Consider the following 461,373-nt stretch of genomic DNA (forward strand, 5'->3'; position numbering starts at 1 on the left):
TTAGGCTGGCCATCATCGGCTCATCGTTTTTAGTATGTTCATCAGTTGATTGTCTTTTATAAAGAGAGAAATCGATATTGATTTCGCAGATCAGCGCAGTTCCATATGCCAGAGCATGAATGAGAAAGAACGCTTCAACCGAAAGGAATCCATACATCAGACCTCCCAGTACAGGACCCAAAATAGCGGCAAGTGAGTTAGACGATTGAGTTAATGAAATTGCACGCTGAATACGCGCTTCATCAATAAAGCTGGCAATTGAAGCCGTCAGTCCAATTCCTGCGAACGTTGAAAAAATGGCGAGCAATACAGCTGTAAGATAAATGATTGGCAGATTTAATCCAAAGGAGAGCGTATAGAAAAATACCAGCAGCATCGTTGCACTCATCAAAGCGTGTGCGATCACAACGACCCGCTTCCGTGGCAGTCGATCCACTATATGACCGGCAATAGGCGAGAGAATAATTCTTGGAACCATTGAACATAAAACTGTTAAAGCAAAACTTGAAGCAGAGCCGGTTAATGTTAAGACAAAGAAGCTGATTCCAAACATATAAATGTGAGCACCAATTGTGCCAATGAACTCACCGCCTGTAAAGAAAAACAAATTCCGTGTGGCTTTTTGCAGTCGCTGCTGGTCGGTCATGCAAACCCCTCTTTCTAAAAGTTTAATTTAATTAAACAAATCATAACACGCTTTTTCTTTGTAATCAACAGAAAAGTTTAATATAATTAAACAAAAAGATCGTAGAGGGTGAACAGCATGGGCAGTCTGGGTGAACGTATAAGGAAATTACGCAAAGAAAAAAAGATGACGCTTGTAGATGTTGCAGGAGATGCAATGTCTAAAGGGATGCTGAGCCTGATCGAAAACAGCCGGTCAAACCCTTCTATGGAAAGCCTTCAGCATATTGCCAGTCAGCTTGGTGTGAATGTGCAGCTGCTGTTGGCAGAAGAGTCGAGTGAAGAGATGAAGCAGAAGCTGGTTGAAATAGAAGAGGCTAGGCAAAATCTAAACAATGCAGGATCTTTAAAAGAATATAATCAGAAAGCTGAATGGATTAAAAATGAATTAAATGTAATTTTAAAAGAAGAGCTTCCCAAAACATATGAAACCGGACGTTTTTATGAAATAGCCGGTATCACATATTTAAATGATGAAAAGCATGAGCAAGCAATAAATTATTTAACAAAAGCGATTGAATACTATCAGTCGCTCTCCCTCAATCATGAAATATATAAAGTCCAACTGAGAATGGTATTGAATACTTTTATTACGCATGATTATCAAAGTGCATTAAAAGAATTAATGAGTTACAAGAATCAATACAGGTCGCGTGAACTGGTATCGGACCCACTTGTACAGATTGAATCTGATCATCTAGAAGCTTTATTATTGTATTCAGTCGGAAGATATAAAGAAGGAACTGAAAAATTAGATGAGATTATTGCGTTTTCAAAACGTAAAAATATCTATTACTTAATGGATGATATCTATCGTTTGGCATCATTTAACGCACTAATGAATGGTGATGATGAGAAAAGGCGTTATACACTAATGAAATCTAGACAGTTTGCGGATTTTACAGAAAGAGCAGATCGGATTGTAAGTAGTATTTTCTTGGAAATTCACTATGAAAACGAATATTTAAAGAATCATGATAAAGCGTTACAAATGATAAAAGATATTAAAAACGACAAAATGTTTGGCTCAATGGAGGATAGTGGATACGTCAATCTGGAGCGGGCAAGAGCATATATAGGTCTTGGGGATAGTGATAAAGCTTATGAAGAGCTAAAAGGATTTGAATTCCCAATATTCGCCCACCACCCATTCGACATCTCCATGCTTGCCACTGCAGATGCCTATATGGCACTCTGCCTCATTGAAAAAGGAGACCCTGAAACAGCAATGATTCATGCGGATCAGGCAAAAGCAAGAGTGGCTGGTTTGCCGGAAACACCGTACCATCATTTTATTCAGGAAACATGGGAAAAAACCAAAGCAAATTTGGATAACAGATCATAAGAAGATTATGATTTAATATAGCGGGAATACAGGCAGAGGGCGCTGTTACGGTTTATACAGTGCGCCTCTGCTTTAAAATTGTGGGAAAATAGTGAATTGGTCATGTGGCTGTCATTTAACGTAGAAATTTAAAACGTGATATTTATAGGGTTTAAGTGTATAATTACCTATGTAAATGAGAGAAATATACGTGACATATGAAGGGTGTAGAGAATGTATCTTACAACAAAAGAATTAGCAGCCTATCTGGATGTGTCTGAGCAGTTTATTATACAGCTGATTTATGAAAATAAAATTAAAGCTGTTCATGACGGACAGCAGTATCTGATTAATAAAGAGCAATTTAACCATCATTTAAAACAGATGGAAAAGGTAAAGGAACTCATTGAAGAGTGGAAGAATGAGCCGATTCCGGAGAGTTATGATGTAAAAGATGAAGATTGAGAGAAACGGAGGTGTCCAGATGATTTCTTTTACAAGAGAGCTCAAAAGTCAGTTAGAATCAGCAGATCTGAATCAGATATGGCCGGACTTTAAGCTGACTGCTTACGCGCTTTATAACTTGGAGTATGTGTATTTATTCAATCATCCGATTTGTCAGGGCAAGGATGAACCGCTTATTTTTGAATGGGATAAGCGCTTTGTCGGTAATACGCTGATTTTATTTAAAGATGTTCCAACAGCGATTGTTAATGTTGAAAAGCCGGGATCTTTTGAGGGGAACTATGCCACTTTAGTGCATGAACTTTTTCACGGTTACCAGACGTTAATGGATGAGAAGCGTTTTCCTGATGAACTACTGGGTGTTCAGTACCCGCTTCTTGAAGAGAATATCAGCCTCCGTTTAGAAGAACGGACAGTGCTGCGTGCAGCGATTGATGCCATTTCAGAACATGACAGACTTGCTCAGTTAAAACGTTTTGTCGTATTGAGAGAACAACGAAGAGAACTGCTTGGTGAATCACTTCATTATGAGAATCTCATTGAGACAATTGAAGGGCCTGCCTGGTACGCTGAAATGAAGGCGTATGCATCGCTTCACGAGGGAATTGATGTAGAAGGCTGTTATAAGGAAAAGCTACTTCAGCATGAAGAGGCTGAACTGCATTTAAGAAAGAGCTGCTATAGTTCAGGGCTTGCGCTGTGTCTGCTGCTTGATGAATTGTATCCTGAATGGAAGCACCAATACTTCCATGAAGAATATACGCTATATGAATGTATTAAAGAAAAAACAGGTCTGTGCGACGGAAATAGTTCACAGTGTGAATACAGCATGCAAAGGGAAGCGTCGAGAATTTACCGTATGGTGCAGGAGTCAAGATTGAAAACGATCCAGTCATTTTCAAATTATGATGGCTATCAGCTTACCATTGAAGGGCCGATGAGAGCGGTATTCTTTGACCCGATGAATATGGTGAATATAGATCATCAGCTATTGCATCAGTATTTTGTCACGATGCAGATCCAGGAGCAGGAATACTTGATTAATCAGCCGGCCCTGACGCATTACTCTGAATCTATTTTACACGCGGATAAGCTGCAGCTGAATTTAACGGAAAAGCCCCTTGTCAGAAATAGAACAATCAATATACCTGGAATTGGTGATTTTCATGGGGATATGGTTGAAGATGGGAAGAAGCTAACGCTGATGTTAGCTAATTGAAAAAAGCTGCCGGTCCAATGTGGTCCGGCAACTTTTGTATGACATTAATCCTCTGCAGCATCCTTTTTCACAAACTCATGCCCACCTACATACTTGTAATCATCCGGGTGCCCAAATGAATCCGGCAGTTCATCCAAATATTCATTCGCATCATCAACAGGCGCATAGCCAAGAGGATTATCAGGATCTACTGTAAAGAAGCTCTGCTTATTGTTAGAAATTCCATAAATCGTGACAACCTCATTGATATTAGCTGTAATTGATTTTTGCACAAGCTGTGTCAGGTCTGCGTAGCTGAGCCAGATCATCAGGTGCTCTCTTGAATCCGGCTTTTCCACACAGCCGCATATCCGCAGGTTCACAACCTCCATTTCGAACTTATCATGATACAGCTTACCAAGGTCTTCATTATAGACTTTACTCAGACCATAAAACGTGTCTGGACGGGTTTCAGTCGTTGTATCATAAGGCGCGCCGTCTGAAGGAAGAAAGCCGACTGCGTGAATACTGCTTGCATAGACGACCCTTTTTACACCGTGCTGTCTTGCCGCTTCGTAAATGTGGTATGTGCCCCTGATATTTGCATCCAGAATCTCTTCAAATTCATTTTCCACAGGCAGCCCGCCAAAATGCAGAATTGTTTCTATATCATATTCCTTAAAAATCCCTTCGATCGCTTCGTAATCGTTCAGGTCCGCTTCTATAAACGGCAGCTCCTCCGGCAGTTCATCAGACGTTGAACGGTTTGTTAGTACTAATTCAAAATCATCTTTCAGCGCATGAGCCAACACAGTCCCAAGTCCACCTGAAGCACCCGTTAATAATACTTTACCCATTTCATCTCACTGCCTTTCTGTATCAAGTCATGCTTGTACCTTTCCCTTTTTAAAGCGTTACAATCCGAATTTTAAAAAAATATTACTTGTAAGCGTTCCCAATTTAAATATTCAGCAAATAAGGGTGACACGGTGACGGGAACCTTGTATACTTGTCATTAAAATCTTTCTAGAAAATACAAGTGTTTTTATAGAAAAGACATTTGTCTTTTGACTTTAATAGAAATACAGTTGCAAAATATTAATCAGAAGTTTTATTAAAACCATTATTGTATCTGCACAGCTGATGATAGAAGCGTAAGGGGGCGACTCCTGCGGCAGGAAGGGACAGGTGAGACAGTGCATGGCGAAGCCTGCTGGCTCACCGCCCGGCCGCGGAAAGCGTCCCCCTGCAGCGGAGATCATCAGCCAATATAACAGAGCTAAAAAAAGGAGTTTTGCCTTCATGAAAGTAGTAAAATTTGGTGGCAGTTCAGTCGCAAGTGCCACTCAGTATAAAAAAGTCGCCTCTATCTTAGCAGCAGACCCTGAGCGTAAAGCAGTCATTGTCTCAACGCCTGGTAAACGCCATGAAGGAGATACAAAAACAACTGATTTACTCATTCGTCTTGCTGAAAGTGTAGGGGAGCGGGATTTTGATGAATCTGCTTTTCAGGCAGTTTTGAAAAGATATCAGGACATTATCGATGAGTTAGAGCTTGATTCATCTTTAATGACAGAAGTGGAAGGGCATCTTCATGAAGTCATTTCAATGTACAGGCATTCTAAGGATCGTCTGCTTGATGGATTAAAGGCGAGCGGGGAAGATCTGAACGCTAAAGTGATGGCTGCTTACTTAACATCGCTTGGCAGAAAAGCAACTTATATTTCGCCGAAAAGAGCAGGTATGATTGTAACGGATGAACCGGGTAACGCGCAGATTCTGCCGGAATCCTACCCTGAGATTGCAAAACTGAGAGATATTGAGGGAGTGCTTGTAATACCGGGATTCTTTGGATATTCATATGAAGGAAATATCGTTACGTTCCCGCGTGGCGGCTCTGATATCACAGGGTCCATCATTGCAGCCGGACTCGACGTAACAGAATATGAGAACTTCACTGATGTGGATTCAATTTACTGCGTCAGCCCGAAAATGGTCGACCAGCCACGAGAACTAAAAGAGCTGACGTACCGCGAAATGCGGGAGCTCGCATACTCAGGCTTCTCCGTTTTTCATGATGAAGCCCTGCAGCCCGTTGTTCATAAAAAAATTCCGGTTTGCGTAAAAAATACAAACCGGCCTGAAGCAAAAGGGACAAGGATCGTTGCCAGCCGTGAACTAGACGGACATCCTGTGATCGGGATTGCCAGCGATGAAGGGTTCTGCAGCATTAATATGACAAAATATCTGATGAACAGAGAGCTCGGTTTCGGCCGTAGGCTGCTGGAGATTTTAGAAGATGAGGGTGTGTCATATGAACATACGCCATCAGGAATTGACAACATGTCTGTGATTTTACGTTCTCATCAGCTTTACAATGGACAGGAAGCTCGCGTGTTAAATCGCATTCGCGAAGAACTTCAGGTTGAGGAGCTTTATGTAGAGCGTGATCTTGCAATGATCATGGTCGTAGGGGAAGGCATGAACCAGACAATCGGAATCGCCTCAAAAGCCACGCAGGCACTCGCTCAGGCAGGCGCCAATATCAAGATGATCAACCAGGGATCAAGCGAGGTCAGCATGATGTTTGGTGTAAATGTGGCAGACGTTGAAAAAGCAGTACGGAGTTTGTATCATATCTATTTTCCGGCAGAGGTTGGGCAGAAGGCATAACGATCGATAGGTTCGACGCTTAACAGCACATCTTCGCTTTATACAAAAAAGACTGCTACTGATAAAATAATAAAAAGGAAACTGATGCCCAACTAAACGGCATCAGTTTCCTTTTTTGAATGTAATAAATGGTTAATGCTTAGGTTCATTGGAGCGGAAGGTGGGGACTCCAGGGCGATAAAGCGGGATAGCTGAGATCCCGCAGGCGAAGCCGAGCGATAAAGATTGGACCATAAAACGGTCCTCCGCCCGGAAAGCCTCCACCTGTAGCGGAAATGAACCGGTCTCTTTTAAACAAGCCTATTCAGCCGGCAAAGCCCAAACCGACACACTGCCTGCCTGAACTGGGAATATCCCATATCCTTCATCATCAATCACAACAGGCTCATCAATCGAATTCGTATAATCCGTCCACTCTTCGCCTGCGCGATGTTCACCGACAAACATTCTCTTTTCACCCTCATCACCCACAGTTACAACGACTGCACAGCCTGAACCTTCAATTTCTTCAACACCATGTCTGACCCAGCCAATTGTAGCAGGATGATCGAAATAATCGTCCTGCTCACCATAAGCACGGTGATAGCGCGCGTAAATCAACGGATCAATCGCCTCACGTTTATCCTCAATCGGATCTTCTCCATCAATACCGAAGTAATCCCCGTAAAATACGCAAGGATAGCCATCTGCTCGAAGCAGCACAAGTGCATAGGCACTCTGCTTAAACCAATCCTGTACCCACGATTCAAGTGACTCACCAGGCTGAGAATCATGGTTATCAACAAACGTTACAGCATTCATCGGAAATTCTCCGACAAGTGTTCCTTCAAAAAGAGTTGAAAGGTCAGCATCACGGCCCTCTTCTGATATGCGATGAAGCTTATAGTGAAGCTGGACATCGAATAAATCAAGTTGATAATCCGTCGCCTCAAGGAAGTCCCCACAGGCTTCAATATCCTCATTCCAGTATTCGCCGACCATATAAAAGTTACCATCACGATGCTCTTTTACCTGTCTGATAAATTCATCGATAAAATCATGACTGATATGCTTGATCGCATCCAGGCGGTAGCCGTCTGCATCAAGCATATCTGACATCCATTTACCCCAGTTAATCATCTCATCACGGACTTCAGGGTGATTGTAATCTATATTTGCAAACATCAGGTAATCATAATTGCCAAATTCATCATCTACCTGATCATTCCAGTCTTTCCCCTCACCGACAATTTTGAAAAACCCTGTTCTTTCTTCACGGGCATCATAATCTGTGCCGTTAAAATGGTCAAAGTTCCATTGGAAGTCTGAATATTTTCCGTCACGTCCAGGAAAAGTAAACTTCGTCCAGGCCTCGATCTCAAATGGTTCAGAGATTTCTTCAAGACGGTTTTCAGCGTCTACTTCAATGACCTGAAATGTTTCTTTTTCATCGGCACCGGCCTTGTGATTCATCACGACATCTACATAGACCTGAATGCCGTTTTCATGGCAGGCCGCAATCGCTTCATGGAGCTCATCTTTTGTACCGTATTTTGTTCTGACGTCACCTTTTTGATCAAATTCTCCAAGATCATAGAGGTCGTATACGCCATAGCCGGTATCATCGGGTGATTCACCTTTTGTAACAGGAGGAATCCAGACTGCATCAATTCCGCTTGCTTTTAGTTCGGGTGCTGCGTCTCTCAGTCTTTTCCAGTGGTCGCCGTCTGCAGCGACATGCCACTCGAAGAATTGAAGCATTGTATGATTTCTTTCCATGTAAATTCCTCCTCGAAATATAAAAAGTAATCTATAACGCAAAACCTTTCCGTGTGGGACGGAGACTCCAAGGTTTCGCTGGGTTGAACATTTTCATTTAAAAGAAATCTTAATAGAGTGATTATAGAGCAATCTTAGTAATCAGACAATTTTGAATCCATTTTGTTTCGTATATCGAAAATAGTTGTGGCACTATTTTTTGGTTGCTGTAAAATAATAGTTACATATTTCACAAGGGAGTACGGATGATGTTAAAAAGATTCTTTTCTTACTATAAGCCACATAAAAAGCTTTTTATAGCGGATTTCAGCTGTGCGGTTGTTGTCGGGATTCTGGAGCTAGGCTTTCCATTGGCAGTGTCATGGTTTATTGACACGCTGCTGCCTGAAGGGAACTGGCAAGCCATTACGCTGGTCAGCTTTTTGCTCCTGTTTCTCTATCTCTCAAGTACCTCTCTTCAGTACGTTGTAAACTACTGGGGTCATAAGCTTGGGATTAATATTGAGACAGATATGCGTCAGGAGCTGTTTGAGCACGTTCAGCGGCAATCTTTTTCATTCTTTGATAATACAAAGACCGGTCATATTATGAGCCGGATTACGAATGATCTGTTTGATATCGGGGAAATGGCGCATCACGGGCCTGAGGATTTATTTATTGCCGTGATGACATTTATCGGTGCGTTCTGGATTATGCTGACAATCAATGTGAAGCTTGCACTGATCGCGATCATTGTTGTGCCGTTTCTGATCTGGCTGATTACATATGCCAATATCAGGATGAATACAGCCTGGAAGATGATGTACAGCAATATTGCTGAGGTAAACGCCAGGGTGGAGGACAGCGTATCAGGCGCACGCGTCGTTCAGTCATTTACAAATGAAAAGCATGAAATTAAACGTTTTACGACTGATAACAGGCACTATCGCCAGTCTAAAGTCGGTGCTTATAAAGTCATGGCGTTCAGCCTGTCAGGTATGTATATCATGACGCGTCTGATTGTACTCGTTGTACTCGTATTCGGCGCGTATCTCAGCCTGAATAATGAGCTGTCGTACGGAGAGCTGGTTGCATTTGTTTTATACATTAATGTGCTTTTTAAACCGATTGATAAAATCAGTGCACTGCTTGAAATGTATCCAAAAGGTATGGCCGGGTTCAAACGTTTTACAGATTTACTCGACCAGGCTCCGGTGATTACCAATCGTCCGGGTGCAAAAGAGGTTGATCATTTAGAAGGGGAGATTGAATTTGACCGCGTGTCTTTTAGCTATGATGATCAAAAGGGCGTACTAAGTGATATTTCCCTCAAGCTGAACCGCGGGGAGACTGTTGCGTTTGTAGGGCCGTCCGGTGCAGGGAAAACAACGATCTGTTCACTGATTCCAAGGTTTTATGATGTAAAAGAAGGTGCGATCAGGATTGATGGGATGGATATCCGTGATGTGACAAAGGAGTCGCTCAGAAGTCAGATTGGAATCGTACAGCAGGATGTCTTCCTTTTCACAGGAACACTTCGTGAAAATATTGCTTATGGCAGACTTGATGCCACTGATGAAGAAATTCAGGAAGCTGCGCGAAAAGCAAATCTGGAGTCAGTAGTGGACGGTCTGCCGCTCGGCTACAATACGCAGATTGGTGAGCGTGGCTTAAAGCTGTCAGGCGGTCAGAAGCAGCGGATAGCCATCGCGAGAATGTTTTTAAAGAATCCATCTATTCTGATCCTGGACGAAGCAACTTCAGCACTTGATACAGAAACGGAAGCGATGATTCAGGGTGCAATTGAAGAGCTTGCAAAAGGCCGCACGACGCTTGTGATCGCACACAGACTGGCGACGATCAGAAAAGCGGACCGCGTTGTCGTGGTGACAGAAGAGGGGATTGCAGAAGATGGTACCCATGCAGAACTGCTTGAGCAGGATGGGATTTTTGCGAATTTGCACCGGGTTCAGTATGAGCAGGTTTGATAGGGCGTGGTGGTTCGGCGGGAAATAATGAATGTTCAACGGGAAATGGCAGGCGTTCGACGTAAAAGTAACGATGTTCGACGCTCAGATACTCATGTTCGACGCAAAAACCGCCATGTTCGCCACTTCATGTCATTTGACCTATCCCACTAACGCTGCCCGGACGCCGAACCTTATCAAAAAACCAGCTGTTGCCCCCGCAACAGCTGGTTTTTCACTTAAAAATGAGGCTTCAAAATCCCTCTCAGCACATCTGCACTGTGAGCAAATTGCTCTTTTTCCTTATCACTTAAATTCAATTCAATGACCTCGCGCAGCCCGCCCCGGTTGATCACAGCGGGAACTCCGATATACACATCTTCCTCGCCATATTCACCTTCCATCAGTGCAGATACAGTCAGAATGCTGTTTTCATTATGAAGAATGGCTCTTGTAATCCGCACCAGTCCCATCGCAATACCATAATAGGTCGCGCCTTTACTATTAATGATCTGGTAGGCGGCATCACGGACTTTGACGAAAATATCATCAAGATCCTCCTGCGTATATTCAGGGTACTTTTTAATCATATCAAGCACTGCTACGCCGCCGACATCGACTGAACTGTAGACCGGAAGCTCACTGTCACCATGTTCGCCGATAATGTAGCCGTGAACGTTCTGCGGAGCGACCTGGAAATACTCGCCGAGCAGGTAACGGAAACGTGCTGTATCTAAAATGGTACCGGAGCCAATCACGCGCTCTTTTGGAAATCCGCTGTACTTCCATACAGCATATGTTAAGACGTCTACAGGATTTGTCGCGACAAGGAAGATTCCATCAAATCCACTGCCGACAACCTGTGTGACGATTGAATGGAAGATTTTCAGGTTCTTTTCAACCAGCTGCAAGCGTGTTTCCCCGGGCTTCTGGTTCGCACCCGCACAAATGACAACGAGATCAACATCTTTACAATTTTCATATGTTCCGAATGAAATGTTTAATGATTGCTGAGCGAAGACTTTCCCGTGATTCAGATCGAGTACGTCACCTTTCGCTTTATCTTCATTGAGGTCAATCATGATCAGCTCATCAGCAACGCCCTGATTTAACAGTCCAAATGCATAACTTGAGCCGACAAAGCCTGTTCCAATCAATGCAACGCGATTTCCTTTTACCATTTTCACAACACACCTTTTCAATTAGAATGATGTTCTGGTTTTATTATAAGCGATATTAAAGTTGGCTGTTGATTGTAGCTCCAGGGGGACGCTTTCCGCAGGGTCGGCGGTAAGCCTCCTCGTGCTTCGCACTGCGGGGTCTTACCTGTCCGACTTCTCCTGCTGGAGTCGCCCCCTTCCGCTACAATCACCAGTTGTGCAGAAACAAAAATGATTTTTAGTACATCTTTATTATAAGTCATAAAAAATATATTGTGAATAGTTTCACAATATATTTTTCCGTTAAACCTATACTTAAATCTCACATACTCCAGCAGATATCCTGCAAACAAACCCCTGCTCCTTCATTAGGAAACAGGGGTTTATAACTTATTTCAGTTTTCCATCTTTCAGTAGTACGATACTGCTCAATCCATCAACTTCTATACTCTTACCTTTCTCCACCGACAATACTTCAGTGCCAGCTTCTTCACTGTTCACAAGTACTTTCCAAGGTCCTTTACCAGGCAGGGAAACTGAAACGGCTTCCTTGTTTGCGTTATGCACGACAAACAGGTGACGGTTCTTTTTCTCCTGGAGTGTATAAGCAATTGTATTAGCAGGGGATGCAGCGAATGTCAGGCGCTCATCAATTTCATCTGCATTTGTCAGTCTGAATGCATCATATTTTTGACGAAGGTCAATTAAGCCTGCCATGTATTCTACTTCATCGTTAAATGCAGCGCGTCGTTCCCAGTCCATCTGATTCACGCTGTCAGGTGACTGATAGCTGTTATGGTCGCCACCTTTTGTGCGCATGAATTCCTGTCCTGCATGGATAAATGAGATTCCCTGAGACGTCAGCACGATTGAAGAACCAAGCTTGTGCATCGACTTCATTTCCTCAAGTGATGCATCAGGATTTGTTTTCTCAAGCTTATCCCACAGCGTCAGATTGTCGTGTGCTTCAACGTATTGGACGACCTGATCAGGATCACGGTAAGTCGCGAAGCTGTCGTCATATGCAAGTCCGCCTGCTACACTCTGTCGCATGATGTCTTCCATACCTTGTTTACCATTTATAAAGCCTGGATCAGTATCTTCCCAAACACTGCCTTTTGCACCGTCACGCATTGTGTCGTTGAAGTGCGCAACGCGTTCCATATCTTCAGCATTTTTCTGGTTAGCTTTCAGCTCAGCATCAAGTGGCGTATTCAGATCCCAGCCTTCTCCAAGGACAATAATAGATGGATCAATTTCATCTAATGCTTCGCGTACTTCATTCATTGTATCTGTGTCATGAATACCCATTAAGTCAAAACGGAAGCCGTCCATATCGTATTCTTCAGCCCAGTATGAAACGGAATCCACGATAAATTTCTGCATCATTTTACGTTCAGAAGCTGTATCATTTCCAACGCCAGTCCCATTTGCAAGGGAACCATCCTCGTTGTAACGGAAGTAGTAGCCAGGTACAAGCTGGTGGAAGTTTGATTCATTTACAGCGTACATATGGTTGTATACCACATCCATAATGACACCCAGATCTTCTTCATGAAGTGTGTGAATCATTTCTTTCAGCTCTTCTACTCTGACTTCAGGGTCATAAGGGTCAGTTGAGTATGAACCTTCCGGCGTATTATAGTTTTTCGGATCATATCCCCAGTTGAATTGTGGTGTATCAAGATTCGTTTCATCTACTGTACGATAGTCATAGATTGGCAGGAACTGAACGTGAGACACACCAAGGTTTAAAATGTGGTCAAGTCCGGTTGCATAGCCTTCAGGACCAGTTGAACCTTTTTCAGTCACACCAAGGTATTTTCCTTTGTTTTCAATCCCGCTTTCAGGCTGAATCGAAAGGTCTCTGACATGCAGCTCATAGATCGTCGCATCTTCAGGGTTTTCACCCTTTGAGAATGTCTCCCAGCCGTCAGGGTTTGTGCGGTCAAGATCAAGGACTGCACCTTTATCACCATTTACAGAAGTGGAGCGCACATAAGGGTCAACTGCTTCACGCCACTCATCACCGATTTTTACTTTATAAGTATAAAGCTGGTTGTGAAGGTCGCCTTCAACTGCTGCTGTCCACGTTCCTTTTTCAGCAGCATCCATTACAATTTCTTCGCCTTCAACAGCATCCCAACTATCATAAAGAACAAGCCGAGCTTCGCTTGCAGTAGGTGCCCAGAGGCGGAAATCGGTTTTTTCCTCAGTATACGTATTCCCTAAATCATCGCCATCATAAAAGTACATCTCGTCAAATGATTCTGAACGGATTACTTTACCAACCTGAACAGTTGCGTCACCGAAAAAGTCCGTTTGAATCGTATACGTCTGTGTCAGATCAATATCTTCTACTGTTTCGATCGTCACTTTGTTCGTCAAAGGATCTGTGCCTTCAAAAGGACGAATATCTGCAATTGTCAGTCCATTTAACGTAATGCCTGGATCTTCAGATGAAGTGTCGATTGGCAGGTTAGTCGTTAACGTAATTTCATTTACTTCATCAATTGTTGCGCTCACAATGCGTGGTGTTGAATCAATATATTTTGAATCATAGTAAATCCCTTTATCACTTTGAACGATCCAGACCTCAGCTGTACCGTCTTCATTAAGTTTCGTAATATAGCGGTCGCCAAATTCCTGATCAGCCCAGGCATTATCACCTTCTGTTTTCTTTACGATAAAGCCGACTTTATTAAACAATTTATCGCTTGAAACCGTGAAGTCTGCAGTTAATCCAAACTCATCCTCACTTGTAAACTGGATTTCCTGACCATCGCCATTTTCAGGCCATGACCAAAGGTTCCACCCTTCGTAATTGCCATCAAAACGGTAATAGTGAAGTGTTACGTCAACTTCATTGAATGCAGGGAACTCACGATATTCACCGTCCGGTGGGGAAGTGTAGACTGTGTCATCACCGGATTTAATCCAGACCTCAGCAACGCCTGCTTCAGTCTCAGCCCAGCGGTCACCGCCGTCCTTTTCCCAGGTATCAGTTCTGACAATGAAGCCAATTCGATCATGTGACCCTTCAAGATCAACAGTCGCGATCTTTCCAAAGTCATCTTCACCTGTAAATTCGTGTACCTGACCTTCGCCGCCTTCAGGCCATACCCACAGATTCCAGTCCTGTGTGGCATCAGGTGCTTCCTCATAATGAACAATTAGTGTTGAATATGTATTGCTTTCTGCTTGTGCCGTATGGTTGGCAAACGGTTGCACAACCGGCAATAAAGAAACGATTAATAAAAATGATAACCATCCTGCAAGAAACTTTTTACGATTCACATTCATTCCTCCTTATATTTGGTATGATTAGGATTATAAGGTGAGAATAGTCTGATTGAAAGCGTTTGCACAAAAGTTGCACAAAACAAATCCATTGGACTAGTGAACAAATTGTGACTATATGTTCTGAAAGATCAGAAAACGGGAGTATTTTCATAGGAGGTTTTCAAGTATGAAGGTGATCGGTTATTTTCTGTTTGGTCTAATGATTGCGACTACGATCTTTTTGATTGCAGGTCCGATTGTAGGAGGGGTCATTGCATTTGCACTTCTTTTCACAATTCAGCTGGCCAAACCGTTTGAAGAAAAGCCTGCTAAAAACCGTGTGGCTGAGGCATATGAGAAATATTTAGAAGAAAGAGAAACCGGATCATAAGGCGATCCGGTTTTTTGGTGGAAATATGGCTGCAGGATGAAGGAAGTCCCAACTTCAGCAGTAAGACTTCCTTCAAATCACCTTGCTACCAGCCTTCATGAAGTCCCTGAACCGTTTTAATAAATTCCTTTGTCGCATATGGCATATATCGATTTTTGGCTGAAATAATTCCAAGCACCCATGGAAAAGGCTTAGACAGATTCACCATTCTCACATCCGGATCCATCACGCGGCGTCCAATCTGTTCAGGCATTAACGTCACGCCAAGATTTTTTGATACCATCCCCACAATAAAATCCCACTGAGAGCTTTCGTAAGCAATCTGCGGTGTAAAACCTTCTTCAATGCAGACTTCAATTGTACGGCTGTTCAGTGTGAATTCTTTACTTAACAGCAAAAAGGGATCCTTTTTCAACTCAATCAGGTCAATGACATCTCTTTTGGCAAGCGGGTGAGACTTATGGACAAGCAATTTAATTTCCTGATGAACGAACTCAATTGAATCAAATTTGTTCTCATCAACCGGCAATAGAACGAAGCCAAGGTCCACTTCTCCTTCGAGGACTTTTTCCTCCACACGCTGTGCACCAACCTCTGTCAGAGAGATTGTTACATCGGGAAACTGCTGCTGAAATTCAGCAATGATGCGTGGGAAAAATAGTGTACTGATGACAGGGGGTAAACCGATTGTAATGCGTCCTTTTTTAACATTCATCGTGTCATAGAGGGAAATGGATAGATCTTCTATACTGTTAACAACTTTCTGGGCCTGTTCAAATACAATTTCTCCTGCGTCTGTTAACGCAATTCTTTTCGCAGAACGGTCAATTAACGTCACCTCTAATTCCTCTTCCAGATTCTTCACCATTTTACTTAAGGTCGGCTGTGTAACATGCAGCGTCTGAGCTGCTTTTGTATAGCTTCTTTGTCTGGCTACTTCTATAAAATATTGCAGCTGTCTAATATCCACTTCGCACGCTCCTATAACTTTTATCTATCGTTATTATAATTATTATTCATTTTACCTATCAAAAAGATCAAGGTAAACTGAAAAACGTAAATCAGTCAAAATTTTGCCACAATTGAAGTGGTTTTATTTTTTAAGTGAAAAGTAAGCGTTTACAAGAAGGGGTGGTTTTGTTGAAGACGGTGTATCAGAGTTTTGAGGAAGCGGTGAAAGATGTTCAGGATGGAGCAGTCATCATGGTGGGAGGCTTCGGATTAGTTGGTATTCCTGAAAATTTAATTCTTGCGCTTGAGAAATCGGGTGTGAAGGATTTAACGGTGATTTCGAATAACTGCGGAGTCGATGACTGGGGACTTGGCAGGCTATTAAAAAATAAGCAGATTAAAAAGATGATTGGTTCCTATGTTGGTGAGAATAAAGAATTTGAGAGGCAGGTACTTGCTGGTGAACTTGAAGTTGAGCTGACACCACAGGGTACACTTGCTGAGAAGATCCGCGCAGGCGGTGCCGGCATTCCGGCATTCTTTACACCTGCGGGAGTGGGCACGCCGGTAGCAGAAGGTAAAGAAGTCCGTTCCTTCAACGGAAAAGAATATGTCCTCGAAGAAGCCCTGACAGCAGATTTCAGTTTTGTCAGAGCGCTAAGAGGCGATAAGGCAGGAAACCTCGTTTATAACAAAACGGCACGGAATTTCAACCCGATGATTGCAGCTGCCGGACGTATCACGGTAGCTGAAGTAGAAGAGATCACAGAGATCGGGGAGATTGATTCTGATGCGGTACATACGCCGGGCATATACGTTCAGGGATTAATTCAGGGAAAACAAGAAAAACGAATTGAGCGTGTGACAACGAGATAAGGAGGAAGCGGGATGGCAGTTGAACTTGATAAAAAAGTAGTGAGAGAAAAAATTGCAAAGCGTGCTGAAAAAGAGATTCAGGATGGATTTTACGTGAATCTTGGCATTGGGATGCCGACGCTGATTGCAAATCATATATCCGATAACAAACAGGTGGTACTTCAGTCTGAAAACGGTCTGCTTGGGATCGGCGCATACCCGACAGAAGCAGAACTTGATCCGGATCTGATTAATGCAGGTAAAGAAACGGTTACAGCGATCAGCGGTGCATCTTATTTTGATAGTGCCGAGTCCTTTGCGATGATCCGTGGTGGCCATATTGATATCGCCATTCTCGGCGGTATGGAGGTTGCTGAAAACGGGGATCTCGCTAACTGGATGATTCCGGGGAAAATGATTAAAGGCATGGGTGGCGCGATGGATCTTGTGCATGGTGCGAAAAAGACAGTCGTGATCATGGAGCATGTCAATCGCGCAGGCGAGTCTAAAGTGCTGAAGTCATGTACGCTCCCGCTCACTGGAAAAGGGGTCGTCAATCGCCTGATTACAGATCGTGCAGTGATCGATGTAACAGACAATGGATTGATTTTACTTGAAACAGCAGAAGGATGGACTGCAGACGAAGTAAAAGCATGTACAGAAGCATCGCTTACACTTCATGAGTCATTTAAAGAAGGGTCATTCTAAAGTTTAGGGGGATGGAAAATGCTTAGTATGATTGGATTGATCGTTGGGCTAACGCTGCTCATAGTGTTCACGATGAGGGGAATGAACCTGCTTGTTGCAGCGCCGCTATGTGCGCTGTTCGTTGCGGTTATGAGTGGACTGCCGCTGTTTCCACAGATGGTAGCAGAAGGAGAAATTAACTTTTTAACAAGCTATATGGGCGGATTTACAGGTTTCATTATGGCCTGGTTCCCGATGTTCTTGCTTGGTGCAATCTTCGGGAAGGTGATGGAGGATAGCGGCGCAGCTGACAGTGTGTCTAAATGGATTGTCAGTAAGCTTGGTTTGAAATATGCAGTGCTGGCTATTGTAGCAGCCTGTGCTGTATTAACTTACGGAGGCGTAAGTCTGTTTGTAGTTGCGTTCTCTGTATATCCAATGGCGCTAAGCCTTTTTAAAGAAGCAGATCTGCCGAGGCGTTTTATTCCGGCTGCGCTTGCATTCGGTTCAGTCACATTTACGATGACATCAGCAGGTTCACCTGAGATTCAGAACTGGATTCCAATGGAGTATATGGATACTTCTCAATATGCAGGCTGGGAAGTCAGCATACTTGTTGCTGTATTTATGATGATTTTTGGTTACTGGTGGCTAAAACGTATGATCAATAAAGCAGTCAGCAAAGGAGAACATTTTAAATCTCGTGAAAATGATCCGACCGTTGAAAATCGTGCACTTCCGCATCCGGTGATGGGTCTGATTCCACTCTTCATTGTCCTGGTGATCAGCTTTATTTTCCACCACGACCTTGGGACATCAGCATTGATTATTGCTTTGCTGGGCGGAATCATTACAACGTATGTACTGAACAGAAAGTTTTTCACGAATGTCAGTCATGCGTTATCTGAAGGAACAGTAGGCGCATTAATTGCAATCGGTAACACTGCAGCAGTTGTCGGATTCGGCGGGGTGGCAAAAGCAGTACCAGCCTTTACAACAGCCGTTGATGCAATGGCAAGTATTCCAGGCAGCCCGCTGATTGGTGGAGCCGTTGCAGTCAGTGTCATTGCCGGTATGACAGGATCCGCTTCGGGCGGTCAGACGATTGCACTGCCACTTCTTGCACCAGGCTATATTGAGGCGGGTGTAAATCAGGAGGCGCTGCATCGTACTGTCGCAATCTCGTCAGGGGCACTCGACTCACTGCCGCATAACGGATATGTCGTAACAACGATTCGCGGTATTTGTGGTGAAACGCATAAAGATGCATACGGTCCTGTAGCGGCTGTATCTGTCATCGTGCCACTAATCGGACTTGCAATTGCGATTGCACTGTTCTCAATTGGTCTTGGAATTTAATCGCTGGAGGTTATTGTGATGGTCAAAGACAAAGTTGTTTATATTACCGGTGCTGCAAGCGGAATTGGATACGAGATCGCAGTAGCTTTTGCTAAAGCCGGTGCTAAAATTGTGTTAACGGATATTAAAGAAGAGTCAGTTTTAAAAGCAGCAGATGAGTTAAAGAATCAGGGCTATGAGAGCCTTGGACTCGTCTGTGATGTAACAAAAGAGGAACACTTGATAGAGACAATTAACAAGACGATGGAGACATTCGGCAGACTTGATGTGTTAATAAATAACGCAGGGATGCAGCATGTATCAGCGATTGAAGATTTTCCAACAGAGAAGTTTGAACTGCTGACGAAAATCATGCTGACTGCACCTTTTATTGCGACCAAGCATGTATTTCCGATTATGAAGAGTCAGGGTGGTGGCCGTATCATTAATATGGCATCCATTAACGGGCTTGTCGGTTTTGCAGGGAAAGCTGCCTATAACAGTGCCAAGCACGGTGTGATCGGCCTGACGAAGGTTGCGGCACTTGAAGGAGCGAAACACGGCATCACAGTGAACGCAATGTGCCCGGGCTACGTTGATACACCGCTTGTGCGCAATCAGCTGGAAGACCTGGCGAAAAATCGCGGTGTGTCACTTGAGAAGGTCATTGAAGAAGTCATCTACCCGCTCGTACCGCAAAAGCGTCTGCTTGACGTACAGGAAATTGCTGATTACAGCATGTTCCTCGCAAGCGACCAGGCAAAAGGCATCACAGGCCAGGCAGTGGCGTTAGATGGAGGATATACAGCGCAATAAGAAAAGCGGAAGGCGCTTGTTCAGCTCCGACAGGCATAAGACGCGGAGCGGAAAACGGGTGGTCTTTCCCGTTTACCGATTCGTGGCTTATGACCCGAGGAGCTAGCGCCTGAAGCTGGACATTAGAAAAGCGTAAGGAGGCGGTTAGGTCCGACAAGCATAAGACGCCCGTTCACTCAATTAAAAAAGTCCTTGATGCACACCACAACCATGTGAAGAGCATCAAGGGCTTTTCTGTTTTCTAAGCATAGACGTAGAACCTCACTAAATCTGCAATTCCCTGATCATTATCACTCACGGGAGACTGGAAAATACCAATGACCAGATCCATAAACTCTCCACGGAATAAAAAGGCAAAAATTAAAATTACACTAATCAATATTGCTGCAAGAAATAATATGTATATCGACCATTTCCCTGCATGCTGTGCCATCAATCTCCCTCCTAAACTGTCCTTATATGTATTAGACGCTAAAAAAAGGAAAAAGTTTCGTATTTTCTGAAAAATGTTTTGATTTCTTTTTTTGGGTAAATCAAATAGGATAGGATTAGATGAATAGAAAGAGGGAAACATATGACTTCGATTGCGCTGCCGGCGGCTGTCATAGCTGCAGTCATCGGAATATTTGCGATAACAAATGATACAAAAAAGAAAAAACGTTCAACCGGAAAACGAATGATGCTTGTTTTATTCTGGATGTATGTAACAGCAGTTGTCCACGTCACGCTTGGGATACTTTCATTTCCGGCTGATCCTGGATCTCCGGTCAGAATCCAGCTTGAGCCTTTTTATTTTTTAGATGAATGGGCCACCTATAGAAACCTGCAAAGTGTATCATTTTATCAAAATGCCAGTTTGACATTCTATAACTTTGTCATGTTTATGCCTTATGGATTCTTTTTAGCGGCTTTATTCAGAAAAGGATTCATAAAAGCCGTGCTGATCTTATTTTTCACCAGCCTTCTGATTGAAACGTTGCAGCTCATTCTATCTTATTTTGGCATTGCATGGATCAGGGGTTTTAATGTGGATGATCTGATTATGAATACAGCAGGTGGCTTGCTGGTGTATATGGTTACAAGGGTCATATTGAAACTGTCGGTTAAAGAGAGAAGAGGTGCTTAAGGCACCTCTTTTTGTATGCGTCTAAATTCTCACTGAACGAGACTCTATATATTATAGAAGGTTTGCAGTTCATCACGCATTACGATAATCTATTTTCTAAGGGCTGAATGTTCTGATAAAATTTCAAATATAAGAAATTTAATTGTAAAGGAGGGGTTCGATGAATGTAACCTATCATCCGCTTGGCGATCAGGCGGTACTGATCCATTTCAAACAGGAAGTAAGCAGCGAAGTACTTGCTGAAGTGCAGTGCCTGAAGAATGAAATACAACAAGAGAAGCCGGACTGGTTATATGAAGCTGTTCCTGGATATGCCTCATTAGCAGTCCATTATGACTTTACTCAGCTGCTTCAAAAAGAGGATCCTTATAAATACGTCGTTTCTTTTTTAAAGGAGAAAGCAGCTGGCATCAAAACGGCTGAAAACTTTAAACAGCGTACAGTTAAAATTCCAGTTTGTTATGGTGGTGATCTCGGACCTGACCTTGAAGAGGTAGCGCAGCATGCAGGGATTTCAGCTGATGAAGTGATCAAGCGCCATCAAACCGGCGATTATACAGTTTATATGCTTGGTTTTGCACCGGGCTTTCCATATATCGGCGGTCTGGATCCTTCGATTGCAGCACCGCGTAAAGATAACCCAAGAACGGCCATTCCTGCCGGTTCAGTAGGTATTGCCGGAAAACAGACCGGGATATATTCGATTGAAACGCCGGGTGGCTGGCAGATTATCGGAAGAACACCCGAAAAGCTGTTTGAATTGAACAGAGACGAATCCTTCCTTTTACATGCGGGGGATAAAATTGAATTTTACGCGATTACAGAAAAAGAATTTGAGGAGTGGCAGACATGATGAAAGTAGTAGAACCAGGGCTGCTGTCTTCAATTCAGGATAACGGTCGCCGTGGTCATCAGGAATCCGGCATGATTATTTCAGGTGTGATGGATACATTCTCCATGCGTATTGCCAATACGTTAGTAGGTAATGTGGAAGGTGAGGCTGTCCTTGAGATCACCCTCACAGGACCGACAATCGAGTTCCAGGATGACCAATTGATTGCGATTTGTGGCGCAGATTTTTCTGCAACCATTGATGGCATACCGGCACCGCTATGGAGACCGGTAGCAGTGAAAAAAGGCAGTACATTACATATGAAGTTTTCCAAAGTGGGCTGCAGAGGCGTCATTGCAGTCGGCGGAGGCTTTAACGTGCCAGAGGTGCTCGGTAGTAAATCTACTTATCTCAGAGCGCAGATTGGTGGTTATGAAGGGCGCAGTCTTGAGAAAGAGGACATCCTTCAAATTGGTAATAGAAGCGATCGCTCCCAAAACATTTATGAGAAGGTAAGCAAAAACCCTGTGAACTGGTCTGTATCAGGCGCCTATACAAACGACGTTTACAACCGTTCTGTGATGAGAGTAATCCCGGGGAAACAATATGACGACTTCACTGAAGAAAGTAGAGCATGTTTTTTTGAACAGGACTATAAAATCTCAAAGCAGTCTGATAGAATGGGCTTCCGTCTTGATGGTGAGAACCTTGAGTGCGGGTTAAGTGGAGACATGCTTTCAGAAGGTGTTGCGTTTGGAACTGTGCAGGTGCCGGCAGATGGACAGCCGATTATTCTGCTTGCAGACCGGCAGACGCTTGGCGGATATCCAAAGATCGGACAAATCGCTTCGGTTGATCTGCCTTCTTTAATTCAAAAGAAGCCTGGTGAAGCGATCAGCTTTGAAGAAATTTCTGTTCAGGAAGCACAGAATCTATTTAGAAAGCGTGAAAAAGAATGGCATGAATTAAAATGGATGATCAATATGAAACTGGAGGGATTGGATGGTTAAGATTGATCTGAACTGTGATATGGGCGAAAGCTTTGGTGCTTATCAAATGGGGAATGATGCAGAGGTCCTTAAATTTATCACTTCTGCTAATATTGCCTGCGGTTATCATGCCGGAGATCCTTCAGTCATGAGAAAAACAGTTCATCTGGCGCTTGAGAGCGGAACAGCCATTGGTGCGCATCCCGGCTTCCCGGACCTCGCCGGTTTTGGGCGGCGCAATATGAAGGTATCTGAAGAAGAAGCATATGATCTGACGTTATATCAGATTGGTGCGCTCTACGGGTTTGTAAAAGCACAGGGAGGCACGCTTCAGCACGTTAAGCCTCATGGTGCGCTTTACAATGTAGCTGTAAAAGATGAAAAACTTGCCGGGGCAATTGCGAAAGCAGTGTATGACCTGGACCCTGAACTAATCTTATTTGGCCTGTCAGGCGGCGAACTGATCCGAGCAGGAAAACACGTGGGTCTGAAGACGGCTTCAGAAGTGTTTGCTGACAGAACGTATCAGCCGGATGGATCGTTAACGCCGAGATCAGAGAGCAATGCACTCATTGAAGATGATGATCAGGCTGTGCAGCAGGTTGTACGTATGGTGAAAGAAGGCGTCGTGCGTGATGTTAATGGAAAAGATATCAGCATTGAGGCGGACACTGTTTGTATTCACGGGGATGGTGCCCATGCGCTTGCTTTTGCGGAGAAGATACATCAGAGGTTGAGGGAAGAGAATATAGCGATACAAAGCTTAAGATAAGAGGTTTTAAGCCCATGATGCCTTTATCCAGCATACACTTAATGCCGGCTAAAGGCATCAGGAGCTTTACATACAACAGGAAAGGAACAACACAGCTATGAAAAAACCAGAATCAAATCGCAGTATACTGCTCGGTGCTGCTTTTCTAATGGCGACATCCGCCGTCGGACCGGGCTTTTTAACACAGACAACAACATTTACACAGACGCTTGCAGCGAGCTTTGGGTTTGTGATTTTAATTTCTATTATTATTGATATCGGTGTGCAGATGAATATCTGGCGTATTATCACGGTTTCCGGTAAACGTGCGCAGGAAATTGCCAATGAAGTACTCCCCGGGCTTGGCATTGTGTTAGCCGCACTCGTTGTACTTGGCGGTCTCGCGTTTAATATCGGAAACATCGGGGGAGCGGGCCTTGGTACCAATGTTCTCTTCGGTGTTTCGCCCGAAATGGGTGCCTTGTTCAGCGGACTTATCGCAATCGGGATTTTCCTTGTGCGGGAAGCTGCACGGATCATGGACCGCTTTATACAGGTACTTGGTTTTCTGATGATTGGACTGACTGTATTTGTGATGTTCCAGTCACAGCCACCGCTTGGAGAAGCTGTGGCACGCTCGTTTGTCCCTGAAACAGTAGATTTTCTTGCAATCGTGACACTGGTCGGCGGTACAGTCGGCGGGTACATCACATTTGCAGGGGGGCACAGACTGCTTGATGCGGGCCTGAGTGGTACGAAGAATATCCCTGAAGTCAATAAAAGTGCAGTATCTGCGATCGGACTCGCTTCGATCATCAGAATCTTTCTATTCCTTGCCACACTTGGTGTCGTGGCACAGGGTCTTGAAATTAATCCGGATAACCCGCCGGCATCTGTATTCCAGCTTGCGGCGGGTAATATCGGTTATAAAATCTTCGGCGTTGTGATGTGGTCAGCGGCAATCAGTTCAGTCATCGGGGCTGCTTATACGTCAGTTTCCTTTATCAAGACGTTCAGTCCATTTTTAGCAAAATACGAGAAGTTTCTGATCGTCGGTTTTATTACGGCTTCAACAGCCATTTTTGCGTCAATCGGGCAGCCGGTTACACTGCTTATTCTTGCAGGTGCGTTAAACGGACTAATCCTGCCAATTTCACTTGGTGTGATTTTACTTGCAGCACATAATAAGAAAATTGTTGGCGACTATAATCATCCAAAATGGTTAACGGGTTTTGGTGTTCTGATTGTAGTGGTCATGGCTTACCTTGGCGGTTATACGATGATTAATCAGCTGCCTGAGCTATTTTCTTAAATAAGGTATTAAAAAACAGGATGAGTGTTCATCCTGTTTTTTGCTGGCTGGAAAGCGGCTGGGGCAGAGATGTAGCAATCTCCGCTGAAGTTGCACGGGTTTGTTCTGAAGTTGTCGTGGTCAGCGCGGAAGTTGTAGCAATCCACCCGCAAACTTGTAGCAATCCGCGCCAAGCTTGTAGTAATTCAACTCTTCTAATCAAGCTGTCCGCTGAACCACTCCAGTAAATCTTTATTCACAATATCCTGCGATGAAAATGGAACATAGATCAGTTCCTGTTTTTTAAATATCTCTTTAATCTTTTCTAAATGCGGTTTCTCATGCTTTTTACGTTCCTGCATAAAAGAGCCGTCCACATCATCAGGCAGTACTTTATTAACGATAAGCGTGTTGACATGAAGGTCATATTGATCGAGCAGCTGAAGCGCTTTTTCTGTTTCAAGAATCGGGAGCCGCTCAGGATTCAACACGAATACAAACCCTGTTTCCTTCGGATCAAGCAGGATTTCGCGTGCTCTTGAAAAGCGGTCCTGACGCGTTCTCAGTACGTCATAGATCGGGTCTTCCACGGGCTCTCCGTCATTTAAAAGCGCAGCGTAATTCTCATTGGTTTTCCGGCGTTTTTCAAGCAGTCCTTCAATCCAGATACCCATCAGTTCTGGCAGTGTAAGAAGGCGGATCGTATGCCCGGTTGGTGCTGTGTCAAAAACGATTTTATCAAACTTTTCCCGTTCTTCTAATACAATTGAAATCAGCTTATCGAAAAGTGCAGCTTCATCCGCACCGGGTGATGATTTGGCAGTATCGAGCTGTCTGTGAACCTCTTCCATCATGCCGGCGTGTACCACACCCTTGATGTTGGCCTTTACACCTTTAATATAATTCGCTGTTTCAATCTCCGGATCAATCTCAAGCGCGAATAAATTGGGTGCGATTTCAGTATTTTTACCGCCGATTTTACGATCAAAGATATCCCCGACGTTATGAGCGGGATCAGTTGATACAAGCAGCGTGCGGTGACCCTGCTTCGCAGATTTCCATGCGATGGCTGCAGCAGACGTGGATTTGCCAACGCCGCCCTTACCACCGACAAATAAAATATTATTCTTTAAAATATCCATCCAACGGCTCCTTTATCAGCAGCAGCGGATGCCTGAGAGCGGAGATTTCTCCATTCCCATCCGCAGGTGCCAATCGTGAAATTTTTCGATCATATGAGGGTAAAGCTCGAGCGTATAATAGTAGACCGGGTTTGGAATGCCGATCATTTCAGAGTAGAGCATGAGCAAAAATAGATCATCCTCATTCCTTAATTCCCGTGCGATTTCCTGGCGGTGGGGCATGCTCAGCACTTCTTCATAGTAGGCAATGAGTTTTTTGACATGGTCAAGCATGGGTGAGCACCTCCTTAGGTAATTAGTTATCAATATTATACATGAGGAAGATTACTGCTTGTCGGGTCTGAACAAGGCGCCTCCGCTTTTCTAAGTGTCCAGCTCCAGGCGCTAGCTCTTCGGGTCCATAAGCCACGCATCGGTAAATGGGAAGATCGCCCATTTTCCGCTCCGCGTCTTATGCCCGTCAGAGCTGACCAAGCGCCTTCCGCTTTTCTAAGGTGTCCAGCTCCAGCAGGCAGGGCCTCGAGTCATAAGCCACAATGAGAAAATGGGAAAGGTCACCCATTTCTCTCATTGCGTCTTATGCTTGTCGGACCTGAACGCCTGCTTCCGCTTTTCTAATTAAAAAACAGGAAAGGACCACATCCCTTTCCTGCCACAATCTTATTCGTTCGGGTCAATCGGCGTCTGGTTTTTAGACATCAGCGTAGAGATCGCTGTCAGACAGATCCAAAGTGCAAATCCTAAGATCAGCGCACCGAACACAAACAGCAGCGTACTTGATTGCTCATTCCACCATGCCCACTGAGTGAACACCTGACTGATCATGGCATAAAGCGTCATGAACATCAGGAAGACCATTGGAATCAGTGTGATCAGGTAGTTTCTGCCAAGCCTCTTCAGCCAGATTGAAATCAGTAACAGGTTGATCCCTGCTAAGAGCTGATTGGATGTACCGAATAACGGCCACAGCAGGTAACCGCCTGAACCGAAGCCGTTAGGACCTTCAGGGATGAGCACAAGCGCAGCACTTGATACAACAGCAATTGTTGTAGCAACATGCGTTTTTTCAAGTGCAGGTACTTTATATTCTGTACCGAGTTCAGAAATGATGTAACGCATCAGACGAACGGACGTATCAAGCGTTGTTGCCGCAAAGCTGACAACGATAATTGAAACGATTGTCGCAGCGACTTCAGCCGGAATTCCAAGTCCGCCAGCAAGCTGACCGGCACCCTGTACAAAGTTGCCAAGACCGCCGCCGCTTGCTGCTGCAAAGCTGTTATAAGATTCTTTAAATGCATCGGCATTCGGGAAGAACGTGATAACTGCAATGATTGAGATCAGTGCAAGCACACCTTCACCAACAGCCCCTGCATAACCAACAAAGCGTGCATCTGTTTCTTTATTCAATTGCTTAGAAGACGTTCCTGATGAAACCAGTCCATGGAAGCCTGAAATCGCACCACAGGCAATTGTGATAAAGAGTAGTGGGAACCATGATACATCATTTGCATCAGGGTTCGTGATTGGCGCTGTAATCTCAGGGTTTGTAAATAACAGTCCAAGATACAGAATACCAAGACCAACGACAAGCTGGTGTGAATTAATAAAGTCACGCGGCTGAAGCAGCTTCCATACAGGAAGAGTAGACGCGATGTAGACATAGATCATCAAAATAACAATCCAGATAAAGAATGCAGTTGAAATGGCGCCAAGTCCAAAGATCCCGGCACCGTCTTCACCACCCATATAGCGGACAAGGTCAATCTGCAGGATCTGATATTCTGCTGCAAGTACAGCTACAATGTACATCACTGCAAGTGCAACAAGCGATGGCACAAGCATTTTTGCATTGCGCTTATACACCGCATGCCCAATCCAGATCGCAAGCGGAATCTGTATAAATACCGGCAGGACGCTTGATGGGAAAGTGATAAACAGGTTGGCAATCACCCATGCAAATACAGCGTTAACCATTAGTACAAGAATTAAAATAATAAATAAGAACAAAATCTTTGCACGCTGGCCAACTAGTTTATTTGCAAGTGTTCCCATTGACTGCCCTTTATTTCTGACAGAAACAACGAGTGTTCCAAAGTCATGAACTCCGGCAGCAAATACTGTACCAAGCACAACCCAGAGCACGGCAGGAAGCCAGCCCCAGTAAACTGCAATGGCAGGTCCTAAAATTGGTGCAGCACCGGCTACAGACGTAAAGTGGTGTCCCCAGAGCACAAACTTATTCGTCGGTACAAAATCGACGCCGTCTTTGTAGCGATGTGCAGGCGTAACGTAGTTTGGATCAAGTCTGTATATTTTCTCAGCAACAAATTTCGAATAAAATCTGTAGCCAAGCACAAACACAAACAGACCGATCGCCGCTAAAGCAATCGCATTCATTCAGTTTCCCCCTTCATTATGTAATCTGACACTGTTATATATCATATGTAAACACTTTCAATGTCATGTTCCATAATAGGGTATTGTTTGAATTGTGTAAATATTTTAACAGAAATATTTTCGGCTAACTAAGGAATTAGTTGATTAGTCACATAATGGTGTCAGAAATAAGTAAGTGATCAGAAGTGGTTAATAAACCCGCCTTCTGAATGAATCGTCTGACCAGTCACCCACTGCGCCTGCTCACTAACCAGAAATGATGCCAGATTTGCAGTATCTGAAGGCTGTCCCATCCGTCCCTGCGGAGAGCGCTTTAATAATGTTTCTCTCAGTTCATCATTCATCCAGCCTGTATCAGTCGGTCCGGGGTTAATGACGTTAATCGTGATTTTTCTTTTAGCGAGAACCGGAGAGATCGTATAAACCAGCGTATCCATCGTGGATTTCGTCATTGCATAGGGCAGCTCATCCGGCATTGGTCCCTGTGCCCATCCGGTTGTCAGACAGATCACCCTTCCAAAATCGTATTCAAAGTGTTTCAGGAACTTTTGCGTGAGCAGCGTAACAGCGCGTGTATTTATAGCATAATGCTGATCAAGCTGATCTGCTGTCACCGTTTCGATCGTATCATTGATTGAAACAGCCGCATTATGAATCAGCGTATCAGGGTAACGTCCAAAGACTGATTCACAGTAAGCATATAATTCATCAATGGATTGGGGATCAGCTAAATTCAGCTCAATCATTTCAGCGTGAACACTTTTTTCCCGGCATAAAGCCAGAATATCGTCCGGATCCTCACTTCTTTCATGAGAAGACACTTCACGGTCATAAGCGTGCCAGTAGGTAAATAGAATATCCATTCCGTCTGCTGCTAATCTTTCAGCTAGTGCTGCACCAATCCCTATTTTTCTTCCAACGCCGGTAACAAGCGCAAGTCTGCGAGTCATACGATCACCACTTTCATATTTTTAATATGTGCTGTTAAAATTGGCTGATGATCGCAGCGAGAGGGGGGACGCTTTCCGCGGCCGGGCGGTGAGCCCGCAGGCTTCGCCTAGGCCTCACCTGTCCCTTCCTGCCACAGGAGTCGCCCCCTTACGCTCCGATCATCAGCTGTGTATTAATAACAATGGACTTTAACAAAGCTTTTTAATAAAAGGTCTTCTCTTTTCTCTATTATAAAGATACCATAGATAAAAGAAATTATTGGAAGTAAAGGGTGGGGGAACTTATATGGAAAGAGTTCAATTAGTTAAACCGAATTTGATAACTGAAGAGTCTTACAGGGACTACATAAAAGAATGGCAGACATCGGGGGAAGAAATTATTCCTAACGCTTCTATGCCGGTGGAAATGGGGTTTGATGAGCAGGTGGAGAACTGGAGAAATGAGGAGCAGGGGATCGGCCTTCCTGAAGGATGGGTAAGCTCTTCACTATTCTTTTTAATTAATCAGGAAGAGAAAATACTCGGTGCTGCTCATATCCGGCACAAGCTGACAGAGCGGCTTTCTCAGTACGGAGGGCACATCGGTTATGGCGTCAGACCTTACGAACGAAAAAAGGGTTATGCAACTGAGATTCTTAAGCTTTCACTGAAGGAAGCAAGAAAGCTTGGGATAAACGAAGTGCTTATCACATGCAATGACGATAATCCGGGGTCCTATAAAACAATTGAGGCAAATGGCGGTCTCAGAGACCCACAGGATGCCGATGAGAATGGCATTCTGATCAGACGGTACTGGATTCGTTAAGATTTTGCATAATTCGGGCGGTTTCTTTGATATAGTTAAAGAACAACAGATGTGAAAGGAACGATCTTAATGAGCAATGCTTCTGAATCGACAAGAATGGAACAATTAAAATCCCGCGAGAAAATTTTTCTCGGACTGCTGATTGGCGGAGCGCTTGGTTTGAATTTTCGTCTGATCAATGTACTGATGATTGATGATATTACGATGGAAACAGTAAGCAATCTGGAACTTGGGATTTACATTTTATTTTTTGTGGTGGCTGTAACAGGTATGCTGTGGGTGCGAAAACAAAAGAGGATTGAACTTGAAAAAAATCCGGAGTACGAAAATAAGAAGTGAGACCTTTTGCTGAAGTTGAAACAGAAAGGTTAATTCTGACACCACTGACACAAGAGCATACACAGTTCATTTTTAACCACTTTTCAGACCCGGTTGTCTGCCGGTATTTACTAGATGAAGAGGTATATACGGAGCTTGAGGAAGCGGAGAACTTTATCCTGTTCAACGCCTATCATCCTAAAAAGAACAACAATCGCTGGGCCATCGTAAAAAAAGAAAGCGCCACTTTGATCGGCACATGCGGATTCCATCAGTGGGACCGGTTTAATAATATTGCAGAGATCGGCTATGACCTGACTCCGTCCGAGTGGGGAAAGGGTTTTGGAAGCGAAGCCGTCACGGCAATGATCGAACATGGCTTTGATCAGATGAAACTGAACCGGATTGAAGCATATGCGGCTAAAGGAAACACTGCTTCTATGAAATTGCTTGAACGGCTGGGCTTTAAACAGGAAGGTTTAGTGCGGGATAAGCACCTTTTTCAGGGTAAATACTATGATCATTATAGCTACTCGCTTCTAAGGCGGGAATGGAAAAACGGTTCACATATGTGAGCCGTTTTTTTCGTTGTCCTGAAATCTAAACACAAGCTTTACAGTGAATCATTAGGCATCACAACACAAAAAAGCTACAATAGAAATTAATTAACGAATATTCTGTGTATGGGGAGTGAGCGATGTGACTGATGAACTGAATCAGAACCTTTATCTGAATAAGAAAATACTCGTGCTTGGAGGGGACGGTTTTTGCGGCTGGCCGACATCGCTGCATTTATCAAATGAGGGTTATGAGGTTGTAATCATTGATAACCTTTCGAGGCGAAACATTGATAATGAGCTTGAGGTGGAGTCGCTGACACCGATCAGGCCTCTGGGTACGAGAATTGAGGCGTGGAAAGAGCTGACAGGTCAGGAGATCCGCCATATTAATCTGAATCTTGCTGAGGATTATGACAGGCTGTTTCAGGTGATACAGGACGAAAAACCAGGCGCAATCATTCATTTTGCTGAACAGCGCTCAGCACCATACTCCATGAAATCTCCGCGGCACAAGCGCTACACTGTGAACAATAATATGAACGCTACACATAACCTGCTTTGTGCAATTGCAGAATCAGGTCAGGATATCCACCTTGTACACCTAGGGACGATGGGCGTTTACGGCTACGGAACGGCAGGGGTCAAAATTCCGGAAGGTTACCTGGATGTGGAAGTGAAAACTGATCAGGGAGACCGGGTGGAACAGCAGATTCTATATCCGACAAACCCGGGATCAGTCTACCATATGACGAAATCACAGGATCAGCTTCTCTTCCAGTATTACAACAAAAATGATCAGATCAGAATTACAGACCTTCATCAGGGAATTGTGTGGGGGACCAATACAGCAGAGACAAATCTTGATGAACGTCTGATTAACCGTTTTGATTACGATGGTGACTATGGGACGGTACTGAACCGCTTTTTAATGCAGGCGGCACTCGACTATCCGATTACCGTGCACGGCACAGGCAGACAGACGCGCGCATTCATCCATATTCAGGATACTGTCCGCTGCATTCAGCTCTCAGTAGAGAACCCTCCGGAAAAAGGTGAGCGGGTGATGATTTTTAATCAGATGACTGAAACGCACCGTGTCGGGGATCTCGCTAAAATGGTGAGTGAATTGACTAATGGAGAAATCGCCTATGTATCAAATCCGCGTAATGAAGCACCGGAAAATGAACTGCATGTCAAAAACGATCTGTTTATTTCAAAAGGACTTAACCCCATTATGCTGAACAGAGGGCTGCTTGAAGAAGTAACTGAAGTAGCAAGACGCTATGCACATCGGGCGGATCTGTCAAAAATCCCTGCAAGAAGTGTATGGACGAAAAACCAACAGGCTGGCGTGCCTGAAAAGCGTGAAACGGTTACTGATCAAACCTGATAACTGGAGGATGTTATGAGAATTGCAATCATCACGGAAACGTTTCTGCCCTCAACGGACGGAGTGGTCACCAGACTTTGTGCGTCAATCCGCTGGCTGAGACGTGAGGGGCATGAAGTCATGGTGCTCGCACCTGACCATGGGATCAAAGAGTATGAAGGTGCGATTGTAGCGGGGATCCCTGCATACAATTTCTTTCTATATAAAGAGGATCGGAAGTTTTCCTTCTACTCAAAAAAAGTAAAAAAATACCTTAAAACATTTAACCCGGATATTGTTCACGTCGTCAATCCCTCTTTTCTCGGCGTGACGGGCATTTACTATACTAAGAAACTGAAGCTGCCGCTGATGGCTTCGTATCATACACATGTACCGAAATACGCAGACTACTATAACTTTTCCTACATGAAGCCTGCGATGTGGATTTATTTTAAAACGCTGCATAACCGGGCGAGTCTGAATCTCTGTACATCTAAAACGGTACTTGGTGAACTGCAGGAAAAAGGCTTCCGCAATGTCCACCTTTGGAAAAGAGGGGTGGATACAAAACAGTTTCATCCTGAATTTTATCATGAAGACATGAGAGAGCGGCTGACTGGTGGTAAAAAGGATAAAACACTGCTGATCTTTGTCGGAAGACTGGCTGCTGAAAAAGAAATTGAGCGTGTGAAGCCGCTGCTGACTCAGACAGAGGATTACTGTCTTGCAATTGTGGGTGACGGACCGAATCGGCAGACGCTTGAAAAAGAATTTGCCGGCACAAACACCATCTTTACAGGCTTTATGCACGGAAAGGAACTGGCCCAGGCCTACGCGTCATCTGACGTATTTGTATTCCCTTCAACAACGGAAACATTAGGTCTTGTGCTGATGGAAGCAATGGCTGCAGGACTGCCTGTATTAGCTGCAAAAAGTGGACCGACTGCAGAACAGGTGGCAGATGGGGAGACCGGCGTGCTGTTCGACCCGGCCAATTCCACAGACATACTGCATGTGGCGGAACAGCTGAAAATAAAGGAAGCCCGTGCTAAAATGGGACAGCGTGCACATGATGAAGTTCAGTCTGTCGGCTGGGATGAATCTGCCGCACAGCTCATGGACTACTATCAGGAAACGATCTCAGTGCACAAAAAAGCAGGTAAAAGTAAGGTGTAAATATGAGAAGACGTGGCGTTAAACAATTTTATTCCTACAGTGTAATCGGGATTACATGTGCGCTGCTTGATATCGGTGTACTGAATGGACTGCTGATCTTGTATCCAACGCAGGACCCCGGTTTGCTGACTGTATTTAATACGCTGGCATACACAGCTGCAGTATTAAACAGTTATATATGGAATTCACGTTATACGTTTAATGTAAATAAAAATAAGAAGCAGTTTGCCGGATTTATTACACAGGCCATTATCAGCTTGTTTATCGCAAATGGTGTGTTTATCGGAGGACTGTGGATCATAGAGCAGCCCGACCTCCTGCCGCAGTGGCTTGAGACGAATACTGCAAAAGGACTGTCGATGCTATTGTCTTCACTGTCGAGCTTCTTTTTTATGAAGTGGTTTGTGTTCAGGAAATGAAAAATGGCCGAGACACGAGTCTTGGCCATTTAATCGTTCCGTTGCGCTTCAGGCGGATGCTTTCCGGACGGAGTGAAGCTTGAGCCTCCTCGCCTTCGGTTGCGGGGGTCTCAGCTTCCCTCTAATCGTCCCGGAGTCACCGCCTTACGCTCCGCTGCACAAAGATTTCAATAGAAATTTATTTTATCCTGCACATAAATCTCATTAGTTATTAAAAAACAGCTCCGTGAAAAACGGCTGATTCTCTGTGTTAAAATCTACGCCAACTCCAAGGTAGCCATACTCAGGCTTCAAAATATTCTCACGGTGACCAAGTGAATTCATCAGACCCTCATGTGCAAAAATCGCACTGTACTGACCGTAAGCAAGGTTTTCTCCAGCTACATTGTACTGAATGCCATCTGTATCCATTCGGTCAAATGGCGACTCACCATCTAAGTTATCATGCGAGAAAAAGCGGTTTTCAGCCATATCTGTACTATGCTTACGTGCTGTCTCACTTACAGCTTCATCCCACTTGAGTGTATTCAGTCCGTGCATCACTCGTGCTGCATTTGTTACATCAAACAGCTGATATTTAAATCCTTCTTCAAGCTCAGCAGAAGGTTCAGCATATAATGCATCACGCTGGTCTTCCAGATCTTTTGATACAACCTGTAGTGCAGTAACGGTATTGTTCTCGTGCTGGTCGTAAAAAACAGTAATGTAGGTGCCGTCGAAAGAGAATAAATCATATTCTCCGTCATCCTGAAGCTCGTACCTTACGAATCCTTTTTTTAAAGAAGAAAGAGGTGTGCCAAGCTCAGCTCTCACTTCGTCACGCGTACTTCCCATTTTAAGCGGGAGGGATGAAGAGATCAGATCCTGATTAGTAAATAACCCATTCACTTCATTGTCCCCGTTATATGAAACCATAAAAAAGTTTTGGTATTGTTCATGGTAAGCGTGCCAGTTCACACCGAATTCATTCATAGAACTGCGGCTTGCCTGTCCTGCTGCAGCCTCGACATCCGACTTAGTCTGTCCAAGCTCGATATTATGAATGGCAAAGAGTTTTTCAGAAGGGACAGAAAGATCCGGCCGCTCCACTGCAACTGTTTCGTTTTCAGCGGAGAGCTCCGGTGCGTCCTGAATGATCTCATCAATCTCTATAATAAAATCAGTCATAGATTCCAGTAAAGATTCCCATGCGTTTTGAATTCCGCCGCCTTCAAAAGCAGCTGTCGCACGGTCTGATAAGTCACTTACAGCAGACAGATTAACCGATTCCGGGATTTGATCTTCCCACATCGGTTTTGAGAGAAACAGGCCAAAGGCGATGACGATCAATAGAAGTAGTTTTCTCAAAGCGTATTTCCCCCTATCTGTACTTTATTTTACATGATTAAAAGGTTTGGGTGGAAGTGAGAAGGGACTTATTCATGGGTAAAGGATGTCCATTATTTGAACGCGTTATAAGGTATTAATAAGTACCCATTTGAATAAGAAGGCAAACAAATAGCCGTTTATGAGTGCGCTGGGTATGGTGATGGTTCGTGGAAAATCAGGCGGGGTTCAGAGAAGAGTGTGTGTTGTTCAAAGGAAAACATGTATGGTTCAAAGAATAGAAGGGTATGTTCAAAGAAAAACAGCTTGGTCCTTAGAAAAGTGACATTAGACCTATACTAATAACTGCCTCCAAAACAAAAACCGCACCCTCCAAGGATGCGGTTCATCATCTTATTTTGCTTCTTCAAATGCAGGATCGTGATAAGGGTGAGCAACCCAGCCTTCTTTTTCAATAAAGAGGCGCACGGCCACGACTTCGCGCTCATCAGTCAGCGTAAAGAAGTGAGGCGTATCAACCGGTACAGAAATTACATCACCAGGTGCAAGGTTCACATCAAAGTAGCCTTTTTCCTCGCTTTTAATAATGAAAATACCTGATCCTGCAGTAATCGCACGCACTTCATCTTCTGTATGCGTATGTACCTGCTCGAACTTTTTCAACAGATCTTTAAGACCCGGCGTCTGTTCATTCAGTGAAATCACGTCCCAGTTATGATAGCCGCGGCGTTCAGCCAGTGAACGGATCTCGCTGTCAAATACTGAAAGAACAGTTTCCTTATCTTCATCAGAAAGTCCTGTCACACCCTGAAGATTTTCAGGAAGCTTTGCAGTATCCCACTTTTCAAATAATACGCCCTGGTCAGACAGGAATGCCTGAACCTGTTCTTCACCTTTAATCGTTTCCTGAGTATCTCTGATTGTAATTGTCGCCATTTTTATCTTCCTCCCTGAGTGTATAGTCGCAGTGCTAAATGTGTCTCAAATAGAAATTCAAATGCTTCAAGATGCTTTTTTGCTTCAAAAGCATTCCGTCCCCAGACGGTAATGCCGTGGTTGCGGATCAATACGCCAAATACATTCTCTTCAATCTGTGCTGCTAAAAGGTCTGCAAGGTCCGGGATATGTGCCGGATTTTCAATAATCGGCACCCGTAAGACTGCATCTTCCTCCCATAGGTTGAATGCTTTGATGAGCTCCTGTTGCTGAAAAGTAATTTCTCCTTTTTCAGCATATAGCTCGGAAATCACATTATTGCTCACGGTATGAATATGGAGAGAGCAGCCCGCATCAGTCAGTTCATAGACTTTTTGATGTAAAAGCGTTTCAGCAGAAGGCTTTAATCCAGTATCTTCAACCGGCTTGCTGTGCTGATCGACTAAAAGAAAGTCTTCTGATGTCCGCCGATACTTATCCTTACCGCTTGCTGTGACGAGAAATTCAAGCGGGTCATCGGATACTTTAATCGACAGGTTCCCGCTTGTTCCGGGAAACCAGTTTCTTGCGCCAAGTGCATCTTTTACATCAGCAAGCTCCTGCCAGCGGGATTCAAGGTCAAGTGTCTTCAACGACGTACAACCTCCTTTGACTGTTCAAGATAATTAACCACTTCATCAAAATGGGTAAAACGCTTATATGGAAGGTTCAGCTCCCTGCATTTTTCCTCAAGGTAATCACCACAGACAAAAACAAGATCAGCAAGCTTGGCTGCCTCAAGATCTGTAACAGAATCGCCGATCACAATTTTTTGTGCATTCCCGTCAGCAAGTTCTCTGATGATACTTGGCTTACAACAGCCGCAATCATTTGAACATTGATCATCGCATGTATGCGGCCAGGTAATTTGAATCGTATTTCCCGAAAAATCACTGCCGTTACAGTAAAGCTGGTTTTCAAGGTCATACGGTTTTAACATAGGCTTAACGAAAAAGTCGATGCCGCCGCTGACGATGTTAAGCGGAACATTTTCTTTTCTCGTATAGCTAACAAAATCCCCAAAACCTTCACGAATCTCAGCCGTTTCGACAACGTACTGAATGATCTCATCTTTTAGAGAAGAAGGGAGGGTTGCGAACATTTTTCCTACGCCTTCACGGATCGATATTTCCCGGGAAAGAATCTGGTCTTTAATCGGTTCCCAGCCAGGTGGATCAAAGTGCTGCATGATGGAAATAATATTGTCGGATTTTGTAATGGTGCCATCAAAATCACAAAAGATTATGCGCTGCATACGATTACCCCCATAGTGCAAGTGCCTTTTCAAGCTCAGCTGATTTTGCAGCAGCGTCTTTTAAAGTGCCGCCTGCCTGCACTTCAGCAATCGCGTCACGGAATGCTTTTGCACCGGCTGCTGCGCCGCCAGGATGACCATGGATCCCGCCGCCTGCATTAATGATAGAGTCTTTTCCAAAGTCCTCAATCAGCTGTGGAACCAATCCCGGGTGAATACCGGCTGATGGAACAGGGAACGCGCGCTTCAAGCGACTCTCTGAAGTAAGGGCATCTCTGATCGCAAATGTTTCAGCCTTTTCCATCGCCACGCTGCCGTATGGAGAAGGGAATAACACAAAGTCAGCACCAGAGAGACGAAGCAGCTTGCCAAGCAGCACCTGATTTGAAATGCCATAAAGCGGTGAAGCGGTAAAGGCGCCGGATACAGCAGGGTGCGCCATAATTGGGACATCAATATATGGATCCTCCGCAAGGCTCTGAAGTGTATCCAGCCCATAGGCAAATACGTTAAAGAGCAGGGCATTCGCGCCAAGGGACACTGCTTTTCGTGCTTTCTCTTTCAAATCAAATGTTCTTCCTGACAGGTTCACTGCATATAACGTGCGGTGACCTGTACGTTCATATTCTTCATTCAGGACCTTCACGCCGCGGCGGATCCGGTCTTCAAAAGGCGTAAGTGGATTATCAAAAAGGATTTCATCATCTTTTACAAGATCAACGCCGCCTGCTGCCTGTGCACGGAGCTGCTCTTCAAAAAGATCTGTTCCCCGTCCAATCATTCCTTTGAAAATACTCATCAGAAGCGGGCGGTCATGAACGCCAAGCTTATTTCTGATTGACTCAATTCCGAACTGGGGACCAGGGAACTGCTGCTCAAGTGCTTCATCAAGCTCAATATCAACAAGCTTCACTTCACCATCAAGTGAAAGCTTTCCAAAAATCGTTGTCAAAATCGCCGGAATATCAGCGCTGAAGTTTGCTGCCGGATAGGCGATTTTAATCAGCCCTGCTTTACGATCACCTAGGTGACCTGCCGCCGCTGAAGGCGTGATTTTACTAACACAAACCACTTCACCTTTATGTTTTTTCAGCTGCTCCTGATCAACCGCCGGGAGGTCCGTCCATGAACCGACCGTCAGACCAAGGGCAATAGACTCAGCCTTTTTTTCTAAATTTCCTTTTGCATCATGCACGAGATAAGTCGCTGTAATTTTTGACATTATAGACATCCTTTCAAAAACAGAAATAAAAAATCCGCTCCCAAAGAGGAAGCGGACATCAAAATGAACGTTCTTCCTCTTATCCTTCAGCTGTCGCTGTGAGAATTAGCACCTTGAATCAGCATAAGCTGAAACAGGTTGCCGGGTTTCATCGGGCTCGTCCCTCCACCTGCTCTTTATAAGAGTTTCATACGTATTCGGTTGGATTTAAAATCATGTACCGAATTATGGCAGACATCTTCAAAGCCGTCAAGCAGTTTTTTCAGAAAATTATATTTTTGGTTTGCAAATATATGACTGCTTTATAGTTTGGCGGATGATTTCCGCTTCAGGGGACTTCGCGGCCGGGCGTTGAGCCAGCAGGCTTTGCTATTGCCTCACCTGTCCCTTCCTGCCGCAGGAGTCGCCCCCTTCCGCTTCAATCATTCGCTGTACAGATAGTAAGATTTTTTTAACAAACTTAAAAGGATGTGAAATAATTGATCAACCAACTATATATACTTTTAACAGACAAATTAAGCTGTTGACCGGAGTGGAAGGCGGTGACTCCAGCGGGATGTGACGGACAGCTGAGACCCCGCAAGGCGCAGCGTGAGGAGGCTCAGCGCCGTCCCCGCGGAAAGCATCCGCCTGGAACGCAGGTCAACAGCGGTTACCGGAAGCCTTCAAAAATTAATTTTAAAAAACCCGTTGACAAACCGTCAGTCAATTCCGTAAACTTGCAATTATGAAATCGCAATAACCAAAAACAACCAACTACATACACCACTCTTATCGAGAGTTGGCTGAGGGAATTGGCCCTATGAAGCCCGGCAACCGGCCCCGCTGTATACATTCAGCAGGGACACGGTGCTACATCCAACAGACGTAATGGTCTGAGAGATAAGAGGTCGAATCAGTCTAATTCTGCCTCTTTCTATCTTAGAAAGGGGCTTTTTATTTTTAAATTTAATAAAAAAATAGTGTGTCTGCACAGCAGATGATTGGAGCGTAAGGCGGCGACTCCAGCAGGAGAAGCCGGACAGGTGAGACCCCGCAGTGCGAAGCGCGAGGAGGCTCACCGCCGGCCCTGCGGAAAGCGTCCGCCTGAAGCGGAGATCATCTGCCGGCTTATACAGAAGTAAACAAGGAGCGTGAAACAATGGGTAAGGCAGAACGGTTGAAAAAAGCTCGGCCGCCGGTACAGAAAAATACACACGATGGCAGACTCCCGCCAGGTCAGACGCTGACAGAAAAATTTCCGATTCTGCATGAAGGAGAAGTCCCTGAATACAATCTTGCTACATGGGATTTCACGATATTTGGTGAGGGTGCAGCAAAAAGGAAATTTACATATGACGAGCTCATGCAGCTGCCGCAGACGACAATTGTCAAAGATATCCACTGCGTTACAAGGTGGTCGAGATTCGATAATGCATTTACAGGCGTTACGATCAGGGACTTACTGAAAGGCTATGAGATTCCAGAAGGAACAAAGCACGTGATGATCTATGGAGACCATGATTACGAAACGAATTTACCGCTTGAGGATCTGCTGAAAGAAGATATTATATTGGCACACTCATTTGAAGGAAAGCCGCTGACAGCAAAGCATGGGTATCCATTCAGACTGATCGTACCACACCTGTATTTCTGGAAGAGTGTGAAGTGGATCAGAGGGATTGAATTTTTACAGGAAGACCGCCCCGGATTCTGGGAGCGTAACGGATTTCATAACTACGGTGAAGTATTCAGAGAAGAGCGTTTTTCAGGAGAGGACCTTGATATTCCTGAAGATGAATGGCATAAAAAAGAATTTGATTAAAGGAGAGGAACGATCATGACAAACGTACGTGAGCATGTGTATGAACCATTTACTGAACAGAGTGTCCTCGTTTATTTAGAGCAAAAGGGACTGATTACGGATAAAGAGCAGGTAACGTGTAAGGAAGTTGGAGACGGCAACCTGAACTACGTGTTTATCGTCAAAGATCTGCAGACTGACAAATCACTTGTTGTGAAACAGGCGCTGCCATATGCAAAGGTTGTCGGAGAAAGCTGGCCGCTATCGCTAGACCGTGCACGCATTGAGCGCCAGGCACTGCAGGAAGCAGCGAAATATGTACCTTCACTTGTACCGGAAGTATTCGATTATGACGATGACTTTGCAGTAACGGTAATGGAAGATCTGTCTGATCATGTGATTCTCAGAAAAGGATTGCTTGAAGGGAATCTGTATCCCCACATTTCAGCACACGTTGGCATCTATCTTGCAGAAAACCTGTTCAACGCCTCAGATGAAGCGCTTGGACCGATCGAAAAGAAAAAGCTGGCACGTCAGTTTGTGAATCCTGACCTGTGTGATATTACAGAAAAGCTGGTTTTTACAGACCCCTATCAAAATGCAGAATCCAACTCGTACCCTGAAAACCTTCAGGAAGCGGTGGAGTCACTGTGGCAGGATGATCGTTTAATCTTTGAAGTCGCAAAATTGAAAAAACAATTCCTGACTGAAGGTGAAACGCTGCTACACGGGGACTTGCATACAGGCAGTGTATTCGTTACAGAGGAATCAACCAAAGTCATTGATCCTGAATTTGCATTTTACGGGCCGGCGGGATTTGATATTGGCGCATTTATTGCCAACCTGACGCTGAACTATATTGCACAGCAGGAAAGAGCAGATGAAAGTAAACGCAGTGAGATTAATACTTATTTGCTTGAAACAATCGAACAAACGTGGGCAGTATTCGAAAAACGCTACCGTGAGCTTTTACTTGAAAAAGGGTTTGAAGAAAGACAGCGAACAGGACAGTATGCAGATTATGTGCTTGAAAAGATCTGGCAGGATACGCTCGGATTTGCAGGCTGTAAAACAATCCGCCGTATTATTGGCCTTGCGCACGTTGAGGATATTGACGGCATTGAAGACGATGCAGGCAGACTGCAGGCTCAGCAGCGCGCGATTGAAACTGGAAGATCTCTGATTTTCAACCGCACAGTATGGCGCTCACCGAAAAGCCTGACTGCTTATCTGAAGGGGCTGGCAAAATGACAAACTTTATCAAACCGGTCATCTGGGAAGGCGATGCGATCCGACTGTTAAATCAGCAGAAGCTTCCCGGAGAAGTGGAATATATCTTTTTGAAAACCATTGAAGATGTGTGGGAAAGCATCACAGAATTAAAGGTAAGAGGAGCTCCGGCAATCGGTATCACAGCAGCTTTCGGGCTTGCCTTATGGGCGAAAAACAGCGGGCTGAATGAACTTGAAATCTTGAAGTCAGAGCTTGCTGTAAAAGCGGTGTATCTGAATTCATCCCGTCCGACTGCCGTGAACCTGTCCTGGGCACTTCAGAGATTATTGAAGGCAGCTGACAAAGAAGCATCTGCAGCAAAAGTGATTGAGCGTCTTGAAACAGAAGCCATCCTGATTCAGCAGCAGGATGAAGAAACGTGTAAGCGCATTGGGGAGTACGGCTTTTCGCTGCTTCCGGATGACGCAACGGTTCTCACCCACTGCAATACAGGCGCAATCGCCACTTCAAAATACGGAACAGCACTCGGCGCATTTTATATCGCAAAAGAGCGCGGATCTGATATTCACGTCTATGCGACTGAAACAAGACCTGTTCTCCAGGGAGCGCGGCTGACAGCATGGGAGCTGCAGCAGGCTGACATTGATGTCACGCTGATCACAGATAACATGGCTGCACACGTATTAAAAACAAAAAATGTCGACGCGATTTTAGTCGGCGCCGACAGAATCACAGCCAATGGCGACGCAGCAAACAAAATCGGTACATACGGCCTTGCGATCTTAGCAAAAGCCCACGGTATCCCATTCTATGTTGCCGCACCGCTATCAACTATTGATCTCGAAACCGAAACCGGTGATGACATCATCATCGAAGAAAGAAACGCAGAAGAAATCACCCATATCGGCGGCAAACGAATCGCACCAGAAGACATCAACGTATTCAACCCGGCATTCGACGTCACCCCACACGGTCTGATCTCAGGAATCGTAACAGAAAAAGGGATTGTCACAGGTGACTACCAAACGAAATTAAAAGATTTATTTAAAGGGGTCACGGTTTAGTTAACAGATTATTAAAACCTATTATTATATTTGCACAGCTGGAGATTGGAGTGAAGGGCGGCGACTCCTGCGGGATACGACGGACAGGTGAGACCCCGCAGGCGAAGCCGAGGAGGCTCACCGCCGGCCCCGCGGAAAGCGTCCGCCCGTAACGGAAATCTTCAGCCAACTTATATGGAATATCTATACACTTAAACTTTATTAAATTAACCTTTTAAAGGAGTGCAGAAAATGAAAAAAGGACTCATCTTACTATTACTCTCACTAACACTCATCCTTGCAGCATGCACAGACCAGCAGCCATCCTCACAAGAAGAGGAAGCGCCGGAAGAAGCCGTAGCAGAAGAATCAACAGATACAACTGAATCAGTGGAACAAACAGCACAGGAAAGCGATGCAGAAATCCCGGCAGCAGTAGACAAGCCGCTTAAAATCGCTGCCATCATGGAATTCTCAACAGGCACATTCGCCTCACAATACGTAAGCGGACTTGAAGCACAAGTTGAAAAGTTTGGCGGGGAAGTACAAATCTATAACGCAAACAATGACCTGTCACAAATGGCGAATCACCTTCAAACAGCGATTAATCAGGGCGTAGATGGAATCCTGATTGACCATGGACGGGCTGAAGCGCTGAATCAGGGCGTGGAAGAAGCGCTTGAAAAAGGAATCCCTGTTGTAACATTTGATAACGACATTACAGTGGAAGGCGTAACGGCAATCAGCCAGGATGATTACAGTCTTGCATGGGGTACGCTGAAGCAGATGGCACAGGATATTGATGGAGAAGGAAACATTGTTTACGTATGGGCTGGCGGATTCACACCGCTTGAAAGACGTAACGTGATCTATGAAGCATTCCTTGAACATTATCCGAATGTAAAAGAAGTGGCACGCTTTGGCAGTGTCAGCAACAATACAGCGCTTGATTCACAGAACCAGATGGAAGCTGTATTGAAGAAATATCCTGAAGAAGGATCAATTGATGCAGTATTTGCACCATATGATGAGTTTGCTAAAGGTGTAACGCGTGCGATTCAGCAGGCTGGACGCGACGAAATCAAAGTATACGGCATTGACCTGAGTGATGAAGATCTTCAGATTATGCAGGCAGAAAACAGCCCTTGGGTCACAACAGCTGCAACAGATCCTGCTGAAGTAGCAGGCGTTCAGGTGAGATTTCTGTATCAGAAAATTGCCGGCGAAGAAACACCATCAATTTACGCGCTTGACCCGTCAGTTGTAAATGTAAGCGACCTTCCTGATGAGCCTGTCACAATGGCTGATGTTGGTCAGCATATCGAAGGATGGGGATCACCGAATGCTGCGCGTACACCTTGGATGGACGCATTGGAGGCGAAAAATGGACAATGAGTAGGCTTCAGGTTCAACAACTTACAAAGTCATTTGGTCCAGTCAATGTGCTAAAGCAAGTGAGCTTCTCAGTTGAACCTGGTGAAGTTCACGCGCTGCTCGGCGTCAATGGTGCCGGTAAAAGTACGCTCGTTAAAATACTTTCAGGCGACTATGAAAAAGATGGGGGCACCATCACAATTGGCGGGGAAGAAGTTCACTTCACTTCCCCGGCAGATGCCCAGGAAAAAGGTATTGCGATTGTTGTACAGGAAGTGGATACGGGGTTAATCCCGAATCTGTCAGTCGCTGAAAATGTCACGCTAGATCTGACGGTTGGCGGGAAAAACAGCAAGCCGATCAGCTGGAAGAAGCGCAAACAAATTGCAGAAGCGCGGCTGTCAAAAGTACAGACTCAGGTTCAATTGAACAGGCTGGTGGAGGATTGCACGCTTTCTCAAAAGCAGATGATTCTTTTAGCCCGCGCAGTGGCATCAAATGCAAAAATGATTATTTTTGATGAGCCGACTGCACCGCTAAGTGATCATGAAACAAAACAGCTTTTCAGCGTGATTAAAGAACTGAAGGCGCAGGGCATCGGCATCATTTATATTTCACACCGTATGCAGGAAATTAATCAGATTGCTGACCGTATGACGATTATGAGAGATGGAAAAGCAGTTGCTGTATACGAAACAGGTGTTGTATCCACTGAAGAAGTTGTTAAAACAATGCTTGGTAAGCAATTGCATAAAGCTGATTATCACCACCGCGAATTTAGTGAAGAAACGATTTTTGAGATTGATCATTTAACCGTTCCTGAGACAGGAAAAGATATTAGCCTGTCAGTGCGTGCAGGCGAAATTGTCGGAATAGCAGGTCTCGTTGGGGCAGGTAAATCTGAAACGGCGAATGCAATCTTTGGTGTAACAAATGCTAAGGGTAAGCGGTTTGTAAATGGTACTGAAGTGAAAGTGAAAAGTCCGCGCCACGCCGTACAGGCAGAGCTGTCATTTATTCCTGAAGAGCGCCGCAAAAGCGGTGTATTAATCGACTCAACCGTCCAGGAAAATCTTTCACTGCCGGCACTTCAGCACTTTTCAACAGCAGGCTGGATTAACCGTAAAAAAGAACACAAGTCAGCGCTTCAGCAAATCGAGGAGCTGGGCATTGTCACCTCCTCACCAAAAGCGCTGATGAAGCATCTCAGCGGCGGGAATCAGCAGAAGGTGTCAATTGGAAAATGGCTCAACCATGACAGCAGTGTATTCATATTCGATGAGCCGACAAAGGGCATTGATGTAGGAGCCAAAAACGATGTGTTCCGACTGATCACTCATCTGGCTGAGCAGGGGAAAGGGATTTTATATTTTACAAGTGAATTTGATGAGTTACTTCAGATTGCCGACCGGATTCTGGTCATGGCGGACGGGGAAATCACGGAGGAAATGCTGAATCAGGAAGCAACAGAATCACGACTGATGACAGCAGCGACAGGAGGGAATGCAGTTGAAACAGCTGAATATCAGCGATTATCCGCAACAGGCAGATCTTAAGGAGCGGATCGTCAATTTTTTCATGAAATTTGGTACACTCCTTGCACTTGGACTGATCATTCTTATTTTCAGTCTGACAAACGAACAATTTTTAACATACAGTAACATCACGGATATTCTCCGTTCAATCTCGATTGTGACGCTTGTCGCAATTGGTGTTACATTTTCTATGATTGTCGGTGGATTCGACCTTTCCGTTGGATCTACCGTCAGCCTGGCAACCGTTGCGAGCGGTGCGCTGTTAGTCTGGTACAGTCAGGAACTTCTAGTCGTACTGCTTGTGCCGCTTGTGCTGGGTGCCTTAATCGGTTTAATTAATGCATTTATCGTGGTGAAAATCAGAATTCCGGATTTGATCGGAACGCTTGCAGTGATGTATATCATTAATGGTGTTCATCTGACGTATACAAAAGGTTATTCCATTTACAGTAATATGCCGTTACCGGATGGTAGCGGAACTGCTCCGGGAATTTTTATTCCGGCGTTTCAATTTATCGGACAGGGCAGGCTGTTTAACATTCCGTTCCCTGTCATTTTGATGGTTGTGATTGTTGCACTTGTTCATTTATTTCTAAATTATACGCGTGCAGGCCGTTTGTTTTATATGACTGGCGGCAATAAAGAGGCCGCCCGCCTGTCGGGTGTACCGGTGAATCGCTACCGTACATATGCCTATGTGATCAGCGGTGTATTTGCGGCACTTGCAGGAATTGTACTTGCAGCAAGAATTGGAACAGGGCAGGTATCAGCCGGTGATCCACTCCTGATGGATGGTGTTGCAGCTGCATTGATCGGTTACTCTGTTTTTGGTGCAGGGAAGCCGAATGTCATCGGGACGTTTATCGGAGCGATCATTATCGGGATTTTATTAAATGGACTGACGATGATGAATGTGCCGTATTATGCGCAGGATATTATTAAAGGCGGAATATTGGTTGGTGCGCTTGCGCTTACTTATTTCAGGAAGAAAGAATAGCATGCTGAACCAATAAAAAAGAGCTTTCATGCCCAAGCATGAAAGCTCTTTTTTTGCGGGATCTATTCCCCGCGACGGTCATTATCAAAGTCGTCAGGTGCGTAAGGATGATCATGTCCACGCTGATCATCTTCAGGGAAATCATCTGCATCATTCTCACTATCCCAAGCAGAAGTGTCACGTGACAGGTCGTCGCTCCAGTCATTATCAACCGGACGCTGATTTGCGTCATCATGAACCGCATCCTGAGGTGGTGTTGAAGCTGTATGCTTAGAATCCTCATTACGAGTTTCCTGCTTCATCTGTTCTCTTTCACGTCTGGCATTTTCTTTATTCAGTTCAGTATTCTCAGCTTTACGCTCAATTTTATCAAGGTAGCGTGAAGCATTGTCACGTCCGCCAAGCCCGAATGCGAGACCGAATGCAAGTGCAACCGCACCAAGGATCAGGATAAATGCAGAGTTTACAATCGTATCTGCTACACCAAGTTGATCAAGTGCCATGAATAATGCGAGTGCCATAATCGCATATTTTGCAACAGAGCTCAGTACCTCAAGTTCTGACCCTTCAAACAGGCTTGCAAGAATACGCTTCACCACATTTGCAAGGATGATACCAAGTCCAAGAATCACAATCGCTGTGATCACGCTTGGCAGGAACGCAAGAACTGCAGTTCCAAGGTCTACAAGGAAGCTGAGGCCAACAATCTGGAATGCTTCTACAATAAACAGGATCACAACAATAATCTGTACCAGATAACCGACGATATCAGATGGCGTCATGCTATTTCCGGATGCTTTCCATCCGCCAACGCGCAACTGACTCGTTACATTATTAAAACTTAGTCTTGCAAGCAGATCGGCCACAAAGCGTCGTGCCCATTTACCAACAAACAGCCCGACGAAAATCAGCAGAACCGCGATAATGATGTTTGGAATCATTCCCATGACGTCATCAAGCATGTTAATCGCAGGGTCAGTAATACCTGCAATCTGCAGACGTTCAAGCGCTGAAATTGTAACAGGAATCATAATCAGAATGAATACAACGGTACCAATAATAGAAGAAATAGATGTATCTTTCAGTGCTTTATCAAGTCCAAGCTTTGCACCCAGTTTGTCAGCGCCTACTGCATGCAGGAAGTTGGCGACAATGTCTCTGACAATCTTTGCAACAATCCAGCCAATGACAAAGATCAGTGCAGCAGCTACAAGTCTTGGAATAAATGACAGGAAGCTAGCCAGCATACCGCTGAATGGTTCAGAGACTGCATCAATGCCCAGTGCCCCGAGAATACCAGGCAGGAACATAAGCAGTACAAGGTAGAATACGATGGTACCGGCACTGTCTACATAGCTTCCAAGGTTAGAAGAGTCTTTGACATATTTGCTATCACGGACTTTACGGTTCTGTACAAGTTTGTGTCCAACCTTGACGACGACTGTTTTCAATACAATTGCCAGTACATATGCTAAAAGCAGAATCAGTGCAGCCGTCAGGATATTTGGAATAAATGCCAGAATCGTACTCATCATATCTACAAGTGGAGAGGCAATAATATTCAGGTTAAGAATGTTGAAGAATAAAATAAAGACAAATACCATCAGTATCCAGAAGACGATTGTTCCGGCAACTTTCTCGGGCGTCCACTTCTTAGACTTTTCCTTTTCTCCGTCAGACGGAGTGGAGCGTCTATTTGGGGCTCCATACTTTCTAATGACACCGGTTTTCTTAAGTAATTTTTCCACCCCGGCAGATACAGCTTTTGCTATAAAAAAGCCGACAAGCAGGACGACTAAGGCAAGCAGCAGGTTTCCAAGTGAATTTAGAAATCCGCTTGTGTTAAAACCGTCTCCCCCAAACCAGTTGTTATTCATATAAACCCTCCTCCATATTTAATGTTCATATCATTAATTCCCTTATTATGATAATAGAAAACTATTTTCAGAAAAAATTTTCAGAAAAAAATAAAAATCTAGTGCTAGTGCACTAGATTTGATGATGCTCACATATTTTGAGGAGGTCTATTTCTTCTTTTGTAAGATGGCGCCATTCACCCGGCTGAAGTGAATCAAGGTGAATGTGTGAAATCCGGATCCTTTTCAGACTGATCACATGATTATTAAAAGCACTGCACATCCGCCTGATTTGCCGGTTCAGCCCTTGTTTTAAGATAATACGGAATGAGTATTCACCTGTTTTTTCGGCAAAGGCAGGAGAGGCTGTTTTTCCTTTAACCAGCAATCCGCCTTCACACATTTTTCGGATCATCTCTTCTGTAACCGGCCGCTTTGTCTCAACAAGATATTCTTTTTCCTTATCGGCTTCTTCTTTCATTAGAGGGTTCACAATGGAACCGTCATTGGTCAGAAGCAGCAGCCCGGTTGATGCTTTATCAAGCCGGCCAACAGCGAAAACCCGCGTATTGAAATTCAGGAAGTCGATGAGGTTACCTTTCACTGTCCGCTGCGCTGTACAGGTAATGCCTTCTGGTTTGTGAAAAGCAAGGTAGACGCGTTCAACGGGCTCAGCCACAGGTTGTCCATCAATCAGAATGACATCTTCCGGCTGCACTTCGGTTGAATGGGTGCAGGGAATCCCATTTACCGTGACGCGCTTTTGTTCAATCATTCTGCCTGTTTCGCGCCTGGAGTATGCACCGCTTTTCGCTAAAACCGTCTGGATATGCTGCATCTAGAGTAAATATTTTTCCACAACGTGCGCCACGCCGTGATCCATATTTGATTTTGTAACAAAATCAGCAGCTTCTTTGATATCATCAGGCGCATTATCCATCGCTACACCAAGACCTGCGAACTGAATCATCTCAAGATCATTATAGCTGTCACCGACTGCAATGACTTCAGAGCGGTCAATTCCGAGCTTTTTAATCAGTTGTTCAAGGCTTGTCCCTTTGGTTACGCCGGCTTCGGTGAATTCAAGGAAATAAGGCTTCGAGCGGTAAACACTCAATGTGCCTGACAGCTCCTCTTTCAGTTTCTCTTCAATCTTTTTGAGCACGCTGCCTTCTTCAAGCATCAGCACTTTCACAACAGGTTCTTTAACGGCCTGCTTAAAATCATCTGTCAGTGCGACCGGAAGACCTGTCAGTGTAGATTCAATTTGCGTATATTCATTATCTACTGGCGTCAGAATGGCTTCATTGACATAAGTCTGAATCCCGACATTTTCTCTCTGGCTCAGGTCATACAGGTGATGAACCATTTTAGGGGATAATGTACTTTCAAACAGTAATTCCTTCGTCTTTGCATTAAAGATATTCGCACCATTATATGAAAGAATATAGCTGCCGTAATCAGCGAGGCGCAGCTCATTTGCTGCATCCCACATGCCAAATGTCGGGCGTCCTGAAGCAAGTACGACCTTCACACCATTTTCCTGTGCTTTCATCAGGGCTGCCGCATTTTCTTTTGAGATCGTATGGTCATCCTGAAGCAGTGTGTCATCCATATCTAAAACAATCATTTTATAAGTCATTTTGGTCTCCTTCTTGTCTATACATATACTTGTATCTTACTGTAGCAGAGGGGGTAGTGGCAAGTCGGCTTTGGCGTCTGTAAAGCGGGGCGGTATGGATGTCTTTACGTAAAAATGCCCTTAGGAAACTGTGTTGAAAGTTTCCTAAGGGCATGAAGAAGGTGAGGTGGCTTGAGTTTGATTATATTGCGTTCGCTGGTGGGGTATGCCGCTCGACCGGAGTTATAGCGACGTCGTCGGCCGTGATAGAACACTCAGCCTGGACTATAGCGACGTCAGCGGCCGTGATACGCTACTCAACCGGGCATACACTGACGTCACCGGGCAACACACAACATTCACTCAGCAGTATACCTCCATCAAGGAAGTGGATAATGATCAATGCCGTTGTATTTCACCAGGTACAGGTGATCTTCCACATAAATCATCCGCTGCACCATACTTTCGTATTCCTCATAGAGCTGATTTGGATCCTTTTCATCCATATACTCAGCCGCGGGCTCAATACCGTCAGTTGTAATGCGGTACATCAGCGCACCCTGACCTTCGAATTCGAGTCCGTTATCATTTTCACCTTCATACAGCATAATCGGGAACCCGTACAATCCGCGTTCTTCGTGTCTGAACAGCGCTTTATGATCGTATTGAACCGGGGAATGCGTACCTGGTCCGCCGATCACTTCTACATCTTTTTCAAGCGGGTTATTAAAATCAGTAATATCAAAGAGTGAGATTTTCATCCCTTCCTGTCTGACAATCGGTGCCTCACCAGGTTTTGTTTCTTCCAGTAATGTTTCCACCCCGAAGCCGATCAGGTGGTTTTCATCAAGCGGGTGAAGGTACGTGCTGAAGCCCGGGATTTTCAACTCGCCAAGGACTTCAGGCGCTGTCGGGTCTGACGTATCAATCACATAGAGCGGATCGGTTTCTCTGAATGTGACAATATAGGCTTTGTCGCCCATAAATCTGGCTGAATAAATCCGCTCACCAGGCGCAAGATCTTCAACGGACCCGCTCATCGTCATCCCCTCATTCAAAATATAGAGGTCATTAACAGAAGGCTGCTCCTCAGACCACATATCTCCGGTAGTAGTTGCCACACGGAAATACCCATTATACTCATCCATTGAAAACTGATTCAGAATCCGTCCGGGTACTTTTCCCTGAGCGGCAAACTGTATGTTGAGTCCGTCAATTGCAAACCTGTAAATTTCAGTTTCACCAGCTGAACCACCTGCAGGCATACTTGTTGTTGCCGGAAAGAACGTGTACTGCATAGAAGCAATATAGAGATTATCCTTAGACATATAAATCTGACCGCTGCTGCCCAGGTAAGAATGAACAGACGCTTCAGTGTCCGGTTCATTGATAGGAACAGCTGAGATAGTTGCATATTCAGTGCTTTCAGACTCAGGGATCTTCTGAATCTGATCAACCGGCTGCGTGAAGAATTCGTCAGATACAGCAGTATCTTTTATAAAAGGCTGCAGTCTGACTTCAGCGTCAGTGTCCTCCTGCATTGCCCAGACATCGGGATAATGATTTGTCACCAGGTACAGCACATCATCAACCATTCTGGAGCTTGCCAGATAACCTTCCGATGAAAATTCGCGTGTTAACGCAGGAGAAGCAGGGTCAGTTACATCATAAATTTTCGCAGTGGTTGTACTGAGCTGCTGACCGGGCTTATTGTGCCAGAAATCCCCGATCGCAATTAGCGTATCGCCGTTCAGATAAAGTGACGACCCGTAAAAGTTCCCATCGCCAAGCGTAATCGTCTGAACGGTCTCAGTGGATGCATCATCTAATATCTCTTCAATTCTGATCTCTCCGTTTTGCTTAAGAACGTAGATATACTCACCATCTGTCTGAACAATGTCTGCTTCCTCTACTCCCTCAACCTGATTATTCGTCGTTGAAAAATCCCCGCCGGCTCCACCTGAAGCACTATCAGCAGAGGCAGCGCTGTCTTCTGAAGCAGACTCTTCAACTGCAATTTCACCGCCATAGTTCAGTGCACGCCCATCTTCCAGCAGCGCCGAGAAATGATCTCGCAGCTCCTGCTCATTCGCAAACTTAGGAAGATCTGTCACGATTTTAAACTCAACAGCCTGCTTATCTTTCAGCTTTAAGCCGAGTGAAGATCGGATTTCTTCTGATAAATGCAGGGTGTAGATGGCGCCATTTTGATATCCTTCTTCTGGAGGAGCGACTGCAAGTGTAAAGCCATCATTCAATAATTCGAGCGAAACAGGTACTTTATCGCCCTCCTGATCCTCTACAAAAACAGTTTCTTCATTAATCGTTTCACCGCGCATCTCTTCAGTAAAGTTCATTCGCCACGTATGATCACTGAAAACGGCCCTGGCTTCAGCACCTGATGCAGTATTCGTTACTTCAGGCTTTTGAAGCAGGTAAAAGGTGAGCCCGCCAACTGAAAGCAGCAAAATCAAAGCCGCAATGTACCATTTCTTCATATCGATTTACCTCCAATCGGTCATGAATTCAACCGGATATTTTTAGTCAAAAGGGTATCAATAACTTTCCCTTCATTTTCCTTATTACAGAATAAGACGTAACTGTTTCGATTAAGTTACAGAAATAATCAGAAAACATAAAAGCTCAGGCTTGAGGTGAAAGTGTTTTCATAATACCCTTATGTAAAAGAGGAGGGTTTTACATGGTAAAAGTAGCAATACAGCTTTGGTCTGTTAAAGAAGCGATGGAACAAAATCCTGAAGACACAATCCGCCAGCTGAGCGAGGCAGGTTATGACGGTGTGCAGCTCGCAGGTGATTATGGGAAATCGGGTGCAGAATGGAAAAAGATTTTATCAGACAACCATATGGAAGCGGCCGGGATTCACATGCCGGTAACTGCACTTGAAAATAAATCAGAGCTCGATCACTGGATCAGCTTCAGTAAGGAAATTGGCAACAGCAAGCTCATTATTCCGTTTGTTGATGAAGAATGGCGTACGCTTGAAGGGTATAAAAAGCTGACGCATCTGATGAATGAAGCGGCCGAAAAAATCAGTGAAGCAGGCATTAAGCTTGGCTACCACCATCACGATTTTGAATTCAAAACAGTTGAAACAAGCATGACCGGCTGGGATGTGATTGAAGAAACATCAGATCATGACCACATTCATTTTGAAATTGACGTCTACTGGACAGAATATGCAGGCATTCATACATATAATCTGCTGGACCGTTTAAAAGAAAACATTTTCTCCATTCATTTAAAAGATATGGTTGAAGAAAATGGTCATAAAAGAACCGCAGCAATTGGTAAAGGAAGCCTTGATCTGAAAGGCTTTGCTGACCGCGTGCAAACAGACTGGCTAGTGGTTGAACAGGAGCACTTTGACGGTGATCCACTTGAAGAAGTGAAGCCGAGCGCGAAGGTTGTTAAGGGTTGGTATGAATAAGTTTTAAGTAGAAATCCGGGGTGCTGCTCCGGATTTTTTGTATGTCCAGCTACAGGCGCTAGCTCTGTGGCTTATGCCTATCAGAGCTGAACGAGCGCCTTCCGCTTTTCGATTAAAGGATAGATCGAATGTCTCTATTCTACGAACCAGCCTATTTTTTCTAAGAAGGCCTTATATTTTTCTAAGAACAACAGGTCCTATTCTTAGAACTACTTTATTTATTCTATGAACATAGCTTGTTTTTCTATGAACCTACACCCATCCCACATAATTATCCACCCACAAGCATAATTAACCGCCTATATGATCAAAAATATCTAAAAATAACGAATATCACAAAAATTTTTTTACTCCCGCTACCCAAACTATTTACCTAACCGAAATAGTTGATTTATCAACCTTCAGGGACAATTGTAATGTCATATAAAACCTGATCTGACAAGGCTGAACAGTGCTTCCTCCATTTGATGGATTTGCCTTCCTTTGGTATAGTTGTTTGAAAATTGTGTATGGATAAAAAAGGGGAATTTGTCGATGAAGGTTTACTTGTCAGTGGACATGGAAGGGATCACAGGCCTTCCGGATTATACATATGTCAGTTCAAATGAAAAAAATTATGAACGCGGGCGTCTGATCATGACGCAGGAAGCAAATGCAGTCATTGAAGCAGCTTTTGAAGCGGGTGCCACAGAGGTGCTCGTGAACGATTCGCACTCCAAGATGAATAACATTGTGATTGAAGAGCTGCATCCGGATGCATTGCTGATTACGGGTGATGTGAAACCGTTTTCGATGGTTCAGGGGCTTGATTCAACATTTGATGCGGCGATTTTTCTTGGCTATCATGCCCGTGCCGGTCAAAAAGGTGTGATGTCACACGCCATGACATGGGGCGTCCGCAACATGTGGGTGGATGATGAAGTCGTCGGCGAGCTTGGACTGAATGCCATGGTTGCAGGATACTTCGGTGTTCCGGTTGTCATGGTCGGCGGGGATGATTGTGCAGCGGCTGAGGCAAAAGCGCTGATCAGCGGAGTTAAGACAGCTGCAGTCAAAGAAACCATTTCAAGGTCGGCGGTGAAAAGCCTGACGCCCGCAAAAGCACATGCGCTGTTAAAAGAAACAGCGGCTGATGCGTTAAACGATATTCAGGCAAAGCCTTTAATTGCATCTGATGCGCCAGTTTTTAAAATTGAGTTCACGAACTATGGGATGGCGGAATGGGCCAACCTGATGCCTGGTACAGAAATTGAACCGGACACCTGCATCGTCACATTCAGAGCAAAAAACATCTTAGAAGCATATCAGGCAATGTTAGTCATGACAGAGCTTGCGATGCGCACATCATTTTGTTAGGGGGAGCAACAGGTGACAGGATACATAGCAAAACGTTTTATGATGATGGTTGTAACCATCCTTGTCATTGCAACATTGACATTTGTATTAATGAATGCGATTCCGGGTTCTCCATTTAACGAGGATCGCGGGACCAGTGAAGCAGTACAGGCAAATATGAACGCACACTTTGGACTTGATCAGCCATTGTACGTGCAGTACGGCATGTACTTAAAAAGTATTGCCACATTTGACTTCGGACCATCCATTAAAAATCCGAATCAGACTGTAAACGATCTGCTTGGAAGAGGGTTCCCGATTTCAGCGGAGCTCGGGATAATTACGATTTTACTGGCGCTCATATCAGGCGTCGTGCTCGGCGTGCTGGCAGCGCTCAGACATAACGGAGTCATTGACTATCTGGCGATGACGCTTGCGGTACTCGGGATTTCGATTCCGAACTTTGTGCTTGCGACACTCGTGATTCAGCAGTTTGCGGTAACCTGGGGCGTGCTCCCGGCGGCGACTTGGTCAAGCCCGGCACATATGGTACTCCCGGTCATTGCACTTGCAACGGGACCGATGGCCATTATCGCCCGTCTCACGCGTTCAAGCATGCTCGAAGTCCTTACGCAGGATTACATAAAAATGGCGCGTGCAAAAGGACTCACTCCTTTTAAAATCGTCGTCAAACATGCGCTTAAAAATGCGATGCTTCCAGTCGTAACGATCCTTGGTACACTGGTTGCCGGTATTTTAACAGGAACATTTGTCATTGAGAAAATCTTTGCCATTCCAGGCATGGGTAAATATTTCGTCGACAGCATTAACGACCGTGATTATCCGGTCATTATGGGAACAACGGTATTTTACAGTACGATTCTTGTGATTATGCTTTTCCTTGTGGACGTGGCATACACATTGCTTGATCCGCGGATTAAGCTTGTGAAGAAAGGAGGAGAGTAAGATGAGAAAGACGGTAGAAAATCCTCCTTCACATCATGAACAGATTCCGGATGACTGGTTCCGACCGGTCGGAAAGGATCGTGAGAAAGCAGAAGAGGTGGTACGTCCGTCACTTTCCTACTGGAGAGATGCATGGAGACGACTGCTGAAAAACAAGCTTGCAATGGCAGGGCTGTTATTTTTGATCGGTCTTGCATTTATGGCGATCTTCGGTCCAATGCTGACGCCGCACTCACCAACAACGCAGAATCTGCCAAATCAAAACCTGGCACCAAACAGTACGCACTGGTTCGGAACAGATAACCTTGGACGCGACGTATTTGCGCGGACATGGTACGGAGCAAGAATCAGTTTATTTGTCGGGCTGATGGCAGCATTGATTGATTTTACAATTGGCATTATTTACGGCGGAATTGCCGGTTATAAAGGCGGCAGAACCGATTCAGCAATGATGCGTGTTATTGAAATTCTATATGGATTACCGTATCTGCTAGTTGTCATCTTACTTCTAGTAGTAATGGGACCGAGTCTTGCAACAATTATCGTGGCACTCACGGTGACCGGCTGGATCGGGATGGCGCGGATTGTGCGCGGTCAGGTCATGCAGATTAAAAACTATGAATTCGTTACCGCTTCACAGTCATTTGGCGCAAAAACGTCACGGATTATCCGTAAAAACCTGCTGCCAAATACAATGGGGCCAATCATCGTTCAAATGACACTGACGGTACCAACAGCCATTTTCGCTGAAGCGTTCCTAAGCTTCCTCGGACTTGGTATTCAGGCACCGCATGCGAGCTGGGGTGTCATGGCCAACGACGCACTCGGCGTTATCATCTCAGGCCACTGGTGGAGACTATTCTTCCCGGCATTCTTCATCTCACTCACCATGTTTGCGTTCAACGTACTGGGAGATGGGCTACAGGATGCTTTAGATCCGAAATTGAGAAAGTAATAGGGATTTTATAAAGACATTATTCTTTTTGCACAGCTGATGACCGGAGCGGAAGGGGGGCGACTCCAGCGGGATATGACGGATAGGTGAGACCCCGCTGGTGCGAAGCATCCGAGGAGGTTCACCGCCGTCCCCTCCTGAAGCGCAGGTCAGCAGCCAAACTTACAAAGCTAAAAACATTTGGCAGGAGTGAACAACAGATGACTGTAGCAGACAGAAAGCACCGTACAGTCGACAGGACTGCAGCAGAAAAGCCTGTCCTTGAAGTGCGAGATCTCGAAGTAACATTTAAGACATACGGGGGAACCGTCCAGGCCGTACGCGGTGTGAACTTTGACGTATATAAAGGTGAGACGCTCGCAATCGTTGGCGAATCCGGTTCCGGTAAAAGTGTCACTTCAAGCGCGATCATGGGGCTGATCCCATCACCGCCAGGCGAAATTACACGAGGTAACGTTCAATTCAAAGGAAAAGACCTGACGAAGTTTTCAAAAAAAGAAATGATGGGCATTCGCGGAGTCGATATCTCAATGATCTTTCAGGATCCGATGACTGCATTGAACCCGACATTAAAAATAGGTGATCAACTGACAGAGGGAATCAGGCAGCATCAGGGATTATCAAAAGCAAAAGCCAATGAAAAAGCGCTTGAGATGATGCAGCTGGTCGGCATTCCAAATCCTGAGGAGCGGCTGAAACAGTATCCGCACCAGTTCAGTGGCGGTATGAGACAGCGGATTGTCATTGCCATCGCGCTGATGTGTGAGCCTGAGCTGCTCATTGCAGATGAACCGACGACTGCACTGGACGTAACCATTCAGGCGCAGATCCTGGAACTGTTTGAAGAAATCCAAAAGAAAACAGGCGTATCAATTATTCTGATCACGCATGACCTTGGCGTTGTAGCAAAAATCGCCCATCGAATTGCGGTGATGTATGCAGGAAAGATTGTTGAAATCGGTACAAAGCGCGAAGTCTTTTATCAGCCTGAGCATCCTTATACGCAGGGGCTGCTGAACTCAGTGCCGCGCCTTGATTTAAAAGGGAAGCCGCTTGAGCCGATTGAAGGCACGCCGCCTGATTTATTTTCACCGCCGGCCGGCTGTCCATTTGCAGCCAGATGTCCGCATGCCATGCTTGTATGTGAAAAAGTCGTCCCGCAGACAGAACAGCTGTCAGAGACGCATCAGGCAGACTGCTGGCTTTTAGATGAAAGAGCACAAAAGTAACAACTGGCCTGAGAAAGACGTTTCCGGCTCGTACGGACGGTTTTCAGGCCGGCAAAAATAAACACCTTAGGGGGAATCACAGCATGAAAAAATGGGGAATCTTTTTATTTTCAATCGTAATGGTGCTTGTACTTGCAGCCTGCACGGCGAATGATGAAGCCGGTCAGGAAGAGCAGGATGAAGGCGTCCAGAGCGAAGAGTCAGGCGGAGAGAAAGTTCTTCGCATGAACAACGGCACAGAGCCGACATCAATGAATCCACCAATCGGATTTGATGCATCGTCATGGAACGTACTGAATAACGTAATGGAAGGACTGACGCGTCTTGGTCAGGACGACCAGCCGCAGGAAGCAATGGCGGAGTCATGGGTAGTATCTGAAGACGGACTTACATACACGTTTTCAATTCGTGAAGATGCAAACTGGTCAAACGGAGAACCTGTAACAGCAGAAGACTTCGTTTATGCATGGACTTACATGCTAGAGCCTGAAACAGCATCACCTGCAGCATTCCTTGCTTACTTCATTGAAGGCGCTGAAACGTTCAACGCAGGTGAAGGAAGTGCAGAAGACCTTGGTCTTGAAGCAGTAGATGAAAAGACATTTGAAGTCACACTGACACAGCCAACAGGTGCATTCTTAAATATCATCTCAAACCCTTCATTCTTCCCCGTGCATAAAGCAACGGCTGAAGAAAATCCTGAGTGGTTTGCTGAAGCTGACACATTCGTTGCAAACGGACCGTTCAAGCTTGCAGCATGGGAGCATGACAGCGAGATCGTGATGGAGAAAAACGAAGAGTACTGGGATGCAGAAACAGTAAAGCTTGATAAAGTTCACTGGGCAATGGTCAGCGATACAAACACTGAATATCAGATGTTTGAAAGCGGAGATCTTGATATGACAGAAATTCCTGCAGACAGCGCTGAACAGCTGATTGACTCTGAAAATGTAGTCATCGAAGATCAGGCTGGTCTTGCATTCTACCGTTTCAACGTAGAAGAAGAGCCTTTCCAGAACAAGAAAATCCGCCAGGCAATCGGTAAAGCCGTGAACCAGCAGGAGCTTGTTGATTATGTAACGAAAATGGGTGAAGTACCTGCAACAGGATTCGTTTCACCAGGATTTGAAGATGCAGAAGGTAACGACTTCCGTGAAACAAACGGAGACCTTCAGACATTTGACGCTGAAGAAGCAAAGCGCCTTCTTGAAGAAGGAATGGAAGAGGAAGGTTATGACGAGCTTCCAGCAATCACATTGACTTACAGCAACACAGAATCAAACCGTATCGTCGCTGAAGCAATTCAGCAGATGGTCAGCCAGAACATCGGCGTTGACATGGAGCTTTCTGCTTCAGAAAGTAACGTCTTCCTTGATGAGCAGCGCGCACTCCAGCACCAGCTGTCACGAAGCTCATTCCTGCATGACTACGCTGATCCTGTAAACGCACTTGAAAGCTTTGTAACAGGTTCTTCTATGAACCGTACAGGCTGGTCAAACGAAGAATACGATCAGCTGATTGCTGACGCAAAAGCAGAAACAGATGAGCAGGCACGTTATGAACTTCTTTATGAAGCTGAAAAGCTGTTAATGGAAGAAGCACCAATCTTCACACTTCACTACTACAACCAGGTTTACCTGTATGCAGACAATATCTCAGATGTTGTACGCCACCCGGTTGGTTATCTTGAGCTGAAGTGGGCAGATAAAGAAGCTTAAAAATAGATGGGGAGCGCCGCTTTTGAGTGGTGCTTCCTGTTTGTTAGGTTGTGTGAGCTGAGGTGCTGATGTTTTGGTTCAGGAGATTTCTGTTGATGTTCATGAAATTATGTCAATGGTTTATGAGATTACCTCTGGTGTTCAGAAGATTTTCCAGTCGGTTCATGAAATATTCATTGTGGTTCATGAGATTGGGACTATTTACACTCCTCTCCTCATTCATCAAACCACTTCTGTTTTCCGAAAAGTGGGTCACCAAAACCCCTTTTTCAGAGTACAGAAAGGAGCACGACACAAATGATCTTACCAAAACGACTTCAAAGCGGGGACACAGTCGGCTTTATCGCGCCGGCAAGTCCGCCAAATATAAAAAGCATGGAACAATCAATTGAATTTTTCACATCACTTGGCTTAAAAGTAAAAGAAGGTAAACACGTCCGCAATGTCCACGGTTACCTCGCAGGAACAGATGAAGAGAGGCTTGAGGACCTTCACGCGATGTTTGCTGACCCTGAAGTAAGTGCAGTCATCTGCGCAGGCGGCGGCTATGGTACTGGCCGCATCGCTGACAAAATTGATTATGACTTAATCCGTCAAAACCCGAAAATTTTCTGGGGATACAGCGATATCACTTATTTACATACAGCGATCCGTCAGGAAACTGGACTTGTCACGTTTCATGGCCCGATGCCTGCTTCTGAAATTGGCAAGGATGAGTTCCACGAGCTGTCAGGAAAAATGTTCGCACAGCTGTTTGAGCCGAGGGAGCTTCATTACACAGAAGCAATCGGTGAGCTGAATGTGATTACAGCAGGTGGTGCGACTGGTGAATTGACAGGTGGAAACCTGACGCTGATTGTGAGCACGCTGAACACGAAGCATGAAATTGATACAAAAGATAAAATTCTTTTAATAGAAGACGTCGATGAAGAGCCGTACAGAATTGACGGCATGCTGAGCCAGCTGAAGTCAGCGGGTAAGCTGCATGAACTGAACGGGATTGTGGCTGGTGATTTTAAAAATGCGGTGCCGACAAACGGGAAGCCGTCACTTTCACTGGATGAAGTACTACAGCACTACTTAGGCGACCTTGGGATTCCGGTCGTGTCAGGTTTTAAAATCGGTCACTGTGAACCGCATTTTTCAGTACCGCTTGGCGTCAACGCGAAGCTTTCAGCAGCTGATAAAACGCTGACGCTGCTGCCGGGGGTGGAGTGATGAAGATTCGCTCTATTGAAACGTTCCGTGTCAGAGTGCCGCTGAAAAAACCATTTAAGACAGCACTCAGGACGCTGACGGTTTCTGACTCTGTGATTGTAAAAATTACAGATGAAGAAGGTCGTAACGGCTACGGTGAAGCACCGCCGACACACGTGATTACAGGTGATTCGCTTTCAAGTATTGAAGAAGCAGTCAACGGCATTATTGCACCAAAGTGTATCGGTCAGTCGCTTTTACACAGAGAAAGCCTGCTTCACACACTGAACACATCAATGGTTCGCAACACAAGTGCAAAGGCAGCCGTTGATTGTGCAATTCACGATCTGCTTGCACAGCACGCCGGACTGCCGCTTTATCAATTCTTAGGCGGAGCTGCTGATTCGTTTGATACGGACTACACGGTTAGTGTAAATGAACCTGACGAAATGGCTGCAGATGCCGTGCAATTTAAACAGGATGGATTTTCTGTGCTAAAAATAAAAGTCGGCATTGGTGCGATTGAGGACGATCTGAAGCGCATCAGGGCCATCCGTGAAAAAACGGACTGCACGCTGAGACTGGATGCGAATCAGGGCTGGACAGCAAAAGAGGCAGTATACGCGATCAGCCGGATGGAGGATGAGGGACTGAATATTGAACTCGTCGAACAGCCGGTTAAAGCGCATGATCTTAAAGGATTAAAATATGTAACAGACCATACATTTACGCCAATCATGGCAGATGAAAGTGTCTTTAGCCCGCAGGATGCCATTCGAGTGCTTGAAATGCGTGCAGCGGACCTGATTAATATTAAGCTGATGAAAGCAGGCGGCATCCATCAGGCAATGACGATTTCAAAGCTTGCTGAAGCCTACGACATTCCATGTATGACGGGCAGTATGATTGAAACGAATGTCGGAATTTCAGCGGCTGCCCATTTTGCTGCAAGTCAGCGGAATATCACGCGCTATGATTTTGACGCACCGCTTTTACTGGCTGAGGATATTGTAAATGGGGGCGTTGAGTTTGATAAAGCCCGAATGAAATTTAGCGGGGCGACGGGTCTTGGCATTGAATCAATTAAAGAACACGCAGTGCTTAGGAGGTAATCAGATGAGAACAGCACAAATCAATGTAACTGCAGCAACACTCTGGACGGAGCCTGCATCACCACGCGATCTCGATCAGCCGGCACTTGAAGCACCGGTCAGAATTGACGCGTGGCTTGAGGGAATGACGGCTGAAGAGCGAAAGGAACTGCTTGATGGTAATAAAGTGCAGTCCCAGGTACTTTACGGGGAGACCGTGACAATTGAAGAAGTGAATGACGGCTGGGCACACGTTGTTGTATTGTCCCAGAGCTCTAAAAAGCATCCGGCTGGCTATCCGGGGTGGATTCCATTTTCACAGCTGACTGAAATTAACGAGGATAATATGGAAGCGTCTGAGGAAAAAGCAATCATCACTGCTGACTTCACGCCACTTTTAAATGAAGGTGGTGAAGCGCTGGTGACACTTGCGTTTACAACCATTCTTCCGGTAACGGATCTTGAAGATGGAATGGTGGGAGTGCACACACCTCACGGACAGGCTTTTGTAAAAAGAGATGCAGTTAAACTTTTCACAGGTGAGCTTGAAAAAGGGACGCCTGCAGCCATTTTAAAAGACGGCGAAAGATTTCTGGATCTGCTTTACCTGTGGGGCGGGATGACGCCATACGGATATGACTGCTCCGGTTTCAGCTACTCCATGATGAGAGCGAACGGCTATCTGATCCCGCGTGATGCATCTGATCAGGCAGCGGATGGAAAAGAAATTGCAAAAGAAGATGTACAGCCTGGGGATTTAATCTTCTTCGCTTATGAAGAAGGTAAAGGACGCCTGCACCATGTAGCGATTTATCAAGGGGACGGCAAAATGATTCACTCGCCGACTCCAGGCAAAAAGATTATGATCCAGGAAATCGCAGGAACATTTTACGAAAAAGAATGGTGCCAGACAAGGCGCTACTGGCAGGAATGAGGAGGAAGACACCATGAGCGGTCAAAAACTGCTGGAAGTAACAGACCTGAAAAAACACTTTGATCTTGGTAAAAACCAGCTTTTAAAAGCGGTAGACGGGATCAGCTTTGACGTACATAAAGGAGAAACGCTGGGTCTTGTAGGTGAATCCGGCTGCGGTAAATCCACAACAGGACGGACAGTAATGGGCTTGTACGGCCGGACGGAAGGTTCCGTGACCTTTGACGGGAAAGATGTTCACAGCATGTCTGAAAAAGACCGGTTTGATTTCCTGCGCAATATGCAGATGATTTTCCAGGATCCATACGCTTCATTAAATCCAAGATCCACTGTTCTGGAGATTATCTCAGAGCCGATGGAAATCCACGGTCTTTATAAAAATCAAAAGGAAATGAAGGAAAAAGTATATCAGCTGCTTGAAGATGTCGGGCTGAACCGAGATCATGCCAACCGCTATCCGCACGAATTCTCAGGCGGTCAGCGTCAGAGAATCGGAATCGCGCGTGCACTCGCACTAGATCCGGACTTTATCGTGGCAGACGAGCCAATATCAGCGCTTGATGTATCCGTGCAGGCACAGGTGGTGAACCTGCTGAAATCGCTTCAGGAGGAAAAAGGGCTGACATATTTATTTATTGCCCATGACCTTTCAATGGTAAAGCACATCTCTGACCGGATCGGCGTCATGTACCTTGGACGGATGATGGAGCTTACTACAAGTGAAAAGCTATACGATGAACCGCTTCATCCATATACCAAAGCACTGATGTCAGCGATCCCGATTCCGGACCCTGATGTGGAAGAGTCACGCGAGCGGATTCTGCTCGACGGAGAGCTGCCAAGCCCGATCAATCCGCCGTCAGGCTGCGTGTTCAGAACCCGCTGTCCTGTCGCAACAGACCGCTGCGCAGCAGTCGTACCGGAATGGCGTGAAGTACGCCCCGGACATTTTGCTGCATGTCACTATGCAGACTGATATGTTTGTATCTCCCGCGATATGGGAATAACAAGATTAACTTGACCACAAGCGGGAGGGATTCATTATGGGACGACTCATTAAGCGCGCAATCAAATACGGACCGATCGTATACCCGTTCATCCGTAAGTTTCTAAATAGCCGTAAAGCGAAAAGGTATTAAGCGGGAAGGACCATCTTTTGGGTGGTCTTTTTTGTTTGGAGATAAAGAATTTACGATCATATACCTTTATTTTTCAGACATCGTAACCCCCCATCTGATCACGATCGGAACGTTTGCACAACACGGAATTGCGAATCATGTCGTAAAGTATTTTGCCAAATGATTTGCTATTTCCAAAACCCCATGCTATGATTAATCCATGCTTAATACGTAACACCATCTAATTCACATGTTATCAGGAACTTTTTACATTTTCCGATCATGTAAAAAGCTTGTGATAGCATGTGAATTCTTTGTTTTTACTCAGCTATTAAGTAAAACTTAGAACACAGTGGAGGAATTACCCATGAACGAAGGTACAGTAAAATGGTTTAACGCAGAAAAAGGATTTGGCTTCATCGAAGTAGACGGCGGCGAAGATGTATTCGTACACTTCTCAGCTATCACTGGCGACGGATTCAAAACTCTTGAAGAAGGTCAAAAAGTTAGCTTTGAAATCACTCAAGGCAACCGTGGCGACCAAGCTGCTAACGTTGTAAAATTATAATTTTACACATTCAAAACACTCGTTTCTCTTTTGAGGAGCGGGTGTTTTTTTGTTTTTTGCATGTACAATGCACACCGCCATATCATCAAAAACAAGTTTTAAGCAGGAATCACTGAGGGAAAGAAAGAAGTATTGCTTAAAAGAAAGTGTGGGATTTTCATGAAACCACTGTCACAGTCTTTTTATGAACGGACTGCGCTTGAACTTGCTGAATCTCTACTTGGGAAGCTGCTTGTGAAGGATTCACCAGAGGGCAAGGCGTCAGGTATTATTGTGGAGACTGAGGCGTATATGGGGGCTGAGGATCGTGCGGCGCACAGTTTTCAGAACCGCCGGACGCGCAGGACGGAGATTATGTTCGGAAAAGCAGGTTCTGTTTATACGTATCAGATGCATACGCATACGCTTGTGAATGTGGTGGCTGCTGAGGTGGATACGCCACAGGCTGTTTTGATCCGTGCAGTTGAACCGGTTGAGGGACTTCATCTAATGGAAGAAAGGCGTCCTGGGAGGAAACAGGTTGAGTGGACGAACGGGCCCGGGAAGCTGACGAAGGCGCTTGGGATTGCGATGAGTGATTACGGCTCGCATTATACAGTGCCGCCTCTGCAGATTTTCGATGGGTGGAGTCAGGAAGATTTTGATATTGTCACTGGTCCAAGAATTGGGATTGATAATACGGGTGAGGCCCGGGATTATCCATGGCGGTTCTTTGTAAAAGGAAATCCGTATATTTCGCGTTAGACAAAGAGGAGGAAATGAAGATGACATTTAAAGCAGTAATGGTTGATTTACAAAACGATCAGATAGAAACGAAAGTGGCTGATGTAACGGAGGATCAGCTGCCAAAAGGGGAAGTGCTGATCAAAGTTGCGTATTCCAGTGTGAATTTTAAAGATGGACTGGCCGGCTTGAAGGACGGGAAGATTGTGCAATCATACCCATTTATACCGGGAATTGATCTGTCAGGAACGGTTAAATCGTCAGAAGACAGCCGTTTTAAAAAAGGGGATCAGGTCATTGCGACGAGCTATGATATTGGTGTAACTCATTTTGGTGGATATAGTGAATATGCACGTATCCCTGCTGATTGGGTGGTACCACTGCCTGAAGGACTAACACTCCGTGAAGCGATGATTTTCGGTACGGCAGGGTTCACTGCGGGCTTATCGGTACATAGACTGGAAAAAGAGGATGTAACGCCTGGATCAGGTGATGTGCTGGTAACCGGTGCCACGGGCGGTGTTGGCAGTATGGCGGTTGCGATGCTTGCTTCAAGAGGATATCAGGTAACCGGAAGCACGGGGAAATCTTCAGAACACGATTATTTGAAATCACTTGGTGCTGCAAACGTCATTTCACGTGATGAAGTGTATGATGGCGGGAAGATCAGACCGCTTGATAAAGGAATCTGGGCAGGGGCTGTTGATCCTGTTGGAGGAGACAGTCTGGCGTCTGTGTTAAGTAAAATGAAGCAAAATGGAGCAGTTGCGGTGAGCGGATTGACTGGTGGAACGAAGGTGCCTGCTACAGTGCACCCATTTATCCTGCGTGGTGTTAGTCTGCTGGGCGTGGATTCAGCTTACTGTGCAATGCCTCTGCGCGAAAAGGTCTGGAAGCGGCTTGGTTCTGATTTGAAGCCTGATATGCTGGAAGATATGGTGGATCGTGAAGTTGAGCTTCAGGACGTTCCGCAGGCAATGGCGGATATCGTTGAAAGTAAGATTCGCGGCCGCGTGCTTGTTAAGGTAGCGGGGGAATAGAGATGAAAAAGCAGGCCAGTTTTCGGCCTGCTTTTTTATTCCGTCATCTGAAAAATCGCATCAAGCATCATAAAAAAGGTTAATAAACTTATAAATACCGCCTGTGCACTGAATATAATGAAAATGGTTTGAAACAAAATGGCAACAAATGAATACTCATAAACCTGATAATGATTTTTGAACAGAACCATGATTCTGACGAAAAACAAGATAACCAGCAGGGGATAAATATAAGTGATAGAAACGTGAAATAAAAGAAAATCACTGTTAAAGATACTGTAATAAAATAAAAGGTAAATCATACTTTCGATAGCAATTTTCATTAAGTTTCTGTATTTATCTGAGAAGATCTTTTCAATCAACACTCACATACCCCGTCTCCTCCACAATCCACTGACCTTCCTCAGACAAAATCCAGTCAATCAGCTTCTGTTCATTTTCAGTACGTTCACCAACAGTAATGGCATAAAATTCAGCTGAGAGTGGATAGCTGTCATCACGGATTGATTCTTCAGAAGGCTGAACGCCGTCAATTGCGATCAGCTTGATATCCCCATTTCTCACCATTTCTGTGGAAAAGAATCTGTAGGAAAAGCCGATTGCATTTCCGTGATTTCGGTAGTCGGATGTTTCTTTAATGATTCCACCCATGCCTGAGACCATTTCTTCGCCTGGGGCTTCCATGATTAGGATACCAGTCATCAGTTTCTCAAGTCCCGTCTGACTTCCGCTGTCTTCAGGACGCTGGAAAGCCTGAATTTCCTGATCATTCCCGCCGACTTCCTGCCAGTTCGTAATTTTACCTGAGTAGATCCCCTGAATTTCTTCAATCGTTAAAGAGTCCACAGGGTTTTTGGCGTTAACGAAAAATACGAACGCTTCACGGCCGATTGGTGTCATGTCAAATTCATAGCCTGCATCTTTAGCAGCAAGCTTCTGTCTTTCTGAAGGTCCTGCGGTAAAAATAATCCCCACTTCTTCCTCAATTAATCTCCGGTAAGCGTTGTCCGTTTTAGTAGACATGACAGTATGATAAGAGTTACCCACATGTGGATAATCATCTTCAGGATAGACTGCCTGCACAAATGAAGAATAGAGTGGATAAAGTGCAGTTGCACCGTCGAGTTTAGGCAGGTCATCCTTTAAATGGAGAGATGCTTCTTCAGTCATGGATACAGCTTTCGTATCTGACTCAAACGGCTCATAAGCTGTCAGGTCCACTTCAGCTGAATTTGTGATGCTTTCAATATAAGCATCATAGGCTGCCATGCTGCCGATTGTCACAGCAACTGCTGCTGCGAGGCCTGCTGCTGTATAAGCGAGCTTTTTTCCCTGGGCAAATCGGAAAAGTCTCACAATAAACAATATGTACAGTGCAATGCTGACCCCGATAACAGTATGCATCGCGCGCTCCCCTGCGGTCATGAAGGAAAATAGGCTTGCGATACTGACAAAAAAGAAGGCAATTACACCAACAAATATTGCTACAATCAGTCTTAATAAGTCATGCTTAGGCTCTTTTTCCATCTGCCAATTCCTCCAGTCGCATATAAGCTTCTTTTTCATCAAACGTACTTAACCATCTGAAGTGCTTCTCATCAAGAATCCGGAAGTGCTTGCTGATCAGGTTCTGCTGTAGTGTATAACCACCTGCTGAACGAAGCTCTTTCCACCATACTTTTCCGCCCATTGTTCTGTTGTAGGGTTCTTCAGCGTGATCAAATGTTACCAGCCTGATTACTTCAAGCGGCTCATCCCCGAGACTGTTTTGCAGTACTTCACTCTGATGAAAAAGAGCAGTAACTGCAACGGCAGTGTTCCACCCGGGCAGAGAACGTCCTTTCTCAATCTGCACAAGCGTTTTCTTAGAGATCCCCAGCAGCTCTGCCATTCTATCCTGCGAATAACCGTTTTCCGTTCTAATTAACTTCATTTTCTCTGCGACAATGTGGATAACCCGTTCTTTATTCAAATCAAGCGCCCCTTTTAGGTTAAAAATAATTTATAAGTGTAATATTACACTATTTGTGTTAATCGTCAATCGCTTTTTTGTACACAGTTGTGGGTAAGGGGTGTGGATAGCGAATGACTGGTTACTAAAATGGTGAGATTGTTACAACTAGGCGGTGGATTGCTACAACTTCTATCCGAATCACGACAAGTTCCCGGGTGTATCGCTACAACCTTAAGCCGGTATGCTACCGCCCGACCAGAAACTGTTGCAACTGACCAGCCCCTCTGTATACACAATTTAATCAGTTGTCCAAAACACACCCGAAAATATCCTCCCATCCCCTAAAAAATCATGCTACACTAATAGCACTGAAATGGTACGGAGGTGGTGACGGCATGGAAATTGAAGATGTGGAGCAGTATCTTGAGGAGCAGTATGACATTATGGATGTTTGTCTGCTGGCTGGGAAAATCATGCTTGAGAGCGGGGCAGAGACCTATCGTGTGGAGGATACCATGATGCGGATTGCAAAAAATTTTGGCATTAAGGAGTCTCACAGTTATGTCACGCCGACCGGTATCATGTTTTCGATCGAGACGGAAGAACCGACGAAGACGAAGCTGATCCGGATTTCTGACCGCACCACCGATTTGAAGAAAGTGATGCTTGTGAATAGTACGTCACGCCGGATTGCAAACGGTGAACTCGATGTTCCACAGGCTTACCGGATTTTAAAAAGAATTTATAAAGACGATGAAACTTACGCTTTAGCAACCCGAATCGCAGCCGCTGCGATCTCGAGCGGCTGTTTTCTGATGATGTTTCAGGGTTCATGGGCCGACTTTATTCCTGCGATGATCATTGGCGGACTAGGATTTGCGAGTGTTGTCTATGTACATGATCTTGTACTGATCAAGTTTTTCTCTGAATTTATGGCGGCGCTTGTGATTGGGCTTCTTGCTGCGGGCGCTGTCATGACAGGGCTTGGGCAGGAGCTGGATAAAATTATTATCGGTTCCGTGATGCCACTTGTACCTGGACTTCTGATTACAAATGCTGTCCGGGATCTGATCGCAGGTCATTTTATATCCGGTTTATCTAAAGGGGCCGAAGCATTCCTGACCGCGTTTGCGATCGGCTCAGGGATCGCAGTTGTCGTCACGTTATTATAGAAAGGGGGAGTACCTGTGGATGTTGTTGTTCAGATTGTAACAAGCTTCATTGCTGCAGCCGGATTTGGTGTTATTTTTAACGCACCAAAAGAAGCGTTGTGGAAGTGCGGACTGGTTGGGATGCTCGGATGGATGGCGTACTTTTTGCTGACGCTGCAAAGTATAGGTGAGGTGCCGGCAACAGTTGCAGCGGCTTTTATGATTGCGGTGATCAGCCAGGTGTTCTCCCGCGTCTATAAAGCGCCGATTATTATCTATATCGTATCAGGGATCATCCCGCTCGTACCGGGTGGAACCGCTTATAATGCGATGCGTTCATTTGTTACGAATGATTATAATATGGCCCTGTCCTATGCGGCAAAAGCATTCATGGTGTCAGGTTCGATTGCGATGGGGATTGTCTTGTCTGAGGTAATCAGTCAGATTATGAAGCAGAGCAGGTTGAAGAGGATTGGCTAATTAATAAAATCCCGGCATTGAATCGCCGGGATTTTATATGAAAACTAATTCATTTTTAAAAATTGCTCAGTAAACGTAGTGAAATCACTCAGATGTTCTTCTATAATTGCCTGAAGGATTTCAAGTTCTAAATCCTGGTATTCATGCACAGCAATATTTCTAAATCCAACCATTGCTTTAAGGTTTTGAGCAGTCGTGGCATCAATTAATTTTGCGTGTTCCAATAACTCAAATGCGTCGCGACTGGTTTTAGGTATACCGAGTTTTTTCTCCTGTACAATATGCATGGCTAAATCAATAGAGACCTGGCATGCCCGCTGTATATTTAAAACGATACTGTCCTGTTTTGTAAATTCTGTAAGGTTTTCTGGTGTACCATTGTATACTTCTTTAACCCGGCGGATGCATCGTTCAATTGAAGTTACTTTATTTATGATTACGTCATTCTTCATATATACGCCCCCGTTGTTCTGCATCCTTTAGTATATTCATCCGCATTTCATTCAAATCAGCATACATAGACAGACTCTTCATTTTCTCCAGGACGTACAAATCCTCATTTTTACTATAAATACATTTTCCATCATAATAAATCTGAGCTGCAAAAACAGTATCAATTTTTCTGAGGTTGATTAGATCAACTTCAGCACCAAGGATTTCTGAGAGCCGGCTTTTTAAAATCAGCTGATCAAATGGAGGAATTGTTTTTGTTGGATAATAAGCTAAATCATAGTCGCTTGTCTCGCGGGCAGTGCCTTTTGCGTGTGAGCCGAAAAGTAAAATGTATTCGGGGTCAAGTGATTCAATCATTTGATGAATAGCAGGTTTAAAATGATCCATGTAAACCCCTCCGGTTCATGTTTTTCTATAGTGTACCATATCTGCTTATCATGGATTCTTCCATAACATCGGTCCCAAGCTCAAATGATCATCAGGAATCAAAACTTCTGAATATAAACCCGCCTATTTTCCGGGAAATCTGTCGGATTTTCTTAGATCTGATAGGTTTCTGAATGGATCTCAGATGCCAGTTTCCGGTAAGATTTTTCTTTATACATCTGAGCATCAGCTTTAATCAACAGGTCATCCATCGTCTGCCCGTCAGTTGGATAAGCCGCATGACCAATGGAGGTTTTCAGGCTGATCGTACCTGTTTCAATCATTTTTTCTTCTTCAATCACCTGCCGGATTTTCTTTTTTGTTTCTGAAATGGCACGTTCATCAATTGTCTGCTTCATAACAATGACAAATTCATCGCCTCCAAGACGTACAGCTGTATGCTGGTCCCATGTGAAGTCCCTGAGTGATTCCGCCATTTTAATGAGCACATCATCACCTGTTTTATGCCCGTATAGATCATTGATTTGCTTAAATCCATTTAAATCCATAGAGTAAAGCACAAAAGGTTCTTCTTTCTGAGAGGTCATCAGATTTTTTATATAGTCGTTTAAAAATTTTCGGTTTGGCAGACCGGTTAAATAATCGTGTGTTGCCAAAGTCATCATTCTTTTGTGATTCCGATAATTAACTGCAAGGCTGAGTCCGTATGTCCACCCCACAATCCAGATCATCACGATAAAGAAAAGATAACTGGTAAATGGATGATTAATATGATTAACAGTGAACTCACCGCTTAGTGCAAGGACCCAGCGGATGATAAAAGAACCACCAATTATGGCAAAAATGCCAGCTGTTAAAAAGTAAATTTTCTTCTCGACACCTTGTGTTTTTCTGAGGAGGAAAAACGCGGCGCCGAAAAAAATGATGGCACTGAGTGAATCGTGAAACAGAAAGCGGGTACTAGGATCATCACGATTTAAAAATGAAACGGTAATGATATAGATGATGACAGGTATGAATAGGCCGCGCCTTACATTTTCTTTCCCATATCCCCGGAAGCGCAAAATCCCTTCAAAGATTAGCAGAGGCGCAATCAGGGTGCCGGTATTATTGAGAAATGTTGCGTAAGATCCAATCAGTGGGAAGAAAGTTAAAGCTGAAAAGCCAAGCCCGCCAATAATGGCAGCTGCAGCCCACATACCTACTCCTCTTTCTTCAAGGTTCATTCTCCATGTGATTGTCATCACACCTGCTGATATAAATGCTAATACCGCTATTACAGCTCCCAGTGTGAGAGAATCCAGTCCGGCCATTTTACCGCCTCCGTGCACATAAACTTTCACTTATTATATCGTTTATAGTAAAAAAGAACCAGTGTTAAATTGGTCCTGTCAGCTGTAAAATGCTTTTTCATCTGCAATGAGTGTAACGTTGGGATGCTGGTAAAGAGCAGAAGCAGGAAAATCAGGGTCTGGATTGCCCTCGAGCAATCTTCTCACAGCTTCAGCTTTTCGATCACCTGAAGCCAATAATACAATTTTTTTACTACGTAAAATTGATTTCACACCCATTGTAATAGCATGTGTTGGAACATTTTCAAGGGATTGAAAATAGCGTGCATTGGCTTTCCGTGTTGATGCTGCCAGCCTGACTACATGAGTGCCACTATCCAGATCACTCCCGGGCTCATTAAAACCGATATGCCCATTTTCTCCAATGCCAAGAATCTGCAGGTCAGGCGGTCCGATTTTTTTCAGCAGCTTTTCATAGCGTCTGCATTCCATCCGGAGATTGTGTGCTATCCCATCCGGCAGAAAGGTCTGATCAGGGGGAATATCAACATGTGAAAACAGGTGCTCCTGCATATAACGGTGATAGCTTTTAGCATGAGCGGGCTCGAGTCCGATATACTCATCCAGATTGAACGTACGTACATGTTTAAATGAAAGCAGTCCTGCACGGTACTGCCTGACAAGCAGCTGATACATCCCAATCGGTGTCCCACCGGTTGCGAGTCCAATCACCGGTTGATCTCGTTCTTTGATGCATTCTCCAACGAGTCCTGCAGCATACTTACTCATCTCAATATAATTTTTCACAATCACGACATCCATGATAGCCCCTCCTTCTGAAACACAATTTCACCGCGGCAGATTGTCATCACTACATTATAAAGCTCATCCAACACCACAAAGTCAGCGTCTTTGCCGGGTTCAATACTGCCTTTACGTTCCCATATCCCAAGCTGACGTGCGGCATTCGCTGACGTGATTTTTTCCAGGTCTTCCATTGTCATATCTGTAAGAGACATCATATGTTTAACCGCCTGCTCCATCGTCAGCACGCTGCCTGCCAGAGTTCCGTCGTCAAGTCGTGCCTCGGCACCCTGTACTGTTACCTGTTGGCCGCCCAAGTCATACACACCATCAGACAATCCTTTCGCCCGCATGGCATCTGTAATCAGAATTAAGCCGTCAGCCCCCTTTTCACGCCAGGCGAGACGCACGGCTTCCGGATGACTATGTACGAAATCCGCAATGATTTCAGCCTTTAATTCCTTCTTTAAAAGCGCACCACCAGTCACACCGGGGTCCCTGTGATGAAACGGACTCATCTGATTGTATAAATGTGTGACCTGACTCGCGCCGGCTTTTATCGCTTCTTTGAATTCGTCATACGTTGCATTTGAATGGCCAATAGAAACGGTGACACCGCGTTTAGCAATCTCTTTTATAAAAGTCAGCCCGTTTGTCCGTTCAGGTGCAGCTGTCACCACTTTAATATTGCCTCTTGCAGCCTCCTGGAATTGGTTGAATAATTCGATTTCAGGATCAAGCATCAAACCCGGATTCTGCGCACCCGCTTTTTCAGGAGAAAGAAATGGTCCTTCAAGGTGAACGCCTAGTAGTTCAGCGCCTGCAGATGGATTCTTCATATATTCAGCTGTATTCCGTAAAACATTCAGTACAGTCTCCCCAGTCTGGGTCATCGTAGTTGCCAGGTACGACGTCACGCCTTCCTTTACAAGCGTCCGCGCCATTGTTTGAAGCGCCTCCGGTGTTGCATCCATTACATCAGCGCCGCCAGCCCCGTGGATATGTGGATCGATGAAGCCGGGGAGTAAGTGGTGGGTTGGGGGAATGGAGATATCAGCTCGACCTTCAGGTAATTCAGATATAGATTTGATCATTCCTGAAAAAATAATCATATTCTTTTTCTCATTTTGAACAAAATACTCGATAATTAAATGATTGGTCATAATAGCACTCCCACATAACATTTATAAACAGTATATAACGATAAAAAAATGAATGAAATAAAATTTTAAAAATTCGTTTGATTTTTAAAATAAATATATATAAGCTGAAATGAAACAGGTAAGTTTATAACAAAGAAGGTGAGGACGATTATGGGAGAATTTAAGGGAGGGATAATTATCCTTTCTGAAATGGCAGAGAAACTGCCAAAGTCTGAAAATAAAATCGCTCGTTATATTTTGTCACATCCTGAAGAAGCGGTTCAGCTTACTGCTGCGAAGCTTGGGGAGAAAAGTGGAACAAGCAGTGCTGCGGTAATAAGGTTGTGCAAATCTATAGGTTTTTCTGGATTTCAGGAATTGAAAATTCGTGTTGCAGGGGACTTAAAGGAAAATCATAAAGAGTCCTATAGAGATATTAATCCAAAAGAAGATGTTAAAGATATTATTGGTAAAGTCACCCAAAACACCATTCGTATGTTAAATGAAACAGTAGATATTATGAACGAAAAAGAAATTGAACAAGCTGTAGAGCTTCTAAGCAAAGCTAAGTCTATTATCTTTCTGGGTTTTGGAGGGTCATATATTGCGGCAAAGGATGCAGAGCAAAAATTCATGCGTATAGGTAAAGTAGTACATGCATTTTCCGATACGCATATGGCTGCAACTTTAATTGCAAATAAAGGAATGAATGATGTAGTAGTCGGAATATCTTTCTCGGGTAATACCCCGGAGGTAGCTAGATTACTTGAATTGGCAAATAGTAAAGGTGTATCAACAATTGGGATTACTAAATATGGTCGCACTCTTGTAGGTGAACAGGCTGATATTAAACTTTTTATATCACCAACCGGTGAAGCTACCCTGCGAAGCGGTGCTACTTCCTCAAGAATGGCACAGCTTCATGTAATTGATATTCTACTCATGTGCATTGCATCCAGAGAATATGAGAATACAATGAAACAAATTGATGAAACTAGAGACTCGATATCATTTCTTAGAAAGAACAAGTAGATTACAATCTGAAAAAGAGGTGAGACTCAAATGAATGATCAATTATTAAAAAGATTGAACGTTATCACAAATGGTCATGCCCGTGCGTCACAAGCCGATCTTCTCGCATATTCCTATGATGGCACACCTGGTTTCCAGGCGATGCCGGATGCGGTTGTGTCACCCGGGTCTGCAGAGGAAGTATCAGAGATTGTAAAATTCTGCAGGTCAGAAGGCATCCCGATCGTGCCGCGTGGATCCGGGACGAACTTAAGTGCAGGAACGACGCCGACTGCCGGCGGTGTGGTGCTGCTGTTCAACCGGATGAATGAGATCCTTGAGATTGATGAGGAGAACCTGACAGTGACAGTTCAGCCGGGTGTTGTCACAAAAGACCTTATTGATGCAGTTGAAATGCGCGGGCTGTTTTATCCGCCGGATCCATCATCTATGAAAATCTCAACGCTTGGCGGAAATATTAGTGAGAATTCAGGTGGATTACGCGGGTTAAAGTACGGCGTAACAAAGGATTACGTTCTTGGGCTTGAAGCAGTCATGCCGGATGGTTCAATTATTAAAACCGGAGGAAAGCTTGCAAAGGATGTTGCAGGCTATGATCTTACAAAGCTGCTGACTGGAGCGGAGGGTACGCTAGGCGTTATTACTGAAGCAACCTTGAAGCTGATTCCAATGCCGTTATTAAAAAAGACGATGCTTGTACAGTTCGGGGCGATGGATCAAGCAGCTGAAGCGGTGTCTGCGATTATTGCAAACAGGGTCATACCGGCGACACTTGAATTTATGGACCGTGCGACGATCCGTGCTGTAGAGGACTTTACAAAAGTAGGGCTTCCTCTTGAAGCGGAAGCAGTTCTGCTAATTGAGCAGGATGGGGGAGAGGCTGCTGTTAATGATGAGATGCAGCTGATGAAAGAAATCTGCGAGAAGCAGGGTGCTTTTTCAGTTGAGCTTGCAAAGACAGCAGAAGAAGCAAACAACCTTATGACCGCCAGACGCTCAGCGCTTTCTGCACTAGCGAGACTGAAGCCAACCACCATTTTAGAAGATGCAACCGTACCACGTTCGAAGGTAGCTGAGATGGTTGAAGCAATTACGGAGATTGCTGAAAAACATCAGGTTACGATTTGTACATTCGGTCATGCAGGAGATGGGAACCTCCATCCGACTTGTATTACAGATGCGCGTGACACTGAAGAAATGCACCGTGTGGAAGCAGCATTTGAGGAAATCTTTAAAGAGGCGATCCGTCTTGGCGGAACGATTACAGGAGAGCACGGTGTCGGTGAGATGAAGGCACCATACCTTGAGTGGAAGCTTGGCCCTTCAGGTATTAATGTCATGAAGCTGATAAAGCAGTCGCTTGATCCGGATAATATTATGAATCCGAACAAAATATTCGGCAAGTCTGAGAAGAAACGGGTGGTGGTTGACAGATGACAGTTGAACAGGCTTTTAGGGAAAGAATGGATGAGGGCGAACTGATGAACTGTATGCGTTGCGGCTTCTGTCTGCCCAGCTGCCCGACATACATACAGACTGGTGGAGACGAGGTTCATTCCCCGCGAGGACGCATTGCGATGATGAGGGCTGTGCATGATGGCATAATGCCGCTGACAGATGAGATGACAAACTCACTGGACGTATGTCTCGGCTGCCGTGCATGTGAACCGGTATGCCCTGCAGGCGTTCAGTACGGTCATATGCTTGAAGAAGCACGGGCAATTATTCAGGATTATAAAAAGCCTTCGGTAAAAGAAAAAGTTATACGCAGAACGGTATTAAATGAGCTGTTTCCGAAAAATGAACAGATGAACAGAGCAGTAGGCCTGGTCCGCTTTTATCAGGCGTCGGGTCTGCAAAAAGGAATCCGGAAGATAGGCTTTTTAAAGCTGTTTCCTGAATCGATGCGTGACATGGAGAAAGTCCTTCCGGCGATTCCGAAAAGAGTGCGTACTGACAAAAAACGTCTTTTGGCAACAGGTGAAAAGAAAGCAACAATTGCGTTTTTTCATGGTTGTCTAATGGATACGATGTTTAGTAAAACAAACCGGAATACAATCAGACTTCTGCAGTTAGCAGGCTGTGACATTGTTATTCCTGAAGGACAGGGCTGCTGCGGTGCACTGCATGGTCACGCAGGTGAAAAAGAAAAAGCAATTGAAATGGCAAAGCGAAATATTGAAGCATTTGAAGAAATGGAAGCTGATTATATTGTACTGAATGCCGGGGGGTGTGGTGCATATCTGGCAGGCTATGATCACCTTTTATCCCAGGACAGAAAATGGTATGAGCGCGCTGTCAGATTTAAAGCAAAGATTAGAGACTTTTCAAGTATCCTTATTCTTCATGGCTTCGATCATTGTATTCGTTTTAGCAAACGTCCACATCGCGTGACGTATCAGGATTCTTGTCACCTAAGAAACGGTATGGGCGTTCATCACGAACCAAGACAGCTGATTCAGATGGTTGTGGGTGCTGATTATGTGGAGATGAAAAATGCAGACGGTTGCTGTGGTTCAGCAGGTGTTTATAATCTCGTCCAACCAGAAATGAGCATGCAGATTCTTGATGACAAGATGCAATATGTAAAAGAAGCAGCGCCTGGCGTAATTGTCACAGCGAATCCTGGCTGTCTGTTACAGATGAAGCTTGGTATTGAAAGAGCAGGACTTAGCGGTCAGGTAGAGGCTGTACATTTGGCTGATTACCTAATTGATGCTCAAAAATAAATTTTAGAAAATTTAAATAATGATTGACATTAGAAGTGTGCTTGCATAAAATGTAGTTAAGCTACATATATAAATAACAAACTAAGTAGTTAAGCTACATTTTCCCTGGGAGGTAATATGGTTAATGGTCTTGAAAGGCTAAAACAAGGTTTATCTTCTCTAAAACCGTCTGAGAAAAAAGTGGCTCAATACATACTTGATCATCCACAACTTGTGTTAGATATGCCTATCGCAATGCTGGCGAAGAATGTTAGTACCAGTGAAGCAACGATTATTAGAATGTGCAGGTCCCTGCATATAAATGGTTTTAAGGAATTAAAGCTGAGCATCTCAGCTTCACTGAGCAGTCACAATCATGATGAAGAAAAGTATAGAGATATTTCAGCAAATACCAGTTTAACAGATATGGTTCAGTCAGTTGCGAACAATAATATTCATTCTATAAAAAGTACGCTCAGCTTAATGGATGAAAAAACAATTAAAGCAGCTGTTGATTTAATTGCAGAAGCGAGAAAAATAGTCGTTATAGGTGTCGGTGCTTCTGCGATTGTTGCATTGGATTTTGAGCAGAAGCTCCGGAGAATTAATAAATGGTGTGAGGCTCTGACGGACAGTCATTCTCAACTTACATCAGCTGTTCATCTGGATGAAAAGGATGTAGTTATTGCAATATCTTACTCAGGAGAAACAAAAGAAATTGTCAATACATTAAAGTTGGCTGAGAAGAATAAAGTAAATATCGTTTCGTTGACTGCATATGGCACTAACACTGTTCAGAAAATGGCATCAGTTAATTTGTTTGTCTCGCCTATTGAAGCAAGCATCCGCAGTGGAGCAACAGCGTCAAGGATTGCGCAGTTAAGTGTAATTGATATTCTCTTCATTGGAATTGCTTCCTTAAAATATGAAGAGTCCATTAATTTACTGGATAAAACCAGAGAAGCGATTAATAAAATACATTAATAAATGATACACAAGTACGTTCAATATCATCAGTGTGTATGTAGTCCAACACAATTTTACTTTCGGGGGTGACGAAAAGACGATGGACGTACTTGACATTTACTGATAAAAGAAAGCGCTTACTTTTTAAGCGTAATAAAAAATAGGGGTGAAAATAAGTGAATAACAAAACATTTAAAAGAAGTTTGCTATCGGTTTCAGCTTTATCACTTATGGCATTAGCAGGATGTTCTTCAGACAACTCTTCTGACCAAACAAATAATAGCAGTTCAGAAGGCGGAGTTTCAGGGGAGCTTGAGATTCAGTACTTTGTTGGTGGGTACGGTGACGAATGGTGGAAAAGTACAATTGAAGCATTTAAAGAAGAGTATCCGGATGTTGAAGTAATTGAACACTCGGGACCAAATATTAACGAAGAAATGAAAACGCGATGGATCTCAAATGATCCACCAGATGTTGTTTATATTGATGGCAACGGCGCTAATGAAACACAAATGATTAATGACGGGCAGTTAATGGACCTTAGTGACTGGGCAGGCGATTTAACTTTTGAAGGTGATACACCTTTAATGGATAGCTTTATCTCACCAGCTCAGGAAGTAGAGGGTGCTGTGTATAGTCTTCCGCTGGTCTTTGATACATGGGGTGCATGGTACGACAGTGCCTGGTTTGAAGAAAAAGGATGGGAAGTTCCGGAAGACTTTGACAGCTGGTTAGCATCAATGAAAACAATACAGGATGATGCAGGAATTGAACCGTTTATTACAACTGGTCAATATCCGCAGTATTTCCAAAGAGGCGTTCTAAACCCTGCTTTTGCTGCAGCTGGTGGCGAAGACTTACTGAATAATTTATCAAATGGTGTTGTAGAAGCATGGGAAAGTGATGAAGCATTAGAAATTATGAAAAAGGTGCAGGAAATTGTTGACGCAGGTCTGATCGATGAAGGATTTGCTGCGCGAAGCCATACACAAACCCAGATGAATTTTCTTATGCATGAAACAGCATATATTCCTGTAGGCTTCTGGCTTCCAAATGAAATGGCGAATGATACGCCAGAAGGTTTTGAGTATGGTTTCATTCCAACTCCAATGAATGACTCGGGAGATGCAATGGCGCTTGTACCGGATATCAGACCGGTAGCAATTGCAAAAGAGGCTGAGAATCCTGAGGCAGCTAAAGCATTTGTAGAGTTCATGTTCTCTGAAGAACGTGCTCAGGCGTTTGCAGAATCAACAGGCGCTATCATGAACCTTCAAGGCGTAGATTTGAGTGGAAATGAGAATGTACCTGAATTCCTTAAGGGAATTAATGATTTGATTAATAACCCTGGAGCAATTGAAATTTATAATCGTGCCCAGCCTACAGGTGAAGAGATGGAAATTGCCGTTGAGATTACAAATGAAGTAAAAGCCCGCAGTGTAGACATCTTAATGGGTAAAATTACGGCTGAAGAATTTGTAAAAGCGATGGCGGATAAATCAAGAGAATTAAGAGGAGAATAATTGACTTAATGGAGGAATGCGGGGTCATACAGACTTTGCATTCCTCTCTCCATCTACAAGATCAATAAACTTATATGCTGGAATAATACTGAAAAGAAAAGAGTGATGACGTGGTCCAGTCTAAAAAACAGAAGTACTTGTTTTTGACGTTCTGCTTATTACCGACCTTTCTGTTGTTTGTTATTTTTACAGTTTATCCAATGGTAAATGGAATATATTTATCATTATTTGACTGGTCAGGAATGAGTGCAAACAGAGAGTTTGTCGGATTTGAAAATTATATACGTATGTTTAACGATGAAATTATTGGTAAGGCGATTTACAATGACTATTTCTTTGTTGTCACAAAAGTAATTGGCATTATGATTCTATCGTTATTTTTTGCTGTGGCTTTGACACAATTGAAGGTAAAAGAAGCACCCTTTTACAGAGTAGTGTTTTTCTTTCCAAACATCATGTCTGTCGTAGTGATCGGTATTCTTTGGCAGTTCATCTACGAACCGGATATTGGTCTTGTAAACGGCTTTTTAACTTCAATTGGTCTTGAAAGCTGGACCAGACCGTGGCTTGGTTCAATGGAATGGGCATTACCGTCATTAGTCGTCCCGGCAATATGGGCAGGTATTGGATTATTCATGTTATTGCTTATGGGAGGAATTATGAATATCCCGAAAAGCCAATATGAATCAGCAGAAATTGATGGAGCCAGTGAATGGCAGCAATTTTGGAAAATCACTGTTCCATTGATTTGGCCTCAGATTAAAACTTCAATGATCTATATTGTAATCACGTCATTAAACGGTTCATTTGTACTTGTGCAAATCATGACTAACGGTGGACCGGGGAACGAAACTGAAGTAATGGGATCGTATTTATATCAAAAAGCTTTTGAAGATTTTCAATTTGGATACGGCGCAACAATTGGTGTGCTTATACTCATTCTGTCACTGGTAACAGTTTTAATTATGCAATTTGTTCTAAAAAGAGAAAAAGTAGAATACTAGGGAGCGGGGAACTCATATATGACAAAATTTATAACCGGCGCTGCTGTGCGTATTCCATTAATTATATGGTCGATACTCGTTGTGTTTCCATTGATATGGATGTTCATTGGAGCTTTCAAATCCAATGCTGAAATTTTCTCTTCTCCATGGTCAATGCCTGAGACTTATAATTTCGGAAATTTTGTATCAGCATGGGTTGATTTTAGTATAGGCTCGTCTTTTCTAAATACCATACTTGTAACTGTACTGGGTACCGTGCTTTGTCTGGCATTTTCAATTCCCACTACCTACGCGCTTGAAAGATTGCGTTTTAAAGGCAGTGAGGTATTATTCAATGTTTATCTTGCATCTATGATGATCCCGGCAGTACTTGGTTGGATTCCATTATTCTTTCTATTAATGAATATGAATCTTCTGGATAACCTGTTTGCGTTATCGGCAGTTTATGCCATTTCACAGGTGCCATTCACTATATTCATCTTATCAAGTTTTATGGGCAGTGTGCCAAAAGAACTAGAAGAAGCAGCAGCAGTTGATGGAATGAGTCCATACGGTGTGCTATTTAAAATCGTAACGCCGATGGTGAAAACAGGGATTATCACTGCTTCGATTTTAAATGCTATTACGTTTTGGAATGAATACTTTATGGCGCTTATTCTGTTACAGACTGAAAGCAAAAATACACTTGGTGTGCAAATGGATTTACTCAGTACAAATGCTCAATATGAAAGTGCCTGGGGCGCCTTATTTGCAGGTCTTGTCATAGCAGTAGTGCCTGTTATTATCTTCTATGCAATTTTCCAGCGCCATATCGTTAAAGGAATGACAGAAGGTGCGGTCAAAGGATAACTGGAGGTGCAGGATATTGAAGGAGACTCAACTGGATTTTTCTAAAATAACTAAACTGATTGATCAGGAAGTTGAAAAGGGAATACTTCCTGGCGCTGTGCTGGCTGTTACCACAAGCGATAGTGTGCCTTTAATATATTCAGCTGGTTATGCACATAAAGAAAAAGAGATTAAAGTGACTGAGGAAACATTGTATGACCTTGCATCGCTAACAAAGGTAACATCGACTTTACCTGCGATATTACTACTGCTTGAAAAAGGTGAAATTGATTTGGATGATCCGGTTTACAATTACGTTCAATCATTCAAAGAATGTAATGATGACATCACAATCAAGCATCTGCTGACTCATACAAGCGGGTATCCGCCGGAAATAAAATTTTATCAACGCAACCTGACAATGAAAGCAGCAGTTGCTGAAATTGCCGGGCTTACCGCTAAAAAGCCTGCAGGAACTGAGGTTATATACAGTGATTTAAACTATATCGTTTTGGGTTATATTACGGAGCAGATTAGTGGTATACCGTTTGAGGAATATACAGTAAATCACATCTATAAGCCGCTTGGAATGAAAAATACATTCTTTAATCCACCAGAGCATCTTAGAGTGCAAACAGCTGCTACAGAATTTCGGGATGAACTGAATGATTATCAGTGGGGAGAAGTTCATGATGAAAATGCGGCAAATTTCAATGGCGTAAGTGGTCATGCAGGCCTCTTCTCCACTGTCGGAGATATGATTAAATATTGTCAGTTGTTTTTAAATAAAGGAGTCTATCAGGAGAAAAGGCTGCTATCACAGCTCACAATTGAGTTGGCTTCATATTGTTACACGGACAGTCTGAATCTGAGTCGCGGTCTCGGGTGGCAATTACATTCTCCAGGAGTTTTCTCAGGGCAGTATCTGCAGGAGGGTTATGGTCATACAGGGTTTACGGGGACTTCTATATGGATTTCACCTGAAAAAAACCTGGCAATCGTATTATTAACAAACCGGGTTTACTATGGCAGAGAGAATCATATAAACAGTTTAAGAAGAAAGTTGCACAATGTAATTGCTGTGAACATGAGAGAAAAGGGTGTTATTTAGGAGAGTGATCCTGTGAGTAGGGTAGCAAATGGTACGAAAAGATGGATTGGAATTGATGGAGGAGGAACGAAAACGTCATGTGTCATTGGAGACTGTGAAGGGAAAATACTTGCTACATCATTAACGGGCTCCAGTAATATTCATTCAAATCCACATCATCAGGTAAAAGAAAGACTTCTGCAATTAATTACAGACGTCATGCAGAAAACAGACATTTCCATCGATCAAATTGCAGGGATACAGCTCTGTCTGTCAGGCTGTGATCGGGAATCTGACAAGAAACATATCAGAGAATTCTTTCGGGGAACCAAATTTGAAAAGAAGATCGGTATAGCGAATGATGCAATTGCTGCTTTATATGCCGGTACAGCCGGAGCACCGGGAATTGTATTGATTGCAGGAACCGGATCTATTGCTTACGGGTTATCAAAAGATCAATCTAACCCGGTCAGAGTTGGGGGGTGGGGTTACCTTTTAGGTGATGAAGGAAGCGGTTATCATATTGGACAAATGGCTTTAACAAGCGTGTTAAAAAGCTTTGATGGCCGGGGGCCTCATACCTTATTAACCACAATGTTAATGGAACACTTCGAAATAAAAAATATACAAGAGATCATTCCCATTATTTATGGCGATCAGTATACCAGAACACTGATAGCTAGTCTCGCTGAAATTGTAATGAAGGCGGAAGCGTCAGGGGACGGGGTTGCAGCAGATATCCTTGAACAGGCTGTCATAGAAAAGTGCTTCATTGTAAAAGCAGCAATTAGTCAAATGAAAGAAAATGAGATACCGATTGTTCTGCATGGTGGGCTCTTTTCAAATGATCGTTATAAGAAAAAGTTCTGTACTCAGCTGAGATCAGAGCTGAATACCGAAGTTAACATGATCGAATCTCATTTACCCCCTGTAGCAGGAGCTTATATCCTTGCTTTGCAGCAGAGCGAAATGCAAATAGATCAAAAAGTGCAAAACCAAATAAAAGAATACTATCAGCCGGCAGGCAGCTGTTAAATGATTTGCGAAACAAATTCTATAATTAGGGTGATAGCCATATGGAAATGATATCAAAACTGACCACTGAGATGAAAAATGTAAAATCTAAAAACCTTGACCAGCTGACAACTGATGAAATTCTTAATTTAATGAATGAAGAAGACCAAACGGTTCCTTATGCTGTAAAGACTGTTCTTCCGGAAATCAGCCAGGCAGTCACTTATGTCAAAGACGTACTTCTTAATGGAGGATCGGTTTTTTATATAGGTGCAGGTACAAGTGGAAGAATCGGGTTACTGGACGCTGTAGAATGTCCTCCTACTTTCAGTACATCAGCTGACAAAGTACAGGCTATTCTTGCGGGGGGAGAGGCATCCTTATTCAGAGCGATTGAAGGAGCAGAGGATAACGGGAATCAAGGAGTGAAAGATCTGGAAAACAGACACCTTAGCAACAAAGATGTTGTCATTGGCATTGCAGCCAGTGGAAGAACGCCCTATGTGAAAGGAGCGTTAGAGTATGCATCATTCATTGGTGCAAAAGTAGTCTCTCTCACCAGCAATAAAAATTCAGAGATTTCCAAGTTCGCTGACATAGCGATAGAAGTCGATACTGGACCGGAAGTGTTAACCGGATCTACCAGATTAAAAGCTGCTACGGCTCACAAAATGGTATTAAACATGATCTCTACCGCTTCCATGATTCAATGCGGAAAGGTCTATCAGAACCTGATGGTTGATGTGAAAGCATCAAACTATAAGCTGAAAGAACGCGCTAAAATGATTGTCAGTGAAGCAACAGGTGTGCCATATCCTGAAGCAGAGCAGGTTCTTGAAGAGACGAATTATGAGGTAAAGCCTGCAATTGTTAAAATCTTAACCGGTACAGATGCTGAAACTGCAAAAAAGAAGCTGACGCAGGCAAATGGGTTTGTAAGAAATGCTGTTGACCTGAACTAACTGAATGAATAAGCATTTAAAAACAGCAGTGGATTCACACTGCTGTTTCGTTTTGGATATTTAGCTTTAGCAGTGTCATTAGGAATGACGAGGAGCTAGTTTTGTGGTTGTTTTTTAAACGTGTGGAAATCCTTATCAAGATTAATATGTATATGAAGAAGGTAATCGTATTTATCATCATGTTCTTCATGCTTTTTTGACTGGATCTGTAACATAGACAGAATTGCATGCTGATTTTCATACTCTATGCGGTGGAGCTATGTGTCTATTTTATCAAATCTGGTATCAACTTCAACGAACTTTTCTTTCACCTGCTGCTTAAACTCTGAAAATTCCTCCTTATGTTCACGAAGGTCAGTCTTAATCTCTTTCAACTCTCCTTGCATGCTGTGGAAGTCTGATTGCATAGACTGCAAAATGGTCAGTATCTCTTTCTCCATTGTTTTCACCTCCTTTGTCGTTGAATCTACTATAAAATGCATATACTAAAAAGTATAGTTTTGGATGAAGCTTCCTTTTAGAAGCGTTATACTAGAAGAAAACAAGTGGGGTGTCTCATATGCCAGTCTATAACAAACTCGTCCGGGACCTGATTCCGGATATTATTGCAGCAAGCGGAAAGTCAATGGAGACGCGTATTCTGAGTAATGAAGAGTATGTGATTGAGTTGAAGAAAAAGATGAAAGAAGAACTGGCTGAGTATCATGCCACTCAAAATGACGAAGATGCAATCGAGGAACTTGCGGATCTGCTTGAGCTGATCTCGGCAGCGGCTAAGACGCATGGTGGTTCGCTTGAGGAAGTGGAGAAGGCAAGAGAAGTGAAGGCGAGGGACCGCGGACGGTTTGATGAGAAGGTTTATTTGGTTGGGGTGGAGGATTGAATATAAACGAAATATCTTAGTGTGAAGTTTGTGTAATAGAAAGAAGGTTTTTGCTTATGAGCAGAAGCCTTTTTGTGACTTTGTGAAGAAAGTATTAAAGATAATATACATAATTTTAGGTAAATTCTTTAATCGAATGAAATATACCTCTTGATGTATTACAATTGAAATAACAATTTAACTATAACATTGAATTATTTTACAATTTAGAATAGGAGGAATGAAGTTGAATAAGAATCCTTTTGTTTATTATTTAGATCAGTATAATGTCTTATCACCTAATCATTCTAAGATTTATGATGAATACACAATTGATCCAGATAAAACCGATACATATTCATTCACGATTAAAACTAAGATTGAAGACACGTTAATTAATACATTTGAGAATGACCCACAGAGTATTATCCTTACTGGAAACGCCGGAGATGGGAAAACTCGTTTATGCAGAGTTGTTTATGACTATTTTAATCAGACATCACTTCAAGAGTGGCCTGAGGATGGTATTATAGATGTTCCTTTTTCAAAAGGGACAATTAGAATTGTGAAAGATTTATCAGAACTACAAGAAGAGGTCATTTACTCTGAATTGGAAAGCTTACAAGAATATATAAAGAACCAGCATGCAAACAATATTTATTTCCTTATTGCTGCAAATGAGGGTAAATTAACGAAATTCCTTTCTCAATACAGTGATCTCGAATTCCTTCGTTCTGAAGTGGCATCGAGGTTCAAGTCATATGAATATAATAATGAAGCTTTTAGCATTTTTAATTTACTTGATGTTACATCATCAGTATATGTTGATAGAGTTCTTGAAGAGTGGAACAAGAAAGAGAACTGGTCAGCGTGTGATAGTTGTCCAAAACAAAATCGATGCATTATTAACTTGAATCATAAAAGAACTTCTCAAGATCATATAAAAGAAAAAATTGTGGAGCAATATAAACTGTTAGATTACCTTGATACTCACATAACAATGAGAGAAATGTTAATTCACATTAGTTATACGTTGACTGGCGGATATACGTGTGATGATATTTTCGGAGCTGAATATAAAGAACTGGAGCAGCAAACTAAAAAACCGTATTATGAAAACTTTTATGGACATCAATTAGATGAAAACGCATTTTCAGAAATGAAAGCTTTGAAAATCTTTAAAGCATTGGATCCAGGATTATACTCTCATTCATCAATTGATGATTTTATTGTGAATGGAGATATAAATGGTGATGAGCAGTCTGAAATAGCACATGACAAATTAATTGATAATTCTCTGGATCTACAACTTGGTTATTTTAAAAAGAAGCTTTCGCTTTATCGGGATTACGATGTACAAAAAAATCATCAAATCATTGAAGAATGGATACCAAAACTACGGAGAAAATATTTTTATGAAATGGAAAGTGAATCCGAAGTAAACTCGAATCAACTTTTGCCTTTTGAATACACTCAAGAATATATTTCTCTATTCAATAACAAAAAGGCTCAAGCACATTTAAAGAAAGATATTATTAATGGTTTGAATCGTGTTTTCTCAGGTAGGTTAACAGAACAGACAAATAAACACCTATATGCAACTAATAAAAATCTAATGATATATGATCAATTCAAATCTAAAGATATTGAGATTGAAGAAGAATCCAACAGAAGTGACCTAGACAGAGTTCCTTCCAAGTTTGTCGTGATAGTTGACGATAGGGTAGAGCTGAACATGAACTTAGCAGTATTTGAATTTTTGATGAGAGCAAGTGGTGGAGGTACTCACAATGTTCTTCAACAAGATGCTGAAATCTTAATTGATACATTTAAAAATGAACTTATAAGAATTAGTGAACCTGAGGAGTATGAACTCAATATATTAAGATACGACAACAAAACAGGATTATTTATTGAAGATGAAATAAGCCTGTTATAAGGGGGCGAAACATATGGTTGAAAAGAAAGGTAATGCAGAAGAGTTATCGACTCAACTCTCAGCACAAATATGGGGTCACCGTTTTACTGATGGACAAAAAGGACCGGAATATGTACTCGAATTTTTAAATGTCTTAAAAGGTACTGATTATAATTTCTCCGCTGAAGGTTATTCAAGAATCCGTTCTACAGGGTTGAGACAATTTATCTTTGAGGGTAGTAAAGAAGGTGCAAAAGATGGAATTGTGAGCCTAACTAATGACCAAAAAGAGGCTTTATATGAAATAGTTGAGAACAAAGATGAACTCAATGTCATCAGAGACTTCTTTCGAAATTTAGAAGTTCCTCTAACTGATGGAACAGGAAAGCCTGCAAACAGATCTTGGTATGCAAAAACTTTATATCCCTTACATGAATCATTGCTATTTTTTGAAATTAGAACTAAGAGTAGCAAAGATAAAAAATCATACGCTTATGAAAGAAACTTCTTTGCTAGAGGTGGAGAACTTTATTTTCTAATGCTGTCTTACGGAACAGACAATAATCCGGAACTTAGAAATAGTATTGAAACAAGGTTAAAAGAGCTGCTTGGAAAGAATAAATCTATCGAGAATGTTGTGAGAAAAATCACTTCATGTCTAGATCATACTCCAAATAGTGAAGAGACATTGTATCCCTTAAAGAAAGGTGAAGGGAATAGCAAAGAGTACCCGATGCTCCCAGTCACTGATGAACCGATTTATACAGAGTTTGCGGAAGAGTTTAATCGATTAATTAACTTAAACATAGATATCTATGAGCTTTTTGAGTTGATGACGAGTTTAATTACATTCCACTTAGGTCGTTATATGCTGAAACGAAGTAAGATCAACAGTGATGAAACTATTACTTTTTTCTTTGATTGTCTAGATGCACGTGTAGGACCAATTCAAAAACTATCAGCCAGATCTTTTAGTGACAATGAATTGAAAATAAAGAACAAGTTTGAAGATTTCTTTAGAAACACATTTAATGAAAAGATACCTTCAAAGGAATTTGTTGAAAATAACCTCAAAAAATGGAAAGAAGATCCAGATGAAGTTATTAACTTATTAGGGCTAAGTAGGTTATCAAAACCTAGAAAAAATAAAATTGCCAAAACTATACAAAAGAGTAATAACTCGGGTGATTTTATCGATTATGTTTTTAGAACTGTAAAAGAAATTGTTTCAGATCAATTAAAGAAACACCAATTAAATATTATAAGAGGGTTATCAAGAGATGGTGGTTACGGCGGATATAGAAGAGGCTCGAAATACAGGTATTTTATGTCTGACTCTTTTATTCAAGCGTTAGTTTATGCGAATTTAGAACCGCAATCTCAAATTGAATTTCATAAATTTTTAAAGGATCTATATGCAAAATACGGATTTATTATTGGAGAAGTTGAAGCAAGAGAAGATGGTATATATGAACAATCGAAATTGAACGTAAGCTATTTCCAAAGAAATGAATATGCTCTAAGAGAAAAATTACGTCATAATGGACTACTTGTAGAATATTCAGACGCGACTGCTATGATAAAGAACCCCTATGAAAAAGCTGGGCAGGTGAGACAATGAGTACATCACATGAAATACTAGGAAACTGGATTTATAAAATTCTCTTAGATCACTTTCGAGAACAAGAAAGCGAAGGAACTAAGAAACTATTTATTAAAATAAATGGGCTAAATGAGCAGAATGTCCATGCTTTATTAAAAGAATTGGATACTCATGAAGCGGAATTACAAGAATACTATGCACCAATGATTAGAACTATAAAGCCGGTAGATCATTTTGATAAATATGAACTAAGAAAAATCGAAACTAGCACTTGGTTGAGAAATAATACTTCTAATGGAGAAGCACTCGTTATGGTTATAAATGAGTTAGCTCCAGAGGCTCAAAGTTTAGAGAACCTTTTCTCAATCGATGAAAGTTATTTGCTATCTAATGAAGGACTAGAAAAACTTTTTTCTTTATTGGCTGAGAAATTTGTATTAGCAGTTGAAGAAATTGATACATTAGAATATTTCCTGACAATGTATAGTAGTTTTACCGAGCCTCAATTGAGGTTTATTTTGAGGTTTTTAGAAAAAGTTCTTAATCAGAATTCACCTTCTATTGTGGAGAAGATTCAGACGAATTTACCTGAATTAAATCTATTCAAAGATAGAGATTTGATCATAAGTCAAAAAGGGTTAAAAAGATTAAGAGCAAATAGTTATTTAGCAAACCTTCAAAAACCAAATGGTGATTTAGATATTGAAAAATTACAGGATAAGTTCTACTCCTACTTAGAAATTAATGAGAAAAATAATTACGCTGATGAAGTTTGGAATGACGTTGAACCTGAAGAATTCGAATTAGTTATGATTGAATTTTTAAATCAAAAAAATCTAAAAGCTTTAAATTATGAATTTGCTCTAGTAGAAGCTGCTCTAAGCTTTAAAACTAAGACAACTTTACCTGATAAATTAAAAAATGCATTGATATATGAAAATCCGCATCTCAGTAAAGAGGAGATAGGTACTATAGAGGAGAGTATAAATGAAGTTGAAAGGAATCAAAACCCTGATGCCATTCAAGACTTCCTCGAAGAGCATGAAGAAGAGCTATCAAAACACGGACGCCTAGATAAGGTCATTTCAAGAAAGATAGAAAAACTACGTCATCCAAAAGACTATTATGATCTAATTAATGCACTGCAATATGAAATGTTTTCATTAATTGATGAATATAAAGCAACTGCTAAATCTAAGTTCAGGCTAAAGGTTACGAATAATAAACTTACTGAACAAATGAAAGAAACTCTTAAAGTATACATTGGACAAATTTCAAGCGTGGTTCCCTTACTAGACTTTGATCTTAAGCATTTAACCACTGTTGAGACTGATGAATCGTCTAATGATGAAATTTCATTTAGACTTTCTTTAATACAGGATGGTCAGTCCATTGGGTCTGAATTATTTAAAGTAAGAGGATTTTCCGAACTGGAGCTTTTTACATTTCAAGATGCAGTGTCTCAAGAGTTACTACCATATGTTAAAAATTACCAAGAAGAAGAGGTTGAGTTATTAGACCTTAACACAGAAGTTTTTGAAAGAGTACAAGGATACTTATCAATTAATCAACCTGGTGTAGAAGAGCATTATAAGCACTTTAAGGACTTTACTGCATACTATAGTGAGGTGTTAAAAGGAGTCTTCAATACGGGGATTTTTTCAATTGATGCCAATGAACTTAAGAATAGACTAGAGGCTTTACTATCAGGCGTTACAAGCTCAGTAGAGGTAGCCACCCATATTTATCGATATATTAATTATATTGGGGCGATAGATTCACTAGATTTTAAAATTGATCAAACTGGATTTAGTCACGAAAGAATTTTAACTGTGCTTAATCCAATTAGGCTAGTTAGTTATATTTCAAGGTTTGAAACACTAGGATCTCAATTAAATGAATGGATCAACAGAAGTGAGAAGGACGAGCTTGAAGTAACTAACCTAGAAGATTACCTATCGTATGTAAACGACAAAACCCTTAATCTAGCGCCTAGGTATTTTTCGAGTGATGGCGACGATTCATTTTTAATAGAGATAAATGAAGTATTAGGAGAAGGACAATTCATTCTAAATACAAAGCGGTCTGAAAACATGGACTATTTGTCACTAGAACTCTCTGAAGAACTCGTTAAAAGTGTGAAAAACTACTTTGAAGTATATCCGTACGCTAAAGATGGTTTAGACATTTTATTTTTATATTGTCAAAGCGCGGATGTAATTACAAAATCGATTGATGCTTTATTTAAAAAACATAAAGATTTAAATAAATTAAAAATTACTGTTCACTCTACTCAAGCAGCTAACATCCATCAAAAAATTAATCAATGGATTAAGCAAAAAGAAGAGTATACAAATCCAGATCGACATGGCAAATTCCCAGTAGTTGAAGTCAATGTGATTTCAGGAGAAAAAATCAACGAAATATCAAATCAGATTAATGCACATATGATTGATGCTGATTTAGTTGTGTTGGCTGACTACTTTGGTCAAAGTAATCAGGTTAGGTATGAGTTTGATAAGATCGATTTTACGAATTCTACAAATTGGTTTAACTATGTAGCAAATGAACCTTTATTAGAGACAGAACAATTGAAGCGTATTTCATATGTGAGTGAACAGCTACCTGAAACGCTAAAATCTTTTTATCAATTACAATATATATTTCAGAAAAAAGAAATGCTTGAAAAAGATGAGTTATATGTGCTGAAAAACAAAATCTCTCTTTCGAATTTCTCGGATAATGCTCTGATTGATTATATGCACGACAACTTTAACTGGATAATGTTTATGGATAGGTATCTTGATAAATCATTATTAGAGAAAGCGTCATCAAAAGCTCAAATTATTCAATATAAATCTAAAGCTGGAGCAAATAAAAACTTTAAGCTGATCGTTTCATCTTCAGAATATATTAAAAAGCTTAATTCAAATGCAAATGATTATGAGTATTATGATCGGTTAGCAAAAAAGCTATCACTCATACTGAAGAGTGATAATATTAGTAAAGAAAAAGTTAAAGAAGCAGTAAAGTATGTAAAGACAATTTCGGGAGCTCTTGTTCTTAAAGCAATTGGCCCAGGAAAATATTCGCATGAAATGGTTGCGACATATTTAAGCATGAAATACAGACAGGAGAATAGTGAAGAGTTTCAAGTTTGGGCTACATGTGACGAGCTTCCGTGGTTTGGAAGTAATAAGCGCAGACCAGATTTAGTAATCACTACATTAAAAGAAGTTGAGGGTAAAGTTACTCTAAACTTTGAACTGTTAGAGCTAAAGTTTGTGAGTCAATCCATATTTGATATGGAAAGATATGACGCGATAAAACAAATTGAAGCAGGAAGAAAACTTTATAGTGATTTATTTGATTTCACTCAAAATAAAGCTGATGCTGAATATTGGCGGAATGAGTTGGTTCACTATTTCATTGAAAAAGAAACGTATAGTCCTGAACATGCTCACCTTTTAAAGAAATTGCAAAATGCAGATGTAAACGATATAGAAGTTAATATTGAAACATCAATTGATGCGTACTGTTATACTTCTAACCTTTATGAAAGCTCATATGAAGAAGTTAGAGATAATGTATACAAAGATCTCCTAGATGGTGAATACACCAACTATATTTATAACAGAACTTTTATTCTCAATGAACTTGGTGCCGAATATATCACTGAACCAGATTATGAGGAATTGTTAGAAGTAAATGAGAGTTTTTCGGAAAGTTTACTAGCTCAAGAACAGAATCATGGATTTATTGACAACGAGCCTGAAAACAAGCCTGCGGATGAAAGCGATCCTAATGATATTAAAGAGGATACAGAGTCTATACAAGCTGAAAAAGAAGATAAAGAAATTAAAGGTTCTAGTAAGGAAACTTCAAATGAGAATGACGTTAGTTCTGAAGGAACCGATATTTCAGTAAATCCAGTTAGTCCTGAACCTGTAACACTAAATGTTTATCCTGAAGAAATAGCTCTAAAAGGAATTGACACCCATAGAGAAAATCAGGATGTTGATCATACGGAGTTGAAGAAAACATACGTGTCGAAAATTGAAACAAATTTTAACCAACTTAGTATGAATGTAAGAGTTCAAGATATTATTGTAGGGTCTAGTGTTGTGAGGTTAAATCTTTCTTTCCCAAAATCAATTCCTCCGGAAAGAATCATAAAGATGAAATCTAGTATTCAGATTTGGTTAGGTTTAGATCAAGAGCCAAATATGTTTATTGATCGACATGGATTAAATATAGACATAGTAAGGGAAGAGCCTGACACTATATATTTTGAAGAGTTTATGAAAATTGCTCGTCAACAGTTAAATGGTAGTATAAAACCTTCAAACTTAGTGGCGCCTTTAGGGTTTGATCCACTTAATAATGTGATTAACATTGATTTATCAGACCCTTCTACTCCCCATCTATTGACAGGTGGTACCACGGGAAGCGGGAAGAGTGTAACATTAAATTCGATTATTTTAGGAACTATGTGTTTTTACAAGCCATCTCAGTTACAGTTTGTTTTTATTGATCCTAAACAAGTAGAGTTTTCAATATATGAGGATATGCCCCATACTCGTTCTGTAGTTACAGGAATAAGTGAAGCGGTACAAACGTTAAATATACTCGTTGAAGAGATGGAAAGTCGTTATGGATTGTTTAAGAAAGAGTTTGCAAGTAATTTAGATGAATACATTGATGCCACAGGTAATGCGCTACCGAGGATCGTGGTTGTGTTTGATGAATTTGCTGACTTTATGAGTCAGGAAAAGGAAATTGCTAATCAAGTGGAAAATGCGATTTTAAGGTTAGGTCAAAAAGCTCGAGCTGCAGGGATACATTTGATCATCTGTACTCAAAATCCAAAATCAGACATTATTAACACAAATATAAGAAATAACTTAGGTGCTAGATTAGCACTAAGAGCAACAGATTCTACTGCTTCATCTGTTATTTTAGGTGAAAGTGGAGCAGAAAACCTAGGTGGTAAAGGTGATTTCTTAGCTAAAACAGCAAGTCAAAAAGTTACTAGAGGAAAGAGTCCGTTTTTAACACCTGTAGTTAAAAGAGCATTATTAAAGCATTTTATGAGTTATTGATTTTGAAATGCATCTAGATATCTTTTATCTAGATGCATTATTTTCAGTGAAGTGATTACTGGAAGGATATCTCCAGTAATCAAGTAAATCTGTGAAAGTTGGTATTTAAATGGGATTTGGTCAACATCAAAGCTTTTACTTAAGACCTCAATGGTTATTTAAAGGGTTGAGAGAAATACAGGATAATCCAAGGTTTTTTTATCAAGACGATCATTTTGAAAAATTAGGTGTCGGAAAAAACATGGCAAAAGCTGTTAGGTATTGGATGAACGCCACAAAAGTATTGGAAGAAATAAAAAAAGATAAGATTGAACATCATTTGACTAAAATAGGTGAAATTATTTTAGACAAAGATCCTCATCTACAAAAGCTCTATACTAAAGGATTATTACATTACCTTTTAGTTACTGATAAAAACGTGGCAACTACATGGTACTGGTTCTATAACATTTATAGTGAAGATGTATTTGATAAAAATAATGTACTCAATGGATTAGAAGACTGGGTTGAAGAAAATATTGAAAGAAAAGTATCAAAAAACTCTTTAAAACGAGATGTTGATTGTTTAATTTCAACATATTTACCTAAAAGCTTTAAAAATGCTACGCCGGAAGACGTAATTAGAAGTCCATTTGAAGAGCTAGGTTTATTAACTCAGACCATCAAAACTAATTACACAAAAATGAAACTAACTGATTATAACGATGATTTAGTGTTTACAGTTCTGCTTTTATATATGGATAAACACTCAAAATCAGAAATTAGTGTAACTGAACTTGTTCGAGCGCCAGAGTTATTAGGGAGAACATTCAATCTGTCTCAAAGTGATATAGTAGGAACAATCGAAAACCTAGTTAAAAAAGAATATCCAATTATATTTACTCGCACAAACCGTCTAGATATTATTCGAATAGAAGACGATATAGATATATTAAAATACATTAACAAGTCTTTAGATAAAGAGGGTTCTTAATGAAACATTTTCAACCAAGTATAAATATCAATTATGATATTGGTAAGCCTGAACTATTTGAACAGTTTGTCCCAAATATTAACCAATTAGATATATTATCTGATGTGATAAGCGGAGTAACTAGTAGTACTAACAATACTCACTTATTAATTGGTCCATATGGTGCGGGGAAATCCATGGTAGGTGCTTTAGCTGCCTCAATTATTACAGCTCGAAAGAATAGTAAGATTGTAAAATCTTTTCAAAGTAATGTAGCTACGGTTAGTAGTGAACATAAAGCTTCGATAGTTGAAGCTATGGATGAAAAAACATTGAAATGGATAGCTGCCCCCATTACAGGGAAAAAAGGAGATTTCTCAGAAATTATACTTGAGGCAATTATTCAAGTTCTTAGAAACGAAGAAATAAGCTTTTCTTTAAAAGGGGATAGTGAAAATATTTTAAAAACTATCTCTGTTTGGAAGAAAGATTTCGAAGAAACATTTAACAAATTCAAGATCTACTGTAAGCGACTGGAAGTTAATTATGAAGATTTTCTGAGTTCAATAAAAATGGGAGACGAACATGCGATTTTAGAGTTTAAAAAGATGTATTCTCAATTGACTTCAGGGGCAGAATTTATAAGTCAAAATTCTACACCTTTCCAGGAACAGCTTGATCACTTAATTAGTCAATTACTTTCAAAGAAAGTTGCTATCATGATTATCTTTGATGAGTTTGGGCGCTTCTTACAAACTGTAAATCAAAATAAAATCTATCAAACGATGCAAGATTTGCAAGATTTAGCTGAAACACTAAACCGATCCCAAAATTTTGGTTCATTATTTATTACTCACACTGGATTGGGACAATATGCAGCATCGAATAATAATTTGTCTGTTACTGAACTTGAGAGAGTAGAGAAGAGGTTTAAAAACCATAGATTAGAAAGCGATCCAGCTATTTTTTATAGGTCTGCATTTAAAATTATAGAAGCGAATAGGGAAGATGGTGGTGCTAACTTATTCTTATTAAAGGATATAGAGTACCTAAAAAAAGAGATTTTAAAATATAACTTATTTCCAGATATGTCACCACTTGAGATTGAAGGAGCCATATTAGAAGGTTGCCAACCTATACATCCTTTAGCAATAAGGTTGCTTCCTGCATTGTCAAACGTATTAGGTCAGAATGACAGAACGCTTTATACCTTTTTAAGTGAAGTTGAAAAGTATACAGTCGAAACTGAATGGTACTATGCGGATCAGTTATTTAATTATTTCTATCCTGATGAATCTTCATTTTATATGATTGAAGAATTAAAATATCTCAGGACAGCCCTAAATTATAAAGTATCTTCACAAGCTCTTAGAGTTATTAAATTGATGACTTTATTGAAAATTACTAATTCGCCTTTAGTAATTGATGAAAGCTTTATAAGTTTTGCACTTGGTGTGAATAATAATGTAGCTAAATCATTATTAGGTGAGTTGAGTGAGACTAAGTTAATTCGTTTTAACCGGTTCATTTCATCATATGAACTGTTCAGTGGTTCTATATTAGAGTTTGATCAATTAATTAAAGAATATAGAAGTACAATGGTTATTTCAAATCAAGTTAGAGAGGCTGCTCTAGACCGTCAATACACTCAAAATTATTTTCTGCCTATTGAATACAATAATGCTAAGAGCATGACTAGATTTATAGAAGCCAAATTTATTTTTGATAGAAATGGTCTGCAAAACATTGAAAGTTCAGATGGCAGTTTGTTATTCCTACTCGATGATAAAATCGATCCATTATCAACAAATGTATCATTGAACTCTGACTTGATTTATTGTGTGCCAAATATCGAAATAGAACTATTAAAGGAAAAAGTTGACCAATTTATTATTTTAAACAAAATGTTTGATGATCCACTCATATTAGAAAAAGATGCAAACATTCAAACTGAGATAGAAATTAACATTGAAAACATTCAATATGATTTACAAAAGTTACTTAGCCCTATACGGAATTTTGATTCAAGTAAACTGACATGGATTTACAATGGTCAGAAGCTTGCAGGGTTTAACTCTAAGGAGGATTTTGAAAGCTTTTTAAGCAATTGGATGTTCAATGAATACCCAAGCACTCTAGAAGTAAGAAATGAAGGTTTTAATAAGCACAATATTTCTAGTGTGCAGAAAAAAGGTGCACTAGAAGTTTTAGGGATTATTTTAGATCCTAGCTTTAATGGAGACATAGAAGTTGATGGATTTGGTCCGGACTATTTAATCTATGCAACGCTCTTGAAAAACAATCACTACGACTATAAAAACTTAGATCAATTAAAGAATCCTGAACTAGCTAACATGAGAAAGGTTTTAAAAGAATATGTCGATAAAAATAAGAATGGAAAGATAAGCGACATATTTAATTTATTGTTAGATAAGCCATTTGGGATGAGAGAGCCTCTAGTACCAATTCTCGCAATAGCATTACTTAGAGACTACTGGGACAAAATGGCGTTTTATGCTAACGATTTCTACGTTGAAAAAATGAGCGCAGAATTACTTTATCAGATTGTAGAGCAGAAGGTAGAGTTTTATGAATATGAGATCTATCAACTTTCTGATGAAGAAGAACTGGTTTTAAAAGAAATTAATAATATTTTCTTTCAAAATGAACTACCTGTTCAACCTGCAATTATCTTTGGAGAACTGCTCAACTGGCTAAGAAAATTGTCTAGAATTTCTCAAATTACAGATCATCAGCCTTCTGAAATCTTACAATTTAAAAGCGCTATTAGACACAGTGAAACTGATCCTCTTGAATCGTTAAAGAGAGTTCAAAACCTCTTGAACAATGAGGGTGTAAAGAAAGTTTTGGGAATTAAAGCATACTTAGAAAATTATTCTGCGATCTTTAAAGATGAAGTTAGTCGCCAAGTTATGGATACGCTAGGTTTTGAAAGGTGGCAGGATTTTGGAAATGAGAATCCTCATCTGATTAATAAAAATCCCACAATAAGAATTGCTTATGAGGCGGCACAAGTACAGGAAGACTGGTTACAAAAATTAATTGAGAGAACTGTTGGTACAAAAATTGAGGATTGGTCAGATGTTACTCACGAGGCATTCATTTCATCGATAAAACAATTGGTAAAAGAACAAGATGAAGAGGGACAAGTCACTCTTTTGAGTGGTGATCAAGTACTTTTTAATATTGAAGAAGTTGAGCTTTCAGTTAAAGGTAAAACAATCTACAATAATTTAAGTAGAATTGTTAAAGCTGGTGGAAAAACATTAACTCAAAATGAGGTTAGATTTATACTTTACAATCTTTTAAAAGATACAGAGTAAAAAAACACCCTAAAGGTTCTTCTGAGGAAGCTGAACACTTTAGGGTGTTTTTTATTAGTCTATTTTTAAGAAAATGAGCATACACAAGGGATAGTATCATCTTTTTCACTTAAGAACTTTTCAACACCATCTCTATCCATCAATTCTCTATACTCTTTGAGAGTAAACGGTTTTCCGTTTCTTTTGAGGATAGAAACATCTTTCTCAAATTTATCTCTAAATCTTTCTTCCATCGCTTCTTGTTCAGCGTACTGATCAGGCCAGACGTTGTATAGTAATGCATAATGACCTAAACCACCTCTAACACATCTTCCGGCACAATTAGCGTGAGAGAAGCCGTATCCGTACATTCTAGGTAAGTCGATTTTCCACTCGTCACGAATTATTTCCTTCGTATCTAAATCTTCTTTAAAGGTTTCGATCATTGGAAACCTAGTTTCTATAGGTTCAATAGGGTTATGTTCGTAAAAGTTTTGAAGATTAATAGCACGGTGTTGTTCGTGCGGTCCAATACCAAAGTAAAGCACAGGCTCTAGATCATATTCATCACGGAGCTCTTCAAGGTAAATCAAAGTCTGTCGTACTTTAAGTTCCTCTGAGCATTTGGCCATACGTGAATTCCCTAAAAACTTAACATCGTGAAAAACTTCTTCTGGTGTTCTCCCATCGATTCTAGTTGTGATATCCATCCCGATGTATTCGGCAACTTCATCCATGAAACGATAATTATCTTCGTCTTCCCACAAAGTATCTGTAAAAAATAAAACACAATTCTCTTTACCGTACTTTTGTACAATATGATAAGCAACGTAAGCTGAAGAAGCTCCACCGCTAAACATCGCAACATGGACCTTTTTACGATCGTTTGTACTTTCTTTAGTTCCAGCATTTAATACGCCTAAAGCAGATCTATCAGTAGTTTTAGTAGTTTTAACATTATTCATGTTCAAAAAGAACACCTCTCTAATTTAAAAAATATGTCATTATAAGTATAACATCTATAAAAGAGATGTCTAAGAGGTCTGCCTGAATAAAAATCTAAATTATATTAATTCCTTTTTCTTAAACCCCAAAAGCCTTTGCCCTTCCCTTGTACTGTATAGAAAATATCGCTTTGATCCCCAGGGAGACCTTTAAAAATATCTGCATTACTTGAATGCTCATAGATTGTTTTTCTGATTGGAACAGTATAATCTTTATAACCTTCAAAAGAAAAGTTATTTCTCTGAAGTACTTCATGGTAAATAGTTTTTAATGAAGCTACTCCACCGTGATTAATTAAAACCGTTTTAATTTCATTAATTAATAAATTTTTATCCATGTTTTACCCCTTTTCCCTCATAAAGAAATTAAAAGATATATTCTATGATACAGTCACACTTTAATTTTTGATATTGCTCAGCAATTTTAGTGTTAAAAAAAGGAGATTCTAGTGAGACTCGAGAATATTATCTGTAAGTATTAAGCAGGTTCAGCATTATTAAACGGAGGTGCCCAATGAACATCAGAAAAGCAACACTGAAAGACGCTGCAGGAATCGCGAAGGTGCAGGTGGATACTTGGAAGACGACTTACAGAGGGATGGTGCCGGATGATTATCTGAACCACATGTCTTATGAACGCAGGGAAGAGATGTGGAGTAAGATTATTGGGGATGGCCAGGTTGTGTATGTGGCTGAGAACAACGGTGAGATTGTTGGTTTTGCGAATGGCGGGGAAGAGAGAAGTAATAAGTATTCCGGCTATGACGGGGAACTGTTTGCGATTTACATACTTGAATCCTATCAGCGTCAGGGACTTGGTAAGAAACTGATGGCGCCGGTGGTTGAAGATTTGAAAGCTAAAGGGCTGTCATCGATGATTGTCTGCGTCCTAGAGAAGAATGATTCCAAGCGTTTTTATGAGGTGCTTGGTGCGGATAAAGTTGATACAGTAAAGATTAACTTCGGCGGGAGAGATCTGAAGGAAGCTGTATATGGGTGGAAGGATCTTGAGCAGGTGAAGTTGTAATCTGATATGAATCCATTTATTAAACGGTGATCCGATCGTTCGATAAATGGATTTTTTATATCATTACATATATTGATGGATATAAATGTTAAACTTAAATTAATCATATCTAGTAAATTAATCAGCAGGAGTGAAATGGATGAACGATCAAATGATACTCGGCCTTGTAATTGTATCAGCACCAAAATCATTATTAACAGATGAGGGATTTGAAAACGTACGTGTATTTACGGCGGCTGACCTTGAAGCATATTTTGAAGTAAAAGGCTCTCTGCATTTTGACAGGGGAGAGGATAATCTTTTATCAGGGCACGGGAAAGCGGGCTTTGCCTACTGGACGAAGCTGTTTGCGCTGACGGACGAGGAGATTGAAGAAACAAACTGGGATCATAATGAAGCTTTGCATGTGTTAATTAAAAAGGTGAGAAAGTTTGTGCGTGAGAATGGTCTGACTGTCGCAAAGTGGAACAGCTTCGGTGAAAGGTTTGATGTCGTGAGCCCGTGGTGCGTGCAATTATTCACACCGGCTGCGCCGCCGATGTTATTTAACCTAGGAGTCGGGGATATGAAATGGCTTGCCACAATGGAGATGGAGTTCAGTTTCTGGGCGAGACGTGAGCAGTGGATGGAGCTTGTGATGGGGGCTGTTGAGAAGTAAGGGAGGGATGATATGCGGCGTATTACGCTAGAGAAGTGGAGCGACATCAAAGTACCTGAAGCAAGTGCGTACCCGACTGCTGTGACGCGTGATCACCGCGTGCTTATGATAGAAAAGGATCTTCATCAGTTCAATGGTGTCGCTTCCGGCACGTATCGGGGAGACTATATGATAAAGATGATTGATGGGAATGAGGTGACTCATTTCACAGCAAAAGATTTTCCATTTGTTCCGGATCGCCTGGATATGTTTTCAGACGGGACTCTCCTTCTGGTATCAAGTGATTGCTGGCGAAAGGATGGGTGGGTACAGAAGAATGCACGGAGGTACAGCAAAAGTGGCGAGTGTCTGAATGAATTTGTATTGGGTACAGGCCTTTCAGGAGTAACAATTGATGGTGAAGATACAATCTGGGTGGGTTACCACGAAGAAGGTGTGTACGGCAATCATGGATGGGATCACAATCCGATTGGGAGTGCCGGTCTTGTGGCTTTTTCTCAGGATGGGCAGATTCAATGGGAAGCCAGGCAGTATGATATTCATGAAATCCTTGCAATGAACATACAGGATGCGGAACATATCTATATTCATTATTCACTGTTTTCAAACCTTGTGCATTTAGATCATTTTAGTGAAGTCAGGAAGATCAAGCTGCCGGATCATATGCGTTTAAGTCAGTTCATGATGCTCGGTTCTGAAGCAATCATAGATGCTGACTATTAAACTGGTAACGTCCGGTTATTGATAAATGGGAAATGGGGATTTGAAATCAGTGAGCGATTTAGGATGACGGATCGTGACGGTAATGAATTATCAGGGAAAGTCATCATGCGGGGGACCGCGTTGTTTTTATTTACTGCGAACGGTGTTTACAAACAGGATATGTCTCTGGATTTGGTGAGGAACACTTAACCGTTGAGGTAGACGAGTGAAAATCACTGCTCATATACTAATCGTAACGTTCATCGGTCTATTTATCTCAAGCTTCATCATCGGACCATTCCCGATGCCCGGCATCTTTTATCTGCTGCCTGCAATCTTTGTCCTGACGACTCTGCAGCTATTTGAAAAAGGAAAGATAAGAGAAGGGATTTTGAATGGATTGTGTACAGCTATGTTTGTTGGAATGACAGTAACGAGCTTTATTACATAAGTACTTATTAATATGAAACTTCATATATTACACGTTAACCAAACACCAGACCCAAGCAGTCAGGTGTTTTTTTGTTGTTGTAATGAAGTTAAAAGTCTGACAGTCATGTATATATAATTTCTAAAATGTTCAAGATACATACAAAAGGGGGTGAGGGTGTGGAAGGAAAGCCGTTTCATCGAAAAGATGAGGTGCAGCAGTGTATGGATATTAACGAATTTAAGGAACAGCTGCTGTTTCACCTTGGAAATACAGAGGATCTCGTGATGGTGTCTGTTCACAGTCATGCAGGAGCATCTCAGTCATTAATCGTCTATATTGACTCGCTGGTTGATCAGGTGAAGCTTGAGGAGATCATTGAATGGTCTGGTGAAATGAAGTGGCTGACGAATGACCGGATGATGAGCAGTAAAATCAAATTTTACGGGGATATGCTTTCGTTTCATCAACTGACTCAAAAGCTATTAGATGGGGAAGCATTTATCATATCACCTGAAGAGACAGGCTGGAAGATTAAAGGGATTGCAATAACAAAAGAGCTTTCCCGCAGTATTGAAGAGCCGAAAAATGAGCAGGTGATCCGCGGACCTCATTATGGAATGAATGAATCGCTTAGCAGCAATGTCTATCTGCTCAGGCAGCGGCTGAAATCCCCTCACTTAGTCGTCAGGTATTATCAGATTGGCAGGGAGTCTAATACGAAGAGTGCGCTGATTTATGTGGAAAATGCAGCAAATCATATGATTGTTGAAGAGTTTATCAGAAGAATTGAAAGTATTGATGTAGATGTAGCCCACAGTGTCGGTTTTCTTGAGGAAATGCTTGAAGATCACTGTTTATCTCCTTTTCCTCAGTTTCTGGTAACAGAGAGGCCTGACAGAGTGACAGAGAATCTGTCAGAAGGCCGGATTGCATTTCTTATGGACGGCTCGCCAACTGCGTTAATAGGACCGGCTTCATTCTTTTCATTTTATCAATCTCCGGATGATTATAACGGTCGCTTTATCATTGGGACATTTTACAGGTTGCTGCGGCTGACCAGTTTTATTGTGGCATTGCTGCTTCCGGCGATTTACATCGCGATCATCAGCTTTCACTTTGAGGTGATCCCTGAAGCCCTTACACTTCCAGCCAAAAAAGCAATTGAGGACATTCCTTACCCTCCGCTGTTCGAGGCATTTATTATGGAAATTACCATCGAACTGATCAGGGAAGCGACGGTTCGGCTGCCGTTCCCGGTGGGTCAGACAATCGGGGTTGTAGGGGGTCTTGTCATTGGAGATGCAGTAGTTAGTGCTGGATTTGTATCGAATATTATGGTCATTGTAGTGGCGCTTACTGCCATCTCTTCATTTGTTGTACCCTCTGTAGAAATGAATGCAACAGTGCGTATTCTGAGGTTCCCTTTTATGATACTTGCAACGTTGTTTGGCTTTTACGGTGTAACTGTTGGGTTGACAATCTTACTGATTCACCTGATCCGTCTGGAATCTTTGGGTGTTCCTTACCTGACACCAATTGCACCGTTTCACAAGTCGGGTCTGCGGGATTCTTTATTCCGACTCCCGTCATGGCTTCATAGTACAAGACCTGCAGGAACACTTACGAGGAATAGAGTCAGACAGGGCTTTTCAAAGAGGTGGCAGCATGCAAAAAAATAACGAGATCACAGGGTGGCAGTTGTTTTTTCTGATCATCCAGACGCAGATTGGTGTTGGCGTGTTGTCGCTGCCAAAAGATGTTTCTGTAGAAGCAGGCCGCGATGCATGGATTTCACTGATCATTGCAGGAATTGCTGTTCAACTCGTTCTGTTCGTTTTTCTATGGTTCTTAATGAGAGCAGGTGAGATTAGTTATTTTGACATCATCATACAATCATTTGGAAAAGTAGCAGGTAAGTTATTTGTATGTTTTTATATCATATATTTCATTTATATTCTGACAGTCTCGAGTATTACATTTACAAAAATATTGGCAGAATGGATCTATATGGACACACCAAGAGAGCTTTTGACAATGTTGTTTTTATTACCGGCTGCTTACTGCGCAGGAAGTAAAATCAGTCATGTGGCACGTTTCTCTATGATTGTATCTGTTCTGCTGCCGGTTATGATTTTATTATTAATTCCTGTCTACAGCTCTCCTGAGTTTATCCATTTCTTTCCAATAGGTTCAGAAGGTAGTTCTGCCATTCTGAAGGGTCTGAAAGCTTCAATTTTAGCCTATATTGGATTTGAGGCTTTTCTGTACTTTAGTAAATACGTGAAAAGTAACCGGCAAAAAGAGCTGAAGAAAGCTGCTTTCTCAACCTCTTTCGTACTGTTGTTTTATCTGTTTCTAATCGTTTCAACCCAGCTTTATTTCCATCTCGAGGAAATCGTTGTTGTACCGTATGCGGTTCTATATATTTTAAAATCGCTCAGCTTTATCATCGTAGAGCGCATTGACCTGATATTTCTGACGATCTGGATTGTTGTGGCGCTTACGTCATTTATTAACTATTTATTTATAGCAGCAGAAGAAACTAAAATTTTGTTTAAGTTAAAAGACAGCCACTGGGCAATTGCTTTTATGATTACAATTGTGTTTACTGTTTCGATTTTTATCGATGAAAAGCAATCTATCATTCAGCTACAAAGCTTCGTAACTTATGCTGCAGCCGTTTTTACAATCATTATTCCATTGGCAGCTTTAATCATCTACCTGATATTCAGAAAGGGACATACGACATGAAAAAAACGTCAGGGGCTTTAATAACCTTAAGCTGCCTTATCCTTCTATCAGGGTGCTGGGATCAGAATCTGTTAAAGGATGTACAGCTGATCTACACAGCGGGCTATGATCAGACAGACAATGGAGAAGTAATGGCGACAACGCTTGCACCGCCGATTGATGATACAGATCAGGTCAATGAAATTACGGTGACCGGTCATACAATGCGTGACTCAATGCTTCAGATGGATCATCTAATTGACGAATTAGCAGATTTCTCAAAGCTTCAGACCATTATTATAGGAAATGATCTAGCTGCGGAGGAGATTTATTCATTTTTTGATGAAATGTATAGAAACCCGCAGTATAATTTGCACGCAAGACTTGCTGTAACTGATCGTCCAGCGAATGAACTGCTGTCTCTGCAGCTTGAAACGCAAAAAGATAAATCGGAATACTTTAAAGGGCTGCTCGAAAGTTCTGAACTGACCAGTTTATCACCATATGTCTCATTGCAGGATGCGTGCACCAGTATATTTAATCCAGAAAAAGATTTGTATTTACCATACATTTCTTACGATGAAAAAGAGAAACGTGCAAGGCTTGAAGGGATTGCACTGTTTCACAAAAATCGTTTTACAGGAGTGCATTTGAATACTGAGGAAAGTGTTATTTTTAATATAATAAACAATGACACCGGGGAAACGGTCAGAGTTACCCGACGCGTCCATGATGACAGGGAACTTGAGGTTGAAAATTGGTTAACAGCGGAAATCAAACAGTCAAAAACCCGAATGAAAGTCAGCAGGGATTTGAAAACCTGGGAAGCTGAAGTTGAGATGGAGATTGTGATCACTGAATATGGTCAGAATAAAATTACCAAGGAAAAAGAAGAGGAACTTGAAAAACGATTAAAGGAAATTTTGACAGATGATATTGAGCAGGTAATGGCAAAGTTACAGTCCTCACAATCAGACACTTTTGGTCTTGCCAATCGTATATCTGCTTACAATGATGAAAATTGGGATCCTGATACATGGGATGAGACTTACAAAGCGCTAGAAGTTCAGGCAAAGGTTGAAATGAAGGTAAGGGGCACGGGAATTATTGATTGAGGACCTGTATGACGGGTTCTCAATTTGTATTCATTAATTCACGAGCTTTGTTGAATTCTCCTTTTTCTCAACTGGTGCGACAATGTTGTTATTTCAACTTCAAAGTATCCACATACTGCTTCGCTTCAACAAGAGACAGCCCCTTCGTTTCACGGACTCTTTTGACAGCCTGAACATCTTTCCCCTGATGGATAAGTTCTTTCAGTTCATCTTGCAGCTCCTGATGAAGCTCGTCATCTGTCACATCCGTATGCGCAGACAACTGTTCGACTTTATCGTCTAATGTCTTCACACGCTGCTCGAGCCTGAAAACCGTAGATAGCAGATAAAAAATAGCAGCCAGTGTGATGATCTCGATCAAATTGAACTCCATATGAATAACCTCCATTATATTATAAAAACTGTTTTCTATAATATAACATTTCCAATATATGAATGACACTGCTACTATAACTGTAGAAATTAACTTGAGAGTTAGGAGAAGAAGGTGCGGGCAGTAAAAGAATATGAATGTGATAGGAAGAAGAAGATTTTTGATTTTTGCTACAGGAATTATTTGCGAAACGGGATTATCAGTCAGCATCAGCTGCTTGAGCTGTTTGTCAAGATATTCTAAAATTTATAAAAATAGGTTTAAGATAGTGTTTATGAGTGAAAAAGGTAGAAGTATGAAGGAGGGAATATGAATGGAACAACTGAACGCTCAATATGAAATGGATAACTTATTAGAAGAATTGGAAAACGACTATATTTATGCGGTAGAAAACAATAAGAGTGAAACGGTGGAAGCCTACATTGAGCAATTTTTATACGACTCGTGGATATACAATCATGATAATATTGGAAAAATAAAAAGTGTTCTAAGTCGCTATGCAGAAGGTGAAATAAATCAACAGGTGTTTTCAGGATCGTTTCATAAAATGGTGACACATCTTCATGGCAGGTTAAAACAATTGGATTACAAACATGAATATCCATTGTTACACAACCAGAATGCTGCTTCACTTTTTGTCGCATTGATAGATGGACTCGTGATCCAGTACTATGTGGGAATTTACAACGTAGATCAGTTAAAAGACATGACACCATTCCTGAAACAGATGATTATTCAGACTTTGAGGATGGAAGTAGATGAAGTTGGGGCATGATGACAAAATCTGATCTGCTAAATAAAAACTTATCATCCTAGTGTAGCAAAATGATAGGAGAGGCCGGGACACTTTTTTGTCTAGGCCTCTTATCTATTAATGCTTCTCTTTAACATGTAAGATCTGCAAAATGGATTCTTGACATGCTTGTTTGTAGTACCTGTGCAATGCGTCGTCCTCACGCATCAGCCACTGAATTAAGCTTCCATCTATCATACATCGCATACTAATAGAGGCTTGTTCAACATCATCAACGCCGAAAACACCTTCTTCTATTCCCTGACTGATGATCTCATGTCCTATTGACCAGCAGTTTTTGTAAAACTTGTCATTAATCATTTTATATTGATGATTCTGTTTGGTATGTGATAAAAAATCAAGATAGACACGATAAAATTTACTATTATCTTCAGGGTTGATAAACACCTGATTAATATACGCATCCAATTTCTCTAAAGCTGTCACTCTTTCTTTAACAGAAGCTGTTTCCTTCTCGTAAATTCTGTCTGTTAGCCACTCAAATAGTTGACTGAATACTTCTGCTTTATTTTTAAAATAATAACTGGTTACCCCTTTACTAACACCCGCATAATCGGAAATATCCTGTAAGGTCACAAATTCATAGCCTTTTTCAAAAGCGGCATTAAATGCCGCTTTCAAAAGCTGACTGCGTCTTTGCTCTGCTTTTTTATTCATTATACCGATCAACCTTCCATTAAATATAATGATATTATACAGCAGATTAACGATTCATACGAACATAATTATATTGATCAGTCAAAATAAATTGACCAGTCAGTATAAAAACGTTATGCTTTAACCAGTATTTAATTTAAAGTTAGAAGGGAAGAGAAAACATGTCTGAGAAGTTTAATGCATTAGTTGTGAATAAGTCAGAAGAAGATTTTTCTGTGGCTGTAGAGCCTGTTACGTTGGATGATTTACCCGAGGGTGATGTGACAATCAAAGTTCATTACTCGAGTGTCAATTATAAAGATGGACTTGCAGCAATACCGGACGGACAGATCGTAAAGTCATACCCGTTTATACCAGGGATTGATCTTGCAGGGACCGTTACAGCTTCAAAGGATGAAAGATACAAAGAAGGTGATCAGGTCATCGTAACAAGCTATGAACTAGGGGTATCCCATTATGGAGGATATAGTGAGTATGCACGTGTTCATGGAGACTGGATCGTACCATTGCCTGAAGAACTAACATTAAAAGAGGCAATGATTTTTGGAACTGCAGGATTTACAGCAGCTCTTTCTATTCATCAGCTTGAAGAAAATAGGGTAACGCCGGCTTCTGGTGACGTCCTGGTCACCGGTGCAACAGGAGGCGTGGGCAGTATGGCGATCGCAATGCTCTCGAAAAGAGGCTATCAGGTAACAGCCAGTACAGGTAAGGAAACCGAGCACGAATATTTAAAAAAGCTGGGTGCTGCTAACATTGTTTCGAGAAAGGAAGTACTGCCTGATAAGGTTCGTCCTATTGGAAAGCAACGTTGGGCAGGGGCTGTAGATCCTGTGGGAGGCGACACACTGGCTTCTGTGTTAAGTAATGTCAAATATGGCGGGGCAGTCGCAGTGAGCGGTCTAACCGGTGGTTCTCAAGTGCCGACAAGTGTGTATCCATTTATTCTGAGAGGAGTTAAACTGCTAGGGATTGATTCTGTCTATTGCCCGATGGACATTAGAAAAACGATTTGGAAGCGCATGGCTACAGATTTGAAACCTGATCACTTAGAAGAGATTGTAAACGAAGTTTCCTTGTCTGAATTGCCTGGGGTGCTGCCGAAAATATTGAAAGGAAATGTGAGAGGACGAACAGTCGTAAGTATATAAAAAGGCTTAAGGAGTAAGTTAATATCTGAGTGATCAATCTAATTGATCAAGGCATATATCTTGAAAAAGAGATGTTTTTAAAAAGCTCCTGTTTGCGCAGGAGCTTTTATAGTTGTTTACAAAATCGATAACCGTTTTATTTCATTTTCTAATTTTAGAGGCAGGAGATTGATTGAATGAGGTTAGTTTTTGAGACAAGAAAAGTATGAAATGATGATTCCTGCCTAATTATTTCAATATACAGTGAATAATTCAATCACCCATTTATTTCTGTGTAAGTTCAAAATACGTAATCTCAGGGGGAGTTGTAAAACGCAGCGGTACATCGCTGAAACCGATGCCCGGATTGACATAGAGGAGATTTCCTTCCTCGCCGAAATCAGCCTCAGTCCAGCCGGCAGCCTGTACATCCTCACCCTTAAACACACTCATGTAAGACCAGTGTGGAGTAAATGGAATACTGATCTGACCACCATGCGTGTGTCCTGCTGCTGCAGCTGGTGCGCTGCCCCCGGGAATAGACTTAAACGCCTGAGGGTTGTGCATCAGTATGAATCTGGCCGCAGTATCAGGAATGCCAGCTAACGTTTTTTCAACATCATCCATACCAGCCCACGAAGAGCCGACACCACCAATATAAAGAGAATTGGCATCCTCTTTACCAATTTCCATCACTCCGTCATTCAGATTAAGTGTCAAATGTTCGTTCTGAAGCACAGTGATCCCTATCTCCTCGAATTGTTCACTCATCATCTCAACATACTTAGTATCCGGCTCATGATCTTTCTTTTCCATTGAGTAATCATGATTTCCCATTACAGTCATCACAGGAATATCTGAATCCGCCAAAGGCTGCAATAGTTCAAGCACCTCATTCAGCTCTTTCTCACTTCCTTTTTTTACATGATACACATGATCTCCAGTTAAAAGAACAGCTGCAGGCTTCCTCTCAATGATCCGCTTCACTACCCTCTCAATTGTCCACGTGTTATCCATCCACATCCCAACTTGAAAGTCTCCTATGACAGCAAGCTCCTGACCTTCCCATACTTCAGGAAGACCCGTTATCTCAGCAGTCTCTTCCTCAGTATTAATAAAATAAGGCTCTATCAATCCCCATAACATAACGAAAAAGATCAGAGCACTCAAAGTAAATAATATTCTTTTAACGATTTTCATTTTGCCTGCTCCTTATGCAATAAGATTTAGTGCTTAATTTATATACCCTGTTAGGAGGTGTATATGCATGTTTTTATTAGGGACAGAGGTTGGAATGTTATCATATGTGCATACTTGGGTCAGAGTAAGGTCTTTAAAGTACAATATAATACGTTCAACTTTATATCTGTCCCTGCTGTGTCTATCAAATAACAACTCAACCTCCGTCCCGGTAGGCAGAATGAGTTTGCTACATAATAAAAACTCCACACGGCATGCCGTGCAGAGTTCCATAATATCACTTTAAGTGTATGTCTCCTGAATATCCAGGCGCACTCTTAATATCTGGTGATTATCCATTTCTTCGACTGTCCAGATATGTCTGTCATCGCTTGGAATCTTTTCGCCTTCTGTTACTTCGTTGCGTTTGTGGAGCACCCAGCCTGCGATCGTGTCGACGTCTTCAGCGTCTTCAAAGTCAATGCCGAAGCGCTCTTCAAGTTCATCCAGCAGGACTCGTCCATTAACACAATAAGCAAGTTCTCCGACTTCCTCGATGTCATTACGCTCATCCTCATCAAACTCGTCACGGATTTCACCGACAATTTCTTCAAGAATATCTTCAAGTGTCAGCAGTCCAGAAGTTCCCCCATGCTCATCAATTATGAGTGCCATATGAACGCGCTCAAGCTGCATTTTCAGCATAGCATCCTGAAGTGGCGTCTGCTCAGGTAGCAGCACGATTTCATGTAGTGTATCTGCAATTTTATACGAACGGTCACGTACAATGTTTGTCAGCATTTCTTTTACATTAATAAAGCCGATAATATGGTCTTTATCATTGTCTGTTGTTACAGGGAAACGCGTATACTGGTGTTCATCAATGATGCTGAGCATTTCTTCTGTGGTCATACTGATATCGAGCGTCTCCATTTGTACACGGGGCACCATAATATCTTTAGCCACACTTTCATCAAAGGCAAAGATATTTTCCATAAATGAAAGCTCAGTTTCATTAATTTCACCGCTCTTAAAGCTTTGTGCCATAATAATCTTCAGCTCTTCTTCAGAGTGAGCCTGTTCGTGAGTCGCCGGTTTTACACCAAATGCACGAAGCAGTAAACGCGCTGAGCCATTCAGTGTCCAGATTGCAGGAAACATGATTTTACCGAACCAGTAAAGCGGACGGGCAAGCAACAACGTCATTCTTTCTGCGAACTGAATTGCCAGCGTTTTTGGTGCAAGTTCACCAATGACTACGTGTAAAAAAGTTACCAGCGCAAATGCTACAGCGAATGATACGATCGTCGACATTGCCGCAGGTACACCGAGATTGTCAAAAACCGGATGAAGAATCTTTTCAACAGTCGGCTCCCCAAGCCACCCAAGGCCAAGTGCAGTCACTGTAATCCCAAGCTGACACGCCGAAAGATAATAGTCCAGATCCGTTACAAGCTTTTTTACAATCGGTGCCGTCTTGTTTCCCTCAGCAATCAGCTGATCCACACGCGACATCCGCACCTTTACAACCGCAAACTCCGATCCTACGAAGAAGGCTGTCAAACCGATTAACACGGCTACAAGCCCAAGATTTAAAATCAATATACTGTCCAATAAATTCCCCTGAAAAAGGGGATTCACCTCCGAAATTTTTAACTTAATATTGTCGTCATCAGCTGAAGCAGTGGAATCATTTTCAACTGAATCTCTTCCTTAATCATATGACGATCTTCAGGAGCTGCTTCCGAAAGCTCCTCTTTCAGCGATAAAATCTTTTTCTCCAAATGAGCAATCTCCTCGTTCACTTCCTGCAGTGCAGGGTTCGATACAGGCTTCCGCTCCATCAGCACCTTAATCTCATCCAGTGTCATCCGCCGGTCCTTCAACAGCTGAATTTCTTTCAGTGTTTCCAGCACAGATTCCGGATATAACCGGTAATTCGAAGCAGAACGCTCAAAAGGCAAAAGCCCCATCTGGGTGTAGTAATCAATCGTCCGGGTTGAAAGACCGCTGCGCTTCGCAACCGTTCCAATTCGTATTAGCGCCTTCCCAAAATAGCCATCGTCCTCTCGTTATGCAAAGTAAGAAAAGTATACAGTGTAACGTGATGGTTGGCAATAGGTATGTTTTTAGTAATGCAGGGGGCGGCACTTCGGGGACGAAGGTAAAAGTGACATGAAATGTGCACAGTGGGGATAGGGTTGAGTGTGCCAAAATTAGAATCATTACAAAAGTGAACCACTGAATTTCGACCCCAGTGCGCCGACCGATATAGTTTGCATAAAACTAAAGCCGGGAATAAACGTCACAAACGAATGAGTAGAATCAGAGAGGAGAAGCTGTCGATGAATCAAACGGGATTAGACGATCAATCGTTAAAAAAAGCGATCAGCCTGATCCGAAAAGCGGCTGATCTTCAGAAAAGCCTGCATCAGACCGTGTTTGCTGAACAGGTGATGGGGCGGTCGATTCCTATTGTATGGTTTGGCAGACGCTCATCAGGAGGCCTTGTGACGATTGGCACAAACCCATCATCAAAGGAGTTCATTGCTTCTGACGGAAGTCTCCTGGCAGCAGAAAAATCCCGCTTTTTTGTGAGAGAAGAAGGTGTCAGCCTGGTTCAATATCAAAACAGTGAGCCTTCGTTAATCGAAACAATTCAGCATTACCAGACCTATTTTGAGCGTGACACCGTCTACAGCAGCTGGTTTGGTAAAAAGGGTGGGGCAAAGCTTGAAGGCTTTTTAAATGGAATGGATTATTCATTTTATAAAGAAACAGAATTGCAGACGGCTGTACATATCGACTTCTTTCCAATCCCAACCTTAAAGCAGATGGGTACGATCAGGGGGAGGGAGGATGTGATGGATTCAGCTGATATCAAGTCGCTTTTAACTGAAACCATCAATTTTCTTGCGCCTGGGAAGATCCTGATCCTTGGAAAAGAACATTGCGAAAGGTTTCTGTATTTTTATCCCGGCACTAAGCTTGGGAAAATCCTTGAGGTGGAAAATTATCCTGCTGCACGCTACCAAAAGGGGTACAGTGAAGAATTTGGATCGGAAGTAATCGGTCTGCACTTTAAACCCTCCGAGCAATTTCTTGCACTCGGCGGTGGAGTGGACCGCAATGGGCTGAGCCATGGGAGTTATGGCAGCAGGGACGCGATCAGGCGGATCGGTGAAGCGGTAAAGGCACGCTGAATTCCAGTCGTTGGTGTGCCGCTTATATGTTTAAATTTCCACATACAGGGAATATCCTGTATATACAAATAACGGGAGGTTTTACATATGGGACGATTAAGTGGGAAGACTGCAATTATTACCGGAGCTGCAACAGGAATAGGCGAAGCAACAGCGCATGTATTTGCTGAACAGGGAGCTTTAACGATACTTGCTGATATAAACAAGGAACAGCTTGATCAGGTAGTACATGACATTACGGAAAATGGCGGACAGGCAGTTGCATATGAGGTGGATGTTTCAGATGCAAAGAGTGTTCAGTCGTTTGCAGAAGCAATAAAAGAAAAATACACAACAGTTGATGTGCTGTTTAACAATGCAGGAGTGGATCAGCAGGGTGGTAAAGTGCACGAATATCCGATTGAATTATTTGATCGTATTATTGCAGTAGACCTTCGGGGTACATTCCTAATGAGCAAATTTATCATTCCCCTCATGTTGGATCAAGGTGGTTCGATCATTAATAACGGTTCAATGTCCGGACACGCTGCAGACCTGGACCGCTCAGGCTATAATGCTGCTAAGGGCGGCATCATCAACTTTACAAAAGCAACGGCAATTGATTACGCGCGTCATGGCATCCGTGTTAATTCCATCTCACCAGGCACAATCGAAACACCACTGGTCGATGAACTTGTCGGATCAAAACAGGAGAAAATGGGCGAAGCATTCCGTGAAGCCAACAAATGGATCACCCCGCTCGGCAGACTTGGCAAGCCACGTGAAATGGCGACAGTAGCACTGTTTCTCGCCTCAGACGACAGCTCGTATGTAACCGGTGAAGATATCAAAGCAGATGGCGGAATTCTCGCTTACACATGGCCGGGTAAAATGCTGATTGAACAGGATGAATGGAAGAAGGATACAGAGTAAAGAGTTCCTTATAAAAGCGCTATGCGGCAATTTCGTTTTAAAACGGAGTTGTTCATAGCTTTTTTTATGTCTGCATGAGTTACAGGGATGACGGCTTTACTTACTTTAGATGGCTCAGCGAGGGCATGTACACGTTGGGGACGGAGGTTAAAGCGCCATGAAATGTACATATAAGGGACAGGTTTCATGATACATATGAGGTTTCTGGTAATTTGACCTCTGTTACTGGTGTGTACATTTGATGACAACGGAACCTCCGTCCCCAGTGTGCACATTCCCTCGTAAAATGGGTATACCACTATCAGGAGGTGATTCCATGGCTACACGCTGGATCTTTGGGAATCAATTGTGTCATGAGCTGCCGATTGTGAAAGAGGCTGATAAGGAACACGACGTGTTTTTGATGATTGAGGCAGAGTCGCGGTCGACATGGCAGCATTATCATAAGCAGAAACTGGTGCTGATTTTTTCAGCGATGCGCCATTTTGCTGCTGAGCTTGAAGATAAAGGGTATCGGGTGGATTATCGTGAAGCGGATTCGTTTGAGGATGCGTGGAAGGCTCATGCGAATGAGTTTGAGCCTGAGAAGGTTTTTTATACGTTGCATATGGATTACCGGATGACGCAGGCGATGAAGAAGTGGGAAAAGTCGCTCTCAGGAATTGACGTTGAGGTGCTGGATGCGCGTCCGCTTTTTTTACTGACTGCTGAAGAAATAAAAGGTGAGCTAAAAGGTGATGGACCGTGGAAGATGGATCCGTTTTACCGGAGGATGAGAAAGCGGCTGGATGTGCTGATAGAGGATGAGGATCCTGTAGGAGGTAAGTGGTCGTTCGATCAGGATAACCGTAAGTCGGCTAAAAGTGATACTACCTTTACAACAGCACGGTCATTCAGGCCGGATGATATCACAAAAGAGGTCATGGAAAAGGTTGAAAAGCAGTTCAAAGATAATCCCGGTGAAATCAAGCCGTTCAGATGGGCGGTGACGAGAAAAGAAGCGTTACAGGCACTGAACCAGTTCATCAAAGAAAGGCTTGAAACGTTTGGAACGTATCAGGATGCCATGCTTCAAGGCGATGACTTTATGTCACACTCACTGCTTTCCTCTTCAATTAATATCGGTCTGCTGACTCCTATGGAAGTAGTGAGAAAAGCTGAACAGGCCTACCTGGATGGAGAAGTGCCGCTTAATTCAGCAGAAGGATTTATCAGGCAGATCATCGGCTGGCGCGAGTTCATCAGAGGGGTCTATCTGAAAAAGATGCCTGATTACGGAGATGTCAATAAGTTCAACCATCAGCGTGACCTGCCATCTTTTTTCTGGGATGCAGAGACTGATATGAACTGTATGCACGAATCCATCAGACCGGTTGTAGAACACGCATATAATCACCATATCCAGCGGCTCATGGTGATCGGTAACTATGCAACCCTGTTCGGGCTCTCCCCTCAGCAGACCGCGGACTGGTTTAACGAAATGTACATTGATGCCCACGACTGGGTCGTACTGCCGAACGTACTCGGCATGGCACTCTATGCAGACGGAGGCGTCCTTTCAACCAAACCCTATGTCGCTTCAGGTAAATACATCAATAAAATGAGCAACTACTGCGGCTCCTGCAAATACAACGTCAAACACCAGACAGAAGAAGACGCCTGCCCATTTAATGCGCTCTACTGGCACTTCTTAGACCGACATGCTGATACACTCAGCAATAATCACCGCATGGGACTGGTCTATAAACAGTGGCAAAAGCGTGATCCTGATGTGAAACGGGCGATTTTGGAGAAGGCGGAGCGGGTGTTGAAGGAGTGAGTGTGTACATGCTGGGGACGGAGGTGAAAGTTCCATGAAATGTGCACTGAGGGGACAGGCATAGGCTGGATGCTGTTTCTTTAATCTCTGTCCCTGCCATGCACATATGATGACAACTTAACCTCCGTCCAAGCTATACACATTCAACTCGAAAAGTACCTCATTCCCTCACCTATCAAAATACAAATCATCAAACCACTCATAACTAAATAGAAAAAAGCAGTTTTTTTACCGCTGTTTTCTTCGAGATAAGCTTCGATTCCGTTTGAGATAAATAAGATGGCGCCAAGTGCGACTAATCCAGTTAACACGATTGAGTCAATATCAACAAACCATCGTAATACAAATAATATGAGCACGAGGATTGCGGCTGTATATGAAATGATCCGGAAGGCTTTTAACTTCAAAAAATCACCTGCCAATTTTTGTTTTTAGCATAGCATAGTGTCAAGGGATAAAAAAGATGCCTCTGTTGAAATTACCAGCTCACTGGGATCTTTATAAAAATGAAATTAATCGATTGTTGAGTTTTTGATTTTGTGGGCGCTACTCTATTGGGGAGTGGCGTTTTTATTATGTTGCTTAATCATTTTTAACCATTTCACTCTAACTTCACACGCCACTGCTAAAATTTATAAATGCAGCATAAAAAGTGATCCAATGATAAAAATTCTGCGTTAGTTAAGTAACAGGATTGTGAGATGAAACGGGTATGAGTGCCCGGGGAGGAGTGATGAGGATGGAAGCGTTAAAAATGAGTGAGCGGGAAGCGAGTGAGAAGATAGGGAGGAAAAGAAGTGCTTCGTTATATCAGGCGGTATGGAGGTGGCACTTTTATGCGGGGTTAATTTTTTCGCCGTTTTTGATCATTCTTGCGTTTAGCGGAGGCGTGTATTTATTTAAGCCGCAAATTGAAAACGTCATGTATCAGGACTTGTATTTTGTTGAAGAAGGTGGAGCTGCGCTTGCTGCATCTGCTCAAACAGCAGGGGTCCTGGAAAGTTATCCAGATGCGAGTGTGACATCGGTCCGTTTTTACGATGATCCTGCGCGTTCAACTGAAGTAGGGATCATGCAAAATGGCGAAGCAGCCTCTGTCTATGTGAACCCTTATAACGGTTCAGTGCTAGGGGATATTCCGTCTGGGGAAAGATTTACTGATATTTTCGTCAGTATCCATAGTGAATTATTGATTGGAGGAACTGCAGCGAATCTGCTTGTTGAGCTTGCTGCGTGCTGGGCTGTCATTTTATTGATCACGGGCCTTTATATCTGGTGGCCAAGGAAACGGTCAGCAATCTGGGGGACTGTTCTTCCAAGACTCAGAAGCAAGGGCAGAACGTTCTGGCGTGATCTGCATGCAGTGCCCGCTTTCTGGCTTTCTTTAGGTATTTTAGTTTTGATTTTAACCGGGCTGCCGTGGTCCGGCGTGATGGGTGAGCAGATTAATCGCCTGGCGACTTCGACAAATACAGGTTATCCTGCATTTGCCCAGAGCTTTGGTGAAAAACCTGAGTCACAGGTGCTTGCAAAAGATGTAGCATCTGACGTGCCGTGGGCTTCTGAAAATATGCCGGTACCTTCATCAGTGGATAATGGGTACGTGCCAATCTCAGTTGATGACGCTGTAACTGTGGCATCACAGCAAAATATCGCAAAGCCATATACGATTTCAATGCCTCAGGGAGAAGCCGGGGTTTATACATTAGCTACTTCGCATGCAAATCCATCTGACAGCGCGACCATCCATCTGGATCAATATACAGGGTCCATTTTAAGCGATGTACGTTTTCAGGATTATGGCATTATGGCGCAGGGCATCACACTTGGTATTGCACTGCATGAGGGACGATTATTCGGTCTTGCGAATCAGATTCTCGGTCTGATTGTGTGTATTGGACTGATCTTTGTCATCATCAGCTCTTTCGTAATGTGGAAAAAGCGAAAACCAAAAGGACGTTCAGGCGCACCTGCAAAGTCAAAGGACAAGAAAGTGACACGTATTGTATTTTTTATCATGCTGGCACTTGGTGTATTGATGCCGCTGGTTGGGATTTCGATTATCGTTATCTATTTACTCGATCGCTTTGTGATCCCCCGCATTAAGCCTCTACAAAAACAGCTGTTTGAAGGAGGGGGAGCAAATGAGTAAAAGATTAGCTGCATTCACATTTGCCGGAGCAATACTTTTAAGCGGCTGCGTGGCAGGAAATCCTGAAGAAAGACTGTCTGAGCCGCTTGAAGCATACATCTACTTACCTGAGGATCTATCAACAGACACACCTGAAACATTTACAATACATGTGACTGAAATCGGTGAATTACTTGAAGAAGCAGATGATATTAACATTGAGGTTTGGCAGGAAGCAGGAGAAGAATCAGAATGGATCGAAGCACAAAGCAGTGAAGCGGGTGTTTACACCGCAGAAGCCATTTTTGAAGAAGAAGGTCTATATTATATACAGGCACACGTGAGTTCAGGGGGTGTTACAGCCATGCCTGTTAAAAGCTTTACAGTTGGTGAATTGACTGAAGAAGAACAGGCGGTTGTAGAGGAAGAGCCTGAAGAACATGATGAGGGGCATCATCATTAAATCGAAACTATATTTTGCGCCATTCTTTTTGGAGAATGGCGCTTTTATGTGGTGTCATATTAGGTACGGAGGTGAAAGTGCCATGAAATGTACACATGAGGGACGGGTTTGAGCGTCCTGCCACCTTTGTCCCGGCTGTACACATTTGATGACAGCCATACCTCCCCTCCGTCCCCAACATGCACATCATTTACCCAACGTTACCCATTCTCTCAAATAGGGTATATAATGCTAATAGACTGTATGATGCTGCAACCGATAAGGAGGGCGTATATGTCCGAAACGATTGAAAGTTTAAAAACAGAGATTGCGCTGCTGAACCAAAAGCTTGAGGGTTACGAGAAGTATATTAAAGAATTGTCTGTCCCTATTATTCCATCTATTGTACCGCACACGATTCTTGTGCCGCTGACGGGTGGAATGACTGAGGAGAGGTTTGAGTATGTACTGGAGACGATTGTGAGGCATCTTGAAAATGGTGAGGTTGAAAATGTACTGATTGATTTGACCGGTACGAATATACATGATGTTGATGCGTCAGATTATCAGTTAATTGCGGCAAAGATGAAAGATCTTGTTGGCGCTGTGAAGTTAATGGGAGCAAGAACGATTTTTGTTGGATTTTCACCGCTTTTTGCACGCGAAATGGTGCTTTCAGGCGTGTTAAAAGAGATTCAAATTCAATCATTTGCTAATTTCAGAAGTGCGTTGCAGCATATTGTGCAAGCAAAAGGTTATAAAATTAATCAGACATGAAATAAACCTGCCGGATCTTTCTGGCAGGTTTATTTTTGCAGATTTTTAAAAGCACGATTACCACCAGTCTACAAACACGACAGCTAAAATAAACGCGCCGGCCAACGCGAAGTCAGTGTAGGCACCGGTGCGTTTTGCCTCAGTTTCCAGCCGTTCAAACCCGGTTAAAATAAATATAAAGCTAATCGCTAAAATTAAATAATAAATAGGAAATAATACATGGCTCGTGAATGCAGTATAAAGCGCAATCGCACTTGCGATCACTGCAAGAACCAGTCTGATACTTTTAAGTAGAAGCATGAAGATCCCCCGAGATATGTATTGGTAAAATCTGATAGCTTCAGTGTAGCATATGGACTTTTTATCCAATAGGTCAGGAAGTCATACTTTTGCAGGGTATTCACAAAAAAATCCTGAATGCTGACTTCACTCAACATCCAGGATCACGTATTACATTAAAAGGATCAAACTTGAAGCCATCACGATCATACCGGCAACCATTCCATACATAGCGTGGTGTGCTTTACCATATTCACGCGCAGCAGGCAGCAGGCCATCCAGTGAAATGAAAACCATGATTCCACCAACAGCAGCGAATACCAAACCAAACAATGTATCTGTTAAGAAAGGCATTAAAATCAGGAAGCCGATTAGTGCGCCGGCCGGTTCAGCAAGGCCTGACAGGAATGAAAGCTTAAATGCTTTTCGGCGGGATCCGGTAGCGTAATAAATTGGCACTGATACCGCAATCCCCTCAGGAATATTATGCAGTGCAATCGCAATTGCAATCGCAATACCGACAGCCGGATCATCCAGTGCGGATATGAAAGTTGCAAGTCCCTCTGGAAAGTTGTGAATCGCAATGGCAAGTGCCATGAAGACACCCATTTTTCTTAAACGCAAAGCAGCACTTTTACTGAGTGTCGCTTTTTTTGTTGCTTTTGCTGCGATCGTTTCACCATCTTCAGGGTCCTGTGCCGACTCAACAAACTTAGATTCATGAGGATTTCCAACTGTAGGAATTAATTTATCTATGAGTCCAATTAATACCATACCGGCAAAGAACGCAATCACTGTAAATAATGTTCCTGCCTGCTCACCGTGTCCAACAGTTAACTCATCCAATGCTTTTGGAAAAATTTCGATAAATGAAACATAAATCATAACTCCGGCTGAAAAGCCAAGTGTAACAGACAGAAATGCAGTATTAGTCCGCTTCGCAAAAAACGCAAACATACTGCCCACACCCGTTGCGAGGCCCGCAAACAATGTTAATAAAAACGCAAATAAAACTGCTCCATCCATTCTGCATTCTCCTTTAGATTAAAATCATTCTAAGCATACTATATGATAAAAGTTTGTTTAGTGCAACTTTTTTGTGAGCGTATAATAAACGTTGCTTTAACTAAAAGATAACATTTCATTCGTTGTTGCATATCTTTAAAAACAGATTATTCAAATAAATTTCTTTTAATGGTATCATTTACCTGTATAAATGACGAACATCGCAGGGGGTTGTATGGATAAATTCGGGAAGTGGGTTCAGGCAGCCGGGGGAATTGTGATCAGTGTGATTGCGCCATTCCTGGAGATTTATCTGGATTTTAGTCTGCAGAGACTCCTCCAGGTCGTTCTTCTGGGTTCACTGATTACATTATGGGGGCTGATCCTGACAAGGGAAGAAGATAAAAGCCTGCCATTAATTATTTTCGGCTGTATCGGGCTTGCGTGCTATGTCTATTTAAATGAATTGTGGCTCGCCATTGCGTTGGGTATTTCAGGAGCCGTGCTGAGCGGGCTGAATTTTTTGCTGAGGCGAAAAGAGTCAAAGGAAGAAGAGGGTGTTCAATTGCCTTATGAATAACATTAGAATATGTAAAAGTCACCTGGCTACTTTACAATAGAAGAAATACGTGTTGTGAAAGGGCTGAGCTTATGGAATCATTACCGATCATTGTTACAATGTGTGGAAGTCTCAGAAAAGATTCGCTGAACCGTAAGCTGATGAACGAAATCATTCATCAGTCAGAGGGAAAGTGGTCTGTAAAAGAAGCAGAAATAGATGAACTCCCACTGTTCAATGAGGATATTGAAGCAGAGGGAGACCCTGAATCTGTTAAAACTTTTCGCAGAAAGCTGAACGAAGCAGATGGTGTGCTGATCGTCACGCCTGAATATAACGCCGGGATGCCTGGCGGATTAAAGAACGCACTCGACTGGGCTTCCCGTTCACCTGAAGAATTCTCAATTAAAAACCTGCCAGTCGCTATAGCCGGCGCATCAAATGGAAATGTCGGGACCGCGCTCTCACAGATGCAGGTGAGGCAGACGCTTACCAATATGAATGCTAATATCATGACAAACCCGAAAATTATTGCAAGCCGTTACCAGACAAAAATTGATCCTGAGTCCGGCAGGCTGACAGATGAAGGCACTGAAAAGCAAATTGATAGATTTATTGATGGTTTTACGAAGTTTATCGCTGTTTTCGGGGAGTAAATGCTAGTGTGGGGATGGAGGTGAAGTGTCATAGCATGACACTTCACCTCCATCCCCACGCTGTACATTCACTCCTCACACTTAGTTTCCCAAAATAAAAATTCGGGTATAGAAAAAACAGTCAACGGTTTATAAACCATGACGACATCACCTTTTGCTAGTTTTGGCTCCCTATTGTCCAGTAGGGGGCATTTTTTGTTTGTTTAGCGTAAGCGCCTTATGCTTGTCGGATCTGAACAAGGCGCTTCCGCTTTTCGATTGGACAAGGTTCAAATTTTAACCAGCTGCCTCCTATTGACAAAGCCTTCCAATAGGAGTATTTTATCGTCAATAAGATGGAATCGAGGCGCTGTGATGAAGTTGAAAAGGGTGGAATTATCACCGCCTCAGTTTTTGATGGCGGGGTTTGGAATTACGATTCTGATCGGTACTTTTTTATTGAAGCTTCCGGTATCAACGTTTGACGGAATTACCTGGTTAAATGCATTTTTTACAGCGACATCAGCGACAACTGTGACTGGGCTTGTGACAGTAGATACAGGAACAGTGTTTACACTTTTTGGCGAGGCTGTCATTATGATATTGATCCAGGTCGGGGGGCTTGGGTTTATGACGTTTGCTGTACTGGTTATTCTTTTTTTGAGAAAAAAGATCACACTGAAAGAGAGGCTGCTGATTCAGGAAGCACTCAGTCAGACGTCTATAGGCGGTGTGGTAAGACTTGTATTGTCATTGTTTATTTTTTCTTTGGTGATTGAACTTGCGGGCATGGTTTTGCTTGCGACGGTATGGGTACCGGAGTATGGGTGGATGGAAGGTCTGCATGTCAGCTTATTTCATTCTATTTCTGCATTTAATAATGCGGGGTTTTCGTTGTGGTCAGATAATCTGATGGGATATGTAGGGGATCCGGTCATTAACCTAGTTATTACGGGTCTATTTATTTTTGGCGGGATCGGTTTTACGGTATTAGTGGATGTTCATAGGAAGTCGCAATTTAAAAAGCTGACATTACATTCCAAGCTAATGATTATCGGAACGTTTGTAATTAATATTTTTGCTCTGTTGTTTATCTTTTTCTCAGAATATAGTAACCCCGGAACGATCGGAAATATGTCATTGATCGATAAGTTTTGGGCTTCATATTTTCAGGGGGTCACAACCAGAACGGCTGGTTTTAATTCAATAAATATTGGCAGTATGGAGGAATCGTCTGTTTTATTTATGATGGCGCTCATGTTTGTTGGTGCGGGAAGTGGGTCAACAGGAAGTGGCATTAAGCTGACAACGGCGATTATTATTCTGTTGACGTTTATTACGTTTTTGCAAAACAAAAGTGAAGTATCGGTATTTGGGCGTACGATTAGAAATAATATTGTGATGAGAGCATTTTCAATTACTTTTGCCGGTTTTATTACTGTTTTTATATGTCTGCTTGGATTGACACTGACTGATCCTGAGCTGCCATTTTTGGAAGTCGCATTTGAGGTGTTTTCAGCATTTGGCACGGTTGGTCTTTCGATGGGGATCACAGCTGAACTCAGTGTGCCTGGTAAGATCATTATCATTATATTAATGTTTTTAGGGCGTGTAGGACCGATCACGCTGGCTTTCTCTTTAGCAACAATTAAACCGGATAAAGTCCGATATGCAAAAGAAGACGTTTATACAGGTTAAAAAGTACAGGAGCATGCTTTCAGCTCCTGTACTTTTTTAAATGGACTGATTCACTTGATTGCCAAGAGACGCTTTTGGGAACATAACAGTAATCGTTGTACCCCAGTTCATTTTACTGTTTACCTTGATATCGCCGTGATTGTCTCTAATCAGCTTAAAGCAGACTGCCATGCCGATACCGGTACCTTTTTCCTTATTAGTGTAGTATGGTTCACCAATTCTTGAAAGTCGGGATTTGGCAATGCCTTTTCCATTATCGATTATCCGGATTCTGATGTTTTCCCCTGTGAGATCGACTTTAATTTTGATTTTACTTTCCGGCACCGTTGCTTCAAGGCTGTTTTTCAGAAAATTAATCATGATCTGCTTGAAATGAGATTTCTGAATATTGATCAGTCCATTTGACTTAAGCAGGTTTTCAATTGCGATCACTTTGTTTTCTTTGATCGCGACCGATTGATACAGGAAATGAATATTTTCGAGTTCTTCTGCTACATTGATGATCTCTTTGTTCTCTTCCTGCTCATCTTTAGCTTCCGGACGTGCGAGAAGCAGGAGTTCTTTTAAGACTTCAACAATCCTGTCTATTTCATTTAAAATAATGTTTTCGAGTTTTGGATCTTCTGTTTTTTCTTTTGCGAGCTGAATGAGTCCTCTGACCGTTGTGAGCGGGTTACGGATCTCATGGGCGATGCTTGCTGCGAGTTCCCCGACGACTTTTGATTTTTCAGATTCAAGTAGAAGCCGTTCGTTCTGCTTTTGTTCTGTATAGTCCACGCCGATAAACAGGGTGTAGACTTCACGGTCGTCGAGTTCAATCGTTTCAAAGCTCCACTTCACATAACGCAGTTCTCCGGAACGGGTCAGCATTCTGTCCTGTTCGGGGTTAAGCTCGCGTATTGCAAGTAGCGCTGACAGATCCTGATGCGTCAGCTGTTCTTTTGAAACTGACAGCAGTTCGCAGATCGAGTCGTTCAAACGGATAATTTGATTGTTCTGATCAATGACTGCAAGGTAATTCGGATTAATATCCATAATTTTTTCAAGCAGTGTACGCTGGCGGGCCAGATGATCGTTTGCCTGAATCAGCATGCCCGACTGCATGCGTACGTAACTTAGAAACAGTAAGATCGCAATAATAATTGAATTAAAGCTTGAAAAATATAATGGGAGCGGACTGAATGCGCTCAGTACCCCGTTGATAAAGATAAAGATGGAACCAATACTAATTTGCAAGTAAAAGGTTTTGAGCGTCCGGGTTTGAATCCGGCTGGCTGCTATGGCAAAAAGAAATGTATTGGTAATGACCAGCAGCGTATTGATCATAAATGTAATATTCAATTCTCCATACAGTGGCATCATGTGTTCCGGTGAATACATTCCGTCCTGAACAGATTCATAGCCGTTTATACCGGCGACTGTGAAATTAACCAGGTATACAATGGTGCTGATGGCTATTAGTATGACAAACCATTTCATTCTGAAGATTTTCCTGAATGCTGCGAGTTCAGGGTTTTGTTTCACCATTAGAACGCCAAGAATATACATAACCGGCATCAGAAAAATGGGTCCTGATCTGAAAAACCTGAATAACCAGTCGATCACTGTGATTGTAAAGACGTCCTGGCTGTATAACACGGCAATTCCCATCTGCCAGAGCGATATCAGGAAAAGAAAGATTGAAAAAGATTTTGTATTAACTGATCTTGAGTAAAAAAGTAAAGATGCCGCTAAGAATAACGGTATGCTGGCTAATGCCATTAGTAAAAAGAACGCCATGGAAGGGTCTTCCTTTCGCTTATTCAACATGCGGGAGATTCGCCAAGCCCACATCTTTAATGTTTAATTTTAGCAAATTGCCGCGTGTTTGCACACTGCGAATGCCCTTTACTTTTATAAAATCTTTGTGAAGAAAGTAAAAAGAGCCTTTTTTTTAAAGGCTCCCCTGGATTTATTGAGTACTTTTTGCGGTCTTTGTGTGAGCTTGTTTTTCCGGATCCCGCTGTGGTTCAATATCCTGACCGCGTTCTTTTTTCAAACGCTGTTCAACTGAATCATTTTTTGTGTCTTTATTCATGGCTTTTCCCCTCCTGTCACAATTATTCTTCCGTTTATTCTAAAAAATATTCAAAAACAGGTTATAAAGAGTTTCATTTAGGGAAATAAATATATGCGTTAATAATCGTTGATATTGTAGAGTCGAGAGGATGAGTTATATTTCCAGAAGGTTGAAGTGCAGTAAGTGTAATAAATGGATGGTACTTTACGAAGAAATTCACCTGAAAGTAATCCGTCCATCAGCAAAGAACGGGGAAAAAGGGCTGTACGAACCTTCTTGTAGAGATTGTACAATTGCGATGAGAAGTAATGGTCTGGAGAAAAGATGAAAGCAGGCATCAGCTGCCTGCTTTTTGTATGCGCTATAATTCTTTTTTGAAAACGTAGCTGACTTTATTATAGTCCATTTTTGCCTCGTAAAAACGATGGGCGTCTGTACGCTGAAGTCCGGAAGACAGGGCGACACGTTCATAGCCATTTTCAGATGCCCATTGATGCACGAAATCCAATAGTTTTTCACCATACCCGTGCGATCGCCTCTTTTGGTCTGTGACAAGGTCGCATACCCATACAAATCTCCCGTAATATAGTGTGATCATTGGTTTAAAGCCTGCCAGGGCGACTATGTCATCTTCTTCATAAAGGGCGAAAAGTCTGTAACTATCTGTTTGACGGGCCTCTTCTACAAGAGACAGGTAAGAATCTTTTTCTAAATGTGTACGCAACTGCTTCATGACTGGAAAAGCTGCTACAAATTCTTCAGTTGTGGTACATTCTATTATTCCGGTTGTGTTCATAAAAATCCTCCGTTTAAACTGGATCAGCAGTCAGGAGCATCACAAATGATGCGAGTGAAGCAACGTTAATAACTGAAAAGATCAGACCGAGAATCATGTAAATATTGACCCGGTGAAACACAAACAGTTGAATGCTTCCCATTACAACCGACCCTGCGAAAAGTACAGCCGCTGCCGTCGCAAGCGGTGTGGAAAACGAGGCAGGTGCCAGTCCGATCAGAACGACAATACCGGTAATGGCCGCTGTCAGTATCAGGAATAATATGCTTTTAACTTCAGGGCGTAAAAAAGACATTGCCAACCTCCTTTTACGGCGTCATCAGCCATTTAAAAGCGTCAGGAAATTCTTTTCTCCACGTAGATTCATGGTGCCTTCCGTTTTCAATAATGTCAAACGATATCAGTGTATATATAGATGAGCATAGCATAAGCCTAACGCAAGTAATGCTGTAAGCTGTCGAATATTGCCCGGGAAATGAATCTTTTTTCCAAGTCAAACGTAAATATTGGTAAGGAGCTGATCGGATGGAACAAACAAATACTCAATCAATTGTGTCACTCACATTAGGCGTATTATCATTGCTGGTCCCATTTCTCGGTATTTTTCTCGGGATCGCTGGTATCATTACTGCGAATATTTCAATGAAACAGATTGCTATTAGTGAAAAAGGCGGAAAAGGACTCGCGATCTCAGGTATGATCTGCAGCATTGTTGGGCTGATTATTCAGCTGTTTACAGTACTTGCTTGGTTCTTTTTTATTGGTGTAGCATTTCTGACCGGATGATAGGAGGGGAAGTGTGAAAAAATCAATACAGACTAAAAAAAGTATTAAATATTGGGCTGGTTTTGGATTCGTGATGTTTTTAATCATGGCTTTTGTTGATTTTGTAAATGACCAGGAAATCATCTGGTCCGAAAATATTCTTATCACGCTCCTGACCATCATGATTGTCTCGTTTGTGGATTGGGCGTGGGATAGTAAGGATTATAATAAAAAATCATAAGTTACATATTAGAGACCGGAGCCGTATTCCGGTTTTTTTATATGTGTGCGAAACTATTTTCAAAGACACGTCGTCGAACTTCTGAAGCCGGCAGCGATTTTGCTATGGAGACATAAGCTTATTTTCACAATCTCCTGGACTACCCAAACATTGTTCTGAACTCCAATGAAAATTTCATGAACACACCTTATTATTTGAGGGACAAAGCCAAAAATCTTCTGAACCATCCACGTAATCTCCTGAACCCGCCACAACTCCCACCCCAATTAAGTGACCTCCACCCCCAAAACCTGTATCATAAATCAAAAAGGGGATACGACCATGGACTCTGCCAATTCCCGCGCTTTTCTGCGTGATTTTAATGAGATAGAGAGTTATCTGAAGACAAAGCATAATAAAGGTGACTATATGAGCTTTCAGGCGCTGCTGGATAAAGCGGCGCAGCGGAATGACCGGATTGTAAAGCGGTATATCAGTGACCTGAAGGAAATTGCCGAGCTGAGGAATGCCATTGTACATACGTATACAAACGAGGTGCTGGCTGAACCGACGCCTTATATTGTGAATCTGATTGAAGAGATCAGAAGCAAGCTTGTGGTGCCGCCGACTGTTGAGCGATTTGTAAAAGAGGTTGTTACATTACATGAGGATTCGTCTTTGAGACAGGTCCTCCACAACATGAATGAAAAAGCTTACTCTCAATTTCCGCTCGTAGATAAACACAACCTGGTGACATCACTTGTCACGGATAGTGGAATCGCAAACTGGCTGGCGGCGCATCTGGATCAGGATCATGTATCGATTAAAAATGTGCAGGTGAAAGACCTCCAGCCTTATGATAAAAAGAAGAAGAGCTACCGTTTTATCAGAAAAGATGCCAGCATGTATGAAGCCCAGGACCGTTTTTCACAGGCAGCTGAACGTGGAGAAAAGCTGGTCACCCTTATCATTACTGAAAACGGAGCCAGCAATAAACCGATCCTCGGCATTATTACGCCGTGGGATGTGATGGAAACCAAAGAGAAGGGAAACAGTAAACCATGAAATTATTTTATGAAGATGTTAATTTACAAACCTTCCAGGCGAAAAAAACCGAAGAAGGAACAGATGAACAGGGGTGTCGCTATGTTGTACTCGATCAAACTGCTTTTTATCCGACAGGAGGGGGACAGCCTCATGACACAGGCCTGCTGAATCAGGCGCATGTCTATGATGTGGAAGAAGTGGACGGAGCAGTCAGACATTATATAGAAGGAACGGATCCGTTACTTGAAACCGTCCATGGTGAAGTAAACTGGGACCGCCGCTTTGATCATATGCAGCAGCATGCAGGTCAGCATATTTTATCAGCTGCTTTTGAAAATAACTTTGATCTAAAGACAGTCAGCTTTCATTTAGGAGAAGAGGTCTGCTCAATTGACCTCGACACTGAAAAGCTGAGTGATGAAGTGCTCAGAATGGCTGAAAACCAGGCAAATGAACTCGTACTTGAAAACCGCCCGATTGAAACAAAATGGGTGAGTCAGGATGAGTTGAAGCAGTATCCTCTCAGAAAAGCTGTAGCTGTCACGGACGATATCAGGCTCGTTATCATCCCGGAAGCTGATTATAACGGATGCGGCGGAACGCATCCGACGTCTACAGGGCAGGTGGGTGCGATTAAAGTTCTTCATACTGAAAAACAGCGTGGACAGACGCGGGTTTATTTTGTCTGCGGGAAGAGAGTGAACAGTCAGCTTAGAGAAAAACATGAAGTGATCCAGACGCTGACTGCTAAAATGAGTGTCCCTCAGGAAAAACTGGCAGAAGCTGCAGAACGGCTTCTTGAGCAGAATCATCAGCTTGAAAAAACCGTAGGGGAGCTCAAAAGTCAGCTGCTAACATTTGAAGCGAAGCAGTACCAGGGAGACCTGATAAAAGAAGTATTCACTGACCGGCCGGTTGCTGAACTTCAGAAGCTTGCCAAAATGATCATCGCTGAAGCAGATCACAAAATCGTTCTGTTTGTAAATGAAACGGATGACAAACTTCAGCTGATTTGCGGAAGAGGCAGCGGGGCGGAGACGAATATGAATCAGCTGATCAAGTCTGTATTGCCGCTCATTAATGGACGGGGAGGCGGCAAGCCTGACTTTGCACAAGGTGGCGGAGAAAAGCTGATGTCAGCGGCTGAACTATTAAATGCGTGTGAAAAGGAATTACATTAAAAAAAGGATTGTCTGTGAGTTTACTCTCCAGACAGTCCTTTTTTTGTTTGACTCTTTATCCTCAGCTACCTCAATGCATCCGTTCACCTATACTACTAAAAAATAGAGCGCCAATTATCGGCGCTCTGACTCATTTAGATATTCACTTTTTCAAGACTATCAAGTGCCTGTTTCACAGTTGTAAATGCCCGCGTATTTTTAAAGTCAATGAGTCCGCTATCTACAAGGGATTTTACCGTGTCAGGTCTGAAACCTGTCGCGAGCACTTGTACACCTAGAAGCTGGAGCATGCCTTTCATCTGGTTTAAATATTGTGCTACTTCAATCTCAACAGGCGTAATACCTGAAAAATCGATAATCGCATATGTAACATCAGATCCTGACAGCTCGGGTAGTACATTCTCTAAAATGTATTTTGCGCGATAAGCAGTCATTTCACCGATCAACGGAAGGACAACGACGCCTTCCCTTACAGGTACGATTGGTGCAGAAAGACGAGCTGCTTCTTCTTGATAACGCTCTTCCATCCGCTCAGTCATTGCTTCATAAGCGAACACTGTTTCATTCAGGCTTGTATCGAGTAGAAGGTCAACTTTTTTAATAATTTCAGCTTGTTCTTTAATGCAAAGATTCAGCTGCTCACTAATATTGTTGACAACGTCTATAAATACTTCACGAGTAGGCTGGTAGCGGACAATGATTTCAGAAATTTTCCCGCCAGCTGCTACCTGCATTGCTGCGTTTTCCTTACTCCAGTTGATCAAAGCTTCAGGCGCAGTGGATCTGTGCTGTTCAGCGAGGTCACCAAGAAAAGTTAAGAATTCCTTATACATCTCAACCGCGTTATCACGCTCATCAGCCGGGATCTTCAGGCTGGCTCTATCAATGACTGAATCCACAATTTCTATCGCCAACTCTGTTTTATGACTGTTCACATATTCTGCAAATTTAATGAGATGAGGCAAAGTAGTTCACACCTTTTTACTTTTATTTTACTGCATGGAAGTTGTTTTGACTATATGGCGGAGGTGAGATTGAGTGGAAGGTCATGGTGCAGGAGGGGGTGTTCGACGCAAAACAGGTGTTGTTCGCTGCTTAATGTACATTGTTCGCGACATAACACGGATTGTTCGCCACTCAATCAGTTATGTTCGACACTAAATAGCTGATGTTCGCTACTTCGTGTCATTTGACCTATGTGCGAAGCGAAAAAAACCTTCCCGCAGACGAAGTCTGGGGAAGGTTTTTCGGATTCTTGCTCTCTTACTGGATCCAGCTCCAGGCGCTAGCTCCTCGGGTCATAAGCCGCGCATCGATAAACGGGAAAGGTCACCCGTTTTTCGCTCCGCGTCTTATGCCCGTCGGAGCTGAACGAGCGCCTTCCGCTTTTCTAGTGATCCAGCTCCGACTCGCAGCCCCTCGAGTCATAAGCCACACTGAGAAAATGGGGAAGTTCGCCCATTTCTCTCAGTGCGTCTTATGCTTGTCGGGGCTAACCGCTCGTCTCCGCTTTTCTTACAGCCACCACATATCAGCAGGCTGCTCTTTAATATTCACTGACTTCAGCGTCTGTACTGCGCGCTGGAAGCCTTCTTCGATGCTCATGATTGGATCTTCATGTTCGATGCTGACAACGTGGTCATAGCCGTATGTGCGCAGTGCGCTGATGATGCGGCCCCATTCGTCTGCAGGGTGTCCCATTCCAACTGAACGGAAGCTCCATGCACGCGTCTGAATTTTATCGTATGTCTGCATATCAGTCAGACCGTACATATTTACATTGTCCTGATCAATGTACGTGTCTTTTGCGTGGAAGTGATGAATCGCATTTTCTTTTCCAAGAATCTTGATCGCACCAACCGGGTCAATACCCTGCCACCATAGGTGACTTGGGTCAAGGTTTGCACCAATGTACTCGTTCGTTGCTTCGCGTAATTTCAACATTGTATAAGGCGTGTGGACGGAGAATCCGCCATGCAGTTCAAGACCAATTTTTACGTCAGCTTCTTTCGCAATTTCAGCGATTTCTTTCCAGTAAGGAATCAGCTTTTCTTCCCACTGCCATTTCATAATATCGCCGTATTCATTTGGCCAAGGTGAAACAGGCCAGTTTGGATGCTTCGCGTCAGCGTCAGCACCTGGTGTTCCTGAGAATGTATTAACAACAGGAACGCCGCACAGTTTTGCGAGCTTAATCGTTTTGCGAAGTGCTTCGTCACTTTCTTTTGCAAAAGCTGCATCCGGGCTTACAGGGTTGCCGTGACAGCTGAATGCGCTGATTGTCAGGCCGCGTGATGTTACTTTTTCAAGGTACTCTTTACGCTTGCCTTCATCTTCAAGCAGTTCGTCAATCGGACAATGGTCGTTCCCAGGATATCCACCCGTACCGATTTCAACAGCATCAAGACCGGACTCTTTCACGTAATCAAGCATTTCTTCAAATGGCTTTTGTGCAAATAAAACTGCAAATACGCCTAATTTCATAATAGAATACCTCCATATACAAATATATTCAGAGTTTTGATTTATAAAAAGCGATTCCTGTACCTGCACAGCTGATGAGTGAAGCGGAAGAGGGCGACTCCCTGCGGCAGGAAGGGACGTGTGAGACCAGGCATGGCGAAGCCTGCGGGCTCACCGCCCGGCCGCGGAAAGTGTCCCCCTGGAGCTGAGATCATCAGCCTACGTTACGGAGCGAACCTAAAACCTAATCGATTTCCCAGTCTCACTGCTTTCATAAATCGCTTCAATCACCTTTGACACGATCATTGCTTCTTCAGGCTTCACAAGCGGCTGCTGATTACCGCGGCAGCTTTCGAGGAAGTTATACGCCTGCGGAAGTCCAGGGTTTTCATCATCTGAAATCCAGTAAGGTTCCTGGTCAAGCAGCATGCCGTATTTTGCCTGATAAAGCTTGAGCGGATATACATCCAGCCCGCCTTTTGTACCAGAAACGGTTACTGTTTCCTGATCATCAGCAAGGTTGGCTGCCCATGACGTTTCAAATAATAGCGTAGCGCCATCTTTAAATTTAATATAAGCAGTTGCGTGATCATCGACTTCAAATGTGGTTGGGTCAAATTTACCCCACTGATTCACAACATCTTCCTGGCGACTCAGTTCATTATAAGTTGCACCGGATACTTCAGCGATTTCAGGAAAATCCATCAGATGAAGAGCGAGATCAAGGAAATGACAGCCAAAGTCAATCAGGCTTCCGCCGCCCTGAAGATCTTTATTTGTGAATACGCCCCATCCTGGTACTTTACGTCGTCTGATTGCCTGGGCGCGTGATACAAGAGGGCGGCCGATTTCGCCTGCATTTATAAAGCGCTTGGCAGCCACAGCTTCTTTTGTATGACGATAATGATAAGCGATCATTAACACTTTTTCAGCTTTTTCAGAGGCTTCGATCATGGCTTTGCACTCTGCAGTTGTCATCGCCATCGGCTTTTCACATAACACGTGTTTCCCCGCTTCAAAAGCTGCAATTGCAATTTCTGCATGAAATTTATTCGGTGTACAGATTGTGACAGCATCCACTTTATCAAAAATCTTGTGATAATCATCTGTGTGATAAGGAATCTGATAGTCTTTTGCGACCGTTCTGGCACGTTCGGCATTTACATCACAGACTGCCGTAACATCAACATCGTTTCCTAACGCAAGAAAGGAGGGGAGGTGTCGCGATACCGCGATGCCTCCGACTCCAATAATGCCGACTCTTAATTTATCCATATTAATCACCTACAGTTTTACAATCTGTTTGGATTTGTTAGATTCAAGTGCTCCTAAAATGACTTTCAGAGAACGCTTACCTTCTTCACCGTCGATCAGCGGCTGTTTGCCTGAGAGGATTGAGTCCACGAAATGATCAATCACGCCGGTTGATACCTGACCGCCTTCATCATTTGACTGGATCTTGCCAAGAGAAAGCTCTTCTTTCGTACCATCAGCTTTTTGCAGTACCACTGAATATTCAGGATCATCTTCAAGACGAAGGACGCCTTTTTCTGCATAAATGACCGTTGCATTATCTTCTGCAACATAAGACCAGCTTGCAGCAAGCGTGCCGATTATACCACTTTCTGATTTCAATACGAGTACGGCATTGTCATCCACATCAGTGTTTTCTTTCGCACTTGTTTCAACCATTGCCGCTACTTCTGTCATTTCTTCACCTAATATGTAGCGGATTAAATCTGTTTTGTGTACGCCAAGGTCACCCATAGCACCGATAAATGCTTCATCCTTATTAAAGAACCAGCTGTCTTTACCGTCAGCACTCCAGCCTTCAGGACCAGGATGTCCAAAAGCAGTACGGAAGCTGTAGATTTTGCCAAGTTCACCTGAAGCAATCCACTCCTGTGCTTTTTGATGTGATGTGACAAAGCGCTGGTTGTGACCGATCATCAACAGTTTGCCAGCTTTATCAGCAGCTGCGATCATATCATCTGCTTCCTGCTCACTTGTTGCCATCGGCTTTTCACATAGTACGTGCTTGCCAGCTTCAAGTGCAGCGATTGATACAGGTGCATGAAGATAGTTTGGCGTGCAGACGCTGACTGCATCAAGGTCCTGTTTGATCAGATCCTTATAATCGGTAAAAGTTTGCGCAGCACCGAATTTTTTAGCCATTTCTTTTGCGCGTTCTTCATTGATATCACAAATTGCGACGATTTCTACATTTTCGTTTGCTGCATATTCAGCAAGGTGACGGTGCTTTGCAATACTGCCGGCACCTACTACACCAACTTTCAATTTAGCCATTGATTAGTCCTCCTTATATCCTTCAAGCTTTTCGATCGGCTTCGCATTTCCGTAAACAGGGTAGTCACGCTTTGTTGGAGCTGCCCATTTTACGCCGTTTGCAATAACCTTTTGAATTTGTTTGTTATGATAAGTCGGGTGTGTTTCATGACCCGGGCGGAAGTAGAAGATCTTTCCGTTTCCACGCTTGAACGTTGCACCACTTCTGAATACTTCTCCACCCTGGAACCAGCTGAGGAAAATCAGCTCATCCGGTGCTGGAATATCAAAGTGTTCACCATACATTTCCTCTTCATCAAGCTCAATATACTCACCAATGCCATCAGCAATCGGATGGCTTGGATCCACAACCCACAGACGCTCGCGCTCATTTGCTTCACGCCACTTCAGGTCACATCCAGTTCCCATCAGACGCTTGAAAATTTTAGAGAAGTGAGCAGAGTGAAGCACGATCAGACCCATGCCTTCCCATACGCGTTTTTGTACCTTTTCAACAATCGCGTCATCAACCTCATCATGGGCAAGGTGACCCCACCATAAAAGAACGTCCGTGTTATTTAATACTTCTTCAGTTAAACCATGCTCAGGCTCATCCAATGTAGCCGTTTTCACGTCATAGCCGTGTTCAGTAAGTGCATCCGCAATCACGCGGTGAATGCCATCCGGATAGATTTCCTTTACAGCATCATGCTTCTTTTCATGTCTAAATTCATTCCAAACTGTAACGTTCATAGCTCGAAACACTCCTTTAATTATGACTGTAAGCGTTTTTAAAATAATGTAGGTTGTATATGCAACCGCTTCCTCTACTTTAACAGATTTATCAGCTGGGAAGGAAATATTTGCACCACTTCCTCCAATCTGAATCAAAAAGAGGGCCGGGGACCTCATATGGACCCGGCGCGCTCATTACTCTTTCACCGAACCTGAAGTCAGTCCGGCAACAATTCTTCTTTGGAAAATCAATACCAGTATCACAATAGGAATAGTTACAATAACAGTCGCAGCTGAAATATCTCCCCAAGGAATCGTGAACTGACTCTGGTAGAAAGAGATCCCAACCGGAACCGTACGCCATTCATCTGACGTATTGATTGTTAATGCAAATAAATACTCATTCCACGCTGCGATGAAAACCAGGATACCTGTTGTGAATACACCCGGTGCTGCAAGCGGGAAAATGATCTTTCTAAACGTCTGGAAAGGAGATGCCCCGTCCAGCTTAGCTGATTCTTCAAGCTCCCAAGGAATCTTCTGGAAGAAGGTTGCAAGAATCCAGATTGCAAGAGGGAGGGAGACCGTAATGTACGGAATCACAAGACCCATATAGCTGTTACGAAGACCAACAGCAGTAACAAAATTATAGATTGGTGAGATGATCGCAATCTGCGGGAACATTGATGCTGCAAGGATGATCCCGAGAATTACGCCTTTAAATCTGATTGGCAGACGCGTCAGCGCGTATGCAGCAATTGAAGCAAAGCCGATCGCAATTAGCGTAGTCAGTGTCGATACAACAAAACTGTTCCACATATATCTGAAAAGCGGACGGTTCGTGACCGCATTTTCATAAGAAGCGAGAGACGGATCTGCTGTGAACCAGTTAAAGTTATTGAAGATTTCACCCGGCGGTTTGATCGACGTGAGGAAAACCCAGATGAAAGGGAACATCACGAAAAATACAAACACGACGAGAAAAATGTAAAAGCCTATTCCTGCTTGTTTGTTCATCTTGATTCCTCCTTATCGACCCGTTTTGCCGGCAAACAAATCCGACCCGATGAATTTGATAAACAGTATCGAAATAATCGCTACTGAAATAAATACAATAACTGATAATACTGAACCTGCCCCGAAGTTAGATTGAGAGAACAGGGTAATGTAAGCGTAAATTGAAATTGATTCCGTTGAGTTTGCAGGTCCACCGCCTGTTAATACAAAGATCAGATCGAATACACGGAATGCATCCAGCGTACGGAATAATAATGCAACAAGAATTGCAGATTTTAATAGTGGCAGTGTGATTTTCCAGAACTGCTGCCATTTACCCGCACCATCCACCTCAGCTGCTTCATAGAGTGAGCCTGGAATCGTCTGAAGCCCCGCTAATAATAGAAGTGCCATATAAGGCGTCGTTTTCCATACATCGGCAAAGATAACTGAGAACATACCTCCGGCACCTGTAGATAATAGGACAGAGGCGTCATCGATCAGTCCGAATTGTTCAAAGTAGTGAGCTACGATACCAGTCTGTCCGTCATAAAGGAAGCCCCACATCATTGCAGCTACAGCTGTTGGGATCGCCCATGGAATAAGTACTGATGCACGGACAATACCACGGCCAACAAATGCGCGATTGATTAGCAATGCGATCATCAGACCGAGTACAAGCTCCGCAAACACTGATGTAAGCGTGAATAATAGCGTATTCCACATCGACTGCCACATACGACCGTCAGTCAGGTAACGTTCATAGTTGCTGAACCCGATGAAATTGGATTCAATGACTGCAGTATCAATTAATTGTAGAGAACCGGCTACGTTAGCTGCAGTCGCGGCAAAAGCTTCGTCTTCTGCACCAGCGGAAATATCAACTAACTGCTGGTTTGAATCACCCAGGAACTCTTTAAAACCTTCTGCCCAGTCATTATCTACCTGAGCATATTTCAGGTCACGGTCAGAAATTGCAGTAAATGAAGCGATCATGCCCTCAACTTCTTCATACTGCTCAGCAAGTCCATCCATTTCAAGGAGTTCCGTGTGGTAAGCTTCAAATTCCTGACTGATTTCAGCTGCCGCAGCTGCATCATCAGAATCAGGAGCCTGACCTTCTAAAGCCTCTAAATCTCTTGAAAGATAAAAGTAATCATTTGCATAGCGTTCAAGGTCAACGTTTGAGTTAATAAAACGCTCTGATCTGGAAGGGTCATTCAAACGGTAGTCAAATAAACTATTATAGAATGACTGCGCAACCGGCCAAAGTGTAACAAGAATGACAAGAATCAGAGCGGGCGCGACCATTGCATAGCCAAGCTGCTTTTCATTTAATTGAAACTTCAACGGTTTCACCTACTTTTTTCATAGATTGTTTTTGAATCAACAGAAGGGGAGGTGAAAAACACCCCCCCTTCGTCCTGTTGTCATCTAACGCCTTACGATTTTACGATATCCAGCTCCAGGCGCTAGCTCTACGGGTCATAAGCCACTGAGCGATAAAGGAAAAGTTCGCCCTTTTTCGCTCCGCGTCTTATGCCTTTCAGAGCTGATCAAGCGCCTTACGCTTTTATTGATATCCAGCTCCAGCAGGCAGGTCCTCGAGTCATAAGTCACAATGAGAAAATGGGAAAGATCGCCCATTTCTCTCATTGCGTCTTATGCTTGTCGGACCTGAACGCCTGCTTCCACTTTTATTCAGCCATTGCTGCTTCCATTTCTTCTTGCATGTTTGCGGCAGCTTCTTCAGCAGTGATATCTCCTGCTAGTGCTTGTGAAAGCTGAACTTGCATGATATCTGAAATACGTGGATAGATCGGTGTTACCGGTCTTGGTACAGCATTCTGAAGTGTTTCAACAAATTGCTCGTTTGCAAATAGTGTTGCAGCTTCCTGAACCTCTGTTTCTTCATAAAGTGCTTCGATTGTTGGAGCGCGTCCACCTTCAACTGCACTGATTGTCTGACCTTCAGCACCAGTCATGAATTTAACGAATTCCCAAGCAGCTTCCTGGTTTTCAGAGTAACGGTTGATCATTGTCATCCATCCGCCCAGTGTTGCTGCGCTTCCTGCATCCCCTTCAGGAAGTGTAGCGAATCCTACATTACCAGCAACTTCAGATGCTTCTTCGTCAGCTGAAGTTGACTGCATATAAGGCCAGTTACGGGCGAATACTGCTTGTCCGCCAACCCATGCATTGTTTGTTTCGGTCTCCTGGAAGCTTAAGATGTTGCTTGGTACGAAATCAGAGTTTACAATATCGATCATTGTCTGGATTCCGGCAATTGTTTCAGGGCTATTAACAACGACTTCGTTGTTTTCGTCTACAACCTGTCCACCGTGAGAAGCGATGAATTCAATTGCGTTTGTTACCATTCCTTCATACTGATTCGCCTGCATTAGGTATCCGAATTCAGTTCCTGCTTCACCTTGAAGCTCACCAGCCATAGTGATTAGCTCATCCCATGTTGTAGGCGGCTCTTCCACGATATCTGTGCGGTAGTAAAGCAGTCCGGCATCTGTAAACTTAGGCATCGCATATTGGCGGCCGTTAAACTGACCTGATGCAACTGTTCCCGGGAAGTACTGTTCCATGTCAATCCCATCAGCATCAATGAAGCGGTCAAGCTCAAGTGCGTATTGACCCTGGGCGAATTCAGCAGGCCAGATTACGTCTGCGTCAAATACGTCAATTGAAGCATCCTGCGAACTGAACATTGTTACGTACTGGTCATGTGAAGCGCCAGTATCTGCAGGCATTTCACGGTATTCAACCTTAATATTCGGGTTTTGTGCTTCGAACTCTTCGATCAGTACATCTGTTGCACCTGTTACGTCGACCCCTGCAGCATAAGTGATTGTTACCTGTTCTTCAGTACCCTCATCGCCACCTGTATCGCCTCCTGAGTCTGTACCACTATCTGTCGCTTCATCGTCTCCGCTACATGCAGCAAGCAGCAAGCTCATTGTTAATACAGTCATACCAGCAACTTTCTTGTTCCAAAGTTTCATAAAGTAATGCCCCCTTAGTTTTTAAGTAGATTGTCTTTCAATTAATTCCAAAGGTAGAAGAACGTCTTCTGCCTTGTTTTCACGTTTTCCTTCGATAATTTCAAGCATGACTTCCATTGCTTTTTCGCCAATATCAGAAGTGAACTGGTTAATCGTTGTGAATTGCGGATCCATCAGCGTTGCAATGGGCTGATTATCAAATCCTACAACTGCAAGATCATCAGGGACGCACCAGCCATTCAGCTGTGCTTCCTTAATCATTCCGGCCGCTACTTCATCACTTCCTGTGAAGAATGCAGTGGGCGGATCATCCATTGTGACAATGTGTCTGAAAATCTCTCTTCCATTCTCAACAGTAAAAACGTCTTTGAACATCCAGGCCGGATTTGGTTCTATCCCGGCTTCTGTAATCGCTTTCAAATATCCTTTGCGTCGATTGACAGAAACGCTGCTGTCGTTCCCCTGGCAGTAACCGATTTTCCAGTGTCCCTTGTCGAGTAAGTGCTTTGTACCAATATATCCGCCTTCTATTTGGTCTAGACGGACTCTCGTGACTGTTGCATCGGGATCATATTCATTACAGTAAATGACAGTGCCGTACTTTGTGTAGGGCGCAATTGCTTCCCACTTATTTTCGGCGGCTGCCAGAATAATGCCGTCGACCTGTTTGGATTGTAGCAGCTGAAAATATTCCAATTCTTTATCAGGACTGATTCTCGTATTACATAAAATCAGCTGATAACCATGTCTGGCTGCTTTCTGTTCCATCGCATCGACCAGCTGGCTGAAAAAAGGATTCACGATTCTTGAAATCAGTACCGCAATTTTTTTTGTTTTTATATTGCGTAATCTCTGAGCTGAGGAATTTGGCACATAGCCTAGTTCCTCCATGGCTTTTTGAACAGCCTGCTTTTTCTCCTCACTGACGTACGGATGATTGTTGATTACCCTTGATACGGTCGCCTGTGACAACCCAGCTTTTTGCGCCACATCTTTAATGGTGTACACGCGCTGACCCTCCTATAGGAACACCCCCAATTGTGAAGTCATATGAAATCGTTTTCACGATTAAATCATATAACATTATGAAATCGATTTCAATACCAAACAAAAAATTCTTAATATTCTTTTTATTTTGAAAAATAGTGACAATTGAAATATTTTTCATTGGATTGAATAGGTGTTAATGCCTGTAAAAGAAGATTTCATATGTATTCCTTCTCAAAATGATAGGGGAGTGAAGGGCTTACCCTATGAAAACATGAAAGCGTATTCTTGTCTATACATCTTTTAAAATATGATTTAGAAAATAATATTTTGGAGAGCAAAACATTTTTCCTAACCCTTGATTCACAAAGGATTTTGGTCGATTTTGATGGGTGAAGAGGCTATACTTATAAACAGCAGATCTGGAAGGAGAATAACATGAAAAAAGATATACAGCTGATCGCTTTAGATATGGACGGAACACTTCTCAGGAATGATCACAGCGTTTCTGAAGAAAACAGGCTGGCCATTAAAACAGCTCAGGACCAGGGGAAGGCGGTGATGGTCAGTACAGGCCGACCGCTTTTATATGCAGAGGAAATTGTTGACTCCCTAAAGCTCTCGACCTATCTCATTACAGTAAATGGCGGTGAGATCTGGCATCCGGATCGTACGTTAATTGAACGGACCATTATGGACTCATCCCAAGTTGAATTTATGCTTGAAATGGCATTGAAGTATGACACGCACTACTGGTCCTCAACAGTAGAAGGTGTATTTAATAAAAACACAACTTTTCCAAAAAACATCCACGACTATCAGTGGCTGAAATTCGGCTTTGATATAAAAGATGATAAAGTGAGAAAAATGATTTGGAACGAGCTGTCAAAACGCGGTGAGCTTGAAGTAACGAATTCAAGCCTGACCAATATAGAAGTCAACGCTGCAGGGATCAATAAAGCAGCAGCGATCCGGAAAGTCTGCGAGCGCCTGGACATTCAAATGGATCAGGTGATGGCAGTCGGCGACAGTCTAAATGACCTCGCCATGATCCGGGAATCCGGAATCGGAGTTGCAATGGGCAATGCCCAGGATAAAGTAAAGCAGTCAGCGGACTGGGTGACACACTCCAACGAAGATCACGGAGTAGCAGAAGCAATCAGACGCTTTGTGCTCTAAAATGTTTACTTCTTTCGGAATCGGAAATAACAAAGAATGTGACATTACGGAAGTACATGTATATACTTAATCTGAATTTTCAATTTCGAGAGGAGTTTTAAGCATGAATATTGTTACATTAAACAACGGGCTGAAAATGCCTCAAATCGGACTTGGCGTATGGCAGGTAGAAGACCATCAGACAGGTGTGGATTCAGTAAAAAAAGCAATTGAAACAGGATACCGTTCAATTGACACAGCAATGATTTATAAAAACGAAGAGGCAGTCGGACAGGGAATCCGTGAGTCAGGTGTACCGCGTGAAGAGCTGTTCATCACAACAAAAGTATGGAATTCAGACCAGGGCTATGACAGCACACTTCAGGCGCTTGAAACAAGCCTTGAAAAACTTGGACTCGATTACGTGGACCTCTACCTGATCCACTGGCCAATGCCTGAAAAAGATAAATACATTGAAACATATAAAGCACTTGAAAAGCTTTATGAAGACGGCAAAGTTAAAGCAATCGGCGTATGTAACTTTGAAATTGAACATCTTCAGCGCCTGATGGATGAGTGCACAGTAAAACCTGTATTAAATCAGGTGGAGTGCCACCCATACTTTGCACAGCTTGAACTGAAGGAATTCTGTGCGAAGCATGATATTTTCCTTGAAGCATGGAGCCCGTTGATGCAGGGTGGAGAAGTGCTTGAAGATGAAATCATCCGCAATATTGCAGAAAAATACGGCAAAGAGCCCGCACAGGTTGTCATCCGCTGGCACCTGCAGTCTGGCAGCATTGTTATTCCAAAATCAGTGACACCATCACGCATCGAATCAAACTTTGATGTATTTGACTTCGCACTGACTGCGGATGAACTGAAAAGCATCAACGACCTGGATCGCGGCGCGCGTAAAGGTCCTCACCCAAATGAAATGAATAAAGAGTAATTGATAGACAGACCCGGGAGCTTGAGTGCTTCCGGGTTTTTAAATGGATAAAAGTTTTCTAGGAAAGTAATTATGTAGACTTACAGTAAGTATAGTTTTCAAATTTGAAGAAAAATGTAATATTCGTTTTCCATCTGAAGTGAACGGAGTGGAAGGCGGTGACTCCGGGACGATAAGAGGGAAGCTGAGACCCCGCAACCGCTCTGCAACCTCCGTCCGGAAAGCATCCGCCTGAAACGCAGTGAGCGTTTATAACAATCATGACAATTAGTAGGTAAATATCAGTATTTACCATTACGAAACACGTTTAGTTGTTTTAACAATTCACAGACAGGGTATTTCCAAACTATGTTGAAAAAATTAGAACGACTCTAAGGAGGAAATACCATGTCAAAAACATTTGTTGAAACATTTCATTCTGAGCAGGACGTTTTAAAGAAAATCGAAGACCTTAAACTTCAGGGATATAAAGAAAACGATATGTATGTCGTAGCCCGTGATAAAGATGAACTATCACTCGTGCGGGGGCGTACTGATGCTGATATTGAAGCAGTGGAAGGAAACTGGTGGGACAAGTTCAAGGCATTTGTTGCAGGAGACTCTTCGGTCCGTGAAGCATTTGACCGGATGGGGATGGAAAAAGAAGATGCAGAACGTTATTACGATGAAGTGAGAAACGGAGCATTTTTATTATATGCCGATAATGCTTATGCAGATGAAAATGATGATTATGTTAGTCCTGCAGCGGGCGGTCTGGACCCGGATTCGGACCACAAGGTAAGCGGAACAAATTTTACAAATGAGCAGGCAAATACACATACATCAGCTGCGGAAGGTGCAGGCAGACCGCTTGCTGAGCGAACGAATCATCATACAGCCGGTGTAGATCACGACAGTGCACTTGGTGACCGGGACCGCTATGTTGACCCGAACATTGATAACCCGGAACCGACTGAACCGGTGAATAGCAGCAAGGAAGATCAAATTCGTGCGAAAGAGCAACACACAACAAATCATACTGAGCATAAAGATGCTGCCGCAGCAGATCGTCATGATGAAGATCCTGAAGAATACCGCGCACCGGATGACCGCGGTAAAATATTTGAGCCTTCTGAGCATGATAAACAGCAATATGGCGGAGGTCACGGAGATGAAGAATTTTCACCGGACGCAGTAGATGCCGGTACACCTCGTGGACAGGTCAGACCGGATCAGCCTAACTATCAGGGTGACCCGTCAGGTAAGCATCGTCACGAAGAGGTGGAACCACCTGAAGCCCACGGTGGAACTGATAACAAACGCCGCGTTGTAGACGGTCAGGAATCAGTTTGGGTGGACAGAAGTCAGACAAACAGTGATCAGCATGTGAAAGCCGAGGCGGATAGCAAAGGACGCCTTCGCGGACAGGAAGATATTTCAGAGCAGAATCCGAATGATCATGCACATCAGGAGCACCCGGGTGAAGAAAGTACGCTGCGTGATCGCGACCGTACAAAACCTTCACACGACCCGTCACTCGATAAAGAAGAGCAGGAGCGCCGCCTTTTGATGGAAGAAAATCATTTTAGAAATAAAGATCGTTTATAAGATTGAAGAGTGGGAGAACCCGGAGCTGGCAGAGATGCTTGCTTCCGGGTTTTTATGGTTTTGGGAAATGAGAGGTGGGGTTTAGGTCAAATTACACTATTCTACGAACAAGGCTGTTTTTTCTCAGAAAGTTACACGTTTTTTTCTGAAGACGAGCATACAAGCTTTGAACCACCGGCCTTATTCTCCGAACATCCAGGGTTTTTCCGCGAACCACCGGAGTGACTATGCTATTCTGCAAGGTAAATGCTGCATCAGTCCAAATGCGGGTAGATCAAATTACACTATTTCAGGGACCGCAGATGAAATCTCCTGAATCACAAGATTAATCTCCTGAACACACCATATAATCTCCTGAAACCACCCTTCACCCAAACAAAAAAACGCGCCATCAGCGCGTTTTTTTCGAAAAACCTTCCTGATCCAAGTAAGATGCTGCTTCTTCATACGTTGTGAAGATGCCGTCAAGCATGTCATCTGCGTATACGCTCCACGTATCAGCGTCTTCACGCGTTAAAGTCAGTTCCTGGCCATTTGTATTGACCCAGGGTTCATCTGAAAAAGGTTCAAAGTCTGCGAGTTCTTCAGTTAATAGTGAATCGATAGAAGCTGCGATGATGCTGCGCAGATCTTCTTCACTGCAGTCCCTGATATTGGTCATTCCTTTTGCATCGGAAGGATAGTCGTTCAGGTGGGCTGTATAGACAAAGCCGTTTCCGTTTGGATGAAGGTGATAGACAACCGTTTTTTTCTCACGGATACTTCCTTCAAAATGAAAATTCACCCGTCCAAGCGAAACGTTGTGCCGTGTCAGTTCATTAAAGGATTCAATAATTTCGAGCTTTTCTTCAAAAGTCAGCATTGCGTCTGCCTCCGTTCCATTGATTGATGCCGTTTATTATAGCATATTGAACTGCGTTCGCCATATTCGTGTGATTTTAATTCATGGACATGATAAAGCACTTCATGGCTTGAAGGAACTGTTTCCTAAAGACATGAAGTGCTTTCAATTTTGGCTGGTGACTGCAGCGGGAGGGGGACTTCATGGCCGGGCGGTGAGCCAGCAGGCTTCGCCTTTGCCTCACCTGTCCCTTCCTGCCATAGCAGTCGCCCTCTTCCGCTACAGTCATCAGCTGTGCAATAACAAAAATGGACATTAACAATTCGTCATTCTAATAAATGTGACATTCAAACGTTCTGCATTATTTCCCCATCAAAGCAACCAGCAGCGCCTTTTGCGCATGCATTCTGTTCTCAGCTTCCTGAAAAACAACTGAATGCGGACCTTCGAGGACAGCTGTGCTTACTTCTTCTTCTCTATGAGCAGGGAGACAGTGCATGAAGATATAGTCAGCATCTGCGTGTGTAGTTAACTGTTCATTTACCTGAAAGCCTTCAAAAGCTTTCAGACGCTCTGCCTGTTCAGCTTCCTGTCCCATGCTTGCCCAGACATCTGTGTAAATGACGTGTGCATCAGCTGCAGCCTGGATAGGGTCATGGGTGACGGTGATGTCTGCCCCGGTTTTTGTGCCTTCAGCCTGTGCGTATGCAAGGATTTCAGCATCAGGCTCATAGCCGGCAGGGCAGGCAAGCGTAAAGGACATGCCCATTTTTGCAGCGCCGATCATCAGAGAGTGTGCAACGTTATTGCCATCTCCGATATAAGCCAGCTTTTTATGCTTAAAAGAACCAAATTTTTCATAAATCGTCAGCAGATCGGCAAGTGTCTGGCATGGATGATAATCATCGGTCAGCCCATTTATCACAGAAATTGAGCTATTTTCAGCAAGCTCCTGTACGGTCTTTTGAGCAAATGTGCGGATCATGAGGCCGTCTAAATAGCCTGAGAGCACGCGCGCTGTATCAGCAATCGTCTCGCCGCGGCCCATTTGAATATCTCTCGTGCTCAGGTACATTGCGTGACCGCCGAGTTGCAGCATACCTGCCTCAAACGAGACGCGTGTACGGGTGGATGATTTTTCAAAAATCATGCCAAGCACCTTTCCCTGCAAAAGAGGGAGGTGCTTGTTCTCAGGCTTTTTCAGTTCAGCTGCAAATTCGATCAGCTCTAAAATTTCATTTGATGTATAGTCTCTTAACGTCAGCAAATCCTTATGCTGAAGCGTTGGGATGAGCATATTCATACGAAAACTCCTTTTTTGGGCAGTGTATTGTAAAATGCTTCGACCGTTTCTTTTCTCGTCCAGACGTGCAGTCTGTGAATGGATGCTGTTCTGATCACTGATGGGTCAGCCTCCAGTGAAATGACGGCTTTTTTATCATCGCGGTCCATCCATTGATTAAAGCCAAGCGTCTCCGGTGTAAATACAAGAAATCCTTTTTCCTGCCATGATTTGATCAGTGCAGTTTCAAAGTGATTGGTGATAAAAATGCTGCCACCGTTCCACAGATCAGCAAGCTGCTGACTTGCGCCAGACAGTGCTTTTTTCATCGCGATTTCAGGATCTCTGTCTGACGCCATCACTTCACCGGTTGATGTCATCACTGGCGTTAGCTCCGGTGAAAGACCTGGCAGCTTGATATGAGAGAACACCGGTGCTTTTACCGTAAAGCCGCGCTGTCCGTTGAATACCTGTGAAATTCCAAGGTCATTCAGGCTTTGTCCAAGCATGATTGAAGTAGCATGCTGAACGAGTGGTACGTTTATTGATTTACTGCTGATTGGAATAGTTCTTGACGCACGCGGATTGATCTCGATGACATATAATCCGCTGTCCTGACAGACAAACTGAATATTGAATAAGCCTTTAAAATCAAGGTTTTTCGCAATGTGAATCGCTGTATCACATACTTGATCAAGCATGGATGCTGACAGTGAAAGTGGCGGTGTCACGGCAATACTGTCACCTGAATGCACGCCTGTACCTTCAATATGCTCATAGACAGCTGCGACCCATGCATTTTTACCATCAGATAGAACATCCACTTCAGCTTCTTTACCTTGAATAAATTTATCCACCAGCACAGGATACTCGATCTGAGCGGAAGCTAAATAAGCTTCGAGCTCCTCATCGCTGTTCAGCTTCATCATGCCGCTCCCGCCAATCACGTAAGATGGGCGGAGCAGGATCGGATAACTCAGATCATCTGCAGCCTGCCACACTTCAGCTGGCTGATTGGCAGTGAACCCAGGTATAACCGGCAGTCCGGCATGTTTCAGGAACGTGTAAAAACGGTCGCGGTCTTCCATCTCATCAAGAATGTCTGAAGATGAGCCGAGCAGGTGATAACCGGCATCCTCAAGCTCTTTTGCCACATTGATCGACGTCTGTCCACCGAACTGGACAATCACAGCGTTGATACCTTCAAATTCAAGGACATTCATAATATCTTCAGCACAAAGCGGTTCAAAATAAAGCGCATCTGCCACTTCATAATCTGTACTCACGGTTTCAGGATTATTGTTAATTAACACCGCTTCATAGCCCATTTTCTGCAGGGCAAGTACGCTGTGTACGCAGCAATAATCAAACTCAATACCCTGACCGATACGTATCGGACCTGAGCCGATGACAGCGACTTTCGGCTTTTTACTCTTGCGGTCATCAGACGTGCCGCTCCACGTTGAGTAAAAGTAATTCGTTTTCGCTTCAAACTCAGCTGCACACGTATCAACCATTCTGTAAGATGGTGTGATATTCCACTTCAGACGCTGTTCTTTTACAAAAGAATCCGGAACATTCCAGAAGGATGCAAGTTGCTGATCAGTAAAACCAAGCTTTTTCGCTTCAAGCATCTTTTCTTTCGTTACTTCAAGCCATGCAAGATCTTCATAAGCGAGCTGCGCTTTTACAAGGCGTGACAGGACAGACAGGTAGTAAAGTGAAATTTTTGTCCAGCTGTGAAGTGTTGATGTTGAGACGCCTCTTTTTAACAGCTCGAAAATCGCAAATAATCGGCGGTCATCAGGCTCTTTGACAAGTGCTTCAAGACCCTTCGTTTCAAGCTCTGATAAAGCAGGGAGGAAGAGACCGTCGATTTTCTGATCCAGTGAACGGATTGCCTTCTGGAAAGCTGCTTCGATTGAACGTTCAATCGCCATCACTTCACCGGTTGCTTTCATTTGAGTACCAAGCTGGCGGTTCGCGTCGCTGAACTGATCAAAAGGCCAGCGCGGAATTTTAACCGTGACATAATCAAGTGCCGGCTCAAAGCTTGCAAACGTCGTGCCGGTGACCGGATTCTTCAGCTCATGAAGGTGGTAACCAACCGCAAGCTTTGCAGCGAGTCGCGCAATCGGGTACCCGGTTGCTTTTGATGCAAGCGCTGAAGAGCGGCTGACACGCGGGTTAACTTCGATCAGGAAGTATTCGCCGCTTGAAGGGTGAAGGGCGAACTGAATATTACACCCGCCGACAATACCAAGCGCTTCAATGATTTTAATAGAAGAGGTTCTGAGCATATGATATTCCTTATCGTGCAGCGTCTGGCTTGGTGCTGTCACGATTGAATCCCCTGTATGCACGCCAACCGGATCAAGGTTTTCCATGTTACAGATCGTAATGCATGTGCCGGAAGCGTCACGCATCACTTCATATTCAATTTCCTTGTAGCCTGCAATGCTTTTTTCAACAAGACACTGGTAAATCGGACTTGCCGAGAGACCCTGTTTAACCAGTGATAAATATGTTTTCTCATCTTTAGCGATACCGCCGCCAAAGCCGCCAAGCGTATAGGCAGGACGGACGATGATCGGGTAGCCGCAAAAATCAGCGAAAGCCAGTGCTTCTTTTTCGTTGTAAATGATTTCACTGTCAGGGACCGGCTCGTTCAGTTCCTTCATCAGCGAGCGGAAAGCATCACGGTCCTCCGCTTTTTTAATTGAATGAATATCTGTTCCGAGAAGTTTTACGCCATATGCTTCAAGAATGCCTTGATCAGTCAGAGCCATTGCGAGGTTCAGTCCCGTCTGACCGCCGACTGTTGCAAGCAGGCCATCCGGCTTTTCTTTTTCAAGAATCTCTTTGACGCTTTCAACTGTCAGCGGCTCAAAATAGACGCGATCCGCCGTCGTTTCATCCGTCATAATGGTAGCCGGGTTGTTATTGATTAAAATGACTTCAATTCCTTCTTCGCGAAGGGCAGTGCAGGCCTGTGTGCCTGAATAATCAAATTCAGCTGCCTGACCAATGACAATTGCACCTGATCCAATGACTAATACTTTTTTTATCTCCTGCTGTTTAGGCATGTTGTGACACCTTCTTTTCCTGCCCGATCAGATTGAAAAACTCATCAAATACTTCATGGTGTTCAGCCGGGCCCGGTGAAGCCTCAGGGTGAAACTGAACCGTTAACAGCGGCAGGTTCTTGTGCTGCAGACCTTCAACGCTGCTGTCATTTACATTTGTATAAAGAATCTCCACATTAGGAGGGACGGAATCCATTTTTACAACGTAGCTGTGATTCTGTGAACTCATACTTACACGCTTTGTTTTCAGGTTCATCACCGGATGATTCGCGCCGCGGTGACCAAATGCCAGCTTCTCTGTTGATGCCCCAAAAGCAATGGCAAGCAGCTGGTGGCCAAGGCAGATTCCCAGTGTCGGATAAGCATTCGTCCATGCGCGGTAATCATCAATTTTATGCATAAGAGATGCAGGATCCCCCGGTCCATTAGAAAATAATAATCCATCTAAAGGAACATCCATCAGTTCATCCGTCGACACGGTATAAGGGAAGACGGTCACCTTGCAACCGCGGTCAAGCAGCGCCTGTAAAATGGATTTCTTATAGCCGAAGTCAATCAGTCCGATATGAGGGAAGCCCTCGCCGTGTATAACAGCGGTCTTTGCGGTTACGTGAGGCACGACAAACGTGCGGATCGGTTCCCAGGCAGGAAGCGGCTTCCCTTCAAGCTGCATTACCGCCTGCATCGTTCCGTCTTCGCGGATCGTCTGAATGACAGAGCGCGTATCCACGCCCGACATAATGGGGACGTTATGCATTACGGCAAACTCTAAAAGAGAAACGCCACGCTCAAGTGTACCCTTGTAAAGTTCAGTTACAATGATCCCTGCCGGCTGAATTTTTTTCGACTCAAGGTTCACTTCCTGAATCCCGTATTGACCCATCAGTGGGTAGGAAAATACAATAATCTGTCCATAGTAGGAAGGGTCAGTCAGCACTTCCTCATAGCCGGTCATCCCGGTGAAGAAGACGATTTCTCCTTGTACGTCTTTAACTGCGCCTTTCCATGCTCCTTCAAATGACTGTCCGTTCGACAGTGACAGCGTTCCTTTCATGAGAACCGCCTCCTTTAAATTAAATGATATTAAGTAATCGCTTATGATTTCCGCTTCAGGCGGACTTCGTGGCCGGGCGGTGAGCCATCAGGCTTCGCCGTGATCGTCTCACCTGTCCCTTCCTGCCACAGGAGTCGCCGCCTTACGCTTCAATCAACGCTTTGTAGTTGCCAGAAAAGTTATCTTTTTTGAATATTTATTAATTAAAATGTAATTTTATTCATTTGTATGAATAAGAATACTGTCCGGGAAGATGTGGGCTTCCGGGACAGCTGGTATTTAGATTTAATCGTGTGGGCGAGGTGAGGTCGGATAGGTCAAATTACACTAAGTGGCGAACATTGACGACTTAGTGTCGAACCATTTCATTTTTGCGTCGAACATGAGTGATCGAACGTCGAACCAGCAATGATTTACGCCGAACACACATGATTGAACGTCGAACCTCAAATACCCCTCAACTCACCGTATACTCCACCTGCATCATCGTCTTCTCAAGCAGTGAAGCAGCCTGCTTACACTCTTCATAGCTGACGGTCAGCGGTGGCAGGAGCCGGATTACGTTTGGTCCTGCGGGTACGAGCAGCAAGCCGTTTTCCTCAGCCTTTTTTACAATCGGTGCAGCTTCAGTACTTAGCACAATGCCGAGCATGAAGCCTTTTCCCTGAATGCATGTCACCTGCGAAAGTCCGAAAAGTGAAGCGAGCTGTTCGCGGAGGTAAGCGGCTTTTTGCCGGACTTCCTCGAGGAATGCTTCATCAAATACGTGATCAACAACTGTCTGCGCCGCTGTAACTGCGAGTGGATTACCCCCGTAAGTTGAGCCGTGTGAGCCGGGACCGAAATGTTCGGCCAGTGCCTCAGATCCAAGGATCGCACCAACTGGGAAGCCGCCGCCTAGTCCTTTTGCAAGCGTGACGATATTCGGCTTAAGTGGCGTCTGCTCGAATGCATAACGGGTTCCTGTCCGCCCGATCCCAGTTTGTACTTCATCAATGATCAGTAAAAATCCGGCTGACTCACTCAGCTTCTGCAGTTCAGCTGCAAAATCATCATCAATTGGATTTACGCCGCCTTCACCCTGAATCACTTCAAGCATGACTGCTGCGGTGTCTTCATCAATTGCAGTTTTTAAAGCTTCTATATCGTTAAAAGGGATCGTCCGAAACTCGGGCATGAGCGGTCCGAAACCTTCTTTTACTTTATCCTGACCGGTTGCCGCCATGGCACCGGTTGTTCGTCCGTGAAATGACTGTTCAAATGTAATGATGACATGTTTACCGGTCGCTTTCCGGGCAAGCTTAATCGCCGCTTCATTTGCTTCTGCGCCGCTGTTACAAAACAGTGCGCGTGATAGCGGCGTGTCTTTTACAAGATCAGCAGCGAGCTTTTCCTGTGCGGGACTTTCAAACAGGTTTGAAATGTGCCAGAGATTTTCAGCCTGTGCCTGCAGCGCACTCACCATGTTCGGATGACTGTGCCCGAGACTGACGACTGCAATACCGCTTGTGAAATCAAGATAGGTTTTACCCTGATCGTCCCAAACAGTTGTCCCTTCACCTTTAACAATATGAAGTGATCGCCTTGCGTAGTTTTGAAAAAGTGCACTCATCTGACAGCCACCTCCTTTAAAATCGTTGTGCCTTCAAGCATTTCGTCTACAATCCTGACAACCGGGATATCAGCTTCCAGACAGCCGGCAGCTGCCTGGACTTTTGGAATCATACCGCCATAAATGGTGCCGTCGGTAATCCAGTCGTTAATTTGATTTGGATGAGTCGTCGTAACGGTCTCACCATTCACTTTAATGCCTGTCGTATCAGTTACAAAAAGCAGTTCATCCGCCTGTACCGCAGCAGCGATTTTTTCAGCTGCGGTATCAGCATTAATGTTCAGCGCCTGCCCGTCATCTGTTCTGCCAATACACGAAATGACTGGAACCGTTTCTTTTAAAAGGTGTAGCAGGGCAGGATTTACATCATCAATCTTTCCAACGTAGCCGTATGTTTTCTGATCTAAAAAGGATGCCTTCATCAACCCGCCGTCAAAACCGTTTAAACCGATTGCCTGAATGCCAGCCTGTTCAAGCTGATGGACGATCCAGGGGTTCACGGAGCCAATGAGCGTTGTTTGAACGATGTCGATCGCTTCAGCATGGGTGACGCGCAGGCCGTTTACCACAGATGTTTCAACCTGTGCTTCCTTCAGTTTGCGGTTAATGGCAGGACCGCCGCCGTGGACGATGATCACCCTTTTGCCGCTTTCGATCATTTGGTGAATGCCCCTGAAAAAGTCCGATGTCAGTCGCTCAAGTAGGCTGCCCCCGAGCTTAATCACTGTTTTATGTTCTGTAGCTTGCGTTGATCTGGACGTAGTCATATGTCAGGTCGCACCCCCAGGCAAGCCCTTTTCCATCACCCTGATTCACGTTTACCTTCAGTTTGATTTCAGGCTGCTTCAGATATTCAGTAAGTTCATCTTCTGAAAATGGCAGTGGTTCTCCTTCGCGGACAACCGGTGTCTGACCGATCAGAATTTCAACTTCGTTCGGATCGATGGTCATGCCGCTATAGCCGACTGCAGCGAGAATACGTCCCCAGTTTGCATCGCATCCGAATGCAGCCGTTTTGACAAGCGGTGAGCCGACCACTGTTTTAGCGATCTTCCGTGCTTCCTCGTCGTTCTTAGCGCCAGTCACTTCAACTTCAATCAGCTTCGTTGCGCCTTCACCATCTTTAGCAATCATTTTCCCGAGGTCCTCACAGACGTGTAAAAGCGTCTGAACAAACACTTTCCAGTCAGGGTGGGAAGGAGAGAGCGTCTCATTTTCAGCCAGGCCATTCGCCATGACAAGCACCATATCATTCGTTGATGTATCCCCGTCGACTGTAATTGAGTTAAACGAACGGTCTACTACTGACTTTAACGCACCATGCAGGTGGTCTGATTCAATCGCTGCGTCGGTTGAAATAAAGCCGAGCATCGTCGCCATATTTGGATGAATCATACCTGAGCCTTTTGCAGTTCCTGCTACAGTGACTGTTTTACCGTCAATATCCACTTTATAAGCAGTGTTTTTGGATACTGTATCAGTTGTCAGGATCGACTGTGAAAAGTCAATTGACCCTTTTAATCCGGCAACCGGTTCTAACTTTGGGATCCCGTATTTCAGGCAGTCCATTGGGAGTTTTTCACCGATGACACCTGTTGAGGCTACGCCTACAAGGTGCGGTTCGATATTTAAAAGGTTTGCTGTCAGATGTTGCATCGTCTGCGCATCCACATAACCCTGTTTCCCTGTACAGGCATTCGCATTCCCTGAGTTCACAATAATGGCCTGCATCTTCTTTTCAACGGCAAGCGCCTCTTTCGTTACTTTTAATGGAGCAGCCTGAACTGCATTTGTGGTATAAACCCCCGCAGCGTTTGCAGGTACGTCACTCACAAGCAGAGCAAGGTCGTTCTTTTTATGTTTAATGCCGCAATGAAGTCCTGCAGCCTTAAATCCAATTGGCGAAGCAATATTATTCCCTGAAATCTTCTTAATCGATGGATAGACAGTCGTCATACAAACTTCATCTCCTTAAATTTAAGGTGCTCTGTAGATTGGCTGTTGATTTCCGCTTCAGGCGGACGCTTTCCGCGGCCGGGCGGTGAGCCCGCAGGCTTCGCCATGCCAGGTCTCACCTGTCCCTTCCTGCCGCAGGAGTCGCCGCCTTACGCTGCAATCACAGCTGTGCAAGTATATAAATGCGCTTATCGTGAAAAATAATCATTTGATTGGAATTATATATACGAAGGGACCAGATCGAGTCCTTCTGTTTCTTTAAATCCGAACTGAACGTTCATATTCTGAATGGCCTGACCTGCGGCACCTTTTACGAGGTTGTCAATCACTGAGACGATCGTGGCGCGGTTTGTCCGCTTATCCACATGAATTTGAAGGTCACAGTAATTTGAACCGTACACCTGGTTTGTGCTGAACTTTGGTCCCGGTGGCATCAGTCTGACAAACGTTTCATTTTGATAGCTGTCCTGATAACATTCCTGCAGCTGCTTTTCAGTTACACCGTCAGCAAGCGGTGCATAAGCAGCAGCCAAGATTCCCCGTGTCATTGGCACGAGGTGGGTGCTGAAGGTAATGGGTCGTGTCTTCTCCGCAAACCGGGCAAGGCCCGTTTCGATTTCAGGTATATGCTGATGTTTATTTACTTTATAGATAGAAAGACTTTCATTTGTTTCGCTGAAATGTGTCATTTGATTCGGCTTATTTCCTGCACCTGATACACCGCTTTTTGCGTCAATAATCAGGCTGTCAGTATTGATTAATCCGTTTTTAACCGCAGGCAGCAGGCTGAGCAGAACAGCTGTCGGATAGCAGCCTGGATTAGCAATCATTACCGCATCCTGCACCGCGTCACGGTTCCATTCAGTCAGTCCGTATACTGATTTCTGAAGAGAAGATTCCGGTGCTGCATCCTTCCCGTACCATTCGCTGTAATCTTCTGCTGAAAGCCTATAATCGCCTGACAGATCAATGATGCGTGGCCCCTTACCGATCAGAGGTGGCAGTAGTCTGCTTGTTACGCCGCTTGGTGTACTCGTGAATATAACATCGAGTTTTGCTAAATGTTCAATTCTGATTTTATGAAGAGGTGTGTCATAAATATTCATTAAATATGAATATTTATGAGAAAATAACTCTCCTTCATCAGAAGAAGTAAACAGGTCAATTGATGAAATTCCGCTGTGACGATGTAAAAGCCTGATCAGCTCAAGACCGCCATAACCAGTTGCACCTATAATCCCAACTTTCACATCCATCACTCCAAAAAAATATGTTAGGCATATTATAGAGATGTATAAAAATAAAATCAACCGTATTTTTATAAAGTATTAGGCAATTCAGTTATTGGTAACGCTTACAATATAGATAGGAGTAGGAAGAAAATTTTTTAATAAATATATTAAAATCGTTTCTAAACGTTGGCTAATGATTTCCGCTTCTGGGGGCCGCTTTCTGCGCCCGGGCGGTGACATCGCAGGAGTCGCCCCCTTACGCTTCAATCATCAGCTGTGAAAGTATAATGATGGACTATATAAAGATAAACCTTAATCTATATATCATTTATTACGACTGGACAAATTAATTATGTGCAAGTCCTGTAAATATCTTTCTTTGGTTTAATTCGTTAAAATAATAAGAAGTAATGAATTTAAAGGGAGGGTTTCATATCAGCCGTATTGCTTCGCATCCGTATGTGATGATTACACGTAAGATTGAGTGGGAAGAACAGCACATCATTGAGCACGAAAGCTTTTTGCACCTATACCCTCAAAAATTGACTGATGACGCAAATGAATTTTACTTTCACGAAATTCTTGACCTTTCCTATAAAGAAAGTCCGAGAAGCTTTGGACTGTTATACGTCCATACAACACGCGGGCTGTTCCCTTATAAAGTAAGAGAAAATCCGATTGAATTTATAAAGGTTGTTGAAGAAAAAATAAAGGGGATGAAGTGATGAGTTTTCAGTTCGAGCGTATTGATCACGTGCAATTGACAGCACCTGAAGGCAGTGAAGATGAGGCGCGAAGATTTTATTCTGATCTGCTTGGGTTGAAAGAAATGCCAAAGCCTGTTAACCTTCGTGGGAATGGCGGCTGCTGGTTTGAAATTGGCGATCAGGAGATTCATATTGGACGTGAAGAGTCATACACGCCGCCACGAAAAGCGCATCCGGCATTTGTTGTAAAGAATCTGGAAGAGTTGCGTCATCGTTTATCAAAAGAAAAAATAGATGTTTTTGAGGAACAGCCGATTGAAGGAAGAACCCGCTTTTTTGTCAGGGATCCCTTCGGAAATAAACTTGAATTTCTTGAATACCATGTTTAAAGCTTTTTTAGTGAGGTAAACAGATAAGTTTGACTAACAGCCTTTGACAAACACACTTAAGTGTGAAAAGATGGGAACAACAGATCGCAACTCTGTTATGCGCAGTTTTTGTATAAGGAGCGTATTTTTTTCAAATTTTAATCGTACGTACAAGTGACCGTTTTGCTTATGGAATGAAGTAGTTAGGAGGTCATCAGCATGCAGCGAATCATGATTATTGAAGATAACGCTGACCTTCGCTTGGATCTCACAGAACAGGTTTCTGACCTGGGGTATCAATCCATACCGGTCACAGATTTTGAACGGATTATAGAGCATTTCATCGAAGAAAAGCCAGACCTGGTGCTCTTGGATGTGAAACTGCCTTTTTTCGACGGATTTTACTGGTTCCGTCAAATCAGAGAGTATTCCAAATGTCCGATTGTCTATCTGTGGCATCACGAAGATGCAACAAGAGGGTTACAAGTGGCAAGAGAAGGTAAAAAAACTACTGGAGATGTGTTGCCGCTGACGTCGGAAATGTTAAGAACAACTTTGACACAGCATTTAAAAAATAGATTGAAATAGATCATTGACTCCCTGGCAGATTGCTTGGGGGTTTTTGTTTTGTCTAGGGTGCATCTTGATTGCTACCGCCCGGGTGGGTAATGTAACGAGTAGCAGGTCGTATCGCTACAATTTCTGGGCTGATTGATACAAACCTACCACACCATTGCTACAACCAGATCGGAAACTGTGACAACTTCCCATAATCACATCATTCAGTTGAAACAATTTCCCTGCTGGTACGTATAAAAGAATAGAACAAGTGAGGTGTTAGTGATGAAAAAAGAGAATATTGCTCTGATAGCGGGATTTATCTTTATGGGGGCGGTTGTTTCGATCCTCATCTATTTTGAAGTTGAATTCTTAAGCGCATTGGCATTTCCGATATTTGCTGCCGGGATGTCGCCGTACTTTTACATAAGATCCAAAGAGAAAGAAGCGAAGTGGCTGTCAAAGGCTGCTGAGCTTGAGGGTCGCTCGCTGCTTGATGAAAATGAATGGATCTTTGAGTGGGGTGGCAGTTCGGCAGGAGCGATGACCATTTTAGATAAAGAAGGGAAATATATTGGCGCCTATAAAATGGTGAATGTCCCGCTGCTAAAAAAGATTGCTGGTGAAGCTTTTAACGGACTATATGCTTTTTCATCCTTTACAGCAGGTGTGTTCACCTCTCATGATGAGCCGGCTGCTGCTTTTCAAAAAAGAAAGGAAGGCGGCCGGAATGTGCTGGAAATCAGGAATCACAGCGGTGAAACGGTCGGGTTTTATAAACAGGAAAGATCATTAAAGAAAATTTTTGGGGGAATCTATACTGCGAATGGAGAGCTGCTGTGCGATGTGCAGACGACATCCCTGTCCGGTGACTTTAACCTTAAGACCACAGACGGAAGATTTTTTGCATCGTACATGCACGGTTATTTCGACTACGCAATGAAGCCGCAGTTTCAGAAATCAACTGCGCTTGATCTAGTGAAAGTAGGCGATCAGCTTTCTGAAAATGAAAAAACGCTTGCCGCTGCAGTCGTCTGTTACTGGATGAGTGATCTGCAGCGTGGCAATTAACAGGGGTGACCTAAATGGAAAAAGCAATGTTCGCAGGCGGATGCTTCTGGTGCCTGGTCAGACCGATTCATGAGCGGGACGGCGTGTTGAAAGTGATCTCAGGTTATACAGGAGGTGCTGCTGAAGACGCTGTCTATTCAAAGGTGAAAAATGGCGGTACTGGTCATGTAGAAGCCGTCTATATTGAGTATGACCCTGAGCGGATTTCCTATAAAAAATTACTGGAGATTTACTGGCCGCTGACGGATCCGACCGATGCTGAAGGACAGTTCTCTGACCGTGGCGACGCGTACCGATCTATCATTTTTACTTATACAGATAAACAAAAGCAGGCAGCGCTTCAGTCAAGAAAGGAGCTTGCTGAGAGTGGGCGATTTGAAAAGCCTGTTGTCACAGAAATAAAGGAAGCAGGACCCTTTTATCCTGCTGAAGACTTTCATCAGGACTTTGATTTAAAAAACAGCTTTCGTTATGCGCTCTATGTTCAGGGTTCAGGTCGTGAAAAATTTCAGCGCAAATACTGGCCAAAAGACAGAACGCATTTAAAAGAGAAGTTGACTGATATGCAGTATATTGTGACGCAGGAAAATGGCACTGAGCCGCCCTATGAAAATGAATTCTGGGATAATGAGCGCGAAGGAATTTACGTGGATATCGTGTCAGGTGAACCGCTGTTTTCCTCACGTGATCAGTATGATGCGGGCTGCGGCTGGCCGTCATTTACAAAGCCGATCACGGACTCAATGGTCGAAGAAAAGTGGGATGTCTCTACAAAAAACACGCGGCGTGAGATCAGAAGCCGGCATGCTGATTCCCACCTCGGACATGTATTTGAAGACGGTCCTCACGATAAAGGCGGATTGCGCTACTGTATCAACTCTGCAGCACTCAGGTTTATTCCGAAAGAACGGCTTGAGGAAGAAGGTTACGGAGACTTTATGATATTATTTGCTTTAAAGAGAGATTAGAGGAGGACCTTCTGTTGAAAAATGCCAAGGTGGCTTTGCTCTTATTCGGAAGCCAGTTTTTTTATGTATTATTCCTGCCGATCTGGTTCACTTTTTACGGTGTATCGCTCATGAATATCGAGCAGGATGGCTCATTTGCTGGGCGCATGGTCCTGTATGCCGTGGGTTCTTATCCGGTTGTCATGATGATCGCCATTGTGATCTCGTGGATGTCTTACCATAAGTATAATTGGAAAAAGATGCTGCTTGTGAACAGCCTGCCGATTGTATGGATTGCGCCTATTTTGTTTACGTTTATTTTTGCGACGATTTTTGGCGGGTAGGTTTTAAAAATGTAAAAGAGCCTGAGTTTGTCTCAGGCTCTTTTGCGTTACTCACCAAACTTCGGCAATGTCATTTTATTGTGATAGAGCTGGTTAAACCACATTTTATAACCGAGGTCATTTGGATGAATGGTGTCATCAAGCATATCTTCAAGTGCAATGTCACGTTCAGTCATTTCGTTTGAAATTGCATCATGTGTATCAAAGTAGTGCCAGCCGTTTTCAGCGGCCACTGCTTTTGTCAGGTTATTGTAATCAGCAAACGTTAAGCCGAGTTCGTTCAGGCCTGATTCAGTCAGGTTTGTTTTTAAAATCGGATTAGGTGAGATGAATAGAATCTCAACGCCTGGTATTGCCTGAGTAAATGTACGGTAAAGCTCTTCAAGTGAAGACTTCGTTCCTTCAAGAGATACGCTTTGACGATAATTATTGATAACAGATGTCTCAAGGATTAACAGGTCAGGCCGGCTCTTGAGCACGCCGTCAATAACCTCTGGACGTAAAAGCATCTCAGACGTATAGCCTGAATGTCCGTGGTTGGCAATGGTGACATGCTTTAAAGGTCTTGATGTAGAGCGGATTTCACTTTGCAGTAGTGCTTTCCAGTTATGTGAAGGCGTGCTTGCGCCAACACCTTTTGTCACGCTGCTGCCCAGAACGGCAACGCGTGCTGAACCATTTTTTAATACGCGATAAGTGAGAAAATCGATATATGAAAGATCGTCATTATGTGCAGGGTTAAGTTTGTGCATTTCTTCCGCTACAGCGCTTTGCTTTGTGCGGTATTCGCCGCGTACCATTCCCATCAGTACGAGGAACACACAGCTGATTAACAGCAGCTTTGATAAATGTTTCATCTGGCAGGTACATTCCTTTCGTTTTTCGGTAACACGTTATAAATGTAATTGTAACATAAATGTAATAAAACCTCAATAGGTCTGCCGTCCTTCTCAGCAGAAGGAGAATGAACGCGTTATAATAGAAGACAGTAAATGTGTACAGGAGGTTTCAGGATATGGGTGCATTGAATCAGACAATGGTGATTGAACGTCCGATTGCAACGGTTTTTAACGAAACGATCCAAATGGAAAAGTCGCCTGAGATTATGGATCAGGTGGTGAGTGTAAAAAAGCTGACTGATGGACCGATTGGGGAAGGAACCAGATATGAGGAAGTCAGAGATCTCGGAGGCCGTAAAGTCCAGTCAGAGTTAGTTGTATCTGAATTTGCAGAGAACAAATCATATGCGGTGACAAGTGAACAAAATGGTGTCAAAATCAACTTTCGCTATACATTCAGGGAAGAAGATGAAAATAGTACGTTTGTGACATTTGATGGGACGATTACGACCCAGGGATTTGCACGGTCACTATTTAAAGGAATGATTGCCCGCATGATTTCAAAAGAGGAGTTATTCCATTTACAAAAGCTGAAAAAATACATTGAAAGCCGTACGGAGGGCAAGCATGACGAAAATAACGATTAAAAAAGGTTTTTCAGAAAAGATCCGTGAAGGATTTCCACTGCTGACAAAAGACATGGTGCAACAGGGCAATATTGATCAGGAAGGAAAAATATTTACAGCAATTGATCCTCGAGGTCAATTTCTCGCAAAAGGATATCTCGGGAAGCAGAATAAAGGATCAGGCTGGCTGTTGACGTGGAAGCAACAGGAGGAGATTGGAGAGCCGCTTTTTAAAAAGAAGCTTGAAGAGGCAGCTGCTTACCGGAAAAGCTTTTTTGAAGATAACCAGACAGATGCTTTCCGTCTCTTCAATGGAGAAGGCGATGGGATTGGCGGTCTGACGATCGATCACTATGCGGGTCATTACCTGTTCACATGGTACAGTATCGGAATTTATCAGTTCAGAGCCGAGATTTTGAGTGCGTTTGAACAGATTCTTCCTTTTAAAAGCATTTATGAAAAAAAGCGCTTTGATTCAAAGGGGCAGTATGTAGAAGATGATGATTTCGTAAAAGGTGAGCGGCCTGACTTTCCGCTGGTCGTAAAAGAAAATGGCGCACACTTTGCGGTTTATCTGAATGACGGGGCGATGACCGGTGTGTTTCTTGATCAGCGTAATGTGAGAAAGGCGATCAGGGATAAGTATGCTGAAGGTAAAACTGTTCTGAATACATTCTCTTATACAGGTGCTTTTTCAGTATTCGCAGCACTTGGAGGAGCAATGAAAACGACAAGTGTTGACCTGGCAAACCGCAGCGTTCCGAAAACGATCGAGCAGTTCAGCATGAATGGTATTGACTATGAAGCACAGGATATCCTTGTGCGTGACGTCTTTCGTTATTTCAATTATTGTGTGAAAAACGAAGTCAAATTTGACCTGGTCATCATGGACCCGCCAAGCTTTGCACGCTCGAAAAAGCATACATTTTCAGCGGCAAAAGATTATAAGAACCTTGTGAAGCAGGCGATTGACATCACTGAGAAAAAAGGTGTCATTGTAGCGTCTACAAACGCCGCTTCATTTGATATGAAAAAATTTCGGTCATTTATTGATCAGGCTTTCAAGGAAAAAGGCGCACGCTACAAAATCATCGAAACGTTCTCGCTTCCGGAAGACTTCCGCACGACAGAAGGTTATCCGGCGGGAGATTATTTGAAGGTTTGTGTGATACAGACGTTTTAATTATTTGTCCTAATTAAGTTTGGCTGGTGATTTCCGCTTCAGGGGGACGCTTTCCGCGGCCGGGGCAGGAAAGCGCAGTTCCACACGGAAAGGAACTGCGTTTTTAAAAGTACATATCGTTTTGAAAGGAGGATCACTGATGGAGTCCGTTACATTATCTGCAAGAAGACTCGCTGAATATGTGCACCGCAGCGGCAGCATAGACGCTGCAATCGGTAGCGTAAATGCCATGATGGAAGGGACCAGAATCCATCAGGCGATTCAGAAAACATACGGCGAAGAAGATGAAAAAGAAAAATTTCTCTCCCGCGCACTCGACCTCGACGGTAAAACGTTTATTTTAGAAGGACGCTGTGACGGCTTCTTGAAGCGTGAGAGCGGTTATGTTGTAGATGAAATTAAATCTACCTCAAGACAGCTCGAAGACATCGAATCGCCTGCAGAGGTCCACAAAGCGCAGGCATTTGTCTATGCGTGGATTTTAACAGAAGAACTGAACTTAACAGAGATTCGGGTGCAGGTGACGTACGTGCAGTCCTCAACGCGGGAGGAAATGCGCTTTATCGAAACGCACACAGCAGCCTTTTTAAAAGAAAAAGTCATTGAAATGGTGAAAATCTACGAGCCCTTTGCTTTATTAATGCAGAGTCTGAGGAAAGATCGTCAGGATTCGATTGAAACGTTCAGCTTCCCTTTTGAATCATTCAGACCTGGCCAGCGGGAGCTTGCGGGCTCAGTCTATAAAACCATTAACGAAAAGGCAAAGCTTTTTGCGCAGGCGCCGACCGGGATCGGTAAGACGATTTCAACGTTATTTCCTGCTGTCAAAGCGGCTGGTGAAGAAAAAATTAACCAGATTGTGTATACAACCGCTAAAACAACGACGCGTATTGCGGCGGAGGAAGCATTTGGTCTGATGCACAGCCGGGGTTTGAAGATGTCGGCTGTCTCAATGACTGCAAAGGATAAAATCTGTTTTAAGGAAAAAACGATCTGCCAGAAGGAATACTGTGAATTTGCTGACGGGCACTTTGAGCGGATCAATGGCGCCATGATGGATATCTTAGAACATGAAACCCTGATGACGCGCACAGTGATCGAGCAATATGCGATGAAGCACCGCGTATGCCCGTTTGAATTTTCAATGGACCTTTCTTATGTAACAGATGCGATGATCGGGGACTACAATTACATATTTGATCCGCGCGTTTCAAGGAAGCGTATGGCAGGTGAGCAGAAGAGCAGGTCGGTGCTGCTTGTGGACGAGGCGCATAATCTGCCGGACCGGGCGAGCAGTATGTATTCTGCGTCACTGACAAAGGCACCGTTTTTACAGCTGAGCAGAAATGATCAGTACCCAGCACTCAAGCAGGCAGCAAAGCGTGTGAATAAAACGTTTCTTGAGATGAAAAAAGAACTTCAGGATTCGTTTGCGATCGTAGACAGTCTGCCTGAAGAATGGCTTGAAGCAGTACAGGCATTTTTCACAGAAGCTGAAAGGCTTGTGCAGTCAGGTGTTCGTGATGAGCAGGTGATTGATCAATACTTTGCTGTGCGCCAGCTGACGGCTGCAGCTGAACAGGTGGACGAGCGGTTTTACATTTACATTCAGAAAATGCGTAATGATGTGCTGGTGAAAATCGTCTGTATGGACCCTTCCGCCTTTATACAGGGGTCTGCTAAAGGGTACCGGGCTTCAATCTTTTTCAGTGCAACCATGCAGCCTGTATCTTATATCAGAACAATGCTTGGCGGTGAGCAGGAGGACTTTCAGCTCGATTTGCCGTCTCCTTTCAGTAAAGACCAGATTGAAGTGAAAACAGTGGCTGTGTCCACTAAATATAAGGACCGGGAAGCGACAATCAGGCGGATTACGGATGAACTCCGAAACGCAATTGAGCATCACTCGGGCAACTTCATGATCTTTTTTCCTTCCTATGCGTATATGAAAATGGCGTATGAGTTTTTTGAGGAGGAAGGTATTGAAGGTGTTGAACTGATCATGCAGTCCTTCGGCATGGATGAAACGGAACGTGATTTGTTTTTAGCTTCATTTAAAAATGGGCGAAGGGTGGCAGCATTTGCTGTACTTGGCGGCGTGTTTTCTGAGGGAGTGGACCTGCCGGGTGAACAGTTAACCGGTGTCGCGATTGTTGGCGTTGGATTGCCGCAGATTAACCCTGAACGTGACCAGTTGAAGAAGTATTTTCAGGAAAAAGGGTTGAACGGCTATCAGTATGCGTACGTTTTTCCGGGGATGAACAAGGTGCTGCAGGCAGGCGGACGGCTGATCCGCACTGAGAAGGACAGCGGGATTCTGCTGTTGATTGATGACCGTTATTTGACTGTGCAGTACCGGACATTATTGCCGGATGAGTGGAAGTAGAGGTTGTTTTCATAAGAGTTCTTAGAAAAGTATCGGGTGCTCGGAGAATAACATCGCATGTTCGGAGCATAGATCATATGCTTCTTAGAAACTCATGGCAGGTTCTTAGAAGAAATGCCATTGTTCTTAGAAAAGTATCATTAGACCCAGCCCGCACTCAAACAAAAAACGATCCGGGAGCCAAGCCTCCGGATCGTACAAACGTAAAATCAATATACCTTCTTCACTCGGCCTACCTGTCCATCCTCGAGGCGTACTTTGATGCCGTGCGGATGACTTGGTGAGTTCGTTAAAATATCTTTTACTGTACCAGCTGTCAGGTTGCCTGATCGCTGGTCTTTTTTTAAGACAATATCGACCTTTTTACCGGGTGCGATATCGCTTCGTTTCTGTCCGTTCATGATGAATAACCCCGTTTCAATTTTTTCTAAGTATATCACACAAACCACTTCTATTATCCGCTGCAAACATTCGATCTTCCCACAAAAAAATTTTAAAAATTGTTTATTAATACAGGATTGTTTAGTTAATGGGAATAACGGTACATTTACTTTGTACAGGAAGGTGACTACTACAGGTCAGTCTGTGAGTTTAAGAAATAGTATTATAAAGGCCTGGGGGTGAGCTGTTTTCATTCCATTCATCAAGAACATTATGACAAAATTTTTACAATATGATGGAAATGGTTTGAAATATTTTATTATGTGGGAATAGTAAGGTGCACGAATTAAATTGAGAAGAGAGGATTGTCAGAAATGACACTTCAAAGCATTTTACAGGAATTCCATTCATTAAAAGCGGAGTCCATTCCAGTAGATTTACTTGATGAGAGATATGCTGATTTGATGATCCGGATGGAACAGTCTTATGAGATCCCAGATGTCATCACTGCAGAATGGGAAGAGAAGAATAGATCAGTGAGTACAGTGTATAGACTAATTGCGAGCAATCGGCTGATGGATACTTAAATAAGTGGATGAGAACCGTTTGGTGTGGGTGCCGGACGGTTTTCTGATTGTATGGTGGGTGTGGTTCGGAGAAAAATCGACCACGTTCAGAGAAAAACATCGAATGTTCGGCGTTCAACCGGCCATGTTCGGAGAAAAAACATGGATGTTCGTAGTAAAGTGTAAAAAGACCTATCAAGGACAGCGCACCTCTGACCGCTCGCGTCAGCTGCCAGCACAAAAAACCGCCACTCCCAAAGAGCGGCGGTCCAAAACCAATTATTTCTTCAACACATCAGGCAGCGTGCTGTAATAATCCGAAATCACGCGCAGTCCCTGATCAAAGTTCTCTAAATGAAAATGTTCGTTCGGCGCATGGAAATTCTCGCCCGGCAGACCGAAGCCCATCAATACGATTGGCTTTTGCAGAATCTGATCGAATGCTGCAACGATCGGAATCGACCCTCCACCACGGATAAACTGAGTCGGTACGCCGTACACTCGCTCATAGGATGCACCTGCAGCCTGAATGGCCGGGTGATCGTAAGGCGTTACGTATGGTGCGCCTTTATCAAATGGTGTGACTTCAACTGTGACACCAGGTGGCGTGTGCGCTTCAACGTGTTTTGTCAGCAGCTCAACGATTTCATCAGGATCCTGATGTGGAACGAGGCGGCATGTGATTTTTGCATGTGCTTCATTCGGCAGCACTGTTTTGATACCTTCGCCTTCGAACCCTCCCCACATCCCATTGATTTCAAGGGTTGGGCGCGTCCACATGCGCTCAAGTGACGTATAACCTTTTTCGCCGAATAATTCTCCGACTTCAAGCTCTTTTTTCAAAGATTCATCTGAAAAGTTCAGTGCTTCATACGCTGTTTTTTCTTCATCAGTGAGCGGCTCAACTTTATCGTAAAAGCGGTCTACCTGAATCACGCCGTTTTCGTCACGGAATGAATCAAGCAATCTCACAAGTGCATGAAGCGCATTCTGCACAGCGCCGCCATACAGTCCTGAATGAAGATCGCCTTTTGCGCCTTTTACATCAATCTGAATGCCTGCAAGTCCACGAAGGCCGTAACAGATCGCCGGCTGTCCTTTTTCCTGCATCCCTGTATCTGAAATCACGATCACATCTGATGATAGCAGTTCTTGATTCTCTTCAACGAACTTTGGCAGGTTGACGCTGCCGATCTCTTCTTCGCCTTCAATTAAAAACTTCAGATTGACTGGCAGGCTGCCGTGTTCCCTCAATAAAGCTTCTACCGCTTTTACATGCATGAATGATTGTCCTTTATCATCCGTTGCCCCGCGCGCGAAAATTTTATTATCACGAATCGCAGGCTGGAAAGGTTCTGTTTCCCATAAATGAAGCGGATCAACCGGCTGGACGTCATAGTGACCGTATACGAGGACGGTTGGTGCACCTTCAGCATGAAGCCAGTCGCCGTAGACAACAGGGTGTCCGGGTGTCGGGATGATCTGAACGTTTTCCATCCCAATGCTGCGCAGGTTTTCTGCGATCCATTCGCCGCCTTTCAGCGTATCCTGCTTATGTTCTGAGAGTGAGCTGACGCTTGGGATTGACAGCCATTCTGTCAGTTCTGCTAAATGCCGGTCGCGATTGTCGCGGAAGTATTGATCTAATGCCATTTTCAAACACTCCTTAATAAAGATTGACAGTATATTAGTACGGTGTTATACTATTGGTTGATCGTTTTACGGGAGCGGTTGTCAGGCGGATATCGCCAACCGCCATATTTAAATAACTAGGTCTGGAAATCCAAGGCCTGAATTTAAGCGGCTCACCTTCTGAGTACGCTAAGCAGTTAAGCTATTTCACCGATTGAAGCAAAAACCCTCTAAAAAATGCCGGGGTCGTTGCCCGGAGACAGTACTTCAAACTACTACGCAGTAACTGTGCACTTCTAAAGGTTCTATCTCACCGAACCGATTCAGACCAAAAATTCCAGATTACTTTATGAACGAATTCAACGTTTTAAAGTAGTATCTGATTCACACTGGCGCAGCTTCGGAGCTGCAAGGACGAAAGAGAGGTTAGGGCTTTCGTTGTTTTAGGTATTATGTAATGCCGCTCCCGTAAGGCAGATCACCAATCCTCTTTAACATTACTCCTAAACGCACATCATTTCAATTTTCTTTCCATCTGCATCCAAAATGATCGACTTTTCAGTTAATGACAGTGGAATTTTTATTCAGGATAGTATACGCTAGTTCTATCTAATTTTTTTACATATTGCTATTTTATCAGGAGGAATATCGTTGGAATTTATAGCCATAGCTGCTTTGCTTTTTGCCTCATTCTTTTTATCAGGAAGTGAGACAGCACTGACTGCTGTTAATAAAATGAAGGTTAAAACCCGTGCTGAGCAGGGTGATCGTGCAGCCGAAAAGCTGTTGAAACAGGTATCTAAGCCGGATCAGATGATTACAACCATTTTAATTGGTAATAATATCTCCAATATCCTTTTACCTGTTCTTGTGACAATCATTGCGATTGATTACAGTATCCAGGTGGCACTCGCAACCGGGATTCTTACTGTTACACTGATTATTTTTGCTGAAGTATTACCTAAAACGATAGCGGCAACATTTGCTGATCGTATTGCATATATTGTAGCGCCGGTCATCCGCTTTTTGATGACAATTTTTAAGCCGGTCACATGGCTGTTGTCCCGGTTCACAAACATCGTCATTCGCATCCTGTCAAAAGGAGACATCAAAGAAGCGACGATCACAAAAGAAGAGCTTCGGACAATGGTTGATATCGCATCAACGGAAGGAACATTCCTTGGTGATGAATCCCTTCGTATTAAAGGAGTTCTGGATTTCCAGAAAAAAGACGTAGGCGATGCAATGAAGACACCGCGTGTAGACATCATCGGTATTCCGCTTGAAACGACTTACGAAGAAGTACGTGATTATGTTATTGACAATCCTTATACGCGCTATCCGGTGTATAAAGAAAATATGGATAATATTGTCGGGGTGTTTCATTCCAAGCAGGTGATCGAATGGTCGCTGACGCCGGAGAAGCCGCTGACAGAGTTTATGGATAACGATCCGCTGTTTACAGTGGAAACGACATCGATAGAACGCATCTTCAAACGCATGCTTCAGGCAAAAAAGCATTTTGCGATTGTGCTTGATGAATACGGTGGTACTCTTGGAATCATTACCCATGAGGATATCATTGAAGCGATGATCGGGCAGGAGATTTCAGATGAAAATGACGATGAAGAAGAATCGTGGATTGATGAGCTCACAGAGCGGACGATCGTCTGCCACGGTAAGCTGAATATCCATCGACTGAATGAAGTATTCTCAACAAGAATTCCTGAGGAACAGGATGTACTTGCAGGATTTGTTCTGAAAGAAATCGGTCACCTGCCTGAAGAAGGCGATGAATTCGATTTCCAGCACCTGCGCTTTACCGTCCTTGAAATGGAAAAGAATAAAATCACAAAAGTCCGCATCGAAAAGCGCGTCATTGACGGCATTGCGGATGATAAAGATATTGATAACGAAAGCTGATGGCCTATGCCGTCAGTTTTTTTCTTTATCTAAAGGCTATATGAAAGTTGGCTGTTGATTGTAGCTCCAAGGGGGGACGCTTTCCGCAGGATCGGCGGTGAGCCTCCTCGCGCTTCGCGCTGAGGGGTCTCACCTGTCCGATTTCTCCTGCTGGAATCGGACCCCCTTCCGCTACAATCAACAGCTGTGCAAAAACAACAATGACCTTAATACAGCTTATCTAAAAGCAACATCTATAGAAATTTAAGCGAAGTGTTTCGTATTCATTTAATACTGCTGGAATAAACTAATACATTCTGACAGTTAATGAGCTTTTATAAAAAATCCTCAGTGCAGCGGGGCGCAGGGCGGTGACTCCGGGACGATTAGAGGGAAGCTGAGACCCCGCAAGGCGAAGCCTGAGGAGGCTCAGCAACCTCCATCCGGAAAGCATCCGCCCGAAGCGCAGCGGAACGATTAAAGAAGATTGAAACTTTTTTCTCATCAGTTATCTTTCGCCTGCCGAATAGGTTTGAAAATTCACACATTAGGTCTTGACTAAACCCAAGTGGTGTTGTAGGATTAGCGTATTAAAGTGAATAGCTCTTATCGAGAGTGGTGGAGGGATATGGCCCTGTGAAGCCCGGCAACCGCTGACTTTGTCAGAAAGGTGCTACATCCATCAGGCATTGCCTGAAAGATAAGACAGAAGTAAAAACGTTTCTTCTTCTGTCTGTCGCAGAGGGAGTTTTTTTATTTTAGACGATAGAAAATAAGGAGAGTGGACCTGTAATGAAATATGGATTCTGGCTTCCGATTTTTGGCGGGTGGCTGCGCAATGTAGAAGATGAAAATATGCCGCCGACGTTTGATTATGCGAAAAAAGTAATTCAGTCAGCAGAGATGTGGGGTTATGACACGACACTGATCGCTGAACTGTACCTGAATGATATAAAAGGACCTGAGCGGGATTCCATTGAGGCCTGGTCTACTGCGGCAGCACTTGCAGCAGTTACAGAAAAAATTGAAATTATGACAGCGATTCGTCCGGGGTTCCATAACCCGGCAGTGGCTGCGAAAATGGCTTCAAATATTGATCATATTTCAAATGGACGCTTCACACTGAATGTTGTATCTGCCTGGTGGGCTGAGGAAGCGAAGCAGTATGGCGGTGCTTTTACAGAGCATGATGAGCGCTACGAGCGTACAGATGAGTTCCTGACAATTTTAAAAGGGCTCTGGACAGAAGATACATTCAGCTTTAAAGGAAAATATTATGATATTGAAAATACAAAACTTGAGCCAAAGCCGATTCAGCGTCCGAACCCGATTCTGTATGCAGGCGGTGAAAGCCCGCGCGGCAAGCAGTCGATTGTTGAACACTGTGATTCTTATGTGATGCATGGCGGAACGGTTGAAGAGATTGAAACAAAAATTAATGATATGAAATCGCGCCGTGCTGAAGCCGGAAAGGATCCGTTTGGTTCATTTGGAATGGCTGCGTTCATTATCTGCCGGGACACAGAAGAGGAAGTGCAGGCTGAGCTTGAGCGGATTACAGATGTAAAAGATGTAAGCGGATATGCAGGCTACAATGATTTTGTCAGTAAGTCCCAGCTTGAACAGCAGGTGAAATTGATGGATTACTCGGTATCGAACCGCGGCCTCAGACCGAACCTGATCGGAACGCCTGAACAGATTGCCGACCGCATCATTGAATTTGAAAATGCAGGTCTTGACCTGTTACTGCTTCAATTCTCTCCTCAGCTTGAAGAGATGAAACGTTTTTCTGAAAAAGTGATGCCACTGGTTGAAGAAAAGAGAAGAATTCAGCAGGAAATCAACATTTAGGGGGAAGACAGCATGAGTAAAGCGTATGTATTGCATGAAAATGATGAATGGACGGTTCATTTAACGAAGCGTCTGGAAGAACTGAATGTACCTTATGAAGTATGGCACCTTGATGAAGGGATTGTTGATTTGACAGAAGAACCGCCGGAAGGCATTTTTTACAGCAGAATGAGCGCATCTTCACATACGCGTGGTCACCGTTTTGCACCAGAATTAACAGAATCAGTGCTTGCATGGCTGGAGCAGTATGGCAGAACTGTACTAAATGGGTCCCGCGCACTGCGTCTTGAAGTAAGTAAAGTCAATCAATATACGGCACTTCAGCTAAATGGAATTAAAACACCTGATACGATTGCAGTGGTCGGACGCGAGCAGATTATTAAAGCAGCAGAGAAGCTTGATAAGCCATCATTTATTACAAAGCATAACCGCGCCGGAAAAGGGCTTGGCGTTCAGCTGTTTCATTCAATTGATGCGCTGAAGCAATATGTGCATAGTGATGATTTTGAGCTGCCGGTTGATGGGATTACACTGATTCAGGAATACATTGAATCACCGGAGTCTTATATTACACGCTGCGAATTTGTTGGCGGTAAGTTTGTCTATGCGGTCCGCGTGGATACGTCTGAAGGTTTTGAACTGTGCCCGGCAGATGCATGTCAGATTGACGACCTGTTCTGCCCGGTCGGTGAAGAAGTGGAGGAGAAGCCAAAGTTCCAGGTCGTAAAGGACTTCAATGAGCCACTCTTGATCACGCAGCTTGAATATTTCCTTGCTAAAAATGATATTGCTGTCGCGGGGATTGAGTTTATTAAAGACGCTGCAGGCGAGATTTATGTGTATGACATTAACACGAATACGAATTATAATGCAGATGCTGAAGCGGCATATGGTACGTATGGAATGTTAGAGCTTGCGAAGTTTCTGAAGAAGAAGCTTGAGCGTGAGTATTCGGTTGTGGAAGCTTAACTTTATCTCTAAAAAATCCGGGAACAATTTAAATGTTCCCGGATTTTTATTACATAATCTGCTCAGGTCCGCCGGTCATAATGATTCCCCGGCCTTCAGGTGTATCCTGAACATCAAGTGTGAGTTCTTCAGCGACGAATAAAATCTGCGGATCAATTGCTACTTTAATTCCGTTAATCGTCTGAATCACATCATTTTCTTCCGGGACATCGAATGACAGACCAATTTCGGGACTGCCTTCTCCCTGTCCGGCAAAATAAACGCGGATGTTTTCAGATTCATATTGGTGAAATAGCATTTTGAAAGCTTCTTTTGCTTCATCTGTGATAATCATACTTGTCTTCCTTTCTCGCTTTAGCTTATACACTTATGATGTGCGAAAAGGCATAGAAACGCAAGTATGATGCTGTTTATATGACAGTAATCACCAACTGTTTTATTTGCCAGTCTCAGCAAATTCTTTAATTCTTGACCCAATTTCATCGCGTACACGCTGGAAGAAAGCCCATTTTTCTTCATCAGTGCCTTCAGCTTTGGCAGGGTCATCGAAGCCCCAGTGCTCACGTGTCACGTGTGGTGGTGTAACCGGGCAGTGGTCAGCAGCGTGCCCGCAAAGTGTTACGACAAGGTCAGCATTGTTCAAAATTTCCGGGTTAATTGTGTCAGAAGTCTGTTTTGAAATATCAATACCTGCTTCGTTCATTGCTTTGACTGCGTTCGGGTTAAGTCCGTGCGCTTCAAGTCCTGCACTCAGCACGTTCCACTCATCGCTTAGATATTTTTTCCCCCAGCCTTCCGCCATCTGACTTCTGCAAGAGTTACCTGTACATAGGAAATATAATGTTTTTTTAGACATGAGAAACACTCCTTAATTTTGTGTACTTTTGAGCCGCGGTCCCTTTTTGTGGAGGGCTGCTCTTTCCTGCCCCCGGGCGGGAGTCTCCGCCCTCCACAACGAGGGACCGCTGAGATTTATATAATATCTAGTGATGTTTTAATAACACTTCATAAAATACCTGAGAAGTATGCACAGAGCCTGAAACGGAGCTCAGCGGTCCGCGTTATTTATAGAATAATCAATAGCCACACATACAATCCAAACAACGTGATAAACAATGTTGGGATTGTAAGGATGATCCCTACTTTAAAGTAGTAGCCCCAGCTGATGTTGAAGCCTTTTTTGCTCAGGACATGCAGCCACAGTAATGTAGCGAGTGAACCGATTGGTGTTATCTTTGGACCTAGGTCAGAACCGATGACGTTTGCATAAATCAGTGCTTCTCTGACTGCCCCGGTTGTAGCTGTTTCCTGGATTGCCAGCGCGTCGATCATTACGGTTGGCATGTTATTCATAATTGAAGACAGGAATGCAGCAATGAATCCCATACCCATCGTGGCAGCGAGCAGTCCGTGGTCAGCTGTTGCATCCAGAACATCAGCAAGCAGGCTGGTCAGACCGACATTTCGCAGGCCGTAGACAACGACATACATACCGATTGAGAAAAATACAATCGCCCAAGGCGCATCTTTTACAACAGTGGTCGTATTCACAGCAGGGCTTCTTCTTGCAATCAGCAGGAAGATGATCGCGATGATGCCGGCAATGATTGATACCGGTATCTCAGCGAATTCACTAGTAAAATAACCAACCAGTAAAATAGCGAGTACGCCCCATGAAAGGCGGAACATCTTAGGATCCTTTAGCGCTTCATTTGGCTTGCGAAGCTGTGATAGATCATAATTTTCCGGAATGCTTTTACGGAAAAATAGCCAGAGCACTAAAAGACTTGCCCCGATACTGAAGAAGTTCGGAATAATCATCCGGCTTGCATATTCTGCAAAGCCAATGCCAAATACGTCAGCAGAGACAATATTCACAAGGTTACTGACGATCAGCGGCAGGGATGCTGTATCAGCAATAAATCCGCTGGCCATAATAAATGGTAAGATCATCGCTTCTTTAAAGTTCAGATTTCTCACCATTGCAAGTACAATCGGCGTTAAAATCAGTGCAGCGCCGTCATTTGCGAAGAAGGCCGCAACGAGTGCACCGAGTAATGTGACGTAAATAAACATTCTGATACCGCTGCCTTTGGCAAACCGCGCCATATGCAGTGCGGACCATTCGAAAAAGCCAATCTCATCTAAAATTAATGAAATAATGATGAGTGCAACAAATGTCAGGGTAGCATTCCAGACGATCGCTGTTACATCAGCTACATCTTGCATAGATACAACGCCAAGAATCAGTGCAATCACAGCACCACCCATTGCAGAATAGCCAATGCCAAGACCCTTAGGCTGCCAGATGACAAACGTTAACGTAAAAAGAAAAATCAATATTGCTAAAAATACATCCATGACGAGACTCCTTTAAATTTAGTTGCAGGAAACACGTTTCCCTTGCTCGATCAGCTGTTCAAGATGATGATCCTGCGTGGGCAGCTGTTCTAAAATGCTGCAGATCATGTCATATCCTTCAAAGGATTCATTCAGCGAGTAAACAATCCATTGTCCTTTTCGCTGCTCCTTAATCATGCCAATGTCCTTCATTTTCCGGACGTGCTGGCTGACTGAAGGCTGGCTCATCTGAAAAATTTCAACGAACTCACATACACAGCAATCATGATCTGCGAGTATACGGAGCATCGTTAAACGGGTTTTATCACCCATCAGCTTTAAAGCGGTTGACGCTTTTTCAATCGAAATGGCTTCCTTTGCGAGCATGGCTCACACCTCCATTTAGTTCATCCGCTGATTAGTATATAGGCATATGCTTATATACGCAAGGTGAAAAGCTAAATTTCATTGTAAATTTTATATGACAAGGGGAGGATGTAGCAATGATGGTCGAAGTTGTAGCTTAATGCCTTCAGGATGTAGCGATACACCCGGGAAGTTGTAGCAGTTTATACCGAACTTGTAGCAATCCCGTGGCATCCGGTAGCAATTCCCGCCCTGACTTCATATTCGGGCATCTTCTTTACAGCACTAGACCCTCATCATGCCCCTTTGAAAATTGACAGCGTTTCAGATAGAGCTTTCAGGGAAAATATGAGATAGTAAACAAAACCGGCACGAAAGGGAGATGCATCATGGAGGGATTTCCGTTATTCAGTACATCACTGATCTTAACCGTGGTTACAATTGCAGTCATCACAGCAGGAATACTATATATTAGTAAAAGAGAAAAAAAGTAGGAGGATCTCATGACACAAATCGGGTTTATCGGGTGCGGTAAAATGGCACAGGCAATGATCGGCGGCATGATCCGCTCTAAAACGGTCAAACCGTCATCCATCATTGCAAGTGCAACAACAAAAGACACCAGAGTAAAAGTATCAAACCAGTTTGGGATAGAAGTGACCGGGGACAACAGCAAAGTAGCAACTGAAGCCGATCTTCTTTTTCTCGGAATCGTACCAGGTCTGCATCAACAGATCCTTGAAGAAATTAAAGCACATCTCTCAGCAGATACAGTGATTATCACAATCGCAGCAGGACTGACTACAGCTGATATTTCTGCATTTGCCGGCAAAAAGCTGAAAGTCATCAGAACGATGCCGAACACCCCATCACTTGCAGGAGAAGGAATGTCGGCAATTAGTAGCAATGACGAAGTAACAGAAGAAGAGCTCCAGACAGTGCTTAAACTGTTCCGTTCATTCGGCAAAACAGAAGTCATCTCTGAGGATCTCATGGACAGCATTCCTGCAATCAGCGGTTCATCACCAGCCTATGTCTACATGATGATTGAAGCAATGGCAGACGGGGGCGTGCGGCAGGGTCTGAAACGTGACCAGGCATACCGCCTCGCAGCGCAGGCCGTACTCGGCGCAGCAAAAATGGTCTTAGATACCGGCAAACATCCGGGAGAACTAAAAGACCAGGTCACATCACCAGGCGGCGCCACGATTGCCGCAACAGAGGCGCTTGAAAAGCATCGTTTCAGAGGCGCGATTTTGGAAGCCATGGAAAGCTGCACAGCAACCGTAAAAGAATTAGGCAATAAAAAATAAGCAGCGCCACAGCCCTGCTTATTTTTTATTCATAAATACATATAAACTTTAAGTTTAATCTATCTTTCAACTCTCTCAAAATCAAAAGAAAGAGAATGTAGAGGCCTGCTATCCAGCTGGTGATTGGAGAGCAGGACGGAGACTCCTGTGGCAGGAAGGGACAGGTGAGACAGAGCATGGCGAAGCCTGCTGGCTCATCGCCCGGCCACGGAAAGCGCAGTCCTGCCCGGAAATCACCAGCGGCTTTTCAAGAGTAAACTACGCGTTCACCTTCTCGCTCCACTCCTCAACATTCCACGTCCTAGTCGCCCAATCTTCATAAAAATCAGGCTCGTGGCACACAAGCACAATCGTTCCATTATACGCCTTCATTGCACGCTTCAGCTCTTCTTTCGCCGTCACATCCAAATGATTCGTAGGCTCATCAAACAGCAGCCAGTTACTCTCATGCATCATCAGCTTACACAGACGTACCTTCGCCTGCTCGCCACCTGACAGCTGGTTCATCTGGCGAGAGATGTGCTCATTTTTCAAACCGCATCTCGCAAGCGCAGCGCGTACCTGATGCTGATCCATCCCAGGGAATTCGCTCCATACATCCTCAATCGGCGTAATTGCTTTTGGCTTCATTTCCTGTTCAAAGTAAGATGGGTACAGGAAGTCGCCGTGAATCACTTTTCCGCCGATTGGATCAAGTTTACCCATAATCGTCTTCAACAGCGTTGATTTACCAACACCGTTACAGCCGACAACAGCGATTTTCTCGCCGCGCTCAATTTCAAGCGTCATTTTCGGCAGAAGCGGCTCGTCATAACCAATCTCAAGGTTCTCAGCTTCCACAACATAACGGCTGCTCCCGCGTGATTCCTTGAATTCAAATGTTGGCTTTACAGCTGTTTCTGGGCGGTCAATCCGCTCAATTCTGTCCAGCTGTTTCTGACGGCTTTTCGCACGGCCGGTTGTAGAATAACGCGCTTTATTTTTCGCGATAAAGTCTTCCTGCTTTTTTATGAAATCCTGCTGCTTTTCATATGCCTGCAGATGCTGATTTTTATGAAGCTCAGCAAGCTCAATAAATTTATCATAGCTTGCTGTATAGCGGTTCATACGTGCAAACTCGAGGTGCAGGATAATATCCACTGTATCATTCATGAAATTCGTATCGTGGGAAATCAGCAGGAATGCATGCGGATAATCCTTCAGATACATAGACAGCCAGCGGATATGCTCAACATCCAGATAGTTGGTCGGCTCATCCAGCAGCAGTACTTTCGGTTTTTCAAGTAACAGCTTTGCCAACAGCACTTTCGTACGCTGGCCGCCGCTGAGTGCTGATACATCACGGTCAAGACCGATCGCATCAAGCCCGAGTCCGCGTGCGACTTCTTCGATTTTAATATCAAGAGTATAGAAATCACCTGCATCCAGCGCGTCCTGGATCTCAGCCATTTCTTCTAAAAGTGTTTCAAGCTCTTCAGGAGATGCGTCTGCCATTTTGCCTGTGATTTCATTTAATTCCTCTTCTTTTTTAAAAAGAGGAAGGTAGGCATCTCCAAGTGTTTCACGCATCGTACGTCCGGGTGTCAGCTGTGTGTGCTGATCCAGATAGCCGTAATGCGTGCCAGGCAGCCACTCCACTTTTCCTTCATCGTGGATCAGTTCACCCGTTAATATATTCATCAGCGTTGATTTACCAACGCCGTTAGCACCGACAAGTCCAATATGTTCACCGGCTAATAACCGGAAAGAAACGTCTTTAAAAAGTGTGCGGTCTCCAAATGAATGGGACAGCTTACTTACAGTTAATACGCTCATGTTTTCCTCCAATATAAAAGTCTTCCTCCATCATAATAGATGTAACCTTTTCCTGCCACCTTAAAAAACTTCGGAAGCTGTAAAGTTGCGTGCGCAACTAAATGGGTCTATACTAATTCAGCAGTGATCTAGAAATGAGATGATTAGAATGAAACAGGCACATACAGCCGGACGATGGTTATCAACCGTGCACCGGTACAGCTATATTTTCTTAAGTAAGACCTTTGCCGAGTACGGAATCGGGCAGGGGCAGATTAAATTTTTGATGATGCTGTTTGAACGTGACGGGTTGACTCAGGAGTATATGGCAGGTGAGCTCAATATTGATAAAGCCACCGTTGCGCGTGCGATCCGTAAGCTTGAAACGGAAGGTTACGTGAAAAGGATGCCGCACGAATCTGACAGAAGGTCCAATTATATTTACCTGACTGACAAAGCGAAAGATATTGAATCATTTGTTAAAAAAGAAATGGCGTACTGGACTGAAACGTTAACATCCGGCTTTACAGCAGAAGAGCAGCGGGTTGCGATTGACCTGCTGAAACGGATGGCCGGTAATGCAGTAAAGGAAGTTGAAGGAAGGGAAGAGGTGGCATCGAATGAAACAGCAAAGTGAAAGGCTCGGAACTGAAAAAATTCCATCACTGATGGTCCGTTTTTCTGTACCGGCTTTTATCGGAATGTTTGTGATGGCGTTTTATAATATTGCAGATACATTTTTTATTGCAAGAGGGATCGGAACGGTAGGGGTGGCAGCACTGTCTATTGCTTTTCCGCTGCAGTTGATTATTACCGCATTTGCAGCTGCAATCGGAATTGGCGGAGCGTCGATTATTTCCAGGCGTCTTGGAGAAGACAGGCTGGATGAAGCGAATAAAATTTTTGGAAATGTGATCTGGCTTGTCGGTTTCCTGAGTGTATTGATGGTTGTGATCGCACTGACGTTTTTAGAACCAATTCTGATAACGTTCGGGGCGACTGCAGAGATTTTACCGTATGCAGCAGAGTATTTATCAATTATTTTATACGGAGCGATTTTCCAGGCATTTGCAATGTCGATGAACAATGTTGTGCGTTCTGAAGGTAATGCTAAGATGGCGATGCTGACGATGGTCATTTCAGCGGGACTAAATATCGTGCTTGATCCGATCTTTATCTTCACGCTTGATATGGGTATGGCGGGTGCCGCGATTGCAACTGTCATTTCACAGGCTGTTGGTGCGATCTGGCTTTACCTTTACTTCCGTGCAGGAAAGAGCTCACTCGAATTCAGATGGATCGGACTGCTGCCGGACTGGCGTGTGGTGCGTGAGATTACACAGATCGGCTCGGCTACGTTTGTCAGACAGACTGCAGGGAGCCTGATGTTTATTGCGGTCAACTGGATGCTCGTCATTTATGGCGGGGAGTCAGCTGTTGCGATTTTCGGGATCATTAACCGGATTATGATGTTTGCGATCATGCCTATGTTTGGAATCGTACAGGGAATGCAGCCGATTATTGGATTTAATTATGGTGCGAAGCTGCATCACCGCGTAAGTGAAACGTTAAAGCTTGGCATCGGCATCTCAACAGTGATGGCGATCATTGTCTGGGCAGTGACAATGACGTTCCCGGGCGCTATGATGTCAGTCTTTTCAACGGATCCTGCTGTTATTTCAGGAGGAGAGGAAGCGATGCGCTTTATCTTCCTGATTGTGCCGATTATCGGCTTTCAGATGGTCACAGGCGGACTGTATCAGGCACTTGGAAAAGCGAAAATATCATTTATCCTGTCTATGGCAAGGCAGCTGATCTTTTTAATTCCGCTTGTGTTAATCCTGCCAACTTTCTTAGGGTTAACAGGGGTCTGGCTTGCCTTCCCGATTGCAGACGGGCTTGCATTTCTGCTGTCACTCTTCTTTGTCTGGAGAAACCGCAAAAATCTATTTCAAAAAACGCCTGTTCATACGTTACGTCAGGCGGAAGCTCACAACTGAACATAAAAAATGTCATTCTCATGCGTATTCGCATAGTGGATGACATTTTTTTGTTCAATTACATATCTATTCCTCAAGTTTTCTCAGTTCAGACAGTTCATCCTCTATCAATGTGAGTCTTTTCTGAGCTGAAGCGCCGTCACGTCCTACTGATTCAAGTTTCTCGAGGTCATCTTGGGCTCTGATATATTCCATCTTTAACTCAGCGATTCTGTTTTGAATTTCACTTTGTGTCATCATGATCCCTCCATTTTTTCATTCTAACAAATAATCTTTCTGATAAACAAAAATTGTCTTATTTGTGCTTACAAGAAAAAGAAGTAGGGTAAAGAATAGAGTATTTTCAGAAAATTTAGAGGAATTTTGCGCTTAATTGTTGAAAAGATGATAATGTACAGTTTTTTGATGATTTAACTGTGTTAAAGATCATTGTTGTTTCAGCCACTTTTACAGAGTTAAAAAGGGGGACAGGGAAATGTTCAAGCCATATCAGTCTGAAAGAAATTTTGATGAAATGCTTGAGAAAGACGGCTCAACAAGAGCGCACTATCAGGACTTTCACAAAGTCATGGACCAGTTCAGTGAAGCGGAACTGAGAGAAAAGCACGAAACTGCCCAGCTCAGCTTTTTAAGACAGGGCATTACATTTACTGTATATAACGATAATGTCGGTACAGAACGCACCATGCCTTTTGATTTCATTCCAATTATCATGCCGCCTGAAACATGGACAATGATTGAAAAGGGAATGAAACAGCGTGTGGAAGCACTGAACCGTTTTCTCGATGATATTTATCATGACGCTGAAATCGTCAGAGACGGTGTGATTCCAAGAGAATTTGTTGAACAGAATCCTTACTATTTAAAAAAACAGGTAACAGGTATTGATGTACCGCTGAAAAATCATATTTTCCTTGCAGGTATTGATTTGATTCGTGATCAGGAAGGTACATACCGCGTGCTTGAAGATAACCTGAGAAATCCTTCGGGGATGTCCTATGTCTACCAAAACCGATACGTCATGCGTCAGGTTTATCCTGAATTTTTTAACCGCCACAGTATTCATTCACTTGAACATCAGCTTTCCCATATGTATGAGGCAGTGCTTGATCACTGTCCGATTAACTGTCTGAGTGAGCCAAGGGCTGTTCTGCTGACGCCTGGTATGTATAACTCGGCCTATTATGATCATGTCTTTTTAGCGCAGCAGATGGGAATCGAACTCGTTGAAGGGCGTGACCTTCACGTGAGAGACAATATTGTCTATGTCAAAACGATCCGCGGCATGCAGCGCGTTGATATTATCTATCGCAGAATTGACGATGATTTCCTTGATCCGCAGGTGTTCAAAAAGGATTCTGCGCTTGGCGTGCCCGGTTTAATGAGTGCCTACAGAAAAGGCAACGTTTCGATATTAAACGGTGTCGGAAACGGTGTTGCAGATGATAAAGCGATGTATGCATTCGTACCTGAGATGATCCGCTATTATCTCAATGAAGATCCGATTATTCCAAATGTGGATACGTATTTTATGAGAAATATTGAACAGCGTAAGTGGGCGCTTGAAAACCTTGATCAGCTTGTTGTAAAAAATGTCGGTGCATCAGGCGGCTATGATATGCTGATCGGCCCTCACGCAACAAATGAAGAAATTGACCGTTTTAAAAAGAAAATTGAGGAAGAACCGCATCAGTATATTGCACAGCCAACGATTCAGCTTTCAAGAGCACCTGCATTCCAGGACGGACGATTCTACCCTTGTCACGTTGACCTTCGTGTTTTTGTGATGAGAGGAAAGAAAACGCACGTACTGCCTGGAGGACTTTCACGTGTCGCATTGAAAGAAGGGTCACTCGTTGTCAATTCTTCGCAGGGTGGCGGAGGAAAAGATACATGGGTACTAAAAGGAGGCGAAAGCAACCATGCTGAGCAGAGTAGCTGATTCACTTTACTGGATGTCACGGAATATTGAGCGTGCTGAAAACAATGCGCGGGTACTTGGTGTACAGTTGATTCAGATGCTGGAAGCCTCATCAGAAGAGACGCTTGCCCGCCATGACTGGGAGACGGTCCTTGAGATTTGCGGATCAGTTGAGCATTTTAACCGCCTTTATCCTAAAATGAGTACAAATCATCTGATTGATTATCTGGCTTTTTCAGAGAATAATCCGAATTCGATATTAAGCTGTATTAAATACGCAAGAGAAAATGCGCGGACAACACGCGACAGCATCCCAAACGATTTATTTGAAGTCTGGAATAACCTATATCTTGAAATGACCGAGATGAAAATTTCTGAAGGATCATTAAGAGATATTCAACACTTCTTAAACAGGGTGAAAATTACAGCGCTGACTTCACACGGCATTGTGGATTCCATGATGACCCGTGGCGTTCCTTACCGTTTTTTTAATATTGCCAAATGGCTTGAGCGCGGGGAAAAGACAGCACGTATCCTGAATATATTAAACGACCGTTCCACTGCTGATAAACAAAAAGCAGACGGAACAAATTATTACTACTGGCGATCAGCACTGCAGCTTGTAAATGGGTACGAGGAATATCTGAAAAAGTATCCGCCTAGAATGAATGAACGAGATGTATTGTCATTTTTAATATCAGATTTTTCATTCCCGCGATCAATTCAATATTGCATAGACCATATCAGAGAGTCGATTATTTCTCTGGAAGGCGGCAGAGTGTCGCATTATTCATGGAGAATGTATGCGGCGCTGGACCTGATCATTGATGAGTTTGATGAGCGTAAAATCAGGTCGCTGGAAGAAGGAGGAGTCAGTGCTTTTCTGGATGATTTCCAGAATAAGTGTAATGACATAGGACGAATCTTTTCTGAGACTTATTATCTCGTCGAACCTTCAAAAACTTCTTGAAAGGGTAAGAACCAAGAAGAGAAACTGACAACACGAGGGAGCGGACGACCGATGAAATATGAAATTACTCATATCAATACATTTAATTATTCTACAACAGTCGATCAAAGTATGAACGAGATCAGGCTGAAGCCAAGAACAGATGAATGTCAGCGACTTTTGCAATACAGAACGGAACTGACGCCTGCTGCACTTACAAAAGAGTATCAGGATATCTGGGGCAATAACGTTGAATCATTTTTTATCGCTGAAATGCATCAGGCACTAGAGGTGAAAACCATCTCAACCATCAGTATTCAGCGAAGTCCGTTTATAGAGCGGATTGATTATTCCCCTGAAATGAAATCAATCTTTCATTCAAATATTTTCAGGCAGCAATATCTGCCGTTTTTAAATCAGACGGGCTATACGTTTGTTACGCAGGATCAGGTGAATAAAGTGATTAATGAAATTGGGAATACTGAAAACCCTGTGAGATTTTCACTTGATTTAATGAAATATGTATACGACATGTTCAGTTATGATCCTGGCGCAACAGATGTAAATACGAAAGCGACTGACTCAATTGAAGGGTGTAAAGGCGTATGCCAGGATTATGCCCACGTGATGATCGGGCTGCTTAGAGCTCATAATATTCCGGCGCGTTACATCAGTGGATACCTGTATGTTGGAGAAGATTCAGCGCTTATTGGTGATGCGGCGACCCATGCATGGGTTGAAGTCATGGTACCGGGGATTGGCTGGGTAGGACTCGACCCGACTAATAATGTTGAAGCGCTTGAGAATCATATCAGAGTCGGTGTGGGGCGTGATTATGCAGACGTCAGCCCACTTCAGGGCGTTTACCGCGGAGGTGAGCAGGAGCTTGATGTGAAAGTTAGTGTGAAGCTGCTGGATCAATAATCATAATAAAGCCAAAAGGTCCTGTGTTGGATGCTAACCAGACACAGGACTTTTTTTCTTTCATCAGCATATCCTGACCGCTCGCTTTGTTTAGATATCAAGATATTTGTCGATATAAGAATAAAGGCGGTGAACAGGGTGAAATCAAGAACCGCAGCAGTAATCGGCTCAAATACAGCAACAGGGAGAGAACTTATCAAGGAACTTTGTTCCCGCAGTATCTATGATGAAGTGATCGTCCTTTCAGAAAGCAGCATGACATATACCCACCATAAAATCAGTGAACGAATCATTGATTTCAGATACATTGAAGCGGGACATATCGGGCTTGTGGATGATGTCTTTTGCTGTGTGCAGCCTGACAATAACGATAAATGGTTTGACCCGCTGCAATTAGCTTCAGCGGTCAAAAAAAGTAACGCAACGCAATACCTTGCGCTTTCTTCTATGGGAGCAGATCCTCATTCGATTTTACAATTGAACCGGCTTTATGGCGTGTATGAACAGCAGCTGCAAAAGCTGAAACTTCCCTCACTTCATATTTTCAGACCTTCCATTTTACTGACAGACCCTGGTGAGTTCCGCGTAAAAGAGTCAGCAGCTGAAAAGGTGACATCTTTTGCAGGCTGGGCAATGACGGGTCCTTTTAAAACATATAGAGGTATCAGGGCTTCACAGCTCGCACTTGCAATGACTGAAAAAGCGCTGACTGGTCAGTATCCGGAGCTTGTCATTTATAAATCAGGTGACATCGAAAATACAAAAAGAAGTGAAATAGAGCCTTAATTCTTCTTAAAAACCAAAATTACTGGTAAAGTATAGGCATAACAATTTGAAGTTAAAAGGTGGTGTCACGGAGTTGTTTAATTCCCTGTTATTTACGGCGATGCTTGTCGTCTTTTTAGGAATATTATCTCAATGGCTTTCATGGCGTATCCGGATGCCTGCGATCGTAGTTATGTCGGTAGCCGGGATCATCGTAGGTCCGGTCCTCGGTCTTATTAACCCTGAGCAGGAATTCGGGGATTTATACGGACCAATCATTTCGATGGCTGTTGCCATTATATTATTTGAAGGAAGTCTGCAGCTTGACTTCCGGGAAATCCGTGATCTTGGTAAACCGGTATTCAGAATTGTGACATTCGGTGCTTTTCTTGCATGGATTCTCGGATCACTCACTGCGCATTACATAGCAGGACTATCTTTACCTGTTGCGTTTGTTATTGGTGGACTGTTCATTGTAACAGGTCCTACGGTTATTCTGCCGCTTCTGAGACAGGCGAAGCTGAAACCGAGACCTGCCAAAATATTAAAGTGGGAAGGGATCATTGTAGATCCGTTTGGCGTTCTTCTGGCTTTATTTGCATTTCAGATTATCCTGTTTTTCGTTGACGAATCAGTCACATTTGCAAACCTGCTGTTATTCTTTGGAGCAGCTGCATTTGCAACGGTGCTTGGCTGGGCGCTTGGACGCGGTATGGGCTGGATGTTTGAAAAAGGGTATATCCCTGAATTTTTGAAATCCCCTGTGTTGTTTGCAGTTGTTCTGTTCTGTTTCAGCGTGGCAGATGAAGTCATGCATGAAACAGGTCTGTTATCTGTAACGGCAATGGGAATGACAATGGCGAATATGCACATCTCATCCATTGGGGACATGCGTCACTTTAAAGAAAACATTTCAGTGCTACTGATCTCTACCATCTTTATTATGCTGACTGCCTCACTTCAGGTGGAGACATTGCTAGAAATCTTTAACTTAAGAATTCTTGGATATGTGGTATTAATGCTGATTATCGTAAGACCGCTGTCTATTTGGCTTTCTACGATCGGGACAGACTTGTCCTGGCGGGAACGAACACTTGTCGGATGGATTGCACCACGTGGAATTGTAGCACTGACGGTTTCAGGTTATTTTGCATCCGTTTTGCTTGAAACGGGATTTGAGGATGCGGAAATCTTAACAGCACTGACATTTGCGCTTGTATTTGCAACTGTTGTTGCGCATGGATTTTCAATTGGCTGGGTTGCGAAAAAACTCAAACTTGCCAATGATGACCGTCCAGGCATGATTATAGTGGGAGGAAACTCATTTACCCGCGGTCTTGCAGCTGTTCTTCAGGAAGTGAAGGTGCCTGTTATCCTTGTAGATTCCACATGGAGGAACCTCGCGCCTGCAAGGCAAAGAGGTGTTCCGACTTTCCATGGCGAACTTCTGTCTGAGCAGACTGAATACAGGCTGGATATGACACCTTATGAGGCAATTATTGCGGCAACCTCACTGGATTCATACAATGCGCTGGTGTGCTCGACGTTTACACCTTCAATCGGCCGCAAGCATCTGTTCCAGGTTTCTATGGAAAAAACTCATGATGCCGATCTGGCCGGATTGCGTCACACGGTTGGAGGAAGGGTGCTTTTCAATGAAAAAGCCACACTTCAGGAGCTGATTCGACGTGTTGAAAATGGACACGTATTCAGACGCACGCAAATTACTGAACAGTATACGTTTGAGAAATATAAAGAAGAAATCAATGGTGAAGACCTGTTAATCGGTGTGCTGAATAAAACCGGACACTTTGAACCTTTCGTAAAAGACTGGGAAGAAGTCATTAATCCGGGTGATACGCTGATCAGATTGACTGCACAAACAAAAGAAGTTGAAAAAGTGAAACAGAAAATGAATGAGAAGTAAGTGAATGGATCCGGAGAGCGCAGGTGTGTGCTTTCCGGATTTTTTGGTGTGTGGCGGATGTCGTGTGGTTGGCGCTGTTTTTGCGGGAGTTGTAGCAATCTGCTTTGAAGTTGTAGCGATACGCCCGGAAACTCGTAGCAATCCCCAGCCAGGTTGTAGCATTTCCACCTAAAGTCTGTCCGATCCACCACCTGAACCTGCAGCAGTCCCCCTCATACGACCTTCAATATCCATCTATGTTATACTCACTAACAGAATTGAACTTGAAAAGGACGGATTCAAACATGAAAAAAACAATCGTACTGGCTGAAAAGCCGTCAGTCGGCCGCGATATCGCACGCGTGCTGAACTGTCATAAAAAAGGAAACGGTTATCTTGAAGGAGATAACTATATCGTCACGTGGGCGCTGGGGCATCTGGTCACACATGCAGACCCTGACCATTATGGCGACCAGTATCAGTCGTGGCGCCTTGAAGATCTGCCGATTTTGCCTGAAAAAATGAAGCTTGTTGTGATTAAGAAGACAGGCAAGCAGTTTCAGGCTGTGAAAAGCCAGCTCACGCGTGGAGATGTTGGTGAAATTGTTATTGCAACCGATGCAGGGCGTGAAGGTGAGCTCGTTGCCCGCTGGATTTTAGAAAAAGCAAGAGTGAATAAGCCTGTGAAGCGTCTGTGGATCTCTTCAGTCACTGATAAAGCGATCCGTGAAGGCTTCAAAAATCTAAAAGACGGTGACCGTTACGTGCCGCTTTACCATTCAGCTGTTGCCCGTGCAGAGGCTGACTGGATTGTCGGGATCAATGCAACGCGAGCGCTCACAACGAAGTTTAACGCACAGTTGTCATCCGGCCGCGTCCAGACACCGACGATCGCGATGATTGCCATGCGTGAAGAAGAAATTAAGCAGTTTAAGCCGAAAAAGTTTTACGGTCTGCAGGCAAAAGCAGATGGTCTCACACTGAAATGGACAGATGGAAAAACCAATCAAACGTTTGATCAGCAAAGAGCAGACAGCCTGTTAGCAAAGACAAAAGGGCATGAAGTCGTGATTAAAGACGTGAAAAAAACGCCTAAGAAAAATTATCCAAAACCATTATATGATCTGACTGAACTGCAGCGGGACGCGCACAAACGCTATCACTTTTCAGCAAAAGAGACGCTCTCTACTCTGCAGAAATTATATGAACAGCATAAGCTCGTGACGTATCCGAGAACTGACTCGCGCTTCCTGTCATCAGATATGACAGAGACGCTGGCTGACCGTTTAAAAGGAATGAAGGTGCCGCCATACGCTCAGCATGTGGTCAAACTGCTGCGTAAACCGATCAAAGCAGGCAGTTTTGTGAATGACGCTAAAGTATCTGATCACCACGCGATCATCCCGACAGAGGAAACGCTGCGCACTGAAAAGCTGAATGATAAGGAATGGAAAATCTACAGCCTGATCGCCGAACGCTTCCTTGCTGTATTGATGCCTCCTTATGAATATGAGCAGACTGTCGTGACAGCTGAAATTGGTGGCGAAACCTTTACGGCGAAAGGTAATATTCCAATCAAACTTGGCTTTAAAGCACTTGATGAGAGTGAAGAGGAGCAGCATACAGCACTGCCTGATGTTGAAAAAGGAAGCCGCCTGAAGGTGCAGAGCGTCAGCATCACAACAGGTGAAACCCAGCCGCCTGCAAGATTTAATGAAGCTACACTCCTGTCAGCAATGGAAAACCCGAAAGCCTATATGCAGGGTGAAAAGAAGGAGCTTGTTGAAAAGCTTGGTGAAACAGGCGGGCTTGGCACAGTTGCAACCCGTGCCGATATCATTGAAAAGCTATTCAACAGCTTTTTAATCGAAAAGCGTGGCAATGATATTTTCCTCACATCAAAAGGCCGCCAGCTGCTTGACCTTGTGCCGGAAGAATTAAGATCTCCTGCACTGACAGCCCAGTGGGAACAGAAACTGTCAGCCATTGCTGATGGAAAGCTGAAGCAGCAGGCATTTATGACTGAAATGACGCAGTTCTCTAAAGACGTGGTGCGCTCGATTAAAAACAGTAAAGCACAATATAAACATGACAACATGACAGGCACACACTGCCCGGACTGTGGTAAGCTGATGCTTGAAGTGAACGGCAAAAACGGCAAAATGCTTGTCTGTCAGGACCGTGAATGCGGACACCGTAAAAATATCGCCAAGAAAACCAACGCACGCTGTCCAAAATGTAAAAAGAAAATGGACCTGCGCGGTGAAGGCGATGCTCAGACATTCAGCTGTGTCTGCGGATACCGTGAGAAAATGGATGCCTTCCAAAAGCGCCGTAAAGAAAATCAGAAAAACAAAGCCGGTAAGCAGGACGTTAAAAAGTATATGAAAAAGCAGGATAAAGAAGAGCCTGTGAATACGGCACTTGCTGATGCACTAAAGAATTTGAAGCTATAAAAAAAGCGTTTCTCTCCTTGGATGGAGGGAAACGCTTTTTTGGTGCGGCACAGTAGGGTCAGAGTTAAGGGGTTCATTTTTAGAATGATTCTAAAAGTGGAACAGTCAACTCCGACCCCGCTGATCCGCCTAAACAATATCTAACTTACTTCCACCTGTTTCGCAGAAGCTCTTTTATAAAAAATCATAAAGAATGTCACACTTGCCGCTGCAAGGAGCGTCAGGACAAGAAACAGGTTGCTGTAAATGACATTATCCCCGCTTGCAGAAAGAGGGTTCAGTCGAAGCGTTACACCCTGAATCTCAAGAACAGCACCAAAGATCGCACTTGCAAATGCACCGCCCATAAAGTTCAGCAGGTTAAACAGGCCAATCCCAACTCCATTTTCCTCACGGCTCAAAGTGGAAGATAGAATGTCAGCAGTTGAACTTTGAACGAGCGGGAAGCCAAGGTAAGCAACAAGCATACAAATTGAGATCATCCATGCCTGACTTCCGGCGAACGTTGAAATGAGCAGACAGCCGCCTGCAATCAACAAAAGTGCAGTAATCACGACAGGCACACCACCGCGCTTATCGATTACACGACCGCCATATTGACCGAGGAAGCCTGAAATAATCGCACCCGGAAACAGCACAAGGCCGATGCCAATTGTTGAAAGTGTATTCAAATCACGCAGCATAATTGGGATGATGAAGATCAATCCGAACAGACACGATGTACCAAAAAAGCTTGTCAGTACCGTTACTGTATACCGCTTGTTTTTCAAAATCGCCGGCTGGATAAATGGATTCTTCGCCTTAATCGTCCACCAGACAAATAATCCCCCTGCAACAGCCGTGATCGCAAGAATCCATAATGTATAAGTCGTAATGACAAACAACAAGCTTGCCACTGTAATCGCAATTAAAATTGCACCAGGTATATCAATACTGCCCTGCTGTCTTTCTTCAGCCGGCAACCACCTTCTGAAAAGTGGAATTGACAATGCGGACATCATCGACAGGATAAACAGGAATCGCCAGTCCAGCACGCCGCCGATTAATCCGCCGACAATCGGACCAACACCTGAAGCGAATGCAACAGTCGATGCCACATATCCAAACACCTTACCTCGACTTGAAGGCATAAACCTCGCCGGGATAATAAATGAAAGTGCAGGAATACTCGCACCGCCCATCGCCTGGAAAATCCTCGCCACAATTAATGAAGGGAAATTCGGTGATAGAAATCCGATCAGCGAGCCGAATGCAAAGAGTGAAATACCGATTGTAAAAAGCGTACGGATTGCAAACAGATCAGCAAGCTTTCCATACATTAACGAACCAATCGCGAAAACCAGGATATAGCCGGTCAGCACCCAGCTGACCTGGGAAGGGGACAGGTTAAAGTCTGCCGCAATATCCGGAATGGCCACGTTGAACATAGTCCCATTCATGACTGTGAACGCGAGTATTAAACAAATTAAAAAAGTCAGCTTCTTCTTCTGACTATCAGGAACTTCTTTTATATCTATCATGTTAAAACCTCTTACTTTCTGTTTTATCAAACTGTCTTTCGGAAACCGCTGCCTCTTTCCGTGGGGACTGCGCTTTCCTGCCCCCGGGCGGTGAGTCTCCTCAGCTTCGCTTGCGGGGTCTCACCGCTGGCCGCGCGGAAAGCGTCCCCCTGAAGCTCCAATCATCTGCGATTATCAAAGACTTTTTTATTTCGCTATCCAAAATAATCATAGAGCCTCAAATGAAAATTGTAAAACGGTTTAGCTGAATTCGTGTAAAATAAAAATAATCAGAAAACACAAAGGGGGAGTCCTGTGGTGGGAAAAGGGAAGACGAATGCGATGCGAATGCTTGATGCGGCATCTATTTCATATGGAACAACCGAGTACGATTCAAAGGACGGTTTAACGGACGGTGTATCAGTCGCTGAAAAAGTCGGACGCAAAACAGAGGAAGTTTTTAAAACACTTGTCGCTCAAGGGGTGTCAAAGCAGTATTATGTTTTTGTGATTCCTGTGGACCGGGAGCTGAATCTTAAAAGGGCTGCAGCTGCTGCCGGGGAAAAGAAGGTAGAGATGATCCCGATGAAAAACCTTCAGCAGATTACAGGGTACATAAAAGGGGGCTGCTCTCCGATCGGCATGAAAAAGCAGTTTCCAACTTTTATAGATGAAACTGCAAAAGTGCAGCATACGATTTTAGTAAGTGCAGGGCAGATTGGTAAACAAATTGACATAAACTCCGCTGATCTCAGTCAGGTCACGGGAGGAACCTTCACAGCGCTTACCTGAAAAACTTTCGAACGTTTAACAATTTCTCCTGCCGGGTAGAGTTGTTTTGTAGAGCAATTTACAGCAATTAACCAGGAGGAGATAAGCATGAGTCTATTTTACAAAGAGTTCACAAACGATGAGGAAGTAGTAAATGCAATTGGCTCCATTAAAACAAAAGGTGTTAACGAGGATACAATTTATGTCGTGACACATGATGATGACCGTACAAAACGGATTGCGGATAACGCTGACGCAAACACACCTGGCGGATTCAAAACGAAAGCAAAAAACATTTTCAGTAAAAAAGGCGATGAGTTGCGTGACCAGTTCAAGGATCTTGGTTTCACAGCATCAGAAGCTGAATCGCTTGAAGAAAAGCTTGATGAAGGTAAAGTGATCGTCGTTGTAAAAGACGCACCGGCAGGCTTTACATTATAGTATCTCCAAAAAATCTGTCCTATTAGCAGGACAGATTTTTTTATGTTGAAGGATAATAGGGCAGATGTAGGACTATTTTCACTAAGCGTCGAACTTTTGTGGATGAACGTCGAACATGACCGGTTAACCTTCGAACACTGATGAATTACCCTCGAACAACAACCCTCGAAGCCCGAACATCAGACCTTGAGTGTCGAACCCCGCCAGGACAAAAACTCGAATCGCCCATCAACCATAAAAACTTCAAATATGTTAAAGTAGTCTAAGTCAAAACAGATTTACTTTAATGAAAGAAGGATTATATATGAATAAAAGAGAAAAAACGCTTCGCTTGAGCTTTTTCCTGTCAGGTCTTGTGATATTGGGCCTTGGGGTTGCGCTGACCATTAAAGGACAACGGCTGGGTATCGGACCATGGGACGTACTGCATGTCGGGTTATTCCAGCAGCTTGGACTCACGGTCGGAACGTGGGCGATTTTAGTGGGCGCACTGATTATCGCGTTAACCGTTGCAGTGACGAAAAAGCCGCCACGCATCGGTGCAATTTTGAATATGCTGTTAATCGGGGTATTTATTGATTTCTTTAACTGGCTGATTCCAGAACCTCAGTCCCTGATTGGCGCCATTGCGATTTTACTCACAGGAATTATCGTGATTGGCTATGGTGTCGGAATTTATGTATCTGCAGATCTTGGTGAAGGACCACGGGATACAATTATGATGATGATTGTCAGAAAGACAGGGTGGAACCTGTCCAAAGTGCGACGCAGCATTGAAATTGTCGCGCTGGCATTAGGCTGGATGCTTGGTGGACCGGTTGGCATTGGTACGCTACTCATCGCACTTTTCACCGGGACGATTGTAAATATCTCATTGCCACAGAGCCGTGTCGCTCTGGAAAGACTGTTGTCAAAAGAAGCAAAAACCGCAGCACATCACGCATGATTTCCCGAGCAGATCGGTTGGTTATAAAATGAACGTCCTGTAAACTTAAATGAAAACGCAGGAGTGATGTTTGTGTACGACTTTACAAAAACAGATGCGCAGAAGAGAATGCTGGCTGACCTGAACAGACTCATTCCTTCATTTAAAAAGCGTGAACACTTACTTGATGAACCAAATGCTTATCCACAAGAAAATATAAAAGAACTGATCGCCCTCGGCTATTCAAAGCTGACGCTGCCTAAGGAATTTGGCGGTCAGGGAGAAGGAGTCTATGAGCTGGTGCTTGGTCAGGAAGCGATTGCGAAAGGGAGCAGTGCAACGGCGCTTTCAATCGGCTGGCACACAGGAACGCTGCTTGAGTTCAGTGAGAGACGACACTGGAAAAAGGAAGCGGCCGATTTTATTTTAGATAAAATTAAAGACGGTGCGATTGTGAATACAGCTGCGACTGAAAAAGGAGCGGGCAGTCCTGCAAGGGGGGCGCTGCCGAAGACAACAGCAGTAAAAACTGCTTCAGGCTGGGAGATTACAGGTGAAAAATCCTATACATCGCTCGCGCCAATGCTTGACTATATTTTTGTGACGGCTGTTATTGAAGGTACAGAACAGGTCGCAACCTTTATCATCCCTGGGAAAGCTGAAGGGGTGTCGATCAGAGAGTCCTGGGACAGTATCGGTATGCATGGAACCGCGAGTCATGATCTTGTGCTTGAAAAGGTGGAAGTGCCTGAGCGCTATCTGTTGAAGGATGGAAAAGAAGCTGGTCCAAAACCGCCAATGAGCTGGCTGTTGCATATCCCGGCCTGCTATATCGGCATTGCAGGAGCCGCGCTTGAAGACGCCACTGCTTTTGCTGCAGCTTATGAACCTGCTTCATTAGGAGAACCGATCGGCAGCCTGCCGAATGTGCAGGAAAAGCTTGGAGATCTGCAGGTGAAGCTGCTAAGCGCAAGACAGGTGCTTTATCATACAGCGGAAGCTTATGAGCTGGCTGAAGATAAAGAAGATGTACGTGCCCTCTTAAGTTCAGCGAAGGTACATGTGACAAATGCAGCGATTGATATTGTTGAAAAATCAATGAGAATTGTCGGTCCACAGAGTATGTCTGCTAAAAGCCCGATGCAGCGCTATTACCGAGATGTCCGGATGGGGCTTCATAACCCGCCGATGGAGGATATGGTGAAGGGGCAGTTTGGCAGGATGATGGTGGATCAGTGATATAAAAGAGGCTGGAAATGATCCCGGCCTCTTTATTCATTTCTCTGCGCTTCAAGCGGACGCTTTCCGCTTGAATGAAACTGAGTATTAAACGCTAACTATTTAAATTGATAAAGGAAAAAATACACTAAATTTTTTAGTAAGCAACACGTTAATTAATATCTTAGTTAGGAACAGCGAAACAAGAAAAAGATGAAATGATTTTCATCTCATCCTTTGTATCATTCATTCAATTAAATCTCTATTTTCACTTCAACCCCAAAATGATCAGACACAACAGGGTAGTGTACTCCGTTGAAAATAACGTTTGAATACTTAACCTTCACAGGTGCTGAAGCAAAGATGTAATCTATCCGGAGTGGCTGTGCGTTTCCTTCCCATCCGGCGATTTCACCGTAAACGGTTGTACCGCTGTCTTTTGTTTCAGCAAGTGTGTAAGTATCCTTCAAACCTTTTAATAAAATCAGGTCATAGCCTTCCTCTTTTAAGCCGGCATGGTTATTGAAGTCTCCCATATAGAATGAAAGTCTGTCAGGATGCTGCTTTTTGAGTAAACGTTCAACCTGGTCCGTGTAAGGTTCTTCTTCATCACTCCACCAGCCGAGGTGGCATGAATAGAAGTCGATCAGATGGCCGCCTGCATTTACAGTGATGCGTGGGACGGCACGGGTCTTCCAGTGATCGGGATCTTCGGATTCTGTGATAAAAAATGAATCTGTTTCTGTAATCGGAAAGCGTGAGATTAGCGCAACACCTTCTTCATAAATGTCATATCCGTAATGACAGAATGACCAGTGCATCTGGTCACTTTTCCTGCCGATCGCTGCTAAACTTTTCATCAGCTCAAGACCAAAATGTCCTTTTTTGAAATCCCCCTCTGCAGGTGCATCAGTCAGCTGACTGACCTCCTGCAGGGCGATGACATCATAGTCACGTTCAACGATGGTTTTTGCAAGTATATCAAGCTTTTCAAGCTGTTGTTCTTCCTGCCAGGAATGACAGTTCAGTGTAAGGAGTTTCATCTGTTAAGCTCCTAACTCGTCCTGGATATCAGATTTTAATACGTCAGCTTTAGGTCCGTAGATGGCCTGTACACCACGGTCGCGAAGCACAAGACCAAGCGCACCGTTTTGCTTCCAGATTCTTTCGTCTGCAACAAGCCCGATATCTTTTACAGTTACGCGAAGACGCGTCATACATGCATCGACATCTTCAATATTCTCTTCTCCGCCTAAAAGACCGATAATCGCAACAGCCTGAGAGTCTTTGTTGCTGTCAGATGTTTTAGATGAAATCTTTTCTTCAGTAGTTTCTTCAATATAGTTTCCTGCACGGCCCGGCGTAGGGAAGTTGAAGCGTTTGATCAGGAAGTACGCCGCTCCGAAGTTCACAGCGAACATCAATACAGATACGAATACCAGGTTGATCAGGTCACGTGTAAGTCCTGCGTTCACAATTAAAGGCGTTCTCGTCAGGAATTCAATAAACCCAAACGCGTGAATACGAAGATCAATTAAATCAACAAGTGCAAATGAAACACCAGTCAGTACTGCATATACGATATAAAGAAGCGGTGCAGCGAACATGAACATGAATTCGATCGGCTCAGTTACACCTGTTAAAAATACTGCCAGTCCTGCTGAAAGGAACATTGATTTGTACTTTGTCCGCTTGTCTTTATCAACATTCATATACATTGCAAGTGCAAGTCCAATCAGTGCAGCAGATGAAGCGATGAACTGTCCAACTTTAAAACGTGCCGGCACAACTTCTTCAGTCAGCTGATTGTAGCCTGCAGTGTTACCCTGTTGAAGCATGTTATAAAGGTCTGTCACCCATGCAAGCCACAGTGGATCCTGCCCGGATACCATGCTGCCGGCATTTGCGCCGGTCTGAATTACGTAAGTACCACCAAGTTCAGTGTAGTTAATTGGAACAGTCAGCATATGGTGAAGACCAAACGGCAGTAATAGACGCTCAAGTGTACCAAAAATAAACGGTGCAATGATTGGTGCTGAATTACGTGAATTTGCGATCCACTGACCAAAGTCGTTCAACAGTCCCTGAATAAATGGCCATACAAGAGACATAATCAGTGCGACAACAACAGAACCCGCGATCACAACGAACGGTACAAAGCGTTTTCCGTTAAAGAACGACAGGGCCTGTGGCAGCTTGCTGAAATTATAATATTTGTTATAAAGTGCAGCGCCAAGGAAACCTGAGATAATACCAACGAATACACCCATGTTGAGTGCAGGTGCACCAAGTACGGAGATAAAGTAATCAGCAACAATAAGTTCTGCCCCTAAAAGCGAGGTAAAAGTTGCTGAAGGGTCAGCGAGCATATTAGCATTTACACCGAAAACTGCTCCTGTAATTCTATTAATCAATACAAAAGCAATTAATGCAGCAAAAGCACCGCCAGCGCGATCTTTCGCCCATGAGCCACCAATTGCGACTGCAAACAGAATGTGTAAATTCGTAATAATTGCCCAGCCGATGTCTTCCATGACTCGCGCAACCGTTTGCATTAACATGACGTCTCCAGTCATCATCGCAAGTAGCTTGCCGAGTGAAATCATAATTCCGGCAGCCGGCATAACCGCTACGACAACGAGCAGTGCCTTGCCAAACTTTTGCCAGAAATCAAATGAACCGAAAATCTTCTTCATATCCAACCCTCCAAGGTTCTATGTATGGTGATGAATGAATAGTTAAGTATGTACCAACCAATGCAACCGTTTGCATTGGTTGGTCATGTTGATATTGTATATACAAGATAAGAAACTTGCAAGCGTTTTTATAAAAAATTTGACTCAGCTTGTCTGTCTGCCTTATCAGGAAATTTAGACGTTATAGAGAAAATATTCTAAAGGGATGGCATACAGGAATTTAATTAAGGGAACAGAAAACTAAAAGGGGTGTACAGCTTTGAAAAAATGGTGGATTAAGCTAAAGAATAAAATATGGGTCAGACCAGCAGGATATAGTATGCTCGCTGTGATGCTTGCAGCAGCAGTCGGCTATGCTGATACACACTTTGGAAGCGTCATTGCTGGACTGCCGGCAATCTTTTATACAGAAGTTGAGCTTGCACAGGCAATTTTAACTGCGCTGATCACGGCACTGCTTACGATGACGACATTCACATTTTCAACAATTATGGTTGTAATGACAACATATGCATCCCAATACTCCCCTAAAACAATTAAAAATTTTATCACAGATCCATTGACGCTTAGGGTACTGGGGATTTTTATGGGAGGATTCATTTATTCGACGCTATCGATGCTGTTTATGAGAGACAGTTTCTCTGAAGACCCTGTGACTGCCGGTGTAATTGGTGTTTTAATTGCAATATTATGTCTCGTGTTTTTTGCGGTTTTTATTCATCACGTTGCAAATGATATCCAAGCCAGCCGGTTAATTGAGCGACTTGCAAATGATACAGATGAAGTAACAGATTACTACTTTAATCTGATGCAGCAGCGTAATGTATCACTTGAACATATGGATGGAAATTGGAATACCGGGGAGACCTTTTTTTTGGTTCAGGCGCAGGATTATGGCTATGTTCAATATATAGATTTGAATCAGCTTGCCAAAAAGGCACAGGAACATGGAGTAAAAATAGAAGTAAATGTTCCGATTGGTGAATATGTCCATAAAGCAACGCCTCTCCTAACAGTGTATGTACACACTGAGAGACTGCCTGAAGTTAGAGATCTCCCGCTCACTGAGAGCTTTTTAATCGGAAATGAACGTGATGTCAGGCAGGATCCAGTCTTTGCGCTGCAGAAAATGGTTGAAGTCGCGCTCCGGGCTATATCTCCGGGAATTAATGACCCCAACACTGCCAATGACAGCATCAGACACATTGGCAGGCTCCTTGGAAACATGTCACAGTTTCCTCTCAGACCCATTCTGCTAACTGATGAAAATGGAGAGGGGCTGGTAAAATTTACTTTACCATCTTTTCGGGATATTCTTTATAAAACGTTTTTCCAGCTGAGGCACTATGGAAAAGAAGATGTATCTGTTCTTACCTCCATGCTTGAAGCCATCGCATTTGCAGGTGAAAACGCACCTCATCAGCATTTGAATTCACTCAGAAAGATAGCGGGTTATGTTGTTGAAAAAGCAGAATTTGATCAGATGCCTGAGATGGATCGAGAGTGGATCAACCAGAAGCTGCAGGCAGTTGAGAGGGTTACAGGGAGATAAGGGTATCACTTTTAGAATCACTATAAAAATTAGAAAAGAGGCTGGGCTGATCCCCAGCCTCTTTTCTATGAAATCATCGACTTCAGCAGCTCCTGATATGCCTGCGCTTCCTCGGCCTGTCCGGCAGCAAGGTAGGTCTGTGACAGACGCTCAACCGGTTCACGGGATTCCGGGTGCAGTTCCATTTCATATGTGAAGCAATCAATGGCTTCACTGTAAAATCCCAGTTTTTCATATAAATCCCCTGCAGCTGCCTGCTGTTCAGGGTCTTCAGCAATCTCAGAAAGTTGTTTGATCAGTTCATAGACTGGCAGGCTTTCAAGTGGAGCCAGATGCTTTAACAGTGTAATGAGGTCATGGTCCGGACTATATTTCAGCGCGGTCAGGATTATTTCATTCATTTCGTCAGGGTAGTCAGTCAAATGTGGTGCAAGCTTACTGCAGAGTGTCTCGAATTGAAGTGACCTCAGGTTGTCCTTGTCATGCAGCATCACTCTCAGGTCCCGCACGTCTGAAGCTCTGAGTGTAAAAGGATACTTTGCAAGCAGTTGAATGGCTTCAACTGGCTGGTGATTTCTGACTAACTCCTTAAACGCATTTCTTGCTGGCTCATCGTATCCGTCTGTGAGCAGCCTGTCATAGAGCATCTGCTGCTCCGAGGGCGTGTAGTGTTCATTTGTGAATGCTAGCAGTGTTTTAAATGTACCTGGACTTGGTGAGGATCTATACTCTTCCTCGGCTGCAGCGAGCTGGTGAGAAACGGAGAATCCTTCTTTCAGGTTTCGTGCCTGCCATAATAACCGCTGATCAGTTGTCAGATCCACTTTTTCAGAGCGGATTGACTGTACCCATTCGTGTTCAGGATAAATTGACTTGATCCGTTCATACACAACTGCTGCTTTTTTAAATTTTCCGTCGCGTTTATACGTATAGTAGTGGTCGCGGAGAACCTTAAAAAGCTTTTCTTCTTTTATTAATCCATCAAAGCAGCTGAAAACTTCCACTGTCTCTAAGGGGTCATGCTGTACCTTCTTTAATAAGCCTGTGAATGACTGGTTCATAATGGTGGCACCATCTTCAGCAAGCTGGTCGGCAAGCGGGTGGGGGCATAAAAAAACAATTCCCTGCGTGAACGCTTTTTCAGTGTAGCTGCGCCTTTTGGAGCGGCTCACTTTTTTAGCGGCAAGGAATTGCTGGTCTTTAAAATATAGGTGATATAAGTGGTGGTACGCATCCTGTGCTTCAAGAATGGTACATGGAACGTGAATAGCCAGACGGATTGGTGTCAGGGCGGTCAGTGACTGATCTTTATCTTTTAAATAAAAGGTTTGATTCATCATTCTCGTTCCTCCTCTCAAGTTCTCACTTATTATATCATACTTTTCAGAAAACAAATTAATCCATTTGCACCAGGACTAAAGTTTATTCGGGTATCAAAATAATATATTGGCTCATTATTTACTCTTTTTAGGAAAATGTAACCATGTTAAATTTCACTTTTTTCTGAAAATTCCGCATGTTAAGCTGTAAAAGCATGACAAAACATAGTTCGAAAGGGGAAATAATATGAAGAAGAAACCGGTATTAAAAGTACTATCTTCAAGTGCACTTGCACTGTCTCTGTTAGCACCAGCCGCAATGGTACCAGGGACAGCATCAGCTGCACCTGCAGAGACGCCAGAATGGAATACAGATCGTTATGGGGATCGTCAGGATATAGATACTTATCTTCAGAGTTTGAGTGAAGACGAGAGCTTTCTGAAGCAGGCTGAAAAGAAAATTAAAGCACAGGCCGGACAATTGCAGGCTGATGAAGAAACGTCAGGTGAAGCGGCTGATTCTGAAGAACACTTTACATTTAACGGCGGCACAAAGCTGTTTTTGGATCGTGACTTAGCATTCAAAGAATATACACTGCGAAGCGTCGGGGAAAACGTTGAGGTATGGGTGGCAAATGATCTGAGCTATCCTAAAGGAGATCCCCGCGGGGCAGATGTGGTTACGCAGGAGCAGGTTGATCAATTAACAGCTGAGTTTGACACAAATATGTATCCAGTTGCGACAGACTTCTTCGGATCACCGGACCAGCTTGACGGATCAAACTCTCCTCTTCCTAAAATGGTTGGTTTGCCTGAAGGCTACTATGAAGGTAGCGACAAAGTCATGATGATGATCGATAACGTAAAAGACGATGCGTATTACGATCCGGAATATCCATTCTTCGTCGCAGGGTTCTTCTGGCAGACGCTTGAAAACTATACTGATCGTAACATGATTACGATTGATACAAATAACTGGGAAGATCGCCTTGAATCAACCTTCTATGCAACCACAATTCATGAGCTTCAACATTTGATTCATGCAGATAACGATGCAGCTGAAGAAACGTGGTTAAACGAGGGTATGTCAACGTTCTCTGAGTACCTTGGCGGCTACGGTCATGGTGAAGGTTCGATCAACTTCTTCCTGGATCATCCTGAAAACTCACTTGTGAACTGGGATGACCACCGTAACGCATCAACAGGCCCTGAGACAATTGCAGATTACGGGCAGGTCTACCTGTTTACACTTTACTTGTATGACAAATACGGACAGGAACTGATCCGTGAACTTGCAACAGCAGAGTCTCAGGGAATTGCTTCCGTAAATGAAGTGTTTGCTTCGAACGGAATTGATATGACATTCAAAGATGTTTATCAAAACTTTATGACAGCACTTGCACTTGATGATGGAAAAGGAAATAAAGGGTTATATGAATTCGACAGCATTGATCTGCGTGACCTTCCAGTAGATAACGAAGGCACAAAGCGCGGAACGACAATCAGTTACGAAAATGCACTTGAAGTTGAAAAAGAAGGTGTACCAGCATGGGGTGGGGACTTCAAATCAATTGATTTCTCGAACAAAGTAAAAGATTTCAAGTTCAATGGAGTGGACTTCCTTCAGAAATGGACGTCAGTTGAAGATCCATTGAATCCTGACAATCAGGTACTTTACAGCCAAAATGGTACTGAAGATGACAGCGAGCTGATCTTTACAGCTGACCTCACAGGTACCGATTCAGCAACACTGACATTTGATCACCTGTATGATATTGAAGAAACGTGGGATTATGGTGTTGTACAAGTATCAACTGATAATGGCGAAACATGGACATCGCTTGAGAACGAAAATACACGTTCAGAAGTTGACCCTGATGGCTATCCGACAATTAAAGAAAATGTACCTGGCTTCACCGGTACAGTGGATGAATGGACAAGCGAATCATTCGACCTAAGCGCGCATGCAGGCCAGGAAGTGCTCATCTCATTCCGTTACATGGAAGACTGGGCTTACAGCCAAACTGGATGGTACCTGGACAACATTCAGGTAGAGGCGGCAGGATTTGAATCAGATGGTGCTTCAGTTGAACCATTCACATCACTAGCTGAAATGAATGAAGAATTTGTTGATTATACAGTGACATTTATTCAAGAGCGTGGAAAAGGCAATGCCCACCCGAAAGTATGGCATGTCGATCCATTTAACATAACTGATGAAGACGCACTGAAACTGAACCAGCTATTCAAAAATACCAACGTCAAAATGATTACAACATTTGCTGCACCGGAAGGCATCACTAGCCCTGTAGAATTTACGTATGAACTGCTGACGAAATAGAGCAAAAATAATTAATTAGAGATTTAAGTAAAACAGCGTATAAAATTTATTATTAGTATCATAGTGCAGAGGAGCGAAAGGGCGCGACTTCACCGCCGTTCCGGGGGAGAGCGTTCGCCTGAAGCACAGCGAAACGATTAATAGACTGAGACAAAATTATTGTCTCAGTCTATTAATTTTGAGTATTAAATCAGTAGATCGGGGAATAGATAAACTGTATACGCATACCTTTGTCCGTAATACATAAACATGTTAAAATAAAAACTGTGTCAAATACTTTTAAAACAACAAATAATGTCCTTTTCAGAAGGACAAATGTAAATGAGGAGGAAATACGATGTCTAAAGTACTTCATCAGTTTTTACAGGATAACCTGAATGAATTAAAAGAAAAGGGATTATATAACGAAATTGATCCGGTCGAAGGCCCTAATGGTGCGAAGATTACCATCCGCGGTCAGGAGCTGATCAATCTGTCTTCAAATAACTACCTTGGACTTGCGACGAACGATCACTTAAAAGAAGTGGCTAAAAAAGCAATTGATCATTACGGAGTGGGTGCAGGAGCGGTCCGCACAATCAACGGTACACTTGATGTACACGTAAAGCTTGAAGAAAAGCTTGCTGAATTTAAAGGGACTGAAGCAGCAATTGCTTATCAGTCAGGGTTTAACTGTAACATGGCGGCGATCTCGGCAGTAATGGATAAGAATGATGCGATTCTTTCAGATGAACTGAATCATGCTTCGATCATTGACGGCTGCCGTCTTTCAAAAGCAAAAATCATCCGCGTAAAGCACTCAGATATGGAAGATCTTCGTGCAAAAGCAAAAGAAGCAACTGAATCAGGCCTTTATAACAAGGTCATGGTGATTACCGACGGTGTGTTTTCAATGGACGGGGATGTAGCAAAGCTTCCTGAAATCGTTGAAATCGCAAAAGAATTTGATCTGATCACGTATGTAGATGACGCGCATGGTTCAGGCGTAATGGGTAAAGGTGCTGGAACAGTGAAGCACTTCGGCCTTGAAAAAGAAGTGGATTTCCAGATGGGTACACTATCTAAGGCAATCGGTGTTGTTGGCGGATATGTAGCCGGAACACAGGATCTGATCGATCTGTTAAAAGTCCGCTCACGTCCATTCCTATTCTCTACAGCTTTAACACCAGGGGATACTGTCGCAATTACTGAAGCGCTTCAAATTCTGATCGACAGCACAGAGCTTCACGATAAACTGTGGGAAAATGGCCGTTATCTGAAGGATGGTCTGAAGAAGCTTGGGTTTGATATTGGGGAGAGTGAAACACCAATTACACCTTGTATCGTTGGTGAAGAAAAGCTGACTCAGCAATTCAGCAAACGTTTGTTTGAAGAAGGAGTCTATGCAAAATCAATCGTGTTCCCAACCGTTCCACGCGGTACAGGACGTGTTAGAAACATGCCAACAGCGGCCCATACGAAAGAAATGCTTGATGAGGCCATTGCTGTGTATGAGAAGGTTGGTAAGGAATTAAACATTATTAAGTAAAAATACAAGATGACCAGGAATGAGAGCCTGTCCCGTTTTAATCGGGGCAGGCTTTTTTAGGAAAAGGGAATATTTGGAGTAGGCCGGGGCGAAGAGAAGGGCTCACGAAAAAATGAATAGGTGATTGAAAATTACATCCCGCATACCATATCACCAAATTAAAAACCCCCGTCCAGATCGCTCCGGACGGGGGTTTCATCATATCTGATTACTCAGAGATTGTTACATCTTTAAGCTGATAAAGACCATTTGGAAGTGTAGAGAATCCAGATACTCTATCGCTTACACCAGTCAGGTATTCCTGATGGTGGATATAAACCATTGGTGCCACTTCTACAAGACGTTCCTGAAGCTGTGAGTAGATCTCAGCACGAGCGTCCTGGTCAGTTTCCTGACGACCCTGGTCAAGCAGTGAGTCAACTTCTTCATCCGCTAGGAATGAACGGTTACCCGGTGCTCCAACCTGAGAAGAGTGGAATAATGCATATGTTGCATAGTCAGCGTCAGCTGTTGGAGTTGACCATCCAAGAATGAACATGTCGTGGTTACCCGCAGCAGTTTCATCAAGGAATGAACCAAATTCCATTACTTCAATTTCAACTTCGATATTAAGTTCAGCAAGTGCTTCCTGAACTAATACAGCCATATCCATACGCTGTGGGTTATCGTTTGTCCAGATAGAAGTAGAGAATCCATCAGCAAATCCAGCTTCTTCAAGAAGTGCTTTTGCTTCGTCCATGTTGTACTCAATTGGTTCAATGCTGTCATCGAAACCGAATACGCCTGGAGGAATTGGACCTACAGCTTCTACGCCGTAACCATCATAAATACCTTCAATGATTGAAGCTTTATCAACAGCCATAGAGATTGCCTGACGAACTTGTTCGTTATTAAATGGCTCTTTCTCTACGTTGAATCCTAGGTAAGAAAGTGATGTTGAGCCTTGAATCTGTGCAGAAGCATCAGGAAGGCTGTCAACACGTGAAACTTCGTTTGGCTGAAGTGGATCGATAATGTGAGCGTTACCTGTTTCAAGTTCAGCTACACGTGTACCTGACTCAGGAACAACGCGGAATGTTACAGTATCAACCTGTGCTCCGCCATCCCAGTGTTCTTCGTTGTTTGAAAGAACGACTTCTTCACCAGGAGTCCAGCTTTCAAATTTGAAGAATCCAGTACCAACTGGCTGTTGTGCAATAACAGAACCTGGCTCTTCGCCATTTTCCATTGCTGCATAGTCAGCGTCGATTGCTTCTTTAGAGATCATACCGCCACCGCTGTGAGAAAGGTGAGCAAGTAGTGGAGCGAATGGGAATTCAGTTTTAATTTCAACTGTATACTCATCAACTACATTTACTTCAGTAATCATTTCATAAAGGAAACCACGTGGTGAAGCTACTTCAGGATCAAGTACACGATCAAGGTTAGCTTTTACAACTTCAGCGTTGAATGCTGAACCGTCGTGGAAAGTTACATCTTCACGAAGCTTGAAAGTCCAAGTAGTATCATCTACAGGTTCCCAAGATTCAGCCAGTAATGGCTCAATTTCGTTGTCTGCATTTTGGAATACAAGTGTTTCATAAAGGTTAGCCTGAATGTTAGATGAAGGAACATCGTTTGATCCGTGTGGGTCAAGTGATGAAGCATCAGATAGTACATTCAGCATTAAGTCGCCGCCAGCAGCAGCGCCATCATCTGTAGCTTCTTCTGATCCACCTTCGTCAGTAGAACCGCCGTCTTCTGAATCAGACTCGTCGCTTCCGCCAGCACATGCTGCAAGGAACATTGCCAGTACAAGCGTCAGTAAAAATGCCCAAAGCGTCTTTTTGCTTGTCAAAAAAATTACCCCCCATATTTAAATAGTCATTCTGAAAATGTACGCACAAAGCGCAATATTCAAAAAATAATATATCGCAAATTTTAAAATATTACAAGCATGTAAAAATAATTGCATTAATATTTAATAGGTTATCACGGAGTGTTCATGATATTGGAAAATCTTTTAATTATATTGAAATAATTTATACAATCAGTTTTAGCTTTAAAGCGTTACTCTGCTAAAATAATGAATGCTCCAGTAAAGCGTTTGTTTTTCCCGGGAGGAATGAATAGTAATTTATGCGTTATTTTGATGAAAAAAATTGCATGTCTGATATACGGAAGAAAATTTCTTAGGTTCGTGTAACCCTTACAGCTTGTTGATCTGGATGTGAAAAAACATATAATTAATATACTAGATTTTTATAAAGTTATTCTAATATCAGCAATGTGGCATTATTATCCTTACGAAAATTTTCACGGTGGATTTTATGCAAATCATTTCATAAAAAAAGATATTAGAATAGTTTCATTTTTGTTGAAAATGAGTTAATATTGTTGAGGTGCGTAAAGTTCTTTCCTATTACTTTACAAAACGATTTATATGTTAAAGAGAGGGTGTAAAAAATGAGTGAAAACACGGTTAACCATCCGGTTACTGCTAAAAAAGTCAATCCCAGAATTGAAAACTATAAAATGATCTGGAAGAGACTGAAAAAGAATAAAGCAGCCCTGATTGGCGGGTATTTAATTCTTCTTTTCATAATCGTCGCAATCTTCGGTCCGATGCTTCTATCTAAAGATCCGAATGAAACGGATATTGCTAACAAATTAGCCGGTCCATCGGCTGAGTTCTGGTTTGGCACAGATAACTTTGGCCGGGATATTTTCACCCGTATTATTCACGGGATGAGCATTACGCTGTATGTTGGTTTCACATCAGTTGTGATTGGATTAGTGATCGGGGTGCCGCTTGGCATTATTTCCGGTTATTACGGTGGACGTATTGATAACCTCATTATGCGTATTATGGATGTCCTGCTTGCCTTCCCTGGTATCCTTCTTGCACTTGCAATTGTAAGTGTACTGGGCGGAAGTCTTCAGAATGTAATCATCGCCGTTGGTATTTTCTCAATTCCAGCCTTTGCGCGTATTGTCCGCGGTTCAACGCTTTCTGTGAAGAAGCTTGAATACATTGATGCGGTTCGCGCACTTGGCGCAACAGATTTCAGAATTATCTTTCGTCATATTCTGCCAAACGTTATGTCTCCTATTATTGTTCAGGCGACGCTGCGTATTGCAACTGCAGTTTTGACTGCTGCCGGTCTTTCTTTCCTTGGTCTTGGTGCACAGCCGCCCATGCCGGAGTGGGGAGCAATGCTTTCAGAAGGCCGCGCATACATGTATGATGCATGGCATGTAGCGTTTTTCCCTGGTGTGATGATTGTGCTAGTCGTTTTGGCATTCAACATCTTTGGTGATGGAATCCGCGACGCACTGGATCCAAAAATGAAACAATAAATGGAGGTGCTTTGACATGACGAAATTTATTATCCGTCGTTTACTACAGACGATCCCTGTTTTACTTGGGGTAACGATACTTGTATTCTCTTTGATGCACCTGATTCCGGGTGACCCGGCGCAGATTATTGCGGGGGAAGCTGCACCTGAGCGTCAGGTTGAACAGATTCGTGAAAGACTTGGATTGAATGATCCGCTTTATGTACAGTATGGTACTTTTCTTGGAAATGCGGTAACAGGTGATTTAGGAACTTCTGTACGAAGCAGCCGTCCTGTATCGGATGAAATCAGTGCCCGCTTCTGGGTAACGGTTGAACTCGCCGTATATAGTACCATCCTGAGTGTATTCTTAGGACTGATTGCAGGGATTGTCTCTGCAGTACGCCACTACACAGTAACAGACGTAGTTATTATGATTGTGGCACTGTTTGGTCTTTCCATGCCGAACTTCTGGCTTGGACTGATGCTGATTCAGTGGTTTGCAATCGGAAACTGGATTCCCGAGTCACTGCAGCCATTCCTTCAGATGCGTGCATCCGGATGGGGAGATGACTGGCGACAGGTCATCCTGCCGGTTATCACACTCGGAACTGCAGGGGCAGCCATTATTGCACGTATGACAAGATCAAGTATGCTTGAAGTCATCAGTCAGGATTATATCCGTACTGCACGTGCGAAAGGTGTGAAAGAGCGCGTTGTTATCTATCAGCATGCGCTTAAAAATGCCATGATTCCGGTTGTAACAGTTGTAGGTCTTGAATTCGGTGCGCTTCTTGGCGGAACCGTACTGACTGAAACAATCTTCGCAATCAACGGAATGGGCCGTCTGACGATTGATGCAATCAGACAGCGTGACTTCCCGGTTGTACAGGGTACAGTACTTGTTATTTCCGTTCTGTTCGTACTAGTAAACTTACTTGTTGATATTTCTTATAGATTCCTGAATAAACGTATAGATCTGAACTAAGATTTTTAAAAGAAATGAGGGGTGATCACATGAGCTCATCAGAAAACATTTTAGAGATCCGTGAACTTCAGACATCATTTTATACAGATGAAGGTGAAGTAAAAGCAGTTGATGGCGTTAGCTTTACACTGCCGCGCGGAAAAACAATTGGAATTGTTGGTGAATCGGGATCCGGTAAAAGTATTACAGCACTATCAATCCTGAACCTGCTGGCAAAGCCCGGTGAAATTAAAGGCGGGGAAATCCGCTTCAAAGGTGAAAACATCCTTACCTATTCGGAAAAGCAGATGCGTGAGATCCGTGGTAATGATATCTCAATGATCTTCCAGGAGCCAATGACTTCATTGAATCCTGTATACACAGTCGGTCAGCAGATTATGGAGTCTATCCGTATTCACCAGGGACTAAACAAGCGTGAAGCAAAGCTGAAAGCCATTGAAATGCTGAAGCTTGTTGGAATTCCTTCTCCTGAAAAACGTGTGGATCAGTATCCATTCGAACTTTCAGGCGGGATGAGACAGCGTGTCATGATCGCAATCGCACTGTCATGTAACCCGGACATGCTGATTGCCGATGAGCCGACTACCGCACTTGATGTAACGATTCAGGCACAGATTCTTGACCTGATTCGTGAACTTCAGAATAAATTGCACATGTCAGTCATGATGATTACACACGACCTTGGCGTAGTAGCTGAGACGTGTGATTATGTAGCCGTCATGTATGCAGGTCAGGTAGTTGAATTTTCGGATGTACGTACACTTTTCAAAAACCCAAGACATCCATATACAGTCGGACTGCTTAACTCGCTGCCAAGACACGATATTGAGCAGGACAAGCTGAAGCCGATCAACGGTACAGTACCGAGTCCGCACAACATGCCAAAAGGCTGCCGTTTCGCACCAAGATGTCCATTTGCAACAGACCTTTGCCGCGAACGTATGCCAGAGCTTGAAACAGATGAAAACAATAATCAGATTCGCTGTTGGATCTACTCAGACGAGTGGGACGGCGATCCGGAGGTGAATGTCCATGACAGCGAAGAAAGAACTGCTAAAGGTTGAGGGACTAAAACAGTATTTTCCGATTAAAGGCGGATTCTTTGGGCGTACGGTCAATCACGTAAAAGCCGTTGATGATGTCAGCTTTACAGTATATGAAGGTGAAACAGTAAGTATTGTAGGTGAGTCAGGTTGTGGTAAATCAACAACCGGCCGTGCAATCCTCCGTCTTGATGAGCCGACTGAAGGTGTTGTGTCATTCGAAGGAAGAGACCTGACAACGCTCAGCAAAAAAGAAATGCGCGCAATGCGTAAAGACCTTCAGATCATTTTCCAGGATCCATACGCATCAATCAATCCACGTCAGATCGTATCTGCCGTCATTGAAGAAGCGATGGATATTCAAAATACGGTACCGAAAAAAGATCGCCGCAAAAAAATTGAAGATCTGCTACAGACAGTTGGACTTCAATCATTCCAGGCAGACCGTTACCCACACGAATTCTCAGGTGGTCAAAGACAGCGTATCGGGATTGCCCGTGCCCTGTCCGTAGATCCGAAGCTGATTATCTGTGACGAAGCAGTATCAGCACTGGATGTGTCGATTCAGGCGCAGGTACTGAACCTGCTTGAAGAACTGCAGGAAGAGTTCGGTCTTACGTATCTCTTTATCTCACACGACCTTGGTGTTGTCCGCCATATCTCTGACCGCATCATTGTTATGTATCTTGGTAAGATTGTTGAGATCGGTGACAAACATTCTCTGTTTGATAACCCTCAGCATCCTTATACAAAAGCACTGCTGTCAGCGATTCCGGTTCCGGATCCTGACGCTAAAAAAGAACGTATTGCACTTAAAGGGGACGTACCTTCCCCAATCAACCCGCCATCAGGCTGCCGTTTCCACACGCGTTGCCCGTTTGCGACTGAAAAGTGTAAAACAGACGTACCTGAACTGCGCACAACTGACTTCATGAAAGAAGGTCACCAAACTGCATGTCACTATATCGAAGAAATCGAATCAGGTGAACATAAGCCAAAAGACTACTCTGCTGAAGCGATTGTTGGAGAAGGACAGGAAGTTTAATAGATGGATTGAAAAACCAGCCTGCGGGCTGGTTTTTTTGTGCATTAGAGAGTGTGGAGGAAGAGGAGCGGAGTAGGTCAAATGGCACTAAGCGTCGAACATCAGTGTTTAAGTGTCGAACACGGCCGTTTGAGTGCCGAACATGACAATACGAGTATCGAACATCACCATTCAAACGACGAACCAGCCGCTTTAAGTGTCGAACACCATCCGAAATCTCCCAAACTCCCAGCCAGCTCCCTAACGCAAACTTTTGCAAACTAAAATAAAATGTCCTCCCGGTATAAACATTTCTCGTGTTTTATGTTAAATTAATAGAGTATTAACTAATTAAAAGCTTAATGTGTATTTCTCAAATGGACATCTGTTCTTTTGATATTATAATTTTGTTAAAGCTCATTTTTATTTCTGCACAGCTGATGATTGGAGCGTAGGGCGGTGACTCCTGCGGCAGGAAGGGACAGGTGAGACAGAGCATGGCGAAGCCTGCTGGCTCACCGCCCGGCCGCGGAAAGCATCCGCCTGAAGCGGAAATCAGCAGCCAACTTTTACAGAGTAAATTTTTTAACGTAATGGAGGGTTTCTCATGAAACGTATATTAGTAACAGGCGCGCTTGGTCAGATTGGTTCAGAATTAATCACAAAGCTGCGCGCAGAATACGGCGCAGACAACGTCATCGCATCTGATATCCGGACAGCAGATACAGAAGCTGTTACGGGAGGTCCTTTTGAAATTCTGGACGTAACAGACGGTGCAAAAATGAACGAAATCGTTTCAACATATAAAGTAGATACAATGATGCACATGGCGGCACTACTGTCAGCCAAAGCTGAAGAGTCTCCTCAGCTTGCATGGCATCTGAATATGGGTGGACTAATGAACGGGCTTGAAACTGCACGTGAGCACAATCTTCAGTTCTTTACGCCGAGCTCTATTGGTGCATTCGGTCCTGATACACCGAAAAACAGCACGCCGCAGGACACCATTCAGCGCCCGACTACGATGTATGGCGTGAATAAAGTGTCTGGAGAGCTGCTGTGTGATTATTACTTTAAGCGCTTCGGTGTAGATACACGCGGCGTCCGTTTCCCTGGATTGATCTCATATGTTACACCGCCTGGTGGAGGGACAACGGATTATGCGGTTGAAGTGTACTATGAAGCGTTAAAATCAGGGCGTTACACGTCTCCTATTAATAAAGGAACGTATATGGATATGATGTATATGCCGGATGCACTGCAGGCAATTGTGGATCTGATGGAAGCGGACCCTGCAAAGCTTAAGCACCGCAACGCATTCAACGTGACTGCCATGAGCATTGAGCCTGAAATGGTTGCTGCTGAAATTAAAAAGCATATCCCTTCTTTTGAAATGAATTACCAGCCGGATCCTGTACGTCAGGCGATCGCTGACAGCTGGCCGGATGCAATTGATGCATCTGCCGCTAAAGACGAATGGGGATTCAAAGCCCAGCATGATTTGTCTTCAATGACGAAAGACATGCTTTCAAAATTGAGAACAACCATCACAAGTTAAAGTGCTGACTAGCTGCTTCAGCGATCTCTTACCAGATTGCTGAAGCAGCATTTTTATTAATATTAATGGAAATTTAATGTAAATGTGGGTTAAAATAAGCATAACACTGCTTCGACCTTTTCCTTCAAAATCCGACATGGTATGATATGAGTATTGTATGGTTCTTTTTGGGGCTGTTATGAGTAAATCATTACCATATACATACGAGTTGTGGTGGAATTATTTTAATGATTGGCAGGTGATGAAAATGCTGCAATCCTATACGTTTTCGCAAATAAGAGGTCTGATTGGAATTATTGGACTTGTTTTTGTTGTACAGATTATCTTTATTATGGCAGGTTATAACGGCTGGTTTTCTACTGCAACCTATATTGTAATAGAAGTGGCTGTGGCAATTATTCTGCTGTGGCTTGCGTTTATGATTTACAGGCGGGCTTCAGCGCTCAGAAACCTTTTTAAGGATATGGAGGAAGAAGAGTTTAAAATGTCTGCGATGATCCAGTCAATGCCTGATTTTGTCTGCTTTAAAGACGGTAAAGGAAGATGGATCAGAACGAATGACTTCGGACTTGAGCTTTATGGGCTAAAAGGAAAGCACTACATTGGTAAAACGGATGCTGAGCTTGGGGATGTGAACCCATTTTTCAAGGAAGCGTTTGATTATTGTGTAGTAACGGATGAACAAACCTGGCAAAAGGGAGAAACTGACCGGAGTGAGGAATCTTTTTATGTGGAATCAGGTGAATATAAGTCCTTTGATGTAATTAAAGTGCCTATTTTTCATCAAGACGGCAGCCGGAAAGCGTTGATTACGATCGGACGTGACATCTCCCAGCAAAAAGCGGCTGAAGAGCAGCTGTTGAGAAGAGAAAAGCTTTCTGTCGCAGGTGAGCTGGCATCAGGTATTGCGCATGAAATTAAAAATCCACTGACCAGTTTGAAAGGGTACGTTCAGCTGATGCAGGAATCGGGCTCATTAACCGAAGAGCGCGTTCGTCTGATGGCATCAGAGATTGACCGTATCCATGCGATTACAGAAGAGCTGCTGATTCTTTCAAAGCCGGAAATTAAAAAGCATGAGCAGTTCTCGATCTGTGATTCAGTCGAATACGTCATTAATTTTATGAAGCACCAGGCAGCATCGAAAAACATCGATATTCAAGTCAGCCGGTTAAATCACGAAGATAAATATGTATACGGTGACCGCAATCAGATCGTGCAGGTGTTCATGAATTTAGTGAAAAACAGTATTGAAGCGATCGAGGAAAACGGTGAGATTTTAATTAAGCCTTCTGTACAGGGGGATGAAATTCAGATTGAACTGCGCGACAGCGGCCCTGGTATTCCGGAAGAGATGATTGAAAAGGTCTCAGAGGCTTTTTATACAACGAAAGAAAAAGGAATGGGGCTCGGTTTGACAGTCTGTCACCGGATTGTCCATGCCCACGGAGGCTCACTTGCATTTGAGAACCTGCCTGAGGGCGGAACGAACGCCATTGTGCAGCTGCCACTCTATTCAAAGAAAAAGACACTTACAACGTCGTAAGTGTCTTTTTGTATATGTTTAGAAGTTAAGCTATATTCATTCAATGCCATTTTGTCATTGCACAGCTGTTGATTGTAGCGGAAGGGGGGCGACTCCAGCAGGAGAAATCGGACAGGTGGGGCAGTGCGAAGCGCGAGGAGGCTCACCGCCGATCCTGCGGAAAGCGTCCCCCCTGGAGCTACAATCAACAGCCAACTTTAATATGGCCTTTGTATTTTGTTAGAATAAAAGATGAGCAATACCTGCGATAATTGGCAGTGTAATCAGTGTACGCAGAAGGAAAATCAGCACAAGATCCAGGAAGTTAACCGGTACCTTTGAGCCGAGCAGCACGCCACCGACTTCAGACATATAGATTAATTGAGTAACAGATACTGCTGCAATAATGAAGCGTGTCATTTCAGATGAAATATCCGCCCCAATAATGGCCGGCAGGAACATATCCGCAAAGCCGACAACCATTGTCTGAGCAGCATCTGCAGCTTCAGGAATCTGTAACAATTCTAAGATCGGCACAAATGGTGTACCGAGAATGACGAAGAAGCTTGTTTCTTCTGCAAGAATCAGTGCAACCGTACCGAATGCCATAACAACCGGTGCGACACCAAGCCACATATCAAGCACATTCTTCATTCCGCTCTTAAAGAAATAACCGACGCTGTTATTTTTTCTGGCAGTCTCAATGGCCATTTCAGTTCCGTGCTGCAGGCGTGACTTGTGATCAGGAACATCTTCAAGCGAATCCTCTTCTTCCGCTTCCGTAATGTAGGTTTTCTTTTTCAAGGATAACGGTGGGATTCGCGGCATAATGATCGCTGCGACAAGTCCTGAAAATGCAACCGTCAGATAAAACGGTACAAAGTAAGATGAAAGACCAACAGTTTCGATGACAACAATACTGAATGTAATTGAAACGACAGAGAACGTTGTACCAATCACTGCAGCTTCACGTTTTGAATAATGTCCTTCTTCATACTGTTTATTTGTCAGCATAACCCCGATCGTACCGTCTCCAAGCCACGAAGCAAGAGAATCAATTGAAGCACGGCCAGGAAGCTTGAATAGTGGACGCATGACTTTTGCCATCAGTGTACCAAACCATTCCAATAATCCAAAGTTCAATAGTAATGGCAGGAATAATCCTGCAAATAGGAATAAAGAGAATAATAGTGTAATCAGACCGCCTTCCCCAAGCAGCAGTCCACCGGTATATTCAGACCAGATCAGTTCAGTTGAACTTCCCCCGATCTGGAAAAATGTAATGAGTGCAAAAACTGCAGCAAGAATGCGCACAACCACCCAGAACCACGACACATTAAACAGTGTATTTCTAAAATCGTTGTCAGTGATATATACCGGTTTTGCAGCACGTGCCAGTAATGATAAAACTGCGGTAATGACAATAATAAACGTCATAATCGCCGGGATCGCACCGCCAATCAATCCCTGAAGCCAATCAGATAAAATCGCAATTGGAATCGTCACTGCTTCTCCTGAAGGGAGAGGCATCATGAATAGAAAAATCCCGATAACAGATGGGATAATAAAGCGTAAGTAGTCTTTTGCTGTAAAAGTATTCATCATTGTTCTCCTTTATGAATGGTCTGTATAATTAGCAGTGAATAAAAATAAGCCAGATTCAATTTTAATTCACACCCCCTTTGAAATCAATGATTAACTTTGAAAAATTAACGTAAGCGCTTCCAATTTAATTTAAACACTTTCAAACCTGATAAGCAACGAAATTACTGAGATCATACTGGTTGCATTTCACATATTTTTCAAAATAAATAAGTTTAACAAGAGAAAGATCTGGGGAAAATATCTTTAACATATAGAAAACGAAGTTGAGGTGGGAATAAGTGAATACAATGGGTCATTTATCAAATGAAAAATTATTGGAAGCCCTTGAATCAGCTAAAAAACTGAATCTGACGAAGGATTTTATCCAATTACTTGAAAGAGAAGTGGAGAAACGCGGACTTCGTGCGCTAATGTGTTCTTAACAGCAGTCATCTGCTGTTTTTATTTTGCATCCAATTGTATAAAATTTGTAAAGACTGAGCACTGAAAAGGTTTCCAATGAATGCGCTATGATACAATGGTCCAATCAAATACAAGAAGGTGAAGAGATGATTAAGCTAATTGCATCTGATATGGATGGCACACTGCTGAATGGCAGTCATGAAGTAGGACAGGAAACGATTCAGGCGATTAAAGAAGCAAAGGATGCCGGAATTGAAGTGATTATTGCAACCGGCAGATCATATAAAGAAGCGGTTTTACCAATCAAAGACGCAGGGCTCTCACTCCCATTAATCGTTGTAAATGGCGCGGAGATTCGCGACACAGAGGGCAAACAGCTGTACAAAAAAGGACTGAGTGCTGAAAAAGCTGAGGCGACAGCAAATGCTCTTGAAAAGCTCGATGTATATTTTGAAATCTATACTGAAAATGGTACGTATACAAACCATAGAGAACACGGCATTCAGTTACTAATAGATATTTTCCTGACATCAAATCCGGATACACCACTTCCGCATGTGAAAGAAGAGGCTGAAAACCGTTATGACGATGGACATGTACATGTAGTGGATGATTACCATGATGTATTCAATTCATCTGAAACAGTCTATAAGTTCCTCGCCTTTTCATCAAAGCCGGAAAAACTGAAGCAGGTGAAAGAAGCACTGAACCAGATGGGCGGGCTTGCAATCAGCTCATCGGGTAAAGAAAACCTGGAAATTACAAGTGTGGATGCACAAAAAGGGCTTGCACTTGAATGGTATGTGAACCAGCGCGGTATCAAGACAGAGGATGTCATGGCGATTGGTGACAATTACAATGATGTGTCGATGATGAAACTCGCTGGCTGGTCAGTTGCGATGGGCAATGCACCGAAAGATATTCAGCAGATTTGCAAGTACACCACTTCCACAAACCGTGAAGAAGGTGTTGCAAAAGCAATCCGGAAATTGACGGAGACAGAAGCAAGGGTATAATGATGAGTCGTTTCCTGTACTGGAAGCGGCTTATTTTTATTTAATATGATAAACTTTTAACTATTATATCGTCACAGGAGGATCTCAAATGAAAAAAGGTGTTGTTTCATTAGGTGAAGCGTTAATTGATTTTATTCCAACAGATGAAACAAATGACTATTATTATAAAAGTCCGGGTGGTGCACCGGCTAATGTAGCAGTAGGCGTAGCGCGTCTTGGTCTGCCATCTTATTTTGCGGGAAAAGTGGGAGATGACGTACTTGGCAGATTTCTTGCGCGTACGTTAAAGGATTACGGTGTTAACACGAATTACATGCATTTTGATCAGGAACACCGCACCGGCGCTGTATTCGTGACACTTGATAACGGTGAACGCAGCTTTGACTTTTACATAGACCCAAGCGCTGACCGGTTTTTAAAGGCGGAAGAATTAAATGAGGCGCTGTTTGAAGAAGCAAGAGTCCTGCACTTCGGATCGATTTCAATGATCAGCGAACCTTCAAAAACCGCAACAAAAAAAGCGGTTGAACTGGCGCGTGAAAAAGGAATGATCATTTCCTATGATCCAAATCTTCGCATGTCTCTGTGGCCAAATGAAGAAGATGCGCGTGAAACGATTTCTTCGATGCTGGATCAGGCTGACGTCGTCAAGATTTCAGAAGATGAATTGGAATTCTTAACAGGTACGGCTGATATTGAAAAAGGTGCTGAAGTCATGAAGCAATTTGGCATTCCGCTATTGCTGATCACTATGGGTGCAGAAGGCAGCTGGGTCTTTACACATAACGAAACGCGTCACGTCCCGGCTAATAAAGTTCAGGCAGTCGATACAACAGGCGCGGGTGATGCATTTGTATCCGGCCTCCTGTATTCACTTCACGAATATGAAGGAGAAGTGCGTGACCTGAAAATGGAAAAAGCGGTCGAAATGGTTGAGCTTGCAAGTCGTTCAGGTGCACTGGCTGCTTCCGTGAAGGGTGCGATGACTGCACTGCCGACGATTGATGAGTTAAGGAAAGCATAAGAAAAGCCCGTTTGGCGACCGACTTTTCGTCGGTACCAGACGGGCTTTTTTTATATGAAAACCAAATGTGATGAGAGGTCAAATAAGGTGGTACTGTACGGACTGACTATTCTATCAGCAATTAAGATTATTCCATCACGTCTACTGTTTATTGCATCAGCAATGTGATGGATTCAACCTGCGAGACGTGAGTGATAGATTATTACGTCAGGTCATCCGGTAATTCTATCACCTTTTTAATTATTCGATCAGGTATACCATACCGTCATCTTCCGCTTTACTATTCATACCCCTGGTCAAAGCGATATTTGAAAAACCTTTCCTGAGTGACCCACTGAATCGCCTCAGGATCATTTTCCCCGAGTCTCTTCTCAAGGTCTTCAAGCATCCAGGCGGTTTGTGAGATGTGGGCACGCATGGCGTTTAACTTTACGTCCATAACGTCTGTCACATCATTAATGACATCAGGTTCGCCAAGTTTTTCTGCAGTGTTATTTGCAAATGCAACACAGTGAAGTTTAGGGCGATTTTCCATACGGTGCACGGCTCTGATGACTGCGCGTGCAGTTGCTTCATGGTCAGGGTGAACGCAATAGTCCGGGTAGAATGTGATGATGAGTGAAGGCTTGGTTTCTTTAATAAGGGATTCCATCATTTCAACCATATATTCATCATCTTCAAATTCTACTGTTTTATCACGCAGCCCCATCATGCGCAAATCAGTCAGCCCCATTGCACTTGCAGCGGCTTTCAGTTCCTTTTTGCGGATTTCAGGGAGAGATTCTCTTGTTGCAAATGGCGGATTGCCAAGATTTCTTCCCATTTGACCCAGTGTCAGGCATGCGTAAGTAACGCCTGTCCCACTTTGGATATGAGATGCAATCGTGCCGGACACGCCGAACGCTTCATCATCCGGGTGAGGGAACACGACTAATACGTGATTCTCTTTTTCAATCATCTGTCTGACTCCTTCCTTCCTGTTACTCAAAAGGTGTTTCGCTGATTTGAAGTGATACGGCAAGCTTACCTTGATGGTCATGTCCTGCCATCAGCAGCCTGCCTTTATCATCAAGCTCATAATGTGTAATGCCCTGTGCGTATATCCATCCAAGGTTTCCGAGCTTTAACCCGACTCTTGATGGCGGGTCACCGATAATCTTACCAAGCTCATATTCTACTTTTGCATTTCTGATAAAAGCCCCTGCATTAAAGAACTTTTCATCGAAATGAGAAGCGTATGACCCGTTTGTTGTTTCTAAATGGATATATACTTCTTTGTTAGCAAAACGATTAATCAATTGTTGTACGTCGTCAATTTTGACAGGCTCCATGATGCTCCTCCTTGCCTTTAATCATATGCTCTATTTTACTTCAAAACTTTCCGGAATGCGAAAAGGCTGTTTGGCCTTCGTAATAATAAGCTATGTTGAAATTAAGTGTTATTTTAACGCAGCTGTTGATTGTATCGGGAATCACCAGTGGCTTCAATCAGGACGGTAAATAACAAAAAGCCGCACGGGCGGCTTTTTGTTATTTGGTCGGATCTTTAATTTTACGTTCGTTTTCCTGCTCCGGCTGATAGCCTGATTTGTTCTCTCTTTCCGGTGTCCGGTCTGTATGAAGTGGTGCTTCGTTATTTTGTTTAATCTGCTGGTTGCGCTGCCCGGTATAAAAAGCGGCAGCAATGACTGCAATGATACCTCCGATCAGTCCGGCTATGGCAGAAACAGCAAGCGAACCTGTGATCAGATAAAAGCCGCCAAACACACCAAGTACGACAGCGAGTGCGATAATAAAGTTAATCATTGTTTCACCTCATTTAAGGAATCATTATTTTCTTTGTATATTCCTTAAAATAGTAAAACTAAACTTTTCATTATGCTTTCAATGTTTCTTTATGCACAGTCACTTTGCCAAAACGGCTGTGTGCCCCGTGCATAACAGGTCCAACATATTCATTTAAGCGCCAGCCGTGATGAATCGCTGATGTGACAAATTCTTTTGCGTTTGAAATAGCTTCCTTCAGTTCAAGGCCATTGGCAAGGTTTGCTGTAATCGCTGCAGCGAATGTACAGCCTGCGCCGTGATTGTAAGAAGTATCTGCTTTTTTAGCTTCAAGTAAAGTAAATGTTTCTCCGTCATAAAGTAGGTCAACTGCCTTATCGTGTTCGAGCTGCTTACCGCCTTTTACCACAACAGATTTCGCACCTTTTTCCACTATTTTTGCTGCAGCAGCTTTCATATCCTCAATGGTACGGATTGGTCCGACACCTGACAGCTGCCATGCTTCAAACAGGTTAGGTGTAACGACCATCGCGCGTGGCAGAAGATGCTCCTGCATCGCACCTACTGTTTCAGGATGGAGCACTTCATCTTCACCTTTACAAACCATAACTGGATCAATGACGACTTTGTCTGTTTCAGAGCGGTCGATTGCCTGAGCTGCCGTTTCAATGATTTCCACTGATCCGAGCATACCTGTTTTCAGTGCGGAGATGCCTGTAGACAGGGCAGTGTCAATCTGGGCTTTTAGTGTATCGATCGGAAGGGGGTGAACGTTGTGTGCCCAGTGATTTGACGGATCCATTGTTACGACCGTTGTAAGAGCCGTCATCCCGTAAGTTCCGTGCTCCTGAAAAGTCTTGAGGTCAGCCTGAATGCCGGCACCGCCGCTGGTATCTGATCCTGCAATTGTTAACGTTTTATTTAAAGACATAAAAAACCCTCCAAAGATTATTTCTTACATCATAGCACGGGCGAAGAATGTTTGAAAACGTCCTGCATTTCCCGGGAAATAGTGATGAATTTTGACAAAGTTATGTCCCTGGAAAGCCTGGGTTGTCGTGAGAAATAAGGAACAGGTTTCCAACGTTCGGCAAATTCCGTATAATGAGTGATGGTAATAAAAATCTAATGCCTTAGGGCTATTAAATGGTGATGAAATGAAAAATATAATTCTTGCAATCTTATTTATCATGTTACTTGCCGGAGTAAGTTTCTTCGGTTATCAATATGTAGCCAGTGACAACAATCAACGCTCAGCGACCTTCGTTGAACAGATTAAAGATATGAATGCGCTGGCAACTTCACAGGCTTTCGTTAAAACAGTTATAGACGAGGAAGATAACGAAGTATTAGGTTGGGACATTAATTTTAACCTGCCTGGTACAGAACGAAGAGTCTTTATGGTCGTTCCTGGAACAGTCCTCGCAGGTGTAAATATGGACCAGCTCTCAGAAGAAGATGTTAAAGTAGATGAAGAAAATAAAACAGTTTCCCTTACACTGCCGCGTGCAACGCTGCTTCAGGAGCCTGCCATCCAGATGGATGAAGTGGAAACTTTCACGACAAAAGGAATCTTCCGAAGCAATGTGAACCTTGAAGAAAGTGTTGGTTTTGCAGCTGCAGCACAGGAGAAAATGAAAAAAGAGGCGATTGATCAGGGTGTACTTGAACGTGCAGAAATGAATGCTGAACTGGCATTAGAAGAGTTCTTTGAATTCACGGGATATGACGCAGATATAACATTCGAATAATGAGGTGATCATATATGGGTGTAAATATACAAAATGATTGGCAGGATCAGCTTCAGCCGGTCTTTGATGAACCGGAGTACCAGCAGTTAAGAGAATTTCTTAAGCAGGAATACGGCTCAGGTAAAGTGTTTCCACCAATGAATGATATTTATGAAGCATTCAAAAGAACACCTTTTCATAAAGTGAAAGCGGTCATTTTAGGTCAGGATCCGTATCATGGAGAAGGGCAGGCACATGGACTGAGCTTCTCGGTTCAGGAAGGCACGAAAATTCCGCCATCACTGCAGAATATTTTTAAAGAACTGAAGGAAGATGTAGATGTTGACCCACCTAAGTCCGGTGATTTAACAAAGTGGGCAGATGAAGGTATTCTATTACTTAACACAGTGCTGACAGTGAAGGAAGGACAGGCCCACTCTCATAAAGGAAAAGGCTGGGAACAGATCACTGATGAAGCGATCCGGCTGCTTGGTGAAAGAGAAGAGCCGCTTGTATTTATTCTATGGGGCAAGCCCGCTCAGGCTAAAAGTAAATTGATCGATACAGATAAGCATCTGATTATAAAATCGCCTCATCCAAGCCCGCTTGCTGCTCACAGAGGGTTCTTCGGCAGTCAGCCATTTTCCAAAACGAACGCATTTCTGCATAAGCATGGGATCGACCCGATCGACTGGTCACTTGATTGAAGGAGGCATCCGTTTTGACTGAATCAAAGCGTATTAACTGCAATGCATGTAAATACTATTATGTAACCTGGGATCCGAATTTTCCAAAAGGATGCAAAGCACATGGATTTAAAACAAAACACCTTCCTTCATTAGAAGTCTTCAGAGCATCCGGGCATCCGTGCTACGCATTCGAGCCGAAGGGAAGGAGATCAAGATGAATATTTCATATGAACAGCTCCTGCAGAAAATATCGCAGGAAGCAAATAAAGCACAGGGAGCAGCGCCGGGACGCCAGCGCGAGCATCTGCGTTCCATCCAGACATTGTGCGAGCTTGCACTCGGGCAGGAGGAAACGTCAGCCCCTGTAAGACAACAGCCGACTCCGGTTCAGCCGCCTGCTCAGCCACAGCAGATGCAATCCTACCAGCAGCCAAGCCCGCTGCAGGAAAAGCCAATCGAAACAGACGGCGGCAATGGCGATTCGTTGTTTGATTTTTAAATTGATTGCATAAAAACGCTTGTCCTTTCCGTGGGGGACGGCGCTCATTTGGTAATTACTACAAGCTAAGCGAGAACTGCTACAAGATAGACGTAGATTGCTACAAGTTGCCGGGTGTATCGCTACATTCTGAGCTGAGGTTCGTGCAAATTGGAATAGAATTGCTATATCTGAGAACCTTTACGTGGCTGTAGCTGAACTTATCCAAACCTAAATAACTACTGAATTTATAGTTTGTCACACTGAGCTGATGGTTGGAGTGGGAGACGGAGACTCCCGCCCCGGAAAAGGGCAGGTGAGATCCCGCAAGGCGAAGCCTGAGGAAGCTCACCGTCCGGGGGCAGGAAAGCGCAGTCCCCCACGGAAACCATCAGCGGTTATAAGCTCCATACTAGAAAGGAAGTCTCAAATGAAAATACTATTAATCATTGGTGCAATAAACGCATTTTTATCAGTCGCGCTTGGAGCCTTTGGTGCACATGCGCTTGAAGGCAGAGTAGAGCCGAAATATCTTGATACATGGAACACAGCCGTGCAATACCAGATGTTCCACGCAACAGCGATTTTAATTACCGGTGTCTTAATCGGTACGCTTCCTGCATCAGGCCTCTTTGGCACAGCAGGCTGGCTATTTGTCGCGGGAATTGTTTTCTTCTCAGGAAGCCTTTATGTATTAAGTCTGACAGGAATCAGTGTATTAGGTGCCATCACACCAATCGGCGGTCTATTATTCTTAGGCGGATGGGTTTGTCTGATTATTGCAATGGCGAAGGTTCTATAATGAGTAAAGAGAGTCCGGAATTCCGGGCTCTCTTTTTGTCTTACTGTCCTGCATTATTAAAAGGATATTCGTACTCAATTTCCCCATCAAACGTTGCATAATCCAGATAGATGAGCGGTAGCAGATATCTTTTACCGGTATTCGGATCACTTAAAATCAGGTGATCACGTCCTGCGGCTTCGATAATACCCTTAAAAATCTTAGCGTTCCAATCCTTGTTGTTTTCAAATGTCATGTAGACAGTCGTTGGCTTCCCGCGATTCAGTCTGAAGATATTTTCAATATACGATTCCTCAATGCGCGGACGTGCCGGCTGCTGAGCCGGTTGTTGCTGACCATAGTAGTATGGATAATTTGGGTAGTAACCGCCGCCGTACTGCCCTGTACCGTACTGTCCCGTAGAATAAGATGGATTCATTGTCATTGTGAACCTCCCTCCAATCAATTACACAATATGAAGGGCAATACGATTTTATACATAAAAAAACCTCCAGCCATATTTGACTGGAGGGATGGTTTTACACGTGAAGAAACTTCGGCAGGTCCTCATCTTCAAGCAGGTTACCCACATAGAACGCACCAAATTCACCGTAGCGCGCACTTGTTTCATCAAAACGCATTTCATATACAATTTTCTTAAACTGCAGCACATCATCCGCGTAAAGCGTTACGCCCCATTCCCAATCGTCAAAGCCGACTGAGCCTGAGATAATCTGTTTGATCTTGCCGGCATACTGACGGCCGATCATGCCGTGGTCATACATCAGCTTTTTACGGTCTTCCATAGAAAGCATGTACCAGTTATCATTGCCTTCACGCTTTTTATCCATTGGATAGAAGCAGATGTGCTTCGCTTTTGGCAGCTTCGGATACAGACGTGATCTCACATAAGGGTTTTGATATGGATCTTCATCAGAATCCTTAGAACCATAGCTTCCAAGCTCAACAACAGATACATACGAATAAGTAGGTATTGTATAATCAGCTATTGTTAATTTGTTAAATTCATTCTCAAGGTCATTCAGCTCTTCCATTGTCGGACGCAGAATAAATAATACGAAATCTGCCTTCTGCCCAACAATTGAATAGAACGAATGACTGCCTAGGTCCTGATCCTGTACATCATTCAGCTTCTTTAAAAACTGCTGGAACTCATTAATTGCCGCTGTGCGCTCATCGCTCGTCAGCTGCTTCCACGAAGTCCAGTCCATCTTACGAAAATCATGCAGGCCATACCAGCCATCCAGCGTAGTTGCCGCTTCACTCATATTCAGTCACTCCTAAATGAAATGTCATATAAACTCACTGATTCTATCTTATCATAAAGGGAACAGGGACAGCTAATGAGGGAGGAAGGGTTCATGAAATTGTTGTACTTTTGGTACCGCTGATTTCCGTTCCAGGCGGGAGGCTTTCCGGATGGTGGTTGCTAAGCCTCCTCGGCTCCGCCTGCGGGGTCTCAGTTTCCCGCTGTCCCGGAGTCCCCCGCCTTCCACTGCAATCAGCTGAGTGAATTTATGCATTCCATCATTTTAAATAGTAAGAGAGGTTTTATATACTTTTATTTTTAAATAACTACATTGAGATTATTGTAGCGGAAGGGGGCGACTCCAGCAGGAGAAGTCGGACAGGTGAGACCCCGCAGTGCGAAGCGCGAGGAGGCTCACCGCCGACCCTGCGGAAAGCGTCCCCCTGAAGCGGAAATAATCGGTTACCTATACTCATTTTCCTTAAAATTGTCGGAAAACAAAAACTTTTCTAATGAAAACGTTGACATAAAAGCTATTGGTTGAATTCACTTACAGATGGGGTATGCTTACAAGTAGAGACCAATTTAGGAGGATGAATCATGAGCGATTTATTCACAGGATTAAAAGAGAAATTATCAGGTAAAGAACGCCGTATCGTATTTCCTGAAGGATCTGACGAACGTATTCTAAGAGCAGCAGGCCGTCTTGCAGCAGAAAATATCTTAACACCAATCCTAGTCGGTAACCCGAACACCATTGCTGAAAAAGCAGATGAAGCAAGCATGAGTTTAGATGGATGTGACATCGTTGATCCGGCATCATACCCGGAATTTGATGCACTTGTTTCTTCATTCGTTGAGCGCCGTAAAGGGAAGGCAACTGAAGAACAGGCACGTGAGATTCTTTTAGATGAAAACTACTTCGGCACAATGCTTGTCTACACAAACCGTGCAGATGGTCTGGTAAGTGGTGCAGCACATTCAACTGCAGATACAGTGCGCCCGGCGCTACAGATCATTAAAACAAAAGAAGGCGTGAAAAAGACATCAGGCGTATTCATCATGGTACGTGACGATGAAAAGTACGTATTTGCTGATTGCGCAATCAACATTTCACCGGACAGCAATGACCTTGCTGAAATTGCGCTTGAAAGTGCAAAGACTGCTGAAATGTTCGATGTGGACCCACGCGTTGCGATGCTGAGCTTCTCAACAAAAGGTTCAGCGAAATCACCTGAAACTGAAAAGGTAACGGACGCAATTAAGATTGCAAAAGAAGCGAACCCTGAGCTGACACTTGATGGTGAATTCCAGTTCGATGCAGCTTTCGTTCCTTCGGTAGCGAAAAGTAAAGCGCCGGATTCAGAGATCCAGGGTGATGCAAATGTATTTGTATTCCCAAGCCTTGAAGCTGGTAACATCGGTTACAAAATTGCACAGCGCCTTGGCGGATTCGAAGCAGTTGGCCCAATCCTACAGGGACTGAACGCACCGGTGAATGACCTTTCACGCGGATGTAACGAAGAAGATGTATACAAGCTTGCGTTAATTACTGCAGGTCAGTCACTATAAAATATAGATGAATCCCCCGTCTGAGTGATCAGGCGGGGGATTTTTGCGTGGTTTTACTGGTAAGTGTCATATAAGTCTGGTTGAACGTCGTATCATCCTTCTTGAGGTAGTGATACACCCGGATTGAGTGCTGTATGATGCCGCCTGAGAGTGGTATCAGCCCAGCCGACTGTCATCACACCCATAACTGATTGCAACAAAAAACAGCGGAGACCTGTGCTCCGCTGTTCAAAAATATTATTTCATTTCAACCAAATGAAGCTCAGGCTGTTCTTTCTTCGTCGTACAGATCGACTCCCAGTCGTGAGCGGCACCGTCACGCATGGTGACGATCCGGTCAGCAATTGCTTTAGAGTCTTCGAGGTCATGTGAGACAAAGATAGATGTAATGCCAGTACTCTTAATAATCTCTCTCAGCTCACTGCGAATTTTAATCTGCAGTCCGGCATCCAGGTTACTGAATGGCTCATCAAGTAATAGAAGAGATGGCTTAGGTGCAAGCGCACGTGCGAGCGCAATGCGCTGCTGCTGCCCGCCGCTTAATTCGTGCGGATAGCGTTTTGCATAGGTCGTCATATTAACAAGCTCAAGTACTTCCTCAGCGCGCTGCTTTCTTTCGCGGCGGCTGAGCTTTTTTAAGCCGAATTGAATGTTCTCAAGCACAGTCATATGTGGAAACAGGGCGTAATCCTGGAATACCATGCCGATTCCGCGCTTTTCAGGAAGTACGAAGCGGCGGTCATCCGTCATCACTGCACCGTCAATTGAGATTTTGCCGCAAGAAGGGACTTCAAGACCGCAAAGCAGGCGAAGGATTGTACTTTTCCCGCTGCCGCTATCACCCTGAATTGAAATGATTTCACCCTGTTCAATTTCTAAATGAAAATGGTTAATTGTGTTTGTTTTCGCTTTTCCATAACAAAAGCATAGGTCTTTGATTTCGACGAACATACTAATTCGGCTCCTTTTCTAAAACTTGATGGAAGATATAAATCGCAATACCGCTGATGACGACAATCAAAATTGAAGCAAGAGATGCCTCATGGATTTGTTCGTCACTGGCGTACTGATAAGCTTTAGTGGCTAAAGTGTCAAAGTTAAAAGGTCGTAAAATCAGGGTTAACGGGAGTTCTTTTAAAATATCGATAAAGACCAGGATAAAGCCGCTGATCAGCGGAACTTTTATCATACGCAGGTCCACTTTGAAAAACGTTTTTGTCAGGTTTTCACCAAGCATCCTGGACGCTTCAGTATATTTATTTCCGATTTTATCAAATCCGGCTTCAACTGAATTGTAGCCGATCGCAAGGAAGCGAATAATATACGCTGAAATCAGAATGAATAAACTTGTACTCAAGAAAAGTGATGCTTCCATCCCCATTGTCTCGTAAAAAGCAAACAGCCATTTATCAAGATCAATAAAGATTGTACTGATCCCGACGGCAATGACTGCTCCGGGGATTGAATATCCAAGAATGGTAATGCGTGCAGCTGATTTTGAGACAAAGCTCTGATGCATTCTTGCAAAGTTTGCAATGATGACTGCAAATACCATTACAAGTGCGGCGCCAATAAAGGATACCGTTACAGAGTTTGTAATAAACGAGATAAACTCAGCTGATGCAATCTTTTCAAAAGTTAAGATCATCCAGTCGACCATTTGAATAAATGGAATCAGGAATGCAAGCATGAAAATGAACAGGCAATAGCCAAAAGCAATCCATGCTTTTGACCCTTTTAGCTTGATAGGCGTCAGCGGTCTGGACTTAGCTGTGGTTGAACTGTATTTCTTTCGCCCGCGCAGCACTTTTTCAAGAATCAGGATAGCGAAAACGATAAACATTAGTGTTGCAGCAAGCTTGATCGCTGAGTTCAGATCATTCATGCCAAACCAGGTCTGGAAAATGGCTGTGCTGAATGTCGGAACACCGAAATACTGTACAAGACCGTAATCATTTAACACTTCAAGCAGGACTAAGCTGACACCGCCCACAATGGCGCCACGCGAGATCGGGAGCACAACTTTGAAGTAGATTTCCCAGGAATTCCTCCCAAGCAGCCGCGCGTTTTCAACAAGTGAAGCGGACTGATGCGCAAGGAAAGCGCGTGTAATCGTATATACATAAGGAAATAGAAACATTGTGAAAATAAATACTGCACCAGGCAGGTTCAGGATATTGACATATGACTGGTTAATCGAGATATCCCAGTTGTTCCTGAGCGTCGTCTGGATCACACCGGTATAATCGAGGATGCCGTTATAGGTATATCCTGCGATAAAAGGCGGGATCGCAAGCGGCAGTATAAGCGCCCACTTAAAAAATTTCTTCATCGGAAAATCATACGCAGATACAAGCCAAGCAAGACTCGTACCGACTAAAATCGTGAATAATCCGGTAAATAACATAATTAAACCTGTATTTTTTAACAGGTCAGGTAGAATAAACTCCTGGATATGTGCCCAGTTTTCTGCTTTCTCAGTAAAAAAGTTAATTAAAATTGTTAAGTTCGGCAGCAAAATCAGAATAACAATGATTAAGCTTAAGAGTGACCAGATATTCAGATAACCTGGTATTTTTCGAAACACCTTCAAGCTGGACACGTCCTTAAAATCTGCAATTCAATGTACAAACAAAAAAGCTTGCAATCGTTCCCTGATAATGATAACAGTTCTCATTTGTTTTGTATAGTTGAAAACGCTTATTTAGCAGGAATTACCGAACGAAAAGTGGCTAACTGTGTCAAGATTTAGACAAATTGCGTGTGACTGATTGAGTGCGAAAAATGAAAGGGTGGTTGAAAAAAGTGGGGAGATGATAGATAAATCACAGGAGATGACGTGAAAAAGCAGAGCATCAGTCTTCCGTCGGTGAAAAAACAAAAGGGTGGGTTGAATGACGTTAAGGGGTGATGGGTATAAGACAAAAGGTGATTGAAAAAAGCTGCATCACCTGAAATCAGGCAATACAGCTCAAAATAATCTTATTTCCAGCCAACTTCATTCATGATCTGAAGGGCACGTGCGTTATTTTCTCCAAGTTCAGTCAGGTTGATGTCCTGAGCCTTGAACTCGCCCCAGCTTTGCAGAAGCTCTGAAGCTTCAACGTTTTCGTTGGCAGGGTATTCATAGTTTGCTGCAGAGAATTCTTTCTGAGCAGCTTCAGAAGATAGGAATTCGATAAACTTCTGAGCGTTCTCTGTGTTCTTGCTGCTTGCTGTAACACCGGCACCGCTGATGTTAACGTGTGTACCTGTTGTGTCCTGGTTAGGGAATACAACTTCAAGGTTTTCAGCTACTTTTACTTCTTCTTCATCTTCAGAATTCAGCATTTGACCAAGGTAGTAAGTGTTCATAACAGCTACATCACCTTCACCAGCAGCAATTCCTTTTGCCTGGTCACGGTCTCCGCCTTCAGGGTCGCGTGCCATATTGTTTACAATGCCTTCAGCCCATTCTTTTGCAGCGTCTTCACCATTAAGTGAAATCATAGATGCAACAAGTGACTGGTTATAGATGTTTTCAGAAGAACGGATCAGCACGCGGCCTGCCATGTCTTCTTCAGTTAGTGACTCATATGTCTGGATTTCTTCAGCGTCTACATTTTCCGGGTTATACACGATGACACGTGCACGTTTTGTTAAACCATACCACTGGTTGTCAGTGTCACGAAGGTTTTCCGGGATGTTTTCATTCAGCGTATCACTTTCGATTGACTGAAGCAGTTCAAGATCTTTCGCGCGGTGCAGGCGTCCTGCGTCAGCTGTCATGAATACGTCAGCTTCAGATGCAACACCTTCACGCTCAAGACGTGCGATTAACTCATCATCTTTACCTTGAATAACGTTTACTTCAATGCCAGTTTCTTCAGTGAATTGATCGTAAAGCGCCTGGTCTGTCTCGTAGTGACGGCCAGTATAAAGATTAACTTCTCCAGCTGATTCCTCAGTTGCTTCAGAATCGTCTGTAGAACCGTTTTCTTCTGTTACTTCCTCTTCACCTGAATTTCCGCAAGCTGTTAAGATTGCAAGAATCAGGGCTAAACCAAATAGATACCATGCCTTTCTCATGATGCACACTCCTTGTATGTAAATTTAATTGAAAATGATTATCAGCACTATTCAAATTATAATGATAATCATTCTCAAGTCAATAGCTTTTTGTAAAGTAGTATAAAAGTTTTCTATTGAGTATCTGTGATATAATTTTCTCAGTTTGACATAGAGGAGAATCAGTATGGAAGATCAGGGTTTGGCGCTGTTAAAGCAGCCTTTATGGAGAGTGATTGATCAGTCAGGTTTTGGCTTTGAGTTTGAAGCGCTGCAGTCATTTGCAATGGACGATACGCTTTGTGCGTCCTCAGGGAGCGGAAAGGCACCTGCGACAGCACGCTCATGGGTGCATCACAAAACAATTGTACTCGGCACACAGGACGCCCGGACACCACATTTAGAAGAGGGGTTAAAGCTCCTTGAGAACGAAGGATGGCGCTATATCGTCCGGAATTCAGGCGGTCTGGCAGTGGTGCTTGATGAAGGCGTATTAAATATTTCACTTGTGTTTTCTGAAGCAGATAAAGGAATTGATATTAATAGCGGCTATGACGCTATGCATGCGCTTATAAAAGAAATGTTTGCTGATTTCGGTCGGGAAATTGAAGCGTACGAAATCATACATTCCTACTGTCCGGGCAGCTATGACTTAAGTATAAATGGCAGAAAATTTGCCGGTATATCTCAAAGACGCCTGCGCGGGGGAATCGCGGTACAGATCTATCTCTGTATGAACGGCAGCGGGTCTGAGCGTGCGGAACTTGTGCGTCTTTTCTATGAGCGTGCGGTTCAGGGAGAAGAGACGAAATTCAGTTATCCCGACATCCACCCGAAAGATATGGCCTCATTATCAGAACTGTTCGGCGTTGAACTCACCGTGCAGGACGGCATGCTGCGATTTCTAAATGCACTGAAGTCAGTCAGCGGCGAGCTGGTAGCCGGTTCACTGAATGGTGAAGAGCTGGACCTGTATGCGGCTTATTATGACCGGGTTGTGAAGCGGAATGAGAGTGTGTTAGGAAGGTAAAAGAGTGAGCGGAAGACCGGATGTGGTCTTCTGCTTTTTTGGAATACGGTCGCGGGTGATTTCGGATCATATTGATCAAATTTCGGGTCGGATTCGTGATTTTTCAAATCAGATTTTAACTTTTTCAAGTCACATTTTTTGAAATGTTGATTTCTCAGATCATATTCGCAAATTCCTGAATCACATTCTCAGTTTTTTAGATCAGATTCACACACTTTCAGATCACATAAATCAGGCGTCCACTCCACGCCTTATGCCCGTCGGAGCTGAACGAGCGCCTTCCGCTTTTCTCAGTGCTCCGCAACTTTTTCCAAATTCCCATTCCGGTCCATCTTAAAAGTATTCGCATGCTCCTGCTCGTTAAATAGCACAAGCTTTCTCGCGCGGTTCATGATTTGCATCAGTGTATCATAATCCTCTTTCATGGCAGACTCGCGTTCTTCTAAATAATGTATTTTCTTTTCGAGAGAGCGGTATTTTTCCTGCCAGACTTTCACTTCTGTGGATAGCCTGTCAGAAACCTGCAGTGAGCCGGTGCGATCGAGCTGCTGAAGGAACGCAATTACCGAACTTAATGACAGTTCTGATACGCGCTTTTCAGGCTGAGGGGCAGGCTGTGCAAAAGCTGGTGCAGTTTCCTCTGCTATTTCTTCATTCATTGAAACGTGTTCTTCCGGTTCAAAGCCTTCCGGAACAGAAAAGTCAGGCCGGTATAATACCTTCTTTTTACCGGAATGATCCTTACCAAGCAGTCGATTACGTTGTTTGCGCTGCTTTTTTGCAAGACTTAAAGCCTGCTCAAACTGACTGCGCACAACTGCATTCCATCTGAATCCACAGGCTGCTGAAGTCCGGTCGAGCTTATCTCCGGCTTCCTCAAATGCATTCAGCTGCGTACTTCCTTCTCTCACATGCCGCAGCACAGTGTCTGCAAGCAGCAAATCATCCTCTTCCATCCAAGCATCCTGACGGTTTTTCATCCTCGTCACTCCAATCTTTGAATCTTTCTGCTATCATTTTCTCCCTGGTGTAAAAGTTTTATACATCCCACTCTCAAAAAAAGATTCCCATAGCACAAGATTGAAACCGTACTTTCATCTCAGGTACAATGACAGGTAGTAAACAATATTGAATTTAACCATACATAAAAGCCGTTCGGTACAAAGTGGACGGCTGTTTTACTTTCAAAAAGAGGGTAAATATTTGTTAACATTTATAATAGTAATTAGCAGGAATTTAATTTTTATACTCTCTTAGCTGGTCCTTGGAGTGGAGGACGGAGACTCCCGCCCCGGAAAAGGATGGACCGCAGAGCTTTAGCTCGAGCAGGCTCACCGGCCGGGGGCAGGAAAGCGCAGTCCTCCACGAAAAGGACTAGCGGTAATGAAAGTACTTCCTAATAAAAATTTTTCCCCGTCTCAAAAACTGAGACGCCGGCATTTGAAAAAACTTGAAATTTGTCAAGACGTGAAGTAAAAAAATAACCCGTTATAATGTTAGATAACGAAAGAGATGAGGGACACACATGACGTATGCGCAGCAAAAACTGGCTGAGGAAAAAGTATTCAAAGACCCCGTCCACCGCTATATCCACGTGCGGGATCAGGTCATCTGGGATCTGGTCGGAACACGTGAATTTCAGCGTCTGAGAAGAATCCGCCAGCTTGGAACAACTTATCTGACTTTTCACGGAGCAGAACACAGCCGCTTTAACCATTCGCTTGGTGTATATGAAATTATCCGCCGAATTGTGGATGACGTATTTGCACCACGACCTGAATGGGACAACAGTGAGCGCCTGTTATGCCTGTGTGCTGCACTGCTGCATGATCTTGGGCACGGGCCATTTTCACATTCATTTGAAAAAGTGTTTGAGCTGGACCATGAAGATTTCACGCAGGAGATCATTCTTGGTGATACTCAAGTGAATCAGGTACTGACAAAAGTGTCGCCTGATTTCCCGCAGAAAGTGGCAGATGTCATTGCCAAAACGTATGAAAACAAACAGGTGATCAGCCTGATCTCAAGTCAGATAGACGCTGACAGAATGGATTATCTGCAGCGTGACGCTTACTTTACAGGGGTCAGCTACGGTCATTTTGATATGGAAAGAATTTTGCGTGTGTTAAGACCGGTGGATGATCAGGTTGTGATTAAATCGAGCGGGATGCACGCAGTGGAAGACTATATTATGAGCCGTTATCAGATGTACTGGCAGGTGTATTTCCATCCGGTTACCAGAAGCTCTGAAGTCATATTGACAAAAATTCTTCACCGTGCAAAAGAATTGAGCAGCAAAGGGTATAAATTTGCATACGAGCCACGTCACTTTAAATCAATGTTTACCGGTAACGTGACGCTAAAAGATTATCTAAACCTTGATGAGTCAGTCGTAACTTACTATTTTCAGATGTGGGAAGATGAAAAGGATCCGATTTTAAGAGACCTCTGTGACCGTTTTATGCAGCGCAGACTGTTCAAGTATGTGGAATTTGATCCTTCAAAGGAATATAAAAAATTAAACCAGCTTGAACAGCTGTTTAAAGAGGCTGAGCTTGATCCGGACTATTATCTGGTGGTTGACTCATCTTCTGATCTGCCGTATGATTTCTACCGGCCTGGAGAAGAAGAGGAAAGAGTTCCGATCCATTTATTAATGCCTGGCGGTGAAATTAAAGAACTTTCACGCCAATCTGAGATTGTAGACGCGATTTCTGGGAAAAGAAGAACAGACCATAAATTATATTATCCAAAAGATTGTCTGATGGATGATACATCTCATAAAGAAACAAAACAGAAAATCCTCGACATTCTCGGGGTAACAGAACGCTAAAAGGGGAGAAATTCAATGATGAAGGATCACGCCCGGCTCATGCAGGCATTTTCAGCAGTAGATGAAATTGTCGGTAGAAAAAAGCTGCAGAAGATCATTTTTATCGCCAAAAAACACAACTATGCATTCCATGAAAAATATCAGTTCCATTTCTTCGGACCGTATTCAGAAGAACTGACGCTGAGAGTGGAAGAGCTTTGTAATATGGGATTCCTAAAAGAATTTAACGAAAAGAAAAGCGGCTATTACCAGTACCGCTACGAAATCACAGATGAGGGAAGAAACTTTCTCGCATCGCAGGAGCTGCCGTCAGCTGAGCTTCAGCCGTTCCTGACAGACCTCAACCAGCAATCCTCAAGATTTTTAGAACTTGTCTCAACCATTCTTTACTTTGATTCTCTGGAAGAGCAGGAGTGTATTGAAAAAGTAAGAAAAGTAAAAGAAAAACAGAACTATACAGATGATGAATGTCAGGAAGCTTTGGCTTACATAGCGCATTTGAAGACATTATCTTAAATGAGAACCTCTCCCTAGTTGGAGGGGTTTTTGTTTTGTGTAAATTTTGTTCTTGGGCGGAAGGTTGTGCGACGTTTGCAGGCGGGTGTTCGCCGGGAATATGTCCGGTTCAACGGGGAATATCCTATGTTCGACGGATAAACCGGGTGGTTCGCCACTTAACACATAAACTTCGACGCTTCATGTCATTAGATCCATGTCAGTTTGGACAAAATATTTTAAAAGTGATCAAAATCATTATGACCCACTAAGGTTTATTGGAGCGTAAGGGGGCGACTCCAGCAGGAGAAATCGGACAGGTGAGACCCCGCAGTGCGAAGCGCGAGGAGGCTCACCGCCGATCCTGTAGAAAGCGTCCCCCTGAAGCGGAAATGACCCGTTATAGAAAGCGCGTCAAAATTAAATGAACGTTTTTGAATGTTTTTGAAAGAAAATGATTGATTTATGTAAGCGTTCTCTTTATAATGAAATTACAATCAACACGAAAAGGAGAATGGATATGCTGACTGAAGAGCGTTATTCCATCATTTTAGATAAGCTGAAATCCTTTGAGACAGTAAAGATCCAGGAGCTTATCGATATCACGGGTGCCTCGGAATCAACGATCAGACGTGACCTGACTGAACTTGAAAAAAAGAAATTCATTAAAAGAATCCACGGCGGGGCCAGAAGAATGGAACGGAAAATGGATGAACCCGGTATGGAAGAAAAATCAGTCAAAAACCTTCATCAAAAACAGCGGATCGCTCAGGAAGCGGCAGCGCTTGTTGAAGAAGGTGACTGTATTTTCATTGATGCAGGTTCAACCACAAATCATATGATTCCTCATTTACCTGAGGGAGACATCATTGTTGTGACAAACGGTTTGATGCATATTGAAGCCTTGATGAAAAAAGGAATCAGGACTTATCTGACGGGCGGCGCTGTGAAGCCGAAGACAAATGCGCTGATTGGAAGAGGGGCGATTGATTCGCTGAACGGCTACAGATTTGATAAAGCATTTATGGGAACGAATGGTGTCCATTATGAGTCGGGTTACACCACGCCTGATCCTGAAGAAGCACAGGTGAAAGCAGCGGCGATCAGTCTTTCGCGGGAAGCTTTTGTGCTGGCGGATTCAGAAAAAATTGGTGAAATTGCATTTGCAAGGTTTGGCGAATTAGGTGAAGCGGTGCTTATTACTGAGACGTTTGAGGAAAACGCAGCGCTCTATAGGAACCATACGAATGTAAAAGAGGTGGAAATATGATTTTAACTGTAACGCTCAATCCATCAGTGGATTATGTGGTCCGCGTTGAACAGTTCAACGAAGGACATTTAAATAGAACGGACCAGACGACATTTTATGCAGGCGGAAAAGGGATTAACGTCTCGCAGGTGCTAAAAGAGCTTGATGTTCAAAGTACGGCAACGGGCTTTACTGGCGGATTCAGCGGAAGGTTCATTGAAGAGACGTTAGCAGAAAAACAGATTAAAGCGGATTTCATTCATGTTGAAGACCATTCCCGTATCAATATCAAATTGAAGACGAATGAAGAAACGGAAATTAATGCTGCCGGACCTGTCATTTCAGCTGAAAAAGTCAGTGAACTGATTGAGCTTATCAGCCGTTATGGAAAAAGCGATACGCTTGTGCTGGCCGGGAGTATTCCTTCAAGTGTGGAGCGGGATTTATACGGAAAGCTTGCAGCAGCGGCTTATCAAAATGAGATGCATGTCGTTATTGATTCTGAAAAATCACTGCTTGAGCCGGCACTCGGGACACCGCTAACGCTGATTAAACCGAATCATAAGGAGCTCGGCGGCTATGTAGGCCGGGATATTCAGACTGTTGAAGAAGCGGTCATTTATGGAAGGCAGTTTTATCAGGATCACCATATTGACTATCTGATGGTCTCAATGGCTGAGCATGGAGCGGTTTTATTTGCAGGTGAGGACACATACGTCGCCACGCCACCTAAAGGTGAGCTGATCAATAGCGTAGGCGCCGGTGACTCGTCTGTTGCAGGATTCCTTGCAGGTCTTGAAAAGGGTTATTCATTAGAAGAAACATTTGCGCTCAGTATGGCATGCGGCGCAGCAACCGCATTTTCAGAAGGACTTGCTGTTAAAGAACAAATTGATCACTACTTGCCAATGGTACAAATAAGGGGGTTAGTATAATGAAGATTACAGATTTACTCACAAAAAGCACAATTAACCTTGAACTAAAGTCAACAGATAAGCAGGGCACCATTGATGAAATGGTCAGCCTGTTAGACCGCGCAGGGAAGCTTGCGGATCCAAAAGCATACCGCGAAGCGATTCAGGCACGTGAAGACCAAACAACAACCGGTATTGGAGAAGGCGTAGCGATTCCTCACGCAAAGACGAAGGCGGTAAAAGAGCCTGCGATTGCATTTGGACGTTCAGTTGAAGGACTTGATTATGAGTCGCTTGATGGACAGCCGGCGCACCTTGTATTCATGATTGCAGCAACGGAAGGCGCAAACGATACACATCTAAAGGCGCTTAGCCGTTTATCGGTATTACTTTTAAAAGACGAAGTGAAACAGGGGCTGCTTGATGCAAAAACGCCTGATGAAGTGATTGCGCTGATCTCAAGCTTTGAAGAAGAGGAAGCGGAAGAAGAGCAGTCAACGGGCGAAGTGCAAGGACAAATTTTAGCAGTAACGGGTTGTCCAACCGGCATCGCGCACACATATATGGCAGCTGATGCACTGAAAAATAAAGCAAAAGAAATGAATGTGCCGATTAAAGTTGAGACGAACGGTTCAGACGGCGCGAAAAATGTGCTCACTGCGGAAGAAATTGAAAACGCTGTAGCGATTATCGTAGCAGCTGATACAAAGGTTGAAATGGAACGTTTTAAAGGGAAGCGTGTCATTGAAGTCCCTGTAACAGACGGAATCCGTAAAACTGAAACCTTGATCAACCGCGCGATTAAGCAGGATGCACCTGTTTACCAGGGCAGCGGCGGATCAGGTGAAAAGAAGGAAGAAGGTCAGGCAAAAGGACGTTCAGGCGTGTATAAACACCTGATGAACGGAGTATCAAATATGCTTCCGTTTATCGTAGGTGGGGGAATCCTGATCGCACTATCTTTCATGTTTGAAGACCAGCTTACAGGTGAGCGTTCAGCGCTTGGTGATATTTTAAGCTATATCGGTGGCGACAACGCATTTGCACTGATTATTCCGGTACTCGCAGCATTTATCGCGATGAGTATTGCAGATCGTCCGGGCTTTGCGCCGGGTATGGTCGGCGGTTTGATGGCAGCTTCAAGTAACGCAGGTTTCCTTGGCGGGATTATCGCCGGTTTCCTTGCAGGTTACTTAGTCCTTGGATTAAAGCGCGTATTTGCTAATCTGCCACAAGTATTTAACGGGTTAAAACCGGTTCTGATTTATCCGCTGTTTGGTATTTTGATTACAGGTTTGATTATGTACTGGGCGGTTCAGCCGCTGAGCGCGATTAACCAGGGCGTTATTAACTGGTTAGGTGGTCTTGGAACAGGTAACCTTGCACTTCTTGGCTTACTGCTTGGAGGTATGATGGCTGTTGATATGGGTGGTCCAATTAACAAAGCAGCTTATGCGTTCGCGCTTGCAGTTGCAGCAGACGGTCAGTTCGGACCACAGGCAGCTGTGATGGCTGGTGGTATGGTGCCGCCGCTTGGACTGGCACTGGCAACAACACTTTTCCGTAAAAAGTTCAATGAGCAGGAGCGTAAAACAGGGGTTTCAGCATACTTCCTTGGTGCATTCTTCATCACAGAGGGTGCGATCCCATTCGCAGCAGCTGATCCGCTGCGCGTCATTCCTTCAGCAGTCGCCGGATCAGCAGTCGCAGGTGGTCTGACATTATGGTTTGACCTTGCACTACGCGCACCACACGGCGGAATCTTCGTATTCCCAACACTTGAAGGTTCAGCGATTAATATCCTGTTGTATCTGATTGCGATTGTGGCTGGAACGGTTGTCACTGCGCTAACAGTTGGGTTCTTGAAGAAGCCGGTTGTGGGGTAAGTGGTGTGTGGTTCATAGATCAGGACGTTATGTTCTTAGAAAAACCAGTCTGGTTCGCAGAATAATATCTGATGTTCATGGAATGAACCGGGTGGTTCGGAGAAATTCTGGCCTGGTTCTTAGAATAGTGAAATTAGACCTATGCGCAATAGCGCCAAAAAACTTCCTCCAGGCGAAGCCTGAGGAAGTTTTTTGTCTCACTAATTTTATTGTCCAGCTCCAGCGACTAAGCCCTCAAGTCATAAGTCAACCTGAGAAAACGGGGAAAACCACCCGTTTCTCTCAGGTCGCCTTATGCTTGTCGGGTTTGAACAAGGCGCTTCCACTTTTCTTATTGATCGCTTACTCTTGTGCCGCCAACACCATAATCCGTCTTCTTCATTTCCTCAATAATAATCGACACCTTATCGGGCGTTGCACCAGTCGTCTCAACCACTGCATCTGTCACCTTTTTAACAAGCGCTCTCTTTTGGTCATCACTGCGACCCTCAATCATTTTTACTGTCACAATCGGCATCTCAAAGATCTCCCCTCAAAGTGTATTCATCGTTTTCAACTGACCTCATATGATACAATTAAATACGATAACGCACATTTATTGTATATGATTTTTTATACTTTTACATAAAGTAAAGATTGACTTGTTGATTTTGGTTGGGAACACTTTCGAAATACCTGCACAGCTGTGATTGGAGCTTAAGGCGGCGACTCCTGTGGCAGGAAGGGACAGGTGAGACGATCATGGCTCACCGCCCGGCCACGGAAAGCGTCCGCCTGAAGCGGAAATCAACAGCCAATATTAACAGAGCAACACGTAAAGGAGCGAACATACATGTCAGACAAAAAGAAAAACATCGGCTTCAACATCATTAAAAACGACCCGACAGACGGTCACGGTGGCTTTGGCGTCGGCTCACTCAGTCTGGATAACGTATCACCAGTCATCGTAGACGTTGCAGAACAGGAAGCAGAAGTTGATATCGGTGCCATGCACGCAAGATCCAAAGTGGAAAAGCGCATCAAATTTACAACAAACCGTGAAGACTCTGAAGGCGGGAAGGATTATTGGCTCGTCTGGGTCACAATTGACCGGAAACCTGAAGGGCCTTACTACGCCGGCGTGACTGCATGTGAAATGGTTGTAAACGTTGAAAAGCGCAGAGGCTATAAGGTGCTTGCGGATCATGTCAACCTGATGGATAAATCAATGAAGCGTAAAATCATTGTCGACCATATGGATGATACGTCTAAAAAAGTGCTGGCAGACTTCCTGAAAGCACACAATGAAGCATTTTGGAATGCCTCTGAGCCGGAGCTTCACGAAGCGCTGCTGTCAACAGAAAAATGACATTCGTGAACAAATTGTGACGGATTGTAGAAAACTGTCACCGATTATTGCTAGAGGGAAAAAAAGAGAGTAAAATTACTTAACAGTTGCATTGAATATGTAGCTAGGACACGAAAAGACCCGAGGCCGCACACCTCGGGTCTTTTTGCGCGCAAAAATGTCACTCCATAAACCATTTCTCAAACCAGTTTTCTTCCTCAGTATGACCGTTCACCGGTTCGCCCGGCGGCGGAGCGGTATTCCCGTCGCAATCTTCAAGCGGTGCAGTTGCTTCGACGAAATAAGCGGTCCTTTTACTGCAGGACTCTCCGGCAAGCAGACCTGTATGAGGATCCATTTGAACAGCTGTAACACCAGGCGGCGGAACGAAAAATTCTTCGGGACGTTCTGCATGGGCCCGCTCCATAAAGCGAAGCCAGATCCATTTTGCTGCCTGCTTATCCTCAGTCAGGGTAAGCGTTCTGGAATCGTCATAGCCTGTCCACACACCGGCTGTCAGTGCCGAAGAAAAGCCAATCATCCACTGGTCGGTGTCAGTTGTACCCGACTTCGCTGCATATTCACGCGTTTTTTCATCTAAAAGCGTAATCCCCGTCACAGTCGAATAATCATTCAGCGCAGGATCAAACGTCCCTGTCAGCATATGCGTCATCACGAACGCCTGCTGCTCATCCATGATCCGCTTTGCCTTTTTTTTCGTTTCATAAATGACTTCTCCATCAGGCGCCTCAATTTTTCTGATCAGCACCGGATTCACTTTTTTGCCCCCATTTGCAAAGGCGGAATACGCATTAAACAACTCCAGCGGAACCGCTTCAGACGTTCCAAGTGCAGCTGAAGGCACCTCGTCAACCGGCGTACTTAAGCCGAATTCCTTTGCCTGACTCTTTAATACGTTACTCCCAAGAAACTCGTGCGCCTTGACCGCGTAAATGTTATCCGAAATCGCAATCGCCTGAGCAAGCGTAATCGCGTCATTCGCATACTTTTGGTTAAAGTTTTGAGGGGCATATTCACTTCGTCCTTCATCATAGACAAAAGTGGTGGGCTCACTCCGCATCGTTGTAGCAGGGGTAAACCCTTTTTCAAGCGCCGCCGTATATAAAATCGGCTTCATGGTGGAACCCGGCTGCCTGAACGCCTGTGTCACCCGATTAAATGGACTTTTCTCAAAATCCCGTCCGCCGGTCATTGCTTTTACTTCACCACTCTCGGGATCAATAGCAGCAAACGCCACTTCAAGTTCAGTTGCAGGCATATTCTCTTTTACAACCTCGTCTGCAATCATCTGCAGCTCGGTATCAAGTGTCGTATAAATCTTCAACCCACCGTATTTCAGATAGTACGGCTCAAGCTCAATCGACTCAAGCTCCTTCCACACGGCTTCCTGAAAATAGGGAGCTGACCCGAGAAATTCTGAAGGAGGGGAAGCAGTCACCTGTATTTTTTCCTGAGCGGCTTCTTCAGCCTGTGCTTCCGTAATATCTCCATTTTCAAGCATCTCAGCAAGCACAAGCTCCTGCCGCTCCTTTGCCTGTTCAAAATAATCGACCGGCGAATAGCCGGAAGGGGATTTTGGAATACCTGCAAGCATCGCAGCCTGTGCAAGTGTCAAATCATCTGAAGAAACCCCGAAATAATACTGACTTGCTGCTTCAATGCCGTAACGTCCATGCCCGTAATAAATCGTATTCAGATAGCCTTCAAGAATATCTTCCTTCTCATAATTCCATTCCAGTCGGATCGTATATAAAGCTTCGTTTATTTTCCTCGCCCATGTCTTATCATGCGTTAAATACAGGTTGCGCGCATACTGCTGTGAAATCGTACTCGCACCCTGCACCTTCGCCATTGCCTTTATATCAGCAACAACAGCACCGGCAATTCTTTTAAAATCAAAGCCTTTATGATCATAAAATTTCCGGTCCTCAACCGCAATCACGGCATCAACCGCAAATGGGGAAATATCATCAAGTGATTTCCAGTACCTTTTCTCACCAGACGACCGTTCCCCGATCAGCTGATCTTCGCCGTCAAACAGTAGTGTAGACTGCGTAACGGCAATAGAAGGGGGCCCGGTCGTTTTAGCGTAAAAGTACAGCATAGTGACTGAAGCACCCCATAAAAATACGAACGTAATCATACTGAGCAGAGCAAGCTGCAAAATCCTGATGCGCTTCCTCCGTCTCCTCCGCGAAACACGTCCCAACGGCTCCGCCTCCTGTTTTTAAATCTAGTATGTGCAGAGTTGTTAGGATTTAATCTACTTATTTGAAATCTGGATCCTGTTTCTTTCCCGAGATGTAGCAATCTTTGCTAAAGTTGTAGCGATACACCCGGAAAGTTGCACCAATCCAGTCCCAGGTTGTAGCATTCCACACTCAACTTGTAGCAATACACCCGGCAACCCGTCGCAATCCAGCAAAATCCACTCGCTAAATGCCCCCTGCCACACCCTCTTCATGCCCTTCACAAACCCAAAGCCAGTGACCCAACTGCATCAACCCCAAAAACCGCCTCAAAAAATTCATACAACCATCCCAAACAATCCAAAAAACATCTTGAATTCTCCCCAAAAAAGTCTATACTTTTCCTCATGTGTGTTTTCTTTTCAACCAACGTGGAAAACACACAAAGTAGCGAATTAAACATTGTTTTTAAACCACATACTGGTTGTGAGTATAAAGTTTTTAAAGGTACATCTATTCTTAATCCATTTCAGATTTTGGTTGGAGTGGAAGGCGGAGACTCCCGCCCCAGGAAGGGACAGGTGAGACCCCGCAGAGCGAAGCTCGAGGAGGCTCACCGCCCGGGGGCAGGAAAGCGCAGTCTTCCACGGAAACCAAAAGCGGTTATGAAGAACAATTTCATTTAAAAAGGAGAAATGCAAAATGGGCGGATTCTGGTTTACAGAAAAACAAACCGAAAACTTCGGTATCACAATGAAAATCAAACAAACACTACACTCGGAAAAAACAGACTTCCAACAACTCGACATGGCTGAAACAGAAGAATGGGGCAACATGCTATTCCTTGACGGCATGGTTATGACATCTCAAAAAGACGAATTCGTATACCACGAAATGGTTGCACACGTTCCACTTTTCACACACCCAAACCCTGAAAACGTACTCGTTGTAGGCGGCGGAGACGGCGGTGTGATCCGTGAAGTACTTAAGCACCCTTCAGTAAAGAAAGCAACACTTGTTGAAATCGACGGCAAGGTAATCGAATACTCAAAGAAATACCTTCCTGAAATCGCAGGAGACCTTGAAGACGAGCGCGTGGAAGTCATCGTTGGAGACGGCTTCATGCACATTGCTGAAAGCGAAAATGAATTTGACGTGATCATGGTTGATTCTACAGAGCCTGTAGGACCGGCTGTTAACCTATTTACAAAAGGCTTCTATTCAGGTATTTCAAAAGCGTTGAAGGAAGACGGCATTTTCGTTGCCCAGTCAGATAACCCATGGTTCAAGTCTGACCTGATCAAGCAGGTCATGAGCGACGTGAAAGAAATCTTCCCGATCACACGTCTGTACACAGCAAATATCCCAACGTACCCAAGTGGTCTGTGGGCATTCACGCTTGGATCTAAAAAGCATGATCCATTAAAAGTTGCAGAAGAAAGATTCCATGAAATTGATACGAAGTATTACACAAAAGAGCTTCACAACGCAGCATTCGTACTGCCAAAATTCGTGAAAGACTTAACTGAATAGGAGGCATCCACATTGAAATTTGATGAGCAATATTCAGGGAATGTTTTTATCAAAAGTCACCCGAACTATGATGAAAGCCAGGCAGTGATTTATGGCATGCCAATGGACTGGACAGTCAGCTACCGTCCGGGATCGCGCTTTGGTCCAGCCCGTATCCGAGAGGTATCAATCGGTCTTGAAGAATACAGTCCGTACCTCGACCGCGAGCTTGACGAAGTAAAATATTTTGATGCAGGCGATATCCCGCTGCCATTCGGCAATCCTTATAAAAGCATCGACTTAATCGAAGAATATATCGACTCCCTTTTAAAAGACGGAAAGTTTCCGTTAGGCATGGGTGGGGAGCACCTTGTCTCATGGCCTGTGATGAAGGCTGTTGCGAAAAAGTATGATGATCTTGCTATCATTCATTTTGACGCGCACACAGACCTCCGCACAGATTACGAAGGCGAAGAGCTTTCCCACTCAACACCGATCCGTAAAATTGCTGAACACATTGGTCCGAAAAATGTCTACTCATTCGGCATTCGTTCAGGCATGAAGGAAGAGTTCGACTGGGCAAAAGAAAACGGTATGCACATTTCAAAATTTGAAGTGCTTGAGCCGCTAAAAGAAATCCTGCCAACACTAGCAGGCCGCAACGTATACGTGACGATTGATATCGATGTACTCGACCCGGCACACGCACCAGGTACCGGCACAGTTGACGCAGGCGGCATCACATCACGTGAATTGCTGGCATCAATACACGCAATCGCAGGATCAGAAGTAAACGTGGTAGGTGCAGACCTGGTCGAAGTCGCACCAGTCTACGACCACTCAGAACAAACAGCCAACACAGCGAGTAAAATGCTTCGTGAAATGCTGTTAGGGTTTGTGAAATAACGAATTTAGAGAGGGTGGGACAAATGTGTCTCATCCTCTTAGTCGTTTCGCTGCGCTTCAGGGGGACGCTTTCCGTGGCCGGGCGGTGAGCCAGCAGGCTTCGCCGTGCTTTGTCTCACCTGTCCCTTCCTGCCACAGGAGTCGCCCCCTTACGCTTCGCTGCACTAAGATTTTAATATAGATATTGTTTAACTAAGTAAATTCATTTTCAGAGAGCTTTTATTCTGTTTTTAAATAGCGGGGAAATAGTGAAACTTATTATCATGTCATTCAATTAGGCTCATATAACAGTCGCTGGACGTTTTACAGCACTCAACCCAGGTATATCACTACGTCACCAGTGCGAATACGACGTTCGCCAGCGATCATACAGCACTCGAGCTTCCACACCATCCACATTAGAAATACTATATTCGAGCAAATTTCAATGAAGTAAGCAGTAGATCAATGCACACTCAGCTGACCCTTTCCGCTGGGGACGGAGACTCCCGCCCCAGCAAGGGACAGGTGAGACCCCGGAAGCGAAGCTGAGGAGGCTCACCGCCCGGGGGCAGGAAAGCGCAGTCCCCCGCGGAAAGGGTCAGCGTTATTAAAGTAAACCGAATTTTTCTCCTCAACCCCCACAACTTCCATTGCATTTTACACCCACCCTCTTTTATAATAGAAAGGTTATTAATTGAGCGAAACGGAGTGAGCAAGATGGAAAACGCAACACCCGTATCCATTCATCTGACAACAGTGATCACGCAGCCCGATGGCTCAAAGGAAAAACTATCCCTGAAGTCTGAAGGGGAATGGATTCAAAAAAACAACATTGACTATTTAAAATATGAAGAAGAGCAAAACGGCGGCACAGTCCGGACCATTGTGAAAATGGAAGAAGACAGTGCAGTGATCCTGCGCAGCGGAGCGGTTAAAATGCGGCTTGCTTTCAGGCGCGGTGATAAAATGATGAGCTCTTACGAAAGTGAGCATGGCACACTTTCTCTCTTAACAAATACAAAAGCATACACACACCATACGCCTGGCAAAAAAGACGGACGTTTCCAAATTACGTACGGTCTTGAAATGCAGGGCTCGAGTGTTGGCACTTATAAAATGACAATTGATTACAAGGAGGCTGTGCAATGACCATTGCATTGGATGTACAGGAAAAACTGAAGCAGGAAATTAAAGATGCAGTATTAAAAGCGGAGCTCGCGACTGAAGAGCAGCTGCCTGAAGTAATTTTAGAGACACCTAAAGACAAAGCAAATGGTGACTTCTCAACAAATATGGCGATGCAGCTTGCACGCGTGGCAAAAAAAGCGCCGCGTCAGATTGCGCAGGATATCGTTGACAACTTTGATCAGACAAAAGCTTCTATTAAAGAGCTTGATATCGCGGGTCCTGGATTCATCAACTTTTACATGGATAACTCGTACCTGACTGATCTGATCCCGTCAATCCTGACAGCTGGAGAGGCTTACGGTGAGACTGATACAGGCGCCGGTGAAAAAGTGCAGATTGAGTTTGTATCAGCAAACCCGACAGGAGACCTTCACCTTGGCCATGCGCGCGGTGCATCAGTTGGTGATTCACTGTCTAACGTTCTTGCAAAAGCAGGCTACGATGTGACACGTGAATACTATATTAACGATGCCGGCAACCAGATCCACAACCTTGCATTGTCTGTTGAAGCACGCTACTTCCAGGCGCTTGGTCAGGATAAGGAAATGCCTGAAGACGGATACCACGGTGCGGATATTATTGGCATTGCCAACACGCTTGCTGAAGAATTCGGCGATAAGTATGTGAATGCATCTGAAGAAGAACGCTACGAGTTTTTCCGTGAATATGGATTAAAATACGAGCTGAAAAAGCTTCAGGATGACCTGGAAGCATTCCGTGTACCATTTGACGTATGGTTCTCTGAAACATCACTTTATAAGAGCGGGAAAATTGATGACGCACTAAAAGTGTTAAGAGACAACGGTCACATTTACGAAGAAGAAGGAGCAACCTGGTTCCGTTCAACCGAGCTTGGTGATGATAAAGATCGCGTTCTGATTAAAAACGACGGCTCTTATACGTATCTGACACCTGACCTGGCTTATCACCGTGATAAGTTCGAGCGCGGATTCGATAAAGTGATCAACATCTGGGGTGCCGATCACCACGGTTATATCCCGCGTATGAAAGCGGCTGTAGAGGCGCTTGGCTATAACCGTGAAAACCTTGAAGTTGAAGTCATTCAAATGGTTCAGCTTTATAAAGACGGCGAGAAAATGAAGATGAGTAAACGTACTGGTAAAGCTGTGACAATGCGTGAACTTGTTGATGAGGTTGGACTTGATGCAGTACGTTATTTCTTCGCCATGCGTTCAGGCGATTCACATATGGACTTTGACCTGGACCTTGCTGTATCTCAATCCAATGAAAATCCTGTGTACTATGCACAGTACGCACACGCGCGTATCTGCAGCATTCTGCGTTCAGCAGAGGAGCAGGGCTTCAGCTTTGCGGATCAGGCTGATGTATCACTGATCGGCACAGAAAAAGAAATTGACCTGCTGAAAAAGCTTGGTGAATTCCCGCAGGTAGTCGGCACCGCTGCACAAATGCGTACGCCGCACCGCGTAGCAACCTATATCAACGAGCTTGCATCAGCATTCCACAGCTTCTACAATGCGAACAAAGTACTCGATCCAGAAGCACCTGAGCTCACAAAAGCACGTCTGAACCTTATCCAGGCAGTACGCCAGACAATCAGCAACGCACTGAAGCTGATCGGTGTAGCGGCACCTGAGCAGATGTAAACGAGTGAAGTATGGGTCAGACCCAGACTTCGCTGCAAAAAACTGTCTCTTCATGAGGCAGTTTTTTTGTGTGAAGGATTTTCTCACGTTTACCCCGAATAAAAATATTTGGAGGCGAGAAAATGAATATATTAAACAACTATTTGACAAGAGATCAGAAAATCGCAATTAATCTATACATATCACGTGATGCAAGGAAAGTAGATCAGGCTTTTCATGCTTTTAGACAGGGAGAAGGCAGTCCGGAAAGTGTCATTCATGCGCTGGAAGCTTACCAGAACCGGGATGGCGGTTTTGGACATGCCATTGAACCCGATCGAAGAATGGTTGACTCAAGCGTCATTGACACAACCGTTGCGCTCCAATATGTGATGCAGCTGCCGATCAGCGCCAGGCATACAATGATTACAAAAGCCATGAACTACCTTGAAAAGCAGTACAACGGTGAGAAAAAACTGTTTCCGATTGTACCGGCAATTGTGAATCATGTTCCACGGGCGCCATGGTGGACCGTTAATGAAGTTGGGGAAACCGGATTTGAAAAGACGCCCGGCAACCCTTCAGCAGAAATACTCGGCTACTTTCAGAGGTGCCAGCCGGGTTCAATGTTCACAGCAAAGCTTGAAACAAATGTGATCAACCGGCTGCGTGAAATTACTGAATGGGATATGCACGAAATCCAATGCTTTTACCGACTAGCAGAACTCACGCCAAAAGTTGAGCTAAAAGAAGAAATTATGCATAAAATCAAGACGCATGTTCAGTTCACTAAAAATCCAACAGAATGGAGCGGTTACGGCCTGCAGCCACTTCAAATCATCACAAATACTCAATCACCTCTATATAAAGAATTTGAAGATCTGGTTGAAGAAAACGCCAGGTGGTATGCTGAGCAACTGAAACAGGAAGGCTACTGGAATCCTTCATGGGAGTGGGGACAGTATCCGGTCGAGTGGGAGCAATCCAAAAAAGAATGGCAGAGTTATTTGACTGTAAATGCATGTCATCCGCCGCAGTATTTAGTTGGGGGATGAATAAAGCGGCACATTGGGGGCGGAATTGTGGTTTGTTTTTAGAATGATTCTAAAAGTGGCGCACTGAACTCCGTCCCCACTGAGTCAAAAAAGCCAGACTCTATTTAAAGAGTCCAGCTTTTTAACTAAATGTTTTTAGCAATTTCAATGACTTTTTCAGGTGGTGTGCGGTAAGTATAATCAGCATTCACTTCAGCAAACAGAATCTTACCTGTGGAATCAATCACAAAAGTTGCCGGTTTAGGCAGTTCCCAGTCGTCATTTCCATTATGACCTGCTACATCAAGACCTGAACTTTTGTAAATCTCAATTAGATAATCAGGCATGTTAAAGACCAGGTTAAATTGATCTGCCACTTTATTGCCCGCATCGCTTAATACAGTAAATTCAAGATTGTTCTTCTCTTTTGTATTCAATGAAGCATCAGGTATTTCCGGACTGATGGCAACGAGTGATGCCCCTGCAGCTTCGATGTCTGAAAGCTTATTTTGATATGCCTTCAATTCAAGATTGCAATATGGACACCAGCCCCCGCGATAAAACGTAAGAATCACAGGCCCCTGAGATAATAAAGTTTTAATAGAAACCTGCTTTCCGGTAGCATCAGGCAAAGTGAAATCAGGGATCTGATCTCCTGCTTTCAAACCTTGAGCAACACCTGATTCCTCAAGTTCTTTCGTAGCCTGAGCCATTAATCGCTGCTTTTCTTCAGGTGCTTTTTTCTTGAATTGATCTTTATAGATTTTAATTTCTTCTAATAAAACAGACATGCTATTCCCTCCTTCAATGATTCACAAAAAACATATCAGATCAGCCGGATTTTATCACGGATGTTGCTCATGGAATAATTTTACGTGACAACATGATTAATTTTTGATAATATAATCACCGTCCCGGTTAATTCCGAGTATGTTGATAAGAATAATAAAATTTGAATGGAGTGGACCCCGAAATGGGACGCGAATTTGTAGAAATTTTTGATGAATGGGCAGACAGCTATGATGCATCAGTCAGCGGACAGGATGAAGAATACGCAGCGGTTTTCGAACACTATGACACCATTCTTGAAGAAGTAGCCGCTAAAGCCACTGGACATACAATTGAATTTGGTCCAGGGACAGGCAACCTGACTGAAAAACTTTTAGTAAAAGGTCTTAATGTTACAGCCTTTGAACCAAACAACGCCATGCGCTTACGCACGCTGGAGCGTTTTCCTGCTTTAAATATCTCGGATGGAGACTTTCTGGACTTTGAATTAACCGAGCAGCCGGAGACGTTTGTCAGCACATATGCATTTCATCATTTAACAGATGAAGAGAAAGCAAAAGCAGCAAAAATTTATGCATCCAAACTGAATGCAGGCGGACAAATTGTATTTGCTGATACCATATTTGAAACAACAGAAGCTAAACTTGCTCAATGGGAAAAAGTTGAGCAACAGCGCTACCACAATCTGCTGGAAGACCTGAAAAGAGAATACTATACAACCATCCCGGTGATGAATGGACTGCTGGACGAAGCAGGCTTTGCCACCTCATTTAAAAGACTGAACGAATATGTCTGGCTGATTCATGCAGTGAAGAAGTAGTGGGGTTATAAATGATTGGGGCGGCACATCCGGATCGGAGTTGTGTGGTTCACTTTTAGAATGATTCTAAAAGTGTCATAGTTAACCCCGACCTCACTGAGACGCCTAAATCATGTAAACATCAATGGGAATCCCTGTACATCCCATCACCGGACCAGTTATCATAAACACAACTACACTTTCAAAGGAGAGATTTCACATGACGAAAAAAATGAATGTAGAAAGCTTTAATCTTGACCACACGAAAGTAAAAGCACCTTACGTACGACTTGTTGGCGTAACGAAGGGGCAGAACGGCGACGAAATTCACAAGTATGATCTGCGCTTTAAGCAGCCAAATAAAGAGCATATGCCAATGGACGGCCTCCATTCAGTTGAGCACTTAATGGCTGAGAATATCCGTAATCACCTCGATAATGTGGTTGATATCGGTCCAATGGGCTGCCAGACAGGTTTCTATCTTGCGGTGCTTAACCATGACAATTATGATGAAATTCTGAATGCGATCGAAGCAACGCTGAATGACGTGTTAAAAGCTGACGAAGTACCGGCGTGCAACGAAGTTCAGTGCGGATGGGCAGCGAACCACAGCCTTGAAGGTGCCAAGGAAATTGCTGCTGATATGCTTGCGAAACGCGATGAGTGGAAAGACGTTTTTGGTGAGGAAGCATAAATGAACGTGGCAAAAAGTGTGCACGAATTGATCGGCAATACGCCGGTCGTAGAAATCTCCGGCATTCCGGTTCCTAACGAATGCCGGATTTTTGCGAAACTGGAGTATTTTAATCCGGGCGGCAGTGTGAAAGACCGCCTCGGAATGGAGCTCATTGCAGATGCACTGAAGCGCGGTGAGCTGAAAGAAGGCGGTACGATTATTGAACCGACTGCCGGAAATACAGGCATCGGTGTTGCGCTTGCGGCTGTTGGACGCGGCTTTAAGGTGATTTTTGTAACACCTGAAAAATTCAGCGTGGAAAAGCAGACGCTTATGCGTGCTCTAGGTGCAGAGGTTGTGAATACGCCGACTGCTGAAGGAATGAAGGGTGCGATTGCAAAAGCGGAAGCGCTTGTGCGTGAGACGCCTGATTCATTTTCCCCGGCGCAGTTCGGTAACCCCGCCAACCCGGAGACCTATTATAAAACGATGGGTCCTGAATTGTGGCGCGACCTCGACGGAAAGATTGATATTTTCGTAGCAGGCGCAGGAACCGGTGGTACATTTATGGGAAATGCCCGTTACTTAAAGGATCAGAATCCTGCGATCAAAACGGTCATCGTGGAACCTGAGGGTTCGACGATTAATGGCGGCGAATCCGGTCCGCATAAAACAGAAGGAATCGGTATGGAATTCCTCCCTGAATATATGGACCGCGAACTTTTTAATGCGATTCATACAATAGATGACAAGGACGCTTTTTACTGGGTAAAAGAACTGGCTTTAAAAGAAGGTCTGCTTGTCGGCAGCTCATCCGGTGCAGCGTTTCATGCGGCACTGAAAGAAGCGGAATCAGCTGAAAAAGGTAGTCATATTGTAACGGTTTTTGCAGACAGCAGTGAACGCTATCTGAGTCAGAATATATATGAAGGTGGTTAAACACATATGAAGCAGAAAACGAAATTGATACATGGCGGGATTGTTGGAGACGAAGCAACAGGTGCGGTTTCCACGCCAATTTATCAGGTAAGCACATATAAGCAGGATGGCGTAGGCGGTCTGCGTCAGGGATACGAATATTCGCGTACAGGCAACCCGACGCGTCATGCGCTTGAAGAATTAATCAAGGATCTTGAAAATGGTCATGCAGGATTTGCTTTTGGGTCCGGAATGGCAGCAATTAGCTCAGTTATGATGATGTTTGACACAGGTTCTCACGTCGTTTTAACTGATGATGTTTACGGCGGAACGTACCGAGTGATGACGAAGGTACTGAACCGTCTCGGGATTGACTCTACATTTGTGGATACTAGCAACCCTGACAATGTGAAAAATGCGATTCAGGAAAATACGAAAGCGGTATTTATTGAAACACCAACGAATCCCCTTTTAAAAGTAACGGATATTGCAGCAGTATCTGCTGTTGCAAAAGAGCACGGACTGCTGACAATTGTGGATAATACATTTACAACACCATACTGGCAGACGCCGATCGATCATGGTGCAGATATCGTCGTACACAGTGCGACCAAATATCTTGGCGGACACAGTGATGTGGTAGCAGGACTTGTGGTCGTGAACTCAGCTAAGCTTGCTGAAGAAGTACACTTTGTACAGAACTCTGTAGGCGCAATCCTTGGACCACAGGATTCATGGCTGTTAATGCGCGGGATCAGAACACTTGGCCTGCGTATGGAAGAGCATGAAGTGAATGCAAAAGAAATCGTTTCTTTCCTTGAGCGTCATGAAGGAGTTACAACAATTCACTATCCTGGCATTAAATCACACCCCGGCCACGAGACAGCAGCGAAGCAGTCACGCGGCTTCGGCGGAATGATCTCATTTGACGTTAGCAGCGGTGAAAAAGCAGCACGCGTACTTGAAAAAGTGAAATACTTTACGCTTGCCGAAAGCCTTGGCGCAGTTGAAAGTCTGATCTCAGTACCGGCGCGCATGACGCATGCATCAATTCCTGCAGAACGCCGCGCAGAGCTTGGTATTACAGACGGACTTGTGAGAATTTCGGTTGGGATTGAAGATATTGAAGATTTACTTGCAGACCTGGAACAGGCGCTGGAAGATTAATAGTGATGAGCCGCTCCTTTGTTGGGGCGGTTTTGTTTATGGTACAAGGTGTTGCACGGACTGCGACAACTTCTGAGCTGATTGCTACAACTCAGGCAGGGATTGCTACAAGTTGGAGCAGAATAGCTGCAACTTCCCGGGTGTATCGCTACAACCTCAGAGGTAAATGCAGCAACTCTGCAAAAAACCACGACATCTTAATCAATAAATAAATCAAACGAAGATTTATCTCGAATTCGAGATGTTTTCCCTTGCATTCTTTTACAAACAGGCATACAATAAAGACGGGAAATATCTCAGTTTCGAGATAAAAGGAGTGTTCGCTATGAAAGTAACAGGAATTCATCACGTATCAGCCATCACATCGGCTGCTGAGAAAAACCATAAATTTTTTACACAAGTGTTAGGCATGCGCCTGGTTAAAAAGACTGTCAATCAGGACAGCACGTCTTCCTATCACTTATTTTACGCAGATGCAGTAGGCAGTCCGGGAACGGATATAACCTACTTTGATATCCCGATGGCAGGACGTACGTATCCAGGCGTTTCAAGTATTTCAAATACGGCATTCCGCGTGCCGACGACTGAATCGCTTCATTACTGGAAAAAGCGTTTTGAGGAACTAAATGTCCGTCATGATGACATTGAAAAACGTGCGGGCCGTGACACACTTTATTTTGAGGATGAAGAAGGGTCGCGCCTGATGCTTGTAGCGGATAATGGTGAGGAAGGTGTTGCACCAGGTGTGCCATGGACTGGCGCTGATGTGCCTGAGGAGCATGCAATTGTTGGGCTCGGACCGGTGACACTGACTGTACGCCGCGCAGAAAAAACAATCGCAGTACTTGAGCAAGTGCTTGGTTTTGAAAAAGTGGGTGAGTATCCGAATCGTGCTGGCGCTGAGTTGCCTGCGATTCAGGTGATGTCTGTCGCTGAAGGGGGAACAGGTGCTGAAGTGCATATTGAAGAACGCCCTGACCTGCCGCCTGAACGTCCTGGCCGGGGAAGCGTGCACCACGTGGCCTTCCGAATTCCGACTTTCGAGGACTATGAAAAATGGGATGACCGCATCCGCAGCTTTGGTCTGATGACATCAGGCGAAGTGGACCGCTATTATTTCCGCTCCATTTACTTCCGTGAATCAAACGGGATTCTGTTTGAACTTGCAACAGATGAGCCGGGCTTTGCAACGGATGAGGATATGGAGCACCTCGGTGAAGAGCTTGCGCTGCCGCCATTCCTTGAGCCTAAGCGCGCGCAAATCGAAGCGAGCTTGAGACCACTTGAAATCAAAAACTGATTTGCCTGCCGTCCGGCTAGCGCCGGGCGGCTTTTAAGTGGTTTTAGGACTAGGTCATTTTTCACTTTTCTAAGAAGTGGCTTTAACTTTCTACGAAGCACCAGTGTTACTCTATGAACCCTGTCTACTTTTCTACGAAGAAGATGCCCTATTCTACGAACAAGACTGACTTTTCTAAGAACACACCCAACCCCACCCAAAAATCTCTTGCACAAAATCCAAAACTAAGTGCTATAATAGCATTGGAAAAACATTTCAATATGAACGGATAGAGGTGCTGATCGTCAATGATCAGTTAAAAGGGAAGCTGGTGTAATTCCAGCGCGGTCCCGCCACTGTAAATGACATATGTCTGCCGCATCCACTGTAGCTTCAGCTATGGGAAGGAGGCAAACGCTGATCGTCATAAGCCAGGAGACCTGCCTTGATTCCAAGCACCTGACACGCCTACGAGGATATGGGCGGGTGTTGCAGTCTCTCCGTTTTTTACATACGGCTATACCCTGCAACCCTGCATCTCCCGCGTGAGATGTTTTTTTATTGTCAAAAATCATAAGACGGAGGAACACAAAATGAAAAAATGGTTACCAGTTTTACTCGCAGCAGGCGTACTTTCAGCCTGCTCAGATAGCGCAGAAGAAACAACAGAAGCACCAGCAGACGATCAGGAACAGGAAGAAGCAGAAGAGCCTGCTGAGTCAGAATCATCATTCCCGGTCACTGTAACAGATGCAAATGGTGACGAGATTACAATCGAAGAGCAGCCAGATGCGATCGTTTCGATGCTGCCAAGTAATACAGAGATTGCATACGCACTTGGACTTGATGAAGAAATTGTCGGTGTATCTGACTTTGACAATTACCCTGAAGAAGCAATGGAAGTTGAAAAAATCGGCGGCATGGAATTTAACGTAGAAAAGATTATTGCCCTTCAGCCTGATGTTGTGCTTGCACATGCCTCTAATCCGGGTGGTGCAGATGGTCTTCAGCAGATTGAAGATGCAGGGATTTCAGTTGTTGTGATTGAAAATGCGATGACTTTTGATGAAGTGTATGACACGATCGACATGATTGGTCAGGTCACTGGTACAACAGAAGAAGCAGAGCAGATAATTGCCGATATGCAGGCAGGCTTTGATGAAATTGCTGAAAAGGTTTCAGCGATATCAGAAGAGGACCAGAAATCAGTGCTGGTTGATGTCGCTGGACCACCTGAGATGTATGTGGCAGGAAACAATACATTTATTCAGGAAATGCTTGATCTGATCAATGCTGAAAACGTGATGGCAGATCAGGAAGGCTTTGTACCTTTAACAGAAGAGGAAGTTGTATCACGTAACCCTGATGTTGCACTGCTCACATTTGGTTATTATGTTGAAAATGCTGTAGATCAGTGGATGAGTTATGAAGGGTTTAGTCAGGTTACTGCTGTAACAGAAGAAGCTGTATTTGAAGTTCCATCAGATGAAGTTACACGTTCAGGTCCAAGACTCGTAGAAGGAACGCAGGCGCTTGCGGAAGCGATCTATCCTGATGTTTTCGCGGAATAAGGTCTGGGCGGGATACGCTGTTTCCATCCTGCTTTTACTGACTGCATTCACACTCGGGGTCACAGTCGGCTCTGTACGGGTGCCGTTTATGGAAATGCTCAGCATTTTTGCAGGGGCTTTCAGTAACAGAGAAGCACTGGACCCGATGTTCAGCTCAATCGTGCTTGATATCAGGTTTCCACGTGTTGTGCTTGCGGCACTTGTCGGGGCATCCCTTGCAATTGCGGGGGCTTCTTTTCAAGGACTTCTAAAAAATCCGCTCGCTGACCCGTATACGCTTGGCGTTTCATCCGGTGCGTCAGTTGGAGCGGTTGCAACGATTTTTCTTGGATTGACGATACCCGGACTTGGAAGCTTCACGTTACCTGTCATTAGTATTTTAGCTGCATTACTAACATTAATCATTGTGCTTGGCTTTGCAAGAATGGTCGAGAAATCAATGAAAATGGAAACAATTATTTTAACAGGCATTATATTCAGTTCATTTCTCGGCTCAATATTATCACTGATGATTGCATTAACAGGAGATGAGCTCAGACAGATCATCAACTGGCTGCTCGGCAGTGTATCAATGAGAGGCTGGGAGTATATCCGCCTGATTGCGCCGTTCTTTTTGATTGGGGCCTTTCTGTTAATCTGGAATGCGCGCGAGCTGAATGCCATGGCATTTGGAGAAGAGCGGGCTCAGCATTTAGGTGTAAATGTTCAGCGGAGAAAGTTCGTTGTATTAGCTTCAGGGTCGCTGCTGACAGGTGCAGCAGTGGCAGTGTCGGGAACGATTGGCTTTGTAGGGCTCGTCGTCCCTCACATGGTCAGAATGCTGACAGGCTCAGACCACCGCCACGTACTGCCGCTCTCGATTCTAAATGGTGCAAGCCTGCTCATTTTGTGTGACCTTGTCGCAAGAACGATTGTCGCACCGACTGAGCTGCCAATCGGTGTCATTACCGCTTTAATCGGAGCGCCTGTATTTGGACTGATACTTATACAAAAACGTAAGGAAAGGAGAGGATAGCGATGCTGAAAGCTACAAACATTAGCGGCGGTTATGGAGAAAAGGATGTTGTGAAAAACGTCTCATTTGAGCTTCAGAAGCAGGAGATTCTCGGTATTCTTGGACCGAATGGCAGCGGTAAAACAACGCTGATGAAAATGATCAGCGGACTTTTACCGTGCCGCACAGGGGATGTTTCTTTTAAGGATCAGCCGCTAAAAGGTTATTCAGCCAAGCAGCTTGCCCGTGAAATTGCCGTACTGCCGCAGCTGCACAGTCATGCTTTTGACTATACAGTCCGCGAAACGGTGTCGATGGGACGCTATCCTCACCAAAAAGGCATGTTTGCACCGTGGACGGCCAATGATGAAAAAGCGGTCGTAGAAGCGATGGAGCAGACCGGTGTGCTTGAATTTGAAAGCAAGTCGATTCAAGATCTGTCAGGCGGAGAGCGTCAGCGCGTGTTTTTAGCACAGGCACTGGCGCAGGAGCCAAAGCTGCTTTTACTGGATGAGCCGACAAACCATCTGGATCTGTCTTACCAAAAGCAGTTGCTTGATCTGTTGAAGGAATGGACGGAAACGCATGAACTGACGGTGATTTCGATTTTTCATGATTTAAATATTGCTTCATTATACTGTGACCGCCTGCTGCTGTTACACAACGGTGAGACCGTGCAGCTCGCTGAACCGGGGCATGTGATGAATAAAGAAACGGTGGAACGGGTGTACAAGGCGCGCGTACATGCGCAGTCGCACCCTGAGCTGCCAAAGCCGCAGGTCACATTGCTGCCGAATCATGGTCAACACGCACTGTCTCAGATTACAAAAGATCATTTCACGGTTACGCCTGACCATATTCACGTCGGGGCGCCGCAGTCGCTGAAGACACTATCGTCTGCAGTAATTGGAGCGGGACTTGGCTGGTATCATCATTTTGTAAACAGGCACGTACCGATGGATTATGAATGTGACGACAGCTATGAGGATATGAAGATGTACGCCGCGAAAAACGGCTGGAATGCAGCGGACACAGTCGGCATGATGACTGCTGTAAAGGTAGAAGATGTCGTGATACGTGAATACGAAGAAAACGGTTTATCCGTTGTCATAGCTGTCACTGCAGGTGTCGGTAACGCGGTTGATGTCTCACTTTCCCATGAACGCGATCGCCAGGCGACAATCGGTACGATCAACAGCTGGATCTTTATTAACGGCAAGCTGTCTGATGAAGCATTTATTCAGGCGATGATGACTGCCACTGAAGCGAAAGTAAAAGCGCTCCAAAACGCTGATGTAAAGGATCCACTTACAGGTACGCTTGCAACAGGCACGTCCACTGACAGCGCCATGGTAGCAGCAACGCAACATGGATCATTCGTTCAGTATGCAGGCTCAATCACACGGCTTGGGAAGCTGATCGGTAAAGGAATTGTCGAGTGCACGACAGAAGCCATACAGATTTACCGTAAAAGAAAGGGAATATTATGATCATACATGCAGCGGCAATGACGATTGCGCTCTGCCTTGATCGTCTTATTGGAGATCCGCCCGCCTGGCCGCACCCTGTCAGGTGGATCGGATCTTTCATTATATGGCTTGAGCGCAGGTTGAATAAAGGAAGGTCACGTAAGCTGAAAGGTGTCGTTGGTGTATTTTTAGTCGTAGCAATAACAATATTGATCACAGCTTCAGTCGTTTACGGAAGCTATCAGATTCACTGGATCGCAGGCTTCATGCTTGAAACGATCCTGATCACATCAGCACTTGCATCTAAAAGTCTGGCTGACGCAGCAAAAGAAGTTTCTACCCCCCTTCAAAAAGGAGACATGGAAGAAGCAAGAACAAAGCTTTCCTGGATCGTCGGGCGGGATACAGAACACCTTGATGAATCCGCCATTGCACGCGGAACGATTGAAACACTCGCTGAAAATACAAGCGACGGGGTGACAGCACCAATGTTCTTTGCCCTTCTTTTCGGCGCGCCTGGCATCTGGGGTTATAAAGCGATCAACACCGGCGATTCGATTGTCGGTTATCAAAATGAGCGTTATCAGGCATATGGATGGGCAAGTGCGAAGCTTGATGACGCAGCTAACTGGATTCCGGCAAGAATCACAGCGCTTCTCATGCTGCTCACTGTAAAGCCAGTCCAGGGTAAAAGGTCCGCGCTTTTAAAAAATCTATCCGCACAGGCACGCAAGCACCCGAGTCCAAACAGCGGCTGGGGCGAGGCAGCGGTTGCACTGCTCTTACATATTAAACTTGGCGGAACCAATACATATCAGGGCGTAATCTCAAACAGGCCGGTCATTGGTCTGTCAGATGATCCGCTCACCGTACAACATATTGACCAAACCATCACCATCATGCACAGAACGGCCTGGCTGTTTCTGTCATGCTGCTGGATCGGAGGCATGCTCTATGACTTTACCTTCACATGGCGCTAATCCGCTTAAATTATATGAAGCGTTAGGTATGAGAACACCTGACGAAGTGATCGATTTCAGTGAAAATAGTATCCCTATCGGACCGCCTGCGCGATTAAAAGAGCAGTGGAATCATTGGTTTAATGCAATCTCATCCTATCCTGATCCTGAAGGGAAGTACCTGAAAAAGCTGATTGCATGTAAGCATCATGCCAGTGAAGGACAGGTGCTCCTTGGAAATGGAGCATCAGAGCTGATGATGACTGCGCTCAGGAAGTTTCAGGGGAAAACAGTCGGTGTGATTCATCCTGCATTCAGTGAATACGAGCGGGTTCTCGAGGCGAACGGTGCAATAACTCATCACATTTACACGGCTGAAACAACGAACTTTCAGCCGGATGACGCTGACATTCATGCATTTTTATCAGTGTCTGATCGCGCATTGTTTATCTGTAATCCGAATAATCCTACAGGCATCAGGCTTGAGCGGGAAACACTTTTAGCCTGGCTCGAAATAGCTGAGAAATCGGGGAGTATACTTTTACTGGATGAAGCCTTTATTGATATGGCAGGAGAAGAATATTCACTTGCAGATCACACTGGCAGCGCTTCGCTCATCATTTTCAGATCAATGACGAAGGTGTACAGTATTGCAGGACTGAGGCTTGGATATGTACTGGCGGATGAAGACACAGTAAAAGAGATCAGTCAGTACCTGCCTCACTGGAATGTGAATCAGCTTGCGCTTTTAGCGGGCGAGGCTGTCTTACAGGATCCGCAATACACAGAGGAAGTCCGCGCTTTTATCAGAAAAGAAAGCATGCATTTCACAGCTGCTCTTCGCAATCTCGGGTTTAAAGTATCCGGCTCTGCAGCCAATTATGTGTGTATTCAGCCGCCAGATCCACAGCAGACAGAAGCACTCTGGAGGTTTCTACTCAGGGAGGGGCTTGTGCTGCGTCACACGTACAATTACAAAGGCCTTGACGGCGAATGGCTGAGAGCAGGACTGAAGCTGCCTGAGCAAAACCGGCAGCTGATTGAGGCGGTGACGTTATGGGCACAGTAACCATTGTCATCGGCGGCGCCAGGAGCGGCAAAACCGGATGGGCTGAACAAGAGGCGCTGGACAGGCAGCGTGAAACCGGTGGCAGTCTGATCTATCTTGCTTCCGGCGTTTCCTTCGATCATGAAATGGAGGAGCGGATTAAAAGGCATCAAAAGGATCGTGCAAATGAAAACTGGCAGACAGTTGAACAGCCGATTGACCTGCCGGAAGCGATTAAAAAAATTCCGGAGCGCGCGATCGTCGTCTGGGACTGCGTGACGACATGGCTGACCAATGAGCTGATGAGAGGATCAGTAAAAGCGCAGATTCTGCATGATCTCACCTGTTTTATCAGGTCAGTGAAAATGCAGGCAGACCTTTATATCGTCACAAATGAAGTGCTGAGTGAACCGGTCTTTATAGATGGATTTACTGCTGTCTATCAGCGCCTGATCGGTGAGATCCACCAGCTGCTCGTAAAAGAGAGCAACCGCGCTGTTGAAATGGAAGTGGGTCATGCGCAGATCCGGAAAGGTGGGATGCTGCAATGAACACCCGTCAATATGATAAGCTTGCAGGAAATAAGGTATCATCATGGTAAAAGGATTCCTGCTTGCGATTCAGTTTTTCACCGTCCTACCGATTCGCCGTGAAATAGAGATGAACAACCGGTCTGTCAGCTGGATGATTGGGCTTTTGCCACTGGTTGGTGCAATCATTGGCAGTATTACGCTCAGCATCATTTTTGCTGCAGACGCTTTTTCTGTGAGCCCGCTCATCACTGCGTTTCTAATCTGGCTGACGGTTATTGTGCTGACAGGCGGTCTGCATCTGGACGGCTGGGCGGATGTGAGTGATGCTTACTTTTCTTATAAAGATACTAACAAGAAACATGATATTTTAAAGGATCCAAGAGTCGGTGCGTTTGGTGTACTGTCACTCATTGTTCTGCTGGCGTCAAAGTTTATTCTCCTGCTGGATCTTTCCATGCAGGGAGCGGCGGGCTGGACCTGGCTCATCTGGGTTCCGGTGCTGTCCCGCCTGATGATCGCTTTTTTACTTGTAAAAGCGCCACTTGCCAGGCAGGACGGCATGGCGTACTACTTAAAACGTTATCTGACTGAACGCGTTCTTTTAAAAGCAGGTACAGTCAGTCTGGTTGCAGTGATCCCGCTGGTTATTTCACCGGAGTTATGGCCGTTACTCATCTTACTTTTAGCAGGAACCATTGTCTTTACAATCATCAGCGTGATCTTTTTTAAAAAAGCATTTGGCGGCATCTCGGGAGATTCGCTCGGTGCTTCAGTTGAAGGAGGAGAATTATGGAGTCTGATACTCGTGTGGTGTTATCTCTCTATCGTCATGGGGTAACGAAGGAAAATCAGGATAAAGTCTATATCGGATGGTCAGACGTATCGATCTCACAGGATGGAATCGACCGTCTGCATGAAACGAAGCAGCACCGGCCGGACGCAGAACGCGTTGTGATCAGTGATTTGAAAAGGTGTGTGGAATCAGCGGACATTCTGTTTCCGGATCAGCCGAAAATTCAGCATCGCGGCCTGCGTGAAATTAATTTTGGAGAATGGGAAGGCCGGAAAGCCGACGAGCTGCAAAAACGTGAAGACTTTGCAGAATGGCTGAATAATCCGGAAGTGATGCAGCCTGAAAACGGCGAGTCCTTTAAAGATTTTTCAGCGCGTGTCATGGAAGCATGGAAAACGATCCGCGAGTGGTGTGTACATGATGAGGTAAGGGATATCGCCATCGTCGCGCACGGCGGTTCAATCAGAAAACTTTTAACAGAGCTTGCGCCAGAAGAAAAAGATTTCTGGGACTGGAAGCCGCTTCACGGTGAAGGGCTGACACTTGTCTGGAAAGACGCGGAGTCGTTCGGGAGGGGAGACCGTTGCACTTTGTTATCGGCGGTGCCTACAACGGCAAACGAAAATGGGTAGAATCACAGCTCGATCAGGCTCGGTATCAGGAGATCAATGAGCCTGGGACAGAGCTGGATGACGGTTTGAACAACATTTTGTTTACAGACCTTGAACACTGGATTTTCAAACAGTTTGGAAACGACAGTGATGAAGTCGTACAAATATGGAAGCAGGAAGTAGACCGTTTAATCGAATGGGAAAACGGGCATCCTGACAGGCGCGTCGTTATCATTGGAACAGATCAGTCAAAAGGAATCGTGCCAATCGAAAAAGAACAGCGCTTCACGCGTGACATTCTCGGCTGGTGTCATCAATATTCCGCATTAAAAGCAGAACGCGTGACGAGAGTCTGGTATGGTATTGCAGAAGAGCTGAAAAAAAGGAGGATTTAAAATGAAAATTTACACGAAAACAGGGGATAAAGGACAAACGAGTTTAATCGGGGGACGTGTCTTTAAAGATGACGTCCGCGTGGAAGCGTACGGTACAATTGATGAAGCGAACAGCTTTGTTGGAAAGGCTGTTACAGAGCTTGATGCTGAAAAGTTTGCTGATATTTTAGCAGATCTTGAAGCGATCCAGCACGAACTGTTTGATGCAGGCGGCGATCTTGCGAATGTATCTAGCCGCCGTGAGTGGAAGCTTGATACAAAAGCAGTCGAGCAGCTTGAAAAGAGAATTGATGAACTGATGGAAGAAGCACCGGAGCTTGAGCGCTTTATCCTGCCTGGTGGATCACCTGCAGCAGCGACGCTTCATATCGCAAGAACGGTCACACGCCGCGCAGAGCGCCAGACTGTAGCACTTGCCAAACTTGATGCAGAGCTTCCAGGTACGCCGCAGCAATACCTGAACCGTCTATCAGATTATCTGTTTGCCTGCGCTCGTGTTGTCAATGCGCGCCAGAATATTTCAGACGTTGAATATATCCGAAGCGCAAAAGTGTTCCATACGAATAAAAAATCTAAAGATGAATAAATCAGCTTTTGGCCGTAACGCCATGGAGTGGCGGGTGGGCGACCGTGTACTTGTCATGACGTCAGATAACAGCGGAGCGATTGGTGAAAAACCGCTGGATGAGGTCAATGTGCCTTATGAAATAGTTGCCTATTACGCATTCCGCACAGCTGTGATGGACTGTTTTTCAGCAGGAGCAGTACCGGTTTCAGTAGTGTTGCATAATTTTTGCGAAGAAGCTGCATGGGGAAAGCTTCATGCAGGTGTTCTAAAGGGTCTCGCTGAAGTTAGTGTTGATGCTGCTGTGACTGGCAGCACTGAATCAAATATGGTGCTGCAGCAGTCTGCTGTTGCAGTGACTGTGCTTGGTGAGAGAGTGCGGGATTTCAAAGACGTGAGCGGTCCGGTTGAATGGACGCTTGCTGGAAAGCCGCTTGTTGGGATGGAAGTGGTGGAACAGGCTTCGGAGGTTGCGCCTTTAAGCCTCGTCCGCTCCTATCTTGATGACCCGTCTGTTACAGTGATCTGGCCGGTCGGGTCAAAAGGTGTGGCAGTGGAATGGGCAAGGATGAGTGAGCAGCTTTGTATTGAAGCCTCTATGCCTGATTTTGGTGTTGATAAGAATAAATCAGCGGGTCCGGCAACTTGCTGGATCGTTGGAAGGTCTGCAGTCGAGTGATGCTGCAGGCTTTTTTAATTGTGATAACGGGCTGAGTTGTACCGATACACGCGGAGAGTTGTAGCAATCCTCGCCAAAGTTGCAGCAATCCGGTCGTGAACATGCCGCCATCACCTCAATTCCGGTAGCGAAGTCTGGGTCAGACCCAGACTTCGCTACTCCGACTAAAGCAAATGCCCCACACACCACGCAGCCGTCTCCTTAATCGGCTGTACTTTTAAATCTCCCTGCTTCAGTTTCACCGCATTGGTCAGGTCCTTCTCAATACTCTCGGATAAAGAAAGGATTATTTCCTGATCTTCTGTAATCACATTTAACTCTTCATTAATTAACAGACTCCGCCGATCAAAATTCATTGTGCCAATGTCACAGAGCCTGCCATCAATCAAAATCGCTTTCGCATGATAAAAGCCGTTTTGGAATTGATAGACATCTGCTCCTTTTTCGAGAAGACGGCGGAGGTAGCGATAGGAAGCAGGCTGAACGAGTGGATGGTCAGGTGTTCCTGGAACTAAAACGGTTAGTTTTACACCACTTTCGATGGCATTAAACAGGCAAGACTCAACCTTCTGAGTCGGAATAAAATAAGGAGAACCGATAAAAATAGAATCCCTCGCTTTTTTCAGCAGGTTGCAGATGAACGCTTCCTGATCAACTGCCTCAGAGGATACCAACTGATACGCGCCGTTTCCCGCTGTTTCAGATTCAATGAACTCCTGCCGCCAATCACGCTCAAATTCAATTTGGCAATCCTGAGTGATCTCACCAGTTAAACGTAAATGATAATCCCGCCACGGAGTCAGCACAGGATCCAGATGTAAATATTCCAGCCCGATATTAAATCCACCAACATGTGCAATTTTTTTATCAATCACTGCAAGCTTTTTATGGTTTCTTTTCTGCATGAAAAACCAGCTACCTTTAAACGTAAATGGACGGCTGAATTGAATGATGACACCTTCATGCGGAGTCTGCTTCAGCGACTTTTTAAAGGTACGGCTGCCAATTGCATCCAGCATCAGACGTACACGGACACCTTCACGCGCTTTTTTGACAAGCAGTTTCATCAGACGCTGTCCGGCATCATCCGGCTGTAAAATGAAAAACATCATATCAATTGTACAGACAGCATTCAGACAGTCATCTTCCAGCTGTTTCATCCATTTAACTCCGTCATCAAAAAAATCAGCATGTGCATTTTTCTTAGAATACGCGGAAAGATGCTTATTTTTATTTTTTCTTAATCCTGCCACCCAGTCCAGTCTGAGCCAGATAACAAGCAGTGCGATCCAGACAAATATTTTCATCATCCGACTCCTTTCTCGAAAATAGTATGTCCAAATAACAGCAGAACCTGTAAAATGAAAGAGAAAAGTTCTGAAAATCCATTGACTGAATGCTCATTCATTATATAATGAGTATAAGAAAGAGTCAGACAACTTTGGGAGGAGTGCAGCGAACATGAGCATTGGGGATATTTTGCTGATTGTTAACTGGATTGCGTTCATTCTTGTAACCGCTTACGCAGTCTATTTATTTGGCTATCTGGTTAAATCGCGCTATGACTTTATCAAACTCGGTAAAAAAGAAGAGTTTGATAACAACGTCAAAGAACGCATGAAAAAGATCATGGTTCAGGTATTTGGCCAGAAAAAATTATTGAAGGATAAGAAGAGCGGAATGATTCACGTCATGTTCTTCTACGGATTCCTGCTTGTGCAGGCAGGCGCAATTGACTTTATTTATAAAGGACTTGTACCTGGTGAACATCTGCCGCTTGGCATTTTCTACCCTGGATTTACATTCTTCCAGGAACTTGTCACATTAATGATTCTAGTAGCAGTCGCCTGGGCTTTCTACCGCCGATACATGGAAAAGCTTGTCCGTCTGAAAAGGGGTTTTAAATCAGGACTTGTACTGATTTTTATCGGCGGACTAATGGTATCTGTATTACTTGGAAATGGTGCAGGGATTGTTTTCTTCGACCATGAACCGACTTGGACAGAGCCTGTCGCATCAGTTATCGCACTTGCAACCGGCTGGATGGGTGCTACAGCGAACGCAGTGATTTTCTATTTTGCATGGTGGGTACATTTATTATTCCTGTTAGGCTTCTTAGTATACGTGCCGCAGTCAAAGCACGCGCACTTAATTGCAGGACCGATCAACGTGTACTTCAACCGTCTTGATAATCCTGGTAAGCTTCGCAGCATTAATTTTGAAGATGAGTCACAGGAAACGTTCGGTGTTGGGAAAGTGGAAGACTTCACGCAGCTTCAGATGATTGACCTCTACGCGTGTGTGGAATGCGGACGCTGTACGAATATGTGTCCTGCAACAGGTACAGGTAAAATGCTGTCGCCGATGGATCTGATCACAAAAATCCGAGACCACCTGACATTTACAGGAGCGGCTGTAACGTCACAGTCTCCGTGGGTACCGGCACCTGCATTTGCTCAGACAAAAGGCAACCAAATCGCAGCAGCTGCAGCAAACGGCGGTACTGAAGCGGCGATTGATATGTACCACCCAAGCCTGATCGGTGACGTCATCACTGAAGAGGAAATATGGGCTTGTACAACGTGCCGTAACTGTGAGGATCAGTGTCCTGTCATGAACGAACACGTTGATAAAATCATCGATCTGCGCCGTTACCTTGTACTGACTGAAGGTAAGATGGAGCCGGATGCACAGCGCGCAATGCAAAATATTGAGCGTCAGGGTAATCCGTGGGGTCTGAACCGTAAAGAAAAAGAAAACTGGAGAGAAGCACGTGAAGATGTTGTGGTACCGACAGTCAAAGAAATGAAAAAGGCAGACGAAGAATTCGAATACCTTTTCTGGGTTGGATCAATGGGTTCATTTGACAACCGAAGCCAGAAAATCGCCCTGTCATTTGCAAAAATGCTGAATGAAGCAGGCGTGAAATTCGCGATTCTCGGAAACAAAGAGAAAAACTCAGGTGATACACCGCGCCGCCTTGGAAATGAATTTTTATTCCAGGAGCTTGCGAATGCCAACATTGCTGAGTTTGAAAAAAATGAAGTGAAAAAGATCGTAACGATCGACCCTCACGCATACAATGTTTTTAAAAATGAGTATCCTGAATTCGGCTTAAAAGCTGAAGTCTACCACCACACTGAAGTACTTGCGGAACTGGTGGAGCGCGGCAAGCTGAAGCCGGTACACGCAGTCAACGAGAAGATCACCTTCCACGACTCATGCTACCTCGGCCGCTACAACGAAGTATACGATCCGCCACGTGAAATCCTGAAATCAATCCCGGGCGTTCAACTGGTGGAAATGGAACGTAACCGCGAAAAAGGTATGTGCTGTGGCGCCGGCGGAGGACTGATGTGGATGGAAGAAGACAAAGGCCACCGCGTCAACGTGGCCCGTACAGAACAGGCACTCGTTGTTGAACCATCCATGATCAGCTCCGGCTGCCCATACTGCCTGACAATGCTGTCAGACGGTACGAAGGCGAAGGAAGTTGAAGAAGAAGTTGGTACGATGGATGTCGCTGAGCTGCTTGAACTGAGTGTGATTGGGAAACCGCAGACAGCGGATATTGCCTAATAAAGAAAAGTGGAAGCGTCTTGACCAGACCCGACAAGCATAAGGCGAGCTGAGAGAAACGGGTGAACTTTCCCGTTTTCTCAGGTTGACTTATGACTCGAGGATCTAGGCGCTAAAGCTGGACAATAAAGAAAAGCGGAAGGCGCTCGTTCAGCTCTGACAGGCATAAGACGCGTAGCGGAAAACGGGGGCATTTTCCCGTTTACCGATGCGTGGCTTATGACCCGAAGAGCTAGCGCCTGAAGCTGGACAGAGTGAAAAAGCGGAGATGCTTTATTCGCACCCACATACACTAATAAAACCAAACGACCTGGCTGCTTCTGATGACGGCCAGGTCGTTTTTTTTGGGAGAGATGTCGGGGCAGTAGCGGGCATAAGCCTTTTGATACTAAGTGGCGAACCTTCGTGTTTATAAGCCGAACACTACACCACGAGCGTCGAACACAGCTTCATGAACGTCGAACGTCACAGCTCAAACGCCGAACATGAACCACTTTCCGTCGAACCCGCATCCAGTGTCAAAACCAGATCCGAAATCTCTCTTCCTATTTAAAATCCTACTTGTATCAACGGTTGAAATCGCTTACAATAGAAGGGGTAGCATCATTTAAATGCCGTTAAATCGGCTTTTTTAAAGAGGATTTACTGAGCGAGCGTTCAGTCAACACGCGCCCGCCCAGCCAGAAAACAGTCAGAATGTTCAGGTCAAGGATGCATTTTTGTAAGCGGATTCAAATTTACTTTTAGACTGACTGTATTATTCGATGCAGTCACAGCTGATCGTAGCGGAGGGCGGGCGACTCCTGCGGCATAGAAGCGACAGGTGAGACCCCGGAAACGCGCAGCGTTGAGGAGGCTCACCGGGCGGCCGCGAAAAGCGCCCGCCCGGAGCAGAGATCAGCGGCTATCAAAGTTAAACAAAGGGGAGAATCACAATGCCAAAAACAGTAATTATTGACGGAGCAAGAACACCTTTCGGAAAAATGGGCGGATCACTCGCATCATTTACAGCTTCAGACCTTGGAGCAGAAGCAATTAAAGAAGCACTAAAGCGTGCAAATGTTGCACCGGAAACAATAGATGAAGTCATCCTCGGCACAGTCCTGCAGGGCGGACAGGGACAAATCCCATCACGCCAGGCAGCACAAAAAGCAGGCATTCCATGGGAAGTCAAAACAGAAACAATTAACAAAGTATGTGCATCAGGCATGCGTTCAGTCACACTTGGCGACCAGTTGATCAGACTTGGAGACGAGTCATTGATCGTTGCAGGCGGCATGGAGTCAATGACAAACGCACCTTACTTTATGGATAAAGCAAGATCAGGCTTCCGTATGGGAGACCAGATGGTAAAAGACATGATGGTTCACGATGGACTGACTTGTACATTTAACAACGTTCACATGGGTACTTACGGAAACTCAACAGCTGAAGAATTCAGCTTGACACGTGAAGAGCAGGATGTATGGGCAGCTAGAAGCCACAAGCTTGCAGGTGACGCAATCGATAATGGCGTATTTGCTGAAGAAATCGTGCCACTTCAGGTTCCTCAGCGTAAAGGTGATCCAATCACAGTTGAAAATGATGAGTCAGTCAGAAGAGGAACGACACCTGAAACACTTGCAGGTCTTCGTCCGGCATTCGGAAAAGACGGCACAATCACAGCAGGTAACGCACCTGGCATCAACGACGGTGCATGCGCAATGGTATTAATGAGCGACGAGCGCGCTGAAAAAGAAGGCAAGACACCGCTCGCTACGATTCTTGGACACGCAGAAGTAGCAGTTGAAGCGAAAAACTTCCCGCAAACACCAGGACTTGTCATCAACGCATTGCTTGAAAAAACAGGCCACAAACTTGAAGACATCGACCTGTTTGAAATCAACGAAGCATTCTCAGCAGTTGCACTGGCAAGTAATAAAATTGCAAACCTTGACCCTGAAAAAGTAAACGTCAACGGAGGCGCAGTCGCACTTGGTCACCCAATCGGCGCAAGCGGCGCACGTGTCATCCTTACACTTGCATACGAACTAAAACGCCGCGGCGGTGGACTCGGCATCGCAGCCATCTGCTCAGGCGGAGGCCAGGGCGACGCAGTACTGATTCAAGTTTGATCTTGAATTTTGTACGAAGAGGTTACTGATTTTTAGAATCAAAATGTTTTGCAGGATGCTATTAATTTATAAATAGAAGTATTAGCAGACCGGAGCGTAAGGCGGCGACTCCACCGGGATGTGACGGACAGCTGAGACCCCGCAGACGCGAAGCGTTGAGGAGGCTCAGCGCCGTCCCCGGGGAAAGCGTCCGCCTGAAGCGCAGGTCTGCGGCTTATGAATAGCAAAAGAATTGTACATTGCAACATCCCCTGTTGGTCTGCGCGGAGGACGGGTGACTCCTGCGGCAGAAAGGGACAGGTGAGACGATCATGGCGCAGCCTGATGGCTCACCGCCCGGCCGCGGAAAGCTTCCCGTCCAGAGCGCAGGCCAACAGGGCATATCAGAGTACAAAGGAGAATCCCAATGAACATCAAAACAGTCATGGTTATCGGCGCCGGACAAATGGGCGGTGGCATCGCACAGGTTTGTGCCCAGTCAGGCTACAACGTCATCCTCAACGACCTGAAAGACGAATTCCTCACACGCGGACTCGGCGTTATCGAAAACAACCTGAGCCGCGCAGTCAGCAAAGAAAGAATGACAGAAGAAGATAAAAACGCCACACTCGGCCGCATTACACGTTCAACTGATCTGAACGATGCGAAAAACGCTGACCTCATTATTGAAGCAGCAGTAGAAAATATCAGCATTAAAACAAAGATTTTCGAAACATTAGATCAGGCAGCGCCAGCGCATGCTATTTTAGCTTCAAACACATCTTCACTGCCAATTACAGAAATCGCAGCAGCAACAAATCGTCCTGAACAGGTGATCGGCATGCACTTTATGAACCCGGTACCAGTGATGAAGCTCGTTGAAATCATCCGTGGACTGGCAACAACTGACGAAGTGTATCAGGCAATTGAAGATATGACGAAAACGCTCAGCAAAGCACCGGTTGAAGTGGAAGACTTTCCGGGATTTGTTTCAAACCGCATTTTGATGCCAATGATCAATGAAGCGATCTACACGCTTTATGAAGGAGTTGCGAGCAAGGAAGCCATTGATGATGTCATGAAAATGGGTATGAACCATCCAATGGGACCGCTGCAGCTGGCTGACTTTATCGGACTTGATACGTGCCTTTATATTATGGAAATTCTTCACGAAGGATTTGGCGACAGCAAGTACCGTCCATGTCCGCTGCTTCGCAAATATGTAAAAGCGGGATGGCTCGGTAAAAAGACCGGCCGCGGTTTCTACAGCTACGAATAAACATCAGGGAGGATCAGAAAGATGGACCTGCGATTTACAGAAGAACAAATCATGATGCAAAAAATGGTGAGAGACTTTGCGCGCGAAGAAATCGAGCCATTTATCGAAAGAATGGAAGCGGGAGAGTTTCCGCGTGAGATTTTAAATAAAATGTCTGAGTTGGGTCTGATGGGGATTACGGTACCTGAAGAGTACGGTGGTGCAGGAATGGATTTTACGTCTTACATCATCGCGATCAATGAACTGGCAAAAGTAAGTCCGGTGGTCAGCGTGATTCTATCCGTTCATACATCAGTCGGCACAAACCCGATTTTATACTATGGAAATGAAGAGCAGAAGCAGAAGTACGTGACAAAGCTTGCGACAGGAGAACACCTAGGTGCCTTCTGTTTGACAGAGCCAAGTGCAGGGTCGGATGCTGCGAGTCTGAAAACACGTGCTGTGAAAAAAGATGATCATTATGTGTTAAACGGATCTAAAATTTTCATCACAAACGGTGGGGAAGCAGACACGTATATTGTATTTGCCGTAACAGATCCTGAAAAAGGTACAAAAGGGATCAGTGCATTTATCGTAGAAAAGAATTTCCTTGGATTTGTTGTCGGAAAAGATGAAGAGAAAATGGGTCTTCACGGTTCACGCACAGTCCAGCTGACATTTGAAGATATGAAAGTGCCGCTTGAAAACCTTTTAGGCGAAGAAGGAGAAGGCTTTAAGATTGCACTTGGCAACCTTGATGTCGGCAGGATCGGGATCGCTGCAAAATCACTAGGTATTGCTGAAGCAGCGGTTGAACATGCAGTTGCTTATGCAAAAGAGCGTGAGCAGTTCGGCAAGCCGATCGCACAGCAGCAAGGAATCGGCTTCAAGCTTGCAGATATGGCAACAGCCGCTGAAGCTGCAAAACTATTAGTCTATCAGGCAGCTTTCCTTCGTCAGGAAGGTAAGCCATGCGGTAAAGAAGCGTCAATGGCAAAACTGTTCGCTTCATCAACTGCAATGAATAACGCAATCGAGTGCGTTCAGGTATTTGGCGGAAACGGCTATACAGAAGATTATCCGGCAGAGCGACTGTTCCGTGACGCAAAAATCAGTGAGATTTATGAAGGTACAAGCGAAATCCAGAGAATCGTGATCAGTAAGCACGTGACCAAATAGGGGGAAATTCAACATGAATTTTAAGTTAACTGAAGAACATGAAATGATTCGTAAAATGGTACGCGACTTTGCGGAAAAAGATGTTGCACCAACAGCTGCTGAGCGTGATGAAGAAGAGCGCTTTGACCGCGAAATCTTCGATAAAATGGCTGAGCTTGGATTAACGGGAATTCCATGGCCTGAAGAATACGGCGGCATCGGCAGTGACTACCTTGCCTACGTGATCGCAGTTGAAGAACTGTCACGCGTCTGTGCTTCAACAGGTGTAACACTGTCTGCTCACCTGTCACTAGCGAGTTGGCCAATCTTCAAATTCGGAACAGAAGAGCAGAAAAAGCACTACCTTACAAAGCTTGCTCAGGGTGAAATGCTGGGTGCATATGGACTTTCTGAACCAGGCGCAGGGTCTGACGTATCATCAATGAAGACAAAGGCTGTGAAAAACGGCGACCATTATGTACTGAACGGTTCAAAAGTATGGATTACTAATGGCGGCGCAGCGGAACTGTACATCATTTTCGCAGTAACAGACCCTGAAGCAGGAACGCGCGGCATGAGTGCATTTATCGTTGAAAAAGGCTGGGAAGGCTTCTCGATCGGTAAAAAAGAGAAGAAGCTCGGCATTCGTTCATCACCTACAACTGAACTGATCTTTGACAATGTAAAAGTACCGACTGAAAACCTTTTAGGTAAAGAAGGAGAAGGCTTCAAGATCGCGATGATGACACTTGACGGCGGCCGCAACGGAATCGCAGCACAAGCAGTCGGCATCGCACAAGGTGCGCTTGACGCATCAGTTGAATATGCAAAAGGACGCGAGCAATTCGGCAAAACGATCCTTGCAAATCAGGGCGTATCCTTCAAGATCGCAGACATGGCAACAGCCATCGAAGCATCACGCCTGCTGACGTACCAGGCAGCATGGCTTGAATCAGAAGGTCTGCCATACGGTAAGGAATCAGCAATGTCGAAGCTAATGGCTGGGGATACAGCGATGAAGGTAACTGTGGAAGCTGTGCAGATCTTCGGTGGCTACGGCTATACAAAAGACTATCCGGTTGAACGCTACATGCGTGACGCAAAAATCACTCAGATCTACGAAGGCACCCAGGAAATCCAACGCCTCGTAATCGGCCGTATGGTGACGAAGTAAGTTAGTGGTTGCTTAGAAAAACGCTTTTGATTTCCGCGGAAGGGACTCGCTTTTCGCGGACGAACGCTCGAGCCTCCTCGGGCAGAAAACCACTGCCCTGCGGGGTCTCTCCCGCACGTTTTTCCGCAGGAGTCTCGCCCCTCCCGCTACAATCAACGCTCTAATAGATTATTAAAATCAAACTTACGATTATTACAGAATGGCTTGAATTTGATTCTATTTTAAAGTGTATGTCTGCTTATAAAGCCTTGATTGGAGCGTAAGGCGGCGACTCCGGGACGATTAGAGGGAAGCTGAGACCCCACAGCCGAAGGCGAGGAGGCTCAGCAACCTCCGTCCGGAAAGCGTCCGCCTGAAGCGGAAATCATAAGCGATTGCAATAGACCCACACGTCCCTTTAGCCAATGGACCATCAGAATGTGAAAGGTGGCGGATGCGATTGGAGAATAAACGGGAAGTACAATCCTCAGTAAAAGACGAGCGGCTCATTGAAATGCGCCGCGACCAAATGATCAAAGGAGCCGTATCCCTTTTTAAGCAAAAAGGATTTCACCGCACCACAACACGTGAAATCGCAAAAGCTTCAGGATTCAGTATCGGCACACTCTATGAATATATACGCACAAAAGAAGACGTGCTCTACCTTGTCTGTGACAGAATCTATGATGAAGTTCGCGTCCGCCTGCATGATATGGAACTTGATGGCGGGACGCTGCAGTCTTTATCTAGAGGAATTGCACATTATTTTAAAGTCGTCGACAGCATGCAGGATGAAGTACTTGTCATGTATCAGGAAGCCAAGTCACTTTCGAAGGATGCACTGCCGTACGTGTTGAAAAAAGAGCTTGAAATGACACAGATGTTTGAAACGCTGATTAAAAAATGCGTGGATGAGGGTGAACTTGTGATGGAGCCGGATGAAATTCATCTGCTCGCACAGAACATTTTCGTACAGGGTCAGATGTGGGCGTTCAGAAGATGGGCGCTGCGTGAATATAATATTGACCAGTATACGGATCGACAGACCGAACTGCTGCTGAAAGGTGTAAGGGGATACCAGGCAGCGGTGAACAAGGGGGAATAAACGATGGCAGTAAATGAACCAGTAATTTATAAGCCAAAAAATCCGGTTCGTTTTGTAACGGCATCGAGCCTGTTTGACGGGCATGATGCATCAATTAATATTATGAGAAGAATTCTGCAGGCAAGCGGTGCAGAGGTGATTCATCTAGGACATAACCGCTCAGTTGAAGAAGTGGTCAACGCTGCAATTCAGGAAGACGTGCAGGGGATTGCGATTTCATCCTATCAGGGTGGGCACGTTGAATATTTTAAATATATGTATGACCTGCTGAAAGAACGCGGCGCCCCGCATATTAAAATTTATGGTGGCGGTGGCGGCGTCATTATTCCGCGTGAGATTAAAGAACTTCACGCATATGGAATCGCGCGTATCTTTTCGCCGGAGGATGGCCGTACAAATGGGCTTCAGGGAATGATCAACCGGATGCTTGAAGAGTGTGACTATGCAACGGTTGAAAAAGAGATGAAGCATGAGATCAGTGAACTGACTTCAGGTGACATTCCAGTTGTATCTAAATTCATCTCGCTTGCTGAATATCGCATGAAGGATGACAGTGACGTCTGGCAGAATATCATGGATCAGGTGAAAGCAGAGGAGAAGCATGCGCCTGTGATCGGGATCACGGGTACAGGCGGCGCAGGAAAAAGCTCGCTGACTGATGAGCTGATCCGCCGTTTTATTAATGAGATTCCTGATAAGAAGGTCGCGATTCTCTCAATTGACCCGACCAAGCAGAAAACAGGTGGGGCGCTTTTAGGAGACAGAATCCGCATGAATGCGATCTTCTCTGATCGCGTATTTATGAGAAGTCTTGCAACCCGTGGCTCAAAAAGTGAGCTGTCACTTGCGATCCGTGATGCGATTTCTGTTGTAAAAGCTGCAGGTTATGACATGGTCATCGTTGAAACGAGCGGAATCGGTCAGGGGGATGCTGAAATTGCTGAGATCTCGGATATCTCTATGTACGTGATGACGAGTGAATTCGGCGCACCTTCACAGCTTGAAAAAATCGATATGATCGACTATGCAGATCTTGTTGTGATTAATAAATACGAGCGTAAAGGCTCTGAGGATGCAAAGCGCCAGGTGCAAAAGCAGTACCAGCGCAGCCGCATGCTGTTTGATCAGGACCTAGATGATATGCCGGTATTCGGTACGATCGCATCCCAGTTTAACGATGCGGGAACGAACGCACTTTTCGCAGCATTGATTGAAAAAGTGAATGACAAAGTGCAGACAGACTGGGCTACCGCTTTTTCTAAAAAAGCTGAAGTAGAAAAGCAGAACGTCATTATTCCAAACGATCGCCGTTACTATCTGCGCGAGATCTCAGAAACCGTCCGCCGCTATCATAAAGGTGCTGAGGAGCAGGTGAAGCTTGCACGCCGTTTCTTCCAGCTTGAAGGCAGCATTGAAGCAGCCAAAGAAGCTGGTGAGGACGCAACGGTTGATGTCCTTAACACAATGAAAGAAACAGCATGGGAGCAGCTTTCAGCAGAATCTAAAAAGATTCTTGAAAACTGGCCGCAGCTGAAAGAATTGTATGCGCAGGATCAATTCACAACGAAAATCCGCGATAAGGAAATCGTCACAGAGCTGAAGACAACGAGTCTGTCAGGCCTGTCGATTCCAAAAGTGGCACTGCCAAAGTTTGAGGACTATGGTGAAATTTTAAAATGGGTATACAAAGAAAATGTGCCGGGATCATTCCCTTACACAGCCGGTGTATTTCCATTTAAGCGTAAGGGTGAAGATCCGAAGCGCCAGTTCGCCGGTGAAGGGACGCCTGAACGAACAAACCGCCGCTTCCACTACCTGTCAAAGGATGATGATGCGAAGCGTCTGAGTACAGCATTTGACTCGGTAACGCTTTATGGTGAGGATCCTGACCACCGCCCTGATATTTATGGAAAAGTCGGGGAAAGCGGCGTCAGCATTTGTACGCTTGAGGATATGAAAAAGCTTTACGCAGGATTCGACCTGTGCGCACCGTCAACATCAGTATCCATGACGATTAACGGACCGGCACCGATTATCCTGGCGATGTTTATGAACACAGCAGTTGATCAGCAGGTAAAAGCGCGTGAAGAAGAACTTGGCCGTACGCTTTCGATGGACGAGTTCACTGAAGTGCGCGAACAGACATTACAGGTCGTTCGAGGCACCGTGCAGGCTGATATTCTAAAAGAAGATCAGGGACAAAACACATGTATCTTCTCAACAGAATTCGCGCTCCGCATGATGGGTGATATCCAGCAGTACTTTATCGATCACAAAGTGCGTAACTATTATTCAGTATCAATTTCCGGTTATCATATCGCTGAAGCGGGTGCGAACCCGATTTCACAGCTTGCATTTACACTTGCTAACGGCTTTACGTACGTTGAATACTATTTAAGCCGCGGCATGGATATTAACGACTTTGCACCAAACCTGTCATTCTTCTTCTCAAATGGACTTGATCCTGAATACACAGTGATTGGCCGTGTAGCAAGAAGAATCTGGGCAACTGTGATGAGAGATAAATACGGTGCAAATGAGCGTAGCCAGAAGCTCAAATACCATATTCAGACGTCAGGCCGCTCGCTGCACGCGCAGGAAATCGACTTTAACGATATCCGCACAACGCTGCAGGCACTAATGGCACTTCAGGATAACTGTAACTCGCTTCACACCAATGCGTATGATGAAGCGATCACAACGCCGACTGAAGAATCTGTCCGCCGCGCAATGGCGATTCAGATGATCATTACAAAGGAGCATGGCTTAAGTAAAAATGAGAATCCGCTACAAGGCGCATTTATCGTCGAAGAACTGACTGACCTTGTAGAAGAAATGGTTCTTCAGGAATTCGAACGGATCAATGACCGCGGCGGCGTACTTGGCGCAATGGAGACGCAGTATCAGCGCGGTAAAATCCAGGAAGAATCCATGCACTATGAAATGAAGAAGCATACAGGTGAGCTTCCGATTATCGGTGTGAACACATATCTGAATCCAAACCCGCCATCAGAAGATCAGATGGACAGCATGGAACTTGCACGTGCGACAAAAGAAGAAAAGGAAACACAGATTACAAACCTCCAAAACTTCCAGCAGTCGCATGCTGACAGTGCAGAAGATGCGCTGAATAGACTGAAAGAAACAGCAGTCTCAGGCGGTAACCTGTTTGCTGAGCTGATGGAAACGGTCAAAGTGGCATCACTCGGTCAAATCACGCACGCCTTGTATGAAGTTGGCGGTCAGTACCGTCGGAATATGTAAGATTAAATTACCGTAAAAGCTGCCGGATTATTACCCGGCAGTTTTCTTTTTGTACTATAATGAGACTAATCATTCTGATTGGGACGTGATTTAGTGAAAAAACTGCTTATTCTCAGCGCTTCCATACTGCTGATCGCCGGGCTGACCCTATATCTGTACAGCCGAATGGTTGGAGCAGTCCCGTTTCTCATGCTCTCAGCCGTATTCTACTGGCTCGCATGGCGCGAAACCAGAAAGGGTCGAATAAAGAATTCCTAAAAAACAATGGTAACTATGGCATTCTGATTAAAACTTTGGTTATAATGGAACATATGCCTTGAGCTAAATTCATTTATATACTTTATAAGTGGACCGTTGATTTACGCTGCAGGCGGACGCTTTCCGGACGGAGGTTGCTGAGCCTCCTCGCCTTCGGCTGTGGGGTCTCAGCTTCCCTCTAATCGTCCCGGAGTCGCCGCCTTCCGCTTCAATCAACTAGGTGCTAAAGCGAATGTAAGAACTTTTATAAAGTATTTTAAATGAAATTCTATACAAAGTTGCTGCAGTTAAATTAAGTTGTAAACACATCTGTCTGTTTAATCCATCTCAGCTGTCCTTTGTAGTGGGGGACGGAGACTCCCGCCCCAGGAAGGGACAGGTGAGACCCCGCAAGGCGAAGCCTGAGGAGGCTCACCGCCCGGGGGCAGGAAAGCGAAGTCCCCCACGGAAAAGGACAGCGGTGTGGAAGATCAACTTCTAAAAGCAACACCACCCAAACCAAAGGAGTGCTAAGCATGGAACTAAAAAACCGCTCAGTAGAAGACCTGCGTGAATATTCATTTATAGAAATCGCACACCAGCTGCTCGTTGACAACCACAACTCAATGACATTTAACGACATGGTCGAAGAATGGAAACGCCTGCTAGGTGTAACAGATAAAGAAGCGCGTGAAAGAATCGTTCAGTTCTACACAGACCTGAACATGGACGGCCGTTTTATTTACCTTGACTCAGACAAAGGCTGGGGTCTTCGTTCATGGTATCCGCTTGATCAGGTAGAGGACGAGCAGATCACAAGCGAAATCCAGACAACGAAGAAAAAGCCAAAGTCTAAAAAGAAGAAAAAAGCAGAAGAAGATCTCGACTTTGATAATCTTGATGACGAAGAAGACGATCTTGTCTACGACGAAATCGACGATGAAGTTGAAGATGTTGAAGACATCGATGGTGAAGAATTCGAAAACGATGTGGATTACGATGATCTTGACGACGATGAAGAAGATGATGACCTCGACGAAGACGAAGATGAGGATAATCTGTAAATCGTCAGTCTTTTCCGCCATTTAATTCTTTCTTGATTTTTTAAAATTTGATGGTAGTATTTTATTTGGGCTCCCTTTAAAGGGATCAAACACAAATATCCGCGCTCCCTTGCGTTTCACACGCAGGAGGGGCGCTTTTTTATTTTTTATAAAACTCTTTAAAACCGCTGCTCCTTTCCGTTCAGGACTACGCTTTCCGCACCCGGGCGTCCGAGCCTCCTCGTGCTTCGCGCTGCAGGGTCTCGTCTGCCCTTCCTGGTGCAGGAGTCTCCGTCCTGAACTCCAAGGAGCAGCTGGATAGAGTGAAATATATTGTCGTGCATGCTCGTCCCTGGTAAAGGAATTTATTCCTACAGACAGAGTTGATCGGAGCGGAAGGGGGCGACTCCAACGGGAGAAGACGGACAGGTGAGACCCCGCAGGCGAAGCTGAGGAGGCTCACCGCCGTCCCCGTGGAAAGCGTCCCCCTGAAGCGTAGATCAACGGTTATATATTACATCACCCGTAAACCCGAAAGGAGAAATACACATGTCAACAAAATATATCTTCGTCACAGGCGGCGTAGTATCATCGCTTGGTAAAGGAATCACAGCAGCATCACTTGGACGCCTTTTAAAAAACAGAGGGCTGAACGTAACCATCCAGAAGTTCGACCCATACATTAACGTAGACCCGGGAACAATGTCACCGTACCAGCACGGTGAAGTATTCGTCACAGATGACGGCGCAGAAACTGACCTTGACCTTGGTCACTACGAGCGTTTTATCGACATCAACCTGAACAAATACAGCAACGTCACAACTGGTAAGATCTACTCGACTGTACTGAAAAAAGAGCGTCGCGGTGACTACCTTGGCGGAACTGTACAGGTCATCCCGCATATCACAAACGAACTGAAAGAGCGCGTTTTCCGTGCAGGCCGTGAAACAAACGCAGATGTTGTGATCACTGAAATCGGCGGAACAGTAGGGGATATCGAGTCACTTCCATTCCTTGAAGCAATCCGTCAGATTAAGAGTGACGTAGGCCGTGAAAATGTCATGTACGTTCACTGTACGCTTGTGCCTTACATTAAAGCAGCCGGCGAAATGAAAACAAAGCCGACACAGCACAGTGTTAAAGAGCTTCGCAGCCTTGGTATTCAACCGAATATTATTGTGCTGCGTACTGAAAATCCGATTTCTCAGGATATGAAAGACAAGATTGCGCTATTCTGTGATATCGATGAGAAATCAGTGATTGAAGCAACAGATGCAGATACACTTTATGCTGTACCTCTTGCGCTTCAGGCACAGAACATGGACCAGATCGTATGTGATCACTTCAAACTTGATGCACCTCAGCCTGAAATGACTGAATGGAATGCGCTTGTTGATCGTGTACGTAATCTGAAGGAAAAGACAACGATTGCGCTTGTTGGTAAATACGTTGAGCTGCAGGATGCTTATATTTCAGTTGTAGAATCACTGCGCCATGCAGGCTACAGCTTTGACGCTGATGTTGAAGTAAAATGGCTGAATTCTGAACTGCTGACTCGTGAAAATGTAGAGCAGGAGCTTGGTGACGTTGATGGAATTCTAGTCCCTGGTGGATTCGGCGATCGTGCAATTGAAGGTAAAATCGAAGCAATCCGCTATGCACGTGAAACAAAGACGCCATTCCTGGGTATTTGCCTTGGTATGCAGCTTGCAAGCGTTGAATTTGCACGTAACGTACTTGGCATGGAAGGTGCTCACTCAGCCGAGATCAACCCTACAACGCCATACCCGGTCATTGACCTGCTTCCTGAGCAGAAGGATATCGAAGACCTCGGTGGAACGCTGCGTCTTGGATTGTATCCATGTAAACTGACTGAAGGCACAAAAGCATTCGAAGCATATGACAATGAAGTCGTTTACGAACGTCACCGTCACCGCTTCGAGTTCAATAACCAGTATCGTGAGAAAATGGAAGACGCGGGATTCCTATTCTCAGGTACAAGCCCTGATGGCCGTCTAGTAGAAATCATTGAGCTTGCTGACCATCCTTGGTTCGTGGCATCACAGTTTCACCCGGAATTCACATCACGCCCAACTCGTCCGCAGCCATTGTTCAGAGACTTTATTGAAGCGACAATGAAGAAATAATAGATCATCATCCTCCGCCCTCAGATGGGGTGGGGGATTTTTTTAGCCTGCACCGACGTAACTGGGTATAATGAACAAAAGGGGTGATCAGATGAAAAAGCTTTATCGATGGTCAAATTGGAAAACCTGGCTCGTATCTTTACTCATTTTCCTAGCATTTCTCGGCTTTATTCTGCCGGATGAAGCGGCTGAATCCTCACGTGTCACCGGAACATCTGAATCACCGGACAGCTCCTTCTTTTACACACCTGAAACACTCTATTCTATTGCAGATACCTATGGTGAAGAGGGGCGTGCATACTACGTTCAGGCGCGGTATACATTTGATGTCGTCTGGCCGGTCGCATACTTTTTGTTACTGACGACCACCCTTGGTCTGCTGTTCAAGCCGGTTCAGCGTTCTAAATGGGGAGTAATTATTCTGCTACCGCTATTCGGTCTGATTTTTGACTACCTTGAAAACCTCAGCACAGCACTGGTTATGAGCTTCTATCCGGAGCGGCTAGACCTTTTCGCAACCATTGCTCCTTTCTTTACAGCGATTAAATGGAGCTGTATTTACGCAAGTTTCGCGCTCATTCCAGTTGGCATCATCGTATTTTTCTGTACTCGTAAAAAAGCGTAACCAGCAAAAAAAGTTCCTATCGCAATGGAATAGGAACTTTACTCATTAATAATCCTCTAAAATCTCATCTAGTACAAACTTCACGCCATGATATAAATAAAGCGCAGCCATCAGCGAAGGGAAACCGAATCGTCCGCCGGTTTCATCAGGCAGCATGCCACGTACAGTCTGTGTGTTCAGAAAAACATCTGCTTTTTCCTGCAGGTCATCTTCAGCATCCTTAACCTTTCCTGCAATCACAGCAAAAGGCACTTCTGCTTCAATCAGCTTTTCTGCAAAAGCGAGCGCCTGCGGATCAGTCGTTCTTCGTGTCACAAGAAGAACGCGGTCAGCTACTGTCAATCCACTAGGATCTTGCAATTCGCGCACGCCTTCAAGCGGTTCCTCACCCTGCAAGGCTTCAGCAGCAACACCTGCCATTTCGCCAAATCCTTTTATATAAAGGGAGCCGTCACCAACATAAGCCTGAGCGAAAAGCCGTGCAGTATTCTCAATTTCCATCTCTTCTTTAGACTGCAGCCTGCCGAATAATCCGGTCAGCTGCGTAGTAAACATTTTAAGCATAACAATCATCCTTTCAGTATTTATTAGCATTTTTTGTCGAATGTTTAATAAAGCCCATTTTAATACCTGCACAGCTGGTGATTGGAGTGGAAGGGGGCGACTTTTGTGGTAGGAAGGGACAGGTGAGACTAACATGACGAAGCCTGCTGGCTCAGCGGCAGGCCGCGAAGTCCCCCTCTCACTGCAATCAACAGCTACCTTTAATAAGCATTGTCGAAAAAGCGCAAACGGTTTCTCTAATAATAGGAAGGAACTCATCCGTTTGTGTTGAATGTACCATAATAAGGGCTGATTGAGAAACAGACCAGATTACTCTATTATTAAGAAGTATACATACAAAGCGAAACTGGGTGGGTTGGGTATCACAAAGAAGAGGTGTAAAACGTGGAAAAAGTACTAATTGTAGATGATCAATTTGGCATACGTATTCTACTGAATGAAATTCTGGAAAAAGAGGGGTACCAGACTTATCAGGCAGCAAACGGAATGGAGGCTCTTGCGCTTTTAAAAGAAGAGCCGGATCTTGTGTTACTGGATATGAAAATTCCAGGCATGGATGGAATCGAAATTTTACGGAAAATGAAAGAAGAGGAAACAGAGGTCAAAGTGATCATTATGACAGCGTACGGTGAACTCGGCATGATTCAGGAAGCAGAGTCTTTGGGAGCGCTTACACACATCACGAAGCCATTTGACATTCAGGATATCAGAAACCTTGTAAAAGAGCATATAAAGGCAAATTAGCACGCCTTAATTTTAAAAGATAAGCGGCTGGCATGGTAAAATCCTAAAACCTTTGGTATGATACTAGAGAAAATGGTTATGCACCAGCTAGGCCGTTTATTTAAAGGAGGAAACTAATTATGCCATTAGTATCAATGACAGATATGCTGAACAAAGCGAAGGATGGGGGCTATGCAGTAGGTCAGTTCAACCTGAACAACCTTGAATTCACTCAGGCGATTCTTCAGGCTGCTGAAGAAGAAAAATCACCTGTAATTCTTGGAGTTTCTGAAGGTGCTGCCCGCTACATGAGCGGATTTACAACTGTGGTGAAAATGGTTGAAGGTCTTCTAGAAGACTTAAACATTACTGTACCAGTAGCAATTCACCTTGACCACGGATCAAGCTTTGACAAGTGTAAAGAAGCAATCGACGCAGGTTTCACATCTGTCATGATTGACGCTTCTCACGGTCCTTTCGAAGAAAACGTGGAAGTAACTTCTAAAGTTGTTGAATACGCACACGCTAAAGGCGTTTCAGTAGAAGCTGAGCTTGGCGTTGTAGGCGGTCAGGAAGATGATGTGATCGCTGATGGCGTGATCTATGCAGATCCTAAAGAATGTAAAGAACTAGTAGAGCGCACAGGTATCGATACACTTGCACCAGCTCTTGGATCAGTTCACGGTCCTTACAAAGGCGAACCGAACCTTGGATTCAAGGAAATGGAGCAGATCGGTAACGAAGCAGGCGTACCAATCGTTCTTCATGGCGGAACAGGCATTCCAACAAAAGATATCCAAAAAGCGATCTCTTACGGAACAGCTAAAATCAACGTGAACACAGAAAACCAGATTGCATCAGCTAAGAAAGTACGTGAAGTACTTGCTGCTGACTCAGAAGTATATGATCCACGTAAATATCTTGGACCAGCGCGTGAAGTGATTAAAGAAACAGTAATCGGTAAAATGCGTGAATTTGGTTCATCAAGCAAGGCGTAACTCGTCACTCGGTTTCATGGGGTAGAAATTGAGTCATATCAAAAGAGGCTGGCTCACAAACAGGCAAGCCGCTTATTTTCGAATAAGCGGCCCAACCGTTTTTTGAGTCAGCCTTTTTTTAATATTTTTCTCTGTTAAAGCGGGCTGATCATTTCCGCTTCAGGGGGGCGCTTTCCGCGGCCGGGCGGTGAGCCAGCAGGCTGCGCCATGCTCTGTCTCACCTGTCCTTTCCTGCCGCAGGAGTCGCCCCCTTCCGCTACAATGATCAGCTGTGCGAATAGAATAATGGACTTTAATAAAACAAAAACTTGTGATGAATTTGATAACCGTCTTTAGAGTCCGAGTATAGAATTGTCATTAACTCGCACTGATAAAAGTCTGTATTCAGACCAAATTCATCTGAAATTTGTCTTTTTTAATTGAAAGAAAATTGTTACATTAGTTAGTAATTAAATTTATCAAAGTCACACAAAGTTGATCGGAGCGTAAGGCGGCGACTCCGGGACGATTAGTTGGAAGCTGAGACCCCGCAGGCGCAGCCGAGGAGGCTCAGCAACAACCGTCCGGAAAGCGTCCGCCTGAAGCGCAGATCAACGGTTATCACAAACAAACTACATACAAAGGATGGGATCACATTGAAATTTTTTATTGACACAGCAAACATGGATGAGATCAAGGAAGCGCACAGCTGGGGGATCATAGATGGGGTAACGACAAACCCGTCGCTCGTAGCTAAAGAAGGCATTTCATTTCACGACCGCCTGAAGGAAATCACCTCACTTGTAGACGGCTCAGTCAGTGCAGAAGTGATTTCTCTCGATGCGGAAGGCATGATCAGAGAAGGGAAAGAACTGGCTGCAATCGCACCGAATATCACCGTTAAAGTCCCCATGACACCTGATGGTCTGAAAGCAACTGCAGCATTTGCAAAAGAAGGCATTAAAACAAATGTCACACTAATTTTCAGTGCAAATCAGGCACTGATGGCAGCGCGTGCAGGTGCATCATATGTATCACCTTTCCTTGGCCGTCTTGATGACATTGGTCATGATGGAATGGATCTGATCAGCACGATTTCTGAAATGTTCATTATGCATGACATCAAATCAGAAATTATTGCAGCATCAATCCGTCATCCGATGCATGTCACACAGGCTGCACTGAATGGTGCACATATTGCAACATGTCCATCAAAGGTGTTACACCAACTATTTAAACACCCACTAACGGAAGCGGGAATTGAAGCATTCCTTAATGACTGGAACAATCGTAAAGCGTAAAAATCCTGCTTCCTTCACACATGATTCAGCTGGAAATACACATGATAAAAAGACATAAAAGAGCTGGTTCGGAAGGAGCTTCAATCGATGGAGAAATTAAAAATTGAAGGGGGCAATCCCCTTAAAGGAAATATTAAAGTCAGTGGTGCGAAAAACAGTGCAGTAGCGCTGATTCCTGCGACTATTCTGGCAGATTCGCCTACTGTTATTGAGGGTTTACCTGATATCTCAGATGTTCATACATTAAAAGCATTGCTTGAAGAAATTGGCGGGAGCGTTGATTTTGAAAATGGAGAAATGTGTGTGAATCCTGAAGGAATGGTTGCAATGCCATTACCAAATGGCCGGGTGAAAAAGCTCCGTGCCTCCTACTATTTGATGGGCGCCATGCTTGGTAAATTTAAAAAAGCAGCAATCGGTCTGCCTGGTGGATGCTACCTGGGCCCACGTCCAATTGATCAGCATATCAAAGGCTTTGAAGCACTCGGTGCCACTGTTACGAACGAGCAGGGGGCACTTTACCTCCGTGCTGATGAACTGACAGGTGCACGGATTTATCTGGATGTTGTAAGTGTCGGTGCAACGATTAATATCATGCTTGCCGCTGTTAGAGCGAAGGGGCAGACGATTATCGAAAATGCCGCAAAAGAACCTGAGATTATTGATGTCGCTACCCTCTTAAGTAATATGGGCGCGAAAATTAAAGGTGCCGGCACAAACGTGATCAGAATTGAAGGTGTCGATGAGCTTCACGGCACACGTCACACCATTATTCCTGACCGGATTGAAGCAGGAACCTTTATGATTTTAGCGGCAGCAGCTGGTGAAGGTGTGACCATCAATAACGTCATTCCGCTTCATGTTGAGTCTCTGATTGCCAAGCTTCGTGAAATGGGTGTCCCGATTGAAATCGGTGATGAAGATGTCTATATCGGTAAAGCGGATCAGCTACATTCGATTGATATCCAGACGCTCGTCTATCCGGGCTTCCCGACTGATCTGCAGCAGCCAATGACGTCTCTCATGACAAAAATTCATGGCACAGCGATGGTGACAGATACAATTTATTCAGCACGCTTTAAGCATATTGACGAATTAAAGCGGATGAACGCAAACATTAAAACAGAAGGACGTGCTGCGATCGTTTACGGCCCGTCTGTTTTACAGGGCGCGCGTGTGAAAGCATCAGACTTACGTGCAGGTGCAGCTCTCGTGATTGCAGGTTTGATGGCTGAAGGGATTACTGAAGTCACAGGACTTGAGCATATCGACCGCGGTTACAGTGATCTCATTGAAAAGCTGTCAGGTCTTGGTGCAGTCATCTGGCGTGAAGAAATGTCCGCTGAAGAACTCGAACAGGTGAATAACGCATAAAAATAAATAGTATGTCATATTAAAATATAATGTGTTATACTGATTCGTGACAAACCACGAGGGGATGGATGACATGGAACGCAGTTTATCAATGGAGCTTGTTAGAGTGACAGAAGCAGCAGCACTATCATCAGCAAGATGGATGGGACGCGGATTAAAAAATGAAGCAGATGACGCAGCAACAACTGCAATGCGCGATGTATTCGATACCATCCCGATGAAAGGAACAGTTGTTATCGGAGAAGGCGAGATGGATGAAGCGCCGATGCTATACATTGGTGAAAAGCTTGGTACAGGCTACGGTCCCCGTCTTGACGTGGCAGTAGATCCGCTCGAAGGCACGAACATTGTCGCTTCAGGCGGATGGAATGCCCTTGCAGTACTGGCAGTTGCGGATCACGGGAACTTGCTGAACGCACCTGACATGTATATGGATAAAATTGCAGTCGGACCGGAAGCGGTAGGATGCATTGATATTAATGCACCGGTCATTGATAACCTGAGAGCAGTGGCAAAAGCAAAAAATAAAGATATTGAAGATGTGGTTGCCACCATTTTAAATCGGGACCGCCATGCAAAAATTATCGAAGAACTCCGCGCAGCAGGAGCCCGTATCAAGCTGATTGGTGACGGTGACGTAGCTGGCGCAATCAACACAGCATTTGATACGACAGGTGTAGACATTCTCTTCGGATCCGGCGGCGCGCCTGAAGGGGTAATTGCTGCAGTTGGTCTGAAATGTCTTGGTGGAGAGATCCAGGGGCGACTCCTGCCGCAAAACGATGAAGAAGCAGAACGCTGTAAAGCAATGAACATCGATGTCAGCCAGGTGCTCAGAATGGAAGACCTCGTCCGCGGAGACGATGCCATTTTCGCGGCAACAGGCGTGACAGACGGCGAACTCTTAAAAGGCGTTCAATTCAAAGGCACATACGGAGAAACCGATTCTCTCGTTATGCGCGCACAATCCGGCACAGTCCGCTTCATCAAAGGCACACACAGCCTGAAGAAAAAGCCGAACCTTGTCATGAAATAACCACCAAAAACTCCAGGATCAAACCTGGAGTTTTTTCGTTTGTTTAAAGTAGTATCCGCAATTTCCCTTCGATCAGGACTTCCCTTTCCGCGGACGAACGCTCAGGCCAGGCAGAAAACCACAGCCATCCGAGGTCTTTCCCGATCGTTTTTCCGCAGGAGTCTTCGTCCTGAACCCCGAGAAATTGCTTAGATTAGCTTTTGTATTATTAATAGTATCTTATAAAATGATGTTTAATTATTTGATGCCGGAAAGTGTTGATTAAACTTCTGAGCGTTGATTGGAGCGTAGGGCGGTGACTCCTGCGGCAGGAAGGGACAGGTGAGACCGAGCATGGCGCAGCCTGCGGGCTCACCGCCCGGCCGCGGAAAGCATCCGCCCGGAGCGGAAATCATAAGCGGTTACACAAGTACAGACCAAGCGACAATTTTCACCGTTGATTGTGCGGATAAATAAGAGTAGAATAATGAATGACTTCAGCTACACAACCTCTATTTCAACCAGTTTTCCTCACAAACAATTTTCAAGCACAATAGATTCACGCTGAAGAAGCATTTAAAATAACAGAAGTAGGTGTCCTTAATGGAAGAATTAAAAATGTCGTCACTCGACAACATGACATTAAAAGAACTATATGAACTCGCAAAAGAATACCGTGTATCTTACTACAGCAAGCTCACCAAAAAAGAATTAATCTTTGCCATCCTCAAATCACGAGCTGAACAGGAAGGCTATTTTTTCATGGAAGGTGTCCTTGAAGTCATTCAGTCAGAAGGTTTTGGCTTCCTGCGTCCAATCAACTATTCACCAAGCTCTGAAGATATCTACATTTCAGCATCACAGATCCGTCGTTTTGATCTGAGAAATGGTGATAAAGTATCCGGTAAAGTAAGACCGCCAAAAGAAAACGAGCGTTATTTCGGACTGCTTCACGTTGAAGCTGTAAATGGTGATGATCCTGAATCGTCAAAAGAGCGTGTGCACTTCCCGGCACTGACGCCTTTATATCCGGATCGCCAAATCAAACTTGAAAACCAGCCGCGTCAGCTTTCAACACGTATCATGGACCTGGTGTCGCCTGTTGGTTTTGGTCAACGTGGATTAATCGTTGCTCCTCCAAAAGCAGGTAAGACGATGCTGATGAAAGAAATCGCTAACTCGATTACGACAAATCATCCTGAAGCAGAACTGATTGTTTTGTTAATCGATGAGCGTCCTGAGGAAGTAACGGATATCGAGCGTTCTGTAAATGCAGACGTAGTCAGCTCGACGTTTGATGAAGTACCTGAAAATCATATTAAAGTAGCAGAGCTTGTTCTTGAGCGTGCCATGCGTTTAGTTGAACATAAGCGTGACGTTGTCATTCTGATGGACAGCATTACGCGTCTTGCACGTGCATATAACCTTGTCATTCCACCGAGCGGCCGTACGCTGTCAGGAGGTATTGACCCGGCTGCATTCCACCGTCCGAAGCGATTCTTTGGTGCTGCACGTAACATTGAAGAAGGCGGCAGCTTAACGATCCTTGCGACAGCACTTGTCGATACAGGATCACGGATGGATGAAGTGATCTATGAAGAGTTTAAAGGAACAGGTAACATGGAGCTTCACCTTGACCGCAGCATGGCAGAACGCCGTATCTTCCCGGCAATTGACGTTCGCCGCAGCGGTACGCGCAAAGAGGAACTGCTTGTTACAAAAGATCATCTTGATAAGCTATGGGCAATCCGCCGTGCACTTTCAGACTCACATGACTTCGGCGAGCGCCTGATCCGCAAAATCCGTCAGACAAAGACCAACCTGGAGTTCTTTGAAAACCTGACAGAAGAAATGAAATCGAATGGGCGTAAGTCGTAAACGATAAAGTCTTATACTGAAGTATTTGACGCTATAATCGTTGCACTGCGCTTCAGGCAGATGCTTTCCGGACGGAGGTTGCTGAGCCTCCTCGCCTTCAGCTGCGGGGTCTCAGCTTCCCTCTAATCGTCCAGGAGTCACCGCCTTACGCTCCGTTTCACTAAATTTTAATTTCGTATTTTATTTTTATAATGGTACCTTATACCATTTCAGCTGTTAGTTGGAGTGGAGGGCGGAGACTCCCGCCCGGGGGCAGGAAAGCGCAGCCCTCCACTGAAACCAGCAGCGGTTTTAAAGATAACCATTTTAAAAAAACAAGGTTGCTACACAACATTCACCCTGCTATAATGTAAGCAGTGTGCTTGAAATATATCTGGCACCGTGCTAGTATGTAAGATACTTACTCTGTTCCAGATGGTTCAGGGCGGAAGGAGATGACTGAGATGAAAACTGATATTCATCCAAATTACAAAGCTGCTAAGGTAACTTGTACTTGCGGTAATGAATTTGAAACAGGTTCTGTTAAGGAAGACATTCGTATTGAGGTATGCTCAGAATGCCATCCATTCTACACAGGACGTCAGAAGTTCGCAGCAGCGGACGGCCGTGTTGATCGCTTCAACAAAAAATACGGTCTTAAGTAAATTAGAAAAGCGTAGGCAAGCGTTTAGGGGCGTACAGACTGGACCGGTCACGACGGAGATAATGGAATCACGAAGAGCGAAGCGATTCGATGATGACTTATCGTACGAGTGGACGGGCAGTCTGCTAGTCCCTGCGAGTCGGAGCTGAACAGCGTATGTAAGTGCCGACTGTATGCTAAGCTTTACAATCAAAACAGGCGAGAATCTTATTCTTGCCTGTTTTTTTACGGTTAAATTCTCAATTTAAGGGAATAAAACAACAGATTTCGTTAAATCGCCTCTTGAACGAAGAGGTGTTTTTCAATAGACTTAAACCATATTGCAATTTAAAATATTTTTCTTAGAATCACGATATACGAGCACTAAATAAATCATGTATGTATAAGCAATACTCAGCTGACCCTTGGAGTGGGAGACGAAGAATCCTGCCCCAGCAAGGTACAGGTGAGACCCCACAGGCGAAGCCGAGGAGGCACAAAGCGTAATCTCCTGTGTAATGAGACAGCGTTATAGAAGAAGAAATGCTTTTACATAAGCGTACTGCAAACAACCAAAGGAGCTGAAGGAAACGTGTATGTAATGAAACAGACGGGCTGGGTGGAAGTGATTTGCGGAAGTATGTTCTCCGGAAAATCAGAAGAACTGATCAGACGCGTAAGACGCGCACAATTTGCAAGACAGCACATATTAGTATTTAAGCCAAAACTCGACGATCGCTACAGTGAAGAAGCCATCGTTTCCCATAACGGTGCATCAGTCATTGCCGTACCTGTAGAGCACTCTTCAGACATTCTTGAGCAGGTCACTGAAAAAGCTGATCTGATCGCAATTGACGAAATTCAGTTCTTTGATGAAGGCGTCGTGGATGTTGTTACACAGCTTGCTGATAAAGGCTTTCGTGTCATTACGGCAGGACTCGACCAGGACTTCCGCGGCGAGCCGTTTGGTCCGGTTCCACACCTGATGTCACTTGCAGAGCAGGTCACAAAGCTTCAGGCAGTATGTGCAGTATGCGGATCACCTGCAAGCCGCACACAGCGCCTGATCGAAGGACGCCCGGCAGGTTACGACGACCCGGTGATCTTAGTCGGCGCATCAGAAGCCTACGAACCACGCTGCCGCCACCATCACGAAGTTCCAAAAGGCGTAACCGTCTCATCTGAAAAAGTGTAACTCATAACGTTTTGGATAGAGAATCATTTTCTTCATATTCTGATTGGAGAGAGTGATTCTCTTTTTAAAGCATATGACTTTGAAATGAAAAAATTGAGGAGGATGGCAGCGTAAGGCGGGGACTCCGGGACGATTAGCGGGATAGCTGAGACCCCGCAGCCGATGGCGAGGAGGCTCAGCGACCGCCGTCCAGAAAGCCTCCACCTGGAGCTGCCATCCTCCGGTTCAAATGAAGCTGATTTCAGTTGTGAGACAACCCGCCATCGGCTATACTAACTAAAGAGGTGAAGATAACATGTTTGATCGATTACAAGCGGTAGAAGACCGCTATGATAAATTAAATGAAATGCTCAGCGACCCTGAGATCGTCAATGATACAACCAAACTGCGTGAGTACTCAAAAGAACAATCAGACCTGTCTGAAACAGTTGAGACATACCGTCGTTATAAAGAAGTATTCGAGCAGCACAAAGACGCTAAAGAAATGTTGAATGAAAAGCTCGATGCTGAAATGCGTGAGATGGTAAAGGAAGAAGTAAGTGAGCTTTCTGAGGAAATTGAAGCACTTGAAGAAAAGCTGCACGTACTCCTTTTACCAAAAGATCCAAACGATGATAAGAACGTAATCATGGAAGTCCGCGGAGCAGCGGGTGGAGATGAAGCTGCGTTATTCGCAGGCGACCTTTACCGTATGTACAGCCGATACGCTGAATCCCAAGGGTGGAAAATTGAAGTGATGGATGCCAGCACAACAGGCGTTGGCGGATACAAGGAAATCACATTCATGATCAATGGAACAGGCGCTTATTCTAAAATGAAATACGAAAACGGCGCACACCGCGTTCAGCGTGTACCTGAAACAGAATCAGGCGGCCGTATTCATACATCAACTGCGACAGTTGCGTGTCTGCCTGAAGTTGAAGATGTGGAAGTGGATATTCACGAAAAAGATATCCGAGTAGATACATTTGCTTCAAGCGGACCTGGTGGACAGTCGGTTAATACAACGATGTCAGCAGTCCGTCTGACACACGTCCCAACAGGCGTTGTAGTGTCCATGCAGGATGAAAAATCGCAGATTAAGAATAAAGAAAAAGCAATGAAGATTCTTCGTGCGCGAATTTACGACAAGTTTGAGCAGGAAGCGCGTGCTGAATATGACGCTGTCCGTAAGTCAGCTGTTGGTACAGGTGACCGCTCTGAGCGTATTCGCACATACAACTTCCCGCAAAACCGTGTAACGGATCACCGCATCGGCTTAACAATCCAGAAGCTTGATCAGATCCTTCAGGGTAAAATGGATGAAATCATCGAAGCGCTTATTTTAGAAGAACAATCAGCTAAAATGGAAGCGATGAATAATGGCGAAGCTTAAAATGTATGAGGCCCTTAATTGGGCTTCTTCTTATTTAGAGGAGCATAACCGCGAAGCTCACGCAGCTGAACTGCTGCTGAGACATATCACAGGACTCGACCGCAATACGTTTTTTATGGAAATGAGAGAAGAACTTGCTGATGAAAGTCTGCATACATTTAAAAAAGCCGTCGAACAGCATGTGTCAGGCTTGCCGGTTCAGCATATCATCGGCCATGAAGAATTTTACGGCAGGCGTTTTCAGGTAAATGGGGACGTTCTGATTCCAAGGCCTGAAACCGAAGAACTGATCTGGCATATGCTTGAAAAGACAGACCGTTTGTTTGAAAAAGGTCTTCGTATCAAGGCGGCAGACGTCGGAACAGGAAGCGGTATCCTTGCTGTTACCATGAAACTGGAGCGGCCGAACTGGGATGTCACTGCGACAGATTTATCCACAGCCGCTCTGAACACAGCGAAAAAAAATGCCGCGGCACTTGAAGCTGATATAGAAATGTTAGAAGGCGACCTCCTTCAGCCGCTCGAAGGAAGAACGTTTGACGTCTTTCTCTCAAATCCGCCCTACATTCCATACAGCGATATCAGCTCCATGTCAGAAGTCGTCACAGATCATGAGCCGCACTCAGCCCTGTTTGCAGATGAAGAAGGCTTGATTCTCTACAGAAAAATGAGCGAACAGCTCCCTGCCTTCATCAACAGACCCGGCCTCATCGGCTTCGAAGTCGGTGCCGGCCAAGGAGAAACAGTCGCAGCGCTGCTAAAAAAAGCATTCCCGGATGACCGTATAGAAGTAATTTACGATATCAACGGGAAAGATAGAATGGTATTTTGTGAGTTATTGAAGGAATAAGAGTACTTGAAATTCTTTGATATCCACAGCTATGATTGGAAAGTTTGTATCATCCATCTTTCTATATGCACAGATGATGATTCTCGCTGCAGGGGGCGACTCCTGCGACAGGAAGGGACAGGTGAGACAAAGCATGGCGAAGCCTGCTTGCTCACCGCCCGGCCGCGGAAAGTGTCCCCCTGAAGTGGAAATCATCAGCCAACCTATAAAAAGTTAAATCAACTAATGTTTAAAACTCACACATCTCGTCCACAATGCCCTAGTAACAGCAGGGAGGAATGGACGATGATTCAAAAAACACTGATTCTCATCATGTTACTCACACTACTCACACCAATCACCGCATCAGCAGATGAAAACGAAATCAGAATGCGCGTGATTGCAAATAGTGATACAGCACAGGATCAATCAGAAAAAGAAGCACTCTATCAGGCGATTCAAATAGAACTGCTAGAACTGTTCAAAAACCGGACCTTTACCAGAAAAGAACTGACAGAGCAGTTATACACAGACCTTCCCCATATTCAGCGTATAGCAGAAAAAAAAGCTGAGGTACTCGCACCGGGTCAAAACATATCCACAGCATTCGAACCGCACACATTTCCTGATGGGAAAACGGTTCAGACACTCGTAATTAAGATCGGCAGCGGAGCGGGAGAAAACTGGTGGTGTGCATTCTTTCCTGAAATGTGCGGGACGGTTACGCTGGATGAAGAGGAAAATAGCGACTGTGGGAATGACTTATCCCCAGAAAAACAAGTGTCGAAATCTGAAATAAAAGTAGAATCATTCATTGTGAACTGGATTTCAGAAAAGTGGAACCGATTTAATGAGAAACGGGGATAACTCACACTTATACACAAAGTTGTGCACAATTTCAATAAACTTATGCACAAACTGTGGATGAAAATGAACTTTGTGCACAGGAATATAAAAATAGTATACTATTAATTGAGGCTAATTGTTGATAAGACAGCATGTCGAAAAAAATCAAAATGAATCTAAAAAGTAATTTGAGAGGTGATTCACATGGAAACAATCCGCTGGTCTGTGGATATAAATGTGGAAAAACAAAAAAGTTATCCACATATATCCGAAGCAGCTGACTTTCTGCGTCAGGGACATGTTATCGCCTTTCCGACTGAAACCGTTTACGGACTTGGCGCTGATGCAACGAGTGATGCTGCTGTGCAGGGGATTTTTGAAGCGAAAGGACGTCCATCTGATAATCCGCTGATCGTCCACATTTCAACACCTGATGAACTGCAGGATCTTGTAGCATCAATCAGTCCGGAAGCTGGTCAGCTAATCAAAGCTTTCTGGCCTGGTCCACTCACGATTATTTTTAATAAAAAAGCGGGTGTATTTTCAGATCTGGTTACAGCAGGACTTGATACAATTGGCATCCGCATGCCTTCACACCCTGTTGCACTCGAGCTGATCAGCCATTCAGGAAAACCGCTTGCTGCCCCGAGTGCCAATACAAGCGGCAAGCCGAGTCCGACCTCAGCAGAACATGTGGCCCGTGATCTTACAGGACGTATTAAAGGCATAGTCGACGGCGGTGAAACCGGCGTAGGTCTCGAATCAACGGTGATTGACTGCACAGTAACACCACCGATGATTTTAAGACCCGGCGGCGTTTCAGCTGAAGAAATCAAAGCCTGTATTGGTGAAGTGCACGTTGATCCTTCATTAAAAAAAGAACAAAGTGCCCCGAGATCTCCCGGTATGAAATATACACATTATGCTCCTACTGCCCCGCTTTATCTAATCAAAGGAAAGGCGGATTGGATTCAACAGACCATCGAGCGTCTCCAGGGAGAAGGTAAAAAAGTGGGGCTTCTTGCTTCAGAAGAGCTGGCTGCTTCTGTGAAAGCGGACATTGTAAAAATGTGCGGTACACGTGAAGACCCGTCAACGATCGCACGCGGACTTTATCACGCGATCCGTTCCTTCAATGATACAAATGCCGACATCATTTTAGCTGAAGCCTTTGATGAAAAAGGAATTGGCGCAGCGATCATGAACCGACTTGAAAAAGCAGCGGGACATAAGTGGATAAACGAAAGCTCTTCCTGAGGGGAGGGCTTATTTTTTGGCATATCTGCTGAATGATCATGCGATCGCTACAACTTTAGTGGTGATTGCTACAAGTTCCCGGGTGTATCGCTACAACTTGAGCGGAGAATGCTGCAACTACCCGGGTGTATCACTACAACCTGCGCACGAATTGTGACAACCTCCTGCTTACAACCCAAACAACGTCATATCCCTCACCCGCCAAACATATAATCCCTCATCAGCAAAAGGGGGAGCAGTATGTGGACAATCTTTTTAGCGCTGGCGCTTGGAATGGACGCTTTATCAGCGAGTATTGCAGCAGGCGCTCAGCGAACCAATACCAAAACGAAATGGATCATCAGTATACTTGTTGGTCTTTTACATACCATTTTACCAGCAGTAGGGATGTTAATTGGCTCATCACTGCTTGATGCGATGAACTGGTTTGGGATGCTGCTGCTCATTTTCATCGGTCTGCAGATGATTTTTGCAGGGTTCAAAAAAAAGCATGAACAACAAATGACCCTGACCCCGTTGAAGTGGCTTGCATTTGCACTTGCGGTAAGCCTGGACAGCCTGTCAATCGGGATCACACTTGGGATTACAGATCTGTCTGACTCCCAGGCACTCATCTTTTTTGGGCTCGCTGCTTTTCTTATGACGAGGATTGGTTTTGCAATTGGCAGTATGGTCACGCTGACAGCAGGGAGATTCAGTGAAGTGATTGGGGGCAGTATATTGATCGGTTTGGCTTTGAGGATGATTGAGTAATAAAATGGCTTGTTCTTTTGAGTAATTACTTTAGATTTTAAGTCAACTTAGGTCTACTGCAGTGAAAGGCCTAGACGCCGGAACGATTAGCGGGATAGCTAAAACCCCGGCCACCAAAGGTAAAAAGACTCAGCGGCCGTCGTACGTAAAGCCTACGCTTAAAGCGTAAATGAATCGGCCCCTTTCAGTGACTTTTTCAGGGTGTACAGGGGGCATTTTTTTCGATCTCGTTGACATGTATGATAGTCATAATAAATCATATGTAGTTTCATTTCCTTTTGAACTTCTTCCAAAGTTGGGCATCTCTTAATAAAAGTTTCATTTTTAAAGTGAAAAAAATGACTCGATTGATGGATCATTCTAACATTTTCCTCTTGTGGACATTGATTAGCAGAACTCAAGTCTTGTTGCCATTTTGATATTTAGAATGAGTACAGTGAATTCTTTGATCTGAGTGAATGAACACATCCTTACGCTTCCTGATTTTTCGATTTTTTTAATTTTTAAGTGTATCTGTAGCTAATCCAATAGTGATTCGATCTGAGATTTGATAGGCAAGAGTTTCTCCTTTGACCTCATCCAATATCATTAATAAATAAATTCTAGAATTTCTCTCAAAGCTCAAATAGGAGGCTCGTCTTGGTTGAGTTGAAGCTCGAATGAGTTCAGAACCACTGAATGTTTCTGGGCAGCTATCATTAAAAGACTGTATAGAGAGAAGTCTTCTTTATTAGGTTAACTTTTTTGTATTGACATGTTCTTTATAAAGAACTAATATAGTATATATTAGAAATCAAATGAAAATATTTAATTTATTTTTAATCTTTTTATACTTAATTATATAAAATACATTATGTTCATTTTGTATCCACAGTTATTTAACTGTGGACTAATTGTTCTTTAAAAAGAACAAAAATTGTTTGGAAATACTTTTGATAATAGTCAGCGTTGTTTTGATTAGGAGATTATTGAAGCACCCTAGCTTCATGTTACGAAGGAAATTTGATTATAAGGAGAGGAGATAAGCAATGGAAGAAAATAAATATAATTATTTACAGGTTCATAGTTCACTTCATATTAACTCAAACATAGGAATGTTAATGTTAGTACTTTATTTACTATTTAGTGCTAAATCGATTTACAATCTTGATCGTATTCACAAATATCCTTTCATAAATTCCTTTGTGTTATTAGTAAGGATTATACGAGCAGCACAAATAAGTTATATCTATTACAAGAAAAAAAAGTTGTTAAAAAGCCACAGTGAAATTTCTTCTGTTATCTCATCTCATATTAACGGACAGTGCTTGATAGCTTTACGTCAGGGTGAATATAAGGTGATTGATTTTAAGAATAAAAAAGTAGTCACTATATTTCCAGAAAAAGTTCAACTAGAGGATGTACAGCAGCAAATTAATAAACTGATTAAAGCCCAGTCTTGTGATTTAGCACCTGAAATTCTTAATTGGGACCTACAGGAGCGGTGTATTGTAGAGTCTTATTTCAATTACAGAATTCCATTTTATCATTACAAAAGAAAAAAATTTTTTTACGTTGAAATTTTCCCTACCTTGGTCAAAATCATGACAAGTCATGTGCCTAAAGTGATTTCATCTGAATTGTATTTTCAGAAACTAGTGAAAGAAATACATGACTTAAACAACAAATATAACAAGGATAAAAAACATGTTAATCGAATAAAAGCATTTGTATCTATGATTCAAGACAATTATGAACGCAATATTATAGGGGACGTTCCTCTGGTATTTTCACATGGTGATTTTTGTGATCGGAACATATTAAAAAGTAAAAAAGATATTAAGGTGATTGATTGGAGTACGTTAGGAAAAAGAAGTTGTTATTTTGATTTTTATTTCATTTTATTTACTAGGATCTCAGAGGCACGTGGAAAGTACAGGGAAAATATAGCAAAAAACGTAGAAATCGATCTTATGAATTTTAATCGTTTTATTAAATCACATTTAGATAAAGCAGAAGATCTCTCCAGTAAGTGCAATTATAGATATTTGTTTTACTTAGAGTTTATCACTTTACGATTAGAAGAGTTTTCAATTAATCATGATAAACAAATAGATATTACTCAGTGGATAGATATTTTTGAATATTACGAGGAAAAAGTAGGGGATAGAAAATCAATGTTTAATTTAGAATATAGAAGAAACTAACATAATAAAATACAAAATAAAAGGTGGTCAAAAATGAATAAGACAATTAAAAAAGCGATGTCACTTTTTGAAAAACAGGAGAAAGTAAAGTTATTATTACTGTTTTTCATGATGGTTGTAGCAGCCTTATTCGAAACACTTGGAATAGGTATTATTGTCCCTTTCGTTGAAATCATAACTAATCCTGAATCTATACATGACATTCCATTTCTAGCCTATATTTACGATAATTTTGGTTTTCAATCATTAAACTCTTTTATTATTCTTATAGCGATGATGTTCCTGTCAATTTTTGTCTTGAAAAATTTGTATTTATTAGTATTTCATTATGCTCAATTTAAATTAATATTTAACCAGGAATTAAAACTTTCTGAAAAACTATTTGAAAGCTATTTAAAGAAGCCTTACACGTTTCACTTGCAAAGAAATTCAGCTGATTTACTTAGAAATATTACAATTGAAGTACCAAAGTTATTTCAGAAATTTATTATCTCAGCATTTCAATTAGTCACAGAGCTACTTGTAGCAATTTGTATACTGGTTTTATTATTTTTGGTAGCTCCAGTAGCAACAATAACGGCTTGTGTCTTATTAGGCGCAAGTATTCTTATTTTTTTTAAGTTCTTTCGTACAAAAATTTTAGATTTAGGAAAAGAGCAGCAACAACTAACTGGTTCTATGATTAAATGGGTAAAACAGGGGCTGGGAGCTGGTAAAGAAATAAGAGTAACAGGTAGAGAAAGCTTTTTTGTAAATGCATATACTACACAGGGTAAAATTATAGCGAATAATAATCGGAATATAAAGTTACTAGAATACGTGCCTAGGCCTTTTATTGAAACAGTATTAATAGTGATCGTGTTAATTACAATGGTAATTATTGTGTATCAGAATATGGGAACAAGTGAAATCGTTTCGACATTGGCTCTCTTTTGTATGGCTGCTTTTAGACTATTGCCCTCAATCAATCGAATCCTCTCTATGATGACTGCAATCCGTTACAATTATCCAGCGTTAGCTGCAGTCTATGAAGACCTTAAGAATGAGAGAAAACAAATCTCTAAACAGAATACATCATTCCGTACCGGTCAAGTTGAGAAAACTTTTACAGATAATATTACATTAAAAAATATTTGTTATAGATATCCAAATGATGAAAGTTTAACAATTAATAACGTCTCTTTAACGATCCCTATTGGAGATGCTGTTGCTTTTGTAGGTAAATCTGGAGCAGGGAAAACTACATTAGTCGATATTATGTTGGGTCTTCTTGCTCCAGAAGAAGGCGAGGTATTAATAGATGGAACAAATATTAGTGACCAGAGGTCAGTTATACAACAAAAAATAGGTTATATACCACAAACGATTTTCTTGTGCGATGATACAATCCGAAGTAATGTTGCTTTTGGAATAAATGAAGATCAGATTTCAGATGAAGAAGTATGGAAGGCTTTAGATCAGGCTATGTTAAAAGACTATATTGAGTCACTTCCGGAGCAATTAAATACTATTGTAGGAGAGCGAGGAGTAAAGTTATCCGGAGGACAGCGACAAAGAGTTGGAATTGCGCGGGCTTTATACCAAAATCCAGAAATATTGTACATGGATGAAGCGACCTCAGCATTAGATAACGAAACAGAAAAAGAAATTATGAAAGCGATAGACCTACTTAAAGGGCAGAAAACTTTGATAATTATTGCTCATCGAATGAGTACAATAGAAAACTGTGACACTGTTATCGAAATGAGAAATGGAGAAATTTATTCAATAAACCCGAAAGTAAAAAAATCAGCTATCTAGATGAAAATGCGAAGGGATATAATATTTATATGAAGTATCCCAACATTTACATCAGGAAGATCCGGAGAAGGCGACTTCATATTTTTATAAGCTGTATAAAATAGTAATTACATTAGAATGGACAGAATAGCAAAAAATGAACCTTGGGTTAGTCATACCGAATACGGCGATTTGGAAATGACAATTAATCTCTCGAAGCCTGAAAAAGACCCTAAAACAATTGCTGCAGAAAAGAAGCAAATTCAGTGAACTATCCGCTTTGTCTGTTATGTAAAGAAAATGTCGGCTACGCTGGAAGAATCAATCATCCTGCAAGACACAACCACCGGATTATACCGATTTAATGGACTGGAGATTCAATATTCCCATACGTTTATTACAAAGAACATACGCTAATCTTCTTCAGTTTAGCTGCATTTTTTAATGACATGGATTGATTTTGCAATTAACGGCATAGTTACATTGACTGCCGAAAGGTTCAGTGAAGTGATTGGCGGCAGTATATTAATTGGTCTGGCGCTAAGAATGTAAGAGTAACGGGCTGGTTTGAAAACCTGTACGAAGGCTACATTACTAGTAAAGAAGTCAGCGTAGAGGTGAACAGTGATGAAAAAAGAAACATTTAAAGGACTTGAAGCGATCATTTTAGAAAATGAGTATTTAAAAGCAGTCGTTCTGCCGGATTTCGGTGGGAAAGTAGCAAGCTTTTACGATAAAAAAGCCGAGTATGAATGGTTTTATCAGTCAAAAGTGGAGGAGCTGCCAATGCCTCATTACGGCTCAAAATTTGGCGAATATACGCCGTCAGGCTATGACGATTTGTTCCCTGGAGTAGATGAAGGGCCGCATCCATTCAATAACAGAAAAGTGCCCGATCACGGTGAAGTCTGGTCGATGGTATGGGAGATTGAAGAAGAACTTGATAATGGCATCACGCTTGAAGTAAAAAGTCCGGTGTTCCCGTACATTCTAAAAAAGACAATCACGTTGCTTGATGACGGACTTGAGGTAAGATATCGCGCGACTAACACAGCTGAGGCGCCATTTGCTTATATATGGGCGCCAAATATCCTGCTTAATATGAATGAGCACACTCAGATCGAAGTACCCGAAGAATGTGATGAAATCATCAGCATAGAACCGGACAACGAGCACCTGGGAGCATGGGGATCGCGTCACCCATTTCCGATAACACAATCAAAAGATACAAAAGAAGAAATTGATCTCTCAAAAATGGCGCCGAAAGAAGCGCAGAACGTCGAAAAGTTTTACTTCGCTACAAGACTAAACAACGGCTGGTGCAGAGCGGTGCAAAAGGATATCAGCAAAGCTCTGTATTACTCATTTGACCCGGATAAAATACCGTTTCTATCAGTCTTTAAAAACCATGGCGGATGGCTTGGAGACTATAACTTCTCACTACAGCCATCAACTGGTATGTATGATGATGTGTATGTCGCGAATAAAATTGACCGGGTGTCAAAGATTGAACCGGAGGGTGAGGATTTGTGGATTTTTAAAGTGACGTTGGAAGAGGTTGAATAGAGCGGATAGAAAAGGGACAGACTCGGGTCTGCCATTCCCGTAAAACCAGCATTTTCGCTTTATAAAATCATATTTACTAAGGTGGGTGTGGCAAACACCCACCTTTTATTATTTACTTTTATTTTAGTAAAACTAATGTAAATTTCATTGACTTTTACTAAAATTAATTTATAGTATTACATATATTCACTTTCAATCTGTATGAAATGAGGAGGAGGGTGTCAAATGAACGTAAATGATTTAAAGAAGTCATTTGTTTCGATTTTTAATGAAGAACCTGAGCGTTTGTTTTTTGCGCCGGGGAGAATTAATTTAATTGGCGAGCACACGGATTATAATGGTGGAAAGGTTTTTCCGCTGGCGATTACTTATGGCACTTACGCTTATGTGAAAAAGCGCAATGATAAGCAGATCAGGTTAGTATCTAAAAACTTTCCGCAGACAGGCATTGTCACAGCATCACTTGACCATCTTGAAAAAAATGCTGAAGTTGGGTGGGTGAACTATCCACTTGGCGTCATTCACTACCTAAAAGAAAGCGGTTACATGATAGATCAGGGATTCGATGTATTATTTGAAGGGAATATTCCAAACGGTGCGGGACTTTCATCTTCTGCTTCTATTGAAATGGCAGCAGGTGTCATGGCAAGAGGGATAGCCGATCTTTCAATCTCTCAGGTCGAACTGATTAAGCTGTGTCAGCGTGTTGAAAATGAATATATTGGTGTGAACAGCGGGATTATGGATCAGTTTGCAATCGGAATGGGCAAGCAGGGCCAGGCGCTTTGGCTTGATTGTGACACGCTTGAATTTGAATATGCACCGGTTGAGCTTGAACATGAAAAAATTCTGATTATGAATACTAATAAAAGAAGAGAGCTTGCGTCTTCTAAATATAATGAACGCCGCAGTGAATGTGAGCGGGCATTGGATGTCATCAAAGAGCACGTCGATGTTTCAAGTCTTGGGGAGCTTTCAGTTGAACAGCTGTCTGAAGTGGAAGGCTGGCTGGGTGACCCGCTTCTATTTAAACGGGTGAAGCACGTAGTTACTGAAAATGAGCGTACAAAGCAGGCTTATATGTCACTGAAAGCAGGGGACCTTGAGCATGTCGGACAGCTGATGAATGCTTCTCATCAGTCTTTAAAAGAGGATTATGAAGTAACAGGGGAAGAACTGGACGCGCTTGCAGAATTTACACAGACGCTACCGGGTGTGATCGGTGCAAGAATGACAGGCGCGGGCTTTGGAGGATGTGCAATTGCGATTGTCAAAACAGGTGAGGTAGAGAATGTAATTAAGCAGACGCGTAGAAATTACCAGGCTCAGATCGGTTATGGTGCAGACTTTTATGTTGCTTCAGTGGGAGACGGTGCAAAGGAAATTGTGGTTGAAGGAGCTGGACTGGGATGATTTCGAAACAGAAAATTGCCACACATCGGGGGCAGCCGATCATCAAATACACAATTGAAAATAGCAATGGCGTAAAGCTGTCAGCGCTGAATTATGGATGCATTATTACAGAATGGATCGCGCCGGATCGGGACGGTCAGGTGGAAAATATCGTACTCGGTTATGATGACTTTTCAAGATATTTGACGGATTCACCTTACTTTGGAGCGATTGTCGGGCGTTTTGCAGGAAGAATTGAAGATGCTTCATTCACTTTAGATCACGAAACCTATACACTTGCGAAGAATGATGGGGAAAACGCTTTGCACGGGGGAGAAGAAGGCTTCGATAAAAAAGTGTGGTCAGTTACTGAACAGGGGGATACACTGCTTTTTCACCTGACCAGTCCCCATTTAGACGAAGGGTTTCCGGGGGAATTAAGTGTGCATGTCAGCTATACGCTAACTGAAAAGAATGAACTGAAAGTGAAATATGAGGCATCCACAGACCGGAAAACGGTATTAAATTTGACGAATCATACTTACTTCAACCTCACAGGTACACTCGAATCTGTCCTGAATCATGAGCTTCAGATTCCGGCAGATGCTTACCTGCCCCTAAATGAAAAATTGATTCCAACCGGGGAAAAAAGAAGCGTAGAGAACACGCCATTTGACTTCCGTCAACCGAAAAAGCTGTCAGATGCCCTGGATCTTCAGGATGAGCAGATTAAAATTGGTGGAAATGGCTATGATCATCCTTTCGTTTTAAAAGAAGGTGTAATCCAGCTGAGTGAACCGTCAGTCAGAAGACGACTGCTCGTTCATACTGACCAGCCTGCGGTTGTATTTTACGCAGGAAACCAGCTTGGTGCTGAAGGTGAAATGCGCGGACAGAAGCTAAATGCGCATGGAGGAATGTGTCTCGAAACACAGGGTTTTCCAAATTCAGTAAACGAGCCTTCATTTCCAACATGTGAATTGTCTCCTGGTGAAACGTATCGCTCGGAAACAGTGTATCAAATAACGACTTATTGAAATTTGAACATAAGGAGTGAATCAAATGGCAGTACTTGTCACAGGCGGAGCGGGCTACATAGGAAGTCACGCAGTATTAGCACTGAAAAGAAAAGGAATGAATACGGTCATTATTGATAATCTGCAGACCGGTCACGGCGGCGCAGTCAGCGGTGATGACCAGTTTTATAATGGGTCCCTGCATGATGGGGATTTTCTTGATCAGGTATTTACGAATCATCAAATAGATGCAGTCATTCATTTCGCTGCAAGCTCACTGGTGGGTGAAAGCGTTCAAAACCCTTTGAAATACTATGAAAATAACGTAGGAGGCGCAATCTCACTGCTTCAGGCAATGACGCGTCACGGCGTGAAAAAGCTTGTATTTTCTTCAACAGCAGCAACCTACGGAGAGCCTGAGACTGACCTTCTGACAGAAGAGGACCCTGTGTCTCCGACCAATCCTTACGGGGAAACAAAGCTTGCAGTTGAAAAAATGCTGAAGTGGGCAAGTGAGGCATATGGTATTCATTCGATTGCGCTCAGGTATTTCAACGTTGCAGGCGCTGACCCTGAAGGCTTACGCGGAGAAGATCATGACCCTGAAACCCACCTGATTCCGATTATCCTGCAGGTCGCACTCGGACAGCGTGACCATATCAGTATTTTCGGTACGGACTATACAACACCGGACGGCACGTGTATCCGTGATTACATTCATGTAAGCGATCTGGTGGATGCCCACCTTCTTGCGCTTGAAAAGCTGGAAAAAGACCCTGAAACGACCGTGTTCAACCTTGGAAACGGGCAGGGCTTCAGTGTAAAAGAAGTCATTGATACAGCACGTAAAGTAACAGGTCACGCGATCCCGGCGACAGAAGAAGCGCGCAGAGCAGGGGATCCTGCAAAGCTGGTCGCCTCAGCGGATAAAGCAAGAAAGGTACTCGGATGGAGCCCTGTTTATACCAATCTTCACGATATCATCGAAAGCGCATGGAAATGGCACGAAAAACATCCCGAGGGGTATCGTATGGAAACCCGGAAAGGAGACTGAAATGATTTCGTTACAAATTGAACGCCTGCTCCAGTTTGCCGTGCAAAAGCAAATGATTGAACCGGCAGACATTGATTATGCCAGAAACAGAATCCTCTCGCTGCTGAAGCTGGACGCACCGGAAGAAACGGATGTGCCTGATGAACAGCTTGAAACGCCGGTTCCTGTATTAAATGAAATCCTGAGCTGGGCTGAAAAAGAGCTGAATGTGACCGGCATCACTGAAAAGGATCAGCTTGATGCAGCGATCATGAACTGCCTGATGCCCAGACCGTCTGAACTGAACCAGACATTTTATTCTCTCTATCAGGACCATCCTGAAAAAGCGACGCAGCATTTTTACACGCTGTCACAGCACGCAAACTATATCCGCACAGACCGCATCGCTAAAAACGAAAGCTGGATCGCGAATACGCCTTTTGGAAAGCTTGAGATTACGATCAATCTCTCAAAGCCTGAAAAAGACCCGGCAGCCATCGCAGCTGAAAAGAAAGCAAAAAGTGTTGGATATCCATCATGCCTGTTATGTAAAGAAAATGTAGGATATGACGGGAGAGCCAACCATCCTGCGAGGCAGAATCACCGTATTGTACCGGTGATACTTGAACAGGAGCAGTGGTTTTTCCAGTACTCACCGTATGTGTATTATAACGAGCACGCGATCGTCCTGAGTGAAGAGCATAAGCCGATGAAGGTTTCAAAGGAGAGTTTTGATAAGTTATTAGCGTTTACAGAACAATTTCCACACTACTTTGTTGGATCAAATGCGGATCTGCCGATTGTCGGAGGATCCATTCTGAGCCACGACCATTTCCAGGCAGGGCATTATGAGTTTCCGATGGCAACCGCGCCAGAAACAGATACGTTTTCTTTTAAAGGCTATGAAAACGTCGAAGCAGGAATTGTAAAATGGCCGATGTCTGTTCTGAGATTAAGAGGAGCGGACCGTTACGAGCTTTCAGAACTTGCGGCAAAAGTACTTGATCAGTGGAAAAGCTATGAGGACCCGGATGCAGAAGTGCTGGCGTTCACAGATGGAGAACCTCATAACACAATTACACCAATCGCAAGAACACGCGATGGAAAATTTGAAATGGATCTGGTGCTGCGTAACAACCGGACAAGCGTTGAGCATCCGGGCGGGATTTTCCATCCGCATGAAGAACTTCATCATATTAAAAAAGAAAATATCGGTTTAATTGAAGTCATGGGCCTGGCTGTGCTGCCGGGTCGCCTGAAAGAAGAACTGCAGCTGACTGCTGATTATCTTGTAAATGAAGATATCACTGGTCTGAAGCAGGATGAGCGGACGGCGAAGCATGTGGAATGGGCAGAGAAAATATTAGCTGAAAGATCCCCTTCATCTGAAAACGTCACTGACATTTTGAAAGATGAAATAGGAAAAGTATTTGAAAAAGTCCTTGCGCACGCTGGCGTATTTAAACAGAGCGAGCAGGGACAGAAAGCATTTAAGAGGTTTCTAGATACAGTAATGTGAAGGTAGACCGGGGACAGACCCTGGTCTACCTTTCCTATGAAATCAATACTTCCTTTTCCAACAATAATCGAAACCCTTCCCAATGTAACCTTCTGTTTTACTAAGACTGCTGGTAAAACGAAATAAAAAAATCTTATAATTTACTAAAATAGTATTGACTTTAATTAAAAAGTTTACTAAAATCAAATCAAATGTAAGCGGTTTCTAAACTGGTAAGCACTTCAGGGTGAAAAAGATCGCTCGCATCAATTATTCATTTTATATGAGGGGGAAAGAAAATGAAGAAATGGTGGACAGCAACAGGTTTAGTAGCTGCAGGTGCAATGATGCTTGCAGGGTGCTCGGGGTCAGATGGTGGAAGCAGTTCTGGTGAAGACGGTGAAACAACACTGACTGCGTGGGCATGGAACGTAAACGTAGGTGCACTTGAAGATGCTATGGCTCTATATCAGGAAGAGAACCCGAACGTAACAATTGAAGTAGAAGATATTGGACGACTGGATGTATACGACAAGCTTTCAACTGGTCTTGCAGCAGGGGGCGTTGGTCTGCCGGACATCGTACTTGTTGAGGATGACCGGATCGGTGGATATGCTCAGGCCTTCCCGGATGGATTTGTAAACCTTTCAGATATGGGCTTTGAAGATAACGTTGATCAGTTCCCATCCTTCAAACAGGATCTGGCAACTGTAAATGACTCATTCTATGCAATGCCTTTTGATGCAGGGCCGGGTGGAATGTTCTACCGCAGAAGCATTTTCGAAGAAGCGGGTGTAAATCCGGATGATATTGAAACATGGGATGACTTCCTTGAAGCAGGTAAGCAGATCAAGGACGCAACGGGTGTGGCTGCAATGCCGCTGGATAAGTTCAATGATGATCCAACATTCCGTATGATGCTGAATCAGCTTGGCACTTATTACTTTGATGAGAATGGAAACATTGATCTGACAAGCCCGGAAGCTGTTATGGCAATGGAAAAGCAGATGGAGTTTGAAGAAGCCGGCCTGATTAAAGAAGTTGATGGCTGGAACGGAACGGTTTCTGCAACAATCGACGGTTCCGTTGCAACAATTCCATTTGGTGCATGGTACTACGGAACAATTATTGACCAGGCACAGGATACTTCTGGTGACTGGGGCGTATTCCTGCTTCCTGCATTTGAAGAAGGCGGCAACCGCGCATCTAACCTTGGTGGTTCAAGCTGGATGATTCCTTCAGGCGGTGATAACGAAGAAGCGGCTTATGATTTCCTTGAGTTCTTCTCTACAAGCCCTGAAGCACAGGTGATTGCAATGGAAGATTACGGCTTATTCCCATCACTGAACTCAGCTTATGAAGAAGAAATCTTTACAAGCGAAGATGAGTTCTTCGGCGGTCAGAAGATCTGGGAGCTGTTTGCTAATGAGATGGCTGATGTAGAAACACCTTATTACACTGAAGACTATGCAATCGGTCTTGATGAAGCAATCAAAGCACAGGCGGATTCCTTCAACGGAACACCACCTGCTGAAGCACTGCAGGCAGCTGCAGAAAGACTTGCTGAGAGAACAGAGCGTGAAATTAATAACTAACGATGTTTGACAAGAAAAGAGATTTAGCAGCACCTATTGCTAAATCTCTTCTTCTTTTAAAGTATCAAAGAAGACTAAAATAATATTTTCTATTTTCAACTGAGCTGATGGTTGGAGTGGGGGACGGAGACTCCCGCCCCAGGAAGGGACAGGTGAGACCCCGCAAGGCGCAGCCTGAGGAGGCTCACCGCCCGGGGGCAGGAAAGCGAAGTCCCCCACGGAAACCAGCAGCGGTTATGCAGAACTTTCAACTGAAAGGATAGCTGCAGGCGTTACATACACAAATCTACAGCCGTTTGCGGCACATCCTAAATGAAAGAACGAAAGAAGGTAGAGCATGAAACAAAAAACGTTAGTACCTTATATGTTTGTTGGACCGGCAGTCATTTTATTTTCTATTTTTATGGCATATCCAATCATTTATTCATTAATCCTGAGCTTCCAGTCAGGTCAGGGAAGCAACCTTGAATTCACGGGGTTTGATAATTTTGTAAGGCTGATGAACGATGACATTTTCATCACAGCACTGAAAAATACATTTATTCTATTGATTGTACAGGTGCCGATCATGATTTTCCTGGCGCTGATCATAGCGAACTTACTGAACTCTGCATTATTGAAATTTAAAGGCGTATTCAGGGTATCATTTTTCCTCCCTGCCGTTACATCTCTTGTAGCGTACTCTATTATCTTTTCAATCATGCTGATGAACGATGGTGTAGTCAATCAGGTGATTGCTGCAATTGGACTCGACAGAATCCCATGGCTTTCAGATCCTTTCTGGGCAAAAGCATCTCTTGTCATTGCAATGACGTGGAGATGGGTGGGTTATAATATGGTCATTTTCCTTGCCGGACTACAGAACATTCCTGAAGAATTATATGAAGCGGCAAGTATGGATGGCGCAAGTAAAATCAGACAGTTTTTCTCTATTACAGTACCGAACCTTAAGCCGGTTATTCTTTTTACAACTATCCTTTCTACAATCGGTACGCTGCAATTATTCGATGAGCCGTTCGTACTGACTAATGGCGGACCGAGTGATGCAACGCTGACGATCGGGATGTATCTTTATCAGACAGGCTTCCGGTTCTTTGATTTCGGATACGCTTCAACGATTGCATACGTAATTGTAATTTTGATTGCGATTATGACATTTATTCAATTTAAAGTGACGGGTGATCAGGAATGAAGAAAAACAAGACGACGAAAAAAATCACATTATATATTGCATTAGTCATTGGTGCACTCGTTTCTCTGTTCCCGTTCTATTGGGCTGCCATCGGTGCGACGAATACAAGTGGAAGCATGTTCTCACAGCCGCCTACGCTGCTTCCGGGCAGCATGCTGATGGAAAATATCCGCAACTTGGATGAATCCATTGGTATCGGGCGCGTGATGTTTAACTCATTATTTATCGCTACAACTTATACAGTACTGGCGCTATTTATTTGTACAATGGCTGCCTATGCATTTGCCAAGTTTGACTTTAAAGGGAGAAACGTCATTTTTACGATCTTCCTGCTTTCAATGATGGTACCTTATCATGCGACAATCATTCCGCTATTTAAAATGATGGCTGCGCTGAACTGGTTAAATACGTATCAGGCAGTGATCCTGCCAAACCTTGCGTACCCATTTGCGATTTTCCTGATGAGACAGAACCTGCTCGCATTTCCAACATCGCTCATTGAAGCGGCAAGGATTGATGGAGCGGGTGAGTGGAAGATTTTCTTCCGTATCGTCCTGCCATCGATGAAGCCGGCGTTAGCTGCAACAGCGATCTTCCTTTTCCTGTATCAGTGGAACAGCTTCCTGTGGCCGTTAATTGCATTATCAACAACAGATATGTATACATTCCCGGTTGCACTTTCAACATTATTCGGACTGTCACGCATTGACTATGGTCAGGTAATGGCGGGTGTAACAATTGCGACAATTCCAATTATTATTTTCTTCCTGCTTCTCCAGCGCCAGTTTATCTCAGGAATGCTTGGAAGTGCAGTGAAATAAGGAGTTTTGACCATGCCGATCTATACGCATGACAGACAATTTCATTTGCAGGGCCAGGATATCAGCTATATCATCCGGGTTCTCGAAAATGGACAGCTTGAACACACCTACTTTGGTAAAAAAGTAACGGATCGCGCCAGCTTTACAGGGCTGGCGCCATTTCCAAATGAACCGCTGGGTAATGCCAACTTTCCGCTGAAAGAAAGTGGATTTACATTAGAGTGGGCGAGACAGGAATACCCTTCATATGGGACGTCTGATTTTAGAGAACCTGCAATTGAAATTGTAGAAAAGCAGGGCACGAGACTTTCGCATTTTGTCTACCATCGTCATCAGATCATAAAAGGTAAGCCGTCGCTTGATGGCATGCCGGCAGTTTATGGGGAGAAGGAAGAATGTGAAACCTTACAGATTACCTTGAGAGATCCAATTATGGGTGCTGAATTAGACTTACTCTATACCGTTTTCCATCAGCGGAATGTTGTTTTAAGACGCAGCGAAATCAGAAATAACGGAACAGATTCTTTTTCAATCGACCGTCTGATGAGTGCTTCAATTGATTTGCCGGATCACAATTATGAATCGATTCAGCTTGACGGCGCCTGGATCCGTGAGCGGCATCTGCACCGTTCAGCGCTGAAGCCGGGCGTGCACGTTCTTGACAGCAAAAAAGGCGTCAGCAGCTCATGGCATAATCCGTTTGTTGCACTCGCGAGACCGCATGCAACAGAGCATGAAGGGGAAGTCATCGGGCTAAACCTGATATATAGCGGTAATTATCGTGCAAGCGTTGAAGTCGATACTTATGACACGACGCGTCTGATGATCGGCCTTAACCCATTTGATTTTAAATGGACGCTTGAACCTGGTAAAACATTCTCAACTCCTGAAGCAGTCCTCGTTTACAGCGATCAGGGATTAAACAAAATGAGCCATAGCTTTCATTCGTTATATAATGAATACTTAATCAGAGGGGTCTGGCAGCATAAAGAAAGACCGGTTCTGTTAAATAACTGGGAAGCGACTTATTTCGATTTTGACCATGACAAAGTTACTTCAATCGCAGCATCTGCAAGTGAGCTTGGGGTAGAATTATTCGTTCTTGATGATGGCTGGTTTGAAGGAAGAAATGATGACACGACATCGCTTGGTGACTGGACAGCAGATAAAAAGAAGCTGCCAAAAGGGCTTGAAGGACTGTCTGATGAAGTGAGAGACCGGCAGATTCAATTTGGAATCTGGGTAGAACCTGAAATGGTTTCAGAAGAAAGCAATCTCTACAGGCAGCACCCGGACTGGATACTGAGAGCGCCACACCGTCCGCATACGCCGGGAAGAAATCAAATGGTACTGAATCTCGGTAAAAGAGATGTGCAGGACTATTTAATAGAAGTAATTGGTAACGTACTGAAAGATTCAACTGCGTCCTACGTAAAATGGGATATGAACCGTACATTGACAGAGGTGTTTTCTGATGAGTTGCCTGCAAATCGCCAGGGAGAAGTGATGCATCGCTACATATTAGGGCTGTACCGGGTACTTGAAGAGATCACATCAGCATTTCCGCACGTCCTGTTTGAATCATGTGCAAGCGGTGGCAACCGTTTTGACCCCGGCATGCTTTATTACATGCCGCAAACATGGACAAGCGATAATACGGATGCTGTAGAGCGGTTAAAAATTCAATATGGTACCTCGCTTGTTTATCCCGTTTCCTCTATGGGTGCGCACGTATCAGCATCACCGAATCATCAGACCGGCCGGGTGACACCAATTGAATTCAGGTTCCACTCGGCGATATTTGGTGCATTTGGTTATGAACTTGATCCGGAGGAAATGGATGACGTAACCCGTGAGAAGGTTAGTGAGCAGATTTCTTTATTTAAAAAGGAAAGAAAGCTCCTGCAGTTCGGAGAGTTTTACAGACTGATCAGTCCATTTGAAGGTAATGACACCGCCTGGATGATAGTATCACATGATCAGTCAGAAGCGCTGGTTGCCTTTTACCGCGTATTATCGCAGCCGAATGCTGGGATGAAAAGAATCCGCCTGTGCGGTCTTAATCCGGATAAAATCTATGAAATTGAATGGCAGGAAGGCAGCAGCATGATTCACCGTCAGTATGGCGGTGATGAGCTGATGAATATCGGCTGGCAGATCCCGCCGTTTTTCACTGGCACTGTTAAAACAGAACAAACGCACTTTTATGGTGATTTTCAGTCTGCTCTGTGGAAGTTCAAAGAGATGAAGTAAGTATAAAATAATAAACAACATCAGAAGCACTGAGGCTTCTGATCTGACAGGAGGAATTGTTGTGTATGTAGGTGTGGATTATTACCCGGAGCACTGGCCGGAGAGCATGCTTGAGAAAGACCTTGATGGCATTAAAGAACTTGGTGCAAACATGATCAGAATTGGTGAGTTTGCCTGGCATTTGATGGAGCCGCAGGAAGGGCAGTTTGATTTCTCATTTTTTGATAAAGTGATCAAAGAGGCTAAGAAAAGAAATTTGTCAGTGATGTTCGGGACACCGACTGCGACGTTCCCGGCCTGGCTTGCTGCAAAGCATCCATCCATTTTATCTAAAGATGAATATGGTCACGTACGCGCATTCGGCGGCAGAAGACAGTACTGCTTCAACTCCCCTGAATATAACCGCTACGCTGCTAAGATCACTGAAGAAGTTGTGAAGCATTTTGCAGATGAACCGGCAGTTGTAGTTTGGCAGATTGATAATGAATTCGGTCATGAAGGCAGTGACTGGTGCTTCTGTGAGCATTGCCACAGTGGGTTCCATCATTTCCTTGAAAAGAAATATCAAACCGTTGATGAGCTGAATGAGCGCTGGGGAACGATTTTCTGGGGTCAGACTTATAATAGCTTTTCGGAAATCCCTATGCCTGTGCCGACTGTAACTACACATAACCCTTCTCTAAAGCTTGATTACACAAGGTTCAGATCAGAATCAGTCAACAATTTTGCGCACAAAATGACGGACATCACGCGTGAACATGCCGGCAGCGGCCAGCCGATTACGACGAACGTATCAGGCGGCTTTTTCGATAAAGCATTCGATCATGCTGAAAACGTCAGGGTGATGGACTTTGTTTCTTATGATAATTATCCGGTATGGGGCGGCCTGACTGAACCAATCGCGCCTGCAGCGATTGCGATGACGCATGATTTCAATAGAGGACTGAAAGATCAGAACTACTGGATCGTAGAAGAACTCATGGGCGCACAAGGGCACAACGTCATTGGCTATCTGCCAAGGCCAAACCAGGCGAAAATGTGGTCTTATCAGGCATTCGCACACGGCTGTACCAACATGCTCTACTTCAGGTGGCGCGGTATGACAAAGGGAGCAGAACAATTCTGCTTCGGCGTCGTTGACCAGGATAACCGGTATGGACGCAAATTTAAAGAAGTGCAGTCACTATTCAGTGAGATCCAGCCGTATGAACATGTATTAAACGAAAAAATTGAATCCGACATTGCGGTTTTATATGACTACGATAACATCTGGTCATGGAAATCACAGGTGCAGAGTGCAAGCTTTGACTTCAACGCAGAACTGCTAAGATTATACGCGCCATTTTACAGACATAACGCATCAATTGACGTCATTCCTACTGACCGCGCTTTTGAAAAGTATAAAGTATTACTTGTACCGGTCATGCAGATCATTGACGATGAACTCGCAGCTAGACTGAAGCGCTTTGCTGAATCAGGCGGCACCGTCGTATTTTCATTCCGTGCAGGTCTGAAAAACAGAGATAATAACATTCATTTTGAACAGACACTTCCGGGACCGGTTGCAGACCTTGCGGGGATTGAAATCTATGAAACAGAAGCACTTGCAGCACACCAGTCTGTTCCAGTTAAAAGTAAAGACGGTAAAGAGGGCAGCGGGAAAGTATGGAGAGACCTTGTGACACCTGCAGGAGCAGAAGTGATCTGGCAGTACAGCGATGAATTTTACGAGAAACAGGCTGCACTTACCCTGAACAAATTTGGTGAAGGCAGCGTCTATTATCTTGCAACAGGACTTGACTCAGAAGTACTTGAACCCGTTGCGCTGGATATCATTAAAAAGCATGACATCTGGCACACAGAAACACCTGCTGGAACTGAAGCTGTCAAACGAAACGGACATTTATTCCTGATGAATCATACAGGTCGGACTCAGCACGTGTGCGGGGAAACATTAGCACCTTATGAGTCGAAAGTGATACAGTATAAGAAGAACAATGGTCAGAAATGACACGAGTGGGTGGTTATAAATGGCGACTTTAAAAGATATAGCAGTAAAAGCGGGGGTCTCCCTGGCAACAGTTTCACGGGTGATCAATGATGATGCAACACTGTCTGTCACTGCTGAAACGAGGGAGAAAATACTCTCTATAGCGAAAGAACTTAACTATCAGAGTGTAAAAAGAAAGGCAGGTACTAAAAAATCTAAAACGCTGCGCGTCGGTCTCGTCTACTGGTATTCAGAGGAGCAGGAGCTTGAGGATCCTTATTATCTCTCAGTCAGACTCGGCGTTGAACGCGCTTGCGTTAATCAGGGCGTCAACCTTGTCAAACTTTACAAAAACGAAGATACGTATCGCGTTAGAAATGATGCAGCGCTGGATGGTGTGATCGCCGTCGGTAAATTCAGCGAAAAAGATCTGTCCACTTTTAAGCAGTGGGCACCGAATCTTGTGCTGGTGGATTTTACACCATCAAAAAACGTGGACTCAGTAGAAGTCGACTTCCGCTCCGCCATGATCGATGTCCTCAAACACCTGATTGACCTCGGTCACGAGCGTATCGGCTACATCGGTGGACATGAATACGTTCAGGATGATGAAATGGTCAAAGACGAGCGGGAAACAACATTTTTCGAATACCTGTCTCTCTATCACACCTTTCATCCTGAATACATCTGGACCGGAAAATTCACAGCAGCAGACGGTTACACATTGATGAAAGAAGCGTTAAAGCTTGATAACGGACCAACCGCCTTCATTATGGGAAGCGACTCCATGGCCATCGGCGCCATGCGCGCGCTTCATGAAAAAGGCGTCCGCGTACCTGAACAGGTATCTGTCGTCGGCTTCAACGACATCGAAATGTCACGCTACCTGCAACCGTCACTGACAACGATCCAGGTACACACAGAATACATGGGTGAAGCAGCTGTTGACCTCCTGCTCGATCAGCTCTCATCCAAACGAAAAATCGCCAAAAAAGTCGTCCTGCCAACCACCCTGCTGGTACGTGAGAGCAGTGGGCCACTGAAATAGAGTTTGTGATAACCCGGGTTTAGAGTGGCCCGGGTTTTTTGGTGTGATGCGGAGATAACTGTTTCTTTTATGCGAAATATGGAAGGGTGGGTTGGTCGCTGAATGCGGCAAAAGGTTAAACTTAAGTATAAGGTTGGTATTTCTGCTAATGAAGAGCTATTGATCTGATTGAAGGCGCGATACGAATGGGTTGAATTTTGTGACGTTTGCAGTAAGTGTCATGAAAAAGCCCGCGACCGTCATGAGTGACCGGGCGGGGTAGTAAGAGCAAATTTGATTTATTTTGAACCCATGAGAAATTCTTTTATGCCTTTAAAAATGAAGGGCTTGTTATTGTTGAGAAAACCATTTAGCAGGAAAGGATTTCATGCAAGTCTCAACTCACAGGATCTCCAGAAAGCTCCTCTTTCTTCCGTTAAAAACTGCCCATTCATAAACTCCAATTTCTCTGATCATATTTACAACTAGATCGTACTCATATCCAACTTCATCAGGCGAATGGCTGTCTGAGCCAAACGTAAACACTGCGCCGTATTGATGAAGTTTTTTAATTGTTTCTTTTTTGGGAAAAGGTTCACCATATTTTCTGATGCCTGATGTGTTAATTTCGACTGTCAGGTTTTTCTCTCCAATAAGTGAGAGCAGCTGTTCTTTCTTGTCTTCAATACACTGATCATATATAGGTGGTGCGAATGCAAGAAAAGCGTCAGGGTGAGCAATAATGTCGCAGAAATCGCTTTTTACTAAGCTGATCATTTGGTCGTAATAGCTGTTAAATGCAGTAACTGGATCTGTATCCGGATCCCTCCATCTTGATTTATCAAAAATGTGCACTCCATTCACGTAGTGAATTGAGCCTATTATATAATCAAGCGGCTGATCATTTAAGGTATCAGTATAATGATGGGACTGACCTTCAAAAAAATCAGCTTCGATTCCGACTCTAACTTTGATTTGTGATTTATATTTATCTTTTAGCTTTATGCACTCTTCTATATATGATGGAAATTCTGATTTTGCCATGACCATGCCAGGAAGACCAAAATCCTGTTCCAAGTGGAAAAACGGACTGTGATCTGAAATTCCGATTTCTGTGAAGCCTTGCTTGATTGCACTAAGAATATAATCTTCAATTCCCCCGCTTGCATGACCGCACCGGCTGTTATGTGTATGATAATCTACTTTAACCATTGGCATCTCCTTTGATTGAGTTGATAACATCAGCCTACCTTTTTAATAGAGGATTCTGCAATGCAATTTAATGGGTTTGAAGAAAAGTGGATATATTTAAAGGATTTTTGGATATGTAAGCGCTTTAATTTCGGGTAGGCTTTAATTGTTAAGAAAAATTCGAGGGGGAATAATGAGAATGAAAAAGATGACTCAGATGTTTGCTGTAGGTAGTGCGGCTTTAATGATTTTGGCGGGTTGTAGTGCAAATGAAGCGGAAGGGACAGCGTCAGATGAACTGGTTTTATATTCACCAAATAGTGAAGAGTTAATTTCTACAATTGTTCCACTGTTTGAAGAGGAGACAGGTATTAAGGTTGAAGTGATTAGTGCAGGTACGGGTGAGTTAATGCGACGAATTGAGACTGAACAGAATTCCCCTTATGGTGATGTCATGTTTGGCGGTACGAAGTCTGTTCACGTTGAAAACATTGATTTGTTTCATGAATATGTATCTGAAAATGATGCTGACTTAATTGAAGAATATCAAAACGATACAGGTAAAATTACTTCTTACGTTCTTGATGGAAATGTACTGCTTGTAAATGAAAATCTGGCAGGAAATATTGAGATTGAAGGATATGAAGATCTGCTTAACCCTGAATTAAAAGGGAAGATCGCCCATACAGATGCATCGAGCTCGAGTTCTGCATTTAACCATGTTACCAATATGCTTCAGGCAATGGGTGGAGATTATGAGAGTGAGGAGGGCTGGGCTTTTGTAGAGGAATTCGTAGCGAACCTGGATGGAAAGATTGCCAGCGGTTCCGGTGCGGTTCATAAAAGTGTAGCAGATGGCGAATTTGTTGTTGGTCTGACATGGGAGGATCCAGCTGTTGGTTACATCCGCGGTGACGCAGCACCGGTACGCGTCGTGCACCCTAAAGAAGGAACTGTGTACTCAGCTTCCGCATCTTCCATTATCAATGATGCGCCAAACATGGAAAATGCAGAGCGTTTTATTGATTTCCTATTGTCAGAAGATGTACAAAACACAATTGCTGAAAACCTGAATAATCGTCCGCTTCACAAAAATACTGAATCAGCTGATTATATGACACCTTTAGAAGACATTAATATCCTGACTGAGGATTCCAAGTACATCACAGAAAATAAAGATAAGATTGTTGATCGTTATATCGAGATCATCACACAGAATTAATTTCTTTTAGAGAGAGGGTTTAGCTATGAGTATTGAAATCGGTTTTAATCAGGTAGTTAAAAAATTCGGAGACCAGGCTGTCATTCCTGATCTTTCGATCAATGTTGAAAAAGGGGAATTTTTTACGCTGCTTGGCCCATCAGGTTGCGGAAAGACCACGCTATTGAGAATGGTTGCCGGCTTTAACAGTATTGAAGGTGGCGAAATAACATTCGATGACCGTGTCATTAATACAGTGAAGCCGGATAAGAGAAATATCGGGATGGTATTTCAAAACTATGCAATTTTCCCTCATTTAAGTGTTAAGAAAAACATTGCGTTTGGACTGGAGAACAGGAAAACGCCGAAAGCTGAGATTGAAAAGCGGGTCAATGACATTCTGAAGATTGTTCAGATTGAGCAGTATAAAGACCGTCTGCCGGAAAATTTGTCAGGTGGTCAGCAGCAGCGTGTGGCACTGGCAAGAGCAATTGTCATTAATCCTGATGTCTTGCTGATGGATGAGCCGCTCTCAAATCTTGATGCGAAGCTCAGAATAGATTTAAGAAACGCAATCAGAAAAATTCAAAAAGAAATTGGCATTACAACGATTTATGTGACGCATGACCAAGAAGAAGCGATGGCTGTGTCTGATCGGATTGCAGTCATGAAGGATGGTTATATTCAGCATGCAGGAACACCGCAGAATATCTACCATCGTCCTTCTAATTTATTCGTATCAACCTTTATCGGGAGAAGTAATATCATTGATGGTGTGATGACGAGATCAGGTGATCATGTTGAGGTGAGCTTATTTGATACGTATAAAACCTCATTTACAAACATTCAGAAAGAATATCTGCCAACTGCCAAGACGGCGATCAAAATGTCTGTTAGGCCAGAAGAATTTATTTTTACAACGGATCAAGATGGTATAGAAGGAACTGTGCAGAGAAGCTCATTCCTTGGGTTGAATACAAACTATTTTATTGAGCTGAAAAATGGAGAAATGATAGAAGTGGTGCAGGAATCCAATATTGATTCACTGATTCCTGAAGGTCAGACGGTATATCTGAAGCTGAATACTAAAAAAGTGAACATTTATTCAGAGGATGGTGCAGTTAACTTTACAGAGGGTGTTCAAAATGACGCTGAGCCCGTTCCTGAAGCCCGTAAAGGAGTGAACGGCATTGCCATCTAAACAGGGAAGAGATATCTGGTCTGTCATGACCATGATTATATTTTCAGTCTATGCATTATTCCTGCTGTATCCATTATTCTCGCTGCTTGTGACGAGCGTGAAGGACCCGGGATCGGGCAGCTTTTCACTCAATTATTTTACAGACTTTTTTACAAGCGCTTATTATATAGAATCATTATGGAACAGCTTTAAAGTAACGGCCGCAGTTACTGTGATTTCAGCACTCGTTGCTGTACCGCTTGCATATGTGATGTCGACCGTGAAAATTAAGGGAGCTATTCTGATTACAACGTTAATTATTATCTCATCTGTTTCACCGCCATTTATAGGTGCTTATTCCTGGATCTTATTACTTGGCAGAAATGGATTGATTACGAACTTTTTTCAGGATTACTTGAATATCACGATTCCTGATATTTATGGCTTTACAGGCATAACGCTCGTATTAGTGCTTCAGTTATTCCCGCTCGTATATATTTATACACTCGGCGCACTCAGAAATGTTGATGCTTCTTTAATTGAGGCAGCTGAAAGTATGCAGTGTACAGGTATCAGGAAAATGACGAAAGTAATCGTTCCGCTGATTATTCCTACATTGCTTGCAGGTTCACTGCTTGTATTCATGCGTGCGCTTTCTGATTTTGGAACGCCTATGCTGATTGGGGAAGGGTACCGCACGATTCCGGTAATGATCTTTACTGAATTTATCAGTGAGGTGGGTGGAGATGCAGGGTTTGCCGCTGCAATCAGTGTCATTGTAGTGATCATCGCTTCACTTGTTTTCTTGCTTCAAAAGTATATCTCAAAGCGAAAGTCGTTCACAATGAGTGCGCTCAGATCCATTGAGCCAAAGAAATCATCTGGTCTTGCAAGTATACTGGCTCATACGTTTGTATACGGTATTACAGCCATTGCACTTTTGCCGAGAATTTATGTGATTTATACGTCATTCCTTAAAACTGAAGGAACTGTCTTCTTACAGCAGTTTTCACTCGACAGCTATATGATTTCATTTGACCGCCTTGGCAGCAGCATTCAGATTACATTTATGCTGGCGATTGCTGCAATGGTCATTATCGTGATCATGTCAGTATTTATCGCTTATCTGACTGTCCGTCGTCCTAACAAAATCAATGATTCACTGGATACAGTCAGTATGTTTCCGTTCATTGTACCGGGGTCAATTCTTGGTATCGCGCTGCTTGCTTCATTTAACAGTGGTCCGATTATTCTCGGTGGAACGGCATTTATCATGATTATCTCGTTTGCAATCAGACGTCTTCCTTATACGATCAGATCAAGCGCGGCTGTGCTGAATCAGATCAGTAAATCAGTGGAGGAGGCTTCGATCAGTCTAGGTGCGTCGAACATTAAAACATTTATTAAAATCACGCTCCCGATGATGGCATCAGGGATTATAGCCGGTAGTATTCTGAGCTGGATCAATATTTTCAGTGAACTGAGTACATCGATCATTCTTTACACAGGGGCTACAAGAACAATGAGTATTGCGATTTACACAGAAGTGCTAAGAGGAAGCTATGGAACTGCAGCTGCCCTGTCAACAATCCTGACAGTTGTGACTGTGCTTTCACTGCTTATATTCTTCAAGGTGTCTGGTAAGCGAGAAGTAGCGATCTAAATTTGATCCTGAAAAGCTTTCTTACTGTGATATGATGAAGTAAGAAAAAGGAGGAAATGCAGATGCAGCCAAACAGTATAAAAGAACAGGCGAGAAAGATTTTTATTAGGTATACGTCGATTCTTTTGATACTTGTGACAGTTGCTGTGTCTGCATTTTTTTATATTAATTCCTCTCAGATGTCAGCCAGGCAAACCGAGAACGCCGCTGCACAGTTGTCAGCGCAGCTTGCCTCAGTGCATGAATCTTACACAGCATTTATTGAACGGATGAAAAACAGTGAAAGAGTCCACGATTACATCCGCACTCAGTCTGGCGAATCATCACTATTTCAGTCATTTTATGAATTCAACACAGATCAGACAGTCCAAAGTGATTTCTTTTTATTTGATCAAAATGAAGCACTCATCCTGTCAAATGCACTCGATAATGACCAGCTCTCACTCTCTCAGGCCGACTACTTTGCCTCTTCAATCAGGCTGATTAGATTAAATGGTGAGGACTATATTACCCGTGTGAATCGTATCCCTTATCACAATGGGAAAATCTCTTCTTTTCTATATGGATCTGAAGTTTTAGAAAATGGCGAAGTGACCGGTTATATTTTTTATATGCTTCATGAAGAAGACTTTCTGGATCTCTTATTCCAGCAGGCTATTCATCTCGCTGTCATTACAGATCAGTTTGACACGATCGTTGCGACGAGTAACAACTCAGTCGGCGATTTTTTAAATAAATACAGACCCCAGCCGCTAGCAAATGGTAACGTAAAAATCAGGGAGAATGAGCTTGTACAGTCACAGGACCAGGTCGAAGGCACTTCTCTCACTGTCTATACACTCAATCCGCCACAGACGATTACAAGTCCTGCGATCTGGCTGGTTTCTTTTTTAATCGTGTTGTTCATATCTCTATTCTTTCTATTAAAAGTAATGTCAGATCGCTTATCATACTCTCTTACAGCAAGTGTAAATGGCATGATTGAGTCTATTAAGCACTTCAAATCAGGAAATGCCGACTATTACCTAAAGCCGTCAGAAGACTATGAAATCCAGGTATTAACTGACCAGTTCAATGCAATGCTGGATGAAATCAATACACTGATTTCTGAAAAAGAAGAACTGTCCGAAAGGCAGAAGCAAACAGAAATTAAACAGCTTGAAGCACAATTTAATCCACACTTTGTTTTTAACATACTCGAATCAATCAGGTATTTGATCTTAATTGAACCAAGACGTGCAGAAGAAAGTATTCTCGCCTTGTCCAAATTACTAAGATACAGTGTGAAACATAATGAAGACAAAGTATCTGTACAGGAAGAGCTGAATTACCTTGAACACTATATGAAGCTGCACCATCTGAGATTTAATCAATCCATTCAATATGAAGTAAAAATGGATCCCATGGTCAGACTGCACATTGAACAAATCGTTATCCCAAAACTTTTATTTCAGCCGCTCATTGAAAATGCAATCAAACACGGCTACTCAACTGGCAAAAAACTGAACATTCTTATTTCACTTTCTTTTAAAAATCACCAGCTGATTTGCAGCGTAACTGATAATGGCCAGTCAATAAACGAAGCTCAACTGACCAACCTGCAGAATCAGTTGCAATTGAACCGTTCGAGCCAGCTTGGACTTGGATTATATAACGTTCACAGAAGAATCCAGCTGCTTTTTCCTGAAAATAAAGGGGTTCATTTGTCACTGGAATATGAGGGTTTTAGCGTCAGTTTTTCTATTCCGCTGATGCTGATTCATGAAAGAGGGGTCATATGAAGAAAATCCTGTTAGTAGAAGATGAAGACATTATCCGTCGTGGACTGGCACTGACTTTTGACTGGCATGCCCATCAATGCTCAATTGTTGGCGAGGCATCTAACGGACAAGAAGCGCTTGACATGATCGAAAAAGTTCAGCCGAATATTCTGATCACAGATATCAAAATGCCTGAAATGAATGGCCTGGAGCTGCTGGATAAGTGCCGGCAATATCCTGAGATCGTCACAATTATTTTATCCAGCTTCAATGAGTTTGAATACGCGAAGCAGGCCATAAAAATGGGCGCAATTGATTATCTTTTAAAGCCGCTTGACCACAATGAACTATCAGAGTCATTAAGAAAAGCAGTTCACACACTCGATCAGGCGCATAGAGCAGTTACTAAGCCAGGAAGTAGTGATCAACAGCAGGAACAACCCAGACCAGAATTCTTGTCAGTCCCAACTCAGCGTATCATTGCCTATATTGAAGCGCACTACACAAAAAAAGTAACCGTTCAGGATATAGCGGATCATATTGAAAAAAGCCCAACATATGTTCATAATCTTTTTAAAAAAGAAATGAACCAGACGATTAACCAATACATCAACAAACTGCGTATTCAAAAAAGCATCTTCCACATGCAAAACGGCAACGACCACATCTACTCAATTGCACTTGAAGTAGGTTACAGCGATTATAAGTACTTTACGACTGTTTTTAAGAAACACACGGGAAAGACACCATCAGGGTTTATAAGAGAATTGAATTAAATGCTGAAATCAGGTGGTCACGCAACAGCTGCGTACCGCCTGATTTTTTAAGTCATTAAAATATCAGTGGCAATCCAGATAAATTGAAGAATTTGGTGAAGTGATACAGTCACCTGTGATGTGACCCCTTTATCGCAAAACACTCCCCAAAAGAAATAGTGTCCAAAATGTGATAGGATAAAGGGGAAGTGAGAATCCTAAAAAGGGGTCGTTTTCATGAGGATTTTGTTTATTTGTACAGGGAACACTTGCAGAAGTCCAATGGCTGAAGCAATTTTAAATCATAAAAATGAACCGCATATGGAAGTGCGTTCTGCAGGGCTTTTTGCGATGGAAGGTGGGATGGCATCGCACAATGCGCAGCAGGTACTTGAGGAAAACGGGCTGACGCATGATCACCGCTCGCATTCTGTCACTCAGGCTGACGTTCACTGGGCGAATTACGTTTTTACAATGACCAGTGCGCATAAGGCGATGCTGATGGAACAGTTTCCGTTTGCAGCTGACCGCATTTTTACGCTGAAGGAATTTTCCGCAGAGCGCGGGCTCGATGTATCGGATCCTTATGGCGGTTCAGTGGAAGTATACCGCTCCACTTTTAACGAGTTAAACAGATTAATGGATAGTATGTTGAAAAACCTTAATAAACAGGAACAGGGAGGATTTTAATATGAAAGTCGCATTAGCATCTGATCATGGTGGAATCAATCTGCGTAAGGAAATTGCAGAACTTTTAAAAGAACTGAATATTGAATTTGAAGATTTCGGTTGTGATTGCGAAGGATCAGTTGATTACCCTGATTACGCACTGCCGGTTGCTGAAAAAGTAGCAGCGGGGGAGTTCGACCGAGGCATTCTGATTTGCGGGACAGGTATTGGGATGAGTATTGCAGCGAATAAAGTAAAAGGCATCCGCTGTGCGCTTGTGCATGATACATTCAGCGCAAAAGCGACGCGCGGTCACAACGATTCGAATATGCTGGCAATGGGTGAGCGTGTTATTGGACCAGGCCTTGCACGTGAAATCGCGTCAATCTGGCTTCAGGGAGAGTTCGAAGGCGGACGCCATGAGAACCGTATTAATAAAATGAGTGAGTATGAAGCGAAGTAATTATACAAATCTGCTTTGTTAAAGACTGATCATGTAAATGCACAGCTGATGGTTGGAGCTTAAGGGGGCGACTCCTGCGGAAGGAAGGGACAGGTGAGACAAAGCACGGCGAAGCCTGCTGGCTCACCGCCCGGCCGCGGAAAGCGTCCCCCTGAAGCGGAAATCATTAGCTCGTCTTAACAGGACCAGATAGAAAGAGGGGCTTGCGATGAACCAGGAATTGCTGTCAATCCTTGAGGAATATCAGGAACAGGCTTCACTAAAAGAGGGACAGCTCTTTGTCGTCGGCTGTTCAACCTCTGAAGTCATCGGACGTAAAATCGGCACATCCGGAACAGATGAAGTCGCCGAATCACTGTATAAGGCGTTTGAGAGATTTGCTGCGGATACAGGTTTGCATCTTGCATTTCAGGGGTGCGAGCATATTAATCGCGCGCTCATCGTGGAGCGGGATACAGCAGAACGTTACGGACTTGAAGAAGTTACAGTTGTCCCTGTGCGAAAAGCAGGCGGCGCAATGGCATCCTATGCATACCGCCACATGAAAGATCCAGTGGCAGTGGAGCGTATTCAGGCGCATGGCGGCATTGATATCGGTGATACACTGATCGGGATGCACCTGAAGCCTGTCGCCATACCGGTTCGTGTAGCAGCGAAATCACTTGGCGAAGCCCACATCACACTCGCACGCACCAGACCAAAACTGGTTGGTGGCGCACGTGCTGTGTATGAGCTTGAATAGGAAAGAGGACAACCGGTCTTGTAGAGGCCGGTTGTTTTTGTATTAAGTAAAATACAAAAGATTAAAAAAGAATTTTTGAAAATATTCGTCTTTTTAAGATAAAACACCAATGTAAGCGCATAACAACACCCTTTTTGTCAAAAAACCCATTTTCACAATTGTGAAAAACATGATAAGATGAAGAAGATTTTTGACCATAGACGGGAACGGTCCCGGGACATGAGGGAGGATTCACAATGAATAAGATTCAACAGCAGGATCAGGCATTATTCGAAGCAATGCAGGATGAACTGAAGCGCCAGCGTACGAAAATCGAGCTGATCGCATCAGAGAATTTTGTAAGTGAAGCAGTCATGGAAGCACAAGGATCAGTACTGACAAACAAATACGCAGAAGGTTACCCTGGACGCCGATATTATGGCGGGTGTGAGCACGTGGATGTCGCTGAAAATCTTGCACGCGACCGCGCAAAAGAAATTTTCGGCGCAGAGCACGCAAACGTTCAGCCGCACTCAGGTGCACAGGCTAATATGGCTGTTTATTTTTCAGTACTAAAGCCGGGCGACACGGTTCTTGGTATGAACCTGTCTCATGGAGGTCACTTAACGCACGGAAGTCCAGTAAACTTCAGTGGTGAACTATATAATTTCGTCGAATATGGTGTAGGTGAAAAAGATGAGCGCATTGACTATGAAGACGTTCGTCAAAAAGCACTTGAGCATAAGCCGAAGATGATCGTAGCCGGTGCAAGTGCATACTCACGTACAATTGATTTCGCTAAATTCCGTGAAATCGCTGATGAAGTGGACGCATACTTAATGGTGGATATGGCGCATATTGCAGGACTTGTCGCAACTGGTGCCCACCCGTCTCCTGTGCCGCACGCACATTTCGTTACAACAACAACACATAAAACACTCCGCGGACCACGCGGAGGGATGATTCTCTGTAAAGAAGAATTCGCGAAAAAAATTGATAAGTCAATCTTCCCTGGCGTTCAGGGCGGACCATTAATGCACGTGATCGCTGCAAAAGCAGTCGCATTCGGTGAAGCGCTGAAGCCTGAATTCAAAGACTATATCGATCAGGTTGTAAAAAATGCGAAAGCAATGGCAGAAGCATTTAAGAAAAATGGTATCGACATCGTCTCAGACGGCACAGATAACCACCTTGTGCTTGTAAACCTGCGCTCATTGAACCTGACAGGTAAAGTTGCAGAAAAAGTACTGGATGATATCGGCATCACTGTCAACAAAAACACGATTCCATTTGACCCTGAAAGCCCGTTCGTCACAAGCGGGATCCGTATCGGAACACCAGCTGTCACATCACGCGGCTTCAAGGAAAAAGAGATGGAAGAAATCGCAGAACTCATCGCAAATGCGCTTAAAAATCACGAAGACGAAGCAAAGCTGAAAGAAGCTTCAGTCAAAGTCGAAGAAATCACAAGCCGCTTTGCATTATACGAGTAAGAAACGGAGGCTGTCCTTTTTGGGGCAGTCTTTTTGGTTACCTAAAGGTATGAAGAGTGCGTGGTGATGTACCGGTATGACATCCTTTTGCGCGGAAAGCTACAACTCTGCCGAGGATTGCAACAAGTTCCCGGGCGTATCGCTACAAGCTCGGCACGGAATACTACAACTTAACCTTAAACAGCAACAAGTCCGCGCCATCGTCAAAATATTTAGTACAATTACCATTCCATAACACTTCCCATACATCATACGAACCTTTCTTGTAAAAAACCTGCAAGTATGATAACTTTCGTAAGGATTTGCTTTATAATAATAGGAAGAAATAAATTTACATAAGAGTTTTGTTAAAGTCCATTTTTTTATTTGCACAGCTGTGATTGGAGCGTAAGGCGGCGACTCCAGCGGGAGAAGACGGACAGGTGAGACCCCGCAGGCGCGCAGCGACGAGGAGGCTCACCGCCGTCCCCGCGGAAAGCGTCCGCCTGAAGCGGAAATCAGCAGCCACCTTTAACAGAGCTTATATAAAAGGAGTGACAGGTGTGGGAAAAGTATACGTATTCGATCATCCGCTGATTCAGCACAAGCTGACACACATCCGCGATGAACAAACTGGAACAAAAGATTTTCGTGAACTTGTAGACGAAGTGGCAACACTCATGGCATTTGAAATCACGCGCGACCTTCCAATGGAAGACATCGACCTGAAAACACCAGTAAGTCAGACAAAAGGCAAAGTCCTTTCCGGTAAAAAACTAGCGATCGTTCCAATCCTGCGTGCAGGAATCGGAATGGTAGACGGTATCCTGAAGATGATCCCGGCTGCAAAAGTTGGACACGTCGGACTATACCGTGACCCTGAAACATTGAAGCCGGTTGAATACTACGTGAAGCTGCCTTCAGATGTAGAAGAGCGCGACTTCATCCTGGTTGACCCGATGCTTGCAACAGGTGGATCAGCAGTAGAAGCGATCAACTCACTGAAAAAGCGTGGAGCAAAAAACATCAAATTCCTATGCCTTGTTGCAGCACCTGAAGGCGTTGAGGAAATTAAAAAAGAGCATGATGATGTGGACATTTACATCGCTGCACTTGATGAAAAGCTGAACGAAAAAGGTTATATCGTACCTGGTCTTGGAGATGCAGGCGACAGATTATTCGGAACAAAATAAGCGGAACCAGTAAAGGAGAAACTCATGTCTAAACGTATAAAAGTGATGACGATCTTTGGTACAAGACCTGAAGCAATTAAAATGGCACCACTCGTGCTTGAACTGAAGAAACAGGATCAGTATTTCGAACCAATCGTGACCGTAACGGCTCAGCACCGTCAAATGCTTGACCAGGTGATGGACATTTTCGGCATCACACCTGATCACGATTTAAATATCATGAAAGACCGCCAGACGCTGACGGGTATTACAACCCGTGCGCTTGAAGGTCTGGATCGTATTATGAAAGAAACGAAACCTGATATCGTACTTGTTCATGGTGATACAACAACGACATTTGTTGCGGGACTTGCTGCATTTTACAACCAGATTGCCGTTGGACATGTGGAAGCAGGTCTTCGTACCTGGAATAAATACTCTCCATACCCTGAAGAAATGAACCGTCAGCTGACAGGTGTAATGGCAGATATGCACTTTGCGCCAACTGAACAGTCTGCAAACAACCTGATTCAGGAAAATAAACCTGAAGAAAATATCTTTGTAACAGGAAACACGGCGATCGATGCACTATCCACAACTGTAAATGAAGACTATCAGAGCGACATTCTTGATCAGCTAAATGGAGACCGTCTGATTCTTGTCACCGCACACCGCAGAGAAAACCTCGGTGAGCCGATGAAGAATATGTTCCGTGCAATTAAGCGTGTAGTTGACGAGCAAAAAGACGTGCAGGTTGTCTATCCGGTCCACCTGAACCCTGCAGTCCGTGAGATTGCAGATGATATTCTCGGCGGAGACGACCGTATTCACCTGATCGACCCGCTTGACGTAATTGACTTCCACAACTTTGCATCAAAAGCACATCTGATTCTGACTGATTCAGGCGGTGTTCAGGAAGAAGCACCTTCACTTGGTGTGCCGGTACTGGTACTGCGCGATACGACAGAACGTCCTGAAGGCATCGCAGCAGGTACACTGAAGCTTGCCGGAATCGAAGAAGAACAGATTTATAACATGGCGACGGAACTGCTGACAGACGATGAAGCTTATCATGCAATGTCTAAAGCATCCAACCCATATGGTGACGGAAAAGCATCTGCCCGCATTGCAGAAGCAATCCGCTACTACTTCAAAGAAACAGATCAGCGCCCGGATACATTCCGCGTGTAAAAGAAATCCCGCTCCTGGGTTAGGGGTGGGATTTCTTTTGTCTAAATGTCGTGTATGGTGGATGCGGATAAAATCAATAGATGACTGAATTAATCCGCCGGACCACAGCACCGCCCCTACAAATCACACATCCAACCGTTCACCGTGACACCAAATCAGGACACACCCCACCATAAAAACAACTCTCATACACCAGTCAAAAAAGCGTTTTGTCAAAAATGTGAACACACAAACTTCTATATGTGATCAATTGAACTTTTTGTCGAGATCGCGTTGACATCATTTAGTGCCTATTGTATGCTTTTAAAGGGTATAATGATAAGGTTTTCATAAGGGCTGAAAAGCGTGAAAAACCTTGTATATCCGCCCTCAATTTCATTCTCAGATTGTGAGGATGCACTCATGCGTCAGTCCAGACGTCCGTTCCATGCGATGGTCCTTTATTCGGCCATTCTGTCACAATTAACTGGTTCCATACTCATCGGTATTTTCGGTGGGAGGTGGCTTGATCGCCATCTGGAAACAGAACCGCTGTTTATGATCATCGGATTACTTCTGGGTTTATCAGCAGGAATCTATGCGATGCTTCGCACAGTGAAACAATTCGACTCAGGAGAGTAGCTAAATGCCTGACATCAGAAAGCATTTTTTGCGGTACACCAAGTACATATTATACTTGTTATCGATTTTTGTCCTCGGCTTCGGGTTCACACCTTTTCCGGATGCTTTTCTCGGTCTGATACTGGGAACTTCTTTCAGCCTGCTCAATCTTTGGCTGATGAAGAACAGAATGGAAAAGTTTGATCGTGCGATGGACGAAGGCAGAAAAGTGCGTTCGCTTGGAACACTATCACGTATGGCCTCAGCAGGAGTAGCGGTGCTGATTGCACTGGAATTTCCGGATTTCATTCATTTGATTTCCACTGTATTTGGATTAATGATGGTTTATTTCGTCATTATGATAGATTATTTATTGCAGCAAGTCCTACACAAGAAGCGGGAAGAGAGGTGAAATAAATGAATCATGAAGCGCCATTAGCAGAATTTCTGGGGCTGACCTTTAATCTCTCCAATGTCTTAATGATTACCGTCGCATCTGCAATTGTATTTTTAATTGCAGTCATATCCACACGCACCCTGGCAATGAAGCCAACCGGGATGCAGAACTTTATGGAGTGGATCATGGACTTTGTGCGGAATATCATCAAGAGTAACATGGATTGGAAAACCGGAGGGAGCTTTCACATTTTAGGGATTACACTCATTATGTATGTTGCGATTTCGAACTTCTTAGGTTTACCGTTTGCGATTACATATGATCACTATCTCTGGTGGAAATCACCGACAGCTGATCCAATCGTTACAATGACTCTTGCTGTTATGGTAATCGCACTTACGCATTACTATGGCATACGCATGAAAGGCTTCAGTGAATACGGGAAAGACTTTTTCCGTCCAATGGGTTTCTTATTCCCGCTTAAGATTATTGAAGAATTTGCAAACACGCTAACGCTTGGTTTGCGTCTTTACGGTAACATCTATGCAGGTGAGATCCTACTCGGTCTTCTTGCAGGAAGCTTGGCAACAGGTGTCTTTGGTCACCTTGCAGCGGTTATTCCAACGCTTGCATGGCTTGGTTTCTCCGTATTCATCGGTGGTATCCAGGCATTCATTTTCGTAATGTTAACGATGGTTTATATGGCGCACAAAGTGAGCTCTGACCATTAATATATTTACCTGTTCAGTTATTGAACAAACATTTAAACAAAAAATTATTTACCCACACTAAGGAGGATATATCCAAATGACAGGTTCAATTGGTCTTTTAGCAGCAGCACTAGCAGTAGGTTTAGCAGCACTAGGTGCAGGTATCGGTAACGGTATGATCGTATCTAAAACAGTAGAAGGTATCGCACGTCAGCCAGAAGCTCGCGGTATGCTTCAAACTACAATGTTCATCGGGGTAGCACTAGTTGAGGCCGTTCCGATCATCGCAGTAGTTATCGCGTTCATCGTACAAGGTCAATAATTCATTACACGTTAAAATGGCGAAGATCATTCCTAGCGAACCTTCGCCTTTTTTCAGAGTAACAGTTGTTTATCACTTTAAACGTTATAGGTTAGTTGGTTCCCGCAGCGGAATTCAACGGACATCTTATTATATGAAACTTTCCGTATTTGACTGACTTCTGAAGGGAGTGAAACGAGCGTGTTCACACTTGATGCATTTGTACTAGGAGCCGGTGGCTTCAGTGAAGGAGACATCCTATTCCAATTAGCGATGTTCCTGTTATTACTTTTCCTACTCAAGAAATTCGCATGGGGTCCGTTAATGGGCATCATGAAACAGCGTGAAGATCACATCGCAGGCGAGATCGAAGCGGCTGAAAGAAGTCGTACAGAAGCGAAGCAGCAGCTTGAAGAGCAGCGCCAGCTTTTGAAAGAAGCTCGTCAGGATGCGCAGGAACTGATTGAAAACGCCCGCAAACAGGGTGATGCGCAGCGTGAAGAAATTATTGTTGCAGCGCGTGCAGAATCAGAGCGTATGAAAGAAGCGACACTTCGCGAGATCGAAACAGAAAAAGATCAGGCAGTTGCAGCACTTCGCGAGCAGGTTGCTACACTATCAGTACTGGTTGCTTCTAAAGTAATCGAAAAAGAACTGACAGTTGAAGAACAGCAGCAGCTGATCAACGAAACAATTGCAAAGGCAGGGGATCTGCGATGAGCAAATCAACTGCAGCAGCGCGTTACGCTCAGGCACTTTTTGAGCTTGCAGTAAAACACGGCCAGACAGATCAGATTGAAGAGGACCTTCGTACAGTACGTCAGGTGTTTACACAGACGCCTGAACTGTCTCAGCTTCTTCAGTCTCCTAAATGGTCTAAAGATCAAAAGAAGCAGCTGATCGGGAAATCATTCAGCGGCATCTCACAGCACGTGCTGAACACGATGTACATTCTGGTTGACCGCCGTCGCAATAATGAAATGGTCGAGCTTGCAGATGAGTACATCAACCGTGCACTTAACGCACGCGGTACAGCAGTAGCACACGTATCATCAGCAACAAAATTATCAGACGCAGATAAAGAAGCAATCTCTGCTTCATTTGCTCCGAAAGTCGGAAAGCAGCGTCTTGACATTCATAATCACGTAGACTCAGCACTTCTTGGCGGCATTCGCATCCGCATCGGGAACCGTATTTTTGACGGCACCCTTCGCAATAAGCTAAATCGCCTTGAACGTGAACTGAAACGATAAGATCCACGAAATGAGGGGTGACATTCATGAGCATCAAAGCTGAAGAAATCAGTGCGCTGATTAAACAGCAGATTGAAAACTATCAATCGGATATCGAAGTAACGGAGGTTGGTACGGTTATCGAAATTGGTGACGGTATCGCACGTGCTCATGGCCTTGATAACGTTATGGCTGGAGAGCTTGTTGAATTCTCTAACGGCGTTATGGGTATGGCGCAAAACCTTGAGCAGAACAATGTCGGTATCATTATCCTTGGACCATACCGCGACATCAAAGAAGGCGACGAAGTTCGCCGTACAGGCCGTATCATGGAAGTTCCAGTTGGTGAAGAACTGATCGGCCGCGTAGTAAACCCGCTTGGACAGCCAGTTGATGGACTTGGTCCAATCAACACGTCTAAAGCACGTCCAATCGAAAGCCCGGCACCAGGCGTAATGGCACGTAAGTCAGTACACGAGCCACTTCAGACTGGTATCAAAGCGATCGATGCACTTGTTCCAATCGGCCGTGGTCAGCGTGAGTTGATCATCGGTGACCGTCAGACTGGTAAAACATCTGTAGCAATCGATACAATCCTGAACCAGAAAGACCAGGACATGATCTGTATCTACGTTGCAATTGGACAGAAGGAATCAACAGTACGTGGTACAGTTGAAACACTTCGTAAGCACGGCGCACTTGATTACTCAATCGTCGTAACGGCATCAGCATCACAGCCTGCACCACTTTTATTCCTTGCACCTTACACAGGCGTAACAATGGGTGAAGAATTCATGTTAAACGGCAAGCACGTGCTTGTTGTATATGATGACTTAACAAAACAGGCATCTGCATACCGTGAACTTTCACTATTACTTCGCCGTCCTCCAGGTCGTGAAGCATATCCTGGTGACGTATTCTACCTTCACAGCCGCCTTCTTGAGCGTGCAGCGAAGCTGAATGAAACTCTGGGCTCAGGTTCAATCACAGCCCTGCCATTCGTTGAGACACAAGCAGGGGATATCTCAGCTTACATTCCAACGAACGTTATCTCAATTACTGATGGACAGATCTTCCTTCAGTCAGATCTATTCTTCTCGGGTGTACGTCCTGCGATCAACGCCGGTCTTTCAGTATCCCGTGTAGGTGGATCTGCACAGATCAAAGCGATGAAGAAGGTATCTGGTACACTGCGTCTTGACCTTGCAGCATACCGTGAGCTTGAAGCATTCGCGCAGTTCGGTTCTGACCTGGATAAAGCAACTCAGGCAAAGCTGAACCGTGGTGCACGTACTGTAGAAGTACTAAAGCAGGATCTGAACAAGCCGCTTAAAGTAGAAAAGCAGGTAATGATCCTTTATGCATTAACAAAAGGACACCTTGATGATATCCCAGTAGAAGACATTCGCCGTTTCGAGAACGAATTCCTAAGCTGGATGGATCAAAACCACAAAGAACTGCTGGATCAAATCCGCACAACGCAAGGTCTGCCTGAAGACAGTGATATGGAAGCAGCAATCAACGGATTCAAGAAGACTTTTGCTAAAAGCGAATAATTAGACCGGCAATTCAACATTAAAGGGTGGTGAGAACCAGTGGCATCGTTACGCGATATAAAAAACAGAATCACGTCGACGAAAAAGACAAGTCAAATCACAAAAGCAATGGAAATGGTATCCGCATCCAAGCTGTCCCGTGCAGAGGATAACGCGAAATCATTCAGCCCTTACATGAACAAAATTCAGGAAGTGGTTGCTTCTATTGCAACAGGCGCAGCAGATGCATCACACCCGATGCTCAGCACACGCCCGGTGAAAAAGACTGCTTATCTCGTCATCACGTCAGACAGAGGACTTGCAGGAGCTTATAACTCCAACGTGATCCGTTCAGCAATGAATGCGATCAACAGCCGTCACTCAAGCAAAGATGAGTATGTGATCCTTGCAGTCGGTCGTGTAGGCCGTGACTTCTTTGCTAAAAAAGGCATGAATATCATCGATAGCATCATTGGGTTACCCGACCAGCCAAGCTTTGCTGATATTAAAGAAATTACGGGGAAAGCAGTGGGCATGTATGCAGACGAAGCTTTTGACGAGCTTTATATGTACTACAACCACTTCGTCAGCGCAATTTCACAGGAAGTAACAGAGAAGAAGGTTCTCCCTCTGACAGATGTAGCAGCTGAAACAGGCGGCATGACATCATATGAGTTTGAACCATCACCTGAAGCAATCCTTGAAGTGCTTTTACCACAATACGCAGAAAGCCTGATCTACGGCGCACTGCTTGACGGTAAAGCCAGTGAACACGCTGCCCGTATGACAGCAATGAAGAGTGCAACGGACAACGCCAAAGAGCTTATCGATTCACTATCATTATCATACAACCGTGCCCGCCAGGCCGCGATCACTCAGGAAATCACCGAAATCGTCGGCGGCGCCGCGGCGTTAGAAGACTAATAAGTTCAGCTGGACTTCCTATAGCCATAAGGGTTTGAGAAAGCTCAGGCTGAAACGTACTAAGACTTACCCAGAGAGTTGACCGGAGAGAAGGGCGGCGACTCCAGCGGGAGAAGACGGACAGGTGAGACCCCGCAGACACGAAGTGTCGAGGAGGCTCACCGCCGTCCCCGCGGAAAGCGTCCGCCCTGAACGCAGGTCAATCTCTCGTTATGAAAAACATAACAAGTTTAGCCGGGCTTTCCCGCTCGGCTTCCACAAGCAAGCTAGGAGGGAAAATGATGAATAAAGGACGCGTTTTACAGGTCATGGGTCCAGTTGTTGACATTAAGTTTGACAATGGCCAACTGCCTGACATTTATAACGCTCTAACAGTAGCATCAGGCTCAGCAGAAGCAGATGTACTAACGTTAGAAGTAGCACTTCACCTTGGTGATGATGCTGTTCGTACCATTGCGATGTCCTCCACTGACGGCATTCAGCGTGGAGCAGAAGTAACGGACCTTGGTTCGCCAATTACTGTTCCTGTTGGAGATGCAACACTTGGACGCGTATTTAACGTACTTGGAGAAGCGATTGACCTTGCAGGAGATGTAGATGCAAGCGTTCAGCGTGACCCAATTCACCGTACAGCACCAACATTCGAACAACTTTCAACTGACACAGAAATCCTTGAGACAGGAATCAAAGTAGTAGACCTGCTTGCTCCATATATCAAGGGTGGTAAAATCGGTCTCTTCGGGGGAGCCGGTGTTGGTAAAACCGTACTGATTCAGGAACTGATCAACAACATCGCACAAGAGCACGGCGGTATCTCAGTATTCGCCGGTGTTGGAGAGCGTACTCGTGAAGGAAATGACCTTTTCCACGAGATGACTGATTCAGGCGTTATCAAGAAAACAGCAATGGTATTCGGTCAGATGAACGAGCCGCCGGGTGCGCGTATGCGTGTTGCCCTGTCAGGACTGACAATGGCTGAATTCTTCCGTGATGAGCAGGGACAGGACGTACTTCTGTTCATCGATAACATTTTCCGTTTCACGCAGGCAGGTTCTGAGGTGTCAGCCCTACTAGGCCGTATGCCATCAGCCGTTGGTTACCAGCCGACACTTGCTACTGAAATGGGTCAGCTTCAAGAGCGTATCACGTCGACAAACGTTGGTTCAGTAACATCGATCCAGGCGATCTACGTACCTGCCGATGACTACACTGACCCTGCACCGGCGACAACATTCGCCCACCTTGATGCAACAACAAACCTTGAGCGTAAGCTTTCTGAAATGGGTATCTACCCAGCCGTTGACCCGCTTGCTTCAACATCACGCGCACTTTCTCCAGAGATCGTTGGAGAAGAGCATTACGCAGTAGCACGTGAAGTTCAGCAGACGCTTCAGCGTTACAAAGAGCTTCAGGATATCATTGCTATCCTGGGTATGGATGAGCTTCAGGAAGAAGATAAGATGATCGTGGGACGCGCACGTCGTATCCAGTTCTTCCTATCTCAAAACTTCCACGTAGCAGAACAGTTTACAGGCCAGAAAGGTTCTTATGTTCCTGTTAAAGAAACAATCGCAGGATTCAAAGACATTCTTGCTGGTAAATACGACCACCTTCCTGAAGATGCTTTCCGTCTAGTCGGACGCATCGAAGAAGTAGTTGAATCTGCTAAGAAGATGGGCGTAGAAGTATAATTAGGGACCAGGAGGGAAAAAAATGAAGACCGTTAACGTCAATATCGTTACTCCCGATGGCCCTGTGTACGAGTCTGCTGTAGAAATGGTGAGCACAAAAGCTCAGAGCGGGGAGCTCGGCATTCTGCCAGGGCACATCCCAATGGTTGCACCGCTTGAGATCGGCGCTGTCCGTCTGAAAAAAGAAGGACGCACTGAACTCGTAGCCGTAACTGGAGGCTTCCTTGAAGTCCGCCCGGAGCAGGTAACAATCCTGGCACAGGCAGCAGAGCCTGCAACAGACATTGATATCGATCGTGCTAAAGAAGCCAAGCAGCGGGCAGAGCGCCTTCTGCAGGCCAAACAGGACAACGTTGACTTCAAACGCGCAGAATTTGCACTTCGTCGTGCAATGAATCGTATTGATGTATACGAAAATAAAATGTAACTGATTCAACCGGCACCCTCCCCGGAATGGCTTCCATGCCAGGCCGGTAAGGGGCCGGTTTTTATTTTGGTGATGAGGATTTTATGTGATTTAGTCGGTATAACTGTGCCAGTAATTATCAATAATCTGTTGGTTTAATGTTCAATAGAGGATGTACTTTCTATATTAAACTGAGCTGATTGTAGCGGGAGGGGCAAGACAGCGTGACAGGTGAGACCCCGCAGACGCGCAGCGTCGAGGAGGCAAGGATGGCGCGACAAAAAGGCGCACCTGCGGAAAGCGAGTCTCTCCCGAGGAAATCAGCGGTTAGTATCCTCTCTTTTTTGGAGGACTGACATCATACTTTATGAGTATTTTAACCAAATACGGACACATACTCATTGAATTCCAAGAAGGATTTGATAGAATGACAAAGTTGGCAGAAAGGAGTCAGTTTATGGCAGAGTTCGGACAGCAGGCGCTTTTTAGCATGCTTATTCATTTAACATTTATCGCACTGACGTTCTGGTCAATGCAGGCGCTCAGGTTCGACAAAGCGATCCGGCCCAACAGAGTGTTTCAGGCAAGAGTACTGTTTATACTTGTTAGCATTGCAATCGGTTCTACAGTCGCAAATTTCTTTTTATCTTATTCAAATTGGTCTCAACAGCTTCCATATCTTTGGTAGGCACAAAATAGACACATTGTAAAGGTTTTCATGATTTAAAAATGTTGTTTTTGATTAAAAAGTGTATTTTCTATCTACCAAATCAAGTAGAAATGGTTTAACTTTATATTGTTGTGGAATAGTCAACCATACACCATTAAACCTGCAGGGGCTATCTTGAACTCTTCATATATAAGAGAACGGAGTATCTATAAAGACAGCTGCTGCTGTCGATATAAAAGATATGGTATGTGAAAAAATTGTCAAATTGCCATGAATCATGACTTTCTTCTCTTGTATAAAAGAGTTCTAGAATGATAAGATTTGTAATGTTTTAGTTTTTTAAAAGTTTACTTGTATTTGAGACAATTACTGGATTAGCCTATTGTGCGATTGAAGAAGACGATATCACTTCAGTCACTTATATTGAATATGAATAGTATTATGAGAATGAAGACGCGGAGGGGAACTCACTTGGAAAAAATCATTGTACGCGGCGGTAACAAGCTGCAAGGTTCAGTCAAAGTAGAAGGTGCTAAAAATGCAGTTCTTCCAATTTTAGCAGCAGCACTTTTAGCAGGTAAAGGGAAAAGTACATTACTCGAAGTCCCTGCACTATCAGATGTAACAACAATTAATCAGGTGCTCACACATTTAAACGCAGATGTAGGCTATATAAAGGAAGAAAACAAAGTAACAGTGGATGCAAGCAGAGATCTTGCACCGGAAGCGCCTTTTGAATATGTACGTAAAATGCGTGCATCTGTACAGGTTATGGGACCACTTCTAGCAAGAAATGGTCACGCACGAGTTGCACTTCCTGGAGGCTGTGCAATTGGTTCAAGACCAATCGATCTTCACCTGAAAGGGTTCGAAGCGATGGGCGCAGAAGTAACAGTTGGGAATGGCTTTATCGAAGCAAAAACAGACGGCCGTCTGAAAGGCGCTAAAATCTATCTTGACTTCCCGAGTGTAGGTGCTACTGAAAACATCATGGCAGCTGCAACACTTGCAGAAGGCACAACAATCATCGAAAACTGTGCGAAAGAACCTGAGATTGTGGATATGGCGAACTACATGAATAAGATGGGCGCTAAAATCAAAGGTGCAGGAACAGATACAATCCGTATCGAAGGTGTGGAAGTACTGACTGGTGCAGAACACACAATCATCCCTGACCGCATTGAAGCAGGCACATTCATGATCGCAGCAGCTATTACAGAAGGTGACGTACTAATTGAAAATGCAGTACCAGAACACTCTGCATCAGTCATTGCGAAGCTGAAAGAAATGGGCGTAACAGTCATCGAAGAAAACGAAGGCGTACGCGTAATCGGAAACGGCAACCTGAAATCAGTAGATATCAAAACAATGCCACACCCGGGCTTCCCGACAGATATGCAATCACAAATGATGGCATTGATGCTGACAGCAAATGGCACAGGCGTTATTACTGAAACAGTATTTGAAAATCGCTTCATGCACGTTGAAGAATTCCGCCGCATGAATGCAAACGTCAAAATCGAAGGACGTTCCACAATTATGAACGGACCAAGCGATCTTCAAGGCGCAGAAGTTGCCGCAACTGACCTGAGAGCGGGTGCAGCACTCATCCTTGCAGGACTAGTAGCAGATGGCCATACGCAAGTAACTGAACTGAAACACCTTGATCGCGGCTACGTGAACTTCCACGAAAAGCTTGTCGCACTGGGTGCAAACGTAGAACGTGTTAGTGAAGAGACAGAAGCAAGAGCAGAAGCAGCTGCAACAGCAGTACGCGTATAATTTTACTGAACTCATACTTCTTATTCTTATACATCACGAACTTCTAACTAATTATACGTATATAAGCAGTATACACACGCCAGGGCGTGGGTATACTGCTTTTTTCTGTGGGGAGTGAAGTCTGGGTCTGACCCAGACTTCACTAGTCTACTCCTGCACCCTCAAACATATACTCCTCCATAACCTATATCTGGAGGGGTGAGGATGCACCAGCGGCTTAAGCTGATTTTGATCGTTGCAGGATACTTCCTACTATTGCTCGCAATTCCGGCGTTTATTGTGACACCGAAAGAGGGGATAAGAACCCCTTTGCCTGAGGAAGAGGGGCCCGCTGAAGAGGTGCAGGAGGCTGAAGCTCATTTGACCGTACCGGTGATGAGGCAGGCGAGCGGAGAGGTTGAAACAGTGGATCTTGAGGCGTATGTGTCAGGTGTGGTGGCAAGTGAAATGCCAGCTTCTTTTGAAAAAGAGGCGCTGAAAGCACAGGCGCTTGCAGCACGGACGTATGTGACGAAGTTTTTATCGCATAGCGGAGATCAACCCATCACTGATACGACCACTCATCAGGTTTATAAAAACAATGATGAATTGAAAATGATTTGGAAAGATGATTATACATGGAAGGTGAAAGCCATTAGTGATGCGGTTAATGAAACGAAAGGTGAAATTTTGACTTATGAAGGGCAGCCGATTACTGCTGCATTCTTTTCAACGAGTAATGGCTGGACTGAAAACGCGAGGGATTATTGGGAAGAGGATGTACCCTATTTAGCATCCGTTGAAAGCAAATGGGATGAGCAGGCGGCACCTGGCTTTTATCATGAAAAGAAGATTCCGGTGAGTGAATTTGAAGAAAAGCTCGGCATCAGCCTGTCAGCAGGTGAGCAGGGAAGTATTCTTGAGCGGACGCCTGGGAACAGAATCAAAACGGTTGAGATTGCAGGCAAAACATTTAGCGGAAGAGAGATCCGTGAAACGCTGGATTTGCGCTCGACTGACTTTGAATGGGTGCTGCAGGGAGATCAGGTCGTCATTAAAACAAAAGGATACGGTCACGGCGTCGGCATGAGTCAGTATGGTGCAAATGGTATGGCGCTCGCCGGCAGCAGCTATCAGGAAATTGTGAAACATTACTTCAGCGGCGTGGAGATCACTTCAATTGATGAAGCTGTGCCGGCGCTGCTGGTGAAAAGATGAAAAAAGAAGCATTCCGCCAGGCGGGATGCTTCTTTTTGACGCTCAATTAGTGGATGAGGACGTTCGATTATGCATACACAGCAGTCAACTGTGAATATACAGCACTCACTCAGCACGATACGACGTTCGCGTTCCTGAATAAACCTTTCAGTTATTAATAGGGAAGTTACGTCACACCGCAAAATAACGCTCAACACGCACAAACAGCCTTCTCAGACCACTATCCTTTTTCACAAAATAAAACCGCTGAACAACCAGGTAGACAAACAGCACGCCGGTCACATCTTTAACAGCGTCTATCATCGTCGCTGAGCGGTATGGAATGAATGCCTGATGGATTTCATCTGTGAAGCCGTAGAACGCAGCAAACACAGCTGCAAGGGTATGTGTAGCGACGTTCAGCTTGCCGTGGACAAGCAGTGCCGCGATAAATAAGAAGTGTAGAATGCCAAATTCAATTAAGTGGAGAGACTCTTTTAGAAAACGGTCAATTGACCCGGATGGCAGTTCGATCACTGCATTATGAGGGAGGCTTGATAGCACCCAGATCAGGATCATATAGATAAAAGGCAATGTCGTGATAAACAGTTTGAGCCACTTGATCATGTATCAGAATCCTTTCACTCGTACTATTTGGGATTGTATCATGCGGCACACAAGTCTGAAGAAAAAAATTGTGACAATGTATAGAATTTCCTCTAAGCGTTCAAAATGAGTGCTGAGGTGATGAAAATGATTAAGGGAGACAAAAATCAATCTACCCTGTCAGAAAGCTTTAAAAAGTTTTTCAAAAAACGCTGGGCAGTACCTGCAGTTTATCTCGGATGTGCGGCACTTGCGGTTGGAACTGTATTTTTCGTACAGGGACAAAAAGGTTCAGAAGTAGCGGAACAGTCAACGGAAAATGAATATGTCTATCAGGAAGAAGCGAACAACTATACTTACGGTCCACCAGAAGCGGCAGAAGTCAATCAGCCTGCTGAAAAAATGAGTCTGCCGGTCACAAATCCGGATGCAGTATCAGTACACAAAGCCTTTTATGACCAGACGGCAGATGCAAGCGAGCAGCAGGAAGCGCTCATTGTTGTGAACCAGACCTACTATCCAAACCTGGGAGTAGACCTTGTGCAGGATGGTGAGCCATTTGAAGTAACAGCTGCCTTGAGTGGAACAGTGACGCTTGTAGAAGAGGATCCATTCATCGGAAATGCAGTGGAGATCGAGCATGACGGCTATGTCACGCGCTATCAGGCAATTGAAGGTATCGCAGTTGCTGAAGGAGAAGAAGTGAGACAGGGACAGGTGATTGCACAGGCCGGTGTCAGCGAACTGAACCCGGAAGCTGGCCTTCACGTTCACTTTGAAGTGTTAAAAGACGGTCGGGCAATCGACCCGATGTCAATTACGCAATAATAGGTATATCATAACCGACTGCCGGCATATAATGCACAAACGGACCCACAGGAGGCCGGCACCGTGCATGAGTATATTAGAGAGAGAACAATCTCGGCTGGCAGGCACATCGTAGAAACAGAAGAAACGGTCCGCTCAATCGCAAAAATTTTTGGGGTATCTAAAAGCACAGTGCACAAAGACTTAACCGAGCGCCTGCCCAAACTGGATCCGGCCCTCGCAGACGAAGTAAAATCGATTCTTCATTACCATAAGGCCATCAGACACCTACGGGGCGGAGAAGCCACCAAAGCCAAATATGAAAAGCAGCAGCACTTATCCAATTGAAAAAGAGGAGGTCACCAATCAAACGTTTGTTTGGTTCATGACCTCCTCTTTTAGTTGTGGTAATATATACTTATTGGACTTTGCTTTCATTAATATGGGCTCACCCCGGTCTTTTGCATCATAAAGACCAGATTTCTAACATGCAGTAAGAATAAACCGATATAAGATAGGTAAACAAATGCAAAGCAGATTCCATATGATGAACATACAAGATATATACCTTCAGAAGAAACAGAATGTGTGAATACATACTATTTTTTTGAAGCATTTTTTAGTAAGTGAAATACAGAGTTCAGACTCTGATTTAAACAAAACTAAGCTTTTGATTGTAGTGGAGGGCGGAGACTCCCGCCCCGGTAAAGGGCAGGTGAGACCCCGCAGAGCTTTAGCTCGAGGAGGCTCACCGTCCCGGGGCAGGAAAGCGCAGTCCTCCACGGAAATCAAAAGCGGTTACTAAAGTCAGTATTTATTTTTAAAAACAAAATCTATCAACCAGTGACCGAAGGGAGTCAAACAAGAACATGTTTTCTAAAGATATAGGAATTGACCTCGGAACAGCCAACCTGCTGATCCACGTAAAAGGTAAAGGAATCGTACTTAATGAACCATCCGTCGTTGCCATTGACAAAAAAACAAACCGCGTACTTGCAGTAGGTGAAGAAGCACGTAATATGGTCGGCAGAACACCGGGCAATATCGTCGCGATCCGTCCCCTGAAAGATGGCGTTATCGCTGATTTTGACGTAACAGAAGCGATGCTGAAGCACTTTATTACAAAGCTGAACTTAAGAGGTTTGATGTCAAAGCCACGCATTTTGATCTGCTGCCCGACAAATATTACAAGCGTTGAGCAAAAAGCCATTCGTGAAGCAGCTGAGAAGAGCGGCGGTAAGCGTATTTTCCTTGAAGAAGAGCCAAAAGTTGCAGCGATCGGCGCAGGGATGGATATTTTCCAGCCAAGCGGTAACATGGTTGTTGATATCGGAGGCGGAACGACTGATGTCGCTGTTCTTTCCATGGGTGATATCGTAACGTCGCAGTCCATTAAAATGGCTGGTGACCAATTTGATGCAGACATTTTAAACTATGTGAAAAAAGAATATAAGCTGCTGATTGGTGAGCGTACAGCAGAAGCAATCAAGTTGAGCATTGCAACGGTATTCCCTGATTCACGTGATGAAGAAATGGAGATTCGCGGACGTGATATGGTGAGTGGTCTGCCGCGTACAATTACAATCCGTTCAGCGGAAGTTGAAAAAGCACTGCGTGAATCAGTGGCAGTCATTGTTCAGGCAGCTAAAAACGTGCTTGAAAAAACACCGCCTGAGCTTTCAGCTGACATTATTGACCGTGGTGTCATCTTAACAGGTGGCGGTGCACTGCTGCATGGTATTGACCAGCTGCTTGCTGAAGAGCTGAAAGTTCCTGTGTTTGTGGCTGAAAACCCAATGGATTGCGTTGCAATCGGAACAGGTGTCATGCTCGAAAATATTGATAAAATCCCTCAGAGTAAACTGGGATAATGGACTTTAGGAGATTCCTGCTGACAATGTCGAAAGGAGGAATCTCCTGAAAATTCCTCCGTCTTAAGGAGAATCTTGTTATAATAAGTCACGGGTAAAAAATGATGAGGTGAAAACAATGTTTAGAGGCTTTTACACAGTTGCAACAGGCATGCTGGCTCAACAGAGAAAAACTGAAATGCTGACAAATAATATGTCTAACGTCAATACACCTGGCTTCAAGGCGGACCAGGCTTCGATGAGAGCATTTCCAGAGATGCTGCTTTCAAGTCTTGGGGACTCCAGAGTTCCGACAGAAAATGGGATGTCATCGACTCGTATGACTCCGGTCGGCGGTTTGAACACGGGTGTATATATGCAGGAGGCAGTGCCCTTATTTACACAAGGGGACCTGCGTGAAACAGGTCTGGCAACTGACCTCGCTATTTTACAGGGGAATCTGCCGGTAAATGAAGAAACCGGTGTGCCCGGCGCACTCTTTTTCACGCTGGAAAATGAAGACGGTACAGACAGGTATACACGAAACGGAAATTTTGCACTGGACGCAGACGGCTTTCTGACAACGCCGGGTGGCCATTACGTCCTTGATGAAAACGGAGCCAGAATTGAACTTGAAAACGACCGTTTTGAAGTAACTGACGCCGGTCAAATCGTTCAAAACGGTGCGAACATTGCAAGAGTCGGCGTAGCTTATTCGGATGATCCGCGCGCACTTGTAAAAGAAGGCGATGAACTCTACAGAGCGCCTGAAGGAACGGTATATGACAGTGCCTATGAAGTAGCAAATGCTGGCTTTACGATTAATCAGGGTTCACTCGAACGTTCAAATGTCGACAGTGCCAGAACAATGACTGACTTAATGACTGCCTACCGATCATTTGAAGCGAATCAAAAAGTACTTCAGGCATATGACCGGAGTATGGAAAAAGCCGTGAACGAAGTCGGCAGGCTGAACTAAGGGGGAGTATCAATGATCCGTAATATGGTGACCGCAACAAATACAATGAATCAGCTCCAGCAGCAGCTTGATCTGATTTCAAATAACATTGCCAACTCAGGAACTACTGGCTATAAGCAGACAACAGCAAACTTTAATTCGCTGCTTCATCAGCAGATCCAGAATCAGCGGGGAGACCAGGCACCTCGTATGACTCCGGATGGTCTTAGGCTCGGAAACGGTGCAAGAATCTCACAGTCACAGCTTGTAGCCACTCAAGGCACACTTCAGCGTACAGAAAGAGACCTTGATTTCGCATTCACATCAGAACATCAATACTTCAAAGTGCTGGTTCAATCAACTGACGGCACAGCTGAACAGAATTTCACAAGAGATGGCGCATTTTATCTTACCCCGGTAAATGATGATGAAGTGATGCTTGTCGATGCACAGGGAAACGGCATCTTAAACCAGAATGACGAACTCATCATGTTCGATGGCTCGATTGAGAATATTACACTTCAGGATGACGGGACATTACTCGTAGAAGGAGCCGGTGGGATCCAACAGACAGTTGAACTCGGCGTCGTTGATATTCAGCGTCCTCAGCTGATGGACCGGGTCTCAAGCATCTATCTTGGAATCCCTGATAACCTTGCCGAACTTGGCGTTGAGGCTGGTGAACTAATGGTTCAGATGGAAGGCGGACTCAGAACGGATATCGGGCTTGAGCAGGGTGCCCTCGAGCAGTCAAACGTTGATTTATCAAAAGCTTTTACTGAACTGATTGAAGTTCAGAGAAATTACCAATTTCATTCAAGAGCCGTTTCAATCTCTGATCAGATGTCCGGTCTTGTTAACGGATTGCGTTAAAGGAGTTATTGCTATATGTCAGAAACACGTTCAGAAAAAAATCAAAAGCCGGCTAAGCAGGAAAAAGAGTCTAAAACACCAAAATGGGTACAGGTCCGCCTGTTTCCAATTCTGATCAGAGTCGTATTAATCATTGTACTTGCAGGACTGAGCCTGATCGTGGGTCTGATGGTCGGCTACGGTGTTATCGGTGACGGTTCACCGCAGGATGCGTTAAAACCGGAAACATGGACACATATTATTGACTTAGTCACAAAAGATACAGAATAGCAGGAGGTTTTTTAGATGTTAGATACTCAGCAGATAAAAGAAATTATTCCCCACCGTTACCCGTTTTTACTGATTGATAAAGTGGTGGAAATTGAAGAAGGTAAACGCGCGGTTGCCATTAAAAATGTCACAGCAAATGAAGAATTTTTCAACGGACATTTCCCGGACTACCCGGTAATGCCAGGCGTTCTCATTGTAGAAGCACTCGCACAAACCGGCGCCGTTGCTATGCTAAAACAGGAAGACTACAAAGGCAAACTTGCCTTCTTCACAGGCATCGACAACTGCCGTTTCAAGCGCCAGGTAAAACCAGGTGACCAGCTCCGCCTTGAAGTTGAAATCATCCGCATCAAAGGACCAATCGGCAAAGGAAAAGCCACAGCAACCGTTGATGGCGAAGTGGCATGCGAGACGGAGATCATGTTTGCAATAAAGTAAGCGTTGAATAGTGTATGATATATGACTCGTTTTTTATATCTTAGGTGAGCGGAGCGTAAGGTGGCGACTCCGAGACGATTAGAGGGAAGCTGAGACCCCGTAAGGCTTGCCTGAGGAGGCTCAGCAACCTCCGTCCGGAAAGCGTCCGCCTGAAGCGCAGTGAGCCGGTTTAAGGCTGAGACACATTCGTCCAGTCTCTTTTAATGCGCATACATATTTCACACCTCTCCGGGGAAACTATCGACAGACCGTGAATGGTCATCCCACAAAAAGGAGAGGAATCAAAATGAACAAATATATCAAAATGACTGCCGGTTCACTACTTGCAGCTGCACTAATGGTAGGCTGTAACGTCGATGACGGAATGACGGGCGACGAAGGCGCCATGGAAAACCCGATAAACGACAATCGTGACAACAATGGAATGGACAACAACCGTGTAGATGATGACTGGGGAATAGACGGCGACCGTAACAATGACCGTAACAACGGCATGGGCAACACAAACCGCGAAGATATCATTGAAGATGATATCGATCGCGAAGACCGCGACAATCGCGACGAGTAAGTTCGACTGCCGGAGCAATCCGGCAGGTTGTCTTTACATATGTAAATCATGTACTAAAAAGTCTTCATCCATAACAATACTTACATAACAGACAAGACTAATTCCACCCCTAATGACTGTAATCATGATAAAAGACACACGCGATACCTCTGGGTTGTATAGATGATTGTGCTTTTTACACCAATAAGGTAAAATGCACAGAGAGACTTTTCACTTCAACGTTGAGCACATCGCAGTCATTGGGAAATTATCGGATAGTATAGAGCTAGGAGGTTCGTTTCTTATATGCTTCAACAATTGCCAACAGGGACTAAAATCAGCATTACCCGCTCAATCAATACTGCATTTGAGCAGTACATGAGCGAAATTGAATGGAATGAAGATCAATTCAATATGGTTGAATTCATGAATTCATGGAGCAGATACATTACAACACAGGCATCATGGTATGAAAGCCTTGAGCCATCAGTAAAAGAAAGCCCTGAATTCCATGAACAACTTGCAAATAAAATCAACGAAACAATCGAAAAGGTGCTCGAAGAAGAACCGACTCCGGCTCAGATCGAACGCATTGAACAGCTTCAGCTAAGTACAGGAAGCGAAATGGACTTCTCATGTAAAGCAGAAGCAAAATACGTGATTCAGACTTTAGAAAGAAAACTTTCATAATATATAAAAGGACTGTTCAAAAACTCATCATGCCTGATGTTTTGAACAGTCCTTTTTTGATCACTTTTTAATCCTCGGCTTTTCCTTCATCTGATGCTTAAACTCAGCAAGCAGCTCATCACCCGCCATCTCTTTTTGCTCTAATATGTACGCAAGCAGCTCTTCAGCGTATTCATTCCGCTGATTTCGCATATGCGCTGTAAACAGCACACTCACCTTATCATCAATTGGTTTCACCTCATGAACAGTGGCAAATAAACCGGCAGGATCGTTTTTTTCATTTGAAATAACAGCCAGTACCTCAATATCATCATCGCTCTGCTGGAGCCGCTGGAAATATTCTGTTTCCGTACCATCTAAAAACGCTTCTAAAATCCAAGTCTGATGCTCATCTTCCTTATTAATAATCAGCCCGTCATGAAGATTAAAATTCCGTATATGCTCATCTTCAACGATTTGAATTTTCATCAGTTTGAACGTCTTCACATTGCTCCAGCTCCTTCAATTCATTTACGAACATTATAACATAACGAAAATTTTTACAAAAAATCTGAAAATAACATTTTAGATCATTTCCCGGGGAATATTGTCGTCTAAAAAGTGATTTTCTTTTAAGAGCATTTGATACATTTAACCATGAAAATCGACATCAAATTGAATATTTCCATGTTTTACAACAATTCAACCGCCATATATGATGAGTTTATTCTAAAAGAAAGGAGGTTGCATTATGATCAATCAGGTAACTTTAGTAGGCAGGCTGACCAAGGATCCTGAGTTAAAAGAAATCGCAGGTAACAGACAGGTGCTGAACGTAACCATTGCAGTCAACCGGCCATTTAAAAATCAGGCAGGAGAATTTGAAGCAGACTTCATCAGGTGCACGATCTGGAACCGCAACGCACAAAACACCTCAGTCTATTGTGAAAAAGGATCCCTTGTAGGCATCGTCGGCAGCATCCAGTCACGGTCATATGAAAGAGAAGATGGCACCAGGCAGTACTCAACAGAAGTACATGTGGATACAGTCAGATTCATGGACCGCAAAAAGCAAACAGACCTCGGCCCATTCGAACAGCCAATTCCACAAAGTACAGCTCCACCAGATTTCCATTTAGAAACGATCAAATAAAACAAGCCAAAGCTCCGCTCCAACAAGCAGCTGACTCCTGCAGCACCCGTCAAACCTTCCCCATTGACCAGCCTGCAGGAGTCAAAAGCTTACCGCAACCAACCCCTGATATCCCGCGATTTGTATGCTACATACGGCATAGGTGCTTTAAAAAATGGCTGATGATTTCCGCGTTGATTTTCAGCTAAACAAAAAGAAATATTAAAATTATTACGTACCATCCAGCGATTGACTGTAGTGGAGGACGGAGACTCCCACCCCAGGAAGGGACAGTTGACACCCCGCAAGCGAAGCTGAGGAGGCTCACCGCCCGGGGGCAGGAAAGCGCAGTCCTCCACGGAAATCAATCGCGGCATTTCATCCCAAACAATAAAAAACCGCCTGACCATGTCAGACGGTTTTCTTCAGGCATTCAAAACCAGTAAATCCTCAAGCTCCTCATTCGAAAGCTCTGTAATCCACTGATCGCCTCGTATAATATCCTCATTCAGCGACTGCTTTTTCTCAAGCATCTTATCAATCTTCTCCTCAATCGTGCCGGAAGAAATAAACTTATGCACATGCACAAACCGCGTCTGGCCAATCCGGTAAGCACGGTCAGTCGCCTGATTTTCAACGGCTGGATTCCACCAGCGGTCATAGTGAATCACATGGTTCGCAGCAGTCAGCGTCAGCCCGGTTCCGCCGGCTTTCAGACTCAGAATAAATACCGGGAATTCACCGGCCTGAAACTGCTCAACCAGCTGATCACGCATTGCTTTTGGCGTTGATCCATTTAAAAACGGTACCTTAAAGCCGTATTTTTTCTGCAATACATCCTGAATCATGCGACCCATTGAAATATACTGCGTGAAAATAATCGTACCTTCACGCGCTTCTAAAATCTGCTCCACAAGATCCATCAGCTTATCCATCTTTTCAGAACGCGCCACAATATCAGCAGGGGATTCCTCCTGCAGGTAAAGGGCAGGGTGGTCACACAGCTGCTTCAGCCTGTTCAGCATCTGCAGTACCATTCCTTTTCGCTCAATGCCTGAGAGCTGCGGAATTTTTTCAAGCGTATCCTGTACGAGCTGTTCATAAAGTGAAGCCTGTTCGGATGTTAATGGACAGAATTCCTTCTGCTCAATTTTAGACGGCAGGTTCAGTCCAACTGCAGGATCCACCTTTGTGCGGCGAAGCAGGAATGGACGAATCCGTTTTTGCAGCTTCAGTGTTAAATCCTCTGACCCGTCACGTTCAATCGGCGCAATGAAGTCCTTTCTGAATGCAGCAAGGGAGCCGAGGTAACCGTGATTAATAAAGTCGAAAATCGCCCAAAGCTCAGACAGTCTGTTTTCCATCGGCGTACCCGTTAAAGCAAGGTGATGCTGACCCTTTAAGCTGCGGATCGCTTTAGACTGCTTTGTAAACGGGTTTTTAATATTCTGCGCCTCATCCAGGGCAACGGCAGTCCACTGCACCGCTGATAATTCCTCCTGATCAGCATGGCAAAGCCCATACGAGGTCAGGACGACATCAGCTTTGGCAATAGAGGCTTTAAAATCTTCACCCTTCGCACGCACTGGTCCATAGTGAAGCTGTACGTCAAGCTCAGGCGCAAAGCGTTCAATCTCACGCTGCCAGTTACCCAGCACTGAAGTCGGGCAGATAATTAAAAATGGCTGCTCAGGTGATTCAGCTTGTTTTACATGCTGCATATAGCTGATCAGCTGAATCGTTTTTCCAAGCCCCATATCATCAGCCAGGCACGCACCAAAACGGTTGGCGCGCAGAAAGCTCATCCAGCTGAAGCCCTGCTGCTGATAAGGTCTCAGCTCACCCTGAAGTTCATCCGGGGGAGGAAGGAGCGGGATTTTTCCCGTATCATTCAGCTTTTCCATCATCGACTTCATTGAGCGGTTTAATTCAAACTGAATTCTAAGGTCATCCGCGCTGTCATCCTCTTCATCATTCAGATGATCCTCAAGCAGGTCCTGCATGCTGATGCCGTTCTTTTTGGCCGCCTGCATTGCAGCCTGAATCCTTGCAATCATCGCGGGATCGAGCGCAACCCACTCACCGTTCAGCTGAATAAACCGTCGCTTTTCTTCCACAAGTGATTGAAATTCATCATCTGACAGATCCTGTCCGTTCACTGAAATTTTCCAGTCATAATCTACAAGGGAATCAAGTCCAACGAATGACGGGCGGTAGTTATGATCACCTTTCACAGAAGCCTTCAGTGCGACATTTGATTTTTGAATCGAGCGCCACCACGCAGGCAGCAGAATTTCAACATCAAGCGCAAGCAGCTTTTCACTGCCCTCTGTTAAAAAGAGCCATGCACGTTCCTCGGCCATTTCAAGCTGCCACTGATCATCCTCTTTTAAATAAGGAATCAGCTTCACCCAGCGATCGAGTTCCTGTGAGATCGCTGTTTCTTCATCGAGCCACCTTTTAGGAAGGGAGGCAGACAGCGGCTGTGACAAATTCAGATCATATGTCCAGTCAGCGCGCCTGCTGTCACGAAGGAACGGCTGCATTTTCCACGGCTGTTCCTCGGATTCAGGTTCCTCAAGCCGCAGTCCAAAGCGGTACGGCAGTGCAAGATCCTTCTGCTCAACCCACATTTTCCACTTCTTTTCATCAAAATAAGCAGCCAGATCTTCAGCCGTCAGGACATGTCCTTTATTGAATAGGCGTTCTGCAAGATTCGAGCTTCTCGGATGGTGGTCAAAAAACGATGTAATCGCATGCTCATACCAGTCATTCATAAACTTCTTCTGATCTGCATCCGCTGATTCACCGCTGTAGGACATATCCGCCCACTCACTCCAGAACTCATCGCCAAGCTTCATCTCGAACGTCTCACCGTCAGCCCGGTGATTCCACTCAGCCAGCCACTTTCCTTCAGTGATCCATTCATATAAAAGAGGTGCGGCATCATACATAAAATCCGCCTGCTCAGATAATTCAAAGCTTACACGGCCATGGAACTCTGGCTGAGCAAATAGCGTCAGCACCGCCCAGCTGTCGAGCGCAATACTGTCAGCCGGCAGTCCGCTGAGGTTCGGAAGGGAAGTGCCATGAAACGATTCTTTATGCCATAAAAGCAGCGCGTACTGCCAAATTGAAGGGTCGATCATCTCACCATCTTCATTTACGACTCTGATCGAAAAATAACCGTCGGAAAGCGGCAGTACATCAATCTTTTCCATGAATCAGTTTCCCCCTCTCGCACTCTTCTCTAAATGCACGCAGCCTTCTGTACCGATCAACCAGCTGCTCAAGATACAGATCAAAGCGGGGCTCTTCATTCAGCCCCTGATAAATTTTCTTCAGCTTCTTCAAATAGCGTACAGCTTTTTTATACGTCTCGCGCTGCTTTTTCTGAACCAGACTCTCGATCCACTGATGTAATAGCGGAGCAGCAAACTCAGGCTTACGCTCCATCAGCTTTTTCAAACCGGCAGCTTCAAGCTCCTCCGGCGTAAAATCAATCCAGTGGACGAGTTCTACCCATTCCTTATATTTACCTGCATCCAGCATCACAGCACCTAAATGACGCGCGCTGTAAGGCAGCAGTTTTTCATACAATTTAATTGTCACATCAGGCACATGCAGTCTCAGCTGCTCACCTTCAATTTTATGAATCAGCCACAGTGCAAACGAGCGGCGATCAGAATGGTTTTCCATCCGCTCCAGATAAAGATCCAGCTTTTTCTGCATCGCTTTTAACACCCTGACTGAACGGTCAATCTCATCCTCGCGCAGCAGCCACTCAAGCCACTGCACCGCGTGAGGCACCGCAAGCTCAGAAGAAGCCGCAAATTGCTCCTCAAAATCCTCATCGTTCCTCAGCAGCGCAAAAATCGTCTGTGCCAGATGCGTTTCATCCGACTGTTCCAATGTAGCCAAACGTTCAGCTTCAAGCTCCCGGTCGCGCCGCTTCGTAAACAACTGAAACCACATCATCCCGTAAACTGAAAAGCTGAGAGGGTCCTTTCTCTCAAGCAGCTCCGCCGTATCAGACTTCAGCTTCTTGAAAAATGGATCAAACGAAAACGGGTGGGCATACACAGTCAAGTCATACAGAGCTTTCTGCATTGCTTCCATAATTGTCTCCAGCCCGCGGGTAATATCCGCCGACTCCTGATCAAACTTCCCGGCGAGGTAATGATAGTAGTAAAAAGATACATACAGCATATATAAAGGAGTCCATTCCTTCTCAACCGGCGCCTGTTCCTGAAACTTGCGGTACCCGGCAAGAATATAATGCTCCATCAAATAACCGTCTTCCTGGATTTTCTCAAGCGGCATCAAAGCAGCCGTCGTTTCAGCCAGCCTGCGCCACGCATCAGGTGACTTTTGTGCCCGCACCTGTGCATCCTGCTTCTGATTCCGCCACGTCTGAATCCACTGACTCACACTCGCATGCTGCTGATAAAACTTAAAAAAAACAGCCATCCGGTGGCGGCACCACGGCTCCTCAGGACAGCTGCAGCTGCTTCCCTTATCAGGATTCAGTGAAATACGCACGCTCACGCCATGCACATCACGAACCTTCGCCTTCAGCATCTGATTATTCGCATCAAACCCCATCTCATACACCGTGCCCTGCCTATATAAAAACAATCCCTTTTGTACAAGACGTTCATCAGCCTGATCAGCAGGCGAAAACTGCCTGAATATACGCTGCTCCAGCCGCTCCAGCCCATTAGCAAGCAATTGCGTTTGCATTCACCATCTCCACCTTTTCGAAAAAAAACGTATCTTTTATTATACCGTACTTTTGCTAAAAAACGAAGGGGGAGGGGAGAATGGGTGGTGGAACGGTGTTTGAGGTCGTGGGTGTGATCCGAAAATTGGTGGATGTGATCCGAAAAAAGGGCAATCTGATCCGAAAAATTATGTATCTGATCCGAAATGTAGGATGAAGGAAAAATCTGATCTGAGAATCGCTGAAAGTGATCCATAAAATTCCGTATGTGACTCGAAAGTGAGTGAAAGTGATCTAAAAACTATGCGCCTCTCAATCAAAAATAAGGAGACGATTTATGATACTAAAACCGCGTATTTTACCGAAAACCATTCAAACGCTTCAATGCATTAACAATCGACTGCCGGATTTTCATCCTTCAAAACCGCACATTGAAAAAGAACTTGGACAATGTCTGGCAGGGTTTCATGGTGAAAAAAGCTCTGATTACTATTTAACAATGATTGAACCCGAACCCCTGATCATCTGCGACCTGCGTCTGAAATACAAAGGCATGTATTTTCAAATAGATACAATGCTGATATGTCCAAACGCAGTGATCATTTTCGAAATCAAATACATTAAGGGAACCATAGAAATTAAGTCACATTACGATCAGACATTAAGAACGCTAAATGGAATAGAGGAGGGATTCCCAAGTTTCAAACTGCAGGCAGAGCGGCAGGCAGACTTGCTAAGTAAATGGCTCAAACACCACTGTAACCTACAAATTCCCGTTATCCCTTATGTAGTCATGGGCAACCTGAAAACAATTGTGAAGGCTGAAATGAATGAAGATCTCCTCCACACAATTTCAATGCAGGCCATTCCAAAAACGGTGCACCAATTGATGAACGAGTATCAATCTAAAAAGATATCTGCAAAAAAAGCAATCGAACTTGGTGAAAAACTGATACAGGCCCATGAAGAAAATGTTATCGACTGGTACAAAAAATTCAGCATTACTTTTAATGATTTAATAAAAGGGTTTATTTGCCCGTCATGTAAAGCGTTTCACATCATGAAAAAAGCAAGAAAGTGCTGGTGCAATGCATGTAATCTGAGTGGCATTGGCATCTACGAATATGCAGTTGAAGAAGCATTCTTATTACTTGGAGAAGGATTGACCAACAGACAATTCAGGATGCTTTTTAAGACTGCTTCAAATCAATCAGTCAAGCGGCTTCTTAAAAAAATGGAGCTGGATCGCATGGGAACGGGGAGTGGGACTAAATATTTCAGAAGAAGGTAATTAGTTTCTTGGGGGAATGGAATAAGAAGATCTAACCCCTCAGTTTCCGAAGGGCATTTCAGGAAAAAACATATTATGAATTTAGGGAGAGGTGGAGCGACGTGATCCGAAATGGAGGAAATGTGATCTGGAAATCAAGGGATGTGATTCGAAAAATACCGGATCTGACCCAAAAATTTCGCTCTCAAAAAAATATGATCTAAAATATCTAGAAAGTGATCCGAAATTTTTTGTATGTGATCTGAGATTTAGTAAATGTGACCCGAGATCCGCCTCGCTACCCCGCTCTGCAAACGTCATCCCCAAAAAGCCCAACAAAAAAAGCCCCGCACCACGCGAGGCTTCTAAACTTAATTAGGCAAAACACCCAACAATACATATTTCCAATTCGTCCGGCTCTCCGTATAGCCAAGGTTATCAAACGTTAGACGGTTGAATCTCATCGGCGTGATGTACGGCATCCCCGTGCGTTCAATCTGTTCCGGGTCCACCGTTACCCATTCGCCTGCTGTAAGACCGTTTAAAATCTGCTGGCGGTCGCCATCGAGCAATCCGATTTCAACGATTCGCGGCTCTACAAGACCAGCTTCGTTTAATATATAAATTTTAGATTGATCGAGCCCGATAACAGGCATGGTCACAGCGTTCGGTACTGATTCAAGCACGATTTCATTCACAACGTGCTGTCCGATAAACCAGTCCTGCGTTGCTGTAAGCAGATCAATGTCAACAGGGTACATGCTTTTACCGTTCAGATCAGGTTCCTGCTCAGGCAGCAGTGGATTTGAAGCTACTGACCCGTCAACAACTGATTCAGCAACCGGTGAAGTCACCCTAGCCTGCATGCCTTCAGTGACAATTTTAGCCTCTTCATCCGTCATTTTAGAATGAGAAGCAAGTGAATCTGTGTAGATCGTAATGAGCGGGTGGCTGATATCCTCAGCAAGGCGCGCAATCTGACCAGTATATTCACTTTCAACTGTTACAACCGGACTGTCTTCAAGCCCGTCAGCTAAACGTTCGTACTTATCACGCTCAGCCTCAAGCCTTTCAACCTGCGCTTCCTGTTCGCCAATCTGCTGATTGATCAGGGAACGCGTCTGTGCAACTGTCGCATCTGAAACATCAATTCCGACTTCAAGCTCAATCGTCACCAGTAATTCTTCGTCATCAAGCGAACTCGATTGACCTGCATCAGCAGAAGACGAAGATGTTGTATCCTTAATTTGATTTTCAATCGACTCAAGCTCATCAATATAAGACTCCACCGCAGAAATTTCACTTTCAATCTGCTCAATTTCCGATTCGAATACAAGACGCTGTTCTTCCAGATCAGAAACCGTATACTCGTATAGCGGTGTGCCAGGCGATACCGTGTCACCTTCTTCAACTAAAAATCTTGTAAACATCCCGAGCTGTTCAGAAAAATACACTCGTTCTTCAACTGCTGTCTGAATTACACCGTTTTTAACCATTACATTTTCAACAAGCTCACTCTGCGCCGTTTTCTGATCATGGACAATAGAGGTTCTGTCTACAAGCAGCAAATCATGTTTTATTAAGAAAAGGTTCACGCCGACAAAAATAACTGCGAGAACGCCAATTAACCATTTATTTCGTGTACTCACTAAATGTCAGCCTCCCTCATAAAAATATATAACGATAAAACGGCAGCCACTCAAGCGTCGCAGTAGCCGTCCAGAATAAAATATTTAACCCAAGAAGGATTAAAAATGCAGCCCACCATTTAAGCGAAGTGAGAGAACGCAGCGTCATAAACTGCCAGTAAATGACCCAGAACTTAAACAGTGAAATCGCACCTAAAAAGTACACTACCCATGCCTGATCGATAAAGTACTGACCAATCACACCCCATGAAAACGGTGATGAATACCAGTCAATTCCCTGCCATGCCATCAGCACGATATAGCTCAGCTGTTCCAAAAGCAGAATCATCACAGGAAATACTGAAAGCGCCAGCGCCTGCTTGAATCTCAGCTCTTTTGACATGAGCCAATAAAAAAGCGCCGGGAAAAACAGGACAATACTCACATACAATAAACCAAGTCCCAATCTTCCAAGCAAAAAGTAAAAACGCTGCAGGTCATACTCGAGACCATAAAATAAAACAAAATTTCCGGCCCACTCCTGCGTGCCCATACCGATCACTGCACTGAAGCCGAAAATCAACAAACCTGCTATAAAAGCAGCAGTTATGTATCGTTTTATATGTAAAACAGCATCGCTGCCCAACACGAAATCTATCAATCTGCCAGGGTCTTTCAGCCCCTCGCGCAACCCGTACCGCATCTTCAAACCTCCCAAAAATAATCGCTTTCTCTATTGTAAAGAAAAACACTGATCTTGTCACTGCTTGAAGTAATTTGAAATTAAATGTTGTAATAGTGAGAAAAATAGAAGGGTCTAAAGTACCGGGTGAGGAGTGATGACTTGATTTAGTAGGATGTACATGCTGGGTACGGAGGTGAAAGTGTTATTTGGTGAGCACCATAGGGACAGACATAAGGAATTTCAAAAGCTTACTCACCTGTGTCCCTACAGTGCCATGCAATCAATAATAATTACTCCTCAAAACCTTCAGCAATTGAACCAAAGTCCTCACATGCGTCTTCTGCTTGGAAGGGGGCATATGGGACAGTGTGCGGATTTCATCGAGCAGCGCCGGGTTTTCTCTGAGGAAATCGATGAGCTCTTGGTCTTCGGCTTTTATAATTTTTCTGGAAAGTGTCTCTTGGGATTCTTTGATCAATTTCGGGTCAGCTGTTTTATGTAACACGATGGAGATGAACAGTTCGTCATCCATCCGGTAGATCTCTTTTATTTTACGCAATGTATCAATCGGTACCTGCCGGATTCCTCTTTCATAGTTGGATAAGGTGGCAGGCTGAATATTTAATTGGATAGCAGCTTCTTTTTGACTGATTTGTAAAATGTCTTCACGATAATGCTTCAGAAAATTTGCTAAAGACAATGTTTTCACCTTCTCCAATACGGAATACATTTACCATATCGGTCCAGAAAGGCTGATAACTAAAAATCAACAATTTGTTTAATAAAAATGATTAACAAATTGTTGATAAAAAGATATAATAAGAAATTATAAAATACAATAAATATGTAATTTTCTGATAATTGGAGGAAATGTAAGTGGATACTTTTCATAATTGGGTACGTGAGACGAGTATTGAATTTGAGAAAAAACTGTCCAGAGCATTAAAACCTGAGGAAATTGATTTTTTAAAATGGGTTGAAGTGCAATTATTAGAATCTGAAGAGTCACAATAACATAGAGAGAAAACTGGTCATTTCATAAAACCTCAGCTCCCGCATTGAGACGGAGTGCCTTTGTAGAAGCTGCTATCATGAATTATGGGGGATTTTATGAATCATTACACATTTAGTTTTGAGGAGCTGCCGCAAAATCTGAATACAATTTTAAAAGACTTCAGGGAATACGATGCAGTTCAGGATTTTGAGCGGCTTCCACACTACAATTTTTTCAGGCAGTTACAGCAGTTATTTTACAAAGAGAATAAAGTATTCCTAGAAGATTGCCGTTATTACGCAAAGGGCTCTTCTCCACAACAAACTAACTTCATGATATTACTTCGCGGAAAATCGTCCTTTTCAATAAAAATCTCGTGCAACACTAAAACCCGAACCATTGATTTTACATTTCCGCACGATGAGGCATATTGTCAGCGTTCATTAAGCAGTGCACTCAGCTACGCCTTTAACTACTCACGCCCAGCTGATTACCTTGATGAGCCCATATTACCAGGAGAAAAAAGAGTGATTTGGTCCGGTTTAGTATGGAGAGACAAAAGGTAATATACTGTAAAAAACAATGGAGCGATTCACATGGCAATGGAACAACTTACAAACGAACATTTAACATCAATATTAAAAGAAGCACATACAAAAGGCCAAAAAGAGGAACTCACACCAAAACAAATGGTGCAGTGGCTTGCTTCACAGATGAATACCAGTCAGGCGAAATAACCCAGCATTTTCTGGTGCTCACCATGTACTTAAGACTATTAAAATGACGAATTCATTATTAAAAAGCTTTCCGGCTGGATGTTATTTATTGAATCATTCACTAATAATGTCACGATCATATGTATTAATTTAAACGGTATAGCGTGAATTCTAAGTGCAGCGAAGCCTAATGCGGTGACTCCGGTACAATTAGAAGGAAGAGGAGACCCGGCTGTCGAAGCTGGTGAGGCTCAGCAACCTCTGTCCGGAAAACGTTCATCTGAAACGTACCGGAACGTCGGAACGATTGAAAAAGCCTGAGACTAAAAAATGTCTCAGGCTGTTTACTACAACTGATTACTCAGCAGCGTCTCCATATGATCAATTCCCTTAACAGTCAACTGATAATGCATCTGACCCTCATGCTTGATCTTCTCCACAAGCGGACGCGAACGGCTAAGCGCAATCTGGATCGCTTTAGCAGAATAATCTGTAGCAAAATGCTTCTTCAACACATCATACACATCCTTCGCAGACATATGCGGACGATCAAATTCCTTCATATAAATATACAAAATACTCAGCGCCTGATCTTCCACACGCTCAAGCATGCGCGGATCTGGATTATTATCAAGGTTAAATTCCGAGATGTCCTGAGAGGCAGCCTCTACATTCGTCTGGTCCTCACCGGATGATGCATGCGAAAGCAATGTCTCGATATAGGCATAACCTGACTCAGTAACCTCATAAATCTTCTGCAGATCCTGATGCCCCGACTCCTGAAGATAGCCTTTTTTCACACACGTATGAACGCTTAAGTGGATATTATTTGGCACGGTATGCCGCGCTTCACGGAATTGTTTACGGACCATTTTAGCAGTGAAAGAAGACTGCTGTTTGTAATGTGACAAATAATAAGCCATCGCAAGCGTGAACTGCCATTCCGCATTTAAAGGTAAATTTTCGAGAAATTTTTGAATATCGGGCTTCTCGGCATTATTCGTTTGAGGTAAAGGCTTGGGTGCAGTCTGCGTCTTTTTCTCAATCTCAAACGTACTTGAGATCTTTCCCTGCCTGCCAGAACCAGTCTTCAAATCCTCTTTCATCATTTTAGCAAGGTAGGCCTGGACCACCTTATCATGCTCATCAACAAATGACCGATCACCAGAAACTGCATACTCGAAATCTTTATAACGAACACTCAACTGATAAGATTCCTGACCCACATTACCGCCTCCTAATATTTTTTCTCTATTTGTTATACCTATTATAGTTCTTTTATCGGATTATCACAATACTTTTTGTTCTTTATTGAGAATTTATTTTATCAATTCTTTATGCTGAAGTATTTTCTGTCTTAGCAGTTATTAAAACCCATCTTTGTTTCTGCACAGCTGAAGCTCCAATCATCAGCCCGCTTCCGCATTAACAATATGCTCAAAATCCCATTTTCTTATACAGGGTTTAGAAAATGGTAAAAGCGGTCATAGTACAAGAAACATTGAATGAAAGGGGAGAGGGTGCCATGTTGCTCGACCCAATGGGAAAAGTACTATTTATGGAAATCTGTAAAAGGCTCCGCGATAATAAATGGACGGTGGATGACCACCAGTTTTATAAAGATGAAGATGTAACAGAAGCGGTATTTGCACTGCCGGACTATTTAGTTGAAAGAGAAGATAACCCTGAGTTTGAAAAGGACATTGCAGTTGTAAAATATGAAGGGGATCCAGGTAAAATGAAGGAAAACCAAATTGATGGCGTTTTGCTCAAATTCTACACAAAACGACTGAAAGCACTTGACCTGCATGAATCCATTTCCGAACTCAAAATGTTTCAGCGCAAAAACAATGCCACAACCGTCGAATTTTTCATCGACAGGGTATTTGCTGATGAAGAAGTACAGGAATGGTTTGACAAACTATTCAGCCAGCTTGACGCACAAATGACTGACATCTATGGAGACGAAATAAAGGAAATCCCAATCGTACTGTTACCAAAAAGATTACATGATCTGCCTTTGCATACGACGTGAGAACCATAGAGTATGCTATGTAAGATAGATGATGAATTTCTTATGAAAACAAAAAATAAAGAAATCATAGTGTAGCGGAGCGGAGGGTGGCGACTCTGGAACTATAAGAGGGAAGCTGAGACCCCGCAACCTCCGTCCGGAAAGCGTCAGCCCGAAGCGCAGCGAAACGATTAAAAATCCCGGAACAAATTTATTGTCCCGGGATTTTTTCTTCTATATTAATAATATTCTTTCTCCTGCGCTTTCCAGCTTAAAAAGGTAGCGAGGCCGATTATGCCGAAAATCATGACGAGTTCAATTAAAAATGATTCGTTGAAAGCCGTTTGGAACATGTCAGTAAACACTTTTAAGCCGATATAAGAAATAAGTAAAATCGCGATAAGCACTGTGGTTGCATGATAAAGTTTCATCGAATCACACCTCCTGTAGATCTCTAGGATGTCTATAGACTATTGAAGCGGTTTGCATTTTTTATCGTCGATTGTAGAGCCGTTTCTTGAACCTGGTATTGCGCCGGTCAGGCTCACATTTCGTACATTTGAAGGCTGCATGGACGCTATGTAGACATGCTGCTCACTGCTATCAAAAAGAATCTCTTTCTGCATCAGTTATCGCCTCCCTTTGACATCATCTTACGCCGCTAAATCAGTTCATTCAACAAAATCATCGTTTCTTAATCACCTTGTTACAAAAATAATATATAAAGACAAAAATCGACAAAATCCCCCCTTCATCTGTTACACAAAAAAAACAATCAGATTAATGTTTATAGTTTAAAAATAAGGGTATATTTTTTAAGCTAACGATTTTCTATGAATGATGAAAGCCAGTCTACATAGACACATACAAACAATCATTGATCAGAACAACCAACATTCTTACCGCCAGAAAGGGGTCCGAAATGGCTGATACATACCTCGAACCAACCTTAAAAAATCTGACAGACACAATTTTAGAACAGCGGGTGGATCTCGCTAAGTCAATTACTAAAAAACAAAATAAACGCTATGAACGACTTGAAGCACTCGAAGAAAACCTGCTTGAATTACGCATCGAACTCGTAACACTTTATGGAGAATCATTATCCATGACGATAGAAGAGCGGCAGGAACGCATTGAACACTGGGGTACGAAGACTGGAAAAGCATGCGCAGAGATGGGTATCTCACTGGATTCAATGCTAAGAGAAGTACCGGAATACCGCACAGCGATTGGCAATATTATTAAAGAAACAGCAATCGCACAAAATTATTCATTATCAAATCTTTATGACGTGCTGGCAATTCTTGACCGTACCGTAGATGACGTGGTTTATTATTTTTGCCTGCCATTTGTTGAAGTTCAGACACAAACTTTAAAGGCTTCACAGGATCAGATGCTTGAAATGTCAGTGCCGGTTGTCCCAATTGATGCAGGTGTAGCTGTATTGCCACTTGTTGGAACAATTGACACCCACCGTGCCAAACTGATCATGGAAGAATCACTTAACAAATGTCTTGATCTAAACGTAAGTGAATTTGTTATCGACCTCTCAGGCGTCGCGATGGTCGATACATTCGTCGCGCATAAACTATTTCAGGTCATTGATTCTCTAAAACTAATTGGCGTTAAGCCGAAAATTTCAGGAATCTCTCCTGAAATGGCACAGACCATCATCCAGCTTGGACTGAACTTTTCAGATGTACCATCATACGCAACTCTGAAGTCAGCTTTAAAAGAAATTGGCTTTGAAAAAACAAAGTGAATATATGTAATAGATGAGACCGGGGCATTTGTTCCGGTCTTTTTTTACACGAATTAGGCGTTAGCACTTGGGGACGGAGTTAACCTTCGGGGACGGAGTTTCCACTTCGGGGACAGAGTTAAAGCATATGAATGCTGATGACGAAATATCCTTTAAATGTAAATTAAGAAGCGCGTTCTACCCTTTCAGGAAATATCATTTTAACAAATATTGTGACTTCTGAACTAAAATTGGTATTTTAATGGAATTAATGTTTCTTTATTATGACATTAATGTTACATTTTTATTACTTAAAACTCCGGTGATAACCGGATCACATTTAGGAGGCCCAACATGAATTTACTTAAGAAAAGTTTAATTGGTGTTATTGGAGCAGGAGTATTGTCTACAGGAGTTGCTTTTTCAGCAGATGCAGAGAGTGTATTTACAGATGTAAGTGAAAGTAACGATCAGTACGATGTTCTTGAACGTTCATATTTCAAAACAATTCTCTCAGGTTATTCAAGAGATGACTTAACTGGTAAAGTTGAGGTTAGACCATATGCAAAAGTGACTAGAGCGCAGGCAGCGAAAATGCTGACAGTTTCGCTCGGTTTCAAGAATGCAACGCAGGAGCTCAGTCCTTTCCCGGATGTCACGGAGTATTATTGGGGACATGATTACATAACAGAAGCAGCAGCACTTGGCATTGTAAACGGATATTCAAATGGAAAGTTCATTCCGGGTCAGGTACTAAACCGTGCACAGGCAGCAAAAATGATAGTCGATGCATTTGATCTTCCGTTTAATAAAAATGAAGATGATACAGGATTTACAGATGTACCGGAAGATGACTGGTCAGCGCCATATGTAAAATCACTTGTTGACGCAGGCATAACAGTCGGTACTTCTTCAACAACATTCTCGCCGGATCAGGAAGTATCAAGATATCAGCTGGCAGCATTTATTGACCGCGTATATGAGTCACAGGAGCTGACAGATGATATGGCGGTGGTTCAGGTCAGAGGGACATTTAACAAAATGAAAGATACGTATTATGATAACGTGGCAAAATCTGAGCCACGCCAGCCGGTTTACCCTTATGAAAACTTCCGTGATGAAATGCTTGAATCCATTACAACAGCTTACGAACCAACCGTCATAGAAAACTATAAACAGCAATGTCGTGCGTGCGACGGGCTGATCTACACTGGCTCATTTTTAAGTAATGTAGATCTTGATGTGATCCAAAATACTGAAGACACAATTCAGGTAAGAGATCTATACACACAGGTTGGTCTTGTTCCTTCACAACAGACATACGTAGAAATCAAAAAAGTAGACGGCAAATGGAAAGTCAATGATTATAAGATAGAATACCTGAACAGCGATGAACTGCCAGTACAAAATCTGACAATCGAAGAAGCTGCCAACTATCTTGAAAGTATAGACCGTTCAACAGGATGGGGCGTACAGGTTTACAGATACGAATACCTGGGAGAAGAAGATGGCAGCTACATTTATTACAGACATGCAGAAAGATACTCCGGTGAGATTAGAATTGATAAAGTGACAGGTCTTACTATTGGAGATTATTGATTTTTGGGGACGGAGTTAACACTCCAAAATTATGAATATATTGGAAATAAAGCGCTACCTACCAAACACTCAATCTCAAAAAAATGAAGGTATAAAAAACCCTGAGACAAATTATCTCAGGGTTTTCTCTATATGATTAACCTATATTAGTCTAGGATTTTAACATCTACTGTTTGAACGCCATAGTTAAGCGCATCTTGTTGAGAAGGGATAAATAGGTCGATTTTATTCCCTTTGATTGCGCCGCCAGTATCTCCAGCGATTGCTTCACCGTAACCTTCAACCCATACACGTGAACCAAGTGGGATAACGTTAGGGTCTACTGCGATGACTTTCTGGTTAGGATTTGCACGAAGGTCAATTCCTGTTGCTGTTACACCAGAGCAGCCTGCACAGTATGCAGTGTATGCTGTAGCTGTAACTGTCATTTCTTGAGCTGCTTCAGATGATGGTGCTTCTCCACCAGTTCCCTGTACACCTTCAGTTGACTGAGTTTGACCAGAGTCCTGTACAGATGTTGTCTGTTCAGTAGCAGCTGAAGCTTGTGCTGGCGCTGCTGCTGCCTGTCCATTTACTGAGAATTCCTGTCCAGGGAAGATCAGGTCACTTGAAAGGCCATTCCAGCTCATAAGTTCACCTACAGTAATACCGTGTTCAGTTGCGATCTTATAAAGTGTGTCGCCTTTCACTACTGTATAAGTGTCATTTGAAACTGATGCTGCTTCTGCATCACCAGATACTTTAAGCGTCTGTGCCGGGAAAATTAAATCAGAAGATAGATTGTTCCACTTCTGAATTTGTTCTACTGTTACATTATTATTTTGAGAGATGCTCCAAAGAGTGTCACCTTTTTTGACTGAATAATCTGCTGCTGATGCTGACGCTGCTGCGCCTGTTGATAATGCTGCGATTGCAGTTAGTGCAACGATTTGTTTTTTCATAAATTGAATTACCTCCTTTTCACTAACAGGACCTAGCATAACACGCATACATTTCACCACAATAACAAAACAGTTAGAGAGAGATAACAATTACATTACGTGCTAATTTGTCTATACAGCGTTGACATGTGTACGTCTGAGGACTATACTATACTACATTATTGGAAAGGATAGTTTAATGATTTAAAGTGTAAGAGAGGAGTAGAATATTGATGGAACGAGTCGTTAACTTTTCGGCGGGACCCTCAGCAATGCCGCTCGAAGTACTGAAGAGAGCGCAATCTGAACTCGTCGACACAAATCACGCTGGCATGTCGGTGATGGAGATGAGCCACCGATCAAAAGCCTTCGAAGACATTTTAGCCAACACAAAACACCTGTTAAAAAAGGTGATGAATATCCCTGAAAACTACAAAATTTTATTTTTACAGGGGGGTGCTTCGTTACAATTCAGCATGATCCCGTTAAATTTGTTACAAAAAGATCACGAAGCGGCCTACATTGTTACAGGATCTTGGTCCCAAAAAGCACTAAAAGAGGCTAAAAAGGTCGGACAAACCACCGTCATCGCAACATCCGAAGAGGATCAGTTCAGACATATTCCTGATTTCTCTCAGATTACACAAAAAGAAAACTTATCCTACGTCCACATCACAGGTAACAATACAATAGAAGGAACACGGTTTACCAAGCTGCCAAAAACAGATGCACCGATTATCAACGACTGGTCATCAGGCATCCTGTCAGAAGAAATCAACGTCAGCGACTACGGCATCATTTATGCAGGTGCTCAGAAAAACCTCGGACCATCCGGCGTCACCGTCGTAATCATCCGTGACGACCTGATCGGGCAGGCACCCGACAGCCTGCCAACGATGCTTGACTACAAAACGCATGACAAAGCAGACTCGCTTTACAACACGCCGCCAACATTCGGTATCTACATGATCGGTCTCATGCTCGAATGGATCGACTCACTCGGCGGTGTAAAAGAGATCGAAAAGCGCAACCGCGAAAAAGCATCTCTATTATATGGAACAATTGATCAATCAAACCTGTTCTACTCGCCGGTTAAAAAAGAAGACCGTTCACTGATGAATGTGCCTTTTAAAACGGATAGCGAAGAAATAGATCGTGCGTTCCTGCATTTCGCTGCGTCAAAGCAGCTCGTGGAACTGAAAGGTCACCGCTCAGTTGGAGGCATGCGCGCGAGTCTATATAACGCGATGCCGATTGAACACGTGGAGCGGCTGTGCGACGCGATCCGGGAGTTTGAGGAGACGATGAAGTAGGGGAGATCGATCGGAACCGTTGAACTTCGTTCCAGGCGGACGCTTTCCGGACGGAGGTTGCTGAGCCTCCTCAGGCTTCGCCTTGCGGGGTCTCAGCTTCCCTCTAATAGTCCCGGAGTCGCCGCCTTCCACTACGTTCAACTAAGTGTGGAAATCTCATCATTCACTGTCTTTTTTGTTTAAAAGAAAAAAGATAAAAGACAAATTGTAACTGCTCTTTTACGATTTTATATACTATACTTTGTATCGAAAGTTCTCGAAATAACTATATATAATAGAAGTTTTATAGTATTTGAATTCATCTTTCTTCTATATAAATACTAAAGAATAAATAATATATTGAAGTCCATCTCATCTGCTGACGAGCTGCGTGGAAGGCGGTGACTCCTGCGGCAGGAAGGGACAGGTGAGACAAAGCATGGCGCAGCCTGCTGGCTCACCGCCCGGCCGCGGAAAGCATCCGCCTGGAACGCAGCTCGTCAGCCTACAATCACAATCTTTTATTTTCCCAGGAGGTTCTCTACGTTGACATACCAGATTCAGACCTACAACAAAATTGCCGATGCAGGACTACAATTGTTAGACGAACAGTATCAAATCAACGCAAGCAATGAGCCGGATGCAATTTTACTCAGAAGCCACAAGCTTCATAACCAGCCGATCCCCCAGTCAGTTCAGGCAATCGCCAGAGCAGGTGCAGGTACCAATAATATCCCGATTGACCAATGCTCTGAGCAGGGTGTCGTCGTTTTCAACACGCCAGGGGCTAACGCCAATGCGGTAAAAGAACTCGTCATCTCATGTCTGATCGCAAGTTCACGTAACCTGTTCCGCGCTGTTCAATGGACCCATTCTTTAAAAGGAGAAACGGAAATCCCTGAAAAAGTGGAAGCAAATAAAAAGGCGTTTATCGGGCATGAAGTAGCCGGTAAAAAGCTTGGTGTTATCGGACTTGGAAATATTGGATCAGTCGTCGCAAACGATGCACTCGCACTCGATATGGATGTCATGGCATACGATCCATTTGTATCAGTAGACGTCGCATGGACAATTTCACGCAGTGTAAAGCGCGTTCACCAGCTGGAAGAGCTCCTGTCGCAGTGTGACTTCATTACAATTCACGTGCCGCTAAGTCCGAAAACAACCGGTATCATTGACCAAAAGGCATTTAAAGCGATGAAAAAAGGCATTCATTTTATCAACTTTGCCCGTGGGGAGCTCGTTGATCACGCCGCGCTGAAAACAGCACTTCAGGACGGAACGGTCGGAAAATACATCACTGACTTCCCGAGTGATGATATTTTCGGTATGGATAACGTCGTTGCAACACCGCACCTCGGTGCATCCACGACAGAATCTGAAGAAAATTGTGCAATTATGGCTGCAAGACAGCTGAAGAACTACCTGGAGACTGGGAACATCAAAAATGCAGTCAACCTGCCAAACGTCAGCCTGCCACTAACATCACCCGGCCGTCTGACCATTATGCACCGCAACATTCCGAACATGCTCGGTCAATTCTCACAGCTGCTCGCAGAACGCAACTTCAACATTGCAGACATGCTCAACCGCAGCCGGGGAGAATTTGCTTACACGCTAATTGATATTGACAATAAACTCAATGATGCAGAAGCAGAAGATATCATGAACAGACTCCAGAAAATAGAAGGCGTCATCCGTGCAAGACACATTGCGAACGGCTGGCACTAAAACTAAGACTTCCTCCAGAACCGGGGGGAGTTTTTTTATTTGGGGACGGAGTTGGCACTCCATTTCTTAGTGCAGGGACGGAGTTAACACTCCATTTGTAGTACTAACTCCGTCCCCGAATTTCGTAGTGCCAACTCCGTCCCCAAATGTGAACATCCCATGTCAAATGTGCCTCACCAAACAGAATTCAAACATTTATCCTTTTCATTTCACATAAAATATACGATAATAATGTTAAAGTACTGAATATTTAAAAAATATTCAGCTTAATCTGACTTAACCAGCATGACTTCGAAATGAAACTGCCGTCACTGGATTAATCACTCATCTATAAAGCATGAAGGGGTGAGAAATAGAATAGGAGGGAGAACAATGTTGCTGACCGTCAAAATGATGAAGCCGTTCTATACACTCCAGGAAGGACATGAACTGAAGCTCGTATTTGCCTATCAATATTTTTCAGTCATGAAAGACAATGAAGTGTATCAGTTTATCCCTGTAGAATCCAATGAGATTAGAATTAACCTGAAGACCAGACAAATTGAAAACCTGACAGATATATTTGTCTTTCAGAGAGGCACGCGAATTTTCAGAATCCCATTATTTCAGCTGCTTCAGGTATCAGACCTGATTGATCACTTGAAATCAGTTTCACAATTTTACATTGAGCAGATTCAATCAGACAAGGAGGAAGAAGCGATGAATGAAGAAATTGGCAACCTCGAAATGCAGAACCTTTACCGTCTTATTGATAAAGCGCTGCTGGAAGGAGACCGTGACCTGTTTATGCAGCTTACCAATCAGCTGAAAACAGAGGAGGCGGCTCAGTAATGATAGCCCGAATCAAAAGCGTACCATAAAACCCTCTTATCAATTCGGATAAGAGGGTTTTAAAGTTGGGAAAAAACTAAAATTGTTGTCAAAATCAGTCGGATATTTTTTTGAAAAAGTTGTTTCTTTATCAAAGGAGGTCCCTCTTATAAAAAATAAACAAAAAAGTGCCGTCCGATTAATCGGACGGCCAATGAGAGGGTATTGCTGGGTCATTTCATATTCTTATTGTAGTATAAATTTTGCTAAACGTCTATTGGGAAAATACTGATAGAAAAAAATGTCAGGCGGGTGGTGGCAGTATAACTCTATCAACATTCGGGCTAAATGCATTACTATTAGAGGATAAATTTACCTTTTCTGTTTTAGATTCTAGATGAACACTACCAAATGTAACTGTTAGTGATATTGCAATAAGAAGTGTAGCAGAAATTTTTTTGAATTTACTCATATCATCTTCTCTCCCTTGTAATCAATTTTCTCCATTGACTATAATAATAGTTAACCTTCTCCGCATCGCCCTTAGACTCGTAATAGTCAATGATCATCTCGAGAACTTCAAGTGCATCGCTATAACTTTGTAATTTAAGTAGATGTGGATATAAATATTTTACCGCATACTTAATTCCTTCGTATTGGGAAAATTCATACTTTTCAAGAAAATTTGAATGGTGATAAAAGTATTTATTTCCAATTATTGTGTCCGTCTCTTTAAGCAGCCTCATATTTGAGTGCCATTTTTTGTCAATATCATTAAGTTTTACTTTTGACTCAAGCCATATTAGTAAAGAAGTACCGTATGAATAAGAAAAGAGCTCTGAAAGTTCAATCGCTTCTTTTGCAGCTTTCTCAGCTTTTTTGTACTCTTTTGTTAAATACAGGCATCTTGCATAATTGATTAAAACACCAGGATAAAGTGAGTCTTTAAAAAACATTCTTGTATTCCTTAAAAGGGATTTATAGACGGTTAGTGCTTCGTTATAAAGGCTTAATCTCATATAACTGATGCCAAGAATCATTTGAGAGTGAACTTGGCGTGTGAAATTTGATTCTGCTAAGTAGACATCGTATGCTTTTTTACTGAAGGTTAAAGCAGCCTCATTGTTGTTAAGGGAAATGTAATGGTGAGATAAAATATAGCATGCTTCACCAACCCACATGCCGCCAATCGGGAGAGGATTGTTTAGAAATTCGTGAATGGTTTCCAGTCCCTCTTCATATTTTTCATGCATGGAAAGATAGAACCCTTTGAAAAATAAAAAAATGTTTTTTTCAATAGGATCAAAAGTATTTTTTATTTTTTGAATTAATTTTAAGGATTCCTCTGCCCCCTCAATATCCCATTGAAATAACTGATATCTTAGTTTATAAAGGTGATACAAATTAACGTATTCGCTAGTTAGTATGTAGTCTTCTTTTTTTGTAAGTTCAGAATTTAATAGTTCGATTGACTCCCGGTCATGCATACAAATCGCATGCATAAAAGCTTCGAGTGTTTCTTTAACTTCCCGTAAATCCCCCGTAATATCTTCAAGCTGTAATCCTAACTTTGCCAGCAGAAGTCCAACAGTCTCCTCATTAGCAGAATACATATTAGTCTCTATTTTACTTAAATGAGAAGTAGAGCAGATGCCTTCAGCCAGTTCGGTTTGGGTTAAGCCTTTTTTAGTTCGGTAGTACTTAATAATCGAGCCGACATTCAAAAAAATCACCTTTCCTCTCATAGCTTATCTTTTTTCTAAAAATTGTAATGAAAATGTAATAAAAATTATTTAAACAGCTTAAATACCCATATATCAACGTTTTAAACATTTACTTAAATTTATTTTAACATATGATAAAAGGATAATAGGGTCTGAAACAATGCGAAAATCCTAATATGACAACGTTTATAACAATCATAAGCCAATTTTTACGAAAACATTGCTAATTTCAACAAAATCATTAAAATAGAGTTTAGTGAGTATTAAAGACATATTTTAAAAATGTCAAGTAGATTAACTCGGAAGGGGAAGGATTAGTGAATTATCGCTTACTAACGACACTCATCGCATCATTGGTTTTATTCATCGTCATGGTTAATCCTACTGGCGCTGCTACTAACTTCAGAGACATTGGAGATCAGCACCGTGCAGCAAAGGAAATTGCGTTTTTAAATGAAGGCGGTATTGTCCATGGGTTCAGCAGTACTCATTTTGCACCGTCTGCACAGGTAACACGTGCTCAGGCTGCAATGTTCATCGGACGTTCTCTTGAATTAAATGGTGAAAAGGCGTCTACAAACTTTACAGACGTCGGTTCCGGGAATTCAGCTTCAGGTTACATTAACCAGATGTCCCGTCTTGGTATTATCAATGGTTATCCGGATGGTTCTTTCCAGCCAAACCGTTCTGTAAGCCGTGGAGAAATGGCTGTGCTGATGAACCGTGCGTTCGGTTATGGAGCAAAGACTTCTTCCCAGGCTTCAAGCAATCTGATTAGCCTTGGTATTTCACAGGGAATGGAAGATGGCACATTCGGGATGGATAAGACGATTATCCGCGCAGATTTCTCTGTATTTCTGGCACGTGCAATCAACGCTGAATTCAGAACGACAAGTTCAGCTAATTTTTCAGAAGAAATGACTGTTAATACAAATGATTTAAACTTCCGCATCGGTCCATCCGTTAAATTTGCTTCACAGTATAAATTACATAACGGAACAAAGGTAAAAGGGGCTTATAGTATTGGAAGTTGGGTATATGTAAAGCATGGAGAAAATACCGGATTTGTTCATGAAGCATATTTGAACAGACCAAGCCTGCCGGATGATGGTACACTGAAGTCACAGACAATTGTCATCGATCCTGGTCACGGCGGAACTGATACAGGTGCAGTTAAAGATGGATTAGTTGAAAAAGTAATCAATCTTGAAACTTCTCTTTACTTGAAAGAGTATCTTGAAGGAACGCCGATCAATATTCAGATGACACGTGAAACAGACGTTTACCCTGAATTGCATGAACGCGTTTCATTTGCCAAGCGTCATGATGCAGACCTGTTTATCAGTATGCATGCAAATGCGTATAACAATCTTGCTAACGGAACTGAAACGTTCTATTACGCGGCGGCAAATCAGAATACACAATCCAGTAAAGCACTGGCAACCTATATTCAGAAGCGTCTGCTAACTTCATGGGGGCTGAATGACAGAGGCGTGAAGCATGGTAACTTCCATGTGCTTCGTGAAAACAATATGACTGCGGTTCTTGTCGAGCTTGGTTTCCTTGATGCATGGCAGGACCGTCCAAAGCTTGCATCATCTTTCTGGAGAAAAGAAGCGGCAAAGGCAGTCTATCTTGGTATTTTAGACTATTACACCCATTATGAAGGAAAAAATGTTGCCAGCTATTATTCTAAAGTGAATGCTTCTCCTTCACCGCGTCTTCATTAATCGTTATAGCGGATGATTATTTGCAATCACACATTCCAATACAGGAATTGAGTGAAGCTGTCCATTAGTTCTTTCTAATGGGCAGCTTTTTAATTTGTAAAGGGGGAGCAGAATGAAAAAGATTTTTGCAACATTGATATTTACAACGGTATTCGTTTTTACAGCTTATTCTGCGGATGCAGCTGAAGCGGGCACTTATATAGTGATGCTTGAAGAAGGCGCGCAGCACGAAGAGATTTTAAGAGATGCAGAGATTCTTGATACATTTGAGAAGATCAACGGATATCTGGTTAAAGTGGATGCTGAGCAGATCTCCATTCTCCGTCAGCAAAAAGAAGTATCGGTTATTCAAAAGGAGCACATATACAATGTGAGTTCCCAGATAACCCCGCCTGCTTTTGAAAGCATGCAGCTGACACCTGAAGTCAGATCGGCCTACTCAGGTAAAGGGGTAAAAATCGGTATTATTGATACAGGAATTGATCACGACCATCCGGATCTGAATATCGCTGGTGGTGTGTGTACACTTTTTTCAGACTGTCCGATTAACGTGCCATATAATGATGATAACTACCACGGCACACACGTAGCGGGTATTATCGGTGCCCAGGATAATGGGATCGGCTCTGTAGGAGTGGCGCCGGATGCTGAAATCTATGCAATTAAAGCGCTGAATTTCAGCGGCGGCGGCAGAACATCCAGTATCATTAACGGAATTGACTGGGCCATTAAAAATGAAATGGATATCATTAATCTGAGTATCACAAACTCAAGTGATGACATCGCACTTGCGTCTATTTTGAATGAAGCCTATAACCAGGGGATCCTGATTGTTGGAGCGGCAGGGAATACCGGGAGTGCCACAACTGCTTTGGCACAAGGGACAGCCTCAAGCGTTCAGTTTCCTGCACGTTATGAAACGGTTATTGCAGTCGGAGCTGTTGATGCTTCGCTGAAAAGAATTCCAATGTCTTCAACAGGACCTGAAGTGGAAGTCGTTGCTCAGGGAAATAAAATTTACAGTACCGTTCCAGAGCATGAAGGCTTATACCATGAGGAAACCGGAACATCAATGGCAGCACCTTATGTAACGGGACTCCTTGCCATGTATAAAGAACGCTTCCCGGAAGCCAGCCACCTTCAGCTGAGAAACATCCTGAACAACTCAACAAAGGATCTGGGGGTTGGCGGAAGAGACAATCTTTACGGTAACGGGCTTGCTGTTTACAGTGAGAATCCGGTTCAGAAACCTGAATATGTATTCCATTCTTCAGGAAATGGCGTTGTCACTTTTGATGCTACATTTTTTGAAAAGATGACAAACGTTAAAGTAATCCGTAATGGAAACGAAATATATAATGGTGAACCAATTGAAAAATTTGAAGACTATGTACCAAAAGGAACATATGATTACAAAATAGACTGGACACTTGAAGACGGAACGGTAAAGTCAAAAACTTTTTCAGTTCTGCTGACCACACCATATTTTAAGGATTTGTCAGTATCACAGTGGTTTGCACCACACATGACCTACCTTTATAACAGAAGTATCATTTCTGGTTATACAGACCAGACGATTCGTCCCTATACAAATATTAAAAGGGGAGAAGCGGTAGCGCTGCTTGGCCGTGCAATCGGGCTGAACGGGGAAAAACGTTCAACACGCTTCACAGACCTTGGCTACCAGCATTTCGCCTCCGGATATGTACAGTCCGCTTATGAAAATGGGCTACTCGCAGGTTTCCCGGACGGTACATTCAGACCTGACCAATACGTTACAAGAGCCGAAATGGCGATTCTGATTGCAAATGCTTACAGCCTTGGTACAGAGCCTGAAAACCAGTTCCCATTCCAGGATGTAACAGACAATGTAACAGGACACTATGAAGTGGCAGCACTATATCATCATAATATTACAAGAGGTGTAACAAACACGACTTATAAACCGTATGATTACATTTCCCGTTCAGCATTTTCAGTCTTTCTGGCACGCGCTGAAAGCGATCAATTCAAGGATTAAGAGGTATAAAAAGACTAAAAGCTGTTTCTCTCAGTTAGGGAGAAACAGCTTTTTTAAATCTTAAACGCTAGTAATTTAATTGTAACGTAAACGTAACTATATTACTTTGATCAATCTGATAGAATTCATATTAGAGATTCAGAAGACGAAAATACTAGCTTATGAGGTGGAAGAAGTTAATGAGAAAAATCGCTAAAGTTGTCATCGCTCTAGTCTTGATGCTTTCAATAACTCCATTGTTATCTAATCAAAGCGCAAGCGCCGCCACGGGATCAGACATTGTATCATTTGCAAAGAAGTTTCAAGGAACGCCATATGTATTTGGCGGAACAACGCCATCAGGTTTTGACTGTTCAGGATATACACAGTATGTTTTTAAACAAAACGGCGTTAACATTCCTCGCGACACTGGAAGCCAGTGGAACACAGGAACTTCAGTAGCAAAAAGTGACCTTCAGCCGGGAGATCTTGTATTCTTTGCAAATACATACAAGCGTGGCATTTCACATGTTGGAATTTATGTAGGTAACAACAGCTTCATCAACGCTGAAAATGCAGGCGTTAAAATCACATCATTAAGCAATCCTTACTGGGGACCTAAATATTACGGTGCAAAGCGTGTAATCAAATCAGCACCTCAGCAGGTTGTATATGACGAGTTTCAGGATATCAAAAATCATCCTGCCAAAACAGCGATCGAAACGCTGAATGACCAGGGTGTCATTGCAGGATATAACTCAGCTGAATTCAGACCGGACGGCACAATCACACGCGGTCAGGCTGCAGCAATTGTAAACCGTATTCTTAAGAAATCACCGTCTAACCTGAACGTCTTCCCTGACGTTGGCGCGAATAATGCGTTCCAAAAAGACATCGCTGCTATGCAGGAAGCCGGCATTATCACAGGATATACAAACGGTTCATTCGGACCTTATGGCAACATCACACGTGAACAGATGGCAATCATCCTTGATCGTGCATTTGCACTAAGCGCTCTTGAAGGTGTTGTTTCTACTGCATCAGGTTACACAGACGTGAGCCCAAGCAGTGCAGTATACAAACCAATCCAGTCTATTTATATGATAGACAAAACTACAGTGTTTCAAACATCTACTTTCAGAGGAAAAGATGCAGCAACACGTGCAGACTTCTCTGCAGCAGTATATTCAGCACTTGAAGCAAAATAAAAATTTTTTTCGCCCGGACGTGATGACCGTCCGGGCTTTTTTTATGGAGTAGACAATGGGTGTTTTACGTTAGCGCATTTAATAGGTGCGAACCGCACCCAATTCACCACCAACCGCATACAAACACCCTACTCCCCCGAATATAAGTGAACAGATCCCATACATTTTCCATATAACACCCCAGTTACCCAACTGCATTTCTAAAAATCACATACCTGTAACTTTCTAATCATATTCGTAAATTCTCTAAAAACTTTTTAATTAAACAGCAAAAAAGCACCATTTCTTGTTAAAATAGAAAGGTAGTTTAATTGACAGCAGGAGGGAATTTACTTGAAGTTTGCTAAAAAGTGGATCGGTATTGCAGTTGTCGTCGTCTTATTAACTGTAAGCCTTTCTCAGTCTCAGAACGTCAGAGCCATGGATGATATTTCAAATATAAGATTAAAAGAAGAAGTGACCAAAATGGTTGAAGCAGGCGTTATCTCGGGTTATCCGGATGGCACATTCCGGCCGACTGCTAATGTAACACGTGGACAGTTCGCAGCGTTTATCGCACGTGCGCTGGCTCTGCCTGAAGGAAGGAGTTCTTTTCCGGATGTACCATCATCAGCCAACCTTTACGGTGATATCAGCCGCGTGACACAGGCAGGGATCATGGATGGATTGACGAATGGAAACTTCGGAATGAACCAACCGATCTCGAGGGAACAGGTCGCTTTGACAATCCAGGGTGTGCTTACATATCTTGATGTTCCTTCTATTGAAAGTGACGCAGCATTTACAGATGAATCAGCATTTCGCTCATCTGTTTCACTGCGTGCAGTAAAAACGAGTGCTGCATATGGCATCATCAGCGGTAAGCCGGATGGGGACGGATTCCGTTTTGATCCGACAGCCAATGCGCGCCGTGATGAAGCAGCAGCTTTCATTTCGCGTCTCCTTGATGCGCTTGAATCGATGGATGAAGAAAAGCCTGGAGAAGGGGACCTTACACCGCCAGAAGTCGTTGACGTGTATTAATTGAAACAGGAGGAAGTCTGAATGAATAAAAGAATTGCAGGTTTTTTAGCGTTTTTACTTGCTGTCACACTTTTTGCCATCCCGGCAAATACTGCTTCAGCGGACGATGATATTACCGGACTGAAGCTTGAAGCTGAACTGAGAGCGATCGTTGAAGCAGAAGTTATGGCAGGTTACGGCGAAGGTGAATACAGACCGAAAGAAGAAGTCACGCGGGGTCAGTTTGCTGCTTTTATCTCACGTGCACTTGGTCTGCCGGATGGAGAAAGCTCATTCAATGATGTACCTGTAACATCTAAGTTATATGATGGCATCAGCAGAGTGACGAATGCAGGCATTATGTCGGGACTTTCAAGCACACATTTTGGCATGAATAATAACATCACACGTGAACAGATTGCTTTAACGCTTGAAAACACGCTGGCTTATCTGTTACTCGATGAATATCCGAATGACAAAGAGTTCAGCGATAAAGCAGATTTTAAGAGTTCAGTATCTTATAAAGCTGTGAAATATGCTTCATTTTATAATGTAATCAGCGGTAAGCCTAACAGTGACGGTACATTTCGTTTCGAGCCGAAAGCAACTGCACTGCGTGATGAAGCGGCGGCATTTATCTACAGAACGATGTATGTGGCAGGAATTTTACCTGATGGCGTGACAGGACCTGAAGTCGCACCGCCTGCTTATCCGGAGCCGGAAGAACCGGTAGATCCGCCGGAAGTAGATCCGGAACCTGAACCAGAGCCGGAGCCCGTTACAGGCTTCCGCATTGGGAAAGTTGTAAATGGTCAAATGCAAGTCGGTACAACCGAATATAAAACGTATGAACAGGCACTTTCTGTATTCCACGATCAGAAAGCCACTGCAATTTTAAAAGATGGACGTAACATTAAAATTAACGCAGGAATTGCGGTTACCTACCCAAATCCAAGCGGAACAACAACGATCTACAAAGATAATGAGTTCAAAGAATTTGTCACTTACGTTCAGCAGGGCAGAGAGATGCGCTACTTTGACTCAAATGAAACGGCTGCAAAAGTGCAAATCGGTTCAACAATCGGTTATGCTCGTGTGAGTGAAGTGGATCTGCTCCCACTATCAACGATAGAAGACCGTGATTATTACACGAGAAATGCAGCTGGCGAAATGACACATTATGCGCTGAACCACCTGAGCGGATATTACGGTGTCTACTCAATCGGACCGGCTCCTTCATTTATGAAAGAAGGAGAGAAATATTTCAGCTGGGACGGTGTGAAGTTTACAAATGCCCGCGGTGAGCTGCAAGGCACGCATTACCCTTACTTCCAGTTTTTAAATGCAAGAAGTAAAACGAATTACACTGCAAAAGAACTTGATCAGCACATCTTAGCGCGTCTGACAGAACTTGAATCACTTGCTGTCAGCAAACCTGGAACGTATGGCAGATACAAGGATGCGACCAAGAAGAGTAAGCTGCTGAATCTAGGTACTTATCTGAAAGAACAGGAGCAGAAAAAGCGTGTGAACGCACTATTCATCCTGGCTGCCGCTACACATGAAAGTGACTACGGCATGAGTAACAATGCATTAACAAAGAATAATATTTTTGGAATTAAAGTGTTTGACAGCTCACCTGAAATGGGTGAAATGTACGAAAAGCCTGAAAGAAGCGTAGATGCATTCCTTGATCAGTATATGAATAAAAACTATATCCCGACATGGGGTGCATATGCTCACGGTGGCGTATCAGGTAACAAAACAATTGGTATGAACGTCCGCTACGCATCAGATCCAAACTGGGGCTCTAAAATTGCCGGACACATGAACCGTATGGATAAAGCGCTTGGGCGTAAGGACCTGAATCAGTATACGCGCGCACTGACAAACGGGCAATCAGTCATTGCCAGAACTGATCTAAATAATTCGGATCCACTAACCACGTATGAATACAAAGCAGGAAGAACTTATCCGGTAATTATTACTGGCGAAGTCACAGCTGCAGACGGTACGGTCTGGACTCAGATTCTATCTGATACTAACCTACATGAACATGCTTATGTTAGAAAAGGTTCACTTACAGGCATTCCGAATTGATTTTGTTTCAATACTTCATAAGCAGACTATGATTTTCTAAAGAAATCATGTGTAGCGAAGCGCAGCAAAACAATTACCAAAAGCCACACCAAAAGAGAATGATGCCTACATCATTCTCTTTTTTTACAAAATCAAAATAGGAGGAAAGACAGATGAAAAAACTACTTGTTACACTAGGCGTATCTGCTGCAGTACTAAGCTATGGCGTGCAGGATGCGGAAGCTAGCTCTCTTTTAGAAGATATGAAAAAGCTGAATGAACTTGGCATTATTGCAGGCGATAAAGAAGGAAATTTAAATCCTGGCGATGACGTTACTCGTGGTCACATGGCCGCATTCCTGGCACGTGCGCTCGAGCTGCCGGCAGCAGAAAGCAGTAACTTTACTGATATCACAAAAGCAGACGATGCATTATATGAAGAAATTAACAGCGCCTATGAAGCCGGAATCGTGAACGGCTACAACGGTAACGTATTTATACAGAACGAACCAATCACGCGTGCACAAACAGTCACCATGATTTCAAATGCACTGGACTACCTTGGCTATCCGGAGCCTTACAGAGTCGATCTCCCATTTAAAGATGTCTACGACCAGTTCAGCCCGGTCCTGAGAGACATTGCACACGCAACTGAATACGATATTATTTCAGGCTATGACAAATACACATTTAAGCCTGCAATGACCGCACAACGCCAGCATGCAGCTGCATTTATCTCGAGAATGCTTGAATTAGAGAAGCAGCCAGGCGACATCTATCAGCAGGCAACAATCGTTGATGGACAGATCTCTCTAGACCCAACACAATATGACACATTTGAAGATGCAGAAGGGACGCTTGCTGCAGATGAACTGATTGTGTTTGGTGGGGAAATTGTGAAAATGAATGACGGAATGGTTGTGGCAACGGAGCCTGTAGACGGACAGACAACCGTTTATCAGAATGAAACAGGTGCAACAAATTATACTTACGTCTCTAATCTGTTTAACGATCAGATGAAATATCTTGATTCGAACGGAGACCGTGTAAAGGTGCAGGTAGCTGATACAACAGGCTATGTGGATATTGAAAATGTTACCCTGTATCCAAAAGGTATGGAGAAAGGTCAAAACTTTTACAGCGTAGAAAACGGAAATCTGTTTTTAAACCTGGTGGATCCGGTGGATGGTTTGTCAATCGGTGAACCAGCTATTATTGGGCCGGCACCTGATTTTATGTCAGAAGATCAAATGTACTACTCGTGGAACGGCCATGATTTTGAAACTGAAGATGGTGAATTTGCAGGGCAGTCTTATTCTTATTTTGCGTACATTTCACCACGATCAGAAACGGTTTATACTGCAGAGGAAATTGATGCATATATTAACGAAGAAATTGTATCTGAAAGACCAACTTCTAAACTTGCTGGTATAGGGGAGACTTTAAAAGAAGTAGAAGCGGAGTATGGATTTAATGCTTTATATATTCTCTCACACGCAATTCTTGAATCTAATCGGGGCACATCAACAATCGCGTTGACCAAGAACAACCTTTTTGGCTTGAACGCAATTGATGGAAATTCTCTTGAAAGTGCAGACAGTTTTCCTGATGTTGAAACTTCAATCAAACAATACGTACAGGTCATGCTCGAAGAATACATTTACATTAAGCCATTTGAAGAAACATACGCTTTCGGCCCAGTCTACGGCAATAAAACAACAGGCTTTAACGTAAAATATGCAGCCGACCAGAACTGGGGCGCTAAAATCGGCGGGCTTTACTATACGATTGATACGGAAATGGGTGGCAAAGACCTGATTAGTAAAAGTTACAACATTGGAATGACACAAAGCATTCCTGGAAGTGATATTACGGAAGAAGGACTTAACTTCAGATCAATACCTCAAACTACCGGCAATTTACCGATATATGAGGTTTATGAAGAAGGCTATCCTGTAACAATTGTAGAAACATTGACAGAGAACGGAATCACATGGCATAAAGTCTTCGCTGACCACAGTGGGGAAGAAAAGTATGCTTATGTATCAGCAGACTACATCGAAATTTTGCCAGTGGCAAAGCCATAATAATCAAACGAACTGCCTTCCTTAGAGAAGGTGGTTTTTTATTTAATAGTGGAAATCGTAAAGAGGAGAAACATAACAGGACTTAACCCTGTTGTAACCGCACTACTTATCTCAACAATTGATAAACCCCTTAAATCAAATCTTTTAAAACTAACTTCATAAGACATACCAAGAGATTATATAATATTCAGAACAAAACCACCTGATCGAACAAAATTAAGTAAAATAAATCCAAAGAACTAATATATATAATTTGGATATTAGTCATAAATAACCATAAAATTTTACATGTATTAAAAAACAGTTATGTTACTGGTTTTTTCAATAAGATAACATATGATGACTTGTTTAACCAATATAAGACAAATATCGATAATAAATTGTAAAAAACAGGACTTTAGAATTATCATTTATTTCAAATAAAACATGTATCTGTAATATTTGGTTTTACTATTTCTTCCTCGTGGTAATTTAAAGTTGACTGAATATTCATAATTAAACTGGAGGTGCGGAATTTGAAAAAAAGAAATAGGTATTTAGCAGGTACAGCTTTTTCAGTTTCAGCTGCAGTCATGGTGGCCCCGGTTGCAAGTGCAATGGTGTTTACGGATGTCAATGAAAGGTATATGGATGCGGTCAATTACTTAGTAGATGAAGAGATAACAGTTGGGATTACGGAAACAAAGTTTGGGACAAATCTGAACATTAAAAGAGTGGACGCAGCGATCATGCTGGCGCGGGCTCTGAACCTTGATGTTTCAGCAGCACCGCCATCTGGATTTACAGATGTGCCGGAGCGGGGGGTTCCATTTGTTAATGCTTTAAAAGATGCAGGGATTACTAATGGTAAGTCTTCAACACAGTTTGATGCACAAAGTTCAATTACACGAGGCGAGATTGCATTACTCTTGGCAAATGCTTATATATTAGGCGAATCAAATGTTGATAAGGTTAAATTTACAGATGTACCGGAACGGTATTTTGCAGCGGTCAATGCTTTACTTAATAGTGGAATTACACAGGGTAAAACCGAAACAAGATTTGGAACTAATGATCCAATCACCCGTGGAGAGTTTGCAATTTTCCTCTATAGAATTTCTGAGTTCCCAATGCAGGGAGAAGATGGAAGATCAGCATTATCGGCACTTTTAGATATGCTGGACGACTATGATGAGAATTATTATACAAATGATTCCTGGATGGATTTTGAAGATGCGTGGCAAAATGGTCAAATTGTTGCCGATGATATGGATGCAACTGATGAGGAGATCGAACAGGCAATTGATGATATTCTGGCTGCAATTGACGGATTGGTTCTGGAGGAAATTATTTATACAAGAAGCAATGATGAAGATGAAACAATGGTGACATTAACTTTTTCCAACTCAATAGGAACTGATGGAATGTTAATGGATGTTAAAGGCACGCTTGCAGATGGCGATTTTGAGCTTACAGGTAATGGACTCGAATTAATGGTATCTGGCACTGACGCCGACACAGGTGATTCAGCATCTTTTGATCTGAATCTCGGCGGTACAGATATCACAGCAGAACTGACATGGAACGGAGCAATGTGGGAAATGGATTCAGTTCCGACAGATATATTCGTCGATGGCGGAGTGACGCTTAATGATGGAGAACAGCAAGATGAAGTTGATGCTTTGATAGACCTTGAATTACTGGATGATGGGTTAATCGACGGATCTATCTCAATCGATGATCTGTTAAATGGAGATCTGCTGCGTATTAACCTTTTGCCGGGTGAAGAAAGCCTGCTTGCGGGTGAGACGATCAGCCTGACAACTAACGATTTCACGATTGCAGAGATTACTCTGTCAGAAGATGATGTGAATAGCGGTTTCGTAGATGTAGGACTCTCTACTGATCTACTCAAGAATTTCAACGGTGGGGAAAACCTTGAAATTGATGGTACGATCACTCGTGAGAATGAAGTACTCAACGGGGTTATAGGGGATATGAAGCTACCATTATATCCACTTGTAGATCCGGTACTGGACTTGACTGGTAATACTGTATCAGATTTACTGTATATTCTTTCCGGAGATACACCACTTCGTGTGAATTTAGAAGGTGAAACTCTGGATCAGATTGAACCAGGTGCATTTTTAACGATTCAGGCATCAGGCGGAGAAAATGTTGAATTACAAACCACTATTACTCAGGAAGACATTAATAATGGGTATGTAGAATTAACTTTCACAAACGAAGGACTTGTTGAAAGACTGTTAGAGGGGTTAACAGTTGGAGAAACAATTACATTTACGCCTGTCATTAGTGATGGTGAACAGGTATCTACTGGAGATCCTATAGAAATTGAAGTATCTCAGGGATTGCTGGACGGCATCCTGGTACTGCTCGATGAACTGCTTAATGGAGGGGTGCTTGGAAGCGGATTGCTTAATGGTCTGCTCGGAGACCTGCTAGGCGGAAATGGCGACGACGGTGGATTACTGGATGACTTAATTGGCGGATTATTATAAATAAAGTGGAACGAACCCTGTACAGTAATTTATAGACTGTACAGGGTTTTAATTATGTTAATCTCGGCTTGGAAAACGCATGAAAATAGGCTGAGCTGCACGTAAAAGGACTTGAACCGCACACAAAGCTGCCTAAACCGCACGCCGAACGCCCAGACCCGGCCCAACGCAAAACAAAAAGACAGCGCCACAGCGCTGTCTCAAATCAAACCCTATACTGCCTTCCGCCGCTTAACGAGCCCAAGCAAACGGTTAAACCCATCACGATAAAACACCCGCAACAGCACCGCATACACGACAATGCCAAGCGGAACAAGGATCGCCAGCTGAATCAGTGAATAAAGACCAGCTACAAACCCAACCTGGCCTAGTCCCCATACGGCAGCACCCATCGCAGCCGCCGGAATCAGCGCACGCGTGACCATTCTCCAAAGTTTCCGCGATTCATGCTTATCAAATCCGCGGTACACCACAATCAATGACACCGTCAGATAATACAGCGACACCATCGAGCTCGCAAAAGCAAGCGCCGGGTAGCCGTACTCATCAACGAGCAGCATATTCAGCACCACATTAATCGCAATCGTGGTCACACTGATGCGGAACACAATCGCGGTCTTGCCCTGCGCGTACATCGACTTCGACACAATGAACTGCAGCCCCTGAAACACAATCATCGGCAGGTAAAACAGCAGCGCAAGATACGTCGCGCGCGTATCCTCTGCAGAGAACGCCCCCCGCTCATAAATGAACGACAGCGCCTGCTCACCGACAACCAATAATCCAACTGCAATCGGAAGTAGTGTTAAAAATGAAATCTCAAGCCCTTTGAAAAAGGTATTCTGAAATTGTTCTTTCCGATCAATCTGTTCAGATAAAAGGGTAAAAATAATCGCACCAATCGTCGTTGCATAAATCGCATTCGGGATGTTCACTAAAAGGGAAGCGTTATTCAAGTATGTAACCGCCCCCTCAGTCGTCCCCGACGCAAACGACTTATTTACCAGCATATTAATCTGTCCAACCACTGAATTTAAAAGTGATGGAATGATTAATACAATAAAAGCTTTTCTGAAATCAACGCCTACTTTTGCAGTAGGACGCCACTGAAACCCGCTTCGTAAAAGGAAAAAGGCCTGAATCAGAATCCCAAGCACCGTTCCGAACACAAAGCCGTACGCCAGACTGTTGATGCCCCATGTATCCGCAAATAAAATGGCAAACACAGCACCCATTAACGTCGCAAGCAGTTTCGAAACCTGAGACGGAACAAAGATTCTTCTAGCCTGTAAATATGACTCCAGAATACCATTCAGCGCAATCGCCACCATCGCAACGAAGAAGATCTGCGTAATCTGTACAGCCACTTCCTCAGTCCGCGGCGTCATATCCTGGAACATGAGCGGCACAAAATATTTCGCTGTAAAGAAGCCGGCCACTGACACCACAGCGAACAACAGCACCGTCACATTCATAATGCCATTCGCATCTTTCTCCGTCGCGTCAGACGCCTCTTTTTTCTTCTTCACATATAAAGGTAAAAACACATTATTAAAACCATTGGCAATCATCGCGACAACCAGCGTAATAAAAGAAAATGCCAGCAGGTAACCATCCGTCAGCTCAGTCGCCCCGAACTTCGCGGCAATAATACTCTCCCGCAGAAACCCCGAGAGCTTCAGCACAAGCGCCAGCATCGTAATCCAGATCGCGGTCTTCTTCAAACTCATAGTAGGACTCCTAACTTTATTTGTTCCACCGAAGTCAGGGTCAGACCCAGACTTCGGTATTAGCCCTTCATGCAGTTGGGAAACTTGCTTGTTAACCAACTGCATGAAGGGCATAGGTTGTGTAGTGGAAAGCGGGGGATAGCTTTCTTCATCCGAGGAGCGAAGTCTGGGTCTGACCCAGACTTCGCTCGCTCACCCCACCAAAAATCCCCCGCCGCCAACTGGCAGCGGGGGACCGTCATCACTCTTTAATAAGCATCTTTATAAATCTTCTCAAATTTCTCAGCAGCCGCAAAGTGTGAATATTCATCCACAATCTTCTGGCGTGCGCGGCCTGCCAGGGTCTGTCCGTAATCCGGATTATCAAGCAGCTCAATCATCGCTTCAGACAGCGCTTCAACATCCTGGTCCGGTACAAGCAAACCGTCAACGCCGTGGTCAACGATTTCTTTCAGTCCACCAACTGCACATGCAATCAGTGGGACACCTGAACCCATCGCTTCAAGTGCTGAAATCGAAGTCGCTTCTTCAACGCCTGCAGAGTGAACACTTGGTACAAGCACAACATCACTCAGTGCATAATATTCCTTCATCACGCTATGATCCACCGCGCCAAGCAGCTTCACATTGTCATGCAGGTTATGTTCATCAATCAGACGCTTCATTTCCTCAAGTGCTTCACCCGTTCCGGCAAAAACAACTTTTGCTTCCGGATGCTCTTCAAGCACGGCTGGAAGTGAGCGGATCGGATAAGTCACACCGTTTTTCGCAGTCAGACGGCGTGGTACGAAGAAGATTTTTTCATCTTCACCGAAGCCGTACTTCTCACGGTACTCGCTGCGTCGCTCTGTTTCCGGCTTGAAGCCTTCCACGTCGATAAAGTTTTTGATCATGTGACCGTCAACGCCGGCAACTTCTTTGACATAATCCTTAATCCGCGTATCAACCGTAATCACAGCGCGCGTGCCTTTAAAAGAAAGCACTTCAGCACGGAACATTTCCTCAGCAGACTTGCTGCCTTCAGCAACTGCGCCGCGGCTGATGCCTTCGCGCGTCAGGTAGCCGTGCACCGTTGAGACAACCGGCAGGCCTGATTTCAGTGATGCAAGCGTTGCGAATGCATCCTGCGCGTTGATGATGTGATAACCTTTATGCTTGTTTGCTTCGATCAGCTTCACAAGAAAATCTCTTCTGCGCTTCAGCGTCCAGTGATAGCCGACACCTTTTGATACTTTATTTAACACAAATGACGGTCCGCGTGCAGTCAGATACTGCGTCTTTTTTGGAACATCCGTGAATGACAGAATATCCACCTCGTGGCCGCGTGATTCAAGGCCGGCTTTTAGCGTCGTCATATGCGTCGACAGTCCGCCAAGGTGCGGATAATCGTTCGCAGTCGTAAGTAAAATCTTCATGCTGTACCTCCAAAAGATTTATTTGCCAAAATGTTTGTTCAATAGAACCAGGTTTTCCATTGCATCGCTGCGCATTGCATCCACGCGTGGTGCCATCTTCGACTTCTCATCTTCAGCATTGTCTAAAAGGTGAATCGCATTTTCAACCAGCTTGTCGCTGTCCAGTTCTTCTAATCTAAATGAATATGGCCACATACCTGAGCGGTTCAGCAGACTCTCAACCTTCTTGTCATAGCTGATCCCAACGTGCGGTACATTTGACAGCGCTGAGAAAATCAATGCGTGCAGGCGAAGCGCAATTGTAATATCACATTTTGAAATGAAGTTCAGATACTGAGACGGCGTTGCGTCACGCTCTAACATCATCGTCTTGTCAGAGTGCTTCATATGCTTTTTCACATCTTCAGAAGCCGTCACATCATATTTACCTTCCATCGGTACAAAAACAGGCGTCACGCCGCGCTTTTCAATCAGCTCATCCAGCGATTTCGCAAGCTTTTCATAGTACTCTTCATTTGTAAACCATGGTCGCACCGACACCGCTGCAAGCGTCTCATCACCTTTTAAAGGAAGAGATTTATACAGTCTGTCATCATCAGAAGGCTTCATGCCAAACACGATATCAGCTGTTACAACCGTTTCAGGCTTCGTCACACCAAGCTTCTCCAGATAATCTTTCGAATACTGGTCACGTACCGTCACGAAATCCGCTTTATTCGCAAGCGTGCGCATGAGGAATTTCCCCCATTTAGATGTAACCGGCCCGATCCCCTGAGAGAAGAACATCACTTTTGTGCCAACCAGTTTCGCTAAAAGGACAACGAGTAAGTAGTAAGGAAGCGGTCCGAACAGAAATTTCGTCGGATACGTATCCTGCAGCAGACCGCCGCCGCCTGAGATCAGCACGTCCGCTTTACGGAGTGCGCGGATCTTCATCTTATTCTGATGACGCCAACCGCGGTAAATGCTGTGAACGTTATGTGTCTTCGCAGTCTCCTCAGGCGAAAGCGACAGCACCGTAATCTGCGGCTTGTCCACCTCACTGCGGATATTATCAATAATCGATTTTAAAATAGCCTCATCACCGGTATTACCCAGTCCATAAAAGCCTGAAATTACAATTTTCAAAGGGTAGAGCTCCTTTCATTCGTTAGCTTGCCCGGCAGAATGGGGTTTGTAGAGGCGGGTCTGTCCCGGGTCTACGTGCCCGGCCGGTGGGTAAGTAACACCTTACCGTTTCTCAAAACATCATTATAACAGAACTTGCTAAAAATCACCCCAAATTCTTGAACCTGTTACCAAAATGATAAATTTGGTGAAAAAGAAACCTTTTTCACAATAATTGCGTCAGATCAGTTAGACAGGCTGATGCAGGGTGAAATTGAATCTGCTATAATGATAAAATGGATTTTGGCGGATGATGTCAAAATCAGACATATCTAAAAGAGGGATACAACCATGAACCAGTTCAAGGAAGAATATTTAGGCGTAAAGGTTTCAGCACTCAACTACGCTGAGATCCTGTCTGAAATCGACAATAGGATACAGGAGGGCGAGCAGTCAACGGTCATTGCTGTGAACCCCGAAAAAGTCATTAAAGCGCAGGACGATCCGGAAATTAAGCGGTTAATTAACGAATCGACGTTTCAAATACCCGACGGAGCGGGTATTCTCCTTGCGTCCAGGTTAAAAAAAGGAAAAATCAGAAACCGCGTCACCGGCATCGATATGATGGACCACCTGCTCGGCCACGCATCCAAGCAGGGCTACCGCGTGTTCTTTTACGGCGCAAAAGAAGAAATCGTGAAAAAAGCGCGTGACAACATCAAAGAAAAATACCCGGCACTCCACGTTGCCGGCTATGCAAATGGGTACATTAAAGACAACGACGCTTTGATTGAGGAAATCAACAAAACCAAAGCGGATATCGTCTTCGTTGCAATGGGCAGCCCAAGACAGGAATACTGGATCGAACAAAACCGCGCTCAGCTGAACGCAAAAGTATTCCAGGGCGTCGGCGGCAGCTTCGACGTCTTCTCAGGCACCATCCCGCGCGCACCACACCTCTTCAGACGCCTCGGCCTCGAATGGCTGTATCGTTTGATGAAGGAACCATCAAGATGGAAGAGACAGATGGCGCTGCCGAAGTTTTTAGTGAAGGTGTTGAGAGGGTAGTGGGGTGAACGAAGTTGGGGTCTGACCCAGACTTCGCAGCGTCCGATCCGCCAGCCGCGGCCCAGCACCAAACACTTGTAACAAAAACTTAAATTGATTTTTCTCTACTATAATATAAGATTCAACAGTGGGAGCGAAGTCTGGGTCTGATCCTCACTTCGCCAGCCAATCTACAAAAAGAAGGAGAACTCCAATGGCACAGAAAATTTGCGTGGTAGGGCTTGGATATATCGGCCTGCCGACTGCCGTGATGTTCGCGAACCATGGTGTACGCGTACACGGTATGGATATCAATGAAAAAGCAGTGAATATGATTCAGAACAAACAGCTTCATATAGAAGAAAACGGACTTCAGGAAAAGCTTGAGCAGGCAATTGATGACAAGCTGCTGACCGTTTCAACATCACCTGAAAAGGCGGACGTTTTTATTATCGCCGTGCCTTCTCCAATCAGAGAAGACAAAACTGCGAACCTTGAGTATGTCAGAAAAGCAACGGAATCAATCGTTCCTTTTGTTGAAAAAGGCAACCTGGTCATCCTTGAATCAACGGTTCCACCGAAAACAGTTGAGAACATCATGATGCCTGAGCTCATTAAGACAGGTCTTGAAATCGGCACTGAGCTGTTCGTGTCACATTCACCTGAGCGCGTGATTCCGGGTAAAGTGTTCGAGGAGCTTGTCTCAAACGACCGCATCGTCGGCGGAATTAATGAAGAATCAAGCCGCATGACAACAGAGCTGTACCGCACATTTGTAAAAGGAACGATCCACGAAACAGATGCGACAACGGCTGAGCTTGTAAAAGTCATGGAAAATACTTACCGCGATGTGAATATCGCATTTGCCAATGAGCTTGCGAAAATCGCTGATAAAATTGGCGTCAACATCTGGGAAGCAATCCGCCTGGCGAACTTCCACCCACGCGTGAACATTCATATGCCGGGTCCTGGGGTTGGTGGTCACTGCATCGCAGTTGATCCGTGGTTCCTTGTTGAGCTGAACCCTGAGCTTGCGAAAATCATTCACCTCTCACGTGAGACAAATGACGGTATGCCGCAGTACACAGCGGATATGGCAGCAAGCATTCTGCAGGCAAAGCAGATCAAGTCACCAAAGCTGACTGTACTTGGTCTTGCGTTTAAAGGAAACATTGACGATATGCGTGAAAGCCCGTCGCTTGATGTGCTGCGCCATTTAGAGGAGAAGACGTTAGACGTCACTGCCTATGACCCGCACATTAAAGAAATCCAGCTGAAAAACCAGACGGCATCAGTCGAAGAAGCATACGGGCATGCGGACGCGCTGCTGATCCTGACTGACCATAACGTGTTCAAGGAAATGGATCCGAACGAAATTGCCGGTATGGTCCGCACAAAAATCGTGATTGATACGAAAAACTGTATCAGCCGTGACAAGTGGGAAGCGGCAGGGTTCGAAGTGTACACATTAGGAGATTCAAAAAATCGCTAAGGGGTGCCACATATGACACGTAAAGTAAAAAAAGCCATCATTCCGGCTGCGGGCCTTGGAACACGCTTCCTGCCCGCAACCAAAGCTATGCCAAAAGAAATGCTGCCGATCGTTGACAAGCCAACGATTCAGTACATCGTCGAAGAAGCCATCGAATCAGGCATCGAAGACATCATCATTGTAACCGGTAAAGGCAAACGCGCCATCGAAGACCACTTCGACCACGTGCCGGAGCTCGAACAGAACCTTTTGGCAAAAGAAAAGTTTGAATTATTAGAAGCTGTGCAGAAATCAACAAATATGGTAGATATCCATTATATCCGCCAAAAGCAACCGCTCGGACTCGGTCATGCCATCTGGTGTGCGCGCAAGTTCATCGGTGCAGAACCATTCGCCGTCTTACTCGGTGACGACGTCGTCCAGGCTGATACGCCTTGCCTGAAGCAGATGATGAACGTATTCGAAGAACGCGACTCCTCAGTCTTAGGCGTCATGAGCGTTCCAGACGATCAAACCCACCGCTACGGCATCATTGATCCCGTAGAACAGGAAGGTCGTCTCATACACGTCAAAGAATTCATAGAAAAACCAAAACAGGGCACAGCACCATCCAATAAAGCCATCATCGGCCGCTACATCTTCACGCCCGAGATCTTCGACTTCCTGGAAGCCCACGAAATCGGAGCCGGCGGAGAAATCCAGCTGACAGATGCCATCCAGAAACTCAATCTGGACCAGGAAGTACTCGCCTATGAATTTGAAGGCCACCGCTACGACGTCGGCGAACAAAGAGGCTTCGTCGAAACCACCATCGAATTCGCCCTCCAGCGCCCTGAGCTGAAGGAGCATATCGTGGCATATATGAAAGAAAAGCTGAAGGAACTAGAAAGGTAGAGACGGGTCTGCGTTTACGGTCGGTAGGGAGCAGCGAAGTGAGGGTCAGACCCAGACTTCGGTCCTAATATTGGCACAGATTGCAGTTCCAGAGGGGGACGCTTTCCGCAGGGCGTGCGGTGAGCCTCCTCGACGCTGCGCGTCTGCGGGGTCTCACCTGCCACGCTTCTCCTGCTGGAGTCGCCCCCTCTTCCGCTGCAATCTGTGCAGTGCAATCAAAGTTGATGGGTTATCTGCAGTCAGTAAGCCATCAGCTTACTAGTTCTATCAAATTTATTAAAATTAAATAAAGTTAGGAAACTCGAACTTTTTTCTCTATATAACAAAGAAGAACAGAGTAGAGTTCCACCATACAGAGTTGACCGGAGCGGAAGGCGGTGACTCCGGGACGATAAGTTGGAAGCTGAGACCCCGCAGGCTTGCCGAGGAGGCTCAGCAACAACCGTCCGGAAAGCATCCGCCTGGAGCGCAGGTCAACGGTTCCCAGCGTAGACCCGGGGCAGACCCGGGTCTACAACCCCCGCAACCAAGCGGTTCTCAAAAGTGAAGTCTGGGTCTGACCCAGACTTCACACCAGAAAGGAGGCACACATGAACATCCATCTAATCGCCAACATGTACCCGTCAGACGCTTACCCAAGCTACGGCGTATTTGTTCAGAATACAGAAAAAATCCTGCAGGACGCGGGCTTTACTGTCACAAAAACGGTTATGCAAAAGAAAACCGGCAAGCTGCAGAAGCTGATCCAGTACGGACTTTACTACGCAACAGTTCTCCGTGAGGGACTTTCCGGGAAGCATGATGCACTGTATGTCCATTATGCTGCCCATAACGCCCCTCCGCTGTTGCTGCTTAAAAAGCTGAAGCCAAATGTGAAAATTGTAACGAACGTTCACGGTTCGGACGTGGTGCCGGAAGTGGCTTCACAGGAAAAGTTTCAGCCTTATGTGAAAAAGCTGATCAGGCAGTCTGAGATGGTGCTCACACCGTCGAATTATTACCGTGATCTGGTCATTGAAAAATATCAGCCTGACACGCAGATCCGCATTTTTCCATCAGGCGGGGTTAACAAAGGTGTATTCTACCCGGCGCCTGAGCAGGACACTGCTTTTAGAAAAGAGCTTAGTCTTTCTGAGACGGCGAGATATATCGGCTATGTTGGCCGGCTTGATGTCGGTAAAGGCTGGGAAGTATTTCTGAAGTCGATCGCCCATTTAAAAGAGCATGCCCCTGAAGCGATTGAAGGTGTGCGTTTTCTTGTAGTGGGGTCTGGTAAGGATGATGAAGCGTATGAGCAGCTTGTTAATGAACTGCAGCTGCAGGATCATATTGACCGTTTCAAGCTGATGCCGCAAAAGGATCTTGTAAAAGTATTTAATATAATAGAAGCTTTCATTTTCCCGACGAAGCGAAAAGGTGAGAGTCTCGGGCTTGTGGGGCTTGAGGCGATGGCGTGCGGTACACCAATTATTGCAAGCCGTATCGGCGGGATATTAGATTATACGGAAGAAGGAAAGAACGGTATGCTGTTTGATGTCGGGGACCACCAGGCACTCTCATCCCATATTGAAAGCTTTCTGCAGATGCCTGCCAAACAGCAGGCAGACATGCAGCAGGCAGCACTCGGAACAGCAGCTCAGTATGAAACATCACAGATCAGTCACCTGTTAGTCGAAGCTTTTGAAGAACTACAGCAAAACAAATGAGAATTGAGGTAACTTATTTATGCATCAAAATCGGTCGTTTCTCGTATGGATGATCGCATTTATTGCGCTCCAGCCCGTCGTTGACGTATTAACAACGATTTCTGCAGGCTCAAGCATCACTGCAGGAATTGTGCTTAGATTTCTTTATATGGCCGCAATGATCGTCATTGTCCTGATGATGATGAGAAAAAGCCGTATGGCGAAGATCTTTTTCTGGTATTTAGCAGGTCTCGCAGCACTGATCGCCATAAATCTTGGCGTGAACCTGGCTGTAAAAGATCCGTACTTACTGTTTGAAGAACTGAAATTCTTTAACAAAGTTGTGTATCTGCATATTGTCTTATTTGGTCTGATCTTAATCTACAGACAGCTTGTGGCAATGGGTGACGATGTGATGGAGCGTACGAAAAAAATGTTTTTCTACTCCTCACTGATCATCAGCTTTGTGTTCATCGTCTCACTGATCACAGGGACAAGCCTTGAAAACTATCGCTGGTCAAAAATCGGTTTCACCGGCTGGTTCTATGCCGGAAATGAAATCGGTGCGATCATGGCAATTATCATTCCAGTCGTTGCAATGGTAGCGATCCATCAGATGACGTCCTGGAAAAAGTGGTATGTGTGGATCCCATTCGTGCTGTTCGCATTCTCAATGCAGATGCTTGGCACAAAAGTAGGCTACGGGGCAGTCATCATTGCACTCGCAGCATCAGTGCTTGCAGTCGGCTGGCAGCATTTTATGGTCGAAAAGAAAGCGAAATGGAAAGCAAATCTCGGCATGCTTGCTGTATTATTTGCTTTAACAGCAGTGACATCACCATTTACACCGACATTCCATAATGTCGGCGCGCATATTGATTTGCTTGAAATTGACTGGGGACAATCATCATCAGACCCTGAAGATCCTGAAGCACCTGAGGAAGACGCACCTGAAGAGGATGAAGGTGTCACAAGCGAACAAATGCAGAACCTGATCTTCTCAAGCCGTGAAGTCTACCTGCAGGATTTCGTTGATGATTTCGCTTCAGCGCCGTTACTGCAGCAAATGTTCGGAATGGGCTTTGCCGGAAACTATGAAGTGGACGAAAGACCAACGATGATTGAGATGGATTACTACGATATCTTCTTCTCATTCGGCATCATCGGATTTATCTACTTTATGGCACCAATCATATTCTTCCTTTTCCTCATTGCGAAAAGGCTGATTACAAGATTCAAAGAAACAATGACAATCGACAATATCCTCTGGGGTACGTCACTTGTGCTTGCACTCGGTATCGGTGCAATGGCAGGACACGTGTTTACAGCCCCGGCTGTGACGATCTACTTTGCAGCGGGACTTGCGGTTGTACTGGTGAATAATCGATTGATTAAAGTTAAATAGAATGAAAGCCTGCAGGGAGTTGAACTCTTTGCAGGCTTTTTCTTTGTAAGTTTGGCTGATGTTCTGTACTCCAGGAGGACGCTTTCCGCGGGGAACGCGCTGAGCCTCCTCGAACTTCGTCCTGCGGGGTCTCAGTTGTCGGTCGTATCCCGCTGGAGTCGCCTCCTTCCGTACAGAACATCAGCTGTGCAGGGAGAAAGATGGAGTTTAATATTTCTAATCACACAAAGGGGGGATAATATGTATATTTTATTTGCTTTTTTAAGCACATACAGAGTGCAGCGGAGCGTAGGGCGGTGACTCCGGGACGATAAGTTGGAAGGTGAGACCCCGCTGGTTTGCCGAGGAGGTTCAGCAACAACCGTCCAGAAAGCATCCGCCCGAAGCGCAGCGAAACGATGATCGGCACCTGACAAATAATATGAATCTCTTATTTTATGTGGGTAATAAAAAACTTTTATTTTTTCCGAAAAGTCAGTACTGTTACAGCTTTAACAAGGCAACAATCCCACTAATGTAAAAAAATAGCGTTTTATGTGGTTTTAGTCCTAACTTAAGTGGTATATTAGTAGTGGGAACTTACCGGATCAAAAGAATATTAACGACATATTTAATCGAAATGACATCTTTCAGCAAAAAACTGAATTATTATTGTAAATATAAGTTGATATTCTCATATGATTTGGTAAAATGATAGTTGAGTTTAATTTATTTCCATTCTGTCAGTCTGCAAACCTACATAATCTTAATGGGTTGCATTCTTTTGAACCACAAATTACTTATTGCTGGCAGAAAAGAAAGATTAAATTCCTATTTAAAAATGAACCACAAAACAAGGAGGAAACACACACATGGCTTATCAACCTAAGTCTTACAAAAAGTTCGTAGCAACAGCTGCGACAGCTACTCTAGTAGCATCTGCTGTAGCACCAGCTGCTTCAGCTAACGTACAAACTGCAGCATTTACGGACGTAGCTCCACAATATGCTGAAGCAATCGACTGGTTAGTATCAGAAGGATACACTTCTGGCAAAACTGAAACTTCTTTCGGTGTAGCTGAGTCTATCACTCGTGGTGACGCTGCGATCATCCTTGCACAGGCTGCTGAACTTCTTGATGAAGAAGCACCATCTGCAGGATTTACAGATGTTCCTGCTCGTGGAGCTCTTTACATCAACTCACTATTTGCTGCTGAAGTAGTAAATGGTAAATCAGCTACTCAATACGGATTTGCTGACAACATCACTCGTGGTGAAATGGCTATCCTTGTTGCTAACGCATTTGGTCTTACTGGAGATGCAACTGATCTTCCATTCACAGACGTTAACGATCGTTATGCAGCAGCAGTAGCAGCTTTATTCGATAACGGAGTAACTTCTGGTGTATCTGCTACACAATTCGGAACTGACCGTGACATCACTCGTGGTGACTTTGCTCGCTTCATCTATGCAGCAGCAGACGCAGCTGGTCTTGTTGATCCTGTTGAAGAACTTCCAACAATCGACGCTCTTGAGTTCAACGAAGAAGGTGACATGTTCACACTTACTTTCTCTGAACTTCCAGAAGGTGCAGATCTTGACTGGGTTCTTGAAAACTATGACGTACTTGTAAATGGCGAAATGCCTTCTGCAGAAGTACTTGAAGCACTTATGCTTGAAATCACAGACGTTGATGGAAATGTTGTAACTGTTTCCCATACGGATCTTGATGAGCTAGGCCTTGAAGGTGAAGAAGTAACACTTTCAATTGGTGGCGCTGAGGATACTTATGTGTTTGAAGTAGCTGTTGATCCAATGGTTGAGAGTGTAATGGCGGTTAACCGTTCTATCAACTCAACTGACTCAATCGTAATTGACTTTGGAACTGAGCTTTCAGACGCTTCTATTCCATCAAACAATGACTTTGAAGTACGTGTAAATGGTCAGAACGTAAATGTTCTACCTAACCTTGAAGTACAGGGAGAAAACCTGATTCTTACGCTAAGTGGTTCAGCAATCACTGACAACGAAGATGAAGTACGTATTGATTACACTCCTGGTACAAACCTTGTAACTAGCGTTTCTGGCGGAGAATTCACTGGCACTCTAGTTAACCGCGTAGTAGAAATGATGCCAGCTGTAGTTGAGCCGGCAACAATGGTAGAAACTGAACTACTTCCGGATGCAGATGTACTAGTTGAATGGGATCCTTCTGAATCAGAAACTGATGTAGCTGAATCTCAATCTTTACAGGTTTCTGTTAACGGTGGAAACTTTGTAACTGAAGAAACTTTCAGTAATATTACAACTGATTCTTACGAGTACAATGGCCGTGATGGTGATGTTGTAGAATTCCGCGTACTAACGTTTGGTGAAGATGGTCAGGTAGCTGTTTCTGAAACTTCAGAAGCTGTAACACTTGATGGGCAAGAGCCAGAACTAGTAAACGGTACAGTAAACCGTGATGAGCTAGTTCTTACATTTGATGAGAACTTTGATCTTGATACAACTGTAGATGCTACAGACTTCACTGTTTCTTCTGAAGATGGTATTGACGCTACAGGAACTGATGTAACGGTTGAAGGAAATATGGTTACTGTTGAACTAGATAGAGATATTCTAACTAGTGAAGACAATGTAACAGTATCTTATACTGGTTCTGAACTTGTTGACGAAGCAGGAAATGCAGTAGATGTTACTGATGAAGACATTGATAACATCACTCTTTCTAACGAAGAAGAATTCGAAGCTGGTGTTTCAGTAGCATTTGAAGATACTGTATACCAAGTTTATGACCTTGCAGACACTAGCGTTATTGACGATGCAGCTACAATTCGTGTAATGGGTCCAGACGGTGAAACTTCAACTGTTGCACGCGATCTATACGATGGAACTAGCAGTGAAGATGGACTACTATTTGATGTTACTCAAGAAGCTGGTCTTTACACTTACACAATTACAACTGGTCAAGGTGGAGGAACACCTGAAGTATTTACAGCGGTAATTGAGTGGGATGGTATCGAAGCAATCTTCTCAGACAATGTTAGTGAAACAGCTGGCGATTCTTCTAACTTTGATCTTTACTTAACTGAAGATGACGTTGCTTCTGATGACAACCTAGATGAAATTGTTTCAGTGTATTACTATGAGCAAACTAGTGGTGATTGGGTTGCTGCTAACGATGGCGTAGTAGATTTTGATGCTGATTCAGTATCGATTGACCAAGATGAAGCTGGCCCATTTGAATTACTAGTAGATTATGGTGATGGAACTTACTACTCTACTACAATTGAAATGCCAGAAGATTCTCGTCCAGAAATCGAAGATGCAGAAGTAAATGAAGCTGGAACAGCTTTCACAGCTACTTTCAGTGAAGACATTGCAACGATCGATATCGATGAAGATTCAGAGAATCCTTTCACAGTTCTAATTGATGGTGTAGAAGCAGACGTTGCTACAGTAAGCAATGCTGGTACTGCAAACGAACTTCTATTTACTTTCGAAGAAACTGTTGATATCAAAGCTGATGCTACTGTTACAGTAAGCTACGATGCAGATGCTAATGAAGTTGACAATGTAAATGTACTTGAAGATCTTAATGGTAATGAAGCGGAAAGCTTTGACGGTTATGTAGTAGATAACAGCTCAGCTGCTCCAGAACTATTAACAGCTACAACAGGTAGCCTTAATGCTAATACGATTGAACTGAAATATGACGAAGCAATTCGTGTAGCATCAACTATGAACGTTGATGGAGATGATTTCAGAGTGATGATTGGTGGAGCGCCTGTTCAAGTTACAAACTTTGCTATTGTTGACACTACTCCAGGTGGAGATCCGATCTTAGATCCTGATGTTGAAGACACAATTCAACTTACACTTGCAGTAGATGTACCAAACAATGTTAGTGTTTCTGTAACTTATAATGGTATGGCTATTCAGGATAATTCAGGTAATACAATTCCTGCAATTACAAACCAAACAGTTCTTAATCTTAACCAAAACTAATTTTGAAACTAAATTCATCTCTCTTTTGAATAAAGAGATGTAATAAACGAGTGATGGCCATGTGCTGTCACTCGTTTTCTTTTCTCAAAATGGAATAAATCCCCTTGTAAGGATATATTATTTTTATGATCAGTAAAATGTAATGTGTATTCATCAAACCCTAATTCCTATGTGGAGTTAGGGTTATTTTAATTGGAGGGATCATCATGAATCAATATGTCAACGCACCAAAAAAATGTACAGCACTGATAGAAGAGTCAATTAAAACGCTGCCACCCCAAACGGATTAACATCGTTTCATTAAGAATAGTCAAAGAATCCAGTATTCTTTACAAAGACCGTTCGGTCAGATCACCTGAAGATGTATATCAGATGATGAATCAATTCCTAGAAGACTTAGATCAGTAAGCTTTCATTGTTATCAACCTAGATACAAAAAATCAGCCGGTATCTATTAGTGTCTGTCACGTAGGGAGCTGAAATGCTAGTCTTGTGCATCCTAGGAAGGTTTTGAAATCAGCTATTCTATCAAATGCTGCTTCTCTTCTAGTAGAACATAACCATCCTTCAGGCGAACCTTCACCATCAATTGAAGACATAAATGTGACCGAAAGATTAAAAGAAGCAGAGAAGATTGTCGGCATTGATCTACTCGATCACATCATCATTGGAGAGAATAAGTTTATTTCGCTAAAAGAAAAAGGTTATCTGTAGGAGGAAACTTTTACGGAGGAGTTAGATTGGTTCATCCAAGTAATGAAAAAGGAATTTGATCTGACGATCATTAAAGCTGACATTGGCTATGAAGGAGTGGAATTACATGTAGAGGAAATCGATCAGGCATTAGTGCCAGTCGAGTATTTAGAAAATGTGCCGGATGCGTTACGGTTTGAAACAATGCTTGTCTATGATCCGAAAGGTAATGACTGGCTAGGCGCAATTGCATTGTATCCTGTAACAAAGGAATGGCTTATGCAGGTCATTTTAAAAAATGGTCATTCTTTATACAGAAGAAAAGTGACTGACAATGAAGAAATCGACGAAGCTACAGGATTTTTTGAATCGGAAATCATGAGTGAAGAAGAACTGGTTGAACTACTGCTTGATGAAGCAATCATTTCAGAAGTGGAAGTAAACTTTGAGAAATCAAGCGTGGCATACAGTCTATTCCTAATGCTCGATCCAGGGAAATCGTTGAAGATTACATGGACTATCTTGAAGAACTGGTTTCTATACTGGAACAATCTCACGACAGAAGTAGTTGGAAGCCAGTCCCTGTGTCAGACACAATTCTGATAATTAACTACAATTTAATCAAAAGTATTCTCTTAAGTGAGAAGGCTGTTTTTTAAGGTAATAATAAAGAGCGAGGTATTGTTCATCTGTTTTATGATTAGCTTTTTGCTATATAATAAAACTATTGAGATTTTTACATAGAAGGACTGATTTTATTGAAGTTCGGAGTTTATAATGACAGAAAACACCCGCTTAGTATTTTATCGAAGGAGCGGATTAAAAGTTATTTGAAGCAGACAGAAGAGCAAAACGCAGAATTGTTTTTCTTTGAAATTGACAATGTGCATTTTGAAACTTTTGAAATTATGGGCACTTTTTTTGAGGAAAAGCAATTGGTGCATAGGTTGACTTCTTTTCCAGACCTTATTTTAAATGAATCTTCTACTTCATATGACAAAGTAAAAGACAGAGAGAAAGAATTAAAACTAAAGAGTGAAATACCCTTTATCTCTCACTTAATCGGAGACAAATTGTTGATTGATCATATATTAAGAACATCAAATCAATTTGAAGAATATCTGATACCGTCTGCGCCCTTAACCAGTTTTAAAGATGTATTTGAAATGCCTCATCCTTTGGTACTTCTAAAACCAACAAATTCAGGTAAGGGGCAGGGTATACATATTTTAAAAAAGGTTAGTGAGACCAGATTTCTTCATATAACTGGCGATCAGAAAAAACAGATACCAGTATTACAATTTAAAAAACTGATATCTGAGCTGAAAAGACAGGGAAACTACATGGTTCAGCCTTATATCACTTCCAGGACGAAGGAAGGTAATACGTTTCATATGAGAGTTCATTTGATCAGAAATCTTGAAGCAAAATGGGTCTGTCTGATTGTTCTTGCCGATGTTGCTGAGCCCGGGAGATATACGAGTAATTATAAGGGAAATACGACGATAAGAGGAATAGATTTTTTGGTGCAGCAATATGGCATCAACGGGGACAACGTTTATAACAGACTGGAAAAACTGTCGTTGCAGATTGCGGACGAGATTGATCATTACTATCCTTTCACAATAGATGAACTCGCAATGGATTTCGCAATTACACCGGAGAAAGAAATTAAATTCTTTGAAGCAAACACAGGGCCAGAGATCATTGCTTTTGCTGAAGAAAGAGAAAATGAGCGCGCATTCCACAGGATTGGCTATGCGAAAACGATTGTAAAGGCATTGGAGAAGACACCTTTAGAGGACAGAAAGGGCAAACATTTCAAGATTACAGCCAAAAAGTAAAAGAACGATAATGCGAATTAACATCGCATGTCGTTCTTTTTTATGTTAACTTCCTATGTTAGCAATAAACCCTGCCCCATAAAATCCCATCCACTCATACCCTCGATCATTCGGATGCACCCCATCATATGTAAAAGCAGACAATGTCAGCTGGGTAAATCCACTTTCTCTATACATATCACAAACCGGAATACCGTTTAGTTCACCAATTTGAGTGATGGCATTCGCATAGTTAATTAAGCGGTGGCCGGCGGCGTTGGTGAAGTTCACATCATAGCCGGAGTGATCGCGTTGCAGTGGAGTGAAAAGGACAATACGGATTTCCGGTTTGTCTTTGAGTATGTGTTCAATTAAATCCCGGTAGGCGCAGTAGAAAATTCTTGTGTCAAAATCGGTGTCACCAATTTGACCGGGTTCTCCTATAGGGACGTTGAGTTTGAAATCATTGGTGCCGTCAGCAATGATGACAAGGTCATAAATCTGATAGAAGCTGACGCTTTTGCCGGTTTTGTTCGTCCCGTCACCATTAGCGCTTCCATTGGCCATTGGTCTGCCGCTGACGCCGAAATTATCATAATCCTCAAAACCTAGTAGTTCTTTCATCCATGATTGAAATCCTTTTGCAATTTGATCTGTATCGCCGTAGACCTTTCCATTCTGCCTGACAATACTGTCACCGAGCGAAACAAATCGTTTACCTTCCCAGAAATTTTGCATTAATATGTCCCGCCTTCAGATAATCTTACTGTTAACTTTTCCCTTAAGTTGTGAAGTGAAAATAGTGTATAGGTAAGGAGGAGGGATACTTGATCCTGTTTGGCCCATCTTTCATACTTATATATAGTCTAAAACAAGTATATACAACCCCTCAATTAATCCATTTTACTCTTAATTCAAACCATTCATTTCTGCTCATTCTTTTCCAAAATAGGTCCGTTATAATAGTAAATGGTCCTGAGAAATCAAGACTTTTATCAGCTGACCCTGGGAATTCGTTACTAAATGATACGTTTTGCCGTGGGTTCAGAGGGTAAGCATGTTTGTAGAACCGTTAAGGAGGAATTTTAACCTATGGCTTATAACCAGAATTATAAAAAGTTTGTAACAACTGCTGCTACAGCGACATTAGTAGCATCTGCGGTGGCTCCGGCTGCTGCTGCGAATGAGGTTTCAACCGCTTCATTCACTGATGTATCTGACCGCTACAGTGAGGCAGTAAATTACTTAGTGGAAAATAACCTGACTTCAGGTTTAACTGAATCAAAATTTGGCGTATCTGAAACGATCAAGCGTGGAGATGCAGCAATTATTCTTGCAAGAGCACTTGAACTTCAGAACGAAGATGCACCTGCTTCTGGTTTCTCTGATGTACCGGAGCGTGGCGCGCTTGCAATCAACTCTTTAAAAGAAGCTGGCGTGATCAATGGTAAGTCAGCGACTAACTTTGGTTTCAATGATGAAATCACGCGTGGTGAAATGGCGCTGATCCTGACAAAAGCAAACGCTTATGCGCTTGAAGGTGACGCTGACAACATGACTTTCACTGATGTAAACAGTCGTTACGCTGAAGCAGTTGCTGCTTTAGTGGAAGCTGGCATTACACAGGGAACGTCTGAAACTCAGTTCGGTACAAACAACAGCATCAAGCGCGGCGACTTCGCGATCTTCGTATATCGTGCTGAAATGCAGGATACTGAAGAAACAGAAGAAGAAGCGGCACTTCGCATTGCTGGTGAAGCAGTTGTAACGGCTGAGAGCAGCCTTCTGGCTGAAGATGTGGCAGCTGCAGCTGAACTTGTGGCAGCACTTCCTGCTTCAGATGACAAAACACTTCTTGAAGCACGCGTTGCAGATGTAGAAGAGCAGATCGCTGACATCATCTCAGATGTAAATGATGCAACAACACAGCTGACACTATTCAGAGCAATTAATCAGACACCATTCACTGGCGTATACGATGATTATATTGCTGAATACTTTACAGCACTCGAAGGCACAGACTTCCAAACAACTGCAGAGATCCAGACTGCAATTGACGCAGTAAATACAGTTCAGCTTGAAGCAGATGTAACAGCTGCTGAAGATGCACTTGCACTTGTACTGGATGTAACTGCAGACGACGCTGACCTGAGCAGCCTTGACGAGAATGCTTTCAACGATGCAGTAGAAGCAGCACAGGAAGCAATTGATGTACTTCCGGCTGATTTCGTATCAGGTGATGATGAAGAGCCTGCAGCAGCACTTCTTCAGGCAGAGCTTGATGAGCGCGTTGAAAACTTCAATAACTATGTAAATGTGGTATGGCCAATTCTGAACGCGTCAAATGACCTTGAGCTTGTAGAAGCATTAGCTTCATTTGACAATGTAGAAGAATATAATCTTGATGAGTACGACTTCACTGGTGCAGTAACAGTAGAAGAAATCCAGTACGAAATCGACTTCTCAAATGCTGAAGTAGCGGTTAACGCATATGCTTCAACTGCTGATGAAGACATCACACAGGAAGACATTGACGCGCTTGTGGCAATGGTTCCAATGACTGGTGTACTGAATGAAAATGAGGAGCCGACTTATACAACTGAAGAAGCAGCTCTGATCTCAATCATTGACGGTTACCAAGCTAAACTTGACGAACTGAATGCAAACGCAACTGCAATTGCAGAAGCTGAAGCAGCACAGGAAGCATACCTTGCAGCCGGCGGTCTTGAAGAGGATGCGTTATACGTTGCAGTAACAGATGCAATTACAGCAGAAGACTTCACTGCACTTGAAACAGCAACTGAAGCACTTGTCGCTGAAACAGAAGCAATGATCTTCTTCACTGACCTGACTACTGCTGAAACAGCTGAAGAGCTTGAAGCCCTTCTTGTTGAGCTTGAAGTAGCGGATTACAACGGTCTGACTTCAGCACAGCGCCTTGAAGTAGCAGAGCGCTTCCTTCCAGTTGTAACTGATAAAGAAGCTAACTTTGCAGATGCAGACGCAATCGCTGTTGACCTTGCTGCATTTGTAACGACTGAAGGCACAGGCTATCTTGAGCTGATTGCAGCTGTAAACGGTGCAACTTCAATCACTGCTACAAGAGATGCACTTGCTGCACTTGAAATAGAAGCATTCGATTCTCTATCAGCATCAGCAAAGCTTGACGCTGCAGAAGTAGTTCTTGATAACAAGCCTGAAGAAGGCTATGAAACAATTGCAGACATCACTGCAAACTTTTAAGATTGATAAACTTGAAAAGAGCTGGCCGGCTGGCTGGCTCTTTTTAAAATAAAAGGAGGCAAATCTACATGAACAGCATCAGACTGCATAACACCCCCGGAAAACACCTCAACATTACTTCCGGCGACACGCTCAACCACTCACTTGATCTCAATGTACCCGGCAAAACAATCGAATCAGAAAACGAACTTGAAACAACATTGATCGAACTAGGACACGACGACTTCATTAACCTTGGCAGAGCAGGACGAGCGTGGGTGATCAATAGAGCCGAAGATGAATCACAAATCGATGCATTGATCGCAACGCTTATTAAAACAATCAGCAATGTACTTTGTGCTGAAAACGTAGAAGAAGCGGAGCGTCAACTAAGAGTACTGGGTATCCCCGTAGAATATAAAAATACTCTGACCATGCTTACAGAGAACAATCATGCTGTTACCACACTGACACAGCTGAAAAAACTGATTGCAGAATACGAAGCGCAGTCAGCAGCACCTCAAGCCAGTCCTACTGTGGAAATAGACTGAAGTCTGGGTCAGACCCAGACTTCAGTCCTTTGTTTACCAAGTGCACATAGGGCAAAGTGCGGAGCTGGATTAGCGCACGAAAATCTGGTGAACCGCACGCAGATCCATCAAGGTGTGTAAGTAAGGAAAAATAAAAAATAAAAAAAGAGTGATCGTAGAATAGATCACTCTTTTTTGTATAAGTTTAAGTCAGTCGATTTAGTCTAAAAAACTGAACTCCATTGAACAATACGCGATTGCGTCATTTCTGGTTAGACCCTTCAGTTACTTATTCTACCACGTTCTAAAAGTCTAACTAATTCCTGATTTGAAACAGGTGGGCTGTAGAGATAGCCTTGGTAATAAAGGGAATTACGATTTGCAAGGTAGGCCCGTTGATTTTCAGTTTCTACTCCTTCTGCGACAACTTCCATGTTTAACTCCTCAGCCATATTAATAATCATATTGACCACAATCTGATTTCTTTTATCGCTTAGCAGAGAACGGATAAATGACATATCAATTTTTAAAATGCTGAGAGGGAAGTCTTTTAAATACTGCAATGATGAATAACCGGTTCCGAAGTCATCAAGTGATAGCTTTACACCCATATCTTTTAACCTATTCAGTGTTGGAAGTGAATGGTTTACGTCCTGGATGACGGTTTCGGTTACTTCCAGCACTAACTTAGACGGAGGCATCCCAGTTTTATGGAGTACAGATCCCACCATTTCAGCAAAATCAGGCTGCTGGAATTGAACAGCTGATATATTAACTGACATGTGATCGATGATATGTCCTTCGTTTGCCCACTTCATAAATTGTATACACGCGTTTTCTAACACCCATTCTCCAATCGGGATGATTTGCTGATTTTCTTCAGCAAGCGGAATGAAGTCTCCCGGTGAGACAAATCCCAGTTCAGGACTATTCCATCTTAAGAGGGCTTCGACCCCTTTTACTTGATTCGTATGAATATAGACGAGTGGCTGATAGTAGATTTCTAATTCATGGTTCAGGATTGCATTTCTCAAGCCGTATTCCACTTTCAGCTTGTGAAGCACTTCTTCATTTAGCGCTTTTGTATAAAATTGAAACTGATTTCTGCCAAGCTCTTTTGCTTTATACATCGCCATATCAGCTTGTTTGATTAATTCTGCCGCAGTTGTCCCATCCTTAGGGAAAAGACTAATGCCAATAGATGGACTGATAAAAATTTCTGTTTGATTAATAAGGAAGGAATCTTGAAAAGCTTCTATCATTTTATTAACTTTCACACTCATCTGGTACGGGGAACAATCAGGAGAAATAATGATAAATTCGTCTCCACTTTGTCTCCCGAACAAATCTTTAGAATCTGTTAAATGATTTATTCTTTTTGCCATCAGTTTTAGTAATTCATCTCCAGTTTCATGTCCGTAGATGTCATTAATTTGTTTGAAGCGATCCATATCTATGAATGCCACAGCAACTTCAGCGTGAGCTTGATCTAAATCGTTTAAGATCCTGTCCAGTTCTTCTAACAGCATCCTCCGGTTTGGCAAATGAGTTAATGGATCCTTATATACTAATTCTTCGATTTTCTTTTGTTGCTTTACTCTATCTGTAATGTCTCTAATAATGCCTGTGAAAAACTGTTGATGGTGATCTTTAATGGAAGAAAGCGATAGTTCAATCGGAAAGATATGTCCATTTTTATGTTGACCCTCTAATTCAACTGTTTGATCAATCACTACTTTCTGTGCTGTCTCTGCATAACGTTTCATCCCTTGCTGATGGGCTTCAGCGTAGCGATCCGGCATAATCAGTGTTAAAGGCTGATTGAGGGCTTCTTCCTTCTGATAGCCAAATATTCTTTCGGCAGCACGGTTCCAGGACAATATTTTTCCTGATTGGTCAGCTGTAATGACCGCATCATTTGCTGAATAAATCAATGAACGATAGATCTTATCACTAATACTGTAGTTTCTATTAGTCTGCCGGATCTTTTGTTCAAAGAATAGTACAACAAATACAAAAGATAGAATAATAAACATGATGATTACAATTAGATAACCCAGCACATCCTGTCTGAGTCCCGTACCATTCAGAGTCATTGAATGAGCTTCGTGTTGAGTGAAAGTAGCTGAAGCCATACCGGTATAATGCATGCCTGCGATCGCAATCCCCATGATAACAGCACTGATCATTGGACCAGTCAGGGAGCTTTCTGATTGCCGGGAAAAATAAATAAAAATCTTCAGTGCTGCAAAGGATGTGACGATTGCGATCATTCCTGACAGAAATACAAGTAAGGGATTATATTCAATCATTGCGTTCATTTCCATTGCTTCCATCCCGACATAATGCATAGACAGGATACCGGCTGATATAAATAGGGCACAATAAATCAGCTGTCGGTTGCTGACTGATGGTCTGCTCAATAAAATAAAAGCCGTAGAACTCGAAAGTGCTGCAAATACAATACTCAATATTAACAGTAATGGATCATATGAAACCTCAAAGCCAGTGTGTAAAGCAAGCATAGCGACAAAATGCATACACCATATCCCAGAGCCGAATATTACACTTCCAAAGACTAATGATAAACGTTTAATCACTGTACGATCTGTTTGAGTCATACTTTTCACAATGAGCAAAGCTGCATATGAAGAAATAATGGCAATTAAGATAGAACAGATGACCAGAAAAACATTATAATGTTCCAATATTTTCTCCTCTTTACAAATTTATAGGTATTTAAAACTAATTAATAGGTGCTTTAATGTAATCTATTTTACACTATGAATAAAGATAATTGTATCTGAATGACTAAAAAATGTTGTAAACTAGTACTTTATAACGTTTGAATTTTATCGTTATAGGGCATAGATACTTGTTTGCTATTTTAAAAGGACATGGAGGATAAGATGAAGGAACATTCAAGCACCGGATTAATGATCATATTTAATGTGATCACAATTTCTATTGGATTCTTAGTATGGGGCGTGCATGCATATTTTAACTTTAATCAAACTGCTGCACAATTGTTGAGGACAAGTGCGAGATCAAATACAGATATGCTGATTTTCTATATTGTGATAGCGCTGACATTATTGTTTTTTGTTATTTCTTTATACTTTTATAAGACAGCTCGTTCTAATGCGAAATTCGGTCTGTTTGTGACACTGTCTTTAACTTTCGGATCGATGTTTATCATTGCTGCAGGAGATGGATGGGTTGAATATCATTTCTCCATATTTATGGTTATTGCTTTAATTTCTTATTTTAGTTCAGTTTCATTGATTTTATTAAGTACGGTTATTTTTGCTGTGTATCACCTGTCAGGTTATTTTCTTTATCCGCAGTTACTCTGTGGGACGGGGGATTACGCATTCGGACTATTATTGATCCATGCAATCTTTTTAATCCTGGCTTCAGCAGCGAACATTGCACTCGTTATGAATAAAAATAAAGCAGCTAAAGCTTATCAGTTAAGAGAAAAAGAAAATCAGCATTATTTTCAATTGATCGTCAGTCAACTAACAGATACTGTAGATGATATGCAGCATACTGCTAATAATATCCTTTCTGTCTCTGAAGATACAAAGAACGTAAATCAGGAAACAGCACTCAGCTTACAGGGTTGGCATACTGATTCAAATACGCTGTTACTACAAAATCAACAAGGGTTGAATGAACTTGACCACATTTCAGATATATCAGATAACCTTTATCAAAAAGGGATTGAATGGACTCAATTGACAGCACTTGCTTCTAAAGAGGTGTTATCCGGACAGGATTATTTAAACGAAACGAGTCATCATTTTGATCTGGTTACATCACTCTCAACAGAGATGGCAGATGAACTTAGCCAGTTCGAAAGGGAATTCAGTCAGATTTCAAACTTCACTACTATGATCAAGTCAATCACTGATCAAACAAATCTACTAGCCTTAAACGCCTCAATTGAAGCAGCAAGAGCTGGAGAGAGCGGCAAAGGGTTTTCAGTGGTTGCTGCAGAGGTGCGAAAACTGGCGAAGGAGTCAGAAGACACAGCAACAAAAATCGAACAAGCGATTGAAAAAGTCTTGAAAAGTGTCAGACAAATCATAGCATCATCTCAAAAAGAAAGAGATTACCTGGAGGAAAGCAGTAATAAAATTGTCCAAACAAAAGGCGCATTTGAGCAGATTCAGCAAACGTCACTGAGAATTAAAAATAATGTAGACCAGATAAATATGATATCTGAAAGGATCGTCGGCCAGGAAAAGAAGCTGAGGGATACGCTTAATCTATCAATTAAATCTGCTCATAAAGGAAATAATTTATCTCAAGAACTTGCAGCAGCCTCCGAGCAGCAGCTTGCCGGTGCCGAGGAATCAGTTGACTCATCAAAGAAAATTGAAGAGATGACAGGCAGGTTGAAAAAATTAACTGATAAAATTAATCAGTTCTCTAGACAAATTGACGAGGTAGATCTTTTAAATGAAGGGAAGTAAGAAATGGGTGATGGCATCGTGCCGTCACCCATTTGATCGTTGACTGAAGTCTGGGTCAGACCCAGACTTCAGTGCTTTGTTTCCTAAGTGCATGCAGGGCAAAGTGCCAGTTGGATTAGCACACGCAAAGTTTGTGAGTTGCAACGCAAAGTGTCTGAACCGCACGTAAATCCCGTGAATTGGAACATAAATCTCCCGAACCGCACGCACCCACCGCCGAACCGCACACATGACAGCTGTCAGCGTCATCACAGCTACCATCTCAATCCCCACATCACATGAAAATAATACTTTAGACCCAGCTAAAATGACTTATAACCTATTACCAATATGCCGATATATAAATCAGAGCATATTTGTCCCTTATTCTTTGGCGATTACATCTGAGAGAGGAAGTTCATGGATTTGAGAAAGGTTTTAATTATACTTTTAGCAGTAGTTGTGTCAGGTTTTGTGATTGAAAGTAAATATGCGGGAGCGGTCATGCCGGATGAGTATCTCCTCATCCTCGAAGAAGGTGCGGATCCTGATGTGATTATTGAAGCTGGCGGAACAGTGGACACTTATTTTGAAGAGCTTCAAACGGTTTCGGCAAGGCTTTCACAGCAGGCCTACCTTATTTTACGAAATCATCCTTCAGTAAAATTAATTGAAAGAGATACAGAAGTGGAAGTCGGTGCTCAGCGTGTGGGCTGGGAGTCATCAGCCATCAATGCCGGTGTAATGTGGGATGAGCCGCTTACCGGAAAAAATGTACGTCTTGGCATCATTGATTCAGGTATTTCACCACACTCCGATTTGAAAATTGCAGGCGGTGCCTCATTTATAGACTACACACAGTCTTTTCACGATGACCACGGGCATGGCACTCACGTAGCAGGGGTTGCTGCTGCTTTGAATAATAATTTTGGCGTACGTGGTGTTGCACCGGATGTTGAATTATATGCGTTAAAAGCATTTAGCAGTGAAGGGAAAGGGCGGCTTTCTTCATTAATTGACGCACTTCAGTGGGCAATTGATCATGAGCTGGATCTTGTTAATATGAGTCTTGGTACACAGGCAGACTCTTATACTTTAAAACTTGCGATAGAGAAAGCATCTGAAGAACTGCTGGTCGTCGCCTCAGCAGGTAATGATGGGACAGGAGCAGGTGACACGGTCGATTACCCTGCAGCTTATCCTCAAACCATCGCCGTTGCAGCAATCGATGAGAATCTAAGGCATGCATCTTTCTCATCAACAGGCCCTGCTGTAGACATTTCAGCACCGGGGGTTTCCATTGTCAGTACGTATCGAAATGGCGGTTATGCGAGAATGAGCGGTACATCAATGGCAGCTCCTTATGTGTCAGGCATGGCAGCACTTCTAATGGAAGCTTACCCGGACGCTGAACCTCATTGGATCCGTGAGCAGCTTCAGAAAAATGCTCGTGACCTGGGTGAACCCGGAAGAGATCCACTTTATGGATACGGTCTCCTGCAGGGATTTGATTCAGATTTGGCTCAACCGGCAAAAAACCCTGCCTCAGAACCTGAAAAAGCGCAGGCTGTTAATGAATCAGCGGAGTCTCCGGGATATGAACCAGCTGAAGAAACTCCGGTGACTGATCCGGTTAATGAATCACCTGCTCCGTCACCGGAAAAAGAGCCTGAACAAGTGACGGATTCACCTGAAGAAAATCCTGTAGAGGTGACAGATCCACCGGAAGAAAAACCTGCAGGAGAGCAGCCAAAAGAAATAACAGAACAACCGGCAGCTATTTTTACAGACGTTCCTGAAAAGTTCTGGGCATTTAAAGAAGTTATGAGCCTATATCAAGAAGATATACTAAACGGCTACACTGACGGCACATTCAGACCAAACAGCCCGATTCGCAGAGATCATGTCGCACTGTTACTGGAAAAATCAATTACGATGACCGATCATGCACCGTTTAAACCATTTACAGATGTTCCGGCTTCCTATCCTTTCTATGATGCCATCATGAAGGGGCAGCAGGCAGGCATCTTCCATGGAAACAGTGATGGCAGCTTTGGTCCAAAACAACTTTTAACAAGAGCGCAAATGGCGAAAATTCTCGTTACCGCTTTTGATCTGAAAGGAACAACGGATCACCCGTTCAGCGATATAGATGATAGTCACTGGGCACACGAATATATTGCAATCCTGTACCAGCACGGCATCACCGCCGGCTCGAACGGCAAATATCTTCCTGACGATCCGGTAACGAGAGCGCAATACGCAGCATTTTTATATAGAGCAAGATAAAAAGATGCAGTCTGGATTTGTTTCCAGACTGCGATTTTTAATTGCCCAAGTACATAATGGGCAATGTGTATGGATTAGCGTACGTAAATTCCGACCACCACACACAAATCTGCCAAGACCGTACACGCACCCCATATCATTCCCCGGTCAACCGCCACAAAAACACTGCATATTCTGCCCGGGTAACCGGTGCTTCAGGCTTGTATCGTCCAGCTGATCCTTCTGTTATCCCATTTTCATGTAAAATCGAAATATAATTTTCCGCCCAATGACCGGACGGAACATCGCTGAAAGGATGTCGAATGGAGCCGGATAAGTCGAACGCTTCCACCAGAATTTTTGCCATTTGTGCCCGTGTCAGCAGGGAATGAGGGTGGAAGTATCCGTTTTGACCGTGGAAAACACCAGCCTGCTGTAATTGCATAATGACAGGATAATATGAATTTGTTTCAGGTATATCAACAAATCGTCTAAGCGGTAGAACAGGCTGAAGGTGGACAGATTTTGATAACAGTAAAGCCACATGATCGCGCCGGATTGGCTGATCGGGTCGGAACGTGCCGTCGCCATAACCATTAATGACCTTGTCACTCACAAGAGACATAATTGGTTCATAAGCCCAGTGTTCAGGCGGGGTATCAGAAAATGTGAGAACCGGTGCAGCTATTTCTTTTAGGTCATCAGTCACGTTTACCGCTATTGTATAACTATGGCCCTCGAACCCGGCTGTAATGAGAGCTGATCCTTTATGATTGAAATAAACCCGCCCCTGATAAAACATAGCAATTGAAGGATCAGAAGAGGACCAGACGGCATGAGGAGTAACCTCTATGCGGCTACCATCATCAAACACAGTATATAATGAAAGTTCAGCATGCTGACCGGATACTCCATCAACATTTTCTACCCCTTCAAGCTGGATGATGTCAGGTAACGATTGTGTCAAAACATCAAACCCCTGTACCATTCCTTCTCCATATATCGGATCCCGTCCAGGCTCACCCAGATCCACTGCCTGATCAAACAGCTGCTCCCTGATCACAGTGGGGGAGGCATCCGGATCCAGCTGTTTGAAAAGAGCGGCAACACCGGTTACATGAGGGGCTGCCATGGAAGTCCCGCTCATGTGGATATAAGAGTGTGAAAGATAAGTGCTATGAATAGAAACGCCCGGTGCGACCAGATCAACTGCACCCCCGGTAGTAGAAAAATCTGCTGCCAGTAAGTCTGAACCGATTGCCCCGACTGCAATTGTCTGCGGATAAGCTGAAGGGTATCTGGGTGAGTCTGCACCTGTATTGCCGGCAGATGTGATCATGATGATGCCGGCACGGTCTGCTTTTTCAACCGCGAGTCTGAGTGCACTTGAGTCAGTCGGTGTGCTCAAGCTCAGATTGACAATATCAAGCTCATGCTCAATCGCCCAGTCAAGCGCACTGATCACTGACGATATTTGTCCAAGACCATTGCTCCTGAAAACCTTTATCGCAAAAAGCTCAGCTTCAGGTGCCACTCCTCTTATCCCAAGTTCGTTATCAAGCGCACCGATAATGCCTGCAACATGTGTCCCGTGTCCGTTATCATCCTCAAAGCTGTCTGTATCATGAACAAAAGATACCCCACCTGCTACGGACAGATCAGGATGGTCAGAAGCAATACCTGAATCTATCACACCAATCCTGATGCCTTTACCCGTAATCCCAGCTTTAGGGTACGCTTCATGCCAGATTCTCCTTGATAAAATCATCGGTAAGCCATAACCGGTCTGCTGTGAATCAAGACGCACAGTCAGATCCGGTTCAATGAAGTCTACTTCCTGCTGAAGTGCTTTCACCTGCTGATTTGTCAGGCTTGCAGAAACAATATCAAGCGCTGTAAAATGCTCAGTCACAACGCCGCCCGTATCCTCAATCACTTCAGCGTCGCCGCCATCCTCCAGAATAATCAAATAATCCTCATACCCCGCCTCCTGCTGATCGCCCCAACCACCCAGTAACAAAATAGCCGTAGTGATAAAAAGTCCAAAGCATACACGCCGAACCATACCATCTCCCCATTTCATATAAAAGATGTGAGTTTTGTTCTCTTTAAAGAACATTAAAGGTAAAAAAAATGGCAATAGATGATAAAATATGAAAAATGATCAGATAAAGCGAGCAGTTATAAAATTGTTCTTTATTAAGAATTTAATAGGATTATATAATAAATTCATATAAATGTGAATAGAGAATTTGGATCTGTCTTAACTGGCTGACCGCACGTAAACTCTGCTGAACCGCACACCCCAAACACAACGCCACACTACCAAAAACTATGCTATATTGAATACGTACCAAAAATTGAAAGGAGATGAAATGTTTTGAAGAAGTTGATTGTGGCAGGAACAGTAATGTCACTCGGACTCATAGGTGCGTTCATGACCCAGTGTGCGGACGCGGCTGAGGGTGATCAGGTGAAGCTCCGGGTAATGGAGACGACTGATACGCATACGAATTTGTTTCCGTATGATTATTACCGGGGGACAGAAAATCAAAAGGTTGGATTTTTAAAAACAGCAACTCTGATTAAAGAGGCGCGTGCCGAAGCACCGAACAATGTGCTCGTGGATAATGGAGACACGATACAGGGAACGCCTCTTGGCACGTATTTTGCAAAGGTGGAGCCTGTTGCAGAAGGGGAGGTTCATCCGGTGATTGAAGTGATGAACGCGCTCCAATATGACATGGTGACACTTGGTAATCATGAGTTCAACTATGGTCTTGAGTTCATGGAAAAAGTCTATGGTGAGGCTGATTTTGGCTATGTCAGTGCAAATACATATATGGATGATGGGGATGACAACCCGGATAATGACCAGCCCGCTTATGATCCTTACAAAATTGTTGAGAAAGCCGTCATTGATGAAAATGGTGAGGAGCAGACTATCAGGATTGGTTATATCGGCTTCGTTGCACCTCAAATCGTTCAGTGGGATAAAGCACATTTAGACGGCAAGATCGTTACAAAAGACATCGCGGAATCTGCTGAAAAGTATGTGCCGCAGATGAAGGAAGAGGGAGCGGATGTCATCATTGCCATTGCTCATACAGGCTTTGACCAGGCCGCTGTAAAAGGGGACCTCTCTGAAAATGCCGTACTGCCGCTCAGCATGGTGGAAGGGATTGATGCGATCACTTTTTCACATACACATGACATTTTCCCGGCGCCAGCTGGTGTCTCACTCGGATCCCTCTTTACCGTAAATGGGGAAGTGCCGGATTATATTGATGCTGAAAAAGGCACGATCAATGGTGTGGCTGCAGTAGAGGCAGGCTTTGGCGGCGCTTATCTTGGTGTCATTGACCTGACGCTTGAAGAAGTGAACGGTGAGTGGGAAGTCACTGATTCCCAGTCGGAAAACCGCTCCATTGCTGGTGTTGAAGCAGACGAGGAGATCGCGGCACTGGTGGAGGAAGCGCACCGGTCAACAATTGAATATACGGAGGGTAAGTTAGGTACAACGACCGCACCAATTCACAGCTACTTTGCACTCGTACAGGATGACCCATCTGTGCAGGTCGTGACAGATGCTCAAAAGTGGTACGTAGAAGAATACATCCGCCTGAATTCACCTGAATATCAGGACACACCACTGCTCTCGGCAGGTGCACCATTTAAAGCGGGCCGCAATGGCATCAATGAATATACAGATATTGAAACAGGGGACCTGACAATCCGCTCGGCAGGCGACCTCTACCTGTATGACAACACGTTAAAAGCACTGCTACTGAATGGTTCAGAAGTGCGCCAGTGGCTTGAAATGTCTGCAGGCAAATTCAATCAGATCAACCCTGATTCAACAGACGTTCAAAATCTGCTGAATCCGGACTTCCCGTCCTATAATTTTGACGTCATTGACGGCGTTACTTACCAGATTGATGTAACCCAGCCGGCGAAATACAATGCAGACGGAACGCTACACAATGCAAGCGCAAGCCGCATTGTGGATCTTGCGTATAACGGCGAACCAGTGGCAGATGACCAGGAATTCATCGTCATCACAAACAACTACCGCGCAGGCGGAGGCGGCAACTTCCCTAACCTTGCAAACGCTGAAATGATCGTGGATTCTGCTGAAGAAAACCGCCAGATCCTCATGGACTACATCACCGAAAAGGGTGAAATCAACCCATCAGCTGATATGAACTGGTCAATTGCACCGGTAAAAGAAGATGTGAAAGTATCATTCCTTTCAAGCCCGACAGCTGAAAAATATGCATCTGACCGCATCACTTACACAGGTGAGAAGAATGCAGACGGATTTGGCATATTTGAACTCAACCTGAACGCAGAAGAAACCCAGATGCCAACATTCACAGATGTACCGTCAGACCACTGGGCATATGAAGAAATCACATCTTTAGTGGAAAACGGCGTCATCTTCGGAAAGTCTGATACCATCTTTGCACCCGATGAAGACATCAACCGCATTCATTTTGTCAGTATGTTGTTAAGAGGACTCGGACTTGCAGATGAAAACACAACCAAACAGGAAATCATGCAGATTGCTTCAGATGAAAGAATTACATTTGAAAGACCAAACTATTTCCGTCCTTACGACAGCATCACACGGGCAGAAATGGCAGCATTCATGGTGCGCACATACAAATACAGCGGCGGCACCGGACAACCAGTCAAAAAAGAGCCATTCACTGATACTGGAGATCTTTACCTCCTGCAGGAAGAAATCCAGGAAGCATACGAACTCGGTCTCATCAGCGGCTACAACGATGGCAGCTACAAGCCACTTGAACGATCAAAACGTTCACACGCAGCAAGAATGATTTATGTGCTGTGGGATAAGTTGCAGTAAGCGAAGTCTGGGTCAGACCCAGACTTCGCTATAACACAAAACAACCCCGGACGGGAACCACTCCGTCCGGGGTTTACATGTTGTAGAAACGCTATGGCTTATCAACCTAAAACTTACACAGCGCTTCGCTATCATAACTTACATAGTACCCGATATCTATACTTTTAAATACCTTGTAAATAAACCATCATTTATATGTAATGTTTGACGCAAACACGTTATATTACAGCGTTTTCATTGGATAAATGTAGTAAGAAGTAGATTTCAACTGACTTTAAGCACAAATTGTCAGAGCATCAAATAGGCTGGCTAACCGAACATAACGCATCACAAACCTCCTCAATTCAAAAAAATCATCGTATTCTTTACACTTAATGCGATATTCACCATCCTGGAAAATAAAAGACAAAGATGAATAACACATTAAAATCCAATTACTTTCAAGTATTCTTCTTGCATTGGAGGAAAATATATACTAAAATTAACTGTGACTAAATAACTAGATGACACTAACGTTTCAGGAAGGGGTTTGTCATATGTCTGACGTATGGGAGCTCAATGTAAAGTTCAATGACTATCATTATAAGGTCAAGGGGAGCGAAAAAGTCGTTTCACAACATATATCTTTAGCAATGGGACATGCAAGAGATAATATACAAGTGAACGCTGATACGCTTCAATTAGAGCTTGCCATTCAAACAGATTCTCCGGATCATTTTAAAAAAATATTACCTGAAAGCATTGTTCCTTCAGAAAATAAACTGTCTGAAGCTGCATTTAATAGTGATAAAATAAAACCGTTTATTCATCAGCTTGGTACCCGGATCGAGTGGATATTTGCGCTTGGTATGGGATATTACCTGTCAGAATACATGAATGAACCGATGCTTTCAGCTGCCAACCTGAAAGATTTATACAGGATTGCGGGTATTGCGGAACCGAAAAACATTCACCTCAGTGTTAATCAGTGTGTAAAAAAAGGATACTTTAATGAAATAGGTAAAGTAGAAAAAGTAAAAACATACATCATCAGCGATGCCGGAAAACAATTCATAGAAAAACAGATTAAAGCTGAAAAGCCTGCTTTTGATGAACTGACCTACGAATCGGACGCTCAAAAGAACGAGATTTTGAGATTCATCCAGCATTTGTCTGATGAAGAGATAAATACATTAAAGCTTCAGGGGGATATGAGTCAGCGGATCCTTCTCATGATGTATATGCTAAAAATTAAAACACTACATGCGCCCATCCGTCCTAACTTTGTCTACATTCTGATGATTAAGCTTTTTGGATACGAAGGACTCAAACGTTCAGTACACCTAGGTCTCAGCAGAACCAGACCAATGACCCGAAAATTAAAAATCAACAACCAGGTTCACTACGAACTCACGCCAGAAGGTGAACAATACGCAGCTGAACTGTACGAAAAAACATGCTCCTCCGTGTAGAAGTGCATGTTTTTTTATATCAGCAGCGAAGTGAGGGTCAGACCCAGACTGCGCTTTTGCGCAGTCTGGGTCTGACCCTCACTTCGCCCATCACCCATCCACCAAATAAAAAAGCCGGAACATAATGTCCCGGCTTCATCAAGCTATTACTCTGCATTCACATCCGTAATACGGCCTTCAGTTGCATAATTCACTTCACCAAGTGACTCAAGGTATTCAATGAATAGTTCATAGTCAGCGAATCCTGGCTCACTCACGCGGTTGTCGTTATATGCCGCTTCAAGTGCTTCAAATCCGTCTCCGCCTTCAGCAGTGAATTTGTTTGTTGCAACAAAGTAAGACTCATTCACATCAAGTGCTACATACTCACCGTCTACCATTACTTCAGCAGATACAACGCGCTCACCAGCTGGCTGGCTGCTATCATATTCAAACTTCATTCCTGCAACGTGTAAGAATGCACCGCTTGCGTTAGGTGCGTCTTTTACACTATGCTCAAGTGTTTCAAGAATTTCAGCGCCAGTCAGGTTCATGATGACAAGGTTGTTTCCGAACGGAAGAACTGTTAACACTTCACCAACTGTGATATCACCAGCGTCAATTGAAGCACGGATACCGCCGCCATTTTGAAGCGCGATCACTGTATCTGGATTCACCGTCTTTGCTTTAGCCAGCATACCGTCAGTAATCAGGTTACCAAGGTTTGTTTCGCCGGTACGAACGTTTTCACGTACACCGTTAAGCTCAGTTACTGTTTCAACACCAGTAGACTGCTGCTTAAGTTCTTCAACGCCTTGAGCATAAGGTGCAAGCTTAGCTGCAGCTTCAGCATCAGGTGCATATAGCTCAACATCAATTAACTGACCTGCATACATCTCAATCACACCATCTTCATCAAAGTCAACGTTTAGTGTACCAACTGTATCACCATTACCACCTGTCTGAACGATAAGTGTTGGTGCGTCGCCTTCTTCCACAATGATCGGCTCATCAAGTGCAATGTGTGTATGACCTCCGACGATTACGTCAATGCCATCAACCATTTCAGCAAGTTCAATGTCATTGTCATAGTCAAGGCTGTCATTGTATCCAAGGTGAGTCAGTGCCACGATACGGTTAACACCCATGTCTTCAAGTGCATCAACAGTCGCCTGTGAGCGCTCGATATACTCTTCGAAAATAACTGCTTCCGGACTTGAAATATCAGCAGTTTCTTCAGTCGTCAGACCGAAAATACCTACTTTCTCGCCGTTCACTTCTTTAATGACTGCATCATAGATCATGCCGTCTTCTGCTTCATCTGTAATTGTGCGTGACTGAAGCCCGTCGAAGCGCTCATCACCGGAGAAGTCAACGTTTGTACCGACAAATGGGAACTCAGCGTTTGTTACGAAGTTTTGAAGCGCACGGTGCCCGTCAACGCCGGAACCATTATCGAATTCATGGTTTCCGAAAGTTACAGCGTCATAGCCCATATGATTCATGAAATCAAGCTCTGCTGATCCTTGGAACTGCTGCCAGTAAAGTGTACCAGTCAGATAGTCACCAGCATCCACAAGCAGTGAGTTCGGCTGCATCATACGCTGCTGCTGAATCACAGTTGCACGCTGAGGCGCTTCATCAAGACTAGAGTGAATATCGTTTGTATGAATGAGTGTCAGGTCCCAGTCAGCGCTTGAGAAGAATGCGTTATGTAAAAGAATCGCATAGTCACCGCGTTTTGCCTGGCTATTCACACCGAACTGAGTTTCGTTAATTCCTGCAGTAATGTCCCATTCAACAAGTGCACTGACTGCATCCTGATAGCGCTCATTGACATCAGTGAAATAAGCATCACCAGAACCGCCAAGATTGAATGCATTTGCAAGCCAGATCGCAATCTCGCCTCGTGTTACCAAGTCATTAGAACCAAACTGAGTTTCAGACTTACCATTCGTCACACCAGCTGCTTTCAGTGCATTCACAGCACCAACCGCACGAGCAGGGACATCTGTGAAGCCTGAATCTTCAGCACCTTCAGTATCAAGCTTTAACGCTTTCGCTAAAAGAACTGCAGCATCCACACGCTTAATCGACTGGCTTACGCCGAATTGTGTATCAGATACGCCGTTTGTTGCGCCGCTCTCAACCAGAAATGATACCGCTTCCATATAACGCTCGCTGACATCTGTGAACTGATGATCATCTGCAGACGCTACAGGTGCCACAACACTCGCAACCATCGCAGCTGTCACAGCACCAGTAGCAAACTTACCGTAAGACTTCTTCATTCATAACACTCCTTCTTCTAAATAGTTTTCCAGGCACACAGCCTTCTTCTATTATATCAAACTGAGACAATAGAATTATAAAAATATTAAAATTATTACGGGGTTTACAAATTTACAACTAGTTAATGGAAGAGTCAATATAAATTGTTTCAACTATACTTATAAGGTTATATACTGGTTATTGCTCATTCGGAGAAAAATGCTGAGAACATGGAACAATTTATGAAAATGCATTATCTGATTATGAAAAGCGCATTGAGACAAGTAACTCCGTTTTCTTTAGATATTACAATTGGAAAAAATAAAAAAACTTTTTAAACAGCTACTAGAATCAAATCTTATTCATTTTGTTGCCGGTGATCTACATAATATAAATACAAGAAGATTTAGTCTCATAAATTCATATAACAGACTAGATAATGAACATGCAAAATAATTAAAAGAAATTCAGTGATCACAGTTAAAGACAAATTCTTTTACAAAGAAGTGTCAGTGCAAGTAAAGGGTAAAAAACTATTAGGGCTGATATAAATGTTCAGTCATATAGTTCCCTATACAAAGAGGTAATTAATTTAACTAGAATGGGTTTTATAATTTTCAGTTCAATACTCTTAAGCATTTTGACGTGAATAGCAGTACCTTCCCAGCAATATGGGGCTGTTCTTCAGCGGAGCCTTTGAGAAAATCGTCGTACGGGACCCTGAGGGAAATGAACTATACAGTCATGCTCGGCTTTCTAGCTGTCAGATGTATCGCAAGTATTCCGACCATCAAAGGTTTGTTAAAACGTTTATAAGACGACTTATTATTTCACTTGAATCGTGTTTATTACCTCTGTTCATATTTCATCTAAAGAATTCTTCTCAAGAGTGATTTGAAAATTGTTGGGTTTAGATGTACTTGATCAGAAAAAAGACTCACGATAAGGTATTCGATTTAATTTCTTTTTCAGCGTGTGACTAAGTGTCAGAGAAAGAGGAAAACCAAAGTTGAAATAAACACTGTTTGTCACAAATAATCTTACACTCCTATGTCAAAAACAATTATAGCCAATTATGGGTCTGAGCACTGCTTAGGTAGGGATACTCTTCTAGCCAAGCCAGTATCCAGTCTATAAAGTGATCTAGTTTTCTCTTCTTTCCTGAAGGTTGTTCAGTATAGCCTTTGCTTCATCGAATGTCATTTCTAATTACTTATAGACAGTCGGTCTTGAGATCATAAGCTCCTTAGGAATTTGTGCTTATTTAAACTTTCTCAGATGTAATCCCTAAATCTTAATATATAACACTAACTTCTCCTCCAAAATACAAACCTCCAATAAAATAACCTGACGATCTATTTTACTAAAGTGCGAGGTTGATTGAGCAAAAGTGTCAACTTTATTCTAGCGTTTACGTCTGCTCCAAACACAATTCTGACAATTCAAGTCAATTGCATAAGTGAAAATCACAAATGAGTGATGAATTGATTCCATGGTTATTTGTAAGTGTAAAAAATCCATAAATGTTTCAGGACAAGGAGTTTTGAAGGAGAACCGGTAAAAGCACAACTGACGCAACCGGCTTCAACGGAGGAAGTCCAATCCGGCTCGCAGACCTTCCAGTCATCACAGGACTCCAGGTGACGATGTTCTCAGCCATTGCCATAATTGGAGGCACTAAGCTTTATAAAAAAGGTGTCATTGATTTCCTTGGTGCACTCGGACTGAACGTAGCTGTAGACTTCGTTCTGCGTCAGGCAGCAAAACAGCTCTTAAAAATCATCCCTATCGCCGGTAACATTGTATCCGACGCTATCGCAACAGCCAGACCTATGCATTGGCAGAAGCGTTGATTGCTTACTTTATTGAAGGTAAGTCTATAGATTATATGAAAGAGACATATGATGATACTTTTGAAGAGAAGAAGAAAGAAGAGTGATAGAAATTTAGAGGAGGTGAAGGTATTTCGTAGAAAAATACCTTCACCTCTTTTTTCAATTCGTGAACACATAATTAAAAAATTATTATTATTATTTGTAAAATAGTAGTATAATAGTCTTTGGTTATATGTACTTATAAAATATAAAGAAGGGAGAGATATATATGAAGAATCCTGGTGTATCTGCATTATTAAGCTTCTTTTGGACTGGTCTGGGGCAGATTTATAATGGACATATCATGAAAGGGATTTTGATGATTGTGATTCAGGTCATTAATGCACTTATGTTTTTTATCATTATTGGTTTTATTACTTATCCGATCGTCTGGGTCTGGGGAATTTATGACGCCTACAAAAGCGCAGAAAGAATCAACCAGCAAAGCACAGCAGTTAATCAAGCCTCTTCATTGTGAACATTGTTCTTCATACTAAATCCTCACTCTGATTTCTTACTATATAAATAAGATGCAGAATGAGGATTTTCTATTACAAAAAGAATTTGTTCTTAGATGTTCAATGATACAAACTTCTCAGTCAACCTTGTATGTTAACGCCTCAGGCAGAATGTCTTAAAACCAAAATGAAATCTCCGTCTCTTTACCCAGTTTACTCCTAAAATCAAGTCCTCTGCTGAACGCTTTTATCAGTCGTTTGTTTGTGTTGGTTTAATTTTATGTCCTTATGTTGAAAACAACTCTACACGATTCTGACAATTCACTACAATTTTCCTAAGGGAGATTTTTACAAATGATGAAACTGTTTTTGTTGTAAGGTTACAGTTAGGCGGTTGATCCAGTATTGTCATCTTTTTGATCCTGCAATGTCAACAACATGACCAGCTTTTGCCACGTTGAAACGTCTACAGTTATGAGATTGGTATGTTGATCTTCCAGTGATTTGTAACAAATAAGTGAAATGAATTGTGTGAAAGTTATGCCTGACATAGGGTCCTGCTCAATCCGCTGCAGTAACCCTATAAACCTTACCACCATCAGTGCTTGCAATCAGCGCCCCATCCTCCGTTACAAGAATGTCACGGAAACGCTCGCCTTCATCAGTTAACAGGCGTTCTTCTCCAACAATGATGTCATCTTCAATCACGACACGTACAACATAGTTCGGCATAAGACCACCGATAAACAGGTTGTTTTCCCACTCAGGAATTGCGTCGTTGTCATAGAATGACATCCCACTTGGTGCACTGGTTGGATCCCAATAATAGACCGGTTCAACAAAGCCTTGAGACTCGTGTTCTGCAATACCATCGTTGATTAGTTCACCAGAATACTCGATACCATACGAAACAATTGGCCATCCATAGTTAGAACCTGGTTCGATAATGTTGAGTTCATCCCCAGCTTGCGGACCGAATTCAACAATCCACAGGTCTCCTGTTGCGGGGTTGAAGTCCACTCCTTGAATATTACGGTGACCGTAGCTGTAAATACCATCCAGTGCATCTTCATCTTCCACAAATGGATTCGACTCTACTGGTTCCCCGTCTTGTGTGATGTGAATGACTTTTCCTAAGTAAGCGTCCAGGTCTTGTGCACGTTCGCGAATCGGAACATCGGAACGTTCTCCAGTCGTTAAGAATAGGTTACCATCCTCATCAAAGATAATACGTCCGCCATAGTGTAAGGTGCCATCATATGCAGGTGTTGCCTGGAAAATCACTTCAAAATCCTCAAGCGAGGCTTCATCTTCTGATAAAACACCTTTACCGACAGCAGTTACCGTACCACCTTCCAGGTCTTGAGAAAACGTCAGAAATACGGTTCTTGATTCCTCAAAATCAGGTGCAATGGTGACATCCAGTAAACCACCCTGATCTTCGTTATTTACTTCCGGTGTCCCTTCGATTGGATCTGATACAGAACCATCTTCAAGGTTTACAATCAGCAGCTCTGCTGAATCTCTCTGCGTAACAAGTAAACGGTTTGGTTCAAACTCTTCCATACCCCATGACACGCCAAGCCCCTCGGCAACAACTTCCACATCAAGCTCTGTTTCAGTTTCTACCTCAGGTGCTCTTGTTTGTTCCGGAAATGCTGGTTCAAACTCAGTCACTTTTGGCTCAGTTTCTGCACTTTCATTTGCACTGTCATCAGCGCTTTCTTCTGTTACAGTACCCGAATCATCAGATGATGCTTCATCTGAAGGCTCATCACTGCTGCATGCTGCCAATACAAGGATCAGACTTGTAGAGAACATGAATCTAGACCACGAAACCTTTGTCATCTTTTTTCCTCCTTGTTTTTAAAATATTAAACTGCATATAGACCAAAACACAGACCCCCGAAACCCGGCAGCGGAAATTGGTTAAGACTTTCATATCGCAGTTAAATACTTCGTTGTATATATACTTTTCCCTAAAAATTATTCTAGAAAACCAATTTAATCAATTTCATGCATGCAGTAAGGGTCAGACCCTCACTGCTTTCTGACGAATCAATAAATGCTATAATAAGGTATCTAAACCATCAGGAGGAATTCACGTGTCTAAGGTTCCACTTATACTAGGTCTCGCTAAAAAACATGGACCGGATATTATCAAATATTCTAAGACTCTCGCAAACGAATTGCCTGGCATGATTAACAAAACAAATGAAATTAAAGAATCTAGAGAAAAAAATAAACAGATTAACATGCATCCCCGTAAGAAACTTTTAGAAAACTATCAACTGACATTTCTGCCTGAACTAGATAAGAAAAATAGAAGTGAACTCATTCATGCAAGATTAGAGGTTAATCAGAATATCAAACAAATTAAAGAAGAGCAGCAGAAAGAAGCGTTAGTAAAAAAGGTGTTACGTAATAGTAAGGAAATAATCAGGTGGAAAAACCTGCTTGCACAAATTAATGATAAGATAGCTATTAAAGATTTAGAGGAATATCGCAGATTATATAATCATCCGGACCACACCAGTGATTATTTTGACGGGTTTCAAACACATATTGATAAATATAAAAGACTGCTTCAAGAAGAAAATGGAGAAAAAATCATTGCATTTTTACACGAGCAAACCGGGATCAGCAGAGAAGAGATTAAGAGGGAATTTTTGTTTGATTAAAATGAACAGCGCAGTCAGGGTCAGACCCTCACTGCGCTGTTTTCACTCCCGTTCTTCCCGCAACCGCTCCACAGCCCCCTTCTTCCACTTCTTAACAGCACTCATACTCACCCCGTGCCTCTCTGCAATCTCACTCACTTTCATATCATCCACAAACGTATGCCAAAACCACTTTTTCTGATGCGCGGTCAGCCCTTGTGCGTAAGGTGCAAGCATATCAATCTCAAGCAGTTTGTCCTCTGTCATTTCCATATTCATCTGCCAATATTCATCAGATTTCACCGTTTCTCGCTCCAGCAGCTTATTCTGCTTTCGCATCAGATCCAGCATTCCGCCGCGGATGTACTGGTAGGCAAAAGGTGCAAAATCGCCATTTTCCTCCTGAAATTTCTCAGAGGCCTTCCACAACGAAATCCGTCCTTCCTGCAGATAAAGATCGTGATCCCTCGTCACATGCAGCTTCTTCATCATATGAAAAATCATCGGTTCAAACTGTTCATAGCGTTCTTCAAAAGTCATTTCATTTTCTCCATTATGGAGACGCGTCTGCCGTGTATTCCCTGGGTTAGTTGTAGTCTACTAATCAAGTGTAAAATAGGCGAAACGGCGTTTGTGACGTTTGTGGATGGGAAATCGACGAATAATGCCGAAGTTACAATCGAAAGAAACGGGAAATACCGTAAAAGCGCAAAATGTATCTTTTTGAGCGAAGTCTGGGTCAGACCCAGACTTCGCAATACAGTGACTTTCAGCATAATAAATAACTTATATTTACTAAAAAGTAAAAATATTTAAAATAGATGAAGGGTTTTTAGAAAATATGTCGAATAAACAGGTAACGACACTTCTTAGGGATACTTCACGACGCGTTAATAAACGTTTTGGCAGAGGCCGAACAGAGGAGAAATGGATGAAAGAAAACCAAGCAGACTATAAAATTAATACTTCAACAATGGCGATCAGATGCGCCAGACACCTCGAGTTTCAGACACATATTATTGAAAAAGACAGAACAATTTACTCGAAACTACCCTCATTAAAACTGGTGGAATACGCCTGTATTATGGGTGGCAGCACCTACAAGGGCAGACAGGATTCCGTCAGATACAAATTCAGCATTCATAGTAAAATTCCCATCTTAATTAATCATCACGATGAAATCATATTTTTCCCGACACACTCACCAGCACACATCGATAACACCTGGATTTCACTTGAGCACTATCATAAAGCTCACGAACACACGGAACGCGGTAAATCATTCGTGGAATTTACTAACGGAGACCGAATTACCATACATTGCTCACTCAAAACTCTTCGCAAACAACACCAGCGTGCATCTGCATTGATGTTACAGGAACTGCATTATCCGAAGAAGCGGATGGTGTTTAGGGTGGAGTGAGGCAGATGCTTGGGACGGAGGTCAAAGCGTCATGAAATGATACTTTAACCTCTGTCCCGGCAGTGAAGTGCAGTCAGAGTCACCCCTGCATGCATGATTTACTTCTTTTCAATGATCACAAGCGAGGCAAAACCATGATCAGATTGAGAATCGTGCTGTGAAAAGGAATCACTTGTTGAATTCGCGTAGCCGAATCCAAATCCGAACGCGCCCATAGGAGAAACGTTAACGATCTCGTAACCCTCAGTAAAATACTTATTTAATTGATCGGTTGTATCTGTCCAAGTACCTTTTTTATCCCAGTATCCATTCACAATCAGTGACTTTTGCATATTCATCCTCCTAGATATAACTCTTTTAGTAACATTAATAATATCGGCCTGCCTTATTATGATTATAGATGCAGGAATAAATAAATAAATCTTCTACTGGCTCTGCATGGTAGGAAAACCAATTTATATAGGGTCTTTTCTCTGCATTGATGTTAGTTAGTTTTGATCGTCCTGCTGTATTTGGTGTGACATGCGATTTCCCGTCTTAACCAATCTGACGTGGTAGATAAGCAGTGAAGTCTGGATCAATATGACTAATGGTTCTAATAAAGCTTTAGACGGGGGGTGAAATTAACATGTAATGACACTTTCACCTCCGTCCCCCCTGTGTTACGCTACCCCTAATAAAATCCATCCCTTTTAAGGAGCACCCACATGAAACTCACACAAAACCTTGCAACAGAAATCATTGACCGGCTCACGCCATACATACAGGTACCAATGAACCTGATGGATCTCTCCGGCAGAATTGTGGCAAGCTCTGATCCTGACCGCCACATGCAGGTGCATCAGGGAGCCATTGCTGTGATGGAGCGTGGGAAGGATGTAGTCATAAATGAAGGGAACCTGCACGAATTTCCCGGGACGAAAAAAGGAGTCAACCTGCCGATCATCCACCGCGGTCAGATGGCCGGCGTGGTCGGGCTGACGGGTGAGCCAGATGAAATTATGCAGGCTGCCGGCGTGACGAAAGCGTCTGTTGAGATTGCGCTTGAACAAATTTATATTCAGCGCCAGGCATTTTATCAGGAGCGGCAGTGGGAAAACTGGCTGCATCAGCTTTTGCACCCGCGAGAGATTGATGAAGCGTATCTTGCTGAAGAAGCGCGTTACACGCTGAACGCAAGAATGGAAGGGACCTGGCGCGTGCTTGTGATTCAGTCCGACCAGGTCCTTTCTGATAAAGTTGGACAGCTGCAGACAGTGCTGGACCAGTCAAATGCGGATCCTCTTTTTTCTGTGATGTACAGGGAAACTGAATTCATTATCGCGTTTCCTGCCGATCAGCAACCATCGGCTTTTGCAGAAAAAATCCTGCAGCAAACGCAGCTGCAGATTGGTATTGGCGAGTCTCATCAAGGCATCCCGGGCCTTCGCACATCTTACTTTGAAGCAAAACAGGCGATCAAATTTGCAGGCAAAGGCACCATTGCTAAAAGCAGCGACTGGGAACCTGAGCGGTTGATCGATGCAATCCCTGACGATGTCTACAGAGCAATTGCACTTCCTTATCAAAAAAAGCTTGAGGCACTTGGGCCAGTGTACATATCCACACTTAAAGAACTGCTCGAACACAATATCAAAATCAAAGAAACAGCAGAGGCTCTCCACATTCACCGTAATACACTTGGCTACCGTCTTACACAGATAGAAGAGAAAACTGGGCTGTCACCTGGTAACTTAAAAGATACCATCCTGTTTGCCATCATTCTTCAACATATCGACCATTGAGTTGTGCACGTGCACAACTTTTTCTGTTTTATTGACAGAAAATTTCGTCTCATTCGCCAATTGTAAGCGTATTCATTTTCCTGTTGAATGGAAGAAGGGAAATAATAGCGGGCAGCAGGGAATAAGCGTGCTGCCTAAAGGAGGAACCAATGAAAGTTGTCATTGCACCCGATTCATTTAAAGGAAGTATATCCGCAGAAAGAGCCGCAGCAGTCATCAGTCGCTCGGTAAAAGCTATTCACCCCAATGCTAAAGTAGTGCTGAAGCCTATGGCAGATGGAGGCGAAGGGACACTGGATGCACTGCTCGCTGCAACGGATGGAGAGAAGGTTCCATTTATCTGCCGTGGTCCACTCGGTGAAACGAGGGAGAGCTTTTATCTGAAGCTGCGAGACGGTACAGCGGTCATTGAAGGCGCTGAGATATCTGGACTTCCGCTTGTGCCTGAGGCGATGCGCAATCCTGACAACACTACGTCCTATGGAATAGGAGAAGCGATCAGTCATGCTGTCGGGAACGGTGCGACGTCTATTCTAATCGGTCTTGGCGGCAGCTCTTCCAACGACGGCGGTCTTGGCATGCTGCAAGCACTTGGGGTAAAAGCTTTTGACGAAGCAGGCATTGAGCTACCGGCAGCCGGTTCATCACTGCTGCATGTGTCATCGCTTGATTTTAGCAAAATTAATCCCGGTCTAAAAGGAGTGAAGATCCGCGTTGCCTGTGATGTAGATAATCCACTCACCGGACAGCGCGGCGCGACCGCTGTCTACGGTCCACAAAAAGGTGCCACACCTGAACAGATTCTTCGTTACGACGAAGCGATGAACCGTTACGGGAATCTCGTTGAAGCATCTACCGGCAGCAAGTTGATGGTAACACCCGGTGCCGGTGCAGCCGGCGGACTTGGTTTTGCGCTGCTCAGTATTGGGGCGTCGCTCGTGTCTGGTGCTGAACTGATTGCAGATGCGATTGGGCTCGAGAATGTTATCGCAGGAGCTGACCTTGTCATCACCGGAGAAGGGCAGAGCGATGAGCAAACGCTGTACGGCAAAGCGCCGGGTCAAGTCGCGAACATCGCCAGCACACATCGTGTTCCAGTCGTCCTGATTTCAGGGAGTCTGGCAGGGGATCTCACTAAACTAAATGAACAATTTACAGCTTGTTTTTCAATCATTCCAGGCGTTATGCCGCTTGAAGAATGTATGCGGAGGGCGGAGGAGTTGCTTTATGATACGGCTTCGCAGGTGATGAGGCTGGTGTGAGTGAGCGAAGTCTGGGTCAGACCCAGACTTCGCTCCCGGGACAGACCCAAACTTCACTTGCCGCACCACAACAAAGGGGAGGAATTTCTACATGGAAGGTATAGGATTAATATTCGTTATTACATTAGGGGTATTGTTTGTCATTTTCGCAACGGCAAAACTGAAGCTTCATCCATTTCTGTCACTGTTAATTGCAGCGTTTGGTATCGGGATTGTAGCCGGACTGCCGCTTGCAACGGTTGTTGAAGCGGTCAATGGCGGCTTTGGCGGCTTGATGGGCGGAATTGGTCTCGTCATTGTATTCGGAACGATTATCGGCGTCATTTTAGAAAAATCAGGTGCTGCGCTTAGAATGGCAGAAGTCGTACTTCGTCTTGTTGGCGAAAAGCGTCCGCAGCTTGCCATGAGTCTGATCGGAAGCATCGTCAGTATTCCGGTATTCTGTGATTCAGGGTACGTTATTTTAGCGTCACTGAAAAAGGCTTTGGCAAGACGTGCTAAAGTGACAGTCGCTTCCATGGCGATCGCACTTTCTACAGGCCTATTTGCGACACACACGCTTGTACCGCCAACACCGGGACCGATCGCGGCTGCAGGTAACATTGGTGCTGAAAGTTATCTCGGCACAATTATTCTGATCGGTGTAATTGTCGCTATTCCAGCAATTATTGCAGGTTATCTGTGGGCGATTAAAGTTGGTACAAAGATTCACATTGAAGGGGAAGATGATCACGATTTCGATTACGATGCGATTGTAAAAGAATTCGGTGAAATGCCTTCTACTTTTAAATCATTTGCACCCATTCTTGTACCGATCCTGCTGATCGGCTTCGCATCTGTCATTACATTTGCAGGCTGGGAAGGCACGATTTTTAACATATTCCTCTTCCTCGGTGCACCAGTTGTAGCACTGTTAATGGGCGTATTATGCGCCTTTGCACTTTTACCAAAATATGACGAAGAAACGCTCACACAATGGATCGGAATCGGCATTAAAGAAGCCGCTCCAATTCTTTTAATCACTGGAGCAGGTGGGGCATTCGGCTCTGTGATTAAAGCAACGCCGGTCGCAGCATTTATTGAAGGATTCGCTGCAAACGATGTCTTTACAGGTGCGATGTTTGTCTTCATCCCGTTCCTGATCGCTGCAGCACTGAAAACCGCTCAAGGGTCATCAACAGCAGCGCTCGTCATCACATCATCACTCATCGCACCGCTCCTTGGTCAAATGGGTATCGAAGGCGCACTGCCACTCGCATTAGTGGTCATGTCAGTCGGAGCAGGGGCCATGGTCGTCTCACACGTCAACGACAGCTACTTTTGGGTTGTTAAAGAATTCAGTGGGATGACTGTTACACAGGCTTATAAAGCGCAGACCGCCGCTACGCTGGTACAGGGATTGACAGCGATTGTTGTGACGTTCGTATTGTGGATTGTGTTTGTATAATTGGAAGCGAAGTTTGGGAGAGTGACAAACTTCGCTTTACCCTTTTTAAAAACTAATAGTGAAACGTTTCCACATGTGATATGATCTTGTGTGAGGTGATGGGGATGGCAACTATTAAAGATGTGGCAAAGCTTGCAGGTGTTGGACTTGGCACTGCTTCACGTGTGATTAATCAGTCCGGATATGTAAGTGAAGCAACGAGGAATAAGGTTGAAAAGGCGATTGAGCAGCTGGGGTATGTCCCAAATGAGACAGCCAGGGCTTTTGTGAGTCAGGATAGTAAGATTGTGGCGTTATTTCTGCCTTCGATTCATCATGCCTTCTTTTCAGAGCTTACGTATTTTATTGAAGATGAGCTGGACCAAAGGGGATATAAGATGATGCTTTGCAATTCCAGTAATCATATTGAGAAAGAATTAAGTTATATTAATATGTTGAAGCAGAATAAGGTGTCAGGCATTATTGGAATTTCTTATAATCAGATTGAACGTGAAGTGGATCATACAATGCCTATTGTGCTTGTGGATCGGCGGATTGAAAATATTCCTTATGTTTCGAGTGACAATTATGCAGGTGGAGAGCTGGCTTTGCACGTTTTGCGTGATGCAGGCTGCAAGCATGTTGCTTATCTTGGCACATATTCCAGGACCCTTAAGACAGAAGTTGAGAAAAGAAAGCAGGGTTTTGAAGATGCAGCAGCTGCCTCGGATATTACTTGTACACACTATATTGAAGAAGATCCTATTGTAGATCAGACGGCTTTTTTAAAGAACTTTTTAACACATCGTGATACGGTGGACGGGGTGCTTGCAGAGAATGATTTGATGGCATATGAATTGCTGCAGCTTGCATCGGAGCAGGGAATTCGGGTGCCTGAACAGCTGTCAATTATAGGATTTGATGGGATTCAGGTATATGCTGCACAACAACTCTCTACGATCAGACAGCCGGTGGAATCGATCGGCAGAAGTCTAGTGGAACTTCTGATCAGGCGGATTAATGGAAAGACGGTTCATCCAGTTATCCATCCGGTTACTTTTGTTAAAGGACACACAACAAAATAAAAGAAAAAAGCATTGACAATAATGAAGAGAGTTTTATATACTAAAATTGAAAATGGAAACATTTCCACAACAGATTTCACCGGGGCTTTGCCCTTTATTTTTTAACTCATATGGAAGCGTTTCCACAAAAAGAGGAGGAGTCATGATGAAAAAAGCAGTTGGTCTTTTAACGGTTTCTGCACTGGTCTGTTTTAGTTCTGCTTGTTCGAGTAATGCCAATGGAGATGTTGAGTCAGAAAACGGTACTAAGGAATTGACAGTCTGGGTTCATGTGCCGGCTGATGAGCCGGAAGGAGAGAACTATGATCAGCGGGCTAAGGAGTTTGAAGAGGCTAATGAAGGCGTTAAAGTCAATGTAGAGCATATTGTGAAAACCGGTGAAGGAAGCGGTTATAATGACAGGCTGAATGCAGCAATCACAACCGGTGATCTTCCGGACATCATTACACTTGAAAGCGTGTATACCGCTTCTTATGCAGATTCAGATATCCTTTTGCCGCTTGAAGACCATCTGGATCAATCAGTGATTGACTCTTACCTTGATACGATTGTGGATGCAGGAAGCGCGAATGATCATTTATACGCACTGCAGTCCTTTGATCTTTCATCACCTGTATTTTTTAACGCTGACATTTTTGAAGAAGCAGGTATTGAGGTGCCGGCTGACGAAAACGGAAACTGGACGCTTGATCAGGCATGGACCTATGATGAATTCCTCAGTAATGCAAAAAAATTGAGAGATCATATGGGTCAGGAACCGGTTCATATGTTCCCGGATAACAGTGGCTGGCAAATGTATGCACACTCTCCGCTGATTTTTTCCAATGATGCAGAGCTTGTTGGAGAAAACGGGCTTGATACAGAAGGGTATCTGAACAGTGAGAATACACTTAAGGCACTGACGCTGATTGAAACACTGTTTGATGAAGGAATCGTAGCACCGGTTGTAAGGGAAAATGCATTTGCACTTGGTCAGGCAGCGATCAGTTTTGAAGGATCGTGGATGGTTGATGTGTTTTCGAATGAATATCCGGACCTGAACTGGTCATTGATGCCATATCCTTACGGCAAAGAAGGTCATCAGTCTGCTCCTCATGGCAGCTGGTATGTCGCAGCAACACAGTCAACGGAGCATCCGGAGCTTGCAGCTGAATTGGTTGCTCACTTAACTAATAAAGAAAGTGCCCAAGTTATGGAAGAGGCGGCCGGTCTGATTCCGGGACATAAAGAACTGCTTGACAGTTCAGCATTATACAGTGATTACCCAAGAAAGCTGATGCTTGATCAGCTTGTCAATACTGCACATGTAAAGCCTAAATCCCCAATTTTCCCGGTGCTTGAAGATGTACTCGGTGATATTGTAGAGGGCATTGCGCTTGATAGCGGATCTGTCGAAGAGCTGGTAGATGATGCGATTGCAAAGGCTGACAGAGAAGCAGAAAGATTCAGATAAACTTTAATATAATCAGGCAGCAGAAAGGAGTATTCGATGGAAAAAGTTAGAGAATTAAATCAACACTTGCCACTTATGCTTGGGAAAGTGAAAGAGAGGCTTACTCAGCATCATTCGATTAAGTTTTTATTCAGTACTCAGATGTTATTTCTGCTGCCTGCTTTCTTATTAATTGGCATCTTCGTGGTCTATCCACTTATCCTGGCAGTCGGTTATTCATTTACAGATTATTATCTGTTGAAGCCTGACGATATTTCGTTTGTCGGCTTCAGCAATTATGCAGAATTAGCAAATGATAAATTTGCGATTCAATCATTTTTTAATACAACTAAATATGTGATATATATTGTCCCGCTTCAGGTGGCAATTTCACTGTTTTTAGCGATTCTAATTGCGAAAAAGACGAAAACCAATACATTTTTCCGGACCGTTTTCTTTTCGCCTTATATTTTATCTATCATTGTTGTCGCGCTGCTCTGGAAAAACATTCTTGATCCGAATACAGGGATTGTCAATATGTTTCTTTCCGAACTTGGATTTGCCAGACAGGCGTTCTTTTCAGATCCGGAGCTGGCACTTCCTGCAATTTCATTTATTATTCTCTGGCAGGGAATCAGTTTTCAGATGCTGATCCTCATGGCGGCGCTTCAGGATATTCCGTCTTCCTTATATGAAGCTGCATCGATAGAAGGCGCTAATGCCTGGCAAAAGTTCAGATTTGTTACAGTACCAAGTATTAAAGGTCAGCTCATATTTGTATTAATCGTTGTCACCACAGGAACATTCAAAATTATTGTTGAACCACTGGTACTCACAAACGGCGGACCTCAGGGAAGCACATCGAGTATTCTTCTTTATATGTTCGAACAGGGAACCAGATATCGTCAAATCGGGTATGCAAGTGCGATCACTGTCATCTTTGCGCTCATTTTAATTGTGATTGCTTTCGCCCAGAGCAAGCTTGTGAAGGAGGATTAACCAGATGAAAACCTTCATCAGATTAGCAAAGCTCTTACTGCTCATGACATTTACTGTACTTTTTGTTTTTCCGACTGTGTGGATGTTTGTTAACAGTACAAAGTCTGTTGCTGATATCACAAACGAGATGGGAACGATTCAAAGCTTTATTCCCCATTTCTCGAATATCGGCTCATGGCTTGATCCTTATAAAGAAATGTTTGGCCGCTTTCAGTTCTCTGTTCATTTCTTAAACAGTGTATTTTATAGTTTTGTCATTGTTTTTGGCAGCCTGTTAGTGAATTCGCTGGCTGGATATGCTCTTGCCATGTTCAATGTGCCGTTCAAAAAATGGATCACAGGTCTGCTGCTGATCCTGATCATTTTTCCGTTCCAATCCGTTTTAATTCAGATCTTTATCATTATTAATGATATGAACCTTGTGAACACTGTGTGGGGGCTTGCTTTGCCCCATATCGGAAGTGCTTTTAATATTTTTCTATTCATGGTGTTCTTTAAAAAGATTCCTAAAGAGCTGAGAGAATCTGCTTTTATGGATGGCGCATCTGAATGGCAGGTCTTTACGAGAATTGCAGTACCTATTTCAAAGCCTATTTTTATGACGGTGGGAATTTTAGTATTTGTCGGTTCATGGAATGATTATGTCTGGCCTTTAATGATCTTCACAGAAACAGATAAATATCCGTTAGCTGTTGCGGTTAATATTATGAACGAAACCAAGCCAGTATATCTGAATCAGGTGATGGCCGGCCTTACCATTACAACCATCCCAATCCTGCTTGTCTATATTTTCGGTCAAAAATACATTATGCCGCAAAATTCATCGTCCGGCATTAAGTGATAAAGAGGTGGCATGATGGCATTGATCTACAGTCTTACATTTAATGAAGGAAATGGTAGCCAGGTGACAGAAAATGTCCGGAGCAGCATACTTGATGTTCATTACATCTTTAATCAGGCAGTGTATAAAGAAAATTGTGCACCCAGGTGGACAGGATCAGAAAAACGGGGATATTCACTTGATTTTGACGGCTACTCTACATTTATTGAAGATGAACCGGTGCAGCCGGGAGATACATTTACACTGTCAGCTCTTATTGCGCCACGATGTTTTGAGGCTTGTCATGGCGGAGTATCAACTGCCATTATGGATCAGCTGGACAGAGAGCTCAATCGCGGATTTTCACTCAGCCTCTATCAGCACGGGGAAGTCCAGTTTGAAATCGGCGACGGGAAGAAGATTCATCAGTTCCGTACAGAACATCAACTGGAACTTTTCCGTAAATCACTGATCACAGCCGTTTATGATCATCAGCAGGTCAGGCTCTATATCAACGGCTCTCTCGCGTGCAGTGCATTGCTTCAGCATTCTTTTGTATCATCAGCATGCACACTGTCGATTGGTCGAAACAGATATCCATTTTCAATTGGCCCCTATTTTAAAGGTGGTATGTTCTCTGGTCTGATAGATGAGATCCGGATCGATCAGGCGGCATTAACGGGTGAAGAGGTGCTGGATGAATTCAACAGCCTGACAAATAGGTTCACAGTGAGTCAACAGGAAGTTGATCTGGATGAAACCAGACTGCTGGATGATCCGCACCGCCCAAAATATCACGCAATACCGCCACAGCACTGGATGAATGAGCCACATGCCCCATTTTACTTTAACGGGAAGTATCATCTGTTCTATCAGAAAAATGCTTCAGGACCATACTTCTCGAACCTTCACTGGGGCCATTGGACAAGTGATGACATGGTTTTCTGGAAGAATGAAAAAACTGCTTTATTTCCAATAAGAGGATCACTGACGCCATCAGGGGTCTGGTCAGGCTCAGCGGTCATTGGCCCGGATCATCTTCCTTACCTGTTCTATACGGCAGCTGATTTCTCTAAAACCTATAATCAGGGCGTTGGAATAGCAACACCCGCAGATCCTGATGACCCTCATCTTTCAGAATGGAAAATGCATGATCAGATCGCGATCAGTCAGACTGAGCGTCAGGGGATTAAAGCCCAATTCCGTGATCCATTTGTCTGGAAGGATTCAAAAGAAAATCTCTGGTATTTGATTATCGGCGGAGGGATTATGGATAAGGGTCCGACAGCCTGGGCCTATACTTCTGAAAACTGTGTTGACTGGTCTTTTAAAGGAGAGTTTTTCACTGTTGATATTGAGCGCTTTCCAAGTCTGGGTACAAATTGGGAGCTGCCTGTTTTTTTACCGTTAACTGATGCTGATGGAAAGACAAAACACATTCTGATTTTTATGAGTTACTTTGATCATGAGTCTCATGAACACGTAGATACTTACTATTATATTGGTGAATTCGACCGGGACAGTGTCAGGTTCATTCCTGATCATGAAGAACCTCGTCTGATGGATTATGGTCGCTTCAAATTCAGTGGCCCGAGCGGCTTTGTTGATCCAGTGACAGGGAAATCAATCGTTTTTTCAATTCTGCAGGGTGATCGTAGTGAAAAAGAAGAATACGATGCCGGATGGGCTCATAACGCAGGACTTCCTATAGAGCTTTCTCATGAAGAAGGTGATCTGAGAATCAAGCCTCTGCAAGCACTGACTTCTCTTAGAAAAGAGAAGCTGCTGGATCTCACTCATACCAGTATCAAAGATGTCAATCGGCTTTTACGACCTCTCTGCGAAAAGATGCTCGAGGTTATCATCGAATTTTCAGAAACAGATCAGCCTGTTGGTCTTATGATGAAGAAAAGTAAAGACGGAAGGGAAAAAACAAGTTTGATTTATCAGCCTGCTGCACAGCAGGTATGGCTGGATCGGACTGAAAGCTCACTGAATCGTCAGGGCGACCTTCAGGGAGGAAGGCTTGATATAAATGGAAATCCCTTTTTACACGTATATATCGACCATTCTGCAATTGAATGTTATCTCAATCAGCGGCAGATGATTTCAAGCAGAGCCTATCCTGCTCTAAAGAATAGTGATCACCTGTCTATCATTGGTCCAGAGCATACAATGATTAAATCTATTAAAATCTATCAGCTGACGTCTATTTGGCAGCATGGAGAAATGAGTGATCAACATGGTAATGAACACAAAATCAATGAATACTTCATACAGGCACAATTATCATCTAATGCCGTCTCAGGGCTGGATGAATGACCCCAACGGTTTTTCATTGTTTAACCAGGAGTACCATCTATTCTATCAGCACTATCCATATGCAACTGAATGGGGACCGATGCATTGGGGTCATGCTACCAGCAAAGATTTAATCCGCTGGAATCATAAAGCCATTGCCCTCAAACCAGATCAGCCCTACGACCGGAATGGTGTGTTTTCTGGATCAGGTATGACAGTGGGGAATGAGCATTGGTTATACTATACCGGTCACACAGACACACATCTCAACCAGTTGTATGACGAACACTATCAAAAGAAGCAGCATGCCACCCCATTCCCGGATGAACCGTTAATCAGACAGGTGCAATGCCTGGCTATTTCTAAAGATGGAGTCAACTATGAAAAGTTTCACGGTAATCCAGTGATCTCTTCAGAAGAGATACCGGAGGACATCCGATTAGAAGACTTCAGAGATCCGAAAGTGTGGTCTCATGAACAATCGTTTTACATGGCAGTAGGCGCAAAAACGATCGGTCTCACTGGCACTGTGCTATTTTACACATCCAAAAACGGAGTAAACTGGAACTACTTAAACCGTCTTGAGCTTGGTCCGGACTACGGTACAGTATGGGAATGTCCTGATTTATTCGAACTTGACGGAAAGCATGTTCTATTGTTTTCACCCCAGGATAAGGTCAGGAAGGGTAACCAGTTTGAAAATGTCCATTCAACAATGGCACTTATTGGAGAATTTGATTATAACACCGGTTACTTTACTATAGAGACAGAACAGGAGCTTGATCAGGGCTTTGATTTTTATGCCCCTCAGACCACTCTGACAGCAGAAAATAAAAGAGTAATGATTGCATGGATGAATATGTGGGACATCAACTATCCACTGCATGCACATGATCACGGCTGGAACGGTTCAATGACGCTTCCGAGAGAACTATCTATTACAGATGGCAGAATGATACAAAAGCCCTATCATTTAATCGAAAACCATCAGCGCCATCTAGTTGAAAAACAACGATTTTTTATCAAAGAACATTATAGAAATCCCGCATTCTATGGCAACTCTCAACGCTTGGATATCCGGTTAAATATGCAGTACAGCTCACAATTTTCCATCAGCTTCTTTAAAGGAAAAAACGAAAAGCTTATACTCACACTCGACAAACAGCATCACCAGATCACCCTAAACCGGAAACAATCTCAATACCCAATTGAAAGCCTGGTCAGCAAAAATGATTTTATCAGGAGTATGACAATCGATCTGACAAAACCTGTCCAACTCTCTGTCTTCCTGGACGTATCCTCAATAGAAATCTTTATCAACCAGGGTGAACACACAATCACCTCTCTTTTCTTTACAAAAGAGCAGGGAAATGAAGTAACATTTTACTCAGAAGGCGAAACCTGCATTGAGGAAATGAAAAAGTGGGAAATTATGTAAATTTCCATTATTTGGAACGGAGTTGAAGTGTCATATCATAACACTTCAACTTCGTCCAGGCAGTGCACATTATACCAAAACTTCACTCCTTAAAATATCACATATAATTCCAATAAAAAGTATGATAGTTTTATTTTTTCCATCATTTACAATCCTGTAACGCCCTATTTACATTCCTCTGATAACCTTCTCTCCGTAAGCTATTTTGAAGGGAGACAGGCATATGTTGAAGAAGACAGCTTTACTTGCGCTTTCAGGAGGACTTGTTTTATCAGGGATTGCGATTGGCACTCAGGATGGGGAGTCGACTGCTTCCGGCAAACCGGACTGGGCTGGTCAGGGGAATGGAAAAGTACATAATGTCATTTATATGATTCCGGATGGTTACAATGCGAGTTATGCAACGAACTATCGCTGGTTTAAAGGGGAAGAGTCTTCTTTTGATCCTCTTGTAAAAGGGCTGATGCAGACGTATTCAGCGGATACTGAGGTAACGGATTCTGCTGCAGCGGGAACTGCGATGGCGACTGGTGTGAAAACGAATAATGGCATGGTCGGTGTCACGCCGGATGGTGAGCAGGTGGATTCAATTTTAGATGCGGCTGAAGTGGCCGGAAAGTCAACTGGGCTTGTGGCGACGTCAACAATCACACACGCAACACCGGCTGTATTTGGCTCAAGCGTTGAGTCGCGCGGTGATCAAGCACTGATTGCACCGCAGTATTTTGAAAATGATGTGGACGTGATCCTTGGAGGCGGGCGCGATTACTTCCTGCCGGCATCAGATGGCGGAAAGCAGCCTGAGCTGAACCTGATTGAATCAGCAGAATCAGACGGCTATGAGTATGTAACTAATTTAGAAGAACTCACTTCAGCTAAAAGCGGTAAATTACTCGGACTGTTTGCTGATGATGCAATGGCACCTGAACTTGAGCGCGGGGAAACTGATCAGCCGAGTCTTGCAGACATGACAGGTGCAGCGATCGACGCGCTTGAGCAGGATAAAGACGGATTTTTCCTCATGGTCGAAGGATCCCAGATTGACTGGGCCGGCCACGCACATGATGCAACATGGGCAATGAACGACACGAAGGCATTTGACGAAGCTGTAGCAGCAGCAATTGAGTATGCGAAAAAAGACAAAAACACACTTGTTGTCGTTGCAGGTGACCACGAAACAGGCGGTATGTCAGTCGGCTCAAATGGTGTGTATGACCTGAACATCGATGTCCTTCACGATGTGAAAGCAACCGGTAACAAAATGGCTGCAGAACTGAACGAAGACCGTTCAAATGCAGCTGAAGTGTTAAAAGAATACGCTGATATAGAACTGACTGAAGAAGAAGCAGCTGTCATCGCAGAAGCTGACAACGCAACAATGACCATCAATGAAATCATCAGCGACCGCGCCATGGTCGGCTGGACAACCTCAGCTCACACAGGTGTTGACGTCCCGGTCTACGCATACGGCGCCCAGGCGCACAAATTCTCAGGTCTTTTAGATAATACAGACCTACCGAAGCTGATGGGTGAAGTGATGAAGATTGAGTTTTAGGGATAGGGGAGAGCGAAGTCTGGGTCTGACCCAGACTTCGCTCCATCCCCAAATTGATCCCTAAATATAATGATCGGAATAATTTGACTTTATAGATATTACGCGTCATATTATCTATGAGAGAACAAGGGTCTGACCCAGACTTCACTCACTACTATTCCCCGAAAGGAGCTTCCCCCATGCCAAGACAGCCCCGTCAGAAGAGTCGAAGCGGTATTTATCATGTTACGGTCAGAGGCAACAATCACCAGCTGATTTTTTATGAAGATGCTGACCGCTATTTTTTGTTGAAAAAGATCTTGAAAGTGAAGGATGAATGTGGTTTTGATGTGTATGCCTGGTGCCTGATGGATAATCATATTCATTTGGTTGTTCGGGAGAAGAATATATCGATCTCGAAAATCATGCAGCGTATTAATGGCAGCTACAGCATTTATATGAACAAGAAGCATAACGGTAGCGGCCACATTTACCAGGGAAGGTTTTACAGCGATCCGGTTAATACGATTTCAAAGCTTCATAACGTCATCAGATACATTCACCAAAACCCCGTCAGAAGCCACATGACCTCTCATCCAGCTGGTTATAAATGGAGCAGTTGCCGCGCGTACTACAAGCAACGTGCTTTATACCCCAGACTCACCGACACAAAAGGTGTACTCAAATACTTCTCTCCAGATCCACAAAAAGCCATTCGACAATTTGCTGAATACACAGAGACAGTCTACGATTTACCTCAGAAAAAAATCAGCGTAAAACCCGTCCTCACTGACACACAGGCACTTGCCCTCATCCAGGAGCACTACCCGTCAATTAATATCTCTCAAATCAAACACCTTCCAGTACAAGAAAGAAACCAGATCATACATGAGTTGAAAAACCAGTTTAATGCTGGACAACTAGCAAGGGTTATAGGGTGCCGATGACGATCGTGTGGAAGGTTTGAGAGCGAAGTCTGGGTCAGACCCAGACTTCGCTCGCTCTCCAATCCACTCGTCCCAGCCCACCCAATATGGTAAATTATAAAAAAAGGAGGTCATCACCATGTCCATTTTAATTACTGGAGGCGCCGGCTATATCGGGTCTCATACAGTCAGGCATTTTATTGATCATCATGAGGATGTAGTTGTTGTTGATAATCTGCAGAGCGGGCACAGGGAGTCGGTTAGTGCAGAACATTTTTATGAGATTGATCTTAGAGATCAAGTGGCTTTAGATAAGGTTTTCAAAACGCATCAGGTCGAAGCTGTGATCCATTTTGCTGCAAATTCATTAGTGGGTGAAAGTATGGAAAAGCCATACGAATACTATCACAATAATGTGTTTGGGATGATGTGTCTGTTAGAAGTGATGAAAAATAACCATGTTAAAAAAATCGTATTTTCTTCAACGGCTGCTACCTATGGGGAGCCGAAAAGCATTCCGATTTTAGAAAGCGATGAGACGAGCCCGGAGAATACATATGGTGAAACGAAGTTAGCGATGGAAAAAATGATGAAGTGGTTTGACCGTGGCTACGGGATTAAATACGTGTCGCTGAGATATTTCAACGCTGCTGGGGCACACGAAAGCGGGGAGATCGGTGAGGATCATGATCCGGAAACGCACCTGATTCCTTTGATTTTACAGGTGCCGCTTGGCAAACGTGATCAGATATATATGTTTGGCGATGATTACCCGACAGAGGACGGAACCTGTGTGAGGGATTACATTCACGTAATGGATTTGGCATCTGCCCATCATTTAGCGCTTGAATATTTGAGAAAAGATCAGCCGAGCGACGTATTTAACCTTGGAAATGGGAACGGCTACTCAGTTAAGCAGGTCATTGATGTCGCCAAAAAAGTAACGAACCACCCTATCCCGGCTGAAGTGAAAGAGAGAAGAGCGGGTGATCCGGCAGTGTTAATTGCATCATCTGATAAAGCAAAAAGCGTGCTGGGGTGGCAGCCTCAGTTTGATACGCTTGAGAAGATTATCGCTGATGCGTGGCAGTGGCATCAGAGACGGCCTGGTGGGTATGAGTGAGTGAAGTCTGGGTCAGACCCAGACTTCGCTCTAGAAAACATACATAAGAACCTATCATGATCGAAAAATACTGGATCCTTATCCTGCATATGATTTTCATCATCTTTTTCAGCTTCCTGCTATATATAGAAGTTTCAATATACTCACTCCTGCCTCCAGATGAAGGTGGATTGAGCTTTTGGACAAGCTTTAAAGAAATTTGGTGGCGGTCGATTTGGTTTTATATTGTTTTAGTTTTTTTGTTTCACTATGTTATTTTTTGATCAGGCGCCAGTGATGGCGAAGTTTGAGACAGATCCAGACTTCACCGCCCATCTTAATATGGAACTTTTTCCTTTTTCTAACGTCTATTTAACAATAGGTGAGAAAATGGAAAAGATTCCTTTTTATTTCTTGACCTAATGCTCATCTTCACAGAAAAGAGGTGCACAATGAAAAAAGCATGGAAACCGCTGATTTTCACATTACTGCTCGCTGGCTGCACAGAAGCGGCAACACCTGAACCGATCAATGAGGACCACAAAGCATATTTGTCCGAAAAAGGATGGACGCCATCAGAGCAGCTGTCTATGGAAACAGAGGAAATCTATCTGTATCCCGAACTGCTTGAACAGCTGCAGGGGTACGGACTTGACCTGGCTGAATATAACCAGAACGGGACAGAAGCGGATACTTATACTTATTTGCTTGAAGAAGAGCAGACAACCGGAGATCAAATCCGGGTAGTCATTTATGAAATTGACGGAGAACTGATTGGCGGTTACGGTGTACTGGAAGAATGGACGCCGGGCGGATTTTCTCTTGATGAGAAGAGCCGGTTGGTGGAGGATGGGGTTGTGGAGTAGTGACTGAAGTATGGGTCTGACCCAGACTTCAGTCACTACAGCAGAGAGGAGGTAACATCAGTGGCAAAAACGAAAAAACCTGAATGGTGGACAGTCGTGTTTGTTGTATTATTGTGTTTCAGCGTTGGTATTCATCTGATGCAGGCAGAACAGCAGCGGCAGGCGGCAGAGGATGTTTTGGGGAACATTGAAGGCAGTGTCGCGATTGTGGCAGATATGATGCAAAATGAGGATTCGATGGAAGATGCGGATGAAACCGTGAATGATGCGGAGCAAATTCTTATAGAGGCGATTGGTCAGATGAGAGCGCTTGGTCAATTTATGCCTGACCAGTATTCGATCGACAATGATCCTGCAAAAGCACTTCAGGAGCTTGATCGCTACTTTGTTTTATACATAAATGAAAGCCGGACACAGGAAAACTTTGATGCGTTAAAAGATTTGAGTCTTGTTTATTCTATCTATTTAAAAGCAGAAAATATGAAAGACGCAGAGGCTTTTTCTCAATTGTATCAGGATATGCAGAGTCAGATTCGCGAAGAGGGGTACCTGTCCGGGACGGATTTTGAAGAGGTATCATGGTAAAGACAGTGAAGTTCTGAAGGTCGGGACAGATCTTGCTCGGCCACATACGATTAAAGTATAGGGAGGCAAGGACATGAAAAATAGCAAACACTTTATATTATCATTGCAATCCTGATCTTTCTCTTTGCTGTGTACTGGTTATTACTTACACTGGCTGATGACCTGGAACCTTCACCAAATCAAACAGTTAATATAATAGAAGGAATCAACATGTCTGTAAAGGATAGTACGGTGACTTCGACTGGACTGACTGTTGTGATAGAAAACATGACTGATAAGAGCTGGGGTACGGTGCAGATTATGCGTTGGAAGTAAATAAAGACGGTAAATGGTATCAGGCTTATCAGGTTTATAAAGATGCAAATGCATTTGATGCGATCGCATATGACCTGGCTCCAAACGAGTCTAGTGAGTGGGAAGTTGAGTGGGAAGGTTTTTATGGTGAGTTGAAAGAAGGGGAATATCGTATTGTTAAAAGTGTAAGTATTGCTGGAGATGAGGGGGGCGAAAGACAGATGATGGCTACAGAGTTTGTAATTGAATGAGAAGTAGGTCTAGTACAGGTCGTGAGCCACATGTGATTTACGTGCGGTTTACGGCTTTTTTGTTGCATTTCAGCGAATTTGCGTGCGTCTCAGGAGATGTATGTTGCATTTCGTTTTGTCGACCATCCTCACCTGTCATCTAAGCAGCATTTCCAAAGCAAAATCCCCACTAAAAATAAATCCCAAAAAACTTCCTCTTTTTTTTCGAATATGTTGTAACTATTACAGTAATGTTACGTCTACTTACTTGAGACGTCTTATTAGTAACATTTTATAGTTATGGTTTTATTTATCAAAAATACATCATGAGAATTTACAGGAGGAATTTAAGATGAAAAAGTACATAATGGTGATGACAGCAGCGATGGCGCTTGCGGCATGTTCGGATGAAGAGGCAAAACAGTCTAATGAGGTTAAGAATGAAACTGGAGAAGCTGGTGAGGTTCAGGCAGCTGAAAAGGAGGAAACGCCTGCTGTAACTGAAGCAGGACCGGCATCTTCACCTTTTGAATCTGAGTGGTATAAAAATTTAACAGCTGATGAAACGGTTGTATTTGAAGAAGTGGTTGATTTTAATAAAGATGGCATAGATGAATTGGTACTTGGCACTGGCACTCATTTAGCCGTAGGAGTTTTTGATGAGGAAGCAGATCAGTGGAGATCTGCGTATGAAGTTGAAGCTGTGGCAACTGGTTTCAGTGGAGTGATGGGAAATGAAACGGTCGGTCAGATGGCAGCGGTCGAAACGGCATATGAAGGGGATAATGAAACTGATAACAGTTCTTTAAGACTGCTTCGATATACTGAGCGCGGAAATGGTTTTGAAGTGATTGAGGCTTATAGATATGAAGGAATTGACTCAGGTGAGAGTTCATTGGAATATCAAACGACTGAAGGTGAATTATCCGTTTTGTTTGAAGACGAATCTATAAATGACGAGGTTCTGTCGCTCCAGGAAGATCAACTTGTCCTTGATGAAAGTGTGTTCAATTTATTTAACGGACTTCCTTTAACTGATGATCCTGCGTTCACTGCTTTATTCTCATCTTATTTCGAATCAGGTGTGGTGCCTGGTGATTCGGTTGATACTGTCTTTGAAAAAGCAGGGGAAGGCGAAGTTGGATATTTCGCCGGCAGCCCGATGCTGAACTATGAGGAATTCATTCTTTTACACCGCAAAGATACAAAGTTAATTAAAAAAGTGATGCTGATGGGTAATGGGAATGTAACAGTAGAAGATCTGGAAGCAGCAACAGGTCAGGACATTGAGATCAAAGAGGTCGAAACACAAATTCTTGGTGACCTGTATACAGCGAACTTCACTTTTGATGATGTGGATTATTATGCTGAGTTCAAAAGTATGGATGGCGAGTTGTTTTTTGTGATGGCTGGTCAATGAGGTTGAGTGGAAAAAAGTTCGGGGCATAGCGCAGTAAGGGTCTGACCCTTACTGCATGAAAAATAATTTTCCATTAAATTATAAAAATGGGTTTAATTTATCAAAAAATGGTGTTAATATTACATTTATATTACTAATATTTCTTTTGTGAAATATTTTTGGGTATAATTACATGTTTAACTCAAGTAATAAATATTTTTTAGGGGGATAACTTTTTATGAAGAAATACATATCAGCAGCTGCAGTTACTTTATGTTTATCAATGGGAGTCCAACCTGCAGCAGCAGAGGAATTGTTTGACGACGTTAAGGAGAATTATGGATTTTATAATGAGGTAGAATATTTATTTGATAAAGGAATCATCAATGGTTTTCCTGATGGTACATTTAGACCTGAAACAGCCATTACACGTGCCCAGGCAGCGATTATGCTGGGTAAAAAGCTGGGCTATGATGGTGAGAAGCAGGGAACAACATTTAGTGATGTTGACAGTTCAAGTGTAGCAAGCGGTTATATTGCAGAAGCAGTTGAAAATGGGATTATTGCAGGGTATCCGGACGGCACATACAAACCAGGTAAATTGGTTTCGCGGGGGGATATGGCGATTCTTCTTGCACGTACTTATGAACTGGAATTATTAAATAATCATAATGTTGAGTTTGTAGACATCTCTGAAAATATGGCTGCTTATGAGGCAATCAGTAAAATCTCACAAAACTATATTACACAAGGATATAATGTAGGTGGTTACACTTACGAATTCAGACCAAACCAGCCGCTCAAGCGCGGAGAATTTTCAGCGATGATGGCACGTGCTGATTTTCCTGAAGTATTCGCAGTGTCCCACTACGGTCAGATCGTTGAAATACTTGATGTTGGTACTAGTGATGCCATATTATTCACTTATCCTAATGACGAAACACTTCTGGTTGACACAGGCAGCGACCCTGAACTACTTCAGTCGGCACTTGATGACCTGCTTTATTTTAAAGGGAATATCGATACACTTTTATTAACACATCCGGATCCCGATCACATTGGCAATGCTGCATACGTGCTTGAAAACTATGATGTGAAACGCGTCATTGACAATGGTCAGCAGGTCGATACGCCTGAATATACTGCATACCAGGAAGCACTTGAAAACTCAGACGCTGTATATCAAAAAGCCGAAGTAGGGGACAATTACTCTGCCTGGGACGCAACAACAGTTGAAGTCCTTCATACAGACGACCAATCCGAAAATATTGATGAAGGAACCATTGTACTCAACATTAACCGTTATAAAAATGATTTTCTTTTAATGAGTGATGCAGGTCCTGAAACAGAAGCGGAACTTCTTGCATCCGATCGAAACCTCGAAGCAGACGTTATGATCCTTTCAGATAACTTCGGCTACAACGCAGGTTCACAGGAATTTATCGATGGGGTCAATCCTAAAGATGCATTCTTTTCATGGAGCGCAACAGAAGATGATCTGCCGCCAGCAATCTTTGACACACTGGGCGACCGCTTCACAAAAACAACTGTAACGGGTTCGATCAGAATAATAGAGGAGCGCGGACTGAATTACACAATATGGAAATAAAAGTGAAGTTTGGGTCTGACCCAGACTTCGCTCATCCGCTGGCCGTGAGCCGCGCACGATTTTTACGTGTGGTTCACGGCTTTTTTTGTTGCACTTGGAAGGATTTACGTGCGGTGAGACCGCCAGCATGCACACGTACACAAAAAAGCCAGGGATCAATTCCCCCTGGCTTAAATCCAATATTAATCAATGCCTAACCGCTGCTTCTGCAATCTCATCATACGCCCAGTGGTCTTCAGGTACGTCAATAAATGGCACGGTCAGTCCTTCGACATGTGGTTCGCGGTCAAATAGTCTGTTGAGTACTTTGGCTGCCTGATCGCGCTTAATATATTCTTCGGGTCTGAAAGTGCCGTCATTGTAGCCTTCCATGATGCCATAGGCTTCCGGGCTTTCAATCTGTTTTTTTGCCCAGTGATAGAAAGGGATGTCCAAGTAGGATGGTTTGTAAGTATTGTCACAAAAGCCGTAGCTGTCAGAGTCTGCTTCGCACTGCATCTTCACCCAGCGGTCAACAATTGCTGCAACCTGTGCGCGGTCGATCCATTGTGATGGATAAAAATGACCGGACGTTTTCCCGAACATAATCTCTTCTTCATATAAAGAAGCAATCGCGCCGGACGCATAATCGTCAGCTGTCACGTCTTTATAAATTGTGTCCCGCGGTTCAATCGAAAGACCGAGGCTTTTGGCAAGCATAATTGCAAACTGCTCACGCTGGATATAACGGTCAGGCTTAAAAGTCCCGTCAGTGTAGCCGCTGATAAATGGCTCATGCCCAAAATTCTCCTCGTCATGCGAATCGGCAAAAGCAGCAGAAGGTAAAAGTGTGAATGATAAAACGAGTGTACATAATAGTGCGCTGATCTTTTTCATTTCCCCACTCCTCAAAAGTATTCAAATGGCTGATTAATACGTCGGTGATTCCTATACGCATTGTAACATAAATTAGAAATTTTAGGAAAAGGAGGTTGAGTATTGATTAGATTTCTTTACCTTTATCTATAAGGTCCCACACATGCCAAACCAGCGCGATCAAAAGTGAAGCGGTGATAAACATCAAATATGTATTTACATTAAAGTACTGGCTGTTTACATGAATCGTCAGTCCCGATGTAATCGAGGTAAGATAGGATTCATCTACCGTTCCATCCCGCTCAATCAATGCCTTCCGAATCACATTGCGGTAACCGTCCAAAGCAATGCGTTGATAAATTATGCCCACTATAAGATGAAGTGCAATGAACGAAATACCTGCGATCGTAAACTTTTTACTCAAAGCCCGCATCCGAATCACTTTTAGCCATGTCAGCACCATCATGATCAAAACAGGGATAAGCACCCACCCAACAAGCATCGCGGGATTCCCATTTCCTGAACTTGTGCCCGGGGAGACCGTCATTTGATTAACAATATAAAAAATGATGGCAACCACTGCACTGCATATAAAAAGGATCCATTTCATGAGCTGCACCTGCCTTTATAATTTGGGGACGGAGTTTAAGCTATTATAATTTGAACAGTCAAGGGACAGACTTTGATCAATTCATTTTCATCTCTGTCCCCGAAGTGCAAACTCCGTCCCAAAGCTGTGCAGTGCAAACTCCGTCCCAAAACTCCACACTGCACCTATACAATAAGCCAAGGCTCACCCTGGCTCACCCATTCACCCAAGCTGCATCGTTGTTATACAGGTAGGGTCATTTTCAAATGTTGATATTTCTGATTCTGTAACGAGCCCGTCATGCTCAATTGTAAGCTGGTACGTTTCGTCACGAGGCAGCCAGAGGTCGATAAAGCCATTTTTAAATGTGGTCATGGACTCGTCGATGATCACGTTGCCCTCTGAATCTTCTATATAAACGTCAAATGTTTCCTCCACCATTTCGCCCTGACAGCCGGTTAAGCTGTGATAAGTACATGCGTGGGTTTGATCTACATAGGGGGCGATTGAGACAAAGAAATCTTCGCTAGTGATGTCGTGTGTCTGTTCACTGCCATCTTCTTCTGTGATGGTCAACGTTTCACCGGTAATAGAAGCCTGTTCAGCACTGACTTCCCTCGTGCTGAAATCCTGGACCAGTTCCCTGATGTTAGTTGCTTCATCTGCACCCGCTTGGCCCTGACTCTCAGAATCACTGCTGCAGGCTGCTAATAGAAACGCAGCAAATATGGCTAAACATAACGATTTGAATTTCATTCTGTCAGCACTCCTTCAACTTAATGATATACCCTATTATAGTATGTATGAAGTTGCGTGTATTAAAAAGAGAGTATTAGACAAAGAATATTCATGATTGTTATTTTCGTTCTTTAAAGTCACTTTTTTCAAGGCGCCCGGCAATTTCTTTTAAAATCTGAATCTGTTCCTTCTGATACTTGACCACTGACGTAGCAAACCAGATGACGAACCAGATTGCGAAAAGGTTAAACATAAATAAAAATATCGGAAAAAATTCTCCTGTGACCATTGATTCTTTGACCTCCAGTAAATTGGTAAAATATATCTTATTGGCATTATAGCATTGTGAGGATCATGTGTACAAAATCCATTAATTCAACTCTGTCCCCGAAGTGCAAACTCCGTCCCCAAACTGAAAAGCTATTTTTGTAATACTTTTGTAACATTCAAATGAGTCTTTTGCGTTTAAAATAGGATTAAATATATATAAATATTCTGTCTTTTATAATAGAGGATGAATGCTTGCCGCAGGAGAATTGTCCACTCTTAATAGAGCTTGTAACAATTTTATCAGATGAATTGGCAGAGGAGCGTGTGGGATTGAAAAAGCTTGTATATACGTTAATCGCGTCAGCTGCAGTGGCAGCATTTAGTGCGGAGAATGAAACAGAGGCCAACACCCATAAGGTTGGCAGTGGGGAATCATTGTGGAAAATAGCGAATAAGTACAATTTAACTCTGGATGAATTGAAGAAAATGAATCAGCTACAGTCCGACGTCATTTACGCAAACCAGGTGCTGAAGGTTGGAAAGACGGCATCTGTAAATGCAGTGAACACAGCACCAGCGCAGTCTATCTATCAAGTTAAGCCGGGTGACACTTTATCTGCGATTGCAGCAAAGCACAAAACAACAGTCAGTCACCTGATGACGCTGAACCAGCTGACAGGTCATCATATTTTTGCCGGTCAGACGTTAAAAGTGAGTGGTTCTTCCGTTCAGATCCGCACTGTCCGAACATCAACTTCTGCTGCCAGTAGTAATTATACTGTGAAGCCTGGAGATACACTATCAAAAATCGCAATCGAACACGGGATCAGCCTGTCAAAACTGATGGATCTCAACCAGTTAAAAGGACACATTATCCATGCGGGCCAGCAGCTTTCACTGAAAGCAGCAGCCAGTGTACCATCAGCTGAAGCGAAACTAGTGAAGAATGTTGATGCATCAGGGGAATATACGGTAAAGCCGGGCGATACGCTGAGTAAAATCGCGCTTTTACATAACATGTCCCTTGCTGATCTGAAAAGCTTCAATCAGCTGTCAGGAACCAACATTTATGCAGGTCAAAAATTATATTTGTCAGCACCGAAGCAACCTTCACAACCTGAAAAAGTGTCAACGCCGGTCCACACTTCAGATGGTGCTAAAAGTGTCAAAGTCCTTATTGAAACTGCGGTGTCACTTGCAGGCACGCCATATGTCTGGGGAGGCGCAACTCCTGAGGGTTTTGATTGCAGCGGCTTTATTTACTACGTTTATCAGCAGGCCGGATTTGACATTGCCAGGGTAAATGCAGAAGGACTGCACGCGCGCTCATACGAAGTAGCTGTTCCGCAAATCGGTGACATTGTCTTTTTTGAAAATACTTATAAACCCGGTATCTCGCACGCCGGCATCTATATCGGCAACAACCAATTTATCCACGCCGGAGATAACGGCGTCATGATCTCAAGTCTTGAAAACTCGTACTGGAAGTCTAAATTCGAAAGTGTTAAGCGTTTCTATTAAAAAGCTGCGATTGCAGCTTTTTTTCATAAGGAGAGAAAATCTGATGAAGTTTTTTAAAAAACAGATACCTCAACAGACGAATCCGGATAATCAACTGATGGAAGATGAAAAGAAGAGGCTGATCCCGTTAATCGAACAAGAGGTTCAGGCCCGCCTGGCAGATTATCAAGCTGAGCTCATCATGAACAAGATCATCGAAAAAGTACGCAGAATAAAATTTGTCCATATGAATGAACTGGATTATCAATACGAACTGATGAAATCCACCGTTTTTTACATGGAAATGTCCAAATCACTCCAACGATCACTGGCAGACAAGCTGAGAGGGGATACAAGCACAGAATCCGTGAGCGACATGAAAAAGCGCACTAACAGAGAAATCGAAAAGCTGATCGAAACCCACTACGAAGACTTTTACACAAAATACCTGAACCACCCTGAAGGACTCAATGGACTCGAGCGCGCCTATCAGGAAAACCTGCTCCAATACGAGGCACTCAAAAAACTGCTGAGCGACATCAGCGTAGCAGATTTTCAGACAATCGATGATCTGCCGAAGCGCTGGATTGTGCGGCGTATGGCTGGTGAGTGCCGGCGGTGGGTGGATGAGGTGATGTATTTGTAGGGTGGAGTGCCGGGACGGAGTTGGCACTCCATAGTTGGGGACGGAGTTGACACAACAGGGACAGAGTTAATAGATTTCTGCAATCAATGATTCAGGATTATTTTTTTCTATTTGAAGTCTGTCCCTTTGTTGCACCTGCATTCCCTCGTGAAATCTCACCCACCCCATTCCACCATTCCAAAATTTATACTATAATATAGAAGGTTTAGTCACACGCGTTAAGTAGTGGAGGAGAATTTGATTGTTATTTAATTCGTTTGAGTTTATTTTTTTGTTTCTTCCAATTGTATTTGTGTTGTATTTTATTTTAAATAAGGTTAATTTTAAGCTTTCGAAGGGATGGCTGCTTGTTGCTTCTCTTTTTTTCTATGGATGGTGGAATCCTGCCTATCTGCCGCTGATCCTGAGTTCGCTGTTTGTGAACTTTGGACTGGGGACTTATTTATCTAAAAGAAAGTTTACGAGATTTCGTAAAACGGTCCTGACACTTGGGATTATTTTTAACGTTTGTTTACTTGGTTATTTTAAATATTATGATTTTGTGGTTGGCAATTTGAATGCTGTGATTGGGGCGGAGTTTGAAATTTTGAATCTGCTGCTTCCGCTTGCGATCAGTTTTTATACGTTTCAGCAGATTGCTTATTTAGTAGATTCGTATCGTTATGAAACGGAGCGCTACAGTTTTTTGAATTACAGTCTGTTTGTTACGTTTTTCCCGCAGCTGATTGCGGGACCGATTGTACAGCATAGTGACACAATTCCGCAATTTGCTGATAAGCGCAATCACCGTTTAAACTTTACAAATATTCGTCTCGGCTTGTTTATTTTTGCGGTCGGGTTGTTTAAAAAAGTGGTGCTTGCTGATAATTTTGCGATCTGGGCGAACAGGGGATACGGCTCTGCTGACTCGCTTACGTTTATTGACAGCTGGGTAACATCGCTTTCGTATACTTTTCAGCTATACTTCGATTTTAGCGGGTACACGGATATGGCGATTGGTGCGGCGCTGCTATTTAATATTGTGCTGCCGATCAACTTTAACTCGCCTTATAAGGCACTGGATATTCAGGATTTCTGGCGTCGTTGGCACATCACGCTTTCAGGTTTCCTGACAAAATATATTTACATACCTTTAGGTGGAAACCGAAGAGGACCGTTTATGACTTATGTAAATATTTTCATCATCTTTTTTATCAGCGGGATCTGGCACGGTGCGGGGTGGACCTTTATTTTATGGGGTGTGCTGCACGGACTTGCCAGTATTGTCGCGCGCATGTGGAAAAAGGCAGGATTCAGCATGCCGAAATTACTTGCATGGTTTATTACATTCCAGTTTGTGAATGCGACATGGGTATTTTTCCGAGCGATTTCAATCGACCAGGCGCTTCAGGTGTTAAAGGCAATGACCGGGTTAAATGGCGTTGTGCTGCCGGAACAGCTTGCAGCATTTATGCCGGAAAGCCTGCCATACGCTGCATTTAACCTTGAAGAAAACCTGCTTTATCTATTGTTTATGCTCCTTGCAGGAACAGTCATTGCACTGTTTGCTAAAAATTCGATTCAGCTAAAAGACGAAATGAAACCGACTGCATTTAACGTTGTATTCGTCTCAGTACTTCTATTATTCTGTTTTACTCAGTTAACTAAAGTCAGTGAATTCCTGTATTTCAACTTTTAAGGTGGTTTCTTATGTCAGACAAAAAATTTGTAATGACGGTGGTCAGCATTGTGGTGGCACTGACGCTGGCCTTCGGATCGTTCAACTTTTTCATCGATCCGATGTGGACCTTTGCCCATGAACATGAACTGAACGACGTCCAGACTGTGATTGACGAACGTGAACAAAAAACCAGTCAGGTCTATTTTCAGGACTTCAACTACGACACGATTCTGGTTGGAAGCAGCCGCAGCACCTATGTTGACCCGCACCAATTTGAAGGAATGGACGTTTTCAACTATTCTGTTTCCAACCTGTCAATGCGGGAATACCGGACGATGATTGATTACGCACTTGAAGAAAGTGATGGGAATCTTGAAAGAGTTATCCTGGGCGTAGACTTTTTCAAATCCAGCGAACAGGAAGCCTCTCAGCCGAAATCAATTCTGAATTACGTCAGCAAAGTGGAGGAACGCTTTTACCGTTATAAAAACCTGCTTTCACTCGATGTGTTTGATTACACGGTTCAGAATGTGGAAATGTCCGCTTCTGATGATGTAAAACTTGAACGCGTTTATGACAGGCAGAACACAGCGGATGCTGCACAGCTGTCTGAAGAAGAAGTTCAGCAGGATACAGACGATAAAATCGAACGCTTCCGGGACGTCTTTTACGGTGAAAATTATGAATACTATAGCCGTTATAAGGAAATCATGGAACTCGTCAAAACCGATCATCCGTCACTTGAATATATCGTCTACACAACGCCAATCTCAACAGAACTTTTTAAAGTACTCGCAGAAGAAGGCCATATGGACGATTATGAGCAGTGGCTGCGTGACCTTGTAGACATCTACGGCGGCGTCTTCAACTTCATGTATCCAAATAGCATCACCAACAACATCTACAACTACTTCGACGGCCACCACTTCTATCCAGAAGTAGGTGACCACATTGCGCACACCATCAGCGGCAACACAGAGAACACCCCTGATGACTTCGGCGTATACGTGACAAAAGAAAATATTGATCAACACCTCGAAGAAGTAAATGCGTTAGTTGATGAGTTGGATTGATCGAGAGCATCGCTTAGGCGGTGCTTTTTTGTTTTTGGGGGTTGTGTATAGGGTGTTGTGCACTGGGGACGGAGTTAACACTCCAATATTTTGGGGACAGAGTTCGCATTCAGAATGGAGTTTAAACTCCGTCCCCAATATCCAGCCCCAAAAAAATCTCAAAACCCTATTGAATTTTCAAAACATTCATGTATAATAACTTTAACACATAAAAGCATAAAAGCGTCGAAGTGTAAAAGTATATCAGGGGGTAGTGAGATGAAAAAGTTATGGTTGTCGGGTGCAGCGTTGTCTGCAGCAATGGTATTAGCGGCTTGTGGAGGAGAGACTTCTGAGACGTCGGCTGAGGGTGGCGGCGAAGAGGCTTCATATACGATTGGGGTCACGCAGATTGTGGAGCATCCGTCTTTGGATGCTGCGACTGAAGGGTTTAAGCGTGCGTTTGAGGAAGCGGGACTTGATGTGACATTTGATGATCAGGTTGCGCAGGGTGATCAGAATAATAGTCAGTCGATTTCGCAGAAGTTTGTTGCGGATGGTGTGGATTTGATTTTCGCAAATTCAACGCCGAGTGCGCTGAGTTCGCTGAATGCGACGGCTGATATTCCGATTGTATTTACATCGGTGACGGACCCGCTGGCTGCAAATCTGGTTGCTGATATGGAAGCGCCGGGTGGTAACGCAACGGGTACGACGGATATGCACCCGGATGCGATTTCAAATACAGTTGAATTTATGACAAATGAACTTGATGTTAAGTCAATCGGCATGGTGTACAACGCGGGTGAGCCGAACTCGGTTGTACAGGTTGATGCGGTAAAAGCGGCTGCTGGATCGGATGTGACGGTTGAGGAAGCAGCTGTTTCGACTTCTGCTGATGTGAAGCAGGCGGCTGAATCGCTTGTTGGAAAAGTGGATGCATTTTACATCATCACGGATAACACGGTTGTGTCCGCGCTTGAATCGGTGATTGGTGTTGCAAATGATCAGGACATTCCGCTTTTTGTTGGAGAGCTTGATTCTGTTGCACGCGGCGGGTTCGCGGCATACGGATTTGAATATGAAGACATCGGTTATGAAGCTGGTCAGATGGCAGTAGAGATTTTAACTGAAGGCGCTGATCCTGGTGAAATGGCGGTTCAGTATCCAGGCAATCTGAAGCTGATGATTAATAAAGATGCAGCTGAAGAAATGGGCATTGAAGTGAAGCCGGAGTGGGAAGAAATGGCTGAATTTACTGAGTAAAAGCAATGAGCGGAGCGCGCTGCTTCGCTCTTTTTGATCAAAGGGAGAGAGGAAGAGTTGTATGTGGATGTCGATTTTTACGTCAGTTGAGGTTGGACTGATGTTTGCACTGATGGCGCTTGGCGTCTATCTTTCATTTAGAATTCTTGATTTTCCGGACCTGACAGTGGACGGAAGCTTTGTCACCGGTGCAGCGGTTGCGGCTGTCATGCTTGTAAATGGGGTGAATCCGCTGATGGCTGTTGCGGCAGCATTTGCAGCAGGTTTTATTGCAGGAACCATCACAGGCCTGCTTCATACAGTCGGCGGCATCAATCCACTTTTATCAGGCATCCTGATGATGATCGCGCTATATTCCATTAACCTGCGCATTATGGGGGCACCAAACGTGTCGCTGCTCGCTCAGGACCACCTGTTTACGTGGATCCGCCAGGGCATTGGCGGTACGTGGGCGATCATGATCGTCATGGTCGCACTCGTCCTGATCGTAAAAATCATGCTGGATTTCTTTTTAAAAACAGAGTTCGGTCTTGCACTGAGAGCAGTCGGCGATAATCACCTGATGATTACGTCATTTTCAGGAAATATCCACTTTTACAAAGTATTCGGACTTGGGCTTTCAAACGGACTGGTTGCCATTGCAGGCGCACTGGTTGCGCAGTATAGCGGGTTTGCTGACGTCAATGCCGGCATCGGAATGATCGTCATCGGTCTTGCATCCGTGATCATCGGAGAAGCGATTTTTGGTAAAAAGACCATCATCCGCACAACGCTCGCAGTCATTGTCGGCGCGATCATTTACCGAATCATCGTTGCACTCGCACTGCGCGTAGAATTTCTGGAGACGGGAGATCTGAAGCTGATCACAGCCATCATCGTCATTCTCGCACTCGTCCTGCCAAAAGGAATCGCCAAACAGAAAGAAACGATTCGAAAACGACAGCGCCGCTTACGACTCAGCGCGCAGAAAGGATAGTGTTATATGCTTCAGCTAACCGATATTTACAAAGTATTTAATGAAGGAACGCCTGACGAAAAAGTGGCGATTGACGATATTACGCTTGATGTCAAAAAAGGTGATTTTATCACGATCATCGGCAGTAACGGCGCCGGGAAATCGACGCTGTTCAACATCATCGCAGGAAAAATGTTTCCGGATCTTGGAGAAGTGCTGATCAGTGACCAGAACGTCACCGGACTCCCTGAATACAAGCGAGCCCGCCGCATCGGCCGAGTCTTCCAGGACCCGATGGCAGGGACGTCACCGACATTGACAATTGAAGAAAACCTATCAATTGCCTATAGCAGAGTGAAGCCGCGCACATTGCGTCTCGGTGTGACAGCGAAACGCAGAGCATTTTTCAAAGAACAGCTCGAAACACTTGGACTCGGTCTTGAAGATCGTCTCCGCGCAAAAGTAGGCCTACTATCAGGAGGCGAACGCCAGGCGCTGTCACTACTGATGGCTACATTTACAAAGCCGGACCTGCTCCTGCTTGATGAGCACACAGCAGCCCTCGATCCATCAAGAGCCGCACTCATCACGCGCCTTACAAAAGAAATCGTCGAGCGTGAACAACTGACCACCATCATGATCACCCATAACATGCAGCAAGCCGTCGACCTCGGCAACCGCATCCTCATGATGGATAAGGGTAAGATTATTTTTGAGGAAGAAGGTGCACGTAAAAAGCATCTGACAGTGAGTGACTTACTGAACGAGTTCGGGAAAATGAAGGGGACGGAGTTGTCGGATCGGACGTTGCTGGGGGTTTAGGAGTTAACACTGGGACATTGGGGACGGAGTTAATACTCCATGTATGGGGACAGAGTTATCACTTTCCAAGTGAACTCTGTCCCTTTTTATTTGGGGGACGGAGTTCAGACTCTACTTTGGAGTCAACTCTGTCCCTTTTTAGTGGAGTGACAACTCCGACCCCACTGTCACCTCCCCGAAAAATCAGGAAACGGATCTTCAAGCATTCGCCAATCTGACTCAAGCTCTTCTTCTGTCAGCAGACACTGGTCCAGTTCTTTCACGATGGCTTCCTGATCCAACCCGATCCCGATAAAGACGAGTTCGTTCAGACGATCGCCCCATTCAGGGTGCCAGCGGCTGTTCAGTTCCGGCTCTTCTTTTAGCGCTTGCTGCTGTTCTTCTTTAGACAAAGCGGCAATCCATGTCCCCGCTGATTGCAACTGAATTGATTTGCCGGCCTGAGAGACAAGTCCAGCTGACTGTTCTTTCGTTGCTAGCCAGAAAAAGCCTTTGGAGCGAACAATTTCTTCGGGTAATTCACTTAAAAATTGATAGAATCTGGCGGGGTGAAAGGGGTGCTGCTTTTTGTAAAGGAAAGAGGTAATCCCATATTCTTCAGTTTCAGGGGTGTGCTCTTCATTTAACTCCTTGATCCATCCAGCTCCCTGGCTTGCTTTTTCAAAGTCAAAAGCCCCGGTGTTTAAAAGGTTCAACGGATTTATCTGGCCATAGGATGCCGTAAGAATTTTTGCATCAGGATTAAGCGTCTTCAGCAGTACACGAATCGCATCTGCCTCTTCTGTAGAAACCAGGTCAATTTTATTTAAAATAATCAAATCGGCAAATTCGACCTGATCGATTAGCAAATCAGACACGTCCCGTTCATCCTGCTCATCATCGGTCTGTTTTCGGTCGAGCAGCGTTTCACCGCTTTCAAGATCATCTGCAAATCTGAGTGCATCAACAACCGTCACCATTGTATCCAGGCGGGTCACCTGACTTAAGTCAATTCCGGTTTCTTCATCCTCATAAACAAAAGTCTGAGCTACAGGAATCGGCTCTGAAATACCTGTGGATTCAATGATGATATAATCAATTTCCCCGATTTCAGCGAGCCTCTTTACTTCAATGATCAGGTCCTCACGCAGCGTACAGCAAATACAACCGTTCTGCATTTCCACAAGCGTCTCATCTGTCCGCGAAAAATAACCTTTCTTCAACTGTCCCCCATCAATATTCACTTCACTCATATCATTTACAATCACAGCCGCTCTCAGGTCCTGCTTACTATGTAAAATATGATTCAGTAAAGTCGTCTTACCGGCACCTAAATAGCCACTTAGTACTGTTACAGGAATTGTCATAGGTATAACCCTCTCTTTAAAACGTAATTATTACGATTTAAAGAATAGCTGAATTTGAGGAGGTTGTAAAGGGACGAGGTCTAAGGGACGGAGTATGCACTTCGTTTTTAGGGACGGAGTTAACACTTCACATGGAGTGCTAACTCCGTCCCCGATTCTTTCGTTGTTTCTTATAACGCACAAACACACCATACGCCACCGTTAAACCGAGTATTCCTCCGGTTGTGTCGAGTATAATATCTTGAAATGTAGGTGTCCGTCCGCCGCCTGTAAGGTATTGGTGAAATTCATCACTGAATGCAAAAAGAATAACAAGCGCTAAGTTCAGGAGTGCTGCCTTTTTTACAGATGGAATCAGATGAATAAGTAGTCTGAATAAAAAGAAACTGATGGAAAAGAAAATAATAACGTGTGCACCTTTTCTTAAAAAGAATTCAGTAAAACCTGCGTATCCAAGTGATTGTGTGCTGACAATACTGCCTGCATAAGTGAAGCTGACCTGATCCATGGCCGTCCGAAGCCAGTCAGGAGCAGACAGACTTTTCATCACAGGGATAAGCGTTTGCTGTTCATAAGTTTGTGAGGAAGAGTAGGCAGCGATTAAAAGGATAAGTGCGATTGGTATGAAAAGAATCAGCGTTACCGGATGCTTGATTTTATCCATATAGTCACTCCAGTTATATAATAGGTTGTCTGAAAGTTCTAACTTTATATTACAATGAAACGGTTTAAAATTGAAGTGTTGTTTGGTTACGAGGATTAGACGCAATATTAGGAGCATGTTGGGGACGGAGGTGAAAGTAACATGAAATGTGTATAGCAGGGACAGAGTTAAGTAGGATGTGTTAAAGTCTGTCCCCAGTCCAAACTCCGTCCCCAATTGATACCTCATACATATTAACCAACTCTTATATAATTTGAAATGGTGCGTCAATACTATGTTAGTTCTCAAATAAGTATAAAATAATCAAAAAATTTAAAAATGTAAGTAAATAAGAGGAAAATAAAGATAATAAGACTATTTTTGTTCTTAATATAGAATAAATGGACGAATTTGGCTCTTTTCACGAATTTCTTCCTGAGTTATAGTGAGGTTGTTGATTCGTTATCGAGAACAAAATAATCTCGAAAACGAACGAACAAACAACCACATTATGAGGAGGAGATTTGAATGGGTATCAAGCAGAAACTAGGTCTTGGAGTAGCGTCAGCGGCAATGGGGTTAGCATTAATTGGTGGGGGTACATATGCGTACTTCAGTGACACAGAGGTTTCGAATAATACTTTTGCAGCGGGGACATTGGATTTGGCGTTAGATCCAACAAAAATTATCCAGGTAGACAATATTAAGCCTGGTGATACGATGACAAGAGAATTTAAGCTTGAGAACAACGGCTCATTGGATATCGGCGCAGTTGACCTTTATACGGACTATGAGGTCATTGATAGTGGTCATAATAACAATGGTGATGATTTAGGAGATCACATTCGTGTAAATTTCATGCTGAACAAAGATAAGCTAGATAATGTGATTTGGTCAACAACTCTTTCCCAATTGAAGAATTCATCACCTGATGTGATTGAAGGAAACTTCTGGAGCAAATTCTTTGCAGAAAAAGGTGGAAAACTTGCTGCAGGTACAAACGATACAATCTATATTCAATATGAATTTGTAGATAACCATGAAGATCAAAACCACTTCCAAAAAGATAAGTTAAAGCTTGAGTGGACATTCGAAGCTATGCAAACAGATGGTGAAGAAAGGTAAATTAGTTTAATGAAGAGAAAGGTCGGTCAAGCCTTCCTTTCTCCTCCTTAATTTTCTTCACGTTTTATAATCTAACTTTATAAAAGGTGAAGAAAATTAAACTATTATCACAAACAAGAAAGGTTGATCACCATGAAAATTGTCTTAAAACTCACGAGTCACCTGATTTCACTCATTCTGTTCACTGTTTTTATACTCATACTATTCATCGTCGTTTCTGCCAGGGCATCTGGCGGCGAACCGGAGTTTCTTGGGTACCAGCTGAAAACCGTTTTATCAGGGTCAATGGAGCCGGGGATTCAGACTGGATCTGTGATTGCGGTTGAGAAGGTTAATGAGGGGATGACGTTTGAGGTTGGTGATGTCATCACGTATATGGAGGATGAGCAGCGGCTGACGACTCACCGGATTACAGAGGTGATCGAGAATGGTGAGCAAACGATGTATCGGACGAAGGGTGACAATAATGAGAATGTTGACGTGACTCCGGTGCTTGCTGAGAATGTTGTAGCTAAATATACGGGTTACACAGTGCCTTATGTTGGTTACGCGTTGAACACGATTAACACAAAGAATGGTGCTTTTATATTCATCGGTATTGGCGCTTTTCTTCTATTATATTCGATCTTTACGATCTGGCGTGCCATTGCCCAGGTTGACCTGAAGACAGGACGTAAAGAAGCGGTTGAAAGATAATTCATTTAGCTGACAGGAGTGATAGGTATGTTGAAGCGTGCTGACAGGATTCAGAATGAGCGTCTCAGTCAGAGGCGTCAATACAACAAAAAAATGAGGAAGCTGCAGGCTGGTATTGCAGCCTCCTCTTTTTTAATTCTTTGCATGGGCCAGGTGGCTGGTGGTACATATGGTGCGTTTACCGACACAGAGGAGCTTCACGGTCAAATGAAGGCCTGCGAAGTATTTCCGGCAACTTTAGAAAAACAGTTTACCGAAGCGAAGGCATCTCTTGACCAGGTCGCAAATCTCGAAAAGCAGATCTATTCAGTTGTTGTAAAAAAACCTTCATTTAACACAAAAAACATCCAGACGGGCGCGAACAGTGACCAGGTCAGAAAAGCGGCTGACAGCCTGAACGGGACAATCAATCAGGTCCAGACCACAATGAATACAACCCGAGACCAGCTGGAGGCTCTGGAGAATCTATGGTCAGATCTGGAGGAGGAACTCGACCGGCTTTCCGTTCTCTTAAAAGAAATTCAGTTCAACAAATATTATCACCCTAATTGCCTGGAGATGAAGAACCCATCCGTCCTCAACCAGTTTTCATCATCTGTAAACAGTAATAAAATACTAGATGATACCATGCAAAATTCGATCGCAACAATGGTTCAGGAATTTAGGGAAATGAAAAATTATATTGATCACCAGACGCCGATCCTCTCAGGCATAGTCGAATTTAAAGGAGCAGGTCTGGCTGATTTGGTAAAAGTGGAGGCATATAACCGCCTGATCACATCCTTCAATGAAGGGATCTCTGAACTTGATGAGCAGGAACAAAGCCTGCAGACGCAACAGTCAGAGTTGTATACATTAGCGGATCGTTTACAAGAGGAAGAAGAAGAGCAAAAGCGTTTAGAGGAAGAAAAACGTCTGGAAGAAGAGAATAAACTTTTAGAAGAAGAAAAGCGTTTGGAAGAAGAGCAAAAACAAGCTGAAGAAGACAATCAGGATTCTGATTCTGAACAGGTAGAAGAACCTGAAGAAGATAAGGCTAAGGAACCAGCTGAACAGCCTGCAGAACCTGCAAAAGAAGAAGAGCAGCCAGTTGAAACACCGAAAGAGCAGGAAGCGCCAGCTGAAGAAACAGAAGTCGTAGTTCCCGAGGAAGAAGCTGTAGAAGCTGAAGCAGCGGCTGTGACTGAAGAAGAGGAAGAAATCAGTGAAGAAAGCAGCCCTGAATCATGAGAACGGGCAAGTCTGGAGTGGTGAGAATGCAGAATAAATATGTAAACAAAGTGCTAAAGTTCCTTAAGTGGGGTGCATTTATTCTGATCATCCTGATCGCCTACACAATCATTTCAGCAAGAATCACCGGAGCAGATCCATCATTCATGGGCTACCAATTCAAAAATGTGCTCTCAGGATCAATGGAACCAACATTTAGAACCGGCTCAGTTATTCAAATTAAACTCACAGAAAAAGAAGGAACAGAATATGAGCCGGGAGATATTATCACATTTCAAAGAGACGGCATCCTCATCACCCACCGCATCATTGAAAAAATTATTCATGGTGATGCTGTCACCTACCGCACAAAAGGCGACAACAACGATGGCCCGGACATCGATGCAATCCCAGCAGGCGCCGTCCTTGGTCAATACACCGGCATCACCATCCCCTGGATCGGCTACCCACTCGGTTTCGCAAGTTCGAAACTTGGTGCATTGATACTGTTTTTAATCCCAGGGGTGATTTTTCTGGTGTTTGGTGTTCATTATTTAAGGGGGTGGCGGTTGAGTCGCGGGTAGTGGTGGGGACGGAGTTCATACTCCATTTTTGAGGGACAGAGTTATCACTGTTAAAGTGAACTCTGGCCCTTTTTAGTGGAGTGCCAACTCCGTCCCCAAACACCCAGCTCTGACGTATACAAAAAACCATTGTATTTTTATACAAAATAATGATAATATATAAAACATCTTAAAAGCGGATTGTGAGGTCATTGGAGATGGAACGTATACATAGTGAAAGCGTGAATGTTTATTCAGCAAAGCAGTACATGAAGTTTTGGCTGCCTTCTTTAATTGGTGTGTTACTTTTTCTTGTGCCGGTGAAGTTTGATGGGAAGGTGACGATTGGTCTTGGGATTATGGCGGACAGTCTGCAAGGTGCGATTGCTGCTTATATTCCCGGCTTTATGACGCTTATTCTTGTAGTGTCGGCACTTGGCAGT

The 461,373-nt window shown here is 43.7% G+C and carries 413 protein-coding genes, 2 pseudogenes and 4 riboswitches (2 of these 419 running past the window's edge); of the genes and pseudogenes, 294 read left to right on the forward strand and 121 right to left on the reverse strand.

All coding sequences use genetic code 11. The annotated features are described in order from the left end of the window. Positions 1 to 646, reverse strand: partial view of an MFS transporter gene (locus tag ACH6CZ_RS07545; RefSeq protein WP_374096820.1) — the 5' end (the start) only. 653 nt of this gene lie to the left of the window's left edge; the window shows 646 of its 1,299 coding nt (coding positions 1-646); it begins with the start codon at positions 644 to 646; the stop codon falls past the left edge of the window. 117 nt (positions 647 to 763) lie between these two features. On the opposite strand from ACH6CZ_RS07545, the gene ACH6CZ_RS07550 reads away from it, so the two are divergent. The 3 genes from ACH6CZ_RS07550 to ACH6CZ_RS07560 all read left to right on the forward strand — a co-directional run bounded on the left by ACH6CZ_RS07550 (position 764) and on the right by ACH6CZ_RS07560 (position 3,692). After that, entirely contained in the window at positions 764 to 2,029 is a 1,266-nt protein-coding gene (locus ACH6CZ_RS07550; protein ID WP_374096821.1) for a helix-turn-helix domain-containing protein, read from the forward strand. A 213-nt stretch (positions 2,030 to 2,242) separates the two neighbouring features. Then, positions 2,243 to 2,473 (forward strand): excisionase family DNA-binding protein, encoded by a 231-nt coding sequence (locus ACH6CZ_RS07555; protein ID WP_374096822.1) that lies wholly within the window; start codon positions 2,243 to 2,245, stop codon positions 2,471 to 2,473. A 19-nt stretch (positions 2,474 to 2,492) separates the two neighbouring features. Next, positions 2,493 to 3,692, forward strand: coding sequence for a peptide ABC transporter permease (locus tag ACH6CZ_RS07560; protein WP_374096823.1), 1,200 nt, complete (start codon positions 2,493 to 2,495; stop codon positions 3,690 to 3,692). 44 nt (positions 3,693 to 3,736) lie between these two features. Here the strand turns inward: ACH6CZ_RS07560 and ACH6CZ_RS07565 are convergent, their stop codons facing one another. Continuing rightward, on the reverse strand, positions 3,737 to 4,528 hold the full coding sequence (locus ACH6CZ_RS07565) for an NAD-dependent epimerase/dehydratase family protein (RefSeq protein WP_374096824.1): 792 nt from the start codon (positions 4,526 to 4,528) through the stop codon (positions 3,737 to 3,739). 445 nt (positions 4,529 to 4,973) lie between these two features. On the opposite strand from ACH6CZ_RS07565, the gene ACH6CZ_RS07570 reads away from it, so the two are divergent. Then, on the forward strand, positions 4,974 to 6,344 hold the full coding sequence (locus ACH6CZ_RS07570; RefSeq protein ID WP_374096825.1) for an aspartate kinase: 1,371 nt from the start codon (positions 4,974 to 4,976) through the stop codon (positions 6,342 to 6,344). Positions 6,345 to 6,644: 300 nt separating this feature from the next. Here the strand turns inward: ACH6CZ_RS07570 and ACH6CZ_RS07575 are convergent, their stop codons facing one another. Beyond that, the gene (locus ACH6CZ_RS07575) at positions 6,645 to 8,102 is read right to left on the reverse strand and encodes an alpha-amylase (RefSeq protein WP_374096826.1); all 1,458 of its coding nucleotides are present in this window, start codon (positions 8,100 to 8,102) and stop codon (positions 6,645 to 6,647) included. Positions 8,103 to 8,350: 248 nt separating this feature from the next. On the opposite strand from ACH6CZ_RS07575, the gene ACH6CZ_RS07580 reads away from it, so the two are divergent. Beyond that, entirely contained in the window at positions 8,351 to 10,069 is a 1,719-nt protein-coding gene (locus ACH6CZ_RS07580) for an ABC transporter ATP-binding protein (protein ID WP_374096827.1), read from the forward strand. A 218-nt stretch (positions 10,070 to 10,287) separates the two neighbouring features. On the opposite strand, the gene ACH6CZ_RS07585 is transcribed toward ACH6CZ_RS07580, so the two are convergent. Together ACH6CZ_RS07585 and pulA are read right to left on the reverse strand one after the other, a co-directional pair. Further along, complete coding sequence (locus tag ACH6CZ_RS07585) at positions 10,288 to 11,229, reverse strand: L-lactate dehydrogenase (RefSeq protein ID WP_374096828.1); 942 nt, start codon at positions 11,227 to 11,229, stop codon at positions 10,288 to 10,290. 369 nt (positions 11,230 to 11,598) lie between these two features. Beyond that, positions 11,599 to 14,505, reverse strand: coding sequence for a type I pullulanase (gene pulA / locus ACH6CZ_RS07590; RefSeq protein WP_374096829.1), 2,907 nt, complete (start codon positions 14,503 to 14,505; stop codon positions 11,599 to 11,601). Positions 14,506 to 14,677: 172 nt separating this feature from the next. On the opposite strand from pulA, the gene ACH6CZ_RS07595 reads away from it, so the two are divergent. Further along, positions 14,678 to 14,881 (forward strand): hypothetical protein, encoded by a 204-nt coding sequence (locus tag ACH6CZ_RS07595; RefSeq protein WP_374096830.1) that lies wholly within the window; start codon positions 14,678 to 14,680, stop codon positions 14,879 to 14,881. Between the two features lie 85 nt (positions 14,882 to 14,966). On the opposite strand, the gene ACH6CZ_RS07600 is transcribed toward ACH6CZ_RS07595, so the two are convergent. After that, on the reverse strand, positions 14,967 to 15,851 hold the full coding sequence (locus ACH6CZ_RS07600) for a LysR family transcriptional regulator (RefSeq protein ID WP_374096831.1): 885 nt from the start codon (positions 15,849 to 15,851) through the stop codon (positions 14,967 to 14,969). 170 nt (positions 15,852 to 16,021) lie between these two features. Here ACH6CZ_RS07600 and ACH6CZ_RS07605 point away from each other — a divergent pair, with 170 nt between their 5' ends. The 4 genes from ACH6CZ_RS07605 to ACH6CZ_RS07620 are packed head-to-tail and all read left to right on the forward strand — an operon-like array spanning position 16,022 to position 19,528. Continuing rightward, positions 16,022 to 16,708: a CoA transferase subunit A gene (locus tag ACH6CZ_RS07605; protein ID WP_374096832.1), complete on the forward strand. Its 687-nt coding sequence runs from the start codon at positions 16,022 to 16,024 to the stop codon at positions 16,706 to 16,708. Positions 16,709 to 16,720: 12 nt separating this feature from the next. Then, positions 16,721 to 17,395, forward strand: coding sequence for a 3-oxoacid CoA-transferase subunit B (locus tag ACH6CZ_RS07610; RefSeq protein ID WP_374096833.1), 675 nt, complete (start codon positions 16,721 to 16,723; stop codon positions 17,393 to 17,395). Positions 17,396 to 17,413: 18 nt separating this feature from the next. Next, positions 17,414 to 18,733: a GntP family permease gene (locus ACH6CZ_RS07615; RefSeq protein ID WP_374096834.1), complete on the forward strand. Its 1,320-nt coding sequence runs from the start codon at positions 17,414 to 17,416 to the stop codon at positions 18,731 to 18,733. An 18-nt stretch (positions 18,734 to 18,751) separates the two neighbouring features. Beyond that, positions 18,752 to 19,528, forward strand: a complete 777-nt coding sequence (locus tag ACH6CZ_RS07620; protein WP_374096835.1) for a 3-hydroxybutyrate dehydrogenase — start codon at positions 18,752 to 18,754, stop codon at positions 19,526 to 19,528. Between the two features lie 241 nt (positions 19,529 to 19,769). Here the strand turns inward: ACH6CZ_RS07620 and ACH6CZ_RS07625 are convergent, their stop codons facing one another. After that, the gene (locus tag ACH6CZ_RS07625) at positions 19,770 to 19,961 is read right to left on the reverse strand and encodes a hypothetical protein (RefSeq protein WP_374096836.1); all 192 of its coding nucleotides are present in this window, start codon (positions 19,959 to 19,961) and stop codon (positions 19,770 to 19,772) included. A 141-nt stretch (positions 19,962 to 20,102) separates the two neighbouring features. On the opposite strand from ACH6CZ_RS07625, the gene ACH6CZ_RS07630 reads away from it, so the two are divergent. From ACH6CZ_RS07630 to ACH6CZ_RS07650, 5 genes are all read left to right on the forward strand, one after another. Then, positions 20,103 to 20,654 carry a VanZ family protein gene (locus ACH6CZ_RS07630; protein WP_374096837.1) on the forward strand — a complete coding sequence of 184 codons (552 nt, stop codon included), beginning with the start codon at positions 20,103 to 20,105 and terminating at the stop codon, positions 20,652 to 20,654. Between the two features lie 160 nt (positions 20,655 to 20,814). Continuing rightward, the gene (gene pxpB, locus ACH6CZ_RS07635) at positions 20,815 to 21,507 is read left to right on the forward strand and encodes a 5-oxoprolinase subunit PxpB (RefSeq protein ID WP_374096838.1); all 693 of its coding nucleotides are present in this window, start codon (positions 20,815 to 20,817) and stop codon (positions 21,505 to 21,507) included. Further along, a complete protein-coding gene (locus ACH6CZ_RS07640) occupies positions 21,504 to 22,496 on the forward strand; it encodes a 5-oxoprolinase subunit C family protein (protein WP_374096839.1) in 993 nt (330 codons plus the stop codon). The genes pxpB and ACH6CZ_RS07640 overlap by 4 nt, the downstream gene beginning before the upstream one ends. Then, a complete protein-coding gene (locus ACH6CZ_RS07645) occupies positions 22,489 to 23,247 on the forward strand; it encodes a LamB/YcsF family protein (protein WP_374096840.1) in 759 nt (252 codons plus the stop codon). The genes ACH6CZ_RS07640 and ACH6CZ_RS07645 overlap by 8 nt, the downstream gene beginning before the upstream one ends. Before the next feature lie 97 nt (positions 23,248 to 23,344). After that, positions 23,345 to 24,538: an NRAMP family divalent metal transporter gene (locus ACH6CZ_RS07650; RefSeq protein WP_374096841.1), complete on the forward strand. Its 1,194-nt coding sequence runs from the start codon at positions 23,345 to 23,347 to the stop codon at positions 24,536 to 24,538. A 194-nt stretch (positions 24,539 to 24,732) separates the two neighbouring features. On the opposite strand, the gene ACH6CZ_RS07655 is transcribed toward ACH6CZ_RS07650, so the two are convergent. The 4 genes from ACH6CZ_RS07655 to ACH6CZ_RS07670 form a co-directional block, all read right to left on the reverse strand. After that, positions 24,733 to 25,659, reverse strand: coding sequence for an ArsA family ATPase (locus ACH6CZ_RS07655; protein ID WP_374096842.1), 927 nt, complete (start codon positions 25,657 to 25,659; stop codon positions 24,733 to 24,735). 15 nt (positions 25,660 to 25,674) lie between these two features. Beyond that, complete coding sequence (locus ACH6CZ_RS07660; RefSeq protein WP_039812209.1) at positions 25,675 to 25,932, reverse strand: cory-CC-star protein; 258 nt, start codon at positions 25,930 to 25,932, stop codon at positions 25,675 to 25,677. Between the two features lie 387 nt (positions 25,933 to 26,319). Beyond that, positions 26,320 to 28,059: a carbon starvation CstA family protein gene (locus tag ACH6CZ_RS07665; protein WP_374096843.1), complete on the reverse strand. Its 1,740-nt coding sequence runs from the start codon at positions 28,057 to 28,059 to the stop codon at positions 26,320 to 26,322. 179 nt (positions 28,060 to 28,238) lie between these two features. Further along, on the reverse strand, positions 28,239 to 29,009 hold the full coding sequence (locus tag ACH6CZ_RS07670) for an SDR family oxidoreductase (RefSeq protein WP_374096844.1): 771 nt from the start codon (positions 29,007 to 29,009) through the stop codon (positions 28,239 to 28,241). 286 nt (positions 29,010 to 29,295) lie between these two features. On the opposite strand from ACH6CZ_RS07670, the gene ACH6CZ_RS07675 reads away from it, so the two are divergent. The 6 genes from ACH6CZ_RS07675 to ACH6CZ_RS07700 all read left to right on the forward strand — a co-directional run bounded on the left by ACH6CZ_RS07675 (position 29,296) and on the right by ACH6CZ_RS07700 (position 33,656). Further along, positions 29,296 to 29,814, forward strand: coding sequence for a GNAT family N-acetyltransferase (locus ACH6CZ_RS07675; RefSeq protein WP_374096845.1), 519 nt, complete (start codon positions 29,296 to 29,298; stop codon positions 29,812 to 29,814). Between the two features lie 69 nt (positions 29,815 to 29,883). Next, the gene (locus ACH6CZ_RS07680; protein WP_374096846.1) at positions 29,884 to 30,153 is read left to right on the forward strand and encodes a hypothetical protein; all 270 of its coding nucleotides are present in this window, start codon (positions 29,884 to 29,886) and stop codon (positions 30,151 to 30,153) included. Continuing rightward, positions 30,150 to 30,707: a GNAT family N-acetyltransferase gene (locus ACH6CZ_RS07685; protein ID WP_374096847.1), complete on the forward strand. Its 558-nt coding sequence runs from the start codon at positions 30,150 to 30,152 to the stop codon at positions 30,705 to 30,707. The genes ACH6CZ_RS07680 and ACH6CZ_RS07685 overlap by 4 nt, the downstream gene beginning before the upstream one ends. A 124-nt stretch (positions 30,708 to 30,831) precedes the next feature. Further along, complete coding sequence (locus ACH6CZ_RS07690) at positions 30,832 to 32,082, forward strand: NAD-dependent epimerase/dehydratase family protein (RefSeq protein WP_374096848.1); 1,251 nt, start codon at positions 30,832 to 30,834, stop codon at positions 32,080 to 32,082. A 15-nt stretch (positions 32,083 to 32,097) separates the two neighbouring features. Beyond that, complete coding sequence (locus tag ACH6CZ_RS07695; protein ID WP_374096849.1) at positions 32,098 to 33,237, forward strand: glycosyltransferase family 4 protein; 1,140 nt, start codon at positions 32,098 to 32,100, stop codon at positions 33,235 to 33,237. Between the two features lie 2 nt (positions 33,238 to 33,239). Continuing rightward, positions 33,240 to 33,656: a GtrA family protein gene (locus tag ACH6CZ_RS07700; protein ID WP_374096850.1), complete on the forward strand. Its 417-nt coding sequence runs from the start codon at positions 33,240 to 33,242 to the stop codon at positions 33,654 to 33,656. A gap of 204 nt (positions 33,657 to 33,860) precedes the next feature. Here the strand turns inward: ACH6CZ_RS07700 and ACH6CZ_RS07705 are convergent, their stop codons facing one another. The 5 genes from ACH6CZ_RS07705 to ACH6CZ_RS07725 all read right to left on the reverse strand — a co-directional run bounded on the left by ACH6CZ_RS07705 (position 33,861) and on the right by ACH6CZ_RS07725 (position 38,434). Further along, on the reverse strand, positions 33,861 to 35,003 hold the full coding sequence (locus tag ACH6CZ_RS07705) for a CAP domain-containing protein (protein WP_374096851.1): 1,143 nt from the start codon (positions 35,001 to 35,003) through the stop codon (positions 33,861 to 33,863). Positions 35,004 to 35,375: 372 nt separating this feature from the next. Beyond that, the gene (locus tag ACH6CZ_RS07710; protein WP_374096852.1) at positions 35,376 to 35,918 is read right to left on the reverse strand and encodes a 1,2-dihydroxy-3-keto-5-methylthiopentene dioxygenase; all 543 of its coding nucleotides are present in this window, start codon (positions 35,916 to 35,918) and stop codon (positions 35,376 to 35,378) included. Positions 35,919 to 35,920: 2 nt separating this feature from the next. Beyond that, on the reverse strand, positions 35,921 to 36,550 hold the full coding sequence (locus tag ACH6CZ_RS07715; RefSeq protein WP_374096853.1) for a methylthioribulose 1-phosphate dehydratase: 630 nt from the start codon (positions 36,548 to 36,550) through the stop codon (positions 35,921 to 35,923). After that, the gene (locus ACH6CZ_RS07720; protein ID WP_374096854.1) at positions 36,547 to 37,212 is read right to left on the reverse strand and encodes a 2-hydroxy-3-keto-5-methylthiopentenyl-1-phosphate phosphatase; all 666 of its coding nucleotides are present in this window, start codon (positions 37,210 to 37,212) and stop codon (positions 36,547 to 36,549) included. The genes ACH6CZ_RS07715 and ACH6CZ_RS07720 overlap by 4 nt, the downstream gene beginning before the upstream one ends. A gap of 4 nt (positions 37,213 to 37,216) precedes the next feature. After that, complete coding sequence (locus tag ACH6CZ_RS07725) at positions 37,217 to 38,434, reverse strand: 2,3-diketo-5-methylthiopentyl-1-phosphate enolase (RefSeq protein WP_374096855.1); 1,218 nt, start codon at positions 38,432 to 38,434, stop codon at positions 37,217 to 37,219. A 76-nt stretch (positions 38,435 to 38,510) separates the two neighbouring features. Next, a riboswitch (SAM riboswitch) is annotated at positions 38,511 to 38,619 on the reverse strand. A 583-nt stretch (positions 38,620 to 39,202) separates the two neighbouring features. After that, positions 39,203 to 39,323, forward strand: a riboswitch (SAM riboswitch). A 252-nt stretch (positions 39,324 to 39,575) separates the two neighbouring features. Here ACH6CZ_RS07725 and ACH6CZ_RS07730 point away from each other — a divergent pair. From ACH6CZ_RS07730 to ACH6CZ_RS07755, 6 genes are all read left to right on the forward strand, one after another. Further along, positions 39,576 to 40,238, forward strand: coding sequence for a sulfite oxidase-like oxidoreductase (locus ACH6CZ_RS07730; RefSeq protein WP_374096856.1), 663 nt, complete (start codon positions 39,576 to 39,578; stop codon positions 40,236 to 40,238). A gap of 15 nt (positions 40,239 to 40,253) precedes the next feature. Then, positions 40,254 to 41,468 (forward strand): S-methyl-5-thioribose kinase, encoded by a 1,215-nt coding sequence (gene mtnK, locus ACH6CZ_RS07735; protein WP_374096857.1) that lies wholly within the window; start codon positions 40,254 to 40,256, stop codon positions 41,466 to 41,468. Continuing rightward, complete coding sequence (mtnA, locus tag ACH6CZ_RS07740) at positions 41,465 to 42,514, forward strand: S-methyl-5-thioribose-1-phosphate isomerase (protein ID WP_374096858.1); 1,050 nt, start codon at positions 41,465 to 41,467, stop codon at positions 42,512 to 42,514. The genes mtnK and mtnA overlap by 4 nt, the downstream gene beginning before the upstream one ends. 231 nt (positions 42,515 to 42,745) lie before the next feature. Next, entirely contained in the window at positions 42,746 to 43,888 is a 1,143-nt protein-coding gene (locus ACH6CZ_RS07745; RefSeq protein ID WP_374096859.1) for a sugar ABC transporter substrate-binding protein, read from the forward strand. Continuing rightward, positions 43,885 to 45,423, forward strand: coding sequence for a sugar ABC transporter ATP-binding protein (locus ACH6CZ_RS07750; protein WP_374096860.1), 1,539 nt, complete (start codon positions 43,885 to 43,887; stop codon positions 45,421 to 45,423). Before ACH6CZ_RS07745 ends, ACH6CZ_RS07750 begins: the two co-directional genes overlap by 4 nt. Positions 45,424 to 45,445: 22 nt before the next feature. Beyond that, entirely contained in the window at positions 45,446 to 46,399 is a 954-nt protein-coding gene (locus ACH6CZ_RS07755) for an ABC transporter permease (RefSeq protein WP_374097445.1), read from the forward strand. Between the two features lie 62 nt (positions 46,400 to 46,461). Here the strand turns inward: ACH6CZ_RS07755 and ACH6CZ_RS07760 are convergent, their stop codons facing one another. The 4 genes from ACH6CZ_RS07760 to ACH6CZ_RS07775 form a co-directional block, all read right to left on the reverse strand. Then, positions 46,462 to 48,276 carry a mechanosensitive ion channel gene (locus ACH6CZ_RS07760; protein ID WP_374096861.1) on the reverse strand — a complete coding sequence of 605 codons (1,815 nt, stop codon included), beginning with the start codon at positions 48,274 to 48,276 and terminating at the stop codon, positions 46,462 to 46,464. 112 nt (positions 48,277 to 48,388) lie between these two features. Continuing rightward, positions 48,389 to 49,093, reverse strand: coding sequence for a pseudouridine synthase (locus ACH6CZ_RS07765; protein ID WP_374096862.1), 705 nt, complete (start codon positions 49,091 to 49,093; stop codon positions 48,389 to 48,391). Next, positions 49,094 to 49,897: a Cof-type HAD-IIB family hydrolase gene (locus tag ACH6CZ_RS07770; RefSeq protein WP_374096863.1), complete on the reverse strand. Its 804-nt coding sequence runs from the start codon at positions 49,895 to 49,897 to the stop codon at positions 49,094 to 49,096. A 359-nt stretch (positions 49,898 to 50,256) separates the two neighbouring features. Then, positions 50,257 to 52,374, reverse strand: a complete 2,118-nt coding sequence (locus ACH6CZ_RS07775) for a beta-propeller domain-containing protein (protein ID WP_374096864.1) — start codon at positions 52,372 to 52,374, stop codon at positions 50,257 to 50,259. Between the two features lie 203 nt (positions 52,375 to 52,577). Between ACH6CZ_RS07775 and ACH6CZ_RS07780 the strand changes: the two genes are divergently transcribed. The 14 genes from ACH6CZ_RS07780 (at position 52,578) to ACH6CZ_RS07845 (ending at position 66,201) form a co-directional block, all read left to right on the forward strand. After that, on the forward strand, positions 52,578 to 53,327 hold the full coding sequence (locus ACH6CZ_RS07780) for a sugar phosphate isomerase/epimerase family protein (protein WP_374096865.1): 750 nt from the start codon (positions 52,578 to 52,580) through the stop codon (positions 53,325 to 53,327). A 534-nt stretch (positions 53,328 to 53,861) separates the two neighbouring features. Further along, positions 53,862 to 54,683 (forward strand): M55 family metallopeptidase, encoded by an 822-nt coding sequence (locus ACH6CZ_RS07785; protein WP_374096866.1) that lies wholly within the window; start codon positions 53,862 to 53,864, stop codon positions 54,681 to 54,683. Between the two features lie 12 nt (positions 54,684 to 54,695). Continuing rightward, on the forward strand, positions 54,696 to 55,628 hold the full coding sequence (locus ACH6CZ_RS07790; protein WP_374096867.1) for an ABC transporter permease: 933 nt from the start codon (positions 54,696 to 54,698) through the stop codon (positions 55,626 to 55,628). A gap of 1 nt (position 55,629) precedes the next feature. Then, positions 55,630 to 56,583 carry an ABC transporter permease gene (locus tag ACH6CZ_RS07795; protein WP_374096868.1) on the forward strand — a complete coding sequence of 318 codons (954 nt, stop codon included), beginning with the start codon at positions 55,630 to 55,632 and terminating at the stop codon, positions 56,581 to 56,583. A gap of 200 nt (positions 56,584 to 56,783) precedes the next feature. After that, positions 56,784 to 57,812, forward strand: a complete 1,029-nt coding sequence (locus ACH6CZ_RS07800; RefSeq protein ID WP_374096869.1) for an ABC transporter ATP-binding protein — start codon at positions 56,784 to 56,786, stop codon at positions 57,810 to 57,812. 83 nt (positions 57,813 to 57,895) lie between these two features. Then, positions 57,896 to 59,530: a peptide ABC transporter substrate-binding protein gene (locus ACH6CZ_RS07805; RefSeq protein ID WP_374096870.1), complete on the forward strand. Its 1,635-nt coding sequence runs from the start codon at positions 57,896 to 57,898 to the stop codon at positions 59,528 to 59,530. A gap of 297 nt (positions 59,531 to 59,827) precedes the next feature. Continuing rightward, positions 59,828 to 60,748: a S66 peptidase family protein gene (locus ACH6CZ_RS07810; protein WP_374096871.1), complete on the forward strand. Its 921-nt coding sequence runs from the start codon at positions 59,828 to 59,830 to the stop codon at positions 60,746 to 60,748. Further along, on the forward strand, positions 60,748 to 61,839 hold the full coding sequence (locus ACH6CZ_RS07815; protein ID WP_374096872.1) for a dipeptide epimerase: 1,092 nt from the start codon (positions 60,748 to 60,750) through the stop codon (positions 61,837 to 61,839). Before ACH6CZ_RS07810 ends, ACH6CZ_RS07815 begins: the two co-directional genes overlap by 1 nt. A gap of 4 nt (positions 61,840 to 61,843) precedes the next feature. Then, positions 61,844 to 62,752, forward strand: coding sequence for a C40 family peptidase (locus tag ACH6CZ_RS07820; protein ID WP_374096873.1), 909 nt, complete (start codon positions 61,844 to 61,846; stop codon positions 62,750 to 62,752). Between the two features lie 13 nt (positions 62,753 to 62,765). After that, on the forward strand, positions 62,766 to 63,728 hold the full coding sequence (locus ACH6CZ_RS07825; RefSeq protein WP_374096874.1) for an ABC transporter ATP-binding protein: 963 nt from the start codon (positions 62,766 to 62,768) through the stop codon (positions 63,726 to 63,728). Between the two features lie 194 nt (positions 63,729 to 63,922). Then, positions 63,923 to 64,054, forward strand: coding sequence for a hypothetical protein (locus tag ACH6CZ_RS07830; protein ID WP_374096875.1), 132 nt, complete (start codon positions 63,923 to 63,925; stop codon positions 64,052 to 64,054). 183 nt (positions 64,055 to 64,237) lie between these two features. Continuing rightward, on the forward strand, positions 64,238 to 64,438 hold the full coding sequence (locus ACH6CZ_RS07835) for a cold-shock protein (protein WP_041123677.1): 201 nt from the start codon (positions 64,238 to 64,240) through the stop codon (positions 64,436 to 64,438). Positions 64,439 to 64,597: 159 nt separating this feature from the next. Beyond that, complete coding sequence (locus ACH6CZ_RS07840) at positions 64,598 to 65,182, forward strand: DNA-3-methyladenine glycosylase (RefSeq protein WP_374096876.1); 585 nt, start codon at positions 64,598 to 64,600, stop codon at positions 65,180 to 65,182. Between the two features lie 14 nt (positions 65,183 to 65,196). Further along, a complete protein-coding gene (locus ACH6CZ_RS07845; protein WP_374096877.1) occupies positions 65,197 to 66,201 on the forward strand; it encodes an acrylyl-CoA reductase family protein in 1,005 nt (334 codons plus the stop codon). Between the two features lie 35 nt (positions 66,202 to 66,236). Here ACH6CZ_RS07845 and ACH6CZ_RS07850 read toward each other — a convergent pair whose 3' ends face one another. From ACH6CZ_RS07850 to ACH6CZ_RS07860, 3 genes are read right to left on the reverse strand one after another with little or no spacing between them, the layout of a single operon-like run. Next, the gene (locus ACH6CZ_RS07850) at positions 66,237 to 66,566 is read right to left on the reverse strand and encodes a hypothetical protein (protein ID WP_374096878.1); all 330 of its coding nucleotides are present in this window, start codon (positions 66,564 to 66,566) and stop codon (positions 66,237 to 66,239) included. Further along, on the reverse strand, positions 66,556 to 67,728 hold the full coding sequence (locus ACH6CZ_RS07855; protein ID WP_374096879.1) for a PstS family phosphate ABC transporter substrate-binding protein: 1,173 nt from the start codon (positions 67,726 to 67,728) through the stop codon (positions 66,556 to 66,558). Before ACH6CZ_RS07855 ends, ACH6CZ_RS07850 begins: the two co-directional genes overlap by 11 nt. Continuing rightward, positions 67,712 to 68,173: a helix-turn-helix transcriptional regulator gene (locus tag ACH6CZ_RS07860; protein ID WP_374096880.1), complete on the reverse strand. Its 462-nt coding sequence runs from the start codon at positions 68,171 to 68,173 to the stop codon at positions 67,712 to 67,714. Before ACH6CZ_RS07860 ends, ACH6CZ_RS07855 begins: the two co-directional genes overlap by 17 nt. 377 nt (positions 68,174 to 68,550) lie before the next feature. Between ACH6CZ_RS07860 and ACH6CZ_RS07865 the strand changes: the two genes are divergently transcribed. Together ACH6CZ_RS07865 and ACH6CZ_RS07870 are read left to right on the forward strand one after the other, a co-directional pair. After that, positions 68,551 to 69,327: a threonine/serine exporter family protein gene (locus tag ACH6CZ_RS07865; protein ID WP_374096881.1), complete on the forward strand. Its 777-nt coding sequence runs from the start codon at positions 68,551 to 68,553 to the stop codon at positions 69,325 to 69,327. Positions 69,328 to 69,342: 15 nt separating this feature from the next. After that, the gene (locus tag ACH6CZ_RS07870) at positions 69,343 to 69,786 is read left to right on the forward strand and encodes a threonine/serine exporter family protein (RefSeq protein ID WP_374096882.1); all 444 of its coding nucleotides are present in this window, start codon (positions 69,343 to 69,345) and stop codon (positions 69,784 to 69,786) included. A gap of 44 nt (positions 69,787 to 69,830) precedes the next feature. On the opposite strand, the gene hepT is transcribed toward ACH6CZ_RS07870, so the two are convergent. The 5 genes from hepT to nagA form a co-directional block, all read right to left on the reverse strand. After that, positions 69,831 to 70,238, reverse strand: a complete 408-nt coding sequence (hepT, locus tag ACH6CZ_RS07875) for a type VII toxin-antitoxin system HepT family RNase toxin (RefSeq protein WP_374096883.1) — start codon at positions 70,236 to 70,238, stop codon at positions 69,831 to 69,833. Further along, positions 70,228 to 70,626, reverse strand: a complete 399-nt coding sequence (gene mntA / locus ACH6CZ_RS07880) for a type VII toxin-antitoxin system MntA family adenylyltransferase antitoxin (RefSeq protein WP_374096884.1) — start codon at positions 70,624 to 70,626, stop codon at positions 70,228 to 70,230. Before mntA ends, hepT begins: the two co-directional genes overlap by 11 nt. Before the next feature lie 152 nt (positions 70,627 to 70,778). Continuing rightward, positions 70,779 to 71,939, reverse strand: a complete 1,161-nt coding sequence (locus ACH6CZ_RS07885) for a GGDEF domain-containing protein (protein WP_374096885.1) — start codon at positions 71,937 to 71,939, stop codon at positions 70,779 to 70,781. A gap of 78 nt (positions 71,940 to 72,017) precedes the next feature. Further along, positions 72,018 to 72,740, reverse strand: a complete 723-nt coding sequence (nagB, locus tag ACH6CZ_RS07890; RefSeq protein ID WP_374096886.1) for a glucosamine-6-phosphate deaminase — start codon at positions 72,738 to 72,740, stop codon at positions 72,018 to 72,020. After that, positions 72,728 to 73,885, reverse strand: coding sequence for an N-acetylglucosamine-6-phosphate deacetylase (nagA, locus tag ACH6CZ_RS07895; protein ID WP_374096887.1), 1,158 nt, complete (start codon positions 73,883 to 73,885; stop codon positions 72,728 to 72,730). Before nagA ends, nagB begins: the two co-directional genes overlap by 13 nt. Before the next feature lie 150 nt (positions 73,886 to 74,035). Here nagA and ACH6CZ_RS07900 point away from each other — a divergent pair, with 150 nt between their 5' ends. The 10 genes from ACH6CZ_RS07900 (at position 74,036) to murQ (ending at position 84,991) form a co-directional block, all read left to right on the forward strand. Then, on the forward strand, positions 74,036 to 74,896 hold the full coding sequence (locus ACH6CZ_RS07900) for a MurR/RpiR family transcriptional regulator (RefSeq protein WP_374096888.1): 861 nt from the start codon (positions 74,036 to 74,038) through the stop codon (positions 74,894 to 74,896). 30 nt (positions 74,897 to 74,926) lie between these two features. Then, on the forward strand, positions 74,927 to 76,333 hold the full coding sequence (locus ACH6CZ_RS07905) for an FAD-binding oxidoreductase (protein ID WP_374096889.1): 1,407 nt from the start codon (positions 74,927 to 74,929) through the stop codon (positions 76,331 to 76,333). After that, the gene (locus ACH6CZ_RS07910; protein ID WP_374096890.1) at positions 76,330 to 77,625 is read left to right on the forward strand and encodes a (Fe-S)-binding protein; all 1,296 of its coding nucleotides are present in this window, start codon (positions 76,330 to 76,332) and stop codon (positions 77,623 to 77,625) included. Before ACH6CZ_RS07905 ends, ACH6CZ_RS07910 begins: the two co-directional genes overlap by 4 nt. Positions 77,626 to 77,742: 117 nt before the next feature. Then, a complete protein-coding gene (locus ACH6CZ_RS07915; RefSeq protein ID WP_374096891.1) occupies positions 77,743 to 78,588 on the forward strand; it encodes a MurR/RpiR family transcriptional regulator in 846 nt (281 codons plus the stop codon). Positions 78,589 to 78,800: 212 nt separating this feature from the next. After that, a complete protein-coding gene (locus ACH6CZ_RS07920) occupies positions 78,801 to 80,093 on the forward strand; it encodes an extracellular solute-binding protein (RefSeq protein WP_374097446.1) in 1,293 nt (430 codons plus the stop codon). Positions 80,094 to 80,203: 110 nt separating this feature from the next. Next, positions 80,204 to 81,097: a carbohydrate ABC transporter permease gene (locus tag ACH6CZ_RS07925; RefSeq protein ID WP_374096892.1), complete on the forward strand. Its 894-nt coding sequence runs from the start codon at positions 80,204 to 80,206 to the stop codon at positions 81,095 to 81,097. Positions 81,098 to 81,115: 18 nt separating this feature from the next. Beyond that, complete coding sequence (locus ACH6CZ_RS07930) at positions 81,116 to 81,946, forward strand: carbohydrate ABC transporter permease (RefSeq protein WP_374096893.1); 831 nt, start codon at positions 81,116 to 81,118, stop codon at positions 81,944 to 81,946. Positions 81,947 to 81,962: 16 nt separating this feature from the next. Further along, a complete protein-coding gene (locus ACH6CZ_RS07935; RefSeq protein ID WP_374096894.1) occupies positions 81,963 to 83,036 on the forward strand; it encodes a serine hydrolase domain-containing protein in 1,074 nt (357 codons plus the stop codon). A gap of 12 nt (positions 83,037 to 83,048) precedes the next feature. Further along, a complete protein-coding gene (locus ACH6CZ_RS07940; RefSeq protein ID WP_374096895.1) occupies positions 83,049 to 84,050 on the forward strand; it encodes an N-acetylglucosamine kinase in 1,002 nt (333 codons plus the stop codon). A 41-nt stretch (positions 84,051 to 84,091) separates the two neighbouring features. Beyond that, the gene (gene murQ, locus ACH6CZ_RS07945) at positions 84,092 to 84,991 is read left to right on the forward strand and encodes an N-acetylmuramic acid 6-phosphate etherase (protein ID WP_374096896.1); all 900 of its coding nucleotides are present in this window, start codon (positions 84,092 to 84,094) and stop codon (positions 84,989 to 84,991) included. A 257-nt stretch (positions 84,992 to 85,248) separates the two neighbouring features. Here murQ and ACH6CZ_RS07950 read toward each other — a convergent pair whose 3' ends face one another. Continuing rightward, complete coding sequence (locus tag ACH6CZ_RS07950) at positions 85,249 to 85,431, reverse strand: hypothetical protein (protein ID WP_374096897.1); 183 nt, start codon at positions 85,429 to 85,431, stop codon at positions 85,249 to 85,251. Positions 85,432 to 85,550: 119 nt separating this feature from the next. Here ACH6CZ_RS07950 and ACH6CZ_RS07955 point away from each other — a divergent pair, with 119 nt between their 5' ends. The 6 genes from ACH6CZ_RS07955 to ACH6CZ_RS07980 all read left to right on the forward strand — a co-directional run bounded on the left by ACH6CZ_RS07955 (position 85,551) and on the right by ACH6CZ_RS07980 (position 98,772). Then, complete coding sequence (locus ACH6CZ_RS07955) at positions 85,551 to 85,874, forward strand: pyrophosphohydrolase domain-containing protein (RefSeq protein ID WP_374096898.1); 324 nt, start codon at positions 85,551 to 85,553, stop codon at positions 85,872 to 85,874. Between the two features lie 220 nt (positions 85,875 to 86,094). Then, a complete protein-coding gene (locus tag ACH6CZ_RS07960; RefSeq protein WP_374096899.1) occupies positions 86,095 to 87,792 on the forward strand; it encodes a hypothetical protein in 1,698 nt (565 codons plus the stop codon). Between the two features lie 13 nt (positions 87,793 to 87,805). Further along, positions 87,806 to 89,392: a hypothetical protein gene (locus tag ACH6CZ_RS07965; RefSeq protein WP_374096900.1), complete on the forward strand. Its 1,587-nt coding sequence runs from the start codon at positions 87,806 to 87,808 to the stop codon at positions 89,390 to 89,392. Next, positions 89,389 to 94,476, forward strand: a complete 5,088-nt coding sequence (locus ACH6CZ_RS07970) for an FtsK/SpoIIIE domain-containing protein (RefSeq protein WP_374096901.1) — start codon at positions 89,389 to 89,391, stop codon at positions 94,474 to 94,476. The genes ACH6CZ_RS07965 and ACH6CZ_RS07970 overlap by 4 nt, the downstream gene beginning before the upstream one ends. Positions 94,477 to 94,585: 109 nt before the next feature. Further along, complete coding sequence (locus tag ACH6CZ_RS07975) at positions 94,586 to 95,449, forward strand: DUF4007 family protein (protein ID WP_374096902.1); 864 nt, start codon at positions 94,586 to 94,588, stop codon at positions 95,447 to 95,449. Beyond that, positions 95,449 to 98,772 carry a hypothetical protein gene (locus tag ACH6CZ_RS07980; RefSeq protein ID WP_374096903.1) on the forward strand — a complete coding sequence of 1,108 codons (3,324 nt, stop codon included), beginning with the start codon at positions 95,449 to 95,451 and terminating at the stop codon, positions 98,770 to 98,772. The genes ACH6CZ_RS07975 and ACH6CZ_RS07980 overlap by 1 nt, the downstream gene beginning before the upstream one ends. A 65-nt stretch (positions 98,773 to 98,837) precedes the next feature. Here ACH6CZ_RS07980 and ACH6CZ_RS07985 read toward each other — a convergent pair whose 3' ends face one another. Continuing rightward, complete coding sequence (locus ACH6CZ_RS07985) at positions 98,838 to 99,716, reverse strand: phosphoadenosine phosphosulfate reductase domain-containing protein (RefSeq protein WP_374097447.1); 879 nt, start codon at positions 99,714 to 99,716, stop codon at positions 98,838 to 98,840. Between the two features lie 104 nt (positions 99,717 to 99,820). Beyond that, positions 99,821 to 100,093 (reverse strand): hypothetical protein, encoded by a 273-nt coding sequence (locus ACH6CZ_RS07990; protein WP_374096904.1) that lies wholly within the window; start codon positions 100,091 to 100,093, stop codon positions 99,821 to 99,823. Positions 100,094 to 100,269: 176 nt separating this feature from the next. Here ACH6CZ_RS07990 and ACH6CZ_RS07995 point away from each other — a divergent pair, with 176 nt between their 5' ends. The 7 genes from ACH6CZ_RS07995 (at position 100,270) to ACH6CZ_RS08025 (ending at position 106,420) form a co-directional block, all read left to right on the forward strand. Beyond that, positions 100,270 to 100,782, forward strand: coding sequence for a GNAT family N-acetyltransferase (locus tag ACH6CZ_RS07995; RefSeq protein ID WP_374096905.1), 513 nt, complete (start codon positions 100,270 to 100,272; stop codon positions 100,780 to 100,782). 139 nt (positions 100,783 to 100,921) lie between these two features. Then, the gene (locus ACH6CZ_RS08000; protein ID WP_374096906.1) at positions 100,922 to 101,440 is read left to right on the forward strand and encodes a hypothetical protein; all 519 of its coding nucleotides are present in this window, start codon (positions 100,922 to 100,924) and stop codon (positions 101,438 to 101,440) included. A 12-nt stretch (positions 101,441 to 101,452) separates the two neighbouring features. Then, entirely contained in the window at positions 101,453 to 102,163 is a 711-nt protein-coding gene (locus ACH6CZ_RS08005; protein WP_374096907.1) for a hypothetical protein, read from the forward strand. A 205-nt stretch (positions 102,164 to 102,368) separates the two neighbouring features. Further along, positions 102,369 to 102,593 carry a hypothetical protein gene (locus ACH6CZ_RS08010; protein WP_374096908.1) on the forward strand — a complete coding sequence of 75 codons (225 nt, stop codon included), beginning with the start codon at positions 102,369 to 102,371 and terminating at the stop codon, positions 102,591 to 102,593. A gap of 158 nt (positions 102,594 to 102,751) precedes the next feature. Next, positions 102,752 to 104,254, forward strand: coding sequence for a spore germination protein (locus ACH6CZ_RS08015; RefSeq protein WP_374096909.1), 1,503 nt, complete (start codon positions 102,752 to 102,754; stop codon positions 104,252 to 104,254). Continuing rightward, a complete protein-coding gene (locus ACH6CZ_RS08020) occupies positions 104,241 to 105,326 on the forward strand; it encodes a GerAB/ArcD/ProY family transporter (protein WP_374096910.1) in 1,086 nt (361 codons plus the stop codon). Before ACH6CZ_RS08015 ends, ACH6CZ_RS08020 begins: the two co-directional genes overlap by 14 nt. After that, positions 105,323 to 106,420: a Ger(x)C family spore germination protein gene (locus ACH6CZ_RS08025; protein WP_374096911.1), complete on the forward strand. Its 1,098-nt coding sequence runs from the start codon at positions 105,323 to 105,325 to the stop codon at positions 106,418 to 106,420. The genes ACH6CZ_RS08020 and ACH6CZ_RS08025 overlap by 4 nt, the downstream gene beginning before the upstream one ends. Positions 106,421 to 106,508: 88 nt before the next feature. On the opposite strand, the gene ACH6CZ_RS08030 is transcribed toward ACH6CZ_RS08025, so the two are convergent. Then, positions 106,509 to 106,793, reverse strand: coding sequence for a hypothetical protein (locus tag ACH6CZ_RS08030; protein ID WP_374096912.1), 285 nt, complete (start codon positions 106,791 to 106,793; stop codon positions 106,509 to 106,511). A gap of 313 nt (positions 106,794 to 107,106) precedes the next feature. On the opposite strand from ACH6CZ_RS08030, the gene ACH6CZ_RS08035 reads away from it, so the two are divergent. Next, complete coding sequence (locus ACH6CZ_RS08035; protein WP_374096913.1) at positions 107,107 to 107,568, forward strand: hypothetical protein; 462 nt, start codon at positions 107,107 to 107,109, stop codon at positions 107,566 to 107,568. Positions 107,569 to 107,664: 96 nt separating this feature from the next. On the opposite strand, the gene ACH6CZ_RS08040 is transcribed toward ACH6CZ_RS08035, so the two are convergent. Next, positions 107,665 to 108,264: a TetR/AcrR family transcriptional regulator gene (locus tag ACH6CZ_RS08040; RefSeq protein WP_374096914.1), complete on the reverse strand. Its 600-nt coding sequence runs from the start codon at positions 108,262 to 108,264 to the stop codon at positions 107,665 to 107,667. Between the two features lie 161 nt (positions 108,265 to 108,425). Between ACH6CZ_RS08040 and ACH6CZ_RS08045 the strand changes: the two genes are divergently transcribed. After that, positions 108,426 to 109,415, forward strand: coding sequence for an NADPH:quinone oxidoreductase family protein (locus tag ACH6CZ_RS08045; protein ID WP_374096915.1), 990 nt, complete (start codon positions 108,426 to 108,428; stop codon positions 109,413 to 109,415). A 264-nt stretch (positions 109,416 to 109,679) separates the two neighbouring features. Here ACH6CZ_RS08045 and ACH6CZ_RS08050 read toward each other — a convergent pair whose 3' ends face one another. The 3 genes from ACH6CZ_RS08050 to ACH6CZ_RS08060 form a co-directional block, all read right to left on the reverse strand. After that, positions 109,680 to 110,594: a metallophosphoesterase gene (locus ACH6CZ_RS08050; protein WP_374096916.1), complete on the reverse strand. Its 915-nt coding sequence runs from the start codon at positions 110,592 to 110,594 to the stop codon at positions 109,680 to 109,682. A gap of 282 nt (positions 110,595 to 110,876) precedes the next feature. Next, positions 110,877 to 112,187, reverse strand: coding sequence for a hemolysin family protein (locus tag ACH6CZ_RS08055; protein ID WP_374096917.1), 1,311 nt, complete (start codon positions 112,185 to 112,187; stop codon positions 110,877 to 110,879). Between the two features lie 38 nt (positions 112,188 to 112,225). Next, positions 112,226 to 112,612: a MerR family transcriptional regulator gene (locus ACH6CZ_RS08060; protein WP_374097448.1), complete on the reverse strand. Its 387-nt coding sequence runs from the start codon at positions 112,610 to 112,612 to the stop codon at positions 112,226 to 112,228. A gap of 306 nt (positions 112,613 to 112,918) precedes the next feature. Here ACH6CZ_RS08060 and ACH6CZ_RS08065 point away from each other — a divergent pair, with 306 nt between their 5' ends. The 3 genes from ACH6CZ_RS08065 to ACH6CZ_RS08075 all read left to right on the forward strand — a co-directional run bounded on the left by ACH6CZ_RS08065 (position 112,919) and on the right by ACH6CZ_RS08075 (position 116,507). Next, positions 112,919 to 113,776: a hypothetical protein gene (locus tag ACH6CZ_RS08065; protein WP_374096918.1), complete on the forward strand. Its 858-nt coding sequence runs from the start codon at positions 112,919 to 112,921 to the stop codon at positions 113,774 to 113,776. A gap of 87 nt (positions 113,777 to 113,863) precedes the next feature. Next, a complete protein-coding gene (locus ACH6CZ_RS08070; RefSeq protein WP_374096919.1) occupies positions 113,864 to 114,688 on the forward strand; it encodes an SDR family oxidoreductase in 825 nt (274 codons plus the stop codon). A 316-nt stretch (positions 114,689 to 115,004) separates the two neighbouring features. Continuing rightward, entirely contained in the window at positions 115,005 to 116,507 is a 1,503-nt protein-coding gene (locus ACH6CZ_RS08075) for a cryptochrome/photolyase family protein (protein WP_374096920.1), read from the forward strand. A 143-nt stretch (positions 116,508 to 116,650) separates the two neighbouring features. Here the strand turns inward: ACH6CZ_RS08075 and ACH6CZ_RS08080 are convergent, their stop codons facing one another. After that, positions 116,651 to 116,914, reverse strand: coding sequence for a hypothetical protein (locus ACH6CZ_RS08080; RefSeq protein ID WP_374096921.1), 264 nt, complete (start codon positions 116,912 to 116,914; stop codon positions 116,651 to 116,653). Between the two features lie 332 nt (positions 116,915 to 117,246). Between ACH6CZ_RS08080 and ACH6CZ_RS08085 the strand changes: the two genes are divergently transcribed. The 3 genes from ACH6CZ_RS08085 (at position 117,247) to ACH6CZ_RS08095 (ending at position 119,857) form a co-directional block, all read left to right on the forward strand. After that, positions 117,247 to 118,659 (forward strand): PepSY-associated TM helix domain-containing protein, encoded by a 1,413-nt coding sequence (locus tag ACH6CZ_RS08085; protein WP_374096922.1) that lies wholly within the window; start codon positions 117,247 to 117,249, stop codon positions 118,657 to 118,659. After that, the gene (locus ACH6CZ_RS08090) at positions 118,652 to 119,101 is read left to right on the forward strand and encodes a FixH family protein (protein ID WP_374096923.1); all 450 of its coding nucleotides are present in this window, start codon (positions 118,652 to 118,654) and stop codon (positions 119,099 to 119,101) included. The genes ACH6CZ_RS08085 and ACH6CZ_RS08090 overlap by 8 nt, the downstream gene beginning before the upstream one ends. 273 nt (positions 119,102 to 119,374) lie before the next feature. Next, entirely contained in the window at positions 119,375 to 119,857 is a 483-nt protein-coding gene (locus ACH6CZ_RS08095; protein WP_374096924.1) for an STAS domain-containing protein, read from the forward strand. 57 nt (positions 119,858 to 119,914) lie between these two features. On the opposite strand, the gene ACH6CZ_RS08100 is transcribed toward ACH6CZ_RS08095, so the two are convergent. Together ACH6CZ_RS08100 and zupT are read right to left on the reverse strand one after the other, a co-directional pair. Beyond that, positions 119,915 to 120,157, reverse strand: coding sequence for a hypothetical protein (locus ACH6CZ_RS08100; protein WP_374096925.1), 243 nt, complete (start codon positions 120,155 to 120,157; stop codon positions 119,915 to 119,917). A gap of 150 nt (positions 120,158 to 120,307) precedes the next feature. Next, positions 120,308 to 121,162 carry a zinc transporter ZupT gene (gene zupT / locus ACH6CZ_RS08105; RefSeq protein WP_374096926.1) on the reverse strand — a complete coding sequence of 285 codons (855 nt, stop codon included), beginning with the start codon at positions 121,160 to 121,162 and terminating at the stop codon, positions 120,308 to 120,310. 214 nt (positions 121,163 to 121,376) lie between these two features. On the opposite strand from zupT, the gene ACH6CZ_RS08110 reads away from it, so the two are divergent. The 3 genes from ACH6CZ_RS08110 (at position 121,377) to ACH6CZ_RS08120 (ending at position 124,033) form a co-directional block, all read left to right on the forward strand. Beyond that, positions 121,377 to 121,721, forward strand: coding sequence for a hypothetical protein (locus ACH6CZ_RS08110; RefSeq protein ID WP_374096927.1), 345 nt, complete (start codon positions 121,377 to 121,379; stop codon positions 121,719 to 121,721). A gap of 71 nt (positions 121,722 to 121,792) precedes the next feature. After that, positions 121,793 to 122,356 (forward strand): NADPH-dependent FMN reductase, encoded by a 564-nt coding sequence (locus ACH6CZ_RS08115; protein ID WP_374096928.1) that lies wholly within the window; start codon positions 121,793 to 121,795, stop codon positions 122,354 to 122,356. A 354-nt stretch (positions 122,357 to 122,710) separates the two neighbouring features. Further along, the gene (locus ACH6CZ_RS08120; RefSeq protein ID WP_374096929.1) at positions 122,711 to 124,033 is read left to right on the forward strand and encodes a TrkH family potassium uptake protein; all 1,323 of its coding nucleotides are present in this window, start codon (positions 122,711 to 122,713) and stop codon (positions 124,031 to 124,033) included. 36 nt (positions 124,034 to 124,069) lie between these two features. Here ACH6CZ_RS08120 and ACH6CZ_RS08125 read toward each other — a convergent pair whose 3' ends face one another. Together ACH6CZ_RS08125 and ACH6CZ_RS08130 are read right to left on the reverse strand one after the other, a co-directional pair. Continuing rightward, the gene (locus ACH6CZ_RS08125; RefSeq protein WP_374096930.1) at positions 124,070 to 125,842 is read right to left on the reverse strand and encodes an ATP-binding protein; all 1,773 of its coding nucleotides are present in this window, start codon (positions 125,840 to 125,842) and stop codon (positions 124,070 to 124,072) included. Positions 125,843 to 125,984: 142 nt separating this feature from the next. Next, complete coding sequence (locus tag ACH6CZ_RS08130; RefSeq protein ID WP_374096931.1) at positions 125,985 to 126,110, reverse strand: 3-methyladenine DNA glycosylase; 126 nt, start codon at positions 126,108 to 126,110, stop codon at positions 125,985 to 125,987. Positions 126,111 to 126,240: 130 nt separating this feature from the next. Between ACH6CZ_RS08130 and ACH6CZ_RS08135 the strand changes: the two genes are divergently transcribed. Then, entirely contained in the window at positions 126,241 to 126,420 is a 180-nt protein-coding gene (locus ACH6CZ_RS08135) for a hypothetical protein (protein WP_374096932.1), read from the forward strand. Positions 126,421 to 126,453: 33 nt separating this feature from the next. Here the strand turns inward: ACH6CZ_RS08135 and ACH6CZ_RS08140 are convergent, their stop codons facing one another. Beyond that, entirely contained in the window at positions 126,454 to 126,888 is a 435-nt protein-coding gene (locus tag ACH6CZ_RS08140; protein ID WP_374096933.1) for a GNAT family N-acetyltransferase, read from the reverse strand. 13 nt (positions 126,889 to 126,901) lie between these two features. Continuing rightward, a complete protein-coding gene (locus ACH6CZ_RS08145; RefSeq protein ID WP_374096934.1) occupies positions 126,902 to 127,183 on the reverse strand; it encodes a hypothetical protein in 282 nt (93 codons plus the stop codon). 230 nt (positions 127,184 to 127,413) lie between these two features. On the opposite strand from ACH6CZ_RS08145, the gene ACH6CZ_RS08150 reads away from it, so the two are divergent. The 4 genes from ACH6CZ_RS08150 to ACH6CZ_RS08165 all read left to right on the forward strand — a co-directional run bounded on the left by ACH6CZ_RS08150 (position 127,414) and on the right by ACH6CZ_RS08165 (position 130,101). Continuing rightward, positions 127,414 to 127,674 carry a DUF4190 domain-containing protein gene (locus tag ACH6CZ_RS08150; protein ID WP_374096935.1) on the forward strand — a complete coding sequence of 87 codons (261 nt, stop codon included), beginning with the start codon at positions 127,414 to 127,416 and terminating at the stop codon, positions 127,672 to 127,674. 13 nt (positions 127,675 to 127,687) lie between these two features. Then, positions 127,688 to 127,894, forward strand: a complete 207-nt coding sequence (locus ACH6CZ_RS08155) for a hypothetical protein (RefSeq protein WP_374096936.1) — start codon at positions 127,688 to 127,690, stop codon at positions 127,892 to 127,894. A 321-nt stretch (positions 127,895 to 128,215) separates the two neighbouring features. Beyond that, positions 128,216 to 128,938 (forward strand): CBS domain-containing protein, encoded by a 723-nt coding sequence (locus tag ACH6CZ_RS08160; RefSeq protein WP_374096937.1) that lies wholly within the window; start codon positions 128,216 to 128,218, stop codon positions 128,936 to 128,938. Then, the gene (locus ACH6CZ_RS08165) at positions 128,935 to 130,101 is read left to right on the forward strand and encodes an alanyl-tRNA editing protein (RefSeq protein WP_374096938.1); all 1,167 of its coding nucleotides are present in this window, start codon (positions 128,935 to 128,937) and stop codon (positions 130,099 to 130,101) included. The genes ACH6CZ_RS08160 and ACH6CZ_RS08165 overlap by 4 nt, the downstream gene beginning before the upstream one ends. Before the next feature lie 134 nt (positions 130,102 to 130,235). Here ACH6CZ_RS08165 and ACH6CZ_RS08170 read toward each other — a convergent pair whose 3' ends face one another. The 9 genes from ACH6CZ_RS08170 to ACH6CZ_RS08210 all read right to left on the reverse strand — a co-directional run bounded on the left by ACH6CZ_RS08170 (position 130,236) and on the right by ACH6CZ_RS08210 (position 140,603). Then, positions 130,236 to 131,066: an STAS domain-containing protein gene (locus ACH6CZ_RS08170; RefSeq protein WP_374096939.1), complete on the reverse strand. Its 831-nt coding sequence runs from the start codon at positions 131,064 to 131,066 to the stop codon at positions 130,236 to 130,238. Positions 131,067 to 131,616: 550 nt separating this feature from the next. Further along, complete coding sequence (locus tag ACH6CZ_RS08175; RefSeq protein WP_374096940.1) at positions 131,617 to 132,585, reverse strand: sugar phosphate isomerase/epimerase family protein; 969 nt, start codon at positions 132,583 to 132,585, stop codon at positions 131,617 to 131,619. A 216-nt stretch (positions 132,586 to 132,801) separates the two neighbouring features. After that, positions 132,802 to 133,839 (reverse strand): Gfo/Idh/MocA family protein, encoded by a 1,038-nt coding sequence (locus ACH6CZ_RS08180; RefSeq protein WP_374096941.1) that lies wholly within the window; start codon positions 133,837 to 133,839, stop codon positions 132,802 to 132,804. A 9-nt stretch (positions 133,840 to 133,848) separates the two neighbouring features. Continuing rightward, positions 133,849 to 134,871, reverse strand: a complete 1,023-nt coding sequence (locus ACH6CZ_RS08185; protein ID WP_374096942.1) for a Gfo/Idh/MocA family protein — start codon at positions 134,869 to 134,871, stop codon at positions 133,849 to 133,851. 3 nt (positions 134,872 to 134,874) lie between these two features. Then, complete coding sequence (locus tag ACH6CZ_RS08190; protein WP_374096943.1) at positions 134,875 to 135,603, reverse strand: ThuA domain-containing protein; 729 nt, start codon at positions 135,601 to 135,603, stop codon at positions 134,875 to 134,877. A 177-nt stretch (positions 135,604 to 135,780) separates the two neighbouring features. Beyond that, positions 135,781 to 136,602, reverse strand: a complete 822-nt coding sequence (locus ACH6CZ_RS08195; RefSeq protein WP_039811943.1) for a carbohydrate ABC transporter permease — start codon at positions 136,600 to 136,602, stop codon at positions 135,781 to 135,783. A 12-nt stretch (positions 136,603 to 136,614) separates the two neighbouring features. Next, complete coding sequence (locus tag ACH6CZ_RS08200; protein WP_374097449.1) at positions 136,615 to 137,892, reverse strand: carbohydrate ABC transporter permease; 1,278 nt, start codon at positions 137,890 to 137,892, stop codon at positions 136,615 to 136,617. A 386-nt stretch (positions 137,893 to 138,278) separates the two neighbouring features. Continuing rightward, positions 138,279 to 139,595, reverse strand: a complete 1,317-nt coding sequence (locus ACH6CZ_RS08205) for an ABC transporter substrate-binding protein (protein WP_374096944.1) — start codon at positions 139,593 to 139,595, stop codon at positions 138,279 to 138,281. Between the two features lie 21 nt (positions 139,596 to 139,616). Further along, a complete protein-coding gene (locus tag ACH6CZ_RS08210; protein ID WP_374096945.1) occupies positions 139,617 to 140,603 on the reverse strand; it encodes a LacI family DNA-binding transcriptional regulator in 987 nt (328 codons plus the stop codon). Between the two features lie 417 nt (positions 140,604 to 141,020). Between ACH6CZ_RS08210 and ACH6CZ_RS08215 the strand changes: the two genes are divergently transcribed. The 3 genes from ACH6CZ_RS08215 to ACH6CZ_RS08225 all read left to right on the forward strand — a co-directional run bounded on the left by ACH6CZ_RS08215 (position 141,021) and on the right by ACH6CZ_RS08225 (position 144,279). After that, a complete protein-coding gene (locus ACH6CZ_RS08215; protein WP_374096946.1) occupies positions 141,021 to 141,761 on the forward strand; it encodes a Cof-type HAD-IIB family hydrolase in 741 nt (246 codons plus the stop codon). A 103-nt stretch (positions 141,762 to 141,864) separates the two neighbouring features. Beyond that, a complete protein-coding gene (locus ACH6CZ_RS08220) occupies positions 141,865 to 142,692 on the forward strand; it encodes an aldo/keto reductase (RefSeq protein WP_374096947.1) in 828 nt (275 codons plus the stop codon). Positions 142,693 to 143,079: 387 nt separating this feature from the next. Further along, positions 143,080 to 144,279, forward strand: coding sequence for a YflT domain-containing protein (locus ACH6CZ_RS08225; protein ID WP_374096948.1), 1,200 nt, complete (start codon positions 143,080 to 143,082; stop codon positions 144,277 to 144,279). A 391-nt stretch (positions 144,280 to 144,670) separates the two neighbouring features. Here the strand turns inward: ACH6CZ_RS08225 and ACH6CZ_RS08230 are convergent, their stop codons facing one another. The 8 genes from ACH6CZ_RS08230 to argC form a co-directional block, all read right to left on the reverse strand. Next, positions 144,671 to 145,141: a hypothetical protein gene (locus ACH6CZ_RS08230; protein ID WP_374096949.1), complete on the reverse strand. Its 471-nt coding sequence runs from the start codon at positions 145,139 to 145,141 to the stop codon at positions 144,671 to 144,673. A gap of 340 nt (positions 145,142 to 145,481) precedes the next feature. Then, a complete protein-coding gene (gene argF / locus ACH6CZ_RS08235; protein WP_374096950.1) occupies positions 145,482 to 146,423 on the reverse strand; it encodes an ornithine carbamoyltransferase in 942 nt (313 codons plus the stop codon). Beyond that, complete coding sequence (locus tag ACH6CZ_RS08240; RefSeq protein WP_374096951.1) at positions 146,420 to 149,488, reverse strand: carbamoyl-phosphate synthase (glutamine-hydrolyzing) large subunit; 3,069 nt, start codon at positions 149,486 to 149,488, stop codon at positions 146,420 to 146,422. The genes argF and ACH6CZ_RS08240 overlap by 4 nt, the downstream gene beginning before the upstream one ends. Next, the gene (locus tag ACH6CZ_RS08245; RefSeq protein WP_374096952.1) at positions 149,481 to 150,542 is read right to left on the reverse strand and encodes a carbamoyl phosphate synthase small subunit; all 1,062 of its coding nucleotides are present in this window, start codon (positions 150,540 to 150,542) and stop codon (positions 149,481 to 149,483) included. Before ACH6CZ_RS08245 ends, ACH6CZ_RS08240 begins: the two co-directional genes overlap by 8 nt. Positions 150,543 to 150,999: 457 nt before the next feature. Continuing rightward, a complete protein-coding gene (locus tag ACH6CZ_RS08250; protein WP_374096953.1) occupies positions 151,000 to 152,154 on the reverse strand; it encodes an acetylornithine transaminase in 1,155 nt (384 codons plus the stop codon). Beyond that, positions 152,151 to 152,921 (reverse strand): acetylglutamate kinase, encoded by a 771-nt coding sequence (gene argB / locus ACH6CZ_RS08255; RefSeq protein WP_374096954.1) that lies wholly within the window; start codon positions 152,919 to 152,921, stop codon positions 152,151 to 152,153. Before argB ends, ACH6CZ_RS08250 begins: the two co-directional genes overlap by 4 nt. Further along, entirely contained in the window at positions 152,884 to 154,110 is a 1,227-nt protein-coding gene (argJ, locus tag ACH6CZ_RS08260) for a bifunctional ornithine acetyltransferase/N-acetylglutamate synthase (RefSeq protein WP_374096955.1), read from the reverse strand. The genes argB and argJ overlap by 38 nt, the downstream gene beginning before the upstream one ends. 218 nt (positions 154,111 to 154,328) lie before the next feature. Next, the gene (gene argC, locus ACH6CZ_RS08265; protein WP_374096956.1) at positions 154,329 to 155,360 is read right to left on the reverse strand and encodes an N-acetyl-gamma-glutamyl-phosphate reductase; all 1,032 of its coding nucleotides are present in this window, start codon (positions 155,358 to 155,360) and stop codon (positions 154,329 to 154,331) included. 392 nt (positions 155,361 to 155,752) lie between these two features. Here argC and ACH6CZ_RS08270 point away from each other — a divergent pair, with 392 nt between their 5' ends. The 6 genes from ACH6CZ_RS08270 to ACH6CZ_RS08295 all read left to right on the forward strand — a co-directional run bounded on the left by ACH6CZ_RS08270 (position 155,753) and on the right by ACH6CZ_RS08295 (position 159,337). Continuing rightward, positions 155,753 to 156,067 carry a hypothetical protein gene (locus ACH6CZ_RS08270; protein ID WP_374096957.1) on the forward strand — a complete coding sequence of 105 codons (315 nt, stop codon included), beginning with the start codon at positions 155,753 to 155,755 and terminating at the stop codon, positions 156,065 to 156,067. Next, positions 156,067 to 156,438: a VOC family protein gene (locus ACH6CZ_RS08275; protein ID WP_374096958.1), complete on the forward strand. Its 372-nt coding sequence runs from the start codon at positions 156,067 to 156,069 to the stop codon at positions 156,436 to 156,438. Before ACH6CZ_RS08270 ends, ACH6CZ_RS08275 begins: the two co-directional genes overlap by 1 nt. A gap of 198 nt (positions 156,439 to 156,636) precedes the next feature. Further along, positions 156,637 to 157,005: a response regulator gene (locus ACH6CZ_RS08280; protein WP_052268767.1), complete on the forward strand. Its 369-nt coding sequence runs from the start codon at positions 156,637 to 156,639 to the stop codon at positions 157,003 to 157,005. Positions 157,006 to 157,260: 255 nt separating this feature from the next. Then, on the forward strand, positions 157,261 to 158,046 hold the full coding sequence (locus tag ACH6CZ_RS08285; protein ID WP_374096959.1) for a hypothetical protein: 786 nt from the start codon (positions 157,261 to 157,263) through the stop codon (positions 158,044 to 158,046). A gap of 14 nt (positions 158,047 to 158,060) precedes the next feature. Beyond that, a complete protein-coding gene (gene msrB, locus ACH6CZ_RS08290) occupies positions 158,061 to 159,014 on the forward strand; it encodes a peptide-methionine (R)-S-oxide reductase MsrB (RefSeq protein WP_374096960.1) in 954 nt (317 codons plus the stop codon). 14 nt (positions 159,015 to 159,028) lie between these two features. After that, the gene (locus ACH6CZ_RS08295) at positions 159,029 to 159,337 is read left to right on the forward strand and encodes a hypothetical protein (RefSeq protein WP_374096961.1); all 309 of its coding nucleotides are present in this window, start codon (positions 159,029 to 159,031) and stop codon (positions 159,335 to 159,337) included. A 47-nt stretch (positions 159,338 to 159,384) separates the two neighbouring features. Here the strand turns inward: ACH6CZ_RS08295 and ACH6CZ_RS08300 are convergent, their stop codons facing one another. Continuing rightward, positions 159,385 to 160,194, reverse strand: coding sequence for an SGNH/GDSL hydrolase family protein (locus ACH6CZ_RS08300; protein WP_374096962.1), 810 nt, complete (start codon positions 160,192 to 160,194; stop codon positions 159,385 to 159,387). 158 nt (positions 160,195 to 160,352) lie between these two features. Between ACH6CZ_RS08300 and ACH6CZ_RS08305 the strand changes: the two genes are divergently transcribed. The 3 genes from ACH6CZ_RS08305 (at position 160,353) to ACH6CZ_RS08315 (ending at position 164,371) form a co-directional block, all read left to right on the forward strand. Further along, positions 160,353 to 160,823 carry an SRPBCC family protein gene (locus ACH6CZ_RS08305; protein ID WP_374096963.1) on the forward strand — a complete coding sequence of 157 codons (471 nt, stop codon included), beginning with the start codon at positions 160,353 to 160,355 and terminating at the stop codon, positions 160,821 to 160,823. Next, complete coding sequence (locus tag ACH6CZ_RS08310; protein ID WP_374096964.1) at positions 160,804 to 161,985, forward strand: class I SAM-dependent rRNA methyltransferase; 1,182 nt, start codon at positions 160,804 to 160,806, stop codon at positions 161,983 to 161,985. The genes ACH6CZ_RS08305 and ACH6CZ_RS08310 overlap by 20 nt, the downstream gene beginning before the upstream one ends. Before the next feature lie 139 nt (positions 161,986 to 162,124). Further along, on the forward strand, positions 162,125 to 164,371 hold the full coding sequence (locus tag ACH6CZ_RS08315) for a helicase C-terminal domain-containing protein (RefSeq protein ID WP_374096965.1): 2,247 nt from the start codon (positions 162,125 to 162,127) through the stop codon (positions 164,369 to 164,371). 209 nt (positions 164,372 to 164,580) lie between these two features. Here the strand turns inward: ACH6CZ_RS08315 and ACH6CZ_RS08320 are convergent, their stop codons facing one another. Further along, positions 164,581 to 164,772: a YwbE family protein gene (locus tag ACH6CZ_RS08320; protein WP_374096966.1), complete on the reverse strand. Its 192-nt coding sequence runs from the start codon at positions 164,770 to 164,772 to the stop codon at positions 164,581 to 164,583. Between the two features lie 354 nt (positions 164,773 to 165,126). Between ACH6CZ_RS08320 and ACH6CZ_RS08325 the strand changes: the two genes are divergently transcribed. Next, a complete protein-coding gene (locus tag ACH6CZ_RS08325) occupies positions 165,127 to 165,339 on the forward strand; it encodes a hypothetical protein (protein ID WP_374096967.1) in 213 nt (70 codons plus the stop codon). 4 nt (positions 165,340 to 165,343) lie between these two features. Further along, on the forward strand, positions 165,344 to 165,631 hold the full coding sequence (locus ACH6CZ_RS08330) for a hypothetical protein (RefSeq protein WP_374096968.1): 288 nt from the start codon (positions 165,344 to 165,346) through the stop codon (positions 165,629 to 165,631). Here the strand turns inward: ACH6CZ_RS08330 and ACH6CZ_RS08335 are convergent. Further along, positions 165,598 to 166,971, reverse strand: a complete 1,374-nt coding sequence (locus ACH6CZ_RS08335) for a dipeptidase (protein ID WP_374096969.1) — start codon at positions 166,969 to 166,971, stop codon at positions 165,598 to 165,600. The genes ACH6CZ_RS08330 and ACH6CZ_RS08335 overlap by 34 nt on opposite strands. 630 nt (positions 166,972 to 167,601) lie before the next feature. Between ACH6CZ_RS08335 and ACH6CZ_RS08340 the strand changes: the two genes are divergently transcribed. The 3 genes from ACH6CZ_RS08340 to ACH6CZ_RS08350 all read left to right on the forward strand — a co-directional run bounded on the left by ACH6CZ_RS08340 (position 167,602) and on the right by ACH6CZ_RS08350 (position 171,672). Further along, the gene (locus tag ACH6CZ_RS08340; protein WP_374096970.1) at positions 167,602 to 168,873 is read left to right on the forward strand and encodes a hemolysin family protein; all 1,272 of its coding nucleotides are present in this window, start codon (positions 167,602 to 167,604) and stop codon (positions 168,871 to 168,873) included. Positions 168,874 to 169,455: 582 nt separating this feature from the next. Then, positions 169,456 to 169,559, forward strand: a riboswitch (SAM riboswitch). An 85-nt stretch (positions 169,560 to 169,644) separates the two neighbouring features. Further along, a complete protein-coding gene (locus tag ACH6CZ_RS08345; RefSeq protein ID WP_374096971.1) occupies positions 169,645 to 170,703 on the forward strand; it encodes an LLM class flavin-dependent oxidoreductase in 1,059 nt (352 codons plus the stop codon). Between the two features lie 12 nt (positions 170,704 to 170,715). Then, the gene (locus ACH6CZ_RS08350; RefSeq protein WP_374096972.1) at positions 170,716 to 171,672 is read left to right on the forward strand and encodes an ATP-grasp domain-containing protein; all 957 of its coding nucleotides are present in this window, start codon (positions 170,716 to 170,718) and stop codon (positions 171,670 to 171,672) included. A gap of 49 nt (positions 171,673 to 171,721) precedes the next feature. Here ACH6CZ_RS08350 and ACH6CZ_RS08355 read toward each other — a convergent pair whose 3' ends face one another. From ACH6CZ_RS08355 to ACH6CZ_RS08370, 4 genes are all read right to left on the reverse strand, one after another. Continuing rightward, a complete protein-coding gene (locus tag ACH6CZ_RS08355; RefSeq protein ID WP_374096973.1) occupies positions 171,722 to 172,006 on the reverse strand; it encodes an iron-sulfur cluster assembly accessory protein in 285 nt (94 codons plus the stop codon). Positions 172,007 to 172,108: 102 nt separating this feature from the next. Beyond that, the gene (gene arsC, locus ACH6CZ_RS08360; protein ID WP_374096974.1) at positions 172,109 to 172,528 is read right to left on the reverse strand and encodes an arsenate reductase (thioredoxin); all 420 of its coding nucleotides are present in this window, start codon (positions 172,526 to 172,528) and stop codon (positions 172,109 to 172,111) included. Positions 172,529 to 172,737: 209 nt separating this feature from the next. Beyond that, positions 172,738 to 174,033 carry an arsenic transporter gene (locus tag ACH6CZ_RS08365; protein WP_374096975.1) on the reverse strand — a complete coding sequence of 432 codons (1,296 nt, stop codon included), beginning with the start codon at positions 174,031 to 174,033 and terminating at the stop codon, positions 172,738 to 172,740. Positions 174,034 to 174,051: 18 nt separating this feature from the next. After that, positions 174,052 to 174,399 carry an ArsR/SmtB family transcription factor gene (locus ACH6CZ_RS08370; RefSeq protein ID WP_374096976.1) on the reverse strand — a complete coding sequence of 116 codons (348 nt, stop codon included), beginning with the start codon at positions 174,397 to 174,399 and terminating at the stop codon, positions 174,052 to 174,054. A 482-nt stretch (positions 174,400 to 174,881) separates the two neighbouring features. Here ACH6CZ_RS08370 and proC point away from each other — a divergent pair, with 482 nt between their 5' ends. Continuing rightward, positions 174,882 to 175,691, forward strand: a complete 810-nt coding sequence (proC, locus tag ACH6CZ_RS08375; protein ID WP_374096977.1) for a pyrroline-5-carboxylate reductase — start codon at positions 174,882 to 174,884, stop codon at positions 175,689 to 175,691. 258 nt (positions 175,692 to 175,949) lie between these two features. Here proC and ACH6CZ_RS08380 read toward each other — a convergent pair whose 3' ends face one another. Further along, a complete protein-coding gene (locus ACH6CZ_RS08380; RefSeq protein WP_374096978.1) occupies positions 175,950 to 177,506 on the reverse strand; it encodes an ABC-F family ATP-binding cassette domain-containing protein in 1,557 nt (518 codons plus the stop codon). Positions 177,507 to 177,654: 148 nt separating this feature from the next. On the opposite strand from ACH6CZ_RS08380, the gene ACH6CZ_RS08385 reads away from it, so the two are divergent. Further along, on the forward strand, positions 177,655 to 178,122 hold the full coding sequence (locus ACH6CZ_RS08385; protein WP_374096979.1) for a MarR family winged helix-turn-helix transcriptional regulator: 468 nt from the start codon (positions 177,655 to 177,657) through the stop codon (positions 178,120 to 178,122). Then, positions 178,106 to 179,485: an MATE family efflux transporter gene (locus tag ACH6CZ_RS08390; RefSeq protein WP_374096981.1), complete on the forward strand. Its 1,380-nt coding sequence runs from the start codon at positions 178,106 to 178,108 to the stop codon at positions 179,483 to 179,485. Before ACH6CZ_RS08385 ends, ACH6CZ_RS08390 begins: the two co-directional genes overlap by 17 nt. Before the next feature lie 66 nt (positions 179,486 to 179,551). Here ACH6CZ_RS08390 and ACH6CZ_RS08395 read toward each other — a convergent pair whose 3' ends face one another. Continuing rightward, complete coding sequence (locus ACH6CZ_RS08395) at positions 179,552 to 179,722, reverse strand: SE1832 family protein (protein WP_173425097.1); 171 nt, start codon at positions 179,720 to 179,722, stop codon at positions 179,552 to 179,554. A gap of 238 nt (positions 179,723 to 179,960) precedes the next feature. On the opposite strand from ACH6CZ_RS08395, the gene ACH6CZ_RS08400 reads away from it, so the two are divergent. From ACH6CZ_RS08400 to ACH6CZ_RS08425, 6 genes are all read left to right on the forward strand, one after another. Then, a complete protein-coding gene (locus tag ACH6CZ_RS08400) occupies positions 179,961 to 181,427 on the forward strand; it encodes a circularly permuted type 2 ATP-grasp protein (protein ID WP_374096982.1) in 1,467 nt (488 codons plus the stop codon). Further along, a complete protein-coding gene (locus ACH6CZ_RS08405; RefSeq protein WP_374096983.1) occupies positions 181,408 to 182,376 on the forward strand; it encodes an alpha-E domain-containing protein in 969 nt (322 codons plus the stop codon). The genes ACH6CZ_RS08400 and ACH6CZ_RS08405 overlap by 20 nt, the downstream gene beginning before the upstream one ends. 51 nt (positions 182,377 to 182,427) lie before the next feature. Continuing rightward, positions 182,428 to 183,279 carry a transglutaminase family protein gene (locus ACH6CZ_RS08410; RefSeq protein ID WP_374096984.1) on the forward strand — a complete coding sequence of 284 codons (852 nt, stop codon included), beginning with the start codon at positions 182,428 to 182,430 and terminating at the stop codon, positions 183,277 to 183,279. A 138-nt stretch (positions 183,280 to 183,417) separates the two neighbouring features. Beyond that, the gene (locus tag ACH6CZ_RS08415) at positions 183,418 to 184,065 is read left to right on the forward strand and encodes a Rossmann-fold NAD(P)-binding domain-containing protein (protein ID WP_374096985.1); all 648 of its coding nucleotides are present in this window, start codon (positions 183,418 to 183,420) and stop codon (positions 184,063 to 184,065) included. 73 nt (positions 184,066 to 184,138) lie between these two features. After that, entirely contained in the window at positions 184,139 to 185,971 is a 1,833-nt protein-coding gene (locus ACH6CZ_RS08420) for a cation:proton antiporter (protein WP_374096986.1), read from the forward strand. A gap of 284 nt (positions 185,972 to 186,255) precedes the next feature. After that, positions 186,256 to 188,406: a DNA topoisomerase III gene (locus tag ACH6CZ_RS08425; protein WP_374096987.1), complete on the forward strand. Its 2,151-nt coding sequence runs from the start codon at positions 186,256 to 186,258 to the stop codon at positions 188,404 to 188,406. Positions 188,407 to 188,546: 140 nt separating this feature from the next. Here the strand turns inward: ACH6CZ_RS08425 and ACH6CZ_RS08430 are convergent, their stop codons facing one another. Next, a complete protein-coding gene (locus ACH6CZ_RS08430; protein WP_374096988.1) occupies positions 188,547 to 189,926 on the reverse strand; it encodes an MFS transporter in 1,380 nt (459 codons plus the stop codon). 297 nt (positions 189,927 to 190,223) lie between these two features. On the opposite strand from ACH6CZ_RS08430, the gene ybaK reads away from it, so the two are divergent. From ybaK to ACH6CZ_RS08450, 4 genes are all read left to right on the forward strand, one after another. Beyond that, entirely contained in the window at positions 190,224 to 190,697 is a 474-nt protein-coding gene (gene ybaK, locus ACH6CZ_RS08435) for a Cys-tRNA(Pro) deacylase (protein ID WP_374096989.1), read from the forward strand. Between the two features lie 87 nt (positions 190,698 to 190,784). Then, a complete protein-coding gene (locus tag ACH6CZ_RS08440; protein WP_374096990.1) occupies positions 190,785 to 191,117 on the forward strand; it encodes a YflT domain-containing protein in 333 nt (110 codons plus the stop codon). Between the two features lie 304 nt (positions 191,118 to 191,421). After that, entirely contained in the window at positions 191,422 to 192,063 is a 642-nt protein-coding gene (locus ACH6CZ_RS08445) for a YczE/YyaS/YitT family protein (protein WP_374096991.1), read from the forward strand. A gap of 108 nt (positions 192,064 to 192,171) precedes the next feature. Beyond that, positions 192,172 to 193,281, forward strand: coding sequence for an acyl-CoA dehydrogenase family protein (locus tag ACH6CZ_RS08450; RefSeq protein WP_374097450.1), 1,110 nt, complete (start codon positions 192,172 to 192,174; stop codon positions 193,279 to 193,281). 233 nt (positions 193,282 to 193,514) lie between these two features. Here the strand turns inward: ACH6CZ_RS08450 and ACH6CZ_RS08455 are convergent, their stop codons facing one another. Continuing rightward, positions 193,515 to 194,303, reverse strand: a complete 789-nt coding sequence (locus ACH6CZ_RS08455) for an endonuclease/exonuclease/phosphatase family protein (RefSeq protein ID WP_374096992.1) — start codon at positions 194,301 to 194,303, stop codon at positions 193,515 to 193,517. 3 nt (positions 194,304 to 194,306) lie between these two features. After that, on the reverse strand, positions 194,307 to 195,956 hold the full coding sequence (locus tag ACH6CZ_RS08460; protein WP_374096993.1) for a PTS transporter subunit IIBC: 1,650 nt from the start codon (positions 195,954 to 195,956) through the stop codon (positions 194,307 to 194,309). Between the two features lie 259 nt (positions 195,957 to 196,215). On the opposite strand from ACH6CZ_RS08460, the gene ACH6CZ_RS08465 reads away from it, so the two are divergent. Next, entirely contained in the window at positions 196,216 to 197,508 is a 1,293-nt protein-coding gene (locus tag ACH6CZ_RS08465; RefSeq protein WP_374096994.1) for a DUF2254 domain-containing protein, read from the forward strand. A gap of 65 nt (positions 197,509 to 197,573) precedes the next feature. Here ACH6CZ_RS08465 and ACH6CZ_RS08470 read toward each other — a convergent pair whose 3' ends face one another. Next, complete coding sequence (locus ACH6CZ_RS08470; RefSeq protein ID WP_374096995.1) at positions 197,574 to 198,848, reverse strand: hypothetical protein; 1,275 nt, start codon at positions 198,846 to 198,848, stop codon at positions 197,574 to 197,576. Positions 198,849 to 199,074: 226 nt separating this feature from the next. On the opposite strand from ACH6CZ_RS08470, the gene ACH6CZ_RS08475 reads away from it, so the two are divergent. After that, the gene (locus tag ACH6CZ_RS08475) at positions 199,075 to 201,168 is read left to right on the forward strand and encodes a peptidase M6 (RefSeq protein WP_374096996.1); all 2,094 of its coding nucleotides are present in this window, start codon (positions 199,075 to 199,077) and stop codon (positions 201,166 to 201,168) included. A 337-nt stretch (positions 201,169 to 201,505) separates the two neighbouring features. Further along, positions 201,506 to 202,696 carry a glycine C-acetyltransferase gene (locus tag ACH6CZ_RS08480; RefSeq protein ID WP_374096997.1) on the forward strand — a complete coding sequence of 397 codons (1,191 nt, stop codon included), beginning with the start codon at positions 201,506 to 201,508 and terminating at the stop codon, positions 202,694 to 202,696. 208 nt (positions 202,697 to 202,904) lie between these two features. On the opposite strand, the gene ACH6CZ_RS08485 is transcribed toward ACH6CZ_RS08480, so the two are convergent. Next, complete coding sequence (locus tag ACH6CZ_RS08485; RefSeq protein ID WP_374096998.1) at positions 202,905 to 204,533, reverse strand: glutathione ABC transporter substrate-binding protein; 1,629 nt, start codon at positions 204,531 to 204,533, stop codon at positions 202,905 to 202,907. 608 nt (positions 204,534 to 205,141) lie between these two features. Here ACH6CZ_RS08485 and nikC point away from each other — a divergent pair. From nikC to ACH6CZ_RS08515, 6 genes are all read left to right on the forward strand, one after another. After that, positions 205,142 to 206,035 (forward strand): nickel transporter permease, encoded by an 894-nt coding sequence (gene nikC / locus ACH6CZ_RS08490; protein WP_374096999.1) that lies wholly within the window; start codon positions 205,142 to 205,144, stop codon positions 206,033 to 206,035. A 16-nt stretch (positions 206,036 to 206,051) separates the two neighbouring features. After that, positions 206,052 to 207,002 (forward strand): ABC transporter permease, encoded by a 951-nt coding sequence (locus ACH6CZ_RS08495; RefSeq protein ID WP_374097000.1) that lies wholly within the window; start codon positions 206,052 to 206,054, stop codon positions 207,000 to 207,002. Between the two features lie 29 nt (positions 207,003 to 207,031). After that, positions 207,032 to 208,066, forward strand: coding sequence for an ABC transporter ATP-binding protein (locus ACH6CZ_RS08500; protein ID WP_374097001.1), 1,035 nt, complete (start codon positions 207,032 to 207,034; stop codon positions 208,064 to 208,066). Next, positions 208,035 to 209,090, forward strand: a complete 1,056-nt coding sequence (locus ACH6CZ_RS08505; RefSeq protein WP_374097002.1) for an ABC transporter ATP-binding protein — start codon at positions 208,035 to 208,037, stop codon at positions 209,088 to 209,090. Before ACH6CZ_RS08500 ends, ACH6CZ_RS08505 begins: the two co-directional genes overlap by 32 nt. 586 nt (positions 209,091 to 209,676) lie before the next feature. Beyond that, positions 209,677 to 210,627: an L-threonine 3-dehydrogenase gene (locus ACH6CZ_RS08510; protein ID WP_374097003.1), complete on the forward strand. Its 951-nt coding sequence runs from the start codon at positions 209,677 to 209,679 to the stop codon at positions 210,625 to 210,627. Between the two features lie 178 nt (positions 210,628 to 210,805). Continuing rightward, positions 210,806 to 212,173: an ATP-binding protein gene (locus tag ACH6CZ_RS08515; RefSeq protein WP_374097004.1), complete on the forward strand. Its 1,368-nt coding sequence runs from the start codon at positions 210,806 to 210,808 to the stop codon at positions 212,171 to 212,173. A gap of 219 nt (positions 212,174 to 212,392) precedes the next feature. Here the strand turns inward: ACH6CZ_RS08515 and ACH6CZ_RS08520 are convergent, their stop codons facing one another. Continuing rightward, positions 212,393 to 213,754: a YjiH family protein gene (locus ACH6CZ_RS08520; protein WP_374097005.1), complete on the reverse strand. Its 1,362-nt coding sequence runs from the start codon at positions 213,752 to 213,754 to the stop codon at positions 212,393 to 212,395. A gap of 290 nt (positions 213,755 to 214,044) precedes the next feature. On the opposite strand from ACH6CZ_RS08520, the gene sda reads away from it, so the two are divergent. From sda to ACH6CZ_RS08535, 3 genes are all read left to right on the forward strand, one after another. Further along, the gene (sda, locus tag ACH6CZ_RS08525; protein WP_374097451.1) at positions 214,045 to 214,179 is read left to right on the forward strand and encodes a sporulation histidine kinase inhibitor Sda; all 135 of its coding nucleotides are present in this window, start codon (positions 214,045 to 214,047) and stop codon (positions 214,177 to 214,179) included. A 126-nt stretch (positions 214,180 to 214,305) separates the two neighbouring features. Then, positions 214,306 to 215,175, forward strand: coding sequence for a Cof-type HAD-IIB family hydrolase (locus tag ACH6CZ_RS08530; RefSeq protein WP_374097006.1), 870 nt, complete (start codon positions 214,306 to 214,308; stop codon positions 215,173 to 215,175). A gap of 88 nt (positions 215,176 to 215,263) precedes the next feature. After that, positions 215,264 to 216,199 (forward strand): aminoimidazole riboside kinase, encoded by a 936-nt coding sequence (locus ACH6CZ_RS08535; protein WP_374097007.1) that lies wholly within the window; start codon positions 215,264 to 215,266, stop codon positions 216,197 to 216,199. 280 nt (positions 216,200 to 216,479) lie between these two features. On the opposite strand, the gene bshB2 is transcribed toward ACH6CZ_RS08535, so the two are convergent. The 4 genes from bshB2 to pdxK form a co-directional block, all read right to left on the reverse strand. Beyond that, positions 216,480 to 217,157, reverse strand: a complete 678-nt coding sequence (gene bshB2 / locus ACH6CZ_RS08540) for a bacillithiol biosynthesis deacetylase BshB2 (RefSeq protein WP_374097008.1) — start codon at positions 217,155 to 217,157, stop codon at positions 216,480 to 216,482. Positions 217,158 to 217,179: 22 nt separating this feature from the next. After that, complete coding sequence (locus ACH6CZ_RS08545) at positions 217,180 to 217,530, reverse strand: YojF family protein (protein WP_374097009.1); 351 nt, start codon at positions 217,528 to 217,530, stop codon at positions 217,180 to 217,182. A 199-nt stretch (positions 217,531 to 217,729) separates the two neighbouring features. Then, positions 217,730 to 218,005: a hypothetical protein gene (locus ACH6CZ_RS08550; RefSeq protein ID WP_374097010.1), complete on the reverse strand. Its 276-nt coding sequence runs from the start codon at positions 218,003 to 218,005 to the stop codon at positions 217,730 to 217,732. Between the two features lie 70 nt (positions 218,006 to 218,075). After that, positions 218,076 to 218,915 carry a pyridoxine/pyridoxal/pyridoxamine kinase gene (gene pdxK / locus ACH6CZ_RS08555; protein WP_374097011.1) on the reverse strand — a complete coding sequence of 280 codons (840 nt, stop codon included), beginning with the start codon at positions 218,913 to 218,915 and terminating at the stop codon, positions 218,076 to 218,078. Between the two features lie 226 nt (positions 218,916 to 219,141). On the opposite strand from pdxK, the gene ACH6CZ_RS08560 reads away from it, so the two are divergent. The 4 genes from ACH6CZ_RS08560 to ACH6CZ_RS08575 all read left to right on the forward strand — a co-directional run bounded on the left by ACH6CZ_RS08560 (position 219,142) and on the right by ACH6CZ_RS08575 (position 221,683). Then, positions 219,142 to 219,735, forward strand: a complete 594-nt coding sequence (locus ACH6CZ_RS08560) for a DUF4230 domain-containing protein (RefSeq protein ID WP_374097012.1) — start codon at positions 219,142 to 219,144, stop codon at positions 219,733 to 219,735. Between the two features lie 14 nt (positions 219,736 to 219,749). Beyond that, positions 219,750 to 220,421, forward strand: a complete 672-nt coding sequence (locus ACH6CZ_RS08565; RefSeq protein ID WP_374097013.1) for a uracil-DNA glycosylase — start codon at positions 219,750 to 219,752, stop codon at positions 220,419 to 220,421. Between the two features lie 196 nt (positions 220,422 to 220,617). Beyond that, entirely contained in the window at positions 220,618 to 220,902 is a 285-nt protein-coding gene (locus ACH6CZ_RS08570; protein WP_374097014.1) for a YwdI family protein, read from the forward strand. A gap of 409 nt (positions 220,903 to 221,311) precedes the next feature. After that, the gene (locus tag ACH6CZ_RS08575; RefSeq protein WP_374097015.1) at positions 221,312 to 221,683 is read left to right on the forward strand and encodes a DUF423 domain-containing protein; all 372 of its coding nucleotides are present in this window, start codon (positions 221,312 to 221,314) and stop codon (positions 221,681 to 221,683) included. Positions 221,684 to 221,723: 40 nt separating this feature from the next. Here ACH6CZ_RS08575 and gerQ read toward each other — a convergent pair whose 3' ends face one another. Next, a complete protein-coding gene (gene gerQ, locus ACH6CZ_RS08580; RefSeq protein WP_374097016.1) occupies positions 221,724 to 222,107 on the reverse strand; it encodes a spore coat protein GerQ in 384 nt (127 codons plus the stop codon). Positions 222,108 to 222,201: 94 nt separating this feature from the next. Next, on the reverse strand, positions 222,202 to 222,951 hold the full coding sequence (gene hemQ, locus ACH6CZ_RS08585) for a hydrogen peroxide-dependent heme synthase (RefSeq protein WP_374097017.1): 750 nt from the start codon (positions 222,949 to 222,951) through the stop codon (positions 222,202 to 222,204). A gap of 581 nt (positions 222,952 to 223,532) precedes the next feature. Here hemQ and pta point away from each other — a divergent pair. Beyond that, entirely contained in the window at positions 223,533 to 224,504 is a 972-nt protein-coding gene (gene pta / locus ACH6CZ_RS08590) for a phosphate acetyltransferase (protein WP_374097018.1), read from the forward strand. Positions 224,505 to 224,741: 237 nt separating this feature from the next. On the opposite strand, the gene ACH6CZ_RS08595 is transcribed toward pta, so the two are convergent. From ACH6CZ_RS08595 to ACH6CZ_RS08605, 3 genes are all read right to left on the reverse strand, one after another. After that, positions 224,742 to 225,455: an ABC transporter ATP-binding protein gene (locus tag ACH6CZ_RS08595; protein WP_374097019.1), complete on the reverse strand. Its 714-nt coding sequence runs from the start codon at positions 225,453 to 225,455 to the stop codon at positions 224,742 to 224,744. Between the two features lies 1 nt (position 225,456). Further along, positions 225,457 to 227,097, reverse strand: coding sequence for an ABC transporter permease (locus tag ACH6CZ_RS08600; protein WP_374097020.1), 1,641 nt, complete (start codon positions 227,095 to 227,097; stop codon positions 225,457 to 225,459). A gap of 389 nt (positions 227,098 to 227,486) precedes the next feature. Further along, a complete protein-coding gene (locus ACH6CZ_RS08605) occupies positions 227,487 to 228,572 on the reverse strand; it encodes a Fe(3+) ABC transporter substrate-binding protein (protein WP_374097021.1) in 1,086 nt (361 codons plus the stop codon). A 166-nt stretch (positions 228,573 to 228,738) separates the two neighbouring features. On the opposite strand from ACH6CZ_RS08605, the gene lipL reads away from it, so the two are divergent. Next, on the forward strand, positions 228,739 to 229,581 hold the full coding sequence (gene lipL / locus ACH6CZ_RS08610; protein ID WP_374097022.1) for an octanoyl-[GcvH]:protein N-octanoyltransferase: 843 nt from the start codon (positions 228,739 to 228,741) through the stop codon (positions 229,579 to 229,581). A 290-nt stretch (positions 229,582 to 229,871) separates the two neighbouring features. Here the strand turns inward: lipL and ACH6CZ_RS08615 are convergent, their stop codons facing one another. After that, positions 229,872 to 230,561 (reverse strand): RsfA family transcriptional regulator, encoded by a 690-nt coding sequence (locus ACH6CZ_RS08615; protein ID WP_374097023.1) that lies wholly within the window; start codon positions 230,559 to 230,561, stop codon positions 229,872 to 229,874. Between the two features lie 545 nt (positions 230,562 to 231,106). On the opposite strand from ACH6CZ_RS08615, the gene ACH6CZ_RS08620 reads away from it, so the two are divergent. The 5 genes from ACH6CZ_RS08620 (at position 231,107) to ACH6CZ_RS08640 (ending at position 236,958) form a co-directional block, all read left to right on the forward strand. Next, positions 231,107 to 232,414, forward strand: a complete 1,308-nt coding sequence (locus tag ACH6CZ_RS08620; RefSeq protein WP_374097024.1) for an HD domain-containing protein — start codon at positions 231,107 to 231,109, stop codon at positions 232,412 to 232,414. Between the two features lie 15 nt (positions 232,415 to 232,429). Continuing rightward, on the forward strand, positions 232,430 to 232,930 hold the full coding sequence (locus tag ACH6CZ_RS08625; protein ID WP_374097025.1) for a YwgA family protein: 501 nt from the start codon (positions 232,430 to 232,432) through the stop codon (positions 232,928 to 232,930). Positions 232,931 to 233,429: 499 nt separating this feature from the next. Beyond that, complete coding sequence (locus ACH6CZ_RS08630) at positions 233,430 to 234,179, forward strand: DeoR/GlpR family DNA-binding transcription regulator (protein WP_374097026.1); 750 nt, start codon at positions 233,430 to 233,432, stop codon at positions 234,177 to 234,179. Continuing rightward, positions 234,176 to 235,093 (forward strand): 1-phosphofructokinase, encoded by a 918-nt coding sequence (gene pfkB / locus ACH6CZ_RS08635; RefSeq protein WP_374097027.1) that lies wholly within the window; start codon positions 234,176 to 234,178, stop codon positions 235,091 to 235,093. Before ACH6CZ_RS08630 ends, pfkB begins: the two co-directional genes overlap by 4 nt. Beyond that, positions 235,093 to 236,958: a PTS fructose transporter subunit IIABC gene (locus ACH6CZ_RS08640; protein WP_374097028.1), complete on the forward strand. Its 1,866-nt coding sequence runs from the start codon at positions 235,093 to 235,095 to the stop codon at positions 236,956 to 236,958. Before pfkB ends, ACH6CZ_RS08640 begins: the two co-directional genes overlap by 1 nt. A 331-nt stretch (positions 236,959 to 237,289) precedes the next feature. On the opposite strand, the gene ACH6CZ_RS08645 is transcribed toward ACH6CZ_RS08640, so the two are convergent. Beyond that, complete coding sequence (locus ACH6CZ_RS08645; RefSeq protein WP_374097029.1) at positions 237,290 to 237,475, reverse strand: 2-hydroxymuconate tautomerase; 186 nt, start codon at positions 237,473 to 237,475, stop codon at positions 237,290 to 237,292. Positions 237,476 to 237,790: 315 nt separating this feature from the next. On the opposite strand from ACH6CZ_RS08645, the gene ACH6CZ_RS08650 reads away from it, so the two are divergent. Continuing rightward, positions 237,791 to 238,306, forward strand: a complete 516-nt coding sequence (locus tag ACH6CZ_RS08650; protein ID WP_374097030.1) for a YwhD family protein — start codon at positions 237,791 to 237,793, stop codon at positions 238,304 to 238,306. A 160-nt stretch (positions 238,307 to 238,466) separates the two neighbouring features. Here ACH6CZ_RS08650 and ACH6CZ_RS08655 read toward each other — a convergent pair whose 3' ends face one another. Beyond that, positions 238,467 to 240,515: a transglycosylase domain-containing protein gene (locus ACH6CZ_RS08655; RefSeq protein WP_374097031.1), complete on the reverse strand. Its 2,049-nt coding sequence runs from the start codon at positions 240,513 to 240,515 to the stop codon at positions 238,467 to 238,469. Between the two features lie 682 nt (positions 240,516 to 241,197). On the opposite strand from ACH6CZ_RS08655, the gene speE reads away from it, so the two are divergent. The 5 genes from speE to ACH6CZ_RS08680 all read left to right on the forward strand — a co-directional run bounded on the left by speE (position 241,198) and on the right by ACH6CZ_RS08680 (position 246,745). Beyond that, entirely contained in the window at positions 241,198 to 242,028 is an 831-nt protein-coding gene (speE, locus tag ACH6CZ_RS08660) for a polyamine aminopropyltransferase (protein ID WP_374097032.1), read from the forward strand. A 12-nt stretch (positions 242,029 to 242,040) separates the two neighbouring features. After that, a complete protein-coding gene (gene speB, locus ACH6CZ_RS08665; protein WP_374097033.1) occupies positions 242,041 to 242,913 on the forward strand; it encodes an agmatinase in 873 nt (290 codons plus the stop codon). A 699-nt stretch (positions 242,914 to 243,612) separates the two neighbouring features. Then, positions 243,613 to 244,044, forward strand: coding sequence for a YwiB family protein (locus ACH6CZ_RS08670; protein ID WP_374097034.1), 432 nt, complete (start codon positions 243,613 to 243,615; stop codon positions 244,042 to 244,044). Next, positions 244,041 to 245,711: an arginine--tRNA ligase gene (argS, locus tag ACH6CZ_RS08675; RefSeq protein ID WP_374097035.1), complete on the forward strand. Its 1,671-nt coding sequence runs from the start codon at positions 244,041 to 244,043 to the stop codon at positions 245,709 to 245,711. Before ACH6CZ_RS08670 ends, argS begins: the two co-directional genes overlap by 4 nt. Positions 245,712 to 245,833: 122 nt before the next feature. Then, the gene (locus ACH6CZ_RS08680) at positions 245,834 to 246,745 is read left to right on the forward strand and encodes a hypothetical protein (protein ID WP_374097036.1); all 912 of its coding nucleotides are present in this window, start codon (positions 245,834 to 245,836) and stop codon (positions 246,743 to 246,745) included. 125 nt (positions 246,746 to 246,870) lie between these two features. On the opposite strand, the gene ACH6CZ_RS08685 is transcribed toward ACH6CZ_RS08680, so the two are convergent. After that, positions 246,871 to 247,515, reverse strand: a complete 645-nt coding sequence (locus tag ACH6CZ_RS08685) for a peroxiredoxin-like family protein (RefSeq protein WP_374097037.1) — start codon at positions 247,513 to 247,515, stop codon at positions 246,871 to 246,873. Between the two features lie 182 nt (positions 247,516 to 247,697). Here ACH6CZ_RS08685 and ACH6CZ_RS08690 point away from each other — a divergent pair, with 182 nt between their 5' ends. The 17 genes from ACH6CZ_RS08690 (at position 247,698) to ACH6CZ_RS08770 (ending at position 261,969) form a co-directional block, all read left to right on the forward strand. Next, positions 247,698 to 248,333, forward strand: coding sequence for a methyltransferase domain-containing protein (locus tag ACH6CZ_RS08690; RefSeq protein WP_374097038.1), 636 nt, complete (start codon positions 247,698 to 247,700; stop codon positions 248,331 to 248,333). 199 nt (positions 248,334 to 248,532) lie between these two features. Further along, on the forward strand, positions 248,533 to 249,006 hold the full coding sequence (locus ACH6CZ_RS08695; protein ID WP_374097039.1) for an S-ribosylhomocysteine lyase: 474 nt from the start codon (positions 248,533 to 248,535) through the stop codon (positions 249,004 to 249,006). Further along, entirely contained in the window at positions 249,007 to 249,927 is a 921-nt protein-coding gene (gene cysK, locus ACH6CZ_RS08700; protein WP_374097040.1) for a cysteine synthase A, read from the forward strand. Positions 249,928 to 249,933: 6 nt separating this feature from the next. Beyond that, positions 249,934 to 251,073 carry a bifunctional cystathionine gamma-lyase/homocysteine desulfhydrase gene (locus tag ACH6CZ_RS08705; RefSeq protein ID WP_374097041.1) on the forward strand — a complete coding sequence of 380 codons (1,140 nt, stop codon included), beginning with the start codon at positions 249,934 to 249,936 and terminating at the stop codon, positions 251,071 to 251,073. Positions 251,074 to 251,111: 38 nt separating this feature from the next. Further along, positions 251,112 to 251,285 (forward strand): hypothetical protein, encoded by a 174-nt coding sequence (locus ACH6CZ_RS08710; protein ID WP_374097042.1) that lies wholly within the window; start codon positions 251,112 to 251,114, stop codon positions 251,283 to 251,285. 113 nt (positions 251,286 to 251,398) lie between these two features. Beyond that, the gene (locus ACH6CZ_RS08715; RefSeq protein WP_374097043.1) at positions 251,399 to 252,373 is read left to right on the forward strand and encodes a ring-cleaving dioxygenase; all 975 of its coding nucleotides are present in this window, start codon (positions 251,399 to 251,401) and stop codon (positions 252,371 to 252,373) included. Positions 252,374 to 252,628: 255 nt separating this feature from the next. Further along, a riboswitch (cobalamin riboswitch) is annotated at positions 252,629 to 252,814 on the forward strand. A gap of 131 nt (positions 252,815 to 252,945) precedes the next feature. After that, on the forward strand, positions 252,946 to 253,923 hold the full coding sequence (locus ACH6CZ_RS08720) for an ABC transporter substrate-binding protein (protein ID WP_374097044.1): 978 nt from the start codon (positions 252,946 to 252,948) through the stop codon (positions 253,921 to 253,923). Beyond that, entirely contained in the window at positions 253,886 to 254,938 is a 1,053-nt protein-coding gene (locus tag ACH6CZ_RS08725) for a FecCD family ABC transporter permease (RefSeq protein ID WP_374097045.1), read from the forward strand. Before ACH6CZ_RS08720 ends, ACH6CZ_RS08725 begins: the two co-directional genes overlap by 38 nt. Positions 254,939 to 254,940: 2 nt before the next feature. Then, positions 254,941 to 256,407, forward strand: a complete 1,467-nt coding sequence (locus ACH6CZ_RS08730) for an adenosylcobinamide amidohydrolase (protein ID WP_374097046.1) — start codon at positions 254,941 to 254,943, stop codon at positions 256,405 to 256,407. Further along, positions 256,404 to 257,366, forward strand: a complete 963-nt coding sequence (cbiB, locus tag ACH6CZ_RS08735) for an adenosylcobinamide-phosphate synthase CbiB (RefSeq protein ID WP_374097047.1) — start codon at positions 256,404 to 256,406, stop codon at positions 257,364 to 257,366. Before ACH6CZ_RS08730 ends, cbiB begins: the two co-directional genes overlap by 4 nt. After that, positions 257,341 to 258,414 carry a pyridoxal phosphate-dependent aminotransferase gene (locus ACH6CZ_RS08740; RefSeq protein ID WP_374097048.1) on the forward strand — a complete coding sequence of 358 codons (1,074 nt, stop codon included), beginning with the start codon at positions 257,341 to 257,343 and terminating at the stop codon, positions 258,412 to 258,414. The genes cbiB and ACH6CZ_RS08740 overlap by 26 nt, the downstream gene beginning before the upstream one ends. Beyond that, positions 258,402 to 258,944 carry a bifunctional adenosylcobinamide kinase/adenosylcobinamide-phosphate guanylyltransferase gene (locus ACH6CZ_RS08745; protein WP_374097049.1) on the forward strand — a complete coding sequence of 181 codons (543 nt, stop codon included), beginning with the start codon at positions 258,402 to 258,404 and terminating at the stop codon, positions 258,942 to 258,944. The genes ACH6CZ_RS08740 and ACH6CZ_RS08745 overlap by 13 nt, the downstream gene beginning before the upstream one ends. Positions 258,945 to 258,987: 43 nt before the next feature. Continuing rightward, positions 258,988 to 259,764 carry an adenosylcobinamide-GDP ribazoletransferase gene (gene cobS / locus ACH6CZ_RS08750; RefSeq protein WP_374097050.1) on the forward strand — a complete coding sequence of 259 codons (777 nt, stop codon included), beginning with the start codon at positions 258,988 to 258,990 and terminating at the stop codon, positions 259,762 to 259,764. After that, positions 259,716 to 260,351 (forward strand): histidine phosphatase family protein, encoded by a 636-nt coding sequence (locus ACH6CZ_RS08755; protein ID WP_374097051.1) that lies wholly within the window; start codon positions 259,716 to 259,718, stop codon positions 260,349 to 260,351. Before cobS ends, ACH6CZ_RS08755 begins: the two co-directional genes overlap by 49 nt. Then, positions 260,303 to 260,725, forward strand: coding sequence for a bifunctional adenosylcobinamide kinase/adenosylcobinamide-phosphate guanylyltransferase (locus ACH6CZ_RS08760; RefSeq protein WP_374097052.1), 423 nt, complete (start codon positions 260,303 to 260,305; stop codon positions 260,723 to 260,725). The genes ACH6CZ_RS08755 and ACH6CZ_RS08760 overlap by 49 nt, the downstream gene beginning before the upstream one ends. A gap of 1 nt (position 260,726) precedes the next feature. Continuing rightward, positions 260,727 to 261,311: a cob(I)yrinic acid a,c-diamide adenosyltransferase gene (locus ACH6CZ_RS08765; RefSeq protein ID WP_374097053.1), complete on the forward strand. Its 585-nt coding sequence runs from the start codon at positions 260,727 to 260,729 to the stop codon at positions 261,309 to 261,311. Further along, entirely contained in the window at positions 261,304 to 261,969 is a 666-nt protein-coding gene (locus ACH6CZ_RS08770) for an ATP-binding protein (protein WP_374097054.1), read from the forward strand. The genes ACH6CZ_RS08765 and ACH6CZ_RS08770 overlap by 8 nt, the downstream gene beginning before the upstream one ends. A 164-nt stretch (positions 261,970 to 262,133) precedes the next feature. On the opposite strand, the gene ACH6CZ_RS08775 is transcribed toward ACH6CZ_RS08770, so the two are convergent. Then, positions 262,134 to 263,276 (reverse strand): phospholipase D-like domain-containing protein, encoded by a 1,143-nt coding sequence (locus ACH6CZ_RS08775; protein WP_374097055.1) that lies wholly within the window; start codon positions 263,274 to 263,276, stop codon positions 262,134 to 262,136. Between the two features lie 154 nt (positions 263,277 to 263,430). On the opposite strand from ACH6CZ_RS08775, the gene ACH6CZ_RS08780 reads away from it, so the two are divergent. The 10 genes from ACH6CZ_RS08780 to ACH6CZ_RS08825 all read left to right on the forward strand — a co-directional run bounded on the left by ACH6CZ_RS08780 (position 263,431) and on the right by ACH6CZ_RS08825 (position 279,632). Continuing rightward, a complete protein-coding gene (locus ACH6CZ_RS08780; RefSeq protein WP_374097056.1) occupies positions 263,431 to 265,548 on the forward strand; it encodes a heterodisulfide reductase-related iron-sulfur binding cluster in 2,118 nt (705 codons plus the stop codon). 935 nt (positions 265,549 to 266,483) lie between these two features. Then, positions 266,484 to 267,662, forward strand: coding sequence for an acetyl-CoA C-acetyltransferase (locus ACH6CZ_RS08785; protein WP_374097057.1), 1,179 nt, complete (start codon positions 266,484 to 266,486; stop codon positions 267,660 to 267,662). 406 nt (positions 267,663 to 268,068) lie between these two features. Then, complete coding sequence (locus ACH6CZ_RS08790; RefSeq protein WP_374097058.1) at positions 268,069 to 268,920, forward strand: 3-hydroxybutyryl-CoA dehydrogenase; 852 nt, start codon at positions 268,069 to 268,071, stop codon at positions 268,918 to 268,920. A 21-nt stretch (positions 268,921 to 268,941) separates the two neighbouring features. Then, entirely contained in the window at positions 268,942 to 270,078 is a 1,137-nt protein-coding gene (locus ACH6CZ_RS08795) for an acyl-CoA dehydrogenase (RefSeq protein WP_374097059.1), read from the forward strand. Between the two features lie 13 nt (positions 270,079 to 270,091). Next, positions 270,092 to 271,231, forward strand: a complete 1,140-nt coding sequence (locus ACH6CZ_RS08800; protein ID WP_374097060.1) for an acyl-CoA dehydrogenase — start codon at positions 270,092 to 270,094, stop codon at positions 271,229 to 271,231. Between the two features lie 493 nt (positions 271,232 to 271,724). Then, entirely contained in the window at positions 271,725 to 272,315 is a 591-nt protein-coding gene (locus tag ACH6CZ_RS08805) for a TetR/AcrR family transcriptional regulator (protein ID WP_374097452.1), read from the forward strand. A gap of 3 nt (positions 272,316 to 272,318) precedes the next feature. Next, positions 272,319 to 275,579 carry a fused isobutyryl-CoA mutase/GTPase IcmF gene (gene icmF / locus ACH6CZ_RS08810; protein WP_374097061.1) on the forward strand — a complete coding sequence of 1,087 codons (3,261 nt, stop codon included), beginning with the start codon at positions 272,319 to 272,321 and terminating at the stop codon, positions 275,577 to 275,579. A 773-nt stretch (positions 275,580 to 276,352) separates the two neighbouring features. After that, positions 276,353 to 276,880, forward strand: a complete 528-nt coding sequence (rpoE, locus tag ACH6CZ_RS08815) for a DNA-directed RNA polymerase subunit delta (RefSeq protein ID WP_374097062.1) — start codon at positions 276,353 to 276,355, stop codon at positions 276,878 to 276,880. 528 nt (positions 276,881 to 277,408) lie between these two features. Next, the gene (locus ACH6CZ_RS08820) at positions 277,409 to 279,007 is read left to right on the forward strand and encodes a CTP synthase (protein ID WP_374097063.1); all 1,599 of its coding nucleotides are present in this window, start codon (positions 277,409 to 277,411) and stop codon (positions 279,005 to 279,007) included. A 91-nt stretch (positions 279,008 to 279,098) separates the two neighbouring features. Next, positions 279,099 to 279,632, forward strand: a complete 534-nt coding sequence (locus ACH6CZ_RS08825; protein WP_374097064.1) for a hypothetical protein — start codon at positions 279,099 to 279,101, stop codon at positions 279,630 to 279,632. A gap of 45 nt (positions 279,633 to 279,677) precedes the next feature. Here ACH6CZ_RS08825 and ACH6CZ_RS08830 read toward each other — a convergent pair whose 3' ends face one another. Next, complete coding sequence (locus ACH6CZ_RS08830; protein WP_374097065.1) at positions 279,678 to 280,196, reverse strand: DUF2529 family protein; 519 nt, start codon at positions 280,194 to 280,196, stop codon at positions 279,678 to 279,680. Between the two features lie 384 nt (positions 280,197 to 280,580). Between ACH6CZ_RS08830 and ACH6CZ_RS08835 the strand changes: the two genes are divergently transcribed. The 27 genes and pseudogenes from ACH6CZ_RS08835 (at position 280,581) to ACH6CZ_RS08965 (ending at position 313,710) form a co-directional block, all read left to right on the forward strand. Continuing rightward, positions 280,581 to 280,940, forward strand: a complete 360-nt coding sequence (locus ACH6CZ_RS08835) for a response regulator (RefSeq protein WP_374097066.1) — start codon at positions 280,581 to 280,583, stop codon at positions 280,938 to 280,940. Between the two features lie 119 nt (positions 280,941 to 281,059). Then, the gene (locus ACH6CZ_RS08840; RefSeq protein WP_374097067.1) at positions 281,060 to 281,917 is read left to right on the forward strand and encodes a class II fructose-bisphosphate aldolase; all 858 of its coding nucleotides are present in this window, start codon (positions 281,060 to 281,062) and stop codon (positions 281,915 to 281,917) included. 635 nt (positions 281,918 to 282,552) lie between these two features. Next, positions 282,553 to 283,197 (forward strand): fructose-6-phosphate aldolase, encoded by a 645-nt coding sequence (gene fsa, locus ACH6CZ_RS08845; protein ID WP_039811614.1) that lies wholly within the window; start codon positions 282,553 to 282,555, stop codon positions 283,195 to 283,197. An 87-nt stretch (positions 283,198 to 283,284) separates the two neighbouring features. Continuing rightward, on the forward strand, positions 283,285 to 284,571 hold the full coding sequence (locus ACH6CZ_RS08850; protein WP_374097068.1) for a UDP-N-acetylglucosamine 1-carboxyvinyltransferase: 1,287 nt from the start codon (positions 283,285 to 283,287) through the stop codon (positions 284,569 to 284,571). 73 nt (positions 284,572 to 284,644) lie between these two features. Beyond that, a complete protein-coding gene (glpX, locus tag ACH6CZ_RS08855; RefSeq protein WP_374097069.1) occupies positions 284,645 to 285,607 on the forward strand; it encodes a class II fructose-bisphosphatase in 963 nt (320 codons plus the stop codon). A 582-nt stretch (positions 285,608 to 286,189) separates the two neighbouring features. Then, a complete protein-coding gene (gene rho, locus ACH6CZ_RS08860; RefSeq protein ID WP_374097070.1) occupies positions 286,190 to 287,464 on the forward strand; it encodes a transcription termination factor Rho in 1,275 nt (424 codons plus the stop codon). A 443-nt stretch (positions 287,465 to 287,907) separates the two neighbouring features. Continuing rightward, on the forward strand, positions 287,908 to 288,108 hold the full coding sequence (gene rpmE, locus ACH6CZ_RS08865; protein ID WP_039811605.1) for a 50S ribosomal protein L31: 201 nt from the start codon (positions 287,908 to 287,910) through the stop codon (positions 288,106 to 288,108). 570 nt (positions 288,109 to 288,678) lie between these two features. Beyond that, positions 288,679 to 289,281: a thymidine kinase gene (locus ACH6CZ_RS08870; RefSeq protein WP_374097071.1), complete on the forward strand. Its 603-nt coding sequence runs from the start codon at positions 288,679 to 288,681 to the stop codon at positions 289,279 to 289,281. A 295-nt stretch (positions 289,282 to 289,576) separates the two neighbouring features. Continuing rightward, complete coding sequence (gene prfA / locus ACH6CZ_RS08875; RefSeq protein WP_374097072.1) at positions 289,577 to 290,656, forward strand: peptide chain release factor 1; 1,080 nt, start codon at positions 289,577 to 289,579, stop codon at positions 290,654 to 290,656. Beyond that, positions 290,643 to 291,506, forward strand: a complete 864-nt coding sequence (gene prmC, locus ACH6CZ_RS08880; protein ID WP_374097073.1) for a peptide chain release factor N(5)-glutamine methyltransferase — start codon at positions 290,643 to 290,645, stop codon at positions 291,504 to 291,506. The genes prfA and prmC overlap by 14 nt, the downstream gene beginning before the upstream one ends. 285 nt (positions 291,507 to 291,791) lie before the next feature. Beyond that, entirely contained in the window at positions 291,792 to 292,352 is a 561-nt protein-coding gene (locus ACH6CZ_RS08885) for a stage II sporulation protein R (RefSeq protein WP_374097074.1), read from the forward strand. A 183-nt stretch (positions 292,353 to 292,535) separates the two neighbouring features. Continuing rightward, positions 292,536 to 293,588, forward strand: coding sequence for an L-threonylcarbamoyladenylate synthase (locus tag ACH6CZ_RS08890; RefSeq protein ID WP_374097075.1), 1,053 nt, complete (start codon positions 292,536 to 292,538; stop codon positions 293,586 to 293,588). Between the two features lie 240 nt (positions 293,589 to 293,828). Further along, positions 293,829 to 294,341: a manganese efflux pump MntP gene (locus ACH6CZ_RS08895; RefSeq protein ID WP_374097076.1), complete on the forward strand. Its 513-nt coding sequence runs from the start codon at positions 293,829 to 293,831 to the stop codon at positions 294,339 to 294,341. A gap of 1,028 nt (positions 294,342 to 295,369) precedes the next feature. Beyond that, the gene (locus tag ACH6CZ_RS08900; protein ID WP_374097077.1) at positions 295,370 to 296,527 is read left to right on the forward strand and encodes a phosphotransferase; all 1,158 of its coding nucleotides are present in this window, start codon (positions 295,370 to 295,372) and stop codon (positions 296,525 to 296,527) included. 33 nt (positions 296,528 to 296,560) lie between these two features. Then, positions 296,561 to 298,327 (forward strand): ABC transporter ATP-binding protein, encoded by a 1,767-nt coding sequence (locus tag ACH6CZ_RS08905; RefSeq protein ID WP_374097078.1) that lies wholly within the window; start codon positions 296,561 to 296,563, stop codon positions 298,325 to 298,327. 61 nt (positions 298,328 to 298,388) lie between these two features. Further along, positions 298,389 to 298,668, forward strand: a pseudogene (locus tag ACH6CZ_RS08910) (UDP-glucose--hexose-1-phosphate uridylyltransferase); the annotation flags it as partial. A gap of 265 nt (positions 298,669 to 298,933) precedes the next feature. Further along, positions 298,934 to 299,872 (forward strand): aldose epimerase family protein, encoded by a 939-nt coding sequence (locus ACH6CZ_RS08915; RefSeq protein WP_374097079.1) that lies wholly within the window; start codon positions 298,934 to 298,936, stop codon positions 299,870 to 299,872. Between the two features lie 225 nt (positions 299,873 to 300,097). After that, positions 300,098 to 301,285 (forward strand): galactokinase, encoded by a 1,188-nt coding sequence (locus ACH6CZ_RS08920; RefSeq protein ID WP_374097080.1) that lies wholly within the window; start codon positions 300,098 to 300,100, stop codon positions 301,283 to 301,285. After that, positions 301,282 to 302,301, forward strand: coding sequence for an aldose epimerase family protein (locus ACH6CZ_RS08925; protein ID WP_374097081.1), 1,020 nt, complete (start codon positions 301,282 to 301,284; stop codon positions 302,299 to 302,301). The genes ACH6CZ_RS08920 and ACH6CZ_RS08925 overlap by 4 nt, the downstream gene beginning before the upstream one ends. A 25-nt stretch (positions 302,302 to 302,326) precedes the next feature. Beyond that, positions 302,327 to 303,334, forward strand: a complete 1,008-nt coding sequence (gene galE, locus ACH6CZ_RS08930) for a UDP-glucose 4-epimerase GalE (RefSeq protein WP_374097082.1) — start codon at positions 302,327 to 302,329, stop codon at positions 303,332 to 303,334. A gap of 1 nt (position 303,335) precedes the next feature. After that, positions 303,336 to 304,832, forward strand: coding sequence for a UDP-glucose--hexose-1-phosphate uridylyltransferase (galT, locus tag ACH6CZ_RS08935; protein WP_374097083.1), 1,497 nt, complete (start codon positions 303,336 to 303,338; stop codon positions 304,830 to 304,832). Between the two features lie 278 nt (positions 304,833 to 305,110). Next, positions 305,111 to 306,406: an ABC transporter substrate-binding protein gene (locus ACH6CZ_RS08940; protein WP_374097084.1), complete on the forward strand. Its 1,296-nt coding sequence runs from the start codon at positions 305,111 to 305,113 to the stop codon at positions 306,404 to 306,406. A 337-nt stretch (positions 306,407 to 306,743) separates the two neighbouring features. Beyond that, positions 306,744 to 307,598: a carbohydrate ABC transporter permease gene (locus ACH6CZ_RS08945; RefSeq protein WP_374097085.1), complete on the forward strand. Its 855-nt coding sequence runs from the start codon at positions 306,744 to 306,746 to the stop codon at positions 307,596 to 307,598. Further along, positions 307,595 to 308,419 (forward strand): carbohydrate ABC transporter permease, encoded by an 825-nt coding sequence (locus tag ACH6CZ_RS08950; protein WP_374097086.1) that lies wholly within the window; start codon positions 307,595 to 307,597, stop codon positions 308,417 to 308,419. The genes ACH6CZ_RS08945 and ACH6CZ_RS08950 overlap by 4 nt, the downstream gene beginning before the upstream one ends. A 12-nt stretch (positions 308,420 to 308,431) precedes the next feature. Further along, positions 308,432 to 310,672, forward strand: coding sequence for an alpha-galactosidase (locus ACH6CZ_RS08955; RefSeq protein ID WP_374097087.1), 2,241 nt, complete (start codon positions 308,432 to 308,434; stop codon positions 310,670 to 310,672). Between the two features lie 61 nt (positions 310,673 to 310,733). Continuing rightward, positions 310,734 to 312,683, forward strand: coding sequence for a beta-galactosidase (locus ACH6CZ_RS08960; protein ID WP_374097088.1), 1,950 nt, complete (start codon positions 310,734 to 310,736; stop codon positions 312,681 to 312,683). A 19-nt stretch (positions 312,684 to 312,702) separates the two neighbouring features. Beyond that, on the forward strand, positions 312,703 to 313,710 hold the full coding sequence (locus ACH6CZ_RS08965; protein ID WP_374097089.1) for a LacI family DNA-binding transcriptional regulator: 1,008 nt from the start codon (positions 312,703 to 312,705) through the stop codon (positions 313,708 to 313,710). A gap of 381 nt (positions 313,711 to 314,091) precedes the next feature. Here ACH6CZ_RS08965 and ACH6CZ_RS08970 read toward each other — a convergent pair whose 3' ends face one another. Continuing rightward, positions 314,092 to 314,901, reverse strand: coding sequence for a histidinol-phosphatase (locus ACH6CZ_RS08970; RefSeq protein WP_374097090.1), 810 nt, complete (start codon positions 314,899 to 314,901; stop codon positions 314,092 to 314,094). A 178-nt stretch (positions 314,902 to 315,079) separates the two neighbouring features. Here ACH6CZ_RS08970 and ACH6CZ_RS08975 point away from each other — a divergent pair, with 178 nt between their 5' ends. From ACH6CZ_RS08975 to spoIID, 24 genes are all read left to right on the forward strand, one after another. Then, a complete protein-coding gene (locus ACH6CZ_RS08975; protein WP_374097091.1) occupies positions 315,080 to 316,102 on the forward strand; it encodes an extracellular solute-binding protein in 1,023 nt (340 codons plus the stop codon). 25 nt (positions 316,103 to 316,127) lie between these two features. Then, positions 316,128 to 317,282 (forward strand): ABC transporter ATP-binding protein, encoded by a 1,155-nt coding sequence (locus ACH6CZ_RS08980; protein ID WP_374097092.1) that lies wholly within the window; start codon positions 316,128 to 316,130, stop codon positions 317,280 to 317,282. Between the two features lie 25 nt (positions 317,283 to 317,307). Further along, positions 317,308 to 318,924, forward strand: coding sequence for an ABC transporter permease (locus ACH6CZ_RS08985; protein WP_374097453.1), 1,617 nt, complete (start codon positions 317,308 to 317,310; stop codon positions 318,922 to 318,924). Positions 318,925 to 318,986: 62 nt separating this feature from the next. Then, the gene (locus tag ACH6CZ_RS08990; protein WP_374097093.1) at positions 318,987 to 320,705 is read left to right on the forward strand and encodes a sensor histidine kinase; all 1,719 of its coding nucleotides are present in this window, start codon (positions 318,987 to 318,989) and stop codon (positions 320,703 to 320,705) included. Next, positions 320,702 to 321,460 carry a response regulator transcription factor gene (locus tag ACH6CZ_RS08995; protein WP_374097094.1) on the forward strand — a complete coding sequence of 253 codons (759 nt, stop codon included), beginning with the start codon at positions 320,702 to 320,704 and terminating at the stop codon, positions 321,458 to 321,460. Before ACH6CZ_RS08990 ends, ACH6CZ_RS08995 begins: the two co-directional genes overlap by 4 nt. Positions 321,461 to 321,676: 216 nt before the next feature. After that, entirely contained in the window at positions 321,677 to 322,129 is a 453-nt protein-coding gene (locus tag ACH6CZ_RS09000; RefSeq protein WP_374097095.1) for a low molecular weight protein arginine phosphatase, read from the forward strand. Between the two features lies 1 nt (position 322,130). After that, positions 322,131 to 322,571, forward strand: coding sequence for a ribose 5-phosphate isomerase B (rpiB, locus tag ACH6CZ_RS09005; RefSeq protein ID WP_374097096.1), 441 nt, complete (start codon positions 322,131 to 322,133; stop codon positions 322,569 to 322,571). 208 nt (positions 322,572 to 322,779) lie between these two features. Continuing rightward, positions 322,780 to 323,313 (forward strand): TIGR01440 family protein, encoded by a 534-nt coding sequence (locus tag ACH6CZ_RS09010; RefSeq protein WP_374097097.1) that lies wholly within the window; start codon positions 322,780 to 322,782, stop codon positions 323,311 to 323,313. A gap of 236 nt (positions 323,314 to 323,549) precedes the next feature. Further along, positions 323,550 to 324,785 (forward strand): serine hydroxymethyltransferase, encoded by a 1,236-nt coding sequence (glyA, locus tag ACH6CZ_RS09015; RefSeq protein ID WP_374097098.1) that lies wholly within the window; start codon positions 323,550 to 323,552, stop codon positions 324,783 to 324,785. Between the two features lie 542 nt (positions 324,786 to 325,327). Further along, positions 325,328 to 325,957: a uracil phosphoribosyltransferase gene (gene upp, locus ACH6CZ_RS09020; RefSeq protein ID WP_374097099.1), complete on the forward strand. Its 630-nt coding sequence runs from the start codon at positions 325,328 to 325,330 to the stop codon at positions 325,955 to 325,957. Between the two features lie 24 nt (positions 325,958 to 325,981). Further along, positions 325,982 to 327,127: a non-hydrolyzing UDP-N-acetylglucosamine 2-epimerase gene (gene wecB, locus ACH6CZ_RS09025; protein WP_374097100.1), complete on the forward strand. Its 1,146-nt coding sequence runs from the start codon at positions 325,982 to 325,984 to the stop codon at positions 327,125 to 327,127. A 402-nt stretch (positions 327,128 to 327,529) separates the two neighbouring features. Beyond that, positions 327,530 to 327,748 (forward strand): AtpZ/AtpI family protein, encoded by a 219-nt coding sequence (locus ACH6CZ_RS09030; protein WP_374097101.1) that lies wholly within the window; start codon positions 327,530 to 327,532, stop codon positions 327,746 to 327,748. A 4-nt stretch (positions 327,749 to 327,752) separates the two neighbouring features. Continuing rightward, positions 327,753 to 328,139 (forward strand): ATP synthase subunit I, encoded by a 387-nt coding sequence (locus ACH6CZ_RS09035; RefSeq protein ID WP_374097102.1) that lies wholly within the window; start codon positions 327,753 to 327,755, stop codon positions 328,137 to 328,139. 5 nt (positions 328,140 to 328,144) lie between these two features. Further along, positions 328,145 to 328,855 carry a F0F1 ATP synthase subunit A gene (gene atpB, locus ACH6CZ_RS09040; protein ID WP_322420261.1) on the forward strand — a complete coding sequence of 237 codons (711 nt, stop codon included), beginning with the start codon at positions 328,145 to 328,147 and terminating at the stop codon, positions 328,853 to 328,855. Positions 328,856 to 328,943: 88 nt separating this feature from the next. Further along, a complete protein-coding gene (atpE, locus tag ACH6CZ_RS09045) occupies positions 328,944 to 329,156 on the forward strand; it encodes a F0F1 ATP synthase subunit C (protein ID WP_039813889.1) in 213 nt (70 codons plus the stop codon). A gap of 180 nt (positions 329,157 to 329,336) precedes the next feature. Beyond that, on the forward strand, positions 329,337 to 329,855 hold the full coding sequence (atpF, locus tag ACH6CZ_RS09050) for a F0F1 ATP synthase subunit B (protein WP_374097103.1): 519 nt from the start codon (positions 329,337 to 329,339) through the stop codon (positions 329,853 to 329,855). After that, positions 329,852 to 330,388, forward strand: coding sequence for a F0F1 ATP synthase subunit delta (locus ACH6CZ_RS09055; protein ID WP_374097104.1), 537 nt, complete (start codon positions 329,852 to 329,854; stop codon positions 330,386 to 330,388). Before atpF ends, ACH6CZ_RS09055 begins: the two co-directional genes overlap by 4 nt. A 26-nt stretch (positions 330,389 to 330,414) precedes the next feature. Beyond that, positions 330,415 to 331,923: a F0F1 ATP synthase subunit alpha gene (gene atpA, locus ACH6CZ_RS09060; RefSeq protein WP_039811519.1), complete on the forward strand. Its 1,509-nt coding sequence runs from the start codon at positions 330,415 to 330,417 to the stop codon at positions 331,921 to 331,923. A gap of 39 nt (positions 331,924 to 331,962) precedes the next feature. Then, positions 331,963 to 332,826: a F0F1 ATP synthase subunit gamma gene (locus ACH6CZ_RS09065; protein ID WP_374097105.1), complete on the forward strand. Its 864-nt coding sequence runs from the start codon at positions 331,963 to 331,965 to the stop codon at positions 332,824 to 332,826. Between the two features lie 281 nt (positions 332,827 to 333,107). Beyond that, the gene (gene atpD, locus ACH6CZ_RS09070; RefSeq protein WP_374097106.1) at positions 333,108 to 334,517 is read left to right on the forward strand and encodes a F0F1 ATP synthase subunit beta; all 1,410 of its coding nucleotides are present in this window, start codon (positions 333,108 to 333,110) and stop codon (positions 334,515 to 334,517) included. 22 nt (positions 334,518 to 334,539) lie between these two features. Continuing rightward, positions 334,540 to 334,944 (forward strand): F0F1 ATP synthase subunit epsilon, encoded by a 405-nt coding sequence (locus ACH6CZ_RS09075; protein ID WP_374097107.1) that lies wholly within the window; start codon positions 334,540 to 334,542, stop codon positions 334,942 to 334,944. A gap of 406 nt (positions 334,945 to 335,350) precedes the next feature. Beyond that, positions 335,351 to 335,611, forward strand: coding sequence for a DUF1146 family protein (locus ACH6CZ_RS09080; RefSeq protein WP_374097108.1), 261 nt, complete (start codon positions 335,351 to 335,353; stop codon positions 335,609 to 335,611). Positions 335,612 to 336,064: 453 nt separating this feature from the next. After that, positions 336,065 to 337,375, forward strand: a complete 1,311-nt coding sequence (gene murA, locus ACH6CZ_RS09085; RefSeq protein ID WP_374097109.1) for a UDP-N-acetylglucosamine 1-carboxyvinyltransferase — start codon at positions 336,065 to 336,067, stop codon at positions 337,373 to 337,375. Positions 337,376 to 337,579: 204 nt separating this feature from the next. Continuing rightward, entirely contained in the window at positions 337,580 to 338,572 is a 993-nt protein-coding gene (spoIID, locus tag ACH6CZ_RS09090; RefSeq protein WP_374097110.1) for a stage II sporulation protein D, read from the forward strand. Positions 338,573 to 338,743: 171 nt separating this feature from the next. Here spoIID and ACH6CZ_RS09095 read toward each other — a convergent pair whose 3' ends face one another. Further along, a complete protein-coding gene (locus ACH6CZ_RS09095; protein WP_374097111.1) occupies positions 338,744 to 339,178 on the reverse strand; it encodes a VanZ family protein in 435 nt (144 codons plus the stop codon). Between the two features lie 120 nt (positions 339,179 to 339,298). Here ACH6CZ_RS09095 and ACH6CZ_RS09100 point away from each other — a divergent pair, with 120 nt between their 5' ends. The 9 genes from ACH6CZ_RS09100 (at position 339,299) to ACH6CZ_RS09140 (ending at position 345,590) form a co-directional block, all read left to right on the forward strand. Continuing rightward, positions 339,299 to 339,985, forward strand: a complete 687-nt coding sequence (locus ACH6CZ_RS09100; protein ID WP_374097112.1) for a peptidoglycan DD-metalloendopeptidase family protein — start codon at positions 339,299 to 339,301, stop codon at positions 339,983 to 339,985. A gap of 63 nt (positions 339,986 to 340,048) precedes the next feature. Next, positions 340,049 to 340,312, forward strand: a complete 264-nt coding sequence (spoIIID, locus tag ACH6CZ_RS09105) for a sporulation transcriptional regulator SpoIIID (RefSeq protein WP_374097113.1) — start codon at positions 340,049 to 340,051, stop codon at positions 340,310 to 340,312. A gap of 521 nt (positions 340,313 to 340,833) precedes the next feature. Continuing rightward, positions 340,834 to 341,835: a rod shape-determining protein gene (mreB, locus tag ACH6CZ_RS09110; protein WP_374097114.1), complete on the forward strand. Its 1,002-nt coding sequence runs from the start codon at positions 340,834 to 340,836 to the stop codon at positions 341,833 to 341,835. A gap of 118 nt (positions 341,836 to 341,953) precedes the next feature. After that, positions 341,954 to 342,793, forward strand: a complete 840-nt coding sequence (locus tag ACH6CZ_RS09115; protein ID WP_374097115.1) for a flagellar hook-basal body protein — start codon at positions 341,954 to 341,956, stop codon at positions 342,791 to 342,793. Positions 342,794 to 342,805: 12 nt separating this feature from the next. After that, entirely contained in the window at positions 342,806 to 343,645 is an 840-nt protein-coding gene (locus tag ACH6CZ_RS09120) for a flagellar hook-basal body protein (RefSeq protein WP_374097116.1), read from the forward strand. 15 nt (positions 343,646 to 343,660) lie between these two features. After that, entirely contained in the window at positions 343,661 to 343,915 is a 255-nt protein-coding gene (locus ACH6CZ_RS09125; RefSeq protein ID WP_374097117.1) for a DNA-directed RNA polymerase subunit beta, read from the forward strand. Positions 343,916 to 343,930: 15 nt separating this feature from the next. Next, a complete protein-coding gene (fabZ, locus tag ACH6CZ_RS09130; protein ID WP_374097118.1) occupies positions 343,931 to 344,353 on the forward strand; it encodes a 3-hydroxyacyl-ACP dehydratase FabZ in 423 nt (140 codons plus the stop codon). 286 nt (positions 344,354 to 344,639) lie between these two features. Further along, positions 344,640 to 344,921: a hypothetical protein gene (locus ACH6CZ_RS09135; RefSeq protein ID WP_374097119.1), complete on the forward strand. Its 282-nt coding sequence runs from the start codon at positions 344,640 to 344,642 to the stop codon at positions 344,919 to 344,921. 285 nt (positions 344,922 to 345,206) lie between these two features. Further along, on the forward strand, positions 345,207 to 345,590 hold the full coding sequence (locus ACH6CZ_RS09140) for a hypothetical protein (RefSeq protein WP_374097120.1): 384 nt from the start codon (positions 345,207 to 345,209) through the stop codon (positions 345,588 to 345,590). A gap of 60 nt (positions 345,591 to 345,650) precedes the next feature. Here the strand turns inward: ACH6CZ_RS09140 and ACH6CZ_RS09145 are convergent, their stop codons facing one another. Next, the gene (locus ACH6CZ_RS09145) at positions 345,651 to 346,076 is read right to left on the reverse strand and encodes a YwpF family protein (protein ID WP_374097121.1); all 426 of its coding nucleotides are present in this window, start codon (positions 346,074 to 346,076) and stop codon (positions 345,651 to 345,653) included. A 244-nt stretch (positions 346,077 to 346,320) separates the two neighbouring features. Here ACH6CZ_RS09145 and ACH6CZ_RS09150 point away from each other — a divergent pair, with 244 nt between their 5' ends. Continuing rightward, on the forward strand, positions 346,321 to 346,722 hold the full coding sequence (locus ACH6CZ_RS09150) for a single-stranded DNA-binding protein (RefSeq protein ID WP_374097122.1): 402 nt from the start codon (positions 346,321 to 346,323) through the stop codon (positions 346,720 to 346,722). Positions 346,723 to 347,126: 404 nt separating this feature from the next. Here the strand turns inward: ACH6CZ_RS09150 and ACH6CZ_RS09155 are convergent, their stop codons facing one another. After that, entirely contained in the window at positions 347,127 to 349,922 is a 2,796-nt protein-coding gene (locus ACH6CZ_RS09155; protein ID WP_374097123.1) for a DEAD/DEAH box helicase, read from the reverse strand. Then, entirely contained in the window at positions 349,909 to 351,444 is a 1,536-nt protein-coding gene (locus tag ACH6CZ_RS09160; protein ID WP_374097124.1) for an SWIM zinc finger family protein, read from the reverse strand. The genes ACH6CZ_RS09155 and ACH6CZ_RS09160 overlap by 14 nt, the downstream gene beginning before the upstream one ends. Before the next feature lie 317 nt (positions 351,445 to 351,761). Here ACH6CZ_RS09160 and ACH6CZ_RS09165 point away from each other — a divergent pair, with 317 nt between their 5' ends. Beyond that, a complete protein-coding gene (locus ACH6CZ_RS09165; RefSeq protein ID WP_374097125.1) occupies positions 351,762 to 352,715 on the forward strand; it encodes a nuclease-related domain-containing protein in 954 nt (317 codons plus the stop codon). Positions 352,716 to 353,065: 350 nt separating this feature from the next. On the opposite strand, the gene ACH6CZ_RS09170 is transcribed toward ACH6CZ_RS09165, so the two are convergent. From ACH6CZ_RS09170 to ACH6CZ_RS09180, 3 genes are all read right to left on the reverse strand, one after another. Then, on the reverse strand, positions 353,066 to 354,343 hold the full coding sequence (locus tag ACH6CZ_RS09170) for an efflux RND transporter periplasmic adaptor subunit (protein WP_374097126.1): 1,278 nt from the start codon (positions 354,341 to 354,343) through the stop codon (positions 353,066 to 353,068). Positions 354,344 to 354,359: 16 nt separating this feature from the next. Next, positions 354,360 to 355,025, reverse strand: coding sequence for a hypothetical protein (locus tag ACH6CZ_RS09175; RefSeq protein WP_374097127.1), 666 nt, complete (start codon positions 355,023 to 355,025; stop codon positions 354,360 to 354,362). Positions 355,026 to 355,287: 262 nt separating this feature from the next. Beyond that, a complete protein-coding gene (locus ACH6CZ_RS09180; RefSeq protein WP_374097128.1) occupies positions 355,288 to 355,716 on the reverse strand; it encodes a helix-turn-helix domain-containing protein in 429 nt (142 codons plus the stop codon). A 167-nt stretch (positions 355,717 to 355,883) separates the two neighbouring features. Between ACH6CZ_RS09180 and ACH6CZ_RS09185 the strand changes: the two genes are divergently transcribed. The 3 genes from ACH6CZ_RS09185 to ACH6CZ_RS09195 all read left to right on the forward strand — a co-directional run bounded on the left by ACH6CZ_RS09185 (position 355,884) and on the right by ACH6CZ_RS09195 (position 356,738). Beyond that, positions 355,884 to 356,021 carry a hypothetical protein gene (locus tag ACH6CZ_RS09185; RefSeq protein WP_374097129.1) on the forward strand — a complete coding sequence of 46 codons (138 nt, stop codon included), beginning with the start codon at positions 355,884 to 355,886 and terminating at the stop codon, positions 356,019 to 356,021. Positions 356,022 to 356,117: 96 nt separating this feature from the next. Beyond that, positions 356,118 to 356,567, forward strand: a complete 450-nt coding sequence (locus ACH6CZ_RS09190) for a hypothetical protein (RefSeq protein ID WP_374097130.1) — start codon at positions 356,118 to 356,120, stop codon at positions 356,565 to 356,567. A 30-nt stretch (positions 356,568 to 356,597) separates the two neighbouring features. Beyond that, on the forward strand, positions 356,598 to 356,738 hold the full coding sequence (locus ACH6CZ_RS09195) for a YwzD family small protein (RefSeq protein ID WP_374097131.1): 141 nt from the start codon (positions 356,598 to 356,600) through the stop codon (positions 356,736 to 356,738). A gap of 326 nt (positions 356,739 to 357,064) precedes the next feature. On the opposite strand, the gene ACH6CZ_RS09200 is transcribed toward ACH6CZ_RS09195, so the two are convergent. Then, the gene (locus ACH6CZ_RS09200; RefSeq protein WP_374097132.1) at positions 357,065 to 357,943 is read right to left on the reverse strand and encodes a hypothetical protein; all 879 of its coding nucleotides are present in this window, start codon (positions 357,941 to 357,943) and stop codon (positions 357,065 to 357,067) included. Between the two features lie 299 nt (positions 357,944 to 358,242). Here ACH6CZ_RS09200 and ACH6CZ_RS09205 point away from each other — a divergent pair, with 299 nt between their 5' ends. Continuing rightward, positions 358,243 to 358,752, forward strand: coding sequence for a hypothetical protein (locus tag ACH6CZ_RS09205; protein WP_374097133.1), 510 nt, complete (start codon positions 358,243 to 358,245; stop codon positions 358,750 to 358,752). A 218-nt stretch (positions 358,753 to 358,970) separates the two neighbouring features. Here the strand turns inward: ACH6CZ_RS09205 and ACH6CZ_RS09210 are convergent, their stop codons facing one another. Next, positions 358,971 to 359,162 carry a hypothetical protein gene (locus ACH6CZ_RS09210; RefSeq protein WP_374097134.1) on the reverse strand — a complete coding sequence of 64 codons (192 nt, stop codon included), beginning with the start codon at positions 359,160 to 359,162 and terminating at the stop codon, positions 358,971 to 358,973. Positions 359,163 to 359,201: 39 nt separating this feature from the next. Continuing rightward, positions 359,202 to 359,357 (reverse strand): hypothetical protein, encoded by a 156-nt coding sequence (locus tag ACH6CZ_RS09215; RefSeq protein ID WP_374097135.1) that lies wholly within the window; start codon positions 359,355 to 359,357, stop codon positions 359,202 to 359,204. A 296-nt stretch (positions 359,358 to 359,653) separates the two neighbouring features. Between ACH6CZ_RS09215 and ACH6CZ_RS09220 the strand changes: the two genes are divergently transcribed. After that, complete coding sequence (locus ACH6CZ_RS09220; protein ID WP_374097136.1) at positions 359,654 to 360,496, forward strand: STAS domain-containing protein; 843 nt, start codon at positions 359,654 to 359,656, stop codon at positions 360,494 to 360,496. 333 nt (positions 360,497 to 360,829) lie between these two features. Further along, positions 360,830 to 362,074, forward strand: a complete 1,245-nt coding sequence (locus tag ACH6CZ_RS09225) for an S-layer homology domain-containing protein (protein WP_374097137.1) — start codon at positions 360,830 to 360,832, stop codon at positions 362,072 to 362,074. A gap of 146 nt (positions 362,075 to 362,220) precedes the next feature. Here ACH6CZ_RS09225 and ACH6CZ_RS09230 read toward each other — a convergent pair whose 3' ends face one another. Beyond that, positions 362,221 to 363,015 (reverse strand): 3D domain-containing protein, encoded by a 795-nt coding sequence (locus ACH6CZ_RS09230; RefSeq protein ID WP_374097138.1) that lies wholly within the window; start codon positions 363,013 to 363,015, stop codon positions 362,221 to 362,223. A gap of 212 nt (positions 363,016 to 363,227) precedes the next feature. Here ACH6CZ_RS09230 and serC point away from each other — a divergent pair, with 212 nt between their 5' ends. The 3 genes from serC (at position 363,228) to ACH6CZ_RS09245 (ending at position 366,848) form a co-directional block, all read left to right on the forward strand. Further along, positions 363,228 to 364,307, forward strand: coding sequence for a 3-phosphoserine/phosphohydroxythreonine transaminase (gene serC / locus ACH6CZ_RS09235; protein WP_374097139.1), 1,080 nt, complete (start codon positions 363,228 to 363,230; stop codon positions 364,305 to 364,307). Positions 364,308 to 364,832: 525 nt separating this feature from the next. After that, positions 364,833 to 366,017, forward strand: coding sequence for a phosphoglycerate dehydrogenase (locus tag ACH6CZ_RS09240; RefSeq protein WP_374097140.1), 1,185 nt, complete (start codon positions 364,833 to 364,835; stop codon positions 366,015 to 366,017). 372 nt (positions 366,018 to 366,389) lie between these two features. Further along, a complete protein-coding gene (locus ACH6CZ_RS09245; protein ID WP_374097141.1) occupies positions 366,390 to 366,848 on the forward strand; it encodes an IDEAL domain-containing protein in 459 nt (152 codons plus the stop codon). Positions 366,849 to 367,131: 283 nt separating this feature from the next. Here the strand turns inward: ACH6CZ_RS09245 and ACH6CZ_RS09250 are convergent, their stop codons facing one another. Further along, positions 367,132 to 367,299, reverse strand: a complete 168-nt coding sequence (locus ACH6CZ_RS09250) for a hypothetical protein (protein WP_374097142.1) — start codon at positions 367,297 to 367,299, stop codon at positions 367,132 to 367,134. 1 nt (position 367,300) lies between these two features. Beyond that, positions 367,301 to 368,551 (reverse strand): helix-turn-helix domain-containing protein, encoded by a 1,251-nt coding sequence (locus tag ACH6CZ_RS09255; RefSeq protein WP_374097143.1) that lies wholly within the window; start codon positions 368,549 to 368,551, stop codon positions 367,301 to 367,303. A 317-nt stretch (positions 368,552 to 368,868) separates the two neighbouring features. On the opposite strand from ACH6CZ_RS09255, the gene ACH6CZ_RS09260 reads away from it, so the two are divergent. The 7 genes from ACH6CZ_RS09260 (at position 368,869) to ACH6CZ_RS09290 (ending at position 381,157) form a co-directional block, all read left to right on the forward strand. After that, positions 368,869 to 370,281: an N-acetylmuramoyl-L-alanine amidase gene (locus ACH6CZ_RS09260; RefSeq protein WP_374097144.1), complete on the forward strand. Its 1,413-nt coding sequence runs from the start codon at positions 368,869 to 368,871 to the stop codon at positions 370,279 to 370,281. Positions 370,282 to 370,393: 112 nt separating this feature from the next. After that, complete coding sequence (locus ACH6CZ_RS09265) at positions 370,394 to 372,301, forward strand: S8 family peptidase (RefSeq protein ID WP_374097145.1); 1,908 nt, start codon at positions 370,394 to 370,396, stop codon at positions 372,299 to 372,301. Between the two features lie 179 nt (positions 372,302 to 372,480). Beyond that, a complete protein-coding gene (locus ACH6CZ_RS09270) occupies positions 372,481 to 373,488 on the forward strand; it encodes a C40 family peptidase (RefSeq protein ID WP_374097146.1) in 1,008 nt (335 codons plus the stop codon). Positions 373,489 to 373,821: 333 nt separating this feature from the next. Further along, a complete protein-coding gene (locus ACH6CZ_RS09275; RefSeq protein ID WP_374097147.1) occupies positions 373,822 to 374,511 on the forward strand; it encodes an S-layer homology domain-containing protein in 690 nt (229 codons plus the stop codon). 21 nt (positions 374,512 to 374,532) lie between these two features. Then, positions 374,533 to 376,590 (forward strand): S-layer homology domain-containing protein, encoded by a 2,058-nt coding sequence (locus ACH6CZ_RS09280; RefSeq protein WP_374097148.1) that lies wholly within the window; start codon positions 374,533 to 374,535, stop codon positions 376,588 to 376,590. A 152-nt stretch (positions 376,591 to 376,742) separates the two neighbouring features. Continuing rightward, positions 376,743 to 378,656, forward strand: a complete 1,914-nt coding sequence (locus ACH6CZ_RS09285; protein ID WP_374097149.1) for an S-layer homology domain-containing protein — start codon at positions 376,743 to 376,745, stop codon at positions 378,654 to 378,656. Between the two features lie 515 nt (positions 378,657 to 379,171). Then, on the forward strand, positions 379,172 to 381,157 hold the full coding sequence (locus ACH6CZ_RS09290; protein ID WP_374097150.1) for an S-layer homology domain-containing protein: 1,986 nt from the start codon (positions 379,172 to 379,174) through the stop codon (positions 381,155 to 381,157). A gap of 212 nt (positions 381,158 to 381,369) precedes the next feature. Here ACH6CZ_RS09290 and murJ read toward each other — a convergent pair whose 3' ends face one another. The 3 genes from murJ to csaB form a co-directional block, all read right to left on the reverse strand. Then, entirely contained in the window at positions 381,370 to 382,887 is a 1,518-nt protein-coding gene (murJ, locus tag ACH6CZ_RS09295; protein WP_374097151.1) for a murein biosynthesis integral membrane protein MurJ, read from the reverse strand. 248 nt (positions 382,888 to 383,135) lie between these two features. Next, positions 383,136 to 384,302 carry a glycosyltransferase family 4 protein gene (locus tag ACH6CZ_RS09300; RefSeq protein WP_374097152.1) on the reverse strand — a complete coding sequence of 389 codons (1,167 nt, stop codon included), beginning with the start codon at positions 384,300 to 384,302 and terminating at the stop codon, positions 383,136 to 383,138. Between the two features lie 18 nt (positions 384,303 to 384,320). After that, complete coding sequence (gene csaB, locus ACH6CZ_RS09305) at positions 384,321 to 385,430, reverse strand: polysaccharide pyruvyl transferase CsaB (protein ID WP_374097153.1); 1,110 nt, start codon at positions 385,428 to 385,430, stop codon at positions 384,321 to 384,323. Positions 385,431 to 385,760: 330 nt separating this feature from the next. Here csaB and ACH6CZ_RS09310 point away from each other — a divergent pair, with 330 nt between their 5' ends. The 9 genes from ACH6CZ_RS09310 (at position 385,761) to ACH6CZ_RS09350 (ending at position 398,455) form a co-directional block, all read left to right on the forward strand. Continuing rightward, positions 385,761 to 386,477 (forward strand): WecB/TagA/CpsF family glycosyltransferase, encoded by a 717-nt coding sequence (locus tag ACH6CZ_RS09310; protein WP_374097154.1) that lies wholly within the window; start codon positions 385,761 to 385,763, stop codon positions 386,475 to 386,477. 193 nt (positions 386,478 to 386,670) lie between these two features. Then, positions 386,671 to 387,948: a nucleotide sugar dehydrogenase gene (locus tag ACH6CZ_RS09315; protein WP_374097155.1), complete on the forward strand. Its 1,278-nt coding sequence runs from the start codon at positions 386,671 to 386,673 to the stop codon at positions 387,946 to 387,948. A gap of 12 nt (positions 387,949 to 387,960) precedes the next feature. Further along, on the forward strand, positions 387,961 to 388,842 hold the full coding sequence (gene galU, locus ACH6CZ_RS09320) for a UTP--glucose-1-phosphate uridylyltransferase GalU (RefSeq protein WP_374097156.1): 882 nt from the start codon (positions 387,961 to 387,963) through the stop codon (positions 388,840 to 388,842). A 590-nt stretch (positions 388,843 to 389,432) separates the two neighbouring features. Beyond that, positions 389,433 to 390,548 (forward strand): glycosyltransferase family 4 protein, encoded by a 1,116-nt coding sequence (locus ACH6CZ_RS09325; RefSeq protein WP_374097157.1) that lies wholly within the window; start codon positions 389,433 to 389,435, stop codon positions 390,546 to 390,548. A gap of 19 nt (positions 390,549 to 390,567) precedes the next feature. After that, positions 390,568 to 391,932, forward strand: coding sequence for an O-antigen ligase family protein (locus ACH6CZ_RS09330; protein ID WP_374097158.1), 1,365 nt, complete (start codon positions 390,568 to 390,570; stop codon positions 391,930 to 391,932). 851 nt (positions 391,933 to 392,783) lie between these two features. Beyond that, a complete protein-coding gene (locus ACH6CZ_RS09335; protein ID WP_374097159.1) occupies positions 392,784 to 395,918 on the forward strand; it encodes a SwmB domain-containing protein in 3,135 nt (1,044 codons plus the stop codon). 492 nt (positions 395,919 to 396,410) lie between these two features. Then, on the forward strand, positions 396,411 to 396,632 hold the full coding sequence (locus ACH6CZ_RS09340; protein ID WP_374097160.1) for a JAB domain-containing protein: 222 nt from the start codon (positions 396,411 to 396,413) through the stop codon (positions 396,630 to 396,632). 42 nt (positions 396,633 to 396,674) lie between these two features. Next, complete coding sequence (locus ACH6CZ_RS09345) at positions 396,675 to 397,214, forward strand: hypothetical protein (RefSeq protein WP_374097161.1); 540 nt, start codon at positions 396,675 to 396,677, stop codon at positions 397,212 to 397,214. A 155-nt stretch (positions 397,215 to 397,369) separates the two neighbouring features. Next, the gene (locus ACH6CZ_RS09350; RefSeq protein WP_374097162.1) at positions 397,370 to 398,455 is read left to right on the forward strand and encodes a YheC/YheD family protein; all 1,086 of its coding nucleotides are present in this window, start codon (positions 397,370 to 397,372) and stop codon (positions 398,453 to 398,455) included. Between the two features lie 45 nt (positions 398,456 to 398,500). On the opposite strand, the gene ACH6CZ_RS09355 is transcribed toward ACH6CZ_RS09350, so the two are convergent. Continuing rightward, positions 398,501 to 399,172, reverse strand: coding sequence for an SGNH/GDSL hydrolase family protein (locus tag ACH6CZ_RS09355; protein WP_374097163.1), 672 nt, complete (start codon positions 399,170 to 399,172; stop codon positions 398,501 to 398,503). Between the two features lie 354 nt (positions 399,173 to 399,526). Between ACH6CZ_RS09355 and ACH6CZ_RS09360 the strand changes: the two genes are divergently transcribed. Further along, a complete protein-coding gene (locus ACH6CZ_RS09360; RefSeq protein ID WP_374097164.1) occupies positions 399,527 to 401,677 on the forward strand; it encodes an S-layer homology domain-containing protein in 2,151 nt (716 codons plus the stop codon). Between the two features lie 68 nt (positions 401,678 to 401,745). Then, positions 401,746 to 402,207, forward strand: a complete 462-nt coding sequence (locus ACH6CZ_RS09365; protein WP_374097165.1) for a hypothetical protein — start codon at positions 401,746 to 401,748, stop codon at positions 402,205 to 402,207. 260 nt (positions 402,208 to 402,467) lie between these two features. Here ACH6CZ_RS09365 and ACH6CZ_RS09370 read toward each other — a convergent pair whose 3' ends face one another. Beyond that, positions 402,468 to 404,894: an EAL domain-containing protein gene (locus ACH6CZ_RS09370; protein WP_374097166.1), complete on the reverse strand. Its 2,427-nt coding sequence runs from the start codon at positions 404,892 to 404,894 to the stop codon at positions 402,468 to 402,470. 201 nt (positions 404,895 to 405,095) lie between these two features. Here ACH6CZ_RS09370 and ACH6CZ_RS09375 point away from each other — a divergent pair, with 201 nt between their 5' ends. Both ACH6CZ_RS09375 and ACH6CZ_RS09380 read left to right on the forward strand, forming a co-directional pair. Further along, positions 405,096 to 406,667, forward strand: a complete 1,572-nt coding sequence (locus tag ACH6CZ_RS09375) for a methyl-accepting chemotaxis protein (RefSeq protein WP_374097167.1) — start codon at positions 405,096 to 405,098, stop codon at positions 406,665 to 406,667. 399 nt (positions 406,668 to 407,066) lie between these two features. Then, a complete protein-coding gene (locus ACH6CZ_RS09380) occupies positions 407,067 to 408,935 on the forward strand; it encodes a S8 family peptidase (protein ID WP_374097168.1) in 1,869 nt (622 codons plus the stop codon). 136 nt (positions 408,936 to 409,071) lie between these two features. On the opposite strand, the gene ACH6CZ_RS09385 is transcribed toward ACH6CZ_RS09380, so the two are convergent. Next, positions 409,072 to 410,979 (reverse strand): S8 family peptidase, encoded by a 1,908-nt coding sequence (locus ACH6CZ_RS09385; protein ID WP_374097169.1) that lies wholly within the window; start codon positions 410,977 to 410,979, stop codon positions 409,072 to 409,074. 315 nt (positions 410,980 to 411,294) lie between these two features. On the opposite strand from ACH6CZ_RS09385, the gene ACH6CZ_RS09390 reads away from it, so the two are divergent. Both ACH6CZ_RS09390 and ACH6CZ_RS09395 read left to right on the forward strand, forming a co-directional pair. Next, positions 411,295 to 413,787, forward strand: coding sequence for a bifunctional 2',3'-cyclic-nucleotide 2'-phosphodiesterase/3'-nucleotidase (locus ACH6CZ_RS09390; RefSeq protein ID WP_374097170.1), 2,493 nt, complete (start codon positions 411,295 to 411,297; stop codon positions 413,785 to 413,787). Positions 413,788 to 414,323: 536 nt separating this feature from the next. Next, entirely contained in the window at positions 414,324 to 415,238 is a 915-nt protein-coding gene (locus tag ACH6CZ_RS09395) for a hypothetical protein (protein WP_374097171.1), read from the forward strand. A gap of 146 nt (positions 415,239 to 415,384) precedes the next feature. On the opposite strand, the gene ACH6CZ_RS09400 is transcribed toward ACH6CZ_RS09395, so the two are convergent. Together ACH6CZ_RS09400 and ACH6CZ_RS09405 are read right to left on the reverse strand one after the other, a co-directional pair. Next, positions 415,385 to 417,508, reverse strand: a complete 2,124-nt coding sequence (locus tag ACH6CZ_RS09400; RefSeq protein ID WP_374097172.1) for a 5'-nucleotidase C-terminal domain-containing protein — start codon at positions 417,506 to 417,508, stop codon at positions 415,385 to 415,387. 1,046 nt (positions 417,509 to 418,554) lie between these two features. Then, a pseudogene (locus ACH6CZ_RS09405) lies at positions 418,555 to 418,766 on the reverse strand (IS21 family transposase); the annotation flags it as partial. Positions 418,767 to 419,128: 362 nt separating this feature from the next. Between ACH6CZ_RS09405 and ACH6CZ_RS09410 the strand changes: the two are divergent. Together ACH6CZ_RS09410 and ACH6CZ_RS09415 are read left to right on the forward strand one after the other, a co-directional pair. Next, positions 419,129 to 419,341, forward strand: coding sequence for a hypothetical protein (locus ACH6CZ_RS09410; protein ID WP_374097173.1), 213 nt, complete (start codon positions 419,129 to 419,131; stop codon positions 419,339 to 419,341). A 250-nt stretch (positions 419,342 to 419,591) separates the two neighbouring features. Continuing rightward, the gene (locus ACH6CZ_RS09415; protein ID WP_374097174.1) at positions 419,592 to 419,840 is read left to right on the forward strand and encodes a hypothetical protein; all 249 of its coding nucleotides are present in this window, start codon (positions 419,592 to 419,594) and stop codon (positions 419,838 to 419,840) included. A 541-nt stretch (positions 419,841 to 420,381) separates the two neighbouring features. Here the strand turns inward: ACH6CZ_RS09415 and ACH6CZ_RS09420 are convergent. After that, entirely contained in the window at positions 420,382 to 421,668 is a 1,287-nt protein-coding gene (locus ACH6CZ_RS09420; RefSeq protein ID WP_374097175.1) for a PQQ-dependent sugar dehydrogenase, read from the reverse strand. A gap of 257 nt (positions 421,669 to 421,925) precedes the next feature. Here ACH6CZ_RS09420 and ACH6CZ_RS09425 point away from each other — a divergent pair, with 257 nt between their 5' ends. Then, positions 421,926 to 422,501 carry a hypothetical protein gene (locus ACH6CZ_RS09425; protein WP_374097176.1) on the forward strand — a complete coding sequence of 192 codons (576 nt, stop codon included), beginning with the start codon at positions 421,926 to 421,928 and terminating at the stop codon, positions 422,499 to 422,501. A 42-nt stretch (positions 422,502 to 422,543) separates the two neighbouring features. Here ACH6CZ_RS09425 and ACH6CZ_RS09430 read toward each other — a convergent pair whose 3' ends face one another. Further along, positions 422,544 to 423,020: a sigma-70 family RNA polymerase sigma factor gene (locus ACH6CZ_RS09430; protein ID WP_374097177.1), complete on the reverse strand. Its 477-nt coding sequence runs from the start codon at positions 423,018 to 423,020 to the stop codon at positions 422,544 to 422,546. A 301-nt stretch (positions 423,021 to 423,321) separates the two neighbouring features. Here ACH6CZ_RS09430 and ACH6CZ_RS09435 point away from each other — a divergent pair, with 301 nt between their 5' ends. Next, entirely contained in the window at positions 423,322 to 423,903 is a 582-nt protein-coding gene (locus ACH6CZ_RS09435) for a competence protein ComK (RefSeq protein ID WP_374097178.1), read from the forward strand. Between the two features lie 98 nt (positions 423,904 to 424,001). Here ACH6CZ_RS09435 and ACH6CZ_RS09440 read toward each other — a convergent pair whose 3' ends face one another. Beyond that, complete coding sequence (locus tag ACH6CZ_RS09440) at positions 424,002 to 424,235, reverse strand: hypothetical protein (protein WP_374097179.1); 234 nt, start codon at positions 424,233 to 424,235, stop codon at positions 424,002 to 424,004. Positions 424,236 to 424,610: 375 nt separating this feature from the next. On the opposite strand from ACH6CZ_RS09440, the gene ACH6CZ_RS09445 reads away from it, so the two are divergent. The 17 genes from ACH6CZ_RS09445 (at position 424,611) to ACH6CZ_RS09525 (ending at position 444,995) form a co-directional block, all read left to right on the forward strand. Further along, positions 424,611 to 425,687 (forward strand): CdaR family transcriptional regulator, encoded by a 1,077-nt coding sequence (locus ACH6CZ_RS09445; RefSeq protein ID WP_374097180.1) that lies wholly within the window; start codon positions 424,611 to 424,613, stop codon positions 425,685 to 425,687. Positions 425,688 to 425,836: 149 nt separating this feature from the next. After that, positions 425,837 to 426,949 carry a glycerate kinase gene (locus tag ACH6CZ_RS09450; protein ID WP_374097181.1) on the forward strand — a complete coding sequence of 371 codons (1,113 nt, stop codon included), beginning with the start codon at positions 425,837 to 425,839 and terminating at the stop codon, positions 426,947 to 426,949. 91 nt (positions 426,950 to 427,040) lie between these two features. Continuing rightward, entirely contained in the window at positions 427,041 to 428,396 is a 1,356-nt protein-coding gene (locus ACH6CZ_RS09455) for a GntP family permease (protein ID WP_374097182.1), read from the forward strand. 104 nt (positions 428,397 to 428,500) lie between these two features. Continuing rightward, complete coding sequence (locus ACH6CZ_RS09460) at positions 428,501 to 429,460, forward strand: LacI family DNA-binding transcriptional regulator (protein WP_374097183.1); 960 nt, start codon at positions 428,501 to 428,503, stop codon at positions 429,458 to 429,460. 145 nt (positions 429,461 to 429,605) lie between these two features. Continuing rightward, entirely contained in the window at positions 429,606 to 430,913 is a 1,308-nt protein-coding gene (locus ACH6CZ_RS09465) for an ABC transporter substrate-binding protein (RefSeq protein ID WP_374097184.1), read from the forward strand. A gap of 36 nt (positions 430,914 to 430,949) precedes the next feature. Next, the gene (locus tag ACH6CZ_RS09470; RefSeq protein ID WP_374097185.1) at positions 430,950 to 431,891 is read left to right on the forward strand and encodes a carbohydrate ABC transporter permease; all 942 of its coding nucleotides are present in this window, start codon (positions 430,950 to 430,952) and stop codon (positions 431,889 to 431,891) included. Between the two features lie 4 nt (positions 431,892 to 431,895). Next, positions 431,896 to 432,732 carry a carbohydrate ABC transporter permease gene (locus ACH6CZ_RS09475; protein ID WP_374097186.1) on the forward strand — a complete coding sequence of 279 codons (837 nt, stop codon included), beginning with the start codon at positions 431,896 to 431,898 and terminating at the stop codon, positions 432,730 to 432,732. Between the two features lie 15 nt (positions 432,733 to 432,747). After that, positions 432,748 to 435,033: a glycoside hydrolase family 32 protein gene (locus tag ACH6CZ_RS09480; RefSeq protein WP_374097187.1), complete on the forward strand. Its 2,286-nt coding sequence runs from the start codon at positions 432,748 to 432,750 to the stop codon at positions 435,031 to 435,033. Then, complete coding sequence (locus ACH6CZ_RS09485; RefSeq protein WP_374097188.1) at positions 434,954 to 436,450, forward strand: glycoside hydrolase family 32 protein; 1,497 nt, start codon at positions 434,954 to 434,956, stop codon at positions 436,448 to 436,450. Before ACH6CZ_RS09480 ends, ACH6CZ_RS09485 begins: the two co-directional genes overlap by 80 nt. A gap of 223 nt (positions 436,451 to 436,673) precedes the next feature. After that, positions 436,674 to 438,005 carry an alkaline phosphatase gene (locus ACH6CZ_RS09490; RefSeq protein ID WP_374097189.1) on the forward strand — a complete coding sequence of 444 codons (1,332 nt, stop codon included), beginning with the start codon at positions 436,674 to 436,676 and terminating at the stop codon, positions 438,003 to 438,005. Positions 438,006 to 438,184: 179 nt separating this feature from the next. Continuing rightward, a complete protein-coding gene (locus tag ACH6CZ_RS09495; protein WP_374097190.1) occupies positions 438,185 to 438,931 on the forward strand; it encodes an REP-associated tyrosine transposase in 747 nt (248 codons plus the stop codon). A 118-nt stretch (positions 438,932 to 439,049) separates the two neighbouring features. Beyond that, a complete protein-coding gene (gene galE, locus ACH6CZ_RS09500) occupies positions 439,050 to 440,033 on the forward strand; it encodes a UDP-glucose 4-epimerase GalE (RefSeq protein WP_374097191.1) in 984 nt (327 codons plus the stop codon). 431 nt (positions 440,034 to 440,464) lie between these two features. After that, positions 440,465 to 440,878, forward strand: a complete 414-nt coding sequence (locus ACH6CZ_RS09505) for a DUF4830 domain-containing protein (RefSeq protein WP_374097192.1) — start codon at positions 440,465 to 440,467, stop codon at positions 440,876 to 440,878. 60 nt (positions 440,879 to 440,938) lie between these two features. Further along, positions 440,939 to 441,463, forward strand: a complete 525-nt coding sequence (locus ACH6CZ_RS09510) for a hypothetical protein (RefSeq protein WP_374097193.1) — start codon at positions 440,939 to 440,941, stop codon at positions 441,461 to 441,463. Positions 441,464 to 441,768: 305 nt separating this feature from the next. Next, the gene (locus tag ACH6CZ_RS09515; protein WP_374097194.1) at positions 441,769 to 442,008 is read left to right on the forward strand and encodes an immunoglobulin-like domain-containing protein; all 240 of its coding nucleotides are present in this window, start codon (positions 441,769 to 441,771) and stop codon (positions 442,006 to 442,008) included. Positions 442,009 to 442,339: 331 nt separating this feature from the next. Further along, positions 442,340 to 443,407: a hypothetical protein gene (locus ACH6CZ_RS09520; protein ID WP_374097195.1), complete on the forward strand. Its 1,068-nt coding sequence runs from the start codon at positions 442,340 to 442,342 to the stop codon at positions 443,405 to 443,407. 217 nt (positions 443,408 to 443,624) lie between these two features. Beyond that, a complete protein-coding gene (locus ACH6CZ_RS09525) occupies positions 443,625 to 444,995 on the forward strand; it encodes an S-layer homology domain-containing protein (protein ID WP_374097196.1) in 1,371 nt (456 codons plus the stop codon). 186 nt (positions 444,996 to 445,181) lie between these two features. Here ACH6CZ_RS09525 and ACH6CZ_RS09530 read toward each other — a convergent pair whose 3' ends face one another. From ACH6CZ_RS09530 to ACH6CZ_RS09545, 4 genes are all read right to left on the reverse strand, one after another. Then, positions 445,182 to 445,871, reverse strand: a complete 690-nt coding sequence (locus tag ACH6CZ_RS09530; RefSeq protein WP_374097197.1) for an S-layer homology domain-containing protein — start codon at positions 445,869 to 445,871, stop codon at positions 445,182 to 445,184. 106 nt (positions 445,872 to 445,977) lie between these two features. Further along, positions 445,978 to 446,460 (reverse strand): hypothetical protein, encoded by a 483-nt coding sequence (locus tag ACH6CZ_RS09535; RefSeq protein WP_374097198.1) that lies wholly within the window; start codon positions 446,458 to 446,460, stop codon positions 445,978 to 445,980. A gap of 201 nt (positions 446,461 to 446,661) precedes the next feature. Then, positions 446,662 to 447,195 (reverse strand): CueP family metal-binding protein, encoded by a 534-nt coding sequence (locus ACH6CZ_RS09540; RefSeq protein WP_374097199.1) that lies wholly within the window; start codon positions 447,193 to 447,195, stop codon positions 446,662 to 446,664. A 100-nt stretch (positions 447,196 to 447,295) separates the two neighbouring features. Beyond that, positions 447,296 to 447,466, reverse strand: coding sequence for a hypothetical protein (locus ACH6CZ_RS09545; RefSeq protein WP_374097200.1), 171 nt, complete (start codon positions 447,464 to 447,466; stop codon positions 447,296 to 447,298). Between the two features lie 233 nt (positions 447,467 to 447,699). On the opposite strand from ACH6CZ_RS09545, the gene ACH6CZ_RS09550 reads away from it, so the two are divergent. From ACH6CZ_RS09550 to ACH6CZ_RS09580, 7 genes are all read left to right on the forward strand, one after another. Beyond that, positions 447,700 to 448,968, forward strand: a complete 1,269-nt coding sequence (locus ACH6CZ_RS09550; protein WP_374097201.1) for a C40 family peptidase — start codon at positions 447,700 to 447,702, stop codon at positions 448,966 to 448,968. 43 nt (positions 448,969 to 449,011) lie between these two features. Beyond that, positions 449,012 to 449,593: a hypothetical protein gene (locus tag ACH6CZ_RS09555; RefSeq protein ID WP_374097202.1), complete on the forward strand. Its 582-nt coding sequence runs from the start codon at positions 449,012 to 449,014 to the stop codon at positions 449,591 to 449,593. A 241-nt stretch (positions 449,594 to 449,834) separates the two neighbouring features. Continuing rightward, complete coding sequence (locus tag ACH6CZ_RS09560) at positions 449,835 to 451,271, forward strand: MBOAT family O-acyltransferase (protein ID WP_374097203.1); 1,437 nt, start codon at positions 449,835 to 449,837, stop codon at positions 451,269 to 451,271. A gap of 11 nt (positions 451,272 to 451,282) precedes the next feature. After that, the gene (locus ACH6CZ_RS09565; RefSeq protein WP_374097204.1) at positions 451,283 to 452,326 is read left to right on the forward strand and encodes a hypothetical protein; all 1,044 of its coding nucleotides are present in this window, start codon (positions 451,283 to 451,285) and stop codon (positions 452,324 to 452,326) included. 258 nt (positions 452,327 to 452,584) lie between these two features. Next, a complete protein-coding gene (locus tag ACH6CZ_RS09570) occupies positions 452,585 to 453,571 on the forward strand; it encodes an ABC transporter substrate-binding protein (protein ID WP_374097205.1) in 987 nt (328 codons plus the stop codon). 61 nt (positions 453,572 to 453,632) lie between these two features. Further along, complete coding sequence (locus ACH6CZ_RS09575; protein ID WP_374097206.1) at positions 453,633 to 454,547, forward strand: ABC transporter permease; 915 nt, start codon at positions 453,633 to 453,635, stop codon at positions 454,545 to 454,547. Positions 454,548 to 454,553: 6 nt separating this feature from the next. Further along, positions 454,554 to 455,348 (forward strand): ABC transporter ATP-binding protein, encoded by a 795-nt coding sequence (locus ACH6CZ_RS09580; RefSeq protein ID WP_374097207.1) that lies wholly within the window; start codon positions 454,554 to 454,556, stop codon positions 455,346 to 455,348. 167 nt (positions 455,349 to 455,515) lie between these two features. Here ACH6CZ_RS09580 and ACH6CZ_RS09585 read toward each other — a convergent pair whose 3' ends face one another. Both ACH6CZ_RS09585 and ACH6CZ_RS09590 read right to left on the reverse strand, forming a co-directional pair. Beyond that, the gene (locus tag ACH6CZ_RS09585) at positions 455,516 to 456,694 is read right to left on the reverse strand and encodes a GTP-binding protein (RefSeq protein WP_374097208.1); all 1,179 of its coding nucleotides are present in this window, start codon (positions 456,692 to 456,694) and stop codon (positions 455,516 to 455,518) included. A gap of 139 nt (positions 456,695 to 456,833) precedes the next feature. After that, positions 456,834 to 457,358, reverse strand: coding sequence for a VanZ family protein (locus ACH6CZ_RS09590; protein ID WP_374097209.1), 525 nt, complete (start codon positions 457,356 to 457,358; stop codon positions 456,834 to 456,836). A gap of 507 nt (positions 457,359 to 457,865) precedes the next feature. Here ACH6CZ_RS09590 and ACH6CZ_RS09595 point away from each other — a divergent pair. From ACH6CZ_RS09595 to ACH6CZ_RS09615, 5 genes are all read left to right on the forward strand, one after another. After that, on the forward strand, positions 457,866 to 458,462 hold the full coding sequence (locus ACH6CZ_RS09595) for a CalY family protein (RefSeq protein WP_374097210.1): 597 nt from the start codon (positions 457,866 to 457,868) through the stop codon (positions 458,460 to 458,462). 132 nt (positions 458,463 to 458,594) lie between these two features. Beyond that, positions 458,595 to 459,158 (forward strand): signal peptidase I SipW, encoded by a 564-nt coding sequence (sipW, locus tag ACH6CZ_RS09600; protein WP_374097211.1) that lies wholly within the window; start codon positions 458,595 to 458,597, stop codon positions 459,156 to 459,158. A gap of 27 nt (positions 459,159 to 459,185) precedes the next feature. Then, positions 459,186 to 460,388 (forward strand): hypothetical protein, encoded by a 1,203-nt coding sequence (locus ACH6CZ_RS09605; protein ID WP_374097212.1) that lies wholly within the window; start codon positions 459,186 to 459,188, stop codon positions 460,386 to 460,388. A 26-nt stretch (positions 460,389 to 460,414) separates the two neighbouring features. Then, positions 460,415 to 460,951: a signal peptidase I gene (locus ACH6CZ_RS09610; protein ID WP_374097213.1), complete on the forward strand. Its 537-nt coding sequence runs from the start codon at positions 460,415 to 460,417 to the stop codon at positions 460,949 to 460,951. Between the two features lie 197 nt (positions 460,952 to 461,148). Next, on the forward strand, positions 461,149 to 461,373 hold the 5' portion of the coding sequence (locus ACH6CZ_RS09615; protein WP_374097214.1) for a YjiH family protein. 1,146 nt of this gene lie beyond the right edge of the window; 225 of the gene's 1,371 nt are visible here — the first part of the coding sequence; it begins with the start codon at positions 461,149 to 461,151; the stop codon falls past the right edge of the window.

It is taken from the genome of Jeotgalibacillus sp. JSM ZJ347 (assembly GCF_044383825.1).
Lineage (GTDB): Bacteria > Bacillota > Bacilli > Bacillales > Jeotgalibacillaceae > Jeotgalibacillus.

Coding starts and splice junctions, on each gene's coding strand:
- ACH6CZ_RS08775 (WP_374097055.1), bottom strand. CDS start 263,276: ATGAAAATATTTGTCTGGATCGCACTGCTTGTTATCTGGCTCAGACTG.
- ACH6CZ_RS08130 (WP_374096931.1), bottom strand. CDS start 126,110: ATGAATAAAGACACAAAAAATGATTCAGTTGAACAGCGTTTGAAAAAA.
- ACH6CZ_RS09385 (WP_374097169.1), bottom strand. CDS start 410,979: ATGGTTCGGCGTGTATGCTTTGGACTTTTTATCACTACGGCTATTTTG.
- ACH6CZ_RS07795 (WP_374096868.1), top strand. CDS start 55,630: ATGAGAAAGACGGTAGAAAATCCTCCTTCACATCATGAACAGATTCCG.
- ACH6CZ_RS07710 (WP_374096852.1), bottom strand. CDS start 35,918: ATGGCGACAATTACAATCAGAGATACTCAGGAAACGATTAAAGGTGAA.
- ACH6CZ_RS07585 (WP_374096828.1), bottom strand. CDS start 11,229: ATGGTAAAAGGAAATCGCGTTGCATTGATTGGAACAGGCTTTGTCGGC.
- ACH6CZ_RS08980 (WP_374097092.1), top strand. CDS start 316,128: ATGAGTATTGAAATCGGTTTTAATCAGGTAGTTAAAAAATTCGGAGAC.
- ACH6CZ_RS08065 (WP_374096918.1), top strand. CDS start 112,919: ATGAATCAAACGGGATTAGACGATCAATCGTTAAAAAAAGCGATCAGC.
- ACH6CZ_RS08270 (WP_374096957.1), top strand. CDS start 155,753: ATGAATTTAAAGGGAGGGTTTCATATCAGCCGTATTGCTTCGCATCCG.
- ACH6CZ_RS09325 (WP_374097157.1), top strand. CDS start 389,433: ATGAACATCCATCTAATCGCCAACATGTACCCGTCAGACGCTTACCCA.
- ACH6CZ_RS09445 (WP_374097180.1), top strand. CDS start 424,611: ATGAAACTCACACAAAACCTTGCAACAGAAATCATTGACCGGCTCACG.
- spoIID (WP_374097110.1), top strand. CDS start 337,580: ATGCACCAGCGGCTTAAGCTGATTTTGATCGTTGCAGGATACTTCCTA.
- ACH6CZ_RS08315 (WP_374096965.1), top strand. CDS start 162,125: ATGGAGTCCGTTACATTATCTGCAAGAAGACTCGCTGAATATGTGCAC.
- ACH6CZ_RS07960 (WP_374096899.1), top strand. CDS start 86,095: ATGAAGTTGAATAAGAATCCTTTTGTTTATTATTTAGATCAGTATAAT.
- ACH6CZ_RS07785 (WP_374096866.1), top strand. CDS start 53,862: ATGAAGGTTTACTTGTCAGTGGACATGGAAGGGATCACAGGCCTTCCG.
- ACH6CZ_RS07680 (WP_374096846.1), top strand. CDS start 29,884: ATGAGCAATGCTTCTGAATCGACAAGAATGGAACAATTAAAATCCCGC.
- ACH6CZ_RS09135 (WP_374097119.1), top strand. CDS start 344,640: ATGAACAAATATATCAAAATGACTGCCGGTTCACTACTTGCAGCTGCA.
- ACH6CZ_RS08165 (WP_374096938.1), top strand. CDS start 128,935: ATGAAATTATTTTATGAAGATGTTAATTTACAAACCTTCCAGGCGAAA.
- ACH6CZ_RS08095 (WP_374096924.1), top strand. CDS start 119,375: ATGTCCGAAACGATTGAAAGTTTAAAAACAGAGATTGCGCTGCTGAAC.
- ACH6CZ_RS09605 (WP_374097212.1), top strand. CDS start 459,186: ATGTTGAAGCGTGCTGACAGGATTCAGAATGAGCGTCTCAGTCAGAGG.
- ACH6CZ_RS07975 (WP_374096902.1), top strand. CDS start 94,586: ATGGGATTTGGTCAACATCAAAGCTTTTACTTAAGACCTCAATGGTTA.
- argS (WP_374097035.1), top strand. CDS start 244,041: ATGACCATTGCATTGGATGTACAGGAAAAACTGAAGCAGGAAATTAAA.
- ACH6CZ_RS07900 (WP_374096888.1), top strand. CDS start 74,036: ATGGGAGAATTTAAGGGAGGGATAATTATCCTTTCTGAAATGGCAGAG.
- ACH6CZ_RS09460 (WP_374097183.1), top strand. CDS start 428,501: ATGGCAACTATTAAAGATGTGGCAAAGCTTGCAGGTGTTGGACTTGGC.
- ACH6CZ_RS08075 (WP_374096920.1), top strand. CDS start 115,005: ATGGCTACACGCTGGATCTTTGGGAATCAATTGTGTCATGAGCTGCCG.
- ACH6CZ_RS09155 (WP_374097123.1), bottom strand. CDS start 349,922: ATGGAAAAGATTGATGTACTGCCGCTTTCCGACGGTTATTTTTCGATC.
- ACH6CZ_RS08840 (WP_374097067.1), top strand. CDS start 281,060: ATGCCATTAGTATCAATGACAGATATGCTGAACAAAGCGAAGGATGGG.
- ACH6CZ_RS07625 (WP_374096836.1), bottom strand. CDS start 19,961: ATGGCACAGCATGCAGGGAAATGGTCGATATACATATTATTTCTTGCA.
- ACH6CZ_RS09125 (WP_374097117.1), top strand. CDS start 343,661: ATGTCAGAAACACGTTCAGAAAAAAATCAAAAGCCGGCTAAGCAGGAA.
- ACH6CZ_RS08545 (WP_374097009.1), bottom strand. CDS start 217,530: ATGGAGCCTGTCAAAATTGACGACGTACAACAATTGATTAATCGTTTT.
- murJ (WP_374097151.1), bottom strand. CDS start 382,887: ATGAGTTTGAAGAAGACCGCGATCTGGATTACGATGCTGGCGCTTGTG.
- ACH6CZ_RS09520 (WP_374097195.1), top strand. CDS start 442,340: ATGAAAAAGTACATAATGGTGATGACAGCAGCGATGGCGCTTGCGGCA.
- ACH6CZ_RS09215 (WP_374097135.1), bottom strand. CDS start 359,357: ATGCAGAAAGAGATTCTTTTTGATAGCAGTGAGCAGCATGTCTACATA.
- ACH6CZ_RS09220 (WP_374097136.1), top strand. CDS start 359,654: ATGGCTGATACATACCTCGAACCAACCTTAAAAAATCTGACAGACACA.
- ACH6CZ_RS09565 (WP_374097204.1), top strand. CDS start 451,283: ATGTCAGACAAAAAATTTGTAATGACGGTGGTCAGCATTGTGGTGGCA.
- ACH6CZ_RS09210 (WP_374097134.1), bottom strand. CDS start 359,162: ATGAAACTTTATCATGCAACCACAGTGCTTATCGCGATTTTACTTATT.
- ACH6CZ_RS08905 (WP_374097078.1), top strand. CDS start 296,561: ATGAATAAGACAATTAAAAAAGCGATGTCACTTTTTGAAAAACAGGAG.
- ACH6CZ_RS09535 (WP_374097198.1), bottom strand. CDS start 446,460: ATGAAATGGATCCTTTTTATATGCAGTGCAGTGGTTGCCATCATTTTT.
- ACH6CZ_RS08470 (WP_374096995.1), bottom strand. CDS start 198,848: ATGATGAATCAAACCTTTTATTTAAAAGATAAAGATCAGTCACTGACC.
- icmF (WP_374097061.1), top strand. CDS start 272,319: ATGGCAGTAAATGAACCAGTAATTTATAAGCCAAAAAATCCGGTTCGT.
- sipW (WP_374097211.1), top strand. CDS start 458,595: ATGAAAATTGTCTTAAAACTCACGAGTCACCTGATTTCACTCATTCTG.
- ACH6CZ_RS08520 (WP_374097005.1), bottom strand. CDS start 213,754: ATGAATACTTTTACAGCAAAAGACTACTTACGCTTTATTATCCCATCT.
- ACH6CZ_RS09420 (WP_374097175.1), bottom strand. CDS start 421,668: ATGACAAAGGTTTCGTGGTCTAGATTCATGTTCTCTACAAGTCTGATC.
- ACH6CZ_RS09575 (WP_374097206.1), top strand. CDS start 453,633: ATGTGGATGTCGATTTTTACGTCAGTTGAGGTTGGACTGATGTTTGCA.
- ACH6CZ_RS09100 (WP_374097112.1), top strand. CDS start 339,299: ATGAAAATGATTAAGGGAGACAAAAATCAATCTACCCTGTCAGAAAGC.
- ACH6CZ_RS08985 (WP_374097453.1), top strand. CDS start 317,308: ATGACCATGATTATATTTTCAGTCTATGCATTATTCCTGCTGTATCCA.
- ACH6CZ_RS09300 (WP_374097152.1), bottom strand. CDS start 384,302: ATGAAGATTTTACTTACGACTGCGAACGATTATCCGCACCTTGGCGGA.
- ACH6CZ_RS09165 (WP_374097125.1), top strand. CDS start 351,762: ATGATACTAAAACCGCGTATTTTACCGAAAACCATTCAAACGCTTCAA.
- ACH6CZ_RS08940 (WP_374097084.1), top strand. CDS start 305,111: ATGAAGAAATGGTGGACAGCAACAGGTTTAGTAGCTGCAGGTGCAATG.
- ACH6CZ_RS07820 (WP_374096873.1), top strand. CDS start 61,844: ATGAGAACAGCACAAATCAATGTAACTGCAGCAACACTCTGGACGGAG.
- ACH6CZ_RS08400 (WP_374096982.1), top strand. CDS start 179,961: ATGTTCAAGCCATATCAGTCTGAAAGAAATTTTGATGAAATGCTTGAG.
- ACH6CZ_RS08830 (WP_374097065.1), bottom strand. CDS start 280,196: ATGCTTAAAATGTTTACTACGCAGCTGACCGGATTATTCGGCAGGCTG.
- ACH6CZ_RS08780 (WP_374097056.1), top strand. CDS start 263,431: ATGAGCATTGGGGATATTTTGCTGATTGTTAACTGGATTGCGTTCATT.
- ACH6CZ_RS08455 (WP_374096992.1), bottom strand. CDS start 194,303: ATGAAACTCCTTACACTGAACTGTCATTCCTGGCAGGAAGAACAACAG.
- ACH6CZ_RS07885 (WP_374096885.1), bottom strand. CDS start 71,939: ATGGCCGGACTGGATTCTCTCACACTGGGAGCTGTAATAGCGGTATTA.
- ACH6CZ_RS09490 (WP_374097189.1), top strand. CDS start 436,674: ATGTTGAAGAAGACAGCTTTACTTGCGCTTTCAGGAGGACTTGTTTTA.
- ACH6CZ_RS08320 (WP_374096966.1), bottom strand. CDS start 164,772: ATGAACGGACAGAAACGAAGCGATATCGCACCCGGTAAAAAGGTCGAT.
- ACH6CZ_RS07695 (WP_374096849.1), top strand. CDS start 32,098: ATGAGAATTGCAATCATCACGGAAACGTTTCTGCCCTCAACGGACGGA.
- ACH6CZ_RS08040 (WP_374096914.1), bottom strand. CDS start 108,264: ATGAATAAAAAAGCAGAGCAAAGACGCAGTCAGCTTTTGAAAGCGGCA.
- nikC (WP_374096999.1), top strand. CDS start 205,142: ATGAGTGAAAACACGGTTAACCATCCGGTTACTGCTAAAAAAGTCAAT.
- ACH6CZ_RS08020 (WP_374096910.1), top strand. CDS start 104,241: ATGCAAAAAAATAACGAGATCACAGGGTGGCAGTTGTTTTTTCTGATC.
- murQ (WP_374096896.1), top strand. CDS start 84,092: ATGGAAATGATATCAAAACTGACCACTGAGATGAAAAATGTAAAATCT.
- ACH6CZ_RS09395 (WP_374097171.1), top strand. CDS start 414,324: ATGTCTGACGTATGGGAGCTCAATGTAAAGTTCAATGACTATCATTAT.
- ACH6CZ_RS08720 (WP_374097044.1), top strand. CDS start 252,946: ATGAAAAAATGGTTACCAGTTTTACTCGCAGCAGGCGTACTTTCAGCC.
- prmC (WP_374097073.1), top strand. CDS start 290,643: ATGGCGAAGCTTAAAATGTATGAGGCCCTTAATTGGGCTTCTTCTTAT.
- ACH6CZ_RS08885 (WP_374097074.1), top strand. CDS start 291,792: ATGATTCAAAAAACACTGATTCTCATCATGTTACTCACACTACTCACA.
- prfA (WP_374097072.1), top strand. CDS start 289,577: ATGTTTGATCGATTACAAGCGGTAGAAGACCGCTATGATAAATTAAAT.
- ACH6CZ_RS09265 (WP_374097145.1), top strand. CDS start 370,394: ATGAAAAAGATTTTTGCAACATTGATATTTACAACGGTATTCGTTTTT.
- ACH6CZ_RS07575 (WP_374096826.1), bottom strand. CDS start 8,102: ATGGAAAGAAATCATACAATGCTTCAATTCTTCGAGTGGCATGTCGCT.
- ACH6CZ_RS08280 (WP_052268767.1), top strand. CDS start 156,637: ATGCAGCGAATCATGATTATTGAAGATAACGCTGACCTTCGCTTGGAT.
- ACH6CZ_RS07655 (WP_374096842.1), bottom strand. CDS start 25,659: ATGGATATTTTAAAGAATAATATTTTATTTGTCGGTGGTAAGGGCGGC.
- ACH6CZ_RS09115 (WP_374097115.1), top strand. CDS start 341,954: ATGTTTAGAGGCTTTTACACAGTTGCAACAGGCATGCTGGCTCAACAG.
- mreB (WP_374097114.1), top strand. CDS start 340,834: ATGTTTTCTAAAGATATAGGAATTGACCTCGGAACAGCCAACCTGCTG.
- ACH6CZ_RS07760 (WP_374096861.1), bottom strand. CDS start 48,276: ATGAATAACAACTGGTTTGGGGGAGACGGTTTTAACACAAGCGGATTT.
- ACH6CZ_RS09035 (WP_374097102.1), top strand. CDS start 327,753: ATGCCTGACATCAGAAAGCATTTTTTGCGGTACACCAAGTACATATTA.
- ACH6CZ_RS07550 (WP_374096821.1), top strand. CDS start 764: ATGGGCAGTCTGGGTGAACGTATAAGGAAATTACGCAAAGAAAAAAAG.
- ACH6CZ_RS08850 (WP_374097068.1), top strand. CDS start 283,285: ATGGAGAAATTAAAAATTGAAGGGGGCAATCCCCTTAAAGGAAATATT.
- ACH6CZ_RS08820 (WP_374097063.1), top strand. CDS start 277,409: ATGTCAACAAAATATATCTTCGTCACAGGCGGCGTAGTATCATCGCTT.
- rpoE (WP_374097062.1), top strand. CDS start 276,353: ATGGAACTAAAAAACCGCTCAGTAGAAGACCTGCGTGAATATTCATTT.
- ACH6CZ_RS08125 (WP_374096930.1), bottom strand. CDS start 125,842: ATGTTGAATAAGCGAAAGGAAGACCCTTCCATGGCGTTCTTTTTACTA.
- ACH6CZ_RS07725 (WP_374096855.1), bottom strand. CDS start 38,434: ATGTCAAAAATTACAGCGACTTATCTCGTGCATGATGCAAAAGGAAAT.
- ACH6CZ_RS07780 (WP_374096865.1), top strand. CDS start 52,578: ATGGTAAAAGTAGCAATACAGCTTTGGTCTGTTAAAGAAGCGATGGAA.
- ACH6CZ_RS08515 (WP_374097004.1), top strand. CDS start 210,806: ATGAGTAAATCATTACCATATACATACGAGTTGTGGTGGAATTATTTT.
- ACH6CZ_RS09140 (WP_374097120.1), top strand. CDS start 345,207: ATGCTTCAACAATTGCCAACAGGGACTAAAATCAGCATTACCCGCTCA.
- ACH6CZ_RS08595 (WP_374097019.1), bottom strand. CDS start 225,455: ATGTTCGTCGAAATCAAAGACCTATGCTTTTGTTATGGAAAAGCGAAA.
- ACH6CZ_RS07610 (WP_374096833.1), top strand. CDS start 16,721: ATGGCAGTTGAACTTGATAAAAAAGTAGTGAGAGAAAAAATTGCAAAG.
- ACH6CZ_RS08785 (WP_374097057.1), top strand. CDS start 266,484: ATGCCAAAAACAGTAATTATTGACGGAGCAAGAACACCTTTCGGAAAA.
- ACH6CZ_RS08670 (WP_374097034.1), top strand. CDS start 243,613: ATGGAAAACGCAACACCCGTATCCATTCATCTGACAACAGTGATCACG.
- ACH6CZ_RS08240 (WP_374096951.1), bottom strand. CDS start 149,488: ATGCCTAAACAGCAGGAGATAAAAAAAGTATTAGTCATTGGATCAGGT.
- ACH6CZ_RS08645 (WP_374097029.1), bottom strand. CDS start 237,475: ATGCCGATTGTGACAGTAAAAATGATTGAGGGTCGCAGTGATGACCAA.
- galT (WP_374097083.1), top strand. CDS start 303,336: ATGATTTCGTTACAAATTGAACGCCTGCTCCAGTTTGCCGTGCAAAAG.
- pxpB (WP_374096838.1), top strand. CDS start 20,815: ATGAATGTAACCTATCATCCGCTTGGCGATCAGGCGGTACTGATCCAT.
- ACH6CZ_RS09355 (WP_374097163.1), bottom strand. CDS start 399,172: ATGCAAAATTTCTGGGAAGGTAAACGATTTGTTTCGCTCGGTGACAGT.
- ACH6CZ_RS08690 (WP_374097038.1), top strand. CDS start 247,698: ATGGGACGCGAATTTGTAGAAATTTTTGATGAATGGGCAGACAGCTAT.
- ACH6CZ_RS09120 (WP_374097116.1), top strand. CDS start 342,806: ATGATCCGTAATATGGTGACCGCAACAAATACAATGAATCAGCTCCAG.
- ACH6CZ_RS08975 (WP_374097091.1), top strand. CDS start 315,080: ATGAAAAAGATGACTCAGATGTTTGCTGTAGGTAGTGCGGCTTTAATG.
- ACH6CZ_RS08345 (WP_374096971.1), top strand. CDS start 169,645: ATGAAATATGGATTCTGGCTTCCGATTTTTGGCGGGTGGCTGCGCAAT.
- ACH6CZ_RS09480 (WP_374097187.1), top strand. CDS start 432,748: ATGGCATTGATCTACAGTCTTACATTTAATGAAGGAAATGGTAGCCAG.
- ACH6CZ_RS08620 (WP_374097024.1), top strand. CDS start 231,107: ATGACGTATGCGCAGCAAAAACTGGCTGAGGAAAAAGTATTCAAAGAC.
- ACH6CZ_RS08250 (WP_374096953.1), bottom strand. CDS start 152,154: ATGAGTGCACTTTTTCAAAACTACGCAAGGCGATCACTTCATATTGTT.
- ACH6CZ_RS09330 (WP_374097158.1), top strand. CDS start 390,568: ATGCATCAAAATCGGTCGTTTCTCGTATGGATGATCGCATTTATTGCG.
- ACH6CZ_RS07865 (WP_374096881.1), top strand. CDS start 68,551: ATGGAAATTGAAGATGTGGAGCAGTATCTTGAGGAGCAGTATGACATT.
- ACH6CZ_RS07855 (WP_374096879.1), bottom strand. CDS start 67,728: ATGGAAAAAGAGCCTAAGCATGACTTATTAAGACTGATTGTAGCAATA.
- ACH6CZ_RS09365 (WP_374097165.1), top strand. CDS start 401,746: ATGAACAGCATCAGACTGCATAACACCCCCGGAAAACACCTCAACATT.
- ACH6CZ_RS09160 (WP_374097124.1), bottom strand. CDS start 351,444: ATGCAAACGCAATTGCTTGCTAATGGGCTGGAGCGGCTGGAGCAGCGT.
- ACH6CZ_RS08045 (WP_374096915.1), top strand. CDS start 108,426: ATGTCTGAGAAGTTTAATGCATTAGTTGTGAATAAGTCAGAAGAAGAT.
- ACH6CZ_RS08640 (WP_374097028.1), top strand. CDS start 235,093: ATGAAGATTACAGATTTACTCACAAAAAGCACAATTAACCTTGAACTA.
- lipL (WP_374097022.1), top strand. CDS start 228,739: ATGGAAGATCAGGGTTTGGCGCTGTTAAAGCAGCCTTTATGGAGAGTG.
- nagB (WP_374096886.1), bottom strand. CDS start 72,740: ATGGATGTCGTGATTGTGAAAAATTATATTGAGATGAGTAAGTATGCT.
- ACH6CZ_RS09465 (WP_374097184.1), top strand. CDS start 429,606: ATGAAAAAAGCAGTTGGTCTTTTAACGGTTTCTGCACTGGTCTGTTTT.
- ACH6CZ_RS09000 (WP_374097095.1), top strand. CDS start 321,677: ATGAGGATTTTGTTTATTTGTACAGGGAACACTTGCAGAAGTCCAATG.
- fabZ (WP_374097118.1), top strand. CDS start 343,931: ATGTTAGATACTCAGCAGATAAAAGAAATTATTCCCCACCGTTACCCG.
- ACH6CZ_RS09195 (WP_374097131.1), top strand. CDS start 356,598: ATGGCAATGGAACAACTTACAAACGAACATTTAACATCAATATTAAAA.
- sda (WP_374097451.1), top strand. CDS start 214,045: ATGGGTCATTTATCAAATGAAAAATTATTGGAAGCCCTTGAATCAGCT.
- ACH6CZ_RS08800 (WP_374097060.1), top strand. CDS start 270,092: ATGAATTTTAAGTTAACTGAAGAACATGAAATGATTCGTAAAATGGTA.
- ACH6CZ_RS09345 (WP_374097161.1), top strand. CDS start 396,675: ATGAAAAAGGAATTTGATCTGACGATCATTAAAGCTGACATTGGCTAT.
- ACH6CZ_RS08335 (WP_374096969.1), bottom strand. CDS start 166,971: ATGGCATTAGATCAATACTTCCGCGACAATCGCGACCGGCATTTAGCA.
- ACH6CZ_RS09230 (WP_374097138.1), bottom strand. CDS start 363,015: ATGAAAAAACAAATCGTTGCACTAACTGCAATCGCAGCATTATCAACA.
- cysK (WP_374097040.1), top strand. CDS start 249,007: ATGAACGTGGCAAAAAGTGTGCACGAATTGATCGGCAATACGCCGGTC.
- ACH6CZ_RS08695 (WP_374097039.1), top strand. CDS start 248,533: ATGACGAAAAAAATGAATGTAGAAAGCTTTAATCTTGACCACACGAAA.
- ACH6CZ_RS07560 (WP_374096823.1), top strand. CDS start 2,493: ATGATTTCTTTTACAAGAGAGCTCAAAAGTCAGTTAGAATCAGCAGAT.
- ACH6CZ_RS09485 (WP_374097188.1), top strand. CDS start 434,954: ATGGTAATGAACACAAAATCAATGAATACTTCATACAGGCACAATTAT.
- ACH6CZ_RS08050 (WP_374096916.1), bottom strand. CDS start 110,594: ATGAAAATCGTTAAAAGAATATTATTTACTTTGAGTGCTCTGATCTTT.
- ACH6CZ_RS07930 (WP_374096893.1), top strand. CDS start 81,116: ATGACAAAATTTATAACCGGCGCTGCTGTGCGTATTCCATTAATTATA.
- ACH6CZ_RS07965 (WP_374096900.1), top strand. CDS start 87,806: ATGGTTGAAAAGAAAGGTAATGCAGAAGAGTTATCGACTCAACTCTCA.
- ACH6CZ_RS08070 (WP_374096919.1), top strand. CDS start 113,864: ATGGGACGATTAAGTGGGAAGACTGCAATTATTACCGGAGCTGCAACA.
- galE (WP_374097191.1), top strand. CDS start 439,050: ATGTCCATTTTAATTACTGGAGGCGCCGGCTATATCGGGTCTCATACA.
- mtnK (WP_374096857.1), top strand. CDS start 40,254: ATGACAAACGTACGTGAGCATGTGTATGAACCATTTACTGAACAGAGT.
- ACH6CZ_RS09430 (WP_374097177.1), bottom strand. CDS start 423,020: ATGACTTTTGAAGAACGCTATGAACAGTTTGAACCGATGATTTTTCAT.
- ACH6CZ_RS07800 (WP_374096869.1), top strand. CDS start 56,784: ATGACTGTAGCAGACAGAAAGCACCGTACAGTCGACAGGACTGCAGCA.
- ACH6CZ_RS08505 (WP_374097002.1), top strand. CDS start 208,035: ATGACAGCGAAGAAAGAACTGCTAAAGGTTGAGGGACTAAAACAGTAT.
- ACH6CZ_RS09455 (WP_374097182.1), top strand. CDS start 427,041: ATGGAAGGTATAGGATTAATATTCGTTATTACATTAGGGGTATTGTTT.
- ACH6CZ_RS08445 (WP_374096991.1), top strand. CDS start 191,422: ATGAATAAAAGAGAAAAAACGCTTCGCTTGAGCTTTTTCCTGTCAGGT.
- ACH6CZ_RS09030 (WP_374097101.1), top strand. CDS start 327,530: ATGCGTCAGTCCAGACGTCCGTTCCATGCGATGGTCCTTTATTCGGCC.
- argB (WP_374096954.1), bottom strand. CDS start 152,921: ATGACTACGTCCAGATCAACGCAAGCTACAGAACATAAAACAGTGATT.
- ACH6CZ_RS08900 (WP_374097077.1), top strand. CDS start 295,370: ATGGAAGAAAATAAATATAATTATTTACAGGTTCATAGTTCACTTCAT.
- ACH6CZ_RS08605 (WP_374097021.1), bottom strand. CDS start 228,572: ATGAGAAAGGCATGGTATCTATTTGGTTTAGCCCTGATTCTTGCAATC.
- ACH6CZ_RS08925 (WP_374097081.1), top strand. CDS start 301,282: ATGATTTCGAAACAGAAAATTGCCACACATCGGGGGCAGCCGATCATC.
- ACH6CZ_RS08405 (WP_374096983.1), top strand. CDS start 181,408: ATGCTGAGCAGAGTAGCTGATTCACTTTACTGGATGTCACGGAATATT.
- ACH6CZ_RS07950 (WP_374096897.1), bottom strand. CDS start 85,431: ATGGAGAAAGAGATACTGACCATTTTGCAGTCTATGCAATCAGACTTC.
- ACH6CZ_RS09590 (WP_374097209.1), bottom strand. CDS start 457,358: ATGGATAAAATCAAGCATCCGGTAACGCTGATTCTTTTCATACCAATC.
- ACH6CZ_RS08630 (WP_374097026.1), top strand. CDS start 233,430: ATGCTGACTGAAGAGCGTTATTCCATCATTTTAGATAAGCTGAAATCC.
- ACH6CZ_RS08305 (WP_374096963.1), top strand. CDS start 160,353: ATGGGTGCATTGAATCAGACAATGGTGATTGAACGTCCGATTGCAACG.
- ACH6CZ_RS08805 (WP_374097452.1), top strand. CDS start 271,725: ATGCGCCGCGACCAAATGATCAAAGGAGCCGTATCCCTTTTTAAGCAA.
- ACH6CZ_RS08085 (WP_374096922.1), top strand. CDS start 117,247: ATGGAAGCGTTAAAAATGAGTGAGCGGGAAGCGAGTGAGAAGATAGGG.
- ACH6CZ_RS07920 (WP_374097446.1), top strand. CDS start 78,801: ATGGCATTAGCAGGATGTTCTTCAGACAACTCTTCTGACCAAACAAAT.
- ACH6CZ_RS09250 (WP_374097142.1), bottom strand. CDS start 367,299: ATGAGTAAATTCAAAAAAATTTCTGCTACACTTCTTATTGCAATATCA.
- ACH6CZ_RS07810 (WP_374096871.1), top strand. CDS start 59,828: ATGATCTTACCAAAACGACTTCAAAGCGGGGACACAGTCGGCTTTATC.
- ACH6CZ_RS08110 (WP_374096927.1), top strand. CDS start 121,377: ATGGATAAATTCGGGAAGTGGGTTCAGGCAGCCGGGGGAATTGTGATC.
- atpD (WP_374097106.1), top strand. CDS start 333,108: ATGAATAAAGGACGCGTTTTACAGGTCATGGGTCCAGTTGTTGACATT.
- ACH6CZ_RS08535 (WP_374097007.1), top strand. CDS start 215,264: ATGAAAAAAGGTGTTGTTTCATTAGGTGAAGCGTTAATTGATTTTATT.
- serC (WP_374097139.1), top strand. CDS start 363,228: ATGGAACGAGTCGTTAACTTTTCGGCGGGACCCTCAGCAATGCCGCTC.
- ACH6CZ_RS07630 (WP_374096837.1), top strand. CDS start 20,103: ATGACTTCGATTGCGCTGCCGGCGGCTGTCATAGCTGCAGTCATCGGA.
- wecB (WP_374097100.1), top strand. CDS start 325,982: ATGTCTAAACGTATAAAAGTGATGACGATCTTTGGTACAAGACCTGAA.
- ACH6CZ_RS08575 (WP_374097015.1), top strand. CDS start 221,312: ATGAAAATACTATTAATCATTGGTGCAATAAACGCATTTTTATCAGTC.
- ACH6CZ_RS07915 (WP_374096891.1), top strand. CDS start 77,743: ATGGTTAATGGTCTTGAAAGGCTAAAACAAGGTTTATCTTCTCTAAAA.
- ACH6CZ_RS09080 (WP_374097108.1), top strand. CDS start 335,351: ATGACAAAGTTGGCAGAAAGGAGTCAGTTTATGGCAGAGTTCGGACAG.
- ACH6CZ_RS09475 (WP_374097186.1), top strand. CDS start 431,896: ATGAAAACCTTCATCAGATTAGCAAAGCTCTTACTGCTCATGACATTT.
- ACH6CZ_RS08920 (WP_374097080.1), top strand. CDS start 300,098: ATGAACGTAAATGATTTAAAGAAGTCATTTGTTTCGATTTTTAATGAA.
- ACH6CZ_RS09010 (WP_374097097.1), top strand. CDS start 322,780: ATGAACCAGGAATTGCTGTCAATCCTTGAGGAATATCAGGAACAGGCT.
- ACH6CZ_RS09315 (WP_374097155.1), top strand. CDS start 386,671: ATGGCACAGAAAATTTGCGTGGTAGGGCTTGGATATATCGGCCTGCCG.
- ACH6CZ_RS08385 (WP_374096979.1), top strand. CDS start 177,655: ATGAAACAGGCACATACAGCCGGACGATGGTTATCAACCGTGCACCGG.
- pdxK (WP_374097011.1), bottom strand. CDS start 218,915: ATGTCTTTAAATAAAACGTTAACAATTGCAGGATCAGATACCAGCGGC.
- mntA (WP_374096884.1), bottom strand. CDS start 70,626: ATGGATCATTTTAAACCTGCTATTCATCAAATGATTGAATCACTTGAC.
- zupT (WP_374096926.1), bottom strand. CDS start 121,162: ATGGATGGAGCAGTTTTATTTGCGTTTTTATTAACATTGTTTGCGGGC.
- ACH6CZ_RS08890 (WP_374097075.1), top strand. CDS start 292,536: ATGGAAACAATCCGCTGGTCTGTGGATATAAATGTGGAAAAACAAAAA.
- ACH6CZ_RS08220 (WP_374096947.1), top strand. CDS start 141,865: ATGAATATTGTTACATTAAACAACGGGCTGAAAATGCCTCAAATCGGA.
- ACH6CZ_RS08745 (WP_374097049.1), top strand. CDS start 258,402: ATGGGCACAGTAACCATTGTCATCGGCGGCGCCAGGAGCGGCAAAACC.
- glyA (WP_374097098.1), top strand. CDS start 323,550: ATGAATAAGATTCAACAGCAGGATCAGGCATTATTCGAAGCAATGCAG.
- ACH6CZ_RS07985 (WP_374097447.1), bottom strand. CDS start 99,716: ATGAATAATGTTAAAACTACTAAAACTACTGATAGATCTGCTTTAGGC.
- rpiB (WP_374097096.1), top strand. CDS start 322,131: ATGAAAGTCGCATTAGCATCTGATCATGGTGGAATCAATCTGCGTAAG.
- ACH6CZ_RS08560 (WP_374097012.1), top strand. CDS start 219,142: ATGAAAAATATAATTCTTGCAATCTTATTTATCATGTTACTTGCCGGA.
- atpB (WP_322420261.1), top strand. CDS start 328,145: ATGAATCATGAAGCGCCATTAGCAGAATTTCTGGGGCTGACCTTTAAT.
- ACH6CZ_RS09175 (WP_374097127.1), bottom strand. CDS start 355,025: ATGCGGTACGGGTTGCGCGAGGGGCTGAAAGACCCTGGCAGATTGATA.
- ACH6CZ_RS08140 (WP_374096933.1), bottom strand. CDS start 126,888: ATGAACACAACCGGAATAATAGAATGTACCACAACTGAAGAATTTGTA.
- ACH6CZ_RS08365 (WP_374096975.1), bottom strand. CDS start 174,033: ATGGATGTATTTTTAGCAATATTGATTTTTCTTTTTACGTTAACGTTT.
- ACH6CZ_RS08950 (WP_374097086.1), top strand. CDS start 307,595: ATGAAGAAAAACAAGACGACGAAAAAAATCACATTATATATTGCATTA.
- atpA (WP_039811519.1), top strand. CDS start 330,415: ATGAGCATCAAAGCTGAAGAAATCAGTGCGCTGATTAAACAGCAGATT.
- rpmE (WP_039811605.1), top strand. CDS start 287,908: ATGAAAACTGATATTCATCCAAATTACAAAGCTGCTAAGGTAACTTGT.
- ACH6CZ_RS09545 (WP_374097200.1), bottom strand. CDS start 447,466: ATGGTCACAGGAGAATTTTTTCCGATATTTTTATTTATGTTTAACCTT.
- ACH6CZ_RS08410 (WP_374096984.1), top strand. CDS start 182,428: ATGAAATATGAAATTACTCATATCAATACATTTAATTATTCTACAACA.
- ACH6CZ_RS09150 (WP_374097122.1), top strand. CDS start 346,321: ATGATCAATCAGGTAACTTTAGTAGGCAGGCTGACCAAGGATCCTGAG.
- ACH6CZ_RS07665 (WP_374096843.1), bottom strand. CDS start 28,059: ATGAATGCGATTGCTTTAGCGGCGATCGGTCTGTTTGTGTTTGTGCTT.
- ACH6CZ_RS08145 (WP_374096934.1), bottom strand. CDS start 127,183: ATGTCTTTTTTACGCCCTGAAGTTAAAAGCATATTATTCCTGATACTG.
- ACH6CZ_RS08795 (WP_374097059.1), top strand. CDS start 268,942: ATGGACCTGCGATTTACAGAAGAACAAATCATGATGCAAAAAATGGTG.
- ACH6CZ_RS07615 (WP_374096834.1), top strand. CDS start 17,414: ATGCTTAGTATGATTGGATTGATCGTTGGGCTAACGCTGCTCATAGTG.
- argF (WP_374096950.1), bottom strand. CDS start 146,423: ATGAATATGCTCATCCCAACGCTTCAGCATAAGGATTTGCTGACGTTA.
- ACH6CZ_RS07955 (WP_374096898.1), top strand. CDS start 85,551: ATGCCAGTCTATAACAAACTCGTCCGGGACCTGATTCCGGATATTATT.
- ACH6CZ_RS08450 (WP_374097450.1), top strand. CDS start 192,172: ATGCTGGCTGACCTGAACAGACTCATTCCTTCATTTAAAAAGCGTGAA.
- ACH6CZ_RS08230 (WP_374096949.1), bottom strand. CDS start 145,141: ATGCTGACTTTTGAAGAAAAGCTCGAAATTATTGAATCCTTTAATGAA.
- ACH6CZ_RS07825 (WP_374096874.1), top strand. CDS start 62,766: ATGAGCGGTCAAAAACTGCTGGAAGTAACAGACCTGAAAAAACACTTT.
- ACH6CZ_RS09245 (WP_374097141.1), top strand. CDS start 366,390: ATGTTGCTGACCGTCAAAATGATGAAGCCGTTCTATACACTCCAGGAA.
- ACH6CZ_RS07905 (WP_374096889.1), top strand. CDS start 74,927: ATGAATGATCAATTATTAAAAAGATTGAACGTTATCACAAATGGTCAT.
- ACH6CZ_RS08625 (WP_374097025.1), top strand. CDS start 232,430: ATGATGAAGGATCACGCCCGGCTCATGCAGGCATTTTCAGCAGTAGAT.
- ACH6CZ_RS09075 (WP_374097107.1), top strand. CDS start 334,540: ATGAAGACCGTTAACGTCAATATCGTTACTCCCGATGGCCCTGTGTAC.
- ACH6CZ_RS08150 (WP_374096935.1), top strand. CDS start 127,414: ATGGAACAAACAAATACTCAATCAATTGTGTCACTCACATTAGGCGTA.
- ACH6CZ_RS09360 (WP_374097164.1), top strand. CDS start 399,527: ATGGCTTATAACCAGAATTATAAAAAGTTTGTAACAACTGCTGCTACA.
- arsC (WP_374096974.1), bottom strand. CDS start 172,528: ATGTCTAAAAAAACATTATATTTCCTATGTACAGGTAACTCTTGCAGA.
- ACH6CZ_RS09570 (WP_374097205.1), top strand. CDS start 452,585: ATGAAAAAGTTATGGTTGTCGGGTGCAGCGTTGTCTGCAGCAATGGTA.
- ACH6CZ_RS09555 (WP_374097202.1), top strand. CDS start 449,012: ATGAAGTTTTTTAAAAAACAGATACCTCAACAGACGAATCCGGATAAT.
- ACH6CZ_RS08440 (WP_374096990.1), top strand. CDS start 190,785: ATGAGTCTATTTTACAAAGAGTTCACAAACGATGAGGAAGTAGTAAAT.
- ACH6CZ_RS07750 (WP_374096860.1), top strand. CDS start 43,885: ATGAGTAGGCTTCAGGTTCAACAACTTACAAAGTCATTTGGTCCAGTC.
- hemQ (WP_374097017.1), bottom strand. CDS start 222,951: ATGAGTGAAGCGGCAACTACGCTGGATGGCTGGTATGGCCTGCATGAT.
- ACH6CZ_RS08955 (WP_374097087.1), top strand. CDS start 308,432: ATGCCGATCTATACGCATGACAGACAATTTCATTTGCAGGGCCAGGAT.
- speE (WP_374097032.1), top strand. CDS start 241,198: ATGGGCGGATTCTGGTTTACAGAAAAACAAACCGAAAACTTCGGTATC.
- ACH6CZ_RS08995 (WP_374097094.1), top strand. CDS start 320,702: ATGAAGAAAATCCTGTTAGTAGAAGATGAAGACATTATCCGTCGTGGA.
- ACH6CZ_RS09380 (WP_374097168.1), top strand. CDS start 407,067: ATGGATTTGAGAAAGGTTTTAATTATACTTTTAGCAGTAGTTGTGTCA.
- nagA (WP_374096887.1), bottom strand. CDS start 73,885: ATGACCAATCATTTAATTATCGAGTATTTTGTTCAAAATGAGAAAAAG.
- ACH6CZ_RS08395 (WP_173425097.1), bottom strand. CDS start 179,722: ATGACACAAAGTGAAATTCAAAACAGAATCGCTGAGTTAAAGATGGAA.
- ACH6CZ_RS08480 (WP_374096997.1), top strand. CDS start 201,506: ATGTCTAAAGTACTTCATCAGTTTTTACAGGATAACCTGAATGAATTA.
- galU (WP_374097156.1), top strand. CDS start 387,961: ATGACACGTAAAGTAAAAAAAGCCATCATTCCGGCTGCGGGCCTTGGA.
- ACH6CZ_RS07765 (WP_374096862.1), bottom strand. CDS start 49,093: ATGCAGCATATCCAGACGGTTTTAGCGAAAAGCGGTGCATACTCCAGG.
- ACH6CZ_RS08205 (WP_374096944.1), bottom strand. CDS start 139,595: ATGAAACTTTGGAACAAGAAAGTTGCTGGTATGACTGTATTAACAATG.
- pfkB (WP_374097027.1), top strand. CDS start 234,176: ATGATTTTAACTGTAACGCTCAATCCATCAGTGGATTATGTGGTCCGC.
- argJ (WP_374096955.1), bottom strand. CDS start 154,110: ATGACGACTGTCTATCCATCGATTAAGAAGATTTCAGGGAATAATATT.
- ACH6CZ_RS08160 (WP_374096937.1), top strand. CDS start 128,216: ATGGACTCTGCCAATTCCCGCGCTTTTCTGCGTGATTTTAATGAGATA.
- ACH6CZ_RS08650 (WP_374097030.1), top strand. CDS start 237,791: ATGTCAGACAAAAAGAAAAACATCGGCTTCAACATCATTAAAAACGAC.
- ACH6CZ_RS08200 (WP_374097449.1), bottom strand. CDS start 137,892: ATGGTCGCGCCCGCTCTGATTCTTGTCATTCTTGTTACACTTTGGCCG.
- ACH6CZ_RS07840 (WP_374096876.1), top strand. CDS start 64,598: ATGAAACCACTGTCACAGTCTTTTTATGAACGGACTGCGCTTGAACTT.
- ACH6CZ_RS07995 (WP_374096905.1), top strand. CDS start 100,270: ATGAACATCAGAAAAGCAACACTGAAAGACGCTGCAGGAATCGCGAAG.
- ACH6CZ_RS07555 (WP_374096822.1), top strand. CDS start 2,243: ATGTATCTTACAACAAAAGAATTAGCAGCCTATCTGGATGTGTCTGAG.
- ACH6CZ_RS08495 (WP_374097000.1), top strand. CDS start 206,052: ATGACGAAATTTATTATCCGTCGTTTACTACAGACGATCCCTGTTTTA.
- ACH6CZ_RS08185 (WP_374096942.1), bottom strand. CDS start 134,871: ATGGCTAAATTGAAAGTTGGTGTAGTAGGTGCCGGCAGTATTGCAAAG.
- ACH6CZ_RS07670 (WP_374096844.1), bottom strand. CDS start 29,009: ATGACTCGCAGACTTGCGCTTGTTACCGGCGTTGGAAGAAAAATAGGG.
- ACH6CZ_RS08195 (WP_039811943.1), bottom strand. CDS start 136,602: ATGAACAAACAAGCAGGAATAGGCTTTTACATTTTTCTCGTCGTGTTT.
- ACH6CZ_RS07640 (WP_374096839.1), top strand. CDS start 21,504: ATGATGAAAGTAGTAGAACCAGGGCTGCTGTCTTCAATTCAGGATAAC.
- ACH6CZ_RS07835 (WP_041123677.1), top strand. CDS start 64,238: ATGAACGAAGGTACAGTAAAATGGTTTAACGCAGAAAAAGGATTTGGC.
- ACH6CZ_RS07845 (WP_374096877.1), top strand. CDS start 65,197: ATGAAGATGACATTTAAAGCAGTAATGGTTGATTTACAAAACGATCAG.
- msrB (WP_374096960.1), top strand. CDS start 158,061: ATGGAAAAAGCAATGTTCGCAGGCGGATGCTTCTGGTGCCTGGTCAGA.
- ACH6CZ_RS07990 (WP_374096904.1), bottom strand. CDS start 100,093: ATGGATAAAAATTTATTAATTAATGAAATTAAAACGGTTTTAATTAAT.
- ACH6CZ_RS08770 (WP_374097054.1), top strand. CDS start 261,304: ATGAATAAATCAGCTTTTGGCCGTAACGCCATGGAGTGGCGGGTGGGC.
- cobS (WP_374097050.1), top strand. CDS start 258,988: ATGGTAAAAGGATTCCTGCTTGCGATTCAGTTTTTCACCGTCCTACCG.
- ACH6CZ_RS08755 (WP_374097051.1), top strand. CDS start 259,716: ATGGAGTCTGATACTCGTGTGGTGTTATCTCTCTATCGTCATGGGGTA.
- ACH6CZ_RS09190 (WP_374097130.1), top strand. CDS start 356,118: ATGAATCATTACACATTTAGTTTTGAGGAGCTGCCGCAAAATCTGAAT.
- ACH6CZ_RS08895 (WP_374097076.1), top strand. CDS start 293,829: ATGTGGACAATCTTTTTAGCGCTGGCGCTTGGAATGGACGCTTTATCA.
- ACH6CZ_RS07650 (WP_374096841.1), top strand. CDS start 23,345: ATGAAAAAACCAGAATCAAATCGCAGTATACTGCTCGGTGCTGCTTTT.
- ACH6CZ_RS07595 (WP_374096830.1), top strand. CDS start 14,678: ATGAAGGTGATCGGTTATTTTCTGTTTGGTCTAATGATTGCGACTACG.
- ACH6CZ_RS09205 (WP_374097133.1), top strand. CDS start 358,243: ATGTTGCTCGACCCAATGGGAAAAGTACTATTTATGGAAATCTGTAAA.
- ACH6CZ_RS09540 (WP_374097199.1), bottom strand. CDS start 447,195: ATGAAATTCAAATCGTTATGTTTAGCCATATTTGCTGCGTTTCTATTA.
- ACH6CZ_RS09585 (WP_374097208.1), bottom strand. CDS start 456,694: ATGACAATTCCTGTAACAGTACTAAGTGGCTATTTAGGTGCCGGTAAG.
- ACH6CZ_RS08705 (WP_374097041.1), top strand. CDS start 249,934: ATGAAGCAGAAAACGAAATTGATACATGGCGGGATTGTTGGAGACGAA.
- ACH6CZ_RS09310 (WP_374097154.1), top strand. CDS start 385,761: ATGAACCAGTTCAAGGAAGAATATTTAGGCGTAAAGGTTTCAGCACTC.
- ACH6CZ_RS09225 (WP_374097137.1), top strand. CDS start 360,830: ATGAATTTACTTAAGAAAAGTTTAATTGGTGTTATTGGAGCAGGAGTA.
- ACH6CZ_RS09335 (WP_374097159.1), top strand. CDS start 392,784: ATGGCTTATCAACCTAAGTCTTACAAAAAGTTCGTAGCAACAGCTGCG.
- galE (WP_374097082.1), top strand. CDS start 302,327: ATGGCAGTACTTGTCACAGGCGGAGCGGGCTACATAGGAAGTCACGCA.
- ACH6CZ_RS09095 (WP_374097111.1), bottom strand. CDS start 339,178: ATGATCAAGTGGCTCAAACTGTTTATCACGACATTGCCTTTTATCTAT.
- ACH6CZ_RS07565 (WP_374096824.1), bottom strand. CDS start 4,528: ATGGGTAAAGTATTATTAACGGGTGCTTCAGGTGGACTTGGGACTGTG.
- ACH6CZ_RS08825 (WP_374097064.1), top strand. CDS start 279,099: ATGAAAAAGCTTTATCGATGGTCAAATTGGAAAACCTGGCTCGTATCT.
- ACH6CZ_RS08730 (WP_374097046.1), top strand. CDS start 254,941: ATGCTGAAAGCTACAAACATTAGCGGCGGTTATGGAGAAAAGGATGTT.
- ACH6CZ_RS08990 (WP_374097093.1), top strand. CDS start 318,987: ATGCAGCCAAACAGTATAAAAGAACAGGCGAGAAAGATTTTTATTAGG.
- ACH6CZ_RS07660 (WP_039812209.1), bottom strand. CDS start 25,932: ATGCTTGACCATGTCAAAAAACTCATTGCCTACTATGAAGAAGTGCTG.
- ACH6CZ_RS08390 (WP_374096981.1), top strand. CDS start 178,106: ATGAAACAGCAAAGTGAAAGGCTCGGAACTGAAAAAATTCCATCACTG.
- ACH6CZ_RS09610 (WP_374097213.1), top strand. CDS start 460,415: ATGCAGAATAAATATGTAAACAAAGTGCTAAAGTTCCTTAAGTGGGGT.
- rho (WP_374097070.1), top strand. CDS start 286,190: ATGGAAGAATTAAAAATGTCGTCACTCGACAACATGACATTAAAAGAA.
- ACH6CZ_RS09400 (WP_374097172.1), bottom strand. CDS start 417,508: ATGAAGAAGTCTTACGGTAAGTTTGCTACTGGTGCTGTGACAGCTGCG.
- ACH6CZ_RS09285 (WP_374097149.1), top strand. CDS start 376,743: ATGAAAAAACTACTTGTTACACTAGGCGTATCTGCTGCAGTACTAAGC.
- ACH6CZ_RS08115 (WP_374096928.1), top strand. CDS start 121,793: ATGGAATCATTACCGATCATTGTTACAATGTGTGGAAGTCTCAGAAAA.
- ACH6CZ_RS08475 (WP_374096996.1), top strand. CDS start 199,075: ATGAAGAAGAAACCGGTATTAAAAGTACTATCTTCAAGTGCACTTGCA.
- ACH6CZ_RS07770 (WP_374096863.1), bottom strand. CDS start 49,897: ATGACTTATAAAATGATTGTTTTAGATATGGATGACACACTGCTTCAG.
- ACH6CZ_RS08180 (WP_374096941.1), bottom strand. CDS start 133,839: ATGGATAAATTAAGAGTCGGCATTATTGGAGTCGGAGGCATCGCGGTA.
- ACH6CZ_RS09270 (WP_374097146.1), top strand. CDS start 372,481: ATGAGAAAAATCGCTAAAGTTGTCATCGCTCTAGTCTTGATGCTTTCA.
- proC (WP_374096977.1), top strand. CDS start 174,882: ATGACACAAATCGGGTTTATCGGGTGCGGTAAAATGGCACAGGCAATG.
- ACH6CZ_RS08005 (WP_374096907.1), top strand. CDS start 101,453: ATGCGGCGTATTACGCTAGAGAAGTGGAGCGACATCAAAGTACCTGAA.
- ACH6CZ_RS07700 (WP_374096850.1), top strand. CDS start 33,240: ATGAGAAGACGTGGCGTTAAACAATTTTATTCCTACAGTGTAATCGGG.
- gerQ (WP_374097016.1), bottom strand. CDS start 222,107: ATGACAATGAATCCATCTTATTCTACGGGACAGTACGGTACAGGGCAG.
- ACH6CZ_RS07815 (WP_374096872.1), top strand. CDS start 60,748: ATGAAGATTCGCTCTATTGAAACGTTCCGTGTCAGAGTGCCGCTGAAA.
- ACH6CZ_RS08710 (WP_374097042.1), top strand. CDS start 251,112: ATGGTACAAGGTGTTGCACGGACTGCGACAACTTCTGAGCTGATTGCT.
- ACH6CZ_RS09440 (WP_374097179.1), bottom strand. CDS start 424,235: ATGCAAAAGTCACTGATTGTGAATGGATACTGGGATAAAAAAGGTACT.
- ACH6CZ_RS08175 (WP_374096940.1), bottom strand. CDS start 132,585: ATGAAATTAGGCGTATTTGCAGTTTTATTTGCACAAAAGCCATTTGAA.
- pta (WP_374097018.1), top strand. CDS start 223,533: ATGAGCGATTTATTCACAGGATTAAAAGAGAAATTATCAGGTAAAGAA.
- ACH6CZ_RS08685 (WP_374097037.1), bottom strand. CDS start 247,515: ATGTCTGTTTTATTAGAAGAAATTAAAATCTATAAAGATCAATTCAAG.
- ACH6CZ_RS08765 (WP_374097053.1), top strand. CDS start 260,727: ATGAAAATTTACACGAAAACAGGGGATAAAGGACAAACGAGTTTAATC.
- ACH6CZ_RS07980 (WP_374096903.1), top strand. CDS start 95,449: ATGAAACATTTTCAACCAAGTATAAATATCAATTATGATATTGGTAAG.
- ACH6CZ_RS08135 (WP_374096932.1), top strand. CDS start 126,241: ATGAGTTATATTTCCAGAAGGTTGAAGTGCAGTAAGTGTAATAAATGG.
- ACH6CZ_RS07775 (WP_374096864.1), bottom strand. CDS start 52,374: ATGAAGAAATGGTACATTGCGGCTTTGATTTTGCTGCTTTCAGTTGGC.
- ACH6CZ_RS07745 (WP_374096859.1), top strand. CDS start 42,746: ATGAAAAAAGGACTCATCTTACTATTACTCTCACTAACACTCATCCTT.
- ACH6CZ_RS08370 (WP_374096976.1), bottom strand. CDS start 174,399: ATGCTCGCAAAGGAAGCCATTTCGATTGAAAAAGCGTCAACCGCTTTA.
- ACH6CZ_RS09495 (WP_374097190.1), top strand. CDS start 438,185: ATGCCAAGACAGCCCCGTCAGAAGAGTCGAAGCGGTATTTATCATGTT.
- ACH6CZ_RS09470 (WP_374097185.1), top strand. CDS start 430,950: ATGGAAAAAGTTAGAGAATTAAATCAACACTTGCCACTTATGCTTGGG.
- ACH6CZ_RS08090 (WP_374096923.1), top strand. CDS start 118,652: ATGAGTAAAAGATTAGCTGCATTCACATTTGCCGGAGCAATACTTTTA.
- ACH6CZ_RS07580 (WP_374096827.1), top strand. CDS start 8,351: ATGTTAAAAAGATTCTTTTCTTACTATAAGCCACATAAAAAGCTTTTT.
- ACH6CZ_RS08025 (WP_374096911.1), top strand. CDS start 105,323: ATGAAAAAAACGTCAGGGGCTTTAATAACCTTAAGCTGCCTTATCCTT.
- ACH6CZ_RS08030 (WP_374096912.1), bottom strand. CDS start 106,793: ATGGAGTTCAATTTGATCGAGATCATCACACTGGCTGCTATTTTTTAT.
- ACH6CZ_RS09415 (WP_374097174.1), top strand. CDS start 419,592: ATGAAGAATCCTGGTGTATCTGCATTATTAAGCTTCTTTTGGACTGGT.
- ACH6CZ_RS08245 (WP_374096952.1), bottom strand. CDS start 150,542: ATGAAAGGAACGCTGTCACTGTCGAACGGACAGTCATTTGAAGGAGCA.
- ACH6CZ_RS07570 (WP_374096825.1), top strand. CDS start 4,974: ATGAAAGTAGTAAAATTTGGTGGCAGTTCAGTCGCAAGTGCCACTCAG.
- ACH6CZ_RS08285 (WP_374096959.1), top strand. CDS start 157,261: ATGAAAAAAGAGAATATTGCTCTGATAGCGGGATTTATCTTTATGGGG.
- ACH6CZ_RS08380 (WP_374096978.1), bottom strand. CDS start 177,506: ATGAGCGTATTAACTGTAAGTAAGCTGTCCCATTCATTTGGAGACCGC.
- ACH6CZ_RS09525 (WP_374097196.1), top strand. CDS start 443,625: ATGAAGAAATACATATCAGCAGCTGCAGTTACTTTATGTTTATCAATG.
- ACH6CZ_RS09450 (WP_374097181.1), top strand. CDS start 425,837: ATGAAAGTTGTCATTGCACCCGATTCATTTAAAGGAAGTATATCCGCA.
- ACH6CZ_RS07730 (WP_374096856.1), top strand. CDS start 39,576: ATGGGTAAGGCAGAACGGTTGAAAAAAGCTCGGCCGCCGGTACAGAAA.
- ACH6CZ_RS08615 (WP_374097023.1), bottom strand. CDS start 230,561: ATGAAAAACCGTCAGGATGCTTGGATGGAAGAGGATGATTTGCTGCTT.
- ACH6CZ_RS08350 (WP_374096972.1), top strand. CDS start 170,716: ATGAGTAAAGCGTATGTATTGCATGAAAATGATGAATGGACGGTTCAT.
- ACH6CZ_RS09530 (WP_374097197.1), bottom strand. CDS start 445,871: ATGAAAAAGATCAGCGCACTATTATGTACACTCGTTTTATCATTCACA.
- ACH6CZ_RS08120 (WP_374096929.1), top strand. CDS start 122,711: ATGAAGTTGAAAAGGGTGGAATTATCACCGCCTCAGTTTTTGATGGCG.
- ACH6CZ_RS09580 (WP_374097207.1), top strand. CDS start 454,554: ATGCTTCAGCTAACCGATATTTACAAAGTATTTAATGAAGGAACGCCT.
- ACH6CZ_RS08565 (WP_374097013.1), top strand. CDS start 219,750: ATGGGTGTAAATATACAAAATGATTGGCAGGATCAGCTTCAGCCGGTC.
- ACH6CZ_RS08790 (WP_374097058.1), top strand. CDS start 268,069: ATGAACATCAAAACAGTCATGGTTATCGGCGCCGGACAAATGGGCGGT.
- ACH6CZ_RS08945 (WP_374097085.1), top strand. CDS start 306,744: ATGAAACAAAAAACGTTAGTACCTTATATGTTTGTTGGACCGGCAGTC.
- ACH6CZ_RS08510 (WP_374097003.1), top strand. CDS start 209,677: ATGAAACGTATATTAGTAACAGGCGCGCTTGGTCAGATTGGTTCAGAA.
- ACH6CZ_RS08100 (WP_374096925.1), bottom strand. CDS start 120,157: ATGCTTCTACTTAAAAGTATCAGACTGGTTCTTGCAGTGATCGCAAGT.
- ACH6CZ_RS08740 (WP_374097048.1), top strand. CDS start 257,341: ATGACTTTACCTTCACATGGCGCTAATCCGCTTAAATTATATGAAGCG.
- ACH6CZ_RS08430 (WP_374096988.1), bottom strand. CDS start 189,926: ATGATAGATATAAAAGAAGTTCCTGATAGTCAGAAGAAGAAGCTGACT.
- ACH6CZ_RS08355 (WP_374096973.1), bottom strand. CDS start 172,006: ATGATTATCACAGATGAAGCAAAAGAAGCTTTCAAAATGCTATTTCAC.
- ACH6CZ_RS09435 (WP_374097178.1), top strand. CDS start 423,322: ATGTCGAATAAACAGGTAACGACACTTCTTAGGGATACTTCACGACGC.
- ACH6CZ_RS08190 (WP_374096943.1), bottom strand. CDS start 135,603: ATGAACGTTACAGTTTGGAATGAATTTAGACATGAAAAGAAGCATGAT.
- ACH6CZ_RS08300 (WP_374096962.1), bottom strand. CDS start 160,194: ATGAAACATTTATCAAAGCTGCTGTTAATCAGCTGTGTGTTCCTCGTA.
- ACH6CZ_RS08970 (WP_374097090.1), bottom strand. CDS start 314,901: ATGGTTAAAGTAGATTATCATACACATAACAGCCGGTGCGGTCATGCA.
- ACH6CZ_RS08530 (WP_374097006.1), top strand. CDS start 214,306: ATGATTAAGCTAATTGCATCTGATATGGATGGCACACTGCTGAATGGC.
- ACH6CZ_RS07620 (WP_374096835.1), top strand. CDS start 18,752: ATGGTCAAAGACAAAGTTGTTTATATTACCGGTGCTGCAAGCGGAATT.
- hepT (WP_374096883.1), bottom strand. CDS start 70,238: ATGAAGAATGACGTAATCATAAATAAAGTAACTTCAATTGAACGATGC.
- ACH6CZ_RS07805 (WP_374096870.1), top strand. CDS start 57,896: ATGAAAAAATGGGGAATCTTTTTATTTTCAATCGTAATGGTGCTTGTA.
- ACH6CZ_RS08680 (WP_374097036.1), top strand. CDS start 245,834: ATGAATATATTAAACAACTATTTGACAAGAGATCAGAAAATCGCAATT.
- cbiB (WP_374097047.1), top strand. CDS start 256,404: ATGATCATACATGCAGCGGCAATGACGATTGCGCTCTGCCTTGATCGT.
- ACH6CZ_RS08000 (WP_374096906.1), top strand. CDS start 100,922: ATGAACGATCAAATGATACTCGGCCTTGTAATTGTATCAGCACCAAAA.
- ACH6CZ_RS08965 (WP_374097089.1), top strand. CDS start 312,703: ATGGCGACTTTAAAAGATATAGCAGTAAAAGCGGGGGTCTCCCTGGCA.
- bshB2 (WP_374097008.1), bottom strand. CDS start 217,157: ATGATTGAAAAAGAGAATCACGTATTAGTCGTGTTCCCTCACCCGGAT.
- ACH6CZ_RS09505 (WP_374097192.1), top strand. CDS start 440,465: ATGAAAAAAGCATGGAAACCGCTGATTTTCACATTACTGCTCGCTGGC.
- ACH6CZ_RS08310 (WP_374096964.1), top strand. CDS start 160,804: ATGACGAAAATAACGATTAAAAAAGGTTTTTCAGAAAAGATCCGTGAA.
- ACH6CZ_RS08275 (WP_374096958.1), top strand. CDS start 156,067: ATGAGTTTTCAGTTCGAGCGTATTGATCACGTGCAATTGACAGCACCT.
- ACH6CZ_RS07720 (WP_374096854.1), bottom strand. CDS start 37,212: ATGCAGCGCATAATCTTTTGTGATTTTGATGGCACCATTACAAAATCC.
- ACH6CZ_RS08225 (WP_374096948.1), top strand. CDS start 143,080: ATGTCAAAAACATTTGTTGAAACATTTCATTCTGAGCAGGACGTTTTA.
- ACH6CZ_RS08500 (WP_374097001.1), top strand. CDS start 207,032: ATGAGCTCATCAGAAAACATTTTAGAGATCCGTGAACTTCAGACATCA.
- ACH6CZ_RS08035 (WP_374096913.1), top strand. CDS start 107,107: ATGGAACAACTGAACGCTCAATATGAAATGGATAACTTATTAGAAGAA.
- ACH6CZ_RS07675 (WP_374096845.1), top strand. CDS start 29,296: ATGGAAAGAGTTCAATTAGTTAAACCGAATTTGATAACTGAAGAGTCT.
- ACH6CZ_RS09595 (WP_374097210.1), top strand. CDS start 457,866: ATGGGTATCAAGCAGAAACTAGGTCTTGGAGTAGCGTCAGCGGCAATG.
- ACH6CZ_RS09280 (WP_374097148.1), top strand. CDS start 374,533: ATGAATAAAAGAATTGCAGGTTTTTTAGCGTTTTTACTTGCTGTCACA.
- mtnA (WP_374096858.1), top strand. CDS start 41,465: ATGACAAACTTTATCAAACCGGTCATCTGGGAAGGCGATGCGATCCGA.
- ACH6CZ_RS08215 (WP_374096946.1), top strand. CDS start 141,021: ATGAAAAAAGATATACAGCTGATCGCTTTAGATATGGACGGAACACTT.
- ACH6CZ_RS08715 (WP_374097043.1), top strand. CDS start 251,399: ATGAAAGTAACAGGAATTCATCACGTATCAGCCATCACATCGGCTGCT.
- ACH6CZ_RS09375 (WP_374097167.1), top strand. CDS start 405,096: ATGAAGGAACATTCAAGCACCGGATTAATGATCATATTTAATGTGATC.
- ACH6CZ_RS08915 (WP_374097079.1), top strand. CDS start 298,934: ATGAAAAAAGAAACATTTAAAGGACTTGAAGCGATCATTTTAGAAAAT.
- ACH6CZ_RS08460 (WP_374096993.1), bottom strand. CDS start 195,956: ATGAAGAAGATTTTCGGTTCATTTGATTTCTGGCAAAAGTTTGGCAAG.
- ACH6CZ_RS07970 (WP_374096901.1), top strand. CDS start 89,389: ATGAGTACATCACATGAAATACTAGGAAACTGGATTTATAAAATTCTC.
- glpX (WP_374097069.1), top strand. CDS start 284,645: ATGGAACGCAGTTTATCAATGGAGCTTGTTAGAGTGACAGAAGCAGCA.
- ACH6CZ_RS08570 (WP_374097014.1), top strand. CDS start 220,618: ATGAATATTTCATATGAACAGCTCCTGCAGAAAATATCGCAGGAAGCA.
- ACH6CZ_RS08550 (WP_374097010.1), bottom strand. CDS start 218,005: ATGATTAACTTTATTATCGCACTCGCTGTCGTACTTGGTGTGTTTGGC.
- ACH6CZ_RS07755 (WP_374097445.1), top strand. CDS start 45,446: ATGAAATTTGGTACACTCCTTGCACTTGGACTGATCATTCTTATTTTC.
- ACH6CZ_RS07645 (WP_374096840.1), top strand. CDS start 22,489: ATGGTTAAGATTGATCTGAACTGTGATATGGGCGAAAGCTTTGGTGCT.
- ACH6CZ_RS08425 (WP_374096987.1), top strand. CDS start 186,256: ATGAAAAAAACAATCGTACTGGCTGAAAAGCCGTCAGTCGGCCGCGAT.
- ACH6CZ_RS09055 (WP_374097104.1), top strand. CDS start 329,852: ATGAGCAAATCAACTGCAGCAGCGCGTTACGCTCAGGCACTTTTTGAG.
- ACH6CZ_RS08325 (WP_374096967.1), top strand. CDS start 165,127: ATGACACTTCAAAGCATTTTACAGGAATTCCATTCATTAAAAGCGGAG.
- ACH6CZ_RS07910 (WP_374096890.1), top strand. CDS start 76,330: ATGACAGTTGAACAGGCTTTTAGGGAAAGAATGGATGAGGGCGAACTG.